The sequence below is a fragment of the Paracandidimonas soli genome (assembly GCF_004342005.1).
Classification (GTDB): Bacteria; Pseudomonadota; Gammaproteobacteria; order Burkholderiales; family Burkholderiaceae_B; genus Paracandidimonas; species Paracandidimonas soli.
Genome location: NZ_SMBX01000001.1, coordinates 286,021 through 742,939, shown reverse-complemented (window position 1 = coordinate 742,939; position 456,919 = coordinate 286,021). Strand labels below are relative to the sequence as shown.

The window sequence follows — 456,919 nt, the reverse complement described above, 5'->3', positions numbered from 1 at the left end:
CCATCGCCGCGACGCCGGCTCGGCGCATGGCGGCGCGTGAGCCCTCCGGCAGGCCGCCGATGCAAATGTTATCGTTACGCTATTCCCGCCGCGAAACGGTTCGCCAGTTTTCCACTTGCCTCAGATGACATTCACAGAAAAACTCAATCAGGCCTGGTCGGCCAAGAACTCCATGCTGACCGTGGGGCTGGATCCCGATCCGCAGCGCTTTCCCGCCGAACTGCAGGACAAGCCCGGCGCCATCTACGCTTTCTGTCGCGGCATCGTGGACGCCACCGCTCCCTACGCCTGCGCCATCAAGCCCCAGATCGCCTATTTTTCCGCCGAGCGCGCGGAAGACCAACTGGAAGACCTGTGCCGCTACATCCGCGACACGTATCCCGACCTGACTCTGATCCTGGACGCCAAGCGCGGCGACATCGGCTCGACCGCCGAGCAATACGCGCGGGAAGCCTTCGAGCGCTATGAAGCCGACGCCGTGACGGTCAGCCCGTTCATGGGCCTGGACTCAGTGGAGCCTTATCTGTCCTGGCAGGACAAGGGTGTCATCGTCCTGTGCCGCACATCAAATGCCGGCGGTTCCGACCTGCAGTTCCTGCATACCAGCGACGGCACGCCGCTGTACCTGCACGTGGCCGGCCTGGTGGCGGACCGCTGGAACCGCAATGGCCAATGCGCCCTGGTGGTGGGCGCCACATTCCCCGAAGAAATCCGCAAGGTGCGCGAACGCATCGGCGATATGCCGCTGCTGATTCCCGGCATCGGCGCGCAGGGAGGCGATATTCCGGCCACCGTGCAAGCCGGCCGCGACAGCAAGGGCGCGGGCATGATGATCAACTCGTCCCGCGCCATCCTGTACGCCAGCGGCGGGGACGACTGGCGCGATGCCGCCACACGCATGGCATGCGCCACGCGTGACGCGATCAACGCTGCCAGGGCCTGATCCCCACGCGAATTGTTGATAGGGAAAAAGGCAAAGGCATCAGTGCCTGACTAGACTTGAGAGAAAGCGTCGGCTGCGCTCATCCTGCGGATCGTCAAAGAATTGACCGGGAGGCGCCGTTTCAACGATTTGCCCGGCCTCCATGTAAACGACGCGATCCGCGACCTGGCGCGCAAAGCCCATTTCATGCGTGACGACAACCATGGTCATGCCCTCGTGGGCAAGTTCGACCATCGTATCAAGCACCTCGCGGATCATTTCAGGGTCCAGGGCCGAAGTCGGTTCGTCAAATAACATGATCTTGGGTTCCATGCACAGCGCGCGTGCGATTGCGACCCGCTGTTGCTGCCCGCCGGAGAGCTGGCCCGGAAACTTGGCGGCCTGATCGAGAATCCTCACCCGCGCCAGATATTCCCGGGACCGTTCCTCCGCTGCGGTGCGTGCGGTACGTCGCGAAAGTATCTGGGGCAAGGCGCAGTTTTCCAGCACGGTCAGATGCGGGAAAAGGTTGAAATGCTGGAATACCATTCCAGCTTCCCGCCGGATCGCATCCAGATTGCGCAGATTGTCTCCCAGTTCAATGCCGCTGACGCGGATCGTTCCGGAATCATGGCGCTCAAGGTGGTTCAGACATCTGATCAACGTGGATTTCCCCGAAACGGACGGACCGCAAATGACGACACGCTCTCCTTCGGTCACGAAAAAATCGATGTCGCGCAGCGCATGGTATTGACCGTAGTATTTGTTCAGGCCCAGGACTTCGATGGCATTGACGCTCATCCGCGACTCCTTGCGTTGACGCCAGCCTCAAGGCGGCGGGAATAGAGGGAGATGCCGTAGCAGATCAGGAAATAGATCGCTGCGACAAAGAGATAGGCCTCTTTGGAAGGCGCGGGCCAGGCCGGGTCAGTGGCAGCGCTTCTGGCGGCGCTGAGCATGTCGAACACGCCGACAATCAGCACCAGCGAAGTGTTCTTCACCATGACGATCGCCGTGTTGGTCAGGGGCGGAATCACCTTCTGGATCGCCTGGGGCAGCACGATGTGCCAGACAGTTTTCCAATAGGGGATGCCAAGCGCCCTCGCCGCCTCGATCTGCCCTCCGTGCAGCCCTTGCAGGCCGCCACGGATTACTTCTGCCAGATAGGCCGACGCAAAAATTGTCAGCGCGGCAAGAGTGCGTCCCAGTTTGTCGACTGTCCAGCCCGCAGGCAGCAACAGAGGCAGGAGAATGGCGGTGACGAACAGCAGCCCCACCAGCGGCAGGCCGCGTACGAGTTCAATCAGAAAGACCGAGACCACGCGGATCACCGGCAGTTCCCCTCTTCTGCCCAAAGCCAGCATGACGGCAAAGGGAAAAGCAATGCCAAGCGACAGTGTCGCGAGCAGTAGCGTAACCGGCAGTCCGCCCCATTGCGACGTAGGCACCGGGTTCAGGCCTGCCGCACCACCCCCCATCAGGAAAAGCATGGAGAGGATCGCTCCCCCCCACAACAGGCCGAGCCTGGCGCCCCACAGGCGCGGCCAGACAGACAGCAGCAGCATGGCAAGGATGATGACGATCACCAACGCCGCGCGCCATTGCTCTTCGGGCGGATAAAGGCCGAACAGAATAAGCCGGAGTTTGGCGGAGACGAAGGCCCAGCAGGCCCCCGCTCCTGAACAATCCTGCGGGGTCATGACGCGCCAATGCGCGTCCAGGGTCGCCCATTGCAGCGCAGGCAGCAATGCGACAAGAAGTCCCGCGGAAAGAAGAGACAGCACGGTCGACAGCCAGTCGCCGAAGAATATCCTGCGCAGCCGGGACGGCAGGGTTTGCGTATGAATCATGTCAGCGCTCCACCAGAGCCACGCGGGCATTGAGCCAGTTCATCAGCCCCGAGACGGATAACGAGATGGTCAGGAACACCGCCAGCATGATCGTGATGCTTTCGAGCGCCTGCCCGGTCTGGTTGATGACGGTGTTCACGATCAGCCCCAGCTCGGGATAGCCGACTGCGACGGCAAGCGTGGTATTTTTGACGGTCGAAAGATATTGCGAAGTCATCGGTGGGATGATGACGCGCAACGCCTGCGGCATGATGATGCGGAACATAATCTGCCCATCCGTCAATCCAAGGGCGGATCCCCCCTCCCACTGCCCTCGCGAGACGGCGGTGATGCCTCCACGGATCACCTCGCCCACGAAGGCGGCGGTATAAAGCGTCAGGCCGAAGATGATGGCGCAGAACTCAGGTGAAAGCTGGTGCCCGCCCCGGAAATTCAGGCCGCGCAGCTCGGGCATCTCCAGCCGCACGGGACGATCCGCGACCTGCCATAAGGCAAAGGCGAGTCCCCCCCAGAGCAAAAGCCCCAGGCCGAAATGCAAAACGCCATTGGCGCCCCGCTTGCGGCGGCGCAGGCTTATCCATATCAGACCGGCCAGGCCCGCACCGATCGCTGCAAGCACCGCCATTCCGCCTGGCGCCAGCACCAGCTCCGGCACATAGGCGCCACGCATGGAAAAGTAGACCCCGGGCAAGGGACTCCAGGCATGGCGTACCGGCGGGAAAATAGTGAGAACCGCGCTGTAGCAAAACAGCAGCACGACGATCAGCGGCACATTGCGCAGCAGCGTGACATAGCCGGCGGCCAGGCGCGACAGGATGGGGTGGGCGGAAAGCCTCGCAAGGGCTATGCCCAGCCCCAGAATCGTTGCAAGAACAATGGTCAGCGCCGAAACCCACAGCGTATTGGCCAGTCCGACCACAAAAGCCCACAGAAATGAATCCTCTGCCGAGTAGCGCAGAACAGACTCGGAAATGGGAAACCGCGCAGGCCTGGAAAGAAAGTCGAATCCTGTCCGAATCCCGCGCGTGGCAAGATTCTGCACGGTGTTTCCGCCGATCCACCACAGCAAGGCGATCAGGCCGGCCAGAAGCACAGCCTGCGCCAGCCAGGCGCGAACGCGGCCTGAATACCAAATGTCTTTCAACATCGGATGATCCGTCGATTACTGGAACACTAGAGGCAGGAGGAGCCCGCCCTGGCTGTAGAGCGCGTTATAGCCGCGCTCCAGTTTCATCGGGCTGCCCTTGCCGACATTGCGGTCGAATATTTCGCCGTAATTTCCCAATTCGGCAATGATGCGCCAGGCAAAATCTTCGCTCAGTCCCAGGGCCTTCCCATTGCCTGGATCCGTTCCCACGAAGCGGCGGATGCGCGGATCCGTGCTGTCCTTCATTTCCTGCACATTGGCCTGCGTGATGCCCAGCGCCTCGGCCGAGATCAGCGCCTGGATCGACCAGTTCACAATATCCATCCACTGGTCGTCTCCATGGCGCACGGCAGGGGTCAGGGCATCGATATACTCGTTGGCCGGGAAGATGACGTAGTCGTCGGGATTCTTGGCCATGCTGGCCCGCACAGAAGCCAGCGCCCCCGCATCCGTGATCAGCGCATCGCAACGACCGGAAAAGAATGCTTCGCGTGTCGCGGATGTGTTGTCGAAAACAACGGTCTGCAGATCCAGCTTGAGCTTGGACGAAACATCATTTGCAACGACTTCGGTGGTCGATCCGGTCTGTACGCAGACTGTCGCGCCGGCCATGTCCTCGACCTTGGCGATGCCCAGCTCCTTCGGCATCATGAAGCCGGTGAACTCGTAATAGTTGGGTGTTGTGAAGTTGATGCCATTTGCATCGCGTTGCAGCGTCCATGTCAGCGTGCGCGGCAGGACATCGATCTCTCCGGCCTGCAGGGCGGGAATACGCTGCTGGCCGGAAAGGGGCACAAAATCCACCGCGTCCTTGTCATTCAGGACGGCCACGGCTACCGCGCGGCAGGTTTCGACATCGAGGCCGCGCCAATACCCCTTGTCGTCCGGCGCACCGAAACCAGGCGTCCCCTGGCTCGCGCCGCAAATCAGCCGCCCGCGCGCCTTGACGTTTTCGAGCGTGGAATTTGCGGAAGCCGGCATGGAGGCAAGCGTCGAAGAGGCCAGCAGCAACGCGGCCAAAGTGCGAAGTAATGTCATGTCTCTCTCCTAGTGCTGGATGCGCTCTGGCGGCGCTTGTTGTTCAGGTCGAAGCCAGAATTGTGAAGAAGCGATCAAGATCCTCCCGAAGGTCGTCGGGATCCTCAAGGCCGATGCTGATGCGAAGAATGGTCAAATCGTTGCGCGGATGGAAAGTCGCGCGCTGGCCTGCTATGCTCATGGGCGCCATCAGGCTTCGGGTTCCGCCCCACGATGCGCCGATGGCAAAAACGCTCAGGGCATCCAGCGCCTGGTCCAGCCGCTCCTGCCAATGCGGCGGCAATACAACCGAAAAGAGGCCGCTTGCGCCAGCGAAATCGCGTTTCCAGATGTCGTGCCCGGGGCTGGACGGAAGCGACGGCGCCAAGACCTCAACCGGGTATCGTGCTGCAATCCCGGAAGCCAGTTCCGTTGCCACCCTGCCTGAATGGGCGATGCGAACCGCCATCGTTTCGATGCCGCGCAGCACCAGGGCAATGGCGTCGGGAGCCGTATGGAATCCCAGCATTCGCATCGTGTCCCGCAGGTCCTTGCGCAGCTTCAGATCATTGACAGTGACCGAACCCATGAGAATATCCGAATGCCCGCCCGGATATTTTGTCAGCGCCTGCATCGAAAAATCGACGCCATGGCTCAGGGGCTTGAACAACAGCGGTGTCGCCCAGGTATTGTCGATGCCTGTCCGTATCCCACGGGATCTGGCAATGCGGGTGATTGCCGGCACATCCTCTATCTCCATTGTGGTGGAGCCTGGGCTTTCCATCCAGATCAAGCGTGTCTCGGGGCGGATCTGGGTCTCGATGCCCGCGCCAATGCCGGGTGCGTAGCTGGACCAGGAGATCCCGAGCGGTTCAAGGAAATTGCGGCAGAAACCGGAGACCGGAGGATAGGCCGTTTCCGCAAGCAGGACATGATCACCGGGCTTCAGGACACTGAGAAAAACGACGGCAATGGCAGCCTGCCCCGAAGGCACGATGACGGTGCGCAAGCCGCCCTCCAGGGCCGTCAGTTGGGCTTCCAGGACACGCTGTGTGGGCGTACCATGCATGCCATAGGAATAGCTGTCCAGGTCGCGCTGGCTGCGAGTGGCATAGGCGCTCGCATTGCTGAAAACGATGGTGGATGCACGATGCGTTGGCACGCAAAGAGAAGCATATTCGTTTTCGGGAACAACTGGATGATGAACTGTGCGTGTTGCGTCGCGCATGCTAGGCTCCTTGTTTTGCAAGCAGATTAACAGGCGCACATCAGAAATAATACTGATGTAGAGGCATAGCTCTATGTGAGAACCTTATATGAAGCACCGGCAGCTAGAGGCGTTCCAAACAGTGATGGTGTCAGGGTCGACCGTGCGGGCGGCCGAGTTGATGGGTGTGACTCAGCCTGCTGTATCCAGGCTGATCGCCGAGCTGGAAAACTCGGTCCGTTTTCCGCTTTTTGACCGCGTGCAGGGCCGCCTGCTTGCAACGCCGGAGGCGCGTCTCTTCTTTCGCGAGGTGGAGGCAAGTTTTCGCGGACTCGACCGGCTGCGGGCCGCGGCGGCGGCCATCCGGGATCATGGCAGCGGTGTTCTGAGGTTTGGCTGTTTCGCGGCGGGCAGCGTGGATCTTGCCCCCGCCGCCATCCGCGCCTTCCGCGCCCGGCACCCGCGGGTCAGGCTCACACTGCATGTGACCTGGTCCTCCGCCATTCGGGACGGCGTGGTGGACGGCACCTACGATATCGGCCTTGCCGCCGATGAGATCGACCAGTCCGGTATCGTGTCGCGGCCCTTTTATGTGCATGCTGGCCAGATTGTCATGCCTGCCGGGCATCCCCTTGCCCGTCATGAAACGATCCGCCCCGAACACCTGGCCGGCGTACCGCTGCTGGGCCTGGTTCCCGAAGACCGCGCCCGCCAGCGGATGGATGCCGTGTTGCTGGAGGCTGGCGTGACTCCCGAATATATTGTGGAGACCCCGAACTCTGCGACAATCTGCGCATTGGCCATCTCCGGCGATGCTGTCGGTCTTGTCAATCCGATCGTGACTGGAAGGCTGCCTGCCGATGTCGTGCTTCGACCTTTCGTGCCGCAGGTCCAGTTCCGCTCCTTGCTCCTGTTTCCAGCGCACGTACAGAAATCGCTGCTGCTAAAGGATTTTGAAGGAGAACTGCTGAGGTTTCGCAGCACAGGAGGCCGCTAAGAATCCATTTGGGCAGGCATTGGAAAACCGCGTTGTGCGCGATCTCCACCGCCATGCCGGACAAGGAAGGCTCAACTGGCCTGGGCGAGCTCCAGCACGCTCTGCAGCGCGAAAGCCACGGCCGCCGCCCGGACTGCGCTGCGATCTCCCTCGAACAGCCGTGTGGCTGCGCTCACGGTAATGCCGCCTTCAGCGCGCCGCGCGAAACCGAAGCAAACCATACCTACCGGCTTGCCGGGCGTGCCTCCGCCCGGACCGGCCACGCCCGTCGTGGACACGGCCACATGCGCATCCGGTGAGGTCGCCAGCGCGCCCGCGGCCATTTCCATGGCGGTTTCTTCGCTGACCGCGCCGTGGCGTTCCAGCGTTTCTTCGCTGACGTTCAGGTGCGCGACCTTCGCCGCGTTGCTGTAGGTCACGAAACCACGCTCAAACCACTGGCTGGAACCTCCAATGTCTGTGATCGCCGCGCCCAGGAGTCCGCCGGTGCAGGACTCCGCGCTGACCAGCATCCACCCTTTCTGCAGCAGCGCCTGGCCCAGGGCCTGCGCCAATGCCGCACCGTGGTCTGTTTTCATCGCCGGGCCGCCCCTAGATGAAAAGCGCCCCCCTGGGGGGCAGCAAGCCGAAGACGCAGCGTGGGGGTCTCTTTTTTCATGCCAGTATCCCCAGTCTGACCAGCACCGCCATGACCAGCAGGCTGTAGCCTGCCGCAACGATGTCATCCCACATAACACCGAAACCGTTCTTCAGCCGCCGATCGAAAAACCGGATGGGCGGCGGCTTGATGATATCGAACATTCTGAACACGGCAAAGGCCAGCGCCTGCGCCAGGATGCCGCCCGGCACCAGCCACAGCACCAGCCAGAAGGCGGTGATTTCGTCCCAGACCATGCCTGAGTCATCCGGCCTGCCCAATTCCTTGCCCGTCGCCTGGCAGGCCGCGCAACCCAGCACGAAGCCGGCCAGCAGCACGCACAGGACGGCGACATCCGGCAGCAGGGAAAGCGGCTGCCACAACAGCCAGCCGAACAGGGTTCCCCAGGTGCCCGGCGCGGGGCGGATCAGGCCGCTGCCGAAACCGAAAGCCAGTATGCGCCAGGGAGAACGCCACATCCAGGCCAGGGTCGGCCTGACTTCGGTTTCCGGGGAGTGAGATACAGTACTGTCCTTGCCCATGATGTCTTGTGTTCTTGCGTTATCTCTATGCCGCTAGGCGAAATGGTCGAATCCGGCATTGCCGGTCAGGACGATAGGCCCGCCGTCAGCATCGAGCACCGTCAGCCCGGGCTGCGCCACCGTACGCCCGATGCGGCTGACCTTGGCGCCCGCCTGCTGGGCGGCCCTGACGATATCGGGGCGAGCTTGCGGGCTGGCCGTGAAGCACAACTGATAGACATCCCCTCCGCACAGCACCGCCTGCCGCAATAGTTGCGCATCCAGGCCCAGCAGGCAATCCGCGACCGGCATGGCATCGTAGCGCAGCTCCGCTCCGCAACCGCTGGCGGCCAGTATATGGCCAAGGTCCTGCAGCAAGCCGTCGGACACATCGATGGCGGCATGCGCCAGGCCTCGCAGCGCCTGGCCGAGCGCCAACTGCGGCTGGGGCCACTCCAGCGCGCCGCGCGCGGCAGCCAGCAATGCCTCATCCCCGGCCGACCGCACCTGCAGCAGGCGCAGCGCCACATCGGCCGCCCCCAGTTCTCCGGAAATCCAGACATCATCTCCCGCCAGGGCGGCATCGCGGCGCAGAGCGCTGCCGGCCGGCAACTGCCCGATGACGGTCACGCCAATGGTGGTGTCCCGGTTGCTGCGCACGGTATCGCCCCCCAGCAACGGGCAGGCATGCCGCTCGGCCAGCGCATGGAATCCACGGGAAAAGCCCTGCAGCCAGCGCTCGTCCGCCCTTGGCAGAGACAGGCTGAGAAAACAGCCCAGCGGCCTGGCGCCCATGGCGGCCAGATCGGAAAGGTTGACCGCCAGCGATTTGTGCCCCAGGGAAACGGGATCGACATCCGAAAAAAAATGCCGGCCTTCCACAAGAAGGTCGGCACTGACGGCCAGCTCGGTGCCGGCCTCGGCCGGCATCAGCGCGCAATCGTCACCCGGCCCGAGAAACCCCTCGGGAGCGGGCCGGGCGAAAAAGCGCCGGATGAGATCGAACTCGCCGCTCACGCTGACGAAAGCCGGAAATCAACGGCGCGCGGCGGCGGCATCGACCTCCGCCTGCCTGACCTTGGCCGCCGTGCGGTCCAGCACGCCATTGACGAACTTGAATCCGTCCGATCCGCCGAATTCCTTGGCAAGCTCCACCGCCTCGTTGATGGCGACCTTGTAGGGAACCTCGATATGGTTGACCAGTTCGAAGCTGCCGATCAGCAGGATGCCGTGCTCGATGGGGGACAGCTCTTCCAGCGGCCGGTCGAGATAGGGAGTGAAGGTTTCGCGCAATGCCGGGGCCTGGCCGATCACGCCATGCAGCAGGGTGCGGAACCACTTGGCATCGGCTTCGTGGAATTCGTCGCTGTCGCGGATATGCGCATCGATTTCGCCCGCATCCTTCGAGGACTCGTCGCCGCGCACCAGCCAGGCATAGACGCCCTGCAGGGCGAACTCCCGCGCTCGCCGGCGGGCGCTGCGCGGGTTTGGACGGGAATTACCTGTCGTCAATCGTCTTCTCCGTCAAAATCGTCGTCGTCTTCCTCGTCGTACTCGTCGTCTTCCTCCGGCTCCAGCACGGCAACCAGGTTGGCCATTTCGACGGCCGCACGGGCGCAATCACGGCCCTTTTCAGCAGCGCGGACCTGCGCCTGCTCTTCGGTATCCGTGGTGAGCACGCCGTTGGCGACAGGAATGCCTGTCTGCAGGGACACGCGGCTGATGGCGGCGGCGCTTTCGTTGCTGACCACTTCGAAATGATAGGTTTCGCCGCGGATCACGGCGCCCAGCGCGATCAGCGCATCGAACTCGAAGGTTTCGGCCATTTGCGCCAGCGTGACGCCCAGCTCCAGGGCGCCGGGTACGGAAACCACCATGACGTCGCGCTCGTCGACACCCAGCTCGGCCAATTCGGCCAGCGTGGCTTCCAGCTCGGCAAGGCCGATTTCTTCGTTGAAACGGGCACGCACGATACCGATGTGCAGTCCCTCACCGTTCAGGTCGGGTGACAGCGTATATGGATTCATGACAAGGCATCCTGTGTAGTGGGTGTTGGTTCGTTATCATAGCCTGTAATCGTCAGGGAAAACCCGGCCATGCTTGGCATTTTTCTGGGACGCGCCAGCAGGCGCGCCTTGCCGACGTGCAGATCGCGCAGGATCTGCGCGCCGATGCCATAAGTACGCAGGTCATAGCGTTCGAGGCGCAGCGGCTGTCCTGCCTGGGGCTCGGTGTTCCAGGACTGGAGTTCCTTGAACAGTTGCTCCTGCTCTCCCTGGCAGTTCATCAGCACCAGCACGCCGGCGGACGACTGCTTGATGGCCTTCGCGGCGCTGTCCACGCTCCAGCTATGGCTGCTGGGGCCGGAGAACAAGGTATCCAGCACGGATGTGGGCTCGTGCACGCGCACCAGCGTTTCCTGCTCAGGCGTGATCTCGCCATGCACCAGCGCGAGATGCGCCGCGCCCGAAGCGCAATCGCGGTAGGCGACGGCGCGGAAACCGCCCCAGGCCGTCTGCACGTCACGCTCGCCCAGGCGCTCGACCATGGATTCATGCTCGCTGCGATACTGGATCAGGTCGGCGATCGTGCCGATCTTCAGGCCGTGCTGCGCGGCGAACTCCTGCAGGTCGGGCAGGCGGGCCATCGTGCCGTCGGGCTTGAGCACTTCGCAGATGACCGCGGCAGGCGTCAATCCGGCCAGCGCGGTCAGGTCGCAGCCGGCTTCGGTGTGGCCGGCGCGCACCAGGACGCCGCCCTTGACCGCCTGCACGGGAAAGATATGCCCGGGCTGGACGAGGTCGGACGGCTTGGCGTCGCGGGCCACGGCCACCTGGATAGTACGCGCGCGGTCGGACGCGGAAATGCCGGTCTCGACCCCTTCGGCCGCCTCGATGGATTGCGTGAAATTGGTGCCGAAGCGCGCGCCGTTGCGGCTGGCCATGAGCGGCAGGTCCAGCTGGCGGCAACGCTCTTCCGTCAGCGTCAGACATACCAGGCCGCGCGCATGAGTCACCATGAAATTGATGGCCTCGGGCGTGACGAATTCGGCCGCCATGAGCAGGTCGCCCTCGTTTTCGCGGTCTTCCTCGTCCACCAGTATCACCATTCGGCCGGCGCGCAGCTCGTCGACGATTTCGGGGATCGAGGAAATGCGGGCGGGACCGGCCGCATCGGGGTTCAACTCTGAAAGCTCGCTCATGACATCCAACCAGAAGAATAGCGGCGTCATTTTACGCCCGATTCGAATTCGCGGCTTTCCCGGGGCGGGCGCGCGGTGAAGAACTCCAGCCCAAGGGCCGCAGCATGCTCTTTGGCCCTTGGTCATCAAATCGTCACATGCGCGACGTTTATTGGCGGTATCATGCGGCGGATGCAACCGAGATCCCGGCCATGCCCGAACGCGAATTGAAATTCCACATTCCCGCAACCAGCCGGGACAGCCTGCTGCAGGCAGTGGCCGCCCTGTCGCCCACGGAGCACCGGCTGCTGGCCCGCTACTACGATACGCCCGAGCGCGAACTGGCCAAGGCCCGCGTCGCGCTGCGCTTGCGTAACGAAGACGGGCAGTGGGTGCAGACAGTCAAGGCGCCGGGAGCGGACACCTTATCGCGTCAGGAATTCAATCATCCGCGCCCGGCAGACTCGCTGGATATATCCGCGCTCAAGGGCACGCCCCAGTACAAGACGCTGTCCCAGCTGAAAGACCGCCTTCGTCCCACCTACGAAACCGAGGTCGCGCGCCTGGCCGTACGGATCCAGCATCAGGACGGCATCATCGAACTGGCATACGACCGGGGCGTGCTGCGCTCCGGCGGCACTGAACTGGAAATCCATGAACTGGAGCTGGAACTGGTCAGCGGAGGCATCCCCGCCCTGTTCCGCCTGGCCGAGCAGTGGCAGCAGCAATACGGGCTGATCCTGGAATTGCGCAGCAAGGCCGAACGCGGCGATACCCTGGCCGCCCTGCTGCAGAATGGCGATCCGCCCGACCTTTCCGCTCTCATCCGGATACGGAAGGCCGGCAATATCCGGCACGACTCATCGCACGACCTGAACTCCGCGTTCCAGGTCTGTATCGGCGACTGCCTGCAGCAGATCATCCGCAATACCGCCGGGCTGGCGGGCATCGACAGCGAACTCGCGACGCAGGCGCAGCGCATCTCCCTGGTGCACCAGCTGCGCGTCGGCGTGCGCAGGCTGCGTTCCTGCTGGAAGCTGTTCAAGCCCTGGATCCCGGCCGACGCTTCGCCGGAGGCCGCCGAGCTGCGCCGGTACTTCTCGCTGTTCGGAGAAGGGCGCGACTACGACATCGTTTGCCACGATATCACGCCGCGCCTGATCGCTGCGGGCATGCCGCCGCTGGCAATGCCTCCGACAGAGCTGGACGATCCCCAGCGCGCCCGCAACCTGGCGGCAAGCGCAGGCCTGCAGACCATTCTGCTGAGGCTGCTGGAGCAATCCCTGACCGCGCCCGAAACCGATACTCGCCGGACCCAGGAGACCCGCAAGGCAAAGACCGGGGAATCGGCCGCCGCCACCATGGTGCGCAGGCTGAACAAATGGTTGAACCAGGTCGTGCAGGCCGGAGAGCGCTTCGACATACTGACGCCGGAGGAGCGCCACGACCTGCGCAAGAAGGTCAAGCGGCTGCGCTACAGCTTCGAGTTTTCCCAGGCGCTGCTGGAAACATTGCATCCGGAGGAGGCGCGCACCCTGCTGCTAGGCATCCAGCGCGCGCTGGGCGAGTTGAACGACCTGTATACGGCCGAGGCTTTCTACGAACGACTGGCGGACCAGGCGCAGCCGCCGCCCGCGGCCTGGTTCGCCATCGGCTGGATCCGGGCCATGCAGTCCACGCAAATCCAGCGTGTCGGCGAACTGTTCGGCGCCCTGGCGAAGGCCCGTCCGCTGAAACCCTGAGCAGCGGGATCGTGGCTGCGGCCAGAGGGCCGCCGCCTCCCGGCAGCCTTTGGCCTCGAGACTCAATCCCCGATCAGCGCCTGGGCGAACTCGCGCGCGACGAAGGGCTGCAGGTCGTGCATGCCCTCGCCCACGCCGATCCAGTACACCGGCACCGGCCGCACGCCCTGGCTGCCCGCCGCCACCGCGGCCAGCGTGCCGCCCTTGGCCGTGCCGTCCAGCTTGGTCACGACCAGGCCGGTCAACTGGATGGCCGCATCGAAGGCGCGGATCTGCGACAGCACGTTCTGTCCGGTATTGCCGTCGATCACCAGCAGCACCTCATGCGGGGCATCTCCCTGCGCTTTGCCGATCACGCGGCGGATTTTCTTCAGCTCTTCCATCAGGTGCAGTTGCGTGGGCAGGCGCCCCGCCGTATCCACCATGACGACGTGCGCCCCGCGCGCGCGGCCCGCATTGACGGCGTCGAAGGCGACCGCCGCCGGATCCGCCCCCTCCTGCGCGATGACAGTGACATCGTTGCGCGCGCCCCATTCGATCAGTTGCTCGCGCGCAGCCGCGCGGAATGTATCTCCGGCAGCCAGCAGCACGCTGGCGCCCTGCGCCTGGAAGGCGTGGGCCAGCTTGCCGATGGAGGTGGTCTTTCCGGCGCCATTGACGCCGGCGATCATGACGATCAGCGGCTTGGCGGCATCCAGGGGGAAAGGCTTTTCCAGCGGCGCCAGGTGCTGGGCCAGGATATCGCGCAACGCCTCGCGCACCTGCGACGCATCCTCCAGGCGGTCTTTCTTTACCCTGGCTCGCAGGGCGGCCAGGAGGCTCTCCGTGGCCTCGACTCCCGCATCCGCCATCAGCAGCGCTGTTTCCAGTTCCTCGAATAGCGATTCATCGACTTTGACACCGACGAACAGCCCGCCGATGCTCTGCCCGGTGCGCGCCAGCCCCTTGCGCAGTCGCGCCAGCCATGATCCACCGGGCTTTTCCTGCGTGTGGCCCGCAGTCTCCTGCTGCGGCGCAGCATTCACGGCCGGCGCCACGACCGGCTGCGGCTCCTCGATTACGGGCGCGTCGGCTTCAGGCAGCGCAGACTCGGCGACAGGCTCCCCCGCCGCAACCGCGATTGCGGTATCGACGGCTTCATCCGGCACGTCTTCGCCCGCGCCCGTGTCAACAGCGGCGTCGCCATCCAAAGCCTGTCCGAACGCTTCCGCCAGCGCCTCCGGAGCCGGCTCCTGCGGCACCCCGGTCTCGCCGGCGATTTCCTCCGCCGGCTGGATGTCTACATCATTGTCCGGCTTCTGGTCCGGGTCGGATTTCTTTCGTTTAAAAAAACTGAACATACGCTTTACACTACCTGGATATCGCGCGGAACCCATGCGCCGCGCAGCAACGAAGCCAAATGAAAAAACACACAATCCGTATTGTAGGCGGTGATTACCGCCGCACGCCCATCCCTGTCATCGACGGAGAATATTTGCGCCCGACGCCAGACCGCGTGCGCGAAACCCTGTTCAACTGGCTCCGATATTTCTGGAACGGCAATTTCTCCGACAAGTCCGTGCTGGACCTGTTCGCCGGCTCGGGAGCGCTGGGCTTCGAAGCCGCATCGCATGGGGTCGCCCACGTGCAGATGGTAGAGCAGAATCCCGCCGCCGTCGCCGCCCTGCGCAGCCTGGCCCTGAGACTGAAGGCAAGCAATGTGCGCGTGCATGCCGGCGACGCGCTGCAGGCCCTGCAGCGCCTGCGCCCGGGCGGCATGGACCTGATACTGCTGGATCCGCCCTTCCAGCAGGACTGGTTCGAGCGCCTGTGGGGCCTGCTCCCCCCTCTGCTGGCGCCGGACGGCCTGGTCTACGCGGAAGCCGAATCCCCGCTGGAACCTCCCGAGTCATTCGAGATCCTGCGCCAGGGCAAGGCGGGACAAGTGCACTTTCACCTGCTGCGATTTGCTGCACCGCAAAAAAACGACAATAATGGACGGCAGTGACAAAGCGCGCTGCCATATGCGCATATTGCAGGCACAATGCAACGTGTCTTCCATCGAACAATACCTGACGAGACAAACGCACAATGATTACCGCTGTTTATCCCGGAACATTCGACCCGCTCACGCGCGGCCATGAAGACTTGGTGCGGCGCGCATCCAGCCTGTTCGACCGCGTCGTGGTCGGCGTGGCGCACAGCCGCGCCAAAAAGCCGTTCTTCACCGTGCAGGAACGCGTGGAAATCGCCCAGGAAGTGCTCGGCCACTACCCGAACGTCGAGGTCAAGAGCTTCGCGGGCCTGCTCAAGGATTTCGTGCGCGAACAGGACGGCAAGGTCATCGTGCGCGGCCTGCGCGCCGTTTCCGACTTCGAGTATGAGTTCCAGATGGCCGGCATGAACCGCCACCTGCTGCCCGATGTGGAAACGCTGTTCATGACGCCTTCGGAGCAGTACCAGTTCATTTCCGGCACCATCGTGCGCGAAATTGCCCTGCTCGGCGGCGACATCAGCAAGTTCGTGTTCCCCTCAGTGGAGCGCTGGCTGCAGGAAAAGGCGCGCATCTACCGCGAGCAGCAGACGCACAGCGAAAACTGAACGCGCTTTTGTCCGGCACAGCGTTCCGGTCCGACGGAGGGAACGCCCGCTCCGGCATGAAAACACCGGGCGGAATGCCGGAATTCCCACCTCGCCACGCAAACGGGATTACACTGCAGGGTGAACCGTATTGTCTGGCCGGAGGCTGCAATGGCCTTGCTCATCACTGAAGAATGCATCAATTGCGACGTCTGCGAGCCGCAGTGTCCGAATTCCGCCATCTATTTCGGCGAGGAAATCTACGAAATCAATCCGTCCCTGTGCACGGAGTGCGTCGGCCATTTCGATGAGCCGCAGTGCCAGGTGGTATGCCCCGTCGAGTGCATTCTCGTTAATCCCGAGCATGTCGAGGACCAGCAGACGCTGCTGGAAAAATTCGAGCGCCTGACGACGGCGGCCTGACGGTCAGCCGGGGCTCCACCCGCCGCGTGGCCGATTCAGCCCCAGGCTTTCGGCTTCAGTGCAGCAGCCCCTTGATCGCCTGGCCAATAGCGCGGACGGTCTCCTTGGTGCCATCCTTCTCTTTCTCGGGCTCGCCCGGCCGCTGCGGCTGCGCGGCGTTTTTCTCCGGGGCCGCGGGAACAGGCAGCGCTTCGCGCACGATATCCAGCAGGCCGCCCTTCACCGCCTGTTGAACCGCCTTGCTGCCGATTTCCTTCCACCGGATCTCATAGTCCGGCGAAGTCATTGCGCCATGCAGGCGCACCGGAATCGTCACTCCCTGCAGGGCCCGCAGGCTCTGTCCGTCCTGGCCCGTTCCCGTATTGACCACCGTAACGTTGAACGCGACATCCAGCGAGCGGTCGGCCAGTGCGATGCGGGCGGGCTTGCCTTCCCGGATGCGCAGATAGGGCGCCGCCACGTTCAGCGATTTCACGGTCGCCACGCCCTTTTCCAGCGCCAGATTGCTGTCCAGCGACGTGAATGCGGTACGGCTTCCCTCCTGCCCGCCGCTCGCCGGCAGCTCGATCGGGACTCTGAAGGAAGTCCGGATCGCCTCATTGATGCCGCGCAGCGCCTGCAGGAGATTGATGCCCTTGAGCGCGCCATCGCGCATCTTCAATTGCGCATTGCCGCCGAGCGTGCGCATCCAGTCCTGCGGATCCGCCACGGATCCCTTCAGATCGAACGTCAGGCTTCCCTTGCCCGCCAGCGGAGAAGAACCCGTCGCCGCCTGGCTCAGCGCCTCGATATTCACTTGCGCCAGCGCGCCCTTGGCCTGGACGGCGGCATCGGTCGTCAGCGAAAACTCGCCCTTGAACGTCCCGTCGTAAAGATTGGCGGACGCCTGGGACACATTGAAGCGCCCGCCGCCAGCCTTGATCGCCGCCTTGACATCCGACAGCAGCAGATCGCGCCAGCGCAGTTCGCCGATATCCAGCTCGCCCTTGACATCCATGGTGTCCAGCAGGGGGAAGCGCAACGGCACGGGAGCTGCCGCTGGCGGCTGTTCCTTCGCTGAGCCGTCTGCTGGCGCTTCCTTCCCTTCGTCCTTTTCCTTGGCGGATTTTTCCTTGTCTTCGGGCGCTTCGCCAGCGGCAGCTTCATCCGAGCCCAGGAAGGGGTCCAGGTTGAGCTCGTCGGCGGACAGCGTAAATGTCGAGCGCGGCACATCCAGCTCGGTCGCCCGCAGGCGGAAATCCACCTTGCTGCCGTCCAGCACGGCGTTGATATCGGCCCGCAACTGGTCCTTCTCGAGATCCAGGGCCAGGCTGCCGATCATGGGAAACTCGAAGCTGCCTCCCTCCAGTATTTCGTCGTCGATGCGCAGGTCGCCCTTGATGGCAGACAAGCCCCCGCTGCGCTGCAGGATATTCCACTGTACAGGCGAAGACAGATTGAGCCGGGTCAGGCGTCGCCCCTGCTGCAACTGGCCCTCCACCCGAAACTCGCGCGCGGACGGCTGCAGCGCCGAACCGCCGATGCCGCCGAAAGACATATTCAGGCCAAGCGTCTGCTCGCCCTCGAGCTTGAGCATGCCGGTCACGGCATCTCCCGCTGCCGACTGCGGCGCCATCATCAGCTTGGGTGCATCGAGCGCCAGTTCGAAATTGTCTTTCTGACGGACACCGCGCACGCGCAACGCCAGCTTTTCCAGTTGCAGATCCATCTGGCTGCGATTGAAATCGAGCTGCGGCACGACCAGGCTGGCATTGAAGTTCTGTACCGGGTGCTCTCCATCGATATTGCCCGAGGCCAGCAGTTCCAGACTGGAAACGTTCAAGGTCTGCGCATAGGCGCTATAGCCAAGGTTGCCGCGCAGCGAAACCTGCTTGGCGTCGAACCCCGGCAGGCGCCCCGCCATCTGCACCGAAAGGCGCTGCGCTGAATACGTCTTGCGCTCCGGGTTGAACTGCAGCATGGCCTGCGCATCGATGGAAGCGTCGGCCTGCGGCTCGTCGCCCGAAAGTCGCCCCTTCAGCACCACATCGAAAGCCTGGTCGCTGGTGATGCGGCCGGTCTTGATGTCCAGGTCCAGGAGATTGAGCGCCACTCCGCTTTTCTGATCCAGCATATGGATGGCGCCATTGCGCAAGTCCAGGCCGGCGATGTCCACGTGCATTTCACTGACATTGCCCGCCTGCAGGCCAGGCAAGGAGAATTGGCGCTTTTCCTGGCCGCCGTCCCCTATCGGAGCCGCCTTCACGGCATCGGCCACGCCGGCCGCCGCCAGCGCCAGGGTATCGGAAGCGCCCCCCGACAGCAGATCCTGGAGATTCAGCGAACCATCGTCCGCCCGCTCGACCCAGGCCTTGAACCCCGCGATGGAGACATGATCCACGACCAGGCTGTTCGACAGCAGAGGCCAGATCGCCACGGCGACGCGCGCGCTGTCGAACGAAGCGAAGACCGTATCGCTGTTACGCTGCGAAAGCGATGCGTCGCGCACCGTCAACCCGATCCTGGGAAACAGGGAAAGCTCGATGTCCCCATTGATGGACAGCGTACGCTGGTATCTCTCGAACACCAGGTCTCTTACCTTGTCCTTGTAGGCATTGGGGTCGAACGTCAGAAGGAAAATTGCGATGCCGACCAGGGCAGCGATGGCGATCGCCACCAGCCCCACCAGCACCCGCTTGAACCACACAGTCATTACCAGCGACCTCGGAAACCTGCAACAACCCTTTGCCGGACAAAGGGTAAACGCGAATACAGGAATGCTAACCCAAGTCGGGGGCGCGGAAAGGTTTCAGATCATTTTTTTTGCATCAGGCCGGCTTCCGGGCCGGGCTCAAGCCCCGGTTTCAGGACATAGCGAGCCCGGCGATGCAACAGCTCTCCGCCTCCGGGATGGCATTTTTGCCCTGGATGCGGCAGGCTGGCAAAAAGCAGGCGGATTGTCCAATTTGCGAGGCTTGGTTCATAATCCCCTTCTTTTTGGATGGCTTTCGCATGAAGCGGCCCCGTTTTCTACCCGACAATTTCACCCTGATACTCATCGGGCTGGTCGTGCTGGCCAGCTTCCTGCCGGTGCAAGGCGATGCCGCGCACGCCGCCGAACTGCTCACCAACCTGGCCATCGCCCTGTTATTCTTCCTGCATGGAGCCAAGCTCTCGACCCGGGCCGTCATCTCCGGACTGGGGCACTGGCGGCTGCATGGACTGGTGTTCGCCTGCACCTTCCTGCTGTTCCCCATCGTCGGACTGGCGCTCAGGCCCGTCCTGGAGCCGGTGATCGGCGCCGAACTGTACAAGGGGATGCTGTATCTGTGCGCACTGCCCGCCACGGTGCAATCCGCCATCGCCTTCACCTCGATGGCGCGCGGCAATGTGCCGGCGGCCATCTGCTCGGCCGCCACGTCCAGCCTGGTTGGCATCTTCGTCACGCCAATGCTGGTGCTGCTGATGCTGGGCGCGGCCGTGCAAAGCATGCCGCTGGGCGAGGCGATCGGCAAGATCACGGTACAGTTGCTGGTGCCCTTCGTCGCCGGCCAGATCTGCCGCCGCTGGATCGGCGCCTGGATCGACAAGAACAAGGCATGGCTCAAGTACGTGGATCAGTGCTCGATCTACCTTGTGATCTACACGGCCTTCAGCCGGGCCGTGGTCGACGGCCTGTGGAGCCATTTGCCTTTCTGGCAGCTCATCGCGCTGATCATTGCCTGCTGCGTACTGCTGGCCATCATTCTGGCGATCATCAGCTTCGTCGCCAAGCGCCTGGGCTTCAATATCGAAGACCGCATCACTATTCTTTTCGCAGGCTCCAAGAAAAGCCTCGCCACGGGCGTGCCCATGGCGCAGGTAATGTTCAGCGGGGCGGCCATGGGCACCCTGCTGCTTCCCCTGATGATCTTCCACCAGATCCAGCTGATGGTCTGCGCCGTGCTCGCCAAGCGCTATGGCCAGCGCCCCGAGGACTGAATGCGCTGAAAAGAAAGAGGAAGCACTCGATGAGGCCCCCTCTTCATTCCGTACGCTCAGCGTTTTGCGAACATGCCCGTCAGCGCGCCCAGCAGCGGGGACGATCCCAGCGACTCCAGCTTTGCCAGATCAGCTTCCCCATTGGGCGTCGCCTGGTCCACCAGGCTGGGCAGCATGGAGCTCAGATTGCCCAGCACCGAATTCAGGTCCAGGCCCGAGCCCTTGGCCAAGGCGCCGAGCATGTCGGCTCCCAGGACCGATTGCAGTTGCTCGCCCGAAACAGGCAGATTGGGGCCCGAGCCGATCCACGAAGCCACTACTGCTCCCAGGCCCCCCTCGCGGAATTTCTCCAGCAGGCCGGGGATGCCGCCTGGAAACGCCTTGACCTGCTCCAGCAGCACAGGCAGCAGCGCTGCCTGCTGGGAAGTCTGCGCATTGCCTGCGCCAAGCGCCGAGACGACGGAATCGAACAAACCCATGAATGAACCTCGCGAGCGGAATGGTGAAAATCAAACCGGAAAAACCGGCGGAATGTGCGAAGTCTAATGGATTTACTTCCACACGAATGCCAAGCATTGTCATTCTTTCCGGTATAGTACGAAAAAAAACGAAGGGACCACTCACAGGAGAAGTCAATTGCTAATCGGCATACCCCGTGAAACGGCGCCGGGTGAAACCCGTGTTGCCGCCACACCTGAAACCGTCAAGAAATACATCGCGGCCAAACATACCGTGCTTGTGGAGAGAGACGCAGGCCTTGCGGCGCGCTATACCAACGAAGCCTATGAGCAGGCAGGCGCGCAACTGGTCGATACGGCGCAGGCGCTGGGCGCGGAACTCGTGCTCAAGGTGCGCGCGCCCAGCCAGGGCGAGCTGCCCGCCATGAAATCCGGCGCCGCCCTCGTCGGCATGCTCGACCCCTTCAACGCCGAAGGCCTGGCTGCGCTTGCACAGGCGGGCCTGACCTCCTTCGCCCTGGAGGCCGCGCCGCGCACCACGCGCGCGCAAAGCCTGGACGTACTGTCGTCGCAAGCCAACCTGGCAGGCTACAAGGCGGTGCTGCTGGCCGCCAACCACTACGGCCGCCTGCTTCCCATGATGATGACAGCCGCGGGCACGCTGAAGGCCGCCCGCGTGGTCGTGCTGGGCACGGGCGTCGCCGGTCTGCAGGCCATCGCCACCGCGCGCCGCCTGGGCGCCGTGGTCGAGGCATCCGACGTGCGCCCGGCCGCCAAGGAACAGGTCGAGTCCCTGGGCGCCAAGTTCATCGACGTTCCCTTCGAGACGGACGAAGAACGCGAAATCGCACAGGGCGTGGGCGGCTACGCGCGTCCCATGCCCGCGGCATGGATGGCGCGCCAGGCCGTGCTGGTGTCCGAGCGCTGCAAGCAGGCCGACATCGTCATTTCCACGGCCCTGATTCCCGGCCGCCCGGCGCCCACGCTCATCAGCGAAGAGACCGTCCAGGGCATGAAGCCGGGTTCGGTCATCGTCGACCTGGCCGTCGAGCGCGGAGGCAACTGCCCTCTGTCCGAAAAGGACAAGATCGTGGAGAAGCACGGCGTCACCCTGGTCGGCCTGTCCAACCTGCCCGCCCTGCTGGCCACCGACGCCTCAGCCCTGTACGCCCGCAACGTGCTGGATTTCCTCAAACTCATCACCGATGCCGACGGCAAGCTGGCCATCCGCCAGGACGACGACATCGTGGCCGCATGCCTGGTCACGGCAGACGGCAAAGTCACCAGGAGCGCCTGATGGAAGCAGTCAGCCCCACCCTCATCAACGTCATCATCTTCGTGCTGGCCATCTACGTGGGCTTCCACGTGGTCTGGAACGTTACGCCCGCGCTGCACACGCCGCTGATGGCCGTCACCAACGCCATCTCCGCCATCGTAATCGTCGGCGCCATGCTGGCCGCCGCCCTGACCGAAAGCAGCCTGTCGCGCTACATGGGCGTGTTCGCCGTGGCGCTGGCCGCCGTCAATGTATTCGGCGGCTTCCTGGTCACGCGCCGCATGCTTGAAATGTTCAAGAAGAAAGAGAAGAAGACCGCAGGCAAAGGAGCGCAAGCATGATCTCGATGAACCTGGTCACGCTGTTTTACCTGGTCGCCTCGGTGTGCTTCATCCAGGCGCTCAAAGGGCTTTCCCACCCGACGACTTCGCGTCGCGGCAACCTGTTCGGCATGGTCGGCATGGCCATCGCCATCCTGACCACGGCGGCCCTCATCGTCGGACTGGCCCGCGAAGGCACGGCCGGCATCGGCCTGGGCTGGGTGGTGCTCGGCCTGCTGGTCGGCGGCAGCGTCGGCACCGTCATGGCCAAGCGCGTCGAAATGACCAAGATGCCCGAGCTGGTCGCCTTCATGCACAGCATGATCGGCCTGGCCGCCGTCGCCATCGCCGTGGCCATCGTGGCCGAGCCGCAGGCCTTCGGCATCGTCAACCCCGACGGCAGCATCCCGCTGGGCAACCGCCTGGAGCTGTTCATCGGCACCTTCGTCGGCGCCATCACCTTCTCCGGCTCGGTCATCGCCTTCGGCAAGCTGTCCGGAAAATACAAGTTCCGCCTGTTCCAGGGAGCGCCCGTCACGTTCGCCGGCCAGCACATGTTCAACCTGCTGCTCGCCATCGCCATGGTCGCCGCGGGCATCTGGTTCGTCATGACACAGCAATGGACGCCTTTCATCATCATGACGGCCATCGCCTTCGTGCTGGGCGTGCTCATCATCATCCCCATCGGCGGAGCCGACATGCCCGTAGTGGTGTCCATGCTCAACAGCTATTCGGGCTGGGCCGCGGCCGGCATCGGTTTCTCGCTGAACAACCCCATGCTCATCATCGCCGGATCCCTGGTGGGCTCGTCGGGCGCCATTCTGTCGTACATCATGTGCAAGGCCATGAACCGCTCGTTCTTCAACGTGATCCTGGGCGGCTTCGGCGCCGAGGCCAGCGCATCGGGCGGCGGTTCGCAAGAACAGCGCAATGTGAAGTCGGGCAGCTCCGACGATGCCGCCTTCCTGCTCAGCAATGCGGAAACCGTTGTCATCGTTCCGGGCTACGGCCTGGCGGTTGCGCGCGCCCAGCACGCACTGAAGGAACTTGCGGAAAAACTCACGCACCAGGGCGTCACCGTCAAGTACGCCATCCACCCGGTGGCGGGCCGCATGCCGGGCCACATGAACGTGCTGCTGGCCGAAGCCGAAGTCCCGTACGACCAGGTCTTCGAAATGGAAGACATCAACAGCGAGTTCGGCCAGACGGACGTCGTGCTGGTGCTGGGCGCCAACGACGTGGTCAACCCCGCCGCCAAGACCGACCCTCAGTCCCCCATCGCGGGCATGCCCATCCTGGAGGCCTACAAGGCGCGCAACATCATCGTGAACAAGCGCTCCATGGCGGCGGGCTATGCCGGCCTGGACAACGAGCTGTTCTACATGGACAAAACCATGATGGTCTTTGGCGACGCCAAGAAAGTGCTGGAGGACATGGTCAAGGCCGTCGAATAGGAACCTTATGTCCGGCATGCCGCATCGCACGGTGACGCGGCATGCTCCTCCAGAAACCACGGGGCCTGCCTTCCAACCGACCGCAGGCCACTGGCCTACATCTCCCGCCGGAAAGCACCATGAGCCATCATGATCCCGATCTCCAGATCACCGCGCCGCTGGAAATCCTGTCCGTCCTGCGTTCGCTCGAAGAACGCAACACGCTGATCCATCTGCATGTGCCGGGCCGACAACTGGCCATCATCACCACCGTGCTCCAGATCGACGATGGCAAGCAGACCATCATCATCGACAATGCATCGGAAGACGACCTGAACAATCGCCTGCTGCGGGCCTCTAGCCTGTCGATGGAAGCCCAGCTCGACAGGATACGCATCCTGTTTTCCGTGAACGGCGTGCGAGCGAGCATGTTCGACGGCAAGCCGGCGCTGGAAATCCCTTTCCCAGACAGCATCACCCGCCTGCAGCGCAGGGAATACTATCGCATCGATATTCCGCTGTCGGATACCGCCACCTGCGCGATGCAGCTGCCGGTGCAGCCCTATACCCTCAAGCTGAGCATCCGCGACATCAGTTGCGGCGGCCTCAGTCTGCTCGACCAGGACCATGTGCTGGAAAAATCCCTGGGAACCGTGTTCGACTACTGCACGCTGCAATTGCCGGAACAGCCGCCGCTGAAGCTGTCGATGAAAGTCGTGCGCGCCGTACCGGAAAAGCTCGCCAACGAAAAAGTGATACTTCGCGTCGGTTGCGCCTTCATCAATATTTCAAATCCCGCGCGCATGCAGCTGCAGCGCTACGTCAGCCAGTTGGAGCGCAAGGCCATCGCGCGCCAGCGAGGGCTGGACTGAACGCGAGAGCCGCGCCCTCCGGGATGCCGGACACACAAAAACCTGCGTCACGGCGCAGGTTTTTGCTTTATTCCCTCCGGACACGCGGAAAGCATCCGCATGCCCAGCCAGGGACAGCAGCCCGCTTACAGGCCGCCCACGCTCAGGTACTTCAGGTTCAGGTAGTCGTTCAGGCCGTAGACCGAGCCTTCGTGCCCCATGCCGCTTTCCTTGATGCCGCCGAAAGGGGCGACCTCGGTCGTGATGATGCCTTCGTTGATGCCGACCATGCCGTATTCCAGCGCGGCGGACACTCGGAACGTGCGCGCCAGGTCCCGGGTATAGAGATAGGCGGCCAGGCCGAACTCGGTGTCGTTGGCGGCTGCGATCACTTCCTTTTCGTCATGGAAGCGGAACAGCACCGCCAGGGGACCGAAGGTCTCCTCGCGCGCCACCGACATGTCCGCCGTGGCATCCGCCAGCACCGTAGGTTCGAAGAAGCTTTGCCCCAGGGCATGGCGCTTGCCGCCGGCCAGGGCGCGCGCGCCTTTGCCCAGCGCATCGCTTACATGCTCCTCGACCTTCTCGACCGCCGCTTCGTTGATCAGCGGCCCCTGCTCTACGCCGGGCTCGAATCCGCTGCCTACCTTCAAGGCCTTGACCCGCTCCGCGAACTTCTCGGCGAAGGCATCGTAGATGCCGTCCTGAATATAGAAGCGGTTGGTGCAGACGCAGGTCTGGCCTGAATTGCGGTACTTGGCCGCCACCGCACCTTCGACGGCGCGATCCAGGTCGGCATCGTCGAACACGATGAAAGGCGCGTTGCCGCCCAGCTCCATCGACATCCGCTTCATGGTGGATGCCGACTGCTCGTACAGCAGCTTGCCGACGCGGGTCGAGCCGGTGAACGTGATCTTGCGCACCAGCGGGTTGGCTGTCAGCTCGCCTCCGATTTCCGACGAAGAGCCTGTCAGGATATTGACGACGCCGGCGGGCACGCCGGCCTTTTCCGCCAGCAGCCCCCAGACCAGGCCGCAGTACGGCGTCAGTTCGGCCGGCTTGACCACGATAGTGCAGCCTGCCGCCAGCGCGGCGCCCAGCTTGCGGGCGATCATCGAGAAAGGGAAGTTCCACGGTGTGATGGCCCCCACCACGCCAACGGGCTCCCGCGTGACCAGAAGGCGACGGTCCTTCCAGGGCGACGGAATGATATCGCCATTGATACGGCGCGCCTCTTCGGCGAACCACTGGATATAGGAGGCGCTGATCGATACTTCGCCGCGCGCTTCGTGCAGCGGCTTTCCCTGCTCCAGCGTCAGCATCTGCGCCAGCGCTTCGATGTTCTCGCGGATCAGCCGCGCCATTTCATGCAGCATGGCGGCGCGTTCCGCCGCGGTACGGCCGGACCAGTCGGCAAATGCCGCATGGGCCGCTTCGATGGCGCGCCGGGTTTCCGCCTTGCCGCAAACGGGAATCGTGCCGATGACCTCTCCGGTGGCCGGATTGGCGACTTCATGGGCCTTGCCGCTATCCGCGCCGACCCAGGCGCCTCCGATCAGGCTCGCTTCGCGCATCCAACCGGAATTCCTCACTGCTTCCTTCATCCTGTTCTCCTGGTTCCGTGTTCGGCCTGCATGGCCGCGACACCGGCCAAGGTCGGCCCCGCCATGCCGCATCCTCTGTTGCGGCAACCGGCGTTATGACCGGAAAATTCCCACAACAGGTAGATCGTTCATTATAATGAACGACGTTCTGAATAATGTACGCCCATCAAGGATGCCATGTCAAGCAGCCATACAACCCGCAAGCGCCCTCCTCTTGCCGTCAAGCCCGCCGTTCCCGCCGTCGAACGGGCCACCCGGCTGCTGGACATGGTCGCGCTGAGTGACGAACCCGTCACCATCAGCGGCGCCGCCCGCGACCTGGGGCTGGCCAAAAGCACGGCGCACGGCCTGATCAACACCCTGGTCGAGCTGGGGCTGCTGGAACGCAGCGGTCCGGGCGTCGTCATGGGCGGCCACGTCATGTTCTGGGCCAACGCCTTCATGGCAAGATCCGACCTGGTGGCGGAATTCGTCCGCCTGTGGGACGACGGCGGCCAGGACCTGAATTCGGAAACCGCGTCGCTGACCATCCTGGACGGACTGGACGTGGTCTACATCGCCTCGCAGCACGGCACAGACCCTCTGGGCATCACGTTCAAGACCGGCATGCGGCTCCCCGCCGCCTATACCGCGACCGGCAAAGCCATCCTCGCCACCCTGCCGGACGCCGCGATCCGCCAGCTCTATGCGCAAGGCCTGCCCCCGTCCATGACGCCGCACTCGGTCCGGTCGGTGGACGCCCTGATCGCGGAATTGACGGACGTGCGCAAGCGCGGCTATTCGATCGACGACCAGCAGATCCGCGAAGGCATGGTGTGCTTCGGCGCGCCCGTCTATGACTTTTCGGGAAAGCGCGCGGTCGGCGGCATTGCGCTGAGCACCCACATCAGCCGGCTGGACGACGCGCAAAGAGAAGACATGGGCCGCAAGGCGGTCCGCCACGCGCAACGGCTGTCGCGCCGCCTGGGTTTTCACCAGGAAGGCGGAAACTGAGCCCGGGCAATCAGGGAAGGTACGCCTGAATTCCGGAAGCTCTCTCGCTGCAGCCCCCTAGCCATGTTCATTGCTTGCGCTCACGCGGCAGGCCAGGAAGATGCAACTCGCAACAATAGATAATCTATGATTTTATAAAAATCATGCATTATTTATTGACGCTTCGTGCATGCCTTGTGATAATCCATCGGACATCCAACCATCCCGAAGGAGGAGACATGAAAAAAACAGCCCTGGCCTTGACGGCCGCCCTGGCGTTATCGAGTTTCATCACCCACGGCGCTTCAGCAGCGGCATTTCCCGACCGCCCGGTGCGTATCGTAGTGCCGGCCACGGCAGGCGGCCCCAGCGATCTCGTGGCCCGCCTGATGGCCGAGCGCCTGGGCAATCTGTGGGGGCAATCGGTCGTCGTGGAAAACCGTACCGGCGGAGCGCAGATGATCGCCGCGCGGGCCGTAGCGACGGCCGCGCCGGACGGCTACACCCTGCTGCAAGGCACGTCCAATATGGCGACCAATCCCATCTTCCACAAAGAGATGCCTTATGACCCGGCCGATCTGATCGCCGTTATGCGCACGCACTCGACGCCCATGGCGCTGGTGGTGCATCCTTCGCTGCCCGTGGATTCGGTGGAGTCCCTGGCGGCTTATATCAAGAAACAGCCCGCCGAACTGTCTTTCTCCACGACAGGCATGGGAAGTTCTCAGCAATTGGCCATGCTGCAACTGCAGCAGCTGGCGAAACTGCCTCCCATGACGGAAGTTCCATACCAGGGAAGTTCGCAAGGGCATCCCGATCTCATTTCCGGCCGCGTGCAGCTCACCATCGATCCCGTCGCGGCGGTCGGCCCGCATATTCGTTCCGGCGCGGTCAAGGCGCTGGCGGTGACGACCTCCGAGCGCCTGCCCTCCTTCCCCGATATTCCCACCTTCGCGGAGAGCGGCTATCCGGGCGTCGACCTGGGAGGATGGGGAGGCGTCTTCGTGCCTTCAGCCACGCCACGCCCCATCGTCGAACAGTTGCGCGCCGCCGTGGGCCAGGTGCTGGAGCAGCCCGACGTCCGCCAGCGCATGCTGGACATGGGCATGGTGGCGCAACCCGACAAGGACGACGCGTTCCAGGGCTTCGTCCTGTCCGAGCGGGAGCGCCTGGCCAAGGTGGTGGCGGATGCGGGCCTGAATCCGCATGAGAAGAAATAGGCAGGCCGCCAGTCCTGGCGTCCCTGTCCCCCGGGCCCGGGAGACTCCCGGGGATCAGGACAGCGCGTCGAGATAGCGCTGCAATATCACGGCCGCGGCCATGGCGTCATCGGCCGCATTGGTGCCCAGCATCTGCTGGGCTTCCATGCTGGAGCCGCGCTCGTCCACCAGTTCCACCTTCAGGCCGAAACGGCCGTGCAACTGGTTGGCGAAGCGGCGGCAGCGCAGTGATGCATACTGCTCTTCGCCGTCCATGGTCAGCGGCAGGCCGACGATGACGCGCTCGGGCTGCCACTCGCGCAGCAAGGCCTCGAGCTGGGCGAAGCGCTGCTCGCGCGTGACGGGCGAAAGTATGCGCAACGGACGGGCCTGGCGCGTCAGCGTGTTGCCGATGGCCACGCCGATACGCTTTACCCCGTAATCGAATGCCAGCAGGGTTTCCTCAGGCATGGCCGACATCGCCTGCGAGCATCAGCGGATCGATGCCCAGCTTGGCCAGAGCCGCGGAATAGCGCTGCTCGGACGGCACGTCGAACAGGATATCCTCCGAGGAGGACACGTTCAGCCACGCATTCTGCGCCATCTCGCTTTCCAGCTGCCCTGCTCCCCAGCCCGCGTAGCCCAGCGTCACCAGCACGCGGCCCGGCCCCTTGCCCTGGGAGACATCCTGCAGCACATCGCGCGAGGTGGTCAGCGCCAGGTTGCCGAGATGGATGCTGGAGTTGTATTCGCCCGCCGGCTCGTGCAGCACGAAGCCGCGGTCGGTCTGCACCGGGCCGCCGAAAAAGACCGGCGCCTGCTGCGAGGCGGAGCCTTCCTGTGCGGGCTCCAGTTCGATGCGCTTGAGCAGATCCCCCACCGTCAGATCCGTCGGGCGGTTGATCACCAGGCCCAGCGCGCCGTTTTCATTATGCTCGCACACATAGATGACTGTATTGGCCAGCGAGCCGGATACCACGCCCGGCATCGCTACCAGAAACTGCCCGGAGAAATCCACACGCCCCGTGGCGTCTTGTTCCACTGTCGCACTCATGGTTGATTCCTCCTGTTGAAAAGTACCCTACACTGCGCCAGGCATGGATGACCCGAAACGGACCGCCACACCCGGGCTTCGCGCCGCGCTCAGACCTCGATCAGCTCGAAATCTTCCTTGCGCGCGCCGCACTCGGGGCAGACCCAGTTGGGAGGGACATCTTCCCAGCGCGTGCCGGGGGCGATCCCTTCTTCGGGCAGACCCGCTTCTTCATCATAGATCCAGCCACAGATCAGACACATCCACGTCCGCATAATATATTTCTCGCAAAATTCATAAATCCCATCGCATCTACTATAAACAAACCTGTATCGGCGCGAACGGGATGCCTACATTAAAATAGGGGCAACTTTATCAAATCCAATAGCGACGCGCTGAAGCGACGCATTCCTATAGAAGATATTCCACCACCGTGCCAGCCGCCTCCCCTCCCGTCATTCTTGCCTTCGGCCCTTTCGATCCCAGTGGATCGGGCAACCTCCCGGCCAACGCCATCACAAGCACGAAGCTGGGCTGCCACACACTCAGTGTACTGACGGCCCTGCATGTACAGGATACCGCCGTCATCGAGGAAATCCATCCGCTCTCTCCCGAACTGATCGACGACCAGGCCCGCCTGCTGCTGGAAGACATGCGCGTGCAAGCCATCTGCGTCGGCCCCCTGTACACCACATCGGCCGTCAGCGTACTGGCCCAGATCGCCGCAGACTACACCGATGTCCCCCTGGTGCTGCACCTGGGCAAGCTGCCCGACGAAAGCCTGATGGAAGGGGCGGATCCCGACGATACGCTGGCCGCCATCCTGGAGCTGCTGCTGCCGCAGACGGACATCGCTATCGCCGATCATACGCTGCTGGAGCAATGGCGCACGCAGGGCATGCTTCCCGGCAACAACGACCCCCAGCAGATCCTGCTCGATCATGGCGCCTCCTGGGCGCTGAGCACGGCGGCGCCGCTGCGCCAGGGACAGCACAGCTATCTGCTGAGCAGCCAGGACAACGACACCTTCCACTGGCCATGGACTCCCCCCGTCGCCCGCCTGAGCGACCCCGACGGCCCCCTGGTCGCCGCCATCGCCGCCAATACGGCCCAGGGCCTGCCGATGCCGCAAGCCGTCAAGCAGGCCGTTGCGTCCTCGGGCGAGCTGACCCGCCACACATTCCAGCCCGGCATGGGCAATCGACTGATCAACCGCAGCGCCTGAATCGCCATGACATCCACTTCCAGCGCAATTCCCCGTTTTCCCAAAGGCGTCTATGGGCTGACGCCCGAATGGCCGGAACTCGACCGCCTGGCCCTGGCGATCGAACAGGCGGCCTCGGGCGGCATGACCGCCCTGCAGTGGCGCCGGAAAACGCTCGATGCCGCCAGCAGCCGCAGCCAGGCCCTGGAGATCGGCGCGCTGTGCCGCTCGCTCGGCGTGCTGTTCCTCGTCAACGACGACTGGAAGCTCGCCGCGGCCGTGGGTGCAGACGGCGTGCACCTGGGCCGCGATGACGGCGAACTACGCCAGGCCAGAGCAGAGCTAGGCGATGGCATGATCCTGGGCAAGTCCTGCTACAACGACCCCGCGCTGGCGCAACAGGCCATTGCCGATGGCGCCGACTACATCGCCTTCGGCGCCGTCTATCCTTCTTCCACCAAGCCTGGCGCTGTGCGCGTCACGCTGGAGCAAATCCGCCAGGGGCGCTCCCTTGCCGAAGCCGCCCGGCAGGACGGCACACGGCCGGGTGTCGTCGTCATCGGCGGCATCACCGAACACAACGCCGCGCCTGTGGTAGAGGCTGGCGCCGACAGCCTGGCCATGATCCAGGGGCTGTTCGACACGCCGGACATACGCCGGACGGCGTTGGCCTGCAGGCAGCTTTTTGTCGCCTGACTCCATAAAGGGCTATGCTATAGGGTTGTCGCGGGCGGCATGCCGTACCGCACGCCGTTTTCCCATTCACAAGATCAAGATCGCGAGTCTGCCCCATGTCCCGCAACGACCAATTGTTCGAACGCGCCAGCCGGACCATCCCCGGCGGCGTCAACTCCCCCGTCCGCGCCTTCCGCTCCGTCGGCGGCACGCCGCGCTTCATCCAGCGCGCGCATGGGCCTTACGTATGGGATGCCGACGACACGCGCTATATCGACTATGTCGGCTCATGGGGGCCGGCCATCCTGGGCCACGCGCATCCTGAAATCGTCCGGGTCGTGCAGGAAGCCGCCGTGCATGGACTGTCGTTCGGCGCGCCTACCGAAGGCGAGATCGAGATCGCCGAAGTCATTGCGGCGCGCCTGCCCTCGATAGAGAAGGTGCGCCTGGTCAGCTCCGGCACCGAGGCCACCATGTCGGCCATCCGCCTTGCGCGCGGCCACACGGGCCGCAACAAGATCATCAAGTTCGAAGGCTGCTACCACGGCCACGCCGACAGCCTGCTGGTCAAGGCCGGCTCGGGCATGCTGACCTTCGGCAATCCCACCTCCTCGGGCGTGCCTGAAGAGTTCATCCGCCATACCCTGGTGCTGAACTACAACGATCTCGCTTCCGTCGAAGCCGCGTTCGCCACGCACGGAGACGACATCGCCTGTATCATCGTCGAGCCCATCGCCGGCAACATGAACCTGGTCAAGCCCGCCGCCGGCTTCCTGGAGGGCCTGCGCACGCTTTGCACCCGGCACGGCGCCCTGCTGATCTTCGACGAAGTCATGACCGGTTTCCGCGTAGGCCCGCAGGGCGTGCAGGGACTGACCGGCATCACTCCGGACCTGACCACGCTGGCCAAGGTGATCGGCGGCGGCATGCCCGTCGGCGCATTCGGCGGCCGCGCCGACATCATGGACAACGTGGCCCCCCTGGGCGGCGTCTACCAGGCGGGCACGCTGTCGGGCAACCCTGTTGCCGTCGCCGCGGGCCTGGCGACGCTGGAGTTGCTGGCCAAGCCCGGCTTCTACGAATTCCTGTCCAGGCAGTCGGCGACGCTGGCCAACGGCCTGACGGAACGCGCCCGCGCCGCAGGCGTTTCGTTCTGCGCCGATCACGTCGGCGGAATGTTCGGCCTGTATTTCCGCGATGCCGTCCCGACCACGCTGGACGAGGCGGCCGATAGCGATATCGAAACCTTCAAGCGCTTCTTCCACGCCATGCTGGACAAGGGCGTGTATCTCGCTCCCTCGGCATTCGAAGCCGGCTTCGTTTCAGCCGCGCACGATGACGCCGTCATCCAGGAAACGCTGGACGCGGCGGAACAAGTGTTCGCGCAGTTGAAGGGCTGAAACAACCTTGCTCTCGTCGCCATGACGACACCGTCGCCGATACCAACCGACAGGCCTCATTCGGCAACCCCTGCCCTGAAATGAAAAACGTCCGCCATGCGAGTTGCAGCATGGCGGACGTTTTCCATTCTTGTTCAGTCATGCCAGACTATGGAGCAGCCTCCTGATCGGCTTCCTCCTGCTCCCGCTTCTTCTCCATGAGCAGGCTGTGCAGCATTTCGCTCGACAGGCCGTGCAGCACCAGGCGATGTCCCGCGCGCAGCGTGGACAGCGGCACCAGCGGGTGCTTGTTGTTCACCAGGATGAGGTGTTCCGGCGCCCGCAGCAACTGCGCGGCATAGATGCCGATGGTCTCGTCCAGCTGCAGCGAATTCGCGGCGCGCCAGAAGTCATTGTCGGTCAGCAGCAACTGGTACAGCGGCGTGAACAGCTCGATGGCGCTCTGCAAGTCCAGCACATTCGTTTTCCCGCGCGGCATGCCCTCCAGCGCCAGCGGCGGCTCCCGCAGCATGGAGAAATCCAGCCGTTCCGGCGCATGCATTTCGAGACCGGCATCGCGCAGCGCCTGGTTCAGGCGGATCACGAAGTTGTACAGATTGATGTCATGCTTGACGAACAGGTGGTCGCGCAGGTCTTCGATGCACAGCGGCTCCAGCGGCGAAGTCTCGATGGGCGCGGGCGAGTTCCTGCCGATGAACGCCAGTATCTGCGCCCCCAGATGGAAATGCCGCAGGATCAGCCAGTTGGCTTCCGGCGACACGAAGCGCTTCAGGCCCCAGACCAGGATGCGGTGCAGCAGCGCCGACTGCTGCCAGCGGCGCGGGATGAAGGTCTTGACGATCTGGATCAGGATGATCATTGCCCGGGCCAGCGGTCGCAGGAAAGGCAGCAGGTATTGGCGCGAACCCGAGCTGGAGTCGACCAGCCATGCCTGCTTGACGTGGTCCGGCAGCGGCGTGCTGTTGTCCAGGTAGGATGCCAGCCAGGGGTTGGGATCCTGCGGATCATGGCCCTGGGCCAGGAAGTCCGGCGTTTTGCTCATGCTTTTTTCCTTCAGGACTCGGTTACGTGCTGGAACTGCATCAGGTACAGCGCAGCGGTGCGGCGCGCCGTTTCGGCAATGCTGCGCTCGACCCGGCCCCGGTCGTCGCACGCCAGAGCGATCGTGACCGCCGACAGCCAGCGTTCCAGATGGTGTTCGTCGTTCATGCCATGGTACTCCAGGAAGCGGAAGGCATCCGGAGACAGAGGCAGCGTAGCGCGCAGCAGCGGCAGCAGGGCCGGCACGATGCGCTGGCCGGTGCCCTCGATGATGTAGATGGCGCCCAGCAGGCCGATCGGATCCTTCCTGGCGGCCAGGGCATGCAGATAGGCATTCAAGGCCTCGCCGCCCGGATTGCGCCGCAATTGCTCGATGCTCTCCGCCTGCCCCCCGGCCTTGCGGTAATCATTGAACAACACATTGAAATCGTCCTGCTCGTCGCCCGCGTGCAGCTCGATCAAGGCCGCCAGCGGCGCGTAGGTCTCCGACAAAGATGCCGCCGCCTCGCGCATCCAGCGCGAGCCTTCTCGCACCTGGGGAATCCAGTTCGCCATCCAGTTGACATAGCCCGGGGGATCGATGGCTCGCTCGCGCACGCTGCGCACCAGCGGCGTGCGCCAGACCCTGGAGCGGTAGTCGTGCCAGATGGCGGCCAGTTCGGCCAGCAGCGGTCCCAGGCCTTCCGGCGCCTTGGCCGGATCGTGCGGCGGCGCAATCTCGTCGAGATCGGCAGCGCGATGCGGCTGTGCGACGGCAACCCGGCCAAGCGGTTCGCCCGGCGCCGCGTCGGCGGACGCATCTTCCACCTCGAACAGCAGATAGGCCGCCGTGAATCGCCCCGACTCCGGCACGTAGCAGAAGATCTGCTCGCCGGCGGCCAACTGGCGCGTCTGCAGGAACTCGGACAACATGATCAGGATGGATGCCGCGCCCGTATTGCCGCGCCACGCCAGGTTGTTGTACCAGCGCTCGCGCGGGATGGACAGCCCCGCTTTCTGCATCAGGTTGTCCACCACGGGAATGAATTTCTCGGAGGAGTAATGACACAGAAAATGCGACACCCTGGCCGGATCGACCCAGCCATCCCGCACCAGCGTGGCGTACTCATGGATGCCGATATCGAACAGGTGCGGCAGCAGGCGGATGTCCTGGCGCAGCGACAAGGCGCCGGCGGCTTCGGCTTCCGACCATGACGCGTAATCCAGGTGCCCTTGCTTGCGGTCGGCCGTCAGCCCCATCTGCATGCAGACCGGATAATCCCCGGAAAATGATCGCTGGTGGATCCACTTCAAGCGGATGCGCAAGCCGCCGGGCAGCGCCTCGCCGGCCTGGGGCTTGCCGCCCAGCAGCAATGCGCCAGCGCCATCGGACAGCATCCAGCGCAGGAAATGCGCATCGAAATCGGCTTCGTAGCCTTGCGCGGCGAAGCGCGACCGCTTGAACAGACGCGACGGCATTTCGCTGGCGACCGCCACGCCCTGCCCATGCGTACCCAGCTCGATACCCTGCGCCACGGCCTGGATGGCGGACACGCCCGCCCCGCAGACGCCATGCACCGACAGCGTTTCCATGGGCGGCGCGGCCAGCTCGCCCTGGATCATGTTGGCGAATCCCGGCACCAGCGCATCCCCGCCAGACGAGCCGCTGGCCAGCAGCGACACATCGGCTAGCGAGATCCCGGCGCGCTGCAGGCAATCGCGCACCGCGTGCGCTGCCATGGAGGCATTGGTGAACACAGTATTGCCCACCTCATCCAGCGCGTAGTAGCGCTGCTTGATGCCGTTTTCCGCGAGGATGCGCTGCTTGATGCGGCCCGAGGCGCGATTCAGGGGAGCGACGAAAGCATCCATCCGTTCATTGTCCACCGGCTCCCCGGGCAGGAAAGCGCCTGCGCTCTTCAGATAGACACGATCAAAAACGACGGGCATGGGAAAGCTCCTGTTGGGAAGATGGTGTTGCGTCCGCGGACGAGTCCGGCATCAGCGAACGGCTGCGGCATCCGGGCAACGCCAGGCCGAGCCAGAAAGTACGGAACATATAGGGAAGAAGGCCGCGTTCGTTCAGCGCCGGATGCACCCTGTGGCGATAGCGCTCGGCATGCAGGCGCGTCAGCTTCGACCAGTGCGCGCGGGAATGCTCGTGATGCGCAGTATGCAGGCCGATATTGAACAGCAGCGGATTGACCAGCCCTTCGAAATTGCGCGCATAGTTCAACTGGGGCACGCCGTGCCTGCTGGCATGGGAGCCATCGGCATGCGCATGCTGCAGGTAATTGGTGGCCAGCAGCCAGTGCAGCCCATGCAATTGCGGCAGGATCACGAACAGCAAGGCCTTACCCGGATCCATCCACAACAGCACAGACCACGAACCGAGCCACGCCACGTACTGCAGCAGGCAATAGCGCCACACGCCCGGCCAGTGCCGGCGCAGGCTGCCCAGCCAGCGGAAGATATGCGGATACAGCGCGCCGACCGCCTGGAACGGATGCCACAGATAGCCCCACAGATGGTTGGTATCGCCGAAGCGATAGGTGCGCGTGACGTCCTTCTCGCCATGCTTGTGGCGATGATGGTTGGCCACGTGCGACGGCCAGAACACACACGTGGGATGCCCCTGCAGCAAGGTCAGCCAGAAATCGGTCAGGCGATTCAGCCGGCGATTGCGCCACATGCGCAAATGCGTGTGGTTGTGGTGTATGACGCCCACGCCCAGCGTCAGGAACAGCAGCAGTCCGTACATCCACCAGACGAAGCCGTGCACCCACTGCCAGCCCGCCAGCGCGGGAAACGCCAGCATATAGGCCACGCTCTGCCAGTCACGCCGGTGCCGCAGGCGCGGCAGCCATCGCCCCGTCCCGACGTTCTCATCCGGCACCCTGCCCCTCCTGCCTGCCACGCTTGCGCTCGTGCATGACAAAGTGCCGCTGCGCGGCATCGGCGGCCAGGCGCGTGCGGAAAAGCCTGTCCATGAAAGTGAACTGGAAACCGTAGTTGCCGTTGTAGCAGGCATGATGCAGATGGTGCCTGCGGCTGGCGGCGAACCAGTGGCTGTATCCCACGCTGGACACGAAATCGTAATTCGCATGGCCGATGCAATTGAAGAACAGACTGAACAGCGGCACCGACAGCAGCGACCAGAAGCTGAAATCGTGCACCACCATCGGCAGCAGGATGACGTTGCCCAGCATCAGCGCCTCGATGGGATGGAAGCTGTAGGTGGAGAACGGCGTCGTGACGACGGAGCGGTGATGCGGCAAGTGATAGCGGCGCAGCCAGCGCGTATGCAGCAGACGATGATTGATCCAGAAATGCACGTCATTCCAGATCACCAGCGCCAGGATTTCCAGGCAGATGCGCAGCGCCGAGGCATCATGATGAAGCTGCGCCCAGCCCAGCTGGATCAGGCCCCACGGAAAAATCATGCCAAGACCGAAGATCAGCACAGACACGCCCGACTGCAGCAACTCCTGGCGCAATTGCCCCGGCTGCAGGGGCCTGGGATCCAGCACGCGGCCTATGCCCAAGGCCGGCAGCAGCCGGTGAGTCAGCAGCCAGGTGGCGGCGCCGAACACCAGATAGATGCCGCCGAAGAAAACCAGCCCCCAGAGCATGACTTCCCAGGCGGACAGCGATTCAAATACTCGTCCCATGAAAGACCATCGATGCGCATCATGGCGCGCGCCATGCGTGTGTTACAGGATTGCGATAGTAACGGCTCCAGCCGCCGTTTCCGCGCAATTTACAATTGCTGACGCCAGCCGCATAATGAAAATACCGCCATGCGCTCGCGGCACATGACGGTATGTCCAGGCAAGCCGGCTCTCCGATGCCTGCGGCGTCAGAGTTTCTGCGTCTCTCCCGCCGTCGGACGCCACGACAGCAGTTTGTCCTCGACCAATGTGACGATGCCGTCCAGCACCAGCGCGAATACGGTCAGCACCACGATGCCGGCAAAGACCGTATTGATGTCCAGCGTGCCTTCCGCCTGCAGGATCAGGTAGCCGACTCCGCTGGCCGAGCCCAGGTATTCGCCCACCACGGCGCCCACGAACGCCAGGCCGACCGATGTATGCAGGCTGGAGAAGACCCAGCTGGTCGCCGACGGAATATAGACGTGGCGCAGCAGCTGCTTGCGGTTGGCGCCCAGCATGCGGGCATTGTCCAGCAGCGTGGTGCTGACTTCGCGCACGCCCTGGTACACGTTGAAGAACACGATGAAGAACACCAGCGTGACGGCCAGCGCCACCTTGGACCAGATGCCCAGGCCGAACCACATGCCGAAGATCGGCGCCAGGATGACGCGCGGCATGGAGTTCATGGCCTTGATGTAGGGATCGAGGATGGCGCTGGCAAGCGGCGAAAGCCCAAGCCACAGGCCGCAGGCCAGTCCGGCCACGGTGCCAATGACGAATGCCAGCACGGTTTCGGACAAGGTGACGCCCAGGTGCCTGTAGATATCGCCATTCGTGACGAACCAGGACCAGATGACCTTGACCACCTGCAGCGGCTGGCCGAAGAAGAAGGCGATGTTGCGATCCAGGGTCAGGAAGTGCCATGCCAGCAATACCGCCGCCAGCAACAGCACCTGCCACAGGCGCATTGAAAAAGTCGAATATTTCCTTGCCATACTAAACCCGCTTCTGTTGGGCATAGCCCTTCAGGACTTCTTCCCGCAGGACATCCCAGATTGCCTTGTGAAGTTCCACGAAACGCGCATCGTTGCGCACTTCGGCCACGTCGCGCGGCCTGGGGATATCGATCTCGAACTCGCCGATGGGATGCGTGGCGGGGCCGGCCGACAGCACGATGACGCGGTCGCTCATTGCGATGGCCTCGTCCAGGTCGTGCGTGATGAACAGCACCGCCTTGCGCTGCGCCATCCAGATGTCCAGCACCTCGTTTTCCATGAGCTGGCGCGTCTGGATGTCCAGCGCGGAGAACGGCTCATCCATCAGGATGATGTCGGGATCGCGGATCAGCGTCTGCGCCAGCATCGCGCGCTTGCGCATGCCGCCGGACATCTGGTGCGGATAGCGATTGCCGAAGCCGCCCAGTCCGACGCGTTTCAGCCATTCGTTGGCGCGGCGATCCGCCTCGTCCTTGGGCACGCCCGCAAACTCCAGGCCGGCGGTGACGTTATCCAGGGCGCTGCGCCAGGGCAGCAATGCATCGCCCTGGAACATGTAGCCCGCGCGCTTGTTGATGCCCTTGAGCGGTTCGCCAAAGACCTTGACCTGCCCCGATGTCGGCTCCAGCAGGCCGGCGCCGACATTGAGCAGGGTGGATTTCCCGCACCCCGTCGGGCCGACCACCGACACGAACTCCCCCGGCGCGATGGCCAGAGTGGAGTTCTTGACAGCGGTATAGCCCTTGGAAGCATCGTCGCGCGATGCAAAGGTGCACGTAATATCGTCGAGTAAAAGTGCTGCTTCAGCCATTGGGGTATTTCTGGTTTGCTTTCTCTGCGAATTCATTGGTCCAGATCTTGGACAGATCGATGGTGTCGGGCTTGAAGTCCGGCACGAATGCGGCCAATGCGCTCAACGCCGTCTTGGGGCCGTCTTCGGGCACCAGACCGTCCGGCGACAGCGCCTCGCGGTTGCCTTCCAGCGCCAGCTTGTACAGATCGGGATCGCCCAGCAGGAACTGCTCGGGCACGACCTTGGCGATGTCGTCGGCGCTGGCCGACTGGATCCACTTGTTGGCACGGACGATGGCATTGGCCAGCGCCTGCGTCGTGCCGGGATTGCGGTCGATGAAGTTCTGCGACGTGTACAGCGTGGCCGCCGGCATGTTGCCGCCGAAAATGGTGCGGGTATCCTTCAGCGTGCGCGTATCGGCGATGATGTTCAGCAGGTCTTCCTTGACCAGCGTGCTGATGACGGGATCGAGGTTGGCGATGGCATCGATCTGCCCCGTGCGCAGCGCCGTGATGGCGCCAGCGCCCGCGCCGACGCCGATGAAGGACACGTCGCTGGGCTTGAGGCCATGCTGCGCCAGGAAGAAGTTGGCCATCATGTTGGTGGACGAACCGGGAGCCGTCACGCCGATCTTCTTGCCCTTCAGGTCGGCCGGCGTCTTGTAGTTCGGCACCGTCTTCTTGGACACGCCCAGCACGATCATCGGCGCGCGGCCCTGCAGCACGAACGAACGGTAGTGCTGGCCCTTGGACTGCAGGTTGATGGGATGCTCGAACGCGCCGGACACGACGTCGGCGCTGCCGCCGACCACAGCCTGCAGGGCGCGCGAACCGCCGGCGAAGTCGACCACCTCGACCTTCAGGCCTTCATCCTTGAAGTAGCCATTCAGTTCAGCAATGCTCAGCGGCAGGTAATAGATGAGCGCTTTTCCGCCCACGGCGATGGTGACGTCTTTCTTGTCGACCGTTTGTGCGATGGAAAAGCCCGGGATGGCGGATACGGCGCCGGCCGCGCCTGCCAGCTTCAACAATTGACGGCGTGTCAATGACATGGTTTCCCTCCTGTTGGGATTTTACATTGTGGAGTGATTGGCGAATCTCTGCCGCCGGGCCGCCTCCTGATGCCAACGAGCCGAAGGCGCGGCGGGGGAGCATTTTGCGCATGATACAGGAATAGCCACGGCGTACTCATGGGGTATTCCACTAAAACCTTGACATCCTCCCCTCCCGCTCGCTGACGCTCGCCGCCCAAGGGCGGAAAGGCAGGGGATTCCTACCGTGCTCAGGCTTGTGCCTGACTCACCTCGGCGGGTTCCTGCTTCACAGAGGCTGCATGTTTGGCCCTTGCGGGCCTCGCATGACTGACATCCTCTCCACAGGCTAATACGCGGTGTCCCCGCGCTAAAACATTGATCGCGCCGACGACATCGGCGTTTTCCTCATGGCCGCACGCAACGCACAAGAACTGCGCCTGCGTCTTGCGATTGTCCTTTGAGACATGGCCGCAGCTCGAGCAAGTGCGGCTCGTATTCTGCGGCGCTACAGCAATGAGTATCCCTCCCGTCCAGGCCAGCTTGTATTCGAGCTGCCGCCTGAACTCGAACCAGCCTTGATCCAGGATGGCTTTGTTCAGGCCAGACTTGGCCCGAACGTTTTTCCCTGGTGCATCCGCCGTGCCTGCCGCCGACTTGGACATGTTGCGTACCTGCAAGTCCTCGATGCACACTATCGCGTGGTTTTGGCTGATCGTGGTCGTGGCTTTGTGCAGGTAGTCTTTGCGGCAGTTGGCTATGCGGGTGTGCAGATGCTGGACTCTGGCTTTCGCCTTCGTCCAGTTACTACTGAACTTGGTTTTGCGGCTCATGGCCCGCTGGTAGCGGCGCAGGCGGATTTCATGCTTTTTGAAGCTGGCCAAGGGCGCAAGAAAGCTGCCGTCCGAGAAGGTGGCAAACCGCGCAACGCCCATGTCGATGCCAATGGCGCTGGTGGCCTGCGGCTCCGGCTGCTCGACTTCACGCTCGGTCTGAATGCTGACGAACCATTTGCCGCCCGACTGGCTGACGGTGGCATTCCTGGGCGTGCCCAGCACATCGCGCGAGAGGCGCAGACGCATCCAGCCGAGCTTGGGAAGGAAGATGCGGCCATTGCCCGCATCGAGCTTGAATTGCTTGGCGTCGGGGTAGCGAAAGCTATCGTGCCGACCTTTCTTCTTGAAACGCGGGAAAGCTGCGCGCTTGGCAAAGAAGTTCTTGTACGCCCGCTCCAAGTCCTTGAGCGCGTGTTGCAGCGGATGCACTGGCGCATCTTTGAGCCACGGCGTTTCGCTGCCATTGCGCCAAGCGGTCAAATGCTTGGCCATGGCCACGTAACCGATGTATTTCTCACCCGCCTCGTGATTGGCCTTTTGCAAGGCCAGCGCCTTGTTGAAGACGAACCGGCAGGCCCCGGCAAAGCGGCGCATGTTGCTCTGTTGCTCGCCATTGGGCATGAGTTCGTATTTGAAGGCTTGGAGGCGTTGCATGGTCGCACTGTTTGGATATACAGCAGTAGTATAGGGCCGCTTCGCGGCCCGCGCTATCCTTCCCCGCACTGAAGGGCGAGGTTTGTCGCGCATCCCGATCAAGGCCTGTTGACAGGTTCTAAGCCTTGCGCCGCTCCATCAGCGCCCAGGCGATCGTGCCCGCATCCACGTATTCCAGCTCGCTTCCGGCTGGAACGCCACGCGCCAGCCTCGTCACGGACAGGCCGCGCTCCGTCAGCATATCGCTCAGGTAATGCGCCGTGGTCTCGCCTTCGGCCGTGAAGTTGGTCGCCAGGATGACCTCCTTCACCACGCCGTCGGACGCCCGCTCGAGCAGGCGGTCGAACTTGAGGGCCTGCGGCCCCACCCCTTCCAGCGGCGCCAGCCGGCCCATGAGCACGTAGTACAAACCGCGATAGCCGTGGCTGGATTCGATCATGTTCTGATCGGCGGGCGTCTCCACGACACACAGCACCGATGCATCGCGCTTGGGATTGACGCAGGTCGGACAGATATCCTCTTCCGCAAAGCTGTTGCACATGCGACAGTGGCGCAGGTCCTGCAGGGCGCCCGTCAGCGCATGGCTGAGCAGTTGCGCGCCGGCGAGGTCATGCTGCATCAGGTGATATGCCATGCGGCGCGCCGAGCGCACGCCGACACCGGGCAGGCGCCGCAGCGCATCGATCAGCGCACGCAGCGGTTCGGGTTCGGGCAGATGGGAGTCCATCTCAGAATGGCAGCTTCATTCCCGGCGGCAAGGGCATGCCCGCTGTCACGGACGACATTTTTTCCTGGGAAGCCGCCTCGGCCTTGCGCAGCGCATCGTTGAACGCCGCCGCCACCAGGTCTTCCAACATGTCCTTGTCGTCCTCCAGCAGGCTGGGATCGATGGTGACGCGCTTCACATCATGGCGGCAGGTCATGCTGACCTTGACCAGCCCGCCGCCGGACGCGCCTTCGACGACGATCTCGGCCAGCGCTTCCTGCGCCTTCTTCATGTTTTCCTGCATCTGCTGCGCCTGGCGCATCAGACCCGCCAATTGACCTTTCATCATGATTCAGTTTCCTGGAGATTGTTGGAATGGTGTAGGCGCTGCCGCCGCTTGCCCCGCCGCGGTCAGGCCGACGGCATGATCGCCTGCACGGAACCCGGCAGGATACGCGCCCCGAAGTCGCGGATCAAGGCTTGCACGAACGGATCGGCCTCGGCATCGTGCTCGGCCTGCTTCTGCCGGGCAGCGCGCTCGGCCTGAGCCACCGCGTGCGCCGTTTCCTCGCCCGTCACGCCGAACTCGACCTGCAGGTCGACGACGCAGCCGAAATGCTCGGACAGCACTGTCTGCAGGCGCGCCCTTCCCTGTATCTGCTTCTGCGTCAGAGAGCGCACGGCAACGCGCAACCGCACCTGATTGTCCTTGCTGCCGATCCATTCACTCTGCTTCGCCAGTTCGGCGGCAATGCCGGTAACCGGCAGCTTCGCGGCCAGCGCGGGCCAGCGTTCGGTCGTCATGGACGACAACAGGTCCGCCTGGCCGTTCTTGCCCTTGCGCCTGCCGCCCAGGGCGGGGAGCGCCATGGCGTCGGCCATCTCATCCATGGGAGCCTGCGCGATGAACTCATCATCGTCGAGGCCCACCATTTCAAAATTTCCATCGAGCTCGATGGGAATGTCGTCGACCTCCGGCGCACCATCGTCGGCCTGCGCCTGCATGTTCGATTCAGCCTGGGCCTGCGCGGCGACAGGAGACTCGAAGGCCTCTCCATCGGCCTGCGGCGGCTGTTGCCGGGCCGGCTCCGGGCTCGCCTCAACGGCTGGCGACAGATCGGAAGAGCCCCTTGCGGCATCGTTGCGCGAGGCAACCGCCGGCACCTCCCGGCCCGCCTTTTCGGCAGGCGAAGATTGCAAGGCCTGCGCGGCAGCCTGTCCAGCGCTTGTCCATTCGGCGGGCGGAGCGCCATCGTCAGGGACATCCTCCCAGGCAGGCGGCTCCGCATTCGCCGATGATGCGGCGGCTTGCGCTTCCGCGCCGCGATGCTCGGGCGCGCGAGGCGGCGGCTCGGCAATACCTTGGCCGGCAGACGCTGCACCGCCCGGCGCGGCGTCATATGTTTCTTTCGTGGTCGCGACGGATGCCGCTGCCGCAGGCGGGGGAGACACGGCCGTCGCGGCGGCAACCGCCTCGGCGGCCGGCGCGCTTGCGCGGGCACCGCCGCCGCCCTGCAGTAAAGGCATGCCGGGATTCGGTCCCAGCGCCAGCATGCGCAGGCAGGCCATGACGAAGCCGGCGTATTCGTCAGGCGCCAGCGACAGCTCCTGGCGGCTATGGACCGCGACGGAGTAGAACAGCTGCACCTGGTCCGGGTGCATCGTACGGCCCAGGGCCAGGATATCTTCGGCGGCCGGATCATCGTCGGGGACGGCCCGCCCCAGGCGCTGCGCCATGGCAATGCGCGACAACAGCACTGCCAGGTCGGCCAAGGCTCCCGAGTAGGACAGGCCGCGCGCGGCAAGATCGTCGGCCACGGCAATGACTTTGGCGGCGTCGCCCGCGGAAAGCGCGCCCAGCAGGTCGATCAGATGACGCTGGTCGATGGTGCCCAACATGCCCTGCACGGACTCCGCCGTCAGATTGCCGGCGCTGTAGGCGATCGCCTGGTCCGTCAGCGACAAGGCGTCGCGCATGGAGCCCGCCGCAGCCTGGCCGATCAGCCTCAGGGCGGGAATTTCGAAGGGAATGCTTTCCTGCTGCAGCACGCTGCGCAGATGCTCGACGATGGACTCGCCCGTCATCTGCTTCAGGTTGAACTGCAGGCACCGCGACAGCACGGTGACGGGAATCTTCTGCGGATCGGTCGTGGCCAGGATGAACTTGACGTGCGGCGGCGGCTCCTCCAGCGTCTTGAGCATGGCATTGAAGGCATGCCCCGTCAGCATGTGGACTTCGTCGATCATGTAGACCTTGAAGCGCCCCGCCCCCGGCGAATACACAGCCTGCTCCAGCAGCTGGGTCATTTCGTCGACCCCTCGGTTGGAGGCGGCATCCAGTTCGACATAGTCGACGAAACGGCCGGAATCGATTTCCGTGCACGCGCGGCAGACGCCGCACGGCGTGGCCGTGATGCCGGTTTCGCAATTCAGGGATTTGGCCAGGATGCGCGACAAGGTGGTCTTACCCACGCCGCGCGTGCCGGTGAACAGCCACGCATGATGCAGCCTCTGAGTGGACAGCGCGTGCGTCAGCGCCCGGACAACGTGATCCTGGCCGACGAGGGTATCAAACGAACGCGGCCGCCATTTGCGTGCCAGAACCAGATAGGACATGCGGTGGAATGCTCGTAAACGAGAAAGGCGAGCCTGACTTCGGCACTGGTTGCAAACGACTATGGCTGCTTCGTTCCCGACCTGACCAGGTTCGCCGCCGAACCATGCGAAGGGGCCCGCCAGAAAAGAGTTTAACAGATTGGCGAGCGATGACTATGGAGCCGTCCGCACGCGACGCCCGGGTCCCTGCCGTCCTCTTGCCTCTGATTTGTCATACATGCCCTGTTCTCAGTACCGGCAATCACGTAGGCTGTACGACTTCAGCGATTAGCCCACTCCAAGAACTACACAATCTTGTGTAAAATATGGATGTGTCAATATCATCAAGCAGCTCAAAGCGGACGGCTGGTATCTGGTCAACGTGGCCGGCTCGCACCATCAGTTCAAACACCCGATCAAACCAGGCAAAGTGACGGCACCGCATCCCAGGAAAGATATGCCGGCGCCTACCGTGCGCAGTATCCTGAAACAGGCCGGCCTGAAATGATTGGGTCAGCAGGAGGAAACCGGAATGCTCTATCCGATCTACGTCCATAAAGACGGGAATAGCGCTTACGGCGCTGTCTTTCCCGATTTCCCGGGGTGCTTCACCGCATCGGACGAGCTGCAGGATCTGCCCCGGGCCGCACAAGAGGCCGTGGAGGCGCATTTTGGATCGGACAACGATCCGATCCCGGCCCCTAGCGCCCCCGATGACTGGATCGACGATCCCGAGTACCAAGGCGGATTCTGGCTGCTGGTGGATATCGACCTGTCGCGTGTACGCTCGCGCGCAGTGCGGCTGAACATCAGCCTGCCCGAAAACCTGGTACGACGCATCGACCACTGTGCCAGGCTTCGCGGCCAGTCGCGCTCCGCATTCCTGGCCAAAGCCGCCGAACGGGAAATCCTTGAGCCGGCGCGGCTGCCTGCCACGATAGACCAGGATTAAGTCAACAATGTCCAGTCACACCGCATTATCCAGGCTGATCACACCCGCGGATCCGATACAGGGCGACTGCAGACGGCTCGACCGCGCCTTCTACGACCGCCCCGCCGAAACCGTGGCCCGCGACCTGCTGGGCCGGCTGCTGGTGCACGACACGTCGTCGGGCCCGCGCATCGGCCGCATCGTCGAAGTCGAGGCCTATCTGGGCCCCGGCGACCTGGCGGCCCACACCTCGCGCGGCCGCACGGCGCGCACGCGGGCCATGTTCGGACCGCCCGGCCATGTCTACGTCTACCTGATCTACGGCATGTACCACTGCATGAACGTCGTCACCGGCCCCGAAGGCAGCGGCACAGCCGTGCTGCTGCGCGCCCTGGCGCCCGTCCAGGGGCTGGACGCTTCCACCAGCGGCCCCGGCCGGCTGTGCCGCGCCATGGGCATATCGCTGGATCATTACGGCATCGACCTGTGCGGCGGCACGCTATGGCTCGCCCGCGATGATGCGCCCGCCCCCTCCGAGATAGCCGCCAGCCCGCGCATCGGGGTGGACTACGCGGGCGAATGGGCCGACAAGCCGCTGCGCTTTTTCGTGCCTGATCACCCGGCGGTAAGCCGGCCGCCGCGCGCGAAGAAAAAGGGCTGAGACTCACTACTCCTCGAACGCCGCAGCAGCCCGCCCTATCCTATCCCTTACCGCCGCCCATTCCGGCGTGTCCGGCGGCAGTTCCAGCAGGATGCGGCTATAGCCTGCGGCATCCAGATCGCGCATCAGGGCGTACAGATTGCGGGCATAGGCATCCGCATCCGCACCCGCCAGCACGACATCGTAGCCGGCGGCAGTGCGGCCAACGCCCGACAGCACCACGGCAACCTGCCGTTCTGGCGCAGGCGCCGACAAGCGGCTTTCCAGGGCCTGGCGCGGCAGCAGCTCCACCGGAGTGCCGGGCGCGTAATGCGCCTTGAGCGAACCCGATACGCGCGGCGCATCGCTGTCCGGCGCCAGCACCGGACGCTGCAGCACCTCTTCCAGCTCACGCGCGGAAATATGCCCCGGGCGCAGCAGGTACGGCGCTCCGCCATTGTCCAGGCGCGACAGATCCACGATGGTGGATTCGATGCCCACCTGCGATGCGCCGCCCGGCAGGATCAGCAATTGCGACTCATCCAGCTCGGGGAACTCGGCTCGCACGTGGTCCGCCGTCGTGGGCGACACACGTCCGAACTTGTTGGCGGAAGGCGCGGCCACGCCGCCACGCCCGCCTGGCATCAACGCGCTGAACTCGCGCAGCAGCGACTGCGCCACGGGATGCGATGGGCAGCGCAGGCCGATGGAGGACTGCCCGCCGCTGACAGCGGCGGGAATATGCGCGGCGCGTGGCAGGATCAGCGTCAAAGGCCCAGGCCAGAACGTGTCGATCAGGCGCTGCGCTTCGGCGGGCAGGGACGACACCCAGTATGCGATGTCGCCGTCCGGCGCCAGGTGCACGATGACAGGGTGATTGGAAGGCCGTCCCTTGACGGCATAGATGCGCGCCAGCGCGACCGGATTGCAGGCATCCGCGCCCAGGCCGTAGACCGTTTCCGTCGGCAGGGCGACCAGGCCGCCCTGCGCCAGGCGCTCCGCAGCCCGGTGGATCTGCTCCGCATCCGGAGTTTCCGCCGGCGACGATTCCAGTCCGCTTTGGCTCTTGGTCATGGCTGGTAAACCAGACCCAGCGCGCCGGCCGCCTGCGCCGCGCGCTCCTGAGCTTGGGCAAGCGTGTCGCCCGTAATCGTAATGTGGCCCATCTTGCGGCCAAGCCTCGGCTCGGTCTTGCCATACAGGTGCAGGTGCGCCTGCGGCACGCGCAGCACGCCGGCCCAGTCGGGTTCGCGCTGGACACCGTTCTCGAACCATAGGTCGCCCAGCAGATTCAGCATGACGCTGGGGCGCAGGGTCTGCGTGCAGCCCAGCGGCAAGCCCGCCATGGTGCGCACCTGCTGGTCGAACTGGCTGCTGCCGCAGGAGTCGATCGTATGGTGGCCGCTGTTGTGCGGGCGTGGCGCGATTTCGTTGACCAGCAGGCTGCCGTCGGTCAGCACGAAACACTCGACGCACATGACGCCGCAGTAGTCCAGCTCGCGCGCCAGTTCCTTGGCCAGGCGCGAAGCGCGCTCCTGGAGGCCGGGTTCGAGCGCATCGGGGTCTACCGTGGAAACGGCCAGGATGCCGTCGCGATGCTCATTGCGCGCCGCGTCGTAGGTGACTGCCTGGCCATCGCGCCCGCGCGCGATCACTACGGAAATCTCATAGTCCAGCGGGGCGAATGCCTCGAGCACGCAGGCTTCGGTCTTCAGGTCGTCCCAGGCCTGCATGGCTTCTTCGCGCGTCGCGACGCGAACCTGCCCCTTGCCGTCGTACCCCAGGCGGGCCGCCTTCAGTATGCCGGGGAACAGGGACTGGGAAGCAATGGCGATGTCGTTCTTTTCGAAGACGGGCGCATACGGAGCCACTGGCACGCCGGCGGAGCGGATGAAGGCTTTTTCCTTCGTTCGGTCCTGCACGATGGCGACGGCGAAAGCACCTGGGCTGACGGCAACGCCCTCCGCGGCCAATTGCTCCAGCGTGCTGGCCGGCACATTCTCGAATTCCGTGGTGACGGCCGGACAGCGCTGCGCCAGTTGGCGAATGCCCTCGGCATCATCGTAGGCGGCGCGGATGTGCAGGTCGGCCACCGCCCCCGCCGGGCTGTCCTGCGCGGGATCGAGCACGGCCACGCGATAGCCCAAGCGCTGCGCCGCATGACAGAACATGCGGCCCAACTGCCCGCCGCCCAGCATGCCAAGCCAGCTGCCGGGAGGCAGCGGAAAGGAAGAAGCGGATTGGTCTTTACCGGAAGTCATCGTGATTGCTTGTCTGTAGGAAGAGAGTCCTGGGCGGAAGACCGCCAGGAAGTTCAGGCGGCTGGAGCCGGCGGCACGCGCATGGCGCGGGCGGCTTCCGTTTGCCGCTCGCGGAAGGCGACCAGCTTCTGCTGCAACGCGTCGTCGGTCGTGGCCAGGCAGGCGACCACATGCAGCGCGGCATTGGCCGCGCCCGCATCGCCGATGGCAAAGGTCGCCACAGGAACGCCCTTGGGCATCTGCACGATGGACAGCAGCGAGTCCTCGCCGTGCAGGTGGCGCGAAGGCACGGGCACGCCAAATACGGGCACGGGCGTCAGCGCCGCCATCATGCCGGGCAGGTGGGCCGCGCCGCCCGCGCCCGCGATGATGGCGCGCAGGCCGCGCGGCACCGCCTGTGCGCCGTATTCGACCATGTCCAGCGGCATGCGGTGGGCGGACACGACGCGGGTCTCGAAGGGAATGCCGAACTCTTCCAGTATGGCGACGGCATTGCGCATGACGTCCCAATCGCTGGACGAACCCATGATGATGCCGACGACGGGAGAGGCGCCATCCTGCGCGGCGCGTGCGGTCTCCTGGGACATATGCTGAAACTCCGTGTGAATCTGCGCGGACGCGGGATCAGGCCTTGAGCCGCGTCAGGACTTCCTGGTACTTGGCGGCGGTCTGCTCTATGACGGATGCCGGAGGACGCGGCGCAGGCGGCGTCTTGTCCCAGTCCTGGGTCTCCAGCCAGTCGCGGATGAACTGCTTGTCGAACGACGGCGGGTTCGTGCCTTCCTGGTATTGGTCGGCGGGCCAGAAGCGCGAGGAGTCCGGCGTCAGGACTTCGTCCATCAGGTGCAGAACACCATTGTCATCCAGGCCGAACTCGAACTTGGTGTCCGCGATGATGATGCCCTTGGTCGCGGCGAATTCGGACGCCTCGGCATACAGCCTGAGCGTAATGTCGCGCAGTTTGTTCGCCAGTTCGTCGCCGACGGCATTGCGCACGTGATCGAAATCGACATTCTCGTCGTGCGCGCCGATTTCCGCCTTGGCGGCCGGCGTGAAAATGGGCTCGGGCAGCTTCTGCGCCAGCTGCAGGCCGGCGGGCAGGCTGACGCCGCACACGGCGCCAGTGGCCTGGTAGTCCTTCCAGCCCGAACCGATCAGATAGCCGCGCGCCACGGCCTCGACCAGGATAGGCTTCAGGCGCTTGACCACCATGGCGCGGCCGACGACCTGGTCGCGCTCTTCCGGCGCGACGACCGTCGCCGGGTCGATGCCCGTAGCGTGGTTTGGCACGATATGCGCCAGCTTCTCCAGCCAGAACTCGGTCAACGACGTCAGCAACTGACCCTTGCCTGGAACCGCATCGTCGAGGATGACATCGAATGCCGAGATGCGGTCGGACGCCACGATCAGCAGCTTGTCGTCGCCCACGGCATACATGTCGCGGACCTTGCCGCGCGCCAGCAGAGGCAGCGACCGGATGGAGGATTGGTGCAAAACGTTGCTCACGAACTTTCCTTGGGAATCTGGCTGTATGGTTTACTGTACGACCTGCTTCAGTTCGCCTGCGGCATAGCGGCGGGCGATCTCGTCCAGCGGCACAGGCTTGATCTTGCCTGCGTTGCCTGCCGTGCCGAATTCCTGGTAGCGCTGCATGCACAGGGCCTTGGCGGCCAGCCTGGCGGGCTTGAGGTATTCGCGCGGATCGAACTTGGACGGGTTTTCCGCCAGGAAGCGGCGAATGGCGCCGGTCATGGCCAGGCGGATGTCGGTGTCGATGTTGATCTTGCGCACGCCGTACTTGATGGCTTCCTGGATTTCCTCGACGGGCACGCCGTAGGTTTCCTTCATGTCGCCGCCGAACTGGCGGATTTCGGCCAGCAGTTCCTGAGGCACGCTGGAGCTGCCGTGCATGACCAGGTGCGTGTTGGGCAGGCGCGCGTGGATTTCCTTGATGCGCTTGATCGACAGGATGTCGCCCGTGGGCTTGCGCGTGAACTTGTAGGCGCCATGGCTGGTGCCGATGGCGATGGCCAATGCGTCGAGCTGGGTCTGGCGCACGAAATCGGCGGCCTGCTCGGGGTCGGTCAGCAACTGGTCCATGGTCAGCGTGCCTTCGGCGCCGTGGCCGTCTTCCTTGTCGCCCTGCATGGTTTCCAGCGAGCCAAGGCAGCCCAGCTCGCCTTCGACCGTGACACCCACCTTGTGCGCCAGCTCGACCACGCGGCGGGTGACATCCAGGTTGTATTCGTAGTCGGCAATGGTCTTGCCGTCTTCTTTCAGTGAACCGTCCATCATGACGCTGGAAAAGCCCAGATCGATGGCGCCCTGGCAGACCGCTGGCGACTGGCCGTGGTCCTGGTGCATGACGACGGGAATGTGCGGATAGCTGTCGACTGCGGCCTGGATGAGGAGCTTCAGGAAGCCTTCGCCGGCATATTTACGCGCGCCGGCCGAAGCCTGCATGATGACCGGGCTGTCGGTCTCGTGCGCCGCCTCCATGATGGCCTGAACCTGTTCCAGGTTGTTGACGTTGAACGCAGGAATGCCGTAGCCGTTCTCGGCCGCGTGATCAAGCAACTGACGCATGGAAACCAAAGCCATGGATGGAATCTCCAGAAAACAACGATAAATGGGTATAGAGGCAATTTTACGAGGGAATCAGATCGCCCGCTTGCCTTTGCTTCATTCGGAACAGGGCTCAACCGCCGGATTGCGGCGCCTGTCCGGTCGATCGTAATGCGGATTTCGGGCGGAAGGCCTTCACAATGTGAGCATGTGTTTCCACGTACGGCCCGCCGATCAGGTCGATGCAATAAGGCACGGCGGCGAATATGCCGGAAGCCAGCACCTGGCCGTCGTCGCCCTTCAGCCCCTCCAGCGTTTCGCGAATCGCCTTGGGCTGGCCCGGCAGGTTCAGGATCAGCGCGGCATGATCGGCGGTTTCACGGATGACGCCCACCTGGCGCGACAGGATGGCCGTCGGCACGAATTTCAGGCTGATCTGGCGCATCTGCTCGCCGAACCCCGGCATTTCGCGCGTGGCCACCGTCAGCGTCGCCTCGGGGGTGACGTCCCTGCGCGAAGGCCCGGTGCCGCCGGTCGTCAGCACCAGGTCGCAGCCCAGTTCGTCCACCAGTTCGATCAAGGTGGCGGAAATGCGCTCGGCCTCGTCGGGGATCAGGCGCTGCTCGATCCGCACCGGGCTGGCCAGCGCATCGTTGAGCCACTGCTCCAGCGCCGGCAACCCTTCGTCGCGGTAGACGCCGCTGGACGCCCGGTCGGAAATGGAAACCAGCCCCACCAGCAGTTCATCGGGATGGCTGCGTGAAAGTCGCTTCTGGCCTGCCATGGCGAATCGATTCTCCTGTATGGCTTGTCCCGGGAAAGCAGCCCGCCGCCCGGGGAATATTCGGATGCGGCGGCCTTACACCACCACCGTCTGCGCCTGGCCTTCAGCCTGCTCGGTAATTTCACCCAGGCGGAAGACTTCCTGGTCTTCGCCGGCCAGCGTTGCGGCAACCGCATCGGCCTGATCGGCGGGAACCACGATGACCATGCCGATGCCGCAGTTGAATACGCGGTGCATTTCGGCATCGGCCACGCCGCCCTGCTGCTGCAGCCAGGAAAACAGCCTGGGCATGGTCCAGGCGTCGCGGTGCAGGCGGGCCGACAGGCCGGGCTGCAGGATGCGCGGAACGTTGTCGAGCAGGCCTCCGCCCGTGATGTGCGCCAGGCCGCGGATGGCGTCGCCATGCTTGGCCAGCGCGGCCAGGACGGCCTTGACATAGATGCGCGTGGGCTCCATGACCACGTCGCCCAGCGGACGGCCGCCGAAATCCTGGTCGGGCGTGGCGTTGGCATGAGACAGGATACGGCGCAACAGCGAAAACCCATTGGAATGAGCCCCGCTGGAGGCCAGGCCCAGCACCACATCGCCCGGCTGGATGGACTTGCCGTCGATGATCTTCGACTTTTCGACCGCGCCCACGGCGAATCCGGCCAGGTCGTATTCACCGTCCGGATACATGCCCGGCATTTCGGCGGTTTCGCCGCCGATCAGCGCGCAGCCGGCCAGCTCGCAACCCTTGGCGATGCCGCCCACCACGCTGGCGGCCGTATCGACGGACAGCTTGCCGCAGGCGAAATAATCCAGGAAGAACAGCGGCTCGGCGCCCTGCACCAGGATATCGTTGACGCTCATGGCGACCAGATCGATGCCCACGGTGTCGTGGCGCTGCCATTCGAACGCCAGGCGCAGCTTGGTGCCCACCCCGTCGGTGCCGGATACCAGCACGGGCTCCTTCAGATGGGAAGGCACCTGGAACAGCGCGCCGAAGCCGCCGATGCCGGCCATGACGCCGGCGCGCATGGTGCGCGCCGCCATGGGCTTGATCCGTTCGACCAATGCTTCTCCCGCATCGATATCGACCCCGGCATCGCGGTAGGTAAGGGAAGCAGAATTCGTATTTGTCATGAGAAAAGCCGTGGGATGTGCAAGAATTGCGCGTTGATCGACAAGCAGACGCCCTCGAGCCGCTCCATATGTAACAACAAGGGATGCCGGCGCCATGCAAAAAGTCGATTTTACGATGAACCGCCCGACTTCGGGCTTTTCCGCCAAGCGCATGACGCAACAACTGATTCTTGACGTACTGACCGCCCCGGCCCCCAGCCTGGAGAACTTCATCGTCGGCCCCAACGGCGAGGCCCTGCAATGGCTGACCGACAGTCCCGGCGGCCGGGCCGCGCACCTGTGGGGCCCGCCCGGCGTCGGGCGCAGCCACCTGCTGCAGGCGCTGGCGGCGACGCCGGGCGCGCGCTATTTCGATCCGTCATCGCCGGCAGCAGAGATCATGGCGCTTGCCACGGCGGATACATTGGACGTTACCCGGGTCGCCATCGACGACGTGGACAAGCTGGACGATAACGCGCAGGCAGCCCTGTTTGCGCTGTACAATCGCTGGCGCGAAGTCTCGGCGACCGCGCAGGCATTCTTCCTGGCCACGAGCGGCGACCACGCCCCCATGGCCACGCCATTGCGCGAAGACCTGCGCACCCGCCTGGGCTGGGACCTGGTCTTCCGGCTGGAACCCCTGTCCGACGAGGACCGCGCCCAGGCGCTGCGGACCCGCGCCGGCGAGCGCGGCCTGTCGCTGTCGCCCGACATCATCCAGTGGCTGCTGACGCACCACAGCCGCGACATGCGCGGCCTGAGCGCCCTGGTCGACTCGCTCGACCGGTACTCACTGGCAACCCACCGCGCCATCACGCTTCCACTCCTGAAAGACCTGCTGGCGAAACAACGGACAAACGAACAACACTCATGACACAGAAACGCAATCTTGCGCTGTTCGACCTGGACCACACCCTGCTGCCGCTCGACAGCGACTACCAGTGGGCGGACTTCCTGGCACGCACGGGCCGCGCGGGAGATCCCGACGAAGCGCGGCGCCGCAACGACGACCTGATGGACCGCTACAACGCCGGCAACCTTACGGCCGAACAGGCCGCCGAATTCATGCTGGGCCTGCTGGCCGGCAAGGACAGGAACGAACTGGCGCGCTGGCACGACGAGTTCATGCGCGACATCATCCTGCCCTCTGTGCTTCCGCAAGCCCGCGCGCTGGTGGACCAGCATCTGCAGGCGGGCGACCTGTGCGCCATCGTCACGGCCACGAACAGTTTCGTCACTGCTCCCATCGCGAAGGAATTCGGCATCGGCCACCTGATCGCCACCGACCCTGAACTGCGCAACGACCGCTACACCGGCCGCATTGCAGGCATTCCCAGCTTCAAGGCGGGCAAGGTCACCCGCGTCGAGCAATGGCTGGCGCCGATGGGCCTGGACATGGCCGCCTTCGCGCAATCGTGGTTCTACAGCGACTCCACCAACGACCTGCCGTTGCTGGAACGCGTCAGCCATCCCGTTGCAACCAACCCCAGCCCCACCCTGGACCAGATCGCCCGCGAGCGCAGTTGGACCATCCTGCGGCTGTTCGATGAACTGCAGGACCCAAAGTCATAAGAAGCCCCCAATGAAAGGCACCATCAAAACCCTGGTCAACCGCCTGTTCCCTCCTGCGCGCGGCCCCCAGCGGCTGGCGCGCGACAAGCACGGCATCGACAAGCGCAAGGTATCGCGGCACGCCATCAAGGTCTGCGAAGTCCTGCACCAGCACGGCTACGCCGCCTATATCGTGGGCGGCGCCGTGCGCGACCTGATCGTCGGCCTGGCCCCCAAGGATTTCGACGTGGCCACCAACGCCACGCCCAACCAGATCCGCCCGCTGTTCCGGCGCGCCCGCATCATCGGCAAGCGCTTCCAGCTGGTGCACGTCGTGTTCGGCCCCGAAATCATCGAAACCTCCACCTTCCGCGCCCCGGCGTCGGAAGAGCAGGACACTGACGAGCACGGCCGCATCCTGCGCGACAACCTGTTCGGCACGCACGAACAGGATGCCGCCCGACGCGACTTCACGCTGAATGCGCTGTACTACGACCCCATCGAGGAAATCGTCATCGACTACCACAACGGCGTGCGCGACCTGCAAAAGCGCCGGGTGCGCATGATCGGCGATCCCGAAACCCGCTACCGCGAAGACCCGGTGCGCATGCTGCGCGCGCTGCGCTTCTCCTGCAAGCTCGACGCCGAGATCGTGCCGGCCACGCGCGAACCTATCCAGCGCCTGGCGGGCCTGCTGCAGAACGTGCCGGACTCCAGGCTGTTCGATGAAATGCTCAAGCTGCTGACCTGCGGCCACGGCATGACCTGCCTGCGCGAGCTGCACGCCTACGGCCTCGACAAGACGCTGATGCCGTGGGTGCAGACCATCTTCAGCACGCCCGAAGACGAGGCCTTCGTCACCCTGGCGCTGGACCGCACGGACAAGCGCATCCTTACCGGCAAGACCATCAGCCCCAGCTTCCTGCTGGCGGCATTGCTGTGGAAGCCCGTCTATCGCCAGTGGAACGCCATCGTTGCCAAGGGCGAGCCCCCCGCTCCCGCCCTGGTGCGCGCCGCCGACGAAGCGCTGGAGCGGCAATCCGGCAAGCTGGGCATCCAGAAGCGCTACGTGGCCGACATGCACGACATCTGGTTCATGCAGCCGCGCTTCGAGCGTGCAAACACGCGCAGCATCTGGCGCATGCTGGAGCAGCCGCGCTTTCGCGCCGCGGTCGATTTCCTGCAACTGCGCGCCGAGGCGCACGAGGTCGACAGCGTATTCGCGCAATGGTGGATGGATCTGGCCAACGCGGGAGACACCGAACGCGCCCGCCTGATCGAGGAGCGCGAAGCGGAGAACCGGGGCAAGCCCTCTTCCGGCGCCCGCCGCAGGCGCACGCGCCGCCGCGGCCCGCGCAAGGCTGCGGCCGCCGGCGCGCAAACCGATACCGGCGGCGCCGGAGCCGACTGAACGTGGCATTGGCATACATCGGGCTGGGCGCCAACCTGGGCGACGCGCAGGCAACGCTGCGCCAGGCCCTGGCCGACCTGGCCGCCACGCCGGGCATCACCGGCCTGCGAGTCTCGGGGTTCTATCGCACGGCGCCCATCGACTCCAGCGGCCCGGACTACCTGAATGCCGCGGCCTCGCTGCATACGACGCTGGACGCCATGCCGCTGCTGCGCCGCCTGCAGGCCATCGAGCTGGCCCATGGCCGCGAACGCCCGTACCGCAATGCGCCGCGCACGCTGGACCTGGACCTGCTTTGGTTCGATGGCCGGAACATCGACACGCCGGAACTGACGGTGCCGCATCCACGCATGCACGAGCGCGCTTTCGTACTGGCTCCGCTGCGTGAACTGGCGCCGGAACTGCGGTTGCCGCAGGGCACGCTGGAGACGCTGCTCGCCAAATGCGGCGACCAGGGGATCGAGCGACTTGCGGACGACGACTGACCACGCGCCAAAACGAAGTTTCGACGCCAGCCTCGGCCTGAAAACCGGAGGCAGCGCCCGACGCATCAGTCCTTCACGGAAATACCCGCATCCTTGACCACTTTGGCGAACTTGGCCTGTTCGCTGCGCATGAACTCGGCCAGGCGCTCGGCCGAGCCCCCGCCATCCTCCGCGCCCGCCTGCGCGAGACGCGCAACCAGTTCGGGCGCCTGCATGGCCTTGTTGAAGTCGGCATTGATACGCTCGACCATGGCTGGCGACATGCCGCCCGGCCCTACCAGGGCAAACCAGATGCTGGCTTCGAACCCCGGGTATCCCTGCTCCGCGATGGTCGGCACGTCCGGCAGGCTCTTGGAACGATTCTGCAATGTCTGCCCCAGGGCGATCAGCTTGCCGCTCTCTATGAGCGGCTTGGCCGTGGTCAGGCCTTCGAACGCATACTGGATATGGCCGCCCATCACATCGGTCATCAGCGGCGCCGAGCCGCTGTAGGGCACATGCAAGGCATCGATCCCGGCCTCGGCCTTGAAAATTTCCAAGGCCAGGTGCTGGGCGGAGCCCGTGCCGGCGGATCCGAACACGATCTTTCCAGGCTGCGCCTTGCAAAGCGCCACCAGGTCCTTCAAGGTCTTGGCCGACTGGCCCGGCCCGCCGACCAGCACCGTCGGCGTCTTGCCGATCAGTCCCAGGGGTGTGAAGTCCTTTTCGACCGAATATCCCAGGTCCGGGCGCAGCGCAGGGCCAATGCCGTGGCTGTTGACGTGCGCCACCAGCAGCGAATTGCCGTCGTTGTTCATCTTGGCGACATGGCGCGCGGCAATCACGCCGGCAGCGCCCGGCCTGTTTTCCACGACGACGGGAACGCCCCACGCCTCGCTGAACTGCTGGCCGAGAAGGCGGGCCAGCACGTCCGTACCGCCTCCCGCCGGAAAGCCCACGACCATGGTGACGGGGCCGGAAGGCTTGGCGCCCTGGGCAAACACCGAAGGGGAAAGCGAAGCAGCTGCCAGCATGCCGCTGGACAGGATGAAATGACGGCGATTCATGGTTGTCTCCCAAATATAAGAATAATGATCAAAGACCAACAGCATCGGCTCGGCCCCGTAGGGCCGGCCTTTTCCAGCATTTCAGGATTTCATGCGCGACTGCGGCGCTGCCATGCAGGTCAGCCGATACTGGTCCAGCGACCATACTTGGCCACGGCAGCTTCATCGAAGCCGAATCCCAGACCCGGCGTCTGATGCAGGATGACGCGGCCGTCCTTGTGCGACAGCTGCCTGTCCACCAGGCGGCGGAAGTTCAGCACCTGGTCGTCCCAGAAAAACTCCACATAGCGCGCATTCGGCGTGGCGGCGACCAGGGGCGCATGCAGGTCGTGGAACCAGTGCGGGCACATCACCACGCCATAGCTGGCGGCCGTCGCCGCGATCCGCTTCCACTCGGTAATGCCCCCGCACACTGCCGCATCGGTCTGCAGAATGCCAGCAGCCTGTTTGTCGAGCAGCTCCTTGTGATACCAGCGGCCATAGCCGATCTCGGCCGTGGCGATAGGCAAGTGCGTCAGGCGGGCCAGCTTGGCGTGGCTGTCGACATCATCGGGACCGAAAGGCTCCTCGATGAAATATGGCTCATACTGCTCGAAACGGCGAATGTATTGCATGGCCTGCGTGACATCCTGCCAGGCGTTGTTGCAATCCATCATCAGCTCGATGTCGGGCCCCACCGCTTCGCGGGCGGCCTTCAGGCGCGCCTCTTCTTCCTTGGGAGAGTGCCGGCCGGTTTTCATCTTCACGGCGCGGAACCCCAGGGCGACGTAGCTGGCCATTTCCTCCCCCAGCTTTTCGGGCGTCTTGCCGTCCAGGTAATAACCGCCGCTGGCGTAGGCCGGCACGCTCTCCAGCTCGACCGCCCCTAGATACTTGTGCAGCGGCAGGCCCTGCGTCTTCGCGTTCAGGTCCCACAGCGCAATATCCAGGGCGCTGACGGCACGCATGACCGTTCCCTGGCGCCCCTGCAGAAGCGCCTCCTGATACATGTCGCGCCACAGCCCTTCGACGGCATAGGAATCCTTGCCGATCAACACCTTGGCAAGCAGGTGTTCGACGGCCGCGGTGAATATCTGGCCTCCATCGCTGCCGATATAGCAAAAGCCGATACCCTCGACCCCATCGGTCGAACGGACTTTGACCAGACCGTAATGGCGCGTGCTGACAGTACGGTTCGAAAAGGAGGTCACATTATCCAGGGGAATGGCGGCGGCGCAGACTTGAACGGATTGAATGATCGGCACGGTAGAACGACTCCATAAAAAGATGCGGAACGCCCGGCCTCGAGAGATGGAAGCAGGCGGCTGGAAGTCATTATCCGCGCCGAAAAAAGATGCAACAAGCAATGTCCGACTTCATTAGAATATGGAAAATACATATTCCCGAGCGGGAGGAGTCGTACCGTGGACCTTCGTTTTCTCCAAACCTTCGTCAATGTCGTCAAGCTGGGCTCCATCGCCGAGGCGGCAAGATTCGAGGACCTGACGCCCGCCTCGGTGCAGCAGCGGCTGCGCGCCCTGGACGCATCGGTCGGCAGCCAGTTGGTCAAGCGAACGGGACGTACCGTGCAGCCCACCGTCGCCGGACGCCGCATATTGGGCCAGGCGCAAAAGCTCCTGGATGGCGCTCGCGACCTGCGATCCATGGCCTCCGACAACGAGCTGCCGGCCGGCCCCCTGCACCTGGGCGCCACGCCCACGGCTCTGACCAGCATGGTCGGAGGCGCCCTCAAGCGCTGGTTCTCCCTCTATCCCGATATCGAGATCTATATCGAGCCGGGCTCGTCCAAAGGGCTTTATACGCGCGTGCAGGATGGAGCGCTCGATGCCGCAATACTCGTGCATCCGCAGTTCGACATCCCCAAGCACATGGAGCAGAGAATCATCCGGCAGGAACCCTTGATGCTCGTGACCCCGGCCGGCCTCGACGGGACAGACCCTCTCGACACGCTGAAAACCCAGCCTTATATCTGCTATGACCGCAGCGTGCTGGGAGGAAGGCTGGCCGATGATTACCTGCGGGGACTCCAGATCCGCCCCCGGATCCGGCTGGAGCTGGACGGCATCGACGCCATAGGAAAGCTGGTTTCGGAGGGGCTGGGCGTATCGCTGCTGCCCAGCACCAACACCCTGCGCCTGGGGCCGGGCGGCGTCAGCCTCTGGCCATTGCCGCCGCCCGTTCCCAGGCGTCACGTGGCCATACTATGGGGACGCGGCGGCGTCCGGGCCCCCCTGGCCCAGACCTTTGCGCGGCTGCTGGCTGAAACGCAGGAGGCTGCCCGCAACGGACATTCGTAGCCGCGCCCTACCTCCGCTCCTGCGCAAATGCCGCTTTCAGCCGCCGGATCAGGTCGCGATGGAAGTCCCGCTGCTGACGGGTCCAGCGCCGCATGGAGGCATCGAGATCCTGATGCAGGGCGTCGGCCGTCCGCCAGTCGCCCTGCCCGGTAGCCCAGATGGCATACTCGGCCTTGCTGTCGAAATTGCCGCTTTGCGCCACGGCTGCCTCGAACGCGGCTCTCGCCTGGGCGGCGTTGCCCAGCGCAGCATGCGTGCGCGCCATCAGCAGACTGACGGCGTCGCTGCGGAAACGCGCATCCTGCGCGCGGATCGTTTCCAGATGCCGCAATGCGGCATCCAGCTGCCCGGCATCAAATGCGGCCTGGGCGGCGCTCCAGCGGATTTCAAGGTCTTCGGAAAAAATGCCCTGCAGGCACTGCTCGAAATATGCCAGCGACTGCCGAGCCTCGCCGGCATCCAGCAGCGCCTGCGCCAGGCGTATCTGATTCTGCGCCGTGGGCGCGTACTCATAGGCGGCCCGCGCTTCGCGCAATTCGCGCGAGGGATCGAGACTCTTGGCCGCCGCTTTCGCAAGCTTGGTCGCCCCGCGCTGCAGGCGGGACGAGGGCAGGTAGATCGTCAGGAAATAGATCAGGCTGCCCAACAGGGGGAAGGACAGCAATATGAACAGCCAGTAGGTCTGCTGGCCCGTACGCACCGCATGCACCGCAAAGAAAATGGCAACGGCCAGATGCAGGCCTATCGCGATTGGCATGAATAGCTCCGTCGATTGGTATGGGGTTACGAATCGGCACGGATTTTAGATCATGCTAAACAGGGATGGGCATCGGGGTGGCCGCCCGCGGCAGCGACCTGCGCTCGACCATGTTGGCTGTACCGGCCCCCAGACGCATGAGCTTCGTGGGCCGCCGCGCGAGGGAACCGATGCAACCTGGACTCATCATACCCAGTCATCACCGGGAGCACAGTTAGCCTTTAGTCGTATGCGCATCCATTGCGAAACCGGCATCCGGCCGTTTTCTCCCACATATCAAGAACCAGTTAAAATGCCTGGTTTCGCTGTACAGGCTCTTACCGGCACTCATTCATGCTTACTTTCCAGCAAATCATCCTGAAGCTCCAGCACTACTGGGATCAACATGGCTGCGCGCTGCTGCAGCCCTACGACATGGAAGTCGGCGCAGGCACTTCGCACACTGCGACTTTCCTCCGGTCCATCGGACCCGAGCCCTGGCGCGCCGCCTATGTACAGCCCTCGCGCCGCCCCAAGGACGGCCGCTACGGCGAGAATCCCAACCGCATGCAGCACTACTACCAGTTCCAGGTCGTGCTCAAGCCGTCCCCCGCCAATATCCTGGACCTGTACATCGGTTCGCTGGAAGCCCTGGGCATTGACCCCAAGGCGCACGACATCCGCTTCGTCGAGGACGACTGGGAAAACCCCACGCTGGGCGCATGGGGCCTGGGCTGGGAAGTCTGGCTCAACGGCATGGAAGTCACGCAGTTCACCTACTTCCAGCAGGTGGGCGGCATCGACTGCTATCCCGTCACCGGCGAAATCACCTACGGCCTGGAACGCCTTGCCATGTACCTGCAGGACGTGCAAAGCGTCTACGACCTGGTCTGGACAGAAGGCTACAACGGCCAGCGCGTCTACTACCGCGACGTGTTCCACCAGAACGAGGTCGAGCAATCCACCTACAACTTCGAATACGCCGACACCGCCATGCTGTTCCAGCACTTCAACGACTATGAAGCCGAGGCCAGGCGCCTGGTGGAAGTGCCTCTGGCGCTGCCCGCCTACGAAGTCGCGCTGAAAGCCGCGCACACATTCAACATGCTTGACGCCCGCGGCGCCATCAGCGTGACCGAGCGCGCCACCTACATCGGCCGCATCCGCAACCTGTCGCGCGCCGTCGCGCAGACCTATCTTGAATCCCGAGAAAAGCTGGGCTTTCCAATGCTTGACCGCGCCACACAGTCGGAGGGCCAGCAATGAGCGCCTCCATCGCTATCGCAGAACAGCGTCCTCTGCTCATCGAGCTCCTGACGGAAGAGCTGCCGCCCAAGGCGCTTGCCGCGCTGGGTGCCGCCTTTGCCGCCTCCATCGAAAAATCGCTGCGCGAGAACGCGCTGCTGGCCGACGACAGCGCCACGACCAGCTTCGCCACGCCGCGCCGCCTGGCCGTGCGCCTGGACAAGGTGCTGTCGCAAGCCCCCGAGCGCCCCTTCACCGAAAAGCTCATGCCGGCCAAGATCGGCCTGACCGAGTCCGGCGAAATCACGCCCGCGCTGGCAAAGAAGCTGCAGGCAAAGAATCTCGGCCACCTGACGGCCGCCGAACTCATCCGCGAATCCGACGGCAAGCAGGATGTCCTGTTCGCCACGGGCGTGGCGCCCGGCGCCATTCTGGCCGAAACGCTGCAGGCGGCCATCGACCAGGCCATCGACAGCCTGCCCATTCCCAAAGTCATGCGCTACCAGTTGGCCGACGGCAAGACCAGCGTGCGCTTCGTACGCCCCGCCCACGGCCTGGTGGTGCTCTGGGGCGGCGACGTGCTGCCCGCCCAGGCGCTCGGCCTGCAATCCGGCAACGTCACGCAAGGCCACCGTTTCCTGGGCGCTGCCGACATCGTCATCCGCGACGCCCTGTCCTATGAAAGCCAACTGCGGGAAGACGGCAAGGTCATCGCCTCGTATCAGAAGCGCAGGCAGGCCATCCTGGACCAGTTGAACGCGCAGGCGGATGCGCTGGACGCCAGCCTCGGCGAAGGCGACGAAGTCGATGCGCTGCTGGACGAGGTCACCTCCCTGGTCGAACTGCCCGCTGTCTACGTCGGCCAATTCGATCCGCAGTTCCTGGCCGTGCCACCGGAATGCCTGATCCTGACCATGCGGCTGAACCAGAAGTATTTCCCGCTGTTCGAGCCGGAAGGCGGCAAGCTCACGCACCGCTTCCTCATCGTCAGCAACATGCGCATCGACGATCCGTCCAACATCATCGAAGGCAACGAGCGCGTGGTGCGCCCGCGTCTGGCCGATGCGCAGTTCTTCTACGAGACCGACCGCAAGGAGCCGCTGGCCGGTCGCGTCGACACCCTGGCCAACCGCGTCTATCACAACAAGCTGGGCTCCCAGCGCGAGCGCGTGGAACGCGTGCGCGACCTGGCCGTGCACATTGCCGGGCTGCTGGGCGCGAACACGGCGCATGCCGACCGCGCCGCGCTGCTGGCCAAGGCCGATCTCAATTCGAACATGGTGGGCGAGTTCCCCGAGCTGCAGGGCGTGATCGGCGCCTACTACGCTGCGGCCGACGGCGAGCCCGACGATGTCGTGCTCGCCATCCGCAACCAGTACCAGACGCGCGTGGACGCCCCCGTCACCAACGCCTCGCTGACCAGCGCCGTGCTGTTCATGGCCGAGCGGCTGGAAACCCTGGCGGGCATCTGGGGCATCGGCCTGGCGCCGACCGGCGAACGCGACCCCTACGGCCTGCGCCGCGCCGCGCTTGGCCTGATCAGCGCCTACGAACAGTTGCATGCCGGCGGATTCCTGAAGATCAGCGCCAATGCGCTGGACCTGGATGCACTGCTGGCCTATGCCGTGTGCCTGTTCCCCGCAGGCACGCTGTCCGCCGACACGGCCGCGCAAGTGCGCGATTTCATCCTGGAGCGCTACCGCAACCAGTTGGCCGCGCAGCATGAGCGCTCGGTCGTCGACGCAGTGCTGGCTGTCAATCCGCCGCTGCATCAGGTCCAGAGCCGCATCCAGGCCTGCGCCGAATTCGCCGGCCTGCCCCAGGCCGCCAGCCTGTCGGCTGCCAACAAGCGCATCGGCAATCTGCTGAAGAAAGCGGAAGGCTCGCAGACCGGCGTCGATGCCGCACTGCTGGTCGCACCCGCCGAACAGGCGCTGCAGGCGGCCATCGAAGCCGTCGCACCCCAGGCGCAGGCGCAGTTCGAGGCGGGAGATTTCACCGCCAGCCTGGCCACGCTGGCACAAACCAGCGGCGCCGTGGACACGTTCTTCAACGACGTCATGGTCATGGACGACGATCCCGCCATCCGCGCCAACCGCCTGGCGCTGCTGGGCCGGCTGCATCAGTTGATGAACCAGGTAGCGGACATCGCAAGGCTGGCGCAGTGAAGCTCATCATTCTGGATCGCGACGGCGTCATCAATCAGGACAGTCCGGACTTCATCAAGAGCCCGGATGAATGGATCGCCCTGCCCGGCAGCCTGGAAGCCATCGCCCGCTTGTCCGAGGCAGGCTGGAAGGTGGTCATTGCCAGCAACCAGTCGGGCGTGGCGCGGCGCCTGTTCACCGTGGAGGCGCTGCACGCCATCCAGGCCAAGATGCGCCGCGAGCTGGCCGAAGTCGGCGGCCTGATCGACTCCGTCTTCATCTGCCCGCACGGTCCTGAAGACGATTGTCTGTGCCGTAAGCCGCGCCCAGGCCTGTTCCACGACATCGCCCGCCGCTACGAAACCAGCCTGGCGGGCGTTCCCGCCGTCGGCGATTCGCTGCGCGACCTGCAGGCCGCCCATTTCGCCGGCTGCTCGCCCTGGCTGGTGCGCACCGGCAACGGCATGCGCACTCTCGACAGCAACCAGCTTCCTCCCGGCACTCAGGTCCGCGACGATCTGTCCGCCGTCGTCGACGCGTTGCTGGGCAAGGAGTAGAACAGTCCCATGGCCCATATCCGCTCGGCAATCTACATGGCCTTTCTGGTCATCACCGTCATTCCATACGCTATCTGCTGCCTGCTGTGGGCGCCGTTTCCGCAGCCCGTGCGCTACCGCCTGACCGTCGGCTGGCCGAAGCTGGCGCTGTGGGGCTCCCGCGTCATTCTCGGCATACGCTGGAAGGTCCTGGGCGAGGAAAACCTGCCTGACGGCCCCGTCATCCTGCTGTCCAAGCACCAGTCCGCCCTCGAAACCCTGTATTTCCCGGCGCGCATGCCGCGCCAGGTCTGCTTCGTCTACAAGAAGGAACTGCACCGCGTTCCCTTCTTCGGCTGGGGGCTGGCGTCGCTGCGCATGATTCCCATCGATCGCGCCAAGGGCCGGGAATCCTTCGAACAGGTCGAGCGCATCGGCGCACAGCGCCTGCAGGAAGGGCGCTGGCCCATCCTGTTCCCCGAAGGCACGCGCATGGCGCCCGGCAAGACGGGGCGCTACCGCATGGGCGGCGCCAGGCTGGCTGCGTACACCGGCGCGCCCGTCATCCCCATCGCCCACAATGCGGGAACGCTGTGGCCGCGCAACGCCTTTCTGAAGAAGCCTGGCACGGTCACGATTTCGTTCGGCCCTCCCATCGACACGAAGGGGCTGGACGCCGAAACCATCAATCAACGCGTGCAGGACTGGATCGAAGGAGAAATGCGCCGCATCGCACCAGAGCAGTATGGCCATGGCGAAAAAGAAAAAGGTCCGGCAGCTTGAGTTCGACTACGGCGAACTGGACTGCGGCAGCCCTGCCGGCCCCATGCAGTTGTCGCTGATCTTCGAGCCGTCCGAACCCGCAGCTCAGGGTAGCCTGCTGCCGCCTCCGAGCCGGCCGCCTGCGCCCCAGCCTCCGGCGCAGACCTCCAGCGGCCCATCTCCCTCGGGGATGGAACCTACGGTCCCTCAACGCCTCAGCGACGAAGGCGGCGCCCACTCGTCGCCGAGTCCTGGTAAAGCGGCGCCGCCGGCCTCCCTCAGCCATGAGGCTTACGCCGTCGAGCCGCCGTCCCTGCCGCCCAATACCCGCTGGCGCGTCATCAGCGTCGATGACACGCGCATCGGCTTCCTGCTGCGCCGCTCGCGGCGCAAGAGCATAGGCCTGGCCATCGGCGAAGACGGCCTGACCGTGACCTCCCCCCACTGGGTCACACTGTCACAGGTCGACGAAGCCGTCATCGCGAAATCGGCCTGGATCCTGCGCAAGCTGGCCGAACGGCAGGAACGCAAAGAACAGTTGGCGACGGCGGAAACGGCCTGGCAGCATGGCGGAACCATTCCTTATTTCGGAGTCCGCATCCGCCTCGTCCTGGGCGAGCAGCCGGAACGCGCCGCGTTTTCGGGCGAACCATTCATGCCCAGAGACGGCGACTGCCTGCGGCTGGCCCTGCCTCAGCAGGCGGACCACACCAGGGTGCGCGATGCCGTGCAGGCCTGGCTGCAGCAGCAGGCGCAAGCCTGGTTCGGCCAGCGCCTGGAGCACTTCCTGCAGAAAGGCCAGTTGCGCATCAATCGCTGGCGGCTGTCCTCCGCCGCCACGCGCTGGGGCTCCTGCAACAGCGACGGCAACATCATGCTGAACTGGCGCCTGATCCATTTCCCGCACGACGCCATCGACTACGTCATCGCCCATGAAGTCGCCCATCTGCGCGAGCTGAACCACAGCCCGCGCTTCTGGCAGGAAGTCGGCAGACTTATGCCCGGCTTCGAGACGGCTCGCAATGTCCTGAAGACGCATACGCCGGATACCCTGCCCCTGCTTTGAGGTCACCGCTTCGCCCGCAGACTGGTAGAATTTCCGTTCGGGCCAGGCGTCGTTCCGCCAGGCCCCCATCTTCGTCGCGGAGCGACTCTTGCGGCCCTTCATGGCCGGCTCCGCGCCCAGCCTCTTTCATTGCCAGGAATCACGCAATATGGCCGTCAATCTGCACATCCCGTCCGAAAGTGACATCTTTGCCGTCAACGGCGTCGAAATCGGTATCGCCGAGGCCGGGATCCGCAAAGCCGGGCGACGAGACCTGACCGTATTCCGCCTGGTCGAAGGCGCCCAGGTCGCCGGGGTGTTCACACGCAACCGCTTCCGCGCCGCCCCCGTCCAGGTCTGCGAACAGCACCTGGCCGCAGGCAAGGGCATCCGCGCCCTGGTCATCAACACGGGCAACGCCAATGCCGGCACGGGTGAACCCGGGCTGCAGGCCACGCGCCGCACTTGCGACGAGCTGGCCGGGCTGCTCGGCCTGTCCCCGGAGCAGATCCTGCCTTTCTCCACCGGCGTCATCCTGGAGCCGCTGCCTGTCGATCGCCTCGTGGCCGCGCTGCCGGCCGCCATCGCCGGCCTCGATGCCGGACAGTGGTTCGCCGCGGCCCACAGCATCATGACCACCGACACCCAGCCCAAGATCCATTCGCGCCGCATCGCGCTGGACGGCGTCACGGTCACGATCACCGGTATCAGCAAGGGCGCGGGCATGATCCGGCCCAACATGGCGACCATGCTCGGCTTCCTGGCCACCGACGCCGCCATCGACGGCGCCCTGCTGGCTGGGCTGACCCGCGAGATCGCGGACCGATCCTTCAACCGCATCACGGTCGACGGCGACACATCCACCAACGACTCCTTCATCATCATGGCCACCGGCCAGTCCGGCGCGCCCGTCGTCGCCAGCCGCAACGACCCGCGCTTCGCTACACTGCAACAGGCGCTGACCGAAGCCGCCCTGGAACTGGCGCAGAAGATCGTGCGCGACGCCGAAGGCGCCACCAAGTTCATGACGATCCGCGTCGAGCAGGCCGCCAGCCCGGAAGAAGCCCTGAAGGTCGCCTACGCCATTGCGCAATCGCCGCTGGTCAAGACCGCTTTCTACGCCTCCGACCCCAACCTGGGCCGCATTCTCTGCGCAATCGGTTATGCTGGCATCGACGACCTGGACGTCGGCAAGGTCAGCCTGTGGCTGGGGGACACCCTGGTCGCCAGCCGCGGCGAACGCCATCCCGACTACCAGGAAGAAGATGGCCAGCGGGTCATGAAAGAACCCGAAATCGACGTGCGCGTGGCCCTGGGCCGGGGCGAAGCGAGCGAGACCGTCTATACGTGCGACTTCTCGCACGAGTATGTTTCCATCAACGCGGATTACCGTTCCTGAGGATATCTGCCATGCAGCTCGACGTTCTGAAAATGGGAGATCCCAGGCTGTTCCGGACGGCGCAGCCTGTCACACAGTTCGGTTCGGACGAACTCGCCTCCATGGTCGCCGACCTGTTCGAGACCATGGAAGCGGAACAAGGCGTCGGGCTGGCAGCGCCGCAGGTCGGCATCGACCTGCAGCTCGTCGTTTTCGGCTTCGATGCCAACGCCCGCTATCCGGACGCGCCGGCCGTGCCGCGCACGATACTCTGCAATCCGGTCATCACGCCGCTGTCCAACGAAATGGAGGATGGATGGGAAGGCTGCCTGTCCATCCCGGGGCTGCGCGGACTGGTGCCGCGCTACCGCAGCATCCAGTACGAAGGCATGGACATCGATGGCAACCGCATCACGCGCCAGGCGGAAGGCTTCCATGCCCGCGTCGTGCAGCACGAAATCGACCACCTGCACGGCCTGCTGTATCCGTCCCGCATCCGGGACTTCACGAAGTTCGGGTTCACCAGCGAGCTGTTCCCGGAGCTGGACTGAGGCTACCCCAAATATCGAGGCTCGCCACTCTCCGGAAGCCTATCCACAACAATGCAAAAACGGTTGAGACATTTCATATAGCAACGCCAATTTGTCAAACGCGGCATTGAATGCACTATGTAGCTCTAGCATATTTGTCAAGATAAAACTTGACTTCACCTAAAAAGTCAAGCTAGAATGCAAGGCTTGGCGTTTTGCCAAGAGATTTTTCCATTTCGAGGTTACCCCCATGAATGCGGTCATAAAAACCGGCGGCAAGCAGTATCGCGTTGCCCCTGGTCTAAAACTGAAAATAGAACAGATACCGGCAGAAATTGGGCAGGAAATCAAGCTGGACCAGGTATTGTCGGTCGGCGAAGGCGAGCAGCTGCAAATCGGCGCTCCCCTCGTTGAAGGCGCCGTGGTCACAGCCACCGTTCTTGCACAAGGCCGTCACGACAAGGTCAAGATCTTCAAGATGCGCCGTCGCAAGCACTATCAGAAGCGTCAGGGCCATCGCCAGAACTACACCGAAATCCGCATCGACGCGGTCACGGTCTAAGTTCCGAGCCTTCCATCAACGGTTTTTGTACAGGATTCAATCATGGCACAGAAAAAAGGCGGCGGCTCTACGCGAAACGGTCGCGACTCACAGGCCAAGCGCCTGGGCGTCAAGCGCTACGGCGGCCAGCTGATCTCCGCCGGTTCCATCATCGTTCGCCAGCGCGGCACGCAATTCCACCCTGGCGTTAACGTCGGCATCGGCAAGGACCACACCCTGTTCTCTCTGGTAGAGGGCACGGTTCAGTTCGCCACCAAGGGCCCGATGAACAAACGCACGGTTTCCGTCGTTCCCGTCGCAGAGTAAGCGCCCCTTCGGGCATTGCCGTGCCTGCCGCCTTGCTGAAGGCGGCGGAAGACAAGGGCAGTGCCAAGCAAGCGGTCGCATCGCAAACCCCTGGCCAGCGCCAGGGGTTTGTCGTTTCCCGGGCAGCCATTGCGCCACCCGGATACAGGTTTGCTTTAGAATGCCGATAGCGGCCACAGCCGGATCCGGCGGCAGGCGCCTCCTGCCCACGACAGATCCTTTTCCACTCTTCTCTCCAGCCTGCTGGGCACAAAAGATACACCATGAAATTCGTTGACGAAGCCACCATCGAAGTCATCGCCGGCAAGGGCGGCAATGGCGCCGCCAGTTTCCGTCGCGAAAAATTCATCCCCTTCGGCGGCCCGGACGGCGGCGACGGCGGTCGCGGCGGCTCCATCCATGCCGTCGCCGACCGCAACGTCAACACGCTGATCGACTACCGCTACGCCCGCCTGCACCGCGCCAAGAACGGCGAAAAAGGCCACGGCTCCGACCGCTACGGCGCAGGCGCGCCCGACATCGTGCTGCGCATGCCTGTCGGTACATCGATTTTCGACGCCGAGACCGGCGAGCTGCTGTTCGACCTGGACCACCACGGCCAGAAGGTCACGCTGGCGGCCGGCGGCGAAGGCGGCCTGGGCAACCTGCACTTCAAGTCCAGCACCAACCGTGCGCCCCGCCAATTCACCCCCGGCAAGGAAGGCGAACAGCGCAAGCTGCGGCTCGAGCTCAAGGTGCTGGCCGACGTCGGCCTGCTGGGCCTGCCCAATGCAGGCAAGTCTACGCTGATCAGCAAGGTTTCCAATGCCCGTCCCAAGATCGCGGACTACCCCTTCACCACGCTGCACCCGAACCTGGGCGTCGTACGCACCTCGGCTTCGCGCAGCTTCGTCATTGCCGACATTCCCGGCCTGATCGAAGGCGCATCCGAAGGCGCAGGCCTGGGCCACCTGTTCCTGCGCCACCTGTCGCGCACCCGGGTATTGCTGCACATCCTGGACGTGTCCTCTCCCGATCCCGACATCGATGCCGTCGAGCAGGCCGTCTCCCAGGCGCGCGCCATCGTCGAGGAACTGCGCCGCTACGACGAAACCCTTTACAACAAGCCCCGCTGGCTGGTGCTGAACAAGCTCGACGCCGTCGAAGACCCCGACGACGTCAGGCAGCGCATCTGCCAGGCGCTGGAATGGACCGGCCCCGTATTCGGCATTTCCGCCCTCACGGGGGAAGGCACCAGCGAGCTCACCTACGCCCTGCAAGACTGGCTGGACGCCGAGCAGCGCAAGGCGCATACCGAGCAGGACATCCAGGACGGCACCCACGACTACGACGATCCGCGCTTCGACCCGGCCCGCAACAACCCCTGACTCATTTCCGTCCCATTCTTTTCCGCTTCGCATCATGTCTGCCGATCACGTATCCGTCGTTTCCGAAGCCCGGCGCATTGTCGTCAAGGTTGGCTCGTCGCTGGTGACCAATGAAGGCAAGGGCGTGGACCTTGCCGCCGTGGACCACTGGGCGGGCCAGATCGCCGAGCTGCGCGCCCAGCAGCGGGAAGTCGTGCTGGTCTCCAGCGGCGCCATCGCCGAAGGCATGGCCCGCCTGGGATGGCCCCGCCGCCCCAACACAGTGACGGAATTGCAGGCGGCGGCAGCCGTCGGACAGATGGGCCTGATCCAGGCCTACGAGGCCGCGTTCGGACGCCACGGCATCCGTACGGCGCAGATCCTGCTGACGCACGAAGACCTGTCCGACCGCAGGCGCTACCTGAACGCCCGCAGTACGCTGTACACACTGCTGTCGCTGGGCGTGGTTCCCATAGTCAACGAAAACGATACCGTCGTCACCGACGAAATCCGGCTGGGCGACAACGATACGCTGGGCGCCCTGGTCACCAACCTGATCGAAGCCAATGCACTGATCATCCTGACGGACCAGCCCGGCCTGTACAGCGCGGATCCGCGCAAGCATCCGGACGCCACCTTCATCTCCGTGGCCCAGGCCGGCGACCCCGCACTGGAAGCCATGGCGGGCGGCTCCGGCAGCGCCATCGGAACCGGCGGCATGCTGACCAAGGTGCTGGCGGCCAAGCGTGCGGCCAACAGCGGCGGGCACACCATCATCGCCTCGGGCAGGGAGCCCAAGGTATTGCAGCGCCTGGCGCAGGGCGAACCCATCGGCAGCGAACTGCGAGCCAGCATGCACACCCATTCCGCCCGCAAGCGCTGGCTTGCCAACCATCTGCGCCTGCGCGGCCGCATCACGCTGGACGACGGCGCCGTCAAGGCGTTGACTCAGGGTCGCCGCAGCCTGCTTCCCATCGGCGCCATCGCGGTGGAAGGGGAGTTCGAGCGAGGCGATGTCGTCGCCTGCGTGGACCGCAGCGGGGCCGAGTGCGGGCGCGGCCTGATCAATTATTCGTCCGGCGATACCCGGCGCATCCTGCGCCAGCCCAGCCACAAGATCGCGGAAATCCTGGGGAGCATGTCCGACCAGGAACTGATGCATCGCGACAACATGATCGTCACCCCTCGGCCCGAGCAGAGCCCGCCCACGTGAAACCGCAAGCCGCGCGAAGCCCAAGGGCCGGCAACCGGCCCATGTGAGATTCCTTTTGATGCGAGGAACTCTGGCCCAAGGGCCGGAGCACCACTTCGCGGCCTGCATGCCGCTCGGATTCGCAGACAGCAGTCCCTAGGCCTTGCCGGAGAACATGTAGCCCCAGTTGCGCAGCGACTTCAGGGGCAGGACCAGCCCGTATTTTTCCGCTTTTCTGCGCAGGCGGCTGATCATGACGCCAAGACGCCCCCGGTCTTTTTCGCTCGGGCTTTCTTCGAACTCGCCATGGATCGCGGCGATCAGCGTCTCGCGCGAAGCCTTTTTTTCAGGGGCGGACATGAGCACGCTCAGGAACGCCCGCTCTCCCGTCGTCAAGGGCATGCCGACGCCCTCCGGACTGACCAGCACCCATCCCTGATCACCCAGCGTCCAGTTTGCGGAAGCGACGGTGGACGATCCGGGGCTAGGCGCCTCTCTTCTTTGCCATACCGCCTGCCTGCGCGCCAGACCCAGCAGCATGGACACCAGCAATTCGGCCGATGCCGTTTCGGGCGCCCAGACATCGACACCCAGCTGGAAGCAAGAGGCCAATCCCGGTTCACCCCCCGTGCCGTGAACCAGCATGATGCCGGTTGCCGGGAACAAGGTGCGCAGGGAAGACACTACGGTACGGCTACGGGGGTCCACATCGGTCAGCACAAACAGGGGCGGCGCAGCATCGCGCCTCTCGAACAGTTGAAGAACATGGCGGTAGGCCTCTGCCGGCTCACCGCACGCGAAAGCAGTCCAGCCGTATTCGGCCAGCATCCCCGAAAGCGATTGTTTTCGTTGCGGGGAGGCGGACAGCAGTACGACTGACATATCCGGCTTCATGGAGGACTCCTTTTTGTGTCTGACACGCCCCCCCTTGCAACTGCCGCCGGACGCGTGCCGTTGTGCCATATTTCATCCCATTTTATTACGTTTGAATTATAAATAATTACCATTGTGATTGAATTACGTCGTTCAATCACTTTGTGAAGAATTTTGCAAATCGCCTACGCTACGCGCGAGAAATGCGCGGCCTGACGCAAACCGAACTGGCGAAGGCCTCCGGCATTTCGCAAAGTGCGATCGCCAACTATGAAAATGGCACCCGCAAAACCGCCAAGAACATTTTCAAGCTGGCAAAGGCGCTGCAACTGAATCCGCTATGGCTGGCGGAAGGCGTGCTGCCGATGGAGCCTTCCCTGGCGGAACCGGCGCAGGACTATGCCGGCGCGAACTTCGCCGGCGCCTCGTGGCCGTTCCATCAGATAAGTCCGCAGACCTGGAAGTCCTTGTCCGCGCACGACCGGCAGGTCGTGGAGCACACGATATCCACCCTGATCCGCACATTGCAGAACCGCCAGGACACGCCCTGACGCCACGCCGCCAGGGCTGCCCGTCACTCACGACATTGCGAAGAATGCCGGGCTTCCCCAGCACAGCCTGCCATATTGCGCGGACCATGCCGGAACGAGTTACTCCAGCCGTATGCCGGAGCGCTCCAGCACAGGTTGCCAGAATGCATGATCCTTTTCGATGCGTTCGGCGAACGCCTCGGGCGAGGCGTGATACGCCACGCTGCCGCTGGCTGCGAAGCGCTGCAGCGTATCCTTCTGCGCCAGGGCCTCGCCAATGGCGGCATTGAGTTTGCCCACCACGGCGTCAGGCGTGCCCTTGCGGGCCACGATGCCGAGCCAGACCCCGTTCTCGAACCCATCGTAGCCCGCGTCCGCGAAGGTCGGCACGGAAGACAGGCTTTGCAGTTCGGGGATGCGCGGGCTGACCGCCAGCACCTTCGCCCTGTTGTCCTTGAGCAAAGGCTCGACCAGCGCCGTTCCCACCAGATAGGCATGCGTTTCCCCGGACAGCGTCGCATTCATGGCGTCGGGGCCGGAGCGGAATGGAATGTGCACGACATCGATATCGCTCTGCTGCCTGAAGAGTTCGAACAGCACATGCGGAGGCGAGCCGACGCTGGAAGAGGCGTAATTCAAGACGCCTGGATGCGCCTTGGCCCACTGCACCAGCTCAGGCAAGGTATTGGCCGGAAAATCCTTGTTCACCACCATAGCCATGGAAATCGTGGCAATAGGGGAAACCGCCTGCAGGTCCGTGCGCGGGTCGTACGGCAATTGCGCGAACAGGTACGGATTCCAGACGGCGTGTGCATTGGTCACCAACGCGAGCGTATAGCCGTCCGCCGGCTTGGACAGTACGTCGCGCATTGCCAGGATGCCGCCCGCGCCGGGCTTGTTCTCCACCACCACAGGCTGGCCCAGAATGGCGCGCAGCTTCTCCGCCAGCGGCCTGGCGAACAGATCCGGCAGGCTGCCGCCGGCTCCATTGACCACCAGGTGGATCGGCCGCTCGGGATAGGGCTGCGCCGCGGACGCAGCTGCCGCCATCACGCCCGCGATGGCCAGCGCCAGAACACGCAATACAGACAACATGTGCAACTCTCCTTGAGAGACTTATTGGACAGAGCAACCTCAGCCAGGCCCCGCGCCCCTGATTGAGCCGTTCAGCCCAGGCGTCGGCGCACGATTTCCACGAACATCCTGACTCCGATCGGGGCTGAAGCGTCATTGAAATCGAACTTCGGGTGGTGGCACATAGCGCCACCGTTGCCCAGGAAGAAATAGGCTCCCGGACGGCGCTCCAGCATATAGGCGAAATCCTCGGAAGCCATCAGCGGCGCAATGTCGGGATCAAGGTTGTCGTTGCCGACGACGGCCCTGCCCGCCTCGATGACCGTCTGCACGGGTCCGGGCGCGTTCACCGTGGGAGGCGAGGTCTGCAGGTGATCGAACACCACCTCGCAATCGTAGGTGGCCTGGATGCCGACGCAGATTTCCTTCAGGCGGCGCAGCACATCGGCCTGCACCTGGCGGTCCAGCGTGCGCACCGTGCCCTCCAGGATCGCCGTATCGGCAATGATGTTGGGCGCCGTGCCCGCATTGAACTGGCAGATGCTGACCACGGCGGTCTGCAGCGGGTCGATGCTGCGGCTGGCGATGGTCTGTACTGCCTGCACCAGCGCGCTGCCGATGACGATGGGATCGCGCGCGCGATGCGGCGATGCCGCATGGCCGCCCACGCCCCTGACCGTGATGCGGAACAGGTCGCAGGCGGACAGTTGTGACCCGACACGCACGCCCACTTTGCCAGAGGGAAGCGGCGGATGATTGTGCAAGCCGAAAATCTCGTCGCAGGGAAAACGGTCGAACAGGCCGTCGTCCATCATGGCCAGGCCGCCCAGCAGCGTTTCCTCGGCGGGCTGGAAAATCAGGTGCACCGTGCCGCGGAAATCCGGGTTGCGCGACAGCGCGTAGGCCGTGCCCAGCAGCACGGTGGTATGTCCGTCGTGCCCGCATCCATGGAACACGTTCTGCCGTGTCGACTGGTACTCGGCCCCGGTCTGCTCGGCCATGGGCAGTGCATCCATATCGGCGCGCAGGCCGATGGCGCCGCCCTCGCCGGCCTTGCCGCGAATGACCCCGACCACGCCCGTGCCGCCGATGCCGGTATGCGTCTCTATCCCCCACCCACGCAGTTTTTCCGCCACGAACGCGGCGGTCTCGTGCTCCTGGAAAGCCAGTTCCGGATGACTGTGCAGCTTGCGCCGCCACTCGGTCATGTCCCTGGCAAGCGCGTCCATATCCACCGACAGCATGAGTCTTCCCTCTAACAAAGAATGATTTTCAATTAACCATTTTCCCATGTTTCCAGACGGCATGCACGGTATGCGCAGCCAGGCGCGCCTGCCGCCAAGCTCGACAAAATATCCTAACATATAGGAAATGAATTCCAATATTTGATTTCATGTATCGGCTTATATATGATTTCCCTCAACCCGATTCCGGCTGTTGCAAGGCCGGGATCACCGATGAATCGGAAACACAGTGGACAAAACCTTATTGAAGGGCCTGATGGTGCTGGAAGCGGTCAATCGCCTCGATGACCGCCCTCTCACACTGGAACAGATCGCAGCCGAAATCGGGCTGACGCGCAGCAACACGCACCGCACGCTGCAGACGCTCGCCCATGCGGGCTACGTGCGGCGCGACCCGGACACCGGCGTCTATCAGTGCACGCTCAAGATGTTCGAACTGGGCGCGCGCCAGCTTGCCGGCCTGGATATCCGCAAGCCTGCATCCCCCCTTATGCGAGAACTCGCGCACCGCACCGGGGAAACCGTGCATCTGTCCGTGCTCGACGGTCTGGACGTGGTGTACATCGACAAAATCGACAGCCCCCAGCCGCTGCGAGCCTACTCCACCATCGGCGGCCGCGCGCCGGCCTATGCCGTGGCAACCGGCAAGGCCCTGCTGGCATTCCAGGCGCCGGACTATCTCGAGCACTATGCGGATGCCGTCCGGCAGCACACGCAGGACACGCACGCCTCGCTGCCTGTCCTGCGCAAGGAGCTGGCGGACATCGCGCGCATCGGCTATGCCATCAATCGCGGCGAATGGCGCCAGGGCATAGGCGGGATTGCGGCCCCCGTCTTCAATGGGCTGGACAAAGCCATTGCGGCCCTGGGGGTCTCGGGCCCGCTGGAACGGCTGACGCTGCAGAAAATGATGGAATGCGCGCGGGCTGTGCAGGAAGCCGCCCGCAAGCTTTCCACGCACATGGGTTATCGCGGCGCCTACTTCGGCCTTGCCGCCTGAATGCAAATACTACGGAGATGAAATGAATCAGGAATCGACGCTGAAAGGCATCCGTGTCATCGAGGTCTGCAATGTCGCGGCCGGACCGTTCTGCGGCATGCTGCTGGCCGATATGGGGGCCGACGTCATCAAGATCGAGCAGCCCGGCACCGGCGACACGCTGCGCAGCTGGTCTCCCATCACCAACGGCTACAGCGAGAACTTCGCCTCGCTGAACCGCAACAAGCGTTCGGTCGCGCTCAATCTGAAGGACGCGGCAGATCGCCAGACGGCGGCCGAACTCATCTCGCAGGCGGACGTGCTGATCGAGAACAACCGGCCTGGCGTCATGGACCGCCTCGGCCTGGGCTATGCCGCCATGCGCGAACGCAATCCCCGTCTGGTGTATTGCTCCATCTCCGCCTATGGCCAGACCGGCCCGCGCAGCCAGGAAGGCGGCTTCGACCTTACGCTGCAAGCCATGAGCGGCCTGATGAGCGTAACGGGCGAGCAGGACGGCGCTCCGGTCAAATGCGGAGTGCCGGTCTGCGACTTCACCGCCGGCCTGTACGCCGCCTTTTCCATTGCGGCGGCGCTGCGCCAGGCGCAGGCCCAGGGCGAGGGCACGCATATCGATGTCTCCATGCTGGGCGCCACCCTGGGGATTGCCGCGCTGCAGACCTCCCAGTATTTCGGCACGGGCATCGACCCCGTCAAGCTGGGTTCGGCGCATCCCCGCAATGCTCCCTACCAGGTGTTCCGCTGCCAGAACGGATACTTCGGCATGGCCGCGGGGAACAATTCGCTGTGGAAATCCGTGTGCGCCGTCGTAGGCAGGGAAGACCTGTGCGAGGACGCGCGCTTCCTGAACACGACGGACCGCGCCGAAAACCAGATCGCGCTACGCATCATCCTGGAAGACATCTTCGCGCATGCCGATGTCGACACCTGGCTGACGCGCTTCCGCGAGGCCGGCGTCCCTTGCGCTCCCATCAACAATTACTCCGACGTCCTGGCCGATCCGCAGGTCGAACACATGGAATGGGTGCGGGAACTGGAACTGCCCAATGGATCCCTCACCCGCACCTTCGCCTCCCCAGTACGTTTCGATGCGCGCACGGCGGGCATCCTGCGCCGTCCTCCGGCACTGGGAGAACACAATGAAGAAGTGCTCGCCGAACTGCGCGGCGCCAGCGTGACGGAGTAAGGCGGCCATGTCGGAATCACTGATCATCCATCGCCAGCCCGACTGCTGGGCATTCACGCTGAACCGTCCGGAAAAGCGCAACGCGCTGTCGTCCGAACTTGTCGAAGCCCTGATCTCCGGCGTCGAGGACGCGCATGCCCACGGCATCCCCTTGCTGGTCTTCAGGGGGGAAGGCAAGAACTTCAGCGCGGGCTTCGATTTCACCGATTACGAGACGCAAAGCGAAGGCGACCTGCTGCTGCGCATGGTGCGCATCGAAACCTTGCTGCAACTGCTGGCGTCTTCCGGCAGCCTGACCGTCGCCCTGGCGCACGGACGCAACTTCGGCGCGGGCGTGGACATCCTGGCCGCATGCAAATTGCGCTACTGCGCGCCGGACGCCAGCTTCCGCATGCCCGGGCTGAAATTCGGGCTGGTGCTGGGCACGCGGCGATTCCGCAATATCGTCGGCGCGGCAAACGCGCTATCCATCCTGGGCAACGCGCGCAGCTTCGATGCCGGAGAAGCGCAGACCATAGGCTTCATCCAGCGCGCCGCCCCGCAGGAGGACTGGCCCGCGCTGCTGACGCAGGCCGCCGAAACCGCCGACGCGCTGGATGCCTGCACCCGGGCCAGCCTGTATCGGGCGCTGGATACAAACGATATGGACACCGACATGGCGGAACTGGCGCGCTCCGCAGCCCGCCCCGGACTCAAGGCGCGCATACGCCAATACCTGGCAGCCTGAATCCAGCCTATACGAACGACCAGAAAAAGCGCTCATCGCCTGATCCAGCGGTGCGGCTCAATCCACTACCCGGATCGCAAAACAATACGGAGAGACAATGAAGACGACAGCAAAAAGCTCGGCGGTACGCCGCTCGCCAGGCATCGCAGCAGTCAGGGCAACCGTGGCGGCATTGACGTTGGCGCTGCCCGCCATCGGCCTTGCCGCAAGCGACTACCCGAACAAGCCCATCAGCCTGATCGTATCCTACCCCGCAGGGGGCAGCGTGGACGTGGCCGCCCGCATCCTGCAGGATCCGCTCAGCAAGTCCCTGGGCCAGACCGTCGTCGTGGAAAACAAGGGCGGCGCCGGCGGCACCATTGCGACTGGCGCCGTGGCGCGCGCCGCGCCCGATGGCTACACCCTGCTGATCACCCTGTCATCGCACACCATCAACCCCGCCATCTACACCTCGCTGCCCTTCGATACGGAAAAGGACCTGAAGCCGGTATCGCTGGTCGCATCGGCCCCGCAGGTCCTGGTAGCCCATCCTTCGTTTCCGCCCTCCTCGATTGCCGAACTCATCGAATACGTCAAGGCATCAAAAACGGAAGTGCCCTATGGATCCGCAGGCACCGGCTCTCCCAGCCACATCGCGGGCGAACTGCTCAAGCTGCGCGCCGGAAACGTGAAGCTCATGCATGTGCCCTATCGCGGCGGCGGTCCGGCCACGGTGGATGTCGTCGGAGGACAGATTCCGCTGCTCTGGGTATCTCTGCCTTCGGTCACGTCCTTCATCAAGAACGGCCAATTGAAGGCGCTGGCGGTTTCCACCGAAAAGCGCACGCCGGTCATGCCGGACATCCCGGCCGTCTCCGAAACCATAGAAGGGTTCAATGTAGACTCCTGGTACGCCATCTTTGCGCCGGCCAAAACCCCGGACGAGGCCATCGAAAAGCTGCACGGCGCAATCGTCGAAGCCAGCAAGGACAAGAAGGTTCAGGAATCCTTCATGGCCCAGGGCGCGGTCGCCGTGGGCAGCACGCCCGCGGAACTGGATGCCGTCGTGAAGACGGAAATCCCCATGTGGAAGGACCTGGCCAAAAAAGCGGGGATACAGGTCAACTGACCGGCGCCGCCTCAAGAGGAAGCTTTTGTCCAGGGGCGGCCCTAGACAAAAAAATGCGTCGCAATGAACTGGCATTGCGGCGCATTTTCCTGATGCCTGGCCTCGGCCATCGGCCGGGCCTGGCGGCCGGGAGACTTACTGCTGCACGGCGTACAGGTACAGCTCCACACGACGGTTCATGGCGCGGCCTTCCGCCGTGCCGTTGTCCGCCACCGGATAGTCGGGACCGCGGCCTTCCGCGGTCAGGCGGTCTCCCGCCACGCCCTGGCCGGCCAGGTAGTTCGTGACCGAACGCGCGCGATCGACGGACAGCTTCTGGTTGACGGCCGCCGAACCCGTACTGTCGGTGTGCCCGATGGACTTGGCGCGCAGTTGCGGATGCTGTACCAGCGCGCGTGCGACGCTGTCGAGCACCGGCAGCAAGGCGGGCTTCAGGTCGGAGCGGCCGGTATCGAAGGAAACATTGCTGGGGATGTTGACGCGCAGCGAGCCATCGGCCATTTCCGTCACATCCACGCCAAGGTTGGAGGCGCCGGACTCCTGCACGTCATTCTTGATCTTCGACCAGTTGTAGCCGACGATGCCGCCGGCGACGGCGCCGACGCCCGCGCCGATGGCGGCGGCCTTGCTGCTGTCACCGATCAATGCGCCAAGACCCGCGCCCACGGCCGCGCCCGCACCCGCTCCCACGGCAGTGCGTCCGCCCTGCGTTCCTGTTGCTGTGCAACCCGCAGCCAGAACGACAACGCTCAGGCATGCGCCGATACGGCCAATACGCTTGGACAGTTCCATTGTGATTCTCCTTGTTTTCAGATCTTGCGATCGTATCGCCCAGACACGGCGCACATTGCGCAGTCCGCCCGGATCCGCACTCTGCTGCCAGAGCGCGCTCCCCGCACGGCATCATGTCCTGCTTACGGAAGGCATACTATCAAGCGCCGGCCCCGATAGATGTAACATTTTTGCGCAATTTGCAGTCGTTGACGAATGAACGAAACAATGGATGGTAGCCGCGCCGGGCGAATCCATGAAAATCGGGCCATCGAGCATGGACTCCGCAGTCCCGCTCGATGGCCCGTGTATTACATACAGGTGCACCGGAATGCATCGAAGACGCCCGGGCCTGCCGGCCCAGGCTTACATCGGGTGAGTCACTCCCGCCTGAAGTCGGGCGCTTCCTCGCCACCATACGGGGGCGCCTGCGGCGCCATATGAACACTGCCTCGCTTGACCTCGTCGTGAACGACGAAGCTTGCGCTTGGGCGCGTGGTCAGAACAGCTTCGCGCCCGACACTTCCACGATTTCCTTGTACTTGGCCAGTTCGCGCTGCACCATCTCGGCGAACTCCGCCGGCGTATTCGGCTCGATGTCGGAGCCCATCGCCAGCAGCGCCTTGCTGACCGCCGGATCCTTCATGGCCTTGGCATAGGCGCGATGCAGCACTTCGATCGCCTCATCCGGCGTGCCGCCGGTGGAGAACACGCCGAACCACGTTCCCAGGTCGAACTTGTCGACACCCGCTTCCTGCATGGTCGGCAGGTCGGGGTAGATGGAAGAGCGTTCCGCCGTCGTCACGGCCAGCGCCTTGACCTGCCCGTCCTTGATCAGCCCTGCAGCCGATGCCAGGTTATCGAACATGAAATGCACCTGCGCACTGAGCAGCGCCAGCTTGGCCGGCGCTGCGCCGGCATAGGGCACGTGCACAGTCTTCACGCCTTCGCGGACATTGAGCAACTCGCCGGCCAGGTGTCCGGCGCTGCCGTTGCCGCCCGAGGCGAAGTTAAGCTCGCCATCGTGCTTCTTGGCGTATTCGACCAGATCCTTGACCGAATCGATGTTGTTGGCCTTCGCGAAATCGGCATTCACGATCAGCACATTGGGCACGGAAGCCAGCAATGTCACTGGCGCGAAGCTCTTGACCGGATCGAACGGAAGGTCCGGATACAGCCAGGGGTTGATGGCATTGATGGCTACGGCTCCCATGACCAGGGTATAGCCATCGGGAGCGGCCTTGGCGACATAGGCCGCGCCGATATTGCCTCCCGCGCCCGGACGGTTTTCCACGACGACGGGCTGGCCCAGCTCCGGCTGGACTTTTTCCGCCAGCAGACGCGCGACGTTGTCCAGGGGGCCGCCGGGTGCATATGGCACCACGAACTGTATGGGCTTGGACGGATAGCCGCCCTGCGCCAGGCTGGCCTGCCCGAAGCCCAGGCATGCCGCCGTCATGGCAAACGCACCAACCCATTTGGACGCCGGGATACGGCCGGTATTGAACATACTCATTGTTGTTTTCTCCTCTTGTAAATCAGTCCCGCCTGAAGTCGGGAGCTTCCTCGCCACAATACGGGGGCGCCTGCGGCGCCGTATGAACACTGCCTCGCTCGAGCTCGTCGTGAACGACGAGGCTTGCGCTTGAGCGCGTGGTCATGCACCAGATGTAGGCATTCTACGCCTTTTGTGACAAATTCCCCGGCCATCGCCGCCGGCCGTATTGGCGCAACGCAAACAATGACCTCCTGCGAACCGTTAAAATACCCCGACAAGAATAAAACGATCATAAAAACATCCCCGCGCCGCGCCTTCGGCTTGCCGCCCTCCATAGGGGCGCTTTTTGCCGCTGGACGGCCCGGCGGCAAAAAAGGACACCGCGATCATGCTGCCCGGATGGGTTGTACTGGCCTCTCTGTTATATGCCGCCATACTGTTCGCCATCGCGTGGGCCGGCGACCGCTTCCCGCTATATCCGCAGCGCCCCTGGCTGCGCCCTGCCGTCTACAGTTTGGCGCTGGCCGTCTACTGCTCGTCTTGGACTTTCTACGGCGCGGTCGGATCTGCCGTCCGCCATGGCATCGGCTATCTTCCCATCTACCTGGGTCCGCTGCTCATGCTGCTGTTCGGCTGGCGCATCCTGGAGCGGCTGGCGTTGATCGCCCAGTCACAGAACACCGTCTCCATTGCCGACTTCATCGCGTCCCGCTACGGCAGATCGCAGCGGCTGGCAGCCATCGTCGCCTTCATTGCCCTGATCGCCGCCATTCCCTATCTGGCGCTGCAATACAAGGCCGTCACCACCAGCCTGAGCGTGCTCAGCGGTTCCCATACCATGTCCAGCCCCTTGGGCGATCCAGCGCTGTATGTGGCCGTGCTCATGGCGCTGTTCGCCATCCTGTTCGGTACGCGCCAGGTAGACGCCACGGAGCACAGGCCCGGCCTTATCCTGGCAGTCGCATTCGAGTCGCTGGTCAAGCTGCTGGCCCTCGTCGCCATGGGCGTATTCGCCATGGCCTGGTTCAAAGGCAACGACCTGCAACTGGTCGCCGCCACCCGGGCGCTGCTGGAATCCACGCCTCCAGTGGGTTTCGCCGGGCAGACCCTGCTTGCCTTCGCCGCCATCATCTGTCTTCCGCGCCAGTTCCACGTAGCCATCGTCGAGTGCCTGGACGTGAGCGACATCCGGCGCGCCCGCTGGCTGTTCGGCGGCTACCTGCTCATCGTCAGCCTGGTGGTGCTGCCCATCGCCAGCGCGGGCGTCTCCCTGTTCGGCTATGGCAGCGATATCGCTCCCGACAGCTTCATGCTGGCATTGCCGCTATCACAAGGCAATGTCGGCCTTGCCCTCATGGTCTACATCGGAGGATTCTCTGCCGCCACAGGCATGGTGATCGTGGTTAGCGTGGCGCTGGCCACCATGGTCAGCAACGACCTGATCATGCCCATCCTGCTGCGCCGCGGATGGGCTCACCAGGGACAGGCCAACATGGCGCGCGCCGTGCTGTGGATCCGGCGTATCTCCATCGCCTGCCTGGCGGCCCTGGCCTATGGCTACTACCGCACCAGCGGCAGCGATACCGCACTTGCCTCCTTCGGCCTCATGGCATTCGCGGCAGTGGCGCAGTTCGGCCCGGGGCTCATCGGCGGCCTGTACTGGCGCGGCGCCAGCCGCCAGGGCGTGGAAGCCGGACTGCTGATCGGATTCGGCTTGTGGATATATACACTGCTCCTGCCCACCCTGACCTCCAGCGGCTGGATGGACGACGCCTGGCTGCACGAAGGTCCGCTGGGCATCGCCTGGCTTAGGCCGCACCAGTTGTTCGGGGTCGAAGGCTGGGATCCGCTGACGCACGGGGCGTTCTGGTCCCTGCTGTTCAATGTGGGCGCCATGCTGATCGTTTCCGCCCGCAAGCGCCCCAGCCTGGGAGAGCGTCTGCGCGCCGAGCCATTCCTGAACCCCTATGCCAAACGCCATCTGCAGGCCCCCGACCAATGGGAGGGCAATCTCCTGGTCCAGGATCTGCTGGCGCTTGCGGGTCGGGTATCGGGAGAAACCGCGGCGCAACGCGCCTTTTCCGACGAAGCCAAGAAGCGCGGCATCGCGCTCGACGCCAACCTGCGCGCCGACCGCCGCTGGCTGCACTTCACTGAACTGCTATTGGCCGCTGCCGTCGGCGCATCGTCCGCCCGCGTCGTGCTCGCCAGCGCGCTGAAGGGCTCGGGCATGGAAGTGACCGCCGTCATGGCCGTGCTGGACGAAGCCGGGGAGGAGCTGCGCTTCAACCGCGATATTCTGCTGGCTACGCTGGAACACATCGATCAGGGCGTCAGCGTAGTCGACAGCGAAATGCGCCTGGTCGCCTGGAACCAGCGCTACCAGCAATTGTTCGACTACCCACAGGACATGCTCTATGTCGGCAAATCGGTGGCGGACCTGATCCGCTTCAACGCCGAGCGCGGCGAACTGGGCAATGTCGCCAACATCGACATCGAGCAGGAAATCGCCAAGCGCGTAGCCTACATGCAGGCGGGGTCGCGCCACGTCTATGAGCGCACGCTGCGCACTGGCCACGTCATCGCCCTGCGCGGCAAGCCGCTGCCGGGCGGCGGCTATGTCACCAGCTACAGCGACGTTACCGACTACAAACGCGTAGAACAAGCGCTGCGCGAAATGAACGAAACCCTGGAACAGCGCGTCGACGAGCGCACTCGCGAAGCGGAAAAAGCCAACGAAACACGCTCGCGCTTCCTGACCGCCATCAGCCACGATGTGCTGCAGCCCATCAACGCCGCCCGCCTGTTCACCTCGGCGCTCAGGGAGAACGACGGTTCCCGGGATGCCGCCTATCTTGCCGAGCGCATCGACACGTCGCTGCGTTCAGCCGAAGAGCTGCTGGACGGCCTGCTGGACATTTCACGCCTGGACGCGGGCGCCCTGCGTCCCGAGCTGACCGTATTCGATGCCGCCGAGTTGCTGGAGCAACTGACCGAGCAATACCGGCCGATGGCCGCCGCACGGGGGCTGGATCTGCGTGTCCACGCCCGCCCGCGATACGTCCTCAGCGACCGCAGGCTGCTGCGACGCATGCTGCAGAACTTCCTGGCCAATGCGCTGCGCTACACCAGGTCGGGCGCCATTCTCCTGGCGGCCCGCCCCAAAGATGGCGGCGTACTGCTTCAGGTATGGGATACCGGCCCCGGCATCCCGTCGCATCACCTGCGCCAGATCTACGACGAATTCCATCGCTACGAACAGCCCTTCGATTGGGACGGACGCGGACTCGGACTCGGGCTCTCCATCTGCCAGCGCATTTCCCTGCGCCTGGGCCACGCACTGGACGCCCGCTCCGTCGTTGGCAAAGGCAGCGTGTTCTCCGTCCTGGCGCCAACCGCGGCGCCCCCATCGGCCGTCTCGCCCGCCCAGCCCACCTACAAACCGCCCGCCGACAACCATCTGCCGGGGCTGCGCGTGCTCTGCCTGGACAATGACCATGACATTCTGGCGGGGATGGAAGCGCTGCTGCAGCGCTGGCAAGTCCATGTGATCCTGGCAACGACCGTGAACCAGGCGCTGGCCTGCATGCAGGAAGAGGAAAACGTGCCGGATGTCCTGCTGGTGGACTATCACCTGCACGACAGGCTGGACGGCCTGGACAGCCTGGACCTGCTGAGGGAGCACCATCCCGATATCGTAGGCGCATTGCTGACGGCCGATGGCAGCGACAAGCTCAAGCAGATTGCCAGGGAACGCGGTTATCGCGTCCTGACCAAACCCGTCAAGCCCGCATCGCTGCGCGCCTTCCTGACGGCGCAGGCCAGGAAGAAGCAGGCGCAGGAGACGGAAATCTGATCGCTGCGCTTACGCGCGCTGGCCGATATCGGCATCCGCCGGCCCGGAGGGCAGGTTCAGCCCGAGCCTGCCGGCGATCAGCACTGCCTGCGTGCGGTTGCTGACGCCCAGCTTGCGCATGATGGCCGTCATATGGGCCTTGACCGTGGCCTCCGATACGCCCAGCTCATGCGCGATCTGCTTGTTCAATTGACCGGCTCCGACCATCTGCAGCACCCGGAATTGCTGCGGGGTCAATTCCCTGACGCCGTTGGCGGCCGCCTGTTCGACATCGTCGGCGCCCGCCGCCTGGCGCGCCTGCTGGGGAATCCAGGGAGTGCCGTCCAGCACCTGATGCAAGGCGGCATCCAGCGTATGGACATCGGCGGACTTGGGAATGAAGCCCATGGCGCCATGATCCAGCGCCCGGCGCATCAGCGCTGGATCTTCATGGCCGGAAACGATCACGATGGGAAGCTGCGGCTGCAGGCCCTGCAAATGCATCAGGGCTCCAAACCCCTGCGCCCCGGGCATGTCGAGATCGAGCAGCAGCAGGTCGGCATCGGGATAAGCGTCCACCAGGACGTACAGGCGCTCGAGGCTGTCCGCTTCGTGGATGGCCGTGCCGGGAAACGCGCGCGCCACCACCCCGCGCAATGCTTCGCGAAACAAGGGATGGTCATCGGCGATCAACAGCTCTGTCATGAAGGCTACGGCGCCCGCGCGAAAATGAGAAAGGCCCCCAGGCCGGCAACGGAGATCGCACAGTCGAGCGGCGCAATCCCCGCTGCGGATACTACTTGATGCAGCGCTCCTCGACCAGCGTATCGACCACGGTCGGATCGGCCAGCGTACTGGTATCGCCCAGTTGCTCGGGCGCGTTTTCCGCGATCTTGCGCAGGATGCGGCGCATGATCTTGCCCGAACGCGTCTTGGGCAGGGCAGGCGCCCATTGTATGTGATCCGGCGTGGCGATCGGGCCGATGATGCCGCGCACATGATTGACGAGCTCCTTGCGCAGCTCTTCTGTGCCCTGCTCGCCCGCCACCAGCGTGACATAGATATAAATGCCCTGGCCCTTCACATCATGGTTGAAGCCGACGGCCGCGGCCTCCGCCACTTTGGGATGGGCGACCAGGGCGCTTTCCACCTCCGCCGTGCCCAGGCGGTGGCCGCTGACGTTGATCACATCGTCGACCCGGCCGGTGATCCAGTAATCGCCATCCTCGTCGCGGCGCGCGCCGTCTCCGGTGAAGTAATTGCCAGGATAGGTGCGGAAATAGGTATCGATGAAGCGCTGATGGTCGCCATAGACCGTACGGGCCTGCCCGGGCCAGGAGTCCTGGATGATCAGGTGCCCTTCGCCCGCTCCCTGCACCAGCTCGCCGTCGGCGCCTACCAGCGCGGGACGGATGCCGTACAAGGGCTTGGATGCCGCCCCCGGCTTGACCGGGCCGACACCGAGCAGCGGCGCGATCAGGATGCCGCCGTTTTCCGTCTGCCACCAGGTATCGACGATGGGGCAGCGCCCTTCTCCGACAACCGAGTGATACCAGCGCCAGGCTTCCGGGTTGATGGGTTCGCCGACCGACCCCAGCAGGCGCAGCGACTTGCGCGAGGACGTCTTGACCGGCTCCTCGCCTTCGCGCATCAGCGCGCGGATGGCCGTCGGCGCGGTGTAGAAAATCGTGACCTTGTGCTTGTCGACCACTTGCCAGAAACGCGAGGCATTCGGATAGCTGGGCACCCCTTCGAACATCACTGTCGTCGCACCGTTGGCCAGGGGGCCGTAGACGATGTAGCTGTGACCCGTGACCCAGCCGATATCGGCCGTGCACCAGAAAATATCGTCTTCGCGCAGGTCGAATACGAGTTCGTGCGTCATGCTGACATAGACCAGATAGCCGCCCGTGGTATGCACCACGCCCTTGGGCTTGCCGGTACTGCCGGAGGTGTACAGGATGAACAGCGGATCCTCCGCGTTCATGCGTTCCGGCTCGCACTGTTCCGGCTGTCCTTCGATGACGTCGTGCCACCAGCGATCCCGTCCTTCCTGGAAAGGCACGTTGCCGCCCGTATGCTTCAGCACCACGACCGTCTTCACACTGTCGGTGCCTTCCTGCCTGAGCGCGGCATCCACATTCTGCTTCAGCGGCACCGGCTTGCCCGCGCGCAGACCCTCGTCCGCCGTGATGACGATGCTGGCGCCACAGTCGCGGATGCGGTCCGCCACGGAGGTGGGCGAGAAGCCGCCGAACACCACGTTGTGGATGGCTCCGATGCGCGCGCAGGCCAGCAGCGCCACGGCGGCATCCACGACCATGGGCAGATAGACCGTGACCCGGTCGCCCTTCTTCACGCCCAGGCTGCGCAGCCCGTTGGCGAATTTGCAGACCCTCGCGTGCAGCTCGCGATAGGTGATGTGCTGTGATGGAGCATCGGGGCTGTCGGCCTCCCAGATGATGGCCGGCTTGTCTCCACGCGTTTCGAGATGCCGGTCCAGACAGTTGACGCTGGCGTTCAATTCTCCGTCTTCGTACCAGCGGAGGCGGAAATCATCGGGGCTGAAATTGACGTCTCGGATCTTCGTGGGCTTCTTGAACCACTGCAGGCGCTCGGCCACGTCCGCCCAGAACGCATCAGGGGATTCCAGCGATCTGCGGTAGGCCGCCTCATAGGCTGCGGCATCGACTGTGTCGGGCCCGGCGAAACCGGCGGGAGCGGGATAAAGAGATTGTTCCGTCATGATGTCTCCATCTGCTGATGTTGTTCTACACGGCTCGGCCCGGCGTTCGCGAAGAACTCCGGCCTATTGAATAAACAGGATGCCCGTATTGGGAAATGGTACCAGCGGTCAGGCGATTTGGTCGATGGTTAAGACTATGGTCGTAGATTCTGCAGCCAGAATGCGCATGACAGGGACTTGGCGTCAGTGACTCGGCCGTCGCGGCAAGCCTGCAGGAACTCCGGCACGGGCATGGAGAACACGTCCAGGAACTCGCCGTCGTCCAGGCTGCGCTCTCCCTGCGCCAGGCCCCGGGCGAAATAGGCGTACAGGATTTCGTTGGAGTAGCCGATGGCCAAGTGAATCTTGCCCGCCGGGGTCCATTCGCGCGCGCTGTAGCCGGTCTCCTCCAGCAGCTCGCGCTGCCCGCAGGCCAGCGGATCCTCTCCGGCATCGAGCTTGCCCGCCGGCAACTCGATCATGACCTGCCCCACAGGGTAGCGGAACTGCTTTTCCAGCAGCACATGGCCGTTGTCCAGCAAGGGAATGACGACAACGGCGCCGGGGTGGACGACATACTCGCGCGTCGTCTCCTTGCCATCGGGCAGGCGCACCAGGTCGCGGCGCAGATGCAGGAAATTACCGCGATACAGGGTTTCCTGCTCGATCAGGGTTTCATGGAGGTGGTCCTGCGCTTCGGTCTGCGGTATCGTCATGGTTTGGTCTCTTCCATTAGGGCCTGGTAATACTAAAAGCTAAAAGGAGTTTCGCATGAATAAGAATACGCGTGGGCGGACAATGCGAGGCTTCCGCTAGCATCAACAGGCGCTGATACGTGACGACGACTTTCCAACTGCTTGGCGGCATCGGCCTGTTCCTGATGGGCATGACGCTGCTGACCGACGGCCTGACGGCATTCGCCGGGGACTCTCTGCGCCGCGCCCTGCTGCGCTTCACGGGAACGCCTGTCAAGGCATTCGCCTCGGGCACGCTGGTCACCCTGCTGCTGCAATCCTCCGCCGCCACCACGATCACCCTGATCGGCTTCGTCAGCGCGGGCCTGGTCAGCTTTCCCCAGGCGCTCGGCGTCGTCATGGGCGCCAGCCTGGGCACCACCGGAACGGGCTGGCTGATCGCCACGCTGGGCCTGAAAGTCAGCCTGGGGCTGTATACACTGCCCCTGATCGGCATTGGCGCCTTCCTGAAACTGCTCGGCAAAGGCCGCTGGAGGACGCTGGGCATGGCGCTGGCGGGCTTCGGCATGCTGTTCGTGGGCATCGACACCATGCAACACGGCATGCGGGGCATGAGCACGCTGTTTTCACTGGACGGCCTGGGCGCGGACGACTGGACGACGCACATCGTCATCCTGCTCATCGGCATCGTGATGACCATCATGATGCAATCTTCCACCGCCATGGTGGCCACGACGCTGACCGCGCTGAACACGGGCGCCATTGCATTCGACCAGGCGGCCATACTGGTCATCGGGGCCGCCATCGGCACCACCATGACCGGCGTGCTGGCGGCCATCGGCGGATCGATCCTGGCCCGGCGCACGGTCCTGGCGCACGTGCTGTTCAACCTGTCCAGCGGCATCATCGCCCTGTTGCTGCTTCCGCTGCTGCTGTGGCTCATCGAAACCCTGCAGCACCGGCTGGGCCTGGAGACCGGCGCCATCGGCCTGGCGGCATTCCACACGCTGTTCATCGGCATCGGCGTGCTGCTGTTCCTTCCGCATGCCGCATGGTTCGCTCAGCGCATCGAACGCCTGCTGCCCGACCGCGCGCCTTCGCCCGTCAGCCGCCTGGACTCCTCGCAACTGCAGGTTCCGGAACTTGCATTCGGCTCGACCCGGCAGGCGATGTCGCAGATCGCCACGGATCTCTTCCTGCCCATCGCCGCGGCCTGCGGCCAGGCGTCCCCCGGCATCCGCATCCAGGCCCTGGCTCTCGACAGGCAGCAGCAACTGGAGCAGGCGCTGAACGCCACGCAGGACTTCCTGTCGCGCATCCCTTTCGCTGAGCACCCCGATCCCTTCGCCGGCCAGCGACTCGACCAGATGCATGCCATCGACCACCTGTTCCGGCTGCACGCCCGCGCATCCACCGCATTGCCGCCCATGATCGCAAACCCGCCGGCCGTACTGGAAGATGCATTTTCGGGACTGCAATCCATGCTCCGGCAGGCGGTCGCAGGACTATCTGGCAGCAATCCGCCCGAGAACTGGCTGCCCGTGATCAAGCAGCAGGCCAGCCACCTTGCGGGTCTGCGGCGCAAGGCCCGCGATCTGACGGTGCGCGAAACCACCAGCGGCTACCGCACCGCAAGCGAAGCATTGCAGATACTCGATATCATGCGCTGGATCGAGCGCGTCGGGCATCACTGCTGGCGCATCTGCCGCTACCTGCAGCCGGCCCAGGCCGACGATGCCGGCAACATCACCGCCGCACGCGATGCCAATGATGTTCGCGACGCCGAGGATCTCGGCGATACCGGCGATCTTGGCGAGAGCCTGGCTATGCCCGGGCGCAGCGCTTCGTAATGAGGACCGGAGCCGCCCGGCCCCGCCGCTAACGGCAAGGTCTGTGCTTCGGCTGGCAGTGAGTCAGCTGTTCGCGCCCGCCAGCCCGCGCTGCACGCCGGGGCGCGCGACGAACACATCCAGCACGCGCCGCACATTGGCAAAATCGCCGAAGCCCACCAGGTCGCCCGCATTGTAGAAACCAATGAGATTGCGCACCCACGGGAAGATGGCCATGTCGGCGATGGTGTATGTGTCGCCCAGCATCCACTGCCGTCCTTCGAGCCAGCGGTCCAGCACCTGCAGCAGGCGACGCGATTCGGCCACATAGCGGTCGCGCGGGCGCTTGTCCTCGAACTCCTTGCCGGCGAACTTGTGGAAGAAGCCCACCTGTCCGAACATAGGCCCCACGCCGCCCATCTGGAACATCAGCCACTGGATCGTCTGATACCGTCCCGCCGCATCGTCAGGCAGGAACTTTCCGGTCTTCTCGGCCAGATACAGCAGGATCGCCCCCGACTCGAACAGCGGCAGCGGCTTGCCTCCGGGCCCGTCCGGATCCAGGATGGCGGGGATCTTGTTGTTCGGGCTCAGGGACAGAAACTCCGGCGTGAACTGGTCCTTGTCGTCGAACGATATTCGGTGGAACTCATACGGCAGGCCCGCCTCCTCGAGGAAGATCGAAACCTTCACGCCATTGGGCGTGGGTACGGAATACAACTGGATGCGGTCGGGATGCTGGGCGGGCCAGCGTTTCGTAATCGGAAAACCGGAAATGTCTGCCATCGGATGTCCTCGGAATGTCGGTTGCACTGATACGCAACGATACCGCAGATCGCTGCGGCCCGGAATGGCCCTCCCTCCCGGCCGCTATCGCCTCCCGTCCGCCAAGGGTTATCATGTGGGCGTTTGCGCCCCCATTGAAAAAGGGGCGCCGGATCCTGTCATCACACTTCAGAAGGAACCCCCTCCATGCGGCTTCTCCACACTATGCTGCGCGTCGGCAATCTCGAGCGCTCCCTGGCTTTCTACACCGAAGTCCTGGAAATGCGCCTGCTGCGCAAGCACGACTATCCCGACGGCAAGTTCACGCTGGCGTTCGTCGGCTATACAGACGAAAGCGAGGGCGCCGTGCTGGAGCTGACCCACAACTGGGACACCTCGGAATACGACCTGGGCAATGCCTACGGCCATATCGCCATCGAAGTCGAAGACGCCTATGCCGCCTGTGACCGCATCCGCGAGCGCGGCGGCAAGGTCGTGCGCGAAGCCGGTCCCATGAAGCACGGCACGACCGTGATCGCTTTCGTGGAAGATCCGGACGGCTACAAGATCGAGCTGATCCAGCGCAAGGAACGCGCCGGCCAGCGCGACTGATCCAGCCCCGACACAGACAAAGACAACCGCGCGCGACGCTCCATGCTGAACACCCTCTGGCTGGCCTTCTTCCTTGTTTCCGCCATGACAGGCCTGTACCAGTGGCTGGTGCTGGACCAGGCGGACATCTTCTCGCGCATCGTCGCCAGCCTGTTCCAGATGGCGGAGCTGTCCGTCAGCATCATGGTGCTGCTGTTCGGCACCCTGACGCTGTGGCTGGGCTTCCTGCGTATTGCGGAAAATGCTGGGCTGGTCGCCTTGCTGGGCCGCCTGCTGGGGCCGCTGTTCCATCGCCTGATGCCCGGTGTGCCGCGCAATCATCCCGCGCTGGGGCTCATCACCCTGAACTTCGCCGCCAACGGACTGGGCCTGGACAATGCGGCAACGCCCATCGGCCTGCGCGCCATGCGCGAGCTGCAAACACTGAACCCGGATCCCAAGAGCGCCACCAATGCGCAGATCCTGTTCCTGACACTGAACGCCTCTTCACTGACCGTGCTTCCGGTCACGATCTTCATGTACCGGGCTCAACAGGGAGCGGCGGATCCTACGCTGGTATTCCTGCCCATTCTGCTGGCCACCTCGGCATCATCGCTGGCAGCCCTGCTCAGCGTGGCGCTGATGCAGCGGCTGCGGCTGCACGATCCCGTCGTGCTGGCATGGCTGGGCTCCGCCGCCCTGATACTGGGCGGGTTCATGGCGCTGCTGGCCACCATGAGCAGCGCGGCCATCGCAGCGCTGTCGTCCCTGCTGGGCAACCTGACGCTGTTCGGCATCATCATCGCCTTCCTGGCGGTCGGCGCCTGGAAGAAAGTGCCCGTCTACGAAGCCTTCGTCGAAGGCGCGAAGGAAGGCTTCGACATTTCCAAGAGCCTGCTGCCCTACCTGGTCGCCATGCTGTGCGCCATCGGGGCATTGCGGGCCTCGGGCGCGCTCGATGCGCTGCTGGACGTCATCCGCTGGCTGGTGCAATACATCGGCATGGACACCCGCTTCGTCGATGCCCTGCCCACGGCGCTGGCCAAGCCGTTTTCCGGCAGCGCCGCCCGCGCCATGCTGATCGAAACCATGCAGAATTTCGGCGTGGACAGCTTCCCCGCCCTGGTCGCCGCCACTGTGCAAGGCAGCACGGAAACCACGTTCTACGTGCTGGCCGTGTATTTCGGATCGGTAGGGATACAAAGGGCGCGCCACGCCGTGGGATGCGCGTTGTTCGCGGACCTGGTCGGCATCATCGCCGCCATCGCCGTCTGCTATTGGTTTTTTGCCTGAGCCCGGGGCGCCGGGCAGGTTTCCGGAAACGATGAAGTCTTTGTTTTAACGCGCAATCAGTGCGATTCGACCGGCGTCAGCGCATCAGCCAGCGCCATGTACTGGGCCACCGAAAGGTCTTCCGCCCTGGCCGTGGGCTCGATGCCCAGCGCCTGCCAGTCCAGGTCCTTCGCCCAATCGCCGAGACTGCGGCGCAGCATCTTGCGTCGCTGCTCGAAGGCCTTGGCCACCACCTTCTCGAACATGGCATGGTCGCGCGGCACGGGGCGGCCTTCCGGCAGGGGTGCCATGCGCACGATCGCCGAGACTACGCGCGGCGGCGGGTCGAAGGCATCGGGCGGCACGTCGAACAGCGCGGTCATGCGATAGCGCGCCTGCAGCATGACCGACAGCCGGCCGTAGGCCGACGTGGACGGCTTGGCCACCATGCGGTCCACCATTTCCTTCTGCAGCATGAAATGCTGGTCCTTCACCTGTCCGGCGAAAGGCAGCAGGTGGAACATCAGCGGGCTGGAAATGTTGTACGGCAGATTGCCGACAATACGCAGGCCCTCGCCCAGCGCGGAAAAATCCACCTGCAGCACATCGGACTCTATGATGCTCAAGCGCGACTCGGGATGCTGCCTGCGCAGGCGGGCCGCCAGATCCCGGTCGAGCTCGATGACGGTCAGATGCTCCAGCGTGCGCAGCAACGGCTGCGTCAGCGCCGACAGGCCCGGTCCGATCTCGACCATACGGTCGGAGGGACGGGGCGCGATGGCGCGCACGATGCCGTCGATGACGGAGTCGTCCACCAGGAAATGCTGGCCGAAGCGCTTGCGCGCCTGATGCGGCTGGGCCATTGAGACTCCTTGGGCCTAGGGCCTGTTAACACTAAAAGGCCCTAGATCAGCGACGCGAGCGGTTGGACTGCGGATCCAGTCGGTTGTCGATATAGGCCTGGGTGCGCAACTGGTTCAGCCAGTCCTCATAGGCCGGATCCGCCCTGCGCTGGAACAGCGCCTGGCGCGCCTGCATGCGGCGGTATTCGTTTTCCATGTTGCGTGTACGGCGCTCGATGACCTTGATCAGGTGCCAGCCGAAGGGCGACTTCACCAGCCCGCTGACCTGGCCGGGTTCCAGCGCATTCATGGCCTGCTCGAACGGAGGAACCGTCGTGCCGGGCGAGAGCCAGCCCAGATCGCCGCCCTGGGGCCCGGAGGCATCCTGGGAGTAGCGGCGGGCCAGATCCTCGAACGATTCATTGCCCAACTCCAGGCGCTCCTGGATCTGGCGCAGGCGGGCCTGGGCCTGGTCATCCGTCACGACCTGGTTGGTCTTGATCAGGATATGGCGGGCATGCGTCTGCGTCACCATCATTGGACCCTGTTCCTGCGACGGCTGTTCCTGGGCCTGCGCCTGGGCGGGAGCGGCGGAGGAACCGCGCGTCGTCACCTTCAGGATGTGGAAACCGTTGCCGCTCTGGATGATGTCGCTGACCTGGCCTGGCTGCAGGTTGCGTGTCGCCTGCACGAACAGTTCCGGCCAGCCGTCGACCGGCCGCACGCCCAGGTCGCCGCCGCTGAGCGCTTCCGGCGCATCGGACGATGCCGCCGCCAGCCCCGCGAAGTCGGCGCCGCCGCGGGCCCGCTCCAGGATGGCCTGGGCCTTGGCGCGGAGTTCAGCCACGCGCGAGGAAGACGAGCCCTCGGGAACCGCCACCAGGATGTGCGCCAATCCCAGCGCGGCGCTCTGCTGTGCCGGCGCCGTTTGCTGGTTCGCGGCGCCGGGACGATAGCCCTGGCTGCGCAGGAAGGCATCCACGTCGGCTTCGCTGATCTGGATCGTGTGTTCCACCGCATCGCGGCGCAGCATGTCGATGCGAACCTCGTCCCTCAGGTTCTGGCGATACGCATTCCACGAAACGCCCCCTTTTTCGACATTCTCGCGCAACTGATCGACGCTGATCTGATTGCGCTGCGCGATTTCGGCCAGCGCGCGCTCGACATCGGCCTCCGAGACCCTGACGCCCAGGCGGTCCGCTTCCTGCTTTTCCAGCTCTTCCATGATCATGCGCTGCAACACCTGTTTCTGCAGCGTTTCCTGGTCCGGCGCGGGGATGTTCTGCTGCTGCAACTGGCCCTGCACGATATGCAGTTGCGCATTAAGCTCCTGCATGGTGATGACATGCTTGTTCACGATGGCGGCGATCCCGTCCACGAACTGGCCGGAGGCGCGGGTTGCCGGCTCCTGCGCCTGCGCATGCGCCAGACCCGGCACGGACAGCGCGCCAACAGCAGATACCAGCACCCAGGCCATGCGGCGTTTCACAGGCAAAGCAAACATCATTCGTACCTCTCGAAGGTCGTTTTTTCAGGCAGGTCGTGCGTGACGGGCTCATAGCCGATGACACGTTCACGCAACAACCCCATGGGATCGGTTCCCAGGGAACCCAGCCCCGTCAATTCCAGCTGCAGGAAGAATGCGGTATTCACATCCTTTGCGGACACCGCGTAGCGCTGCGCGACGACACGCGCCACCCAGCAGCAATCTCCTTTGTACTCGAAGCCCAGGATCGATTGCGTATTGCGCTTTTCCTGAAGCGAGTAATCGAAGCGGCCCATGGCATAGATCTTGTTGCTCAGGGGCCACTGGCCCGAGAAGGTCATGTATTCCTTGGCGCGATCATTCTCTGGATCAATCTCTACGCGATAATCTGCTATCTGTGCAGGATCGCGCTCATAGCGGTAAGACAGTGAGACCGAGGCCAGGCGCTTGGGTTCCCAGCGGATGCCGGCCGCCATGCGGTTGCGGTCGCGCGTCTCGGGATTGAACTGCGCATCGAAGCGCACGCTGAAATTATCGGTCAATGCGGCATTGACGCCGACCAGGTAGTCGGAGCGCTTGGATACCAGGTCTTCTTCCTTGACCTGCCCGGGACTCAGCGTGACGCGCTGCTGCTTGTTGAAGTAGAGGCGCTGCGCCGCCGACAGCGACAGGCGCTCGAAGCCCGTATCGGCATCCAGCCAGCGCGACGTCAGGCCGAACGTCACCTGGTTGGCCTCGGCGATGCGGTCCCAGCCGCCGCTGTAGATGTTCTCGTCGAAGGCCTGTGCAAAGTTGAAGGTCGCCAGCGAGGTATCGTAGACCGGCATCATGGACTGGTCGCGGTACGGCACATACAGGTAGTACAGGCGCGGCTCCAGCGTCTGGATGGAGTCGTTGCCGAACAGCGTGGTGTCGCGCTCGAACGTCATGCCGGAATCCAGCGACAGGATGGGCAGGACGCGCGTATGGGTGCGGTCGAAACTGCTGTATCGCGGCCCCAGCTCGTCCTTGTACCAGTCCGTGCTGTACTGGCTCATGTGCAGACCGGCCTTGGGGGTAACGTACCAGCCGGCTTTCACGATCGGATAGGCGATGCTGGTGTACGAACTGAAGCGCGTGCCATCCGGCGCCTGACGCGTAGTGGTGCCGGCACGCCCTAAGTCATAGAGAACGCCGCGATACATCTCGCGGCGCAGCGGCATGCGGAACTTCGTCACGGAATTTTCCGATACGACGTCGAAATTGTTCCAGCCGTAGCGCGCGCCCCGGAACGTCAGTTCGGGCAGCTTGTCGAACTCGGGACGCCGGTAATAGCCCAGATCCGTATCCTGCAGCGTCTGGTAGGTCTGTACCCGCAAGCCGGCGCTGAAATACTTGTAGCCGCTCCAGTTCAGACGCGCATGGCTAGGCAGGCTGTTTTCCTGGGCCTCGCCCAGTCCCAGCGCCGTGAAGTCGCGGTGGTAATTGTCGTCCGATACCCGGCGCACGTCGAATCCCGCCGAGAAGCCGCCGCCCAGGCGATGCGTATGCTGCAGGCGGTAGGTCCAGCGTTTGCGATCGGCCTCTTTGTCGTTGTTCAGGTAGGCGCCGGAATAGATGCCGGAATAGCCTCTCCCCAGATAGCGGAACTCGCCTCCCAGCTGCAGTCCGCGCTTGCTGTAATAGTGCGGCGTCAGCGTGAAGTCGTAATTCGGCGCAAGATTGAAGTAATACGGCAGCGAGAACTCGACCCCGCTCTTGCTCGTCATGCCATACGTGGGCACGAGGAACCCGGACTTTCGGTCCTTGGTAATGGGAAACGTCAGCCAGGGCGACGCCAGGATGGGCACGCCCTTGAAGTACAGCACCCCGTTGCGGGCCACGCCCTCGTTCTCGTCGAATTTCAGGTCGACCCTGGACGAGGTGATGTACCAGGCCGGATCCGGGCACGGGCAGCCCGAATACCTCATATCGTACAGCCGCATGTGCTGCTGGCTGAGTATCTCCGCCCGTTCGGCCGTGCCGGCGCCGCCGGAGCTCCCCAGCCAGAAGTCCGGCGCGGTCACTTCGCCGGTTTCGCTGTTCAGGTTGTAGTCGATCTCCGGACCCATCACGATGCTCGCGTCGCGCATCATGAGGCCGTTGCCGCGCACCTTCACCTGGCCGGAATCCCGGTCGTATTCGATGCGGTCGCCCTTGACGACGGAATCGATGCGGCGCACCTGCGCGCCGCCCTTCAGCACCATCTTGCCCTCGCCATCGAAGCTCAGGTCGTCTCCCACCAGGAAGACGGACATTTCCTCTTCCTCGAGATTGCGATGTTCGCGCAGTTGCGGAGCAACCTGCAGGCCACGGTGCACCACCTGCTGGCCGGCCGGCGCTGGCGCAGCCGTCTGCGCCTGGACCTGCGCCAGGCTGCTTGCAGCAATAAAGGGAATCCACCAGAAGCCGCGCACGAGTCTATTTTCTCCCAGAAACGGATGCTATTTTGGCATAATTGGCCCGATGCCAACGGGCGCGAACCCGACATTATAGAGAAGCCACCCCAACAACCCTGGATTTATTGTGCAATCTTCCCCCGATATCCGGCTGACGCTGCTGAAACAATGGCTGCAACCCCTGGCTTCCCGCCACGGCTTCGACCCGGACTCCCTGGCGCCGGCTTCCAGCGATGCCAGCTTCCGGCGCTACTTCCGGCTGCAGGCCGGCGAACGCAGCCTGATCGTCATGGACGCCCCGCCTCCGCAGGAAGACTGCCGCCCCTTCGTGCACGTGGCCGGCCTGCTCGCCGACGCCGGGGTGCATGTCCCCGCCATCCTGGAAAAGGACCTGGACCAGGGCCTGCTGCTGCTGTCGGACCTGGGCAAGTACACCTATTATCAGGCCATCCGGCAAGGACTGGACGACACCGCCCTGCAGGTGATGTATCGTCAGGCGTTGCAGGAACTGGTCAAGGCCCAGCAGGCCTCCACGCAGGGACTGCCCAGCTACGACCGCGAGCGCCTGCTGCAGGAACTGACCGTCTTCCCCGAATGGTACGTGCGGACGCACTGCGGCAAAACCCTGGATGCGCAGGAAGAGGCCATGCTGGCGCAATGCTTCGCCACGCTGGTGGAGGACAATCTGCGCCAGCCTAACGTGCTGGTCCTGCGCGACTTCCATTCGCCCAACCTGATGCTCAGCGCGGACGAGAAAGGCGATTTCGTCCCCGGCGTCATCGACTTCCAGGACGCGCTGGCCGGCCCCGTCACCTACGACATCGCCTCTCTCGTCATGGATGCCCGTACGACCTGGGAAGAACCGCAGCAGCTCGACTGGGCCATCCGTTACTGGGAAGCCGCCCGCGCCGCGGGCCTGCCGGTCGCGCCGGACTTCGGCGACTTTCACCGCGCCTACGAATGGATGGGCCTGCAGCGCAATCTGCGCATCCTGGGAGTGTTCGCCCGCCTGTCGCACCGCGACGGCAAGCACGGGTACCTGGACCACATCCCGCGCGTACTTGCCTACACCCGCCAAGTGACCACGCGCTACAACGCGTTCCAGCCGCTGGTCAAATTGCTGGACCGTCTGGAGGACCGCGCCGTTTCCACTGGATATACCTTCTGATGCGCGCCATGATCCTCGCCGCGGGCCGTGGCGAACGCATGCGCCCGCTGACCGACCATACACCCAAGCCCTTGCTTGCTGTCGGCGGCAAGCCGCTGATCGTCTGGCATATCGAAAAGCTGGTCGCGGCCGGCCTGCGCGACATCATCGTCAACCATGCCTGGCTCGGCGAGAAAATCGAAGCCGCGCTCGGAGACGGCGCAGCCTTCGGGGCGAGGATCTCCTATTCCGCCGAATCCCCCGGCGGCCTGGAAACTGCCGGCGGCATCGCCAAGGCGCTGCCATTTTTCCAGGACGAGCCTTTTCTGGTCATCAACGGCGACATTTGGACGGACTGGCAGCCTTCGCAGGCCCTGTCCGCCGCGCAACGCATGCGTGACGACAGCAATATCGACATGTGGCTGTGGATGACGAACAATCCGCCGCATCATCCCGAAGGCGACTTCGCGCTGGATGATGCAGGCATCCTGCATCCTCGCGGCCAGGCGCAAGGCCAGGCACTGACCTTCACCGGCATCGGCATCTACCGGCCCGGCCTGTTCCGCGCCCTGCCCCCCGACACATCGGTTCCGCTGCGTCCGCTGATGCTGCATGCCATGCAGACCCGCAGCGCCCGCGGCGCGCTGCACGACGGCGCATGGACGGATGTGGGCACGCCGCAGCGCCTGGAGACGCTGGATCGGCAATTGGCCGCGGACAGCCGCGCCTGAAGCACGCGCGCCGCATTGCCATGGGCCATACATAGCGCCGTCGCCGGACGGATATCGCTCTGCACGCGAGCAATCGCCATATATTGATACGATTTCTGCTCGATTTGCTACCAGTCATGGCGGCAGGATACGGATCACCCTGGCCGGGCTGCATCAAATCCGAAACAGGTTTATGCTTTTGTCTTTGCGCACCCGCGCAATCCCCACAGCCGCCCCAAACACACTCACCCAAGACCAACAGGAATACCCCGCATGTCCCGGTTCGGCTCCTCGAAACGCCACACTTTCAAACCCACAGCCTATGGCAGCAGCAGCCGCAAGCGCAGGCGCGTTCCCCGCTGGCTGGTACTGCTCCTGACCGGCATCGCCCTGGGTTCGGGCGGACTACTGTTCCTGCAGAAAAACTACGGCCCGGTCCGCCTGACCGCGGAACAGTCCGAACAGCTGCACTACGACTTGAACAGCGCCAACATCGACAAGCAGCGCCTGCAGTCGCAGCTCAACCAGCAGACGCGCGAACTCGACGAGTTGCGCACGCGCTTCGAGCAGCAGACAAAGGAACTGACCAGCGTCCGCGATGAACTGACGCAACTCTACAAGGACGTCGAACCGCTGGCCGACGCCGTCGCCCCGGACCCGCGCGGCACTTCCCCGGGCATCCGCGCCGCACGTTTCCGCAATGCGGACGGGCAGCTCGCCTACCAGATCCTTGTCATGCAGGATGCCGACAAGGCCGACCAGCGCTTCGAAGGCAAGGTCGAATTCGTCGTGACAGGCCGCTACCCCAACGGCCGCACGGGCGTCGTTGACCTTCCCCCGCTCGACATTGCCGTGGGCCGCTACGTCCACATGGACGGCAGCATCGATCTGCCCAACGGCCTGAGCGCCCGCGAAGTCGTCATCAAGATCACGCGCAACGGCGAGTCCCGCATGAGCGCAACCCGCACACTGCGCGTCGCTCCCTGATACGCGCGCCATTCCAGCCGGCCGACGGCCGGCTGGCCAGCAATTCGTAGATACTGTTATCAACGTCGAGCTGCTGTAGCCGCCCTACGGAAAACACCATTGGGCTACGCAGCGCTCAGCCCGACCCGGGCTGCCCGGCTTCAAGCTTTAGCATGTACTCTCTTGAGCGAGGAGATGGCTTCCGGGAATTATGGCTCTGTGTGAAACACATCGTTCAGTGTCGTGGCATCCAGCAGGTTCAGCGCCCACGCGTCCAGTTCGCTGACGAGAGCAGTGCGGAGCCGCTGCTGGATTTCCACCGGCAAGGGGCCGAACTTCCGGGTGAGCTGCTGCGTCAGTAATGCAGCCTTGCCTTGCTCCAGCCCTTGTTCAAGCCCTTGCCGCATGCCTTCCGTCCTGGCGTAATCCAGTGCGTCGATATCATCGATAATGGCTTGCTCACGACGCTCCGCCAGCATGCGCAGCTCACGGTCGGAGATCAGGGTTTCGAGGTGTTGCAAGGCCTCTTTGACGGGCGGGTGCGAAATCTGGCTCATGGCGGTATCATCCGTGGCATGCTGCAGGCAGGCGATCCAGGCAAACAGCTCCTGTGGCAGGCCGTGCAGACTTTCGGCCTTGCTCAGTTCAATTATATGCACTTGCAGCGCCTGCCCCAACTGGATGCGGGGCCGTTCACTGTCGCGCAGGCTGAAATGCCAGCAGGCCTTGTCGCGCTCGTCGGGGAACAGGTCGTTGGCCAGCAGGCTGATGCCGACGGCGGGTTTCAGGTGGCGGTAGTCTTGCCCGGCCTGCAGTTGATTGGCCAGGCCGCGCGCCAGGTAGTAGGTGTTGCGCTCGGCCCAGTGCAGGTAATGGCGCAGTTGCATTTCGATGAGGAACAGCGTGCCGTCAGGATCGCGCGCCAGAATATCGAGAACGATGTTCTTGCCGCTGATGTCTTCGGGCAGAATGCTGGGGTTGAGGATATCGACGATGCTGACCGGCGGCATGCTTTGGCGAACGGCATTGATGAGGTCCGCCAGCAGATGCCGCTGCCGGCAGAACAGCGCCTTGAAGATCAGGTCGTTCGCCAGCGACGGCGGTTTGGGCGGCTTGCTGGATGATGTGTTGCCGGTCATGGCGCCTGCCTGTCGTGTGCAAAAGGAAATCACAGGCAGGATAGGGCAGGCGAACGTCCGTGAAAATTAGGCGAAAATGTCCAGTGAGAGGATTTTTTCCTTGTTGAATTTCAGATGTCCTGCATTTTCTTTACGCCGGAGCGATGGCAGCATCGCAGCCTCACGGAAAACATCGCTGAGCAGCCGCAAACCCGCCTCGCCAAGCAAACGCACTGGGGCGTGCGCAGTTTTTCCGTCGAGACGGGCATCAGCAAAGACATGGCCGGCTTGTCATCCATGCTTTCATCTTCTCTGTACGCCGACTTGCAACTCCCGGCCTATTCTACGAATGGACACTAGTCCATTTGAATGTTCAACCTCTCTACAACCGGAGCCCAGAGCTTCAAGTCATCCTCCATTATTTTGGCGGATTCAGCCGCGTTTCTTGCAAAAGGAATTGCACCTTGTGCGATAAGGCTCGCGGCGAAATCCTGCTCTTGCGTCATGGCCAACACAGCATCCTGAATCTTTTTTACCACTGCTTGAGGAGTCGCAACCGGCGCCATGACTCCATACCATGAGTCGAGAACGGTATCTTGCACCCCGCCCTCAGCGAAAGTCGGCACATCAGGGATGGCGGGCGAACGCTTGTCTGATGCAATTCCCAGCAAGCGTACCTTCCCCGCCGCCACGTGAGACATCACATTCGGCAGGTTCACAAATAAAGCATGGACCTCGCCGGCTTGCAGATCGGTCATGGCGGGCGCGGCCCCTTTATAGGGGATATGCGTTAATTTTACGTTCGCGCGATCCTGAAAGATCTCTCCAACGAGATGGTTGATCGAGCCTATGCCTGCCGAGCCCATGTTGATCGCACCAGGGTTGGACCTCGCGTACTCGACAAATTCACTCATAGTAGCGGCAGGAGTATTCATGGATACCGCCAAGACATTCGGCACGGATGCAAAGGTAGCCGCGGTCAAAAGATCCTTGTTGCTGTCGAAATTCAATTTTTTATAGAGTAACGGCTGCAACACTTGTCCTTGCGTACCCACCAGAAGGGTATATCCGTCAGCGGGCGCCTTTGCGACAACACCGGTTCCGATGGTTCCCCCCGCCCCCGCACGATTGCTCACGATTACAGGCTGGCCCAGGTGGACCGACAAGCGTTCCGAGATAATTCGGCCCATCAGATCCACAGTTCCTCCGGGCGCGAATGGGACAACCAGCGTAATTGGCCTGTTGGGATAATCCTGGGCGCTTGCAGTGAATGAAAGAGCCAACGCGAAAACAGCAGCTATATTTTTTAACATCAAATCTCTCCCTATTATTTATATACAGATCCATTGCCGTCACAAAAAAATGACGGCATCTGGAGCCCTTTTGGATCACGCCTGCTCACAGAATGAACAGCGCATGGCCGCACAACGACTTTCAAGTTGAACAAGACCCCTGATTGACTTTTTCACCTTCAACATAGCCAGCGCGCGGCTGCATTTTTCCGCGACGCCTCTGCCGTCTCGACTTGTTTATGACGTGCCGAGAGCCACTCATTCTGCTCGCCTGCTACGATTCGGGCGATTTCGATGAGTGAAGCTATTTCCGCAGCGGCCGTTCCACCCAAAGACGTGCGCGTATTGACGAAAGTACGGGCATCGAAGCTGTTGCGAATGGCCTCTGTCGATAATCCTGGGTCGAAAATGCCAAGCTCGCGTGCGGCATCGCTTAACAGATCGCTGGTAATTTTCTGAACGGAAATGTCCCGATCAGTGCACAAGCGCACCAGACGCGCTACAAGACTGTGGGCCTCCCGAAACGACAGTGAGCCGTCTCTAACAATCAGATCGGCCAAGTTAGTTGCAGTAGACCAATGCGCGCCCGCAGCGCACGCCATATTTTGTTCGTGCACAGTCAGGCTTTCCACCATGGCCGCCATGAGCTGAAGACTTCCGTTCGTTGTCGCAAAAGCCTCATCAAGCAGGGGCAATTCCCGCATAACAACGTCTCCAGTGCCCTCGGCTCGGAACGTCGCCAACGCAGTAGTGAGCCAGGTGGTCGCCGTGCCTGCTGCAAACTTCACTACCTCCAACCCCGCAGGGTTCTTCTTTTGCGGAAAAATGGAGCTAGTGCCGCAAAACTCGTCAGCGGTCTCCACAAAGGAAAACTCATGACTCGACCAAAGATGAAAATCCGTTGCCAGGTCATTCAGCGTAGACATGACAAATGAGAGCGCAGCGGCGACTTCAGCGGCATAATAGGCTTCTCGCGCCAGTTTCGAATTAACGACAATCCCGTCGAAGGCCAGCAGCTCGGTGGTCCGCATCCGGTTTATCGGCCACGCTGTTCCAGATAGCCCGGCAGCACCCAAAGGATTCAAATTAAGACGGGCGAATGCGCCGCGCAAGCGGTCAAAATCGTCTGAAATCTTTGTACTGAAGGACAGCAGGTAATGACCGAAAGTCGTGGGATGGGCATGTTGCATGCACGTATAGCCCGGCATCAGCGTCTCGGAGTGCTTGGTCGCAAGGCGCAGGATGGCCTCCTGAAGCCTCATGATCTGGTCAAACACTTCCAACAAAAGACGTCTTTTGTAAAGCCGGCGTACAGTCGGCCCCTGATCCAGGCGGCTGCGGCCCGTATGCATTCTTCCTCCTATCGATTCCCCAATCCGCTGGAACAAGTGGCTCTCCACTTGGAGCAGGAAGCTGCCTCGCAGCGGATCGATCGGAAAATGCGCGGGTCCCATTGCGACGATTTCCTGCAGCGCAGCCAAGATAAGGCGAGCTTGCTCTGGCTCAAGAATATTCTGCTCGGCCAGCATGATTGTGTGCGCAATGTCGACCTGGAGATACTCATGAAATTGCCGCACCTCTCGCTCCAGATGCGGCTGCTCGAAAAGCTTCACCATTAAATCGGATGGCGCTGATTTCAACCGGGCCTCCGCCAGCGTACGACTATGCGAAAGCGATTCGGCGCTATTGCTCATAACGATTTTCTCCCCATACTGCTATCCCCCAGTCAGATCCTGATCCACGTCGCAGGTGGATTCGCCACGTATCAAATATATTTCTTGATGGGCCATTCGTCCAATTAATTTTTGTGGGAAACTTCAATAAGTTTTGCTGATGAGAATGACGGGGGAGGAGTATGGAGTTACGTCAAGTAGAGGCTTTCGTGTCGATCGCAACACTGCGCAATTTTCGCGCGGCGGCCAATCGACTGCATATCACTCAACCAGCAATTTCAATGCGCCTTGCCTCACTGGAACAGGAGCTGGGGGTGCGACTGATCGACCGCAGCGGGAGCAGTGTGCAGTTGACTCCCAAAGGCATGCAGCTATTGCAGCTTGCCGAACATCTGCTCGATACCTCCACAGAACTGCAAGTACTGGCTTCGGGCGAGCAAAAGCAGTTGCAGAGAGTTCGCATCGGCACGACCAGCACGATCGTCAATGCCTGGATTGTCGATCTCTTCAAGGAAATAGCACGTGATTTGCCGCATTTAACGGTTGAGCTGATGATAGATACAACACCGCGTTTGCGCAGCCTACTGGAACGGGGAGAGTTGGATTTGGCCATCATCATGGGAAATACCCTGAGTGCAGGGGTTCGCAACCTGCCACTTGCACGCTATGAAACGCAGTGGGTGGCAAGTCGCGCACTTCACTTTCCTGAAGAGATATCGCTGACTGAAATAGCCCAGCATCGCATCATGACTTATGCCAAGGATTCCGCCACCTATGGCTCAATAGAAGAGCTGTTTCGCAATAACGGCCTATGGCCGGTTCGGCTGAGCTCCACCAATTCAGCCGAAGCGCTGTTGCGCATCGTTAAAGAAGGCATGTGCATAGGTGTCGTTAGCTCTGCATGCGTGAACGCTTCCCGCGATGCTGAATCGCTCCAGATCATCCAGGTTCCCTCCACGCTACCCGCATATGAATACGTCGCGTCTTATCACATGGACTCAGTCGGCCGTGTCGGGATGATGGTGGCCGAGATTGCCCAGCGGGTCTGTTGGAGCTGCGCTGCAGGAAGCACCTGATCGTCGCTCGAATTCAATATGATCAGAACGCGGGAACCACCGCCCCCTTGTACTTGTCGGCGATGAAGGTCTTCACCTCTTCGCTGTTCAGCGCCTTGACCAGCGCCTTCACGTCGGCGCTCTCAGCCTTGGCCGGAACGGTGACGAGAATATTGGCATAGGGCGAATCCGAGCCCTCGATGAACAGTGCGTCGTTCAGCGGATTCAAGCCGGCTTCCAGGGCATAGTTCGTGTTGATGAGCGCCAGATCCACGTCGGGCAGCACGCGCGGCAGCGTCGCGGCTTCCAGCTCGCGGAAGCGCAGCTTCTTGGGATTCTCGGCGATATCGCGCGAAGTCGCCAGGATATTGTCGGGATCCTTCAGCTTGATCAACCCTTCGGACTGCAGCAGCAACAGGGCGCGCGCGCCGTTGCTGGGATCGTTCGGCAACGCTACCTGCGCGCCGTCCTTCAGGTCGGCGATGGACTTGACCTTCTGCGAATACGCGCCGAACGGCTCGACGTGCACCTGGCCGACCACGACCAGATCCGCCTTGTGTTCCTTGTTGAACGAATCCAGATAGGGCTTGTGCTGGAAGAAATTGACGTCCAGGTTGCCGTCGGCCACCTGCTGGTTCGGCTGCACGTAGTCCGTGAACACCTTGATGTCCAGCTCGACGCCTTCCTTGGCAAGCGTCGGCTTGACCAGCTCCAGCAGCTCGGCATGAGGCACCGGCGTAGCCGCCACTCTCAGCTTGGCGGCATGCGCGCCGCCCGCAACCGCTGCCAGCGCCGTGGAAAAGGCCAGCGCCACACCCAGTTTTTTCAACAACATGATCGACTCCTTGAATTGATACGACACGTTCGATGGAATTTGCTTGCGTGCTTATTTGCGGCTCAACCGGCCAACCAGGCGGTCGCCGAACATCTGCAGCAATTGCACAAGAATCACGAGAATGGCCACCGTCACGATCATGACATCGCTCTGATAGCGCTGATAGCCGAACCTCAGGGCCAGATCCCCCAGCCCGCCGCCGCCGATGACACCGGACATGGCGGAATAGCCGACCAGCGCAATCGCAGTCACGATGACGGCCGCCAAAATACCCGTCATCGCCTCGGGAATCAGCGCCATCAGCACCGTCTGGCGCGGATGCGCCCCCATGGCGCGGCAGGCTTCATTGATGCCGGGATCCAGCTCGCGCAGCACGTTCTCCACCAGCCGGGCGAAGAACGGCGCGGAGCTCACCACCAGCGGAGGAATCGCGCCGGGCACGCCCAGCGACGTGCCGGCGATCACCCGCGTCATGGGGATCATGACGATCAGCAGGATCAGGAAAGGCACGGAACGCAGCACGTTCACCACCAGCGACAAGGTCTGGTACACCGGCGCATTGGACAGCGCCTGCCTGGGGCTGGTCAGGTACAGCAGGATGCCCAGCGGCAGGCCAATGATGACGGTGAAGACCAGAGAAAACCCGGTCATCAGCAATGTATCGATCGTCGCTTCCCCGATCAGGGCCCAGTCGATATTGGAAAAGTTCATGCGCGCAACACCTCGAACCTGACGCCGATGGCTTCGAAATGCCCCGGCAGTTGCGCCAGCGCCTGCTCCCCGCCTTGTGCCGCCACCACAAGCTGGCCATACGGCGTTTCCTTGATGCGGCCAACCGTACCGTGCAGAATGCTGAGATCCAGCCCCAGTTCGCGGCTGATGCGGCTGAGCATGGGCTGCGCGGTAGCCTCTCCGCGAAAGCTCAGGCGTATCAGCCGCCCCGTCGTCGTATCGGCCAGCGCGCGCCAGCCCTCGGCATCCATGCCGCTTTCGGAGAGCAGCGACTGCGTCACTTCATGCTGCGGGTGCAGGAATACGTCCATCACATCGCCGGACTCGGCAATGCGTCCCGCATCGATCACGGCCACCCGGTCGCAGGCGGCACGGATCACGTCCATGCCATGGGTGATCATTACGATGGTCAGGCCCAGCTTCGCATTGATGTCGCGCAGCAGGCGCAGGACGGACTGCGTGGTTTCCGGATCCAGCGCCGACGTGGCCTCGTCGCACAGCAGCAGATGCGGATGGTTCGCCAGCGCGCGCGCAATGCCGACGCGTTGCTGCTGGCCGCCGGACAGTTGCCCGGGATGCTTGGCCGCCTGATCCGAAAGGCCGACCAGCGACAGCACTTCGCGAGCGCGCTCCAGTTGCTCATTCTTCGGCAGGCCGGCCAATTTGAGGGGAAAGCGCACATTGTCCAGCACCGTGCGCGAACGCAGCAGGTTGAAATGCTGGAACACCATGCCGATCCCCCTGCGCACCTGGCGCAGCTCGGCCTCGGACAGCGGCGTAATGTCGCGCCCCTGCAGCCACACCTTGCCGGAGGTCGGGTGCTCCAGCAGATTGAGCATGCGGATCAATGTGCTCTTGCCCGCGCCGGAGCGGCCGATGATGCCGAAGACCTCGCCTTCGCGCACCGTCATGTTCACCCCCGCCAGGGCATGCACTTCCCGGCCGGACGACAGATAGGTTTTGGTCAGGTTTTCCAGTCGGATCATGGTAATGAATATCTGGCGGATTCATGCGCTGCACGCGGGTATGGTGCCATGCATGGGAAGTCGGAGAACGGACGCCGTTCCGCAAAGGAGAAAATAATAACCTTTTCCGCTACTCAAATGTAAGCCAAACTTCTTTTGGTTATATGGAAATGACGGCTGATACGCGCTTATGCCGCAGCTTGGCCATTTCGGCAATAATACGGCAATCTGCCAAAAGCAGTACGCAGCCATCGGCCCTCCCGCCGGCTGCAACAGCGCCCGCCGCCGCCAAGATGGCATGCGGGCAGGTCATTACGTCATGCACTATCCATTGCCATGCCATTAGCTCCCGCCGCAAGCGCCGATACCCCTTTGCGCCATCGCCCATACGAAGACGCTCAAGCCTTGTTCACAGGCACGCTGTTCGTCTCGATCACCATGATACTGTTCGCCCAGGCGGGACTTCTGACCGGCAGCACGGCCGGCATCGCGTTCCTGTTGCATTACTGGACGGGCCTGCCCTTCGGCGCCATTTTCTTCGCGATCAATCTGCCGTTCTACTGGTTTTCCTGGCACAGGATGGGCCGCGAATTCACGATAAAGACCTTCGTCTCCGTCGCCATGCTGTCATTGCTGACGGATCTCGGCCCGCGCATGATCCATATCGATTATCTGCATCCCGCCTATGCCGCCGTGCTGGGCGGCTTCCTGCTCGGCACGGGATGCCTGTTCCTGGCGCGCCACAGGGCAAGCCTCGGCGGCGCGACGATCGTATCCTTGTACCTGCAGCAGGCCCACGGCATCCGCGCCGGGAAAGTCCATATGGTCATCGATTGCGGCATCGTGGCGCTGGCATTGCTCGTCGTCCCCATCGACCGGGTCGCCTATTCCATCCTGGGCGCCATCGCCATGAGCGCTTTCCTGTGGATCAACCACCGTCCGGGCCGCTATCTGGGCGGGACGCGCTGACCGCGCATCGAAGCGCAGACCTTTCCGCCGTGCAACCTGCATGCCGCTCGGATTTGCCAGGCCAAGGTCCGGCTAGGCTGTGTCACCTGAATATCCACCGCAAGAATCGGAGTGCTTGCGATTGAAGTCCGCCCTATTCTGACCCTATGATTGGCGAGTCACTCCCGTCTGAAGTCGGGAGATTCCTCGCCACAATATGGGGGCGCCTACGGCGCCGTATAAACACTGCCTCGCTTGACCTCGTCGCGAGCGACGAGGCATACGCTTTGACACGTGGTCATTACAGGACTTCTCTCATGAATACGGCCATTGCCTACGAAACCGAAGACGAACGCTGGGAAGCGGTACTGGCGCGAGACGCTACCGCCGACGGCCATTTCGTCTATGCCGTGCGCACGACCGGCGTGTACTGCCGGCCGGGCTCGGCGGCACGATGCCCCAAGCGGGAAAACGTGGAGTTCTTCGATTCGGCCGAGGAAGCCGAGGCCGCCGGCTATCGTCCCAGCCGGCGTATCCGTGACGGCGAGGCCGGCGCGGCGGCGAAACGCGCCGCGCTGGCGGCCCGCGCCTGCCGCCTGATCGAAGCATCGGAGACGCCGCCCTCGCTTGAGGATCTGGCCGCCGAAATCGGCATGAGCCCGTTCCACTTCCACCGACTGTTCAAGGCAGAGACAGGCCTGACTCCCAAGGCCTACAGCTCGGCCCACCGCGCCCGCCGGCTGCGCGAAGAGCTGAACGCATCGAAGGCTTCCGTCACGGATGCGATCTATGGCGCCGGCTTCAACTCCAATAGCCGGTTCTACGAAGCCTCTGATCGATTGCTGGGCATGCGCGCGCGGGACTACCGCACGGGCGGCGCCGGAACGCTCATCCGCTTCGCGGTCGGCCAATGTTCGCTCGGCGCCATTCTTGTTGCCCAGAGCCAGCGCGGCATCTGCGCCATCCTGCTGGGCGACGACCCGGACGTGCTGGTGCGCGACCTTCAGGATCAATTCCCCAAGGCCGAACTCATCGGCGGCGATAGCGAATTCGAACAACTGGTGGCCGAAGTCGTGGGTTTCATCGAAGCGCCGTCTATCGGGCTGCGCCTGCCGCTGGACGTGCGAGGCACCGCTTTTCAAGAACGCGTCTGGCGCGTGCTGCGCGAAATTCCGCCCGGCACGACGGCAACCTATTCAGAAATCGCCGCTCGCATCGGCTCGCCCAAGGCGGTCCGCGCAGTAGCCAGGGCTTGCGCAACGAACCACATAGCGGTGGCCATCCCCTGCCACCGCGTCGTACGGCGAGACGGCGACCTTGCCGGCTACCGCTGGGGCGTGGATCGGAAAAGGGAGTTGCTGAATCGCGAAGCCCGGGAGACTGTCCTGTAATCAGGATGCCGCCGTGTATCAGGGCAATCCAATCAATGCAGCAATCTTCCGCTTGATAGAGGCCAGTTCTTCCAGACTGACCTGACCTTTGTACGTTGCATGCCGGGCGCGCCAGTCGAGACTCCTGACCTGATCGGCAAGGACGGCGCTATCACGAGCCGACTGGATGGGTACCTCGGCCAGTGTCGGGAACATATGCAGCGCGAGCTACCATGCCTCGTTACCCACCGCCTCGCCAAAATCAACAGATTCGTGCAGGTTTTCGTCCGTGATGCCCGCCAGCAGCGTCGCCAGATCGTCTTGCTGAGGCCCGGCCGGCTCGATGACGATACGTCCCTCGACCACACTATGTTTTAATCCTATTATGGATCCATAATAGGACTTGAATCCTCTTCCTGGTTGACTCGCGATAGCAGTCCACCTCATGATGAGTGCATGGACGGGATTGCATAACTCGCATCGACTCCCCTCTTCTTCTTTTTATGAGCAGTACACCGTACATCTTTTCAGAAGACAGATTTATGACCGAAACTAGCGCAGAACCGCAACCCCTTACCGCCGACAACGTCACCGAACAATTGAGAAACCTGATTCTTAATGGGGCTTTGGGCGTCGGAGTTCAACTCAAGCAAGAGTTTTTGGCAAAGCAATTCGGCGTAAGCCGAATTCCAGTGCGCGAAGCGCTCAGGAGGCTTCAGGCTGAGGGATTGGTGACCCATGCGCCACACCAAGGTTCGATGGTAGCGTCGCGCTCCATTGAGGAGTTACTTGAGACATTGGATATCCGGATCGGTCTGGAAACACGAGCATTGGTGCTGGCCATTCCGAATATGGACAACAAAGTCTTCAAGCAGGCCGAGGAAATCATGCGAGAGTATGATGCCAGTGAGTCTCCGCGCGATTGGGCTGAGTTGAATCTGGCTTTTCATATGTGCTTGTATCGTCCATGCGACCGTCCACGCTTGCTCAAGCAGATAGAGCTCTTGGTGCGTGGTATCGATGTACATCTACGAGCACACCAGTCGTATGCTGCAGGCCGCAAGTCGCCTCAAAATGAGCATCGTGCCATCCTGGATGCCTGTATCGCTCGCGATAAGACTCTGGCCCGAGAATTGCTTGAGGTGCATATTGAACACACTCAAATGGCGTTGCTGGCGGAACAAGAGCGGAGCAAAGCTCCTTATCAGCCTATCCCCGGATTCGCCATCAGAAAGGCGCGTGCAGAAACGGCCAGAAGCAAGCTTACCAGCACCGCAGGCCCTAAAGACAAGGATACGGACAGTGCAAGAAAATCGCGGCGGCCAAGGGCATCGATCATCCAGAAAACGAACTGAGCCCTCATAACGTCGCGGCTTCAACCCTGGGACAGTTCAATGGACCGTTGATGCGCTTTGACTACTGCTTCAGTCACTAGACACCGAAGCGCACTATCCTTCTCGAACACTTCGATGGCGGCATGGGTAGTGCCATTCGGAGACGTGACCTCCTGACGCAACGAGGAAAAATTGGCGCCGTCGCCGCATTGCAACGTTGCCGCGCCGAGCGCTGTCTGAGCAGCAAGCTGTTTGGCTAACTCGCTTGGCAAACCCAGTCTCTCCCCCGCGTCGGCCAATGCTTCGCTGAATAAGTGATAATAGGCAGGGCCGCTTCCACTGAGCGCCGTGATCGCATGAAGCTGCTCCTCGGTTTCCACCCAGTAGGACTTGCCTACAGCATTGTATAGCTGAGAAATCTTATCCCGTAGCGGCGACGTCACGCTGATGCCACCAAACAAGCCAACGCAGCCCTGATGAACCATCACTGGAGTATTCGGCATACTGCGCACAACCGGACATGCAATAGGCAGAGCCTGTTCCAGCGTAGCAATAGAGACGCCGGCCATTACCGATATGATAGAGGCATTTCTCAGCCGCGCGATAGATACGGCTGCCAATGCCTCGCGCGCCATGGCTGGTTTGACGGCTACGATCACCAGATCATAGATGGTATCGGGCAACTCGGCTGCGCTACGATATACGCGAGCTTTGACATCCTGTGCACGGTGAGGATCCACAGCATCGATTCTTTGGACCAAATCCGCTTCAATCCAGGCCTCGCCCAGCGAGGCCCCCATTCTTCCGTAGCCGAGGAAAAGTGCCGTTAGGCTCATGGTAGTTTCTTCCTTGATGGATATTATTTACATTGGATCCAAGATAGGATACATTAGTTGTCATCCAATATCCATATAACAAGGCGTAAGCGATGAAAAAACCTACGGCACAACGGTATGACGTCGTCATCATTGGCGGTGGCATCATGGGATCCAGCGCGGCTTACAACATCTTGCGCAAGGCACCAGGCATCAGCGTGTGCGTGATCGAACCGGATCCCAGCTATGAGTTCTCCTCCACGCTGCGTGCCTCGGGCGGTTGCCGAGTCCAGTTTTCCTGTCCCGAAAACATCGAGATGTCCCTGCACAGCTTGGAATTCCTCAAAGACTTTGAAAACACCATGACCGCCAATGGCCGGCCAGCGCCAATCGACTGGGTGGACGGAGGTTATCTGTTCCTTGTGCCACCCGAAAAAATCGGACTGCTGGAAGAAAACGTATCCGTGCAACGCGAACATGGTGCGCGAGTGGATTTGCTCACGCCAGCTGAACTCAAAGAACGCTTTCCATCGATCTATGTGGACGACCTGGGCGCCGCCGCGCATACACCTGAGGACGGTTGGTGCGACCCTAACGGCTTGCTGTGGGGCTTTCGCCGCAAGGCGGTTGAGCTGGGGGCCGAGTATATACAGGACAAAGTTGCCAGCGCTTCAGTCAGCAATACAAAGGCGCAAAGCGTCACGCTCGAGAGCGGTGCATATATCCAGGGCGACGCTTTCGTCAATGCTGCCGGTGCTTGGGCTGGACTGGTAGCCGAGTTCTTCGGCATGCCACTGGCCGTAGTACCAATGCGGCGTTTCGAACACTATTTCACCAGTGGCAATCCGATCGAGACACTTCCCTACGTCAAGGATTTGAGCCGCCTTGCCTTTCGCTCGGAAGGCAAAGGTTTTTCCGGTGGGCTGGTGGACGGCAATGAAAAACGCGGTTTCAACTTCGAAGTCGATCACGACTACTTCGAAAATGTCGTCTGGCCTGCCGTAGCACACCGCTTTCCGCCGCTGGAAGCAGCCAAGTGCCACCGTACCTGGTCTGGCCTGTACGAGCAGCATGAGCTGGATCTAAATCCGGTGATTGGCTCCTGGAACTCCCGGTTGAAGAATCTATATACGGTGGCGGGCTTCTCCGGCCATGGCATGATGCATGCACCGGCAGCCGGACTCGGTATTGCCGAGCTTATTGTCGATGGCCGCTTTACGACCATCGACCTGACGCGCCTGGGCTATGAACGCGTCGAAACGAATACGCCATACAGCGAGACGGGAATTCTATAGTCCGACTGAGATGAGCCCCCGGATCCGCAAAAGATACGGGGGCTCAAACTTTCCGGGACTGCAACCTCGATGCTGCGACTTACAGCAGGTTCTTCACGAACTCCCCTTCCTTCATGATGACATGCAGATTCGAGCCTTCGGCGTCGAATATCTCCAGGCCTTGATAGGGATCACCGTCCACTACCAGCAAGTCTGCGATGGCGCCCGGAACGATTTCCCCCAGTTTGCCTTCCTGGCGAAGAATGGCGGCATTGACCAGAGTTGCAGAACGGATGACCTCCGCATTCGACAGCGCTTGCGCATGCAGGCTCAGGCCATCGCATTGAAACTGCTGCGTGTGCATTGACAGATCGCTTCCATAGCCGATTTGAACGCCATTACGCTTGCATGTATCGAGCGCCTGCAAGCCTGCCTCCAGGACCAGGTCGTTTTTCCGCAAACTTTCTTCGGATTTGCCCGAAGCAGGGCCAAGCTCCTTGTTCTTCTGATACACGATCAAGGTCGGCACCAGGAAGGCGCTCTTTTCGTTCATCAGTTGGGCTGTGGCATCAGACACGAAGTTTCCGTGCTCAATGGTCCGAACTCCCAGGCGCACCCCTCTTTCGATCGCGTCGTCAAGATAGGCATGCGCGCACGTGTAGACCCCCCAACGATCCGCCTCTTCGACAATAGCCGAGATTTCGTCCTCCCTGTATTGAAGACTCTCCAGTGGATCGTTTGGCGAAGCGACTCCGCCGCTCAGCATGATCTTGATGTGATCAGCACCACGGCGCAGTTCTTCTCGTGTTGCCTTGATGACGTCAGGTAATCCATCGGCAATGGCAGCGAACAAGGACAGCCCCGTGCAGCAGGCGCATCCATAGCCGGTATTGGCCCTGCTGCGAAAATCGCCATGCCCCCCGGTCTGGCTGATCGCCCTGCCGCCAACGAATAATCTGGGCGAAGTGACATACCCGGCATTGACTGCATCGCGCATACCGTAGTCGCCGCCAGCGACGTCGCGCACTGTGGTGAAGCCACGCATGATCATGCCACGAAGCACCACGGTCGATTTGGCCGCCATATAAGTCGGGTTGACATCCGCCAAGGCGGCGATGTTGCGCTCGTTCATGTAAATGTGCACATGGCCGTCGATCAGGCCTGGCATCAACGTCTTTCCCTTGAGGTCGATGGCTTGGGCGCCCTCGGCCTGAATCGGTTGGTCGGATACGGCTACGATCGTCCCGCCGCGCACATGGACATGACAGCCGTCCACAAGCGCGTCCTTCTGAGGAACGAGCAACCTTCCTCCCTTGAAAATATACTCACCCTGCATTTCATGCCTCCTTTTGTGCGCAGGCATGCCCGCGCACAATCTATCACTCAAGTTCCAGACGGCTGACGATGGGGTTCCAGCGCTCGTATTCGAAGCGCATCAGTTGAGCGAAATCTTGCGGACTCCCGGGAGTGCCCTGCAATGACAAATCGTGAAACTGGCGCTTTACCTGCTCTTGCCCCACCGCGGCAACAAATGCCTGATTCAGCTTGTTCACGACGGCATCCGGTGTTCCTGCCGGGGCCAGTACTCCGTACCAGCCAGCGACGCTGACTTCCCCCAATCCTGACTCAGCCATTGTCGGCACATCGGGAAGCTGAGGGCTTCGGGTATCGCCGGCGACGGCCAGCGCGCGTACGCGGCCGTCCGCGATCTGCGTCAATAGTGTGCCGATAGAGTCAAAGGTGAAATGGATGCGGCCGCCCAGCAAGTCTTGCAACGCCGGGCTGAAACCCTTGTAATGAATGGCAGGCGCATCCACTCCTGCTATGGTCTTGAACAGTTCGCCCGCCAGATGACTGGGCGTGCCTGCTCCGGCGGTTGCATAGCTGTATGCGCCTGGCTTTTCCTTGAGTAATTTCACCAGATCTTGAACCGAATTGACAGGCAGCTCGGGATTCACGACAAGGACCAGCGACGACTGCGCCACTTGCATGACCGGCTTGAGATCTGTAAACGGGTCATAGGGCAGCTCTTTGTTGGTGATCTTGCTGATCACCAGCGGAGACAAGGCCCCCAACACAATCGTATAGCCATCGGCAGGAGCCCGGGCGACTTGATTCGTCCCAATGGTGCCCCCGGCGCCCGCCCTGTTTTCGATCACCACCGATTGCCCCAGCACCTCGCTCGCGGGCATCGCCACAATACGCCCTATCACATCAGTAATGCCCCCGGCAGAATAAGGCACAATGAGACGGATGGGGCGTTCGGGATAGTCGGCAGCGCTGGCCGGATTGGCAAGCGGCAACAGGCAGAGCGACATCGCTGTCAATGCACTGCGCAGAATATATTTCATAGGGGCCTCCTTACAGGCATTGATGGTGTTCTTATTGGAACCCATTTTGGATCCATTAATGAATCCGAGTTAACCCCTAACATGATCGAATGCGATGGTTCAAAACACTTGTCAGTTCAAGGGAAAACCCCATACTTATAGGATCCAAACTTGGATACTATAAACATGCTTGCAGCATAATTCCAGGCATGGGCAGTTTCCCGTATCTGAAGAGAGTATCAATGAACCCATCGAGCTGTGACACCTACAACGCCATCGTTGCCTATCTTGAAAGCTGTGCAGCCAACGATGCTCCATGCCATATGTCAGCCGAACAGCTGACATCGTTTCTTGTAGAGATCTTTGAACGCGCTGGCGCGGCCAGCCACACCGCCCGGATCCTGGCGCGTACCTGCGCCCTGGCCGAGCAGGACGGCGCCAAGAGCCATGGCCTGTATCGAGTCCCAGCATATATCGCCACTTTGGGCACTGACTGGGTTGATGGTGCTGCAGCCCCTGAAGTCGTGACATCAAAGGGGGCCACGGTAGTCATCGATGCCCGCAATGGCTTCGCCCAATGTGCGCTTCAGGTCGCGCGACCGCTGATTGAAGAACGGGCAAGAGTCTATGGTGTAGCGACTCTGCTGGTTCGTCGTTCTCACCATTTTGGAGCCTTGTGGCTGGACGTCGAGCCTTTCGCCCGACAAGGATTCGTCGCACTCACTGCTGTCAACAGCATCAGCCATATGGCTCCCCACAGCGGTAGCACACCGTTGTACGGAACGAACCCCCTGGCATTTGCTTGTCCTCGTTCAGGACATGATCCGATTGTCTTTGATCAGGCATCCAGCCTGATGGCAAAAGGAGATCTGCAGCTCGCCGCTCTCCATGGAGAGCAAGTTCCACTAGGCACGGGTGTCGACAAACACGGGAAGCTTACGCAAGATCCTCATGCCATCCTGGCGGGCGGTGCCTTGCTTCCATTTGGCGGACACAAGGGGTCTTCCATTGCAATGATGATCGAGATCCTTGCCGCTGGTCTGACGGGAGGTGCGTTTTCCTGGGAAATCGATCGTTCCGAATATCCCGACGCGCACACGTCTCGCGCCGGGCAGTTTCTTCTTTGCATCGACCCGTCCCATTCGGCAGGCCCGGGGTTTACCGGACGCATCGAATCTCTCGTCCAGGCATTGCATGATAGCGGCCAACAACGGCTACCCGGCGACAGGCGATACGCCATCCGCAAGCAAGCCGCCACACAGGGCATTGCCGTTTCACCTCAGGCAATGCTCGATCTGATCCAAGCCCTCTGATTATTCCCGACGCGGCCCTGCCCCGATACTGTCGCGCCATTCATCCATGCCATTCTACGGAGCTTTCACATGCATAACAAGCGACGCCAGATCCTCATTGCACTGAGCCTGTGTACTGCGGTGATACCCGCGCAAGCTGCGCAATCCAAATCCAGTTTCCCCGAACGCGCCTTGACCATTGTGGTCCCGTTTTCCGCGGGCGGCGGCAGCGATGTTGTGGCACGCATACTCGCAACCGGCATGAGCGCCAAGCTGGGCCAGTCAGTCATTGTGGAAAACAAGACCGGGGCCAGCGGCAACATCGGCGCAGAAGCGGTAGCCAAAGCCAAACCCGACGGCTACACACTGCTGTTCGGGAGCATGGGAGTCATGAGCGTGAACACCCATCTCTACCCCAATATGTCTTTCCAGCCCGAAAAGGATTTCACCGCTATTGGACGAATCTATGATACTCCTCACGTCATCGTCGTGTCGCCGGAGTTTCCGGCGACATCCTTGAGCGACCTGATTTCACTAGCCAAATCGAAGCCGGGTTCTCTTACCTATGCATCCGCTGGGAATGGCACATCGACCCATCTGATGGGCGCCCTGTTCATGGATCAGACCAAGACGAAGCTGACGCACGTTCCCTATAAAGGGAACGCGCCGGCACTCAACGATACGATGGGTGGCCATGTCGCCATAATGTTTGACCAAGCTACAAACTCGACAGGCCAGATCCGGGCAAAACGTCTTCGCGCGCTTGCCGTGACCTCCAAGAATCGACTGACCGACTTGCCGGAAGTGCCCACTGTGGGAGAACTCGGATATCCGGAGCTCGAGGCTACCTCATGGACTGTCCTGGCCGCACCGGCTGATACTCCAGCCGATATTGTCGAAAAGCTGAGTCAGGCATTGGAAGCCGCCCTTGCCGACGCCGACATCTCAGAAAAAATCAAGCAGACCGGCGGGCTGGTCAACTATGAATCTTCTGCCGCAGCCAACAAGCTGGTAAAGGATGAAAGCCTTCGTTGGGGAACCTTGATCAAGGCCGCCAACATCGCTACCAATTAATCTTTCGTTTACAAATACCGGTGTGCGGAGTGCCTGCTGAGATCCTTTTGCTGGATCAGCAGTCAGGTACCCCGCTCCTGATCAATCCCGCTCTTGCATTCGCCTGTCAGCCAAACTTGAGGCCGAGTTCTTCGACAATAGGACGCCAGCGCGTGTATTCATCTTGCAAGAGCTGTTTGAAGGCCTGCGGAGATGTCGCGTTGGCAATGGCTCCCAACTCGGTAATCTGCTGAGTGACTTCCGGCAAGGCGACCGTTTTATTGATGGCGTCGCTTAGCGTTTCAATGATGGTCGCTGGCGTGCCAGTCGGTGCCAAGTATCCATACCAGCCGCTTACATCAAACTCGCCAAGCCCTTGCTCTTCCAGAGAGGGAACGTCGGGCATGAGCGGGCTTCTCGTCTTGGCGGCTACGCCAAGAGGCTTGAGTCTGCCGGACTTGATAAAAGGCAGAAGACCGGCGGCCGAATCCATAGTCAGTTGAACCTCGCCGGCAACCAGATCAACCAGCGACGCGCCTGTGCCCTTGTAGGGGATATGCGCCATATCGACGTCGTACCGCTTTCTGAACAGTTCGTACGCGAGATGGCTGGGGGCTCCCGCTCCTGCGCTGGAGTAATTATATTTGCCCGGGTTCTTCTTCAGAAGATCAATAAGATCTGGAGCATTGGAGACTGGCATGGCCGGATTCACAGCTAGTATCAGGGGGGCCGATGCGATCTGCGTAATGGGAACGAAATCAGTGAACGGATCGTAAGAAAGATCCTTGGCTGCAATCTTGGCAATGACCAAAGGCGCGATTGATCCCATCAGGATTGTATAGCCATCGGGCGTCGCTTTCGCGACCTGGTTTGTGCCCAGCAGGCCGGCTGCCCCAGGACGATTATCCACAATGACCCTGGCGCCGGGCAATGAGTCACTCATTTTGTCTGCGATCAGGCGGGACAGAATATCGGTAATGCCGCCTGGAGCGTACGGGACAATGATTCTGATGGGTTGTTGGGGAAAGTTGCTGGCAAACACGCCTCTTGCAGCAAACGACAGCGCGCCAGTTGCCGTACCTAACAGTACGGTACGTCGGGTCATGGTCATGATGGACTCCTCTTTCTTGACATAAGGGCTAATGGGCTACAAAGTTGATTTGATTTATATTATCCGAAATTGGATCCAGAAAATAACAAAACTTACCCTTATTCCACATCAGAACCTTGGGATCTTCTGGTTTCCTTGCAGCGGAGCAGACGGCGATATCGTAGCCTGCAATCAGGGCGGAATCACTGGCATTCGCAGTCAACCCTGCCATTCTCCTGGTCCAGCCTCGCCACAGGACGGAAAGACGGGCTCAAATAATGCCCCGCTCCTTATAAGGCTCGTTGCGCTCCACGCGGGAGTGGCCAAATCGCGTCAGATCGATCGTTTGATAACGGCCGTCCACGATCCATTCGGCCACGGCCAGCCCGGTAGCAGGAGCATGCATCAGACCGTGACCGGAAAATCCGGCAGCAACGATGAAGTTGTCACGCTTCCCCGTCCAGGGGCCAATGATGGGATTGCCATCGAGGTCGCACTGTTCATACAGACCTGACCATGATTTGGTCAACTGCAGTTCACCCATACCGGGAAAGCGCCAGTTCACAGCGGGGCGTACGATGCGATCGAACCAGTTGACATCGAGCGCTTGAGCGAAGCCGCGCGGCGTCTTGGTATCTACCAGTCCTCCCGAGTAGCCGCTGTTGGTCGAACGGATGGCCAAGCCCTGCAGATCTTTGACGTAAGGCATGTTCGGCTGGAAAAACTCGGTTGTAAAGTTATGCTCGTAGCGCACCATCGGATTGATGGGTAGCGGCATCCCAATCATCTGGCTTATTTGCTGCGCCCACGGACCGGCAGCATTGACAAAGAAATCGGCACGCAAGCTCCGCCCCGAGCGCAGCTTGGCAGCCGTTACAAGACGCTCGCCTTCATCGAAACCGACCACGGCATCCTGCACAAACTCCACACCTGCATCGCGCGCCTTTTGCACCATTAGAGCCCAATACTTTTGAGCATTGAACCAGCCATCCCGTGGCGAGAATACGCCCGCACCCAGATCGTCGACACGCATCATTGGAAAGCGCTCCTGGATCTGTTCAGGCGTGAACAACGATGCTTCCACACCCATGGAGTGCTGGATCTCGAGATTGGACTCGAGCAACTCGATGCCCTTGGGTGGAACGATGAAAAGATAGCCGCGAGAATGCCAGTCAACCCCGGCAAATGGCGATTCCGCCGAGGCATCCAGCGACTGCATGTATTCGATGCTGAAGTTGGACATGGCGATATTTTCCGGACAGAAGAACAGGCGGCGCGAGCCGCCGGAGCCGGAGGTGGCGGACGAGGCCAAATCGCTGAATGGATCAGGTTCGATCACGGTGACACGCAGCGAAGGCTCTTTCTGTTTGCAGAACAACGCGATACTGGCGCCAATAGCGCCGCCGCCAATAATGATCACATCCGCCATTTCATTTCCTCTTCAGAGTTACCGCCATCCAGTGGTGGCATAGTATTATAGGATAAAATGATGGATCCAATTTATAACGACAAATCATCACAACTTGCAATAGCGAGTAAGCGTCATTCCAAGGCCGTCTTGACGACCTAGATAGCTTAGGTCCAGTTCACGCCAGGCTGATTCCACTCATCGACACGCTCGCCGCTGGCTTGGGCGGTGGCAATGGCGGTATCAAGTCGTTTTAAGATTGAGCTCAGAGGTTCATTTGGCCGGTAACGCAGCATGGCCACGGCTTGTTTGCCATCATAGGCGACTGCGGCATTACGCACCGGCTGGATCGCCCCAATCATGACATGGCCCTCACCCTTGATCAGCGCATCAATATGCCGATGATCAGAGGTATTTACGCCGCCTTGGGCAGGCTTTCGTTTAGCAGGTCCAGACGCCACGGCAACAACTCGTCGATTTGATTGATTGGATGGTCAGCGATGCGCTCGAACACGGCGCGCAGATAGGCGAAGGGCTCCACGTCGTTGAGCCGCGCCGTGCTGATCAAGCTATAGATTACCGCCGCGCTGTGCCCACCGCCATCGGAGCCGGCAAATAAATAATTACGCCGGCCAAGAACCAACGGGCGAATCGAGCGCTCGGCCGTATTGTTGTCGATCTCGATGCGTCCATCATCGCAATAACGGGTCAGTGCCGCCCAATGCCCGAGCGTATATTTGATCGCCTTGGCCAGTTCGGATTTAACCGAGACCGTCGCGAGCACTTGCTCCAGCCAGTCCTTTAGACTGACCAGCAGCGGCGCGGCCTGCTGTTGGCGAGCCGATTGGCGAAGCGCCACGGCACAACCTCGGATCTCCCGTTCAATAGCGTACAAGGCGCCAATGCGGGCTAATGCCTCTTGTGCGATGGGCGAAGGCTCATGTTTGAACAGGTCATAGAATTTGCGCCGGGCATGCGCCCAGCAGCCCGCCTCCACGATCTGCCCGCCACGGTACAGAGCACCATAGCCAATATAGGCGTCTGCTTGCAGGATGCCGCTAAAGCCTTGCAAGTGTTTTTGAGGTCGTTCGCTTTTGCGATCCGGCGAGTACTGATACCAGACCGCAGGCGGAGCGCGGCTGCCGGCCGGTCGATCATCACGCACATAGGTCCACAGCCGCCCGGTGCGAGTTTTACCCCGCCCCGGATCAAGAACCGGCACGGGCGTATCGTCTGTGTGGATCTTCTCGGCCTGGCGTACGTAAGGGCCCAGCGCGTTGCTTAAAGGTTCCAGTAAACAGCTCGATTCCCGTACCCATGCGGCCAGCGTGGCACGCTCCAGCTGAACGCCGGCACGACGATAGATTTGCTCCTGCCGGTACAGGGGGGTGTGATCGGCATACTTGGCCACAACCACCTGCGCAAGCAAGCCGGCATCGGCCATGCCGCGTGTGATCGGGCGCGAAGGCGCAGGTACTTGTTCGATATGAGAGCAGGTCCGGCACGCAAGCTTGGGCCGCACATGTCGGTGCACCTTGAAGTAGCCCGGCACGTAGTCAAGCGTTTCGCTGATGTCCTCGCCCAGCGTGCGCAGTTGGCCACCACAGTGCGGGCACCCGCACGCTGTGGGGGCATGAACAATCGTTTCGCGCGGCAGGTGTGTGGGGAAGGCGCGAGGCCGGCGACGCAAGACGGTGATGTTATTAGACGGCTGCGTCGGCGAGGTATCAGCGGGTGCCTCAGCGACGAGCAATGATTCGTCGGCAGTTTCGGGGAGATCACCCAGCGCCAATTGCAACTGATCCATCAGTTCGCTCATGCGCTCTGAAGAGCGCCCATATTGCCAGCGCTTCAGACGGGCAATTTCCGCCACCAACTTGGCAATGGTCTCATCGCGCGAGACCAGCATGCGCTTGAGCGTATCGATGTCGTTGGGTAAGGCGGTGGCGGGCATGCGCGCCAGTATAAAGTAAGGCGCTTACCGTGGAAATAGCTTTGTACCGGTCTATGCCTAGGCTGCCCTGGTTGGCTGCCAGGTGCGCTCTGGACGGCGCCAGTCAATGCCTTCGAGCAACATCGATAGTTGCGCGCCCGTCAAATGCACACTGCCGTCTTGGGCTTGCGGCCAGACGAAGCGACCACGCTCCAACCGCTTGGCGTATAGGTTCATCCCGTCGCCGCTCCACCACAGCAGCTTGACCAGATCACCACGCCGGCCACGGAAGATAAAAACATGACCCGAGAACGGATCGTGTTCCAGCGTAGTTTGTATGAGTGCTGCCAGTCCATTCATGCCGCGACGCATGTCAGTCACGCCTGCGGCAAGCCAGACGCGTGTACCTGAGGGTGGCGCGATCATACCGGCATCAGACAACGTAGGACCAGACGCAACTGGATCGGATCCACCTTGCCGTGCACCCGCACGCACGCCCCGTTCAGTTCGATCTCGATGCGGCTATCCATTTTCAGCGTACTATCGACCGATTCCGGCTCGCTCTGGTCACTGGCCTTTATTGCGCCTGCCGGCGGCAACGTCACCGGCACCAGTGCACAGCCATCGGTGCTGCCCAGCAAGCCGGCACGCAGCTCCCGTCGCCACTTGAACACCATATTGGTGTTCAGCCCATGGGCCAGGGCCACCTTCGCGACCGAAACATCCGGTGCGCACGCCGCCATCGCCACCTCACGCTTGTAGGCAAGTGGATAGTTGGGTCGACCCTTGCGGTTTGAGACCCGCACTTCACTTGTAGACATTGTGATCCCCACTACTTTTTGGTGGGCACCACTTTGAACTGATTCAGCCGTCGCGACTAGGCGGCCTTCACATGACGCTTACAATAACGAAATCGGAGGCCTCCGAAAAGCGCACGGCCGGAACGGGCACCAAATCAGTCTGCTTCAACGGCAAAGCTCCTCCACTTTCCAATATGCCGTCCAGGCAGGCCGTTGCGGTCAAGCACCTTACTCTTACGCAATAAGGTAATTCGTAGAGCCTCCACTCTCAGGATTAGCGCTGGCCGTCGCCGACTGAAATAGCATTCGCGCGCAGGCCGCCCAAACGCTCATGTATGCGCGATCCCGTGGAAACCACCAAGGCATAGAGCAGTTCATCTGGACGAGGACTTTCGATAGCACCCACGTCCATGGTACTGAAGTGGCTTCTTATGTAGCAGGCTTCAATATGGTGCAAGGGAATCTGCAGACGGGCGCCTACGGACGAAACGACTTTGGCTGCTGGCACGATGGACTTAGCCCTAGGCAGCGCGGCGCGCATAGACCAATCTCCCGCCTCGTGCCAAATGGCCCCGTGCACCATCTCGCCATTCAGCCCCACGTAAATGGACTCAACATTTAACAGCTTCTTGCAGACTTGCAGCGGGCAATCGGCTATAAAGCGCAGCCGCCGATTTCCTGCGGCCCCGACGCAGCGGTTGGCGACAGCGTGAGCTTTTCCGAAGACCTGGTCTGCAAAATCTAGGTTCAGAGAAAATTTCGCTATTCATCCCTTTTCAAGTAATGGGTATCCAGCACTACTGGATATTAGACACTGTCTAATATTTGACCGCAAAAACAAAAAGCGCAACCAGTATGGCTGCGCTTTTTGCTTGATTTCATTGAGTTTTCTGGTGGGGTGACTGGGACTCGAACCCAGGACCAACGGATTAAAAGTCCGGTGCTCTACCGACTGAGCTATCACCCCACGATAAACTCAAGCCCATCATTATGGGCTAAAACGCCTACTTTTGTCAAACCAAGTCCTGCCCAAGGCGCTTTGCCTCGCGTGCGTCGCGCCACAACGCGATGCACAGTACAGCCAGAAGCACTGCCGAAACCAGCGGCCAAACCAGAATATAGGCGGTCAGAAGAAAAGTACTCATGATTTCGCTCCTTCCATAAGAGGTGAAGAAGAGGGTGCGATCCGGACAGCCGCGGCACTTTGCCCGCCTCTCTCATCGTGGAAACTGCGCACGCGACGGGAAAGCTGGCTGAAATCGAATCGCTCGTTGCTGCGCAGGCTCACGCTCACGCAAACAATTGCACTGGCGCCATAGGCGGCCAGGGAACTCAGCAATACCAGGTAGTGACGCAATTCGCCGAACGCATAGGGAGCCAGAACCACCATGGTGGCTGCGCCGGCCGCAAGGCCGATGCGCTTGCCCAGGAAACCGAACGCCATCAGCCCGATGACGACTCCGGCGCCGACGATAGCTATGATTTCCAGCATAGCGGCGAACATGCCCTGCACAGGCAGCAGCTCGAAGCGCGCAATGCAGAACAGGCTCACCGCAACCAGAACCGACGATGTGAACGCCCGGTTGGTCACGCGATCCCAGTAGAAGCTGGCAATGACGGGAAATACGATGGCTCCCCACAGGGCGCCGACGAACACCAGCACCACCAGGATGTCCAGCCTCAGGCTGGCGAACACGATACCCAGCACTGTGGCCACGATCATGGTGACGCGGCCCAGCAACAGCATCAACCTGGGGTTGGGCCGTCCGCGCGCGAGATTCTTGCCGTAGACATCGGTCATCATGATGGCCGACAGCGCGGACAGGTCAGAATCGGCGGTCGAGGACAGCGACCCCACCACCAGGATGAAGAACATACCGATCGCGAACGGAGGCAGATAGGTCGAAGCCATCTGCGGAATCAGGTTGTTCGTATCGCCGTCAATGGGTACGACGCCCGCCATCAACGCCAGCAGACCGATCATGCCCAGGCCGATCACGATTGCGCCGTAGCCCAGAGTGGCGGTAATGAAAGTCGGCTTGATCAGATCCTGTCGCACGGCAAACAGGCGCTGGGCGATAGTCTGGTTGCCGATGGCGTAGGCCAGCACGGCAACGAAAAATGGCGCCCCCTGTTCCAGAAAGGCTGTCTTCGAGAACAGGCTGGCCTGTTCTTCGGTCAGCCGGCTCATGCCAGTCTGCAGCAATTCGCTGCCTCCCGCGCTGAAATACACCATGGGAATGATGACCGCGGCGCATACAATCATGGCGACCAACTGCGCGAAGTCCGTCATGACCGAAGCGCGAAAGCCGGACCACAATGTATAAGCCAGTACGCCTACGCCCGCGATGATGACACCCTGGATGAAGCTCAGGGGTGACAGAACCGCCACCAAGGCTCCCGCCGCGCTGAAATTGACCATCAGGCTGATGCAGCTTCCCACCAGGTTGGACACGGCCATGATCATCTGGCTGGAACTGCCGTGGCGAGCGTGCATGACCTCGGCCAGCGTGTGAGCCTCGGGCGCCAGTTCGCGGAAACGGCGGCCGAAGGGATAGATGAATAGAATCATCAACGCGCCCCACATGCCGTAGTGAATGGGCCCGGACAGCCCATAACGGTAACCCGACGTAGCGCTGGCATAGAACGATGCCGCCCATATCCAGGTCGCCATCATGCTGGCAGCCGCCATGCCGAAGCCGATGGCGCTGTTGGACACCATGTAGGCGTCTGCGTTTTCGTTGCGCCGCACGATGGTCAGAGACATCAGGAAGGTCAGGACATAAAACCCGACCAGCAATAGGATCGCCGTCGAAGTCGACAACTGATAAAAAGCACTTTCCTGCATTTGCTGCGATTCCTTGCATTACTGCGAGATATGGCGGCAAAAAATGCCCCCACGCTGCGCCTTCGGCTTGCTGCCCCCCAAGGGGGCGCTTTTTGCCTAGGGAGCGGCCCGGCGGCAAAAAAGGCCCCCACGCTGCGCCTTCGGCTTGCTGCCCCCCGAGGGGGTGCTTTTTGCCTTGGGGCGGCCCGGCGGCAAAAAATCGCCCTTGGCAATTCATGGATTGCGCAAAGGGATTTGAATCGACTGACCGGGCGACGGCCAAAGCCTGTCCAGCCATCGGCTTATGCCGATAGTGGCGGATGCCATATCTCCGGGGAGCCTGCGGGATGAATGGGCATATCCCGGCCAGGCGGATCATGCGAATTGCCCTGCTTTCCGGATTCCGCTCCCCCTGCGAAAACCGGTCAGTTGAAATCAATCAGAATGATTGTTGATATAATAATTTCAACTCGAATGATTGTAGCACAAATATCCTGCGCTAAAAACCAGCAGATGCACGAAAGTGCTTTTCTTCTTCCAAAAGTGCGCCCTCAGGCTTGGGCGGATCGGCCTGGCGCTACAAAGCCGCTCTACGAAGGATCGCCGGCAGCTCCCGGAATCGCCTTCCGCATGATCCCGTGTTCGTCCAGATAGCCATCCAGGATGTTGAAGTGATGACAGCCCGGCAACATGTGCATATCCACCTGCGCATAGCCCGCTCGGCGCAGTTGTTCCGCATACCGCACCGTCATGTCCTGCCAGTGCGCCGGCTCCAATGCCCCCGCCACCAGCGTCACCGGCGCCTTGAGCCGCGGCGTACAGTTCTCCATATTATTGCGATCCGCCATTTCCCTGCTCAGGCGCAGGTCGTCGTTCAGGCTGGTCATCATTGCCGGAGAAGGATCGAAAACGCCGCTGACCAGCAGCACGCCAGTCAATGCGGACGGAATTGAAGGGTCGCCGTTCCAGTCGGCCGACAGGATGGCTGCCGACAGATGCGCGCCGGCCGAATGCCCCGAAAGGCTGATCTTGTCCCGGCTTGCGCCGTAGCGATGGATATTGGCGCAGATCCAGGCAAAGGCCGCCCGGGCGGAAGCCACGACCTCGTCCAGCGTCGATGCCGGACACAGCTCATAGTTGGGGATGACCGTCGTGATTCCCCGTTCGGCCAGCGCTCCGCCGATGAAGGCGAAGTTCGCCTTGTCCAGCGCGCGCCAATAGCCGCCATGGAAAAAGACATGCACAGCGCCCTCCTCGCCGCCGGCCCCCGGTTGCGCCGGATAGATGTCGAGACTGTGCAAAGGATGGTCGCCATAGGGGATGTCCAGCCAGGGGGAACACTCCGCCAGCGCAGCCTCGTTCAACCCCGTGCGTTCCTGGTCGTAGCGGGCGAAGTCGGGCACCGACACCCGGGGATTGAAATGAAATTCCAATGCCTCCCGGTCCAGGGCGCGCCACGGTAAATCCTGAAGTGGTTGCGGCATATGTATTCCTCCGTCATGAAACAGCAAAAATCAAAACGCCCATCACGCTCAGATGCGCCAGGGCGAAGGCACGACCGTCATTTTCAGCGAGGGGAAAACCGGATCCCCCAGCGCCAGACTAGTACAGTAGAATAGGCCCCTTTCATTGGTTCCACAACGACCGTGACATTCCGACCGTGACATTTACTGCACCGACCTCGCACTTCACCGAGCCGACCACGGACTATTGGCAGCAGATCCTGCCTGGCGATGCGCTTGGGCCGCAAGAACTGTCCCCGCCATGGCGCTACGGCTACCCGGCCCGCCTTCCCGACGGACGATTCCTGATGCTGCCCATCCGGCCATTCCGGGACAATCCATCCCGGGCAGCCGCTTCCCTGATCTGTACGCAGGCGTCCTTCGATGTCGCGGAAGCCCTGGCGCTGATGCTTGCTCAACAGCTGGCGCCGTTGCAGCCGGATACCGTCATCGGACTGCCCACGCTGGGACTGACCTTCGCTCCCACGGTCGCCCGACACCTGGGCAAGGCCCGCTACGTGGCGCTGGGCTACTCCCGGAAATTCTGGTACGACGACGAACTGTCCGGAAGCGTATCCTCGATCACGTCTCCCGCCCCCGGGAAACGCGTCTACCTGGACCCGAACCTCGTGCCTCTCGTGCGCGGCAAGCGCGTCGTGCTGATCGACGATGCCATCAGCAGCGGCAATACGCTCAAGGCGCCCTGGGACATGATCGAGTCGCTGGCCGATGAGGTCGTCGCCTGCGGCGTCGTCATGCGGCAGAGCAGCGTCTGGCGGGACAAGCTGGGGCCGGAACGGGCGCAACGCCTGGTCCATGTATTCGACAGCCCATTGCTGCAAGCTGTTCCCGATGGCTGGGCGCCCTTGCCGTGACGCTGTCCGGCCAATCATCCCGCGCCATTCCGGTGCGGGAGTTGCCTCTCGATACGCACCAACATAACGCCACGAGCCCGAAATTCCAGCCTGCCGGCCTCCTCTTCCCCTGGGAGCCTGCATGGCACGGTTATTGCTTTCCAACCCTTGCGCTTATAAGGGATTATCCGATTCCGTATACCATATTTCTTCCGTATACTTGCTCAAATCCGTATACGATTTCGGATACTCTTGCGCAGTTTCTTTAGCCATTCACCACCTCTGGAGCATGAAATGGACACTGCAGCACACAAGAAAAACCTCTCCGGCGGCATCAGCCGCCGCGACGTACTCAAAACCGCAGCGGCCGGCATGGCGCTTGGAACGGGACTGATCGGCATGCCGGCCATCGCCCGCACCCGCAACATCAGCATCACTCTGCCCTGGGTCGTCAATGGCTCCAATTTCTGGCCCATCGTCGGCAAGCAAAAAGGCTTTTTCTCATCGCGAGGCATCAATCTGTCCGTTTCGCGAGGCAATGGCTCGGTAGCCGCCGCGCAGGCGGTCGGCAACGGCCAGTTCGACCTGGGCGTCGTGTTTTTCGGTGGCGTGCTGGTCAATATCGCCCGCGGCCTGCCGCTGCAGATATTGTCCACGGTGGCCTATGACTCCACGATGGGCAACATCGTCCTGGCCGACTCTCCCATCCAGGACCCTAAAGATCTTACCGGCAAGCGCATCGGCATCGTCGCCACCTCCGCCGAGGCACCATACTGGCCGGCCTTCGCCGAAAAGACCGGCATCGACCTGTCCAAGACCACGCGCCAGCAACTGGATGCCCGCATGGTCGAACGCGCGCTGATCGAGAAGCAGGTCGACGCCACCACCGGCATCGCCACTTCCAGCCTGCCCGTGCTGAAATCGCTGGGCGTGGACGTGCGCTTCATCCCCTGGAGCAAATACGGCGTCAACCTGTATGCCTCGCAGATCATTGCGCCCACAAAAACCGTGGAGTCGGATCCAGAACTCTGTCAGGCGGTCGTCGACGGCATTCTGGAGTCCGTCATCTACACGCTGAAGAACCCGGAAGAATCCCTGGAGATCCTGTACAAGGAACAGCCGGAGATCGGACTGACGAAGGGCGGGAAGGAAAACGCCATTCTCTCCCAGGGCCTGGCTCAGGCCACCATGATGGGCGAAGAGATGTTCACTCACGGCATGGGCCACAGCGACCTCGCAAAAATCGACGCCATGATCAAGATGGCCGCCGATGCGGGCGCCCTGCCCGAAGGCGCTCCTCTTCCCAAGGCGGAACAGATCGCCACGAACCGGTTCGTGGGCAAGCTGCGCATAGAGGACAGCGAGCTCGCCACCATCCGCCAGAGCCTTGCTCCCTACATCGCCATGACCGGCGGCTGAGCCGCAATGCGCCGACACGGCGGCAGCGTCACCACTGCCGCCGTCCCACATTTCCCTACCTGCGGATCCAACCATGACAGCTTGCAAAACATTGCGTTTGCCGACGCTTCCCGAACCGCTGGAAACAAGCCGCCAGGGCACAGCCGTGATCGTCATCGACATGCAGAACGGCTACTTGTCCAAAGGCGGCTACCTGGACCTGATGGGATTCGACATTTCCCAAAGCGAAGCCGTCATCCAGCGCGCCTCGCGCGTCGTCAGCGCGGCACGCGCCGCCGGCATGATGGTCATCCATGTCAGGAACGGCTGGAACCCCGGGCTGGCCGAGGCCGGAACGACCTGTTCGCCCATGTGGCACAAGTCCAATCCGCTGAAATACATGCGCAAGCATCCAGGCGCCCAGTTGCTGATCCGCGGCACCTGGGACCATGCCATCGTCGAGCCGCTGGCTCCCCTGCCCGGCGAGCCCATCGTCGAGAAGCCGCGCTACAGCGCGTTCGCGGGAACCAACCTGGAAATGATGCTGCACGCGCATGGCATCCACACAGTGATCTTCGTCGGCGTCAATACCAATGTCTGCGTGGAAACCGCGGTCCGCGACGCATTCCACCGTGAGTTCTTCGCCGTCATGGTCGAGGACGCCACCGCGCAAGCCGGCGGCCAGTCCATCTACGACGCATCCGTGTTCAACATTCGCACATTCTTCGGGTGGACCACCACGACGGAAGAGATCGTCGCGCTGCTGGAGGGACTATGAGTACGCCATCCTCTTCCACCCATGCCGGCATCGGCGCGTCGGTGCTGCGCAACGAAGACCAACGCTTCCTGCAGGGACGCGGCCAATATCTGGCCGATCTGGAAATCAACGGCGTGAAGGATGTCGCCTTCCTGCGTTCCCCGACGGCCAACGCAAGAATGACATCGATCGATATCGACGAGTCCTGTCGCGATAAGGTATTCCTGCTGTCCGACCTCGGGCAGGTCAAACCGGTGCGCGCCATCCTGCGCGACGACGCCTTCCGGCAGTCGGACTATCCGGTTCTGGCGGACGAACATGTCCGCTTCGTCGGGGAGCCCATCGCCATGTGCATCGGCGAGACTCGCGCCGATGCCGAGGATATCGCGCAGTCCATTTTCATCGATTTCGAAGAGTCTCCGCCCGTCGTCGACATGCTCTCGGCGCTGCGGTCCGATGCGCCGCGCGTGCGGCCCGAATGGCCGGACAATCTTTACTACACGCATCACCTGAAAGGCGGCGACCTGCAGGCCGCCAGGGACAGCGCGCACGTCACCGTGGACATGCATTGCCGCATGAACCGGCAGTCCGTCGTGTCCCTGGAAGGACGCGCCGTCATGGCCTACTGGGACCACCGGCTCAACGAACTCGTGGTCTACAGCTCCACGCAATTCCCACACGTGATCCGCACGATTCTGGCGGATTTGCTGGGCCTGGAGGAGCGCCAGCTGCGCGTCGTCGCCGTCGACGTCGGCGGCGGCTTCGGCGTCAAGAACAACCTGCAGCAGGAGGAGGTCGCCATCGCCGCCCTGGCGCTGAGGACGGGCCATCCCGTCCGATGGATCGAAGACCGCCGCGAACACCTGATCTCCTCGCCCCAGGCCCGCGAACACGACTACGAAATCCGCGCCTATGCGGACGAGCGGGGACGCATTCTCGGCATCGAGTCCCGCGTCGTCGTGGATGCCGGCGCCTACTCCATCTGGCCCTGGTCCGCCGCCATGGAAGGCAATATGGCCAACGGCATGGTGCCCGGCCCCTACAACGTGCCTGCCTACGAAGGCATAGGGCTGTCGAGCGCCAGCAACAAGCCGCCGCTGGGCCCCTACCGCGGCGTCGGCCGGCCCGGCGCCTGTTTCGCCATCGAGCGCACCATCGATGAGATCGCCCGCGCCGTCGGCCGCGATCCCTACGACGTGCGCATGGAAAACCTGGTCCAGTCCACGCAGATGCCGTTCCAGACCATCGTCGGCCGCCTGTACGACAGCGGAGACTATCCGGAAAGCCTGAAGCGCGCGGCCGAGCTCATCGGCAAGGACGCCATCCGCAAGGAGCAGGAACAACCCCGCGGCGACGGAAAATACATCGGCCTCGGCTTCGCCACCTATGTGGAGCAGACGGCGCACGGCACGCAGGAATGGCTGACGCGCAAGCTGACGGAGGTCTACGGATACGAGGCCGCCACGCTGAAGTTCATGCCCGACGGCGGACTGGTCATCGCCTCGGCCGTACAGAACCACGGGCAGGGCCTGGAAACGTCGCTGGCGCAGGTCGCCGCATCCGAGCTGGGCGTCGACCCCAGGAAAGTCGTGGTGCGGCACGGCGACACCGCGGTCTCTCCCTACGGCATGGGCACGTTCGCCTCGCGCAGCATGGTGATGGCCGGCGGCGCGGTCGGCGTCGTGGCCAAGCGCATGGCGGAGAAGGTCAAGCGCATCGCCGCCCACATGCTGCAATGCGCCCAAGATGACGTGCAGCTGCGCGACAACGCCGCATGGTGCGGCGAACGCAGCGTAGGACTGGACCGCATCGCCCGCGCAGCGCTGCAACACCCCGAGGAACTGCCTCCCGGCGAGGACCCGGGCCTGGAAATCTCCGGCACTTACCAGCCCGAGATCTCCACCGGCGCATTCTCCTATGCCTCGCACGCCGTGAAAGTGGAGGTGGACGCCGAAACCGGGCTGGTCTCCCTGCTCGACTATGTCGTGGTGCATGACTGCGGCACGATCGTGAATCCCATGATCGTCGAAGGGCAGATCGTCGGCGGGGTCGCGCAGGGAATCGGCACCGCCCTGCTGGAGGAAATGCCGTTCGACGACTACGGGCAGCCCCTGGCCTCGACCTTCATGGACTACGTCCTGCCAGGCCCTACGGAGGTGCCGGACGTGCGGGTGGAACACCTGGTCAATCCCAGCCCCTACACGCAATACGGCATCAAGGGCATGGGCGAAGGCGGCGCCATCGGCGCGCCGGCGGCCATCGCCAACGCCGTCAACGATGCATTGCGGCCGCTGGGCGCGGTAATCAACGAAACGCCCATGACGCCACGGCGCATCCTATCCGCCATCCTGGCCGCAGAAGACAAGGAGCAGCCATGAAGCCGATGCCCGTCGAATACTATCGCGCCGAGTCCATCGAAGACGCGATCAACACGATGGTCGCCTTCCCCGGCGCGCGGCTGCTGGCCGGAGGCCAGTCCCTGGTTCCGATGCTGAATCTGAGGATCATGCCTGTCAGCCACCTGGTGGACATCAAGAAGATAGACAGCCTGCATCGCGTGGAGGAAAGCCCTGACCACATACGCTACGGCGCGGCGCTCACGCACGCCCAGTTCGAGGACGGAGCCGTGCCGGACGCCTGCGGCGGACTGCTGCGCCATGTCGCCTCCGGCATCGCCTACCGCGCCGTGCGCAATCGCGGCACCGTGGGCGGCGCCCTGTCCCTGGCGGATGCTTCGACCGACTGGGTCACGGCCATGCTGACGGCCGGCGCCACCATCATCGCGCAGGGGCCGGACGGCTCACGCCGCATTCCGATGCGCGACTTCGTGCAGAGCCCCTACCAGACCGCGCTGAACCCGGAGAATGAACTGCTGGTGGCGGTCGAGGTGCCGCGCGTTTCTTCCTCGTGCGACTGGGGCTACTACAAGATCATGCAGAAGCCCGGTGAATACGCCAGCAGCCTGGCGGGCGTATTGCGGGATACGGAGCGCAATGTCAGCCGCGCCGTCCTCGGCGGCGGCAACCGCGCGCCGGTATTGCTCGAAACCACGGCCGGCATCCTGGCGCGGGCCGGCGGCTGGACGGACCAGTTGAAAGCCGAGCTGTCGCAAGCCATTGCATCCGACCTGGCGCAGGCGTCCCGCGCGGGCGAACCGTGGGAGCAGCACAGCTGGACGAATTGCGTGCTGCGCGCGGCCCGGCAGGCGCTGGCCGGCAAGGCATCCACTCTGGAGCAATCCTCATGAACGAGATCACCCTCACCATCAACGGCCGGCAGATCACGGCATCCGTGGAACCGCGCATGCTGCTGGCCGACTTCCTGCGCGAGCGCATCGGCGCCAAAAGCGTGCACCTGGGCTGCGAACACGGCGTCTGCGGCGCCTGCACCATTCTGCTCAACGGGCAGACGGCGCGCGCCTGCATCGCGCTGGCCGTGGAATGCGACGGCGCTCAGATCACGACGCTGGAAGGCCTGCGGGACGATCCTGTCATGGATGCGCTGTGCCGGGGCTTCCACACCGAGCACGGCCTGCAGTGCGGCTACTGTACTCCCGGCATGCTGATCACCGCGCACGACCACCTGCGCCGCAAGGCCGACATCACGCCGGAAGGCATACGGCACGCATTCTCCTCCAACATTTGCCGCTGCACCGGATATGCCGGCATCGTGCGCGCCGTCTGCAAGGCAGCCGACACACTCGCTTCCGAATCTACAATTTCAGCCCAGGAAACACCCCATGGAAATTAGTCAAGAATTCTCTCTGACTGCCAAGCCCGCCGACGTCTGGACGGCATTGAAAGACATCCGACTGGTCGCCAGCTGCCTGCCCGGCGCGGAGGTACTGGAAACGAACGAGGACGGCACTTCCGCCAAGGGAAGGTTGTCCATGCGCCTGGGCCCCATCTCCGTCGGCTTCGACGGTCAGGCAACCATCACCCGCGACGACGAGTCCATGCAGGCCAGCCTGGACGGCAAGGGAGTGGACCCCAAAAGCAGCTCGCGCGCGCAGATGAAGATGCAGTACCGCGTCGTCCCGGAAAGCGAGGGATCGCGCATGATCATCAACGCCCAGATCGCATTGAGCGGCATGCTGGCCCAGTTCTCGAAAGGGCAGATCGTGCAGGACATCGCCGCGCAGCTGACCGGCGTATTCGCCAGCCGCCTGCAGGCGGCGCTCGAGCCGAAGCATGAGGCATCCGAAGGCGCCGGAACAGCCGCCCCCGCATCCGCCGCGGCCATCCCGGATGCGCCCGCGCTGAACCCGATGTCCCTGCTGCTGCCGGTGCTCGGCCAGCGGCTGCGCCAGCTCATGTCGGGAGACATCGTTCTGCCGGTGGCATTCGCCCTGCTGTGCCTGCTGATATGGGAAGGCGTCACGCGCTATTTCCAGATATCGCCCGTCCTGCTGCCGGCGCCCAGCGCGGTATGGGACAGGATGATGGAAACCATGCCGCTGCTGCTGCACCACGCCTACCCCACCGTATGGGAAAGCGTGGTCGGATTCATCATCGCGACCTTCCTCGGCGTGGCATTGGCGGCCCTGCTCAGCGCATCGCGCCTGATGCGCAGCATGCTGTATCCGAACGTCGTCTTCTTCCAGCTGATCCCCAAGATCGCGCTCGCGCCGCTGTTCATCGTGTGGCTCGGCATCGGCTATGAGTCCCGCCTGACCTTCTCGGTATTCATCAGCTTCTTCCCCATCGTAATCGCGGCGCTCGCGGGCCTGGACAACGTAGACAAGTCGCTGCTGCGCCTGTGCCGCGCGCTGACGGCATCCTCGTGGCAGACCTTCGTGTCCGTACGCTTTCCGCATGCCATCCCGTACATCTTCAGCGGCATGAAGATCGCCACGACCTTCGCCATCATCGGCGTGATCGTCGGCGAATTCATTACCTCCCAGGAAGGGCTGGGCTACCTGATCCTGTTCGCATCAGCGCAGGCGGATACCGCGCTGATCCTGGCTTCGATCACCGTGCTCTGCATTTTCGGCCTGGCCTTCTACGGCCTGGTCGTCATCCTGGAAAAAGTGGCGCGCGCCAAGTTCGGCGCCTGAAGACTCAACGCACCCGCAAAAGAAATTAGGCAACCTATGACAGACCATCCATGGCTGCAGACCCGCAGCACCTCTGAAAACCGCACCGGCAGCTATCTTTCGGTGCAGTCCGTGCGCAAGATCTACCAGACCCGGAACGGCGACGTGCACGCCGTCGAGCACGCCGACTTCGATATCGACGAAGGAGACTTCGTCACCCTGGTTGGCCCCAGCGGCTGCGGGAAAAGCACGCTCATGTCGATGATCGGTGGCCTGGACACACCCAGCACCGGCAACATCCTGCTGAACGGCAAAGTCATCGAGGCGCCGCACCGCGACTTCGGCTACGTTTTCCAGGACGCCACGCTGCTGCCCTGGAAAACGGTCATGGAAAACGTGCTGTTCCCTATCCATACGCAGAAGCGCGATGTGAAGCAATACCTGCCGGAAGCGGAGCGGCTGCTGAAACTTACAGGCCTGTACGACTTCCGCGACAAGCGGCCGGCCGAACTGTCCGGCGGCATGCGCCAGCGCGTCGCGATCTGCCGCGGACTGATCAACGATCCGCAACTGCTGATGATGGACGAGCCGTTCTCGGCCCTGGACGCCATCACACGCGACGACATGAACCTTGCGCTGGCAAGGCTCTGGGACGAGGTGCGCAAGACCGCCATCTTCATCACGCACAGTATCCGTGAAGCGGTGTTTCTTTCGGATCGCGTACTGGTGATGACCGCCCGCCCCTCGCAGATCATTTGCGACATACGGGTTCCCTATCCGCGCCCCAGGCACGCGGGCATACAGGAGGAGCCGCTGTTCAACGAGATCTGCGCCTTCATCCGGGAGAAGATCCATGCATCCCATGCGACTCATACCCCCGCTGCCTGAAACCGCGCCATCCCCGATCGCGCAGCTCGTCGACAGCCGCCTGCAGCAGGCCAACGGCAAGCTGTCCGTCGACGATGTAGTCTCCATCCTGCAGGAGGCTATCATCCGGGGCATCTACGCTCCGGGACGCGCATTGCGCCAGGACGATCTGGCCCACGCGATGGGGATCAGCAAGATCCCCATTCGCGAGGCCTTGCGCACGCTGCAAGCCAATGGCTTCGTGGAACTGCACCAGCATCGCGGCGCCATCGTGAAAGAACTGACGCTGGCGCAGCTGCGCGAAGCGTTCTACCTGCGCGAAATGCTGGAGCCGGACCTGATGCGCGACGCGACCGCCCATATGGACGACGCCACGCTGGACAAGCTGGAAGCGCTGGTCGCGCAGATGGACGGTGAAACCAATGCCTGGCGCTTCAGCGAACTGAACGCCATCTTCCACCAGACGCTGTACGCTCCATCGGGAAGGGCGCTGTCGATGCAGATCCTCGCCATGCTGCAGGGACACATACAGCGCATGTCCTTCATGCAGCTTTCCCTGTCCGGACACAACAACAGCGCCAACGAAGAGCATCGCGCCATCGTGGCCGCCTGCCGCCGGCGCGACGCCAGCCAGGCGGTACGGCTGGTGGAGCAGCACGTCGCGCATATCAGGCAGGTGATCCTGGTGCTGTACGAGCAGCAGTCCGCGTGCCTGCCTCCCCTATCCGCCCTACGGGAAGACCAACCATGACGAACACATCTTCGCTGCTGCTTGCCCCGGAATGGCTGCTGACCGGACCCGATGCCGGAACACCGCGAAAGGCGCATGGCGTCCTGGTCAGGCGGGACCGGATCGCGGCCATCGCCCCCCTTCCCCAACTGCTGAACGATCATCCCGAAGCACAGCGCATCTACCTGCCCGACTGCCTGCTGATGGCCGGCATGGTCAACGCCCACCAGCACGGCCGCGGCCTGAGCCAGATCCAGCTTGGCTATCACGATACCTTCCTGGAAGCGTGGATCGCATCCCGCCGGGGAAAAGGTATTCTCGATCCCTATGCCATCACCCATCTCGCCGCGCTCGAGATGCTGGCGAACGGCGTCACCTGCGCCATTCACGCGAACTACACCTACGGTACCGGAGACTACGAACACGAAGTCCGGGAACAGCTCAGGGCCTACGACGATGCGGGGTTGCGCGTGACCATGTGCGTCGGCTACCAGGACCAGGGCGCCCTGGTCTATCCGCCGCACGAGGCCTGCCACCTGCACGGCCTGCCACAGGCGCTGCGCGACTGGCTCAGCCGCCCCGGCGCCAAGCCTTATGCGGGCAGCGTGCAGGACACCATCGCACTGATGCATCGGCTGCTGGCCGACTATGCCGATCATCCGCGCATCCGCCTGTGCTACGGCCCAGGCGGGCCGCAATGGGTTTCCGATGACGCCTGGCGTCAGCTGGCCCGGGACGCGAACGAGCACGCATTGGCCATCCACACGCATGCGCTGGAATCGCCGGCCCAGGTCCGCGCGGCGCGGGATCTGTACCCCGGCGGGGTATTCCAGCACCTGGACGCGCTCGGCGCGCTCGGCCCGCGCACGATACTCGCTCACGGCGTCTGGATCGAAGAAAAGGACATGCCGCTGCTGGCGGAACGGGGCGTGAGCATCGTGCGCAATCCGGGCTGCAATCTGCGCATGCACAACGGCATCGCTCCGCTGGCGCGATTCCTGAAGCACGGGCTGACCGTCGCCATCGGCAGCGACAACGTCACCCTGCAGGACGACGAAGACCTGCTCAGCGAACTCCGCCTGGCCGACCAGCTGGCGCGGGAACCCGACTGGCAGGGCGCCCCGCCGGCTAGCGTGGAACAGTTGCTGGCCATGCTGACGAGCAATGGCGCGCACGCCGCCCAATGGGGCGGCGACACAGGCCGTATCTCACCGGGCCTGGCCGCCGACCTGGTGGCCATCGACCTGACTCGCGCCCGCACCCCCATGCTGGACGACGACATGCCCTTGCTGCGAGCCATGCTGTCGCGCAGCCGGGGAGACGATGTGCGCATGACCATGGTCGACGGACGCATACGCTACCTGCAGGGCAGGCACACCGATGCGGACATCGACCAGGCCCGAGCCGCCGCCGTCGCCTGCGCTGAAGCCGCGCGCACGCAGGTCGACCAGCTGCGCCGCGAAAAAGCCAGGGAAACAGTGGAACACCTCTGCCAACATTATCGGAGCCGCGCATGAAACTGACTTCCAACCCCCGCCTGCCGTACCAGATGTCGACGGAACGCGAACGGCTTTCCGCGCCGCAGGGCAAGCCGCTGATCGTGCACATCGTCGTGAACATCGAATACTGGCCCTACGACCAGCCCACGCCGCGCAGCATCGTCATCCCTCCCCACGGGAAATACCACGTCCCCGACCTGCCCAATTTCTGCTGGTCGGAGTACGGCAACCGTTGCGGCATGCCGCGTCTGCTCGAACTGTTCGGCAGCCGCAGGCTGCCCGTCAGCGCCAGCATCAATGCCAGCGTGATCGATGTCTATCCCTCGCTCGCGGCCAGCGTGCGCGACGCTGGCTGGGAATTCATCGGTCACGGCATCCACCAGAAGTCCCAGGGGGAGACTAGCAGCGACGAGTCCACCCAGATTCGCGGCGCCCTGGACAAGCTGCGGGAATTCACGGGTGTCGCACCGCAAGGCTGGATGAGTCCCGGCTGGTCGGAAACCTACGACACGCTGGATCACCTGAGGGAAAACGGCATCCGCTATGTGACGCAGTGGGTCGTGGACGACATCCCCAGCTGGCTGCGCACGAAGCACGGCCCCATGATTTCCCTGCCCTACGGCCTGGACCTGAACGACAGCGTGGTCTATGCCATAGAGAAGCACTCCTCCGCGGAAATGTCGTTGCGCGTGCAGCAGACCATCCAGTGCTTCGAACGAGAAATCGCCTCCACCGGCCAGCCCAAGGTGCTCACGCTGGCCATGCATCCGCACCTGAGCGGCGTACCGCACAGGGTGCCGTTCCTGGAGGCGATCATCGACACGCTGCTCGCCCGTGACGACACGATCTTCATGGCCGGCAGCCAGATCGCCGACTGGTTCTCGCAGCAATCCACGCCGCCGGAGTTCGCCTCATGACATTCACGCCCCCCGCCTCGCTGACGGCGGCCATCGCGCGCAGCGAACGCATCTTCGCGCAGGCCGCGCAGCAAAGCGCCGACGCGCGCGGCGTCACCCGCATGGCCTACGGCGACTCCGAAACCCGGATGCTGGCCCTGCTGGAAGAGCACGCCGGGGAGATCGGCCTGCAAACTGGCTCGGATCCGGCCGGCAATCTGTACATGACGCTGCCGGGCGCGGACCGCAGCCTGCCTATCGTCCTGACCGGTTCGCACGCGGACTCCGTGCCGCAAGGCGGAAACTACGACGGCCTGGCAGGCATTCTTGCCGGCATGGCCGTGCTGGAAAGCCTGGCGGCCGAGGGCTTCCGACCTTCGCGCGACCTGGCTGTCGTAGCGTTCCGGGGAGAGGAAAACGCCTGGTTCGGCGCCCAGCACCTGGGCAGCCGCGCGGCGCTTGGCCTGATTTCCCCCGACGCGCTGACTTCCGCGCATCGCAGCCATGACGGCATGCGCCTGGACGACTGCATGCGCAGCCAGGGCGTCGATCCCGTCCGGCTGACATCGGGCGATCCGTTCCTGACGCCCGGCAACGTCAAATGCTATGTGGAGGCCCACATCGAACAAGGGCCGGTGCTGCTGCAAGCCGGCATTCCCGTCGGCATCGTCTCTGGCATACGGGGCAACGTCCGATGCCCGCAGGCATCATGCCATGGCGAATACGGGCACGCGGGCGTCGTTCCGCTCGCCCTGCGCCGCGATGCCGTCGCGGCAAGCTGCCGCCTGGTAACGCAGATGCAGTCCTTCTGGGAAGAGCTGGAAGCGCAGGGGCACGACCTGGTGCTGACATTCGGCAAGCTGCACACCGATCCCGCGGCGCATGCCGTCACGACCATCTCGGGCCGGGTCGATTTTTCGTTCGAGGCGCGCAGCCACAGCGTCTCCACGCTGGATCTCGTGCAGGAACGCATGCTGCGGCTGGCGCAGGAGATTTCCGATGCCTGCGGCGTGACGTTCTCATTTCCCAAGTGGACCCGGGGCCAGCCCGCCGAAATGGACGCCCACCTGATCCAGAGCCAGCGCGATGCCCTGCAGGTCTGCGGCACGCCCTTCCAGGAGCTGGCAAGCGGAGCAGGCCACGACGCCCAGGATTTCGTCGCCGCCGGGATTCCCGCCGCCATGTTCTTCATCCGCAATGCCAACGGCAGCCACAACCCGGATGAAAGCATGGAAATGGATGACTACGCGGCAACCGTCGCCGCACTGCTGCATGTATTGAAGTCGGAGTCCGCATGACACAAGCCAGCACAGCCAACACGACAGCCAGGAAACGCCGCTACAGCGCCGGCCTGCAGTTGCCCTACACGCACCTGCTGGGCGACGCGGACAGCCGCGAACAATTGCCCACGCCCTCGCTGCTGGTCGACGAAGAGGCGCTGGGCCGCAATATCGCGCGCATGGCGCAATTCACCCGGCAGGCCGGCCTGAAGCTGAGGCCGCACATCAAGACCCATAAGTGCAGTCAGATCGCGCGCCTGCAGCTTGCCGCCGGCGCCGTCGGCATCTCGTGCGCCACCCTGGACGAAGCCGAAGCCATGGCCGACGCCGGCATCACAGGCATCCTGCTGACGTCCACCATCGTCACGCAGGACAAGCTGGAGCGCTACCTGCGCCTGCTGCGGCAGGCCCCGGACACGCTGCTGGTGTTGGACCACCCCGAGCCCGTGTCGCGCCTGAGCACGCTTGCGCAAGCGGCGGGCCTGCAGGCGGGCGTACTGATCGACCTGGACATCGGCTACCATCGCAGCGGCGTGCGCACGGAAGAACAGGCGGGCGCCGTCGTGCGCGCCATACAGGACTCTCCCGCGCTGAAGCTGCTCGGCGTGCAGGCCTACAGCGGCGCCATACAGCATATCGCCGGCCTGGATCAGCGCAAGGCAGTCCTGACGGAACAAATGAGCGCGCTGTCCAGGCTGCTGGCCCACATCCAGGCCAGCACAGGACAACTGCCCATCTGCTCCGGCGGCGGCACAGGCACCCATGCGCTGGATGCGCAGCAAGGTATTTTCACGGAACTCCAGGCGGGATCGTACGTCTTCATGGATGCCGACTACGCGCGCATCGATCTGGGAGAACCGCCATTCGAAACGTCGCTGCGCCTGCGCGCCAGCGTCGTCAGCGTCAACTGCGACGACCTGGACGGCGACGAGCGCTTCGTTATCCTGGACAGCGGAACAAAATCCTTCGCCCTCAACGGCCCGGCCCCCGTCTGCCTGACAGCGCCCTGGGAGAATGCATCCTTCCGCTTCATGGGCGACGAACACGCCCATCTGATCCTCGCCCCCGGCAGCGCCCCGCCCCGGATAGGCACGGGGTTGGAGTTCCAGGTATCGCACTGCGACCCGACCGTCCATCACTTCGACCACCTTTACGTCGTCAGGGGCGAGACGCTGACGGACATCTGGCCAATCGACGCGCGCGGGCGCAGCTGACGGCTCGACGAAGCGCCTGCTGCCCCTCCCGCTCCGCATGCATCCGCTCCACCCGGCTTGCGCCTGCGGCACAAAACAAAAACCCTGACGCTGCGATAGCAGTGTCAGGGTTTTTGCATGGATCACGACGCAGACTCGGCCGACAGCGCTGCGGCTGCCGGCGGAATCATCAGGCCGCGCTCAGCGAAGCGTGCAGGTCCTGCAGGGAGTACACGGTCAGGCCGGAGCCCTCGCCGTTGCGCAGGTACTGCAGGCCTTCAACGGCGGCGATCGCGCCGGCGATGGTCGTGAAGAACGTCACGCGCGACGCCAGGGCGTGCGTGCGGATCAGGCGGGAATCGGCGATGGCGTTGCGGCGCTCTTCGACCGTATTGATGACCAGCGAGATTTCACCATTCTTGAGCATGTCGACGATGTGCGGACGGCCTTCCGTGACCTTGTTGACCACCTGCACCGGCAGGCCGGCCGCTTCGATGGCGGCGGCCGTGCCGCGCGTCGCGACGATACGGAAGCCCAGCTCGACCAGGCCGCGCGCCACGCCGACGGCGCGGGGCTTGTCCTGCTCCTTCACGCTGATGAAGGCCACGCCGGACTCAGGCAACTGCACGCCGGCCGCCAGTTGCGACTTCACGAAGGCCTCGCCGAAGCTGTAGCCCACGCCCATGACTTCGCCGGTGGACTTCATTTCCGGTCCGAGAATGGTGTCGACGCCTGGGAACTTGACAAACGGGAAGACTGCTTCCTTGACGCAGAAATACTCGGGCACGACTTCGTCGCCGATCTTCTGCGCGTCCAGCGTCGAGCCGGCCATGGCGCGGGCCGCGATCTTGGCCAGCTGCAGACCGGTCGCCTTGGAAACGTAGGGTACGGTACGCGACGCGCGCGGGTTGACTTCCAGCACGTACACATCGCCATCCTGGATGGCGAACTGGACGTTCATGAGACCCTTCACGTTCAGCGCGCGCGCCATCAGGGCAGTCTGGCGCTTGATCTCGGCAATGGTGTCCGCCGACAGCGAGTACGGCGGCAGGCTGCATGCCGAGTCTCCGGAGTGCACGCCGGCCTGCTCGATGTGCTCCATGACGCCGCCGATGAAGACGCGCTCGCCGTCGCACAGGCAGTCGACGTCGACTTCGGTGGCGTTGTTCAGGAAGTGATCCAGCAGGACCGGGGAGTCGTTGCTGACCTTGACCGCTTCGCGCATGTAGCGCTCCAGGTCGCTCTGCTCATGCACGATTTCCATGGCGCGGCCGCCCAGCACATAGCTGGGGCGCACGACCAGGGGGTAGCCGATTTCCGAGGCCAGGGCGATGGCCTCGCCTTCGGTGCGCGCGGTGCGGTTGGGCGGCTGGCGCAGGCCGAGCTTGTTCAGCAGCTTCTGGAAGCGCTCGCGGTCTTCTGCGATATCGATGGATTCGGGGCTGGTGCCAATGATGGGGGCCGCATTGGCTTCCAGCGCGCGGGCCAGCTTCAGCGGCGTCTGGCCGCCGTACTGCACGATGATGCCGACCGGGTTTTCCTTGTGCACGATTTCAAGTACGTCTTCCAGCGTCAGCGGCTCGAAGTACAGGCGGTCGGACGTATCGAAGTCGGTGGAAACGGTTTCCGGGTTGCAGTTGATCATGATGGTTTCGTAGCCATCTTCACGCAACGCCAGCGACGCATGCACGCAGCAGTAGTCGAACTCGATGCCCTGGCCGATGCGGTTGGGACCGCCGCCCAGCACGATGATCTTCTTGCGATCCGTCGGGCGGGCTTCGCATTCGTCTTCGTAGGTGGAGTACATATAGGCCGTATCCGTGTGGAATTCGGCCGCGCAGGTATCGACGCGCTTGTACACCGGACGCACGCCAAGCTGGTGGCGCAGGCGGCGGACTTCGCCTTCGGACGTATCCAGCAGGAATGCCAGGCGGCGATCGGAGAAGCCGCGGCGCTTCAGCTCGCGCAGCGTGACGGCATCCAGATCGGCCAGCGTCTTTTGCTCGAGCGCCAGCTCGATGTCGACGATTTCCTTGATCTGCGCCAGGAACCAGGGATCGATGCTGGTCAGGGAGTGGACTTCTTCCAGGGTGAAACCCTGGGCGAAGGCATCGCCCACGTACCAGATGCGCTCGGGACCGGGCTCGCCCAGCTCGACCTGCAGCTTCTCGCGGTCGGTGGTCTTCTGGTTCAGGCCGTCCACGCCCACTTCCAGGCCGCGCAGGGCCTTCTGGAAGGATTCCTGGAAAGTGCGGCCGATGGCCATGACTTCGCCCACGGACTTCATCTGCGTGGTCAGGCGGGAATCGGCCTGCGGGAACTTCTCGAACGCGAAGCGCGGCACCTTGGTGACGACATAGTCGATGGCAGGCTCGAACGATGCCGGCGTAGCGCCGCCCGTGATTTCGTTGCGCAGCTCGTCCAGCGTATAGCCGACGGCCAGGCGTGCGGCCACCTTGGCGATGGGGAAACCCGTTGCCTTGGAGGCCAGCGCCGACGAACGTGACACGCGCGGGTTCATCTCAATGACGATCATGCGGCCGTTCTGGGGGTTCAGCGCGAACTGCACGTTGGAGCCGCCGGTGTCGACGCCGATCTCGCGCAGCACCGCAATGGATGCGTTGCGCATGATCTGGTATTCCTTGTCGGTCAGCGTCTGGGCGGGCGCGACCGTGATGGAGTCGCCTGTGTGCACGCCCATCGGATCCAGGTTTTCGATGGAGCAGATGATGATGCAGTTATCGACGCTGTCGCGTACGACCTCCATCTCGAACTCCTTCCAGCCCAGCAGCGACTCTTCGATGAGCAGTTCGTTGGTCGGCGAGGCTTCCAGGCCGCGGCGGCAGATGGTTTCGAATTCTTCGCTGTTATAGGCGATGCCGCCGCCCGTGCCGCCCAGCGTGAAGCTGGGGCGGATGACGACGGGGAAGCCCGACGTGCCGATTTCCTCGGCGATGCGGCGCTGCACGGCCCAGGCTTCGTCCATGGAGTGCGCCACGCCCGACTTGGCGGATTCGAGGCCGATGGAATCCATGGCCAGCTTGAACTTCTGGCGGTCTTCAGCCTTGTCGATGGCCTGGGCATTGGCGCCGATCATTTCGACGCCGTATTTTTCGAGCACGCCGTTGCGGGCCAGGTCAAGAGCGCAGTTCAGCGCCGTCTGGCCGCCCATGGTGGGCAGCAACGCATCGGGACGCTCGCGTTCGATGATTTTTTCGACCGCCTTCCAGGTAATGGGCTCGATGTAGGTGACATCGGCCGTTTCCGGATCGGTCATGATGGTGGCGGGGTTGCTGTTGACCAGGATGGTGCGATAGCCTTCGGCCTTCAGCGCCTTGCAGGCCTGTGCGCCGGAGTAGTCGAACTCGCACGCCTGCCCGATGATGATCGGACCCGCGCCAATGATGAGGATGCTTTTTAGGTCTGTACGCTTAGGCATATTTAATCTCTTTTGCCGCCGGGCCGCCCCTAGGCAAAAGCGCCCCCTCGGGGGGCAGCAAGCCGAAGGTGCGGCGTGGGGGCATTTTTTATCCGGCCATCAGGCTGATGAATTTGTCGAAGAGGACCACGATATCGTGCGGGCCGGGACTGGCTTCCGGGTGGCCCTGGAAGCAGAAAGCGGGAGCATCGGTCAGCTCGAAGCCCTGGGCCGAGCCGTCGAAAAGCGACACGTGCGTCAGGCGCGCATTGGCCGGCAGACTGTCGATGTCTACCGTGTATTCGTGATTCTGGCTGGTGATGTAGACGCGCTTCGTGGAGAGGTCCTGCACCGGATGGTTGCCGCCGTGGTGGCCGGTGGACATCTTGACGGTGCGCGCGCCCAGGGCCAGCGCCATGATCTGCTGTCCCAGGCAGATGCCGAACAGCGGGATCTTGCGCTCGATGGCGCCGCGCGCCGTCTCGATGGCGTAATCGCAGGGCGCGGGATCTCCCGGGCCGTTGGACAGGAAAATGCCGTCCGGCGACAACGCCAGCACGTCTTCCAGCGGCGTTTGCGCGGGCACCAGCGTGACCTTGCAGCCGCGCTCGACCAGCAGGCGCAGGATGTTGTACTTGACGCCGAAGTCGTAGGCCACGACATGGTGGCGCGGATTCTCGAGGCTGCCGTAGCCCTGGCCCAGGGTCCAGGTGCTTTCCGTCCAGGCCTGCGCCTTGGGGATGGAAACCGTCTTGGCCAGGTCCTTGCCGGCCAGGCCAGGGAAGCCGCGGGCGAGCTCGACGGCGCGCTCGGCGTCGGCGCCCACCAAGATGCAGGCGCCCTGTGCGCCTTTTTCGCGCAGGATGCGCGTGAGCTTGCGGGTATCGATGCCGGAAATAGCTACAATACCTTGAGCCTTCAGGTATTCGGGCAGTGATTGTGTGGCACGGAAATTGGAAACGCGCAGCGAGCAGTCGCGCACGACCAGGCCGGAAACATGTACCTTGTTTGACTCAACATCCTCGGCATTGATGCCGGTATTGCCAATATGCGGGTAAGTCAGGGAGACGATCTGCCCGTTGTAGCTGGGATCGGTCAGGATTTCCTGATAGCCGGTCATGGAGGTGTTGAAGACGATCTCAGCAACGCTGTGACCGTCGGCGCCGATGGAGACGCCATGAAACAGGGTACCGTCAGCCAGAGCAAGGATTGCAGCGGCGGGCGCCTTGGACGCCTCGGAAAAAAGTGACGGCAGCAAAATGAACCCCGATTGTGATGTCAGTAATTAAACCTTCCAATTATACACCTTGAGACGCTAACGATGATGTCCAGCACCCTTGATCTTCTGCGAGAAAACACTACAGTCGTTGCAGATACGGGCGATTTCGAGGCCATGCGCCAGTTCCGGCCGACCGACGCGACCACCAATCCGTCCCTGATCCTGAAAGCCGTGCAAAAGGATGCCTACCGCCCCCTGCTGGAGCGCGTGGCCCGCGACCACGGCAATGCCGCGACGACGGAGCTGGCGGATCGCCTGCTGGTCGCCTTCGGCAAGGAAATCCTGGACATCGTCCCGGGACGCGTCTCGACGGAAGTGGACGCCCGCCTGTCGTTCGACACGCAGGCCACGCTGGAGCGCGCCCGGCAGATCATCGGCCTGTACGAGCAGGCAGGCATCGCCCGCGAACGCATCCTGATCAAGATCGCCTCCACCTGGGAGGGCATACAGGCCGCGCGCGTCCTGCAGGCCGAAGGCATCAACTGCAACCTGACCCTGCTGTTCTCGCTGCCCCAGGCCCTGGCCTGCGCCCAGGCCAAAGCGACGCTGATCTCCCCGTTCGTCGGTCGCATCTACGACTGGCACAAAAAAGCTGCCGGCGCGCAATGGGACGAGCAGGCCCGCAGCGGCGTCAATGATCCGGGCGTGCAGTCGGTCACGCGCATCTACAACTACTACAAGGCCTACGACATCCCCACGGAAATCATGGGCGCCAGCTTCCGCAACACCGGACAGATCCTCGCGCTGGCCGGCTGCGACCTGTTGACCATCAGTCCGGAACTGCTGGGCGAGCTGGCGCAGGGCAAGGATCCCGCGCCTGTGCGGCTGCAGCCCCAGGCCGCCAAGGCCAACGCCCCCGAATGGATGGCAAGCAACGAAATCGCCTTCCGCACCGAGCTGAACGAAGACGCCATGGCCACGGAGAAACTGGCGGAAGGCATACGCGCCTTCGTGGCGGATGCCGTCAAGCTGGATGTGCTGATCGCGCAGGTGCGCAACAACCCCCAGTAGCGAAAGACCTGTCCACCGCGGCTGTCTGCCGATGCAACATCGCAGCAGCCGCGCTGCGGACCAAAACCGGTCCTTTAAACCCCGGCCAGTTTGGCCAGCGTGTCTTCAAGCTCTTTTTTCCTTCTTTCCAGCGCTTTCAGTTGCGCCTCTTTTTGCGGGTCTACCCCTTTTTTGGAAAAAGCGCTTCCCTGGTTATCGAGATCGGCCTGCTGCGTGCCGGCCTTCAAGCTGTCGAGTTCACGCTTGAGCTGATCATGCTGGCTCTTGCTGACTTTGCGCGCACGCAATGCCGCAGCCAGTTGGGCTTCCTGCGTCTTGAGTGAACTCACTCCCGAAGGCAGGGAGTTCCTGGGCTACGCCCGTGTCGCGCTGGACACGCTGGGCGCGGCCAAGGCCAGCCTGCGCGCGCACCAGGTTACCGAAGTCGGCGCGGTGACTGTCGGCATACCCGGCTCGCTCAGTCCCATGCTCAGCCTGCGGCTTCTCGAAACCGTACGCAGGGACTGCCCCAACATCCGCCTGAAAATCGTATCGGGACTGTCGGGCCATCTGGCCCGCTGGATACTGGACGATACGATCGACTTCGGCCTGGTCTACAGCCCCTCACCCATCGCGGGCCTGGACCTGGAACTGCTGCTCAAGGAGCACCTGTTCCTTGCCTCCCACCGCAAGAATGCGGACATGCTGAGCGGGCTCTGCCACGACGGCAACATCCGGCTGCCGGACCTGCGCGACATCCCGCTCGTCATGCCCAGCCGGGAACACGGCCTGCGCGCGCTGACGGAGGAAGTGGCCTCCAGCGTCAATGCGCGCCTGCACGTGCGCACGGAACTGGATGCGCATGAACTGCTGCTCGAATGGGTGCTGCGTTCCGACGAAGCCACGATTCTCTCGCTGGCCGCGCTGCGCAATCTGCGCATCCCCAAGGAGGATCTGTTCACGGCCCATATCGTCGATCCCTGCGTCGAACGCCGCATCTGCTTGGCCTATGCCTCGGACCGCCCCCTGACCCGCACCGCCCGGCGGGTGGAGGTCATCCTGCGCAAGCTGCTGCTGCTGCAGGAACTGGACGCGGGCTGGTGGGACTACGCCGTCATCAACAACTGAGCCATGGACGGCCCGGCTCCTTGAACGGAGCATGGCCGAACAGCCATCATCAATCTTCGTCCAGCGCCTCGAACCGTTCCGCCAGATGGTCGATCAGGGCCCGAACGGATGGCAGCAGGCCCCGGCGGGAGGCAAATACCGCATAGATGATTTCACGCCTGGGCTGCCACTGCGGCAACACCGGGACCAGCCGTCCGTTCTTCAGGTGGTCAAGAATCATCATGCGCGGCAACTGCACTACGCCCACACCGGCCAGCGCCGCCGCGCACAACACGCGCATGCCGCGCGTCACCAGCCTGGGCTGGTGCGGAATCTGCGCCAAGGCCCCGTCGGGGCCGTACAGCGTCCATGCGTGCTCGCTCTGGGGCAGGCCCAGCGCCAGGCTCGGCAGCCCGGGAAGATCCGCGGGCACGACAGGCGTGCCATGTACTTCCAGCAATGACGGGCTTGCCACCAGGCATTGCCCGCGATCCCCCAGGACCCGCATGTGCAGATCGCTGTCCTGCAGCGGAGGCGGCCTGACCCGGATGGCGATATCGAAGCCCTCCGCCACCACGTCCACCTGCCGGTTGGTGGCTTCCAGGTGCACGATAACGTGCGGATACATCGCCATGAAGTCCGCCACCATGTCTCCCACCCGGGCATCGAGCATGGCGATCGGGCAGCTCATGCGCACGACGCCTCGCGGCTCGGAGCGCGTCATGGCGACGGCTTCTTCGGCGGCCTCGGCCTCGACCAGCATGGCCTTGCAGTGCATGTAGTAGGTATGGCCTATTTCCGTGACCGAGAATCTGCGCGTGGACCGCTGGATCAACCGCACCCCGAGGCGGTTCTCCAACTGCGCGATCCTGCGGCTGAGACGGGATTTCGGTATGCCCAGTTCGCGGCCAGCCGACGCGAAGCCCTGGTGCTCGACCACCTTCACATAATAGAAAAGATCATTCAGATCGCACTTCAGTTCCTGGCTCATTGCGTGCTCCTATCGTTCCATATATAGAACAATGCGTATGATTTTATCGGTCTAGCGCGATTTTCTCCACGCTTTTATGATGGATTCATCTCGGTATTGCACCGTCAGGATCACAGGAGATTTCCATGAAAAAGATTCTCGGCATCTATAGCGCCCCTCGCGGCCACTGGGTCGGCGACGGCTTCCCCGTACGTTCGCTGTTCTCATACCATAGCCATGGGCGGCACCTCAGCCCCTTCCTGCTGCTGGACTATGCCGGCCCGCACACCTTCGCCCCGGCCCCGGCGCCCCGCGGCGTCGGCCAGCACCCGCATCGCGGATTCGAAACCGTCACCATCGTCTACCAGGGCGAGGTGGAGCACAAGGATTCCACGGGTGCGGGCGGCAAGATCGGCCCGGGCGACGTGCAATGGATGACGGCGGGAGCAGGCATTCTCCACGAGGAGTTCCATTCCGATAACTTCACCCGCAGCGGCGGTGTGTTCGAAGTTGTCCAGCTCTGGGTGAACCTTCCCGCCGCGGACAAGTCCGCCCCGGCTTCGTACCAGACGCTGTTGAACCGGGACATCCCAGTGGTGGCGCTGCCCGATGACGCGGGCCAGGTGCGCGTCATCGCCGGGGAGTTCGGGGACGGCAAGGGTCCGGCCCGCACATTCACCCCCGTGAATGTCTGGGATGTGCGCCTCGCCCAGGGCAAGAGCGCCAGCTTCGCCATCCCCGAGGGCCATACGGCAGCCGTGGTCATGTTGCGCGGCACCGTGCAGCTCAACGACAATGGCATTGCGCGCGAAGCGCAGTTGGCGGTGCTGGACCGCGACGGAGGCTCCGTTCACGTCGAGGCCAACAGCGATGCGTCCTTCCTGATCCTGTCGGGAGAGCCCATCGACGAACCCATCGTGGGATATGGTCCCTTCGTGATGAACAGCGAAGCGGAAATCCGGCAGGCCATCGACGACTTCAACAACGGCGGTTTCGGCCGGATGCCGGCAGCCGCAACGCATTGAGGCCGGCGGCGATTCGAGCCGAAAGCCTCGTCCCGGAGGGACGAGGCTTCTCTTCCCCATCCGCACACCCGTCACAGCCCACCCCAGCAAAGGAGCATGCAGTGAACACACCATCCACAGCAAGCACGCAACAGCGCAAGCACGGTCCGGTCCTGGAGCGCATCCCCACGAAAAACGCCGATGTCGGCGGCGTCCCCGTCCGGCGCGCCATTCCCACGAAGGCCAGGCGCACCGTGGGCGCATGGTGCTTCCTGGATCACCTGGGCCCGTCGATCCTGACGCCCGAAACAGGCATGAATGTCGGCCCTCATCCGCACATCGGCCTGCAGACCTTCACCTGGATGCTGACAGGCGAAGTCATGCACCACGACAGCCTGGGTTATGCGCAGGTCATCCGTCCCGGGCAGGTCAATCTGATGACGGCGGGACGCGGCATCGCGCACTCCGAGGAAAGCCTGGGCGCGGGCACCATGCATGCATCCCAGCTATGGATCGCCCTGCCGGAATCCCATCGCCATTGCGAACCCGCGTTTGCCCATCATCCAATTCTGCCGCAGACGAACATCCAGGGAGTGGAGGTCACGCTGCTGGCCGGGCAGTCTTTCGGCCTGCAGTCGCCGGTGCAGGTATTCAGCGAGCTGGTGGGCGCCGACCTTTCCGCCCCCGCTGCCACCACGGCGCGCATTCCCCTCGAACCCGGCTTCGAGCATGCCATTCTCTGCCTGGAAGAATCCGCCGTCATCGAAGGCGAGCGCATCGTCCCCGGCGAGCTGTTCTACCTGGGCGACGGAAGGGACCGCATCGACATCCAGTTCGAGGCCGGCGGCCATCTGCTGCTGATCGGCGGCACGCCGTTCGAAGAGCCTGTGCTCATGTGGTGGAATTTCGTGGCGCGCACGGCGGATGAAATCAGCCAGGCAACCGAGGACTGGAACGCGGGCCAACGCTTCGGCGAAGTCGCCGGAACCGCCCTGCCGCGCCTGGCTGCGCCTGAGTTCAATGCGAGGATGCGAGCGGCTACCTGAAGCCTTATCCCGCTCGGCTGCGCGCAACCGCCCTCGACAAGAAAGCCCCGCCTGTCGCCACGGCGGGGCCTGGGAAAAGCTTGCCCGCCGGCCATACGGCGGAGGCGGGCGGACGGCATCAGGCGTTCAGATCGAGCACCACGCGGCCATTGATCTTGCCTTCATGCATGCGGTGGAAAATATCATTGATGTTTTCCAGCCTGTCGCTGGCCACCGTGGCCCTGACCTTGCCCTCGCCGGCGAAATCCAGCGCTTCCTGCAGGTCGAGCCGCGTGCCCACGATGGAGCCTCGCACCGTGGTGCCGTTGAGCACCATATCGAAGATCGACAGCGAAAACTCTCCCGGCGGCAGACCGTTCAAGGCTATGGTGCCCCCCCGGCGCGTCATGCCCATGGCCTGCTGGAAAGCGATGGGAGAAACGGCCGTGACCAACGCGCCATGCACACCTCCGATTTCCTTCTTGAGGAAGGCGGCTGGGTCGGTTTTGCGGGCGTTGACAGTAATCTCGGCGCCCAGCGACCTGGCCAGATCCAGCTTGCTGTCGTCCACATCGACGGCGGCTACATTAAAGCCCATGGCGCGCGCGTACTGAACAGCGACATGGCCCAGTCCCCCGATGCCGGAAATGGCCACCCAATGCCCGGCCTTGGCTTCGGTCATTTTCAGACCCTTGTAGACCGTGACACCCGCGCACAGGATGGGCGCAATATCGATGAAGCCCACGCTGTCGGGCAAATGGCCGACATAGTCGGCATTGGCCAGCGCGTACTGCGCGAAGCCGCCATTGACCGAATAGCCGGCATTCTGCTGGCTTTCGCACAACGTTTCCCAACCGCCCAGGCAATGCACGCAATGACCGCAAGCGGAATACAGCCAGGGAATGCCGACCCGGTCGCCTTCCTTGACATGATTGACTCCAGCGCCAACGGCCACGACGTATCCCACGCCTTCGTGCCCGGGGATGAACGGCGGATTTGGCTTGACCGGCCAGTCGCCTTCCGCAGCGTGCAGGTCGGTGTGGCAAACCCCGCAGGCTTCGATCTTGACCAGAATGTCGCCCGGCCCGGGACGCGGCACCGGTACTTCCTCGATCTGCAGCGGCTGGCCGAACGCGCGTACCACGGCAGCTTTCATGGTGGATTGCATATGATCACTCCTGAGAAGCCCCCACGCCGCACCTTCGGCTTGCTCCCCTCAAAGGGAGCTTTTGCCTTGGGGCGGCCGGAGGCAAAGAAACACCGGCAAAGCCGGCGTGTGAACAACAATTAGAAGAAACCCAGGGCGTTCGGGCTGTAGCTGACCAGCAGGCATTTGGTCTGCTGGTAGTTCGACAGCGCCACCTTGTGGGTCTCGCGGCCGATGCCGGACTCCTTGAACCCGCCGAAGGCGGCATGGGCGGGATACAAGTGATAGCAGTTGGTCCAGACCCGGCCGGCATGGATGCCGCGACCTGCGCGATAAGCCTGCGAGCCGTCACGCGTCCAGACGCCCGCGCCCAACCCGAAGGTCGAGTCGTTGGCGATGGCGAGGGCTTCATCTTCATCTTTGAAGGTGGTGACAGCAGCCACCGGACCAAAGATTTCTTCCTGGAAGATGCGCATGTTGTTCTTGCCCAGCAGCAGCGTCGGGCTGACGTAGTAGCCCTCTTCCAGCCCGCCACCCAGCGCATTGCGCCCACCGCCGATCAGGCATTCCGCGCCTTCCTCGCGGCCGATGTCGATATAGGACAGTATCTTGTCCAGTTGCGCCTTCGAGGCCTGCGCCCCGACCATGGTCTGCTGGTCGAGCGGGTTGCCGGTCTTGATGGCCTTTACGCGCGCCAGCACCTTTTCGATGAAACGCTCGTAGATGGATTCCTGGATCAGCACGCGCGAGGGGCATGTGCAGATCTCGCCCTGGTTCAGCGCGAACAGCGTCAGCCCTTCCAGCGCCTTGTCCAGGAAGGCGTCGTCTTGCGCCAACACGCTTTCGAAGAAGATGTTGGGGCTCTTGCCGCCGAGCTCGACCGTGGCGGGAATGAGGTTGTCGGCGGCAGCGTGCAGCACACGCTTGCCGACCGGCGTCGATCCGGTGAAGGCGACCTTGGCAATGCGCTTGCTGGTGATCAGGGCTTCGCCCGCTTCCTTACCGAAACCGTTGACGATGTTCAGCACGCCGGGGGGCAGCAGATCGCCGATGATCTCGACCAGGATCAGGATGGACGCCGGGGTCTGCTCGGCCGGCTTGAGCACCACGGGGCAGCCGGCGGCCAGCGCGGGCGCCAGTTTCCATGCAGCCATCAGCAGCGGGAAGTTCCAGGGAATGATCTGACCGACGACGCCGACGGGTTCCTGGAAGTGGTAGGCGACAGTGGTCTGGTCGATTTCGGAAATCGCGCCTTCTTCCGCGCGCAGGCAGCCCGCGAAGTAGCGGAAGTGGTCAACGGCCAGCGGCAGGTCGGCCGCCGTGGTTTCACGCAGCGGCTTGCCATTGTCGATGGTTTCGGCCACAGCAAGCAGGCGCAGGTTCTGCTCGATGCGGTCCGCGATGCGCAGCAGTACGTTGGAACGTTCGGCCGGCGGCGTATTGGCCCAGCCCCGGCGCGCGGCATGAGCGGCGTCGAGCGCCAGGTCAATGTCGGCAGCGTCGGAACGCGGAATCTGGGTGAACACCTGGCCAGTGATCGGCGACAGGTTCTCGAAGTAATTTCCCGAGACAGGCGGCACCCACTTGCCGCCGATATAGTTTTCGTATTTCGACTTGAACGGGAAAGGGATATCGATACCGAGCGACTTCAGATCTGACAGATTCATGACTCATGTCTCCTTTTGACGTATGCATAAAAATGCCGCGCAACAGCGCCTCATGCGCCATCTTGCAGTCTTGAAAACCATGTTTCCCGCAGGTGCGGAAAACACACCCGTAAACTTTTCATTAGCAATAACCGTGCCTGACAGGGACATGCCATACAAAAGCCGCAATCCGGTGCATAATCCAGACATACAGCACAACTGTGGACCAAAGGCATGCGGCAATATGCGACACACCCTGTCGCGCGCAACACATCACTGTTGCAGACTGCATCACATCAGGAGCCAAGAATGGAAAGTGTTCAATCACAACGTATCTCCGGCGACCCTAACGCTATCCATGCCCCTTATTTGATCCAGCGTTCCTGGGAACGCTGCGCCAGGCAAAGCGGCGACCTGCACACAGATCCCATCATGCTTTCCGGCGGCGACCTCAAGGAACGCCTGGTTCGCCATACCGCCCTGCTGCAGGCGGCCAGGCCGGAGATCGAAATCCTGGCGGGCATGGTGGCAAGTACGGACGGCATCGTCCTTCTGACCGATGACAACGGCGTCATTCTTCAATCGCTGGGGGATACCGGATTTCTTCAGCGCGCCGAGCAGGTCGCGCTGCGTCCGGGCGTCAGTTGGGCGGAAGACCATCGCGGAACGAACGCCATCGGCACGGCGCTGATCGAAGGAACTTCCGTGCGCGTGCACGGCGGCGAGCATTTCCTGCAGCGCAATCGCATCCTCAGTTGCCATGGCGCTCCCGTCCGCTCGCCCCAGGGCGACATCCTCGGCGTGCTGGACATATCCTGCGATGCCGGCAAGCTGCATGCCTATGCGCTGAAGCTGGCCGCCATGTTCGCGCGCCAGATCACCAACCGCATGCTCGACCAAGCGGGCCGCGGATACGATACGCTGGTATTCCATCGCCAGGCCTCATCGCTCGACTCCATCGAACGCGCGCAGTTGCTGCTGAACGATGGCCACATCGTCGGCGCCAACGACGCAGCGATCGCCATGCTGGGGGCTACATGGCAACATCTCCTGAACCAGCCGCTAGACGCCTGGATGCACGCCGACTGGCGACAGGCTGGCAACCTGCCCGTTTCCATCGATACTTCCACCGGTGCGGCTGTCGTCGCCCGCCTGCACCGGAAAAGCGCTCCATCCATCGCGGCGCCGGCCCGGCCAGATGCGAGCGAGGCCTCTGGCAAAAGAGCGGACGCGCTCCATACGCCCCCGGCGACACACGGGCCAGACGCTCAGGCGCCTGCCATGCTGCCGGAACCGGCGCCTGAACTGCGGGGCGAGTTCGAGCGCACGCTCAAGGCCTTCGACGGCGGACTGGCTGTGCTGATACAAGGGCCGACCGGCAGCGGCAAAGAAGTCTATGCCCGCAGGCTGCATGCGCGCTGCGCGCGGTCCGGGAAACCATTCGTCGCCATCAATTGCGGCGCCCTGCCCGAGTCCCTGATCGAAGCCGAACTGTTCGGCTATGCTCCCGGCGCCTATACCGGCGCCAACCGCCACGGCAGCCTCGGACGACTGCGCGAAGCTCATGGCGGGGTCCTGTTCCTGGACGAGATCGGCGACATGCCACTGCCACTGCAGACACGACTGCTGCGCGTCCTGCAGGAACGCGAAATCCGTCCGCTGGGTTCCGACAAGGCCGTCGCCGTCGATTTCCTGCTGATCAGCGCCACCAACCAGGACCTGGATTCGCTGCTGCGGCAAGGCCAGTTCCGGTCGGACCTGTTCTACCGCCTGCAGGACCAGCGCGTGCAGCTTCAACCCCTTGCCATGCGCCAGGATCTGCCAGGGTTCCTGTGCACGGAATTCAACCGCCTGGGCGCCCTGGAAAAAAGCCTGACGCTGAGCGACGATGCCTGCCGCTCATTGGCGGCCTATGCATGGCCCGGCAACTACCGCGAACTCCAATCCGTATTGCGGGCGCTGGTCATCCACTCCGCCGCAGGCAGCCTGCTGCAAGTATCGGATCTGCCCGAACACCTGCAGGCGCCGCATGCGTCCGGCGCGACTGGCGAAACGCCAGCCATGCGCGGCAGCCATACATCCCTGCGCGACATAGATGAGCAGCATATACGCCGGACGCTGCATCGCAGCAACGGCAACATATCGGAAACGGCACGGCTGCTCGGCATTCATCGCAGCACGCTCCATCGCCGCCTGAAACGGCTATCCTGATAACTTAGCGGCCCGCCTGGCGCGCCGCATCATCCGAGCCACTCGGCGGCCATGGGGTACAGCGATGCCACCAGCAACAGCGCCATCGCCCAGTTGAACATGCGGATCGCCGCCGGCCTGTGCAGCAGCCGCCGCAAGGCCATGCCGAACAGCGTCCATACCGATATGCTGGGCAGGTTCACCAGGCCGCACAGCAGCGCGGCGAACAGCAAGTCGGTCAACAGCCCTGCAGGCGGCACGTACACCGCGATCACTCCCAGGGCCATGGTCCATGCCTTGGGGTTGACCCACTGGAACGCCGCCGCCTGCAGGAAGCTGAACGGCCTGCCCTCCGCCTGGCCGGAGGCGCTCGGAGGGACGGCGGTCGCAATGCGCCACGCCAGGTACAACAGATAGACAGCGCAGGCGACCTGCAGCACATCATGCAGGCCCGGCCAGTTGCGGAACAGCGTGCCCAGGCCCAGACCGACCAGCACCAGCATGGCCATGAAGCCGATACTGATGCCCAGCATATGCGGAATGCTGCGCCGGAAGCCGTGCGTCAACCCCGAGCTGGCCAGCATGATGTTGTTCGGCCCCGGAGTGACGGAAGAGGCGAATGCAAACAGTATCAACGGTAAAACAAGCATCTGGGTCTGGGCAGTCATGGGAACGATCCGATATCGACGAAACACGCGCGCGAGGCACACGCCGCACAGTTCCCACTATAATGACCATCACCGGTACAGTACCTGTACACTTTATCTATTAACTATCTGACTGTATCGGACAACCCACATGAACAGTCCCGCCCTCTCCCTGTTCGACCCGCCGCAGCTCGACAGCGATATCACGCTGACCGAGCAGATCAGCACCATGCTGGTGACGAAGATCACGCAGCTCGGCATCCGGCCGGGGAGCCGCCTGCCATCCGTGCGCGCGCTCGCCCAGCACCTGGGCGTCAGCCGTTTCACTATCGTAGCGGTGTACAACCGGCTGTCGGACGAAGGCTGGATCCACCCCCGGCAGGGAGCAGGCTATTTCGTGCAGGCCCGGCAGTCGCCCCCGCGCGATGACGGCGGCATGCGCCTGGGCTCCGATGCCATCGAGCAAACGCCCAGCCACCGCACCCTGGATGTTTCCTGGCTGCTGCACGGCCTGCTGCGCGACGTATCCGATCCCGCCATTCCAGGCTCCGCCGCCCTGCTGCCGGCCAAATGGATGGACAGTGAGTTGCTGGCATCAGCCACGCGCTCTGTCGGCCGCGCACCTGGACATCTTATTCTGGGATACGGCCATCCCCGGGGCTACCTCCCTTTGCGCCAGACACTGGCCTCGCGCCTGCAGGCGCTCGACATCCCCGCCAATCCCGACAGCAACCTGCTGCTGACCGCCGGCGTCACGCACGCCGTGGATCTGGTGCTGCGCGCCCTGACCAAACCCGGAGACACCGTGCTGGTCGAGGATCCCGCCTGGTTCCTGGTGTTCGGCCGCCTGGCCGCCGCCGGCGTGCAGGTGCTTGGCGTTCCGCGTACGCCGCAAGGCCCGGACATCGACGTGTTGGCGCAGATGGCCCAGGCGCATCGCCCGAAGCTGTTCATCGTCAACAGCGCCGTGCACAACCCCACCGGCTACAGCCTGCAGGCCAGCAACGCCTTCCAGGTGCTGAAGCTCGCGCAACAACACGATTTCCATATTTTCGAGGACGATACCTACGGCGATCTGCACGCCGGCGGCGCCATCCGGCTGGCGGCGCTGGACGGACTGCAGCGCGTGCTCTATGCCAACGGATTTTCCAAAACACTGGCCGCGGGCCTGCGCTGCGCTTTCCTGGCCGCCGCGCCCGGGCTGATCAACACACTTACCGACCTGAAGCTGCTATCGGGCTTGACCACGCCCGAACTCAATGAGCGCGTATTGCAGCGCGCCATGTCTTCGGGTCAATTCCGCAGGCACCTGGACCGCCTGCGCAACCGCGTCGATGTAGCACGGGTGGAAACAATGAAACGACTGTCGGACCTGGACGTGAGCATCCATCACGATCCCGCTGGCGGCATGTTCGTGTGGGGAGATTGCCACCGCGACAGCGATCAGTTGGCGCGCAGCGCGGCCGGCGAAGGCATGCTGCTTGCGCCGGGATCCTTGTTTTCGCCGACGCAAGCGCCCAGCAGCCATATCCGGTTTTCCGTCGCCCTGGCCGAAAACCCGGCCGCCTGGCGCATTCTGGAAAAGCTGCTGGGCTGAACGCTGATTACAGCCCGGACAGAGCCGCGGCGTTCCGGATCTTGAAGCTCAGCGCGCTCAGGTCCGACTCCAGCTTGCCAGCCTGTTCCTGCGACAACTCCTGCAGGGGCGGACGCATGGTCTTCCAGGACTCGTCGCCGGACTGCCATGCGATCGCATGCTTCATGGCCGCGATCATGGGATGCGCCTGGAACGCCTTGCGCACAGCATCCAGCTGCGCCTGCTGCGCGTCGGCGTCGTCCTGCTGCCAGGTCGCATACAGTTGCGAAATCGCGGCAGGGTTCACGTTCCCCGTTGCGGTAATGCAGCCCGCCCCGCCGTTGCGCAGCGTCTGCAGCAGGAAGGTTTCGCTGCCCGCGAACACATCGAAGCCTTCCGGCTGGAAGGTATCGAGCATTGCCTTGGTGTTGGACCAGTCGCCGGAACTGTCCTTGACGCCGGCGATCGTGCCGGGATAGGCCTTCAGCAGGCGTTCGATCAACGCCAGACTGATTCCCACCTGCGATACCGGAGGAATGTGGTACAGATAGATCCTCAGGCGCTCATCAGCCACTGCATCGATGATCGCCGCATAGTTCCGGAACAGTCCTTCGTCCGATACGCCCTTGTAGTAGAACGGCGGCAGCATCAGGACGCCCGCGCACCCCCGCTGCACGGCATGGCGCGTCAACGCGATGGAGTCCGTCAGCGCGCAGCAGCCGGTCCCCGGCATGAGCCGGTCCCCCGGCACGCCAGCATCGATCAGGAGATCCAGCAGCCGGATCTTCTCCTCGACCGACAGGGAGTTGGCCTCCGAATTCGTGCCGAATACCGCCAGCCCGACATTCTGCTCCAGCAGCGATTTGCAATGCTTCAGGAATCGCGTTTCCGAAACGGAATAGTCGGCGTTGAACGGTGTGAGCACGGGGGAAAGGACCCCGCGCAGCTTGCTTCCAGACATGCTATCCTCCTTTGGAGATTTGATAAAAAAATACGGCTGTCGCCGTTATCCACGAGACACAAAATCCGGCCATGGACACAAAGTACATGGAAAGCTTCGTTGCTGTCATCGAAGCAGGCTCTTACGCTGAAGCCGCGCGCAGGCTGGACCTGACCGCGGCCGCCATCGCCGCCCGCATCAAGGCGCTGGAAGACGATATCGGCGTTCCGCTCGTACAGCGCTCCGGACGCTTCGTCAGGCCGACACAGCACGCCCTGAATATACTGGACAGCACCCGTGCCGCGCTACGAAATATCCGCGACCTGCGCGCGCTGGCGCAGGACTCGTCCCTGGGAGGAGAATTCCGCATCGGATGCTTCATGTCCGCACTGACCAACATTCTTCCTCCATTGCTGAAACAGGTCTACGCACGCTACCCCGCCGCCTCGCTGTTCGTCGTCCCCGGCGCGTCCGTCGAACTCTGCCGCAAGGTCGCCGACGGGGAGCTGGACGCCGCCATTGTGGTCGAACCGCAGTTTCCCATGCCGAAAACCTGTACCTGGCAGCCCTTCATCGAAGAGCCGCTCGTCGTGGTCGCCCACGTCGAACACAAGGAACAGGATGCGCACCACCTGCTGCGCACCCAGCCATTCATTCGCTACGACCGCAACATTCTCGGCGGCCAACTGGCCGACCGCTACCTGCGCGATCACCAGATCTTCCCCACCCAGCGCCTCGAGATCGACAGCCTTTCCTCCATCGTGTCCCTCGTCGCCGAAGGCCTGGGCGTATCCCTGCTGCCGGACTGGTCTTCGCTGCTCAAGCCCATGCCGGTCCTGCGCATCGCGCTGCCCTCGCATGCCCCCGTACGACGCAGCGGCCTGATCTGGAACACGCAGGGACATCACGCCAACATGGCCTCCTGTATTCACGAACAGGCTGCGCAGATCTTCCTGCGCAGCTGATCCTGACCAGCCTACCTGGGGACCTGTCCTTTCTGCTCCACCGACCGCAGGAAATCGAAGTCGACTCCCTTGTCGGCCTGCGTGACGGTATCCATGAACAGCTTGGCATAACCCCGCTCTGCGCTGCAGGAAGGCAGTTCCTGCGATTGCCTGCGCGCCTCCAGTTCCTCGTCGGAAACCAGCAGAGAAATGCTGCGCTCGCCGACGCTCAGGCGGATGCGGTCGCCGTTGCGCACATACGCCAGCGGCCCGCCGATCGCCGCTTCGGGCGTCACATGCAAAATGATGGTGCCGAATGCCGTGCCGCTCATGCGGCCATCCGAAATCCGGACCATGTCCTTGACGCCCCGCACCGCCAGTTTCTTGGGGATGGGAATATATCCGGCCTCGGGCATGCCGGGCGCGCCCTTGGGGCCGATATTCTTCAGCACCAGCACGTCATCGGCATTCACGTCCAGCGATTCGTCGTCGATGCGCGCCGCCATGTCCTCCAGGTTCTCGAACACCACGGCCCTGCCTTCGTGCTCCATCAACGCTTGATCGGCCGAAGCCTGCTTGATGATGGCGCCGCCAGGCGCAAGATTGCCTTCGAGCACCGCGATGCCGCCCTGCGGATAGATGGGGTTGTCCCTGGTGCGGACGACATCCTGCTCGAATCCCGGGCCGGAGCGTTCGATTTCCTCGCCCAGCGTCCTGCCCGTCACGGTCAGCGCATCGAGATTGAGCAAGGGCTTGAGTTCCCTGAGCAGCGTGGCCATGCCGCCCGCCCGATGAAAGTCTTCCATGTAGTGCTGGCCCGAAGGCTTGAGGTCCAGCAGCACGGGCGTATCCCGGCCCAGACGATCCAGCGCCTTCAGGTCGACATTCATGCCGAGACGCCCAGCCATCGCGGCCAGGTGGACGATGCCGTTCGTGGAGCCGCCGATGGCCAGCAGCACGCGCATGGCGTTTTCGAAGGCTTCCGGCGTCAGGATACGATCAATGGTCAGGCCCTCCCGGGCCAGGCGCACGGCCTGGGCCCCGGTGGCCTCGGCGATCCGCATACGGTCGGCCGTGACGGCCGGCGGCGTGGCGGATCCCGGCAGGCTGATGCCCAGCGCCTCCGCCAGGCATGCCATAGTGCTGGCGGTTCCCATGACGGCGCAAGTGCCGACGCTGGCGACCAGCTGGTTGTTCACATCGGAGATCTCTTCATCGTCCAGAGTCTCAGCGCGGTACATGCCCCAGTAGCGGCGGCAATCCGTACAGGCGCCAACCCTCGTCCCGCGATAGGCGCCCGTCAGCATGGAGCCGGTCACCAACTGGATGGCGGGAATGCCGGCCGAAGCCGCGCCCATCAATTGCGCGGGTACGGTCTTGTCGCACCCGCCGATCAGCACCACCGCATCCATGGGCGCCGCACGCAGCATTTCCTCGGTATCCATCGACATGAGATTGCGCAAGTACATGCTGGTCGGATGCGCGAAGCTCTCGTGGATGGATATCGTCGGGAACGGCATGGGCAGGCCGCCCGCCAGAAGGATACCTCTCTTGACCGCCTCTATCAGCGGCTCCATGTTGCCATGGCAGGGGTTGTAGGCGCTGCCAGTGTTCGCGATACCGATGACGGGCCGGTCCAGCGCATCATCGGTATACCCGGCGCCCTTGATGAAGGCCTTGCGCAGGAACAGCGAAAAGTCATTGTCGCCATAATTGGTCAGCCCTTTGCGCAGACCGCTCCCGGCATTGTGAGTCGCTCCCGCCTGAAGTCGGGAGCTTCCTCGCCACAATACGGGGGCACCTTCGGTGCCGTATGACGACTGCCCCGCTTGACCTCGGTCAGAGGACCGAGGCTTGCGCGTCGGCGCGTGGTCATGAGAAGCATCTTTCTTGGACATTGGTGATATTCCAGCAAATGGGAGATATTAATTGACGCTGATGTTGCCGTCCTGGATAACTTTTTCCCAGAGGCGGATTTCTTCCGTTAGACGCTGCTTGGAGCCCGGCACATCCAGCGGATTGGCATAAACGCCCTGCTCCAGCATGCGGTCCTTCACTGCCTGCGGCGTCATGGCCTTGACCAGCGCCGCATTGAGCTGCTGCACGATTTCCGGCGGCGTGCCTGCCGGAGCCATCACGCCGAACAGCGAACTGACGTTGAATCCGGTCAGGCCTTGCTCTTTGGCCGTCGGCACGTCGGGAATCTGCGAAACCCGCTCATCCGTCAGCACCGCCAGCGGACGCAACTGTCCGGACTTGATGAAGCCGATGGAAGCCGGCAGGGTTTCCGTCATGAGTTCGATCTGGCCGCCAACCAGGTCCGTCATGGCGGGGCCGCTGCCGCGGTACGCCACATGCACGATATCCACGCCGGCGATCTGCTTGAACAGCTCCATTGCCATGCGCTGCGGCGCTCCTGGCCCCGAAGAGGCGAAGTTCAGCTTGCCGGGATTGGCCTTGGCGTATTTCACGAGATCGTCGAGAGAATGCACATCCAGCTTGGGATTGACAACGGCCACCAGCGGCACGGAGCCGACGATGCCTACCGGCGTCAGATCATTTTCCAGGCTGTAGTTCAGCTTGCCCTTTTCCAGGGTCGCCATGACGGAGTGGGACGTCAATGCGCCCATCAGCAAGGTATAGCCGTCCGGCTGCGCCCTGGCGACTTCAGCCGCGCCGATATTGCCGCCGGCGCCGCCGCGGTTCTCGATGACGATGGTCTGGCCGATGGCTTCGCCAAGCTCCTGCCCCACGATACGCCCGATCACATCGGTCGCGCCGCCGGGAGGATAAGGAATGATCAGGCGGATGGGCTTGTCGGGATAGGCCGCATGGGCGGCCGGCATGAACCCTGCACAAGCGGCGGCGGCAGCCAGGACCAGCCCGGTGCCCCTCCTGGCGAATTTACCGAGAAAAGCGCCTGTGGCGCGCCGCATGCAGGATTGAGATTGTCTGTTTGCCATGGTTTTGTCCCTTGAATAATTTGTTTTTGCCGCCAGGCCGCGAGATGGCGCGCAGGCCAGCGTCGCGGCGCGGGGGGCTTTCCCGAGCACAACTTAAACGAGAGGCTCATCATGGCAAACATGAATTCCCGGAGGGGAAAATAATTTTTTCTTCACTCGAAAAAATTTGGTGTTTCCCAACCCGGAAGCCGGAATATCCACCGGGGAGCCGGCGCGGACGACCGGCGCACGGACTCAGCTCCGTCTGGCGGCGGGCGGATACAGCCATTTGCGCAACAGTCTGTTCACGAAAGGGGCTCCCACGTAGATCATCAGCGGAACCTGCACCATGGTCACCATCATGACCCGGAACGGCAGAGGCAGGGAAGGAAACATGGCCAGCGTCGCCGTGTTCAGGCACAGGGATGCCGGATAGACGAACGTCCAGATCGATACGGAGCGTTTCCACCGCGGCGGCAGGGCCACGGCATCCTGCCTGCCGAAGATCAGTTCCATGCCTGTCAAGTGCCGGCTTTCGCTTTCCTGCACCAGCATTTCGCCATGCTCCAGCCACATGCGCCGGGACAGGGACCGCTCCCAACGCCCCATGCTGTCCTCGTCCGCGAATCGCAACACGATCTGGAACGTGCGTCCCTGCGCCGAAGGCGCCAGCACGCCCGCTCCCAGGAACCCCGGAAACCCTGCGACCAGGAGCACGCCTTTGCGCATCCAGGCCTGAAACTCCGCATGGCGCTCCGGCGCCACCTTGCGCGTCACAACCAATGTGACGGGAATGCTCGTCGTACCGCCTGCCTGTTCCATGATCCTGCCTTTCCGATGGGTGAGGCGCCGCCGCCATGGCTCCTCTCTCATTCATGGATAAAGCAAAGCGCATGCCAGGCCAAAACCAAGGGTATTCCCCTATGCCACACAAGACGGCGCACCGGGATGGGCGTCCACGACGGGACAATGCACCGTAATGGTGCGCCAGAGCCGGACCACGCCGCCCGCGCCGCATCGGCATGCGGGAAAACAATGGCGAAAAGAGAAGGCCGGCAACCCTGAGGTTGCCGGCCCTTCCTATGCCGCTTGTGCCGCTATCTGCCCAGTTATCAGCCCTTGATCGGGCCCGGAGCGGAAACCTGTGTCATCAGGTCGTGGTCCCAGTCGCCTTCGACGACTACGTGGCCGGCCGCACCCAGTTCGAATGCCTCGATCAGGTTGTGGTTGACGTAGGCGTACACGCCAGGCTGCTTGAAGGTGTAGATGGCAGCAGCCGATGCTCCGCCCGGGATGAACCAGGTTTCGATATCGCGCAGCGGCGTGTTCGAGAACTTGCCCAAGGGCCAGAACCAGTCTGCGTGGCCGCCGATCAGGTGCGGACGCGTATCGCGGTTGCACTGTCCATGAACGAACAGCACGGTTTCGCCAACCTTGGCCTTCAGGGCGCCTTCGCCGGTCAGCGCGCCGACCTTGCCGTTGAACACCACATGCGAGGGAATCAGGCCGCGCATGGCTTCGCGGGTATCGCCGTAGCTTTCGGCCAGGCTGCCGTACTTCTTGTACTTGCCGTTTTCATCCTTGGGAATGTACAGGTCATGCTCGCCGATCGTGTAAATGCGATCATAGTGCAGTACATTGCCGTAGGCGTCTTTCAGGCCGCCTTCCGGCAGGACCAGCAGCGTGCCGTTCATACCTGTGACGACGTGCCAGGGCACCATGCCTTCCGGCGCGCAGTGATAGATGAAGGCGCCGGCGCGATCGGCCTTGAAACGCAGCGTTACCTGTTCGCCCGGGTTGACGTTGGTCAGCTTGGCACCGCCCAGCGCGCCCGTGGAACCGTGGAAGTCGACGTTGTGCGGCATAACGTTGCTGGCCGGATTGACCAGCGTCAGCTCGACATAGTCGTTCTGATTGACGACCATGGTCGGGCCGGGCATCGAGCCATTGAACGTCATGGCCCAGAGCGTAGTGCCTTCGCCGTCGATGACCATTTCCTTTTCTTCGATGACCATGCGGAACTCGACGACTTTGGGGCCGCCCTTGGAAATCTGCTCATGCTCGTGCACGAAAGGAGGCGCCACCAGATCGACCTTGACGCGCGGCAGCTTGTCGATCTGCTCGGGAGTGTAGGAAGTGGTGGGAGGAGGCGTCAGGCCGGACGAGGATGTGCCCTTGGCTGCAGCCGGAGCCGCCGCCACTGCCAGCGAACCTGATACAGCGCCAATACCTGCAGTTTTCAAAAATGAACGACGTTCCATGATGAGGCTCCGTTTTATTGTGGGGTAATGAATGCTTTTCCTCCTGCGGACGCCCGGTGACTTTGCTGTCCGGATTTCCTCAAGAGTTCTTCATGGCTCTATTGGACCTCGAAACAAGCGATGCCTCTTTGCTGCAGAACAAACTTGCATGCAATAAGTAGGGGATTCTACGTACCGGATGCACTTTTCCGCCTGCTCGCCGCAGAACCTATCCCATGACGCTCGCATGGTAAACTCGGCGGAAACCTGTCCTTACGGATCTGCAATGCCTGCCAAGACACTGCATCACTCGCTGCTCAAGCCTCTTGATCTGTTCCGCTCGCTGTCGGACGCCGAACTGGACCAGGCCCTTGAACATGCGCAGACGCACCGGCTCCTGCCCGGGGATCACGCATTCAAGCAAGGCGAGTCCGCCTCCCGCTTCTTCGTGCTGCTGCACGGCCACCTGAAGGTCGTGCAGAACACCCCTGATGGCGAGCAAATCATCGTCCGCTACGTGAATCCGGGCGATATCTTCGGCATTGCCAAGGCCATGCGCCGCCCAGACTACCCCGCGTCCGTATATGCCGTCAAGGAAAGCATCGCCCTGAGCTGGCCCTCCTCGGAATGGGAGCGGCTGCTGGGCAGCAACCCCGCGTTCGCCGCGAATACGCTGCAAACCGTCGGCCAGCGCCTGCAGGACGCGCACACTCGCATCCAGGAATTGTCCACCGAAGAGGTCGAACAGCGCATAGCGCGCGCCCTGCTGCGCCTGATCGACCAGTCGGGCAGCAAAACTCCCGAGGGAGTGGTCATCGACTTCCCCATCACGCGCCAGGACATTGCCGAGATGACCGGCACGACCCTGCATACTGTCAGCCGGCTGCTCAGCAACTGGAAGGACCGCGGCCTGGTGCAGAGCCAGCGCAAGCGCATCGTGGTCTGCTCGGTGGATGAACTGATCCGCCTGGCGGAAAAAAGCTCGGGCGCGCCGGCGACCGCCGGCGCGGCCAAGGAAAACCTCAAGGCCTGACCCGGCGCAGCCCGGCAAGAGGCCGGAATCGACGAGAGCGCAGCGGTTCACCGCTGCGCTCTTTGCTTTGGGAGGCCCTGGCTACGACAGGCCCAGGCGCTGGAACAGGTTGCCCCCCGCCTGCGGCGCCCTGGACTGGCCGGACTCATCCAGGACCAGCCGTATGCCCAGATTATTGGGAGGAATGCCGACCGAGCACGCGCCGCTGGTCGGATCGCGGATGAAGTCGATGATGTATCCGATATGCTTGCCGGCCAGCACGCGTATGCCGCAGTTTTCGCTTGTCATGACGGGAGCCACGCCCTCTTCACCCACGGCATATGTCGTGAAGCATGTGTCTGTCCAGTCCCAGACGTTGCCGCCAATGTCCTGCAGGCCGGTCGAGGTGACGCCAAAGGTCCCGAACGGCTTGGGCGTGCTGTCCGTGGACGCGCGGGCCGATTCGATCTCGTATTCCGCGATCCAGCGCAGGGCGGGGTTGCTGGCGTCGGCGATATCGATGACGCTGATGTCCTCGAACGCGGCTCCCGCGGCATGCGCCCACTCGACGTAGGTGGGAAGACGGTAGTGCCGGCCCGTCTTGCCCGAATACCACTTGGCATAGGCGGTGGCGTCGACCCAACTGACGCCCACCACGGGCTTGTCCGGATCGGTATTGTCGCGATAATCCTTGTCCAGCGCCTTGCAGCCGCCATCTGCCACGCATTCGGCGTATTCCGCCTGGCTCACCTGGCGGCGCATGATGGAAAATTCTCTTTCCACGCGGGCATTTTCCATCGGGGCCGCCACGACCATCTGGCCTATCAGGAACTGGCCGGACATGCGGATGCTGCGTTCTCCCGCCGGGATGCTGGCAAGGCGGTCGTCCTGCGCGGTCGCGGCGACCTCTTGCTTCTCATTGGAGCAGCCCGCCAGCAGGCCGACGGCGGCGAGCGAAACAAGCAGACAACGTATGTGGCGGCGCATGGCGATATCCTGTGGCAAAGGAGGCGGCACACGGCAGCCATGGGCGGCGGCCTGTGCCTTTTCTTCTTATTGCCATTTCACTCCGGAAGGAGATATACGTCTTTGCGCCAACGCAAACTGCATTATTATTCCTTCCGCCTCCGGGCAGCGGAGAGCGTCAGCACTCCACGATGTTCACCGCCAGGCCGCCGCGCGCGGTTTCCTTGTACTTCGTCATCATGTCGGCGCCGGTCTCCCGCATGGTCTTGATCACCTTGTCCAGGCTGACATGATGCGTGCCGTCGCCATACAGGGCCATGCGCGCCGCGTTGATGGCCTTGACCGAAGCGATGGCATTGCGCTCGATACAGGGGATCTGCACCAGTCCGCCGACCGGATCGCAGGTCAGGCCCAAATGATGCTCCATGCCGATTTCCGCTGCGTTTTCCACTTGTTCGGGCGTCCCGCCCAGCACGGCGCACAATGCGCCCGCCGCCATGGAACAGGCAACGCCCACCTCTCCCTGGCAGCCGACCTCGGCGCCGCTGATGGAAGCGTTTTTCTTGTAGAGGATACCGATGGCGCCCGCCGTCAGCAGGAAGTCCACTACACCCTTGCGATTAGCGTCCGCAATGGCATGGGTGTAGTAATGCAGCACGGCCGGGATGATGCCCGCCGCGCCGTTGGTGGGCGCCGTCACCACGCGCCCGCCCGCCGCATTCTCCTCGTTGACGGCCAGGGCCCACAGGTTCACCCAGTCCAGCACGTGCAGCGGATCCGACGGATGGCGTTCGAACGTTCCCAGCCGGCGCGCCAGCTCCGCCGCCCGGCGGCGCACCTTGAATCCGCCCGGCAGGACGCCTTCGGTACGGCAGCCGCGCGCCACGCAGGCCTGCATCACGTCCCAGATGGCCAGCAGGCCGCTGTCGATTTCCTCGTCCGTACGCCAATGCCGCTCATTGACCCGCATCACATCGGCAATGCTCATGCCGTGCTCGCGCGTCAACTGCAGCAATTGCTCCCCGTTATGGAATGTATGCGGCAGGATCGTGGGATCCGGCGCAATGACTTTCTGCCTGGAGCCGTCCGCGGCCACTTCCTCTGTGACGATGAACCCGCCCCCGACCGAGTAGTAGGTAACTTCGTGCACCAGATCGCCGGCCTCATTGAACGCCTGGCAGCGCATGCCATTGGCATGAAACGGCAGCGCCCTGCGGAAGAAGCGGACATCCTTGGTTTCATCGAAGGGAATCCGCTTGATGCCATGCAGGAGCAGGCTGCGGTTTTCGCGGATATCGGCCAGTATGGCAGGCACCTGGTCCACATCCACCGTATCGGGCGCATGGCCGCACAGGCCCAGCAATACCGCCTTGTCGCTGCCGTGGCCCTTGCCCGTCGCCCCCAGGGAGCCGTGCAGATCCACTTGCACCCGACAGACCTCGGGCAGGAAGCCATGATTGTGCAATACCCGTGCAAAACGCCGCGCCGCACGCATGGGACCGACGGTATGCGAACTGGACGGACCAATGCCCACCTTGAATAGATCGAACACACTGATCGCCATGGATTATCCTCCTGCCGTCATCCGGGCGGCCGGGCCATGATGGGCCGCTGGCGCGCTTGTAAGAATTGCGGACTGTCTCGTGTCCGTATTCATTCATATTAGGAATGCCGTATCATTATGTCTACTGACATTTAATTAACTTATTCATTAGAATATTTTACGATTCAGGATCTGGCGATGCCCTCGAAGCCTGTGCTGGACATCACTCGGCTGATGACGCTGCGCGCCCTGGCGCACAGCGGCACGATGGCCGCCGCGGCCGAGACATTGCACCTGACGCCTTCCGCCGTTTCGCAGCAGTTGTCCCAGTTGGAACGCGAAGCCGGCATGGCATTGACGGAGCGGCGCGGCCGGGGCGTCACGCTGACGCCAGCCGGCAATATGCTGGTCGCGCATACCGAGCGCATCATGCACGTGCTGGAAGACGCCAAGTCAGACCTGGCGCAATTGCGCAACGACATCGCGGGCGAGGTGCGTGTGGCGGCGTTTTCCTCGGTCGCCGTCAGCCTGCTGCCGGACACGGTGCGCGCGCTGCGCGCGGCATTTCCCCGGCTGCAGGTCGTCATCGAGGAAAAAGAGCCGCAGGAAAGCCTGACGGCGCTGAATGCGTGGCTGATCGATATCGCCCTGATCGACGACCTGGCCGTAGCGCTGGACGATGCCAAAGCCCGCTACGACCTGCTGCCGCTGGCCGTGGACGCGCTGCATGTCCTCCTGCCCGAAAACCATGCTCTGGCTGGCCGCGCATCCCTGGCGCTTGCAGACCTGCGCAACGAACAGTGGGCGCTGGACTCGACTTCCAGCTCATTCGGACACTTCATCACGACACTGTGCCAGCGCGCGGGCTTCACCCCCTATATCAATGCCCACTGCGCCGGCTTCGAGATGGTGGCGGCCATGGTGGCCTCCGGCTGCTCGATTTCGGTCGTTTCCGGCCTGCGCCTGGCGGGCAGGCGAGTGCCTGGCGTGGTCGCCGTGCGGCTGGAGCCCGAAGTCCGGCGCAGGATCATGCTTGCCTACCGCAAGGGAGGGCAGCATCATCCGGCCATTCAGGCATTCGTGCGGGAGGCGATGAAGATCGCCGGCTCGGCCCTGGGGTGAATCAGGCGCTTTCCGCCAGCCCGGCGGAGTGAGCCTGCTGGTCCGCATGGTAGGAGGACCTGACCATGGCGCCGACCGCCGCATGGCTGAAGCCCATGGCATAGGCCTCGCGCTCAAGCATGGCGAAGACGTCAGGATGCGCATAGCGCAGCACCGGCAGGTGGTGCTCGGACGGCTGCAGGTACTGCCCGATGGTCAGCATGTCAACCTTGTGCTCGCGCAGGTCGCGCATGACCTGCAGGATCTCCTCGTCAGTCTCGCCCAGGCCCAGCATGAGTCCGGATTTGGTCGGCACCTGCGGGTGCTTGGCCTTGAACTCGGACAGCAGCCTGAGGGAATGCCCGTAATCGGATCCCGGACGCGCCTGCTTGTACAGGCGGGGCACGGTTTCCAGGTTGTGGTTCATGACGTCGGGAGGGCCGCCGTCGAAAATGCTCAGGGCGCGATCCAGGCGGCCGCGGAAATCGGGCACCAGGACTTCGATCTGGGTGGACGGGGACAGTTCGCGCACCTGGCGGATGCACTCCACGAAGTGGCCCGCGCCGCCGTCGCGCAGGTCGTCGCGATCCACCGAAGTGATGACGACATAGCGCAGCTTCATGGCGGCGATGGTGCGCGCCAGGTTGACGGGTTCGTCTACGTCGAGGGGATCGGGCCGGCCGTGGCCGACATCACAGAACGGGCAGCGGCGCGTGCATTTGTCGCCCATGATCATGAACGTTGCCGTGCCGCGGCCGAAGCATTCGCCGATGTTCGGGCACGAAGCTTCTTCACAGACCGTGTGCAGCTTGTGCTCACGCAGGATCTGCTTGATTTCGGTGAAGCGCGAATTGGGCGCCGCCGCCTTGACGCGGATCCACTCGGGCTTTTTCAGGCGCTCGGCCTGGATGACCTTGACGGGAATGCGCGCCGTCTTGGCCTCGGCCTTCTGCTTCTGGGTGGGATCATAGGGAGCGGGCCGCACCGTGGGCTTGCGCACGGGGGTTTGCTGGTCGACAGGGCTCGTCATGCGGTTTCCTGGCCCGCGGGAGTCAGGGCGGGCTGCTGAAATAAGTCCATGCCCGCAACATAGCGGGCGAAAGGTCCATTCTAGCGCGGCCCGTCCACAGCCGTCTAATGGCCGCACCGCCGCAGGGGCTTTACCGCCACACTTCCTCCAGGCGGTTCCCGCAGGCCTGCGTCTCAGTTTTGTTATGCTTGTCCTTTCGCGCCAACCGCGCACCGGCTTGCCGGTCCCTATTACAGAATCCCTATGCGTACCGCTCGCCGCTATCTTGCCAAGGAAATCTACCGCTCCAGCGCCATCGTCCTGATCGCGCTGCTCGGTCTGTTCACCTTCTTCACCCTGATAGAAGAGCTGGACAATGTCGGCTCGCAGCTCTCCCTGCTGAACCTGTTGTACCTGCAGTTGCTGTCCCTGCCCACGCGCCTCTACGAACTGCTGCCCATCGGCATGCTGATCGGCACCATTCTGGCCCTGGCCGGCCTTGCCCAGCGGCATGAGCTGGTCATCCTGCGGGTGTCCGGCGTCAGCGGCATCCGGCTGCTGCTCACGCTCTGGGTGATCACCATCCCCATGATGCTGTTCGCCTACGTGCTGTCCGAAGTCGTGACGCCCGCGGCGGAGCTGCGCGCCAGCGAGGCCAGCCTGCAGCTCCTGGGCCGCGCCGGCGGCGGCAGGCTGAACAGCGGCTATTGGTTCAAGGAAAACGACGGCAACGGCAATACCCGGATCATCAACATCTCCAGCCTGCAATCCAGCGGAGGGGTCAGCGGCATTACGCTGTACGAGTTCGGCGAAGGCCAGGAAATGCATTCGTTTTCCACCGCACGCCAGGGGCGCTTCACCGACGGCAAGCTGATCCTCGAGGAAGTGGCCGAAACCCGCATCACGATCCGGCCCGGCTCCGACCTGTCCCAGGCGCGCTCCCCCGACGAGCCGCTGACGAAGCTGCACAGCATGCCGCAGCGCTCGCTGAACACCACGCTGACGCCCGAGCGCCTGATCGCCAGGGTGCTGAATCCCGAACTCATGGCCATACCGGATTTGCTGGACTATATCGGCTATCTGAAGAGCAACCATCTGCAGACGGACCTGCAGATGGTGGCGCTGTGGCGCAAGATCGCCTACCCGTTCACGCTGCTGGTCATGATGACCATCGCCGCCCCCATTTCCTTCATGCAGACGCGGCGCGGCGGCGTCGGCAGCAAGGTATTCATAGGGATACTGCTGGGCGTGGGCTCGTTCATGCTGAACCAGTTGGCCCTGAACATCGGCATGCTGGGCAAGTGGGCGCCCTGGTTCACCGCGCTGGCGCCCAGCCTGGGCGCCCTTGCCCTGGCGCTGACCGCCCTGCTGCTGATGGAAAACCAGCACCGCGTGCGCCGATTCCTGCTTTCCCATGCCGTGTGGCAACGATCGGGGACCTGAGCCAGAGTTCTGCACATGACTGACAAGACTTCCCCTCCCATCTGGGCCATTGGCGACGTCCAGGGCTGCAGCGACGCCCTGCGCCGCCTGCTGTCGCATACAGAAATCCGCAAGGATCGCGACGCCCGGTTCTGGTTCGCGGGCGACATCATCAACCGCGGCCCCGATTCGCTGGGCGCCCTGCGCCAGGTCATGTCGCTGGGAGACCGCGCCGTCACCATCCTGGGCAACCACGACCTTCACCTGCTGGGCGTATCCACGGGCGTGCGCAAGAAATCCAAATCCGATACGCTGGACGATATCCTGGATGCGCCGGACGCGGCCGAGTTGCTCGACTGGCTGCGCCGCCAGCCGATGGCGCATCTGGAGCATGGGCACCTGCTGGTTCATGCCGGACTGGCCCCCCAGTGGGACGTCCCGCTTGCCATGGCCCAGGCCCGGGAGCTGGAATCCATGCTGCGCGCGCCGGACTGGCGTGAGTCGCTGTCGCGCCTGTTCGGCAATGAGCCGGCGCGCTGGTCTCCTGACCTGAAGGGCGACGACAGGCGCCGCTTCTCCATCAATGCCATGACCCGCATGCGCATGTGCCGTCCCGACGGCACGCTGAATTTTTCCCACAAGGGCAGCCCCACGGACGACCCCGGCGAATTGGTGCCCTGGTTCGAGGTACCCGGCCGCAAGGCGACGGGCGTCACCATCGTCTTCGGCCATTGGTCGACGCTGGGCCTGATGCTGCGCCCCAACCTGATCGCCCTGGATACCGGCTGCGTCTGGGGCAGGAAGCTGACGGCCGTCCGCCTGCACGACCGCGCCGTGGTCCAGGTGGACGCCTGAGGGCTGGCTCTCTTCTCCACTCTTCAGTATTTTTCTGACCGTAGAGAGAGTTATCCTTTTCCAAATTGGGGGAATTCCCCTCTGCAGCCAGCTCCGTCGAACCGGCATGCAACATTCACTCCTAACCATGTCAGCGACGGCCTTGAGTCACTATTGGATCTTCGTATTTCAAAATATGAATACTTGATACAATAAATCACTAATTCTAGTTGAATCTATCGAAACCGCGCTGTATGGCCATAAGCCATTGGGAGAGAAAAATGCATCGTAGTGTGGTCAAAACCACTGTCATTCTGGGTATCTGCGCCATTGTCGCAGGATGCGCGACCGAAAGCGTACGAACAGTCGAAGTACCCACTACAGCGGCAGCGCGTACGGCCTATCAGGGTGAGCGCAGCCCGATCTCGGTCGGAAAATTCGATAACCGCACCAATTACCTGCGCGGTGTCTTTTCCGACGGTGTCGACCGCCTGGGCGGACAAGCCAAGACCATTCTGATCAGCCATTTGCAACAGACTGGGCGCTTCTCCGTCATGGATCGTGACAACCTGACCGAAATCGCCCAGGAAGCCCAGTTCAACAAGCAGGCCAGCCAGATCAAGGGCGCGCGCTATGTCGTTACCGGCGACGTTACGGCGTTCGGCCGCAAGGTGACTGGAGATCGCCAGTTGTTCGGTATTCTGGGCCGTGGCAAGGAACAGGTCGCTTATGCAAAAGTAGATCTGAATGTCGTCGATGTCGCCACATCTGAAGTCGTCTATTCCGCCGCAGGCGCGGGCGAATACGCATTGTCCAATCGCGAAATCGTGGGCTTTGGCGGAACATCGGGCTACGACTCTACGCTCAACGGCAAAGTGTTGGATCTTGCGATCCGCGAGGCTGTCGACAATTTGGTTGCGGGCATAGAAAAAGGCGCCTGGAAGCCTTCCAAGTAAGTCGGAGGGCATGGCAATGTCAACACAATCATGCTTCGCCGCCTTGCGGCACACCTTCGCCCATTCCAGCCGAGTGCTGGGCATATTGGCCCTGGCAGGCGGGCTCAGCGCCTGCGCACAAAACCAGACCCTGTACGCGTGGGGTAGCTATCAGCCCATGGTTTATTCCTATCTCAAGGATGAGGGCGCAGACTATGCGGCGCAGGCACAGGCCATGGAAGAAAACCTGGAAGCTGCCCGTGCGTCGAGCAAGACCTTGCCTCCGGGGTTCCGGGCGCACCTGGGACTGCTGTATCTGAAAACAGGCGAAGGCGCCAAGGCCGCCGAAATGTGGCAAGGAGAGAAACTTGCATTCCCCGAGTCGGGATCATTCATGAACTTCCTGATGCGCCATATCAGTGATGGCCAGACTCAGGCACAACAATCAACGGATGAGGACCAGAAGGGATAAATATGCAACGCATTCTTTCTTACATCGGCAGCCTGACTCTATTGGTCTGGCTGACGGGCTGCGTCACAACCGACGCAAATCTGGACTACACAGCGTTCCGCGAAAGCAAGCCTGCTTCGATCTTGGTTCTGCCGCCACTGAATTCCTCCATAGAAGTCGAGGCTACAACCGCCGTGCTAGCGCAATCCACGCTGCCGCTGGCTGAATCAGGCTATTACGTCGTCCCAGTGGCCCTGATGGACGAAACCTTCAGGCAAAACGGACTGACAGAACCCGAAGACATACACCAGTTGCCACTCAACAAGCTCAGGGAGATCTTCGGCGCCGACAGCGCGCTGTACATTACAGTGACCGAATACGGCTCCCAGTACGCCGTGCTGGCCAGCACGATTACCGTCGCAGCTGACGCCTCTCTGATCGATCTGCGTACTGGAACCACCCTGTGGTCCGGCCAGAAAAAAGTGGCACAGTCCAGTGGCGGAGGCAGCCTGCTTGGCATGCTGGTTCAGGCTGTAGTCGACCAGGTCGTCAACACCCTATCGGACCGCAGCTACCAGGTCGCAGGCGTGACGACCCAGATGCTGCTTGGTGCCGGCCAGCCGGGTGGAATTCTGTACGGGCCGCGTTCACCACACTACGAAACGCAGTAACTCCTTTGCCTCGGGCCTTTCTGCCCACGCTTGAGACTGCGCTCAAGTGCGGGCATACGGAAGATTATCAAGGCCCTAGGCAGCAGCGCTTCAGCACTCAACTGCCCGTCTTCAACAAGCAGGCGGCATCCTGGTCTGTCAGCTTGTTCTCTTCCATCCATGCCTTGGTTTCATCGGCGCCCGCTTTCTTCAGCGCGGCCATGATCTCGGGGGACGGCGTTGTATTGAGGGTCATCTTGTTGGCACGCATGCGCTCGTAATTGGCTTCGATGCGCTGCTCGACGCCCGCCCACGAGGCCTCGGAGACCTTTTTGGCAGCGCTCGCCAAAACAGACTGCTGCTCCTGGCTCAGGCCATCCCAGGCTTTGTTGTTGATGATGGTGTAGCTGAGCGGAATCGAATAGCTGACCGCCGTAAAGTTGGGCAGATGATCCCACAGACTGCGGCCCGCCCCCCCGTCACCGGAGGTCAGCACCGCGTTCACTTCGTCGGCGGCAAGCTTTTCCGCCAGGGCGGAATACGGCAGTTGCACGCTTTGTGCGCCCAGCCGCTCGAATACCGATTTGCTGGTTGCATCGTAGGTCCGGATCTTCAAGGCCTTGACATCGGCTTCGGCGGCCAGGGGCTTGACCGACCAGATTCCCGAAGGCGGCCAGGGCGTGACATAGAGCAGGCGCGCATCCAGCGCCTTCACACGCTCTTCCAGCGCCGGCCTGGCGCACTCATACAGCGCCCTGGCCTGCGCAAAATCCTTGGCGGCGAACGGCAGCGACGACAGCAGGAACAGCGAATCCTTGTTTCCCAGCACGCCGCCAAACAGTGTGCCCATCTGGGTCTTGTCCTGGCTGATGGCGTCGATCTGGTCTCCTCCCTTGTAGGGATTGGCTTTTTCCTGCAGGGTTTCTATCTTGAGATCGCCACCCGACTGAGCCCGCACTTCTTCCGCGAATTGCAGATCGGCCGCCGCGGTAATCGAGGTGGCGGGGTATTCGTTGATCAGTTGCAGCGTGGTCTGCGCCCATGCCTGCGGCACAGCGGCCGAGAACAGGATGGAACTGGCGACTGCGCAATAATGTCGGCTGATTTTCATGCTGGCTTCCCCCATGGTTTTTGAAAACTAGGTACATCACGTTTTCTTTTACCACCCCTGCACTCGGCCGGGCGCGGGTGAAAACCCGTACAAACCATCATCAATACGCTGCGGATCTTATGACGCGTAGGCCTGCAAAGCATCCGGCAGCAGCATGACCAACTTGCAGTCGGGGCGCGTGGACAGGCGGAAGGTGAACTGCTGATACGTCAGCAGCGAACCGCCGTCCCGGCTGCGGAACCGGCGCTCGCCGCCTTCGCGCTCCACCACGGCCTGCCGCGTCCACCAGTAGGCGAACACCTGGCTTTCCTGCAGTAGCGCATCCAGCACGGACCTGACGTCGGGCTCGTCGATGTGCGGTCCCGCATCCGCGCGGAATTCCGCCGTGACGCGGCTGGCCCTGGCCTCCCAGTCGACGACGAGATCGCGCGCCACCGGATCCAGGAATATGTAGCGCAGCAAGTTCGGCAATGGGGCTTCCTGCCCCCCATCGTTTTCGGCCACGGCGGCGGATAGCGCGAGCGGCCCGGCATGAGCCGTCTCGTGCGCGGTCTTCGTGTCGGAGCGCCGGGGCCAGCCGCGAAACAAGGTCACGAATGCCTGGTTGCAGGCCATGACGTTCCAGCAGCGGTCCAAGATATAGGCGGGCGTGGCGATGGCATGCACGCAGTCAGCCAGCCCCTCCGGCAGAGGGTCGACCGCCACGCGCATGGCGTCGGGGTCCGCGGTCTCCGCCAGATCGAACAGGTAGTGGCGCTCGGCGCGCGACAGCCGCAAGATATCGGCAAGCCGCGCCCACACGGCCGGCGATACGGAAATGTCCCGCCCCTGCTCGATCCAGGTGTACCAGGTGGCGCTGATGTCGCACAGCTGCGCCAGCTCTTCGCGGCGCAGTCCCGGCGTGCGGCGGCGCACGCCTGCAGGAAGGCCGACATCCAGCGGGGATATCCGCGCCCTGGCGGTGCGCAGGAACTCGCCCAGCGCCTTGCGCCGGGCGGTGCCGCTAGTGTCGCTGGATCCCTGGGGCATGCGGGTTCACCTTTTCCACTCTCCGTCGGCCGCCGGCAGGCGCTCAGGGCCGGTTAGCACTAACCCAGCACGCCGACGAGCGTGCGCCGCACATCGCTTTCGTCGCGGCCGCTGCGCTGCACATAGTCGGCCAACTGGTCTGCGCCGATATTGCCTACATTGAAATACTGCGAGCCGGGGTGGCTGAAATAGAAGCCCGAGACGCTGGAGGCCGGATACATGGCATAGCCCTCGGTCAGCTCCATGCCGATCTCCTCGCACTCCATAATGCGGAACATGTCTTGCTTGACGACGTGTTCGGGGCAGGCGGGATAGCCGGGCGCGGGGCGTATGCCCTGGTATTTTTCGGCGATCAGGGCCTCGTTGTCCAGCGCCTCGTCCGGCACGTAGCCCCACAGGTCGCGGCGCACGCGAGCATGCAGGCACTCGGCGAAACCTTCGGCGAAGCGGTCGGCCAGGGCCTTCAGCATGAGGCTGGAGTAGTCGTCGCCGGCGGCCTCGAAGCGCTCGATATGCTTTTCTATGCCCAGGCCGCCCGTGACCGCGAACATGCCGATGTAGTCCATGACGCCGGAATCGCGCGGCGCGATAAAGTCCGACAGGCATTTGTTGTCGACACCCTCGCGCTTGACGCCCTGCTGGCGCACGCCCCGCCAGGTGAACAGGACTTCGGAGCGGGTTTCGTCGCGATAGACCTCGATATCGTCGTCGTTGACGGTATTGGCCGGGTAGAAGGCGACGACGCCATTGGCTGTCAGCCAGCGTCCTTCGATGATCTTCTTCAGCATGGCCTGGCCCTCGGCATACAGCTCGCGGGCCTGCTCGCCCACCACCTTGTCGTCGAGGATGGCGGGAAACTGGCCGAACAGGCTCCATGTCTGGAAGAACGGCGTCCAGTCCATGAACGTGGCGATATCGGCCAGATCATAGTTCTTGAAGGTGCGGCGCCCGAGAAACTTGGGGCGCGGCGGCGTGTAGCTGCTCCAGTCGATGGCCGGCTTGCCGGCGCGCGCCTCCGCGAGGCTGACCAGCGGCGTGGCCTTGCGGTTGGCATGGCGCGTGCGCACCTGCTCGTATTCCTGGGCGATGCCGTCGAGGTATTCTTGCGCCTGGTCGGATACCAGGCTGGTGGCCACGCCGACGGAACGGCTGGCGTCCGGCACGTAGATGACCGGGCCTTCGTAGTTGGGCGCGATCTTGACGGCCGTATGCACACGGCTGGTGGTGGCCCCGCCGATCAGCAGCGGCATGCGGCGCGAGCGGAAATATTCGTCGCGCTGCATTTCGGACGCAACATAGGCCATCTCCTCGAGGCTGGGCGTGATCAGGCCCGACAAGCCCACCATGTCGCAGTTTTCTTCCTTGGCCTTGGCCAGGATTTCCGCGCACGGCACCATGACGCCCATGTTCACGACTTCGAAGTTGTTGCACTGGAGCACGACGGACACAATGTTCTTGCCGATGTCGTGCACGTCGCCCTTGACGGTGGCGATGACGATCTTGCCCTTGGCGCGCACGTCGCCGCCAGCGGCCTCGATCTGGCGCTTTTCCTCTTCGATGAAGGGGATCAGATGGGCGACGGCCTGCTTCATGACGCGCGCGGATTTCACCACCTGCGGCAGGAACATCTTGCCCGCGCCGAACAGGTCGCCGACGACGTTCATGCCGTCCATCAGCGGCCCTTCGATGACCTGGATGGGCCGTCCGCCGGCCTCGGCGATCTTCTGGCGGACTTCTTCGGTATCTTCGACGATGAAGGTGGTGATGCCGTGCACCAGGGCGTGCGACAGCCGCTTTTCGACGGGCTGGTCGCGCCAGGCCAGGTCTTCTTCTTTCTTGGCGCCGGAGCCGCGCACGGACTCGGCCAGCTCCACCAGGCGCTCGGTCGGCGTGCGTTCGTCGGCCGGATCGGTCCTGCCGACCGGCGGGTCGCGGTTCAGCACGACGTCTTCGATGCAGTCGCGCAGGTGCTTGTCGATATCGTCGTACACGCCCAGCTGTCCGGCGTTGACGATGCCCATGGTCATGCCGGCGCGGATGGCATAGTACAGGAATACAGCGTGGATGGCCTCGCGCATGGGCTCGTTGCCGCGGAACGAGAAGCTGACGTTCGATACGCCCCCGGAGATCCGGGCATGCGGCAGGTTTTCCGTGATCCAGCGCGTGCCTTCGATGAAGTCCACGGCGTAGTTGTTGTGCTCTTCGATGCCGGTGGCGATGGCGAACACGTTGGGATCGAAGATGATATCTTCCGGCGGGAAGCCCACTTCGTCGACCAGCAGGTCGTAGGCGCGCTTGCAGATGTCGATGCGGCGCTGCAGGTTGTCGGCCTGGCCCCGTTCGTCAAAGGCCATGACGACGGCGGCCGCTCCATACTTGCGGCACAGGCGCGCATGCTCCAGGAAGGGCTCGATGCCCTCTTTCATGGAGATGGAGTTGACCACCGCCTTGCCCTGCACGCATTGCAGGCCCGCTTCGATGACTTCCCACTTGGAGCTGTCGATCATGATGGGCACGCGGGCGATGTCGGGCTCGGACGCCACCATGTTCAGGAAGCGCCGCATGCAGGCCACCGAGTCCAGCATGGCTTCGTCCATGTTGATGTCGATGATCTGGGCGCCGTTTTCCACCTGCTGGCGCGCGACGGTCAGCGCCTCGTCGTATTTTTCCTCGCGGATCAGGCGCAGGAACATCTTGCTGCCGGTGACGTTGGCGCGTTCGCCGACGTTGACGTACAGGGATTCGCTGTCGATGTTGAGTGCTTCGAGACCGGAGAGCCTGGTCTTGACCGGTAGTTGGGGAACTTCGCGCGGGATCAGGCCCTGGACTTTTTCGGCAATGGCTCGGATGTGGTCCGGCGTGGTGCCGCAGCAGCCGCCCGCCATATTGACGAGGCCGGCCTGGGCGAACTCCTGCAACAGCGCAGAGGTGTCCGCGGGGGTTTCATCGAACCCGGTCTCGGCCATGGGGTTGGGCAGGCCGGCATTGGGGTAGACGCACAGGTAGGTGTCGCAGATCTTGGCTAGCTCCGCGACATAGGGGCGCATGAGCGCGGCGCCGAGGGCGCAGTTCAGGCCGATGGTGAGAGGGCGCGCGTGGCGCACGGAGTTCCAGAAGGCTTCAACGGTCTGGCCGGACAGGATGCGGCCGGAAGCGTCGGTGACGGTGCCCGAGATCATGACGGGCAGGCGCACGCCGCGTTCTTCGAAGACGGTTTCGACGGCGAAGATGGCGGCCTTTGCGTTCAGGGTGTCGAAGATGGTTTCGATCAGGACAATGTCGATGCCGCCGTCGAGCAGGCCGTTGAGCTGTTCGGTATAGGCTTGGCGCAGCTCTTCGAATGTGACGTTGCGGGCGGCGGGGTCGTTGACGTCGGGCGAGATGGAGGCTGTCTTGGGCTGGGGTCCCAGGGCGCCCGCGACGAATCTTGGTTTTTCGGTGGTGCTATAGGCGTCACAGGCGATGCGGGCGAGCCTGGCGGACTCGAGGTTGAGCTCGTAGGCCAGTTCGGGCAAGCCGTAGTCGCCCTGGGCGATGGAGGTGGCGCCGAAGGTGTTGGTTTCGATGACGTCGGCGCCGGCCTCGAGGTAGGCGCGGTGGATGGCATCGATGATGTCGGGCCTGACGAGGGACAGGAGTTCGTTGTTGCCTTTGACGTCTTTGCGGTGGTCGGCGAATCGCTGTCCGCGGAAGTCCTGTTCGGTGAGCTTGTACTGCTGGATCATGGTGCCCATGGCACCATCCAGGATGAGGATGCGTTCGCGCTCGCTCAGCAGGCGGGCGAATTCGGCGCCTTGCGTATAGGCGGAAATCGGGTAGGGGAGTGTTGGGTAGGCCATGGGGAAGGATTGTAGCGCTGCAATGTCCAAGTTCAACGCGAAACGGGCAAGGACTGAGCAACGCTTGGCTTCACAATCTCCCGCTGCGGGCTGCCGCCGGGCTCCCTGCCAAGAAAGAAGTAATGTGCGAGATGCTGACACAACACAAGCGCTAACCCAGCAAAGACTTGACATAATATAAAAAACTGTTATTATTCATGGTGATAGCAGCAGCGCACGGTGCACTGCCGCATTTGCTTTGGGAGTAAAGCCATGACAACACCTAAACGGATCGCCTTCAAGGACATTGCAGCCGCGCCTCTCAATTGGAAAGCCCCGAGTTCAACTGCCCAGGAAACCGATCACACCGATAACAAGGATACGCAGGAAGAACACGACTCCAAGAAGTAAGCTTTCCTGGTTGTTAAATGGTTGATCGCCGACACAGCGGCCCCGATCGTCTCTGGCTGAGCCATGCGCAGCCGTATACGAGGCACCATACAAAGGGGGGCGATCTGACCCCGCACAGTTCCCGGCCAAGCCGGGAACTGTGCGTTTCGAGCCCTGGCAGAAACGACCTTTACCCCAGAAGACTCGCCCGAATGTGAGAGTGAGTACGCCCGCGCTGCCATACTTATCTATTCAGCACGACATCAGCACATTAGGTGCGTGAGAAACAAAGACAGTCGTGTGACAGTCATGCTACATTCCCTCGGCGATCCAGGTGCTTTCGGTACCGGCACGCACATGTCGACGGCAAATCCGCCGGTCGGGCCCGTGCCCTTCCACCTTGCCGCGCATGCTGCGCAATCCGCCGGTTCTGCGAGAGTTAAACGGGAAACAGACGATATCCATGGCTGCCCTGCCGCCATGACATCCAAGCTGTGCTGCCCCCGCAACGGTACGCATGCCATGCATGCCAGCCCGACACCGGCCCGGTGACCACCCAGGTTCATTCCGGCTGACGCCATGTCGCTGGCGCGCGGAATGTCGTTTTAAAGCAACGTGCGGGGACGCACGTTCCACTGGTCCTTTCGACATGCACACACCGTTCCGCATCCATCCTGCCGCACTGGCAGTCGCCCTGCTTTTCCCCGTTCTCAACGCCAGCGCTCAGAGCTCCGTCGCCAAACTGGACGATATCGTCGTCACTTCCAGCCGCACGCCGCTGCTGGAAAAGGATGTGATCGGCGATGTCACGGTCATCGGCTCCGAGGACCTTCGCCGCGCGGGCCAGAGCAGCGTCGCCGAGATTCTGTCGCGTCAGCCCGGCATCCAATTCGATTCCAATGGCGGCCCGCAGACGCCGACCGGCGTCGGCATTCGCGGCAATATCAGCAATCACACCCTGGTGCTGGTCGATGGAGTACGCATCAACAGCTCCGCGCAGGCCGGCACTCACTGGAACTCCATCAACCCGGACGCCATCGAGCGCATCGAGATCCTGCGCGGAGCCGCCAGCAGCCTGTATGGTTCCGATGCCATCGGCGGGGTTGTCAACATCATTACCCGAAAGGGAAAGCAGGACCGGCCGCTGGAAGCATGGATCAATATGGGGATCGGATCCTACGACACAGTGCGCGGTTCCCTGGGACTTTCGGGTGCGAGCCAGGGCTGGGACTACAGCCTGACGACGGGCTACGCCACGTCGGACGGGTTCGATGCGACTTATCCCAATGCGCCATTCGGCATTCACGACCCGGATGACGATGGCTATACGCGCAATACCCTGTCGGGCACGCTGGGCTACTCCTGGAAGGAGGGCCAGCATATCGGCATTACCGCCTACAACTCGCTGGTCGACGGCGACTTCGACGCGGGCGCCTTTTTCCCACGCGCCCACGGACTGACGCGTCAGCAGGCCTATACGATCACAAGCACGAACGCCATTACGGAGCAGTGGCAGAGCGTGCTGCGCTTCGGCATTGCCAAGGACGCCTACGAGGACCGCGCTTATGAGTCCGAGTACGGCTCCCTGCAGCGCACTTACTCCTGGCAGAACAACTTCCAGCTGTCCCGGGATCATCATCTGTCCGCCATCCTGGAGCGGATCGAAGAGCGTCCCTGGCAAGGCGGCACCAATCAGGACTTCGAGGTCACGCGGCGCAACACCAATGCCGGCGCGCTGATCTACCGAGGCACGCTGGGCGATATTCACCATATCCAGGCCAGTGTGCGCCATGACCGCTTCTCGGGCTTCGGCAACCGGACGACTGGCAGTCTCGCCTATCAGGTGGACATTGCATCGAACTGGAGCGCCGGAGTGGCGGGCAATACGGGATTCCGCCTGCCGACATTCGTGGATCTGTACAACCCCTGGGCGCCCAACCCGGACCTGCAGCCGGAGAAGTCGCGCAATATAGAGTTGAATATCCGCTACCAGGACGAGAGCAGCAGCCTCGAGCTCATTGCCTACCAGAACAAGGTCCGCGACATGATCGGCCTGGACCCCGCCCGCAACTGGGCTGCCTACAACGTGGACAGTGCCACGGTCCGCGGCATTACGCTGGCGGGCCGGCACGAGTTCGGGAATACGGGCATCCACGCCAGCGCTGACTTCCTCAGCCCCAAGGACGACGACACGGGCAATCTGCTTGCGCATCGCACCCGCACGGTCTACCGCGCAGGCATCGACCACCGCTTCGGCCAATTGTCCGCCGGCGCGGAATACATGTTTGTCGGCAAGCGCTACGACGACAAGGAAAACGAAGTCCGCCTGGGCGGCTATGGCCTGTTCAACCTGACGGCGGCCTACGACTTCTCCGACAAGGTTCGCGTGCAGGCACGCTGGAACAACGTCTTCGGCAAGAAGTACTCCACAGTCTACGGCTACCGTTCTCCCGGCTCCAACGTCTTCATCGACCTGACCTGGAAGCTGTAAGCACAAAAAATGCCCCCACGCTGCGCCTTTGGCTTGCTGCCCCCCCGAGGGGGCGCTTTTGCCTAGGGACGGCCCGGCGGCAAAAATGCCCCCACGCTGCGCAGGCTGACGCCCGCTTGCGTCCGCGGCCCGCATGCCGCCCGGATTCGCCAGGCGGCGCGCCGCCTGGCTGGCCAGCCGCATTTGGGATACGATGCCGCATGCAAGAACCCCGCCTCCCGTATTTTCTGCGCCTTCTGATCCCGGCATGCCTGTCGTGGCTCGCGCTGGTTGGCGCTGCTCGGGCGGCCGTTCCAACAGTCGTCACGCTGGCGCCGCATGCGACGGAACTGATCTTTGCCGCAGGCGCAGGCAAGCAGATCAAGGCGACAGTGCAAAGCAGCGACTATCCGGCCAATGCCAGGAGCATTCCACGCGTCGGCGACGGCGTGCATATCAATGCCGAGACGCTGCTTTCCATACGGCCGGAGATCGTCATTGCATGGCAGGGCACGCAGGCCGTGCAAGCGCTGCGCCCGGCACTGAATGCCGCAGGCATCCAATTGCTGTTTTCCGCGCCCCGCACGCTGAACGACATCCCGCTCGAAATCCTGCGCTTCGGCGAACTGTTCCGCAGTCCCGAGGCCGAACCCAATGCCCGCGCGTTGCAGCGTCGCATCGATGCATTGCGGGAACAATACGCCTCCCGCTCGCTGCTGCGCGTGTATATCGACCTTGGCTCGGATCCTCTCTACACGCTGGGCAATGATCCCCTGTTGAACAATGTGCTGTCCATCTGCCGCGGTGTCAATGTCTACGCCAGCGCCGCCATGGCAGCCCCGCTGGTTTCCCTGGAGCACGTCCTGCTGCAGCAGCCGGACGCCATCATCATTGCGTCCCCATCGCCGGCTCACACCGAGAGCCGGCTGAAGTTCTGGAAGTCCGCGAACCTGCAGGCCGCCCTGCGGGACAAAGCCTATGCCTCCCATCCCGATCAGTTGTTCAGGCCGGGGCCCAGGCTGGTCGATGCGGCGGAAGCACTGTGCCGCGACCTGGACGAGGCGCGCCCGGGCCGCTGAGCATGGCCGGCGGCCGGCGACATGCCCGTTCACGGCCCGACATGACCCCACCCACCGCCGCCCCGGGTTTCAATGGCGCGGCAAAATGCCGTATGCTTTCAGATTCGCCCTTTCCGAAATCCGCGCAGGTCCGCCCTGCCGCACAACTTCACTGCACAACATCATGACCGACGATACCTTCACCCTGGCAGGCCGCGCCTACTCCTCGCGCCTGCTGGTTGGCACAGGCAAATACAAGGACTTCGACGAAACGCGCCAGGCCATCGACGCCAGCGGCGCCGAGATCGTCACGGTCGCCATCCGCCGCACCAACATCGGTCAGGATCCGAATTCTCCCAGCCTGCTGGACGCCGTGCCGCCGGAAAAATTCACCATCCTGCCCAATACCGCGGGATGCTTCACCGCCGAGGACGCCGTGCGCACGCTGCGCCTGGCCCGCGAGCTGCTGGATGGCCACGCGCTGGTGAAGCTGGAGGTGCTGGGCAGCAAGGACAACCTGTTCCCCAACATGCCGGAAACCCTGGCCGCCGCCAGGACGCTGGTCAGCGAAGGCTTCCAGGTCATGGTGTATTGCACCGACGACCCTATCCAGTGCCGCATGCTGGAAGACATCGGCTGCATCGCCATCATGCCGCTGGCCTCGCTCATCGGCTCGGGCATGGGCATCATCAATCCCTGGAATCTGCGCCTGATCATCGACCAGTCCAGCGTTCCCGTGCTGGTCGACGCGGGCGTCGGCACCGCTTCCGATGCCTCCATCGCCATGGAGCTGGGCTGCGACGGCGTGCTGATGAACACGGCCATCGCCGGCGCCAGGAACCCCGTCATGATGGCCTCGGCCATGAAGCATGCGGTCGAGGCTGGCCGCCTGGCCTGGCGCGCCGGACGCATCCCGCGCAAATACTACAGCGCCGATCCCAGCTCGCCCGAAGAAGGGCTGCTCTCACCGGTGGGTAAAAAATAATGACCCGCAAGATCCCTCACGCGCTGACCATCGCGGGCGTCGATCCCTCCGGCGGCGCCGGCGTGCTGGCCGACATCAAGGCAATGAGCGCGCTGGGCGCCTATGGCACGGCCGTCATCGCCGCACTGACGGCGCAGAATACACTGGGCGTCACGGGGATCTCTCCGGTTCCGCCGGAGTTCGTGGCGCAGCAGATCGATACGCTGTTCGCCGACGTGCCCATCGATGCCGTCAAGATCGGCATGCTGGGCCAGAAAGGCGTGACGCGAGTCGTGTCCGAGCGCATGCTGCGCTGGAAACCCAAGCATCTGGTGCTGGACCCGGTCATGATCGCCAAGGGAGGCGCCAGCCTGCTGGAGCGCGAAGCCGTATCCGCCCTGCGCGAAGAGCTGGTGCCGATCGCCTCGATGATCACGCCCAATCTGCCGGAAGCCGGCGTGCTGCTGGACGCCCGGCCCGCCGAGACGCTGAAGGAAATGCGTCAGGCAGCGGAAAAGCTGCGCCGTCTGCTGGGCGACGACGGCGAGCGCTGGGTGTTCCTGAAAAGCGGCCACTTGCCCGGCGACGACACGATCGACCTGCTGCACGACGGCGACCGCATGATCGAGCTTCCCGGACGCCGCATCCACACGCCCAACACGCACGGCACCGGCTGCACGCTATCCGCCGCGCTGGCCGCGCTGCTGCCCGTCTGCGGCAGCGTGCCGGAAGCCGCCGAACGCGCCAAGGCATACCTGGTGGCCGCCATCGCACGTTCAGGCGAGCTGCAGGTAGGCAAGGGCCATGGCCCCGTGCATCATTTCCATCAGTGGTGGATGAGCCCGGACATATAACAGTCCACTACGGACTGTTATATGCCTGGCGAATCCGAGCGGCATGCAGGCCGCGAGGTGGATCGCGAAGCTAGCACGCCGTATTTTCACGCCACGCCGGGAAACGCCCACAACAGCGCTCCCGTCATCAGGAGATAGCGCAGGAACTTGCCGATGGCCATGAAGACAACGCTGGGCCAGAACGACAGCCGCAGCCAGCCGGCCACGGCGCAAAGCGGATCGCCCACCACCGGCAGCCACGAAAACAGCAGCATGACGGGCCCCCGGTCCTGCAGCCAGGGCTGGATCTTGTCGTGCCAGCGTCCGCCGGCCTTGGCCCTGGCGTCGTCGCCGTCCGGGTGCTTTTCCTTCCAGCGCAGATAAGCCTTGTGCGCTCCCGCGCCCATCGCATAGCTGATGGCGCCGCCGATGGTATTGCCCAGCGTGGCGACCAGTATCGCAGGCCAGAACATATGGGGCGCCAGCTTCACATAGCCGAACACGGCGGGCTCCGACCCCATGGGCAGCAAGGTGGCGGAAACCAGGCTGACCAGGAAAATGGCGCTCAGGCCGACTTCCGGCAACGCCAGTTCGGCCAGCAACCAATGCAGAGAGGATTCAAGCCACGCTTCCATGCCTGATACGGGCCCGCACGACGAGCCGGAACAAAGATCGCCAAGTGTATCCGAAACCGGCCCGGCCCCACGAGATTTGCGCGGCCGGAATTGGTGCATATGGTATCCTGCCGATTTGCTTTTGTTACTTTTTCCCGTCAACTCATCATGCCGACCGACTATCTGAAACGCATCCTGACCGCCAGGGTGTATGACGCTGCCATCGAGACTTCACTGCAACATGCTCCGCTGATCTCGGCACGAATTCAGAACAAGGTCATGCTCAAGCGGGAAGACGAACAGCCGGTATTCAGCTTCAAGCTGCGCGGCGCCTATAACCGCATGGCCAATCTGCCGCCGGCCGAACTCAAGCGCGGCGTCATTGCCGCCTCCGCCGGCAACCACGCGCAAGGCGTGGCGTACTCCGCCCGCAAGCTCGGATGCCGCGCCGTCATCGTCATGCCCACCACCACGCCCAGCGTCAAGGTCAATGCCGTGCGCAACCTGGGCGGCGAGGTCGTGCTGGAAGGCGACAGCTTCACCGACGCCTTCGAGTATTCGCAGAAACTGCAGAAAACCGAAAAGCTCACATTCGTGCACCCCTTCGACGATCCCGATGTCATCGCAGGCCAGGGTACGATCGCCATGGAGATCCTGCGCCATCATCCGGATCCCATCGACGCCATCTTCGTGCCGGTGGGCGGCGGCGGGCTGATTGCGGGCATCGCCACCTACGTCAAGCAGCTGCGCCCCGAGATCAAGATCATCGGCGTGGAGACATTCGACGCCGATGCCATGATGCGCAGCGTCAAGGCCGGGCGCCGCATTCCGCTGCACGATGTCGGCCTGTTCGCCGACGGCACCGCCGTCAAGCAGGTCGGTTCGGAGACCTTCCGCCTCGTGCGTGAATATGTGGACGATTTCGTGCTGGTCGACACAGACGCCATCTGCGCCAGCATCCGCGACATTTTCCAGGACACGCGCAGCGTGGTCGAGCCTTCCGGCGCCCTGGGCCTGGCCGGCGCCAAGCGCTACGCCGCCATGAACAAGTGGAAGGACAAGACACTGGTCACCATCACCAGCGGCGCGAACATGAATTTCGACCGCCTGCGCTTCGTCGCCGAACGCGCCGATGTAGGCGAAGCCCGCGAGGCCCTGTTCGCCCTGACGCTGCCGGAAAAGCGCGGCAGCTTCCTGCAGCTGTGCCAGGCCGTGGGCGATCGCCAGGTCACGGAATTCAACTACCGCATTTCGGATGCCGAGCAGGCGCATGTGTTCGTTGGCCTGCAGATCAATTCGCCTGCGGAACCCGAAAAGCTGGCCAACAACTTCCGCAAGAAGGGCTTCCCCACGCTGGACCTGACCGACAACGAAATGGCCAAGACGCACCTGCGCTACATGGTCGGCGGGCGCTCTCCCCTGGCGAAGGACGAACTTCTGTATCGCTTCGAATTCCCGGAGCGTCCCGGCGCGTTGATGCGCTTCCTGGGCGCGCTGCACTCCGACTGGAACATCAGCATGTTCCACTACCGCAACCAGGGCGACGACTACGGCCGCATCCTGGTCGGCCTGCAGGTACCGCACGGCGCCAAAAAAGACCTGAAAACCGTGCTGGATTCACTGGGCTATCCCTACTGGAACGAAACCAGCAACCCGGCCTATTCGCTGTTTCTTTGATTGCCTTTCCCGCGCCGGCGACGGCTCTTCAGGCAGCGGCGCTGTCGGCCCAGTAGAGGCGCCGGGGGTTGTCTGCCAGCACATTGACCCATTGTTCGGGGGAAAGCCAATCGGCCAAGGCATCGAGAATATCGGTATCGTCCGCCATAGGGGCCGCAATCGACGGATGAGGCCAATCCGATCCCCACACCAGTTGCGACCCATTGGCCTTCAGCAGCGCCTCTGCCAAGGGCGCAACATCGGTGTAGCGGCTTCTCTGTTCCGACACTCGATAGGCGCCGGACATCTTTACCCAGGCGCGGCCTTCGCGCACCAGGGACAAAAGATTCTGGAAACCCTTGCTTTGCAGGGCGCCGCCCGCCGGCAAGTGGCCGAAATGATCCACGACAACGGGCAGGCCGAAATCCGCAATTTTGCTGACGATATCCGGATCCGCACCCACGTCGACCAGCAGTTGCAGGTGCCAGCCGAGATCCCTGACCCTATCCGCGATCGCGCCCATCTGCGACAGGCTCGCGCCTCCGGAAAACAAGGCATTGCAACGTGCGCCTCTGGCTCCCAGGTCGTGCCAGCGCGCGATGTCTTCCTGTGGCGTATCTTCATAAACCACGGCCACGCCGCGCATCCAGCCTGCGCAGGCCCTCAGGGTATCTTCGAATGTACTGTGATCCCTGCCGTAGACGCTGGGATGCACCAAGATGGCGCGCTCCACCCCGAGCACATTCAGCATCTTGCGATACTCGGCCAAAGGCGCGGGCGTAGGCGTATAACCACGCACGGTGCCCAGGGGATAGCGCCTCACATCTTCGAATACATGGAAATGGCAATCGCAGGCGCCGGAAGGCAGTGGCCTGCGAGGCACACGTGTCGCGGGCAAAAAAGGCAGATAGGTATCGGTGGACATTTGATTCGGGCCCGGATTAAGCGGGGTCAGGCAGGTTGGTAAACTGGCAGACGGTGTAGACCGGCAGGCCCGAATCGCGAATGGCCTGGGCTCCGCCCAGGTCAGGGAGATCGATGATGGCGGCGGCTTCGATGACATTGGCTCCGAGGCGCTGCAGCAGCTTGGATGCGGCCATCATGGTGCCGCCCGTGGCGATCAGGTCGTCGATGAGCAGCACGCGCTGGCCCGGACGCACAGAGTCGGCATGCATCTCGACGGAAGAATTACCGTATTCCAGCGAATACTCCTCCGCCACCGTGCGAAAGGGCAGCTTGCCTTTCTTGCGCACCGGCACGAAGCCCAGGTTCAGCTCATAGGCCAGCACGGAGCCCAGGATGAAGCCGCGCGCGTCCACGCCCGCCACCAGATCGAGCTTCTGCTGCATGTAGCGATAGACGAACAGATCGACCAGCACCCGGAAAGAGCGCGGATCCTGCAGCACGGGAGTGATATCGCGAAAAGTGACGCCGGGCTTGGGCCAGTCCGGCACACTGCGAATGGCGGATCGGACATACTGGGCGGGATCAGTGTGCATGGCTCAACCGGAAGGCGGAAAAGGGAAAACGGGAGGCCTCGCCTTCCCGCATACCGCGTCAGTGTACTGGAAAACCGCGGAGGTTTGGCATCCGGCCCCCACGAGGGGAAGGCCGGCCTTCAGGCATCGCCCAGACGCCCATCGAGGCCGATCCGGACCGTCCGGGAAACCACGCCTTCGGGCACGTCCGCATGCGTGGCGAGGATCACGGTGCGCTTTCCCGCCACCCGGGCAAGGTCGCGGAAAAACGCCAGTTGCGCTTCGCGGTCCAGGCCCGCGGTCGGCTCGTCCAGCAGCCATACCTGCGCATCCGTCAGCAGCAGGCGCGCCAGGCACAGGCGCCTGGCCTGGCCCACGGAAAGCGTGCGCCCCGCTTCTCCCACCCAGGCGTCCAGGCCATCGTCCAGAGATTGAACGAATGCATCCAGGCCCGCCTGCTCCAGCGCATCCCACAACTGCGCATCGCTGGCATGAGGTCCTCCTATCTTCAGATTCTGCCGGATGGTGCCGAGAAAAACCGGAGAATCCTGCGACAGCAGGGCAAAGCGCTGATACAGCACAGCCGGGTCGACCTCCGCCAGATCGATGCCGCCATAGCGGACATTTCCGGCCTGCGGAGCGACGATGCGCATGATGACCGCCAGGAGGCTGGACTTCCCGGAGCCGCTGTCGCCGACCAGCGCAATGCGCTCGCCCTGGCCGACATGCAGCGACACATCCCGCAGCACCGGCGGAGACTCCCGTGCCTCCGCCTCATCCTCCGCTGCCACAGCGGCGGGCCAGGGGTCATCGCCGCCAGAGATCTCCAACGCCGGCCGGTCATACCTCAGGCAGACGCCGGACAGCGCCAGTTCCCCTTGCATGGGCAGCGCGCGCGGCTGTGGCGCTTGCTCCGCATCGGGCGCCTGCCGAAGCACCGCACCCACCCGGCTCGCCGCGGCCGCGCCGGCGCCAAGGCGCGAAACACCACGCACCAGCATGGCGCCGGCCTCAAACAGTCCCAGCGCCCCCAGGATCAGCGCCACCCAGAGCGGCGCGGAAATGCTTTCGCGCAGATAAACCTCCATGCCGCCCCATAGCAAAGCGCCCAGCAGCAAGGCGGCGCTGCATTGCTGCAACAAGGCGCCAAAGCTTCCGTGCGCGGCCAGGCGGTCCCGCGAGGACTCGAGCACATCTCCCGCCTTGCGGAAGTGGTTGCGCGCCGCCGGCTGCATCGCGAACACCACCACATCCGCGTGCCTGGACACGATATCGTGCAATTGCGACCTGGTCAGGGAGGACTGCCGCCGCAAACGCTCTCCATCCTCCAGCGAACGCCGCACCACCCAGGCGGGCAGAACAGCCGTCATCAGAATCAGGACGCACAATAGCCACCAAGCGTAGGCCGTGGGCAACAGCCAGACGGCCCATAGACCGAAGGCCAAGCCCGCTAGCAGGACGCTGATCCAGGGCAGCAGAAAAGACAGGAATACCGCATCCAGCGCATCGATATCTCCCACCAGCCGCGCCACGAGGTCACCGTCGCGATAGCGCGCCAGTTGCGCCGGCTGCAGGCGGGCCAGACTGGCAAATAGCGCCACCCTGACGTCCGCCAGAAAAGCCAGCGTGGCCGCATGCCCCGTAAGACGCTCCAGATAGCGTGCGCCGATGCGCAGGAACGCCAGCGCCCGCACAAGCGCGGACGGCACGAAAAGATTGAACGCGCTGGCCGCCGTGGCAAGAAAAGCGCCTGTCAGAAACCAGCCGGCGACCGACAGCAGCGCAACTCCGGCAATCACGGTAATGCATGACAGGCCGGCGGCCAGCAAGAGCGACGGCCAGCGCCCCGCCATGAAAGGCCGCAGCAGCGCCATGACACCGCGCCGCCCTTCATCTTCGGGCAAACGCGGCCCCGCCCCCGTCCGTCCGGGAGGAAGGGGACTGCTCCCTGATCCGCGACCATCGGGCAGCCTGCTCATGCCATCCGCTCCGATGCATCCGGCAGCACCACAGTTTGCCCGCACCAGGCGGCCACGTCCACATCATGCGTCACGACGACCAGCGTGCGTCCCTGAGCAAACCGCACGACCGCCTGCATGACCCTATCCCTGGTCCCGGCGTCCAGGTGCGCAGTCGGCTCATCCAGCAAGATCAGGCCGGGATCGGAAAGAAACAGGCGCGACAAGGCCAGCCTGTGCAATTGCCCGCCGGAAAAACCATGCCCGCCCGCCGCCATCTCCGTGTCCAGCCCCTGCGGCATCGCGCCGACGAAGCCATCCGCCTGCGCCTGCCGCAAGGCCTCCCATAATTGCGCTTCGGCAGCGTCCGCCCTGCCCATGCGCAGGTTCTCGGCAATTGTTCCGGCAAAGAAGAAAGGCTTCTGGCCGATCAGTACGACCCCGTGGCGCACGCCCAGCGGATTGTCCGGCGACACCTCGACCCCGTCGACCAGCGCCTTGCCTCGCGTCAGCCGCCGCAAGCCCAGCGCAGCCTCGACCAGCGTCGTCTTGCCCGCGCCGCTGCGGCCCATGAGCGCCACATGCCGTCCCGCGGGAATGTCCAGGCAAAAGCCGTCGATGACCGGCCGGGAGCGCTGCGCGACCTGGATCGTCGCGTCCCGCCAGGCCAGCGACTGGGCGCGGGACGTCTCCTGCGCCTGCGCCGCCCCGCCGTCCTGCGGCGTATCGGCATCGGCGGCCGCGGGCAATTCTCCGAACAGGGACTCCAGTTCCGCGACAGCGGCGCGCGCATTGGCGCGGTCATGATAATTGGCGGCCATCTGTCGCAAAGGCAGATAAACCTCGGGCGCCATGAAGAGGCAGAACATGCCCGCCGTCAGACTGAGGCTGGCCGCCGCCTCGCCCAGGAATCCCAGATAGCCCAGCCCGATATAGACGGCCACGCCCGCCACGCCCAGAGCGGCGAAAAACTCCAGCACGGCGGAAGACAGGAAGGCGATACGCAGTACGGCCATTGTCTTGTAGCGCAGATCCCGGCTGGCGGTCCGGACTGTGCGGACCTCCGCCTCGGCGCGGCCGAACAGGCGCAAGGTGAAGATACCGCGCAGCCTGTCGGCGAACAGGCCGGACAGGCGCGCCATGGCGCGCTGGTGCTGGCGGCTGGCGGCTTCCGCCCCCCACCCCACCAGCACCATGAACAGGGGGACCAGGGGCGCGGTCAACAGCAGCAACAGCCCGGCGATCCATTCGACCGGCAGCACCGCCAAGCCGAACGCCGGCGGCAGCACGATCGCGGCCACTATCGAAGGGATATAGCGGGAAAAGAAGCCTTCCAGGCCGTCGACCATGTCCAGCAGGGCGGACGACAACTGCCCCGATGCCTGAGCGCGCGTCCATTGCGGCCCGCGCTCCATGAGCTGGTCGAACAGCGCCAGGCGCAGCCTTTGCTTGATCCGCGCCGCCGCCAGGCTGGCCGCGCGATCGCCCGCCCACGCCAGCGCGGCGCGCACCAGCAGCAATGCAACGACGGCCAGTATCCAGGGCTGCGCCTGCTCCGCCGTCATGTCGCCGGCAATGACGCCGCCCAGCAAATGCGCCAGGCACCAGGCCTGCGCCAGCAGCAGCGCGCCGCCGACCAGGGGCAGCGCTACCGCCAGCCCAAGGCTGAACCTGGCCTGGCAGCGCCAGTCCGCCAGCCAGCGCATGCGCCGCCTGGCTTCGATGCGCTCCTGCGGCGAATCGTCCGTAACGGCCGGATCAGACATCAGCCGCCAGCGTCGCCTGCGCCGCGGGCTTCCGCGTCGTCACGCAATTCGAACCACATGGCGTTCAGGATGGAGAACGCGCATGCCAGGCCCAGGCCAAGTATCCAGGAAAAGTACCACATCAGAGACTCCTCTCAATAGGCATTCGGCGTCTCCCGCACGGAGCGCTCGGTCACCCTGCCGCTCATGACGCGATAGACCCAGGCGGTATACATCATGACGACGGGCATGAAGATGAGCACCGCGATCAGCATGACCCACAGGGACATGTGGCTGGCGGATGCGTCCCATATCGTCAGGCTGGCGCCAGGCATCAGCGACGAAGGCAGCAGGAACGGGAACAGGGCGAAGCCGAAGGTCAGCACCACGCCCGCCACGCTGCAGACGGAAGCCAGGAACGCCAGCCGCATCCACGGCCCGAACCCAAGCGCGAGCACCAGCAAGGCGCCGCCCAGCCCAAGGGCGGGAGCCAGCCACATGGCCGGCCACTGATTGAAGTTCCACGCCCATGCGCCCGCCTCGACCGCCACTTCCTTGCCCAGGGGGTTGGAGGCGGCGGAGCGCGCCGCCTCCCCGACGATGGCATAGCCGTCCAGGCCATGGAATACCCAGACGCCCGCGGCCGCAAACAATAAGATCACTGCGATCGCGCACAGCTGCGCCAGAGATTTCGCCCGGGCGGAGACCGCGCCTTCCGTCTTCATGCGCAGGAACACGCAGCCATGCATGACCAGCAGGATGACGGACAGTACCCCGCACAGCAACGGAAACGGCGTGAACAGCCCGAAGAAGCCGCCCTCGTACACCGGACGCAGCGTATCGGCATCGAAGCGGAACGGAACTCCCTGGATGACATTGCCGACCGCTACGCCAAACACCAGCGCAGCCACAATGCCGGATCCGGCCAGGACCGCGTCCCAGGAGGCGCGCCAGCCCGGATCCTCGATCTTGCTGCGGTACTTGAAGCCGACGGGGCGCAGGATCAGGGCGACCAGCAACAGCATCATGGCCAGGTAGAAGCCGGAAAACGCCATGGCGTACAACAGCGGCCATGCGGCGAAGATCGCACCGCCCCCGGTGATCAGCCAGACCTGGTTGCCTTCCCATACGGGCGCCATCACGTTGATCACAACGCGCCGCTCCGCGTCCGTGCGCGCCACCAGGTGCAATGCACTGGCAATGCCCAGGTCGAATCCGTCCATGACGGCGAACCCGACCAGCAGAAAGCCCAGCAGCGCCCACCAGACCACGCGCAGGGTGGAATAGTCGAGAAGAATGTAGGATTCCATGATTTCCCCCTTATGCGGCAGCGGTATCCAGGGCTTGCACCCTTGCTTCGGGCGACGGGCGCGGCGCCGGATCCGGCCCCTTGCGGATGGCCTTGAGCATGACCTTCACCCCCACCACCGCCAGCACGCTGTAAAGCACAAGGAAAATGCCCAGGCTGATCACCAGATCGGTGATGCTCAGGCCCGATGCGGCATAGTAGGTAGGCAGCACACCTTCGATCACCCAGGGCTGACGGCCATATTCCGCCACGAACCAGCCGCTTTCGATGGCGATCCACGGCAACGGCAGCGTGAACACGGCCAGCTTGAGAAAGCGCGGCGAACTTTCCAGCTTGCCGCGAGTCACCAGCCAGAATGCCACGGCGAAGAACAGGATGAAATAGAAGCCCAGCGCGACCATCAGGCGGAACGCCACGAACAGCGGCGCGACGCCGGGCACGGTATCCTTGGCGGCCTGTGCAATCTGCTCGGGCGTCGCCTGCACGGGGTCGCTGACGTATTGCTTGAGAAGCAACGCATAGCCCATGTCGCGCCAATGCGCATCGAATACGCTGCGGGCCTGCGCGTCATCCGGATCGGCACGGACTTTCTTCATGGCCTCGTAGGCGATGACGCCGTTGCGGATGCGCCCTTCGGCGCTGGCGATCAGGTCCTTGATGCCCTCCATCGGCGTGGACAGCGAGCGGGTGCCGATAATGCCCATGACATAGGGAATATGGATGCTGAAACTGTTCTTCTGCGCCTCCTGATCCGGCCAGGCCAGCAGATTGAAGCCGGCGGGCGCGGGCTCGGTTTCCCACATGGCTTCCATTGCGGCGATCTTCATCTTCTGGTGCTCGGTCGTCAGGTAGCCGCTTTCATCGCCCAGCACCACAGCGGACAGCGCGCCAGCCAGCCCGAAGCTGGCGGCCACCGCCATGGAGCGCTTGGCAAGATCGAGATGCCTGCCGCGCAGCAGATACCATGCGCTGATCCCCATGACGAACGCCGCTCCCATGACATAGCCGGCGCTGACCGTATGCACGAACTTGGCCTGCGCCACGGGGTTGAAGATGACCTCGAAGAAATCCGTCATTTCCATGCGCATGGTATGCGGATTGAAGACGGCGCCGACCGGATTCTGCATCCAGCCGTTGGCGATCAGGATCCACAGCGCGGAGAAGTTGGTACCCAGCGCCACCAGCCAGGTGACGACCAGGTGCCCCACCTTGGACAGGCGGTCCCAGCCGAAGAAGAACAGGCCGACGAAGGTCGCCTCCAGGAAGAACGCCATCAGGCCTTCCAGCGCCAGCGGCGCGCCGAAGATATCCCCTACGTAATGGCTGTAATAAGCCCAGTTCATGCCGAACTGGAATTCCATGACGATCCCCGTCGCCACGCCCAGGGCGAAATTGATGCCGAACAGCACGCCCCAGAACTTGGTCATGCGCCGCCATATCTCGCGCCCGGTCATCACGTACACGCTTTCCATGATGGCCAGCAGGAACGACAGTCCCAGCGTGATCGGCACGAACAGGAAATGAAACATCACGGTGGCTGCGAATTGCAGGCGCGACAGGTCGACGACATTCAAGTCAAACATGGCATGACTCACTCAAATCAAAAAAACTCAAAAAAATGCCCCCACGCTGCGCAGGCTCACGTCCGCTTCGCGGTCCACCTCGCGGCCTGCATGCCGCTCGGATTCGCCAGGCACAGCACAGTCCGCAGGGACTGTCCTGTGTCCGGGCTCATCCCCGCAGCTTGTGTGCGAGACCGAGCAATTTTTGAACCTTTCCGCCCAGGCGCATCAGACCCTGCAGCGTTTCGGGAGGCAGCTTGCGCACTTCGTCGAACCACACCGTCGCCATCTCGACGAGTTCGAGCATTTCCCGGATGCGCTGCTGGCCGTAGACCTCGTCTTCCGTCGCGGGTTCTTCCAGCAGCGTGTTGCGCAGCAGCGTCATCGTCGGATCGATTTCGCGCTTGCGCTTTTCCTCGACCAGCACGCGGAAGATATCCCAGACATCGTCGAGCGACTGGAAGTATTCGCGCCGGTCGCCCACCTTGTGCACCATATTGACCAGCCGCCAGGACTGCAGCTCCTTGATGCCCATGCTGACATTGGAGCGGGAAAATCCCAGCGTCTGCGAAATTTCGTCCGCATTCAGCGCCTTGGGCGAAAGAAACAACAGCGCATAGATCTGTCCGACCGTCCGGTTGACCCCCCAGCGCCCTCCCATTTCCCCGAAATGAAGGACGAATTTCTCTGCCTGCTGCCCAAGTTCCATGATTTCCGTAATTTCAGAAATTACTGTAATTGCGATAAATCAAGAATATACGTCAAAATCCATTGACAGGAAAGATTTTTCTTGAAAAGAAACACTCAATACAAACTGAATCCGGGATACGCGGCCGGTCGGCGCCGCGCATGGTCCCGTCGAAAACGCGCCTCCCCGGCCATGGCGTTCCGGGCCGATCGATCCGCCGCCCACGCTTGCCGCGCATAATGATTAAAATCAGTCCATGAACGATCAGCCACGACTGCCGTACGCCGAGGCCCTGGCCTCTGCGCGACGCACATTCACGACGGAAATCGCCGCCTTGCAGGCGCTGCAGGAACGCCTCGGCGAGCCTTTCGCCCTGGCGGTCGATCGCTTGCTGGCCTGCAAGGGCAGGGTCATCGTGTCCGGCCTCGGCAAGTCCGGACATATCGCGCGCAAAATAGCGGCTACCCTGTCCTCCACGGGAACACCGGCCTTCTTCATGCACGGGGCGGAGGCCATCCACGGCGACCTGGGCATGATCACGCCGCAGGACATCGTCATCGCCATCTCGTACTCCGGCTCGGCGCCCGAGTTGCTGACCGTGCTCGGCGTGGTCAAGCGGATGGGAGCAAGCCTCATCGCCATGACAGGCAATCCCGAGTCCGACCTGGCGCGCAACGCCGACCTGCATCTGGATTGCGCCGTCGAACGAGAAGCCTGCCCGCTGAACCTGGCGCCCACGGCCAGCACGACGGCCACGCTGGTGCTGGGCGACGCCCTGGCCGTGGCCTGCCTGGAAGCCCGCCGCTTCAATTCCGACGATTTCGCGCGCTCGCACCCCGGCGGCGCGCTTGGCAGGCGCCTGCTGACGCTGGTGCGCGACGTTATGCGCCAGGGCGACGCCCTGCCGCTCGTGCACGCGGACATGCCGATTCCGGAAGCCCTGGCGCAGATGTCGTCCAAGGGCATGGGCATGACAATCGTCGTCACGCCGGACAAGCGCCCGGTCGGCATCTTCACGGACGGCGACCTGCGCCGGCTGATCCTGCGCGAGGGCGACATCCGCTTCCTGGACGTCGCCACCGGCATGACGCCCAATCCGCGCACGATCGCTGCCGACGCGCTGGCCGTCGAGGCCGCAGCCCTGATGGACACCCATAAACTGAACCAGCTCCTGGTCGTCGACGAGTCGGGCCTGCTGACAGGCGCCCTGCACATGCACGACCTGCTGGCCGCGAAAGTCATATAGACAGAGACATATACAACGCATGAACGCCGCCAATCTGATTCCCCACCCCGCCGAAGCCCTGATTCTCGCCCGGACCAACCCGGCCGCGATCGAACGCGCTCGGCGCGTCCGCCTGATGGCCTTCGACGTCGACGGCGTGCTGACCGACGGCCGCCTCTGGTATTCCGAGCAGGGCGAGGCCGTGAAGTCGTTCCATGTGCTCGACGGACACGGCCTGCGGCTGCTGCGTGAAAACGGCATCGCCGTGGCCCTGGTCACCGGCCGCCAGGGAGTCATCGTTCCCCGCCGCGCCGCGGAACTGGGCATTTCCCTGGTCTACCAGAACGCCCGCGACAAGGCGGCCGTGCTCTCCGAACTGGCCCAGGCGGAAAACCTGGAGCTCGACCAGATCGGCTTCATGGGCGACGACATCATCGACATGCAGGCCATGCAGCGCGTCGGCTTTGCCGCGAGCGTGCCCGGGGCCCCCAGCTATGTCGCGCATATCGCCCATTGGGTCTCCACGGCGCCCGGCGGCGGCGGTGCCGCGCGCGAGTGCTGCGACCTGCTGCTGGCCGCCCAGGGCAAGCTCGGCGCCTGCCTGAACGCTGGCGTCAGCCGGCTGACCGGGGCGATCCAGTAAAGCCCATGCGAGATCGACTTCCCGGACTCATCGCCCTCGTCCTGCTGCTGTTGCTGGTGGCGGGCACCTGGTGGGCGGCCGACTACACTCATCGCTCGATCCTGCAGGATCCGCCACGCCGCGTCACGCATGAGCCCGACTCGTGGGCGCGCGAATTCGTCATGCTGCGCTCCGACCCCAACGGCCGCGCCATCAACCGCCTGGAAGGCGACTACATGGTGCACTATCCCGACGACGACTCCTACGAGATCACGCAGCCGCGCGCAGCCGGCCAGCAGGACGGTGCCCCGGTCACGACAGGCACCGCCGACATGGCTGTCATGGACCAGGACGGCGCCCGCATCGTCATGCGCGGCAACGCGCGCGTCAACCGCCAGGGCGACGAGGAGCGCATGCCGCTGGAGGTCACCAGCGAAACCCTGACGCTGCTGACCGACGAAGACGTCGTCCTGACCGACGAGCCCGCCGTCGTGCTGCACGGCAACTCGGTCATGAAAGGCAATGGAATGCGCTACGATAACAAGACCCGCCAGTTGCAAGTACACTCCGCCAGCGACGTCAAGATTTCCGGGCGCGACCGGCGCGCACCATCCAACAACAATTCCGCCGACGCGGACAAAGCCCAATGAAAAAACACGCCACCGTCTTTTCCCTGCTTGCCGCCTGCGCGGCCCTGCTTGCCGCGGCAGGCGGCCCCGCATCCGCACAGACGGCACAGCAAGAAGAACCCGACACCCTGATCCTGTCCGACAGCCTGAACTACGATGACTCCGCCAAGGTCAGCACCTTCACGGGCAATGTCATCATGACGCGCGGCGCCATGACGCTGCACTCCGACAAGCTCGTCGTGCGCGAAGATGCGCAGGGTTTCCAGTACGGCACGGCCACCGTCGGCGGCAACAAGCTGGTCCATGTCCGCCAGGAGGATCCGGAGCGATTCGAGGTCATCGAGGCCAAGGGACGCCGGGGTGAATACAACGGCAAGGACGAGACCATCGAAATGATCGGCCAGGCGACCGTCACGCGCTTCATCTGCGGCAAGCCGTTCGACACCATCAGCGGTGCGCGCGTCATCTACAAGCAGAAGAGCGATACCTACGAAGCCTACGGCGGCAAGGAATCCGCCGCGGCGGGAGGCAGGGTGCGTTCGGTCGCCCAGCCCAGGGCGAAGATCGACGCCGCCATCGAGCAATGCCGCAAGGCCTCTTCCCGCTGACCACAGAAACACAGACAATGCCCGACACAGCAATCAATCCGTCGCCAGAAACAGCATCGCCGACCGCCGACCATGGCATCCTGCAGGCCACCGGCCTGCGCAAGACCTATGGCAAGCGCACCGTCGTGCGCGATGTCTCGCTGTCCGTGGCGGGCGGCGAGGTCGTAGGCCTGCTCGGCCCCAACGGCGCCGGGAAAACCACCAGTTTCTACATGATCGTGGGCATCGTGCCTACCGATGCGGGCCGCATCGAGATCAACGGGACGCCCATCACCACCCTGCCCATGCACAAGCGCGCGCAGCTGGGGCTATCCTACCTGCCGCAGGACGCTTCCGTATTCCGCCGCCTGACCGTCGAGCAGAACATCCAGGCCGTGCTCGAACTGCAGCGCAACCCCGATGGCTCGCCCATGGGCCGCGCACGGATCGGCGAACTGCTGGAATCCCTGATCGACGAACTGCAGATCGGACACATCCGGCGCAACATGGCGGTCTCGCTGTCGGGCGGCGAGCGCCGCCGCGTCGAGATCGCCCGCGCCCTGGCCACGCAGCCGCGCTTCATCCTGCTGGACGAGCCGTTTGCCGGCATCGACCCCATCGCCGTCATCGAAATCCAGCGTATCGTGCAATTTTTGAAAAGCCGCGGCATCGGCGTGCTGATCACCGACCACAACGTGCGCGAGACCCTGGGCATCTGCGACCGCGCCTACATCATCAGCGAAGGCACCGTGCTGACCAACGGCAAACCCTCGGAAATCATCGACAACGAGGCCGTGCGCCAGGTGTACCTGGGCAAGAATTTCCGTATGTAAAGCGAAGTTTCCTTGATTTCCCCCACTTGATTTAGTTTGTATACGCTATACACTGAAGCTGTGTCTTATCGATGAAGGAGTCCCAACACACGACAGTCAACAATGCGCCTGTGCGCACAGCCGTATCCCAAACGATCAAGCACCAGGGAGTACACGTATATGAGTTTGAATATCAGTGGTCGCCACCTCGAAATAACGCCAGCCATCCGCGAATATGTCATGAACAAGATGGCTCGGGTTTCCCGGCACTTCGACAATGTCATAGACACTCAAGTCGTGCTATCGGTGGAAAAACTCGAACATACGGCAGAAGTCACCATGCGCCTGCGCGGCAAGGACATCCATTGCGAAGCAACCGATGAAAACCTCTACGCCGCCATCGATCTTCTGGCTGACAAGATCGACCGCCAGGTCATCAAGTACAAGACCAAAGCGCAGAGCCATGCGCACGAGCCAGCCAAACGGCAGCAGCTCGAAGCCAGCGACTGATTCCTGATCGGCAAAGGCCTCGTCCTTCCGGATGAGACCGGGTCTCCAGCCCTCCCGGCACGGAACCCCGCAGGAAACAGGCAGTCGTTTGCAGCGCGGCCACCCACTGGCAGCGCTGCATCGACAAAGCACCTCTCCCCCGCATGCCCCCCTTTCTCGCTACAACGGCGGCATTTATCGCCAGTCCCGGCATCCCCGGCGGATCCTCCGGCCGACAGACACCGCGGTGTGCCCTCCGAAGGCATGGCGCGCGGATGTTTTTAGCGCATTTCCAACAATGGTTCCATCCGTCGGCACAATGCCCATATAATCCCGATCTATGAACCTCATGTCGCGTATCCTGCCTCCAGAAAACATCGTTCTGGACCTGCCGGTAACCAGCAAGAAAAGAGCCTTCGAACAAGCCGCTCTTCTCTTTGAAAATCATCACGGTGTGGCCCGCACAACCGTTTTCCAGAGCCTGATGGCCCGCGAGCGCCTGGGCTCTACCGCCCTGGGACACTCCGTCGCCGTGCCGCACGGCCGTATCAAGGACCTGAAAGAGCCCTGCGCCGCGTTCCTGCGCCTTGCCGAGCCAGTGCATTTCGATGTCAGCGACGGCCGTACGGCAAGCCTGCTGTTCTTCCTGCTGGTGCCCGAAACCGCCACCCAGCTGCACCTCGACCTGCTGTCGGAAATCGCCCGCCTGATGTCCGATGCAACCGTGCGCCAGGCCCTTGCCACCGAACAGGATCCGCAGCAGCTGCACCAGTTGCTGACCTCCAGCCTTTCCAGCTAGGGCGAAAGCCCCGGGACGACGATGCCGACCATGTTGACCGTACAGCATCTTGTCGAAGACAACAGCGAGAAGATACCTTTGTCCTGGGTTGCCGGCGAATCCTCGGCGCATCGCCCCATCCCGGACAACGGCCTGTCGGCCTCCGACCTGGTCGGCCACCTGAATCTCATCCACCCGTCCCGGGTGCAGGTGCTCGGGCCGGAAGAAGTCAGCTTCTACACGAATTTCGATACGAGCCGGCGCCAGCATCTCCTGGAGGACCTGCTGGCCGGCGGCGTGCCCGCCATCGTGCTTGCCGGGGACGCCCCCGCCCCCAGCGATCTGTGCCAGTTCTGCGACGCCAACGGCGTGCCCCTGCTGGCGTCCTCCATCGATGCGGCCCAGGCCATCGATATCCTGCGCATTTACCTGGGCAAGAGGCTGGCGCCCAAGACCACCCTGCATGGCGTCTTCATGGACGTCCTGGGACTGGGCGTGCTGCTGACCGGCGAATCGGGACTGGGCAAGAGCGAACTGGCCCTGGAGCTGGTCTCGCGCGGGCATGGCCTGGTAGCCGACGATGCCGTGGAACTGTCGCGCACATCCCCGCACGTCATCGAAGGACAATGCCCCGCGCTGCTGCAGAACCTGCTGGAAGTCCGGGGGATAGGCCTGCTGGACATCCGCACCATCTTCGGCGAAACCTCGGTACGCAGGAAGATGAACCTTAAGCTGGTCGTGCACCTGATACGCAAGACCAGCGACACTGTATTCGAGCGCCTGCCCATGCAGGAACAGACCCAGGAGATCCTGGGCGTTCCCATCCGGCAGGTCACCCTGCAGGTGGCCGCCGGGCGCAACCTCGCCGTCCTGGTCGAGGCCGCCGTGCGCAATACCATCCTGTCGCTGCGCGGCATCGATACCATGGGCGACTTCATCGAGCGCCAGGCGCTTGCCATCATGGAAAGCAGCAAGCAGGCGCGCGGCGACTCCTGATCAGGCCAGCTTCAGCGTTACATCCACATTACCCCGCGTCGCATTGGAGTACGGGCAGACCACGTGCGCCTTTTCCAGCAGATCCTGGCCAACGGCGCGGTCGATGCCGGGCAGCGATACAGTCAGCGCCACCTCGATGCCGAAGCCATTGGGAATCGGGCCGATGCCGACCTCCGCCTGCACTGAGGACGCATCGGGCAATGCCACTTTCTCGCGGCCGGCCACCAGCTTCAGCGCGCCCAGGAAGCAGGCGGAATAGCCCGCGGCGAACAACTGCTCGGGATTGGTGCCGTCGCCGCCCTTGCCGCCCAGTTCCGCAGGGGTGGACAGTTTGACTTCCAGGGCGCCGTCGCTGCTGCGGCTGGCGCCGTCACGGCCTCCGGTGGAAGTGGCGGTGGCGCGGTAGAGGACTTTTTCGACTGACATGGCACTCTCCTTTGAGTAAAAAAATATCGAACTATTAAATAGTACACTATATAAATACTAATACCGGCCGGCGAGATAGGCAAGCCCTCCGGGCCTGCCCTAATGAAACACTGTACTACAGCAGCGCCAGGCGCTGCAGGACGAATTGCTTGACGATGGTCAGCTTGCGATGGAAAAAATGGCCCGCCTCCGGCACCACTACCATGGGCAGACCTTTTTCGCGGGCGAACACCATGGCTTCCTCCAACGGCACCACATCGTCGTCCTCTCCGTGCAGCAGCAGCGTATCGGCGGGCACATGGACATCGCGGAAACGGAAGCGCGCCACGGCGGAACCGGCCAGCACCAGGGCGCCGGGCACGGGCCGGCCTTCCTGGGCAAGCGTGGAATACACTTGCGCGGCAACGGAGGTGCCGAACGAAAACCCGCCCATCAGCCACTTGCCGGCGACGAGTTCCGGGTATTGCTCGCGGAACTGGCGAATCAACTCAAGCATATCCGCCGTTTCGCCCACGGCATTGTCGAACTCGCCAGCGGAACCTCCCACCCCGCGAAAATTGGGCCTCACCGCCGCCATGCCGCTTTGCACGCAGGAGCGCGCAATCGTGGTGACGACCTTGTTGTCGCGCGCGCCCCCTTGCAGCGGATGGGGATGCAACACCAGCGCCCACCCCCGGGGCTCGCCATCGGGCCAATCGATCGCGCAGGAAATATCCCCCGCCAGTCCCTGGAAAACCATCTGCTCCGTACGAACAGCCATTGATCAGAATCCTCTCGGCATACAGACAACGAAACCCGTAATATAACGGTCGGCGCACCATTGTGCGAATGCAACGACGCTTCATGACATGACATATTCTCTTCCCGCATTGCCCCCGCCGGATGCCATGGCCCGTGAACTGCGGCAGCTGCTGCCGCAGTTCCGCCGGGTGGACTGGCTGGAAAAAACGGCCTCCACCAACGCCGACCTGATGGAAAACGCCCGGACGGGCTCCCCCGGGCTGGCCCGGCCCTGGCTGCTCGGCGTGCACCTGCAGGAACGGGGCCGAGGCCGAGCCGGCAGGACATGGCAAAACCGCCCCGGCGCAAACCTGATGTTTTCCTGCGCCTTCGACGTTTTCCTGCCGGCGCGCAGGCTGCCCGCCCTGTCGCCCCTGGCGGGTATCGCCGCCTGCGAGGCGCTGCGCGGGTTCCTGTCGCCGGAGCACCGCCACCGCCTCACCATGAAATGGCCCAACGATCTCCAGTGGGATTTCGCCAAGCTGGCCGGCATCCTGGTCGAGGCGACACGCTCGGGCACCGCCACCCTGGCGCCCGACCATCACGTCGTCATCATCGGCATCGGGCTCAACCTGGACGACGCGCGCGCCCTCAGTCAGGCCCTGGACCGGAAGGTGGCGGACTGGTCCGAAATCGCCGCCGAGGATCCGGCCGCGCGCACCGCCGGCATGGCGCAATTGGTTGCCGCCATGGTCGGCAACCTGGAACGCAGCCTGAACCACGTCACGGCCCACGGTTTCGACGGCCTGCCCGCGCGCCACGCCCTGGTGGACGCGCTTTCCGGCAAGGGAGTCGACATCATCGACAATGGCAAGATCATCCGTTCCGGCATTGCCGCCGGCATCGACGGCGACGGCCAGTTGCTGGTGCGCACGGGCATGCAGGAAGCCTCGGTATCCGTCGGCGAAATCTCGGTGCGCGCGCAATGATCCTGCTGATAGACGCCGGCAATACCCGCATCAAATTCGGCTGGCTGCAAGCGCCGGGCCCGCTTGCGGATGCCGCCGAGCGGCGCGAGCGGGAACCCCTGGCCCTGGCGCATGCGGATCTGGAGGCGCAACTGCCGCAATGGCTGGCCCGGCTTCCCGCTCCGCCCCGGAAGGCCATTGGCGTCAATGTGGCGGGCAACGGCATGGCCGCCAGGATACAGGCCCTGCTGGAGCCCTGGACATGCCGCATCGACTGGGTTCGGGGCACGCCCGCGGCGGCCGGCGTCATCAACGGCTACCGGGACCCATCCCAGCTGGGCGCCGATCGCTGGCTGGCCTTGATCGGCCTGGCAGCGCACGCCCGCCATTTGGCCGAAAGCCCCCTGCTGCTCGCCAGTTTCGGCACGGCGACGACGATCGACTCCCTCGGCCCCGTCCAGACCTGCTCCGACAGCCGGGCCGAGGCAGGCGCTCGCCGCTTCCATGGGGGGCTCATCCTGCCGGGCGTGCGGCTGATGCATGCCTCGCTGGCCAGCGGCACAGCCAACCTGCCCATGGCGCAAGGTACCGTCGCCCATCACCCCGACCACACGGAACAGGCCATTGCCAGCGGCATCGCCGCCGCGCAGGCCGGCGCACTGTTGCGGCAATGGCACATCGTCAGGGAAACCTGCGCCGCGCCTCCGCAAATATTTGTTTCCGGCGGAGCATGGTTCGAAATACGGGAAGAGGTCGACCGGCTGTTCTCCCAGGCCTGCGCGGACCAAGGCCATACCGCCTCCGCCATCCGCTGGCTGCCCTCGCTGGTGCTGGACGGCCTGGCGCGACTGGCGCAAGGTTCGGACGCATCCTGACCGTCCCCCTTACAGCCAGTCAGGACACGACCCGCCGTTTCGTCTTACACTTGCATTCACTACAGCCACCGTATGATACCGACGTGCGTTTTCTGTTTCTGCTGATTGTCGCCCTGAACCTGGCCCTGTTCGCATTCGGACAAGGGCTGTTCGGCCAGTCGCCGTCCGATGAAGGACGCAGCGGACGCCCTGTGTTCGAGCGCAACGCCCAGGCCCTGAAGCTGGGCGAACCTGCTCACGAAGCGTCCGCGGCAGCCGCCCCCTCTTCCGATTCCTCACGCCAACCAACATGAAACCTATCCGCAAAGCCGTTTTCCCCGTTGCCGGGCTGGGCACGCGTTTCCTTCCGGCCACCAAAGCCATGCCCAAGGAGATGCTGCCCATCGTCGACAAGCCGCTGATCCAGTACGCCGTGGAGGAAGCCATCGCGGCCGGCATCACAGACCTGATCTTCGTCACCGGCCGCAACAAGCGCGCCATCGAGGACCACTTCGACCGAGTGCCCGAGCTCGAAGCCGACCTGGAAGCCAAGAACAAGCTGGCGCTGCTGGAAACGGTACGCAACGTGATCCCTTCCTACGTCAACTGTATCTATACGCGCCAACCGGCCCCTCTGGGGCTGGGGCATGCCGTGCTCTGCGCCGAGCCCATCGTGAACAACGAGCCGTTCGCCGTCATACTGGCCGACGACCTGCTCGACGCCCCCACCTCGGTGACGCGCCAGTTGATCGATGCCGCGCACCAGCACAACGGCAGCGTGCTTGCCATCCAGGACGTGCCTCGCGAGCGCACCAACCAGTACGGCATCATTTCTGGCTCGACGGTCGGCGGCAATACGCTGCGGGTGGAAGGCATCGTCGAAAAACCGGCCCCCGAAAACGCCCCTTCGACCCTGGCCGTGGTCGGACGCTATATCCTGGAACCGGAAATCTTCGAGCACCTGCGCCAGACACAGGCAGGCGTGGGCGGAGAAATCCAGCTGACGGACGGCATTGCCAGCCTGCTGCAGGCCCAGTCCGTCTTCGGCCACCAGTACGAAGGCACCCGCTACGACTGCGGCTCCAAGGCGGGCTTTTTCCAGGCAACCGTGGAAATCGGCCGCAAGTACCACGGCCTGTAGCCGCAGGTGATGCCAGGGGCCGCCGGCAGGCGGCCCTTAGGCCTGCTTGGCCAGCGCTCCTCCCAGGAACAGTTGCTCCACCAGCCCGACCATGGCGTCGGGTTCGATGTCGCCGCGCTGCTCCGACTCCATCATGCTGAACAGCAGGAAATCGTAGGAACGCGCCAGCCACAGCGACGGCACGTCGGCGCGGAACACGCCTTCCTCCTGCCCCCGCTGGAAAAAGGCGTGCACGCGGCGGATGTAATGCTGGCATTCTTCCGTTTCGTGCGGATCCTGTCCGCGGTCCATATGCGTGAGCCAGTGATTCATCAGCAGGAAGGAGAAGAACTGCCGTATGTCCAGCAGGGCCGTCGTCAGTTTGTGCAGCGCCTGCAGCGGCGGCTGGTCTTCCAGGCCGGCATTGTCGAAGGCGTCCGCCAGCGCGCCCGACGCGTGGGCGACGATGCGCTCCACCACTTCTTCGCGCGTGCGCGCCATGCGGTACAGCGTCGCCTTGCTGATGCCCGCATGGGTCGCCAATTGCTGCAATGTCGATCGCGGATAGCGGGTCAGCGCCAACGCCAGCGCGCTCAGCAACTGAATGTCATCCTTGCTCATGTGCTTCCTCGTCTACCGTATGCCATGCGGCGCCATCGCCTCGGCAACGGGATCCTTCTCCTAGTGTAGCGGCACCCGTGGAACTTTGATTTGACCTAGATCGCCATGATCTGCGATGCCACGCGCTGCGCGGCGCCCGCATGCGCCTGCACCCATTCCCGTCCGCGCTGCGACATGGAGGCGCGCAGCGCTTCGTCCTCCAGCCATTGCATGGCGAGGACCAGCGCCTGCTCGGGATTCTCGGCGCGTTGCGCGGCGCCGATGCCAATGGCGTCCTCGGCCGCCTGGGCAAAATTCCAGGTATGCGGTCCCACGATGACCGGCGCGCCCGCGGCACAGGCCTCGATCAGGTTCTGCCCGCCCAGCGGCGCAAAGCTGCCCGCCACGATGGAGACCGCCGATGCCGAGTAATGGCGTGCCATGTCGCCTATCGTATCGCCCAGCACCACCAGCACATCGCGACAGGAGGACGCCGGATCTTCCTGCGCGGAAATATCGGACCAGCGCAGGAACGGCAAGCCCGAATCCTCAAGCATGCCCTCCACTTCGGCAAACCGCTGCGGATGGCGGGGAATCAGCATGAACAGCACGCGCCCGAGCAGATCGCCGCCCTTCTGCAGCACGGCATCGGTACGCTGCTGCCGGATGGCCTGCACGAACAGCGCATCTTCCCCTTCGCGCGTACTGGCGATGGAGATGATCGGCATAGGCAGCCGACCAGCGAATTCACGACCGGCCCGGATCTGTTCTTCCGGCAATGTCATGTCGAACTTGAAATTCCCGTAGACGCGCACGTGCTTCACACCGGCGCGGCGCAGGCGCTCGGCATCCGTTTCGGTCTGCGCATAGGCCATGCGTATCCCGTCGTAGGCGCCGCGCATGATGCCGCCCGCCTTCGCCGTGCGCCGCGCGGAATTCTCCGACATGCGGGCGCTGGCCAGCACCATGGGAATCGCCAGCATCTGCGCCGAAGCCATCAGGTTGGGCCAGACTTCGCGTTCCATCAGCACGCCGACCTTGGGCCGGTAGTGGCCAAGGAATCGGCGCATGCTTCCGGGAAAATCGTAGGGCAGCCATTCCTGGACCAGGCGGCCGTCCGCAATGGCTTCAGCGAACAATCGTCCTCCTTCCTCGCGCCCCGTTGCAGTCATGTGCGTCAGCAAGATCCGGCGGCCTCCCGCCAGCAGCTCCCTGACCAAAGGCTGGGCCGCGCGCGTTTCCCCAAGGCTGACTGCATGCACCCAGATATCGGCCTGTCCGTGCTCAACGGCCTTGCCGGGATAGAAACCGAACCGGCGCCCGGAAAACACGCCCCACTGCCCGCCCGCCTTGCGCGCCCGCAGCCACATCCAGGACAAGAGTACGGGCGACAGGCAGCGCAGCAGCAGTGTGTAGATCGTACGGTTCACGCCAGTTCCCTGCCCTGCGCTCCCGAGGCCAGCGCCTGCTCCAGCGCGCTGAGCACGGTCTCGGCCGAGGGTGCATTGCCCCGCTCTCCCAGGCTTGCCGTGTAGGCGGCGCTCACCAGCGGGGTGCGCACAGGCGTGGACGCCTTGTAGATGCCGATGGTCGGCCGACCCAGGCCCGCCGACAAATGCGTCAGGCCGCTGTCCAGCCCGACCATGACACGCGCGCCGGCCATGATACGGGCCACATCCGTCAGCCCCATGCGGGGCAGGACCTCGGCCGTCTCGCGGTCGGCAACCAAAGCCCTGGCGCGCTGCGTTTCCTGCTCGTTGCCCGACAACAGCTTCAGTTGCAGCCCATGCTCCTGCAGGCGATTGAACACCGCATGCCAGTCGCTTTCCGGCCAGAGCTTGTCGTCGCGGCTGGCGGACGGCATGATCATGGCGTATTGGCCGATCTCGATGCCGTCGGTCAGGCCCTGCAGTCCGTAATCCGGCTCGCCTTCGTACTGGTAGCCAAAAACAGACGCCGCCAGTTGGCGTTGCCGCGTTACCGCCGGCTGCCAGAACTCGACCTTGTGCCTGACGTCGTAGAACAGCGATGCCAGCGGCTCCCGCGCCGAACGCCAGTTCAGGCCATGCCGCGTGCCCTTGGCCTGGCGCACGATCCAGACCGATTTCATCAGCGCCTGCATGTCGAGGATGACATCGTATTGCCGGGAGGCCAGGGTCTCGCGCAAGGCGCGGCGCTCCGGAAGCGAGGCACGCCAGGACTTGCGCCAGCGCCGGTGCGCCACGCGGATGACTTCGTGCACGGCGGGGTGCCACGCGGGAATCTCCGCGAAATTTTCTTCGACCACCCAATCGATCTCTGCCTGCGGCACATGCCGGGCGATATCCGAAATGGCAGGCAACATATGTACCAGGTCGCCCAGCGACGAGGTACGAACGATCAGGATCTTTTTGCTCATCCGGCAATTATAGCTAGCCCCAATGATGGAAAGGCGGCTTGCCCTGATCAGGGAAATCCTGCAAACTTTCCCCATCATGCCCGCGAGGCCACCCCGTTTCGCGCTCCCTCATTTTCCAGCCATACAGCCCGAATCTTGGAAACGATCAGCGTCATTCTCATCATGCTCCTGGCGGTCGTCGTCAGCGGCTGGCTGACCCGCGCCATTCCCATCCCGATCCCGCTGCCTCTCATCCAGATCGCCTTGGGCGCGCTGATTTCCAGCGCCACCTCGCACAGCATGGCGCTGGACCCGCACATTTTCTTCCTGCTGTTCCTGCCTCCGCTGCTGTTCCTGGACGGCTGGCGCATCCCCAAGCGCGTTCTGAAACAGGACAGGGTCATGATCGTGCAGCTGGCGCTGGGCCTGGTCGTCGTCACCGTCGTGGGCATGGGCTTTTTCCTGCACTGGCTCATTCCCGCCATGCCCTTGCCTGTGGCATTCGCGCTGGCCGCCATCGTATCCCCGACCGATCCCGTTGCGGTATCCGCCATCTCTGCGCGCGTGCCCATCCCCAAACGCATCATGCACATCCTGGAAGGAGAATCGCTGCTGAACGACGCATCCGGCCTGGTGTGCTTCCGCTTTGCGGTCGCGGCCGCCATGACCGGCGTCTTTTCCTTGTCCTCCGCATCGCTGACCTTCCTGTGGGTGGCCACCGGCGGCCTGCTGATCGGCGCCGCATTCACCTATGCCGTCGCCTTCGCCCAGACCTGGCTGGGGCGCCACTTCGGCGAAGAGCCGGGCGCGCAGATCCTGATCAGCGTGCTCATCCCTTTCGGCGCCTACCTCATCGCGGAACACCTGGGCGCTTCCGGCATTCTTGCCGCCGTCGGCGCTGGCATCGCCATGAGCCGGGTCGAGCTGACGGGCCGCGCACTGGCCGTCACGCGCATCCAGCGCAAATCCGTATGGGACATGATCCAGTTCTCCCTGAATGGCATCATGTTCGTGCTGCTGGGCGAACAATTGCCGGGCATTCTCCGGGGCGCGGTGCAGATTGTGCAAGAGACCGGGCACCACAACCCCTGGTGGCTGGTCGTCTACGCCCTGGCCATCCATGCGGGGCTGACGCTGATCCGTTTCGGCTGGGTATGGCTGTGCATGCAGGTCAACGGCTTCATCGCCCGCAAGCGCGGCGGGCAGGCCGACCGCATCGACCTGCGGCTGACGCTGGCGGTGTCCCTGGCCGGCGTCAGGGGCGCCATCACCATGGCCGGCGTACTGACCCTGCCGCTGCTGCTGCCCAGCGGCGCGGCCTTCCCCGCGCGCGACCTGGCCATCTTCCTCGCCTCCATCGTCATCATCCTGTCGCTCGTCATCGCCAGCGCCTGCCTGCCCCGGCTGCTGGCAGGCCTGGAGCTTCCGCCGGCGTCCGCGCGCCAGGCCGAGGAAGAGGAGGCGCGCAAGGAAGCCGCCATGTCCGCCCTGCAGGCCATCGAAAAGGCGCGCCACCTGCTGGAACCCGCGCAGGAAAATCCGCAAATGTATGCGGAGGCGGCAACGCGCGCCATGGACGTCTACCGGCAGCGCATCGACAACGGCAGCCTGGCCGACGAAGAGGCGGAGAACCTGCGGGCCAGCGCTGAACTGGAGCGATACTTCCGCGTGGTGGGCCTGCGCGCGGAACGCGACACCATTTTCCGCCTGGCCCGCACCGACCAGTTGTCGGACGAAGCCTCGCGCACCTTGGTGCACGAAATCGACCTCATGGAAGCCAGGCTGCGCTAGTCCTCCCCGGCCTGATGAGCCTCAAAGCCCCAGCTTCTGCGCGACATAGTCGGCATCCTTATCGCCACGGCCCGACAGATTCACCAGGATATGCTGGTCTGCGCGCAATGAAGGCGCGGTACGCATGGCCCACGCCACTGCATGCGCGCTTTCCAGCGCGGGAATGATGCCCTCCACGCGCGACAGCGTCATGAACGCATCCAGAGTCTCCGCATCAGAGGCTACATCGTAGACGACGCGCCCTATCTCCTTGAGATAGCTATGCTGCGGGCCAACGCCGGGGTAATCCAGCCCGGAAGCAATGGAATGGACCGCCGCGGGATTCCCTTGCCCGTCTTCCAGCACATAGCAGGCCATGCCATGCAATTGCCCGGGCCGTCCCTTGGTCAGCGTTGCGGAATGCCTTCCGGGACGATCCAGTCCTTCGCCTGCCGGTTCGACACCCACCAGGCTGACATCGGCATCCGGCAGAAATGCCGTGAACATGCCGATGGCATTGGAGCCTCCGCCCACGCAGGCGCTGACGTAATCCGGCAGGCGGCCGTGGCGCGCCAGGAACTGTTCGCGCGCCTCGCGCCCGACGATGGACTGGAAATCGCGCACCATCTTGGGGAACGGGTGCGGGCCGACCACGGACCCGATGGCATACAAAGTACCCTCGGGATCCTTCAGGTACTCTTCGAATGCGCTGTCCACGGCTTCCTTCAACGTGGCCGCCCCTCGGGTCACGGCCACCAGCTTGCAGCCCAGGATTTTCATCTTGATGACGTTGGGATGCTCTTTTTCGATATCCACCTGCCCCATGTGGATTTCGCAGGGAATGCCGACCAGCGCGCACGCAGTCGCCAGGGCCACCCCATGCTGCCCCGCCCCGGTTTCGGCGATGACGCGCCGCTTGCCCATGAATTTCGCCAGCAAGGCTTCGCCCAGGCAGTGATTGATCTTGTGCGCCCCGGTATGGTTCAGGTCTTCGCGCTTCAGGTGGATCTGCGCTCCGCCCAGTTGATCGGACAACCTGCGCGCATGGAACACCGGACTGGGACGCCCCACGTAATCGGCAAACAGGCCGGCCAGCTCCTGCTGGAAATCCGCGCGCCGGCGGATTTCGTCATAGGCCGCGTTGATGTCATCCATTACCTGCTTCAGGTGCGGCGGCACGAACTGCCCTCCATAACTGCCGAAGAACCCATGCTCATCGGGCATGGCGGCAAATTCCGTTGACTGACTCATCGTTTGATCTCCGATATGCGTGCGGCTATGAAGGAATGACGGGATTTTACCGTCTATTGATGCTAATCAAGCTTGCGAAATGGCAGGCAATATATTTCCGCCCATGCTTGGATATCATGCATCTATGCGCATACTCCAGACGTGGATTCCCGTCCTGCTGATCTCTGTTTGCCTGGCGGCCAGCCGCCCGGCCGGCGCATCCGTGCCTGCGCCCGCAGCCGGCGCCGAAGCGCCGATACGCATCGGCGTCCTGGCCTACCGCAATGCCGAATTCATCCAGGCGACCTGGCAACCCATGCTGGCGCACCTGAACCATACGCTGTCGCCTCGCGTCTTCGAGTTGCTGCAGGCGGATCATGCAACGCTGCAACAAGCTGTCCGTGAAGGGACGATCGACTTCGTCCTGACGAATCCCGGCCACTACGTCGAGCTGGAAACCAGTCTTGGCGCCAGCCGCATCGCCACGCTGCATCATGAACGCAGCCCGACAGCCGACTATGCACTGGGCGCCGCCGTCATCGCTCGCAGCAACCGCACGGACCTGCAGCAGTTGTCCGACCTGCGCCGCAAGCGGCTGGCCGCGACCACGCCGGAAGGATTCGGCGGCTACCAGATCGTATGGCGCGAACTGAAAGAGCTGGGCATCGATCCGGAAAAACACCTGGAAGGCCTGGTGTACACCGGGCTGCCGATGGAAAACGTGCTGCAGGCCATACGCGACGGCAAGGCCGACGCCGGCATCGTGCGCGCCTGCGTGCTGGAATCCATCCCCGATTGGCAGGCGCATTTCCGCGTGCTGTCTCCGCGAACGGACGGCAATCTGGCCTGCGCCGTTTCCACCCGGCTTTATCCCGACTGGCCCATCGCCTCCCTGCGCCATACCGATCCGGCCCTCTCGCGCGCCGTCATCGTCGCCTTGCTGCAGATGCTGCCGGACCGGGAAGGGATTTCCTGGTCCGTTCCTGCGGACTACCAGTCCGTGCACGAACTTTTCCGCGACCTGCAGATCGGCCCCTATGCCTATCTGCGCGAGCCCTCGCTGCGCGCCCTGGCTCGGGAATACTGGCCTTTCCTGGCCATCGCCCTGCTGTTGCTGCTTTGCGGCATCTTCTACACCGTGCGCGTCGAGCACCTGGTGCACAAGCGCACCGCCGCACTCCAGGCCGCCCTGAAAGAAGGCAATGCCATGCGCGAACGCATGCGCGCGCACCAGGAACAGACGCACCATCTGTCGCGTCTGTCCATCCTGGGAGAGCTGTCCGCCACGCTCGCGCATGAGCTGAACCAGCCACTGGCGGGTATCGCGAATTATGGACAAAGCCTGCTGCGCAGGATGGAGCGGGGCGCCCTGACGGATGCCGCCGTGCAGCAGGCCTCGACGGAAATCGTCGCCCAGGCGGGGACGGCCGCCGGCATCCTGCAGCGTATCCGGAGCTTTGCCCGCAAGCGCCCCCCGCAACGGGAAATGCACAAGGCGCATGCCGTGGTCGGGGATACGCTCGCCCTGTTTCGCAGCATGCTTTCCTCTCCGCCGGACATCGTGCTGGACAATCGGCTGCCTGACTCGGCCTGCATCCATGCCGATGCGCTGCAGATACAGCAGATCCTGCTGAACCTCCTGAAGAACGGCCTGGACGCCATGCAGCAGTTGCCCGAGCAGGACAGGCGCATGCATGTCGGCCTGTCCCTGGAAAACGGCCTGATCCTGATCGCCATCCGCGACTATGGACACGGGCTGGACGGCATCGCCCCGAAACAACTGTTCGAACCTTTCCGCACTACCAAAGAAGACGGCCTGGGCCTCGGCCTGTCGATCTGCGAAGGCATTGCGGAAGTCCATGAGGGGCGGCTCGACGCAAGCATGGCTTCCGACGGCCCCGGCATGATTTTCACACTGGCGCTACCCGCTCATGAATGCTGAACCCTGCACCACCATCTACCTGATCGATGACGACGACGCCTTCCGGCGTTCGCTGATCTTCCTGCTGGAGTCGGTCGGCTGGCCCGTACGCGACTACGACAGCGCACAGGCTTTCCTCGATGCCCATGCCTCGGCGCCCGACGATCTCGGCTGCCTGCTGCTGGACATCCGCATGCCCATGATCAGCGGCATGCATTTGCAGCAGCGGCTCAATGCTCAAGGCTGGCATATTCCCATCGTATTCATCACGGGGCATGGCGACGTCGAACTGGCGGTGCAGGCAATGAAAGCAGGCGCCAGCGATTTCCTGGAAAAGCCCTTCCGCGATCAGGCCCTGCTGGATGCCGTCGCGCTGGCGGTCCAGCGCGGCGTACAGCAACGGCGCGATACGGAGCGGCGCAGGCATGCCATCGCCATGCTGGAGGGCCTGTCGCCGCGCGAAGCGGAAGTCGCCCGGCTGCTGGCGCGCGGCCGCGCCAACAAGAACGTCGCGCAAACGCTCGGCATCAGCGAAAAGACCGTGCATATCCACCGCCAGCGCGTCATGGAAAAAACCGCCTGCGCGAACGCAACGGAACTGGCCCGGCTGCTGTTGCTGGCCGAGCCCGAACTGCTGGACTGACAAGGACCTGGCGGCAGCCATTGCCCCAGGCCGCCATCAGGCCTCAGACAACCTGGTTGATGAGATCTCCCCGCCCTTGATACAGCCTGTCCAGGTTCTCCATGAACAGGTCCAGCAGGACATCCTCGAATCGCGCCGTCTCTCCTCCCACATGCGGCGTGATCAGGACATTGTCCATCTCCCAAAGCGGGCTGTCCGGCGGCAATGGCTCGTCCCATACGCAATCCAGCGCCGCCCCGGCAAGACATCCCTTGCTCAAGGCCTCCAGCAGCGCCGGCTCGTGCACCACCCTTCCGCGCGCAACATTCACCAGGACGGCCGTGCTGCGCATGGCGCCCAGCACACGCGCATCGATCAGGTTTTCGGTCTCCGGGTTCAACGGACAAGTCAGGACAATGAAGTCGGCCCTGGAGGCCATATCCGCCACCTTGTCCTGCGTCACCGCCTCATCGGCAAGTTGGGTGCCCTGTGTCAGGTCGCGCTTCACGGCAATCACCGACATGTCGAACGCCTTTGCCAGCGCGGCCACGCGCTGGCCGATACGTCCGAAGCCGACGATCATCACCGTCTTCCCGGACAGCTCGTTTTCGCGCAGAGCAAGGTCGGAGATGGGATCCCGCCACAGGCGGGCACGCTGGTTATCCCGCGAGAGATGAATCTTGCGGTTCATTGCCAGCATGAGCGCCAGCGCGTGCTCGGCCACGGAGTTCGCATTGGTGCCCTGGGCGCTGGTCAGGGCTATGCCGCGCGCCTTGAACGCCGCCTTGTCGTATTGATCCATGCCGGCGCTTATCGATTGCAGGAACATCAGGCGCCCGGCCTGGGCCAGATACTCCTGGCGCCAGAGCATGCCGGAAACGAGCAGTACATCCGCCTTGCTCACGCACGCCTGCAGCTCGTCGTGGGTACGCGCCTCGACGGCATGCAGGCCTGTGTCGCGCAGCGAAAAGCGTTCCAGCAAGCGATAGGATGGGTGGGCGAAACAGATATTGAGCTCGCTGCGCGGCGGCAGTTTCAAAGCAGTCATTCAGTACCTCCGGACAAAGGGTATGAAAAATGCACGCCCCTTCCCGTGCATGGCAAGCGGGCGTGCATTCAATGAGCCATTTTCACTTCAGCGTGATGCCTAGCTCCTTCACCATGGCAGTCATTTTCTTGATGTCGTTCTGGACGAACTCCTCGGCCTCGGCCGAGCCTCCGGGCATGATGGTGGCGCCCAGCTTCTGCACCTGCGCAATGAAGGCGGGATCCTTCTTCATTTCGAGGACCACCTGGTTGAACACCGCCACCACGTCATCCGGCGTCTTGGTCGGGACAAGGGCGCCGAACCAGCCCACGATGTCGAAATCAGGGAATCCGCTCTCTTCCATGGTGGGGATATCCGGATACATGGGCGAACGCTTCTGGGAAGTGACGGCCAGAGGCTTGAGCGTCTTGGCCTCGAGATGGGGTCCCATCAGCGCGATATTGTCGAAGGCGACGGGAACCCTGCCGGAAATCACATCGGCCACCTGGGCGGAGCTGCCCTTGTATGGAACGAGTTCCATCTCGACCCCCGATTTCTGGCGGAACAATGCGCCGGCAATGTGGGGGCTCGAGCCGATGCTGGTCACGGCAACCGTGGCCTTATCGGGATTCTGCTTCAGATAGGAGACCAGTTCCTTCACGTTGGATACCGGCATGGAAGGCGTCGTCAGCAGCAGGTACGGCGTGGCGGCCACCATTCCGATCGCCTTGAAATCCTTTGCGGTATCGAACGTCAGGTTGGGAATGAGCGATGCATTGACGGAATGCCCGCTTCCCGTGAACAGCACGGTCTGGCCGTCGGCCGGCGCGCGCGCCACTGCGGCCGCGGCAAGCGTGGTGCCAGCTCCCGGCCTGGTCTCGACGACCACATCGACATTCAGGCGCTTGGTCAATTCCTGGGCCAGCAATCGCGCCATCGCATCCGTCGTGCCTCCGGGCGCCTGGCCATGGATCAGGTGGATCGGACTCTTCAGGCTGTGGTTCTGGGTGGACTTGGACTGCGCGTGCACAGCCTGCAAGGGTAGCGCCGCAAGTGACAGCGACGCGACGGCAAACAACGTTTTTATGGTCTTCATGGATGTCTCCTCCTGGAAAGAACGCGATACGAAGTGTTTACACACCCGCATGATTTCAACTTTATTTTTTATGATGTCATCCTATCATAGGATCTCAAAACCTCTAAATAATTTGTATAAATCTGGGGTTTTCCCTTAAAAATACAGATAAAACTATGAGTTCATGTTGTCGTATGACATGATGTTATGGAGATGTGCGCATCTCTTCAATCAAGGATGCAGCGCATCCGCCGAAGCGGGCCGTTCCGCCATTTGCCACCCCTATCGAGGAGATCATTCCCATGCCCAACGAGCCTCTCATCCGCCAGCAGACCTCCGTCCGTCTCAGCCGCACCATCCGTCACGGCGACATGCTGTACCTGAGCGGCATCACAGCCGCAGACGGCGGCTCCGACATCCAGGGCCAGACCCGCAAGGTCCTGGAAAAACTGGATGAATTCCTCCGCCTGAACGGCACCGACAAAACCCGGCTGGTATCGGCCCAGATCTGGTTGCGGGATATCGACCGCGACTTCAAGGGCATGAACGAAGTGTGGGACCAATGGACGCCGAAGGACGCAGCCCCCACGCGCGCGGCGGGCGAGTGCAGGCTGGCCGATCCCGCTGTACTGGTGGAGATCATCGCGACCGCCGCACTCTGATCTCGCCGCCAAGATCCGTTCGCACAGGGCCCATGCCATGGATACGTCTTTCGACACACAGACGCTGATCATCGGCGCCGGCATCATCGGCCTGACGATCGCCGTCGATCAGCACCTGCGAGGGCAGACAGTGGTCCTGCTGGACCCCGACGGTCCCTCGAGCCGCGCCTCCTACGGCAATGCCGGCTACCTCAGTCCCGCCAGCATATTCCCGCCCGCATCCTATGTCAGCGCCACAGGGCTGCTGCGCATGCTGGTGCAGCCGTCCGGCCCTCTGGTCATCCGGCCCGGCCACCTGCCCAGCCTGCTGCCCTGGCTATTGCGTATGCTTCGGGCCAACCAGCCGCACCAGCGGCAAGCCGGCGCGAAAGCCGTGGCGGCCCTGCACCGCAATGTCGTCGCCGACTATGCGCCTCTGCTGCGTGCGGCAGAGGCGGAGGAATTTATCGACGCTCAAGGCGCATTGGCCATCTGCGCTTCGCCAGCCATGCTGGAGACATACCGTAAAAAAGCCGGGGAGCAGCAGGCCCACGGCTTCGCCTGCGAGACCGTCTCCCCCGACCGGGCCAGGGAGCTCGAGCCTGTATTGGGCGACACGTTTGCAGGCGGCATCTATTTTGCCGATGCCGCGCGCTGCGTCGACCCGGGAGAGCTGGGCGTCCGCCTTGCCGCTTGCGTCACCAAAGGAGGGGGGCAACTGGTGCGCCATGCCGCCACCCGCCTGCGGCCGGCTCCAGAAGGCGGGTGGCTGGTGGACAGCACGGAGCGGACCTGGCGGGCCAGGCGCGTCATCGTGGCGGCCGGGCGCTGGTCCGACCGCCTGCTGACGCCGCTCGGCTATCGAGTCCCCCTGGCTTCCGAGCGGGGATACCATCTTATGCTGCCGACGCCGGGCGTATCGCTGAATCGCCCCATCATCTTCGCCGATGGATTCTTTACCGCCACCACCATGCGGCGCGGCATGCGGCTGGCCGGTACGGCGGAATTCGCCGACGCCGATGCGCCCATGGATGCGAAGCGCGCCTGGATCCTCTATGAACAGGCCCGCCAGCATCTGCCGGAGCTCGATGCCTCCGGTGCGGTCCCATGGATGGGCGTGCGCCCCGCACTGCCCGACGCCAGGCCGGCGCTGGGCCAGGCGCGCGGACATGAAGGACTGTACTATTGCTTCGGCAATCACTACCAGGGCATGACGCAAGCCGCCACATGCGCGCGCCTGATGGGCAAGCTGCTGGCGGGGGAAACGCCCGACATTGATCTTGCGCCATTCGACCTGAACCGTTTCCAGTGAGACCTATCGATGACTGACTTCGCACCGACGCAACCCGTTGCCATGCTGGATGCACTGACGAAAGGGATGCCCGGCAGCCTGGCGCCCCTTTCTCCCGCAGAGATCGGCTCCCTGGGCTGGAACCTGTTGCGGGAAGACCTGAACCTCCCGGCCGCCGTGCTGCGGCAGAGCGCGCTGGAGCACAACTCCCGCTGGATGCAGGCCTTCATCGCATTGCACAATGGCCGGTTCTCCCCGCACGGCAAGACCACGATGAGCCCGGAGCTTTTCGCGCGCCAACTGAACGACGGCGCATGGGCCATCACCCTTGCCAATGTCCATCAGGTACAGGTCGCGCGCCATTTCGGCATCCGGCGCATCTTCCTTGCCAACCAGTTGGTCGGGCGCCAGGCCATCGAGTACATCCTGGGCACGCTGCGCGATGATCCGGATTTCGATTTCTATTGCGTGGCGGACTCCGTCGAGCACGTCCGGATGCTGGCGGATGCCGCTTCGCGCATCGATGCGGGCCGCCCGCTCCAGGTCCTGGTGGAGATCGGCATCCCCGGCGCGCGCTCCGGCTGCCGCGATACCGAATCCGCCCTTGCCGTCGCCCGAGCCATACATGAGCACTCCCCTCTGCTGAGCCTGCGCGGCGTGGAGGGGTTCGAAGGCATTCTTTCCCATTCCGACCCCGGCGAACTCGCGCAGCGGGTAAAGGCCTTCCTGTCCAGCATGAGGGAAGTGGCGGAGCAATGCGACGCCGAAGATCTCTACGGAGACGGAACGGTGCTGCTGAGCGCCGGGGGATCGGCTTTCTACGACATCGTTCTCGAAGAGCTGGGCCGCGCCAGGCTTGCCCGGGACAATGCGGTACTCACCCGCAGCGGCTGCTACCTCGCCCACGACGTCAAGAAATACGATGCGGCCCATCATCATCTCGCCGCCCGGATCGGCCAGCGCACACCCGGGCAGGAAGGCCCCAGGGCGGCACTTGAAGTATGGGCTTACGTTCACTCCAGGCCGGAGCCCGGCCGGGTCATCATCGGGATGGGCAAGCGGGATATTTCATACGACGACCTGCCTGTCGCCCAGCAATGGCATCGGCCTGCCGGGCCTGGATCGCCGGGCCCGGCAAAGCTGTCTGGCGATCACCAGGTCGTGCGCCTGGACGACCAGCATGCCTACCTGAACGTCCCCGAAGACTCGCCGCTGAAAGTCGGGGACATGGTGCAATTCGGCATCTCGCATCCCTGCCTGACATTCGACAAATGGCGGGCCATCTGCCTGGTGGACGACGAATACAACGTCACCGGAGCCGTTACGACCTATTTCTGAACGGAGCGGCGCCAGGGGCCTTACGGAAGCATCGGGTCGTCATCATGAGACCCCGCGAGATTATGCGCATTGCGCAGGCGCTCGCGGCTGTTTCCCAGATGCAGGTGCATGGCGGCGCGCGCCATGCGCGAATCCTTGCGCAGGATGGCGCTATAGATGGTTTCGTGTTCGCCGCAGATCTTGCGCAGATATTCCGCCGAGGTATCGCGAATCAGCTTGCCGCTGCCGACCCGCGCGCGCGGCATCACCATATTGCCAAGGTGATCCAGCACATCGCTGAAATAATGGTTGGCCGACGCCATGGCGATCTGCTTGTGGAACTGGACATCCAGCTCCACGGTATCGCCGCCTTGTTCGATGCTTGCCCAGAACTGGTCCAGCGTCTGGCGCATGGCCTCGAGATCCTGCTCGGAGCGGCGCATCGCCGCAAGCCCGGCCGCCTCCGTTTCCAGGCTGGCGCGCATTTCCAGCACGGCCATGAGTTCGCGTATCATCACCAGCGCATCCGGATCCACCTTGAAGCCGATGCTCTCGCGGTTTCCCACGATGAAAGTCCCCACGCCGTGGCGAGTCTGCGCGATGCCGGCGGCCTGCAGCCGGGAGATCGCCTCCCTGACGACGGTGCGGCTGACGCCATAATGCCGCATGATCTCGACCTCGGTCGGCAGCTTGCTGCCGGGCTGGTAGACGCCGCTGCGGATTTTTTCTCCGATATCGAGCACGACTTCATGCGCCAGCGAACGCGACCGCCGCGGCTGTTCAAATAGGTTCGAGGGAGATGCTTTCATTTTTGCAGGAATGGGATCGATGCTCGGCGGTCCATCAGGAAAGTCAGGCCATGCCGCTGGACTCGAATATGGCCACCCGCTCAGTTATTTATTTTGTGCGGCTCGTCGTCAGTCGATTATACGTTAGGGCGAAGCCCCCAAGCCCGCCCAGCCGCCTATATGCTACTGTGGATGCCAGCCCGTGGCGCATCCGGTCGTCGGCCATAATGGAGGCCGGCGATCCATCTGGCGCATGGACACATCAGTTTCGCTTCATCTTCATGCCATAGGCTTTCCGCATGCGCATCCTATTGATCGAAGACGACCCCTCTCTGGGCAGCTCACTGCAATCATGGCTGCAGATGGACGGCTATGCAGTGGACTGGCTGCAGCGCGGCGACCAGGCCGCCGTCGCACTGGCCACACACGCATACCAGTGCGTACTGCTGGACCGGGGCCTGCCCGGCCTCGACGGAGACGCCGTGCTGCAAGCGCTGCGCACAGCCCACTCCTCCCAGGCGCGCCTGCCTGTCATCGTGATCACGGCGCGCGACACTCTGGCCGATCGCGTGCAGGGGCTGGACCTGGGCGCGGACGACTACCTGGTCAAGCCTTTCGACCTGGAAGAGCTGTCCGCCCGCGTACGCGCCGTCCTGCGCCGCAGCGTGGAACAATACACGCCCGAACTGCGCCATGGCGCAGTGGTCCTGGACCCGGCCGCCAAACACGTAACCCTGGAAGGCGAGCCGCTCACGCTTACCGCGCGCGAGTTCGCCATCCTGCAGGCCCTGATGCGCCGTCCTACCCATATCCTGAGCCGCACCCAGCTGGAAGAAGCCTTGTACGGCTGGGGCCAGGAGGTGGAAAGCAATGCCATCGAAGTCCATATCTACAATCTGCGCAAAAAGCTGGGCAACCGTTTCATCGTCACAGTGCGCAACCAGGGCTACAGGCTGGCGCCGGCATGAAACTCCCGCAATCGCCATTCACCCGGCGCCGCTCGGACAACGTGAGTTCCGCAACCTCGCACAGCGGCTGGTCGTTGCGGCGGCGCCTGCTGCTGGCAGTGATGGGAACCAGCATCGGCCTGTGGCTGGTCAGCCTTTCCATCGTCGTCGGCGTGGCCTGGTTCGCCACCAGCGACGTCTTCGACGATGCGCTGGAGGAAGGCTCGCGCCTGGTGCTGCAGCTGGCTCCCCTGAGCGATGCGCCCGCCGATGCGGCACGGGGCCCGCGCACGGGCCGCGGAGATACACTGAAGCTGCGCATGTATTACCAGCTCGTGTCGCCCGATGGCCGCGTGCTCCTGCGCGGCGAAGACACGCCAAAAGCCGCCTTCCTCCCCGAGGCGCGGCGAGAAGGCAAGGCCTCGGTATGGGTCGACGGCGAGCTCTGGCGCGTGCACGTCCGTCCCGGCCCCGGAGGCATCACCGCCCAGGTGGCCCAGCCTATGGAAGAGCGCCTGGAGCTGCTGGAGGAAATGGCGGAGAACCTGGCATGGCCCGCGCTTGGGATGCTCGCAATGCTCGGCCTGCTAAGCTGGTTCCTGATCCGGCGGCTGCTGCGGCCGCTGGAAGATACCGCCATGCGCATCAACGCCAAGTCGCCGCACGACCTGACGCCCGTCCAGGCGCAGAACCCGCCGCGCGAAATGCAGCCCATCCTGGATGCGCTCAACGCGCTGCTGACGCGCCTGGCCACGGCGCTGGACAGCGAGCGCCGTTTCACGGCCGATGCGGCGCATGAACTGCGCACGCCATTGGCCGCGCTGCGCATGCGCGTGCAGCTCATCGAGCGCGAGCTGAAGCTGCCCGACGCCCACCTGCGGCAATTGCGCGCCGACCTGGATCGCTGCACCGCGCTGGTGGAAAGCCTGCTGGCCCTGGCCCGACTGGAGCCCCAGGCCGAACCCCTTGTACGAGAAAACGTGGATCTGGACCTCCTGCTCGACAGCCTGCACCTGGATGCGCAGGACGCGGGCCTTCGTATGGAGCGCGCCCTGGCCGTCACGCACCTGCATGCCGCGCCCGCGCTGCTGGCCAGCGCGCTGCGCAACCTGGTCGACAATGCCGTGCGCTACGGACGTGCGGGCGGCCGGGTACGCATCGAATCCATGCAACTGCCTCAAGGCGGCACGCGCCTGGCTGTGCGCGACAACGGCATGGGCGTGCCCGCCGAGCAGCGGGCGCGACTGGGAGAACGGTTCTTTCGCGTGCTGGGCACCGGACAAACCGGCAATGGCCTGGGCCTGTCCATCGTCGCGCGCATCGCGGCGCTGCACGACGCCTCCATGCATTTCGAGGACGGACTGGACGGCCAGGGACTGAGCGTGGTGCTGGATTTCCCTCCGGACCGGGGCTCATAAGATTGCCTTCAGGTTCGAGCGCTCCAATGCAAGTGTTCCGCAATCAGCGGAGTTTATTTTCGAATCGACAAGGAGTTGAATCATGCGCCATACCGTATCCACATTGACTGCCGCCGCCGTTCTTGCCCTGGGAGCCTCCACCTTGGCCTTCGCCCAGCCTTCGGGCTACACCGGCCCCAACAATGCGCCCAAGCCTGCCGCCCAGGGTTCCTATTCCGGTCCCAGCACCGTGCCGCTGATGACAGTCAAGCAACTGCTCGACACGGGCCGCGACGACCAGGCGGCGCGACTGCAGGGCCGTCTCGTTTCCTTCGATGGCGACGAGCGCTACACATTCGAGGACGCGACCGGCCGCATCACCGTGGAGATCGACAACGAAGACTTTCCCGCCGGCCAGACCATCAGCGCGGAACAGACAGTGGAGCTGCTGGGCGAATTCGACAAAGGCCTGCGCAAGACCGAATTCGAAGTGGACCGCGTAACCGTGCTGCCCTGATCACGGCGCAAGCGGCATCAGTCCCGGGCCGGAAAAAGCCGGCCCGGCCTGTCTCCTCCAACAGAATGAAGCGGCCGGCATGGGCCGGCAACACCATCCGACAAGGACCCTGATGAACACTGAAGAAATCCGCGCCATTCTCACCATCTGCCTGCTGGCCTCGTACGCCGACGGCGACAAGCATGATCGCGAACGCGAACAGATCCGCCAGGTAGCCCAGGGCCTGGCGCAAGACCAGCAGATCAACCTGCCAGGCCTGTACCAGGAAGTGCTGATGCGCCGGGTGCAGTTGGCCGACGTGCTGCCGAAGCTGGCCAGCGCCGAAGCGCGCCAGCTGGCCTATGAGATGGCCGTATGCGTATGCGAGGCCGACGGCCAGACCAGCGCGCAGGAGCGGGCTTTCCTGGACCAGTTGCGCGAGGCGCTGGGCCAAGCGCCGACTTCATTTACGGAACAGGCCGATGCGCTGGCGGCCGCGCCGTTGCAAGCCGCGCACACGGCACTGCCGGAGACGGGTGTCGCCGGCCAGCCCGCGCCGCATCCCGCTTCGGTCGATACGCTCCCGGGCACTGCCGCGCAGCGCCGGCCTGGCGCGCTTTCCACCGCGGACATGGATAGCAAGATCCTCAATGCATCGATCGTCAACGGCGCCATCGAACTGCTGCCCGAGAACCTGTCCACGCTGGCCATCATCCCGCTGCAGATGCGGCTGGTCTACCAGATCGGCCAGAGCTACGGCTATGAACTGGACAGAGGACATATCAAGGATCTGCTGGCCACCCTGGGCGTGGGCCTGACCTCGCAGTACCTGGAACAGGCGGGCCGCAAGCTGCTCAGCGGCCTGCTGGGCAAAGCGGGGAAAGGTCTCCTCGGCGGACTGGGCCGCCAGGCGGTCAGCAGCGGCATGAGCTTCGCTTCCACCTATGCGCTCGGCCATGTCGCCAACCAGTACTACGCCGGCGAACGTACGCTGAGCACGCAGATGCTGCGCGACGCCTACCAGCACGTCATGGCCGACGGCCGGCAGTTGCAGGCACAGTACCTGCCGCAGATGCAGCAGATGGCCCAGGGCCTGAATACCGGCAAGGTCCTGCAGATGGTGCGCGGCGGCTAAGACCGGCCTTGCCGTCTTTTCCCGCCAGGCCCTCCCCGGAAAAAAAACCGCCGGGCCAAACCTGCCCGGCGGGAAAGGCAGTGCGGAGCGCTCGGGGGGGAAGCCAGCGCCCCGCAACTCACCACGGAACTACGCGGCCATCAATCGTCCCGGCAAGCCCTGGCGCACCGCCGCGCCGGAGACGGCGTCCACCCAGGGGGAGCGGCTGCTGCGTGTCGGGTCCACGATACCCAGGTCGTTCAAATTGACCCCCGCCTTCAGATCACTGCGATCCGGCTGCGTCTTGTCTCCCATTACATGACTGCGCGCGCCAAGCTCGCGATGGCCGTACCCATGCTCGACCGCGATGACGCCGCGCATGACGCCGGCGTGCACCAACACCGTACATTCCATCATGCCGTTCGGCGTCTGCAACCGGGCCTTGCTTCCATTTTTCAGGCCCAGCGGCGCGGCATCCTCCGGATGTACGATCACCGGGTTTTCCGGATGCAGGCCGGTGATACGCGTCGCAATACTGTACGAATTCTGCAGCGCCGACTTGAAGCTGATCAGCAGGAACGGCCAGTCCTGTTCCGGGTAGACTTCCCGCATCGGCGTGCCGTCCAGGAACGCCGGCCGGCTCCAGGATGCGCAGCCCGGATAATGCTTGCCCGTCACGGCATTGCGCGCTCCGCCGATGTGCTCGCTCCAGACCCACAGAGACGCCTTGAAGCGGTGGTTCTGCCATTGCGGATTTTCCGCATCCTGCGCTCCCGAAGGCTGCTCGTAGCGGCCGCCGCGGCTGTACAGCATGGCCACCTTGCGCCACTCGTCTTCCTTCAGCGCAGCTTTCAAGCCAGGCAGCAGCTTGTCCACGCCGGACATGGCGATGTCCTCGTCCGTCGCATCCCCCACCGGCTTGGCGCCCAGATAGGCGATATTCGCGCCGCCGCGGAAGTACCAGTCCTCCGCCTTTTCCAGAGGCACGGGCCGGCCATCGGCATCACGCAAGCCTTCCTTGCCGAAGCCTGGCAGATCCATGGCCTTGGCCAGCGCGAACACGAAGCTTTCCATGCTGACGGGCTGGCCGTCAGCAGTCTTGGCCTGCCTGGGCTCGATCACCGGCCAGCGCGCCGTCATGGATTTGGTCGGCACGCCGTTCCAGGCGGAGGTCCAGCCCCAGCCCTCGTACATCAAGGAATCCGGCACGATATAGTCGGCGAACGCATTGCTTTCATTGATCAGCGGATCGATCGAGATGATGAGCGGTAGCTTGGATGGATCCGCCAGGTCCTTGCCAAAGCGCTCGCGCAATCCCGGAATTCCGTAGAGTGGATTCGCCATCCACAGGATGAGCGCCTTCAGACTGTACGGATAACCGTGGAACGTGCTGGCAAACCACTCCGTGGCCAGCCCGGGCGCACCGGGGAACCAGCCGTCCTGCGCGGGATACGCCTGCCCCTGCTCCTTCTTCTTGCGAAACTCATTCGTGCGCTCGTAAGGTACGTTGCGGCCCAATGGTATGCCCTTGGGCTGGATCTTGCCCGGGAAATTGACCAGGTCATAGCGCGGCCCGGGCGAGGCATCGCGGAAGCCTCCGCCGTTCATCACGAAGCCGCCCTTCCAGTTCAGGTTGCCGATGAGCGCATTGAGCGTCACCACCGAATAGGCGTTGTAGAAGCCCGAGCCGGACATCATGCCGCCGTGCGCGACGGCGCATGCCTTGCGGCCGTGGCTGGAGAACTTGTCCGCCAGGCCTTCCACGACTTCCACGGGAATACCACATTCATCCGCATACTCGGCGATCGTCTTTGATCGTATGCTGTCCGTCAACAGCTCGAAGCCCGTGCGCACGCGCAGCGCCTGCCCCTTGACGTCGACCTGCATGTCCACCTGCAACCGGGCTTCGCCCTGTATCGCATCGACAGGCTGTATATTGCCTTGCGCGTCCACGGCCAGATAAGGGTCCTTGTCGCCGAACGCCTCGGCATCGCCGATATCCAGGCCCATCATCGAGCCGCGCAAATAGCGGCCGTAGCGCGGATGGCCCGGCTCCGTCACCACCAGCCAGCTGGCCGTCGTGAACGAAGGCTCGCCGTGGGCCTGGGCCGCCTTGAGCGTCGGATACGACAGATAGGCGCGGTTGACGCGATCGTTTTCCAGCAGCCAGCGCATCATACCCAGCAGCAGCGCGCCGTCCGTACCCGGGCGGATAGGCACCCAGCGGCCCTGCTCCCCGGCGGCCCGATTGTCCGCATTGGTCAGGGCCGGATCGATGACCACATATTCCAGTCGGCCATCGGCACGCCCTTGCGCCAGCATGGCCCCGGTCCGCTTGAACGGGTTGCCCGCATTACCGGGCGCCGTGCCGATGAACAGCACGAACTCGGCATTGGCCAGGTCCGGCTTGCCGTGCGGCATGCCGCGGTGATCGCCGAACAGCGCTCCGGATCCCGAGCGCCAGGAACCGCCGCAGTACGAACCGTGCCCGACATAATTCAAGGTGCCGTAGGCGTTCTGCCAGAAGCGCCGCCCCAGCAGATCGCGCCCGTCGTTCACGCTGACGATATGCCCGACCTGGTTGACCTTGGGCCCCAGCGCGGGATTGCCGGGATCGATCGGCGTTTCCAGATCGCGCAGGGCGCGCAGCCCGTCCACATACCCCTCGCCGAACAGATCGCCTCCTTCGACCACTTCCTCGATCAACTGCTCGAAACTGATAGGCTCCCACTTGCCGCTGTTGCGCGGACCGACGCGCTTGAGCGGCGTCAGCACGCGGAACGGCGAATTGATCTGATCGAGCGCGGCATTGCCCCGGCCGCAGGCGGTCGAGCGTCCCGCCAGTCCCTTGTCCTGATAACGCGACAAGGCCGCCAGACTCTCCTTGAAGCTGACGTTCATGGGCAAGTGCGGTTCGGTCGACAGCGGATTGTAGGGATTGCCCGTCACCCGGATCACATTGCCCGTCCTCTTGTCGATGCGCACCCGTACCCCGCACAGCGTCGTACAGCCCAGGCAACCCGTATAGCTGACCTGCTGGTTGGGATTGAGCCGCACTTCGCCCGTGGCCACGTCCACCTGGTACTCCGGCTCCGCCGAATGGCCGTGCAGGCGTTTTTCTCCCGTGGACTTGCCGACCACGCTGTCGGCCATGCGACCCAGCGTCTGCGAAAAGCCCGCGGCGAATGCCGCCAGGCCGCCCGCCGCAATCAATTCCCTTCGTTCGATTTTCATATGGTTTCTCCAGCAGAATTCAGTGGCTCTCGGAACCGGCCAGGCGATTCAGCGGCAGCAGCGAGGTCAATGCGATGAACAGGAAGATCCACAGCCCCAGCGTGCCGATGATCCCCAGCAAGCCTTCCGGCCCCATCGGCAACTGGTAGCTGTAATAGCCCGCGCCGGTCTTGGGCACTTCCTGTCCACCCATGAAAATGCTCCAGCGCATCATCCAGGTCGAATGCAGCGCCAGCAGGCCGATCAGCAGGCCCGAACCCGGACGCTTCCATGCCAGCAGGAATGTGACGACGGTTGCCAGCACCGCCCAGACAGCGAGCAGGCGCCAGTTGTCCGCCGGCGCAACCTGCGCGAGCGCCATGCTGTGGACCTCGGACCATCCGCTTAATCCAAGCAGCAGCCAGGAAGCGCCTACGAATAGCGCCAGCAACTGCGTCCATGCCAGCAGACGGGACACCGTCCGCACCGTCCGACGATCCGGCGAGGACAGCATGCGGTTGAAAAGCAGCACCATTCCCAACGCACCCGCAAGCGCCGTCACGACGAACTGCACAGGCAGCCACGGGGTATTCCACAAGGGACGCGCAGCCACCACCATGACCTCGGCTCCGGTATAGAGCGCCACCAGCACCGCGCCCACCGCCGTGATCAGCGCAGCCATCTTCAGCGCCGAGGGGCTTTCATGCCCGCCATAGGCCAGCAGGCCCGCCAGCCGCGCATAGCGCCCCCCATCCCTGCCGTGCTGCGCCAGCATGGGCCGCCACGCCAGCCAGCTGTACAACAGCAGGCCGCCGACATAGATGGGAATGAACCATGCTCCCCAAGCCATCCAGGAAGACGGATTGAAATGCAGATAGAAGTTCAGGAACCGCCCCGGCTGATGCAGGTCGGCCAGCAAGGCCACGGGAGCGCTCAGGCCGCAAATCAGCGCAACGGCCAGCGCCAGGTGGGAAATACTCTTCCACTGCGGCTTGCGCCATACCAGACCGGGCAAGGACAGCAGAAAAGCGCCGTAGGAAATTCCGATCAGGAAAAAATACTGGACCGCCCATGGCAGCCACGCTACCTCGCGCGCGACATTGACGGTTTCGACGATTTGCGGATTCATGTCATCCTCCAATCTCAGACAGCGGCATGCCGCGGCTTCCACAGGGCGGCTTCGCCCACGACCTTGCCCTGGAACGATTCGTCCAGTCCGATGTAGAACACTTGAGGGCTGGTGCCCGCTTCCGGCTTCAGGACCTTCAGGTGCTCGCGGTTCTCCGCCAGCAGGCGATTCAGCTCGCCGTCCGGATCGTTCAAATCTCCGAAGATGCGCGCGCCACCCACGCAGGTTTCCACGCATGCCGGCAGCAGGCCGACCTCCAGCCGATGCGCGCAGAACGTGCATTTGTCCGCCTTTCCGGTCTCGTGGTTGATGAAACGCGCATCATAGGGACAGGCCTGCACGCAATAGGCGCAGCCGACGCAGCGATCGCCGTCCACCACGACAATGCCGTCGTCCTGCTTGAACGTCGCCCCCACAGGACAGACCGGCACGCACGGCGGATTGTCGCAATGATTGCAAAGGCGCGGCAGCACGTAAGTGCCAGCCGGCTGGCCAGAGTCCGTCACACTGACGCTGTAAGTGGAAACCACCGTGCGGAAGCTGCCTTCGGGAACAGCATTTTCCTGGATGCAGGCAACCGTACAGGCCTGGCAGCCTATGCACTTGCGTATGTCGACCAACATGGCCCAGCGGTGCTTTCCGCCATTACCGGCAATGGCTGGCGCAGGCATGGCCGCGGCGGCGGCCGTGACGACGGGAATACCCCGCAGGAACATGCGCCGGCCCGCATCGGGCCTGTCCTCGCGAGAGCGCACAGAGGGACGGCATGGGAATGACATCTGGATTCTCCTGACCACAATGGATAAGGTCAGGATATGGGCCGCGCCAAGGCTGCACTATTGGCAGCGCATGGAAGGGGAATAGATGGTTTTACCTATAGCGCGGCCGGGCAAACCGCAAAACCCTTGTTTCGCAAGGGTTTTTAGAGTGGGGATGGAAAAACGCGGGAAATACGCAATCCGGGCTTCCGTTGACATTGGTCAAATGGCGAAGCTGCAGCCTTGCGCATCTTGTTGTGCCCGGCAGACGGCGTCCATTCAGACCTCGCCACCGCCGCCATGCTGATAGATATCGTCCAGGGCCCGGCCCAGATTCTCATGCCGGAACACATAGCCGGACTCCAGCGTGCGGCGCGGCGCCAGCCTCTGGCCGCCCAACAGCAGCACGGACATTTCGCCCAGGCCCATCCGCAATACCCAGGCGGGCGCGGGCAGGATCGCAGGCCTGCGCAATACGCGCGCCAGCTCCCTGGTGAAGTCGGCATTGCGTACCGGCTGCGGCGCGCAGGCATTGAACGGACCGCTGCAGGCCGGACTGCGCAGCAAATGATCGATCAAGCCCACTTCATCCGCGATATGGATCCACGGCATCCACTGCCGGCCATTGCCAAGGCGTCCGCCCAGCCCCAGCCGGAAAGGCCGTTGCAGCCTCGCCAGCATGCCGCCCTCGGAAGACAATACCGGCGCGGTGCGCAACAACGCAACGCGCACGCCATGCTCCCCGGCGCGCCCTGCCTCCTGCTCCCATGCCAGGCACAGGCGGCTGCCGAAATCCTCCTTGACCTGAGGACTGGATTCGTCCAGCGGGCGATCGCCGCCATCGCCATACCAGCCCACCGCGGATCCCGAGATAAGCACGTCCGGTTTCTTTTGCTGCTTTCCGATCCAATCCACCAGCGTGCGCGTAAGCGTTACGCGGCTGTCCCACAGCAGCTTGCGCCGCCGCGCGGTCCAGGGCCGATCGGCAATCGGCGCACCAGCCAGGTTGACCACCGCATCCGGAAGCTCATCGCCACTCAGCTCCTCCAGGGACGCGATGCCGCGAGCGCCGCTGCAAAGCGCGGGAACCTGTTGCGGACGGCGGCTCCAGACAGTCAATGCATGTCCTTGAGCATGCCAGTCCTTGCATAGTGCGCGGCCTATCAGGCCTGTGCCTCCTGTCAGCAAGATACGCATGACGACCTCCCGCAGGGCAATGTACCGGGCCGGGAGCCAAGGCGCCCGGCATCTGGAAATCGCTGATCGGCGCGAATACGCGCACGCGGATCACGCCGCCAGCATCGCCTCCATGTCCATCCACAGCACCTCGAACACATGGCCGTCCGGATCCTCGAAAGTCCGGTTGTACATCCAGCCCATGTCCATGGGCTCGCGGATATCCGCCTTGCCGCCCGCCGCGACTGCCGTCTCGACAATATCGTCCACCTCTTCGCGGCTGTCGAGCGGCAAGGCAAGCAGCACCTCGGTCACCGCGCGCGCATCGGCAACCGCCTTCGGCGTGAACGTGGAGAAATAATCGTTGGACAGCAGCTGGAATGTAATGGTGTCGGACCACACCATGCTGGATGCCTGATTGTCGCTGAATTGTTCGTTTTTCCGGCACCCGATGGCTTCGTAGAAACGGGTCGAAACCGCGATATCCGCGGCCGGCAGATTCACATAGATCATTCTGGGCATTGCGACTTTCCTTTTCCGTGTTGCCAAATCGGGGATTGGCCCCAGGCAGGCGCCTGAAGGAGTGAGCAAGGGGGAGTGGCAACGCCGCCGCCCCTGTTCAAAGGTGCCACATGCAGCAAGCAAAGATTATGGGAAATGCCGTTTCGATGTAAATGGTCTTTGTGTAACGACCTGTTCGCCGGCCCGGACCGAGACTTCGCAGCGCAGCCAGTTGTCGGGTGCCGGAAGCAAGCCCCGATCACAAAAGCGCGATGATGCGGGCACGCAAAGACTCTGCCAGCCGCTGCACCTCGCCGAACCGACCCTCCCATTCGTCGGCGACTCCTCCCAAATAGGCTCTGCATGCGTAATCCAGCATGGCGGCATCCATCTCAGGAACCTTGGATATCGCCCAGGCCGCCGCGGCATCCTTCGTAACGAATTCTCCTGTACTGGCTGTGCACCACATTCTGGCAAGAGTGAGCAGCACATTGCGCTCATCACCTCGAAGCCCGTCCATCAACATCGGAATCGCATCCCCCATGGCACGCAGGACATGCTTGAACGGCACTTCAGGTAAAAACACAGAAAGACTTGGCCCAAACAGGGAAACGGCTTGCTGACGCGCCTGCGCGAGCAGCAGGGTGTACTCAGGATCACAAGCAGGAGCAGGCAGCTCTCCCGCCTCGAATGCGTCCCGCAGCCATTCGCCATAGACAAACTCGGCACGCGCCGGATATGAAGCGCTAAACAGATCGGCTCGGCGAAATACGATGAGTTCAAGACAACGCGGGGATCCAGGTGTCGCCGGGTAGCGTCCGGAAAGCATCAACAAGGCCGCCAGCAGATCGCGCCGCTGGCCGTCGGTCATGCTGCAGTCGACAATCGCGAGCAGGTCGATATCGCTGTAGGGCCGGAGCCCTTCCGATACTGCCGAGCCATGAAGGGACACGGCCAGGAGCGCATCCCCAAGAATCTCCTGCAAGGCCATCACCGCTGCTTGAACCTGCTCACATCCTTCCATGGGATTTCTCTCCATTTCCACCTTGATCCATCCGCATGAATTATCACGTAGCTGATCGTCCACCCGCCGCCACACCCGTTCAGGGACGCTGGGCCTGTATCGGTATTATCAGGACGAACTTTATTTTTATAGCGCGAAACTTCATACCAGACATGGAATAATCCCCTTAACCAAGCATCAGGAGATTCCAATGTCCATAGAAAAAGTCGCTCTTGTCACTGCGGGTGGAGCCGGCTACATCACCGGCCAGAACATCCGCGTCGACGGCGGCGTCAGCCGTGGCGTTTGAAATTACCGAAACCAGCGAGAGATACCTTGAACGCAAACCCTGCTCCCACATGCACAGCCTTTGACCACCTGGTCGTCATACTGCGCGACGAAATTGATGCCCGCACTCCCGGTTTCGAGGCCGCCGGCTACCGGCTCGGCGCGCGCGGCGTCCACAATCTGGGCTCCATCAACCGGCTGATCGTCCTGGATTCCTCTTATATCGAGCTGCTGGGCTGGCCGGCCGGCGAACCACCGCGACGCAAGGAAATCGCCGACCAGCCGCTGGGCCTGGATGCGCTGGTATTCCGCAGCGAGAACGCTGCCCGGGACCAGCAGCGGTTGCGCGATGCAGGATTCGACGCAGATCCTGTCAGTCATCTGGAACGTCCGATAGATTTTCATGGACAGACGCAAACAGTCCGTTTCGACACCGTGCGCTTCGCCACCCAGCCCATCGCCGGACTTCGCGTCTACTTCTGCCAGCATCTCACTCCGCAATATGTCTGGGAGGAAGCGCTGCAACAGCATCCCAATGGAGCGCGGTCGCTGCATCGGATACATATCGCTGCGGCCGACGCTGAACAAGTAGCGCAAACATTGGCTGTGCTGACCGGCGGGGCGGTGTCTGTTCAGGATAAGGGGTACAGCGTGGCGCTATCGAATGCCGAGTTGGTCGTGCAGTTCGATTCGAACGTAGCTGGAGCGCGTATTGTTGGCGCTCAATTGCTGCATGATGATGGCGTGGTGCGGGAGTTCGGGAGCGGGCTACTGTAGATTTCCGACTGACTCCTATGCGTCACAGTGGAACCGCAGAGAAAAAAGGCCAAATCGCATTGGAAGCCCACTTTCCCACATATGGACCGATCATCGATGATAAGGAAACACCACTGATTTGATCAGAATTTTTTTCCTTCGAGATAGAGATTTCCTTGTACTCTGACTACTGCGCCTGCTGGTGTCGCCGCTGGCATGGCGCAACGCCAGCAAAGCGATCACAACGGATCGACATGACACAAGACAAGGAGTCTTCCGATGGTTTTTTTCCTGGATGCATTGGATACGTGCCGCCGGCCGGCGCAGGGCACCTCACCAACAACCGACGCTGATGCAATCCTGCAGAACATCCGCACTTGCAACACAATCGTCCGCGCACTGGTTCACGTTGCTGATGCACCCGTGCAGGATGCGGCCGCACAAGCCAGCGCCTCCGCCTTGCTGGCGGGCATACCCATCGTCGTCAAGGATCTCATCGATGTCTCCGACATGCCGACTTGTCTTGGCAGCCGCGCCATTTCCAATACAGCCATCGCGCATGCCGAAGTCGTAACCGCACTGCTCCGGGAAGGCGCCATGATCGCAGGCAAGAGCCACACCACGGAATTCGCCATGAGCGGCTGGGGCATCAGCCCTCTTGGACGCCCACTGAATCCCATCGATGCCCGGGATCTATTTTTTACCGGTGGTTCCAGCAATGGTTCCGGCGCAGCCGTTGCCTCCGGCCTGGCTCCCGCCGCCCTGGGCACCGACACAGGAGGCTCGGTGCGGATTCCCTCCTCATGGTGCGGCATCGCCGGCCTGAAGGGATCCCCCGGCTGGGTCAGCACTCAGGGCGTGGCCGCACTGAGCCAGCGCTTCGATGTCGTAGGTCCCATGGCCCGCACAGTGGCAGACGTCAGGACGCTATACCGCGCCATGCTGCCGACGTCACGCCGCGCTGCATTGGAAGCCGGCCTGGAAAACGCTGCAAAGGGACCGCTGCCTACCCTGATCTTCCTGGACGACGACAGCCTGGGGCAACTGGATACCGAGGTGCTGGCGGCCTATCGCGCCGCCCAGACGCATTGCACACGGCAAGGATTTCCCACAAAGCGCCAGGCCATTCCCTGCGATTTCGCCGAAATGGCCGGCATCTGGGCGGATATCTCGGCGCTGGAAGGCTACCTGAACAATAGAGTCTGGGCCGATGACCTTTCGGCTCCGCTCGAAGATGGCGCACGCCACAATCTGCTGCAAGGCAAGCGCATCGACCTGGACAACTACTTCGCCCTGCTCAATCGCGCCAGTCTGTGCCGCGAGAAGATGGAGCGCCTGCTTACGCCGGGCTATCTTCTGGTAGTGCCCACGACCAGCACTCCTGCGATGCAGCTGTCCGCTTTCGATCCCAAGCGCACGCTGGGCATCTATACCCGCTTCGTCAATCTCATCCAGGGCTGTGCCATCGCTGTGCCAAACGGCCTCAGCCAGGATGGGCGGCCGACTTCAATGCAGTTTGTCGGCGCCTACGGTCAGGATGCCGTCATTCTGCATGCAGCCTCGCAATGGCAAGCCCAGACTGACTGGCACGAGCGCATACGCCAACAACACCTGCAGCAAATGCAGGTCCTGGAGACGCAAGCCAATTAGCAAGCGGGATAAGAAAAATGGCCGGCGCCAGAATAGCTTCTGGCGCCGGCCATTTTTCATTTTCAAACACTCTCGGGCAAATACCCTATCCCCTGGCATTGGCTAAGCCTTCGCCGCCTCTCCCACGATAATCTCAGTCTGGTGCGTCTGGGCGAAATCGATGAAAGCGGTGTGTGTCGGCTTGGGACCGCCGGCCAAGTGGCCCTCTATCTCGCGCTGCGTTTCCTCGTCGGTCAGGAATGCCAGATCGATATAGTCGGCATCCACAGGAAAACGCGCAAGCGAATGCCATACATTGCGCCACAACAGCACGCCATGATTGCCGTCGATATGGAACGCCCGCACGTCCTGGGGCGTGATACCGCCGTCTCCATTGCCACCCAACCCGACCACCATGATGAATGACGTACCGCCCAGCGGGAAAAAGCACTGCGTCACCTTCAGATGCTTTTCCATTACCGAGAACGAACGGCCCTTGTCATGATAACGATTGAACATGACCAGAGGCGCAGTGCCGGACTCGAACGGCAGACGCCAGGACTCGACCGCCCCGGAAGCCAGGTTTGCCGCGGTGTCCTGCGGACGCCGGATGATCTGTCCATACGGAGCGAACTCCGCGTCTTCCGCGCGCTCAATCCTTAGTGCCAGTGTTTTCATACTGCCCCTCTTCCTTGCCCATTGTTGGAACACGTCATGCATGCTTGGGCCGGTCACGCAAGCGCCGTGCCTGAACCGTCTTATGAAACCGATGACATCTGCAACGGCAGCCACAATGCCAGCTGCGGAAATGCCAGCAGAATACCCAGCATCAACAGCAGAATCAGGCAAAACGGCAATGCGCCATAGATCACATCAATGAACTTTCCCTCGCCGCGAATACTGTGCACCACGAACAGGTTCATGCCGAAGGGCGGCGTCAGTTGCCCCATCTCGCACAGCAGGATCAGCATTACGCCGAACCAGATCGGATCAAACCCCAGCGCAACGACGATGGGTACTGTCAGCGGAGCCGTGGTCACCAACATGGCCAGCGTATCCATGAAGCAGCCCAGCAGGATATAGAACAGGATAATGGCCAGCATTGTCCCCAGCGCCGACAGCTCCATGCTGGTGACAAACTCCACCAGCATGGTGGTCAGGCCAATGGACGACAGCACAAAATTCAGGAAGAACGCCGACAGCGTGATCAGGATGATCATCCCGGTCGTGCGCATGGTCGATTCGAAAGCGCGGCGCAGCGTGGCAATGGTCAGCGCCTTCTTGTACCAGGCCAGCAGCAGTGCGGCGATCACACCAAGCGCCGCCGATTCGCTGGCGGTGGCAATGCCGCCATAGATGACGCCGATTACCAGGACGAAGATAGCCAATGGCGGCACCAGGTGCGGCAAGCTTTCGATTCGTTCACGCCATGTCACGACAGGACGCTCCCCCGCCAGGCCAGGCCGCACCATGCAAGCTCCGATGATCGCCAGCATGAACAGACTCATCAGCACGACTGCAGGCAACGTCGCCGCCAAGTACAGTTTTGGTACGGAGACATTGGCGATCAGCGCGAAAACGATCATATTGATCGACGGCGGGATCAGGATGCCCAGCGTACCGCCTGCGGCGATGGAGCCAAGAAACAGCGGCGCGTTGTAGCCCGCCTTTCGTTGCTCCGGCAATGCGAGAGTGGAGATCGTGGCGGCCGTTGCCACGCTGGAGCCGCTGGTTGCGGAGAACAGTGCGGAAGCACCGATGTTGGCGTTCATCAAACCTCCTGGCAACCAGGAGACCCATTTGGACACGGCGCCGTACATGCGCCCTGCTACGCCAGAACTGACCAGCAGCTCTCCCATCAGCACATACAGGGGAATGGCTACCAGCAGAAACTCGGCACTGGTCCCCCAGGCCAGTTCGCCAATGGCGTTGGCCAGGGGCAGCGGCGAGAACAGTTCGGACAGAGCCAGCCCCAGGATTCCCACGCTGGCGGCGGCCGCAACGCTCAGAGCCAGCAAGCTCAGCAAGAGAATGACGGTCGTGGACAACATAATTATTTCTCCTGCATGGTCTGATGCCCTGGCGAAACTGCCGCCATGCTTTCCGGATGCACTTCTTCGTGGATTTCTTCCTCGACAGAATGGATGCCGATCAAGCCACCCACTTCACGTGGCCTGCGCCTGGCCAGCAGCCACAAAGAGCAAGCCAGCAGCACCACGATCGTCACAAGGAAAAACAGGTACCCTGCAAACCATAAGGATTGGGGAATCCACTGCGGTACCTGCAGCGGCGTATTCGAAATGGCATTGAACGCAATGGAATCCATCAGAACTTGCCATGCATGGTAGGTCAGCACGCCAATAAAGACTCCCATGCAGGTCATGGCGAACAAATCCAGCACGATGCGTATGCGGCGCGGCATGTGTGTGTAGACCACGTCCACGCGGATATGCGAACGGCGCAGCAACGTGATGGGAAATGCCCAGGCGCTGACGATTGCCAGTACATAGCCCGAGATCTCATCTGCGCCCCCCAGGGACCAGCCAAAAAATTTTCGCAGTATCAGATCCACCACGATCAGGGTGGACGACACCAGCAGGCAGATGCCGCCTATCCAGATGCCGAATCCAGCCACTTTGCCCAGTATGCGTACTGGTGCCAATGCCTGTCGCTCCACAACGCTTCCCCTTTGTGCTTCTGCCTTCCTGTTGAGGAAGACAGACCCGTCTGCCGGAGACTCTCCGTCGCAATATGATGGAAGAGCCAGCGGCTTTAAATAAGAAAAAGAGCGGCCTCGCTTAACTTCTCCGTGATCGGCGAGGCCCGCGCTTTGGCGCATGGTCAGTCGATGGTGACACCGACGGCGGCGCCTGCTGTTTCATTCCACTCTCGTACGCAATCCGTCCCGCAGCGCTTGCCCCACTGCTGAGCGATATTCAGTGCAATGCTGCGCAAGACTGCCTGATCCTGTGCGGTAGGAGCAGCTGCCTTCATGTTGGCTTTTTCATGAATCTGGCAATCTCCTTCCCCTGTATTGCAGGCCAACGCAAAATCGTTTTCCCGCTTCGTTTCATCCCACAGGCGGTTTTCCAGGACCTGGGACTGCTGTTCCAGCAAGGCCTGCACCGAGGGATCAAGACGCTGCCAGCGTTTCAGGCCGATGCCGTAGAACCCGACCGACCAATCGATGGGCAGGTTGTACAGATTGTTGGCCACTTCGAACCACTTGGCGGCATTGCCCGAACCGATGCCGGTCACAGCACAATCGATCACGCCCGTCTGCAACGCCGTCACGACTTCGGCAAACGGGAGCGTGACAGGATTGCCCCCCAGGGCGCTGACATAATCCGCCATATTGCGACCACGAGTTCGGATCTTGCGCCCCTTCAGATCAGCCAATTGCGCCACGGGCTCACGGCAGAAGAACACCTGGGCCGTATAGGCCACCGTGGCCAATAGTTTGATGCCATGTCGCTCGCTCATGCGCCGGTCCAGCACGGGACGATAGGCCTGCGCGACCTTGCGAGCAGTATCAATGTCAGTCGCCATGCCGGGCAAGTCGATCCCTTCGAACATTGCATCATCGCTGCTGACATAAGCGAAAACGCCCATGCCGATGTCGACGGCTCCTGCACGCATCAGCCGCACCACTTCTGGCCCTTTCAGCCCGCTTTCCGCCAATCCAGCCAGATCTGCAGTCACCTGCCCGCCGGATGCTTCCGGCAGCATGGTTTCCCAGAATGGCTTTTCCACGGCACCAAACGTATAGTTGTGGCTGCCGCCCCCTACGACTTTGAAGTGAGTCTTGGGCAGGTCCGCCGCCATCGCGCCGGCGTGAGCAGCCGCCAGCAATATCGCTCCTACGATTTTTTTCATGAATACCCCCCTTCCTGCCAACCGGCAGAATGTTGAACACAAACAACAAGGAAACCGGCTTTTCTTCCTTACGCGACACCCGCTGCGCGATTGCTCTCGATGAGCGCGCGCGACCCTACGATGTCAGGAAATTTCTCGCCGGCGCGCAAGCGGGCCAATGTCAGCTTTTCCCGCTCCTGGAAGTCGATGGCCTGTTCCGCCACCGTCGTGATCTGCTCGCGTGGCAGCACCAGCACGCCGTTCTCATCGGCCAGGATGGCATCGCCAGGACACACCGATACGCCGCCACAGCTGACCATGCCGCAGAACTCGCCATCGAGCCCAAGCACACGGGTCGTCACTGCCGAAGGGCCACGCGACCACACCGGTATGCCATACTGGCGCAGCTCTCCCAGGTCCGTCACCAGACCGTCCACGATCAGCGCCGCTACTCCTGCCTGCAGCGCCGCATACGCCATGGCTCCGCCGAATGCCGCCGTCACGGCCTCACCGCAACGATCGACCACCAGGATATCGCCAGGCCGGACGCAGCCCATAGCGTGGTGCAGGATGCCGCCGTCCGTGCCTGGCATGCGTACGGTAATCGCCGTACCCGCCACTCGGATGTCCTGGCTGTGGGACCGGATCCCCGAATCCATGAAGCCCATTGTGCGGAAATGCCCAACTGTGGCGGGCTCGGCTCGTACCAGCAAAGCCAGGTCATGCGGTGGAATGGGCTCAGGTAATGCGTGAATCAGATACATGCCGAATGTGTCACTATAATGAAAGCAAAGAGATAGCGGAGCCAAGTCCAGGGCAGAATATCACGCACAAATTTCCCTGAATAATCAATAATCTCCGCCAACTTGAGAGAATTTTCTTATCATGCGGATAACCCTAAGTCAGTTGGAAGCTTTTTACTGGGCCGCTCATCTGGGCAGTATTCATGCGGCCGCGCGGCATCTGCACCTGACGCAGCCGGCCGTTTCTTCCCGTATCAGAGAACTGGAAAACACACTGGAAGCGGAACTGTTCGAACGCTCTCGCCAACGCGTTACGCTGACGGAAACCGGACTGGCGGCACTACGTCATGCAGAGCAGGCGCTGCACAGCAGCCGCCAACTGGAACACTTCCGCAAAAGCCGTGACCTAATTGGCAAACTGCGCCTCGGCGCCGACGAATGTTCGGCCACTGTGGGGCTAACCGCGGTCATTACGCAAATCAAGGAGCACTTTCCCTCGCTCGATCTGGAAATCACGGTGGATGTAGGATCCGTGCTGAACCGCAAGCTCAATGCCAAAGAGCTGGACATCGCGTTTCTGACCAATCCCTCGACAGCGCCCGAGATTACGGACAGCTTCATCGGCTGGATGCCGTTTGCCTGGGTGGCTTCGCCCTCCCTGCCCATTCATGCAGATCCGTTCCGTCCGCAGGACGCTCGCGGCATGAATATCGCCACGCACTCGGCGCCATCGACCCTGCATGCAGTCGTAGAAAGCTGGCTGAGCACAGGAGGGACGGAAATTCAATCGCTCAGCACCAGCAATTCCCTGGCCCTGATTGCCAGATTGACTGCGGCAGGCCACGCCATTTCCATCCTGCCGTTGCCACTGTTGCGAGAAATGCTGGCAACAGGCATCGTGCGCACACTGCCATGCGATCCGCCCATTGAGCCAGCTGGTTTCTATATTTCCTACATGACGGCAACGCACAATTCGCGCATCGATTCCATTGTGGATATTGCGCGTGATACGTTGCTGCGACTAAGTTTTCTGACTGCGGATCAGTCGATGGATTGAAATGGGGTAATTCCGCGAAATTACCCCATTTATTCTGTTTGGTTACCCTGTTTTGACCTTGTTACCGCACTACTTCAGCAACTGGAAATTCGCCTGGTATCGATATAACGCATCACTATCTTTCAAGGTCGGAAGACAGAGACTGTCCGATATCACCGAGATCCGAAGAAGTTAGGTCAGACGTTAAACAAGAAATTCAGCACATCCCCGTCCTGCACCACGTACTCCTTCCCTTCCGCCCGCATCTTCCCGGCTTCCTTGGCGCCCTGCTCGCCTTTGCAAGCAATGAAATCCTCATACGCAATCGTCTGCGCGCGAATGAAGCCGCGCTCGAAGTCCGTATGGATCACTCCCGCAGCCTTGGGCGCGGTATCACCGACACGGATCGTCCAGGCGCGCACTTCCTTCACGCCGGCGGTGAAGTATGTCTGCAGACCCAGCAAACGGAAGCCCGCGCGGATGACGCGATCCAGACCGGGCTCGTCCATGCCCATGTCGGCCAGGAACACGGACTTGTCCTCGTCGTCCAGCTCGGCGATTTCCGCTTCGACGGCGGCACATACCGCCACTACGGGCGCGTTTTCCGCAGCGGCGTAATCCTGCACGGCCTTCAGGTGCGGGTTGTTCTCAAAGCCGTCTTCCTTGACGTTGGCCACGTACATGCAGGGCTTGGCCGTGATGAAGCAGAAGGGCTTGATCAGCGCCAGGTCGTCCTCGTCCAGCTTCAGTGAGCGGATAGGCTTGGCTTCGTTGAGCGCCGGCATGATTTTTTCCAGCAGGGCGACCATCTTGATCGCTTCCTTGTCGCCGGCACGCGCGGTTTTCTGGTGGCGGTTCAGCGCCTTTTCGGCGGAGCCGAGATCGGCCAGCGCCAGTTCGGTATTGATGACTTCGATGTCGGAAATAGGATCGATGCGGCCAGCCACGTGGATCACGTTCTCGTCTTCGAAGCAGCGCACCACGTGAACGATTGCGTCGGTTTCGCGAATATTGGCCAGGAACTGGTTGCCCAGGCCTTCGCCCTTGGACGCGCCCGCCACCAGGCCGGCAATGTCCACGAACTCCACGACGGCTGGCAGAACGCGCTCCGGCTTGACGATCTTCGCAAGTTCAGCAAGGCGGGGATCAGGCACTTCCACTACGCCGACGTTGGGCTCGATCGTGCAGAAGGGGTAGTTTTCAGCGGCGATGCCGGCCTTGGTCAAGGCGTTGAAGAGAGTGGATTTTCCGACGTTGGGCAAGCCAACGATACCGCATTGCAAAGCCATGAGAGTCCTGGTCCAAAAGATTGCATAACCGGGCATTTTACCCTGCCGGCAAGGCAAGCGCGTTCGCGCCGCTCTTTCCCGCAAATCCGGCCTGACACGCAAATGCAAAGCGCGGGCCAGGTCCGCGCTTTGCCTCGACACCGAAGGAATACAGTGGCTTAATGGAACTGCGCTTCCTCGGTGGAGCCCGCCAGAGCCTTCACGCTGGAGGTACCTCCCTGGATCACTGTGGTGACGTCATCGAAATACCCCGCCCCCACTTCCTGCTGATGCGAGACGAAGGTATAACCCAGCTCGCGCGCGGCGAATTCGGGTTCCTGGATCATTTCCACATAGTGCCGCATGCCTTCGCCGCGCGCATAGGCATGGGCGAACTTGAATGTGTTGTACCAGTTGCTGTGGATGCCGGCCAGGGTGATGAACTGGTACTTGTAGCCCAGGTCCGACAACTCGTCCTGGAACCTGGCGATCACGGCATCGTCCAGGTTCTTCTTCCAGTTGAAGGAAGGCGAGCAGTTGTACGCCAGCAGCTTACCCGGATGCTCCGCATGCACGGCCTGCGCAAACTCGCGCGCAAAGCCCAGGTCCGGCGTGCCGGTCTCGCACCAGACCAGATCCGCGTACGGCGCATAGGCCACGCCTCGGCTGATGGCCTGCTCCAGTCCGTTCCGGACGCGATAAAAGCCTTCCTGGGTGCGCTCACCCGTCAGGAAGGGGATATCGTTGGCATCGTGATCACTGGTGACCAGATTGGCCGCCTCGGCATCGGTGCGCGCCAGCACGAGCGTGGACACGCCCATTACGTCCGCGGCAAGACGGGCCGAAATCAGTTTTTCGCATGCTTCCTGCGTGGGCACCAGCACCTTGCCTCCCATATGGCCGCACTTCTTCACCGCTGCCAGTTGGTCCTCGAAGTGCACTCCGGCCGCGCCGGCCGCGATCATGTTCTTCATCAGTTCGAAGGCATTGAGCACGCCGCCAAAGCCAGCCTCCGCATCGGCCACGATAGGCAGGAAATAGTCGATGAACCCTTCATCCCCCGGATTAATGCCGCGCGCCCACTGGATTTCATCGGCTCGCTTGAATGTATTGTTGATGCGCCGGACCATGGCGGGAACCGAGTCATACGCATACAGGGACTGGTCCGGATACATGGTTTCCGAAGTGTTGCCATCCGCGGCCACCTGCCAGCCGGACAGGTACACGGCTTCCAGGCCGGCCTTGGCCTGCTGCATAGCCTGCCCGGCCGTGATCGCTCCGAAGGCATTCACGTAGCCCTTTTTGGCGCCGCCATTGATCTTTTCCCAAAGCTTTTCCGAGCCTCGGTGCGCCAGCGTGTATTCGGGCTGCAGGCTGCCGCGCAGACGCACGACATCTTCCGCGGAATAGCCTCGCTTTATGCCTTTCCAGCGTGGGTTGTGGGCCCAGTCATTTTCCAGGGCCTGAATCTGCTGATCGCGACTGAGTTGTTGGTTGAGGGATTGGGGCATGTCTAGTCTCCTGTTGAAAGCTATCTACGTTGCAGCGCAAAAATATTTGCGCCTGGAGACAAGTCTAAGGCTTGATATATTCCTGATCAATAGTTTTCCCTCAATAGAAAATAAATATTTTTCTTAATTAAATCATATAGTTATATAATATATTTCTTATTAAGAAACACGCCACCATCAGGCGGGAAAATTTTATTGCTTTGCAGCAAAATTTCCTCCGGAATTGCGACTCCAGGCCTGGCCCGATCCTGTACGGCGGCCTCCCCTCCCTCGGATATATTCATTCAAAATAGTAATAACGGCATATGTATCATCCCCGTGTCGAAAATCAATTCACTCACACGGAACACTCATGTCATTTCCCGTCTCGCTGTCGCGGCTACTGCAGACCCTGATCACCGGCCTCGCGCTTGCCACGGCCCCCTTTGCCGGAGCCGCCACGTGGCCGGACCGTCCCATCAATCTGATCATGGGGTTTCCCGCGGGATCCGGCGTCGACGTCGTGGCCCGGCTGATCCAGGAACCCCTGAGCGCAAAGCTGGGCCAGACGGTCGTCATACAGTACAAGCCCGGCGCGGCCGGCAACATTGCCAGCGAGTATGTGGCACGCGCGCCGGCAGACGGCTACACGCTCTTGTTCGGCACTGCGGCCACCCACGGCAGCAACGCCTCGCTGTACAAGGACCTGCCCTTCGACGTCGAAGAGGACTTCGTCGCCGTCGCCCCCGTGCTCGACGTATCGAACGCGCTGACCGTCAACCCTGACGTCATTGATGCCAAGAACCTGGAAGAATTCGTGAGCATCGTGCGCGCCAACCCGGGCAAGTACGCCTTTGCCTCGACCGGCAACGGCGCAGGAACCCACATGGCGTTCGCCGAGTTCAACTCGCGCCTGGGCCTGCAGCTGCTGCATGTGCCATACAAAGGCGGCCCCGAAGCCATCACGTCCGTATTGCGCGGGGAAACCTGCTGCATCATGAACCAGGTGCAAACCGTGCTCTCTCATTATCAGGCGGGCAAGGTCAGGCTGCTGGGCGTGACCACCGCGTCTCCCGTAGCCGCCGTGCCTGATGTGCCGACCATCGCGTCCAGCGGCGTACCCGGCACCGAGAACTTCAACAGCACCATCTGGTTCGGAATCTTCGCACCGAAGGGCACGGATGCCGCCATTGTCGAAACGATCAACAAGGCGGTGCAGGAGACCCTGCAGGATCCGGCGATCCGCGCCCGCTTCGAGAGCCAGGGCAACCAGGTGCGCCTGGAGTCTCCCCTTCAGTTCCGCCGCACGGTACACGACAATCGGCAAAAATGGGATACTGTCATCCGCGAAGCGGACATCCGGCTGGAATAAAAGCCGGAGCAATATACATGGCAGCGCCGCGCTGCCTTTTGCAAGATACACCACATGCCTCACCCCTCTGCTGATCCCATCGGCCTGCCTGAACTGGAATCCCGTCTCGACCACGACCTGGCCTGCCTGAACTGGCCCGCCAAGCCGTGGGTCCCCCGCCGCCATCATGACGGGCAGGCTATTGAAGACGTCGTCATCATCGGCGCGGGACAGGCCGGCCTGGCGCTGGCATTCGGACTGGCCCAGCAAGGCATCCATGCCTTGCTGCTGGACCGGTCCGCCCCGGGCTTCGAGGGTCCCTGGGCCACCACGGCGCGCATGGAAACCCTGCGTTCGCCCAAGGAACTGACGGGCCCTGCCATGGGTATCGCCAACCTGACTTTCCGCGCATGGTACGAAGCCCAGCACGGCCCGGACGGCTGGGCGCTCCTGGACAAGATTTCACGCCTGGAATGGATAGATTACCTGCGCTGGTACCGCAAGGTAACGCGACCGCGCATCCGCAATCACGCTTGCGTAACGGACATAATCCCGCATGCGGATCGCGTTGAACTGACCGTCGCCCCCGCCACCGGCGCGCCAGCCGGGGCAGAAGGACATGATGAACGCGTCGTGGCTCGCCGCGTCATTCTGGCCACGGGGCGCGACGGCCTGGGCGGCCCCGCGATTCCCTCCTTCATGCAAGGCGTCGACCGCCGCTGGTGGGCGCATTCATCCGATGAGTTCGACTACACGCAACTGAAGGGCAAGCACGTGGGCGTCATCGGCGCAGGGGCTTCGGCCATGGACAGCGCAGCCACCGCGATCGAACTGGGCGCGGCCAGCGTCGATCTGCTGATCCGCCGCCAGGACATTCCACGCATCAACAAAGCCAAGGGCGCGGGAGTCCTGGGCCTTACGCATGCCCACGTCGACTTGCCCGACGACTGGAAGTGGCGCATCCGCCACTACATCAACACACTGCAGGTGCCGCCGCCGCAAGGCAGTACGCTGCGCGTTTCCCGCCACGCCAATGCGTACTTCCATACCGGCTGCGCGGTCATCAGCGTACAGCCTACCGGGCAGAAGCAGGCTCCTCTGCAGGTGCGCACCAGCCTGGGCGATTTTCCGCTGGACTTCCTGGTGGTCGCCACCGGTTTCCTGCCGGACTGGTCGCAGCGCCCAGAGTTCGCCACATTTGCTCCGCATGTGCGCTTATGGGCGGAGCGGTTCCAGCCCGGAGAGCAAGAGACGGACACCGAACTGGAAAACTCTCCCGACCTGGACGACGCCTTTGGCTTCCAGGAGCGCACCCCCGGCTGCTGCCCCGGCCTGTCGCGCATCCATGCTTTCTGCTACCCCGCTTCGCTGTCATTCGGCACGATATCCGGCGACATCCCGGCCATCAGCGATGGCGCCCGCCTGTTGAGCACGCGGCTGGCCAGCCTGCTCTACCGCGAGGATCTCGACGATCACTGGGCTGCGCTGCAACAGTATGCCGAACCCGAGCTGGATGGATCTGAATGGACGCCCGCCGATTCCGCGCAACGCCTGCGCACACTGCAATCCCGGATATCAAGCTCATGACCGACACCGCCTCCCAAGATCTGCTGAGCCGCCTGGCCGGCATCACCCCCGCCAGCGCGGCCGGACAAAGCCTCGCGCAGCGGCACAAGATCGTCGACAGCATACAGAACTGCCATGAGCTGTTCTTCTCTCAGGATATCGGCGACGGCCTGGATGCTCCGGAGCGTATCGGCGCTGCGCTGCTGGTCTGTCGCCAGGCCGGGATCACGGCGCTGGCGCAGTACTATGCCGACCAGTTGCTGTCCCTGCCGGACGCCGGTCCATGGCAACAATTGGCACGGCAGGAATCACTGCCTGCCGATGTCCCGCCGCGCGCGGCTGCCATAGAAAGCTTCGTGCTCAGCGTCGCCGCCGATCCGGCCAGCGCCGATCCACTGGCGCTGCAGGTACTGCAACAGGCGGGGCTGTCCACTCCCGCAATCGTGCTGCTGGCCCAGTTGGTGGGATTCGTCAGCTTTCAGGTACGGCTGCTGGCCGGCTGGCAGGCCTGGCGCACACTGGATGCCTCCGCGGCACCGCAACCTGCGCAGGACAATACGTCATTCGTCCACCCCGCCAATCTGCCTCCTCCCGGCCAGGCGCTTCGCATCAATGGATTCACCAGCGAGACTCTGGACTGGAAAGCCTGGCTGCCTGTGCTGGATCCGGAGCAGGCCACCGCACAGCAGGAAGCCGTGCTGCAAGCCAGCCATCCAAAGGCGCGCACGTCGGACTTCTATCTGCTGCTCGCGCTGCAGCCCGATATCCTGCATGAGAGATCCACTGTCTTCAACACCATCATGTATGCGCCGGGAGGCTTGCCGCGCGCGGAGCGCGAACTTGCCACCGCTGTCGTTTCCCGCATCAATCGGTGCGTCTATTGCCTGTCGGTGCATGCGCAACGCTTCGAGCAACTGGCAAAGCGAAATGACGTGATAGCGCAATTGTTTCAGGATCCGGACACAGCAGGCACCAATCAGCGTGAGCGCGCTATCGTACATCTGGCCTCGGCCATCACGTCCGCCCCCTCCGGCATCACACTGGACACGCTGTCTTCCATGTCGGCCGCAGGCTTCAGCTCGCTCGAAATCCTGGACGCCATCAATGCCAGCGCCCTGTTCGCCTGGGCCAACCGGCTGATGCTGAATCTTGGCGAGGCTGTGACTCCCGCATAAATCCGGTTGAAGCAGTCAACCGGATCTCGGCAACCGGCGCCGCCATCGCGCGGCCCGGCATGGTACGCTCCAATCACTGCGCCGCACTCTTGCCTGAACCTGCCATACACGCTCAAGATGCAGCCCAATCTCAAGGAGACAAGCCATGCAAAACAACGGCGAGCAAAAAGAACAATCTCCCGGCAACGACCTCCCCGGCATCCTGATCACCGGCGGCAGCCGCGGCATAGGAGCCGCCTTTGTACGGCTGGCCGCCGCGCAGGGGCATCCCATCTGCTTCACCTACATCGCGCATGAAGAGAAGGCGCAAGCCCTGGTCGACGAGCTGACTTCCCTGGGCGCGCGCATCGCCTGCATTCAGGCGGACACCGGCGATGCGGCATCCATCAGCGGGCTGTTCCGCAAGGCCGAGCAGCAGATCGGCCCTATCGGCGTACTGATCAACAACGCCGGCATCACCGGGCCGCTGGGGCCTTTCCCGGGAGTGACGGAAGACGTCATGCGCAGCGTGCTCAATGTCAATGTGCTCGGCCCCATGCTGCTCAGCCAGCAGGCTGCCAATGCATGGAAATCGGAAGACCGCGAGGGCTGCATCCTGAACGTATCATCGACCGCGGCCAGGCTGGGCTCTCCCGGGGAGTACGTGCATTATGCCGCCGCGAAAGGCGCACTGGAGAGCTTCACCGTCGGGCTCGCGAAAGAACTGGCGGCCGACGGTATCCGGGTCAACGCCGTCGCGCCCGCGACAACCTTGACAGACATCCATGCCACGATGGGCGAGCCCGACCGCCCCGCCCGCGTCGCCAAGAACATCCCCATGCGGCGCCCAGGCCAGCCCGATGAAATCGCCGAAGCCATGCTGTGGCTGATCTCGGACAAGGCTTCGTATGTGACAGGCGCGATCCTGCCTGTGGCAGGCGGGCTCTAGCAGGCCACTCCCGCCTGAAGTCGGGAGCTTTCTCACCACCATATGGGGGCGCCTACGGCGCCGTATGAACACTGCCTCGCTTGATCTCGTCGTGAACGACAAGGCTTGCGCTTGGGCGCGTGATCAAACGGTTTCCCGCCTCTCCACGCCTTCCAGATTCTGCGCCCAGCCCAGTGCCGAGCGGCACCAGATCTGTTTCTTGGGGACGAAGGCCGCGCGCTCATCGACGCTGCCCAGCCGCAGATTGTAGACCGTCGGATTATCCGCATCATGGACGTAGAGCGACGAGCCGCAGTTCGGGCAAAAGACCTGGGCGCGCCTTGCGCCGCTGTCCGCGAGCTTCACGAATACGGACGGCTGGCCAGCCAGCAGGCGGAACGTGCCTTCGATCGTGCGCACGGACGCACGGTAGGCCGTGCCGGACAGTTTCTGGCAGTCGGTGCAGTGACAGATCGACGTCTGCTCCGGATCCACCGTGGCTTCATACTTGATCTGACCGCAATAACAGCTTCCATGGACTTGCATGAGAATCTCCAGGGGTAAGGTATTGCCACGCCGCCGAAAGGCGCTCCGGCCTCTGGGCCGGAGCGCCTTTCGGAGACGATCAGTCCTGAGTATACGCCTCGATCGGCGGGCAAGCGCAGGTCAGGTTGCGGTCGCCCCAGGCGTTGTCCACACGCGCCACTGGCGGCCAGTATTTGTTGGCGCGCAGCGTGGCTACGGGATAGGCCGCCTGCTCGCGGCTGTAGCCGTGCTCCCACTGGTCGGCCAGCAGGACATGCGCCGGATGCGGCGCGTTCTTCAGCACGTTGTCCTCGGCATCGGCCTGGCCGTTCTCCACCTGCTCGATTTCCTTGCGGATGGCGATCATGGCGTCGATGAAGCGGTCCAGTTCCGCCAGGCCTTCGGATTCCGTCGGCTCGACCATCAGCGTGCCGGCGACCGGGAAGCTCATGGTGGGCGCATGGAAACCATAGTCCATCAAACGCTTGGCGATGTCCTCGGCGGAAATGCCGCTGCTGTCCTTGATGGGGCGGATGTCCAGAATGCACTCGTGCGCCACGCGGCCGTTTTCTCCGGCATACAGCACGGGATAGTAGGGACGCAGACGCTCGGCGATGTAGTTCGCGTTCAGGATTGCGACTTCGGTCGCGCGGCGCAGGCCCTCCGCCCCCATCAGCGTGATGTAGACGTAGGAAATCGGCAGGATGCTGGCCGAGCCGAAAGGCGCGGCCGACACCGGGCCGACAGCCGCGTCCGCGGGCAGCTTGCCCGACGGTTCCAGCTCGCCCGGCATGTACGGCGCCAGGTGCGAACGCACGCCAATCGGACCGACGCCGGGGCCGCCGCCGCCGTGCGGGATGCAGAATGTCTTGTGCAGGTTCAGGTGGGACACGTCCGAGCCGAACAGGCCAGGCTGGGCAAGGCCGACCATGGCGTTCATGTTGGCGCCGTCCAGGTAAACCTGGCCGCCGGCCTGGTGAACCAGATCGCAGATTTCCACGACCGTGGGTTCGAACACGCCGTGCGTGGACGGATAAGTGATCATCAGCGCGGCCAGCTTGTCGCCGACTTGCGCGATCTTGGCCTTCAGGTCTTCGACATCGATGCTGCCATCATCATCCGAAGCCACCACGACCACGTCCATGCCGACCAGATTGGCCGAGGCAGGATTGGTGCCGTGCGCCGAAGCGGGAATCAGGCAGATGTTGCGCTGGGCCTGGCCGTTGGCGCGATGATAGGCGCGAATCGCCAGCAGGCCTGCATACTCGCCCTGCGCGCCAGAGTTGGGCTGCAGACTGACGGAATCGTAGCCGGTGATTTCCGCCAATGCGGAGGACAGGCGGGCTATCAGTTCCTGGTAGCCTTGCGCCTGGTCGCGAGGCGCGTACGGATGCAGGTTGGCGAACTCGGGCCATGTCACGGGGATCATCTCGGCCGTGGCATTGAGCTTCATAGTGCAGGAGCCCAGCGGGATCATGGTGCGGTCCAGCGCCAGATCCTTGTCCGCCAGCGTGCGCAGGTAGCGCAGCATGTCGGTTTCCGAGCGAATGCGCGAGAACACGGGATGCGACAGAATGGCGGACTGCCGGGCCAGCGCCTGCGGCACGCCGGACTGCGCGGCCTCGGGCAGCGCGGGCGCGGGCTTGCCCAGCGCCTGGGCGAATGCGCCCAGCAGCGCCAGCAGGTCTTCCTGCGTCACGGTCTCGTCCAGCGAGACCGCCACCCGGCCGTCGCCGACCAGACGCACATTGATGCCGGCATCCAGAGCGGCCCTTACTACTGCCTGGGTCGCATTGCCGGTATCCACCAGCAGCGTGTCGAAATGCGTTTCGTTGACGACCTTCAGCCCCAGGCCGGCCAGCGCCTGGCGCAATTGCGCAGCTTGCTGCGCGACGCGCTGCGCGATGCGGCGGATGCCTTGCGGACCGTGCCACACGGCGTACATGCCTGCCATGACGGCCAGCAATACCTGCGCCGTGCAAATGTTGGACGTGGCTTTTTCGCGGCGGATGTGCTGCTCGCGCGTCTGCAGCGCCAGGCGCAGCGCCGGCGCGCCCTGCGCGTCCTTGGACACGCCGACCAGGCGGCCGGGCATGTTGCGCTTGAAAGCGTCGCGGCAGGCCATGAAGCCCGCATGCGGGCCGCCGTAGCCCATCGGCACGCCGAAGCGTTGCGCCGAGCCCACGGCGATGTCCGCGCCCCACTCGCCCGGAGGCGTCAGCAATGCCAGCGCCAGCAGGTCGGTCGCCACGGCGACGACGGCGCCTTTCCCGTGCGCCTGCGCCACCAGGTCGCGGTAGTCGGCGACGCCGCCAAGGCTGTGGGGGTATTGCAGCAGCAGGCCGAAGCACTCCGGCAGCCCCTGCGCCTCGTCGCCGACGACGACTTCGATATCCAGGCCGTCCGCGCGGGTGCGGATCACTTCGATGCTTTGCGGATGGACATGCTCGGACACGAAGAACACATTGCTCTTGGACCGCGAGCCGCGGCGCGCCAGCGTCATGGCTTCGGCGGCGGCGGTGCCCTCGTCCAGCAGCGAGGAATTGGCGATGTCCATGCCGGTCAGGTCGGACACCATGGTCTGGTAGTTCAGCAGCGCTTCGAGGCGGCCCTGCGAGATCTCGGGCTGGTAGGGCGTATAAGCCGTGTACCAGGCGGGATTCTCCAGGATGTTGCGCAGGATCACGTTGGGCGTGTGCGTGCCATAGTAGCCCTGGCCGATGAAGCTGCGCAGCACGCGATTGCGGCCCGCGATGGTTTTCAGTTCGGCCAGCACATCGGCCTCGCTGCGCGGCGCTCCCAGCGCCAGCAGCTCATGGCGGGCGATGCCCTGCGGCACTACCTGCCTGATCAGCGTCTGCATATCGGAAAGGCCGATGGCCTTCAGCATGTGCGCCTGGTCTTCCTCGGAAGGGCCTACGTGGCGCGAAATGAAATCCCTGGACGAATCGAGTGCTTGCTGCATGTGCGCAACCTGGTAAAGATAAACGGTCAATTCCGGGGAGCCTGCATTGCAGGCGCCCCGCCTGTGGTGTTTCCGGTGATGCTGACGGGGGCGCGGCCGCGCTCCCGGCCGGGCCTCAATCGAGCGCCGCGTAGCCGTCGGCGTCCAGCAGGCCGTCGACGTCCGCCGGGTTCGACGGGCGGATCTTGAAGATCCAGGTATCGAACGCCGCCTGGTTGATCAGGTCGGGTTGAGCGTCCAGCGCCTCGTTGAATTCGACGATTTCGCCGTCGACGGGCGCATAAATGTCGGAAGCCGCCTTTACGGACTCGACCACTGCGGCCGTATCGCCCGCCTTCAGGCTGGCGCCGGGAGTGACGTCGCCGACGAATACCAGGTCGCCCAGTTGGTCCTGCGCGTTGTCGGTAATGCCGACCAGGAAGACGTCGCCATCGGCCTTGACCCATTCGTGGGAGGATGTGTACTTGCGATCGGTGGGTAAGCTCATGATGATCCTGTAGAAATGTTTGCGTTGCTTATATATGGATGGATTGCGTGGATTCGGAAACCTGGAAACGGAATGACCGGTACCCGGAAAGATACCGCATCACTCCTTGCCATGGCATGACAGGGTTTTCCCCCGTAAAGAAGACTGAAGACTGGATCAACCGACAGCCTTGCCATTGCGCACGAAGGGCGGCTTGACGACGGTGCCCGGCAGCCACTTGCCGCGGATTTCGACTTCGATGGCGTCGCCCGGTTGCGCTCCGGCCGGCACACGCGCCAGGCCGATGGAAAAACCGAGCGTGGGAGCCATGGTGCCGCTGGTGATTTCGCCCTCGCCCTGCGCGGTGCGCGTCTTCATGTGCGCGCGCACGATCCCGCGCTCGTTCAGCTTCAGGCCGACCAGCACTTTGTCCGTCTTGAATTGCTCAATGGCGTCCCGGCCGATGAAGCGGCGCTCGGCATCCTTCAGCCATACCGTCCAGCTCAGGCCGGACTCGGCAGGCTGCGTCAGTTCGTCCATGTCCTGACCATAGAGGTTCATGCCGGCTTCCAGGCGCAGCGTATCGCGCGCGCCCAGGCCTGCCGGGCGTACGCCCTGGGCGGCCAGGTCGGCCCACAGCGCTGCCGCCTGATCGGCGGGCAGCACGATTTCGAAGCCGTCTTCCCCGGTGTAGCCTGTGCGCGCCACCAGCGTGTTGTCCGCCACGAACGCGCCGTTGAAGGGCGCCAGCGACGCGGATGCCGCTTCCCAGGCGGGGCGTGCGGCCCAGACGCGGGCGCGGGCATTGGGCCCCTGCACGGCGATCATGGCCAGGTCGCGGCGGGGCGTCAGCGTTACATCGAAGCCGCGCGCGCTCGCCACGCGCCGCATCCAGGCCAGATCCTTGTCGGCGGTGCCGGCATTGACCACGGCGCGCCAGCTGTCATTGGCAAAAAAATACACGATCAGATCGTCGATGACGCCGCCCTGGGGATTGAGCATGCAGGAATACAGCGCCTTGCCCGGCACGTCGATCCTGGCAACGTCGTTGGCCAGCAGGTAGCGCAGGTAAGCCGTGGCATCCGGCCCGGTGATATCGATATTGAGCATGTGCGACACATCGAACATGCCGGCATCCTGGCGCACGGCGTGGTGCTCTTCCAATTGGGAGCCATAGGCCAGCGGCATGTCCCAGCCGCCGAAATCGACCATGCGCGCGCCGGCTTCGACGTGGATGGAATGCAAGGGAGTGTGTTTGGACTCGGACGACATGTAGGGCTCCAGGATACGATGAACAGGCTAACGCCGGTCATGACCGGCCGTTGGGTTGCATCGCCCTTCTGTCCTTTTGCCTGAGAGTTGGCCCGCCATGACGGCAAGCATGCACCTTCGGCGCCCGCCACGCTGCCCGAAAGGCGCGCGCGAGTCTCTCCAGATTGCCGCCCTGCCTGTTGCATGTGCAACAGAGCATTGCAAGAGTGGTACGTGATACCTGAGCGATTCTGGGCAAATTGCGCCTTCGGCGGCCGGCAAAGCCGACTCTCTCCCACCCCATGCAGTAACAGCAGTGCGCAAGCATACCTCAAAAACCGGTTTTCTTCCTATGGGCAATCACCAGAATACTGTCCTGGGCCGCCTCGGCGGGGGTAGATTGCAGACACATCGCAACAGGGCAAACACGGTATGATGTGAAGCATTATTCGCCGTGACCGCCATGATCGAATTCCAGCACGTATTCAAATCCTACGGACAAGGCAAAAACATCCTTGCCGACATCAATTTCCGCATCGACGTAGGCGAGTTCCTGTTCGTCTCCGGCCCGTCCGGCGCGGGAAAATCCACCCTGCTGAAACTGATCGGCGCGCTGGAGCCGCCCAGCCGGGGCTCGGTCACCATCAAGGGCCAGCGTACCGACCGCCTGTCCGCCAGGGCGCTGCCCTATCTGCGCCGGGCGGTCGGCGTCATCCTGCAGGACACGCACCTGCTGTACGACCGCAACGCTTTCCACAACGTCATGCTGCCCCTGGCCGTCATGGGGCTGAACAGCGCCCAGGCGGCCAATCGGGCGCGCGCGGCCATGGAAAAGGTAGGATTGTCGGGCAAGGAAGACTTCTATCCCGTGGAACTGTCGGGCGGCGAACAGCAGCGCCTGGCCATCGCCCGCGCCATCGTCAACCGTCCCGCCATTCTCATCGCCGACGAACCCACGGCCAACCTCGACCAGGAAAGCGCGCGCCGCATCATGGACGTATTCCGCGACTTCAACCGCGTCGGCGTCACGACACTGATCGCCTCGCACGACCGAGCCCTGATGGCCGGCTATGCCACGCGCACGCTTCTGGTCGAGCCCGGCCGCTTCACCGATATCGCGGGGGTGCGGGCATGAGGCGCTGGCTGAGGCAACACCATTATGCGCTGATGGTTTCGCTGCGCAGGCTGGCCAAGCAGCCGTTCTCGTCGATCGCAAACGTGCTGGTCATCGCCCTGTCGCTGACCCTTCCCATCGTGGGCGCATCCATTCTGCTTTCGGCGCAGCCCGTGCTGCGCGAGGTTTCCGTATCGCCGCAACTGACGTTGTTCCTGGAGCAGAACGTCACCGCCGAGCAGAATCGCGCGCTGGCGCAACAGCTGCAGCGCGACCACGGCGACGTCATCTCCTCGGTGCAGTCCATCCCCAAGGCCCAGGCCCTCAACAACCTGAAGAGCAATCCGGGCTGGTCCAGCGCCCTCTCCGTATTGCCGGGCAACCCTCTGCCAGACGCGCTGGTGGTGTCGCTGCGGGATAGCGAAAACCAGGCGGAAGAAGCCGACCGGCTGGCCGCCGACCTTGCCGACCTGGACGGCGTGGACACCGTGCAACTGGACAGCGAATGGGTACGCCGCCTGCAGGCCATCATGCACACAGCCCGCATCGGCCTGGGCCTGCTCGGCCTGGGCGTGATTCTCGTCGTGCTGGCCACGGTGTTCAATACCGTACGCATGCAGGCCCTGACGCAGCGCGAGGAAATCGCTGTAGCCCGCCTCGTCGGCGCCACGGAAACCTTTGTGCGCAGGCCATTCCTGTATCTCGGCGCCATGACCGGCATCGCCGCCAGCCTGATCGCCATCGGCGTTGCCGCGCTCGCACTGGTCCCGCTCAACGAAGCCCTGGGCCACCTGGCCGCCAGCTACGGAGCTCAGTTCGCGCTGCAACTGCCCGACGCCTCCAGCCTGCTGCTGGCGACCGTTGCCGTCGCCATCCTCGGGGCGGCCGCTGCACGCTGGTCCGTCACGCGCAACACCCGTTTCTGACATGGCCGCGGCAAAAAACAAGCATGCCGCCGGCCGTGACGGCGGCAGCGTCCGACATCCTCCGCCCCCCCAGCAGACCTTGTTCCCCGAGGACGGCGTGGCTGTCGGCGACATCCAGGTGCCGCCGCTGGAGCCATTCGCGCCTATCGTCATGCAATGGCAGAAACGGGCCGGCCGCCACCACCTTCCCTGGCAAGGCACGCGCGATCCCTACCGCATCTGGCTCTCGGAAATCATGCTGCAGCAGACCCAGGTTTCGGCGGTCATTGGCTATTACCAGCGTTTCCTGGAGCGCTTTCCCGACATCCGGTCCCTGGCGGCGGCAAGCCAGGACGAAGTCATGCCTTACTGGGCGGGGCTGGGCTACTACGCGCGCGCCCGCAACCTGCATCGTTGCGCGCAGGAGATCATCGCGCACTGGAACGGCAGCTTTCCCCCGACGGCCGAACAGATATCCACCCTGCCCGGCATCGGGCGCTCCACGGCGGCCGCCATCGCCGCCTTCGCCTACGGCGAGCGCAGTCCCATCATGGACGGCAACGTCAGGCGGGTATTCTGCCGCTACTTCGGCATCGACGGCCCTACCGGCAAGACCAGTACCGAAGCCGAGCTATGGGAAACGGCGGAACGCATCGTGGCAGCGGCTCCCGCATCGCTGGACATGGCGGCCTATACCCAGGGACTGATGGATCTCGGCGCCACGGTCTGTACGCGCGGCATGCCGGATTGCGCGGCATGCCCCGTGAACACCCACTGCATCGCACGGCAGACCGGCCGCCAGACCGAACTGCCCGTACCGCGCCAGAAAAAGGCTGTACCCGAGCGTCATTGCTCCATGCTGGTGCTGGTCCGCGAAGGGCAGGTACTGCTGGAGCAACGCCCGTCTCCCGGCATATGGGGAGGCCTCTGGAGCCTGCCTCAGTTCGACGATGCCGAGGCCCTGGCAAGCGCGTGCGAGGCGCAGGGCCTGCCTGCCGCGAACGCGCAGCGCATGGCGGGCCTGCTGCATGTTTTCACGCACTTCCGCCTGCATATCGATCCATGGCTGCTGCAGGCGACAGTCCCCGTCTTGCAAGAAGCACCGGCGGGAAAGCGCTGGACCCCGCTGGATGCGCTGGACCAGGCCGCCCTTCCCGCCCCGGTCCGCAAGATACTGGAAGGGATCGTCTCCACGCTGCGCTGACCGCATGCCGGAGCGAGCGGCGTCAGTGCTCCTCGGCCCTGTCCGACGCCAGCCTCAGCTCATCGAAGACGCCCAGCCGCCTGAGCACCCACTTTTCCACTTCCAGGAAAACCATCATGGCCAGGCCGGAGAGCACGATCACCGTCCCCTCGAACAAAGGAACCGGACGACTGTCGAATACGGCATGCATCCACGGCAGGTAGGTGAAGGCCAGTTGCGCCAGCACCACAGCCAGGATCGCCAGCAGCACGGCCGGCGTTCCCTTCAGGCCTTCCAGCGTGAACGAGCTGCCATGCATATAGCGCACGCTGAAGAGATAGAAGATCTCCATGACGCAGAACATGTTGACCACCATGGTGCGCGACGTCTCGACATCGTGGCCCAGACCCTGCCCCCAGCTGAAAATACCGAACGCCCCCACGCTGAACAGAACCGACACCAGCAGGATGCGCCACAGCATGAACGGCGACACCAGCGGCGCATCGCTGCGGCGCGGCGGCCGGCGCATGATGCCCGGCTCCGGCGGCTCGAAGGCCAGGGCCAGGCCCAGCGTCACCGTCAACACCATATTGATCCACAGGATCTGCGGCGCCGTCATCGGCAGTACCCAGCCGGCAAGCAGCGCCAGCACGATGGCAAGCGCTTCGCCGCCATTGGTGGGAACTGTCCAGCCGACCACTTTGCGGATGTTGTCGTAGACGGCGCGCCCCTCGTACACCGCGGCATCGATGGAAGCAAAGTTATCATCCGCCAGCACCATTTCGCTGGCCTCCTTGGCCGCTTCGGTACCCTTGTTCCCCATGGCGATGCCGATATCCGCCTGCTTCAGCGAAGGCGCATCGTTGACGCCGTCCCCTGTCATGGCCACGACATGGCTGCACGACTGCAGGGCGCGCACGATGCGCAGCTTGTGCTCGGGCGTGGTGCGGGCGAACACGCTGGCGGAGAGGGCCAGCGTCTGCAGCTCGTCATCGGACACATGATCCAGCTCCTGCCCGGTCACCACGCGTATATCGTCGGCGAGATGCAGCTGCGCGGCGATGGCGGCCGCGGTGGCGGCATGATCGCCGGTGATCATCTTGACCTGAATGCCCGCCGCGCGACAGTCCGCCACCGCCCGGATGGCCTCCTCGCGGGGCGGATCGATGAAACCGACGATGCCCGCGAACACTAGGTCGCCCACGTCCTCGAGCGCGAACCGCTGCGGCATCTCGGCATGCCTGCGCCACGCAAAGCCAAGGACACGCTGGCCGTCGGCCGCCGCCGCATCGATGGCGCTCCGCCAGAAATCGTGGTCCAGCGGCTCCGGCCCGCCGTCCGCCGACGCCTGCACGGCACACAGCGCGAGCATTTGCTCCGGCGCACCCTTGACGCACACCAGCGCCCCGCCTTCCTTTTCGTCGGCATGCAGCGTAGCCATGAAACGGTGGGCGGCATCGAACGGCACTTCGTCCCGGCGCGGCAAGTCCGCCAGTAACGTCCGTTCATCGAATCCCGCCTTGCCGGCGAATGCTAGCAGGGCGCCTTCCATGGGGTCGCCATCGACCCGCCACTGCCCATCGGACTCCGTCAATTTTGCGTCGTTGCACAGCAGGCCGATACGCGCGATGCGCCTGGCCGCGGCCAGCGCACTCCCGTCATCCTCCGGCGCGCTCAGCGTGCCGGACGGCGCGTAGCCGCCGCCCGAGACTGTGACCATTCCCGCCCTGGAGGTCACGCTGCGCACCGTCATTTCGTTTCTGGTCAGCGTGCCCGTCTTGTCCGAGCAGATGACGGTCGTCGCGCCCAGCGTTTCCACTGCGGGCAGGCGGCGCACGATGGCATTGCGCGCAGCCATGCGCCGCACGCCTATCGCCAGCGTGATGGTGATGACCGCGGGCAACCCTTCCGGCACGACGCCCACGGCCAGCGCGACCACGATCATCAGGGCATCCACCCAGGCATAGTCGCGCACCAGCACCGCGAACACGAACAGCACTGCCGCCGCTGCCAGCGCCACGAAGGTGAAGCCGCGCCCGAAACGGCCGATCTGCTGCAGCAGCGGCGTCTCCAGGCTTTCGACCTTGCCCAGCAAGGCTCCGATATGCCCGATCTGGGTACGCGCACCCGTCTCCACGACCACCGCCGTCGCCTGCCCGGATGCGATCAGCGTGCCCGAATAAAGCATAGACGTCCGCCCGCCCAGGTCCGCTTCCCCCGACACGGGATCGGCCGACTTTTCAACGGGAACCGACTCTCCCGTCAGGATCGATTCGTCAGCGCGCAAACCTCGGGCGCGCAGCAAGCGCGCGTCGGCAGGCACGCGGTCCCCCGCCTCCAGCAGCAGGATATCCCCGGGCACCAGTGTCTCGACATCGACAGCGATGCGTTCTCCTGCACGCAATACCCGCGCCGTCGGAGCCAGCATGGAACGCAAGGCGGAAAGCGCCTGCTCGGCCTTGCCCTCCTGAATGAAGCCGACGATGGCGTTGACGGTCACCACCACCACAATCACCGAGGCGTCAACATAGTGGCCGAGCAGCCCGGCGACGACCGCTGCCGACAGCAGGAACAGGATCAGGGAATTATTGAAATGGCGCAGGAAGCGCAGCCAGACGGGCGTGGGACGCGGCGCAGGAAGGGCATTCGGACCGTACAGGCCAAGCCGGCGCTCGGCCTCGGTATTTTCCAGGCCCTGGCTATTGGAGGATAGCTGGTTCAGGACCTGCTCCGCATCGGCGGCATGCCAGGGCGTTTCAGGTGAAGGAGGGGAGGGATTCAGCGTGTCTCGATCGGGCATAGGCTTTACGCGTGTGACGGAATTTATCGAATCCTGCGGATTCAAGTATATCCGTCACAACCCATGTCTGAAATCACACTGATGCCAGCGTGGCGAACGATGAATCCACCTGGCCGCCCATCAGATCGGTGACCGCCTGCGATGCCCCTTTGTACGGGATGTGGTTCATGCTGGCGGCAACTGCGCATATCGGTATGCGCCAGCCCCATGCCATCGGACTGGCGCCTTAACTCGATCAACGACTTTCAAAACCTGTTTTGGAAGCGACAACGCCCCACATTTCACTGCTGCCCTTCAACATCTGCGTGAAATCGGCGGTATCCACATGCCTGGGCTGAGCTCCCATTTTCTGGGCGAACTCCTGCATGTCGGGATCAGCCATTGCTGTTGCGACTTCTTTCTGCAGGCGTTGCAATACGGAGTCCGGCGTACCCTTGGGAGCCCAGATGCCTGTCCAGTTGATTACGCCAAAACCCTGCAGCCCGGATTCCGTAAACGTCGGAACGTCCGGCAGCGCAGCCGTACGCTGATCGCCGCTGATGGCGAGCAAACGCAGCTTGCCGCCCTGCACATTTCCTATTACGCCAGTCGTGGAGGCAAACTGCATATCGATCGTCTGCGCCAGGATGGCCTGCGTCGCCTCTGCCGCTCCCTTGAAAGGAACGTGCATGAATTTGACACCGGCCGTCAGCCCAAGGGATTCGGCGGCAAAATGCGGAATGGTGCCGGGACCGCCAGAACCATAAGTAATGGTGTCCGGCTCTTTTCTGGCCTGCTGAAGCAGATCATCCAGCGTCTTGTAAGGACTGTTCGCATTGACGGCCAATGTCATCGGCGCAAACAGGTAGGCCGTCACCGGCACGAGATCCTGAGCGTGATCGAACGGCAGTGTCTTGAAAATATGCGGCAACAGGGAGAGCGTCGTGTCATTGGCGACAAGCGTATAGCCGTCCGGCGCAGAGCGCGCCACTTGGGTCAAGCCAATGGTGCCTGTTGCACCCGGCTTGTTCTCGACGACAAAGCTTTGCCCGGTTTGCTCCGACAGCTTTTGCGCCATTTTCCTTGTGGCGACATCCACGGCGCCGCCTGGACCATAAGGAACAATGATGCGCACTGCCCTGCTTGGCCAGGAATCTTCCGCATGGGCGGGGCCTATTCCCGAAACCAGCAACGCCACGCAGGCCAGCGAAAATGCGCGCACAGGTATCTTGAAAAAAGAAAGCGTGTTATTCATTAACGTATCTCCTGATTTTTATAGTCGGATAGGAAAACCCGCCATCCTCATCCACCTGCGTGATATCTGAATATTCACCATGAGGATGGCAATAGTCTTTACTGCGTGCTGATATTTGCCGAACGGATGACTTCGGCCCAACGCGCCGTTTCCGTGCTGACAAAAGCGGAAAATTCTTCAGCGCTGGAACCGACCGCCTGTACTCCCAGCTCAGAGAATCGTTGAATGACTTCTGGCGCTGCCAGCGCCTTTTGGACCGCCTGCCCCAGCTTGGCGACAATATCCGCCGGCGTGCCGGACGGGACGAACAGACCGTTCCATTCGTAGACCTGGAAATCAGGCAGGACAGACGCCGAAACCGTCGGCAGGTCCCAATCTGCGACAGGCTCTGCCGCGGTAATGGCCAGCGCACGCAGCTTGCCCGCCTTGACCAGCGGCCCGCTTGCAGAAGTCGCGCTGAACATGAGATCGATCTGCCCGCCTGCCAGGTCCGTCAAGGCCGGAGCGCCTCCGCGATAGGGAATATGCGTCATGGAGATCTTGGTTCCCATGGAAAACAATTCTCCAGCCAGATGCTGGGCGCTGCCGTTCCCTGCCGAGGCGTAATTGATCGCGCCCGGCTTGGCGGCGGCAATTTTCACGACATCCTGCAGCGACTTGAACTCCGACTGCGCCGGCGCCACGACCAGCAATGGAACGCGGGTAATCAGCGATACGGGCGTGAAGTCGCGCGCTGCGTCATAAGACAGGCCGGGCAACAGGCTTGGATTGACCGCAAACGATGTCGCGTCGAGCAGCAGGGTATAGCCATCCGCCGGCGCCTTGGCTACGGCAGCGGCGCCGATGCTTCCCGAGCCGCCGGGCCGATTGTCCACAACGATCGTTTGATCAAGAATATTCCCCATATGCGTTGCAAGCAGACGCGCCGTGACGTCGGCATTTCCGCCTGCGGGATACGGAACAACCAGCTTGATAGGCTTGTCGGGCCATGCGGCAGAAGCGCCGCTGCTGCAAACAGCCAGCACGCCGCAGGCCAGCATGCGGCGCAAGCCGGGCAAACGTGAAACGTTAAAAAACCCATCCATCATCAACTCTCCTCATCCAATTTTTTTCGAGATATGAAACCGGCAACGCTGTGGCGTAGCTGCGTGTGCGGCCTGCAAGCCAGCTTCATGCAAAATCAGGAATGCCTTGCCAGTACATTCAATGCATTGCGCGCCGCGGCCACTCCCATGCTGACGTACGCAGCGCTGGTGACTCCCCCTACATGCGGACTGAGAATGAAACCCTTCCGCCCCTGGAAGGGATGTCCTTGCGCCATCGGCTCCTGTGAAAAGGAGTCCAGTCCGGCGGAACGCACATGGCCGGAGCTCACCGCCTTCAGCAACGCAACCTCATCGATCAATCCGCCGCGCGCCGTGTTCACTACGATCACTCCCGGCCGGCAAGCCGCCAGTGTTTTTTCGTTGATGATTTTTGCGTTGTCTGCCGTCAGCGGGCAGTGCAGTGAAATCACGTCCGACTCGCGCCAGAGCGTGTCGAGATCGACAGGCTGGATGTGCCCGGGCAGGTCGCTCGCATAAGGATCAAAGCCGATGACCCGCATTCCGATGGCCGAAGCCATCAGCGCGGTTTTCCGGCCGATAGCGCCAAGGCCGACCAGGCCAAGCGTCTTTCCGCCAAGCTCCAGGCTCTTGTGCGTCGCCTTGTCCCAATGACCCGAATGCATTCTCTCGTTAAGCTCGGTCACGGACTTCGCGCAGGCCAGGATCAGCGTCAGCGCCTGTTCGGCGACTGCCTGCGCATTGGCGCCGACCGCGGCGACGACTTCGATGTCTCGATTCTTGGCCGCGGCCTTGTCGATCGTATCCGTTCCGCTGCCATGCTTGGAGATCACTCGCAAGGCGGGCGCGGCGTCCATGGCGGCCGCGCCGACTTTGCTGTAGCGGACAATGATGGCGACCGGATTATGCCTGGCGCACAAATCGACGATATCCTGCTCGGACGGGGTCCGGCCCGCATAGACGATTTCGTAATCGCCCAGAAGCGCAAGCGCTTCCGGAGCCAGGTCGGCAGCCGTGACGAGAAAGGCAGGTTTCCCTTCTACGCTCACAGTGTTTCTCCTTCCTTCAGAACGCCAGCTTTGCGCAACGCGCCGTCCAGCCATTTTGCTGTCGTATCGCCGCCTTCGATAGCAGCGATACGCGCAGCCTCGTCCTTGACCTTTTTGGCCGCCAGGGGAAGCAGGGATTCGATCTTGCCGCGCTCGACCACGACGACGCCATCGTTATCCCCGGTAATGAAGTCACCGGGGTAAACAGTCACACCTCCAACACTGACCGGATGACCAATACGGCCGCCGATGTTCTTGGTGGGACCATTCGGATTCGTGCCCGCCGCAAATACCGGATAGCCCATTTCAATGATTTCAAGACTGTCGCGCGCGGCACCGTCCATGACGATGCCGGCCAGGCCCAGCTTGCGGCACGCCGTCATCATGATCGTGCCCATCAATGCCGAGCTGAGATCCGCCTTGCCATCGATGACCAGCACATCGCCCGGCTTGGCCAATGCGATGGCGGCATGGATCATGAGGTTATCGCCAGGCCTGACTTCTACGGTAAAGGCCGTTCCCGACAGCCGCATGCTCGGATGCAAGGCGCGAATGCGTCCATGCAAAGCGCCGCGCCTGCCGGCGACATCCGCCAGGATGGCAGGCTGGAACTCACTTGCCTGCCTGACGATATCCGCAGGAACCCGAGGAAACTCTTTGATGATTTCAGGCATGTTCATAATGGAAATCCTTTTTTGAAAATAAAATTACCAAATAATGTCGGGCGCCTGCGGCTCGGTTGGCAATGCCGGCAGGCGGGCGGATGAGGTCGTTGCCAATACACGCAGGCGGCCGGACTGGACATGCGGCAACGCGGCCGAGACAGGAGCAAATGCCTCTACCGCGTCATACGGCAATTTCACGAGGTGAGGCGCGATTGCCTGAGGACCGATCGACGTACCCAGCAACGTCAAGCCATCGAAGCGGCCGTCGTATACATGCAAGTGGCAATCGCACGCATCCGCCGGGATACCAACGGTCGGCGCCGCGCTGCCGACCGTATAGGCCAGAGGGACATTCGGCATGGGCATGGCTTTCATCCGGGCGGGCATCGGTGCATCAATCGACGCGGGCTCCTGCGTCCGTGACGATCTGCCCCCAGCGCGCCTTTTCCGCACGGATCAACTCGCCAAAGGCTTCCGCTGTACCAGGGCTGGCTTCCGCACCCTGGGTCGCATATTTGACGCGTACGTCCTCCGCCTGCAGGGCTGCATTGAAAGCCGCATTCAGTTTTTGAACCGCCTCTTGCGGCATGCCCTTGGGGCCGACCAGGCCAAACCAGGTGACGGCTTCGAAACCAGGGAAACCAGATTCAGCCAGTGTCGGAACATCGGGCAAATCATCGGTACGGTTCAGGGATGTCACCGCAATCGCGCGCATTTTCCCATTGCGAATATGGCCAATCAGTGTCGGCACGGAAGACATGTACATATCCACCTGCCCGCCGATCAGATCGTTCGCGCCCTGCGCCGCGCCTTTGTAGGGAATGTGCGTGAACTGGATGCCTGCAAGCTTCTGCAGTTGCTCCACAGTCAGATGCGCAACCGTCCCATTGCCGGATGTGGCGTAATCGAGTTCCGTTGGATTCTTGCGCGCGAACGCCAGAATTTCTTCAATCGTCTTGTAAGGAGATTCCGTCGAAACGACCAATACCAAAGGCGCGGACGCGACTTGCCCGATGGGAACCAGATCCGTTTCCGGATCGTATGGCAGCGACGAATACAGCGTCGGATTGATCGCCAGGTTGCTGGTCTGTCCCAAACCGATGGTATAGCCATCCGCCGGCGCCTTTGCGACGGCATCGATGCCAAGGTTTCCGCCTGCGCCGGGGCGGTTTTCCGTCACGATGTTCCAGCCATTGGTGCTGGCAACCTTGTTCGCCGCTTCTCGCGCAATGGAATCGGTGCCGCCACCGGGAGGAAACGGCACGATCAGCCGAATAGGCCTGTCGGGATAGGACTGGGCTGCGGCAGGCTGGATTCCCGCAATGAAAAGCGTTGCCGTGGCCAGCAGCGCGCCAGTAATACGGTGCATGCAATACATGACTTGTCTCCTTTTGTTTTATACGAAGAACAAAAACCGAAACCTTCCGGATATATGGCTCAAAGATGCATATGAGCTGGGCTACATTTTGAATTAGCGTTTCATCATCTACAATGCTGTTTCTCTAGACAAAATGCATACCACCAAGTGAAATATAATGAATAAGGACAGCCAAACACGAACGATGGACTCGCCTGGCGGCGTCATTGCAGTTACGCGCGCCCTTAGAATCCTGGAAGCTTTCGATATGGGAGAGACCTGGCTTTCGCTGGCCGAACTCAGCCGCCGCGCCGGCCTCAACAAGTCGACCACGCTAAGGCTGGCCAGGACGCTTGCCCTGTCCGGCTATCTGGTCCCGAAAGAAGAAGGCGGCTGGCGCCTCGGCCCGTCCGCAGGCTGGCTTGGCGCACGCTACCAAGCCGGATTCGATGTCCACAACGTGGTCGAACCCATGCTGCTCGATCTGTCTCAAAAGACGGGGGAAAGCACCGCTTTCTATGTGCGCGAAGGAGAAATGCGCATGTGCATCATGCGTGTGGAAGGGCCTCAGCCCATTCGCCATCATCCACGCATGGGAGCCCTGCTGCCACTGGACAAGGGCTCGCCGGGACGCGTGATTCTGGCCTTTTCCGGCAAGCCAGGAAAACTGTACGAAACCATCCGCCAGCGCGGCTATCACCTATCGATCGGCGAAAGGGAAAAAGGGGTCGCAACCATATCCGCCCCCGTATTCAGCCTGAACTGGAAGCTGCTGGGATCGGTATGTATTTCGGGGCCTGCCGAGCGGCTGCCCAAGAAACGGCTTGAAGGCTACGCGAAAATCGTCGTGCAGGCCGCCAACCAACTGTCGTATGCCCTGGCGGGCGCGGCAACGGCCAATACGCCCAGAACAGTTTCCACCTGGCATCCATAGAAATGTAGGGTAGTAGCTTTCCCCACTACATTAGCAAAGAAAGGGCTTTTTTCACTCGCCGGGTTCCCTCTGATTCGAGGCTAGGCCAAGACTGACGGAACTTAGACAGCACATGTCCCCAGGAGTCTTATTCCCGGTCAAGATCAACAAGGTTGTCCTTGATTAGCTTTGTCATAAATACAGGGCTTGACTCATAGGCTTCGATCGAGGCTTTGATCATGTCGTCGCGTTCGATATTCTCCCATCGAATCTCGTATCCGGCATTTTGTGCCAGTTGTCCCATGAAAACGCGCAGCGTGCGTCCATTTCCATCTCTGAACGGGTGAAGGACGTTGAGCTCTCCCAGATAGTGGGCGGCGCGTTGACTGAATTGCTCGGTGGACAAGCCTTCCAGGTATTGTTCATTCCGAAGCTGATCGGTGAGTCGTTTGGCCTCGGACTGGATATAGGTAATGTTGGCGAACCTGGTATTGCCTTTGGATATGTCAACCGTGCGAATTTGCCCGGCCCACTCATAGATGTCGCCAAAGAGCTTTTTGTGGATCGCTTGCAAGTGCGTCAGGTCAAAATTGCCTTTGATGGGATGTTGCTCAAGCTCAAGCGCCCGCAGGAATGCCACAGATGCCTCAGCCTCTTCAAGACTGGTATCAGTCGTCAATCCAAGCTTGTTCTTTAAAACCCCTGTTTCCGGGTCTATGTAGGCGTCAGCATCACTGTACTTCATCGTATGAAGACTTCCCGCTGCGTAGTTTTATCCTTGCGAGTGCGTTCTGGACAGCAGCATCGATCGTCATTTCGCCTCGCACGATACGCTGCGAATCAGCCAATACCTGCGTTTCAACGGTCAGGCCCTCAAGACGCCACGACCCAACGACATTACTGATGCGTTGCTGGTTTTTTCTGCTTATCGTAGACATCCTTTCCTCTCATTCAGGCCTGTCTGCGGCGCTGGCGAAGCTGTGTGTGGAAGACTTATATTATAAATCCTTCCCCCGCAAGCACCTGATTTTTCGATGACTCCGCACGTCCCAGGGGAAAGTCACTGCACTCCCTTGGCAGCCTCTTTAATGACGTACTCAGTGCAAAAAGAGCCAGCAAGAATTGCAAAAGTCACATTGACTTGGCGGAAGGACATGGGAGTCGAACCCACCCGGGACAGGCTCGCTGCCCCAACCGGATTTGAAGTCCGGCCGCCCCACCGGGGACGATGTCCTTCCTTTGTTGCTTCAATCGCCGAAAAGGTCGACGCGATGCGGGTTTATACGCCGTAAATCGCCCCGGCGCAAGGTCAGGCCGAGACGGTCGAAGAAGTCCAGGATCTCGATAGCGACCTTGCGGCCGTTCTGCACGCGATCGCGGAATGCAGGCGCCGTGAACCAGCCATCCTCGCTTTGCTCAGCCACATCGAGAATGATCGCCACCATTTCCCGCGTGACTTCGCGTGCGAAGAAATGGTCGTGCGCGATCTGATCGGTCCAGCCCAGCTTCTGGGTCAGCCGCATCATGCGGCGGATTTCGCGTTCGTCGATTTCGAACGCATTGGCGAAATCACGCACCCTCGGAGGCCGGAAACGGCCCTCGCCCAGCAGTTGCGGATGAATCCGGGAAAACAGCGCCTCGTCTTCCGGGGACAACTTTACCATGTGGCCCGGCAGCCGCACGAATGCGCCATCGAGCGCCACCCGGCCCGCACCCGCTTCTTCGCCGAGAAAACGCAGGAAACTGTCCTTTGGAAGCCGGGGTGTCAGCGACAGGCGCAGCTTCTCCCGGCCGATCCCGGAAAGGTCCGGGTTCTCTTCGTGAAAGGTCTGCAACTGCGCCAGCAGGTCCGCGCGCAGCCTGTCCAATGCGGAAGACGACAGTACCAGGTCTCCGATTGCCGCCACGCCGATGCAGGCCGGCATTTGCGACAGACTGCGATACGGCAGGCCGCGATCTCGCAGGAACGCCGGCAGATCGACCGTGACGGCCGCAGGCATCTCGTCCCGTCCATCCATGCCTCCGGCTGGATCGGCAACGAGCGCGGACAGCGCGGCCTCCGGCCCCTCGATGCGCGAAGCCTCCAGCCAGGCCAGACGCTCCGGAGTGCTGCGCTTGCGGGCGGGCGGGCGCAGATCGAGGAAGCGGCCGCCGCCGATCGTGCGGCTGGCGGACGTATCCCGCAGAATGAAGGTATCTCCAACAGTGGCCGCGACGGGATGCTCCAGCACAAGCTGCACCAGGCCGCGCCCGCCCGGGCTCAAGGGCCCTTGCAACGGCACGATGCGCACGCCCGTTTCGAAGGCGTGGCTGTACAGGCGGGCCGGGAACCAGATGCCGAGCGGCTTCGGCTCGCTGGCCAGCAGCGTCAGCTCGGCGTCGATCCGCGCCGTCGGCGCATGCAGCGCCGGAGCCAGCAACAGGTCGCCGCGATGGATCGCCTCTTTCGTCACGCCATCGCCGGCCAGGTTCAGGGCGCATCGCTGCCCCGCCACGCCTTCGGCGGCCTTGCGGTTCTGGGCATGGATGCCGCGCACGCGCGCCGACAGCCCCATCGGGCTGATCATCACGCTGTCATCCAGGCCGACACGCCCCGCAAGCACGGTACCGGTGACGACGGTGCCGACGCCTTGCAGGACGAAACTACGGTCCACCGCAAAGCGAAACAGGCCCGAGGCATCCCTGGCTGCTGCTTCGGCTTCGCAGGCCGCCAGCGCCGCCCTCAGGTCATCGATCCCTTCGCCGGTTACGGAAGAGACCGCCATGACGGGCGCATCGCCCAGATTGGTGCCTGCCAGGGCATCCCTGATTTCCTCGACGACTTCCGCCCTGCGCTCGGGACCCGCCAGGTCCGCCTTGGTCAGGGCCACGATCGCCCGCCGGATGCCGAGCAGATCCAGGATCGCCAGGTGTTCGCGGGTCTGCGGCATGATGCCATCGTCCGCGGCTACCACCAGCAGCGCCATGTCGATCCCGCCGGCGCCCGCCAGCATGGTATGAATGAGGCGCTCGTGCCCCGGGACGTCGACGAAGCCGGTAATGCCGCCTCCGCCCAGGTCAGCATAGGCGAAACCCAGTTCTATGGTGATGCCGCGCGCCTTTTCCTCGGCCAGCCGGTCGCCATCGACGCCCGTCAGCGCCCTGACGAGCGCTGTCTTTCCGTGGTCGATGTGTCCAGCGGTGCCGACGATCATGGTGCTTCCAGCGCCTCCAGCGCCTCTATCAGTTGCGCATCATCCCCCAGGCAGCGCAGGTCGAGGACAAGCGCGCCATCGCGGATATGGCCGATCACCGGCATGGGCAAAGCGCGCAGCCGCGCAGACAGCCTGTCCGGCGCATCTCCCCCCGGTCCCGTCAGCCGCAGGCCGGCACTGGGGATGGTATCGACCGGCAATGCGCCGGAGCCGATCTGGCTTTCGCAGTCGGCGACCGACGCGGCGTAGCCCAGCGGCTCCAGCAAGGCCTGCACCCGCGGCTGCAGGCGCGCCGCCTGGGCCGCGATATCGGCCTTCACGCGCGTCAACATGCGCAGCGTAGGCAAACGTTCAATCAGCCGGTCCGGATCGAGATACAGGCGCAGCGTGGCTTCCAGCGCGCTGATACGGATCTTGTCCAGGCGCAGGGCGCGCTTGAGCGGATTTTTGTTGATGGCTGCGATCAAGTCGCGGCGCCCCACGATGAAGCCTGCCTGCGGTCCGCCCAGCAGCTTGTCGCCGGAGAACGTCACCAGGTCCGCACCCTCGGCGACGGCCTCCGCCACCGTGGGCTCGCGCCGCAATCCATAGGCCGACAAATCGACAAGCGAGCCCGAGCCCAGGTCGTTGAGCAGCGGCACGCCAGCCTGGCGCGCGATGGCGGACAACTGCGGCGCCTGCACCTCGGCGGTGAAGCCTTCGATACGGTAGTTGGACGTATGCACCTTCAGGATCACGCCGGTATCCGGCGTGATCGCGCTTTCGTAATCGCGCGGGTGGGTGCGGTTCGTCGTGCCGACCTCGACCAGGCGCGCGCCTGCGCGCGCCATGATGTCGGGCATGCGGAATGCGCCGCCAATCTCGATCAGTTCGCCGCGCGAGACGATGGCTTCGCGCCCCTGGCCCAGCGTATTGAGCGCGATGAGCACGGCAGCGGCATTATTGTTGACGATGGTGGCGTCTTCGGCCCCCGTCAGCTCGCAGAGAAGTCCGCGCAGATGATCGTCGCGCTGTCCGCGTCCGCCGCCGTCCAGGTCGAACTCCAGCGCCAGCGGATTGGCCATGGCGTTCACGGCCGCCTGCATGGCCTCCTGCGCCAGGATGGCGCGCCCAAGATTGGTGTGCAGCACGGTGCCGGTCAGGTTCAGGACCGGACACAGCCTGGAGCGGGCTTCCAGCGCCAGCGTCTCGGCCACCTGGCGCGGCAGCGCCTGGGCCAGCGCGGCGCCGTCGTCTCCGGCGCGGATGGCTTCCCGGGCGGCATCCAGCCGCTGCCTGGCGACGGCCAGCACCCTGGCCCGCCCGTGCTGATCAACAAGCGCCTTCCCGGTATCGGAGAGCAGGAACTGATCCACCGATGGCAATGCGCGAAATCCCGACATCAATACCCCGCGATGAAAGGGTTAAGGCCGTACTTGCGTTTTCCGCTGTCTTTCATGAGCATGTCCAGACCGATACTGCCGACATCATCGGCCACCGGATCCAGACTGGCGTTCTTGACCTGGTAGAAGATCTTGACCCAGGAATTGCATTCCGCGCATGTCTCCGCCTTGACGGTGGCTTCGTGCGTTTCGACCGAGCGGTAGCTGATGCCTTTGGTTGACCCGCAGCACAGGCACTTGACCCGTACCTCGTTCCACTGCGTGGCGCAGCAGGAACAGGTAGCATAGCGTACATTTTCGATCCCGGGGGTGCCCATCACCGAGGAGCTGACGGGGCGGCCGCCGCAAGAGGGGCACACGCCCGTACTGATACGCACCAGGGCGCCTGCATCCAGCGTGGCCGCCAGGCGCGCCATATGGATCTGCACAGCGGCGGACGCGAACAGGTGAGGCGCCGCGCTGTCTTCGGGAATGTTGTCGGACAGAACGTTGGACAGCAGCCAGCGCCGATCTTCATCATCGGCCTCTTGCACCGCGGCCAGAGCATCGCGTGCCTGTTCAGGCATTTCGAACCCGGCGGCTTCGTCGCAAAAGGCTGCAAGCGTTGCGATCAGTTGCGGATCATCCGCCAGCGCCATGCGGTCGATGGGAGGCATGGCTGCCGTGGCCGCTTCCTTGCGCCGCTTTTCGCCGACGGGTTCCACCGCAGGCAGGATCACCGACAGGCGTGCCTGGAGAGAGGAAATTTCAGCCAGCAGCCTCAGGTAGGGAGAAAGATTGCTGCTTTCCGCCAGGAAGGAGAAACGCTTCGCTCGCGTCTGGAACAGGCGGACGGGATCCGGCAAAAAAGCCAGCGGCGCCTCTGGGACGCCGCCGATTAAAGATGGGTCGGGTTGCAAGGTATTCGACATGTATGCTCCGGACCTGCCGGTCTCTTTACGTTCAGGGCAGGTGCGCCGGGTTGCCCGGCGCACCTGAATACTACTATTTTGCCGAACCCTGGCTGCGACGTCCAGCCAGCTCGCGCAGCCACTTGCGGTGGTGGCGATACGCCCAGCCGCCCGTGACCGTGCCGCGGGTCATGGCCCGGATCGTGCCGCGCGTCCAGATGGCCGCATAAACGTGGATCACGAACACGAGCAGCATGGCAAGCGCCGCCAGCGCATGCAGCGCCAGGGCGATGCGCCGGGCGGGAATGGAAAAGAATCCGGCGAAGAACTCTTCCCACATGATGACGCCGGTGACGATCAGGATCAGGATCAGCCAGGTCATCGCCCAGAACATGATCTTCTGGCCCGCGTTGTACTTGCCGAGCTCGGGCAGTTTTTCCTCGTTCTGACGGATCACGTCGACGCTTTTGCTCATCCATTCGATATCCTCGCGGCGCACCACGTTCAAGCGCCACATCTGGATGAACATCAGCAGGAAGCTGACGAACAGCACGACCCCCAGGATGGGATGCAGCCAGCGCGCAATCTCCCCGCCGCCGAACAGGCTGGTCAGCCCGTACAGCGAAGGATGGAAGAATGCAAAACCGGACAGCATCAGCAGGATCGTGCAGATCGCCGTGAACCAGTGGTTGGCGCGCGTGAAGGCGCGATACCGGCTGATTTCCAAAGGCTTCGTGGAAACGATCTTGTCGCCCTTTGCGGAATAGACAGATTTGCTAGCCATCATGCCTCCTTGTCGCTGTCAGTGCGACCTGTCGCGTCGACCAGTGCGCGAGCCTCCTGCTCCTCGTGCTCCGTCACACGATTGGCGCGCGCGAAGATGCCATGCAGCACGGCCCCCGTGACCGCCAGGCCGGCGACGGCAAGGCCGGCGTCCTTGGCCCCGCCCTTCCAGCCTTCGACCACCGGCGAGATCTTGGGATCTTCCGGCAGATCGGCGTACAGAGAGGGCTTGTCCGCGTGATGCAGAACATACATCACGTGCGTGCCGCCCACGCCCTGCGGATCGTAGAGACCCGCATTCTCGTAGCCCCGGGACTTCAGGTCCTCGATGCGTTCCTCGGCGTGGGCGATCATGTCGTCCTTGGTGCCGAAGACGATGGCCTGCGTCGGACAGGCCTTGGCGCATGCGGGCCCCTGCCCCACAGCCACGCGATCCGAACAGAGCGTGCACTTCTTGCTCTTGTGCGTGGTCTTGGAGATGCGCGGAATATCGAATGGACAGCCGGCAACGCAGTAGCCGCAGCCGATGCAGTTTTCCTCGATGAAATCCACGATGCCGTTGGAGTACTTCACGATCGCCCCGGGCGCCGGACAAGCTTTGAGACAGCCCGGATCCTCGCAGTGCATGCAGCCGTCCTTGCGGATCAGCCACTCGAGGTCGTTCGTCGCGGGATTCACGTATTCGGTGAAACGCATGAGCGTGTACATCTCCGGCGTGAGGTCGTGGGGGTTCTCATAGACCCCCACGTTCTCCTCGATGTCGGGATGCGTGTCGTTCCACTCGATACAGGCCGTCTGGCAGGCCTTGCAGCCGATGCACTTGGACACATCGATCAGCTTGGCCACCTGCGTCAGCTGCCGCTCGGGCTTCGGAAGATTCGGCGTGGCCGAAGCGAGCACGACATCGCTGGGCAACAGGTTGGATGCCTGCGGCTGGACCGGCGGATTGGCTGCCGCCGTGGTGGGTTGGGGTGCGCGCTCGGTCATGCTGTGCCCTCCGAAGCAGGTTCAATATTGACGAGATAGGCCTTGAACTCCGGCGTATCGATATTGGCGTCGCCAACGAACGGCCCCAGCGTGTTCGGGCCGAAGCCCTTGCGCGCCGCGCCCTTGAAACCCCAGTGCAGCGGGATGCCGATGACATGCACTGTCTTGCCGTCGCAGACCAGCGGACGGATCCGCTTGGTCACCACCGCCTTCGCCCATACCTGGCCGCGCTTGCTCCAGACACGGACCCGGCTGCCCTTGATGATACCGCGTTCGGCCGCCAGTTCTTCGCTGATCTCGACGAAGAATTCGGGCTGGTTCACGGCATTCACGCGGTTGTGCTTGGTCCAGTAGTGGAAGTGCTCGGTCAGACGGTAGGAAGTCGCCACGAAGGGGAATTCCTTGCTGTCGCCCAGCTGCGCCACGTCGCCCTCGAATATGCGCGCTGCGGGATTGCCGCGCATCGACGGGTTCAGCGGGTTGGCGACCGGGCTCTCGAAAGGCTCCATGTGGGTCGGGAAGGGACCGTCGCGCATCAGCTTGCGGCTGAAGAAGCGGCTGGTGCCTTCGGGGTTCATGATGAACGGACCGACTTCACGCGGCTTGGCGGTCAGGGCAATATCCGGAACGTCCGCTCCCGTCCATTTCGAGCCATCCCAATGGACGATCGAGCGGGCAGGATCCCAAGGCTTGCCATCCAGGTCGCACGAAGCGCGGTTGTACAGTATCCGACGGTTCGCTGGCCAGGAGAAGGACCAGTTCTGGTAAACGCCCATGCCCGACGGATCGCTGTTGTCGCGACGCGCCATGTTGTTGCCGGCCTCGGTGAAGCAGCCGGTATAGATCCAGCAGGCGCTCGTGGTCGTACCGTCGTCCCTGAGCTGACCGAAACCGGACAGCAGCTTGCCCTTTTCCTGCAGCTTTTTGCTGGGGTCTGCCGGATCGTAGACCGTTTCGAGCGCGCGACCGTTCAGCTCCTGGGCAAGCTCGGCAGCCGTAGGCTCGTGAGCCTCTTTGTAGTCCCAGCTGAGATTCATGATGGGCTCGGGAGCCTTGCCGCCTTCTTTCTCGTAGAGCGCCTTCACCCTGAGATAGATATTGGCCATGATCCAGGTATCGGTCTGTGCCTCGCCCGGAGGGGTAACCCCCGCCCAGTGCCACTGCAGCCAGCGGCCCGAACTCACCGTAGCGCCTTCATCCTCGGCGAAACAGGTGGTCGGCAGTTCCAGGACTTCGGTCTTGATCGATGCGGTGTCCACATCGTTGTAGATGCCGTGGTTTTCCCAGAACGAGGCGGTTTCCGTCTGCAGCGGGTCCATGACCACGAGCATCTTCAGCTTGGAGAAGGCCTCGGTCAGCTTGCCCCGGTTCGGGAAGGCCAGGATCGGATTGAACCCCTGACAGAAATAGAGATTCACCTCGCCCTTGGACATCATGTCGAACATGCGCAGGCCGTCGTACTCCCGGATATCGAGCTTGGGCAGCCAGTCGTAGCCCCAGCCGTTCGTTGCCGTGGCCTTGTCGCCCCAGAGCGTCTTGAGGAAGCTGACGAAGAACTTGCGGTAGTTCTGCCAGTAGCTCATCTGGTTGGGACGCAGGGGCTTGTTGGCGCGCGTCGACATGTAGGTCTCGAAGTCGGGTTCCGAATCCTTCGGCATCGCCAGATAGCCGGGGATCAGGTTGGACATCAGGCCCACGTCGGTCAGACCCTGGATGTTGGAGTGGCCGCGCAGCGCGTTCATGCCGCCGCCCGGCACGCCGATATTGCCCAGCAGAAGCTGCAGCATGGCCATGCCGCGGATGTTCTGCGAACCCTTGGAATGCTGCGTCCAGCCGAGCGCGTACATCGAGGTCATGGTCTTCGTCGGCGACGAGCATTCCCCGATCATTTCGCAGATTTTCAGGAAACGGTCTTTCGGCGTGCCGCAGACATTTTCCACGAACTCCGGCGTATAGATCTCGACGTGCTTTTTCAGCAGTTGCCAGACGGTGCGCGGGTTCTGCAGCGTTTCGTCGGTAAGCACATAGCCGTCCTCGCCAATCTGGTATTCCCAACTGGTCTGGTCGTACTCGCGCTTTGCCTCGTCGTAGCCGGTGAACATGCCGTCCTGCCAGCCGAAGTCCTCGCGCACGAGATAGGACACGTTGGTGTAGTTGCGGACGTAATCCCACTGCACCTTGTCATTCTCGATACACCAGCGGATCACGCCCATCAGGAAGGCGATGTCCGAGCCGGGACGGATCGGGGCATAGTAATCCGCCACGCTTGCCGAACGGTTGAAGCGCGGATCCACTACGATCAGCTTTGCACCACGATGATGCTTGGCCTCTGTCACCCATTTGAAGCCGCACGGGTGCGCTTCAGCGGCGTTGCCGCCCATGATGACAACGAGGTCGGTATTCTTGATGTCGGTCCAGGAGTTCGTCATCGCTCCACGGCCAAATGTCGGGCCCAAACTGGACACCGTGGGGCCGTGTCAGACGCGCGCCTGGTTATCGAATCCGACTATACCCAGCGAACGAACGACTTTCCATGTCGCCCAGGCCGTTTCGTTGGTGGTGGCCGAAGCGGCGAGAAAGCCGGCGGTCGTCCAACGATTGACGGTAAGGCCCGCGGCGTTCTTCTCGATGAGATTGGCGTCGCGGTCGTCCTTGATGGCGCGAGCGATCTTGTCGAGCGCTTCGTCCCAGGAGATTTCCTGGAACTTGTCGCTGCCAGGGGCGCGGTACCGAGGCTTGGTCAGGCGGGTTTCAGCCTTGACATAGTCCTTCAGCGCCGAGCCCTTGGGACAGAGCGTGCCACGATTGACGGGGTGATCGGCGTCGCCCTCGATGTGGATCAACTCGGCCTTCTCACCAGCAGCGAGGTCGCCCTTGGAATACATGATGATTCCGCAGGCGACCGAACAGTATGTACAGATGTTGCGGGTTTCGGTCGTAGCCGCCAGCTTGAAGGCGCGCACATGCGCCGCCTCTGCCGCTTCCGCCGCGCCGAAGCCCATGGCTCCGAGCGACGTGGCCGCCATCCCCGCCCCCGCCAGCTTCAAGAAGCCGCGACGCGTAAGATTTGCGCTCATTGGATTTAATCTCCTGTGGCGATAGTGATAAATGATGACAACATCCCTATCTTGTACAAATGAATTATAGCCCTGGCGCAGCAGGGGACAATTGCTGGTTAACCCTCTACGTTCCTCAATATATGCACGTCATATAGCAACTTTTGGCCACTTTTATTCATCATATGCATTTTTATGCATACACTAATAAGACTCATACTCAACCACCCTCATCATCCCTCGTAAATCCTCAAAAACAATCAAAGCAAACTGCATGATCGGACATGCACCGCGGACGCGGCTCTGGCCGCCTCGCAAGGGCTTATTCTTGTTGCGCAAGCGGGTAACGAGCGATTACCATCCGAGGGCGGCGGTTCCATATGCAAGCGCAACCGCCTTTCACTGAATAAAACAAAGCTTTCAAAATCAAAGGAGCGAGAAAGCCATGGATCATTTCGACCGCCGCAACTTTCTGAAACTGGCCGGCGCCGCAGGCATGACGAGCCTGGCCGGCGGTCTGCCGCTGGCCCGCGCCGCGGAAAGCGCACTGCTGGAAAAGGCGAAAGCGCAAGGACAAGCAGTGTTCTACGCCAACATCACGGCCGTCGAGCCCATCATGAAGGCCCTCGAAGAGGCCACGGGCGTCAAAGGCCAGTACACCCGCATTTCCAGCTCCAAGTTCATCCCCACCATCCTGACTGAATTCAACGCCGGCAAGCTGCTCGCGGACGTCGTGCAGGCGCCGCTGCCCATGCTGCAGATGCTCAAGGAACAGGGCGTGCTGGCGCCCTACCGCTCCCCCTCGCTCGAAGGCTACCCCGCCTGGGCCGTCGAGGACGACAGCATCATCCAGTTCGGCGTAGAGTATGTCTCGTATCTGTACAACACCGATCACGTCAAGCCCGCGGACGCCCCCGCGCGCTACGAAGACCTCGCCGACCCCAAGTGGAAGGACAAGATCGTCATGGCGAACCCGTCGAACCACCCCTCGACGATAGGCTGGCTGGTGGGACTCAAGGAAAAAGTATTCAAGAGCGAAGACGACTGGATGCAGTTCCTGAAAGGCCTGGCGGCCAACAAGCCCATGTTCGTGGCTTCCTTCGGCCCCACGCCGGCGCCGATCGAAAGCGGCGAAAAGCTGGTCGCCATCTCGATGCCCAAGTACATCGTCACCAAGGCGCCCGCGCCGCTGGCCTGGGGCCCGCGCTCGGGCCAGCCGCTGCTGGGCTCGCCGCGCGCCATCGCCCTGACGTCCAAGGCGCCGCACCCCGAAGCCGCCAAAGTGTTCCTGGACTACTGGCTGGGCAAGGACGCCATGGGCATTCTTGCCAACAAGGTCGGCGAATACACGCTGGCGCCCGGCGTGAAATCGCCCGTCGAGGGCATGGACAGCGCCGACGTGCAGCCCGTACGCGACCTGAACGACGAAGAGCTTGTAAAATGGGGCCGCGAATTCAGCAAGATCTTTGCCGTCAGGTAAATATCCGCACCCATCCAACATACCAGCATGCGAGGCGCCCAGGCGCCTCGCATGCCTCAATGAGGTCGTAAAAGAACAATGGAAATCGAGATCGAGGGTCTCTGCAAGAACTATGTCTCCGATGGGAAATCCTTCAGGGCACTGGACAATATCAACCTGACGATACCCGCCAACCAGTTCTTTACGCTGCTCGGCCCCAGCGGCTGCGGCAAGACGACATTGCTGCGCTGCATTGTGGGGCTCGAAACCCCCGATGAAGGCGAAATCCGCATCGGCGGCGAAGTCGTCTGGTCGAAAGCGAAGGGCATCGCCGTGCCGCCCGAAAAACGGGGGCTGGGCATGGTTTTCCAGACATATGCCATCTGGCCGCACATGACGGTGTTCGACAACATCGCATATCCGCTGCAGGTGCGCGGCGAACGCAAGGACGTCATCCGCGAGAAAGTGGCGCGCACGCTCAAGTTCGTGCAACTGGAAGGCGTGGAGCATCGCTCCGCCACCAAGCTCTCCGGCGGCCAGCAGCAGCGCGTGGCTCTGGCGCGCGCGCTGGTGGCAGAACCCAAGGTCATCCTCTTCGACGAACCCCTGAGCAATCTCGACGCCAAGCTGCGCGAAGAAACCCGCAAAGAGCTGCGCCAGTTCCTGAACGAGCTCAACATCACCGCGATTTACGTTACCCACGACCGCGTCGAAGCCCTGGCGCTGTCGGACTCGATCGCCGTGATGCGCTCCGGACACATCATCGAAATCGGCTCGCCGCAGAAAATCTATTTCAATGCGGATCACCGCTTCGTCGCGGACTTCATCGGCCGCGCCAACCAGATCTCGGCAAAAATCGCCAGGCAGGAAAACGGCCTGACCGTCGTCGACTGCGGCCTGGGCTCCATACAGTGCCAGTCGCGCGACCTGGAGCCTGGCGCCGAGGCGACCTTGTGCATACGTCCCGAGTTCGTCCGGGTCACCAGCCATGCTCCCGAGGCCGGGCAGAATATCTTCCGGGGCACCATCGCTTCGCTCGAGTTCGTCGGCGAAGTCTACGAGGCCGAAATCCTCACCGGACGCGAGCGCCTGCTTGCGCGCATCGATCCCGATGTGCAGGTCACCGAAGGCGATACGGTCAGCATCAGCCTCGACCCGGCACACTGCCTGCTGCTGTCGGCATAAAGGGCGCACACCATGAATCAGACGCGCGCCCCGCTTACCTGGTCGCTTATCGCCATCGTCGGCTTCCTGACGCTTTGTCCTGTGCTGATGCTGCTCCTGGGCAGCTTTTCGCAGGGGCTGACCGCTTTCGGCAGCTTCACCACGGCCAAGTACGTAGCGGCCTATACCGATCCGTTCCTGTGGGACGTCACGGTCAACACCATCGTCTTCGTGATCGGCTCGTCGGTGTTCTCCACACTGCTGGCGCTGTTCCTGGCCTACCTGAACACGCGCACGAACATGCCCATGAAAGGCGCGTTCGCCGTGCTGGCCATCGTTCCGATGATGATCCCCCACCTGCTGTTCTCGGTCAGTTGGGCCTTGCTGCTCAACCCCTCCAACGGCTTGCTGAACATGATCCTGCAGGGCGCGTTCGGGCTGGAAGAGGCGCCGCTGAATATCTACTCACTGTGGGGCATGATACTGGTGGAAGGGCTGCTGAACATGCCCATCGCCTACCTGATCATCGCGCCCGCCATGGCATCGTTCGACGTATCGCTCGAAGAATCGTCACGCGTCTCGGGCGCCAGCGTCTGGCGCACGCTTGTGCGCGTCACGCTGCCAGTGCTGCGGCCCGCCATCCTGGCCGCCTTCATCCTGGCCATCGTGCGCAGCCTGGCGTCCTATGCCGTGCCGCGCGTGCTGGGCACGCCCGGCCGAGTCGACGTGCTGGCGACCTACCTGTTCGAGATGATCTCCACCGGCTTCGCGCCCGACTACGGCAAAGCCGCCGCGCTGGGCATGAGCGTGCTGTCGGCCTCGATCGGCCTGATCGTGCTCTATCGCTACCTCACCGCCGAAAGCGGCAAGTACGTCACCATCTCCAGCCGCGGCTTCAAGCCCACCATGATCGAGCTGAAACGCTCCAAGACGCCGCTGTTCATCATCGTTGCCCTGCTGTGCCTGCTGATGATCGTGCTGCCTGTGGCGGTACTGCTGTACACCTCGATGATTCCGTACTCCATGGTGCCCAGCGCCAGGGCGTTCGCCCTGATGAGCTGGCAGAACTGGATCGACGTGCTGCAGGATCCGCTATCGCTGCTGGCCCTGAAGAACAGCCTGTTCCTGGCCGTGGTGGGCGCGACGCTGGGCGTGCTGCTGTCGCTGTTCATCGCCTATGTCGTCGTCAAGCTGCGCACCCGCGCCGCCGGCCTGCTCGACTCGCTGACGTTCCTGTCGTTCTCCTTCCCGGGCATCGTCATCGGCATCGGCTTCATGTGGTTCTTCGTGCAGACTCCGCTGTATGCCACGCTGACGGCGCTGCTGCTGGCCTATATCGCCGCCTACCTGCCCTATGGCGTGCGCCCGCTGTCCAGCGCGTTCGTGCAGGTGCACGCCCACCTGGAGGAGTCCTCCCAGGTTTGCGGAGCCAGTTCGCTGACCACCATGCGGCGCATCATCGTGCCGCTGCTGATCCCCGGCGTGGTGTCGGCCTGGATATTGATGGCGACGATGTTCATACGCGAACTCACCGTCTCGGTGGTGCTTTCGCGTCCGGGAACCGAAGTGCTGGCGGTGCAGATTCTCAGCTATGCCGAAGACGGCCTGTGGGGCAAGCTGTCCGCGCTCGGCATCATCATGATCCTGATCTCCACGGCGCTGGTGCTGCTGGCGCAGTACACCGGCAAGTACTTCAAGAGCCGCCAGGGGCTTGCATAAGGGCGGCGATGCCAGTAAATCCTCCGGCTGCATGGCGCCATGCAGCCGGATTACATGCTAGAATTCTTCGCCAGACGGGGCATTTTCGGCTCCCCGAATCCAAGGATTTTTGGTCTGTCATGACCCGTACCGCTTCGACCAGCATTGCTCAGTGGTGGCGCTTCCAATAGGAAGCGGCACGTCGTTGCGGCCATACACCGCACCTTGCCGCCGTAACGGCCAGCAAGGTTCAGCGCTCTCCGGCACGGCGGCTCCAAGACCCAGGAGACGCAGATTGCTTTCAGAACCCCCTTCCACAGATACCGTCCGCGCGCCTCGGCCGTGCGGCATCGGGCTGCGCATGCCCCCGGCTCCTCTGAAATCCGGTACAAATATGCATGGCGATGCGCACGCTGAAGCCAGCATGGCCAAAAACATCAATAAATCAGGTGGTTGCAATGAATAAGCTGCTAATGTTGGACAATTATGACTCCTTTACCTACAACATCGTCCAGTATTTCGGCGAGCTTGGCGAAGACGTGCTGGTGCACCGCAACGACCAGATCACAGTCCAGGAAATCGAGGCGCTGAACCCCGACCGCATATGCGTATCGCCCGGCCCCTGCTCCCCGGCCGAAGCCGGCATTTCCGTGGAGCTGATCCGGCACTTCGCCGGCAAGAAGCCCATCCTGGGCGTCTGCCTGGGCCATCAGGCCATTGCCGCGGCATTCGGCGGCGATATCATCCGCGCCAAGGAAGTCATGCACGGCAAGACTTCCGCCGTCACCCACCGGGGCACCGACGTCTTCAGGAACATCCCCTCGCCGTACACCGTCACGCGCTACCATTCCCTGGCCGTCAAGCGCGAGACCCTGCCCGCCGAGCTGGAAGTCACCGCCGAGACCGACGACGGCGAGATCATGGGCCTGCGTCATAAAACCCTGCCCATTTATGGCGTACAGTTCCATCCGGAATCCATCCTGACGGAGCACGGCCACACGCTGCTGCGCAACTTCCTGGAACTTTGAGGCGCGGCCCCGGACAGACAACCATGCAAACAATGAAAATCACCCCTACCGAAGCTCTGGCTCGCTGCATCGAGCATCGAGAAATCTTCCACGACGAAATGCTCGACCTGATGCGCATGCTGATGCGCGGCGAGCTATCCCCGCAGATTGCCGCAGCCTTGCTGATGGGCCTGCGCGTCAAAAAGGAAACCGTCGGTGAAATCACCGCAGCGGCGCAGGTCATGCGCGAATTCGCGCTGCCGGTGCCCACGCCCGATCCCGAAAACCTGCTGGACATGTGCGGCACGGGCGGCGACGGCTCCCATACTTTCAATATTTCCACCGCCGCCATGTTCGTGGCCGCCGCGGCGGGCGTCAAGATAGCCAAGCACGGCAACCGCAGCGCTTCTTCCTCGTCCGGCAGCGCGGATGTGCTTGAGGCCCTGGGCGCCAACGTCATGCTCTCCCCCGAGCAGGTCGCCGAGTCCATTGCCACCCAGGGGATCGGCTTCATGTTCGCGCCGTCGCACCACGGCGCCATGAAGAACGTCGCCGCCATCCGCAAGGAACTGGGCGTGCGCACGATCTTCAATATCCTGGGCCCCCTGACCAACCCCGCCAGCGCCGCCAATCAGCTCATGGGCGTGTTCCACCCCGACCTGGTCGGCATCCTGGTGCGCGTTCTGCAGCGCCTGGGCTCGCGCCACGTGCTGCTGGTGCATGGCAAGGACGGCATGGACGAAGCCTCGCTGGGCGCTTCCACCATGGTGGGCGAACTGGTGGACGGCGAAATCCGCGAATATGAAATCCACCCCGAGGATTTCGGCATGTCCATGGTGTCGAATCGCTCGATCAAGGTCTCCAACCGCGACGAATCCGCCGCCATGGTGCGCGAGGCGCTGGACAACATCCCCGGCCCGGCGCGCGATATCGTCGGATTCAATGCAGGGCTGGCCATCTATGCCGGCAACCGCGCCAGCTCCATCGCCGACGGCCTGAAGCAGGCATTCGACACCATCGCCAGCGGCGCGGCGCGCGCCAAGCTGGAGGCCTTCTGCACTTACACGAAGACACTGTCCTCCTGAACACGAGCTTTAGCCATGAACGATATTCTTGCAAAAATCCTGGAAACCAAGAAGGCCGAGGTCGCCACCGCCAGACAGATGCGCAGCGAAGCCGATGTGCTGCGCGAAGCCCAAAGCCGCAAGGATGTGCGCGGCTTCGCGAGCGCCATCGAAGACAAGATCAGCCAGGGAAAACCAGCCGTCATCGCCGAGATCAAGAAGGCGTCCCCGTCCAAGGGCGTCATCCGCGAAAACTTCAACCCGACGGCCATCGCCGCCTCCTATGCCGCGCACGGCGCGGCATGCCTGTCTGTGCTGACCGACGTGCAGTTCTTCCAGGGCTCCTACGATGCATTGCGCCAGGCGCGCGCCACTTGCACGCTGCCGGTGCTGCGCAAGGACTTCATGATCGACTGCTACCAGATCGCGCATGCCCGCGCCCTGGGCGCGGACTGCATCCTGCTGATCGTGGCCGCGCTCGGCAAGCAGCAGTTGCTGGAATTCGAAAGCACAGCCATGGAGCTCGGCATGGACGTCCTGGTCGAAGTCCATGACCGCGACGAACTGGAAACCGCCCTGCAGCTGAAGACGCCGCTGCTCGGCATCAACAACCGCAACCTGCGCACTTTCGAAACCACGCTCGACACCACGATCGGCCTGCTGGCCGACATCCCCGAAGGCAAGCGCGTCATCACGGAAAGCGGCATCTTTACCCGCGAAGACGTCGAACGCATGCGCAGCCATAATGTGCATGCCTTCCTGGTCGGCGAAACCTTCATGCGGGCCGAGGAGCCGGGAGTCGCGCTGCGCGAACTGTTCTTCTGATCCACCTTCAAGCACGACGCCACCGATATGACCGAACCAGCCGCCACGCCTGAGATCCTGAACGCATTCCAGGGCGACCTGTTCGCCCACCTGCAAGCCCTGTCGCCATCCTGGCAGCAGGCCCTGGCCGATGAGCGTTCCCAGGCCACGCTGCAAGAGCTGGATCAGTTCCTGGCGTCCCGGCTGGCCGAAGGCGCCACCATTTTCCCCAAGCGGCCGTTCCGCGCCCTGCTGGAAATCAGCCCCGAAGACGTGCAGGTCGTCCTCCTGGGCCAGGATCCCTACCACGGCCCGAACCAGGCTCAGGGCCTGGCGTTCTCGGTGCCCGACGACTGCCAGACGCCTCCCAGCCTGCGCAATATGTTCGCGGAGCTTTCGCGCGAATACCCCGACACCTTTGTGCGCCAGCGCAACAGCCTGATCCGCTGGGCGAAGCGCGGCGTGCTGCTGCTGAACACCTCGCTGACGGTGGAGGCCCACAAGCCGGCCTCTCACGCCAAGCGCGGCTGGGAAGCCATCACCGACGCCATCCTGGCCAAAGTGCTGCAGGCGCCCCGCCCCAAGGTATTCCTGCTGTGGGGGTCCCATGCGCAGTCCAAGGAAGCCCTGCTGAAGCTGAACCCTCCAGCAGGTCCCGTGCTGGTGCTGAAGGCCAACCACCCATCTCCGCTCTCTGCCATGCGCCCCCCGCGCCCCTTCATGGGCTGCGGCCATTTCCTTGCCGCCAATCAATGGCTGCAGGAACGCGGCGAAACCGGCATCGACTGGCTGGCCAACCTGACGCCCGCGCAACAGCACGCGCTGGAGCAGCAGTCGGGGAGCTGAGCGCCCGCGCTTCCGGCCTTCTTTTCACCAGCGGCGCGGCCTTATGTCGCACAGCAACAACAGTACGATTCGGGAAAACCCCGATTACGCGCTATAATTCGCGCACTGCATTTTATGTGGCGGCATTTTCATACAGCCCAGCGCTGTGTCATAGCAGTTGACTGACCCTTCAGCACCCATGCCGCGCACCATCGCTTCCTGACCTCCTGGCTCTGTCCGCAACGCTCCCTCTCATGGGTTTCGCGTTCGCTTCGGGTTGATTCGGTCGGCACGATGCTCCAATCAACCTGCGCTTCCGGCCATCTCTATTCCCGTGCCCGCGCTTTGTGCATGCCGCTATTGCGGCAAAGGATCTGCATGTCTTTCGAAAACCTGGGGCTTGCCCCTTCCCTGCTGTCGGCCATTCAAAAAACCGGCTTCACCGAACCCACCTCCGTACAGGCCGCCGCCATCCCCCGGGCGCTGGCAGGCCATGACCTGATGGTGTCTTCGCAAACCGGCAGCGGCAAGACCGCCGCCTTCATGCTGCCCGCGCTGCATCGCATCGCCCAGCAGCCCTCCATGAACAAAGGCTCCGGCGTCCAGGTGCTGGTGCTGACCCCCACCCGCGAACTGGCCATGCAAGTCGCCGACGCCACGCGCGCCTATGGCGCCGACCTGGCCGGCCTGCGCACGGCAGTCGTCGTCGGCGGCATGCCCTACGGCGCGCAACTGAAGGCGCTGTCGCGCCGCGTGGACGTACTGGTCGCAACTCCCGGCCGCCTGATCGATCACCTGCAGGCCAAGCGCGTGAACCTGTCCAGCCTGCATACGCTGGTGCTGGACGAAGCCGACCGCATGCTGGACATGGGCTTCATCGAAGATATCGAAACCATCGTCGCCCGCACCCCCGCCTCGCGCCAGACCCTGCTGTTCTCGGCGACGCTGGACGGTACGGTCGCACGCCTGGCGGCCGACATGCTGCGCGAACCGCAGCGCATCGAAATCACCTCCCACAAGCAGAAGCACACCAACATCACGCAGAACCTGCTGTACGCGGACGACAACAGCCACAAGATGCGCCTGCTGGATCACGTGCTGCGCGACGCTTCCGTGGACCAGGCCATCGTCTTTACCGCCACCAAGCGCGGCGCGGACGACCTGGCCGACCGCCTGAACGACCAGGGCTTCGCCGCCGCCGCCCTGCACGGCGACATGAACCAGCGCCAGCGCACGCGCACGCTGGGCCTGCTGCAACGCGGCAGCCTGCGCATCCTGGTGGCGACCGACGTCGCCGCGCGCGGCATCGACGTCCAGACCATCAGCCACGCCGTGAACTACGACCTGCCCATGCAGGCCGAAGACTACGTGCACCGCATCGGCCGCACCGGCCGCGCCGGACGCCACGGCCAGGCCTACACGCTTGCCGTGCATGCCGAACGCCACAAGGTGCGCCGCATCGAGCAGTTCATCGGCCAGCCGATTCCGGCCTCCGAAATCGAAGGGCTGGAGCCGCGCAAGCAAGCCCGCCCCTCGGCTCCCTCGGGCAAGAAGCGCTTCAACAGCAACCGTCCCCGCCCTGCCGAAGGCGGCTTTGCACGCAAGCGTCAGGAAGGCTATGCGCCTGCGCGCGATGAAGCGGATACACGTCCTGCTCCTCGTTTCAGCCCGCGGCCCGACGGTGCTCCGCGCAGCGCCGCTGGTCATCCTCGCCAGGATGGCCGTCCCGCCAAGCGCGGCGCACCGCGTCCGAGCACCCGCCCTGAAGGCAGGACCGAGCAGCGCCGTGGCAAGCCCTCCAGTCGCAGCTTCGAGGCCCGCGCGCGCTAAACACCACATTAAGCGTCGGATTCCCGCAGGCTCTGCCCCATACCCCAAAGACTGGACTTCGATCCAGGCTTTGGGGTGTTTTTATTGTGGACGAGAAACCGGAAACAATGCTGGTGCTTCGACCTGTCTCAGGCGACTTCGCGCATGCTGCGCGGCGTCTGGCCAAAATGCTGTCGGAACGCCTTGCTGAAGTGAGCACTGTCGGCAAAGCCGCAACTAAGCGCAATGTCGGTAATACTGTTGCGCGTATTGGTGAGCTGCCATTTGCCATACTGCAGGCGCATCGCCCGGTGCAGCGCCGCAGGCGTCATGCCAAGCGATGTCTTGAAAACTCGCTCGAGCTGACGGGCGCTCATGCCGACATGCTCCGCAATGCTGGCGACGGCCGGCAGATCGTCGATGCGTTGCTCAATATAATGAATGGCCTTGTGCACCCTCGGATCCTTGACATTCTCAAGGTCCACGTAGAAATGCGCCTGGGGAAGACGCGCAGGGCGGATGCTGTGCAGCATCATATGCCGCAATGCTTGCTGCGCTTTTTCCCTGCCCAGGTGCCGCGTCAGTAGGTAAAGTGCAAGATCAATGGCTGCGGTCGAACCCGCGCAGGTGATCAGCCTCCCCGCATCGATGAAGAGATGATCCACATTGCACCGAATGCCAGGGAACTGCTGCTTGAACTCGTCGATGACATTCCAGTGCACGCAGACCGGATGCGCATCGGCCAGGCCCGCCTGCGCCAAGGCGAAAGTGCCGGTGCACAACCCCAGAAGCACAATATCGCGCGCATAGGCCTGGCGCAGCCAATTCGACAGTTTTTCCGGCGGATTGCGATTGGTGTAGCTGTTGCCGCCGCAAATTGCAATGTAGTCGAAGTTATCGATGTCCTGCAGGTCTGTCAGTTCAGTATGCAGCGTGCCTGCGCTTGAGCGCCTGGGAGCCCCGTCCACGCTCATGACGCTCCACTGGATCAGGATCTGTCGGCTATTGCCGCCATAGTCCGAAGCCAGGCGCAGCACGTCCAGGAAACCGGCAAAGGCAGTCATTGTGAATTGATGCAGCAGCACGATGCCGAACCGCAACGGCAAGGGACGCCCGGTCATATCCAACGCGGCGGCAGGAGCATGATCGTGATTGATCGGCAGCATATCGGCATCTGTTCCTGGCTCAGGGCTATGTCGTAATAATACATTTTTTTGTCGTTATCCTACAATTTACAGACAAATAATGCCGTCAAGATATGTATGTCCATGGATATTGCCGCACATGCCCCGGACACTCCTCTGCTCACGCAGGACTCATTAGAAAAACATGGAGACGACATGATGAAGACAGGATTGCAGACACGGCTCACCGCCGCCCTGGTATTGGCCGCTGCGAGCGCCGCCGCATCCTCAATGGCGCAAGCCAGCGAGGTTCGTGTGGCCTGGTATGGCGGGAACTGGGGCGAAGCCTTCAAGACCTGCATCGCAGATCCGTTCACAGCGCGTACCGGCATCAGGGTGATTCCCGAAATCGGCACATCGAACACGACCCTGGCCAAGCTGCGCCAGCAGCAGGCCCGCCCCACCATCGATGTGGCTTTTCTGGACGGCGGCATCAGTGAGATAGCCCAGGCTGACGGCTTGCTTGCCGAACTCGACCCGGCAGCTGTGACCAACATGGCGCTGTTGCATCCCGAGGCCATCTATCGCGACGGTCGGCAGCAGGCCTTTGCAGTGGGAGCAGGCTATTACTCACTGGGGTTGACGTACAACACCAGCGAGATCACCAAGGCGCCTGAAAGCTGGGAAGCCTTATGGGATCCTGCCTATGCTGGCGCCGTCATCGTACCGTCTCCGGCGAACTCGGCCGGCGTTCCTTTCGTAGTGTTTCTGGCCAGTATCAGTCAAACACCGCTGACGGATCTCAGCCCCGTCTACCAAAAACTGCGCCGCCTGGACGTGACCACCTATTTTGACAGCTCGGGCGCCGCCAGCAACGCCTTCCAGTCGGGCGAGGCCGTGATCGGAGCGCACTTCAACGTGGGCGCCTGGGACCTAGCGGACAAGGGGCTGCCGATAGGCTTCACAGTCCCCAAGGAAGGGGTCTGGGCAACCGACGCGCGACTGCATCTGGTCAAGGATGCGCCCCAATCGGAGAATGGCAAACAATTCATCAACCAGGCGTTGACTCCCGAAGCTGCAAGCTGCCTGGCGGAGCGTCTGTATCTGGGGCCGGCCGTCAAGGATGCAGTAGTGCCCGAAGCGGTGGCGGCCAAGATGCCCTGGGGGCCAACCGGCAGCATCGCCAATCTGAACCTGCTGGACTGGACCGAGGTCAATTCGCTGCGCGCTTCGATCACGGATGCCTGGAACCGCGAGGTGGCCCGCCAGTAATGCGGGGCGGCTGCGGCATAGCCCGATGCACGCTCGCAGTCTGACGATGAATCTGGGCCGTCACGCCGGCATGGCGCTGACCGCCCGCAACCAGAACATGGATTTTTCATGGCAGCTTTGCTAACCGTCGATCATCTCAGCAAGTCCTACAACAAGAAAGTGCAGGTTCTTAGCGATGTCAGCCTGTCGGTCGACCAGGGTGAGTTCATTGCCCTGCTCGGGCCCAGCGGCTGCGGCAAGACCACACTATTGGCGACCCTGGCGGGCTTCATCGCGCCGGACCAGGGACGCCTGCTGATCGAAGGGCAGGACATCACAGCGCTGCCGCCGCATCGCCGGCCCCTGAACACCGTATTCCAGAACTATGCGCTGTTTCCTCACATGACGGTATTGGCGAATGTGTCGTATGGCCCGTTGCGCGCGGGGTCCAGGCGTTCCGAAGCGCGTGAGCGCGCCCTGCGGGCGCTGGAGATGGTGGGCCTGGAGTCCTTGGCCGAACGCTATCCCGCCGATATGTCTGGCGGCCAGCGCCAGCGCGTGGCCCTGGCGCGCGCCATCGTCAACCGACCAAAACTGCTGCTGCTGGACGAACCTCTGTCGGCCCTGGACATGAAGCTGCGCAAACACATGCAGCGCGAGCTCAAGGCGCTGCAGGAAAAACTGGGCATCTCTTTTATCTTCGTGACGCACGACCAGGAAGAAGCCATGGCCATGGCGGACCGCATCGTGGTCATGAACCAGGGCCGCATCGAGCAGATCGGCACTGGGGACGAAATTTATCAGCGCCCCGCCAGCCGCTTCGTCGCCAACTTCATCGGAGACGCCAACCTGCTGGCCTGCGAAGCCGTGCAAGGCGAACTGCGCCTGGCCTGCTGCGGCACTGCCCTCAAGCCCCTGCATGCCGGGGACTCAACCTCGGTGATGGCGATGCTCCGCCCCGAGGACATCGGGCTGTCGCGACAACCCGGCACGGGCCATCCTGCCCAGGTGGAGAGTATCGTCAATATCGGCAGCTACACCACGTATTACCTCTCGTTGAACGACACCCCCATCGAAGTACGACGCATCGGCGCCAATGATCTGGGTTTGTTGAAGGGAGATACGGCCCATCTGGACTTCCCTGTGCAGAAAGTCCATTTCGTCGAGGCCTGAGCATGCGATCGGATCTGCACAAAGCGATGCTGCTGCTGGCGCTGCCATGCCTGATCTTCCTGGCGTTTTTCCTGGTGCCGCTGGGTGTCGTGCTGCTGTCGAGCCTGATGGCGGAGGGCTGGCAAGGCGCAAGCCTTCAGCACTATGCCCGCATCCTGCTGGATCAGTATCACTGGGATGTGATCCTGGTGACGTTCAGGATTGCATTATTCACTACCTTGATCTGCCTGCTGCTGGGCTATCCCCTGGCCTGGTTCCTGGTGCGTGTCCTGCGTTCCAGCCTGTGGCGCCGGATCTTCGTGATCGCCCTGGTCGTGCCTTTGTTCACCAGCAATATCGTGCGCTCGTTCGGATGGATGATCATGCTGGGCCGGAACGGCCAGGTCAACGATACCTTGCGCGCCCTGGGACTGATTGACACGCCGATACGCTTCATCGGAACCGAGACGGGCATCCTGATCGGCATGGTCTATATCCTGCTCCCTTTCGTGGTGCTGGCGGTTGGCACATCCCTGTCACAGATGAACCGAGGGCTCGAATACGCTTCGTCCGACCTGGGCGCGAGTCCGTTCAGGACTTTCCTGCACGTCACGCTGCCTTTGTCGCTGCCGGGCCTGGCATCGGGCGCGATCATGGTGTTCGCTCTTGCGGTCAGCGCCTATGTAACTCCAGCCTTGTTGTCCGGCGGGCGCGTGACAGTGCTGTCCATGCTGATCTACCAACAATACAGCACAGTCTTCAACTTCAATTACGGCGGCGCGCTGAGCATCGTCTTGCTGGTATTGACACTGGCGCTGGTCGCCCTTGCCAATCGGGCCGGCCATGTCCGGGGAGGCTGATCATCATGTTCGTGCGCATACTCGTAACCGCAATTTCCTGGGCCGCCATGGCGTTTCTGGTAATGCCACTGGTCATCATCATCGGGGCATCCCTGACCGAGACGCGTTATCTGAGCTTTCCGCCCGAAGGCCTGACCCTCAAGTGGTATGGCGCCATCCTGGCCGACCCGACCTATGTCCAGTCCTTTCTGATGAGCACGCTGCTGGCCGCCGCCGCCACGCTGGCGGGCATCGCGATCGCCATTCCCAGTTCCCTGGCGCTGGCCCGCTATGCCTTCCCGGGTCGCCAGTTCCTGGCTGCCATGTTCGCCTCGCCGCTGGTTCTCCCTTATCTGGTTCTGGGCTCGGCGCTGCTGCAGTTCACCGGTTACTTCGGCTTTTCCCAGACGTTTCTGGCCCTGCTGGTCGGGCACGTGGTGATCGTCACGCCCTTCATCATAAAGTCGGTGTCCAGCCTCATCACCCCGGATCACCTGGCGCTGGAGCAGGCCTCGGCGGACCTGGGCGCATCGCCCTGGCAGACCTTTGCGCGGATCACCTTGCCATTGCTGCGCCCGGGCCTGATCACAGGCGCGATTTTCGGATTCATCACCTCGTGGATCAACGTCGAGCTGTCGATGTTCAACACGACGGGCGCGCTGAACACTATCCCGGTTCAGCTCTTCAATTATGTGCAGTATTCCGTGGATCCCACGATCGCAGCCATCTCTGCCGTGACGATCCTGATTGCCATCATCGTTATCACAGTACTGGATATGACCATTGGCCTGGACCTGCTTTCCGACGGGAAATCAGGCCGGCAGGAAACATAGGAGCACTTCATGCAGAAGCAGGACGTCTTTGACGTAATCTATACCCACACCGAGGGCGAGCCCCTTTGCATCATCCACAGCGGCGTGCCGTACCCGGTGAATTCCACCGTGGTCGAGAAGCGCGCCTTCCTGGTGGAGCACTACGACTGGCTGCGCAAGGCGCTGATGCGCGAGCCGCGCGGCCATAACGATATGTTCGGCGTGTTCCTGACGCCTCCCTCCAGCGCCGACTACGATGCCGGCCTGATCTATATCGATGGACACACGTATTCTCACATGTGCGGCCATGGCACGATCGCGGTGGCCATGGTGATGGTGGCCATGGGCATGGTGCCCCGCAATCCGGACGGCAAGACCACGATCCGCTTCGAGACCACGGCGGGCCTGGTGGTGGCGGAAGTCGACGCCACGCAGGATGAGGTGCTGACGACGCAGTTCGAGAACGTGCCAGCCTATGTCGAAGCGCAGGACCTGCCCGTGGTGCTGCCCGGCTACGGCGAGGTCAAGGCCGACATCGTATGGGGCGGCAACTACTTCGGCATTATCGACCTGTCGCAGACGGCTCTGCGCATCGCGCCCGAAAACGGCAAGACCCTGATCCAGATGGGGCTGGCCGCGCGCGAGCAGATCAATGCCCAGTACAAGATCCAGCATCCCACCCAGGCGCACATCAACGACCTGAACTTCATCACTTTCTGGCATCAGCCGACAATCGAAGGGGCTTTCTACAAGAACGTGCACGTATTCAGCGGCGGCCAGCTCGACCGTTCGCCCGGCGGGACCGGCACCAGCGCGATGATGGCCATGTTCGAGGCGCGCGGCAAGCTGGGCTTCAACCAGCCCATCAAGTCCGAAGGCCTGTTGGGCAGCGGCACTTTCGAAGGCTGCCTGCTGGGCGAGGTGGACCTGAACGGCAAGCGCGGCGTGCGCCCCACTGTCAAGGGGACAGCCAGCATCCTGGGAACGGCGCGCTGGAACATCGACCGCAACGATCCCGTCGGCGCCGGCTTCATCGTGCGCTGATCGTTCCCGGATCGCAGAAACGAGAAGGCCTGGAGCGGGCGACGCCTCTCCAGGCCTTCTCCTCATATCGCTCCCAGGAAAAGAGTTCCGTAGGGTTTCGCCCGGATACGCCCACCGGGGATATTTTCTATCCGGCTAAAATGCCTGTTTCCGTTTCCATCGCCCCCGGCACGCCTTTATGAAAGACCTGGTCCGCGCCCCGGCACTATTGTCGCTGCTATTGAGCATTCCGCTCTGGTTCATACTCGACAACTTCATTGTCGCGCTGATCGTGGCCTTGCTGATCTCTTTCCTGATCGCCATGTGCCACAGCCTGCTCGTGCTCAAGCGCCAGTCGCCGGATGAGCGCGATGATCCGGAACATCAGGACACCAGACACCGGAACGAGCCATGACAGACCCGCAAACCAGCCGCAACCTGCCCTCGGGGCTCCCTCCCCTGGAGCCGGAGGCCCGCGAGCACCAGGCCGCTGTCGCCCGATACCTTGCGGAACAAATCCGGCAAGCGCCCGGCGGCTTCCTTCCATTCGATCAATGGATGCATCACACACTGTACGCCCCCAGCCTCGGCTACTACGCGGCGGGCTCCACGAAGTTCGGCGGCGCGACTCTGGGCGGCGATTTCACCACCGCTCCCGAGCTGACACCCTTGTTCGGCAGGACGCTGGCGGCCCAGGTTGCGCAGGTGCTGCGCGCCAGCGGCTCGGACTCCGTCCTGGAGTTCGGCGCAGGCTCCGGTGCGCTGGCCGCCAGCCTGATCCCCGCGCTGCGCGACCTGGGCATCGAGCCGAAGTACCGGATCATGGAAGTGTCGGCGGACCTGAAGGAACGCCAGTTCGACCGGCTGGCGCCACTGCAGGCGGATGTGCGCTGGCTGGATGCCCTGCCGGACGGCTTCGAAGGCTGCGTCATCGCCAATGAGGTCATGGACGCCATGCCCGTGCACCTGTTTCGCTGGCAGGAAGACGGCGCGCTGCATGAGCTTGGCATCGTATGCGAAGACGATGCCTTCGCCATGGCTCAGCGCGAAGCGCCCCCTCAGTTGGCACGGGCGCTGGAACAGCGCATGCCCGCCTATCCGGGCTACCGGTCGGAAATCAACCTGCAGGCCGAGGCATGGATACGCGGCATGGGCGACTGGCTGCGGCGCGGCGCGGCGCTGCTGATCGACTATGGCTTTCCCCGCCACGAGTATTACCATCCGCAGCGCGCCGAAGGCACGCTGATGTGTCATTTCCGCCATCATGCGCACAGCGATCCGCTGGCCTACCCCGGCCTGCAGGACATCACGGCGCACGTGGACTTCACTGCCATGGCGGACACGGCGCTGGAAGCCGGCCTGGATGTGATGGGCTACACCAGCCAGGCCCGTTTTCTATTGAACTGCGGCCTGATGGCACACCTGCCCCTGAACGGCGCTGCGGACGGCATGGAACAGGCGATGGCCCTGGCGGCCGTGCAGAAGCTGCTGTCGGAAGCAGAAATGGGAGAACTGTTCAAAGTGCTGGCGATTGCCAGGGGCGTCGAGGCGCCCCTGCTGGGATTCCAGCAGGGAGACCGACGGCACCGGCTGTAGCGCGCCCAGGACCCAGGCAAGGCGCACTTGGACCGGACGCAAGCCGCGAGGCTGCCGGATGGCAACCGCCAGGACTGAAAGCTGGCCGCAGCTCTTGGCTGCATCAAGCCAATTGCAGCGGCGCGGATCCAGCCAGCATCGGCCTCTGGTCCGGCAAACGGAAGGTTTCCACCGCCTGTGCCAGCCCGTCGGTCTGCTCCCGCAGGCTTTCCGCGGCGGCGGTCACCTCTTCCACCAGCTCCGCATTCCTGCGCGTGATGTCCTCGATCTGCAGGATGGCCTGATTTACCTGCTCGATCCCTGACGTCTGCTCGGCGCTGGCTACATGGATTTCTCCCATGAGATCCTCCACCTTCTTCACTGCGTCGACGATCTGCAGCATGGTCTGGCCGGCATGGCCCACATGTCCGCTGCCCTTCGTGACTTGCTCGACCGAATGATCGATCAGGTCCTTGATCTCCTTGGCGGCATTGGCCGAGCGCTGCGCCAGGCTGCGGACCTCGCTGGCCACCACGGCGAAACCGCGTCCCTGCTCACCGGCCCGCGCCGCTTCGACAGCGGCATTCAGCGCAAGGATATTGGTCTGGAAAGCGATGCCTTCGATGACGCTGATGATTTCCGCCATGCGTTGCGAGCTGGATGAAATCGTTCCCATGGACTCGACCACCTGCTGCATGACCTGACCGCCCTGTTCCGCCAGCGTCGTGGTGGAATTCACGAGGCTGTTCGCCTGCCTTGCATGGCTGTCGTTCTGCTGCACGGTCGCCGTCAATTGCTGCATGGCGGCCGCCGTCTGCTCAAGGTTGGCCGCCTGAGTCTCCGTGCGCTGCGAGAGGTCGCGGTTGCCGGCGGCGATTTCATGCGACGCCAGGTTGATGCTGCCGATGCTGGAGCGAACACCATTGACGGTTTGCGCCAGGCTCTCGCTCATGGTGTTCAGCGCCTGCAGCAATTGCGCGGACTCATCGCGGCCCACGACGGCGACGCGCCCGGTCAGGTCGCGATCCGCCACCTTCCTGGCCATGTCCACCGATACGGCAATGGGGCGGGTGATGGCGCGCGATATCATCAGGCTGGCGCCCGCCAGCAGCAGGCTCATGGCAATGGCTCCGCCCAGCAGCAGCATCTCGGTGTTGCGCATATCGGAAACCTGGGCCTGCAGCACATCGCCCGTGGCTCCGATGACATCGTCGACGACGTTGAACTGGCCGTCGATCGCCGCCGTCATGGTGCCGAAGTACTGCTCTCCCGAGGCATTCAGACCGGTCGCCTGGATCACCTGATCCTGCGCCATGCGCAGCACGGCCTGGGCCTGGCGGTCGGCTTCGGCGGTAACGCCAGCCAGGCGCTCCCTGAGCATGGGATTGCTCTGATATGCCTTGTCGAACATGCGCGCTGTACGCAACCGGAACTCTTCGGCGCGCTGCAGGTTGCCGATGATCGCCAGGCGCTGGTCGGACGTCAGGCTGCGCCGGGTCAGCGCCGCGGCTCCCAGTGCCCTCAGTTGCCCGAGTTCTTCCGTCAGCAGCGGCAAGGAGCCGAAGACGCCCTGCACTAGCGCATTGGTGTCCCGGTTCTGGTCAAGCGAGAGGCGATAGGCGTCCAGGATGGCGTCCTCGGCCAGTAACAGGCGCGCCACCAGGCCGACATGCGACTGGAAGCTCTGTTCCGCGGCAAGACGCGAGCCATCCACTCCTGCCTGCAGCGACTCCCAATCCTTGCGAATGGCTTCGATATCGCGCCGTATGCCGGCGGTATCCGCCCCTGTCCGCGCAAGACTGGCATCCAGTGCCTGGAATGATGCATGTGTCTTTTGCCCGACCTGGCGCCGCTGATCCTGCATTGCCGCATTTCCGCTAAGCACCATGTTGGACAGTCCTCGATGCTGCTGTACCTGCCTGACTACCTGCAGCAGCAGGCTGGCCGGTTCGACGCCCGCCACCTCCAGCCTTTTGTGCTCAATGACGGCATTGACGCTTTGTATATAGAGTACTGCCGGAACGGCGAACATAACCAGGCTCAGCACACCCAGAAATGCGATCTTTTTTCCCAAAGTCCACTTGGAGAGCAGCGATTTCATTTTTTCTTCCGTGACTATGCGGCATCGACACCGGACGCAACATAAAATTACATTTGAACGTGGATGATACAAACAAGATTCACCAGGCTCTATGTCCCAGAACAAAGGGACGCCTATTTATCCTCTGTTTGTGTCGTTCTGGCGGAGAAAAACCACACCCCAGGACAAGAAAGCCACAGTTCAATGAACGGCCGGAAACAGGAAAGCATTAGCCGCCGCCCGAACACAGCCGGCGCAGCCGCCTCTGCGGCACGTACAAGCCACTTGAATTGCTTGGGCTACAGCGTCCGCAACACGTCCAGCCGGGCGTCCCGCAAGGCCCGACGGATGGCATCCCCGCCGGACGCGGTGCGGGCCACGGCGCCCGCATCGATGCCGCGCACGGCATCGAGCCGCCGCTTCCATGCATCCAGGTCGACTGTCGCAACGCAGGCCGCGGCCTGCAGCACGTCGAGAAACCGCTGCGGCTTGCGCAGGCCGTCGCAACGCTCGATCAGGTCCAGCCAGTCCTGCGGCAGGGCGGCGGGCAGACTGTCCAGCACGACCGACAGCAGCACGGCCTGGTCCCGGCATTCTCCGGGAGCCCGGATATGCGCGGCAATGGCGGCCGGATCTTCGGAACGGTGGCACAGCAATGCAAACCTGCCCGGCAAGGGAAGGCCTTGCGCCGCGGCCCCGACCAGAGCCTTGTCCACGGCTGCATCGACCACAAGCCCCGGCAGCACGCGCGACATCGCCCCCACCTCTTGCATCACAAACAGGAAGCGATCCGGACGGAACGTCTTCAGGCTTTTTTCCAGCTCGCGCCAGACCCTTTCCGGCACCAGCGCATCGACCTCCCCATCGCCAACCAGCCGGCGCGCCAGATCCAGGGTTTCCGGAGCGATGGAAAACTGCGGGAACCGGGCTGCGAACCGTGCCAGCCGCAACAGACGCACGGGATCCTCGCAAAAGGCTTCTCCCACGTGTCGCAATACCTTGTGTTCAATGTCGCTTTGGCCATGGAACGGATCCACGATTCTGCCGTCCGGCCCCTGAGCCATGGCATTCATGGTCAGGTCGCGCCGCTTCAGGTCGTCCTCCAGCGAAACATCCTGCCCCGCGTAGAAAGTAAACCCGTGGTAGCCGCGCCCCGACTTGCGCTCGGTGCGGGCCAGGGCGTATTCCTCTTTGGTCCGTGGATGCAGGAAGACCGGGAAATCGCCGCCCACGGGGATGAAGCCACGCTCCGCCATGATCTCCGGAGACGCGCCCACCACGACCCAGTCGCGGTCGCCCGCCGGCTGCCCCATCAACGCATCGCGCACGGCGCCGCCCACGACATAGACATCCAGCCCCTGCGTGGCGGGGTCGCCAGGCACGGCGAGCAGCGGAATCACGGCAGGGCGACCTTGCGCTGCGGTGCCGGCGAGATTGTTCCCAGGCGCTCCTTCAGCGAATGCGGCTCGCCGGTGAACAGCGTGGCGTAATACACGGCGTTCGACAGCACATGCTTCACGTACAGGCGGGTTTCCGTGAAGGGGATGGTCTCGGCGAAGATCGCTCCCTCGACCGGACCCGGCAAGGTGGCGCGCCAGCGCACAGGCCTGCCAGGGCCAGCGTTGTAGCCGGCGCTGGCCAGTACCTGGGAGCCCCCCAGGTCGCGCAGCACCATATCCAGATAGCGCGTCCCCAGAATGGTATTGGTGTCGAAGTCATTGACCGACGATGGCTTGAAGTCTTTCATGCCGATCTTGCCCGCGACCCACTTGGCCGTGGCCGGCATCAGTTGCATCAGGCCGGACGCGCCCACGCGCGAACGCGCATTGGTGATGAAGCGCGATTCCTGCCGGATCAGGCCGTACACCCAGGCGGCGTCCAGGCCGATTTCCTTGGCTTTTTCCGAAACCCTGCCCTCGAACGGCGCGATGAAGCGCTGCGATACGTCGACTTCGTCGCGGGTGAGCAACGAGGTATTGATGACACGGTCGAAAATCTGTTCCTGGCGCGCGTATTCGGCGGCCGCGCGCAACTGGCGGTCGCTCATGCCGCGCAGGGCGTAGACCCATTCCTGCACAGCCTCGGTGCGCCAGTCCAGGTCGAACAGCGCCACCGCGCGCTGCAGCCCCGGCAACTCCCGGACCTGGGCGACATCCTGCTCGGAGACCGGCTCCGGCAACGGAGGAATGGCCTGTATCACGCCCAGTTCCTCGCTGGCCAGTTGCCCGTAGAAATCCATGACATGGCGGATCGATTCGTACTGCTGGCGTGCGTCGTCCGCTTTGCCCTGCGCCGCCAGTGCGCGGCCCAGCCAGTAGGCCCACGCCGTCTCCGACTGCTGCTCAGGCGACATGCGGCGCACGGCCCTTTCCACCCAGGTCCAGTCGATATCGGCGCGGCGCAGTTCGGCGCGCACTTGCCAGGCATGGTTGTAGTCGGTCAGCCTGCCATCTCCGGACTTGCGGTACCACTGATAGGCGCCAGGCTCGACGTTCAATGCCGATGTCAGCCCGAACTGGCTCCATACCCATTGCAGGCTTTCCGCCGGCAACGCCTTCTCCCAGCGGGTCTGGATCATGTTGGCGTTGGCGGCGCGATCCTTGTCGCGCGCCAGCCTGCCCAGGGCCAGCGTCACCAGCTCGGTATCGGTGCGCGTGGAGGGCGCCTTGCGCCCGGCCAGCCATTTCTTCGGGTCCTTGACCAGCGCGGCATACTGCACCATGTCGGAAGCGCTGAATATGATGGCGGCCATGCGCTGCGCATTGCCTGTTCGATTCGCCTCGAGCATGGCGCGCACCTGCGGCACCAGGTCATTCCAGCCCACGACCTTGCTGCTTTGCAATTGGTCCATCATCATCCAGCAGGACTGGCCTGCCTGGAATGTCGACAGCGCCTGCTCGGCGCTGACCGCCTGCCCTGTCATGTGCTGCGCCAGCAGCAGCGCGCACTGCACCTGCGCATTGCCCGAAGGATTGGGACCCAGGCGCGCGGCGGTGGAAAAATCGCCCGAGCGCGCCGCGGCAATGATCCACTCTCCCTTCAAGCGTTCGACCAATTGCGGATTCTTGCTGTTGGCGATGAAGCGTTCGATCTCGGCCACCGGCACGGGCTGCGTCTGATCCTGCGTCTTGCGGCGCAGCATCCAGTAGGTGGCATAGTCGCCCAGCATGGGATCCTGGCTTGCCGCCGGAGCCAGCGTCGCCAGGCGCGTCCATTGTTTCTTTTCGACGGCGTCCCTGGCGTCGATGAGGCTTTGCCTCGCGTCGGATACGACTTCGGTCACCGTCACCCGCACATTCGCCTGTGCGGCAGGCTGGCCCAGGGCGAACACGACGATGGCGGCGCCCAGCCACGGGCGGCGCACGCGTGGCACCACGCCAGACACGCTGGCGTTTTTCTGATACCGTTGGCGGTATGTAAATGACATCCGGCAGACTCCTTCCACACGCATCATGACAAACATTGCACAGGATAACGCAGTCGCACTGCGAACGCGACTGAAACAGCTACGCGACGACCAGGATCCCGTCGATCGCAATCGCGGCGGCCTGCTGATACGCGGCCGGCTGTTCACCTGGCTGGCCACCACCCGCACCCGCCTGGCCGAGGAAGGCCGCGCGGCGCCCTCCACCATTGCCGCCTTCTGGTCGACGCCGGGCGAACCGCCGCTGCAGCCGCTGCTGCATCAATGGGTGGAAGAGCACGGCCTGACTGTCACCCTGCCGGTTGTTACCGGCCCCGACACGCCGCTGGCCTTCCGCGCATGGAGTCCGGATCAATCCATGCAGACTGGCGCCTACGGCATAGAAGAGCCCGCAGGCGATACGGACGCGCCGCTGCCGGACGTCGTACTGGTGCCCACGCTGGGATTCACCCGCCAGGGCGACCGCGTGGGCTATGGCAAGGGTTATTACGACCGCACCCTGGCCGCACTGAAGGCGCGGGGCCACAAGTTCACGACCATCGGCATCGCCTGGGCATGCGGAGACTTGTCCGGCCAACCCTACACGCCGGCGCCGCACGACTACCGGCTGGACAGCATACTGACCGACAAGGGCTGGGCCGTGCCCGCGCCCGTGTTGTGAGCCGGACCGCCGACACCCAACCTACTCTATCGGCATTGCTGCCAACAGACGGCCGAATTCGCGCACGCTGCGGAAATCTTCGATTCCGATGACGCGATCGACGACCCCTCGGCCTTGCTGGCTGGGAACGTTCTGGCGGAACTTGTTCAGGATGAACGAGTTGGCCACGGGCCGTGCCTGAGCTCCCAGGTTGACATCGATGGATTTGCTCAGGGTATGCCCGTTCGCCAGCCGGATCTCCAGCCGCCCCGGATAGACAGCGGGAAAGGCCGTATCAACCTCGCCCCGGCAGGTCACTCGATCGGCCATCGCCAGCACTTGCGGATCATGCAATACGCCGGCTTCAAGCTCATCCAGCGTGAAGCGGCGGCGCAGCAACCCGGCGGCCACCAGGAACGGCAGCGAGAACTGGGCCTGGCCCGCGGTCTGCGGACGACGCTTGGCCGGCAGCGGCTCAGCGATCTTGGGCATGACCTGCTCCGGCACCCAGGCCACGATGGCCGTGATGTTCGCCGTGTCCAGATTGTCGTAAAGCGCCAGTTCCATCGCCGCTTCGATGCAGGCATGCGCATAATAGGCGGCGGGAAACGGTTTGACCGCGATGTTTTCCAGCTCCCAGTGCGTGCCTATCGTCGCAACGGTACGATGCACGCTTTCCAGGTCCGCTGGCTGGTCCACATGCGTGGCAAGCATGCCATGGCGACCCTCGTAGGCTCGCTGTGGCCCGCACAACCCTTGGCGCGCAAGCATGGCGGCCTGCATTCCAGCCTGGGCGGCCCAACCTGCATGCAGGCGCTTGGTATCGCCACCGTCTTCGAGAAACTGCATGGAACCGCTGGCCATCGACAACGCCAGCCCCTGCGCACTCACCATGGCCACCTCGTCCAGCTCCAGCAGGCATCCTGCGGCTACCGCAGCCGCGAGCGTACCCACGACACCGGTGGGATGAAAGCCCCGGCGCTGGAAGCCGCCGGTGGAAACCATGCCCAGGCGGGCTGCGACCTCCACTCCGGCGATATAGGCCAGCAACAACAGGTGTCCCGGAGCATCGGCCCATTCCGCCGTGGCCAGGGCCGCCGGAAACAGTACGCAGGTCGGATGCAATACCGCAGCCATATGGACGTCGTCGAACTCCAGTCCATGAATCAACTGCCCATTCAGGAATGCGGCATCGCGGGCGCGCCGCAATCGCGGGCTGGCGATGACCGCATGCCTCCCGCTTTCCTTCCCATCCCAGGCATCGAACGCCTGCTCCAGTCGCCCGGCGATCTTCCGCCGCTGGGCCGCACAAGCAGCGCCGATTCCGTCCAGCATCAGATAGGCTGCGCGCTGGCGCACCTGCTCCGGAATCAGCGCCAGGTCCAGTCCCGCCACCTGCCTGGCCAACTGCAGGGAAAGAGTCAACGGCGCCTTATCCGACATGCTCGGCCTTTCTGGGAACGATCTTTTCCACGGAGTGCAGATGGCAGGCCACGCCGCGGCCGCCGCCCATATCGCGCCATTCCGGATAGCGCGTCCGGCACTCCGGCATGGCCTGGGGACAGCGCGGGTGGAAATGGCAGCCCGAAGGCGGAGACAACGCAGAAGCCACGTCCCCCTCGATCTTGGCCACCGTAATCTTGGTCTTGGGGTCGGGCACCGGCGAGGCCTGGCGCAGGGCCTTTGTATAGGGATGCAACGGCTCGTCAAACAAAGCATCCACCGGCCCCTGCTCCACCACGCGCCCCAGGTACATCACGGCCACGCGCCGGCAGAAATGCCGCACCACGCCCAAGTCGTGGGAGATGAATACAAAGCTCAGGCCGCGGCGCCGCTGCAGGTCTTCCATCAACAGCAGTACCTGCGCCTGGATCGACACATCCAGCGCCGAAACGGGTTCGTCGGCAACAATCAGCCGCGGCGCCAGCGCCAGCGCGCGGGCAATGCCGATGCGCTGGCGCTGCCCGCCGGAAAACTCGTGGGGATACTTCTGCATGGCCTGAGCCGGCAGGCCCACTTCCATCAAAGCCTGCGCCACTTTCTCTTTTACGTCGGCGCGTGTCGCCACGCCATGCAGCAACATGGGCTCGGCCAGCGCGCGGCCAATCGTTATCCGGGGATTGAGCGATGCATACGGATCCTGAAACACGATCTGGATCTCGCGTCGCAGCTCACGCAGCCGGCGCCGGTCCGCCTTGGCGATGTCCTCGCCCTGATAGCGCACCTCGCCAGCGGACGGCTCGACCAGGCGCAGGATCGCGCGGCCCGCCGTGGACTTTCCGCAGCCGGACTCGCCCACAATTCCAAAGGACTCGCCTTCTGTCACTTCGAAGGAGACATCTCTCAGCGCGTGCAGCTCTGCTTTCTGCGACCCCATGAACCCTTGCCGCACATAGAACGTTTTGGACAATCCCTTGACTTGCAGCAGCGGCATCATTGCAACGCCTCCCTCGTGATCGGTTCGGCCCTGACCCAGCAGCGCGCGAGATGGGTGGACGAACCGCCTACCGGCGCCAGGGGCGGCACCTCTCGGGTACAGCGGGCTTCCTTGTTCATCGTGCAGCGGTCGGCATAGCGGCACCCAGGCGTCTCTTCGGTGATCGGCGGCACTTGGCCGGGAATGGGGAACAGATCGGAGCGATCGCGATCGACGCGCGGCATCGATCGCAGCAAAGCCTCGGTATAGGGATGCGTCGGCCGATCAAACAGCTCGTCGACGGAAGCCTGCTCGATGATCCGACCGCCGTACATCACCGCCACGCGATCGGCGATGGACGCCACCACGCCAAGGTTATGCGTGATGAACACCATACCCATGCCAGAACGCGCCTTGCTTTCGGCCAGCAGCGCCAGAATCTGGACCTGGATGGTCACATCCAGTGCCGTCGTCGGTTCGTCGGCCAGCAACAGTCTAGGCTCGCAGGCAAGCGCCATCGCTATCATCACGCGCTGGCGCATGCCGCCGCTGAATTGATGCGGATAGTCGGAGAAGCGCTTTGCCGCCGACGGGATCTTGACCAGGTCGAGCAGCTCCAGAGCCTGCTCTCCGGCCTGCCTGCGCGACAGTTTCCGGTGGTAGCGCAAGGCTTCGGCAATCTGCGAGCCAATCGTCATGACAGGGTTGAGCGAGGTCATCGGCTCCTGGAACACCATCGCCATCGTGTTACCCCTGATGGACTCCATCTCCTTTTCCTTGAGTCCGAGCAATTCGCGCCCAAGCAGGTTGATGCTGCCGCTGGCCACGCGTCCCTGCGACTTGGAGATCAGCCCCATGACGGACAGGGCCGTAATGCTCTTCCCGCAGCCGGATTCGCCGACGATGGCTAGCGTTTCATTGGCGTTCACCTCAAAACTCAAGTCGCGGATGGCGGGATACCAATCCCCTTTGATCCGGAACTCGGTCGTCAAGCCCGAGACCTTCAATACTGGTTCTTTGTTCATGGCTTCACTCATGGCGCAGTTTCGGGTCGGTGGCATCGCGCAGGCCATCCCCCAGGAGGTTCAGGGCGATCATGATGATCAATATGGCGATGCTCGGATAGATCACGAGACCGGGAGCGTCCAGCATATTCTCGAAGCCGTCGCGGATCATGCCACCCCACGTAGCAGTGGGCGGACGCACGCCCAGCCCGATGAAGCTCAGCGAAGCCTCGGTCCGGATAGCGGTGGCCAGCCACAGCGAGGCCAGCACCAGGATTTCGTCGAGAATATTGGGCAGCACGTGGACCACCATGATGCGCAGATCCGAATAGCCCAGCGCCCGGCCCGCCTCAATGAAATCGCGCTGTTTGATCGCCAGGGTCGGCGCTCTGGCGATGCGCGCGAACGGCGCAATGGCCGTGAAGGCGATGGCGATGATCAGGTTTCCGGTCGTGGGGCCTAGAACCGCCACGACCAGCAGACCCATTACCAGGCTGGGAAAAGACAACAGCATATCCATGATGGACATGATGATGCGATCGGTGCGTCCGCCGAAATAGCCGGCCAGAATACCCAGCAGCCCTCCGATCAGCATGGCCAGTCCAATTGACGTTACGCCGACGAACAGCGATACGCGCCCGCCCCAGATGATGCGCGACAGTATGTCCCGGCCATAGGTATCGTTGCCCAGCCAATGTTCTTCGGAGGGCCCGGCCATTCTCAGCAGAATATCCTGCTCGTTAGGGTCGTAGGGCGCCAGCCAGGGAGCCAGAATGGCGGCCAGCAGCATCAGCAATGCGACGAAGCCGCCTGCGAACGCGGCTTTGCGGCGCCAGGCCAGCCGCCCGAAGTTGCGCATATATCCTCTCATGGTCATCGCGCTCATTGGTTCCTCACTTTGGGATCGATGATCCCGTACAACAGATCCGTCAGCAGGTTCGCCAGAACAATGAAGAAGGCGTAGATGACAAGCATCGCCTGCAAGGTCGTGTAGTCGCGCGAATTGAGCGCAATGACGATCAGCTTGCCCAGTCCGGGCCGGTTGAACACGATTTCGGTCAGCACCGAATTGCCGATCAGCACACCCAGATAAAGGCCGATGACCGTCACGATGGGAATCAAGGCATTGCGCAGCGTGTGGCGCCAGATCACCATGCGGGCCGGCACTCCCTTGGCTCGCGCCGTCCGGATGTAATCTTCGCTGATGACCGTCAGCATGCTGGAGCGCGTCACGCGCGTGATGTAGGCCACCATGATCAGGCCCAGGTTCAGGGCCGGCAGGACCAGCGCCCGCAATCTCTGGGCCGGATCCGTATAGCTGGCCTCGCTGATGACCGGAAACCAGGGCAGTTCGATGGAAAAAGCCAGCAACAGCAGGATCGCCGAGATGAACGCAGGGAATGAAAGCCCCAGCAGGGAAAAGAAGCGAATCGAGAAATCCACCGACGTATTGCGATACCGCGCAGCAATGACGCCCAGCGGCAAGCCCAGCGCGATACCGATCGCCAGCGCAGCGGCGGTCAGCTCGAGCGTATAGGGCAGCACGCGCCAGACTTCCTTCAGCACCGGCTGATTACTGATCATCGAGCGGCCGAAATCGCCTTGCAGAATATCGCCGACAAAAGACAGGTATTGCCCAATCAGAGGACGATCCAGACCCAGTTGGGCACGCAGTTGCTCGATCGCCTGCTGCGTGGCGTTTTCGCCAAGGATCACGATGGCCGGATCGCCGGGCGCGACGCGCACGATGAAAAAGACGATGGTCAGCACCCCCAGCAAAGTAGGCACCGCCACAAGCAGCCGCTTCAAGGTGTAGAGAAACATCGTCACACCCCGCCCGGCGTACAGGGCCCGGATGGTCCGGGGCCGCTCCTGCCCAAGGCATGCCCATGATGGGCACTCGTCACTCGCTCCATTTGCGTTTTCTCCTGTGGCATTGGGCTTGCTGATGGCCATGAAGGCGCAGGCCATTCATGAACCGGGTTATCGCAACATGCCATGAATACTGCCAGATAAATGAATGCATCGTCAATATGAAATTTTCACTTGCATGATCAAATCATTAATGGAACAATTGTCGCAACCTTGCCCCACGGGCAGTTCGCTTACGGAATTCATGAATGACCACACGCACTGAAGCACGCAGCGTCGCTGATTTATGGCTAGGCCAGCAAATCCGCCAGATCCGAAAAAAACGCGGCCTGTCCATTTCGGAACTGGCCAAACAATGCGGCATGTCGGTCGGACTGATCAGCCAGATTGAACGGGGCATCAGCTCACCTTCGGTGCGCATGCTGCGCCTGCTGTCCGATGCCCTGGACATCAGCAGTTCGAAACTGCTGAAGTTCGGCGACGCGCCCGCCTCCGACGAGAAAGGCATCATTTCGCGCGCCAACAGCCACCCCGCGCTGAACGCACCGGAAAAGGGCATCGAGAAAGTCATCGTCACCCCGCAGCCTTCCGCGGGCATCAACGTCTATCGCGCCTTCATCGAGCCCGGCGGTTCAACCGGCGAGGAGCTATTCACCATCGAGCGCGGCGAACAGGTCGGCCTGGTCCTGTCCGGACAACTCGAGCTTTGGGTCGAAGACAAGAGCTTCACCCTCAATCCCGGCGACAGTTTTCGCTACCACAGCCAGACGCCTCACCGCTGGCGCAATCCAGGCAACACACGCACTGAAGTCATCTGGGTCGTGGCGGCCATGCCGCTGAACCAGGCCCGCATTCCAACAGCATGAACAGGGGTACAGCCATGAAGCCGTCCAAGCTCTGCAGAAACGTTTTGTTCACCGCCATGATCAGCGCCATGCCGCTGGCCTACGGCGCCGCCCAGGCCGCACCGGTAGTTTTGAGCGTAGGCATGGCCGCTTCCGATCTCGGAACACTCGACCCCCACCGGGGTGCAGCGACCCAGGAAAAAATCGTGCTGGCCTGGATTTACAACGGCCTGACGCGCTTCGCCCCCGGCTCCACCGACCTGTCGACCATTGAAGGCGACCTGGCTCAATCCTGGGAAAGCAGCGAAGACAAGAAGACCTGGACCTTCAAGCTGCGCGATGACGTGCAGTTCCACGGGGACTTCGGAAAAGTGACTTCAGAGGACGTCGTATTTTCGCTGCAACGTGCTGCCGATCCCGCCCGCTCCTCATTCTCCTCGGACTTTGCCAACATCGACAAGATAGAGGCAATCGATCCTCTGACCGTACGCATCACGCTCAAGGAAGCTTCCAATGATCTGCCTTATGTCCTGGTAGGCTATCAGGGCGGTTTTATCGTCAGCAAGAAGGCCGTAGAGCAGTTCGGCGACGATTTCCGCGTCAACCCTGTGGGCACCGGACCTTTTGCCTTCGATACCTACCAGGCCAGCCAGTCCGTGAACCTGAAGGCGCACACGGCCTATTTCCGCGGCACGCCGAAAATCGACCGTATCGTCTACCGCTACATCCGCTCCGACGCCAGCCGCGACCTGGCCTATGAATCGGGCGAGCTTGACCTGGTCTATGGCCGCCAGGACCAGCAATGGGCGAACCGCATGGACAAGCGCAATGACACCGTACTCGACATCATCGAGCCGGCCTACCAGGGTTCAGCCTATCTGAACATCTCCCACAAACCGCTGGACGACATCCGCGTTCGCCAGGCCATCTCCCATGCCATCGACACACGCCAGGTCGTCGCCTTCAAGGGAGAAAAGGTCGCTTTCGCACCCACCACCATTTTCCCCATGGCCACCCTGGGCGCCGACCTCGAGGCCAAGCTGCCGCAATATGATCCCGAGAAGGCCAAGGAACTGCTCAAGGAAGCCGGCTTCGGCAACGGCCTGACCATCAAGGCCATCCAGAGCCAGAATATCACCAGCCTGGGGCCAGCACAGATCGTCCAGGCCCAGCTCAAGAAAGTCGGCATCACACTGGACATGGATGTGGTCGAACATGCGACCTACCACCAGCAGATCCGGCAGAATCTGAGCGACATTGTCGTCTACGGCGCCTCGCGCTTCCCGATCGCGGACAACTATCTCAAGGAGTTCTTCCACTCGCGCAGCGCTGTCGGAAAGCCGACAGCCGTGACGAACTTCTCGCACTGCGATGTCGCGGACGCGCAGATCGACGCAGCAGCTAAGGAACTCGATCCGGCCAAGCGCCTGGCGCTGTGGAAGGAAGCCCAGGCAAAGATCATCGAGCACGTCTGCAGCGTTCCATTGTTCGAACAGAAGCTCGTCTGGGCGCGTCGCGATACGCTCGACTACGGCTACCAGCTCGAAGGTTCGCTGTCCTACGGCCCGCTGATCACCGAACAAACGACCCTGAAGAAATAAGTTCATCCGGAGAAGAACCGTGCGCCCCTCGCTGCAAAGCCTTGCCCAGCAAACCTACGACGTCCTCATCGTCGGAGCCGGCATCAATGGCGCTGCAGCGGCGCATGCGGCCGTCCAGCAAGGATATCGCGTCGCCTTGCTGGACGCCGCAGATTACGGTTCGGGCGCCAGCAGCCGATCGAGCCGCCTGCTGCATTGCGGCCTGCGCTACCTGATGCCGGGCGGGCCGCTGACCACGTTCGTCCGGCACCCCGGCCGCTTCCTGGACGTGCTGCGCACAGTCAGGCGATCCATGGCGGTACGCAGCGCCTTCGTGCTCGAACAGCCGGAACGGGCCCGTCCCATCCGCATGCACTATCCTGTCTACCGCGACGGTCCCTATGCTCCCTGGCTGGTCGATGTCGCCTTCGGCCTGCTCGGCGCGCTCAGCGACCGCAAGGTCGCCCTCGACTACAAGCGCACGCCTGCCCGCGAGGCGCTGGCGGGGAACCCCTTCGCGCCCTGGCTGGGCAACAAGGACAAGCTGGCCGCCATCGCATCCTATACGGAATATCAATTCGACTGGCCCGAACGCGTCGTACTCGACTTGGCGCTGGCCGCCAGGCAATTAGGCGCGGCCGTGCGCAACTACACTCGCGTTACCGCAATGCGCCGCCAGCAAGATGGCTGGCTGGTCGACGTATCCGACAGCATTACTGCGCAAACGGCCACGCTGCATGCGCGCGCGATTCTGAATATTGCCGGCACTCAGGTCGATGCCGTCAACGCCTGCGCCGATGTTCCCGTGGGCCGCAAGATCACCGGCACCAAGGGCGCGCACATCATGTTCCGCCTGCCGTCGGCCTGCCGCGGACAAGGCCTGGCATCTGTGTCGTCCGTCGGGCGCCCATTCTATTGCATGCCCTGGCGCGACCTGCATTTCTTCGGCCCTACCGAAACGCTGTACGAGGGCGATCCCGACAAGGCCCATGCCGATACCCAGGACGTCGATTTCCTCTTACGCGAAGCCAACAGCTTGTTTCCTTCGCTCGGCCTCGAACGTTCCGACATCGTCTCGACCTGGGCCGGCGTACGGCCGCTGACCTACGATCCTGCCCTTCCCATGGGACATCGCTCGCGGCGCATCTACGATCAGTCCGACGAAGGCATGCCCGATATGTTCTCGCTGAGCAACGGATCGCTCGGCGCGCACCGGCAGACAGGCAAGGACCTCGTCCAGGCCCTGCGCCAACGTGTCGCACCGTCGGATCCGCCCCAGGCCGGCCCGGCACCCGCCTCGCCCATTCCCGACCTCGCGCAGATCCTTGCCAAGGAGGACGTGGTGTTGCTGGATGACCTCATGACCCGCAGGCTGGGCCTGGCCTGGGATGCAGGCCACGGTCTGGACCAGGCTGCCGGGATCGCCGCCGTAGCGGCGCAATCCTGCGGCTGGGACGCCGCCCGGCAAGCAGAGGAAGTGGCACGCTACGAGGCTCGCACGCGATGCCTGTACGGCGTACGCAGCTAGGGGATCCGCATGACGGAAGCAACGCCCGCCCGCGCCCGCCCACAACTCGTACGGGCCCGCCCACCGTCGACGGCAACCATTCCGTTCCTGTTGAACGGCCTGCAGGTCCATGCGCGCAAAGGCGACACGGTATTGACAGCGCTGCTCACCCAGGCCGGGCACCTGCGCACCAGCGAATTCCTGGCCAGGCCTCGCGCCGGATTTTGCCTGATGGGCGCTTGCCAGGACTGCTGGGTCTCATGCTCTGATGGACGCCGCGTGCGCTCCTGCACGACCTTGATCGAGCCGGGCATGTCGCTGTGCCTGCCGCCCGCCGCGTTTTCCTGTCCTGCCAAGGGCGACACGCCCGTACCCGGCATGGAAGAAACAGGCGGCTGCACACCGCCTCACCCCCTCGGCGACAAACCATGCTTCCCGCAGCAGGATGCCGCGCAGTCTCCGGTGAAGCGCACAATGAATCCGAGGATCATCGTCATCGGGGGAGGCCCCGCCGGCATACGGGCCTGCGAGATTCTGGTCTCCCATGGACTGCAGCCAACGCTCATCGACGAGTCGCCTCGCCCTGGCGGACAAATCTATCGCCAGCCGCCCCAGGGCCGCGAGCGGCCCGCGCGGGCGCTGTACGGTTTCGAGGCCGGCAAGGCCAGGCGTCTGCACGAGACTGCGCAGACCCTGCTGCCTCACATCGACTATCACCCGGAAACCCTGGTCTGGAATGCCGCCCCCGGCATGCTGGATTTGCATGGTCCGCAGGGCATGGCCCGTCAGGCATATACCCATCTCATCCTCGCGACAGGCGCCACCGACCGAATCCTGCCCTTCGAAGGCTGGACCATTCCCGGCGTCTACTCGCTGGGCGGCGCCCAGGTTTCGCTGAAGCATCAGGACTGCCTGGTTGGCAACCGCGTCGCATTCGTCGGCACCGGACCACTGCTCTACCTGGTCGCTTATCAATACGCCAGGCAGGGCGCCCATGTCGCCGGCGTCTTTGACAGCGCCCCCTTTTCCGCCCAGTTGCGCGCTTTGCCAGGCATGTGCCGTAAACCGGCCGTGCTTGCCAAAGGGCTTTATTACCTGGCCTGGCTGCGTGCCCGTGGCATTCCCATCCATACATCTTGCACTCCGGTCCGTGTCGAAGGCAGCGAACATGTGCAAGGATTGCGCGTGCGCCAAGGGTCGCGAGAATGGACGGTGGCGTGCGACGCCGTAGCCACCGGCTACGGCCTGCGCTCGGAAACTCAACTGCCGGACCTGCTCGAATGCGAGTTCGACTACAGCCCGCTGCACCGCGCCTGGCTGCCCCGCCTCGATCCAGCGGGCCGCAGCTCCGTCGCCGGTATCTATCTGGCTGGCGACGGTGCGGGCATTGGCGGCGCCGACATGGCTGAGATTGCCGGCGCCCGGGCGGCGCTGGCGCTGCTGGCCGATATCGGCCGACTTGTCCCTCTACGGCAGGCGCGTTCCCTGGAACGGCGTATCAATCGCTGGCGCGCCTTCCGCCATGCGCTCGAACGCGCCTTTCCGTTTCCCGACTGGCAGGCATGGCCACGTCCCGGACATACCTTGCTCTGTCGCTGCGAGGAAGTCACCTGCGCCCAGGCCGTCGCGGCCCTGCAGATGGACGGCCAGCCCGAGCTCAACCGTATCAAGGCGCTTTGTCGCGTCGGCATGGGCCGCTGCCAGGGCCGCATGTGCAGTTCGGCCGCGGCCGAACTGCTGGCGGCGCAGGGCGATATCGATACGTCCAGCGTTGGGCGCCTGCGCTCCCAGGCGCCCGTCAAACCCATTCCACTGACGGCGCTGGGCGCCGATCCCTCTGCATGAACAGGATCTCTACCACAGCGGCCATCATCGGCGGAGGCCTGATCGGCTGCGCCAGCGCCCTGTTCCTGCGCCGCATGGGTATCGAGACGCTCATCATCGAGCGTGGCAACTGCGGCGCCTGTGCCAGCGGCGTCAATTTCGGCGGCGTGCGCCGGCAAGGCCGCGCTCGCGCGCAATTGCCGCTGGCCATGCGTGCCCATGAGATATGGAGCGAACTGCCGGCCTGGATAGGAACGGACGGCGAATACATGCGATCCGGACATCTCAAACTGGCGCGCAGCCTATCCGACCTGCAGGCGCTGGCCGACTATCGCGACCGCGTCAGCGATTTCGATCTCGGGCTGCAAATACTGGAAGGCGCAGCCTTCCGGCGCCGCTACCCGGAATTCGGCCCCGGAGTCATCGGGGGCTCGCTCTGTCCGGAAGACGGGCAGGCCAACCCCAGGCTGGTGGCGCCGGCATTCGCCCGCGCCGCGCAGTCACTAGGCGCACGCCTGTTGGCGCACACCCGGATCATGGAAGCCGCACCGCGCGCGGGCGGCTTCGCATTGCGCACCGAACAAGGCACATGCATCCATGCCGACTTCGTCGTGAATGCCGCGGGCGCCTGGGGGCATGACATCGCCCGCCTGTTCGACGAAGACCTGCCTCAGACTCCAGGCTACCCGACCATGGCGGTGACCGAGCCCCTGCCCTGCCTGCTGGGCGTCAGCCTGGGCGTCGAGGGCGGCGGCTTCTACGCCCGGCAGGTCGAACGCGGCAATGTCGTGATGGGCGGAGGCTTCGGCGAGTCCGTCGATCACGACTTGCGGGCCCGCCCCGGGCGGGCTCCCATGCAACGCATTGCCGAGCAGGCCGGCGAGATCCTGCCCGCCCTGCGCCATGCCCATCTCATCCGTTTCTGGTCCGGCGTGGAAGGCTACACCCCCGACAAGCAGCCATACCTGGGGCCCAGCACGAAGCATTCCGGCCTGATCCATGCCTTCGGATTTTCCGGAGCCGGATTCCAGATTTCTCCCGCGGCAGGAGAAGCCGTCGCGCAATTGCTGGCACACGGCAGCGCTCCTCTTCTCGATGCCGCTTTCTCTCCTGGCCGCCATACTACGGCCGCTACGAACGCAAAATCATGAGCCTGGTACTGATACGCAAGACCGCCCCCACCGATGCCTGGCTGGCTGCCCTGCATGCCCGCTGCCCGGATCTATCCGTGCACGTCTGGCCGGATACCGGCCCCCGCGAACAGGTCGAATTCGTGCTGACCTGGGCCGCGGATCCGGGCGTCATCGCCGGCTTCCCTAATCTCAAGGCCATTTTCTCGCTGGGAGCCGGAGTGGACCATGTGCTGAACGACCCCACCGTCCCTGCGCACCTGCCCGTCATCAGGATGATCGACCCCTCGCTTACGCAAGGTATGGTCCAGTACGTTACGTTGATGGTCCTGCAGTACCAACGCAGCCTGGCTTTCATGCAAAGCCAGCAACGTGCCGGCCGCTGGATCCGGCCGCAACCCGGTCCGCGCCGGATCGGCATCATGGGCATGGGGGAACTGGGCAGCGCTTGCGCACGATCTCTGGCCGCGCTGGGCTATGACGTCGCAGGCTGGAGCCGCCGTCCCAGGCAGCACAAGGACATCGCCTCCTTCTACGGCGCGGACGGCCTGACTGCCTTCCTGGCGCGTACCGACATCCTGATCAGTCTGCTGCCCTGCACGCCGGAACTGGAGAACATCCTGAACCAACAGACTTTCTCCCAACTGCCGCGTGGCGCCTACCTGATCAACGCCGGCCGCGGTGAACTGCTTGTGGAGGAGGATCTCATCGCCGCTATCGATGCAGGCCAGATGTCCGGCGCCGCGCTTGACGTGTTCCGCACGGAGCCGCTTCCCGACGGCCATCCCTTCTGGACGCATCCGGCCATCCTCGTCACACCGCACATCGCCAGCATGACCTCGCCAGCCACTGCTGTTGAGCACATCGCCGTCAATATCGCCCGCATTCGCGACGGCCTGGTACCTCACGGCCTCGTGGATCGCAAACTGGGTTATTGAACCGCCCCCCTCTCCGGAGGGCGTACCGAAAGACAAAAGCCAGCGGGAAGCATTTCCAGCTGGCCTTTCATACGACAGGCGTCGCGCATTATCGCGGAACGACACGCCCCCACAGCGCCGTTGTCACCTCGGCATTGTTCAGCGTGTAGAAATGCAGTCCGGGAGCGCCGCGTTCCAGCAGCCTCCCGCACAGTTGCGACACGACATCCAGGCCGAAGGCGCGGATGGATGCGCGATCGTCGCCGAAGTCCGCCAGCCGCAGGCGGATCCAGCGCGGGATCTCGGCGCCGCACATGTTCGAAAAGCGTGCCAGCTGCGCATTGTTCGTGATGGGCATGATGCCCGGAATCACCGGAATATCCACCCCCTGGGCTTGCAGGCGGTCGACGAAATCGAAGTAGGCGTCCGCATTGAAGAAGTATTGCGTAATGGCGCTGTCCGCTCCCGCCTTCACCTTGTCGACGAAATGCGCCAGGTCTTCCCTTGCGCTGAGCGACTGCGGATGCATTTCCGGATACGCCGCCACCTCGATGTGGAAGTGGTCGCCGCTGTGCTCCCGGATGAAGGCCACGAGGTCGCGGGCATGACGCATCTCGCCACTGTCGCCGCCCATGCCCGAAGGCAGGTCGCCGCGCAGCGCCACGATGCGGCGCACGCCCTGGGCCCGGTAGCCGTCCAGGAGCTCGGCCAGTTCGGCCTTGGCCGCGCCGATGCACGAAAGGTGCGGCGCGGTGTCGAACCCCAGGTTCTGCATCATGCGCACCGTTTCCACCGTGCCGCTGCGCGTGGAGCCGCCGGCGCCAAAGGTCACGCTGACGTAATCCGGATGCAGCGCCTGCATCTGCTTTGCGCTGCGCACCAGCTTCTCCTGCGCGGCGATGTCCCGCGGCGGGAAAAACTCCAGACTGAACTTCTTGCCACTACTACTCATATCAAGCGATCAACCTCGACAAAAGCCCGGCGACGATGCTGTAGACGAACGCGCCCAGCAAAGCCCACCAGAACCCGTTCACCTGGAATCCCTTCAGGATGGAACCGGCAAACCAGAACACCAGCGCGTTGAGCACCAGCAGGAACAGACCCAGCGTCACGATGGTGATGGGCAGGGTCAGCAGGACCAGCAGGGGCTTGACCAGCGTATTCAGCAGGCCGAGCACCAGAGCCGCGATAAGCGCAGATCCGAACGATGCCACGTTGATGCCGGGCAGCAGATAGGCCACGATCAGCAGCGCCACCGCATTCAGAATCCAGACGAGAAGTAGTTCCATGACTATGCTCCCTTGTTGTTGCCGGAATTGGCACTCCAGCATACAGCGGCCCATGCGGCCGCCGCAATCGCCGGGGGTACTGCATCAATCAATAGCGATAGTGGTCAGGCTTGTAGGGCCCGGCCGCCGGAACGCCGATATAGGCCGCCTGCTCCGCCGACAGCTCGGTCAGGCTCACGCCCAGCTTTTTCAGGTGCAGGCGCGCCACTTTCTCGTCCAGGTGCTTGGGCAGCACGTAGACCTTGCCCGTTTCATAGGCGTCGCCGCGCGTGAACAGCTCGATCTGCGCAATCGTCTGGTTGGTGAAAGAAGCCGACATGACAAACGAAGGGTGGCCCGTGGCGCAGCCCAGGTTCACGAGGCGGCCCTTGGCCAGCAGGATGATGCGCTTGCCATCCGGGAAGATCACGTGATCGACCTGGGGCTTGATCTCTTCCCACTGCAGGCCTTCCAGGCCGGCGACGTCGATTTCGTTGTCGAAGTGACCGATGTTGCAGACGATGGCCTGGTCCTTCATGCGGTCCATGTGGGCGCGCGTAATGACGTTGTAGTTGCCGGTTGCCGTCACGAAGATGTCGCCCTTGTCGGCGGCCTCTTCCATGGTCACGACCTTGTAGCCTTCCATGGAAGCCTGCAATGCGCAGATAGGATCGATTTCCGTGACCCACACCTGGGCGCGCAGCGCGGCCAGCGCCTGCGCGCAACCCTTGCCCACATCGCCGAAACCGCAGACCACGGCAATCTTGCCCGCCACCATGACGTCGGTGGCGCGCTTGATGCCGTCCACCAGGGACTCGCGACAACCATACAGGTTGTCGAACTTGGACTTGGTGACGGAGTCGTTGACGTTGATGGCCGGGAATGCCAGCTCGCCCTTCTGCGACATCTGATACAGACGGTGCACGCCGGTCGTGGTTTCTTCGGTCACGCCCTTGACGGCCTGCAGGCGCACGGAGTACCAGTGCGGATCCGCCGCGAGACGCTCGCGGATGGCGGCGAACAGCACGCGCTCTTCCTCGCTGCCCGGCTTGTCCAGCACGGAGGCGTCCTTTTCCGCCTTTGCGCCCAGGTGCAGCAGCAGCGTGGCATCGCCGCCGTCGTCCAGGATCATGTTGGCATGCTGGCCGTTGGGCCAGTTGAAGATCTCGTGCGTGTACTTCCAGTAGTCTTCCAGCGTTTCGCCCTTGATGGCGAACACGGGCGTGCCGCTGGCGGCGATGGCGGCCGCGGCGTGGTCCTGCGTGGAGAAAATGTTGCACGAGGCCCAGCGGACCTCGGCGCCCAGCGCCTTGAGCGTTTCGATCAGCACGGCAGTCTGGATGGTCATGTGCAGGCTGCCCGCGATGCGCGCGCCCTTCAGGGGCTGCGCCGCGGCATACTCTTCGCGCGTGGCCATCAGGCCGGGCATTTCGGTTTCGGCGATGGCGATCTCGCGACGGCCCCAGCCGGCGAGCGCAATATCGGCGATCTTGTAGTCTGTGTTGTCTGTGGATGCGGAAATGGGTCGGGTCACTGCGGTCATCGTGTCTTTCTCCGGACGGGAACACGCAAATCGAGCGACCGAGCAATACGCCTCACCTCGACCTGCATGAACAGCAAAAGAGGTGAGCGTCGTTGCTGCCGGCGGACATGCTCCGCCGGAAACGGAATCCGAGCCTGGCGGACGCTGTCTGCGCCCGTCGCAACGCTCCTCGGATTCGCTGGAACGGGAGGGATTGTACCAATAACGCGTCAGTCGCGTGAAGAGTTCTCCCCCGGCTAGTTGCCATCGGCGCGTCCCTTGGCCGGCGGCGCCTTGGGCTGTTGGCGCGCCTGTTGCAGCAGCGTGGCGCACTGGTTGTCTTCTTCCCCCGTGCTGGGCGCCACCAGCGCCAGCAGGCCGGCCGCCGGGGTCAGCAACACACCCAGCGCCACGGCGCCCGCCCCGCGCACGGCCAGCGGCAATGCATGCACGCCGGCCTGCGGGTCGCCGAAGGTACCACGCACGTACAGCGGCGAGCGCAAGGAAAATATCCGTACACCCTTGCTTTCAGGCGTGATATCCAGATCCAGTTTTTCGTCCTTGAAATTGACGGCGCCGTCGACCAGCACCAGCGCATTCTCGGTATCCAGCACGAAGACCCTCGGGGTCATCACGCCGCGCTGCATCTTCAGATCGGCCGCGCCGCAGTTGATCTTGACCTCTTCATCTCCGAACAGCTTGCCGACCACGTAGTTGCCCACATTCAGTCCGGCGATCTCCATCAGGGCGCGGCTGATCATGCCGTCGTTGACCAGCAGCTTGGTATCGCCGCTGGCGCCGCCCAGCAACGCAGCCACGGAATTGCCCGTGCCGGTGAGCGCCGTATCGCCGTTCAACTGGCCAAGGGCCTGCTGCATCGACTCCACCTTGGGAAACAACTGCTTCAGGCGCAGGCCGCGCGCCGCGATCTGCGCTTTGCCGGCCATGGGCGTGCTGCCGCCATCGAGCCTCAGTGTGGCATCGATCGTTCCGCCCGCCATGCCGAAACGCAGCGGGTCGAGCGTCAGCAGGCCGTCGTCCATGACCAAATGGACATTCAGCCTGGAAATGGGCAAGGCCTCGTCATAAATGATGCGATCGGCGGTGAGCGTCACGTCGGCATCCATGGCGCGCCAGCGATCAGTGCGGAATTCCTGCGTGGGCAGCACCTTGCCGCCGGCCGGCCGTTTTGCGTCGTTGCCGCCGGATTCGCCCTTGGCCTTGCTTCCGGGCTGAACGCCGACCAGCGGGCCCAGGTCGCGCATGCGCAGCAATCGGGAATCGAGATTGCCGGCGAGCCTGGGACGCGGCTCTTCCGCAGTGAAGGTCAGGTCGCCATGCAGGTCGCTGGCCCCGACTTTGCCGTTGAAATCGCGATAGTGGAACTCGGCGCCGCCGGGCTCCTGCAGACGGGCGACAAGACGGCCGTCGGTAGCATAACGAGGCGTGTCGGGCAGAGTGACCCCGATCAGGGGATACAGGTCGGACATGGTGGCTCCCGACAGTTCCAGCCGCAAGTCCAGCGCCCCCAGATTGGCGGGATCGGTCAGCGTCCCGGCCACGGCGATGCGCGTATTGCCTATCGCAACATCGGCCTGCAGGGGAAACGGCTGCCCGGGGTCGCGAATTGCCAGCATGCCGCCGATCTTGCCCTCGCCGCGCAGCGACAAGTTCTTGTAGCGTCCTTTTACATTCCAGCCGAATACATAGTCGGGAGGAGATGCGCCCATCTTGTCCGGCTGAGATGCCTGTGCCTGCCGCGCACCCGAGCCAGGAGCCGGCGAAGCACCGACTGGTTTGTCGTCGGGAGCCGGCTTGTCGGCTACTGGCTTTTCTGTCGGAGACGGTTCCTGGCCGTCCGGCTGGCCGGCGATCTCGGCAAAGGGTACAGGCTTGCCCAGCGAATCGATTTGCGCCTCGATGTCGGCATGCAATGTTTCGTCACGGAATTTCACCTGTCCCTGATCGAAGCCGATCTGGTCGATGCTCACCTCCCAGGGTGAAGGCTCGCCGCTTTCGGGCAGCGTGAACACCCAGTTGGCGCGCCCGTCTTTGAGGCGCTGCAGATTGGCGGCGGGGCCGGTCAGTTGAATCTCGCGGATGACCACATGCTGATCCAGCAGAGGCAAGGGCGACAGGCTGAATTCGGCCCGCTCGAGCGTGGCCATCTGAGGCGCTTCGGCCCACTCGGGATTGCCGATGGTCACGCCCTCCATGCCAATGCGCGGCCAGGGCACCCAGCCGCGCCAGCCGGATTCATCCGCCGGACGCCGCCACCGCACGGTCAGATCGCCATTGATGGCGAACGGCCGGCCGATGGCGGCCGAGACACGCTCATTGATGGTGGGCTTGAGCCGATTCCAGTCGAATAGCGCAATCACCGCCACCATGACCGCCAACACCAGAATAAGGACGCCTGCAAATCCGATCAGTATTTTCTTCGCATGTGTCATGGCCGCTGCTCCTTTGCCGGGCCATGCCCGATGTCCCGGCCTGCGTCTTGTTATTAGGGTATGCGCGAATATGGCTATCGCTGATAAGTAAATATGTGCGGATTTTTCCAAATAAGGAAAAATCCGCACACGAAGCAATTATTAATGATATTATTAATAAAACCCACCCAATACACAACACTGCACACGCCAGACCGCGCACATAGAGAACCGGCACACCATGAAGCACGACAGCGGAAATCATGCCACGCTGGCCTCGATCGTCGGCAGCCTGGAAGCCGACATTATTTTCGGGCGCCTGCGCCCGCATCAGGAACTGGTCGAAGACACGCTCATGGCGCGATTCGATGCCAAGCGGCACGTAGTACGCTCCGCCATCCAGGCGCTGGTGGACCGCCATATCGTCATCAAGCCGCGGGCGCGCTCCGCCCGCGTGAAGGATTTCACGCCGCGCGAAGTGGACGAGCTGTACGCCATGCGCGCACTGCTGCAGCGCGAAGCCGTCAATCTCATGCCGTTTCCCGTCGACGGTGCGGCATTGCAGGCCCTGCGGGCACTGCATGAGGAATATGCCGAAGCCGCGCTGGGCGGTGCGGATCCCTTGCAGATCCATCAACTGAACGACCGCTTTCACCAGCAGTTGTTCGCCCTGTGCGGCAACGAGACCTTGTGCAAGGCGATCTCCTTCTACACTGAAGCCACGAATCCCATCCGCTCCTACGGCATCACCGACAAAGCATGGCTGACCCAGGCAATCGGCGAACACGCCGCCATGCTCGACGCCATGGAAACCCAGAACCGCGCGACCCTGGCAGACCTGGTCGTGCAACACATGCAACCTACCCGCCTACGCTGGGAATCCCTGCACGGCGCCGCCTGACCAACCTGAACACTTCCATCATGGCAAACACTACCTACGACTATCTGATCATCGGCGCGGGCATCGTCGGCGCCGGCCTGGCCGCTGAAATCGTCCAGCGCAAGCCCGGCGCGCGCGTGCTGGTGGCGGAAAAAGAATCCCGCGCCGCCTTCCACCAGACGGGCCGCAACAGCGGCGTGGTGCACTCGGGCGTCTATTACACGCCTGGCAGCCTCAAGACGCGCTTCTGCCGCGAAGGCCTGGGGCGCCTGAAAGCCATGTGCGAAGCGCGCGGCATCGGCTACGAAACCCGTGGCAAGCTGCTGGTCGCCACCAACGATCTGGAAGAATCCCGGCTGGCGGGGCTGGAAGAGCGCGCCGCGCAGAACGGCGTCCATGCCGAGCGCCTGGACCTGGGCGCCTTGCGCAAGCTCGAACCCGCCATCACGGGCCAGGCCGCGCTGCGCATTCCCGAGACAGCCATCATCGACTACACCGGCGTCACAAACGCCCTGCTGAGCGATGTGGAAAACGCCGGCGGCACTGTGCGCATGAACGCGCCCGTAACGCATATCGCGCAGTCCGGTTCTTCCTATCGCGTCACGGTGGGCGGCGAAACCGTCGAGGCGGGCCGCGTCATCGCCTGCACAGGGCTGGCGTCGGACCGCGTGGCCAAAATGATGGGCATCGATCCGGAGATACGCATCCTGCCGTTTCGCGGAGAGTACTTCGTGCTGCCCGCCGCGCTGAACCAGGTCGTCAGCCACCTGATCTATCCCGTGCCTGATCCGAAACTGCCCTTCCTCGGCGTGCACCTGACGCCGATGATCGACGGCACCATCACGGTCGGCCCCAACGCCGTCCTGGCGCTCGCGCGCGAGAAATACACGCGCTTCAGCGTCGACCCGCGCGACGCCATCGATACGCTGACTTATCCCGGCCTCTGGAAAATGCTGGCGCGCCATCCGGGCGCCACCTGGAGCGAGCTGAAGGGCTCGCTTTCCAAGCGCATCTACCTGGAAGCCGTGCGCAAGTATTGCCCGCAGATCCAGCTGCCCGACCTGAGCATCTACCGCAGCGCCAACCGCGCGCAGGCCGTGCGTCCGGACGGCACGCTGGTCGACGACTTCCTGATCAAGTCCAAGGACGGCATCACCGCCATCCTTAATGCCCCGTCGCCCGCGGCAACCTGCGGCCTGCCTATTGCTGCGTATATCGCGGATCAGATTTTGTAGGTCCCGCCTGCGGCGGCGCAGCACCAGGCTACAGTTCGCCAAAGTAAAACGCCAACCCGTCGCAGGTTGGCATTTTGGCGTCTTCTCTTGCCCCAAAGGCCTGGCATCATCGCCGCCTGGACCGTGGCTTTCCAGGCGGATAAGGCCCTCAATAGCGTCCGGACAGCAAAGCCCCCGCATCCGGCACCCGGCGCTCCAGCCCAAGCGCCTCGAGCATGGAATAAACCGTTGCAATGGCAGCCGTGAGGACCGGAATACCGTAGCGATCCTCCACCGCCTGCACCGATGCCAGCGACGGCATCTGCACGCAAGCAGACAGGACAATGGCGTCCACGCCCGTCGTATCCAGCCTGTCCACATGCCGCGCCGGCGCCATCGGATCCTGCCGCCCCACCTCCAGGTTGTCGGCAATCTCCAGAGAAAGGCTGTCATGTACGGCAATGCCTTCATGCTCGATGTAATCGACCACACGTTGCGTCAATGGCTTCATGTATGGCGTCAGGATGGAAACCTTTTTCGCGCCCAGACGCTCCAGCCCGCGAACCAGGGCGCCTGCGCTGGACACCACTGGCGCCGGCGCGCCATTGGACCGGGTGACCTCATGCAGCCTGGTTTCGGACACGCAGTGATAGCCCAGTCCCTGGCTCATAATGGCTACCAGGCAGGCGTATCCCAACACATCCACGCGGGCATCCGACAGCTCCAGCGCACAACGATCCGAATCCCGATCCATGGCCGCCAACTCCTCCGCCGTGACCTTCTTCATCCTCATGCGGCTGGAATGAAAGGTGAAGCGCTCACGGGGAAACTGCGTTTGGCGCGCCAACAGCATGGCGGGGATTTCCGTTTCCATCGTCGTGTTGGAACTGGGTACGATCTGTCCAATACGGAATGCCTGATCTGCCTGGGTATTCATATCCATATCTACTCCTGAAAACAATTCACTCTGCCTGAATGCCTGCCGCCTCGATTGTCTTGGCCCAATATGCCAGTTCTTCGTCGACACGCGCCTGCAGCACATCCGTCGCTTCAAAACGCGCTTCAATACCAGCGCCTGCAGCCCGCTCCTGTACTGCGGGATCATTCACCGCGGTTTCCAGGGCGGCCGACAACTGCCGCAACACATCCGCAGGCGTATCTCGCGGAGCAAAAATGCCGACCCAGGCGTTCAGGGAGAACTCAGGCAGACCAGCTTCCGCCGTCGTGGGAACCTCCGGCAGCATGGGATGGCGCTTGTCGCTCGCCACCGCCAGCCCCTTGAGCTGGCCGCCCTGGACATAGCCCATGACGGACGGCGGTGTCGTAATGAATATCTGCACATTGCCCGCCACGACATCCTGGATGGCCGCGCCGGATCCGCGATACGGGATATGGGTGATGTTCGTTCCCGTCTGCTGCTTGAAGATTTCCGTACCGATATGGGACAGGGAGCCGACACCTTGCGACGCGTAGTTCACTTCGGCAGAACCTTCCTTCAGATACTTGATCAGATCCTGCAGCGTATCCCCGGGAATGGAGGGGTGCACGGCAACGACATTGGTAGAAACCGTTACCAGCCCCACCGGCACAAAATCGGCCGGCGCCCATGGCAGGTTCTTGGTCAGGGCGGGATTGCCGACATGATAGGCGGAATAGGAAACCAGCAGGGTATGGCCGTCGGGCCGCGCCTTGGCGACATGACGGTAAGCAATGTTGCCGCTGCCGCCATCCTTGTTCTCCACGACTACGGTGCCGCCCAGCGCCTTGCCGAACAGATCGCTGACCAGCCTCGCCGAAGTATCCACCAAGCCGCCGGGTGGATTGGGCACGACCATGGATACAGGCTGCGAGGGAAAACTGCTTGCATGAACAGCACTGGAGACCAGTGTGGACAGCAAAAGGAATTTCAGATGTTTGCGCATTACTTATGTCTCCTGTGGCGGATGGTGGTGAATCTCCTGCAACAAGGACATTATTGATGGCCGTAGCAATATGTTCCAATATTGAATTAATCTTGATCAATATCTTTTACGAATACATTCACAACAGGATCAGGCATCATGGAACTGCGTCAACTGCGTTATTTCTCCGTCCTGGCTGAAGAGCTCAATTTCACCCGGGCCGCCGAACGCCTGAATATCTCCCAGCCGCCGCTGAGCGTGCAGATTTCCCAACTGGAAGACGAGCTGCAGGTGCAGTTGTTCACACGCTCCAGCCGGAAGGTCGAACTAACAGAAGCCGGACGCACTTTCCAGCGCACCATTGCCAATGTCTTCGGTCATTTGCACGATGCCATCATTCGTACGCAGGAGGTCGAGCAGGGCATCGCGGGCCATATCGATATCGGATTGTCCGGCTCGCATTTTCTCAGTCCCCTGCCCGGCCTGATCCATCAATATCTCCGGCGATCGCCCGATATCGCCATTGCCCTGCACGAGATGCAGCCCGCACAACAACTGGAAGCACTGAGAAGAGGCCGCCTGGACGTCAGCATATCCCGCACAGAGGTCAACGACGACACGCTGTTCAGCACACTGCTCTGGAGAGACCCGGTCGTGGCGGCGCTTCCACACGGACATCCTTTATCCGATAAAAAACCGCTGGTGCTGGACGACCTGCGGAACGCGGCTTTTGTCATGCTGAAGCCGGAAACCTCAGGCTTTGCGCAGCGGCTATACAGTGCCTGCCTGAGCGCGGGATTCGCGCCGAATGTCTCTCAGCACATCGCCGAAGTTCCCGCTCAACTGAGCCTGGTTGCCGCCGGGCTGGGCGTGGCGCTGGTACCGGAATCCACTTGCCAGCAGCCGGAAGGATTTGTCGTCCGCAAGCTGAAAGGCCGCATCCCCAACGGCGATGTCTATGCCGTTCGGCGGCAGGGGGAACCGCAGGTCACGGCCGTGGATCATTTCCTGCAATATATGAAAAATGCCAGCACCCCAGTCTGAACAAAGCGGCCAAAGAAAAACGCCGATCCTTATGAGATCGGCGTTTTTCTATCGGGCCTCAAAGGCCTGGCGTCATACCGCAGCCTTGAGCGCAGCCGCCTTGTCCGTCGCTTCCCAGGTGAACTCGGGCTCGGGACGGCCGAAGTGGCCGTAGGCTGCCGTCTTCTCATAGATCGGGCGCAGCAGGTCGAGCATGTTGATGATGCCCTTGGGACGCAGGTCGAAGTGCTCATGCACCAGCGCGGCGATCTGCTCGTCGGGAATGACGCCAGTGCCTTCCGTGTACACCGTGATGTTGATGGGCTCGGCCACGCCGATGGCGTAGCTGACCTGCACCTGGCATTGGCGCGCCAGGCCCGCGGCCACAATGTTCTTGGCGACATAGCGCGCGGCATAGGCGGCCGAGCGGTCTACCTTGGACGGATCCTTGCCCGAGAAAGCGCCGCCGCCGTGCGGGCATGCGCCGCCGTAGGTATCGACGATGATCTTGCGCCCGGTCAGGCCGCAATCGCCCTGCGGGCCGCCGATGATGAACTTGCCGGTGGGGTTGACCAGATAGCGCGTCTTGGCGGTCAGCAGGCCTTCCGGGAAGCTGGGCTTGATGATCTCGGACACAACGGCTTCATGGATATCGTCCTGCGACACATCGGGCGCATGCTGGGTGGACAACACGACGGTGTCCACTTCGACCGGCTTGCCGTCGACATAGCGGAAGGTGACCTGGGACTTGGCATCGGGACGCAGCCAGGGCAAGCGGCCGTCCTTGCGCAGCTCGCTCTGGCGCTGCACCAGGCGGTGCGCGTACCAGATGGGGGCAGGCATGAGGTCGGGGGTTTCGTCGCAGGCATAGCCGAACATCAGGCCCTGGTCGCCGGCGCCCTGGTTTAGGATTTCCTCGGGCGAGCGGTCCACGCCCTGGGCGATGTCGGGAGACTGCTTGTCGTAGGCGACCAGCACCGCGCAGCCCTTGTAGTCGATGCCGTATTCGGTATTGTCGTATCCGATGCGGCGGATGGTGTCGCGCGCCACCTGGATGTAGTCCACGTTGGCCGTGGTGGAGATTTCACCGGCGAGCACGACCAAGCCGGTATTGCACAGCGTTTCGGCTGCGACGCGCGCGTTGGGATCCTGGGTAAAGATGGCGTCGAGGACAGCGTCGGAAATCTGGTCCGCGACTTTGTCGGGATGGCCTTCGGAAACGGATTCCGAGGTAAAGAGAAAATCGTTGTTTGCCACAGCGGTACGTCCTATGAACAGCCGGTGCTACCGGCGTCGAGGTTGAACGGAACGCGTTGCACCTCGGACAGTCACAGCTATGTGGTCAATCTGGGCGCGACGCTTTAGCGGTTTTTTTCGGTACCCCCCCCAAGGGGAATGCCCATCGCTCCGCAAGTTGTCGGTTAACTCAGCGATGAACGCCATTTTAGGCGAAAATACGGCCTTGTGTCCTGACTCGCATCCAACTCCACTTTCATCGAAGGGTATTCATATCGTCATGTTGCTGGCCGTTTCCCGTCTGCTGGCTGCGCTTCCGCTGTCTTTCCTGCAAAACGCCGGACGCCTGATCGGGCGGATCGTCTACCGTTTTCCAGGCAAGTACCGCAACCGGCTGCAGGCCAATATGCGCCAGGCTGGCTATACCGACACGGCCCTGATGCGCAGGGCTGCCGCCGAGGCCGGCGCAATGATGAGCGAAATACCCAAGATCTGGATGCGCACGGAAGACGTCCTGTCCAAGACCGTCGTCAGCGGCGATACGGAGGTGATACCTCAAGCACTGGCCGAAGGCAGGGGCGTCATCTACCTGACTCCGCACCTGGGCGGCTTTGAAATCACTCCTCGGTATCTGCTGCGGTACGGGCCCATCACCGTCATGTTCCGCCCTCCCCGCAAGGCCATCCTGGAACCCCTCATCACAAGCTCGCGCAAGATGCCTGGCCTGCGGACCGTGCCCACCAACATGCAAGGCGTGCGCGAGTTCGTCCGCGCCCTCAAGCGCGGCGAGGCCATCGGCATGCTGCCGGACCAGGTCCCGGGCGAAGGCGATGGCGTATGGGCCCCCATGTTCGGCCGCCACGCCCTGACCATGACGCTTGCGGGCAAACTGGCGCGGCAAACCAACGCCGTCCTCATCATCATGGCGAGCGAACGGTTGCCCAAGGGCCAGGGCTGGCGCATACACATCAACCGTGTGCCCGACCCGCTGCCTGAAAACCCCGTTGAAATGGCCACACTGATCAATCAGTCCATGGAAACCATGATCCGCAGATTTCCCGAACAGTACCTATGGGGCTACAACCGCTACAAGTCGCGCGACGACGCCCCTCCTCGCCCGGAGGACGCGCAGTGAGCAAGACCCTGTCGCTGCTGCGCGCCGTCTTCGGCCACTTCGGACGCATCTCCACTCCCGCGCGGCTGCGCTGGGGCGCCGCACTCGGCTGGCTGGCCCCTCGCCTGATGCGCTCCCGCGCCCACATCGTGCGCACCAATCTCGGCCTGTGCTTCCCCGAGCTTACGCCGGAGCAGCGCGAACACCAGTTCCGCCGCCACTTCCGCCTGCTGGGACAGTCGGTGGTCGATCGCGGGCTATGCTGGTTCGGGACGCGCGAACGCATCATGGACACAGTGCAAATCGAAGGATTGGAACACCTGGACCGCCTGATGGCGGAGCAGCGCCCCATCCTGATGCTGGCCCCCCATTTCATCGGACTGGATGCCTCCGCCACCCGCCTGACACTGCACCTGCGCGAATCGGCCACGCTGTACACGCGCCAGCGCAATCCCGATGTGGACCGACTGGTGCGCGAGGGGCGCGGGCGCTTCAACACCGTGCACCTGGTCAGCCGGCACGATGGCGTGCGCGGCCTGATCCGCCACCTGCGCGCAGGCATCCCCACGTATTACCTGCCCGACATGGATTTCGGCGAAAAAGGCGCGGCCTACGTGCCTTTCTTCGGCGTTCCCGCGGCCACGCTGCTGACCACGGCGCAGATCGCGCGCGCCCGGGATGCCGCCGTCGTGCCCATCGTCAGCCGGCTGGACCTGGAGACCGGCAAGTACCATGTCTCGGTACTGCCTCCCATGGAAAACTTCCCCGGCAACGACGACAACGAAGCCGCCACGCATCGCGTCAACCGATTGATCGAAGACCACGTCAGGCCCGATCCCGCCCAATACTATTGGGTGCATCGCCGCTTCAAGACGCGTCCCGCCGGCGAACCCGGCGTTTACTGAGTCCCGGACACACCGCATGCATACGCTCTCCTCTCCGCCCCCGGGCGCCTGGCGCTTTGCCAAGATGCACGGCGCAGGCAACGACTTCGTCGTCCTGGACGCAGTCAGCCAGCCCATCGAACTGACGCCGGAACTGGCGCGGCGGCTGGCCGACCGCCACTTCGGCATCGGCGCCGACCAGATCCTCATCGTCGAGAATCCGATGCACCCCGAGGCCGACTTCCGCTACCGCATCTTCAATGCGGACGGCGGCGAGGTCGAGCACTGCGGCAACGGCGCGCGCTGCTTCGCCCGCTTCGTCCGCGAGCAGGGTCTGTCACGCCGCAATCCGCTGCGCGCTGAAATCTGCACAGGCCTGCTCACGCTGACACTGGAGGACTCCGGCGAAGTCAGCGTCGACATGGGCCAGGTCTCGTTCGAGCCCGGCAGCCTGCCGTTCGACCCCGACGGCCTGGCCTCGCGCCGGCAGGGCGACGCCACGATCTGGCAACTGCCGCTCGACGGCCTGCCCACCGTGGAGTTCGCCGCGCTGGCAATCTCCAATCCGCACGCGGTGCTCATCGTGGATGACGTAGCCACGGCGCCCGTCGGCACGCTTGGCCCGGCCATCACGCACCATCCGCGCTTCGCCAACGAGGTGAACACAGGCTTCCTGCAAGTGGTGGACCGCCACAACGCCCGCCTGCGCGTGTACGAGCGCGGCGCGGGAGAAACCCTTGCCTGCGGCACCGGCGCATGCGCCGCCGCCATCACAGGCATCCGCATGGGCCTGCTGGACAGCCCGGTCAAGGTGCAAACCCGCGGAGGATGCCTTACCATCGCATGGAATGAAACCGGCCTGCGCATGAGCGGGCCCGCCACTACCGTATTCCAGGGCTGGATCGACCCGCACGCTCTGGTCCGCCCAACCGAATTCAAGGATATCGCCGCATGAGCACCGAACCGCAACAACTCACCGCCGATGACGTCGCCCTGTTCCTGACGCAGAACCCCGAGTTCTTCCAGCAGCATGCCGATGTGTTCGCCAATCTGCGCGTGCCGCATCCGAACGAAACCCGTGCCATCTCCCTGGGCGAGCGCCAAATCATGACGCTGCGCTCGCGCGCCAAGGAGCTGGAGTGGCGGCTGGCCGGCCTGGTCCACAATGCCAAAGGCAACGAAAAGATCAATCACACGCTGACGGCATGGTGCGCGCGCATGCTGGCCGAGACCGACGCCACACGACTGCCTCAGCAGATCGTCGACAGCCTGCGCCAGTTGTTCGAGCTGCCCGACGTCGCCCTGCGCGTATGGGACACGGCAAGCCTGCCCGACGATACCTGGACGGCGGATATCACCGACAGCACTCGCACCTACGCCGCCAGCCTGTCCTCCCCCTATTGCGGCCCGCTGAAAGACCATGAAGCCGCCGGCTGGCTGTCGGCTGCGCCGGCATCGCTCGCCATCATCCCCCTGTCCACCGCAGGCCAGCCGCCCTTCGGCCTGCTGGTGCTGGGCTCGGACGATGCCGAGCGCTTCACCAGCGACATGGGGACCGCATTCCTGGTCACCATCGGCGAACTGAGCAGCGCCGCCCTCAGCCGTCTGGGCTTCTCCCCCGCGGCCGCCTGAACGGAACCCTGAAGCCATGCCGTCCGCCAGCCTGCCCCAGCCCATGCGGGACTGGCTGCATCATCTGGAAACCCACCGCCGGTATTCCAGCCACACGCTGGACGGCTACCGGCGCGACCTGCGCCTGCTGGTGGACCTGTACCCGGACACGCCGCCCGCATCTCTCACCGAAAGCCACATCCGGCAGGCCATCGCCCACCTGCACCGCGACGGCCTCAAGCCGCGCAGCCTGGCGCGCGCGCTGGCCGCCTGGCGTGGCTTCTACCAATGGTGGGCGCCGCAGGCCAGGTTGGAGCGCAACCCCACCACGGGCGTACGCGCCCCCAAGGCGCCGCGCTCCCTGCCCAAGGCCTTGTCGGTGGAGCAGGCGCAGTCCCTGCTCGACCGGCCCAATCTGCCGCGCCCCTCCAGCGCCGTGGAATGGCGCGACCAGGCCATGTTCGAGGTGCTGTATTCCAGCGGCCTGCGCCTGGCCGAGCTGGTCAGCCTGGACTGGCGCTACACGCACTCGCCCACCTATACTTCGCGCAGCTGGATACAGCTGGAAGAGTGCGAAGCCACCGTCATGGGCAAAGGCAGCAAAACGCGCACGCTGCCGCTGGGTTCGCAGGCCATCGTTGCGCTGAAGGAATGGCTGGAACTGCGTCCATCGCTGCTGACGGCGGTCTCCGGCGACGAGGACAGCCAGGCGGCGCTGTTCCTGGGAGCGCGCGGCAAGCGCATTTCTCCGCGCGTCGTGCAACTGCAATTGAACCGCCTGGCCACGCTGGCCGGCCTGCCGCTGGGCGTGCATCCGCACAGCCTGCGCCACAGCTTTGCGAGTCACATGCTGCAGTCCGCGCAGGACCTGCGCGCCGTGCAGGAAATGCTGGGCCACGCCAACATATCGACCACGCAGATCTACACGCGACTGGATTTCCAGCATCTGGCGCAGGTATACGACAAGGCGCATCCCCGGGCGCAGAAGAAGGGGTAGCCGCAAGAGGTGTTGCAATTTGGCAAACGAAGCGGCCGTTCTTCCTCCTACGAGTACCTATGGATGCGGGCAAAGTGCTAAGATTGTGGCCTTCGGGGCGGTAGCTCAGCTGGGAGAGCGTCGCGTTCGCAATGCGAAGGTCGGGAGTTCGATCCTCCTCCGCTCCACCAAAATTCCCAGTGAAAACAAGGCACTACATCGCTAAATGTAGTGCCTTGTTTTGCATTTCAGGGCAGATTTTCCCATGGCAGGTGTGACAAGGAGTGGATGAAGCCCTCAAGCTATGGCGCATCAGGCAGCGCTGCCCGGGTACTCCAGCTTGAGACGCAGCATGTCAAAAAGCTGGATGCCATCCTCGAATATCGGCTCAGGGTAATGATTGACGAAAAAATCACGGTCAATACCCGTCACCCGAAATCCATGCCGCTGGTAGAAGGCAAGCTGGTAGCCAAATGTGCCAGTGCCCACCTCTATCCGGCTTGCGCCGGACTTGTGAAAGAAAGCAATGACCCACTGCAGAAGCGCTGTGCCACATCCGGTTTTCTGATGAGCTGGCTGGACGGCGATGCTCATCAACTCGTGCGCGCCTTCGCCAAGCGGCCGAACTACGCATGCGCCAACCACGTACCCTCCTCTCGAAGCTACAAAGCACTTTGACGTGAAGAGGTAGGAACGAACTTTGTCTTCGGAAGGGTCCGCGAGCAGCAGCAACTCCAATGGAACATCCGCCGCTGAAACCTCATAGATCAGTAGCGACATACTTGTTCTATTGCCTGATGCCGGATCAATGCGCAGACCGGCAAGCGGCGGCGCTGGCTGGCAAGATGCCGAACGCGATCGCTCAACGCACTGTCGATATTGAAAGAGGGGGCCATAGTGAAACGCTTATACATGGTCATACTTGGCGATCATAGTTCCTTCCTTTCTCCAAGCCAATCCAGACCGGTGCGGAATCATGGCTCCCCCCTCCGTTTCATGCGGGAGAGCCAAAGTCGTACAACGCCACGGGATTGCGCACCAGCGCCTGCTCGCGCAACTCGGGCATCGACAGCCTGCGCGCCAGCAGCTCGACCAGTTCTGCATCGTTGGGCATGGTCCCCGGGAGCATGCCCTGCGGCCAGTCCGTGCCCGATCTACTGACGCTACGCAGTTGCGCGGTCAGCGTGACCAAGCGCTTGTTCGATCCAGCGGACGTTCCTGAAATTGATTCACTCGGCAAAACGGCGACCAGCCCATTGCGCTGGTCGCCGTTTTTATGCTGCAGCCGACACAATCACACCTTCTCCAGCGCCTGCTCCAGATCCGCCAGCAAGTCATCGATATGCTCGATGCCGATGCACAGGCGCACGGTCTCTTCCTTCACCCCGGCCTTCTCCAGTTCCTCGGGCGAAAGCTGGCGGTGCGTGGTGCTGGCCGGGTGCGTGGCCAGCGAACGCGTGTCGCCGATGTTGACCAGGCGAGTGAAGAGCTGCAGCGCGTCCAGAAAGCGCGCGCCGGCCTCGCGACCGCCTTCCGCCGACTTCACGCCGAAGGTGAACAAGCCCGAGGCACGGCCGCCCATGTATTTTTGCGCCAGCGCATGGTCCGGGTGATCGGGCAGGCCCGCATAGCTGACCCAGGCGACTTTGGGATGCTTCTGCAGGAACTGCGCAGCCTTTAGCGTGTTGTCGCAAATACGGTCCATGCGCAGCGCCAGCGTCTCCATGCCCTGGATGATCTGCCAGGCATTGAAAGGCGAAAGCGCGGCGCCCATGTTGCGCAGCGGTACCACGCGCGCGCGGCCGATGTAGGCCGCCGGGCCCAGGGCTTCGGTATAGACAACACCGTGATAGCTCTCATCAGGCTCGTTCAGGCGCCTGAAGCGCGCCTTGTGCTCCGCCCAGGGGAATTTTCCGCTGTCGACCACAATACCGCCAAGGCTGTTGCCGTGCCCGCCCATGTACTTGGTGAGCGCGTGCACCACAATGTCGGCGCCGTGCTCGAAGGGGCGCAGCAGATAAGGGCTGGGCACGGTGTTGTCGACGATCAGAGGCACGCCATGGCGATGCGCCACTTCGGCGATGGCCGCGATGTCGGTCACATTGCCCGCCGGGTTGCCGACGGACTCGATGAAGACGGCCTTGGTCTTCTCGTCAATCAGCTTGCCCAGGCTTTCCGGATCGGCCGCGTCGCCAAAGCGCACCTCGATGCCCTGCTGCGGAAACGTATGGGCGAACAGGTTATAGGTGCCGCCATAGAGTTTGCTGGCGGCCACGATGTTTTCGCCCGCGATGGTGATGGTCTGGATGGCGCAGGTGATGGCCGCCATGCCCGAGGCCAGCGCCAGTGCGCCTATGCCGCCTTCCAGCGCCGCCACGCGCTTTTCCAGCACGTCCGTCGTGGGATTCATGATGCGGGTGTAAATATTGCCCGGCACCTTCAGGTCGAACAGATCCGCGCCGTGCTGCGCGCTGTCGAAAGCGTAGGCCACGGTCTGGTAAATGGGCACGGACACCGCCTTGGTGGTGGGATCGGGCTCATAGCCGCTGTGCACGGATTTGGTTTCGAACTTCCAAGCGTCAGACATAGGGTCTCCTTACATTATTGATCAATAAAAACCGACGGCAACGCGCTCCATTGTCGCCCATTATTGACTACAGATTGATCAATGCTCATAACACGGCGGAATTAGGATTCAGTCGGCTGAGGAATTGCACATGTGATTACGGGATAAATAAGCTTTCACTTCCGTTTTGTAGTAACATACCTACATAAATGATTATGGGAACACGAACATGGCCATCACCACCCTATCCAGCCGGGAACTGAACCAGGACGTCACTCGCGCGAAGAAGGCAGCCAGGAACGGGCCTGTGATCATCACGGATCGCGGCAAGCCCTCCCATGTGCTTTTGAGCTTCGAAGACTATCAGCGGCTCACGAGGCAGCGGCGCAATATTGCCGACGTGCTGGCAATGCCCGGGCTCGCCGATATCGACTTCGAGCCGCCACGCGTCACCCTCGGCACCAGGCCGGTCGATTTCTCATGATGTACGTTCTCGACACCAACGTGGTTTCCGAGCTGCGCAAGGGGCGGCACAAGGCCGATGCAAACGTAACGACCTGGGCGGAATGCGTCGATGCCGCCGACCTCTTCATATCGGACATCACCGTCATGGAACTGGAGCAGGGCGTTCTGTCGATCGAACGCAAGGACGCGGCCCAGGGAGCCATGCTTCGCTCATGGCTGGAACAGCACGTACTTCCCGAGTTTTCCACCCGCACCTTGCCCATCGATACCGCCGTGGCGCAACGCTGCGCCCGGCTGCATGTACCCGACAAGCGCGGCGAGCGCGATGCGCTCATTGCAGCAACGGCTCTCGTTCATGGCATGGCCGTGGTGACCCGCAATGAGGCCGACTTCAAACCAACAGGCGTTACCGTCATCAATCCGTGGAGCCTGCAAGACACGGAGACAGATCCTGTGTTCACTCTGCATGAGCCGGGAAGACCCTGAGTCCCGCGCCACGGCTCACGCCGGCAGTCCGCGAAACTGTGTCTCCAGTATCCGCACGAACCTGTCGGTCATGTCCGAAGGCGCGAATTGCGCCGGCCAGGCCAGGCTGACTTCGACCGGCAGGCTGGGCGTAAAGGGAAGAATGGCCAGCCGGTCGCTGAACACCGAAGCGATATAGGGATTGACCACTCCCAGGCCCGACCCGGCCGCAGCCAGTGCGCAGATATTGAACGAGTACGTGGTTTCCGTCTCGGATGCGGCCTCGACGCCATGGCTCAGCATGACCGCCCTCAACTGCTGGTAGACGTCGTCAGTCGCATTGAGCACCAGCAGCCTTCGGTCCGCCAGATCACCGACATCGATAGCACTGCGTCCGGCCAGCTCGTGGCGCGCATTCATGACGCACACGGCGGACGTCCGGTGCAGGATGCGAACCTCGGATTGCAAGGACGCCAGCGGCGCCGTCGTCAGCGCCAGATCATATAGTCCATGCATCAGGCCGTCGCGCAGATAATGGCTGCCCACGGTCTGCAGATTGATGTGCACCCCCGGAAACTCTGCGGCAAAGCGTTCGATCGCTTCGGGCAGCACGCCCAGCGCCAGCGCCGGGGTACAAGCGACCCGCAGCATGCCCGTGCCGGAACGCCGCATGGCGGCGACACGGTTCTCTATGCTTTCGAGTCCCGTGAAATGCCGCTGCACGGTGTCGAACAGCTCCCTGGCTTCGCGGGTCGGCCGCAAGCGCCCTCTTTCCATATCGAACAGCTTCAGTCCCGTCGCCTGCTGCACCTGGGCAAGCAGCCGGCTGATCGATGGCTGGGTCGTGTGCAGCAGCTCGGCCGCGCCTGTCGTCGTGCCCGCAAGCATGACGGCGCGGAAAGCCTCGATTTGTCGGAAATTCAACGGACGGCTCATGAGAGGAAAGAAAGCCTATGTATATCAAATATGCATAGCTTGCCGATAAAAAAGAATTTTTTCAAATCAATAATGCTCCCTACACTGGCGCGACATGCCTGCCGCATGTTCCAGCACACTACTACTGCGGAGCCGCCGCCCGGCCGGACCGCTTCCAACGCCATAAAGACAACCGAGGGGACACCATGAACCTGATGACCAACTGGACCAAGCATCTTCCGGGCGCCTGCCTGGCGATCGCGGGATTCGCCCTGCCCATGGCCGCGCACGCCCAGGCCAATTATCCCGATCGCCCGATCACCATCGTCGTGCCCTTTACCGCGGGCGGCAGCTCCGACATCCAGGGCCGGCTGCTGGCCGAGCACCTGGGCAAACTCTACAAGCAGCCTGTGGTCGTCGAAAACAAGCCCGGCGCGGGTGGCCATATTGGGGGACGCCTGGTCGCGGACTCCGACGCCGGAGGCTACACGCTGCTGCTGGGCTCGATCGGCCTGCACGCCACCTACGGCATCTACAAAACACTGAGCTACTCGCCCGCCACCGATCTGAAGCTGATCACCATCGTCGCCGAAATGCCGCATGCCGTGGTGGCCAACCCATCGCTGTCCGCCAACTCGCTGGGCGAGCTGACCGAACTGGCCAAATCCAAGCCCGATGAGGTGACATTCGGTTCGGCCGGCATCGGCTCGTCCGTTCACATGGTGGGCGAGCTCTACAAAATGGCATCGGACGCGCCGCTCATGCACATCCCCTACAAGGGCAGCTCGGCCGCCATCAACGACCTGCTGGGCGGCCAGATCCAGTTGCTGTTCGAAAACGTGCCCACCACCATCGGCTACATCCAGACCGGCAAGCTCAAGGCGCTGGCGACCACGGGCGCGCAGCGCTCTCCCGCCCTGCCCGATGTGCCCACCGCTGCCGAAGCCGGCCTGCCTGGCCTGACTGTCACGTCATGGACGACACTGGCCGCCGGCAAGAACGTGCCGGATGCGCTGATCGAGAAGATCAACGCCGACGTGCGCCGCGTCTACGCCGATCCCTCTTTCCGCCAGGGGCTGGAAAAACTGGGGATGACGCCGGTCGGCAATACGCCCGGCGAGGCCAACGCTTTTGTCGAGAAGGAGCGCGCCCGCTGGAATGAAGTCATCAAGGCCCGCAACATCACCGCCGGCTGATCGCCCACACCTGATCAACGAGAACGCTACATGGTCTCCTTTCCTTCCTGCCATCGCCTCGGCGATGGCAAGCAGCATCATTTTTTCGGCTACTACAACAAAAGCACCTGGGACCGCAGCGACCGCTACATACTCGCCAATCGCGTGTCCATGATGGACGCGCGCTTGACGCCGGAACTCGTTTCCGAGGTCGGATATTTCGATACGCAGGACAGCGACCGCTACCACGCCGTCGGCACCACCACGGCATGGAACTGGCAGATGGGCTGCCAACTGCAATGGCTGGACGACGCCCCCGGCCCGCAGCTCATCTATAACTGCCGCAGCGGCGACGGCACTGGCATCTACCCCGGGCTGCGCTCGGCGATCCACGATATTGCAAGCGGGCGGACGCGCATCCTGCCCCTGCCCATCTATGTGGTCGCTCCGAACAGCAGCTACGCGCTTTGCCTGGACTATCGCCGCCTCTACATCACGCACGAAACCATTGGCTACAGCGAGCACGGCGGCCCGTTCACGGTGCCGCTGGCTCCAGGGGACGACGGCATCCGCCGGATGGACCTGGCCACTGGCGAGTCGCATCTGCTGGTCAGCTACGCGGATCTGAGCAGCTTTCACCCCCGTCCATCGATGGACAAGGCCATCCACTGGGTCAGCCACGTAGAAATCAACCCCGCGTCGAACCGCATCCTGTTCCTGCATCGCTGGACCGAGCGGGTCGAGGACGAGACCTGCTTCCTGCACCGGCTGATCACCATGGACCCCGATGGCGGCAACATGCGCCTGCTCGAATGCTCGGATCACCCGCTCCCGCAACTGGCCGAGAACTTCGATCCCGCGGCGGTCGGGACGTTCGACTATGAAAAGTCCGAATACCAGATCTCCCACCCGCTCTGGCGCGACAATGAATACATCATCGTCTGGGGGCCGCACGCGGGCAGCATACACTACCATCTCTACCACGATGCGGACGATGGAGACGTCCAGGTCGTGGGCGACGGCATCCTGACCGAAAACGGCCACATGACGTTCTCGCCGGTCAATCCACGCTGGCTGCTCAGCGATACCTACCCTGATCCGCAAACGCATGAGCGGGTACTGTTCCTGTATGACATGGACAGGAAAACCACCGTGCCCCTGGGCAGGTTCTACGCCGACCCCGGCCTGAAGAAGGAAAACCGCTGCGATCTGCATCCACGCTGGAACCGGGCCGGCACGAAGATCTGCATTGACTCGGTGCACGAGAAGACCGCGCGGCAGATGTACGTGATAGACATCTCCGGCATCACCGGCTGAAGCCGCGACTCCCGGAAAAGAACAAGGCGCCGCATCCGATGATGCGGCGCCTTGCCTGCTCTGCTTCGCCTGACGCGGCGTCCGGCCCTGATCTACGCAACAGGGCCGCGCCTCATGGGGGCCCTCGCAGGGCCTGCCACATCGACCGCTACTTGATTTCCTCGATGGAGTGAACGTCCGCCTTGTTCACCTGCACTTCGCGGCCGTCCTTCTCGTAGGTGATGAAATCCTTGTCCTTGTCGACTTCCGGGCGGTCGGCCGTCGAGACCGACTGGCCGTCGCGCGTATTGATCTGGGAGGGCGACGAGCATGCCGCAAGCGCCGCAAGGGCCGCGAAAGACACTGCCGCCATCCCGAAACGTCCAGCGTACGTGAGTTGCATAAGTTCTCCTCGTGCGGTTGAAACAAGGTTCACCTTAGCAAGACGCCGCAGCAGGAAAGATCAACGGATGTAACATCGGGTTCCGGTTGGTATGCCGCAACCCGGCAAGCCGACCGGATCGACGGATTTCGATACCAAATCTCCCGCCCCGTTTACAAAAAACGCAGGGCGTTAAAATTGCGCGGCCTTCCCTGAAGCACCCAATCCCTGACACGCCAATCTTTGCAGCCCCTGCAACCAGGGCCTGCCGGACATCATGATCAGCAGAAAAAACGCAACCCTGGTCGGGCTGCTCGCCATCTTCTTCTGGAGCGCCATCGTCGGACTCATCCGGGGCGTCACCGAAAGCCTGGGCGCCGTAGGCGGCGCCGCCATGATCTATACCGTGGCTTCCGTCCTGCTGCTGTTCACGGCGGGCTTTCCCAAGCTGCACGAGTTTCCTCGTCGCTATCTGATCTGGGGCAGCATCCTGTTCGTGGCCTACGAGCTATGCCTCTCCCTGTCCATCGGCTACGCCCGCAGCAACCGCCAGGCCATCGAAGTCGGCATGGTGAATTACCTGTGGCCGGCGCTGACCATGGTCTTTGCCATTGCCTTCAACAACCAGAAATCCAGTCTGCTGATCGTTCCGGGATTCGCAATCGCAATCACGGGTGTCTGCTGGGTGCTGGGTGGGGACGAGGGGCTGGACTTCGCGGGCATGCTGGCCAATATCCAGGACACCCCCCTCAGCTATGGACTGGCGTTCGTCGGCGCGCTGATCTGGGCGACGTACTGCACCATCACGGCCATGATCTCCGACGGGAAGAACGGCATCACGCTCTTCTTCATGCTGACAGCCTGCGTACTGTGGGTCCAGTACTTGGCAACGGGAGCCCCGGCCATGCGGTTCGATCTGAGCGCAGTCATTTACCTGGCCCTGGCCGGCGCCGTCATGGGATTCGGCTACGGCGCATGGAACGTGGGCATCCTGCACGGCAACGTCACCATTCTTGCCGGCGCTTCGTATTTCATCCCTGTCTTCTCCGCCGCGTTGGCCGCCGCAATCCTGCGCACTCCGCTGTCGCCGCCTTTCTGGCAAGGCGCCGCCATGGTGTGCGCCGGCTCGATACTATGCTGGCTGGCCACCCGCGGCAGGCCATCGAAAGCAGCCTGAAACCCGCACACGCTGCCAGCCTCCGCGACGGCGGTAAAACGGCCGTCTACACCGGGGCGGCAAGCCGCCGGATGGCGATCTCCGCAGGCATTGCCATCATCCGGCGGCCGCGGCCGCCCTGCGTGCCGCCAGCAAGGGCCACAGCATGACGATGCCCAGGGCCAGCACGATGAATGCAATGCCGCCCCACTGCCATGGAGATATGCTTTCCCCAAGCGCCACGACGCCCGCCGTCAGGCCTATCAGCGGCACCGCCAGGCTGAATGGCGCGACCTTGTTGGCCGGATGGCGGCGCAGCAGCCACGTCCACAAGGCATACGCCAGGATCGTCGCGAACCAGCCCAGGTAAGCGACCGACAGCCAGCTGCCCCAATCGGCCTCCAGCCACCGCCAGCGCAAGGCAGTGGGATCCACCAGCAAGCTGGCGACGGTAAACGGCAGGATCGGCACCAGGCTGGACCAGACGACAAAGCCCAGCGCATCGAACTTCTTCATGCTCTGGTGGGCCCGCCGTGCAACGATATTGGACGCGGCCCACATCGCAGCGGAACCCACGTTCAGCACAAAGCCCAGCACCGTCGTGCCGGCGACCATCGCGCCCTGCTCCCCGCCTCCGGCATAATTCATGGCGAAACAGCCCAGGCCGACGGCCGCGCACACCAGGCCCACACGCAATGCCGGCGTCAGTGTTTCGCGCAGCACAAAATAACCGAACAGCGCGGTGAAGAACACCTGGATCTGCATCAGCACCGATGCCAGCGCCGCCGTCATGCCGACCTGCAAGGCCACGAACAGCAGGCCGAACTGGCCGACTCCCTGGCACAGCCCGTAGGCGACCAGCCACTTGATGCCGCCGCGCGGAAACCGCACGAACAGCACCAGCGGCAACGAAGCAAAGACGTAGCGTATCGCCCCCAGCTGGAACGGCGTGAAATCACGCAACGCCAGCTTCATGGCAACGAAGTTCAGTCCCCAGATCACCACAACGCAAAGCGCAGCGGCGAAGTCACGGCCAGTCAGTGAAGAAGGTGAAGAATGCATGTATCGCAACGTTCAGGCCATTGCCTGCCCGCCATTGAGGTCAAGGGAAATGCCGGCGGCGATGCAAGAAGCATCGCCGGGCAAGGAAAGCCGAGGCTGCCGTCGCAACTGGCTCACAATGCAGCCGCGACGGAATCCGCGTCAGAATATCACGGCAATCTGGTTCGCGGCGGCTTTCGCCGGAGCACTCAGAGCAGCAGATTCCCGATCAAAGCTCGTGTGTTGTCCGCATTGAATTTTTTCAACAGGCGGCTGCGATGTATTTCCACAGTCCGATGACTGATCCCGAGCGCTTTTCCGATTTCCTTGGCTGTCAGGTTCTGTATCAGCAACGCAGCCACATCGCGTTCCCGTGCGGTCATCGCCCCCCTTGCCACACCACTGGGTGTCGCAAGCACGCGACTGGGCGCTTCCGCAGACTCCTGCGTTCTCGCCTCGTGGAACACCCAGAACGCTTCCGCATATGGATCGGTCCGATTCTCGGTATAGCCTTCGACTTCCACCCAGAAAAGCTCGCCGCTGGCACGCCGCATCATCCTTGAATCCATGAACTGCCCTTGCGCGGCAAGAATACGCTGCACCCGCTCCCCCGACATTTCAAAATCGGTCTGCGTGGGATACAAGAAACGAACATTGTGCTGCAACAGTTCGGACCGCTGAAGCCGGAACATCCTCGCAAATGCTTCACTGCAATCGACGATGACCCGATGTCTCGTCACCATCTGCGCGACCGGCATATTCTGGAACAGGTATTCATAGTTCAAATCCGGTTTCGGCATAAATGCTCCCATATCACTTTGAGGCAATGCGCATGCCGCATGCCCGATCGTCAACCGCAAGATAGCCCATCCAGATCCATCTCCCTCTCACACTAGGAGAACTACCTACGTGGTTGATACGTATTGAGGTAGGTATTTTGAATACCTACACTCTTACGTATATAAGCATTTTACCCACGTTAATGGAGAAACCCATGGATGACTACAAGAACCGGTCGTATGGCGCAGTTCCTATCGGCATGAAAGGCAAAGTCGGTATCGTCGTCATTGACTACCAGCTTGCATTCACCGACACGCAGTATCCGCTTGGCGGAGCCCCGCTCGTCATGCGCGGCCTGGAGAACACGTCGCGCCTGCTGAAGGTCGCGCGCGAGCACAACATCCCGATCGCTTCGTGCTTCACCGCCTACAAGTCCGAACGCGACATGCCTCACTGGAAAATCACCGCCGTGCGCGAACAATTCCGCCTGGATCACCCCAGCTCGGCGCTGGACCCGAAAATCTACGACAGCAGCTACGATGTCGTAGTCTGCAAGACGGGTCCATCGATCTTCTTCCAGACGTCGGTTGTTCCCTACTTCATCAAGGAAGGGGTTGAGACCGTCATCATCACCGGCTGCAACACCAGCGGATGCATCCGCGCCTCGACGATCGACAGCTTCCAATGGGGCTTCAGGACGATCGTCCCCGAAGACTGCGTCGGCGATATCGAGGAAGGCCCGCACCGCGACAACCTGCGCGACGTCGGCCGCCGCTATGCGGACATTTCGACCGCGGATGAAGTAATCAACTACATCAAGAACCAGAAAGCCTGATCCGGCCGGCTTCTCAGTAAAGCCAGCCAGCAGCATCCAGATAGGGAGAGTATGATGAATAACCGTGAATTCAATACCGAACGCCGTCGTTTATGCATTGCGGGAACCGCTTTACTGGGAAGCTCTTTTTTCCCATCGATAGTCAACGCCCAGGCTTCCTCCGGCACCTTCCGCATCGGCGCCCTGAACTCCATCACCGGCTCGGGATCGAGCTATGGCGTGGGCATGCAGAAAATCATCATCGCGATGGCCGAACGCATCAATGCTCTCGGCGGCGCGGGTGGACGCAAGCTGGAAGTGTTTGCGGAGGATGACCAGACCAAGCCGGAAGCCGGCGTGCTCGCGGCAAAGAAGCTTCTGGACGTCAACAAGGTCGGCGCGATCCTCGGCACATTTTCTTCGGGCGTGACCCTGGCCGTCATGCCGCTGACCGATGCAGCGGACGCCATCCTGATGAACACATCGGGCGCGCCCTCGATCTCCGAGCGCAACACCAAGGGTTTTTCCTGGAGGTTCGAGGCCACGAACGACCGGTACGGCCGCGCATTCGCCCAGGCAGCCAAGAACAACGGGTTCGAGCGGCCTGCCACCATGGCCTTCAACAATGCATCCGGGCTGAGCAACACCCAGGGCTTCAAGGAAGCGTGGGAAGCCGCTGGCGGCAAGGTCGTGCAATCGGTCGTCTACGAACCCAACCGTCCCAGCTACCGGAGCGAAGTCCAGAAAATCATCGAGGCGAAGCCCGACGTGGTCGTCATGGGCTCGTACCTGCAGGACACCACGATCATCCTGCGCGAGTGGTACCAGTCCGGCTATGACCTGCGCTGGATCATGCCCAACTGGGCAGGAAATGAAGCGCTGATCAAGGCGCTGGGCAAGGATGTCTGCGAAGGCGTGCTGACCGTCGGCACGATCTCCAACGAAGGCTCGCCCGCACTCGAAGATTTCAACACCCTGTACCAGAAACTGACGGGAAATCCCGGATCCACCAATTCGTACGCCTCGATGTGCTATGACATGGTCGTCGTCCTGGCGCTCGCCATGGAGGCTGCCGGTCCCAATGCAAGCTCCGTGGAAATCAATGCGAAGATCCCGGAAGTCGCCGGCGCGGACGGCACCGTCGTCCACTCCTTCGAAGAAGGCCGGGAAAAGTTGAAATCCGGAAAGATCAGCTACCAGGGCGCCTCGTCGAAGCTCAATTTCGACAAGCGCGGAGACGCATCCCCCGACTTCAGCATCAACATCATCAAGAACGGCGTCATCGAGCGCCAAAGCAGAGTCCAGGTATAGGAAGGCATTGCAGTGACGCTGTGGCCGGCGCCATGCCGGCCACCCTTCAACTCATCACAGCTGGGACCAACGTGACATTCATCTCGCTTCTGAATTATTCACTGAACGGTCTGGTGGAAGGCCTGCTGATCGCATTGCCGGCGCTGGCGCTGACTTTGGTCATGGGCGTGGCGCGCTTCGCCAACGCCGCCACCGGAGACTATATGACAGTCTCCGCCTACGGCGCCGTTGCCGCCCAGAAAGCGATCGCCGCCTCCGCCTCGGCGGCAATGCTCGGCGCGCTGGCCATCGGCATCGCGGTTTCCGTTCTGGCGGGATGGCTGGTCTTCCGGCTGTTGCGGGGCAGGCCCTTCGTCACCAGCCTCGTTGCTTCGATCGGCGTAGCGCTGCTGACGCGCTCGGTATTGACCTACTTCGTCGGCCACGACCCGCAGACCATCGAGATCCCGCTGATGCGCGCCTGGAACTACTGGGGCATACGCATTCTTCCCACGGACATCGCCGTCGCTGCGATTGCACTGCTGGCCATGGCGCTTGTCTTCGGGATCCTGTACCTGACCCCGCTGGGCCGGGAAATGCGCGCAGTCGCCGACAACCCCGACCTGGCGCGGGCCAGCGGCATCAGGGCGAACAGGGTCTGGATCACTTTGTGGGTGATCGTGGGCGTTCTCTGCGCATTCGGCGGCGTACTATACGGCGCCAAGGCCGTCGTCGTACCCGAACTGGGCTGGGAACTCCTGATCCCCGCATTTGCCGCCATGGTTGCCGGAGGTGTAGGAAACCCCGTCGGCGCAGTGCTGGCAGGCGTGCTTCTGGGCGTCATACAGGAGCTTTCCGTGCCGTTTGTCGGCCCTTCCTACAAGATCGCCATGTCTTTCCTGGTTCTCTTGATTGTGCTGCTGTTCCGGCCCAGGGGTCTGTTCGGCGTATCCGTCTCAACGAGGTAAGCAATGGAAAGCTATTTGATCGCCATCGGCACGGTAGCATTGATCTATGCCCTGCTGGCAATCGGCCTGAATCTCCAGTACGGCTTCATCGGCATGGTGAATTTCGGCCATGTCGCCTTCTTCGCAATCGGCGCGTACACATCCGCCCTGCTCTCCATCGAAGGCGTCCCCATCTTCATCGGCATGCTGGCGGGCGCGGTTCTTGCAGCGTTGTCGGCCCTCCCCCTGAGCATGCTGTCGGCCAGGCTGTCGGACGACTACCTGGCCATCGTGACGCTGGGCTTTTCGGAAACCATCCGGATCGTCATACAGGAAGAAAACTGGCTGACCGGCGGCATACAGGGCCTTCCCGGCATCCCGTCACTGTTCAGCTCGATGTCTTTCGGCCCCACGGGACTGATGACGCTGATTGCCATATCGGCATGCGTCGCCTGCGTCTATTACGCCATCCGCCACCTGACCCGCAGCCCCTACGGCAGGCTCATCCAGGCCATCCGGGACAACGAAGCGGCAGTCCAGTCCCTTGGCAAGAATACCTCGTGGCTGAAGATCCAGGTGTTCATGCTCGGTGCGGCACTGGCAGGCATTGCCGGAGGGTTCTATGCCCACTTCATGTCCTACCTGTCCGCCGAGCAATTCGTTCCCCTGGTGACATTCTATGTATGGGTTGCAGTCATCATCGGCGGCGTGGGCAGAATGTCGGGCGCAATGATCGGCTCGCTGTTGCTGATCGCCTTCCTGGAAGGCTCGCGTTTCGCCAGGGACATCCTGCCCGGGGTCGCCGAAGTCGAAATGGCCAGCGTGCGGCTGGGGCTGATCGGATTGGCCCTCATTCTATGCACCATTTACTTCCCCGACGGGATCATGGGCAAAAAACGGACCTGACGCCATGCTAGCCTTGAACCATATCCATAAGTCGTTCGGCGGTTTCCACGTGCTGGATGATGTCTCCATCCATATTCCCCCCGGCGGACTGGTCGGCGTGGCGGGCACGAACGGCGCCGGGAAAAGCACCATGTTCGCCGTCGCCTGCGGCCAGATCGCCCCAGGCGCCGGCACAGTGCATTTCCTCGGGGAAGACATCACGCAGCTCCCCCCCAGGAAAAGGGCAATGAAGGGACTGGGCCGCACCTTCCAGATACCCAAAGAGTTCGGAAGCCTGACCGTACTCGAAAACCTGCTGGTCGCCAGCCCTCGCGCAACGGGAGAATCGCTGTATTCGGTGTATTTCCATCCCAGGGCGATCAGGCGGGAGGAAAGACAGATCCGCGAGCGGGCGGAAGAAGTGCTGGAATTCCTGAACCTCGCCCATGTCGCCGGCAAGCTTGCGGCCGGACTGTCGGGAGGGCAGAAGAAGCTGCTTGAGCTGGGACGGGCATTGTTGCTGTCCCCCTCCTGCATCCTTCTCGACGAGCCTTTCGCCGGGGTCAATCCCGTTCTGATCGAGCAGTTGTCGGAGAGAATCCTTCAGCTGAACAAAGAGCGGAATATCGCATTCATGATCATCGAGCATCACCTGGAAGCCCTCCGGACGCTCAGCAACGATCTCTACATCATGGACCAGGGCAGGGTGATCGCCCATGGCGACCCCAGCGCCGTCCTGGACAACCCAGCCGTCCAGGAAGCCTACATGGGAGGTATCGTCTGATGCTGCTGCAAGTCTCATCGCTGACCGCGGGATACGGCGGCGCCGATATCATCAAAGGCATCTCTATCGAAGTCCGACAAGGCGAAATCGTGACTATCGCCGGCACGAACGGCGCCGGGAAGTCCACGCTGTCCAAGTCCATTGTCGGCCTGGTGCCCAAGGTCAGCGGCTCCATTCTCCTTAACGGCCGGGACCTGCTCAAGGTTTCTCCTGAAAACCGCAGCGCCCTCGGCTTGGGCTATGTGCCCCAGGTCTCCAATGTATTCGGCTCACTGAACGTGCTCGACAACCTGAAGGTCGTCCGCAATGTCAAAGACAAGCCCCGCAAAATCCAGGAGATGATCGCGCTGTTTCCGCCGCTCGGCGCGAAACTGAAGCTGCCGGCGCAGACCCTGTCGGGAGGCGAGCGGCAAATGCTTGCCGTCGCGCGTGCGTTGATGTCCGATCCCACGCTGGTCATCCTGGACGAGCCCACCGCGGCCTTGTCGCCATCCCTGGTCGAACAGGTCTTCCGGCTGGTCGCCCGCCTGCCGGAGCAAGGCGTGGCGGTCCTGATGGTCGAACAGCGCGCCCGCCAGGCTCTGAGCATCAGCCATCGCGGCTATATCCTGGACCAGGGGTCGGTAGTGCTTTCGGGCACCAGCGAAGGACTGCTCTCCGACTCCCGCATGGCCCAGCTTTATCTGGGCCGCCATTAGCGGCGCGGGTAAAGCCCGCCGATCCTTTTCCGCCGGGGACTGGCGGAGCGGCGCACGCATCCATCAGGACTCGCGCGCGCCATCCCCTGGCTTTCCGACCTCCAGCGCCAGCCCGCACCAATCCCAGTCGCCGCGATCCTGCTCGCACATGGCATCCAGCAGCCGCTCGGCGACCGGCGCAGCCGCCAGGCTGGTGTCTGCCGCACGCGCCGCATCCAGCGCCAGCCGCAGATCCTTGCGCATCAGTCTTGCGCGAAAACCCGGCTCGAAATTTTCCTGGATGATGCGCGGCGCATGCTTTTCCAGCGGGACGCTGCGTGCGGTACCCTGCAGCAGCACGTCCCGCATCACATCCGGATCCACGCCCTGCGCCCTGGCCAGAGCCAGCGCGTCGGCGACGCCCAGCATGGCGCCCGCCACGGCAACCTGATTGCAGGCCTTGACGGTCTGCCCCGCACCGGACGGGCCGACATGGAAGATATTCTGGCTGAACGCCGACAGCAGGCCTCGGCAAGCCTCGACCTGCACTGCATCCCCGCCCACCATGCAGGCCAGCGTGCCCGCCGCGGCGCCCTCCTGCCCGCCGCTGACGGGGGCATCCAGAAACGAGACATCCCGCGCGGCCAGGCGCTTGCCGAACTCCTGCGCCGAGGCTGCGGCAATCGTGCTGGTATCGATGACATAAGTCCCGGGCTTCAGCTCCTGCGCCAGGCCCTTCTCACCGAACAGCACGGTCTCCACCGCGTCGGCATTCGGCAGGCTCAGCACGACGGCATCGCAAGCCCGCCCAAGATCCGCCGCGCTATCATGCGCATGCGCACCCGCATAGATGAAGGCGGCCTGTACTTCCGGTCGGCGCATATAGACGTGCACCCGCCAGCCCTTGCGCAGCAGGCAGCCCGCCATGCCGGCGCCCATGGCGCCCAGTCCGATGAAACCTACGGTCGTGTTTTCCTGGTTCAAGTTCATGTCTCAGCCACCCTTCCGCTCGTTGCACACACGTCAAGGATAACCGCAATGATTGACGGTGAGGCTCCATTCCGCCCCCCTGATCCGCGACATCCCGGCTACCCTACCCGCGCGACTATCTCAGGCCTCTCGCCTGCGCCAGCAGGTCCTGTATCAATGCCGAGCGCGCCGACGCCCGTTTCCAGAGTATTCCAAATACGCGGCTGCTCGCATCGGGCACGGGCACAACCGCGATGTCCAACGGAGCGGTCAGGGGCGAGCTGAACTGCGGCACCAGAGACACTCCGAGCCGCCTGTCCACCATCAACGCAATAGCCACCAGGGAATCCAGCTCGAAATTTTCATTCGGCACGATTTCATGGCGCCGGAGATAGGCGGCGGCTTGCTTCCCCCCTCCCAGATGACGGTCATAGCGGATGAAAGGCTGCGTCCGCAGCAGATCCAGCGCCGGCTGATCCGCCAGTGATTTGTGAGCCAGCACCACCAGAGGCTCCTCGCGCATCGGCATCCAGCCGAACATCTTGGGCAAGGCGAACGGCGGATGCAGGCAAATGGCGATATCGATCTCATCCTCCTGCAACTGGTGAAAAATCTGGTGGGAAACCCCGGCATGCACATGCAAGCGCACCTCGGGATGATGCGCCTGATACAAGCCAAGCATATCCGGCAGAAAGGTATGCAGCGCCGAATTGATCACCCCCATGCGCAATTCGCCTCCAGCCGAGGACTGCTGCACTGAAGCGCGCAATCTGGCCAGATCCGCCAGCAAAGTCTGCGATTGCTTCAATACCAGGTGCCCCGCCCCTGTCAGCACGACGGAACGCCCGGCACGGACGATCAATGCCATGCCGAGATCCTGTTCGATCGTGCGTATCTGATGCGCGACCGCCGCCGGCGTGATCGACAGCCTGCGGGACGCCTCGGCCATCGAGCCGACTTCCGCGACCAGCGCCAGCGTCTTCAGAAAATCCGTCTCCATCCTCTCCGCCTCTCAACCATAAACAATAAAAAATTTAAATGATAAATGTCGATAAAGATACTGTTTTTACTTTTTCGCGCTCAGTAAACTGAAACGCTAAATCAACCAGAACAGAAGGAGACAACAGATGGGCCTCAAGAAACTCGTATTCGCGTCGATGATGGCGATCGCCGCATCCGCAGCCGCGCAGGAAGCGCCCGATTACTATCCGGACAACTATCCGGACATCATCGAAGCCTCCAAGAAAGAAAAAGGCGTCATGATCTATTCGAACATGGCGGACAACAACTGGGCGCCGGTCATCAAGGGCTTCCAGGCAAAATACCCATGGCTCAAGGTGGAAACGGTCGACCTGGGATCAGGTACCGTGCACACTCGCTGGGAAGCCGAGAAAGGCTCCAACGTGCGCTCCGCGGACCTCCTGGTTTCCGGAGCCAACGACCGTTGGGCGGCCTACGGCAAGGACGGCGTCATGGAACCCTATGAAAGCCCCGAATTTTCCAAGCTCCCTGATTTCGGACATCCGTTCCCCGGCGTCGCCGTTCTTTCCTCCGATCCTCTCGTCATCACCTACAACAAAGCGCTGCTGAGCGAGGACAAGGCGCCCAAGGGTTTCGCCGAGCTGGCCCGCGTAGCGCCGGCCGACAAGTCGACCTTCAACGGACGCATCACCACCTACGACGCCGGACGCAACTCCTTCGGGCTTGCCGCCTGGTACGCCTACCTGAAGCAAAAAGGCGAAGACGGCTGGAACAATCTCCGCGCCATCGGACCGATGATCCGCGGCGAAACGTCCGGCGGACCGATGAACGAAAAAATATCGACAGGCGAATATGTCTACGGCATTGCCGTGTCCGGCATCACCATCTTCCCGCGCCTGGAGCAGCCGGGCGGCGAGCTGCTGGGCGTGCTGTTCCCCGAGGACGGCACTCCGGTCATGCTGCGCGGCATGGGCATTCCCAAAGGCGCGGCCAACATGAACTCGGCCAAGCTGTTCCTGGATTACGCCCTGTCCAAGGAGGGGCAAACCCTCATCGGCAAGGGCGGCCTCGTTCCCTACCGCGAGGACGTCGATGAAAGCGAAGTCCGCTACACCTACCAGGGCATTGCCGATCAGGTCGGCGCCGACAACATGGTCATCGTCGGCTACGACGAAGGCCTGCTGACCGAAGCCGACGAATTCGTCAAGAAATGGAACAACGCCCTGCAGGGCAAGTAATCGCCGAGCTTCGGGCGCGGCAGCGGTAAAACCGCTGCCGCGCCTCATGAAAACCTCTTCCTGCACCGCGCCTTCGGCTTGCCGCCTTGCTGCCGAGGATCACCCTCTTCGCAGCCGGCGCGCCTCCCGGATCCGTCCGGCAAAGGCCAGCCACCCATGACGGCCCGACGGCAAAAAGGAAAACGATGACTGCCACTACAGCCACGATCGCCCCGCCCGATGCCAAGGATCATTCCAGGCTCATCTTCTGGGGCATTTCCATCATCACGACCGTCCTGGTCCTGGGGCCGCTGGTACCCATCTTCATCCAGGCGTTCCTCGACCGGCCGCTCTACGACACCAGCGCCAGCTTCACCACCGCCAATTTCATACGGCTGCTCACGGAAGCCGGTATCGGCCGGATCTTCCTGAACACGTTCTATTTCGGCGCGCTGACCATGGTGGTCGCGCAGGTCTTCGGCGCCATCATGGCTGTCCTGGTCGGACGCACCAATCTTCCCGGGCGCCGCTGGCTCGGCGAAATATTCATCTGGCCGCTGTTCGTCTCCAATCTGATCCTCGCCTTCGGCTGGATCACCATGTACGGCCCTTCCGGCTATATGACGCTGCTGGCCAGGACGCTGGTCGGCGACGCTCCCTGGAATCTCTATTCGGTCACGGGCATGGGCATCGTGGCCGGCCTGAGCCAGGCTCCCCTGACCTACCTGATGTGTCTGGCCGCGGTCAACAAGGCCGACCCGCTGCTCGAAGACGCCGCGCGCTCGGCAGGCGCCGGCCCGTTTCGCGCCCTGTTCTCCATCACGCTGCCGATGATCCGGCCCGCGCTGATCTATTCGGCGTCGCTCAATTTCGTGATCGGCATCGAAATGCTGGCGATACCGCTGCTGTTCGGCGGGCCCAGCAATGTGCAGACGGCAACCACCTTCCTCTACAACAACGGCATCAACGCATCCGTGCGTCCGGAATACGGAATCGTCGGCGCCGTCGCCATCGCCCTGCTCGGCATCGTCGCCTTTCTCGTCTGGCTGCAGGGCCGCCTGATGCAGGCCAGCGGCCGCTTCGTGACAGTCCGCGGGAAGGCCAGTCGCCCCAACATCCTCGACCTTGGAGCGTGGCGCTGGGTGGCTTTCGCCTTCGTCTTCTCGTTCTCCTTCCTGACCATCATCAGCATCTTCGGAGGAATCTTCCTGCGCTCGGCGGTCACCTTCCTGACGCCGCTGATCCCCGTCTGGAAAGTATTCACGCTCAATCACTACGAGCTGATCTGGAACTCCAGCAGCTACATGCGCTCGATCAGCAACTCCGTCGTCGTATCGGTCGTCGGCGCGGCGATAGGCACGGTATTCATCGCCGTCATCACCCTGATCTCGCGGCGCTCGGAATTCAGGCACGGACGTGCGCTGGAGTACATCGCCCTGTTCCCTCGCTCCCTGCCAGGCATCATCGCCGGCCTGGGCTTCTTCTACGCCCTCATCTGGGTCCCCGGGATGGATGTCATCCGCGGCACGATCGTTGTGCTCATCCTGGTCTTCATCGTCCGGTACATCCCCATCGGTTTCGCAGCCATCTCGCCGGCCCTCTCGCAGATATCGGAAGAGCTCGATCGCGGCGCGCGCATATCGGGAGCCGACTGGTGGACGACCGTGACCCGCATCATCCTGCCAATACTGAAGCCGGCTTTGTTTTCGGCCTACGCCCTGCTCTTCATCCATTTCCTCAAGGAATACGTGACCGCCGCATTCCTGTACCAACCGGGTTCCGAAATCATCGGCACGACGATGCTGCAACTGGTCGCCCAGGGCGACAACGGCCCCGTCTCCGCGCTGGCGACCATCCAGGTCGTCATTACCGCCGCCTTCGTGATTCTCGTCCGCCGCCTGCTGGGAGTAAAAATCTATGGCTGATCTCGTCCTGGAAAACCTGACGATCCGATACGGCGATGTCACCGCCGTCGAAAACCTGAGCCTCACCGTTTCCTCGGGCGAGTTTCTTACCCTGCTCGGCCCATCGGGTTGCGGCAAATCGACAACGCTGTTCGCCATCGCCGGACTCAACCACGCCACGTCGGGGGTCATCCGGCTCGGCGACAAGATACTGTTCGATGGCAAGAACCCGAGGGCAACGCTGCCTCCGGAAAAACGCAACATCGGTCTGGTATTCCAGTCCTATGCGCTCTGGCCCCACAAGACCGTGGCTGAAAACCTGGCTTTCCCGCTGCAACTGCGCAAGATCGGCAGATCGGAGCGCGACAGCCTCATCAAGGAGTCCCTCGGCCTGGTGGAAATGCTTCCCTATGCCGACCGCTATCCGTTCGAGCTGTCGGGCGGCCAGCAACAGCGCGTGGCCCTGGCCCGCGCGCTGGTCTATCGACCGCCGCTGCTGCTGCTCGACGAGCCGCTGTCCAACCTCGACGCCAAGCTCAGGGAGCGCGCCCGCGTATGGCTGCGCGAACTGCAGGAGCGCCTGAACGTCACGACAATCTATGTGACCCACGACCAGTCCGAGGCGCTCGCGGTATCGGATCGCATCGGCGTCATGAGCATGGGGCTGATGCGCCAGCTCGCCCCGCCGAAGGAAATCTACGAGCGGCCGGCGGACGCCTTCGTCGCGGACTTCATCGGCTCGTCGAATTTCTTCGAGGCCGGGATGATCGAATCGCACGAGGACCACGCCGTCGTCGAACTGCGCAACGGCACCCGCCTGCGCACGACGCCCGTCAAGAGCGGACAGGACGGAACCCCGACAGTGGCCATCCGTCCGGAACGCATCGAACTGGCTTCGGAATCGGGGGAAAACGTCATGGACGCTGTGGTGAAGCAGAAAATCTATCTCGGCTCCATCTGGCAATACGAAATGAGCGCCGGCCCGGCCTCGTTCCGCATGCAGCTGCCTCGGGAAATCGACGAAGGCCCCGTGAAGGTCCGCCTTCCCGCGGAGGCCACGACGATCTTCATCGAGCCTGGCAACAAAGCTTGAACCGCACGGAAAACAAGGCTGAATCATGATCCATTCATTGCTGTACGTCCCCGCCAACCAGGAACGCTTTTTCCCCAAGGCCGCCCAATGCGGCGCCGGCGCCGTCATTCTCGATCTGGAGGACGCCGTTCCCGAAGACCGGAAAGACCATGCGCGCAGCATGCTCGCGCAGGCTGTTCCCGCCGTCCGCAGCCCGGCCACGCGGGTCTACGTCCGCGTGAACAACCGTCCTGATCGCCTGGCGGACGACGCCCTGGCCGCCGCCGAGGCGGGAGCGGATGCGCTCTACATACCCAAGGTGGAAACCGCCGGAGAACTCGCCGTACTGGACAAGCTGCTGGAAGAACACGGCTTTGCATCCGGGAAGATCGGCTTCGTGCCTCTGATCGAAAGCTCTGCGGGCCTGCTCGAAGCATCGGCCATAGCCAGGGCGCCGCGCGTCATCGCGCTGGTTGCGGGCGGGGAAGACCTGGCCACGTCGCTCGGCGCCCGGCCGACCGCCGAGGTCCTGCGCATCCCCAAGCTGATGGTCCACTATGCGGCCAAGGCCGCCGGCGTGCTCTCCTTCGGCCTGTTCCGCTCCACCGTCGATTTCCGTGATCCGGACGGCGTGCGCGCGGCCGCGCTGGAAGCCAGGGAGCACGGCTTCGACGGTGCAAGCTGCATTCACCCTTCGATCGTACCCATCCTCAACGAAGTCTTTGCGCCGTCGCAGGAAGAAATCGCATGGGCGCGCAAGATCGTCGCCGCCAATGAGGTGCATGCGGCGCAAGGCATCGGCGCGTTCGAGCTCGAGGGAAAATTCATCGATGCGCCCATCGTCGCGCGCGCGCTGGACCTGCTGGGCAAGGCCGGTTTATTGGATGAAGCCAAAGAGGACCAATAATGAACACCGTACCCACCCACGCATCGCCCGCCTCCAATCCTCAACCCGGAACGGGCGGAGTCGGGCCATTGGCTGGCATACGCGTCCTCGACCTTAGCGCGTACATCGCCGGCCCTTATGGCTGCTCCCTGCTTGCCGACCAGGGCGCCGAAGTCATCAAAGTGGAGCCGCCCGCGGGCGACAACCTGCGCAAGTATCCCTCCACACTGGCAACAGAAAGCCGAGCGTTCCTTGGCGTCAACCGCAGCAAGCTCGGCGTAGTCCTGGACCTCAAGCAGTCGGAAGACCTGGAGCGCCTGTACGCGCTGGTGCGCAGCGCCGACGTACTCGTCCATAATTTCCGCCCCAGCGTCCCGGCGCGCCTGGGCATCGATTACGAGCGCCTCGCATCGATCAACCCCCGGCTGATCTACTGCGCCGTGACCGGCTACGGCGACAAGGGGCCCCTGAAAGACAAGGCGGGCTACGACCAGGTGCTGCAGACGCTCACCGGCATGTGCACGCTGCAGGGCAAGCAGGACGGGCCGCCGGAGATCCTGTACGGATCCGTGGTCGACTATTATGCCGCCGCCTTGCTGTCGGGCGCGGTTTCATCGGCGCTGTTCGAACGCGAGCGCAGCGGCAAAGGCCAGTCTGTGGGGATTTCATTGCTGAGATCCGCATTGGCCATGCAGTCCGCCCGTCTCGTCTGGGCGGAAGGCGAACCCAGCAATATCGGACGCGACATGCGCTCGGGCGGCATCACCGGCCTTCACCCGACACGCGAGGGCTATCTTTACATCTCCGCGAACACGGCGCATTTCTGGACCGCCCTGTGCACAAAAACAGGCCTGGACGAACTGCTGCAGACCGACAGGTACGACACCGTGCGCAAGCGCGCGCAACACCGCGACGAAATCGTCCCCCTGCTGCGGCAGGCGCTGCAGCGGCACAGCGCCCTGGAGTGGGAGTCCATCTTCGGCGAGGAAGTGCCCTGCGCGGCCGCCAGGTCGGTGGAGGACATGTTCGATTTCCCCCAGGTGCAGGCGGAAGACATGATCGCCGAATACACCCACCCGGTCGTGGGAGCGTATCGCGGTTTCAAGCACGCCATGACATTCTCCCGCACGCCCGGACCGGATCCGTTCGCCGCGCCGGCGCTCGACCAGCATGGCGCTCTCGTCAAGGCTGACGCGGATCGTTTGCGCCATGAAGACTGAAACGGCGGCCTGCGACGCGCACATCCATATCTACGACCCCAGGTTCGCGGCGCAGGCCCCTATTGAAGAAAACGCGGGCGTGCCGCAATATCGCGCGCTCCAGGCGCGCCTGGGCCTGAAGCGCGCCGTCGTCGTGCAGCCGCGCGTCTACGGCACCGACAACAGCGCCACACTGCAGGCCATTGCCGATCTCGGACTGGCCAACGCCAGGGGCATAGCGGTCGTCGACCGCGATATCGACGATGCGCGGCTTGCCGCCCTGCATGAAGGCGGCATACGCGGCATACGCTTCAGCTTTCACTCGCCGAACAAGGATGCCGGAGACTTCGAGACCGTAGCCCGCCTGGCGCAGCGAATCGCCGCGCTTGGCTGGCACGTGCAACTGCACTGGACGGCCGACCAGATCGCCCAGCAGGAATCCCTGCTGCGGCAATTGCCGGTTCCCATCGTTTTCGACCACATGGCCAGGCTGCCTCCCGGCACGGGCCTCTCGCACCCCGCATTCGGGATCGTGCGCAGCCTGCTGGCAAGCGGCCGCGCCTGGCTCAAGCTGAGCGGCCCCTACCTGAATACGGCGTTCGGCGTCCATGGCGGTTATCCGGACACCGACGCCATCGCCAGGGCCTGGATCGAAGCCGCTCCCGAGCAACTGGTATGGGGCAGCGACTGGCCGCACGTCACCGAGCCCGTGCACAAACCGGACGACGCGGAACTGCTCGAGCTCCTGTCCCGCTGGTGCTGCGACCCCGCCGTCAGGCAGCAAATCCTGACAACGAATCCTGCCCGGCTTTACGGGTTTCACGACCATTGATCGATACGAATCGACCATAGAAATCATTACGGAGGCAACAATGTCCATGAAAACACACTCGCTGGCCGCCATCGCGGCGGCATGCGCAATCATCGCGGCGCCGGCGCAAGCCGCAGACTACCCGAACCAGGCCATCACGCTGGTCGTCCCGTTCTCCGCGGGCGGAGGCGCCGACAATGCCGCGCGCATCCTCGCCCAGGGCATGGAAGCCGTATCCGGGCAGCCTGTCGTCGTGGAAAACAAGGCCGGCGCCAACGGCTCGATCGGCGCGGGCTATGTCGCGCGCGCAAAACCCGATGGCTATACCGTCCTGTACGACGCCTCTTCCTTCGCCCTGAACCCCGTGCTGCGCAAACTGCCGTACGATCCCGCCAAGGATTTCATCCCGGTGTCGCAGGCCGTCGTCGTCCCCAACATCCTGGTCGTTGCGCCCGAATCCCCCTTCCAGACGCTAGGCGACCTGATCCAGGCGGCGAAGGAAAAACCCGGCGAATACACCTATGCCTCCTACGGACCGGGCAGCCTGGCGCAGATGGCGGCGGAGCTGCTGAAAAAGGACGCCGGCATCGAGATGGTCCACGTGCCGTACAAAGGCGGAGCGCCGGCCATGGTCGACGTCATGGCCGGCCATGTCGGCTCCTATTTCGCCAATGCCGCCTCCAGCCTGAACTACGTTTCCAACGGCCGCCTGCGCGCGCTCGCCGTCACATCGGAAAAGCGCATGCCCGAACTTCCCGATGTGCCCACCGTTGCCGAATCCGGCATCGAGGGTTTCAGCGTGTACGAATGGAACGGCCTGTTCGTTCCCGGCGGCACCCCGGCTGAAGTCATACAGAAGCTGCACGGGATCATCGAAGAGACATTGGCGCGCCCGGATGTCATCGAGAAGCTCAAGGGCCTGGGACTGACGCCGGTCGGCAGCAACCCTTCCGAATTCGGACAGTTCCTGAAGGACGAGGAAGGCCGCTGGAAGGAAGTCGTCCAGGCCAACAACATTACACTGGACTAAGCGGGTCCGTACCCCATGCCCTGCCGGAAACCCGCGGGATGCGAACAAGCGCCCCGCGGGCTTTCTTTTCCATTTCGCAAACCCTGAAGAGAGCCAAGCCATGAGCACCGACCGCACCGACTACGAACAAGGCCTGTCGACACGACGCGCCATCCTGGGCGACGCATGGGTGGACAAGTCGCTGGCCAATAAAACGGCGTTCACGGAAGACTTCCAGGAAATGATCACGCGCCATGCCTGGAACGACATCTGGAACCGCCCCGGCCTGGCGCACAAGACACGCCGCATCATGGTCATCAGCGTCATGATGTCGCTCGGCCACTGGGAGGAGTTCGAGATGCACGTGCGCGCCGCCCTGCAGGCGGAGGACGATACGCGGCTGACGCAGGAAGAGCTGAAAGAAGTCCTGCTGCAAAACGCCATCTATGCTGGCGTGCCCGCTGCCAACACGGCGTTCCGCCTGGCGCAAAGAATACTGCACGCGCTTTGACGGAACGACGAAGCGCGTCGGCTATGGCTATCTTTCCAGATGCGCCGCCAGCGCCTCGTTGAACCGCTGCTCGGCTTCCACATTGGAAATGTGCGCGGCATCCAGATCGACCCTGGCGCAATCGGGAATATGGCGCGCCATTTCATCGGCATCGGCGACCGTCGTCACAGGGTCGTACACTCCGGCCATGACGAGGGTCGGCGCCTTGATCCTGTCCAGCATGCCGCGAAAATCGGCATGGCCGATCGCTTCGCAGCATGACGCATACCCTTCCGGATCCGTCCGGCGCAGCATATCCAGGACCCTCTGCGCTTCCTGGCCTTTCTCTTCGCGGTAAGCCTCGGTAAACCATCTTACCAACGCGCTCTCGGCGACCGGCTCCATGCCCTGTTCGCGCACCAGGCTCGCGCGTTCCATCCACCCCTGCAATTCACCGATGCGGGCGGCGGTATTGCACAACACAAGTTTATCGATACGGTCCGCGGCATGAATGCCGAGCCATTGTCCGATCAAGCCCCCCATGGAAATGCCGCAGAAAGACACCTTCTCGATGGACAGCGCATCCAGCAGACGAAGAACGTCGGCGCCAAGCTGCGCGATCGTGTAGGGCCCGGACCCTGCGACCGAACCGCCATGGCCCCGCGTGTCGTAGCGGAGCACGCGGCAACGCGTACGGAAGAAACGCTCCTGGCCATCCCACAATGCGGCCGAAGTCCCGAGCGAATTCGAAAACATGAGCGTCTTCGCGTCATCATCGCCCGACAAATCGTATGCGAAGACTTCATCATCGATACGGATGCTGTTCACCGGCGGCTCCCTCTCAAATCCATATTAGGCATAGACATATTCGGAGCTCTTACTATACACGGCGCGGCCCCGGCGGTGAGAGCCCTTCAACCCCCTTTCAGCGCCTTCAGTACCTGATCCGCATTCCAGCGCAGCATGCCCAGGTAAGTGCCGGCCGGTTGCCCTGCGGGAGCCAGCGCGTCGGAGTACAGGGTCCCGCCCATGCGGGCTCCAGTCTCGCGAGCTATCTGTTCTACCAGCCTGGGGTTCGTGATGTTCTCGACGAATACGGCCTTGATGTTTTCCTTGCGCACCTGGTCTATAAGGCTGGCCACATCGCGCGCAGATGCCTCGGCCTGGCTGGACACGCCGACCGCCGACAGGAAACGGATGCCGTAAGCCTTGGAGAAATAGCCGAAAGCCTCGTGCGACGTGACCACCGTCCTGTCCGCCTCGGGAACAGCCTTCAGCGCCTGGCGGATCTCCGCATCGAGCCGGCGGATCTCGCCGATATAGGTCTCTGCACGGGAGCGGTAGCCGGCAGCATTGGCCGGATCCGCCTCGGCCAGGCCTTGCGCGATGTTCTGCACATAGATGACGGCATTGGCCGGATCCTGCCAGGCATGCGGATCTTCGCTGCCATGCGCATGGCTGTGCTCATGCGCGTGTGCTGCTTCATGCGTTTTGCCTTCATCCTGGGCATGGCCGTGGCTTTCCTGATCGTGCCCGTGCGCATGCTCGTGGTCATGGCCATGTTCGTGTTCGTGCTCGTGGCTGGCCTCATGGGCATGATGATCCGGGCTGCTTCCCTCCGCATGCCCATGTTCGTGCTCGTGGCCATGATCGTGCCCGCCATCGTCGTCGTGGCCGTGTCCATCAAACGCCAGCGGCTTCACACCCTGGCTGACGACGATCTGCTTTCCCTTGAAGCCGGACGCCTCGACAAGGCGGGGCAGCCAGGCTTCGAACTCCAGCCCATTGACGAACAGAAGGTCCGCGCCGGCAAGCTTGCGCGCATCCCGCGGCGTGGGCTCGAAGCCATGCGCGTCCGCGTCGCGGCCCACGATGACGGATACATCGACGCTATCTCCGCCGACTGTAGCGACCATGTCCGCCAGGATGGAAAAGCTGGCGACGACATCCAGCTTGCCGTCCGCCGCCTGCGCCGCGGCGTGCGTCCCGCCCATTGCCAGCACGCACGCGACGGAGAAAAGCGTTTTCTGGAAAACCCTGCGGGATACGTTTCTACTCATGGGTATGCTCCTGGATGGAAGCCAGGCGCAGGCGTGTCGCCCTTGCCTGGCGCATGGCCTGCAGGAGGCCGCCCAGCGGCCCCAGCGCAACGGAAACCAGATAAAGGCAGCCTGCCGAAAGGATGATGGCGGGCGATGCCGGAAGATTCAGATGGAATGACAGCAGCAGGCCTGCATACGAAGCCACCGCGCCCATGCAGGCGGCAAGAATCATCTGCCCGCCGCCCGAAGCCGTCCAGAACCTGGCGGAAGTGGCGGGCAGCATCATGATGCCGACCACCATCAGCGTGCCCAGCACCTGGAATCCAGCCACCAGGGTCAGCACCAGCATCAGCAGGAACAGCATGTGCGTCAGCGCGCCCCCGCCGCGCACGGAGCGCAGGAAAGCGGGATCCAGGCACTCCGCCACCAGAAGCCGATAAACCGCCGCCAGCACCAGCAGAACCACGCTGGATACCGCCGTCACCAGCAGCAGCGCCGCATCGTTCAGCCCGAGCACGGTGCCGAACAGCACATGGATCAGATCCATATTGGACCCGCGCAGCGATACCAGCAGCACGCCCAGGCCCAGCGAAATCAGGTAGAACGACGCAAAGCTGGCATCCTCGCGCAACGGCGTATGGCGGGCCACCAGCCCCGCCAGCATGGCCACCAGCAGCCCGGTGAGAATGCCTCCCACCGTCATCGCCCCGAGCGACAGCCCCGCCGTCAGGAAGCCCACGGCCACGCCGGGAAGAATGGCATGCGCCATGGCATCGCCGACCAGGCTCATGCGGCGCAGGACGAGAAACACGCCCAGCGGGCCGGCCACGAAGGCCAGCGCCCACGACCCCGCCAGCGCACGGCGCATGAAGCCGTACTGGATGAATGGGTCGAACAGAATCTCGATCAGCCAGCTCACAGGAAATCCCCCGCACAGAGATGCCGCGCCAGATGCAGGTTCTCGGGCGTCAGCACATTTGCAGTCTCGCCCCATGCCACCGCCTGGCCGGCCAGCAGCAAGGTCTGGGGGAAATACTGGCGGGCCAGTTCAAGGTCGTGCAGCACCACGGCAATCGTCCTTCCCTGTTCGTTCAGGCGGCACAGCAGCTGCATCAGCTCTTCGGTCGTCGCCTGGTCGACGGCGGCAAAGGGTTCGTCCAGCAGCAGGATGTCCGCATCCGACATGAGCAGCCTGGCGAACAGCGCCCGCTGCAACTGGCCGCCGGACAGCGTGCCGATGCCGCGGCGGCTGAAATCCGCCAGCCCCACGGCTTCCAGCGCCTGTTCTATGCGCGCATGCTCGCTGTCGTCCAGGCCACGCCAGGCTCCCGTGCGCGACCAGCCGCCCATGCCGACCAGGTCATAGACGCTGATGGGGAAGCTGCGATCCAGGTCGCCCACCTGAGGCAGACAGGCCACGCTGTTGCGCAAGTGCGGCGCCAGGCGGATATAGCCGCGCAAGGGCGCAATCAGCCCCATCACGCCCTTGATGAGCGTGGATTTCCCCGCGCCGTTGGGGCCGACGATGGCGGTCAGCGAACCTGGAGCGAAACGCCCGGAGACATCCCGCACGGCGACACGGCCCCTCCAGCCCAGGCTGACCTGATCCAGCTCGATGACTGCGTGCGTCATGCCTACAGCCACCCCATGGCCCAGGCCGTCATTCCCCAGAGGAAGGCGGCCACGGGCAGCATGCGCAGCACCCGCCCCAGGCTGGAGCGCAGCATGGCCGAACCGCGATAAGGACGCGATCGTTGCGCAGACGAAGTAGAATCGGGGATGGGCATGGTAGCGTAGCGTTGTTGCCGCGCCTTTCTCGGCAAAAGCGGGAAAGATGCGTAATCGATACGTTATAACATATATTCACGCCCAACCCGACAATCCCAGCCGAATGGCTCGACAAATCAATGTGACGAACCGCCTGCCATGACTGCCAGAACCCGTTCCCCCCGCCCATCCTCGCTGGAAGCGCGTCTGCGCACCGCCGAGTCGCTGTGCGAACAACGCGGCTCCCGTCTGACGCCGATCCGCCGCAAGGTGCTGGAAATCCTGCTGTCGCACGGCCGCAGCCTGAAGGCCTACGAACTGCTGGACGAAATCAAGCAGGTGCAGTCCAACGCCACGCCCCCCACGGTCTACCGCGCCCTGGACTTCCTGGTGGAGCAAGGACTCATCCACCGCCTGGACGCCGTCAACGCCTGGACTGCTTGCCACGACGCCGCCGGCGAACCCCACGACCTGCTTATCGTCTGCACGAGTTGCGGCAGGGTGGCGGAGCTCAGCGACCCGGCGCTCAGCGCCCAGCTGACGCAGAAAGTCACCGATTCGGGCTTCATCCTGACCAATCTGGAAACGGAACTGCGCGCCCTGTGCCAGGCCTGCCACGCCAGCCAGGGAGAAGCGGACCACGGCCATACGCACGGGCACGGGCATTGAACCTCACCGCTCGCGGGGTGGAAAGGCTCGCGCTTTTGCATCTTGCCGATCGAATATCCTCGCATCGTTTGCCCTAAGCGAAGCACTGTGATGTAATCGCAGATTGAATTTTTTTGCGTAGCCTGTTATAGAACGGAATTCCGGCATTCAAACGGGTTTTCCGCCAGGCCGCGCAATACGAGGTTACGATGCAAGTCAGTTCCAAACTCGACAAGATGGTTCCCGTCACGGTACTCACCGGGTTTCTCGGCGCAGGCAAGACTACGCTGCTCAAGCGCATCCTTACCGAGAACCACGGTCAGCGCATCGCCGTCATCGAGAACGAGTTCGGGCCGGAAAGCATTGACAACGACCTGCTCGTCCAGGAAACCAGCGAACAGATCATCGAGCTGAACAACGGCTGCGTCTGCTGCACCGTGCGCGGCGACCTGATGGACACGCTCAACGACCTGCGCAAGCGCCGCCAGCAGGGCGAGCTGAAATTCGACCGCGTCATCATCGAAACAACCGGCATGGCCAACCCCGGACCTGTCTGCCAGACTTTCTTCATGGACGACGACATCGCCGAGTACTACCGGCTGGATGCCGTCATCACCATCGTCGACGCCAAGCACGGCATGGAAACCCTGGACCGCCAGCCGGAATCGCAGAAGCAGGTCGGATTCGCCGACCGCCTGCTCATTTCCAAGCGCGACCTGGTCAACGAAGCCGACTACGAAGCCCTGCGCCACCGCCTGGTGCGGATCAATCCCCGCGCGCACGTCACGCCGGTCAATTTCGGCGAGACCGACCTGAAGGCCATCCTGGACATCAGCGGCTTCAACCTGAACACCATTCTGGACATCGACCCGGAATTCCTGGCCGATGAGCACGCCGACGCAGCACATGCGCACGACCACAGCCACGAGCACCATCATCACGACGACGATGACGATGGCCATCACGACGGCTGCGGTCCCGGCTGCCACCACCACGATCACCACCATCATCATGCCCATGACGATGAAATCAGCGCATTCGTGTTCCGCGCCAACAAACCGTTCGACCCCGAACGCCTGGAAGACTTCCTGGGCGGCATCGTGCAGGTCTACGGCCCGGACCTCCTGCGCTACAAAGGCATTCTCTACATCAAGGGCAGCAACCGGCGCCTGATTTTCCAGGGCGTGCACATGATGATGGGCGCCGAAGCCGGCGCACCGTGGAAATCCAGTGAAAAACCCAATACAAAGCTGATATTCATTGGTCGTAAACTTCCCCAGGAAATATTCACCCGGGGCCTGGAACAATGCCTGGTCTGAACCGGACCGTCACTGCACGCAACCCACGCCGCATGTAACGGAACGATGAATACCAACAAGATTGAAGAGGACGCATCATGGCAAGCAAATCAAGCGCCGCCAAGAGTTCAACACCCGCCCTGCTGACGGAAAAGCAGATTCTGGCCATGCCCGAATCCGACTACATGAACGAAGCGCAACTGGCCTTCTTCCGCAACCGCCTGAAAGAGCTGGAAACGGAAATCCTGAACAATGCAGGCGCCACAACGGAAAACCTGCGTGAAACACAGTTCGTTCCCGATCCGGCCGACCGCGCCACCATCGAGGAAGAACACGCACTGGAGCTGCGCACACGCGACCGCGAACGCAAGCTGTTGAAGAAAGTGCAGCAGTCCATCGCCCGCATCGATGCCGGCGAATACGGCTGGTGCGAAGAAACCGGCGAACCCATCGGCATCCCGCGCCTGCTGGCCCGTCCAACAGCCACGCTGTCGCTGGAAGCCCAGGAACGCCGCGAAATGCGCCAGAAGCTGTACGGCGACTGACCCCACCAGACATTGCCCGCCACGTGCGGGCAATTTTCATTCATGCCGACCCACCCAACATACTGATGCGGACTTCATTATGGTGGGCAGCGATCTCGCACAGATGCCTCGCTGCCCCCAGGCGCCGCACAGCCAGCAAGAGTTCGGATAACTTCCCTCCCCACCCTTGAAAATACTCCCGGGAACCCCCAGATAGTCCTTTCACAAGGAAGGACTCATGGAACAATTTCACGCCACCACCATTGTCTGCGTACGCCGCGGCGACCAGGTCGCCCTGGGCGGCGACGGGCAGGTCACCCTGGGCAATATTGTCATCAAGGGCACCGCACGCAAGATCCGCCGCCTCTACAACGACAAGGTGCTTGCCGGATTCGCCGGCGCCACCGCCGATGCCTTCACCCTGCAGGAACGCTTCGAGGCCAAGCTGGAAAAATACCAGGGCCACCTGATGCGCGCCGCCGTCGAGCTGACCCGCGACTGGCGCACCGACCGCGTGCTGCGCCGCCTGGAAGCCATGCTGATCGTCGCCGACCAGGAGCACACGCTGGTGCTGACCGGCAACGGCGATGTGCTGGAACCCGAGCACGGCCTTGCCGCCATCGGTTCCGGCGGCGCCTATGCGCAGGCAGCGGCGCTGGCACTGCTGCAGAACACCGACATGGCGCCTGCCGACATCATCAAGAAATCGCTGGAGATCGCAGGCGACCTGTGCATCTACACAAACCAGAACCACATCGTTGAAACACTCTGACCGCAGGTGCACTCCATGTCCGCAGCCAACATGACCCCAGGGGAAATCGTCTCCGAACTCGACAAGCACATCGTCGGCCAGGACCGCGCCAAGCGTTCCGTGGCCGTGGCCCTGCGCAATCGCTGGCGCCGCCAGCAGGTGGCGGAGCCCCTGCGCAATGAGATCGTCCCCAAGAACATCCTCATGATCGGCCCCACAGGCGTGGGGAAGACCGAAATCGCCCGCCGCCTGGCCAGGCTGGCCAACGCCCCGTTCATCAAAGTGGAAGCCACCAAGTTCACCGAGGTCGGCTATGTCGGCCGGGATGTCGACACCATCGTCCGCGACCTGGTGGAGGTCTCGGTCAAGCAGACGCGCGACCAGGAAATGCGCCGCGTGCGCACGCAGGCCGAGGACGCCGCCGAAGACCGCATCCTCGACGTGCTGGTCCCGCCGGCGCGCAACGCCAGCGGCGAGCCCGACCGCACCGACAACTCCGCCCGCCAGGTGTTCCGCAAGCGCCTGCGCGAAGGCAAGATCGACGATATGGAAATCGAGATCGAGCTCGCCCAGCCCATCCCTCAGATGGAAATCATGGCGCCTCCAGGCATGGAGGAAATGACCGAGCAGCTCAAAGGCATGTTCGCCGGCCTCGGCCGTGAAAAGACCAAGCCGCGCAAGGTGCGCGTCAAGGACGCTTTCAAGCAACTGGTGGAAGAAGAAGCCGCCAAGCGCGTCAACGAAGACGAACTGCGCACCGCGGCGGTCGCCAATGCCGAACAGAACGGCATCGTGTTCCTGGATGAGATCGACAAGATCGCCACGCGCCAGGAGCACGGCGGCAGCGACGTGTCCCGCCAGGGAGTGCAGCGCGACCTGCTGCCGCTGGTCGAAGGGACCTCGGTCAACACCAAGTACGGCGTCGTGCGCACGGACCACATCCTGTTCATTGCCTCGGGCGCATTCCACCTGTCGCGCCCATCGGACCTGATCCCCGAGCTGCAGGGCCGCTTTCCGATCCGGGTCGAGCTGGACTCCCTGACGGCCAAGGATTTCGTCCGCATCCTGTCCCAGACCGACGCTTCGCTGACCAAGCAGTACCATGCACTGCTGGCCACTGAAGACGTCCATCTGGATTTCACCGACGACGGCATCCAGCGGCTGGCCGAACTGGCCTTCGAGGTAAACGAACGCACGGAAAACATCGGCGCGCGCCGTCTCTACACGGTCATGGAGAAACTGCTGGAAGAACTGTCGTTCGACGCCACGGCGCACGGCGGCAGGACCGTGATCATTGATGCGGGCTACGTCAACGACAAGCTGCAGGAAACGGCAAGCAGCCAGGACCTGGCGCGCTACGTGCTGTAGAACGATAAACGGCGACCCTCGGCGGCGCGCTTGCGCACTGCCGATCCCGCCCAGCCTACAGATCCAGCAGCAGCAAGCGCCCCGACAAAGGCGCGCTGGACAAGGCATCCAGCGAAACGCTGTGGCGTCCCGTCGTGATGGCCAGTTGTCCCATCCCCGATGCGCCGCCCTCCGCCCGGAACGCCAGGTCCGTCGCGCACGGCACGGGCAGCCCCACCAGCCGGTCCACCTGGCCGTCGACACCGATGCGCACGACGGCCCAGCCATCGCACAGCGTCGTCCAGACACCACCTTGCGCATCGAACGCCAGTCCGCTGACCCGCCCCGAACCCAAGGGCAAGGTCACCAGTCGGCGCACGGCGGACTGACCCGGCTGCAGGATCAGCACCGAGCCCGATTCAGGCACGGTGGCATAGAGCTTCTGGCCCTGCGCATGCCATCCCAGGCTTTGCACGAGCTCGCCGATCCGCCATCGCACATCCAGTGAGCCATCCTCGCGCAACATTCCGATCGCAGTCCCCGACTCGGGCAGCTCTGCCGCGATCCAGACGGCATCCGCGTCCCCATTGCATACCGCCAGCACATTTCTGATGCGCCAGGGATCCAGCGTCTGCGCGGAGCCATCCTCGCCGATACGGAGCGCACCCTCGGCATGCACGGCGATTACGTCGTCGCCATCGCGCACCAGCCCCAGGACAGGAGACTCCAGTCTTGCGACTTCCCGGTCCTGGCCGTTTTCGAACATGCGCACGGAAGGCGCCAGCGCATCGGCCCACCACAACTTGTCCCCGGCCGGTGTCCATGTCGGATAGGCGCCATGGAACGCCCAGTTCCCCGGCACGGCGGCGATAGCGGCCTCGGTGCTCGTGGACAGCTCTCCGCCCACCGGCGGCAACTGCGCGCCGACCCTGCGCGCGGCTTCCGCCACTTCGGGCCCCAGCAATTCCAGGCGCTCGCGCGTCAGCCGGTAGGCCGGTCCCGCAACGCTGATGGCGCCGCGGACCTGTCCCGCGCTATCCACCACAGGCGCGCCCACACAGCGCACGCCGAGGACGATCTCCTCGTCATCGATGGCATATCCGCGAGAGCGGGTGATGCGCAGTTCCGCGTTCAACCGTCGCCGGTCGACGATCGTATGCTCCGTCAAGGGCTTGAGCACGATGTCGCGCACCAATTCTTCGCGCACCGCATCCGGCATGGCGGAAAGAATGGCTTTTCCCTGGCTCGTGCAGTAGACGGGCTTGCGTTCGCCCATGGCTGCCGCGGATCGCAGGCTGTGCGCTCCGTCGCAGCGCTCCAGCGAGATCACTTCGCGTCCATCCAGCACGGCCAGATAGGACGTCTCGCCGGTCAGGTCGCGCAGCAGGCGCAGCTCCATCAGCGCGGCCGCCACCAGGTCTGGCTGTGCATAGGACTGGCGCGCCATCTCGAAGCAGCGAAAACCCAGGCAATAGACCTTGCGCAGGGGATCGCGCCGCACGAAGCCGCGCGTCACCAATGTCGCCAGCAGGCGGTAGACTGTGGTTCGGGGCAATGCCAGCTGCGCCGCCAGCTCGCTCTGCCCCAGCCCATCGGGCGATGCGCCGATGGCATCCAGCACATCCAGCGCCTTTTCGAGGGCGCCGGTACCCTCTCCGGAAGTGGTAGCCATGTTTTGTCCCAAATAGTGGCATTTAGCCTGTCGTATGCAATCGGAATCGTGATTTGGGAGATTCTATTTCAACGCCAAGCTCACTAGGATATAGCTTTACACCCTTGATCGGGTTGAATATTCTAGATTCCCACAGTGTGAGACAAATGCAATGACACTTCCTCCTCCCCTGACCACCATTCCCCAGCGCGCGCCCGCTCCCTTTGTTCCCGATGAAGTGCTGGATCGCCTTGCCAAAGTCACCAGTGGCTCGCTTACCACACAGCTGTACATCAAGGGCTTCCGGCAGCCTGTCCTGCATGGGCTGGTCCCGCTGAACAAGAAGATCAAGCCGTTTGCCGGGCGCGCCTACACCATGCGCTTCATTCCGGCGCGGGAAGACGTCGATCGCTACGACAACCTGACGACGTCTCCCTCCGCCGACAACCTGCAATGGGTCGGCGTGGAGCAGATCGAGCCCGGCCATGTGCTGGTCATCGACAGCAACAAGGACGGCCGCGCCGCTTCCATGGGCAATATGCTGGTCACGCGCATGATGATGCGCGGCGCCAGGGCGGTCATCACCGACGGCTCCTTCCGCGACGGCACCGAGCTGAGCCAAATGGAATTTCCCGTCTGGAGCACCGGCGTTACGGCGACCACGCGCTTGAGCTACCACCATGTCGCCGACCTGCAAGTGCCCATCGGCTGCGCCGGCGTCGCCATCTATCCCGGCGACGTGATCCACGGCGATGGAGACAACATCACGGTGGTCCCCGCCCACCTGGCCGAGGAAATAGCCGATCTGTGCGAAAAACGCGACGACATCGAGGCCTATCTCGCCCTGCGCGTGCAGGCCGGAGAAGCGCTGTGGGGACTCTATCCGCCCAGCGATGCCACCCGGGAGCAATACAAGCAATGGGTCGCCGACGGCCGTCCCGCGATTCCGCCCGCCAAGCCGGCAGGCAGCCGCTGATCCCCAACTCTTTGACTGACAGGCGCCATTCATGACAACTGCGAAATTCACTCCCGATCACTACGCCGCCCTGATCCGCCGCTATTTCGCGGCGTGCAACGCGGCCGACTACGATGAGCTCGTCGACTGCTTCACGCCCGATGCCGTCCACTACTTCCCTGCCGGACTGCCGGAAGTGCCATGGCGCTCCGCCGATACCATCGCCCGGAAATGGCAATGGTGCGTTGCAACGCTAGGCTCCCAATGGACCATCGACAAGCTGATCGTCAGCCACGACTCGCCCGAGGCCGTGATCGAATGGACGCACTGGAAGACCAAGAGCGGCACGGCGCTGCGTGGCGCGGAATGGTACGACTTCGATCCGGAGACGGGCAAGATCAAGGAGATCCGCGCCTACTACGCCGCGCCCGCGGACAAGGAAGTCAGAATCAACGAACTGGTAGACTTCGACTACAAAGGCCGCGGCTACCATCTGGAAAGCCCGACCAAGCCGGCCTGAGCCCGGAGAACAGCGTCCCTGGCGTTCCGGAACCAACGCGCTCGCCGCGGCTCCGAAACGCCAGGGACAAGCCGCACAGGAAAGACCACACCATGAGCATGCGACATATTGTATTGTTCCGCCGCAAGGCGGACGTCCCCAGGAACCCGGCGCTGGAACAGGCGCTGGTCGAACGCATGGAAACCCTGGGTTCCCGGATTCCCTGCATCCTCGACTGGCGCATCGGCGCCAACGAGATGGACCGTCCGATCTGCTGGGACTACGTGCTGGAATCTGAAGTCGCCGATGCCGAAGCGCTCAACACCTATCTCATGCACCCCCTGCACCAGGCGCTCATCGCAGACCTGAAGCCCTACTTCGAGTGGGCGGCGGTCGACTACACGATCAAGGCGTAATCGGCAAAACGGCCTGCGCGGATATTGTTTCCGCGCAGGCCGTCGCATTCCACAACGCTTACGGCAGCTTGCCGAACTCCGTGGCATCCGCTCGCCAGACAAGCGCCTGCTCGCTCAGGGTGAAGCCCAAGCCAGGCCTGTCGGATACGTACATGCGGCCATCCTTCAGCTGCATCTGCTCATTGAACATCGGGCCCAGCCATTCGAAATGCTCCAGCCACGGCTCAATGGGATAGGCTGCAGCCAAGTGCAGGTGGATTTCCATGGCGAAGTGCGGCGCCAGCTTGCGCCCCTTGAACGCGCCCAGCGCCATGATCTCCAGGAAAGGCGTGATGCCGCCCACGCGCGGCGCATCCGGCTGGATGAAATCGCTGCCTTCCGTCATGATTAGCTGTGCATGCTCGCCCGCGCTGGTCAGCATTTCCCCGGTCGCGATGGCCGTATCGAAACGCGCCGACAACTGCGCATGCCCTTCGAAATCGTAGGCATCCAGCGGCTCTTCGATCCAGGTCAGGTCGAACTGCTCGAACGCGCGGCAGGCCCGCGTCGCCTTCTGCCTGTCCCATTGCTGGTTGGCGTCGACCATGAGCGGGAAGTCGTCGCCCAGGATTTTCCGTACTTCGCTCACGCGCTGGATATCGATCGAGAGATCCGGCTGTCCCACCTTGAGCTTGATGCCGCCGATGCCGCTTTCCTGCGAGATCCGGACGTTCTTGAGCACCTGGTCCAGCGGCGTATGCAGATAGCCGCCGGAGGTGTTGTAGCACTGCACCGAATCGCGATGCGCCCCGAGCAGCTTGGCCAGCGGCAGACCCGCGCGCTTGGCCTTGAGGTCCCACAGGGCGATATCGAACGGTGCGATGGCCTGGGTCGTCAGGCCGCTGCGGCCCATGGACGCGCCCGCCCACAGCAGCTTGGTGAACAGGCGAGAGATATCGCTGGGGTCTTCTCCCAGCAGATTGGGCGCGATCTCCTTGGCATGCTCATACATGCCGGGGCCGCCGGCCCGCTTGGAATAGCCGAACCCGATGCCATCGAAACCGTCCCGCGTACGGATTTCGGCGAAGATGAATGCAATCTCGGTCAGCGGCTTCTGGCGGCCGGTGAGCACCTTGGCGTCGCTGACCGGCGTGGCCAGCGGCAGGTAGACGAGGGAGACCTTGATCCACTCGATACGGTCCCCGCTTTCGGCCGCCGTACGGGCATTGGCATCCACTTTTGAATAGGAAACAACATTTGACTCAACCGCTTTCATCTCGACTGACTCCAAAGAGAAAATGCCTCCACGCTGCGCCTTCGGCTTGCGCTCCACCGCGCGGCTTGCAGGCCACTTGGATTCGCCCGGCGCAGGGCAGTCCGCAGTGGACTGTCCTGCGCCGGGCTCATGGGATAAAAAGATACTGCTTTTTCCAGCTTACTCGAACTTCAGATTGCCTTTTTTCACCACTTCCGACCAGCGGTCGATTTCACCCGCGACGAATTTCGTGAACTCCTCGGGGCTGGAGGTGACTACGACCAGGCCGATGGCCTCGAGCCTCTTGCGCGTCTCGGGATCGGCAAAGCCTTTGACCATGGCCTGATGCAGCTTTTCGACGATCTCGGGAGGCGTTCCCTTCGGAGCGGACAGGCCGGTCCAGGAAACTGCGCTGAACCCTTCATAGCCGGACTCGGCAATCGTGGGGACGTCCGGCATCAGCGGGTTGCGCTCCAGGCTGGTGACCGCCAGGGCGCGCACTTTGCCGGCCTGCACGTGCGGCAGCGCGGCATCCAGGTTGGTGAACATGCCGTGGATCTGGCCGGCCAGCACGTCATTCAGGGCCAAGGCGCCGCCGCGGTAGGGAATGCCCACCATGTTCAGGTCGGCCACCTGCTTCAGGTATTCCGTCGTCAGGTGCCCGGAAGACGCCGTGACCTGGCCGAAATCGAACTTGCCCGGGTTGGCCTTGACCCACGCGATGAATTCCTTGAAGTTCTTCGCGGGGAACGACGGATGCACCACCAGCATGTTGGGGCCTGCTGCCAGCTGCGTCACGTGCACGAAATCGGTGTTCGAGTCGTACGAAGGCTTGGGCTCCAGGCCGTGAATGATCGCATTGCTGCCGATGCCCGACAGCAGCAGCGTGTAGCCGTCGGCGGCGGCCCTGGCGGCCTGCTCGGATCCGATGGCTCCGCCCGCGCCGCCCTTGTTCTCCACGACGAAAGGCTGGTTCAGTTGCTTGGAGAGGACTTCTCCCATCATGCGGCCCATCAGGTCGCTGGTGCCGCCCGCGGGAAACGGCACGATGATCCTCACGGCATGATCGGGATAATTACTGGCCTGCGCGTGCGCCACGCCCGCGAATCCCGCATGGCTGGCCATCACGGCCAGGGCGACGAAGAAAGTCTTGAGCCTCATTGGTGGTCTCCTTAAGAAATGAAAAATACCCCCACGCTGCGCCTTCGGCTTGCTGCCCCCCAAGGGGGGGCGCTTTTTACCTAGGGGGCAGCCCGGCGGTAAAAAATTCCCACGTATATTAGATAGAATCATGGAAGCGCTTTCATTTTCGGCTTCCCATGGAATTTGGCAATCCGTGTTCGCGACACCCTTGGCCTAAAAGTCCCATAGTCTGGAAATTTTTAGCGCGATACGCCTGTAACAGGGCAGCCATCCACCCATCGAACCTGCCTACACTGTGCCCATCATGCCCAGACAAACCCCGCCCGCACAGACAAACACAGCCGCGCCGAGAAACGCGCGCATGAGCGACGTGGCGCACACGGCCGGCGTCTCCCTGGTCACGGTTTCCCGCGCCATCAACACGCCGGACAAGGTGTCTCCGGAAACCCTGCAACGCGTGCGGCAGGCCATCCGGCACCTGGGTTATGTTCCGAATCTCACGGCGGGCAGCCTGGCTTCCAGCCGGTCCAACATCGTGGCGGCCATCGTTCCCACCCTGTCGAACCTGGTCTTTTCCGAAACTGTCGACGCCCTGGCCGCCACCCTGGCCCACAGCGGCTACCAGCTGCTTCTGGGACAAAGCGCCTACTCCGCCGACGAGGAAGCCGCGTTGGTCGACGCATTCCTGGGCCGCAGGGTCGACGGGCTGGTGCTGACCGGCCTGTCGCAGTCCGCCGCCCTGCGCGCCAAGCTGCGACGCTCCGGCATCCCGGTCGTGCAGACCTGGGATTTTCCATCGTCCCCTAACCAGAATGATCCCATCGACATGCTGGTGGGCTTTTCCAATATCGAGGTGGGCCGTGCGGCCGCTCGGCACCTGCTGTCGCGGGGGCACGCACGTCTGGCCTTCATCGGCTCGGACGAGGAGCGCTCCAGACTGAGGCTCTCGGGCTTCGAGGCAGAGGCCAGGGAGCAAGACGCACAGGCCGTGGAAGTCTCGCTGATTCCCCCGCCCGTCTCCGTCAATGACGCGGGCAGGATACTGGAAGGCATTCTGGCGCGGAACACCGGCGTTTCCGCGGTCTTCTGCAACAATGACCTGCTGGCGACCGGCCTGCTGTTCACCTGCCTGAAGAACGGCTGGCCCGTGCCTGACCGGATGGCCGTCATGGGCTTCGGAGACCTGCCCCTCTCCCGCGCCACTTCGCCCGGCCTGTCCACCATCCGCATCCACCATACCGAGCTTGGCAAGCGCGCGGGCAAGCTGCTGCTGTCCCGGCTGTCGGGAAAGAGCATCGCCCGGCCACGGCAGAACATCGGCTTCAGAATTATGCAGCGGAGCAGCACATGAGCAAGCCATTGCACAGGGTGCGCATGAGCGACGTCGCGCGCGAAGCCGGGGTGGCGCGGGTAACGGTATCGCGCGTCATCAGCGCGCCAGACTCGGTCGCCCCCAAGACCCGTGCCGCCGTCGAAGCCGCCATTGCCAGACTGGGCTTCATCCCCAACCTGAATGCCGGCACGCTGGCCTCGCGGCGCTCGCATATCGTCGCGGCCCTGGTGCCCACCCTGTCGAACGCGTGGTTCGCCGACACCATGGACGGTCTCGCGGGCACGCTGTCGGCCGCCGGCTACCAGCTGATGCTGGGCCAGACGCGCTACGATCCCGAGGAAGAAGAAAAACTCGTCAATGCCTTCATCGGCAGGCGCGTCGACGCCATCGTGCTGACCGGGACCAGCCATCCCGACGGCCTGCGCCGCAAGCTGCGGCAGTCCGGCATTCCCATCGCCGAATGCTGGGATCTGAGCGACGATCCCATCGATTTCGTCGTGGGTTTTTCCAACACGGCGGCCGGAGAAACCGTGGCCAGGCACCTGGTTTCCAGGGGCTGCAGGCGGCTCGGCTTCATCGGCGCCGACGAGGACCGCACCAGGAAGCGGCTGCAGGGATTTCGTGCGGCAGCCAGGTCAGCGGGCCTTGACGATGTCAGGGTACAGACAGTGCATCCGCCTTCGGGCATCGATGACGGCAGGCTGGCGCTGGAAGCGCTGGTGCGCATCCAGCCGGACATCGACGGCGTCTTCTGCAGCAACGATACGCTGGCGCTGGGCGTCCTGCAGGCCTGCAGGAACAACGGCTGGAGCGTTCCCGGCCGCATCGCCGTAGCGGGCTTTTCCGACCTGCCGGTCGCCGCGGCCAGTGTACCCGCGCTGACGACGGTGCGCGTGTATTCGCGCAGCCTGGGAGAACGCATCGGCGACCTGCTGGTGCAGCGCCTCCGGCACGGCCAGGCCGATGCGCAACGCATCCACGACATGGGCTTCTCCCTGGTCGTCAGGGAGAGCGCCTGAATCAGAAGATATCGGGATCCCCGGCGCTTGCACCCGCCTGCGTCGTCAGGAAATCCATGTCGCAGCCCTGGTCGGCCTGCAGGATGTGCTCGATGAACATCTTGCCGTAGCCGCGCTCGAAACGCGGCGGCGGGGCCTGCCACTGCGCTCTGCGGCGGGCGAGTTCCTCGTCGCCCACGTCCAGGTGAATGCTGCGCGCCGGCACGTCGATCGTGATGGTGTCGCCGGTGCGCACCAGGGCAAGATTGCCGCCGATATAGGCTTCCGGCGCCACGTGCAGCACACAGGCGCCGTAGCTGGTGCCGCTCATGCGCGCATCGCTGATCCGCAGCATGTCCCGGACGCCCTGCCGCACCAGCTTCAGCGGGACGGGAATCATGCCCCACTCGGGCATGCCCGGTCCTCCCTTGGGTCCCGCATTGCGCAGCACGATCACGTCATCCTCGGTGATGTCCGCATCTGGATCGTCCAGCATCGCCTTGAGGCTGGGATAGTCGTCGAACACCACCGCGGTCCCGCTATGCCGCAGGAACTTCGCACTCATCGCGCTCGGCTTGATCACGCAGCCGTCCGGCGCAAGATTCCCCTTGAGCACGGCCAGCGATCCCTCCGCATAGACCGCGGTCTCTACCGAACGGATCACATCGTCGTTGTAGACCTGCGCATCTTCGATATTGCTGCCGACGCTCCCGCCGCTGACCGTTTTCTCGTCCAGGTGCAGGAAGGACGACAGCCGGTTCATCAGCGCGGGCAGACCGCCGGCGTAATAGAAATCCTCCATCAGGTACTGGCTGGTTCCGTTGGGACGTATATTGGCCAGGACCGGCACCTGGCGGCTGAGCCGGTCGAAGTCGTCCAGGCCCACGTCCATGCGGCCCGCGCGGCGCGCCAGCGCAATGATATGGATGATGGCATTGGTGGAACAGCCCATCGCCATGGCCACGGCAATGGCGTTCAGGAAGGCTTCGCGGCTCAGTATCTGCGTGGGGCGCAAATCCTCGTGCACCATTTCCACGATGCGCCTGCCCGCCTGTACGGACATGCGCTGATGCGCCGCATCCACCGCTGGTATGCTCGACGCGCCCGGCAGCGCCATGCCCAGCGCTTCCGCGATGGCCGTCATGGTGCTGGCGGTTCCCATCGTCATACACGTGCCGGGGCTGCGCGCGATGCCGCTGATGACGCCTTCCCATTCCGCCTCCGAAATCGTGCCTGCGCGGCGCTCGTCCCAGAACTTGAACGCGTCGGAACCCGAGCCCAGTGTCTTTCCGCGCGAGTTGCCGCGCAGCATGGGACCCGCGGGCAGGAACACCGTCGGAATATCGGAACTGATGGCGCCCAGCAGCATGGCCGGCGTGGTCTTGTCGCATCCCCCCATCAGCACCGCCGCATCCACCGGATGGCAGCGGATCATCTCCTCGACCTCCATCGCCAGCATATTGCGGTAGAGCAGCGCCGAGGGCTTGATCAACGCGTCGTTCAGCGACAGCACCGGAAGCTCGAGCGGGAAGCCGCCCGACTGCAGCACCCCGCGCTTGACGTCATCGACCCGCTGCCTGAAATGCATGTGGCATGGATTGAATTCGGACCAGCTGTTCAGGATCGCGACAATCGGCTTGCCCTCCCAGTCTTTCCTGTCGTAGCCCATCTGCATGAAACGGCTGCGATGATTGAAGGTGCGGAAATCCTCGCGCGCAAGCCAGCGCTGGCTGCGCAATGTCTTCTGTTCTGTCATGTAAGGCTCACATCGTGGTTCGGTGGAAAGTGCCCGTGGCGCCGCGGCTCAGCGCGAAGGCGTGGACCAGACGCCCGCGGCCTGCAGCAGGCCGCGCGTATAGCCCAGGGCGAAGGCCATGAACCGTTCCCGGCCTTCGTCCAGGTCGGATACCGGAACATGGTCGGGGCAAAGCGGGCCCGCGTACCCGCCGCGCTGGTAGGCCTTGATGGCCTGGAACATATCGACGTCCCCTTCGTCCGGGAACACCTCCTCGAAATCGAGATAGCCGCCCCGGATATTGCGGAAATGCACCATGAAGATCCGTCCCGTCGCGGCGAATTCCTCGATCACGGGAATCATGTGCCTGCCCGGCTCCCGGAACATTTCGGCGACCGTGCCCTGGCAGAAATTCAGGCCATGGTTCCTGCTCGACGACAGCGAGAGAAACTTGCGCATGCCGTCCGCCGAACCCATGACATGTTCGATGCCATTCAGTCCTCCCACCGGATAGGCGGGATCGTGCGGATGGCATGCCAGGCGCACGCCTGCCTTGTCCGCAGCCGGCACCAGGCCTTCCACCAGAAACTCGATGGCGTCCCAGCCGGCCTTTTCGCTGACAGGCGGCACTTCGCGCGCCATTTTCTGCCCGCACAGCATGGCCGAAGCGGAACCGCCTTCCTCCTGGTTGCTGGGATATCCCACGCCCCAATAGGAGTGCTTGCGGTCGTCTTCGGGAGAGTACTCGGCATGGACGAAGCCGGAGTTCCTGGCGCCTCCACGGCCCGGCCTCAGGCCGGTGCGCGTGATTCCCACCATCTGGACGTTGTATTTCAGGCACGTGATGCCGGCGTCGGCGGCTTTCTGGATATTGTCCGCCAGCATGCGGCGCTGCCTCCTGGCGCCTTCGATATCGACCAGCGAATCCAGCAGGATCGAACCGACGTCCAGCGCGAACACATCGAGCTTCATGTCGAAGCTTTCCACCCATTTGCGGTAGTCGTTCAGCTTGCGGCTGTCCCACTGACTGACGCCGCCATCGGCGGAAACAAGTTCGGTTCCCCGGTTGTCCAGCACGACATGATGCACGCCCAACTGGGCCGACAAACGCAGCCGGCGCTCATCGGGATTCAGCAACTGCTCACTGATATACATGGTCTCTCCATCAACGTATCCGGTGAAGAACTCCGGCCCAATACGGGGGGCGCCTTCGGCGCCGCATAGGTACTGCCTCGCTCGGCCTCGGCCTCGGCCTGAAGGCCGAGACTTGCGCTTTGGCGCGTGGTCATGCCCATCCAGAATGGACACGGGTTCATTCTAGGAAAACAAGGGATGCGCTTCAACGATCGCGGAGCATGTGCGGGCCTTGCCCGGCGGGTTTTATCTCAACCGGTGGGACGCGGCCGGCCTTCCGGCCCGGAAGAGAGCGAGACACTGCCGGCCAATCTTTCCGGTAAAGGGAAAACCGGCCGGCATGCGGGAGTAGAGATGGGGACCCGATGCAGAAGCTCCGGCCTGCCGGCCGAGCCTTGCGCCCCGGCGCACTCAGCTGAGGACGGTCACCGTTTCCGCCAGCGCCAGGGGCGCGCCGGTCATGGACTGCAGCTCATCGAATGTCAGCCCTTCCACCATGCTGGTGACCACCAGCCCCTTGCCGGTCACGTCGATGACCGCCAGGTCCGTATAGATGCGATCCACCACGCCTTCCCCTGTCAGGGGATAGGTGCAGCGTTCAACAATCTTCGGCTGCCCGTCGCGCGTGACGTGCTCCATGGTGACATAGACCTGCCGTGCGCCCACCGCCAGGTCCATCGCACCGCCGACGGCAGGAATATCGTCGGGGCGCCCGTTGTCCCAATTGGCCAGGTCTCCCTGCTCGGACACCTGGAACGCGCCGAGTATGGTCAGGTCGATGTGGCCGCCACGCATCATGGCAAACGACACCACATGGTCCGTCAGCGCGGAACCCGGTATCAGCGTCACCGGTTCCTTGCTGGCATTGATCAGATCCAGGTCCAGCGGCTGGTCGGGATCCCCCGGCCCCATACCGACGATGCCGTTCTCGGTATGCAGGATCACCTCCCGGTCTTCGGGCAGATAGCGCGCCGCCAGCGTCGGGATGCCGATGCCGAGGTTCACGTAGTAGCCTTCCGGGATATTGCTTGCGACCTTGCGCGCTATTTCCTGTCTGGACAGTTTCTTATACATGCTCCGCCCCTCCAACCTGCACGACGCGCTTGACGAAGATCCCCGGCGTTATCACATGCTCGGCGGGAATATCCCCCAGCGGCACGATACGGTCGACCTGGGCGACGGTGACATCCGCCGCCATCGCCATCACAGGAGCGAAGTTGCGGCCCGCATACCGGTACGTCAGGTTCCCCCAGCGATCGGCGAATTGCGCCTTGATGAAAGCGAAGTCGCCCTTGAGCGGCCACTCCATCACATATCCCTTGCCGTCGATGACCATGGTCTGCTTGCCTTCTGCCAGCGCCGTGCCGTAGGAAGTGGGCGTGAAGAACGGCCCCAGCCCCGAACCGGCCGCCCGCATGCGCTCGGCCATCGTACCCTGCGGCACGCACTCCAGTTCCACGGTTCCCTTGCGATAGGCTTCCGCGAACGCCACCGCGTTCGGCTGCAGCTTGTTCGAGGAACGGGCGAAAGAGCAGATCATCTTGCGCACCCTGCCCGCCTCGACGAGCTGGCTCAGCCCGATCGGCCCGTTGCCCGCATTGTTGTTGACGATCGTCAGTTCCCTGGCGCCCTGATCCAGCAAGGCGCACAACAGCTCCGTCGGAACTCCGGATGCGCCGAAGCCGCCGATCAGCACAGTCGCGCCATCCTGCACGCCCGCCACCGCCTCTTCAAGCGAGGCGCAAGTCTTGTCAAGCATTTCTCTTCTCCACCTCTTTCGACTTGTTCTATGGACACTGATTGCCCAGGATCGCCGTGGACTGGCTGGACAAGGTCCCGCCGTTGCCATGCACCAGCGCAATGTCGGCGTCAGGCACCTGACGCTCTCCGCAGCCGCCGCGCAGCTGCCTGACGGCCTCGATCAGGATGAAGATCCCGTACATGCCCGGATGGACGCAGGACAAACCGCCCCCGTTCGTATTCACAGGCAGACGCCCGCCCGGGGCGATGCCGCCGTTTTCCACGAAGCTGCCGCCTTCGCCCTTCTTGCAGAAGCCCAGGTCTTCCAGGAACAGCAGCGTGTTGATGGTGAACGCGTCGTACAGCTCCAGCACATCAATGTCCTTGTGCGTGACGCCGGCCATCGCCATGGCGCGCGGACCGGATTCCGAAGCCGCAGTGACCGTCAGGTCGTGCATGGAGGAAATCTGCCGGTTCCACACCGCCGTCGCGGACCCAAGCACATAGACAGGCTTGTTCGGCAGGTCCCTGGCCCGGTCCGAACGGACCAGGACATAGGCTCCGGCTCCGTCCGTCACCAGGCAGCAATCCAGCAGCGACAGCGGATCGGAAATCATGCGGGCGGCGAGCACGTCGTCGATGCTCAGCGGATCGCGCTTCTGCGCTTCCGGATTCAGCTGCGCCCACTTGCGGGCGGCCACGGCGACTTCGGCCAGATGGCGGCGCTTCGTGCCGTACATGTGCATGTGGCGCTGCGCCGCCAGCGCGTACGAAGTAATGGGAGACAAAGGCTCGTACGGATATTCGTAGGGCTGGGGATCCAGCAGCGCGCGTGCGCGCACGCCTTCCTTGCGGCCGAACTTGGCCGTGCGCTGCGTGCTGCCGTAGCACACCAGCACCGCATTGCACTGCCCGCTGGCCAGCGCCTGCATGGCCGGCAGCAGATGCGCCAGGAAGCTCGAGCCGCCCAGCATGGTGCTTTCGATGAACTTGGGACGGATGCCCAGGTACTCGACAACCGGCATGGCCCACATCGTCGCCGACGAGCTGCTCGTGGCAATCCCGTCGATATCCGACATCTTCAATCCGGCATCCCTGACGGCGCGCGATGCGGCCTGCGCCAGGATTTCGATTTCGGAAAACCCGTTCGCTTCGCCCAGGCCCGCCTGGCCGACGCCGACGATCGCGGTCTGTCCTCGCAATGACTCAAGCATGATCGCCCTCCTGCACGGCAAAGACTACCTTCCCGACGCCCTCCTGCACGGCGACCCGAGCGGCGACTCGCATGCCGATGCGCAGATCGTCGCCGGGCGTGCCTTCGACGCGGCTCATCATGCGCACGCCTTCATCGAGGTCGACCAGAACCACGTTGTAGTCCCCGCCATGCTCGGGCTTGCGCCGGATGATGCTGTACGAGTAGATGGTTCCATCGCCCGCCGGCCGGACCCAGTCCAGCGCCTCGCTTCCGCAGGACTGGCACAGGACCCTGGGGAAGAACTGGTGGCGGCCGCAACCCCGGCACTGCTGGATTTCGAAGACTCCCTGACCGAGCCGGGCGAAGTAGTGCGCCTCCGGCCCGACCTGAGTCTCATTGGCAAGCTGTTCCATTGCCTCTCCTTTTCATGAATACCCGCATCGTTTGCACGCGCTCCCGTCATGGCCCCGCCCTCGGGCAGGATCACTCCGAGAAGCGCCCTCCTTGTTCCGCCAGCCGCACCAGCAAGGGCGCCGGCTCCCACAGTTCGCCATGCTCGGCATGGAACCCGCGTATCGTGGCCAGCACCTTGTCCAGCCCCTGCGTATCCGCATAGAACATCGGACCGCCGCGGAAAGCTGGGAATCCATAGCCATGCACATACACGACATCGATGTCCGATGCGCGCTGCGCCATGCCGTCCTCCACGATCCGGGCGCCCTCGTTCACCAGGGCGTAGATGGCGCGCTGCACGATTTCCTCATCGCTGATCGGGCGCTGCCTGATGCCCGCCTCTTCAGCGCACTCGCGGATCAGGGCTTCGATTTCCGGATCCGGAATGGGCTCGCGGCTGCCCGGTTCGTAGCGGTAGAACCCCGCGCCGGTCTTCTGTCCATAACGGCCTGATTCGCAGATGCGGTCCGCGACGCGGGAATAGCGCAAATGCGCCGGACGCGTCGCCGCCTGGCGCTTGCGCGCGGCCCAGCTGATGTCCAGCCCCGCCATGTCCTGCATCTGCAGGGGCCCCATCGCCATGCCGAACCTTCTCAGCGCGCCATCGACCTGCGCAGGCGTCGCGCCCTCCTCCAGCAGGAAATAGGCCTCGCGCGTGTAGTGGCTGATCATGCGGTTGCCGACGAAGCCGTCGCATACGCCGACCTGCACCGGGATCTTGCCCAGGCGCTTTGCCAGTTGGAAGATGCCCGCCATGACGGCGGCTTCGGTTGCATCCCCCTTGACCACTTCGAGCAACCGCATGACATTGGCGGGACTGAAGAAATGGGTTCCCAGCACGCGGCCGGGGCGCTTGGTCACCGCAGCGATCTCGTTGATGTCCAGGCGCGATGTATTGGTCGCCAGTATGGCCTGAGGTCCGCATACGGCATCGAGCGTAGTGAAGATGCTCTTCTTCACGCCCATGTCCTCGAATGCCGCCTCGACCACCATGTCCACGCCGGACAGGTCCCGGTAGTCCAGGCTGGGCGTGATCAGCGCCAGGCGCTGCTCCAGTTGCGCCTGGGTGAGCCTGCCCTTCTTCAGGGTGGCTTCGTAGTTGCGGCGGATGATGCCCAGGCCCCGCTGCAAGGCTTCGTCCGTGCTGTCGAGCAGGACCACCGGAACGCCGGCGTTGGCGAAGCTCATGGCGATGCCCCCTCCCATCGTCCCGGCGCCTACGACGCCGACCTTGTCGATGCGTGGTGTCTCTTCCCGGGACACGCCCTCGATCTTCGCCGCCTGGCGCTCGGCAAAGAAGACATGGCGCAAGGCCTTGGACTGGTCGCCATTGACCAGCTCCTGGAATTTTTCCGCCTCGAATGCCAGCCCTTCATCGAGATCGCAGCTCAGCGCCTTTTCGATGCAGGCGATGCAATGCATGGGCGCAATGCCGCCGCGGTATTTGCGGGCCGCCATCTTGCGCGCATCGTCGAACAGTTGCCCGGATGCCGCGTCGGCGCCCAGCGGTTTGTGCGACAGGCGCCGGTATTGCACTACGCCCTTTGCCATGCCGGCGGCTGCTCGGCAGGCGCCGTCCACCAGATCGCCCTGGACGATCTCACTGACCAGTCCATAGCGAAGCGCCTTTTCCGCGCTCATGGAATCGCCGGAAACGATGATGTCCAGGGCCGCCGCCACGCCAACGATGCGCGGCAGGCGCTGCGTCCCGCCCGCTCCCGGCAGCACGCCCAGCTTCACTTCCGGCAGGCCGAGCACGGCCTCGGGCGAGGCGACCCGGTCATGGCATCCCAGCGCAAGCTCCAGCCCACCGCCCAGCGTCGTGCCGTTCAATGCCGCCACCACAGGCTTTTCCGACTGTTCCAGCCGGGCGATCAATGTCCGCAGCAAGGGTTCGACCTTGGTCTTGGACGTATTGAACTCGCGCACGTCGGCGCCGCCCGAAAAGAACCGTCCCGTGCCGGTAAGGACGATGGCCTTGACCTTGTCGTCGGACAATGCGGCATCCAGCTCGCGCCCCAGCGCGACGCGCACCTGGCTGCCCAGGCTGTTCACGGGCGGACTGTCGATGCGCAGTACCGCAACCGTGACGCCGTCCGCGTCTTTCAACAGGGAGCTGACCGTGGTGAAGAACTCCGGCCTGCGGGCCGGAGTATCTCCGCCACAATACGGGGGCGCCTCCGGCGCCGTATTGACACTGCTTCGCTTGGTCTCGGCCTGAAGGCCGAGACTTGCACTTTGCTGCGTGGTCAAGGCGACACCTCCACCAGGGCCTGGCCTTCCTCAACTTCGTCGCCCTCGGCCACCAGGATCCTGGTCACGGTGCCAGACACCTCGGACTCGACCGGCAGCTCCATCTTCATGGATTCGACCTTCGCGACTTCATCGCCCTCGTTCAGCGCATCGCCCACGGCAACGGAAATGCCGAGCACCCGCCCTGTGACCGTCGATTCAATGATTCCCATGTATTTCTCCTGTTTGCATTCTGTTGAACATATCTCGTGGCTTGCCCGCATTTGGATCGCGGCCCGTCGGGGCGCATCCATCGATGCTAGCCGTTTTTCCCTTCGCTGAGCAGGCGGTCGGCCAGCCCGGTCGTGATGCCGCCCTGCCGGAACCCGGCATCGGCGAGCACTCTCTGTATGAACGGTATGTTGTTCTTGACGCCTTCGATGCGGAAATCCTCCAGCGCCCTGGAAAGCCGGTCCAGGGCGGCATCGCGCGTCGGCGCCTTGACGATCACCTTGGCCAGCATGGGGTCGTAGTGGCTGGAAACCCTCACGCCGCTGCAATAGCCGGTTTCGATCCTCACATCGCCGCCCGAGGGCGGCTCGAAGGTCTTGAGCATGCCAGGCGACGGAATGAACCGCACGGGGTCTTCCGCATACACCCTGGCCTCGATGGCATGCCCGGAGACTTCCACGGGGCCGGGCAGCACCGAGTCCAGCGTTTCTCCCGCGGCCAGCCGGATCTGCGCCTGCACCAGGTCGACGCCGGTGACTTCCTCCGTCACCGCGTGCTCCACCTGCAGGCGGGTGTTCACTTCCAGGAAAGCGAATCCGCGCTCCGGGGTATAGAGCATCTCCACCGTGCCGATCACGTCGTACTTCAGGCGCGACAGGATGTCTTCCAGCGTCTTCGCCATGGCGGCGATCCGCTCCCTGCCCAGCAAGGGAGCGGGCGACTCTTCCAGCACTTTCTGGTGACGGCGCTGGATCGAGCAATCCCGCTCGAACAGGCAGCGCACGTTGCCGTAGCGGTCAGCCAGGAACTGGAACTCGATATGGCGCGGCATGCGGATCAACTGCTCCAGATACAGCTCGGCGCTGCCGAAGCTGCGCGAGGCGATCTGCTGCGCCCGGAGCCAGGTTTCCTCGATGTCGCCAGGCCCGTTCAAAGGCAGCATGCCGATGCCGCCGCCGCCCGAGGCCGGCTTGATCAGCAAAGGGTAGCCCAGTTGCTCCGCAGCCGCGCGCACCTCGTCGAGCGAACCCGTCAATACGCCGCTGCTCCGCGTCATCGGCATGCCGTACTGCTGCATCAGATCCCGCGCCTGCGTCTTGTGCCCCAGCGCGCGGATCAGCGCGGGCGAGGGGCCGATGAAGCGGATGCCCGTGTCTTCGACCGCCTGCGCGAAATCGGCGTTTTCCGACAGAAAGCCGTAGCCGGGATGCAGGGCGTCCGCGCCGCTGCGCCGTCCGACATCGAGCAGGACTTCCTGGTTCAGATAGCTTTGCAGCGCCGCGGCCGGGCCGATGCAATACGCCTCGTCCGCATCCTTCCAGTACGGCAGATCCTTGTCCGCCTCCGAGTAAACCGCAACCGACTTGATGCCTAGCTGGCGCAATGCGCGAATGACGCGCTGCGCGACAGCGGCGCGGTTGGCAACCAGCACCTTCTTGAACATCGCCTCCCCCTTTCGCATGCTCATGGCCGATAGCTGAAAGCGCGCGGACCCGGCTGCATCAGCGGCGCGGCGACGTCGACGAACTCTTCGAGCAGATCGCGTGTCTGCACGGGATCGACGATGTTTTCGACAACGAAGGCTTCCGCGCTGCGGAACGGCGAAGTCAGCGAGCGGACCCGCGCCTCGATTTCCTTCAGCTTTGCCTCCGGATCGTCGGACGCGGCGATCTCAGCCTTGTACGCGACTTCCAGCCCGCCTTCGATCGGCAGGGAGCCCCATTGCGCGGACGGCCACGCATAGCGGAAATTGAAGCGGCCATCGCTCTGGTGTCCGCCCGCCGCAACGCCGAAGGCCTTGCGGATGATGAACGTGCACCATGGCACCGTCGACTGCGCGACGGCGGTCAATGCCCTGACGCCATACCGCATGGCGCCCGATTTCTCCGCCTCCAGACCGATCTGGAAGCCGGGGATGTCCACGAAATTCACGACGGGCAGATGGAACATCTCGGCCAGATCGAGCATGCGGACGAATTTCTCGCAGGCCTGCTTTTCCCAGGCGCCGCCGTAATGATAGGGGTCGCTGGCGAACAGCACCACGGCATGGCCCTTGATGCGGGCAAGGCCAGTGATCAGGGGCCGGCCCCACTTCGACCCGATTTCCATGAACGAGCCCTGGTCGACCAGCGCATTGACGATGTTCCGCATCTTGTAGACCGAACGATTGTCTTCGGGAATGACGTCCCGCAGCCAGGCGAAATCCATGGACTGCGGCGGCACTGGCTCCGCCTTCGGGGGCAGCTCGTTGACGGAACGCGGCAGATAGGAAAGGAAGCGCCTTACCCTCTCGAACGCCTGCTCCTCGCTGCCGACCTCGTCGTCGCACACGCCATTGCGCGTATGGATGGCGCTGCCGCCCAGTTCGTTCTTGTCCAGGTTCTGGCCGATCCTCGCAACCACGGGAGGGCCGGCAATGAACATCTGGGAAGTTTCCTTGACCATGACGGAATAATGGCTGGCCGTTACGCGCGCCGCCCCCAGTCCGGCCACGGAGCCCAGCGCCATCGACACCACAGGCACGTTCGCCAGGTTCTGCGTCATGGCGGGCCACATTCTCAGCTTGGGCAGCAGGGTGTGGCCCTTGAGTTCGATATTCCTGACCGAGCCGCCGCCGCCCGTGCCGTCCACCAGACGGATCAGCGGCAGCTTCAGGTCCCGGGCCATGAGTTCGGACGCCATCAGCTTGTCGCCGACCGCGCCCTCATTGGACCCGCCCCGCACGGTGAAGTCATCGGCGGCCAGCACGACCGGCCGGCCATCGATGCGCGCTCTTCCCGTCAGGAAATTGGAGGGCATGAACTCCACGAGCTTGCCGGCGGCATCGTACTGGGCGGATCCCGCCAAGTCGCCCACCTCGATGAAAGAATCCTTGTCCACCAGCTTCTCGATTCTTTCCCTGACAGGCAAACGTCCCTTTTCCCGGTGACGCGCCACCTTCTCCGCGCCGCCCATCTCCCGGGCCAGCTCTCTACGCCTGGACAGGTCCGCCAGTTCTTCATCCCATGCCATTCAACAATCCCTCCAACTGCACAGTTGATTCATCCCGCCGCAGGCGAGCCTTATTGCGCCGTGATATTGGCGCGCTTGATCAGATCGCCGTTCTGTCCGAGCTCGGTCTCGATCTTCTTGATGAAGTCCGCCGGGCTTTGCGTCAGGATATTGCCCTGCTGCATCAGGCGCTCGCGCACTTCCGGCTCTTGCACCACGGCTGCGATTTCCTTGTTCAGGCGCTCGACGACCGCATCGGGCGTACCCGCGGGAGCGAACGTCCCTACCCAGAAGGAGATGTCGAATCCGGGATAGCCGACTTCATCCAGCGCCGGCACGTCCGGCAGATCGCGCCAGCGTTCCTTGCTGGACATGGCCAGGGGCTTGAGCTTGCCCGACTTCATCAGAGGCACGCCGGACAATGTATCGAAACCGAAGTAGATTTCGTTCGCCAGCAGACCGGCTTCCATGCTGGCCGCGCCGCGATACGGTACGTGCGTCATTTGCGTGCCCGACATGGCCGCCAGTTGAGCGCCGGCGAGGTGCATCAGATTGCCGTTTCCTGCCGAGCCGTACGTGACCCCTCCCGGATCCGCCTTTGCCTTGGCGATCAGATCCGCCACATTGGAAATGTCCTTGGTGTTGGGGTTTGCCGGATTGACCGTCAGCACGAAAGGCACGGAAACGACCGTGCTGATGGGCGCGAAGTCCTTCAGCGGCTCATATCCGAGATCGCTGAACAGCAGCGGATTGACCGTGATCGAGCTGGAATTGCTGACCAGCAATGTATAGCCATCGGGCTTGGCCTGCTGCACCGTGCGCGCCGCGATCATGCCATTGGCCCCCGTCTTGTTCTCGATGATGAACGAGGTGCCCATGCGCTTGGACAGGCCATCGCCGATGATGCGGGCCACCAGGTCGATCGAGCTGCCGGGGCTGAAGCCCACGACCAGCCGAACGGGCTGGGAGGGGTAATTGTCCGCCATTGCGGCGGGCGCCGCCACAGCCATGAGTGCCGCGGATACGGCGATTTTTGCCATGATGCCCATAGACTTCGTCTCCTTGTCGTCGTCGTTAAGTTCTGCTTAGCAGAATATTCATTCTATTATTTACAAGAAGACGAGCGATGTCAATCCTAGTAGAGTCCCTACATGATGTCCTCCAATCGCCATTGAGCCATCGCGCCCAGGCCCTCCCGGCGGGCTGCGAACATCGGATATCGGGACCTGGACGGTCCCTAGGTTTCCCAGGAGGGCTTTCGTTTTTCGACGAACGCTTTCGGTCCTTCGACGAAATCCTTGCTGGCATACAAGCTGACAACGGCCGGCAATTTTTTTTGCCGGAAGAACACGCGTTCGATGGCCGGCTCATCCATGCCATGGCGGACGATTTCCCTGGCCGCCCGTATGGCGGCGGGCGATGCCTCGGCAATTTCATCGGCCCATGCCAGCGCAACCTGACGCAACTGGTCCGGCGCCGTCACCTCGTTGACCAATCCCTGCGCATGGGCCTCCCGGGCAGACAGCTTGCGTCCAGTCAGTATGAGGCCCATCGCTGTCTTCAATGGGAGCTGGCGCGGCAAACGCAGCAGGCCCCCCGCAGTCGCCACCACGCCCACGCGCGGTTCCGGCAATGCAAACGTCGCAGTGTCGGCGGCGATGATCAGATCGCATGCCAGCGCCAATTCGAATCCTCCGCCATGCGCGGCGCCGTTGACCGCGGCGATCACGGGCTTGGGCGAATCGAACCGCGCCGTCATGCCTCCAAAACCGTGCGGCGGCAGCGCCTGCGCGCCTCCTGCCGCCTGATGCTTCAGGTCATTGCCGGCGCAGAACGTCGAACCACTGCCCATCAGCACTGCAACCCGCAGGGAAGGATCCTGCATGAAGGCATCCAGCGCCGCATCGAGCTCAGCCGATGCGGGCGGGTGCAGCGCATTTCTCACCTGCGGGCGATCTATCGTCAGAAGACAGACATGTCCGATGGTCTCGACCTTGCAAAACTCGAAAATACGCTCCATGGTTCCCCCGCACGGCATTCGCGCTATTGTTTCTGGACGCCGGACTGCTCTCCGACCTTGGCCCACTTGTCCAGCTCCGCATCGACAAACTGGCGGAAATCATCTCCTACCAAAGTCCCGGGCTCGGCCCCCATGTGGCTCAGCGTTTCACGAAGCCCGGGATCCGCCAGGACCTCCTTCATCACTGCGGACAGCTTCCCAGGAACCTCGTTGTCGGCGCGCGGCATGAACAGGCCGAACCACGCGACCGCCTCGTAGCCGGGCAAGGCCGCTTCCGAGATGGTCGGGATATCCGGCATCAGCGCGGAACGCTTGGAGTCCGTCACCCCCAGCGCCACCACTTTTCCGGCTTGCACGTGCGGAGCCACCGTGACGAGAGAGTTGAACATGAGAGGCACATGTCCGGCGATGACATCATTCAGGGCGGGCGCCGCGCCCTTATAGCCGACCTCGACCATCCTGATGCCCGCCATGGACTTGAACAGCGCGCTGGAGAGCTGATTCGCCCCGCCGAAAGTCGCCATGCTCAATTGATCCGGAGATTTCTTTGCCAGCTCGATCAGCTCATTCACCGAGCGTGCCGGCACCTTGGGATTCACTACCAGAGCGCTGGCCATGCCCGCCACCAGGGCGATGGGGGTGAAGTCTTTCTTGGTGTCGTAAGGAAGAGTCTTGAGAAACACGGGATTGGTCACGTGATGCGTGGCATTGAACAGCAAAGTCGCCCCATCGGGAGCCGACTTGACGACTGCCTCCGACCCGATGACCGCGCTGGCTCCACCGCGATTCTCCACGACCACATTCACACCCAGCTTGTCCTGCAGGCCTTTCGCAACAAGGCGGCCAATGGCATCCGTGGGTCCTCCCGGCGGGAAGGGCACGATGACCCTGATTTGAGACGGCGGAAACGCAGGCTCCTGCGCCTGGGCCATCGCCATCGGCAATGCCAGGGCCGCCAACCAATACCTCCAATGCTTTTTCATCATGATGAATCTCCTCCTGTTATTGATATGAGAGTCGGTGATGCGAACATCACCACGCCGGCGGCATCGGTGCCAGAAGCTCCGGACCGGGCGTCGGCACATATCCGCTCGCAGAAAAACGCTCCAGCAGGGAAAGCGTGCGTCGCCCTGCAGGCGAGCAGATAAGTCGAGGGTCGATCCGCAGGTCATCCGGCGTATCGATATCCCAGCGCAGTCCAGGCGACTGCAGGATGTTCGGTTGCAGGCCCGCCGAGCAGATGCGATCCATGTGCAAGCGAAAGCTATCGTCGCCAAAGCAGGTTCCCATGACGTGCAGACCATGTCCGGCAAGCAGATTGGTGCCTATGCCGCGCCTGTCCGACGCCACTACCACTGCGCGATCCTGCTGCGCAGCCAGAGCCATGCGCAGATCGGCGGCCCTGGCAAAGGGAATATCGCTGGGCATCACCATTACGTCGTAGTGCCCGCGCGCAGCAAGAAACCGAATCGCCTGTCCAACCGCGGCGTTCGTTCCCGCTTCCTGCGCGTCCTCCAGCAGCAGCGCGCTGCCCCGTGCCAGAGATCGCACCAAAGGATCGCTGCTGATGACAACGATGCCGGCCAATTCCCGCAATTCAGTCAAGGTTTGCAGCAGATCGCGAAACATCGCGAGAGCAAGACAAGCGCGCTGCGCATCGCTCAGGACAGGCGAGAGCCGCCGCTTCGCATGAGCCAGCCGCTTCACAGGCACGACGGCCCAGATCGATCCGGTACCGTAATGCCCGCTGGCTTTCATGGCCGCTTTCCTCGGAGGCTGCGAGAAAACGACAGACAATCCTGCGCAAGCGCCCGTCGGCTGGCCTCACTGTTCATCACAGTATGCGTAACAAGCACAGGCACCCCCAGCTCGCTCGCCTCCGCCTCGTCCTCCACATCGATGACGAGGCCATCGATCAAGCCGTCGTACTTGCGCACGACGCCTGCATTTCCATGCAAGCCGCCCAGTTCATCCAGCAGCTTGGCTGCGGGCCCTTTCAAGGCCCTGCCTCCCACAAGTGGCGACACCGCCACGATAGGAACGCCGGCGGCCGCGAGCGCGTCGCGCATGCCTGGCAAAGCCAGGATGGGATCGATGCTCAGGTAAGGATTGGAAGGGCACAAAACGATCGTTTCCAGGCCTTCCTCTCGCAACGCGGCAAGCGCCGCCCCGGAGACTGCCGCATCCTCCGCCCCCTCGAAGTGCATTCCCCTGACGACGGGACGGCACTGATGCTTGACGAAATAGTGCTGGAAGCTCAGCGGACCGACATCGGTATGCACGGTTGTCCGCACCGGATCATCGCTCATCGGCAGGATGCTTGCCTCGATACCCAGGCGCCGGGCATGGCCGGCAGTGACGGCGCTCAGCGTGCGGCCCGAAGCCAGGCCATGGCTGCGCGCGACATGCATCGCCAGATCGCGGTCTCCCAGCTGAAACCAGTCCTCCTCTCCGAGGCGTGCCAGCTCTTCCATGCATGACCAGGTCTCTCCTCTCCTGCCCCAGCCGCGCTGCTCGTCATTCAGTCCGGCCAAGGCATAGAGCACGCTGTCGATATCCGGCGAGATCGACAGGCCCAGATGCTCGAAATCATCGCCGGTATTGACGATGACCGTCAGCCGCGCCCCCAGCAGGCCGGCAAGGCCGCTCGCCAGCTTGGCGCCCCCGACGCCGCCGCTGAGGGCCACGACCCGGCCGCCTGTTTTCATTGACCCGCTCCTGCCGGATCGGCCTCTTCCAGACCTGTGATCCGTATGCCGGCGCCCTTGACCTTGTAGCGGCGATTCAAGCCGATCAGCACGGAAGTCAGGGCCTCGGCGGCGGCCGAATTGGCCAGGGCTCCGGCATCGATACCGCGCAAGGCAACCTGCCGCGCCAGCCCTGTCACGAGTTCCCGCGCCGTCTGATCGTCGCCAAACACGAGAACATCGCAGTCGACCCGCTCGCCCAAATGCAGCTTGGCGGCGCCGACATTGTGAAACGCGGACACCACACGCACGCCCGGACCGAGAGTCGCCTGGGCGATCTGCGCGGCAGAGCCCTCGGCGGGCAGTTGCACGGTAGACACCCGGGGCGGCACCAGTGGAACGACGGCATCGACGACGATCTTTCCCTGCGCCGCAGCCCGGATCTCGCTCAAGACCGCTTCATGGCTGGAAAAAGGCACTGCAATCACCACCACATCAGCCAACTCCACCGCCTGTGTGTATGGCGCGGCGCAAGCATTGCCCAGTTCCGCCGCCAGATCGGCCGCGCGCTCGGGAGAGCGGGAGCCAATGACAATACGGTGACCGGCCCTGGCCCAGGCCTTGGCCAGGCCGGACCCTAGATCGCCCGTGCCTCCGAGGATGGCTATCGTCAGCAATCCAGCCGCGGGCTGTGAGTCCATGGATATCTTCTGCATCAAATGACCCCCCGGCAACGCAACGCCTCTATCTCGCTCTTCGATCTTCCAAGCTCTGTGGACAACACTTCATCGGTATGCTCCCCCAAAGAGGGCGGCGCCCTGCGGTACGCAGGCGGCGTTCCGACCAGCCTCAACGGACTGGCCAGCACGGGAACGGTTCCGCCATCGCTGCGCCGCACCTGCTCATGCAGCCGGCGATACCGGACCTGCGGGTCCTCGAACACCTGCTTGTAGTTATTGATGGGGCCGCATGGCACACCCGCCTCCTCGAGGCTGGCCAGCCATTCCCCGCAACTGCGCTCCCGCATCGTGCGAGCGATTTCCGGCACCAGCGCATCGCGATTGATGATGCGGGAACTGGTGGTCGCGAATCGGCCGTCCTGCGCAAGATCGGGCCGCCCCATGACTTCGCAATAGCGCCGCCACTGGGCGTCGTTGCCCACGGTAACGATGACGTGGCCATCGGAAGTCTCGAACGCCTGATAGGGCACGACCGCGGCATGGGCATTGCCATAGCGCTTGGGGATCTCGCCGTTGAGCAGATAAGCCATGGCCTGGTTGCTGCCTACCGCCACCGTGCAGTCCAGCAGCGCCATATCTATATACTGCCCTTGTCCGCTGACGCTGCGATAGGCCAGCGCTGAAAGAATGGCGATCGACGCATACATGCCCGTCATGATGTCCGACAGGGCGATACCGACTTTTTGAGGCCCGCCTCCGGGTAGCTCGTCCCGCTCGCCAGTCAGGCTCATGATGCCGCCCAGGCCCTGGAAGATGAAGTCGTAGCCGGGCTTGCTGGCGTAAGGCCCCTCTTGCCCAAATCCGGTGATAGAGCAATAGACGATGCCGGGATTGATGGTGCGTATGGACTCGTAGTCGAGCCCATAGCGCTTCATGTCGCCAAGCTTGTAGTTCTCGATGAATACATCGGACCTGGCCGCCAGTTCCCGCACGATCGCCTGGCCCTCGGCGGAGGCAAGATCGACAGTCACCGAGCGCTTGTTGCGATTTGCGCTGGCGTAGTAGCCGGAATCCCTCGTATCCCGTCCCTGCGCATCCTTGACCCAGGGCGGCCCCCAGCTGCGCGTATCGTCGCCGCAGCCGGGACGCTCCACCTTGATGACGTCGGCGCCCATGTCTGCCAGGTTCTGCGTACACCAAGGGCCAGCCAGGATGCGGGCCAAGTCCAGGACCTTGATGTGCGACAACGCCCCTTTCATGCCTGCTCCGGCGTCCAGTTGCTTTCCTGCACGCGCCGTACCATTTTGCGCAGCTTGTCGGCATCGTCGTCGCTATTGACTGCAATGCTGAAGCCCACATGCGTCAGCGTGTCCGAAAATCTTTCGACGATCTTGTCGGCGATCTCGTCGTACAGGCCCACGACCGCATAAGTATTGAGCATTTCATCATCGACATAGGCCGGCATCTCCTCCCAGCGCTGTTCTCGCGACAGGACGCTGAGCCGGTCCGCCAGGTCGCCCAGGCCCCAGATTTCGAAGGCAGGCCGATAGGCCGGCGTCGAAGCATAGAAAGCGACGCGGGCGCGCACGTCCCGTATTTTCTTTTCGAGCTCTTCCTCCGTTGCGGCCGCGGCCACCAGCGGCTTCATGGCGACCGACATGTCCTGGACATTGCGTCCGCTCTTGGCCACTCCCCTGGCGAAAGCCGGCTTCAGTACTTCCTTGATATAGCGGGGCGTGCAAACAGGGTGCGGACGGAACCCGTCGGCAACCTCGCCCGCCACCTGGCACATGACCGTATTCAAGGCAGCGACATGGATCGGCGGCGGGGAAAACGGCATGGGTCCCGGATTGAACAACGGCACCATGAGATCCAGCTTGTAGCGATCGCTGACGTAGTTCAGCTTGGTGCCGTTCTGCCAGCAGTCCCAGAAGGCGCGCACCGCGCCAACGTAGTCGCGCATCCAGGAGCCGGCCGGCGTGTAGTCGAGCCCGAAGCGGCGCACCAGATGCGCCTTTACCTGCGGTCCCAGGCCAAGCGTAAATCGCCCCCTGGACAATGCCTGCAGACGCCAGGCCGCCATGGCCGTCACATAGGGCGTGCGCGCAAATGCAATGGCCACCGATGTAGCAATCTCCAAGGTGCTGGTGCCATGGGCTGCAAGGGCCGTCATGATGAAGGAGTCATCTTTCGTTTCGGTGGAAACCATGCCATCGAACCCGAGCGACTCAACCAGCTTCGCTGTTTCGCAAGCTTTAGTAATATCGAATGGCTCGTCGGGCTCGCGCAGGCCGGGATCCGTCTTGCCCAGATTGAGTTCCGTATAGATCTTCACTGTCTACCCCCTTTGATCGGTTTTTTTAATTAGTGATTCCAGCCAAGCGCCGCGGAAAGCTCGCGGGCGGACCGGCAGACTTCTTCTTCAATCGTTTTACGCTGCTCCTGGGGCACGATGTTTAGCGGGAACACGCTGGTGATCGCGCCAACGAATGTCCCGGTTGCATCGAACACGCCGGCCGCGCACGACCCTACCCCGACGAAGCTCTCGCCTTCGTTCCATGCCATGCCTGAGCGGCGCACTTCCTGCAGATGCTGCTCGAGTTCCCTGACGTCAGTGATGGTGGAATTCGTGAGCCGCGGCAGCCCGCTGTCCTCGACGACAGCCCGGAAGTTGTGCTCCGACATGTAGGCAAGCATGATCTTTCCCGCCGCGGTTGCATGCAACGGCCGGCGGTCGCCCTGCCGCAGATTGACGCGCAGTGCATCCGGACTCTGCACCGTGGCTATCACCAGCATGCTGATGTCGTCCAGCACCGAGACATGGGCCGTGTGCCGAGTCCGCTCGACCAGTTTCCCCAGCACGTTCAGGGAGTGCCTGTACAGCACATTCTGGTTGGCGACCTGCAGCCCGAGCTGCAGCACGCCCATGCCCAGCCGGATGCGCTTTGTGACCGGATCGCGGTCCAGCATGCGCCATTCGCACAGGCACGAAACCAGCCGGGAGACGACGCTCTTGTGCATTCCGAGCCGCTCGCTCAGCACCGTCAGCGACAGTTCCGCCTCGTCATTGGAGAAGGCATGCAGCAGCTGCATGGCCTTGTCTACCGTTTTTCTCGAGGTGGAAACCGCTGCGTCCTCCGACGCGATTGCCTTTTTCTTGATCATGGAAAAGCCGTAAAAAATGTTGTTGCTGATATAGCAACCGAGTTGCTGTTAAAGTATCATAGCATGGCGTTGAAAGTTTTTGCATACCCTCTTGGCAAAAAAAAACCTGCACGTCCGTGCAGGTTCTGGAGACAGATGGGAATTGATATGAAGCGAATGCATCTACCGGAAAAGGTCGTACTGCCTGGCGCGCACCAGTCCATGGGCAGTCGCATCCTCTTGCGGTCGCCAGGAAAACCCGCGTATCACGACAACAGGCGTCGCCTCGGAGGACTGCCCCATCAAAAGGGAACCGGCAGCGGCCAACTCATCCGCCGTACCGACTTCGGTCGACTGCAAGTGCCGCCCGAACATATCCGGCGCACCGCGCAGATCCCACAGCGATGCGATTCCAGCGACGCCGATGGCCACGCCCACGGTGCCGTTGCGCCAGGCGCGGCCATGGCTGTCGTTGATCACCACGCCGACATCCACGCCGAAAGCCTCGCCCAGGCCTCGCCGCAAATTCCGGGCCGAGCGATCCGGATCCAGCGGCAGCAGCAGCGCCGTATCGTCGCTGTCTTCCTGCAGCACGTTGGACATGTCGATCCCCGCATTCGCCATGACGAAGCCCAGCCGGTGCTCCACGATGAGAACATCCTTGCGAAAGCGCACGACCTCATTCGACTCATCGAGTATGAGCTGAACCAGCCTGGGATCTTTATTGACTTTGCCGGCCAGATCCAGGGCGCGATCCGTCGGCCGGACATCCGCCAGGCGCACCAGCCGTCCTTCGGACTTCGACACGATTTTTTGCGCGACGACGAGGACATCGCCGTCCTGCAGGGACAAGTCCTCGCGACGCAGCGCATCCGCAACGAGGCCGCTGAGATCATCGCCGGGCTGGACCATGGGCAGCGAGTTCGGAGCGAAGAGATTCAACGAACGAACGGAAGACATGGCGCGCCTCGAAAGGGATACAGGAAAGTTTCGATACGCCCCCGCCAAGCGGCCGGCGATCGGCTATGAACGCATCAAATGGAAACGAAAAAAGGAGACTCAATCATGCAAAAAAGCGTTGCGACGCCAGCCTTCGAGGACCTCGCCAATCAGCGGCTCGCCGAGCTTTTACCGCAGGCCGCGGCACTGCGCGACCAGGGACACGGGCAGATCATAACGTACTCGCGCAAGGTTTTCATACCGCTGACGCGCCTGTGCAGGGACGTCTGCCACTACTGCACTTTTGCGCAGACTCCCAGGAAAAACGAAGCGCCGTATCTATCGGCGGACGAGGTTCTCTCCATTGCCAGAGCAGGCGAGCGCGCAGGCTGCACCGAAGTCCTTTTCACGCTCGGCGACAAGCCCGAGCTGCGTTATGCAAGCGCGCGCGCAGCGCTGGAAGCGCTCGGCCATGCAAGCACCATCGAGTATCTCGCGGCGATGTGCCGCCTTGTCCTGAAAGAAACCTCCCTGCTGCCTCACGTCAATCCCGGCGTCATGAGCACCGAGGAAATCGCCTTGCTGCGGCAGGTTTCGGTTTCCCAAGGCATCATGCTGGAAAGCATTTCGGAACGCCTTTGCGAAAAAGGAGGCGTTCACTACGGATCGCCGGACAAGCTGCCTGCGGCAAGGCTGGCCACGATCCGCGCCGCCGGGAAGCTGCAGGTGCCGTTCACCACAGGCATCCTGATCGGCATCGGCGAAACGCGCGCGGAAAGACTTGAGTCGCTTTACGCCCTGCGCAGCCTGCATGAGGAATTCGGCCATATCCAGGAAATCATCATCCAGAATTTCCGCGCGAAGCCCGCAACCAAATGCGCCGGCCGCGAAGAGCCCGACATGGGCGAGCTGAGATGGACGATCGCCGCCGCCCGTCTCATATTCGGTCCTGAAATGAACATCCAGGCCCCTCCCAATCTCACGCCCGACGATTACTCCCTCCTGATCGGAGCCGGCATCAACGACTGGGGCGGCGTCTCTCCGGTCACTCCCGATCATGTGAATCCGGAAGCCCCCTGGCCCCATATCGCAACACTGCGCGAAAACACGGAAAAGGCCGGCAAGGAACTGGTCGAGCGCATGGCGATCTATCCATCCTATGCGCGCGCCCCGTCGAAATGGCTGGACCCCTCCCTGCGGCAGGCCGTATTGCGTGGAAGCGATGCGGAAGGCTTCCCCCGGATGTCGGCATGGTCTCCTGGATTGGGAAGCGCATCGATCCCTGCTCCCGTCTCCCGCAGTGTTCCACTGCGCCTGCCCGCGATTTCTCCCGACGTACGAGACGCACTGTCGCGCGCCAGCGATGGCCGCGCTCTTTCCGAAGATACGGTCGCGCGGCTTTTCAGGTCCCGGGGCCACGAGGCGGACGCGATCTGCGCCGCCGCCGACTCGCTGCGCCAAGCCACTGTCGGCGAAACCGTGCGCTATGTCGTTACGCGAAACATCAACTACACCAATGTCTGCAAATACAAATGCGCGTTCTGCGCTTTTTCCAAGGGCCGGCATTCCGCCAATCTGCGCGGTCCGGCCTACGATCTTTCCATGGAAGAAATCATACGCCGCGCCCACGAGGCAAAGATGCGCGGCGCCACGGAGCTCTGCCTGCAAGGAGGCATACACCCCGGCTACACGGGAGAAACCTATCTCGAACTGGTGCGCACACTCAAATCCGTCGAGCCGGATCTGCATATCCACGCGTTCTCCCCGCTGGAGATCAATCACGGAGCGCAGACGCTGGGCCTGTCAGTCAGCCAGTTCCTGGCCGAACTGCGCCAAGCCGGCCTGGGATCGCTGCCTGGCACCGCGGCGGAAATACTCCACGACGGCGTACGCGCAATCATCTGCCCGGACAAGCTGAACAGCCGGCAATGGCTGGACACTGTCGAAGCTGCCCACCGCAATGGACTACGCACGACTTCCACCATGATGTTCGGCCATGTCGATGGGCCCGAACATTGGGCCAGGCACCTGCTGTCATTGAGGGAACTGCAGCAGCGCACCGGCGGCATTACCGAGTTCGTGCCCCTGCCCTTTGTTCACATGGAAGCTCCCTTGTACTACCGTGGTCTCGCGCGCAAAGGACCGACCTTCCGTGAAACGCTGCTCGTCCATGCATTGGCCCGGCTGGTGCTGCATCCTCTGATCCCGAACATCCAGGTATCGTGGGTAAAGCTGGGCGCGGACGGCGCAAAGGCCTGCCTGCAGGCGGGGGCCAACGACCTGGGAGGCACCCTGATGAACGAAAGCATTTCCAACGCCGCCGGGACGGAACACGGGCAGGAAATGGGCCCCGCGCAAATGGATGCGCTGATCCGTTCCATAGGGCGTCTTCCCCTGCAGCGCAGCACACTCTACGGACCGGTACCGGAAGCAACCATGCGCCGATCCTATTGCGCCCCCGAGCTGAGCGCCATGGTACTCACCCCTGCCGGCAAACAACCAGCCAATCCGCCGCATCGGCGTGAAACAGAGAAGAGAATCGATATGTTGCTGCTGCACAGTTAGCCGGCTTAGGCGCCAGCGCCTTGCAACCGCCATGCGGCCGGCCTGCCGCATGGCGCAACTATTGACAGTCCAAAGCCGCCGGTAAGACAATAAAAACAGAATGATCGATCTGACAGAAAGAATGAAAATATGAATGGAGACATACACGCCATGCGAAAACCACGGCAATCGACGCGCAGGGCGCTCTTGATCGAGGCGGAACAAACTCCCCATGCGCAACGGGCTTTCGACGCCCGCAACGCCATCGCACCATCGATATCGCATGAATAGCAGCCAGACAAGCGAAGGCGGCGTGGCGGCGGTCGACAGGGCGCTGGACATCGTACGGACAGTCGCCCTCCACGCCGAACCGATGAGCCTGGCCGATCTCGCCCGCGCAACCGGCTTCTACAAAAGCACCATATTGCGCCTGATGGCTTCACTGGAAAAAGCCGCGTTCATCGCGAGACGAAATGACGGCCGCTACTGCCTCGGTCCCTACGCCCACCAGCTGGGCCGCGCCTACGAGGCCACGCATCACCTGGTGGAAACCGTCCGCCCCATCCTGCTCGACCTGGTCGACCGGGGCACGGAAAGCGCTTCGCTCCACGTGTACCACAACAGCCGCTTTCGCCAGTGCCTGCTGCGCGTCGATTCGCGCCACTCCATCCTGGACCGCATTTCCACGGGCGACCTGCTGCCGCTGGATCGAGGCGCCGCCGGCAGGCTCATACAGACCTTCCATAGGCAAGGCGCACGACCCAGCCTGTCCAATGTATCGGCCTTGTCGATGGGCGAACGGGACCCTGACTGCGCCGCCGTCGCAAGCGCGGTGTTCGGCATCGGAAATGAATTGCTGGGCGTGATTTCACTGTCGGGGCCGCGTGAACGCTTCACCCCGGCAGCCATAGAGACCATGTCGGACTTGTGCCTGTCCGCCGCAGCGCAGGCCACGGCCTTGCTGGGCGGACAGTACCCTTCGCGCCAGGAGAAAGCGCTCAGCGCTTGAGCTGGGACACATCCCTGACGGCGCCGCGGTCCGCCGATGTGGCCAGCGCGGCATAGGCCTGCAACGCCTGCGATACGACGCGATTGCGCAGCACCGGCTTCCAGGCCTGCTCGCCCAGGGACTCCATCTGCGCGCGACGACGCGCCAGTTCCTCATCGCTGATGGCCAGGTGGATTTTGCGGTTGGGAATGTCGATTTCGATCGTATCGCCGTCGTTGACCAGGCCGATGTTGCCGCCCTCGGCCGCTTCCGGCGAAGCATGGCCGATGACCAGGCCGGACGAACCGCCCGAGAACCGGCCGTCGGTCAGCAAGGCCGAACTGGCGCCCAGGCCCTTGGACTTCAAGTAGGACGTGGGATAGAGCATTTCCTGCATGCCGGGGCCGCCCTTGGGACCTTCGTAGCGGATGACGACGACGTGGCCGGCCTTGACCTTGCCGCCCAGGATGCCGTCGACGGCATCTTCCTGGCTTTCGTACACAATGGCCTTGCCGGTGAACACCAGAATGCTTTCATCCACGCCAGCCGTCTTGACGATACAGCCGTTGGGCGCCAGGTTGCCGTACAGCACGGCCAGGCCGCCGTCCTGGGAATAGGCGTTGGCCTTGTCGCGGACGCAGCCGCCGACGCGGTCCAGATCCAGTTCGGCGTAGTAGCGTTCCTGACTGAAAGCCACCTGCGTGGGAATGCCGCCAGGCGCCGCCTTGTACATCTGCAGCGCTTCCTGCGGCGGGTTTTCCTGGGCGATGTCCCACTTGGCGATGGCCTGGCCCAGCGTGCCGCTATGGACGTTACCAACGTCCAGGTGCAGCAGGTTGGCGCGCGCCAGTTCGGCCAGGATGCCCAGGATGCCGCCGGCGCGGTGCACGTCTTCGATATGGTACTTGTTGGTTGCGGGCGCCACCTTGGACAGGCAGGGCACACGGCGGGAAATCTTGTCGATGTGCGACATGGTGAAGTCCACGCCGGCCTCCTGGGCCGCGGCCAGCAGGTGCAGCACGGTATTGGTGGAGCCGCCCATGGCGACGTCCAGCGTCATGGCGTTTTCAAACGCCTCGAACGTGGCGATGTTGCGCGGCAGCACCGAGGCATCGTCCTGCTCGTAATAGCGGCGACACAGGTCGACGACGAGCTTGCCTGCGTCTTCGAACAGCTTTCGGCGACTTGCATGCGTGGCCACGATAGTGCCGTTGCCGGGCAGCGACAGGCCCAGCGCTTCGGTCAGGCAGTTCATGGAGTTGGCCGTGAACATGCCCGAGCAAGATCCGCAGGTCGGACAGGCGCTGCGTTCGACCGCGTCGGCCTCTTCATCGGTGACGTCGGGGTCGGCGGCCCGGATCATGGCATCGACCAGATCCAGCTTTTCCAGCACCTGGCCGGTGCCGTCGTCGATGATCTTGCCGGCCTCCATAGGCCCGCCGGACACGAATACGGCGGGAATGTTCAGGCGCATGGCGGCCATCAGCATTCCCGGAGTGATCTTGTCGCAGTTGGAGATGCACACCATGGCGTCGGCGCAATGGCCATTGACCATGTACTCGACCGAGTCGGCGATCAGCTCGCGCGACGGCAGGGAGTACAGCATGCCGCCATGGCCCATGGCGATGCCGTCATCGATGGCGATGGTGTTGAATTCCTTGGCCACGCCGCCGGCGGCCTCGATCTGGCGCGCCACCAGTTGCCCCATGTCCTTCAGGTGCACATGCCCCGGCACGAACTGCGTGAACGAGTTGACGACGGCGATGATGGGTTTCCCGAAATCGCCATCCTTCATTCCGGTGGCGCGCCACAGGGCGCGGGCGCCCGCCATATTGCGGCCATGCGTGGAAGTACGTGAACGGTAGTGCGGCATGATGAGTCCCGGTCAGGTTCAAATATTGAGTCAAAGAGACTAATCATAATCCCAAATGCCCCGCCAGGCATCCGCAACCGCGCTCCCCTGGTGGGCGACTCGGGGGGATCGCGCTATGTTGCGATTAAAGGACAGGGGGTTTTCCTGTTTGATGATGTTTCGATCTATCCCAGTATGAGCGTCTATCGGGCCGTGCGGGGTGGGCGCGCCGTCCGAAAGCGCCGCGGGCTTCCGTAGGGAAGGCGGGGGCAATCGGCGGGCGCTGTCTGAGCGGCCCGATAGACGCCGGCATAAGAAACCCAGTATCAGTGGGCGTGGCGCTGCTCCGGCTTTTCGCCTTCGATGATTGTCACCTGCAGCACCACAGGCTCGGCGCCGGTGCGCGCGTAGTGCTCCTGGCTGTCGGGATGCGAGAACACGCCGCCCGGCGGCAGGGTCTTCAGGCCGCCGTCCTCGAACGTCTTGCCAAAGCCCACCTGCAAGGTCCCGCTGATGACCGTGGCGATGAAATAGCCGTTCTTCACGCCATGCGGCGGCAGATCGGTATTGGGAGGGATACGCAGGCGCACGGTCTTTACGCGGTATGCGGAATCTTCATGGACCAGTTGGCGCTGCGTCTTGGCGGACGCTTCCCATTGCAACTGGTCCGCCTGCAGCAGGAAATCACCCTTCGACGAATCGTAGGCCTGGGCAAGCGGCACGAGGGCCGCCAGGCCCAGTATGCCAAGGAGTTTGCTGATGGATTTCATGGCTCACCTTTCCGGAGGGAGATTAGAAGCGATAGCTCAGGCCGGCGCTGAAACTGCGTCCGGTTCCCGGCAGGAACCCGGGCGCGCCGGGCGTAGCCGGATACTTGGCGCGGATCAGGTGGCTGCTGGCATAGGTCTTGTCGAAGATGTTGTCGGCCTGGATGAAGGCGCTCCAGTGCTTGTCGTGCTGGTAGTCCACCTTGAAGCCCCAGAGCGCGTAGGCGTCGCGCTTGGCGTAGTCGGCGTCCGTATTGGCATGGTCGGTATACGCCTCGGAGACCCAGCGCACGTTCGGCCCGAAACGCAGTCCGCCCAGGCGGTACAGCAACTCGGCGCCTATCAGGTGCTCCGGCACGCCGGCGATGCGGTTGCCCGCATATTGGCCGTCGCGGAAGCGGAAATCGCTATAGGTATAGGCCAGGCGGTAATCCAGCGCGCCGTCTCCCAGCCCATGGATGGAACCTCCCAGTCCGAGCTCTATGCCCTGGTGGCGCGTCTTGCCGCGATAGTTGATGACCTCGCTGACCGCTCCCGTGGCATCGGCGATTTCCATCAGCTCGTTGCGGACTTCGCTGCGGTACAGCGTCAGCGACCAGCTCACCGCATCGCGCCCGGCGCCCCATGTGCCGTTGCCGCCGATCTCGAAGGTATTGGCCTTTTGCATGTCCAGGCGGTTCAGTCTGGTCGATACAGGCACATTGTTGCCCATGCCGAAGGCCGGCGGCACATTGTTGCCGATGATTTCCCAGTAGGTGGGCGCCTCATTGCTGCGGCTGATGTTCGCGAACCAGCGCTGGTTTTCGTTCGGCGCCCAGATCACGCCAACCTTGGGACTGAAGTAGCTCCAGTCCTGGTCGAGGCGGTTGCCCGACAGGCGTTCTTTCGCATCACGTATGGCCTGGCTGTACTTCAGGTCCGCCACGACCTGCCATTGCGGGTTGAAATGCCAGGCCAGCCCCAGCATGGCATTGCGGTTCTCCGCCTGCAGGTCGTAGTCTCCGAATTTCAGGAAGTTTTCGCCATGGCGCGTTGCGTGCAGTTCGCGGTCCATGTCGGTGCGCGCCCAGTTCAGACCGAAACGGTAGTCCAGGCTGCCCTGCGTGCCCGCCATCTGCCACTGCACACCATAGGTATGGCCGTCGGTGGGGCTGGAAGTGGTCGGATTGGTGAAGGTATCGTCGATGGTCTGCCAATAGACGCCCACCGTATGATTCAGGGCTTCGGTGCCCCAGTAGGTGCGATTGGCCAGGCGGAACTGCTTCGTCTTGCGGTTGGGATCGCGATCGTAAACGTTCTGCATCTGGTCCGGCATCGTGTTGCCATCGCCCAGGACGCCGCGCGGATTGTCCTCCATGGCCGCCTTGGAAACGACGTTGGGGATGTCGAACTTCAGGTCCGTGTACGACAGATAGGTGCGATTTTCCACGCCGTTGTCGAACCTGGCGCCGAAGTTGGCCTGCATATTGGTGCGCCTCGATTGCGAGTGATGGCGGTAGCCGTCGCTCTTATCGTGGCTGAAGCTGATGCGGCCATCGAAGCGTTCCCCCTGGAAACCTTTGGCTGCGTTGATGCCGAAGCGCCCGAAACTGCCGCCTTCGATCTTGATGCCTTCGCGATTGGTGCCCGTCAGCGACTGGAAGTCCAGCTCGCCGCCCAGTGTGGTCGCGCCCGGATTGATGGCATTCGCCCCGCGCCGGACACTTACCAGGCCGGTATTGCGCAACTCCAGCAGGCTGATGACGAACGAGCCGTCGGCCTCGTTCAACGGCAGGCCGTCCTGCATGAGCAGCACGCCCCGGTTCACGGGGTTGCTCTGGATGCCGGAGCCCCGGATGTTCAGCCTGGGCTGGTCCAGCCCGCCGAAGAACTCCTGCACGACGATGCCGGGCTGATAGTCCAGCACATCGCGCAGCGTGGCTTGGCGCTCCTGCTCCTTGGGGACGATCAGGTTGGTGCCGCCGGGCACCTGGTCCAGCCGCTTGCGCTCCTGCGCGGTATTCGGCTGCAAGGGCGTGCTTTCCTGCGGCGCCACCCTGATGGATGGCAAGGTCGTGACCTGCGCCTGGCCGAGCGCGGGCCACAGCGCGGGCCACAGCGCGGCAAATGCCAGGCCGATCGCCAGGCTGCTCTGTTTGCGTTTGAAGTGCATGATGGGTTCCGAAGGAATGCCCCGCCGGCAGCAGGACAGAAATGTAAATGCGAACAATTAATACTTACATATGATCTCACCGGTACCCATGGAGCAAAAATGACGAATATCAATTTCGCCCGCCATGTCCTACATTCCGTAAGGGAATTACCGCGCCTGCTTTCCTTCGTCCTCTGTCGTATAGTTTTGGTTTTGCCCGCCTCACAATAAATCCATAGGCGGAACTCCCCCTACCGGCAACCAGAGGACAGGAAGACAAACTTGGAACCGCACCGCACAGCCCACGGCGCAGAGCGCACTCCCCTACGCAACGACATCCGCACACTGGGCAAGGCGCTCGGCGATGTCATTCGCGAAAGCGACGGCAAGGCCATCTACGACGTCATCGAAAAACTGCGTCGGGCAGCCGTCAAATTCCGCCGCGAAGGCAATCCCCAGGACGGCAAGGTGCTGGAGCAGCAGATCCGGCGCATGGCGGACGACCAGACCAATCCCGTCGCCCGCGCCTTCGGCTACTTTCTCCATCTGTCCAATATTGCCGAAGACCGGGACCAGAACCGCCGTCATCGCCAGCAGCAGTTGCAGTCGGAACGCGCCGCCAAAGGCGTGCTGGCCGCCGCCCTGGCCGATCTGAACGATCAGGGCGTCGGCAAGCGGCGCATCCGCAAATACCTGGAAAGCACCAGCATCGTGCCCGTGCTGACGGCGCATCCGACCGAGGTCCAGCGCAAGAGCACGCTGGACCTGCATCGCGACATCGCCCGCCAGTTGGCGCTATGCGATACGCAGTTGACGCCCGCCGAGGCCGAACGCGTGCACGAGCGCCTGCACGGCCTGGTGACGGCCTTGTGGCAGACCCGCATGCTGCGCCAGCAGAAGCTGACCGTCCTGGACGAGATCGACAATGCGCTGAGCTACTACGGCACCACGTTCCTCAGCACCATTCCCGGCCTGCACCAGGATGTCGCCCGCCACCTGAAGGACGCGCGTCCGAACACGCAAGGCGACGACAACGTGCTTGCCCCCTTCCTGCACATGGGCAGCTGGATCGGCGGCGACCGCGACGGCAACCCCAATGTCGATGCCGATACGCTGGAGCAGGCTCTGCTGCGGCAATCCACCCGCGCCATGCAGTACTACCTGGAAGAGGTGAAGCAGCTCGGTACGGAGCTTTCCATGTCGCAGATGCTGGCGACGCCCAGCAAAGCACTGCTCGCCCTGTCCGACCTCAGCGAAGACACTTCGCCGCACCGTCTGGACGAACCCTACCGGCGGGCCTGCATCCATCTGTACGCCCGCCTGGCCGCAACCACGCAGGCATTGACTGGCCGCAACCAGGCCCGCCATCCCACCTACCCCGCCGCGGCATACGGCGCTCCCGCCGAGTTCGAGGCCGACCTGCGGATCATCTCCGACTCGCTGCGTTTCCATCATGGCGCCGCCATTGCGCAGTTGCGCCTGAACAGCCTGCTGCAGGCCACGCGCATCTTCGGTTTCCACCTGGCCAGCCTGGATCTGCGCCAAAGCTCGGACGTGCACGAACGCGTGCTGACAGAGCTGTTCCGCCGCGCCGACGTGCGCATCGACGGACGCGTCGTGGACTATGCCGCTCTGGAGGAGGACGAGCGCATCGCCCTGCTGCGCAGCGAACTGCGCCAGGCGCGTCCGCTGGTTTCCCCCTGGATCCGCTACTCCGACGAAACCGAAAAGGAACTGGCCATCCTGCGCATGGCCTGCGCCTGCCGCCGACGCTACGGCGAGCAGGCCGTGTCCCAGATCATCATCTCGCACACCGAAACGCTCAGCGACCTGCTGGAGGTGCTGGTACTGCAGCAGGAAACCGGCCTGATCTCCCCGCCGGACGGCGACGGCGCCCAGGCCAGCACCGGAGCCATGGTGGTCCCCTTGTTCGAGACCATCCCCGACCTGGAGCGCGGCCCGGGCATCATGGCGGCCTGGCTGGATCTGCCCGAGGTCGCGCAGCGCGTCCGACACGCGCAGAAAGGCATCCAGGAAGTCATGCTGGGCTATTCCGACAGCAACAAGGACGGCGGCTACCTGACGTCGAACTGGTCGCTGTACCAGGCGGAACGCGAGCTGGCGCGCGTATTCAAGAAACGCAAGGTTCGGCTGCGCCTGTTCCATGGGCGCGGCGGCTCGGTGGGGCGCGGCGGCGGTTCGACCTACGACGCCATCCTGGCCCAGCCGCACGACACCGTCAACGGCCAGATCCGCCTGACGGAACAGGGCGAAGTCATCCAGAGCAAGTACAAGGACGCCGAAGTGGGCCGCTGGCACCTCGAACTGATCGTGGCCGCCACGCTGGAGTCCAGTCTGAAGCCTGCGCAGGCCGCCGCGCGCCGCGAAGAGGAAAACATGGCCCGCCACAGTTGCGCCATGCGCTTCATGTCGGGCGTGGCCCAGGACGCCTATCGCAGCCTGGTGTATGGCACGGAAGGATTCAACGACTACTTCTTCGCCGCCACGCCCATCCGCGAGATCGCCGAACTGAACATCGGCTCGCGGCCCGCGTCGCGCAAGTCCGTGCAGCGCATCGAGGACCTGCGCGCCATCCCGTGGGGCTTTTCATGGGCGCAATGCCGCCTGCTGCTGACTGGCTGGTACGGCATGGGCACCGCCTTGCGGCAATACATCGACCACGGCTGCCCGGGCAGCCCGGAAACGCCGCAGGAGCGGCTGTCGCAGCTTCAGGACATGGAACGGCACTGGCCGTTCTTCACCACGCTGCTGTCCAATATGGAGCAGGTGCTGGCCAAGACCGACCTGAGCATCGCGCGCAAGTACGCCGGCCTGGTGCCTGACAAGCGCCTGCGCGACAGCATCTTCGGACGCATCGAAAGCGAATTCCACCTGACGCAGGAAATGTTCCGCCGGGTGGCGCAACGCGAGCTTCTGGAGAAAGATCCGCAATTGGTTGCGGCGCTGGCCGAACGCTTCGCCTACATCGATCCCCTGAATTACCTGCAGGTGGAACTGCTGCGCCGCCATCGTTCGGAAGAGCACGCCCGGCGCAGCAGGAAATCCGGACCGGAGAGCAGGGAACAGCGCGCGCTGCACATGACGATCAACGGCATTGCCGCAGGCCTGCGCAATTCGGGCTGACGCGGCCGACTGCAGCCACCGACGCCCGGGCGCTACGAAAACCGTCAGGGCTCGGTCGCCCCCGAACCCATCCCCTGCCAGCGGCGTACGACATCGCTGTCCACGCCGAACAGGTCAAGCGCGCGCCCCACGGTGTGGTTCACCATTTCGTCGATGGATTGCGGCAGACTGTAGAAGGCGGGAACGGGGGGCAGGATGATCGCTCCCATTTCCGCCGCCGCCGTCATGCTGCGCAAGTGCCCCAGGTGCAGCGGCGTTTCACGCACCATCAGCACCAAGCGCCTGCGCTCTTTCAAGGTGACGTCCGCGGCCCTGGACATCAGGCTGGACGTCACACCGGTGACGATCTCGGACAGCGTGCGGATCGAGCATGGCGCGATCAGCATGCCGTCGACGGGAAACGATCCGCTGGAAATCGTCGCCCCCACATCCTGCACCGCATGCGCAACCGTGGCCTTTTGCATCACGTCGGCGGGCCGCAGCCCCATCTCCTGGCTGAGCGTCAGCGCGGCCGAGCGGCTGACGACCAGGTGCGTTTCCACGCCGGCAAGCGTCAGCAGCTCCAGCGCGCGCACGCCATAAATGGCGCCGGACGCGCCGGTGATGCCGACGATGATGCGTTTGGGTCTGGAGGTGGCGGGGCTTGTCATGAGTCTGGAAAATGGCGATCGTGAACCACCATCATACCGTTTCAATCGCCCAAAACGCACATGGCAGGCACCACATGGAGGGCGGAAAGGCTCTCTGTCGCAGCGGCTGCCCAACCGTTATATTTGTTAATATATAACGATCGCAATCTCGAGATGGAATCATCATGTCCAGTTTTGTCCGCAAAGCCATGACCGCAATTATCGCCATTGCACTGGCCAGCTTGCTGGCTCCCTTTGCAGCAGCCCAGACAGCCGAAACGCTGCACATCGCCGCCGGCGCAGGGTACCGCAAGCCGCTGATGGCCCTGATCAGCGACTTCAGACAGCGCAGCAACATCAAGGTGGAAGCCAGCTTCGGACACATGAAGCAGATAGAAACGCAGGCCAGGCAATCGCCGGACATCATGCTGCTGCTCGGCGACCGGGCATTCCTGGAACCCATGGGCCTGGCGGATCAATACATGCCGCTGGGCGCGGGGCGGCTGGCATTGATCTACAAGGCCGGACACACCCTGCAAGGCATCCAGGACCTGCAGCATGAATCGGTAGCGCGCATCGCGTTGCCGGATACGAAGCGCGCCGTCTACGGCAAGGCGGCCACGCAATGCATGACGCACTGGAAGCTGGACGAAGCGCTGGCGGGCAAGCTGCTGGAAGCCGATACCGTGCCACAGGTCGGCACCTACGTCGCCACGGGCGAGGTGGATGCCGGATTCGTCAACCTGACCGAAGCCCTGGCGCTGGAAAACCGCATTGGGGGATATGTGCTACTGGAAGACGACTGCCACACCCCGATAGAAATCAGCATCGGCGTGCGCCCGGACCATGTCGGCAATCCCGCCGTCAAGGCCTGGACAGAGTACCTGCAAAGCCGGGAAGCCCAGGCCATTCTGGAAAAGTTCGGCCTGCGCGCCGAATAAACCCGCCGCACCATGGAGTGCGGGAGCGGCTCCGTCCTGCTGACTGTCAAGGTCGTGGCATGGAGCCTATTGCTGCAATTGACGCTGGGCTGCCTGATCGCCTGGATACTGGCGCGCACGCACCTGCCGGGCCGCGACATCCTGGATGTCATCGTGACGCTCCCGCTGATCTTCCCGCCCATCGTGCTCGGATACGCCCTGCTGCTGGCTCTGGGGCACCACGGCTGGCTGACCGGGCTGCTGCCCGAGGCATGGCGCCCATCCATCGTGTTTTCGCTGCCTGGTCTGGTGATCGCATCTTTCGTGGCCGGACTGCCCCTCATGGCCAAGAGCGTCCAGGCCGCGCTGCTGGAAGTGGACGCCAATCTGCGCGAGGCTTCCGCCACCATGGGGCTGTCGCGCGGCGCCACGTTCTTCCGGGTCGACATGCCCCTGGCGAAACGGGGGCTGGTGACAGGCATCGTCCTGTCCGGAGGCCGGGGCATGGGAGAGGTGGGGATGTCCATCATGCTGGGCGGCAATATTTCCGGGCGCACGGAAACCGTTTCCCTCGCCATCTACAACCATGTGCTGGACGGCGAATTCCAGTGCGCCAACGAACTCACCCTGATCCTGGCCGGCGCAGCATGTTTGTGCTTTTTCCTGCTGAAGCGGTATGGATCGATCTGACCGGAAAAAACCTCGTGGCTTGCTCCACGGCCAGGCACTAGTCGCCACACACCATCACTTTAATGCCGCCTTGGCCGCTTCCTCCGGGCTCAGCCCCTCGTAAAACATATCGGTCAACCATTCGGCTTCGTCTTCGATATATTGCTGTGCTTCCCCACGCGGCGCACCGGCTTTGACGAACAACTCTTCAACCTCGGTACACCACTGGATCAGGGCGACTTCGTCCGGATCCAAGGATTCATGTTTTCGGGACATGGTTTCGCTCCTGCTGATGTGCGCTTGCATCATACCCTTGCAACCCGAGACTCGCATCCTCGGCATGCAAAACGCAAAAAAGCCGGATCAAGCATAGGCTGATCCGGCTTGGAAAACCTGGTCGGGGTGAGAGGATTCGAACCTCCGACTCCTACGTCCCGAACGTAGTACTCTACCAGGCTGAGCTACACCCCGATTTTTCGCTTGCCTGCCACGCAAACGCGGCAGGCGCGGCCTTGCCGGGAAAACCGCCGAAGCCCCAGGGCGTCAGTGATTTCTATCGACCGCGAAAGAGCAGAATTCTATCAAATTTTTCTGATATACGGAAACAGGCCAGTCCTGCAGCGCCTGGCGCGCCAGCTCGGCCTCGTTCCGGGCGGCCTGGCGGGTGTATTCCAGCGCGTCGGTCGCCTGGATTGCCTGCGCCACGGCGGCGAAGTCCGCCTCTCCGGTGCGGATGGCATCCTGGATGAGCTGGCGCTGCTCCGGCGTGCCGGTTTCCATGACGCGGATGAGCGGCATCGTCGGCTTGCCCTCGCGCAGGTCGTCGCCCACATTCTTGCCCAGCTCTCCGGCATCGCCCGTGTAGTCCAGCACATCGTCCACCAGTTGGAATGCCGTGCCGACATGGCGGCCATAGGCGGCGGCCTGTGTCTGCTGCTGCGGCGTAGCTCCAGCGATGATGGCCCCGACTTCGGCGGCGGCCTCGAACAGCTTGGCCGTCTTGTAGCGCACGACCTGCAGGTAGCGCTCCAGGGAAACGTCGGGGTCGTGCACGTTCAGCAACTGCAGCACTTCGCCTTCGGCAATGACCGTGGTGGCATTGGACAGGATCGACATGACGGGCATGGAGTCGCTTTCGACCATCATCTCGAACGAACGCGAATACAGGTAATCTCCCACCAGCACGCTGGCGGCGTTGCCGAATACCGCATTGGCCGTGCTGCGCCCGCGGCGCATGTCGGACTCGTCGACCACGTCGTCGTGCAGCAAGGTGGCGGTATGGATGAACTCGACCACCGCGGCCAGCAGATGGTGCTTGCTGCCCTGGTAGCCCAGCGCGTTGGCGATCATCAGCACCAGGGCGGGCCGCATGCGCTTGCCTCCGCCGCTGACGATGTACTCGCCGATCGTGCGGATCAGCACCACTTCGGAATCAAGGCGGGCACGGATGACCGTATCGACGGCATGCATGTCATCGGCGACGGGAGCGAGGAGTTCAGGGAGATTCAAGACAGGATCCGGATTCAAGACACGCCGGCCATGACGCCGGCGGAACACGAGACAAACAAAGAGCCATGGACAGCAGCCCGACCATCCGACACCGGCCGTGCAAAGGGATGAAACGCAGCGCGCCCATCTTCGCGGTCCTGATATCGCACCCCGGATTATACGGTTTCAGGCTGTCGTCATTATTGCACTTTGTCCCATGCGAGGCGAAAAATGGCGATAATCGGAAGTTCTGCGTTTCTGGGATGCCGCCCCGCAAGGCTCATCCCTGGTTTTCTGGAGAGTTTTCCGTGAGTACCCCGGACCTGACGACATTGATGGCGCGCGCAGAGCGCGTGCTGGCCCAGCTTGAAGCCTGGCTTCCCCCCGCCCCGCCTCCCACCGACTGGTCCGCCCACGCCTTCCGCTGGCGCAGGCGCGGCGCCACGGGATGGCTGCAAGCCGTGCAGATGGTGTCGCGCATCAGCCTGGACGATCTGCAGCACATCGAGCGCCAGAAGGAAATCATCGACCGGAATACGCGCCATTTCCTGCAGAAGAAGCCGGCGAACAACGTCCTGATGACCGGCGCCCGGGGCACCGGCAAAAGCTCGCTGGTCAAGGCCATGCTGGCTGCTTACGCGGACCAGGGCCTGCGCCTGGTGGAGATCGACAAGAACGACCTGGTCGATCTCGTCGACATCGTGGAGCTGCTGGACGCCCGCCCGGAACGCTTCCTGATTTTCTGCGACGACCTGTCCTTCGAGGAAGGCGAGGCCGGCTACAAGGCGCTGAAATCGGTGCTGGACGGCTCGATCGCAGCCTCCGGCGACAACGTGCTGATCTACGCCACCTCCAACCGCCGCCACCTGATGCCGGAATACATGAGCGAGAACCTGGCGGCCAAGCACCAGGCAGACGGCGAAATCCATCCCGGGGAAACCGTCGAGGAAAAGATCTCGCTGTCCGAGCGTTTCGGCCTGTGGCTGTCGTTCTACCCCTTCAAGCAGGACGACTACCTGCACATCGTGCAGCACTGGCTGCGCGTGCACGGCTGCTCCGAAGAAAACATTGCCGAATCGCGTACGGAGGCGCTGCAGTGGGCGCTGGAACGGGGCTCCCGCTCCGGACGAGTCGCACGCCAGTTCGCGCGTGACTGGGCGGCCCGCCATGTCTGACGCCAAGCCGCATATCTACGTCGCCGCGGGACTGATCCTGCGCCCCGATGGCTCCCTGCTGCTGGGCCAGCGGCCCGAGGGCAAGCCCTGGGAGGGCTGGTGGGAGCTGCCCGGCGGCAAGATCGAACCAGGCGAGACCGTGCTGCAGGCCCTGGCGCGCGAACTGCAGGAAGAGCTCAACATACAGGTCACGCAGTCGACGCCGTGGGTAGAGTACACCCACGAATATCCCAAGAACATCGTGCACCTGATGTTCTGCCGCGTCACAGGCTGGGAAGGCACGCCGGAAAGCGCGGAGAACCAGGCGCTGGCCTGGATCCATCCCGACCAGCCTCTGCCGGTTTCCCCGTTGCTGCCCGCCACGGAGCCGCCGCTGCGCTGGCTGCGCCTGCCCACGCGCTATCTGCTCAGTTCCATCGAGAATGCCGAAGGGCTGCCCGCCTTCCTGGAACGCCTCGACGCCGCGCTGGCGGACGGCGTGCGCCTGGTCCAGTTCCGCGAACCCGCCTGGCAGTTGCGCTATACGCAGGGTCGAAGCGAGCATGATGCGTCCGTCTCGCCCAGGCAAAAAATATTCGACTCTTACGGCGACCTGCGCCATGCCTTCGAGCAAGTACTGCAGCGCTGCCGCGACCATGGCGCGAAATGCCTGGTGAACAGCATCCACCCTGAATCCTGGTGGGCGGAAGCCGACGGCGTGCACCTGCGCGCCGAGGATGCGCGCTACCTGCTGCGCCAGGGCAGTCCCCGGCCCGCGGGCATGGTCGGCGTCTCTACCCACGATGCCGAGGAAATCTCCCTGGCGCGCAAGCTGGATGCGGACTTCGCGGTGCTGGGCCATGTGCTGGATACTCCCTCGCATCCGCAACGGGCAGGCATGGGATGGGAGGCGTTCGCCGAATGCCTGCGCGGCGCGGGGCTTCCCGTGTTCGCGCTGGGCGGGCAAAGCAGCGATACCCTGGCCGACGCCATGGCGCACGGCGCGCATGGCATCGCGGGCATCCGCAAGCTGCACCGGTAATCCCCTCGCAGACCACGGCGGGCCGCGCCGCGCAGCCCGCCGCCGTGCTTGGCTACAATGTCGTCCCCAAGGAGCGATTCCATGCACGTACACATTCTCGGCATCTGCGGCACTTTCATGGGCGGACTGGCGCTGATCGCCCGATCCGCGGGACATACCGTCACCGGCTGCGACGCCGGCGTCTATCCTCCCATGAGCACGCAGCTCGAAGAACAGGGTATCGTCCTGACCGAAGGCTTCGACGCCAGCCAGACCAGCCTGAAGCCCGATCTGTTCATCATCGGCAACGTGGTCTCGCGCGGCAATCCGCTGATGGAGGCCATCCTGGACCAGGGCCTGCCCTATATATCCGGGCCGCAGTGGCTGGGCCAGAACATCCTGCAGGACCAGCATGTGCTGGCCGTCGCCGGCACGCACGGCAAGACCACGACCAGCGCCATGCTGGCCTGGATACTGGAATCCGCCGGTCTCGCTCCCAATTTCCTGGTCGGCGGCATTGCCGGCGACCTGAAGGTATCCGCCCGCTACTCGCCGGACAGCCGCCTGTTCGTGATCGAGGCCGATGAATACGACACCGCGTTCTTCGACAAGCGTTCGAAATTCGTGCACTACCGCCCCCGCACCGCCATCCTGAACAATCTGGAATACGACCACGCCGACATATTCCCCGACCTGGCCGCCATAGAGACCCAGTTCCATCATCTGGTGCGCACCGTCCCGTCCACCGGACGCCTGGTCCGTCCCCAGCAGTGCGATGCGCTGGACCGTGTGCTGGAGCGCGGCTGCTGGACGCCTGTGGATACCTTCGGCAGTACAGGAGACTGGGCGGCGCAGCCCTTGGAGGAGTCGCCGTCCGCTTCGCGTTTTCGCGTCCTGCACAAGGGAGAGGCCGCCGGTATCGTGCAATGGCCGCTGTCCGGCGAGCACAACCGCAACAACGCCCTGGCCGCCATCGCCGCAGCCAGCCACGCGGGCGTGACGCCTGCTGATGCCATCGCTGCGCTGAACCGGTTTTCGGGCGTGAAGCGGCGCATGGAATTGCGCGGCAGCGTGCGCCAGATCGACGTCTACGACGATTTCGCACACCACCCGACTGCGATCGCCACCACGCTGGAAGGCGCGCGCAAACGGCTGGGAAGCGAGCGCCGCATCATCGCCGTCATCGAGCCCCGCTCCAACACCATGAAGCTCGGCGCCATGGCGGCCCGCCTGGCGCCCTCGCTGGAACAGGCGGATCTGGTGTTCTGCTATGGTGAAACCAGCGGCAAGCATGCGCTGGGCTGGAATCCGGAAGAGGTGCTCTCTCCGCTTGGAGGCCGCGCTCATGTCCATCATGAGCTTTCGGCGCTGGTCGCCGACGTGGCGGGCCGCGCCCGCAGCGGAGACACCATCATCGTCATGAGCAACGGCAGTTTCGGCGGCATCCACCAGAAGCTGCTGGACCAGTTGCAGGATACGCCATCATGATTCTGTATCTGCATGGTTTCCGATCGTCGCCCGACTCTTTCAAAGCCAGGCTGCTGGCCGAGGAAATGCAGCGCCGCGGCATGGCGCACGAATGGTTCTGCCCGCAATTGCCGGCCAGCCCGGCGCAGGCCATGGCCCTGGCCGAAGACATCATCCAGCGGGAAACCACCGTGCGCGGGCTGAGTCCGGCCCATGACCTGGTTGTCATCGGCTCCTCCCTGGGCGGCTACTATGCCGCCGTGCTGGCCGGGCGCCACGGCTGCCGCAGCGTACTGCTCAATCCCGCCGTCCATGCGGCGCGCGACCTGGCCACCCAGGTCGGCACGCACACGCAATACCATTCCGACGCTCCCTTCCACTTCCTGCCGGAATACGTAGCCGAGCTGGCCGCCATGCAACCGCCTCCTCCCTCTGACCCGCAGCGCTGCTTCCTGCTTGCCTCCAAGGGAGACGAAGTGCTGGACTGGCGTGAAATGACGCAATGGTATGAGGGTGGCCATACCCTGCTGCTGGAAGGCAGCGACCACGGGATTTCGGACTTTGCGCAATACATGCCGCAGGTCCTGGAGTTCGCGCTGACGCCCGGCCCCACCTCCTGATTTCCGCGCAACCTGCCGCGCACCTAGATGGAATAACATGCACGTTCTTTACGAAGACAATGGCACGCTGAAAGCCGAAACCCTGTTCTCCGAAAGCGACTCGACACTGCAGGTCGAATCGGCGTCCGGAAAACGCAGCAAGATCAAGAAGGCCAACGTGCTGTTCCGGTTCGAACAGCCCGCAGCCTCGCAACTGCTGGAACAGGCGAACGCGCTGGCCGAAACGCTGGACATCCCTTTCCTGTGGGAATGCGCTCCGCAGGAAGAATTCGATGTCGCCGAACTCGGCGAAGAATACTTCGGGCACACGCCATCCGCCGTGGAAAAGACCGCGCTGGTGCTGGCCCTGGGCGGCGCGCCCGCCTACTTCCACCGGCGCGGAAAAGGCAAGTACCGCCCGGCGCCGCCGGATATTCTCGAAGCCGCCCTGGCCGCGATCGAGAAGAAGAAACGGCAGGCCGAACAGCAGGAGGCCTGGACGCAGCAGATGGTCAATGGCGAACTGCCCGAGGAAATCGCCGGCGTCGCGCCATCGTTCCTGACCCGGCCGGACAAGAACACGCTGCAATGGAAGGCGTTCGATGCCGCCGTCGCGCAGCTCGGCACCAGCCCCGAGCAGTTGCTGCTCAAGCTGGGCGTATGGCCTGGCCCGCTCGCGCTGCATCACTACCGCTTCCTGAGCCAGAACTTCCCCAAGGGCACGCAGCATGCGCCTGCCGAGCTCGGCAGCCCCGGCTGGAACGATCTGCCTTTGTCCGATGCACAGCCCTATTCGCTGGACGACTCGTCCACGACGGAGATCGACGACGCCATTTCCGTCGCGCAGATCGATGCCGATACGATACGGGTCGGCGTCCACATTGCCGTGCCCGGCCTGGCCATCGACCGTGAGTCCGCCCTGGATGCCGTCGCCCGCCAGCGCATGACCACCATCTACCTGCCCGGCCAGAAAATCCCCATGCTGCCGGACGAGCTCATCCAGTCGTTCACGCTGGTCGCCGGCGAGCCCCGTCCCGCCCTGTCGCTTTACGTGACGGCCAACCTTGCCACCGGCGAGCAACTCTCCACTGAAACGCGCCTGGAGCGCATCGCCGTCCGGGAAAACCTGCGCCATGACCTGCTGGACGAAGCCGTCACCGAGGCCGCTCTGGAAGACGACAGCTCCGACCTTCCCTACGCGGCCTGGCTGCGCCCCCTGTGGAAATACGCCCGCATCCTGTCGAAGCAGCGCGAGGATGTGCGCGGCAAGCCCGAAGGCAGCAACCGCGTCGAGTACAGCATCAAGCTGGATGGTCCCACCGATGATCCGGACACGCCCGTGCGCCTGATCCCCCGGCGCCGCGATGCGCCGCTGGACAGGCTGGTCTCGGAATACATGATCATGGCCAACAACCTGTGGGGCGGCCTGCTGGCGCAGCATGGCGTGCCGGGCATCTACCGCTCGCAGCAGGCCGGACGGGTGCGCATGTCGACGCAGGCGCTGCCTCACGAAGCCATCGGCGTGCCCTATTACGCCTGGTCCACTTCGCCGCTGCGCCGCTATGTCGACTTGGTCAATCAATGGCAGTTGCTGGCCGCCGCCGAGCATGGCGTCTCCGCCCGCCTGGTCGCGCCGTTCAAGCCCAAGGATGCGGACCTATACGCCATCATCGGCGCCTTCGACGCCCAATACGCGGCCGTCGGCGAGTACCAGTCCGCCATCGAACGCTTCTGGTGCCTGCGCTGGCTGCAGCAGCAGGGCCTGCAAACCGTACAGGCATGCGTGCTGCGCGAAGACCTGGTGCGCCTGGAATGCGCGCCGCTGGTCGTGCGCGTGGGCGGCATGCCCGAGCTGGAACGCGGCCAGCTCGTCACGCTGGATATCCGGGGCTATGACGAGCTGGCGCTGGAACTGGAATGCAGTTATCGTGAAACCGTGACCTGAGGTCAGTCGACATCCCAAAGCCCTTTGAGCGCTCCGCCCATGATCCACTTGCGCACCCTGCTGCTGCCATCCGCCTGGCTGACGCCCCGCAACGACTACCTGCGCATCGCGCTGCTGGTCTCGGCGGCGCTGCACGCGCTGGCGCTGACGGTTCACCTGGGCGCGCCTTCCCGGCCCGCGCCCGCGAGGCAGGAATCGCTGGAAGTCACACTGGTCAATGCGCATACGGAAACCGCGCCCGTCTCCCCCACGGTCCTGGCCCAGCAACAGATCGACGGCGGAGGCGAGGACCGCACCGGCGTGGCGGCCACCCCGCTGCCGCGCACGGCCACGCAAACACCGGATGAAATGGTGCTGGCCGCCATGCGCCGGCGGCAGGAGCAACTGGAAGCCGAACAGGCGCGCCTATATACGCAACTGCTGGAAAGCGCCGCGCAGGTACGTCCGGAACGCAAGCAGCCCGACCTGTTCTCGCAGTCCCGGGATGCCGGAACCGACCTCAGGAACCAGGAAAGCCTGATCCTGAATGCGCGCATCGCCGCGATCAAGGAGCGCATCGAGCAATACAACGCGCAGCCCCGCCGTCAGTTCACCGGCCCTGCCGCTGCTCGCGCCGACCATGCCCAGTACGTGGAGAACTGGCGCCAGTCCATCGAACAGTTGGGCACGCAACATTATCCCGAACAGGCCAGGGGCCAGATCTACGGCAGCCTGCAACTGACCGTGCACATCCGCAAGGACGGCGCCCTGGATCGCGTGGAAATCGACCGCCCCTCGGAGCACGCCATCCTGAACCTGGCCGCGCAGCGCATCGTGCAACTGGCCGCTCCATTCCCGCCGCTGCCTGCATCCGTTGCCGAACAGACTGACATACTGGCCATCACCCGCACCTGGCATTTCGTCGAGAACCGCCTGGACACGACACAATGACTTCTTCCATTCCCCGCTACGCCGTCATCGGCAACCCCGTCAAGCACAGCCGCTCGCCGTGGATCCACGCCCGCTTCGCCGAGCAGACCGGCATCGCGCTGGAATACACGCGCCTGGAAGCCCCCCTCGACGGCTTCGCGCAAAGCGTCGAGCATTTCATCGCGCAAGGCGGCCGAGGGCTGAATGTGACCGTGCCGTTCAAGGAGCAGGCCTACGCGCTGGCACAGGACCGCCTGAGCGCGCGCGCGCGGCAGGCGCAGGCCGTCAATACGCTGATCGTGCGCGACGACGAGATCCACGGCTGCAATACCGACGGCGTGGGCCTGGTCGCCGATATCGCGCAATCGGGCTTCGGCCTGGCCGGAAAGCGCCTGCTGATCATCGGAGCGGGCGGAGCGGCCAAGGGCATCATCGGCCCGCTGCTGCTGGCGGGCTGCCAGGCCATACACATCATCAACCGCACGCAGTCCAGGGCCGAAACCCTGTGCGCGCAATTCACCGACACGGCCGCCCCCGGGCAACAACTGTCCGCTGGCGGCATGTCCGACGCCGGAACCGGCTGGGACGCTGTCATCAATGCCTCAGCCAGCAGCCTGCAGGGCGTGCCACCCGAACTGCCGGCAGGATGCTATGCCCCAGGCGCGCTGGCCTATGACCTGATGTACAGCGCGCAGGCCACGCCATTCCTCGAACAGGCGGCCCGGCAAGGCGCCGCGCATTGCGTGGACGGCCTGGGCATGCTCGTTGGCCAGGCGGCGGAAAGCTTCCTGCTTTGGCATGGCGTGCGCCCGGACGTCGCTCCTGTGCTGGCTGAACTGCGGCAGGCCATACGGCAGCAGGGCTGAGCTTATGCGTTTTTCAAAGGCGGACCAGTAACGATGGCAGGATACAGAGCGGAATACGACAGCGAACGGCGCCCCAGGCTGCGCAAGCGCCGGGTGGCGCTTGCGGCGGTATTGCTGGCCCTGGCCGCCGTGCTCATCTATCAGGTCGGACTGTTCCTGGCCGTGCTGTGGTACAGCGTGCAGAACCCATCGAGCACCGCCTTCATGCGCTCCACCCTGTCCGCGCTGCGCGCCGAGAACCCCGATGCCGAGCTGCAGCATGCCTGGGTCGACTACGACCAGATCAGCAATAACCTGAAGCGCGCCGTCATAGCCGCCGAAGACGCCAATTTCGCTTCGCACGGCGGCGTCGAATGGGAAGCCATACGCAAGGCCTGGGAATACAACCGCAAGCAGGCGGAACGCGGAGGCCAGCGCATGCGCGGCGGCTCGACCATCACCCAGCAGCTCGCCAAGAACCTGTTCCTGTCGGGATCGCGCAGCTATTGGCGCAAGGGGCAGGAAATGGTCCTGGCCTACATGATCGAACTGGTCATGAGCAAAGAACGCATTCTCGAGCTATATCTGAATACGGCGCAATGGGGCATGGACGTCTTCGGCGCACAGGCCGCCGCGCGGCATTACTTCAAGACGGACGCCTCATCGCTGGGCGCCGCGCAGGCCGCCCGGCTTGCCGCCATGCTGCCCAATCCGTCCTACTACCACCGGCACGGCAACACGTCGTACCTGAGATCCCGGACCAATACGATCCAGCAGCGGCTACGCCAGGTGGAAGCGCCCTGAAGGCCGTGCCGGCAACATGACTGCAAGTTACAAACGGCACGTACACGCCCTCCGACAGGATCATCGGCAATATTGCACCGATTTGAGCCTCAAAGACCACTATAATGCAATTGGTATCGTTGCCGATGGGCAATCAATGCCAGGCATGCGACATTTGGACAAACTCCCCCCACACCGCGTGAACCGCCAAAACCATAGGCGGGGAGGTGGCTCTCCGAGCATTTACACTACAGGGTTCGTGCCAACATGCAAACGCGCATCACACTTCGTCAGCTCGAGTACTGCATAGCGGCCGGAGAATTTGGCAGCATCGCGGAGGCCGCCGAGCAAATACACATTTCGCCCTCGTCCATTTCGGCAGCCATCGCGCATGTCGAGACCGAGCTAGCGGTTTCCCTGTTCGTCCGCCACCATGCGCAAGGCCTTTCGGTAACCCCTGTGGGCCGTGAGGTTCTCAAGCAAGTACGCCACCTGCTGGATCAATCACTTGCGCTTTATGACATAGCAAACAATGCTCAAAGCAATGTGCGAGGTCCTTTGCGCGTTGGGTGCTTCACGACACTGGCAGCCCTGATCGCCCCCGAACTGTGCCAAGGCTTCGGACGCGCCTACCCAAGTGTTCAGGTGACTCAGATTGAAGACCATCAAGAGGGCCTGATCGAACGCTTGAGATGTTCCCAGATCGACATCGCGATTGCCTACGATTTGAATATCTCGGAATCGGACATTGCATTCGAGCCGTTGGCATCCTTGCCGCCCTATGTCATTGTCAGCGAACAGCACCCATTAGCACATCAGAAAGCGGTCACGCTGGCAGAGTTGGCTGCTTTTCCCATGGTGCTGCTGGACCTGCCCCACAGCCGCGACTATTTTGTGTCGGTCTTTCAGCAAGCGGGCTTGTCGCCCAACATTGCGGCACGGACTTCGAGTCCCGAAGTGCTGCGCACGCTGGTTGCAAACGATATTGGCTACTCCATCGTCAACATTCGTCCCCGTACGGCTCATGCGCTCGACGGAAAGCGCATCATAAACATTCGCCTCAGCGGTTCTCATCGGCCTATGCTGCTCGGGCTGGCCAGGTTGAAAGCCCAGAAACCACGTCAAGTCGTCGAAGTATTCATGCAAAGAAGCCGCAACTTCATTTCCAATGAATATATTCCGGGCATGAACTCTCCAAGCCTGGACGCACGCTTGAAAACCCAAAGGCCGCCAAGCAATGGAAAAGAAATCAACCACCAGCAATAGGCGCTGTTTGAGCAATCATCCTATTACCCTCTAGCACCGCTTTCCAGGCCGTCCCCTGCTGGACAGTTGCCGCCATGAGGCATTGGCACCGGCATGCCGAAGATTTTCCCCGGATTCATCACATTGTCTGGATCCAGCGCGGTTTTGATCTGGACCATGGCTTCGACATTTTCCTCAGGAATATAGCGAGAAAAGGCTTCGGTGTGCAGCACGCCAATTCCATGCTCCGATGCAAAATGTCCTCCAAGCGAATCCGCGATCTCAAAAACAATGCTGTTGACTTCAAGAGCCGCTTTTCGAAACTCGGCGGTCGAGCCAAAAGCCGACTTCTCGAACAGCACACCGAGATGGATATTGCCGTCACCCGCATGGCCAGCCGCAATGAAGTGGGAATCAGGATAGGCGGCATGCAGCTTGCGTCCCACTTCGGCGGCAAACTCCGGCAAGCGCGAGACAGGCACCGAAGCGTCGTGTCCGACCGTCCAGCCAAACGCCTTATTGGCATCCAGCACAGCTTCACGATGCTGCCAGAAAAGCTCTCGCTGAGCGAGATTGGCCGCGACAATAGCATCGGACGCAAGCCCCTGCTCCAGAACCGCCTCAAGGGTCGCTTCCACTTCTTCCGTGAGTTGTGAGCATGGGGAGGCATCTCGGAACTCGACCAGCACTGCCCACTCATAGGGGCTGGCAATCGGATCCTTCAGTTTTTCACTGAACTTGGCAAGAACCTGTCTTTGAAACGCCGAAATCACTTCGAATGCGGTCAGTTGCACGGACAAGCGCTCGCGCACAGTACCCAGAATCTGCACAGCATCGTCCAGTGACGCACACGCAAGCCAGGCAGTGACCGTCTGCGTAGCGGCGTACTGGAGCTTCAAGACGGCCTTGGTCACGATGCCGAGCGTTCCCTCCGATCCGATCATGAGCTGCCCCAGATCATAGCCCACGCATTTCTTATAAAGAGGACGAAGGTTGCTGATCACGGTGCCATTGCCCAGCACCGCTTCCACACCCAGGACATTCTCGCGCATCATGCCATAGCGCAGAACGTTGTTGCCACCCGAGTTCATCGCAACGTTCCCTCCGATCTGACAGCTATCTTCGCTGCCAAAACTGACAGGAAACCATCGCCCTCTTTCAGCGAGATAACGATTCAGGTCACCAAGCACCACACCGGCCTCGACCGTAACCGAGTTGTTCCCAAGGTCCAGATCCACAATACGGTTCATCCTGGACATGTTCACAATGATCGAATCACCGACATTATCCGGCACGGCTCCTCCATTGGTCGATGTATTGCCGCCCTGCGGAATAATCTTGATGGAGTGAGCCCGACAGATCGAAACCAGGCGTTGCACGTCTTCGACACTGCCGGGAAAGATGATCGCCTGGGCGCTCCCGACGTTATAGCCTTTGTAATCCCTGCAAAACGGCGCAACATCCGCTTGATCAACGATCACTTGCGTTGGTGAAAAATCATTCAAAAGAAGCTCAACGATATTGCTCATGCCTTTCCTGCCTTCCAATCAATTCCGTGCCGGTTGGGTCGCAATACGGCCATTGCATCAATAGCCGTACAGGACTCAGCCCATACCGATAATGGCCTCTATCTCGATTTTTGCGCCTTTGGGCAATGCAGCGACCTGGAACGTCGATCGCGCAGGAAAGGGTTCCTGAAAGAATTTGGCATAGCGCTCGTTGACAGCCTGAAAGCTGCCAAGATCGGTCAGGAAAATTGTTGTCTTTACGGTTTTTCCAGTATCTGTCCCGGCCGCAACAGCGATCGCTCGTATGTTCGCCAGAACCTGATCCGTCTGCTCAGCAATGTCGGATGACACAAGGTTTCCAGATTGTGGGTCAATGGGCAACTGCCCCGACACGAACAGGAAGCCGCCGCATAGGATGGCCTGTGAATAGGGCCCGATGGCGCCTGGCGCCGATGTGCTGACGATTGCTTTCATCTTGTTTTCCTGCATTGAAGATCAGTTGTCTGGATTCACCACGCTAGTGCGCGAATTGTGTTGCCAAGCCTGGAGAGCCTGCGCGATGCGCCGCAGGCCGCTCTCAAGGACGACTCGCTGCGTAGCCAGGTTCAGTCTCACGTGTCCGCTTCCACCTTCACCCATCGTGTAGCCGTGCGTCAAGATCACTCGAGCCTCCTGTTCCATCAAGGACTGAAGCTGTTCAGGAGATATCTTGTAGTTGGAAAAGTCCAGCCATGCCAGATAGGTCGCTTCAGGCGAATTGACGGTCACAAGAGGCATGGATGCACTGACGAACTCCTTAAGGTAGACGAGGTTTTCCGCGACGTATTTCATCAGCTCGCTGGACCAATCATCGCAATCCCGAAGGGCTACCTCACTCGCCACCTGCCCAAAGACGGATCCGCCATACTGCAGATCACCCTTTTTCAGGGCTCGTTCAAACGCTGCCCTGAAAGCCGGGTTTTCGGTAATTACGATCGAATGCTTCAAGCCCGTAAGATTGAAAGACTTGCTTGCGGAGAACAAAGTGATGGAATTCCTGGAGGCCTCCGGGGAAACCGAGCCGAAGGGCACAAACGTCTTCCCGGGGAATATCAGCCCGCAATACACTTCGTCCGACACCACAATGACACCTCGTTCGGAACATATTTCACTGACTTGACGAAGCTCGTCATGTGTCCAGGACCGACCGACAGGATTATGCGGATTGCAGAGCAGAAGCATTTTCGTCTTGTCGGTGATCGCACGACGCAATGCAGTGAAATCCATTTGATACTGGCCACTCACCTGAACAAGCGGCACTGTGACCGGCACTCGGCCTGCATATTCAACGACCTCCCTGAAAACCTTGTGCACAGGAGTCTGATAGATGACCTCATCACCCGGAACCGTCAGTTGGTCAATCAGCGCGCCCATCGAGGCGTAGACTCCGACGTCGAAGCGGATCCACTCTGGTGCTATACGCCAGCCGAACCGGCGAGAGTAGAACCCGACGATAGCGTCATAATAGGACGCAGATTTATGCGGGTAACCCAGATGACCGGATGCGACCACGCCTTGCAATGCCGCCAGCACTTTGGGCGGAGAGCGAAAGTCCATGTCCGCCGTTCCAAAGGACAAAATACCGTCATCGCCGAGCCTTTCCCGTTCGAACTCCCATTTGACTGTATTGAGCCTGCTGCGATCCAGCGGCTCGTCAAAGCCAAATGCCTTTTTCTCAATGTCGACACCCATTACCATGCCTCCTATCGCACGGTTAGTTAGTTCGCTGCATGCTGCAGCTCGGACATGGCAGCGTTTATTGCACCCTCACCAAGCCTCAAGCCATGAGAGCGCATCGCCATTTCCAGGCCTGCCAAGGCGCCAATGGCCTGCGCCGCGCTGAGTCGCCCCATATGGCCAATGCGGAACTGTTTGTCATGGAGTTCACCAAGTCCTGCACCCACCTGAACCTTATATTCCTGCAGCGCAATTGAGCGTATCGCTTCGGCGCCTTTTCCACTTTTCATCCGCACTGCGGTGACTGAGGGGGAGGCAATGGACTCTTCGACGAACAGCTCGACTTCCCCTTCGTTTCCCCACCGAGCCACGGCTGCTCGCACGGCGCGAGCCGTTCTTTCATGCCGCATGAGCACTGAGTCCAGCCCCTCTTCGAAGAGCATGGCAAGAGACTCATGCAGACCATAGAACATCTGCACAGGCGCAGTCCCAGGAGGATTGACCTGGATACGCCCTCCCATGAGCGCCTTCCCCCAATCCCAGAAGGCGCGCGGCAACGTGGCTTTTTCTGATGCCGCCAAGGCTTTTTCGCTAAGCCCCGTAAAGCACAGGCCAGTTGCCATCATCAACCCTTTCTGAGAGGCTCCGGCCGCCACATCGACTTGCCAGTCGTCCATTCTGAAATCTGCGCAAGCCAGCGACGAGATGACATCCACCAGCAACAGAGCGGGATGCCCGGCGGCGTTAAGCACCTCTCGAACACGGGCGCAGTCCGCCATCGCTCCGGTCGCCGTCTCGCATTGGGTCACCAAGACGCCGGCAAAACGGCGCGGCCCGGTATCGCCATCGATCAGCCGAAACAATTCGTCGTAGTTGATCCCCTCCGAGCCATTCCCCTGCAGAATTTGCACGTCCAACCCGAAACGGCGCGCGTAATCCGCCCACCCCCGGCTGAAGAAACCCATGTCCAGCACCAGAATCCGGTCACCTGGCGAAAACACATTCACAAGCGCCGCTTCCCAGGCGCCGTGCCCCGTCGTGGGATAAATGACCACCGGCCCGCTACTGCGAAGCACCTTGGCGATGCCGTTCTGGCAATCCAGGAAAATTTCGCGAAAAGCATCGCTCCTGTAATCCATGATCGGCCGCCGCATTGCATCCAGAACCCGGGATGGAATATTCGTGGGTCCGGGATTTTGGAACAACAAGTCTTCATAGCTCATCGCATTCAACTTCAGATAATTTTTGCCTGCCAGTAGTGGTTTGCGCAGCAGTGATCACATGGCAAGCTGGGTTGTTGAGTTCCCGCCAAGCAATTGCACCTGTCAACGGCGGGCGGCATTCCGGGTTTTCATTTCAAGACGGTACTGTCGCCCTCCTATCCGTGCAAGCCCTGTTTCTGGAGTGAAACCGCTTCCGACCCAACCCACTTTCAGAACAAAGGTGGCGACACCTCACGAACGGCAACATTACGTCTTGATGCAGATTCCGCTATGCATTTTGTCGCATCCTCCCCGTCGGCTGCCTAGCGTTTTCCAAACTACCCCATCAATAAAAGCGATCCAGCCCTTCTGGAATCCATTGTCTAATTTGCACCAAACTGCCCGCTGTTCACAGACACATGATCCCGATACGAGCAGAGCCACGGCTTCAGATGCCAAGGAATCAGCAACTCCAAGGCCTTCCTTTCTTCACCTACTCCCATTTTTGTCTTTATGTCTCTCGATCAAATTGTCATTGACACATTAGTTGTCGGCGCTGGCCAGGCTGGCATCGCCATGAGTGAACATCTTACCCAACAGGGTGTGCCTCACATTGTTCTTGAGCGGGACCGCATTGCCGAACGGTGGCGCAGCGGACGCTGGGACTCCCTGGTCGCCAACGGCCCAGCCTGGCATGACCGCTTCCCAAACCTGGAATTTAACGGTCTGGACCCCAACACCTTTGCCTGCAAAGACCGCGTCGCCGACTACTTCGAGGACTACGCGAAGACATTCGAAGCGCCGATCCATGTCGGGGTCGAGGTCCTGAGCGTAGAGCGCAACCAAGGCAAACCAGGCTTTGCTGTCCAGACCTCCAATGGCCTTGTACAGGCGGAGCGAGTGGTGGTCGCCACAGGAGCGTTCCAGCGCCCCGTGGTACCGCCCATTGTGCCGCAGGACGCCAGAGTCACACAGATACATTCGGCGGATTACCGCAACCCGCAGCAATTGCCTCCTGGTGGCGTGCTGGTTATAGGGGCTGGCTCCTCAGGCGTGCAAATTGCAGACGAACTGCAACGTGCCGGCCGCCAGGTTCACCTTTCGGTGGGTCCGCACGAGCGCCCACCGCGCAGTTACCGTGATCGGGATTTCTGCTGGTGGCTCGGTGTGCTGGGCGAGTGGGACAAGGCTGCGCCTCCACTCGGCCGTGAGCATGTCACCATCGCAGTCAGTGGCGCTCATGGCGGTGAAACGATCGACTTCCGCCGGCTCGCGCATCAAGGCATCGTGCTGGTTGGTCTCACAAAGTCGTTCGACAACGGGCGTGTGCATTTCCACAAAGACCTCGCCACCAACGTCGAGCGCGGCGACGACTCTTATCTGGCCCTGCTGGACGCTGCCGACGCATACGTGGCGCGCACTGGCGTAGATCTCCCCGAGGAACCGTCTGCCCGGGAGATGCTACCCGACCCAGAGTGCATCGTACGGCCCATACTGTCCTTGGACCTAGCGGAAAGCGGCATTTCCACGATCATCTGGGCCACAGGCTATGCCACTGATTACGGCTGGCTGCACGTCGACACCTTTGACGACAAGGGAAAACCTCAGCACCAGCGAGGAGTCTCGTCCGAGCCCGGCATCTACTTTCTTGGCTTGCCATGGCTGTCGCGGCGCGGCTCATCATTCATCTGGGGAGTTTGGCACGATGCCAAGTACATCGCCGACCACATCGCCACCCAGCGCAAATACCTTGCCTATCGGAAAACTGTCCAAGGACAATGACCCCGTCTTCTATATTCCTCCACCGCAGGAGTTTTCGATGCCGACGCATACCCGCATCCGCATGTTCAACACCAAGTCAACCTACCCGAACCAGAGTCTGGATAATGATCTGTGCCAGGCTGTTCGCGCAGGAAATACCGTATACGTGCGCGGTCAGGTCGGCACGGACTTCGAAGGACAGCTCGTTGGTCTGGGAGACCCTGCAGCACAAGCTGAGCAGGCCATGAAGAACGTAAAGCAGCTTCTGGAAGAAGCAGGCAGCGATCTTTCGCATATAGTCAAAACCACCACCTACATCATTGATCCGCGTTACCGGGAACCTGTCTACCAAGTCGTCGGGAAATGGCTGCGTGGCGTGTTTCCGATCTCGACCGGGCTGGTCGTCTCAGCGTTGGGGCAGCCACAATGGTTGATGGAAATAGACGTCATAGCTGTGGTGCCTGACGACTGGGCTGTGTCGAACGCTTAAGGAGGAGACTGTGACATTTTCCATTGTTGGCAGGTGCCACATGACCGGGCAGCTTGGCATCGCCATCAGTTCATCCAGTATTGCCGTGGGCGCGCGTTGCCCGTGGGCGCGCTCTCGCGTGGGAGCGGTCTCGACCCAGAACATCACCTTGCCTTCGCTGGGTCTTCTGGCGCTGGATCTGCTGGAGCAGCAGCAACTCGACCCAGCCACCGCACTGGAACGCGTCTGCGCAAGCGATATATTTCATGAATACCGCCAGGTGACCGTGATCGACAACCGTGGCCGCACCGCCCTGTTTACCGGACGCGAAGCGCTCGGCCAGCATCACGCCGTTGCAGGTGATCAGTGCGTGGCTGCGGGCAATCTCCTTGCAAGTCCGCAGGTCATTCAGGACATGGTGGCGACATTCGAAGCAAGCCCAGGCCCGCTCGCAGACCGCCTGCTGGCTGCCATGATGGCTGCTATGCGGGCCGGCGGCGAGGCAGGCCCTGTGCACTCGGCAGCGCTGAAGATCGCAGGCGACGTGCAGTGGCCCATCGTCGACCTGAGGGTGGACTGGACCGAACACGATCCGGTTCTGGAGCTTGCCGAACTATGGGAGGCTTACCGGCCGCAAATGCAGGACTACCTGACGCGCGCGCTGGACCCCACAGCAGCGCCCAGCTATGGAGTCCCCGGCGATGAGTGACCGATCAAGCCGAGACCTGCTCGCGCAACTCATCCGCTTCCCTACCGTCAGCCGCGACTCCAATCTCGCACTCATCGAATTCGTCCGGGACTATCTGCACGGGTACGGCGTCACGAGCGAACTGTTCTACAACAGCGAGCATACGAAAGCCAGCCTTTTCGCCACTATCGGCCCGACCGACCGCGGCGGAATTGTGCTCTCCGGCCACACCGATGTGGTGCCGGTGGATGGACAGGCCTGGACCGTGGATCCGTTCTGCCTGACGGAAAAGGATGGTCGTCTTTACGGACGAGGCACGGCCGACATGAAAGGCTTCATTGCCTCTGCCATGGCCATTGTCCCCAGCCTGCTGGCCCGGCCCTTGACCGTGCCGGTACATTTGGCCTTCTCCTACGATGAAGAGCTAGGCTGCCTCGGCGTTCGTCCTATGCTGAATGCCCTGGCAGGCCGCCCCAACCGGCCACGTCTGTGCCTGATTGGCGAGCCGTCCGAACTGAAGCCCATACTTGGCCACAAAGGCAAGCTTGCAATGCGATGCCAGATTCATGGCGCAGCCTGTCATTCGGCCTACGCGCCCAATGGCGTCAATGCGATCGAGTATGCGGCGCGCCTCATTGGCCGACTGAATGAGATAGGAGATCGACTTGCGCATCCGACCCGGCACGACGCACGATTCGATCCTCCTTTTTCCACGGTGCAGACCGGCGTAATCCGAGGTGGAAGCGCGCTCAACATCGTACCGGCAGAGTGCGAGTTCGACTTCGAGGTGCGGGCTTTGCCTGACTTCGATGCACAGCTCGTTGCGGACGAACTGCAAACGTTTGCGACCACAGAACTGGAACCGAAGATGCAAGCGGTGAGCACGGATACCAGCATTCGCATGAGCCAGTTGACAGCTTACCCGGCCTTGGCCACCCTCGCCGACGGCGAGGCCGCGCAATGGCTGGCCTGGCTCTGCCGCTCGAACGACTTTGGCACCGTGGCTTTCGGTTCTGAGGGAGGGCTGTTCACCCAGGCAGGCATTCCCGCCGTTATCTGCGGTCCAGGCAGCATGGACCAGGGACACAAGCCAGATGAGTACATCACCGTGGAGCAACTCAGGCGCTGCGATGCCATGCTTGCCAGCCTCGTGAAGTACGCACACGGCGCGACAGATTCTCAGATTGTCTGAACTCAGCTCATCCAGCACCATCTACCGGAACGACATCGACCCTATCTACGAAAATCGTGCCGGCGAGTAAGGCGCTGGATCCAGCAAGGGAGTCGATCCGCTCATCAGTTCAGCGATTAGCCGACCGCTGACTGGCCCCAGTGTAAAACCCTGATGCGCGTGGCCGAAATTGAACCAAAGACCACGATGGCGAGTCGCAGCTCCCATAACCGGAAGCAGATCGACCATGCAGGGGCGTGCACCTCTCCAGGGTTCAGACTCGACCGCTTGGGGCAGTTCAAACAACTCGCGCGCCAGGATTTCCGCGCGCGTCAGTTGCACAGGCGTCGAAGGCGCTTCGAGCCTGGCGAACTCGGCGCCGGTTGTAATGCGCCAGCCTTGCTGCATCGGGGCGATCATATATCCACCGTCTGCATCCACCATGGGCAATTGCGGCCCCGTACCCAGGTAATGACGGTGATAACCGCGAATGGGCAGCAAGGGGAAGCCGTACCCGAATTTTCTCGCAAGTTCAGCCGACCAAGGCCCTAAAGCAATGACGGCAGCCTCTGCATCGACTCTGCCCGCATCCGATGCCACACCCCAACCCATACTCGTGGCATGCAAAGTGTTCGCATCGCCCTGCACAATGTGGCCCCCTTGCCGGAGAAACAACTCCGCATACCGAGACACCAGTTCCCCAGGGTTCTTGATTCGCCAGGGGTCGAGCCAATGGAGCGCGCCTGCGACTTCTCGCTTCAAGGCTGGCTCCAACTGCGCAATGGCATGGCGGTCTTGAATCGAATAGGACACACCATATTCCCGTGCGAGCCGCTGCGCGCGATCAATTGCGCTATCCATTGTCGCCTGGCTCCGGTAAACGAAGCGAAACCCATCCTGGCCCACCAGGTCGCCAGCGCCCGACATACCGATGAGCAGCTCGTGCTCATCCAGACAGCACTCGATCAGTTTGGCATGATGCTTCGAGAGCCTTGCATGGCGCCCAGGCCGCGAGTTCGACCAATAGCGCAAGAGATCTGGCGCCAGTCCGGGCAATGCATCAAAGTGGTAATTGACCCGCGCCCCGATCTTGAAAGCCGCTTCCCGCAGGATCCGAAGATCCTGCGGGAAACCGTAAGGTTCAACAGCCTCGCGCTGGATGATCCCGGAATTCCCATAGGATGTCTCGCTTCCCGGAGCCTTGCGGTCCAACAGCGTGACCGAATACCCTCGAAGCGCCAGATGAATCGCAGTACAAGTTCCGACGATACCGGCGCCGAGAACCAATGCCGTTTTACTCAAGACTACTCTTGACCTTAGGAATTCAAACGAGGACGGGGCGGCGCCTGTTTCCTGGCACCGTGGACTGGAACCAGGGTTGGCTGACCTGCCAGACCCTACTCCACCTCAATCCCGGACTCCTTGACTACGGCAGTCCACTTTGCTATCTCGCTTTCAACAAACTTTGTGTACTCTTCGGAGGACATCCGGCCTTCAGGCGTCATGGCCGTTTCCAGGATGAACTTTCGCACATCCTCTTGCTGGGTCCACGTATTCACGGCCTGGTTGAGGCGAGCCACGATTTCAGGCGGAATACCGGCGCTTCCGCTGAATCCATACCAGGAAGTGGCGATGACGCCCGGATACCCCTGTTCGGCAAAGGTCGGAACATCAGGCAGCTCAGAGAATCGTTTCTCCGAAGCCATCGCGAGAATACGGACGGTGCCAGCGCGAACTTGCCCCATATGGGAAGACAAATTATCACTGATCGCATCCAGATTACTGTTCCCAAGCAAGTCTTGCATGGCAGGCACAGATCCCCGATACGGCACATGCTCCATGCGCAAGCCGAGATGTTGACCCATCATCTCTCCGCTCAGGTGCCCAAGACCTCCAATTCCACCAGATCCATAAAGCACCGCCTTACCGGACTGTTTCCTGTCCTTGACCAAGTCGGCTAGCGTTTTGTAGGGCGAGTCAGCCCTCACGATCAGTGCGATCGGCGCGCTGCTGATGAGCGCGATGTGCGTGAATTGCCCAATAGGATCGTAGCCTAGCGTCTCGCGGGGATAGACAGCCGGTGCGCCACCATGGGCAGCGGAGCTGGTCACCATCAGCGTGTATCCATCGCCTGCCGAACGGGCCACATTCTGTGTGCCGATCCGACCGCCAGCACCGCTCAGGTTCTCGACCACAGCCGTCGCATTGAAGGCAGTTTCAAAATATTTGCCGATCCAGCGAGCCATGGCGTCAATCGAACCACCGGGTGCATAGGCCGCCACGATGCGGATGGGCTTCGACGGCCACGTTTGTGCGTACGTAAACATGGGGGCAGCAGCAAGGCCGACGCCAGTGGCCAAAAATTGTCGGCGATTAGTTTTTATCATGTCTGGTTCTTCCATGAGATGAGCAAGTAAATGCAGTTACAACGCCAAATCCAGCCATAGCAACGCAAGAAAAAGCAGATATCGTCGGCTATCAGATGAACAAGTTCTAGTGATGATGCAAAATAGAACAGCAGTCGTAAACAAGCATTTTTGATACAGGCGCATCGGTTTTTCCGAAGCAGCTCACTTGAAGCACATGAAAGTTCCCGTTTGAGCTAATGCATGCAGCATGGAAAACTATGACGGCAAGGAGGGAAATCGCATCCCGAAACAAGGAAAAACCGTCGACACCCGCTACCGTGCTCAGCAGACCGCAGGCAACATATATTTACATTCGTGAAAGAGAGTCGCCGAGTGCTCTCATGCGGCGCTATCTGCATAAAGTCGCCGTCGAACGTTTTTCGCCAACCCCTCCCCCGCATCCCGCAACGACACCCTCGCGCCGCAGGCCGCCATGTCCACCGTGCGCATGCCCTCGTAGCCGCAGGGATTGATGCCCAGGAAGGGCGCCAGGTCCATGTCGACGTTGAGCGCCATGCCGTGATAGGTGCAGCCGTTGCTGACCTTGATGCCCAGCGCAGCGATCTTGGCAAGATCGCCTTCCGGCTGCGGCACATAGACCCCGGGCGCGCCGGGCTTGCGACATGCGCCCCGCACGCCGAAGTCCGCCAGCGTATCGATGGCGGCATCTTCCAGCGCAGCCACGTACTCGCGCACGAACAGCTTCAGCCGGCGCAGATCGATCAGGCTGTAGGCAACGATCTGCCCCGGCCCGTGATAAGTCACCTGTCCGCCGCGGTCGCAGCGCACGACTGGTATGTCTGCGCTGTTCAGGATGTGCTCGGGCTTGCCCGCCTGTCCCAGGGTATAGACGGGATCGTGCTCCACCAGCCAGATCTGGTCCGGCGTCGCCTCGTTGCGCTGCGCGGTGAATTCGCGCATGGCCTCCCACACCGGCATATAGGGCGCCGGGCACCGCAGCCAGTGCTGCTCGGGCTGAACGGGATCCGACATGCCTACAGTACGATGGAAACCATGGGATGGCCGTGCAGCGCGCGGTACAGGTCGTCCAGCTGCTGGCGCGACGTCGCGCGCACGGTGAATGTCAGCCCGATGTAGTTGCCGCCCTTGCTTGGCCGCATTTCCACCGTCGCGGCATCGAACCCGGGATCGTACTGCAGGACGAGCTCGGTCAGGACCTGCGCGAACTCGGGATGCGACTTGCCCATGACCTTGATGGGAAAATCGCTGGGATACTCGATCAGGGATTCGTCGGGGGAAATCTCTCTCATAGTCTCATCTCCGGACTCATTCCATTTCCATATCGAGCGTGCGCTTTGCGGGCTTCGCCCCTGAGTTCACGCTCGATCTGAAACCGGAATTACAGGGCGGCCAGGACGGCGTCGTAGCGGGCGCGCAGCGCCTGGTAGACCGGCCCGGGCACGCCCTTGCCCACCGGACGCCCTTCGAAACGGGTAATGGGCAGCACTTCCGTCGTGGCGGAAGACAGCAGAAGCTCGTCGGCATGATCCACATCGTTGCGCGTCACGATGCATTCGCGCAGCGTGATGCCCGCCTTTTGCGCCAGCTCTTCCAGCAGGCCGTAGCGTATGCCTTCCAGGATCAGGTGATTGCGGCGCGGCGCCAGCAGTTCGCCGTTGCGCACTACCCAGATGTTGCAGGACGCGCCTTCGGTCAGCGCGTCGCCGCGAAACTGGATGACTTCGTCCACGCCCGAGTCCACCGCATGCTGCTTGGCCAGCACATTGCCCAGCAGCGATACCGACTTGATGTGACAGTTCAGCCAGCGCAGGTCCGGCATGGCGACCGCGCTCAGCCCTTGCTCGCGCGCCTGGGCGGACGGCGGCTTGCGCGGCGACGCCATGCAGAAGATCGTTGGCCGGGCATCGGCCGGGAAGCGATGATCCCGCTTGGCCACACCGCGAGTCACCTGCAGATAGACGATGCAATCCTCCATGCCGGAACGCTGCAGCACCTCCAGGAACAGCGCCTTCCAGTCATCCGCCGTGCGGCCTGTTTCGATGCGGATCTCGGCCAGGCTGCGCTGCAGGCGCGCAATATGCGCATCCATGCGGAACGGCTTGCCGCGATACACGGGCACCACCTCGTAGATGCCGTCGCCGAACACGAAACCGCGATCCAGCACGGATACCTTGGCGTCGCCCAAGCGGACGAATTCGCCATTCAGCCATACCTGGCTATCGACATCGACATCTGCAATCATGATTATTCGAACATCAACCTTATCTTGTCATAGAGACGGCCGAAGAAGCCGGCCTCGGCCACATCGTTCAGAACATACAGCGGCTCGCTGCGAAGCACCTGGCCGTTGAGCGTCAACGCCACCGATCCAACCTGCGCGCCCTTCTGCAGCGGCGCGACCAGCGGCTGGGCGTACATGGCCTCGGGCTTGAGCTGCTGCGCCTGGCCGCGCGGAACCGTCACCCACATGGGCTCCGTGGCGCCCAGGCCCACGGTTTCCGCCTGGCCCTGCCAGACGCGCGCCTGCACGACGGGATGTTCGGCATCGAACAGCGACAGCGTATCGAAATTTTGGAAACTCCAGTTCATCAGGCGCAGGCTGCTTTCGGCGCGGGCCGCATCGTTGCTGGCGCCCACGACGACGGTAATGACGCGGCGGCCATCGCGCACGGCCGTGGCGACCAGGCAATAGCCGGCCGACTGCGTGTGCCCCGTCTTCAGGCCGTCCACGGTGGGATCGAGCCAAAGCAGGCGGTTGCGGTTGTTCTGCTTGATGTTGTTGTAGGTGTACTCTTTCTGGCTGTAGTAATGCGTGTACTGCGGGAAACGCATTACCAGGTTCTTCGCCAGGATGCCCAGGTCGCGCACCGTGGTCAAGTGGTCGGGATCCGGCATGCCGGGGGAATTGACGAAATTCGTTGAAGTCAGCCCCTGGCGCTGCGCCTCCTGGTTCATCAGTGCGACGAAGGCGGACTCGCTGCCTGCCACGGCCTCGGCCAGCGCCACCGTGGCGTCGTTGCCGGACTGCACGATCAGGCCCTGCAGCAGGTCATGGACAGAGACCTGCGTATTGGGCTTGATGAACATGCGCGAGCCTTCCATGCGCCAGGCCTGCTCCGACACATTGACGGTCTGTTCCAGCGTGAGACGCTTGCTTTCCAGCGCCTCGAAGACCAGATAGGCTGCCATCAGCTTGGTCAGCGATGCCGGCTCGATACGCTCGTCGATATTTTCCGCGGCAATGATCTGGCCGCTGTTTGCATCCAGCGACAGCCAGGCCTTGACCGGCAGGCTGGGCGCGGGAACGGCGGACAGCGACCCCACCAGCGCCTGCGGCGCGTTGCCCCGGGCCGCGGCGGCGGGCGGAGCCTCGGGCGCGGCTTGCGCGTGGGCGGACAGCGACGGCAGGGCCAGCGCGCCGGCAATGCAGACGCCGGCGGCAAGACGGGAAAAGGAAATTCGGTTCAGGAACTGTGGCATGGATAATGGCAAAAAACGGTTCGGAACAAGCGCACCATTATAGGCAGAGTCAAATCGCCGCGGTGCGAACGTGCGACAGATCGTCACAATAAATGCCGGGAATCCATACGACCCGGGCGTGCCGGGAAGGTTCCGTCAAGCGGCGGGTCTGCCGCCGCAGACCGGACACTGCATATCCCGCACGATGCCGATCGTGCGCCAGCGCGCATTGAGGGAGTCCAGCATCAGCAGCCTGCCTTTCATGGTCTGCCCGATGCCCGTGATGACCTTCAGCGCCTCTGCCGCCTGCATGCTGCCGACCATGCCGACCAGCGGCGCGAATACGCCGACCGTGGCGCAATTGTCGGGCGCGACGTCTTCGGCTTCGGGAAACAGGCAGTGGTAGCAGGGCGCGGCATCGTCGCGCATATCGAAGACGCTGACCTGCCCGTCGAACCGGATCGCGGCGCCGGACACCAGGGGCTTGCGATGCCGCACGCAGGCGCGGTTGATGGCATGGCGCGTCGTGAAATTGTCGGTGCAGTCGAGCACCACGTCGGCCTTCGCCACCAGCGTATCGAGCGCGGCATCGTCCAGGCGCTCCACGCGGGCGTCAATCTCGATCTCGGGATTCAGGGCATGCAGCGCCTGTTTGCCGGACTCCGCCTTGGGTTGGCCCACGCGCTCGGTCGTATGCAGGATCTGGCGCTGCAGATTGCTGAGATCGACGACATCGTCATCGACCAGCGTCAGCTTTCCCACCCCGGACGACGCCATGAAGAACGCAGCCGGAGACCCCAGTCCTCCGGCACCGACCACCAGGACATGCGCGGTCTGCACGCGTTCCTGGCCCTCGATGCCGAATTCGTTCAGCAGGATGTGCCGCGCATAGCGCAGCAGGCTTGCGTCTTCCACGTTATTTCGCCTTCACGATCCCGTCCGGCGTGATGCGGTAGCGCGTCGTTTCCTGCTCAGGGTTTTTCACTGGACTTTTTTTTTCTGCCTCGGCCCGCTTGGCCTTGTCCGCAGCTTCCTGCGCCAGGCGGGCAGCCTCGGGATCGCGGCGCAGCACGGCACGGCCCTCCAGATGATTGATGGCCTGCTCCAACTGGTAATCGCCCTCGCCTCCGAACTCGAACATGTCGAACTCGGCCGCGATCAGTTCCTCCGGATCGGCGCCCATCAGGCCTTCGTCCTCGGCGCCGTTCATCAGGTGGCGCGTCAGGTCGCCTTCGCGTGGGAGGCGGAACAGATTGCCCTTCGCCGTATCGTCCACCACGATATCGGGCTCTACTCCCGTCACCTGGATGGAACGGCCGTTGGGCGTGTAGTAGCGCGCCGTGGTGATCTTGATGCCCGTGTCTTCGCTGAGTGGCAGTACGCTTTGCACCGAGCCCTTGCCGAACGTGCGGTTGCCGATAATGGTGGCGCGCTTGTGATCCTGCAGGGCGCCGGCCACGATTTCCGAGGACGAAGCCGAGCCCACGTTGACCAGCACCACCATCGGGACGCTGCGCGCCCAGCGCGACACTACCTCGGCCACGGCCTGGGTGGAGGCCACTTCGTTGTGGAGCGGACGCACGGAGCGGGACATGTATTCGCGGTTGGCCGACGGCACGCGCCCCTTGGTGGAGACCACCAGCGTCTTGGGCTCGAGGAACATGGACGATACGCCGATGGCGCCATCGAACAGGCCGCCCGGGTCATTGCGCAGATCGAGGATGAGCGCCTTGGGCTTCTTGCCGCCCGAATTCAGGTCGTACAGGTGCTTGGCCAGATCGGAAACGGTGCGATCCTGGAACTGGGAAATGCGCACGTAGCCGATATCGCCGGACAGCATCTTGCTGCGCACGCTGCGCACCTTGATCATGTCGCGCACGATATGGAACGTAAGCGGCTTGTCCGACGTCTGGCGCCGGATGGTCAATACGATGGGTGTGTTGGGCTCGCCGCGCATCAGCTTGATGGCGCCATTGAGCGTCATGCCCTTGGTAGGCTTGTCGTCGATATGCGTGATGATGTCGCCGGCAAGAATGCCGGCCCTGGCCGCCGGCGTATCCTCGATGGGCGCGATGACCTTGGGCATGTCGTCTTCGGTGCCCAGTTCGATGCCCAGGCCGCCGAAACCGCCCTGCGTCAGGGTTTCCATTTCCTTGAAGGCATCGGCATCCAGGTAGGACGAGTGCGGGTCCAGGTCGCTGAACAGGCCCTTGATGGCGTCGTTGATGAGCTTCTCATCGGTCAGCGGCTCGACGTAGCTGCTCTTGATGGCGGCGAACACATTGGCGAATTGCTGCAGCTCTTTCAAGGGCAGCGGTTCTCCACGCTGCGCAGCCGCCGTTATGCCCAGGCTGAGCAAAATGCCCCCCACCGCGCCCAGCGCCACCAAACCCAAACTGCGAACCCTGCGAGTGCCCATGCACATTCCCGAAATCAAAAAGTACCCCCACGCCGCACCTTCGGCTTGCTGCTCCCCGGGGGGAGGCGCTGTTTGCCTAGAGGCGGCCCGACGGCAAAAAATTTCCAGCCACCAGCGTGCTAGCCGGCTGGCCAAATACAGATAGTACCGAAATTCCCGGCGCAGCCAAAGCTGCCAACGGGTATCGACGCCACGAAATTTCGATGCGGAGCCCATGTCCGCCGCCCGATCCCGCCTAGCGCCGAAGCCACAGCTGCGGATTGACCGGCACCCCTTTGTGACGGATCTCGAAATACAGCCCCGGCTCCACCTGGCCGCCAGTGGAGCCCACGGTAGCCACGGCCTGCCCGCCGCGCACGGCATCGCCGACCTCGTGCAGCAGGCTCTGGTTGTAGGCGTAGACGCTGAGGTATTGCTCCCCGTGATCGACGATGATCAGGTTGCCGAATCCTCCCAGCCATCCCGCAAAGACCACGACGCCGTCGGCGACGGCGCGCACCCGCGTGCCTTCCGCGGCGCGGATCACGACGCCGCGCCAGATCCCGCCTTCCGGACGCTGGGCGCCGAAGCGTCCCTGGGTTTCGCCGTTGACGGGATACGGCAGCCCTTGCCTCAGGCCGGAATATGTCCCCGGCCGCACTGCGGCGGGCGCCTGCTCCCTTTCCGCCTGCCGCTGGGCCGCCTCGGCCTCCCTGGCCCTCGCCCTGGCCTGTTCCACCTGCTGGCGCGCGCGCTCCGCCTCGGCGCGATCGCGTTCGCGCTGCGCCTGCAACTGCGCCTGGCGCGCCGCCTGCTCGGCCTTGCGCGCCGCTTCGCGCTCCTGCGCCAGCCTGCGGGCCTCCTGCTCGCGCCGCAACGCTTCCTGGCGGCGGCGCTCCTGCTCGCGCGCGATTTCCTGCTCCAGGCGGGAAACCAGCCCGCCCAGGCGGGATTCATCCTTGGCCAGCCGGTCGGCCTGTCGGCGCTGCTCCCGCAAATCGGCTTCGATGCGCCGCAATACGGTTTCGCGCTCGGCCTGCTGTTTCTGCAGATCCGCCTTGCGAGCTTCCATGTCTTTGCCCACCTGCGCGAGTTCTTTCTGTCTGGCTTGCGCGCGGGCATCCAGCCGCTTCAATTCCTCCAGGGTTTCCTGCACCTGGCGCACCATGCGCGCCTGCGCCTGCGACACGTAGCCCAGATAGCCCAGGTCGCGCCCGATGGATTGCGGATCGTCCCCGGACAGCAGCGCCGTCCAGGGGGACAGCCCGCTGGCGTACTGGGCGCGCAGTTGCTCGGCCAGCTCCTGCCTGCGCTGCGCCAGCGCGGCCGTCTGGCGTTCGGTATCCGCCTGGATGGCCTGCAGGTCGGCCTGCACGTCCTTTTCCTGCTGCTGCAGTTCCAACAGCTCGCGGTTGAGCGTGGAAATGGCGCTTTCGGAGGCCTTCAGCGCGCTGGCGGCATCGCGCCGCGCGGCATCGCCGGCCTCGAGATCTTTTTGCAGTATGGCGATCCGCTCGCGGAGTTCCGCCTGCTGCTTGCGCGCGGCCGCCCGGCGTTCCGCCAGGGTGCCCCCTTCCTGCGCGGCGACAGGCTGCCACGCAAGAAGGACCGCCACCATGGCGCCGGCCAGCAGGCGCATTGGCATCAAGCCTTCGCCTTGCCCTGCGCGGCCACGGCGGCCAGCGCCGCCTCGATTTCGGCCGGATCGCCCAGATAGTAATGGCGGATCGGCTTGAGAGACTCGTCCAGCTCGTACACCAGCGGCTGGCCCGTGGGGATGTTCAGATGCACGATATCATCGTCGGAAATACTGTCCAGGTGCTTGATCAGCGCACGCAGGCTGTTGCCGTGCGCCGCCACCAGCACTTTACGGCCCGAGCGGATGGCCGGCGCGATGGAGTCTTCCCAGAACGGCAGCACGCGCGCCACGGTATCCTTCAGGCACTCGGTGGCGGGCAATTGGTCCGCCGGCACCTTGGCATAGCGCTTGTCGAACCTGGGGTGGCGCTCGTCGTCCTCGGCGATGGGATCGGGAGCAATCGCATAGGCGCGGCGCCAGATCAGTACCTGCTCGTCGCCGAACTTGGCCGCCGTTTCCGCTTTGTTCAGGCCCTGCAATGCGCCATAATGGCGCTCGTTCAGGCGCCAGCTCAGGCCGACGGGCGTATGCATGGCATCCATGGCGTCCAGCGCGATCCACAAAGTGCGGATGGCGCGCTTGAGCACCGAGCAGAAAGCCAGGTCGAACTCATATCCATTGGCTTTCAGCAATTCGCCGGCTGCCTTGGCCTGGGCGCGGCCGGTTTCGGTAAGATCGACGTCCGTCCAGCCCGTGAAGCGGTTCTCAAGGTTCCACTGGCTTTCGCCATGACGCATCAGCACGAGTTTATACATAAGAAAAGCACCTAGAAGTTGAAATTTTTCCGTCCATTTTATAATCGTGTTCCAGCCAGTGCGCATTTCCTAGTCAGTTAGAATACGAAGCCCAAGCACATCAACATGGCGTCGGCCTTAATTTCAGGACAAACATCAGGATACACCGTGGATTTCCTACTCAGTCAAAACAACCTGCTCATCCTCACAGTCGCCGTCACTGCCGTCATCGCCCTGGCCCTTCCATCGATCCTGAAGGGCAAGACGAAGACCCTCAGCGTCAACCAGGCCGTCCAGCTCATCAACCAGCAAAACGGGCTGTTCGTCGACGTGCGCGCAGCCGACCTGTTCAAGGCCGCAAGCATAGCGCAATCGCGCAGCCTGCCAACCGCCGATATTGCAACCAGGCATAATTCCCTGCCCAAGGACCGGCCGCTCATCGTTGTGTGCGAGCGCGGGCGCAATTCCATCGCCGCCGCCAGCAAGCTGCGCAAGCTGGGCTTCGACAATGTTTTCTCGCTGGACGGCGGCATCCAGGCCTGGGCGCAGGCCGGCATGCCCCTGAGCCGCAAATCCTGACAAGGGCCGCGACATGACGAGCGTCATCATGTACAGCACCGGCTACTGTCCGTATTGCGTCCGCGCCGAAATGCTGCTGAAGCAGCGCGGCGTGACGCAAATCGAAAAGATCCGCATCGACCTCGACCCGGAGCAACGCCAGTCCATGATGGAACGCACGGGCCGTCGCACCGTTCCCCAGATCTTCATCGGCGAACGCCATGTCGGCGGCTACGACGAACTGACCGCGCTGGACCGCAGCGGCGAACTGCTGCCGCTGCTCCAGAGCTGAACGAAGACAAACGCATCATCAACCGGCAGCCGGGCTGCCGCCTTCACTCTCTTCCAGGAACACCATAATGTCCGAACAGAATCAGAACAGCCAGGGCGCACAGGCGCAAGACTCGCAGGCCCCCAGCTTCAGCCTGCAACGCACCTACGTCAAGGACCTGTCGCTGGAAATGCCCAATGCTCCCCAGATCTTCCTGGAACAGGAAGCCCCCGCCGTGGAAGTCTCCATCGCCGTCGGCGGTCAGCGCCTGGCCGATACCGTCTACGAAGCCACCGTCACCGCCACGATTACAACGCGCATCAATGACAAGGTGCTGTACCTGGTGGAGGCCACGCAGGCCGGCATCTTCGAAGCGGCCAACATCCCCGCGGAACAGCTCGACCCGCTGCTGGGCATCGTCTGCCCGACCATGCTCTACCCTTACCTGCGCGCCAACATGGCGGACGCCATCAACCGCACGTCCCTGCCCGCGCTGCACCTGACGGAAGTCAATTTCCAGAGCCTGTACGAGCAGCGCCTGGCCCAGGCCGCCGAACAGCAGACAGAACAGGACTCGGGCATTATCCTGCCCCCCGGCGCGACCCGCCAATAAGAAAGACGGCAGGCCGACCATGGGCACGGACACTTCATTCCCGCGCGTTGCCGTTCTCGGAGCCGGCAGTTGGGGAACGGCGCTCGCCGCGCTGGCCTGCGCCCAATCGGACACCCTGCTCTGGGCCCGGGATCCCGCGGTCGTTCAGGCCATCAACGACACCACCCGGCATCCCCGCCACCTGACGGACATCGACCTGCCTCCGTCCCTGCAAGCCACCTCCAGCCTGGACGACGCGCTGGCCCATGTCTGCGCGCCGTCGGATTGCCCGGGGCTCGTCATCCTGGGCGTACCGGTTTCGGGGCTGGACGATATCTGCCTGAAATTGCAGATCTATCTGCAAGACAGGCCGCGCGCCACGGACCTGGCCGTCGTCTGGACCTGCAAGGGCTTCCAGCCGGACACCGGCCAGTTGCCGCATGAAATCGCTTCCCGGCGCCTGGCGGGCCTGCGCGGCATCGGACTGGGCGTGCTGTCCGGCCCCTCGTTCGCCAACGAAGTCGCCCGGGGCTTTCCCGTCGCCCTGACGCTGGCATCTGACCAGGCCTGGGTCGCCGCCGCCGGCACCGCGGCCCTGCATGGCCCCAATGCCCGCATCTACAGCAGCACCGACATCATCGGCGTCGAAGTCGGCGGTGCCATGAAGAACATCATGGCCATCGCCTGCGGCATCAGCGACGGCCTCGGCCTGGGCGACAACGCCCGCGCCGCGCTGATCACGCGAGGCCTGGCCGAAATCCAGCGCCTGGGCCTCGCCCTTGGCGGCCAGCAGGAAACCTTCGCCGGCCTGACCGGCATGGGAGACCTAGTGCTGACCGCAACCGGGGCCTTGTCGCGCAACCGCCAGGTCGGGCTGGCCATCGCCCAGGGACAATCCCTGGAACAGGTCCTCGCAACCGGCATGACGGCCGAGGGCGTGCGCTGCGCCCGGGCCGCGCTGGCCCTGGGACGATCCAAGGGTGTCGAACTGCCAGTGACCGATGCCGTCTGCCAGGTACTGTTCCATGGCCTGGCCCCCTCCCAGGCAGTCAAGACATTGCTGTCCCGCGACTCCCGCCCGGAGTCCGGCGACAGCCGATAGCGCAGTCATCACTGTCCCGCCAACCGCGACAGGAACCGCGCAATCGCCACGACGCTGCTTCATATTCACAAGGTACTCACAAGAAAGGTCGAACCCATGAATACATCCTCCCTGCTCCGCATCCTGGCCGGCTCCATGCTGGCTCTGGCGGCCGGCACGGCCGCGGCGGCCTGGCCCGATCGCGCCATTCAACTGGTGGTCCCTTTCCCGGCGGGCTCGTCCCCGGATGTGCTGGCCCGCGCCCTGGCCGATCCGCTGTCCAAAGAGCTGGGACAGCCCGTGGTCGTCGACAACAAGCCCGGTGCGGGCGGCAACATCGGCACCCGCCATGTCGCCAAGGCCAAGCCGGACGGCTACACCATCCTGCTGACCATCAATGGCCCCATGGTGACGGCTCCCGCGCTGTACAAGACTTCGCTCGGCTATGAGCCGTCCACGGACCTCGCCCCCATTACCATGGTTGGCGTCAGCCCGAACGTGCTGGTCGTGCCCGCGACCTCCTCCGTCAACAATCTCCAGGAATTCATCGCCCAGGCCAAGGCCCGTCCGGGCGAACTGAACTACGGCTCGGTCGGCCCCGGCAGCTCCGCGCACCTGGCCATGGCCATGCTGGAATCCGCCGCAGACATTTCCCTGCTGCAGGTTCCGTACGCAGGCTTTCCCCAGGTCATCACCGCCATCATCGCCGGCGACATCCATGCCGGCTTCATGGTGCCAGGCATCGCCATGCCCCACGTCAGAGCCGGCAAGGTCCGCGCGCTGGGCATTACCAGTCTGGAGCCCAGCAGCCTGCTGCCCGGCATCGAACCGCTCGCCAAGCAGGGCTTCCCCAGCTTCGAAGCCATTTCCTGGGACGCCATCTTCGCACCAGCGGGCACGCCGGACGACATCATTCGCACCCTGAACGAAAAGCTGGTGAAGATCCTGGCGCAAGAAGACGTTCAGCAAAAGATGGCAACGCTTTACTTCACGCCCGCGCCTTCCACCCCGGAAGAACTCCGGGGAACCGTACGCGCCGAGCGCCAGCGGCTGGAAGCCCTGATCGAACGCCTGCAGCTCTCGCTGGATTAAGGCCTGTTCAAACTAGACTCCGCCCTCGAAGCCTGACTGCCGCCAGGCTTCGAACACCGTCACCGCAACGGCATTGGACAGATTCAGGCTGCGCTGTCCCTCCCTCATGGGCAGCCGCAGGCGTTGGGCCTCGGGGAACATCGCCATATGCGCATCGGAGAGCCCCGCGGTTTCCCTGCCGAACACGAATACGTCCCCCGGCCTGAAATCCACTGCGCCGATATGCCGCGATGCGCGGGTCGTCATGGCGAAACGGCGCGCAGGGTCGCCTTCCGTCTGCGCAAAGGCCTGCTCCAGCGTCTCATGCACCCGCACCCGGGCCCACTCGTGGTAGTCCAGCCCAGCTCGCCGTAAACGCGCATCGTCCAGCTCGAACCCCAGCGGCCTGACAAGGTGCAACTGCGCGCCTGTATTGGCGGCAAGCCGGATGGCATTGCCGGTATTGGGCGGGATTTCCGGAGAAACGAGAATGACGTGGAACATTGGCGGGCAGGGACAACCTGATGAAGAAAACAAGCCAAAATTTTACACAGATGCGGCAAGCCGCCCTTCGAGCCCGAACCAAAGCCATGGCAATGCAGACAATGGGCCGAAGACCGCGATCAAGCCAGCACTAGCAATACTTTTCATTTATTTACCGATAAATACATACCCCCTTTCGGCGCCCTCCTACAATCACAGAGCACATTTCCACAAGAGCGTACATGACGAATCACACCCACTCTACCGATCAGCACGCACCGCTTCCCGCCAGCGATGAAATCGATCTTCGGGAGCTGGCATTATCCTTGTGGGCATCGCGACTCCTGATTTGTGCCGTTACCCTGGCAGTCGCGCTCGCAGCCGCGGCCTACGCATTCCTGAGCCCCGCCATTTACCAAAGCAGCGTGCAGACACTGCCGCCGCCTGCCAGCGCCCTGGCAAACTACAACGCAGGCAGCCAGTTGCAGAAAGCCTCCCCCCTGCCTGCGCTCACGCCGCAGATCGCCTACCAGACTTTCATCCGCCACCTGTCTTCCGACAGCATACGCATGAAGTTCTTCGACGATGTCTACCTGCCAGCCAACACCAGTGACGCCAGCGAAGCGCAACGCGACGCTTTGTGGAGGCGCATGGCGAATGAAATCGTGGTTACGCCGCCAAAACAGGGCATGGATGTCGCATCCCTTACCGTGGAAGGCGAGAACCCCACGATCGTCGCCGATTGGGCCAATCAATACGTGCAGGAGGCCATCACCGCCGCCCGCGAAGAATTGATCGGCAACCTGACCAGCGCAGTCGATGTCGCCAAGCATGTCACGTCGGAGCAGATCAAAGCCCTGCGGACTGTTGCCGCGACCACTCGCAAAGCCCGGGAAGCCCGCCTGGACGATGCCTTGAAGATTGCTGAAAGCATCAAGCTGGAAGATCCTCCGCAAAGCGGCAATCTCATTACGTCCTACTCGAACGACAATACCTATCTGCGCGGCGCGCGCGCCATCCGCGCCGAGATCGAGCGCCTGCGTTCCCGCGACAGCGACGATCCTTATATAGAGGAGCTTCCCGACCTGCTCAAGCAGGAAGCCCTGCTGTCTTCCATCGATCTGAATCCCGAATCCCTGGCTGTCGCCGCGATCGACCGCAGCGCCCTTGTGCCGGAAGATCCCATCAAGCCCAAGAAGGCCTTGATACTGGCGCTGGGCATTGTGCTCGGCGGCATGCTGGGCGTCTTCACAGCGCTGGCCAGGGCCATGTTCCGGCGCCCGAAAGCTTCCGCCTGAGCACGCGCCCAAGCGCAAGCCCCGGACTTCAGGCGGGGGCGACTCACTCATTCCTGCGCTTGTTGCGACAACGCCCTCCCGCTTTGACGGCGGGAGGGCGTTGTTCGTTCCTCACGCGGCCCATGCTCCGGAGCCGCGCAGCGTCGCCCTTAGACCAGCACTCTCTCGATACCGCCCGAGTTGGCGGCCTTGACGTAGTCTTCCATCCAGGTCTCGCCCAGCAGATGGCGCGCCATTTCGACCACGATGTAGTCGGCCTGCAGGCCTGTATCGCCCTGGTAGCGGGTCAGTCCCTGCAGACAGGACGGACAGGAAGTCAGCATCTTGACCTCGCCATCGAAGCCGTCCGCCCGGATGGCTGCGGCATTCTTGCCCAGCTCTTCCTGCTTGCGGTAGCGGATCTGCGTGGAGATGTCGGGGCGCGACACCGCCAGCGTGCCGGATTCGCCGCAGCAGCGATCCGTCTTGATCGCCGTATCGCCCACCAGGGACTTGACGGTTTTCATGGGGTCCTGCAACTTCATCGGCGTATGGCAGGGATCGTGGTACATGTAGCGCACGCCCTGGACGCCGTCGAGCTTCACCCCTTTTTCCAGCAGGTACTCGTGGATGTCGATCAGCCGGCAACCGGGGAATATCTTGTCGAACTCATAGCCGGCCAACTGGTCGTAGCAGGTGCCGCAGCTGACCACCACCGTCTTGATGTCCAGGTAGTTCAGCGTGGTGGCCGTGCGGTGGAACAGGACGCGGTTGTCGGTGATGATCTTTTCGGCCTTGTCGCTCATGCCGTTGCCGCGCTGGGGATAGCCGCAGCACAAGTAGCCGGGCGGCAGCACAGTCTGCACGCCAACATGCCACAGCATGGCCTGCGTTGCCAGTCCCACCTGGGAGAACAGGCGCTCCGACCCGCAGCCGGGGAAATAGAACACGGCCTCGGTATCCGCCGCCGTATCCGCCGGGTTGCGGATGATGGGCACGTAGCTGGGATCTTCGATGTCCAGCAGCTTGCGGGCCGTCTGCTTGGGCAACCCGCCCGGCATCTTCTTGTTGACGAAGTGGACGACCTGCTCGCGGATGGGAGGCTTGCCCACGGAAGCGGGAGGCTTGGCCACCTGGCGCCTGGCGGGCACCGTCAGCATGTCGCTGACCGCGCGCTGCGCCTTGTAGCCTACGTCGACGATGGCCTTGCGCGCCGCCTTGATGATTCGCGGGTCCTTGGCGTTGAGGAACATCATGGACGCCGCCGTGCCGGGATTGAAGGACTTCTTGCCCATGCGGCGCAGCAGCGCGCGCATCTGCATGGACACGTCGCCGAAGTCGATATCCACCGGACAGGGGTTGAAGCACTTGTGGCAAAGCGTGCAGTGGTCGGCCACATCCTCGAACTCTTCCCAATGCTTGAGGCTGACGCCGCGGCGGGTCTGCTCTTCGTACAGGAAGGCCTCGACCAGCAGCGAGGTGGCCAGGATCTTGTTGCGCGGGGAATAAAGCAGGTTGGCGCGCGGCACATGCGTGGCGCAGACCGGCTTGCACTTGCCGCAGCGCAGGCAATCCTTGACCGCATTGGAGATCGAGCTGATCTCGCTGCGCTGCATGATCAGGGACTCGTAGCCCAGCAGGTTGAAGCTGGGCGTCCATGCCTGGCTCAGGTCGGCTCCCGGCATGAGCTTGCCCGCATTGAAGCGGCCGTGCGGATCGACGCGCTGCTTGTAGTCCTGGAACGGCTGCAGCTCCTCTTGCGTGAGGAACTCGTACTTGGTCAGCCCGATGCCGTGCTCCCCGGAGATGACGCCGTTCAGATCGCGCGCGATCTTCATGATGCGGGCCACGGTTTCGTTGGCCTCGCGCAGCATCTCGTAATTGTCGGAGTTGACCGGGATATTGGTATGGACGTTGCCGTCTCCCGCATGCATGTGCAGCGCGATGAACACCCGCCCCTTCAGGACCTCGTCATGGATGGCCTGGATCTGCGCCAGCACGGCCGCATACTCGGCGCCCGCGAAGCAGCGCTCCAGTTCCCCCCGGATCTCTGTCTTCCAGGAAATGCGGATGGTGTGGTCCTGCACGATTTCGCCAACGGTGATGCCCGGCTGGGCCTCGATCCGTTTTTCCAGCTCCGGCGCCAGATCGCCGAAGCCGATGCCGCGCAGTCCGTCCAGGCTGTCCGCCAGCGGCGCGTTCAGATGGTCCAGCAGCCAGGACCAGCGCTCGCGCACTTCGCGCAGCGTTGCCAGCGCATCGCCGACCAGCTCGGGCAGGGTGGCGTCGCGCGCTTCTTCGGCAATATCGTGGCCTTCGCGGTCGACCACCGGCAGGTCTCCCGACAGGAAATGCTCCAGCCGATCCAGCAGGCGCAGCTTGTTGCGTGTGGAAAGCTCGATGTTCAGCCGCTCGATCGCATCGGTGTATTCGCCCATGCGCTCCAGGGGAATCACCACGTCTTCGTTGATCTTGAAGGCATTGGTATGGCGGGCGATGGCGGCCGTGCGGGAGCGGTCCAGCCAGAAGCGCTTGCGCGCCTCGGGGCTAACCGCCACGAAGCCTTCGCCGTGCCGCGTATTGGCAATGCGCACGACCTCGCTGGCGACACGCGCCACGGCATCCGGGTCGTCTCCCACGATATCGCCGATCAGCACCATCTTGGGCAGCCCGCCGCGCTTGCTCTTCGTGGCATAGCCGACGGCGCGCAGATAGCGCTCGTCCAGGTGCTCGAGACCGGCCAGCAGCACGCCTTGCGCGCGACCTTCGCTGTCCAGGTAGCCCTTGACTTCGACGATGGACGGCACGGCGTTGCGCGCATGGCCGAAGAACTCCATACAGACCGTGCGCGTATGCGACGGCATGCGGTGCAGGATCCAGCGGGCCGAGGTGATCAGGCCATCGCAGCCTTCCTTCTGCACGCCCGGCAAGCCCGCCAGGAATTTGTCGGTGACGTCTTTGCCCAGACCCGCCTTGCGAAAGCGCGAGCCTTCGATGACCAGGGTTTCGGAACGCAGCAGGGTCTTGCCCGGCGCATCGGCGCCATCGAACCAGTCGAGCCGGAAGCGGGCTTCCGGCGCATCGTGGATCTTGCCCAGGTTATGGCCCAGGCGCGTGACCTCCAGCCAGTTGCCTTCAGGGTCGACCATGCGCCACCAGGCCAGGTTGTCCAGCGCCGTCCCCCACAGCACGGCCTTCTTGCCGCCCGCGTTCATGGACACGTTGCCCCCCACGCAGGAGGCGTCGATGGAGGTAGGATCCACCGCGAATACGAAACCGGCGGCCTCGGCGGCTTCGGCCACGCGCCGCGTAACCACGCCCGCGCCCGTCAGGATGGCCGGGACTTTTTCGGAAACTTCGGGCAGGTCGGTGAGCTCGGCCTTGCCGATGCCGTCGAGCTTTTCGGTATTGATGACCACGGAACGCGCCGACAACGGAATCGCCCCGCCGGTATAGCCTGTGCCGCCGCCGCGCGGGATGATGGTCATGTCCAGCGAGATACAGGCGCGCACCAGAGAGGCCATTTCCGCCTCGGTATCGGGCGTGAGCACCACGAACGGGTACTCCACGCGCCAGTCGGTGGCATCGGTCACGTGCGAAACGCGCGACAGGCCGTCGAACTTGATATTGTCTTTGGCCGTGATGCGGCTCAATGTGCGCATCACGCGCTTGCGCAGCGCCTGCGTCTGTTCGAAATCGGCCTGGAATGCGGCGACGGCGGCGCGCGCCAACTCCAGCAACTGCGCCACCATGGCGTCGCGCTGCGTATCGTCGTGATCGCGCCGCTTGTCGATTTCCGACAGGCGGTGGTTCAGCGCCTCGATCAGCAAGCGGCGGCGCTTGGGGTTCTCCAGCAGGTCATCCTGCAGGTAGGGGTTGCGCCTGACGACCCAGATATCGCCCAGCACTTCGAACAGCATGCGGGCGGAACGCCCGGTGCGCCGCTCCCCGCGCAGCTCCGACAGCAGCTCCCAGGCCCGCTCCCCAAGGATCCGGCAGACGATCTCCCGGTCGGAATATGACGTATAGTTGTAGGGAATTTCACGCAGGCGCGGTGCGGCATCCGGTGATACTGCGGCCGCTAGGTACTGGCTGGCAACTGGGGCGTTCATGGCGAATGGATGGAAGACGAACCCTTAAATGCGTAGTTTAAGGGATTTTCACGGCTGCCGTGAAAGGCTCCCTTTGGCCGTTTTCCGCCCGTGCCAGCCCCGCGCGCCATGTCCCGCATGCGGCAGCCCCTCCGATGTCCAGTAGAATAGGGGTTGCAGAGAGACCCGCGCATCGCGGTCGCCCCGCGGCCGGATGCGGCTACAACCGGCAGGAACATTGCTCCATGATCAAGATCGTCCTCATCACAGGCATTTCCGGCTCAGGAAAATCCGTGGCCTTGCGGCTGCTGGAAGACGCCGGCTATATCTGTGTCGACAATCTGCCCGTGCGCTTCCTCCACGATTTCATCAGCACTGCCCGCGAAGACAACCTGCAGCGCGTCGCCATCGCCATCGATGCCCGCTCTCCCGGCGACCTGGATGAATTGCCCGGCGTGATCACCAGCCTGCGCAGCCAGGGCACGACTTCGTTCAAGGTCATCTTCCTGGACGCCAACGATCACACCCTGCTGCAGCGCTATGCCGAATCACGCCGGCGCCACCCGTTGGCCGACCGCCTGCAGCAGGAAGGCCGTTCGCTTTCCCTGCAGGAATGCATCGACATCGAACGCGACATGCTGGCTCCATTGCGCGACCAGGAACACGTCATCGACACCTCCGGCCTCACACCCGGCCAGTTGCGCGCCTGGATGCGCGACCTGATCCAGGCCGATCGCGCTCCCGTGCTGCTGACATTCGAATCCTTCGCCTATAAGAGAGGCGTGCCCGGCGACGCCGACCTGGTCTTCGACGTGCGCTGCCTGCCCAACCCGCATTACGACCGCACGCTGCGCCCGCTCACGGGCCGCGATGAACCGGTTGCGGAATGGCTCTCGCAGTTCGGCAGCGTCGAAGCCATGATCGAAGACATCGGCAGCTTCATCCGCCGCTGGCTGCCGCTGTACGTGCAGGACACGCGCAGCTACCTGACGGTCGCCATAGGCTGCACCGGAGGCCAGCACCGTTCTGTCTACGTGACTGAACAGCTCGCCAAGCGCTTCGCCGATCATGCGCCACTGCTGGTGCGCCACCGCAACCAACCCCCGACGCCCCAGCCATGACGTCACGACACGACTTCCGCCGCCTCGCTTTCATTGCTTTCATCTTCCTGCTCTGCGCCGCCCTGCTTGCAGGCTGCTCCAGCGGCCCGCGCAAGGGGGGCTACTATCAGAACGACGGCCCCGGTAAGAACCCTCCTTCCGACCTGCACGCCATTCCCGATGCCGTACCCGTAATCGAGCCGTTCGCCCGGGCCAATCTGCGGCCCTACCGGGTGTTCGGCAGACAGTACGTTCCCGTCACGCAAAGCGTCTCTTTCCGCCAGGAAGGCACCGCCTCGTGGTACGGCCGCCAGTTCCATGGCAACAGGACGGCCAACGGGGAAACCTACGATATGTACGCCATGTCGGCGGCGCATCCGACATTGCCGCTGCCCAGCTATGCTCGCGTCACGCGCAAGGCCACCGGGAAATCGGTCATCGTGCGCATCAATGACCGCGGTCCCTTCCACAGCGGCCGCATCATCGATCTTTCCTATGCGGCCGCGTCCAAGCTGGGGCTGATCGGCCCGGGCAGCGGAACCGTCGTCGTGGAAGCCATCACTCACGAACAGATCCGCGCCGGCTTGTTCGGCGGCCCGACCCAGGTCGCGGCCGCCCAGGCCACCGCGACAGAAGCGGCAACGCCGATGCCCATTTCGCTGTCGGAGATAGCGACGCCGACGCAAGCACAACAGGCAGCCGCTCCGACCATGCAGCAGACCGCGGCGACCTCACCCCCAACTGGCGGCGCCAGCCGCATCTTCCTGCAATTCGGCGCGTTCGGCGCGCCGGAAAACGCCCATGGCCTGGCCAACCGGCTGACCCAGCAGATTTCCACCACCGAAAGCCAGACCGTGCTCGTGCAGCCCGCCGGCGCCGTCCATCGCGTATTGATGGGCCCCTACAACTCCCGAACGGAAGCCGTCAACGCGGCCAACCGCATCCAGCAGCAAACCGGCGTCCAGCCTGGGATTGCTCTGCTCTGAGCTGACGCATATATATCACCTCTAAGTCGCCTTCCTGACAGGTATGCGGCAATATTCCCAATGGGAGGTTGGTCATGGAACGCAAGCAATGTTCCATGAAGCTTCTCTTGCGTCTATTTATAGCTTAACCTATAATCAACCTATATCGAAGCGGGAAGCTCATGTTCGCGATCAACTGGTCCAGCAAGGCAAAAAAGCAGCTCCGCAAGATCGACCACCAGGAACAAGGAACGATCATCGATGCTATAGACGAGCTGGAGAACTTCCCGAACGCCAAGAATGTGATTGCGCTCACCAAACATGAATATGGATACCGCATGCGTGTCGGTAATTATCGTGTTCTGTTCGATGCCGACGCTGCGGTCAGAATCATCGAAATCCAGCAAGTCAGAAAACGCGATGAGCAAACCTATTAAGCAAGCAAGGGCCGCCAACCATGGACATCAACCACACCATCCTTGAAGCGAACGGCGAGCCGGCCTTTGTTGTGCTGCCTTACGATGAGTACGTGAAGCTCCTTGGGAAGGCACAGCCTTCCGGACGCATCCCTGCTGACGGCACTACGCCGCATGAAGTCATGCGCCTGTCCGTGAATAACGGCTGGAGCATGATTCGTTCTTGGCGCGAACACTTGGGGCTGACGCAAGCTGAAATGGCGCGGCGCCTGGAGATTCGCCAGCCCAGTTATGCCGCAATGGAAGCTCCCGACGCAAAACCCAAGAAAGCAACTAGAGAGCGCATCGCAGCAGCGATGGGGATCTCGATGGAACAGCTGGAATTCTGATTAATCCATTACTTCCCGTCCCGCCGCTTGCGTTCCAGCGCCAGGGCATACAGCACGTCCCGCGCAATCCCCGTAGCCTTGGCCGCCACCCTGGCGGCGTCGCGCACGGACAGGGATTCGAGCAACGCATCCAGCAATGCCAGCGTGGACGGCTCGACGGCATCGCCGCCATCCTGAGCCTTGCGTGGCGCCTCGTGCACGATCAGCACGAACTCGCCCTGCCCATGCTGGCTGTCGGACGCCAGCCACTCCGACGCCTGCGCGACCGGCAGCGTGACGACCTGCTCGAACCGCTTGGTCAGCTCCCTGGCGATCGTCACTTCGCGCTGCGGCTCGCATAGCTGCGCCAGATCCTGCAGTACGGCAGGCAAGCGATGCGGGGACTCGAAGAACACCACGGGTGCGGGCACCGCCAGCCACTGCCGCAGCCACTGCTGCCGCGCCGACGCCTTGGACGGGGAAAATCCGGCGAAGACAAAGGCCGGGTTCTCGTCCGATGTCGCCCCGCTGGCCATCAATGCCGCAATGACGGCGCTGGGTCCCGGAATGGGGATCACCGGATACCCCGCCTGACGCACTTCGCGCACCACCCGCGCCCCTGGATCGCTGACAGCAGGCGCGCCGGCGTCGGAAATCAGGCCGACCCGCTCTCCGCGCGCCAGCCTTTCAATGATGCCCTGAGCAGCGCTGGCCTCGTTATGGCGGTGGGCCGCCAGCAAGGGCGTCGTCACCCCCCATGCGTCCAGCAAGGTGCGACTGGCGCGGGTGTCCTCCGCCGCGATCACATCGCACTGCATCAGCGCATGCCAGGCCCGCACGCTCAGATCCCCCAGGTTGCCGATCGGCGTGGCCACCACGTACAGCGCCCCCTGCGGCCAGTGCTGCTCCTTCACGCGTCCCGCGAGACGTTTCCACGTCGGTTCATCGAAAAATCCGGAAATCTCACGCATACTGGAGCATCGCCACAAAAAGAGGGGGTTTGGATGAGCACGCGCCGCAGCGCGGGACCCGCCCGCCAGGAAACCATCCGCCAGCCCGACCCGGCCGCGCCGCCGCTGCCATACCTTCTGGCGCAAGAGGCGCAGCGCAAGGCCCTGAAGCCGCGCAAGCCGCGTCCGGCACGAAAGCCCGCCGCCGATCCCCGGCTGTCGCCGACACAGGAACGCGGGCTCGAGGCCGAAGCTCAAGCCAGGCTGTATCTGCAGGCCAGAGGCGTCATTGTATTCGCCGCCAATCTGCGGGGTAAAACCGGCGAAATCGACCTGGTCTGCCGCGACGGCGGCACCCTGGTCTTCGTGGAAGTCCGCCAGCGCCGTTCCCGGGCTTGCGGCGGCGCGGCGGCCAGCGTGACCCGCGCCAAGCAGGTACGCATCATCCGCACCGCCCAATGCCTGCTGCCGGGCATCGTTCGTCAATACCTCGGCGGCCAGCCGCTGCCGTGCCGCTTCGACGTCATCGCCCTGGAGTCCGACGGCATCCAGTGGCTGAAACAGGCGTTTTCACTCTAATACCACAAGGCACGCATTCCTCCGCGAACGTGAGATAATCACGCACATGGACATGACAGCACGCATCTCTTCGCATTTCGACGACGCCATCGACGCCATGAAGGCCAGCTCCGGCGAGTTGGCCGGCCCCATGAGCATTGCGGTCGACATGCTGTTCGGGGCCATTGCCAACAACGGCCGCATTCTGGCCTGCGGCAACGGCGGATCCGCCGCCGACGCGCAGCACTTCATCGCCGAGCTCGTCGGCCGCTTCGAACGCGACCGCCTGCCGCTGGCGGGCATTGCGCTGAATACCGACACCTCCATCCTGACCGCCGTCGGCAACGACTACGGCTACGACAGCATCTTCGAACGCCAGATCAACGCCCTGGGACAGCCAGGCGACGTGCTGGTAGCCATTTCCACCAGCGGGAACTCCGCCAATATTCTCCGGTCTATCGAAGCAGCGCACGACCGCGAGATGTCCGTCATCGCCCTGACCGGCAAAGGCGGCGGCAAGATCACGGAACTGCTGCACGAAACCGATATCCACCTGTGCGTCCCCCACGACCGCACCATGCGCATCCAGGAAGTCCACATCCTGGTCCTGCATGCCCTGTGCGATGGCATCGACGCACTGCTACTCGGAGATTCCCTGTGACCTCATCCGTTCATCCCTACCGCCGCCGGATCCTGGCTTCGTCCCTGGCCATCGGCGGCGCCGTCCTGCTGCCCGGATGCGCACCCCTGGTCGTCGGCGGCGCGGCAGCCACCACCGCAGTCGTCGCCACCGACCGGCGCACAACCGGCGAACAGGTCGAAGACCAGGCCATCGAACTGAAGATCGGCAGCGAAATGCGCAGGCTCATCCCCGACAATGCCCGCATCAATGCCACCTCATATGCCGGCGTGGTCCTGCTGACCGGCGACCTGCCCTCCGAAGCCCACAGGCAAACAGCGGAGCAGGCGGCTTCCAAGGTCGAAAAGGTCAAGAAGGTCTACAACCGCCTGCGCGTCGGCGACGTCACGCCCGTCAGCGTACGCAGCAACGATACATGGCTCACCTCCAAGGTCCGCACGGCGCTCGTCAATACCAAGGAAGTCCCCAGCCGCACCATCGTCGTCACGACTGAGCGCGGAGTCGTCTACCTCATGGGCCGCGTCACGCAGGCCGAAGCGCAGCGCGCCGGCAAGGTCGCCGCGGGCATCAAGGGGGTAAACCAGGTCGCCACGCTGTTCGAGATCGTGACCGCCGAATACATCGCCTCGCTGTCCAAGGAAAACACCAGCGCCCCCGCATCGGCCTCCTCGCAGACCACTGCCGATCCGGCCGCCAATAACGCCGCCCCGGGTTCCGAGAGCGTAGAAATCATCCCTGTCCAATGAAAGCCAAATACATCGCCGGCGCTGTTCTCGCCGCCGCACTGATCGGCGTCGGAGTCTGGCAGATCTCCGAATCCGCTCCCTCCGCGCCCGAAGTTCCCTTCACCACGCTCACAGGCGAAAAATTCAATACCAGCGACCTCAAAGGCAAGGTCGTGCTGGTCAAGTTCTGGGCAACCAACTGCGTCACCTGCATCCAGCAGATGCCGGATACCATCAAGTACCAGCAGACCTACGGAGACCGGGGTTTCGAGGTCATCGGCGTCGCCATGCAGTACGATCCGCCGAACTACGTGAAGAATTTCACGGAAACCCGCAGCCTGCCCTTCAAGGTAGTC

427 protein-coding genes, 4 tRNA genes, 1 other RNA gene, 2 pseudogenes and 3 riboswitches (2 of these 437 running past the window's edge) are annotated in these 456,919 nt (G+C 63.0%); of the genes and pseudogenes, 214 read left to right on the top strand and 220 right to left on the bottom strand.

Going from position 1 to position 456,919, the window contains the following annotated elements; translation table 11 throughout:
* Together EV686_RS03460 and pyrF are read left to right on the top strand one after the other, a co-directional pair.
* Positions 1-40, top strand: partial view of a dihydrofolate reductase gene (locus EV686_RS03460; RefSeq protein ID WP_132473491.1) — the final stretch only. The gene continues 497 nt to the left of window position 1, outside the view; only the last 40 of its 537 coding nucleotides appear in the window; the start codon falls outside the window, past its left edge; it ends in the stop codon at positions 38-40.
* Positions 41-124: 84 nt separating this feature from the next.
* The gene (gene pyrF / locus EV686_RS03455) at positions 125-943 is read left to right on the top strand and encodes an orotidine-5'-phosphate decarboxylase (protein ID WP_132473489.1); all 819 of its coding nucleotides are present in this window, start codon (positions 125-127) and stop codon (positions 941-943) included.
* A 39-nt stretch (positions 944-982) separates the two neighbouring features.
* On the opposite strand, the gene EV686_RS03450 is transcribed toward pyrF, so the two are convergent.
* From EV686_RS03450 to EV686_RS03430, 5 genes are read right to left on the bottom strand one after another with little or no spacing between them, the layout of a single operon-like run.
* On the bottom strand, positions 983-1,723 hold the full coding sequence (locus EV686_RS03450; RefSeq protein ID WP_132473487.1) for an amino acid ABC transporter ATP-binding protein: 741 nt from the start codon (positions 1,721-1,723) through the stop codon (positions 983-985).
* Positions 1,720-2,772: an amino acid ABC transporter permease gene (locus tag EV686_RS03445; protein WP_243650719.1), complete on the bottom strand. Its 1,053-nt coding sequence runs from the start codon at positions 2,770-2,772 to the stop codon at positions 1,720-1,722. The genes EV686_RS03450 and EV686_RS03445 overlap by 4 nt, the downstream gene beginning before the upstream one ends.
* Position 2,773: 1 nt before the next feature.
* Entirely contained in the window at positions 2,774-3,919 is a 1,146-nt protein-coding gene (locus tag EV686_RS03440; RefSeq protein ID WP_132473483.1) for an amino acid ABC transporter permease, read from the bottom strand.
* 15 nt (positions 3,920-3,934) lie between these two features.
* Positions 3,935-4,957, bottom strand: coding sequence for an amino acid ABC transporter substrate-binding protein (locus EV686_RS03435; protein ID WP_132473481.1), 1,023 nt, complete (start codon positions 4,955-4,957; stop codon positions 3,935-3,937).
* Between the two features lie 43 nt (positions 4,958-5,000).
* Positions 5,001-6,164 carry a trans-sulfuration enzyme family protein gene (locus tag EV686_RS03430; protein WP_132473479.1) on the bottom strand — a complete coding sequence of 388 codons (1,164 nt, stop codon included), beginning with the start codon at positions 6,162-6,164 and terminating at the stop codon, positions 5,001-5,003.
* A gap of 88 nt (positions 6,165-6,252) precedes the next feature.
* Here EV686_RS03430 and EV686_RS03425 point away from each other — a divergent pair, with 88 nt between their 5' ends.
* Positions 6,253-7,140 carry a LysR substrate-binding domain-containing protein gene (locus tag EV686_RS03425; protein ID WP_132473477.1) on the top strand — a complete coding sequence of 296 codons (888 nt, stop codon included), beginning with the start codon at positions 6,253-6,255 and terminating at the stop codon, positions 7,138-7,140.
* Between the two features lie 71 nt (positions 7,141-7,211).
* On the opposite strand, the gene EV686_RS03420 is transcribed toward EV686_RS03425, so the two are convergent.
* The 6 genes from EV686_RS03420 to ribBA form a co-directional block, all read right to left on the bottom strand.
* The gene (locus EV686_RS03420; protein ID WP_132473475.1) at positions 7,212-7,718 is read right to left on the bottom strand and encodes a CinA family protein; all 507 of its coding nucleotides are present in this window, start codon (positions 7,716-7,718) and stop codon (positions 7,212-7,214) included.
* 76 nt (positions 7,719-7,794) lie between these two features.
* Positions 7,795-8,319, bottom strand: a complete 525-nt coding sequence (locus EV686_RS03415; RefSeq protein ID WP_132473473.1) for a phosphatidylglycerophosphatase A family protein — start codon at positions 8,317-8,319, stop codon at positions 7,795-7,797.
* Positions 8,320-8,352: 33 nt separating this feature from the next.
* A complete protein-coding gene (gene thiL / locus EV686_RS03410; RefSeq protein WP_132473471.1) occupies positions 8,353-9,315 on the bottom strand; it encodes a thiamine-phosphate kinase in 963 nt (320 codons plus the stop codon).
* A gap of 18 nt (positions 9,316-9,333) precedes the next feature.
* Positions 9,334-9,810 carry a transcription antitermination factor NusB gene (gene nusB / locus EV686_RS03405; protein WP_132473469.1) on the bottom strand — a complete coding sequence of 159 codons (477 nt, stop codon included), beginning with the start codon at positions 9,808-9,810 and terminating at the stop codon, positions 9,334-9,336.
* Positions 9,807-10,325, bottom strand: a complete 519-nt coding sequence (gene ribH / locus EV686_RS03400; RefSeq protein WP_132473467.1) for a 6,7-dimethyl-8-ribityllumazine synthase — start codon at positions 10,323-10,325, stop codon at positions 9,807-9,809. Before ribH ends, nusB begins: the two co-directional genes overlap by 4 nt.
* Positions 10,322-11,500 (bottom strand): bifunctional 3,4-dihydroxy-2-butanone-4-phosphate synthase/GTP cyclohydrolase II, encoded by a 1,179-nt coding sequence (gene ribBA, locus EV686_RS03395; protein ID WP_165972481.1) that lies wholly within the window; start codon positions 11,498-11,500, stop codon positions 10,322-10,324. The genes ribH and ribBA overlap by 4 nt, the downstream gene beginning before the upstream one ends.
* Before the next feature lie 137 nt (positions 11,501-11,637).
* Between ribBA and EV686_RS03390 the strand changes: the two genes are divergently transcribed.
* A complete protein-coding gene (locus EV686_RS03390) occupies positions 11,638-13,221 on the top strand; it encodes a CYTH and CHAD domain-containing protein (RefSeq protein WP_165972480.1) in 1,584 nt (527 codons plus the stop codon).
* Positions 13,222-13,283: 62 nt separating this feature from the next.
* Here the strand turns inward: EV686_RS03390 and ftsY are convergent, their stop codons facing one another.
* On the bottom strand, positions 13,284-14,561 hold the full coding sequence (ftsY, locus tag EV686_RS03385) for a signal recognition particle-docking protein FtsY (protein ID WP_132473461.1): 1,278 nt from the start codon (positions 14,559-14,561) through the stop codon (positions 13,284-13,286).
* 59 nt (positions 14,562-14,620) lie between these two features.
* On the opposite strand from ftsY, the gene rsmD reads away from it, so the two are divergent.
* From rsmD to EV686_RS03370, 3 genes are all read left to right on the top strand, one after another.
* Positions 14,621-15,208 carry a 16S rRNA (guanine(966)-N(2))-methyltransferase RsmD gene (gene rsmD, locus EV686_RS03380; RefSeq protein WP_132473459.1) on the top strand — a complete coding sequence of 196 codons (588 nt, stop codon included), beginning with the start codon at positions 14,621-14,623 and terminating at the stop codon, positions 15,206-15,208.
* 83 nt (positions 15,209-15,291) lie between these two features.
* Positions 15,292-15,801 (top strand): pantetheine-phosphate adenylyltransferase, encoded by a 510-nt coding sequence (coaD, locus tag EV686_RS03375; RefSeq protein ID WP_132473457.1) that lies wholly within the window; start codon positions 15,292-15,294, stop codon positions 15,799-15,801.
* A gap of 150 nt (positions 15,802-15,951) precedes the next feature.
* Positions 15,952-16,203 carry a YfhL family 4Fe-4S dicluster ferredoxin gene (locus EV686_RS03370; protein ID WP_132473455.1) on the top strand — a complete coding sequence of 84 codons (252 nt, stop codon included), beginning with the start codon at positions 15,952-15,954 and terminating at the stop codon, positions 16,201-16,203.
* A gap of 55 nt (positions 16,204-16,258) precedes the next feature.
* Here the strand turns inward: EV686_RS03370 and EV686_RS03365 are convergent, their stop codons facing one another.
* Positions 16,259-18,895: an AsmA family protein gene (locus EV686_RS03365; protein WP_132473453.1), complete on the bottom strand. Its 2,637-nt coding sequence runs from the start codon at positions 18,893-18,895 to the stop codon at positions 16,259-16,261.
* Positions 18,896-19,194: 299 nt separating this feature from the next.
* Between EV686_RS03365 and EV686_RS03360 the strand changes: the two genes are divergently transcribed.
* Complete coding sequence (locus EV686_RS03360) at positions 19,195-20,163, top strand: bile acid:sodium symporter family protein (RefSeq protein WP_132473451.1); 969 nt, start codon at positions 19,195-19,197, stop codon at positions 20,161-20,163.
* Between the two features lie 56 nt (positions 20,164-20,219).
* On the opposite strand, the gene EV686_RS03355 is transcribed toward EV686_RS03360, so the two are convergent.
* Positions 20,220-20,642 carry a YidB family protein gene (locus EV686_RS03355; protein WP_132473449.1) on the bottom strand — a complete coding sequence of 141 codons (423 nt, stop codon included), beginning with the start codon at positions 20,640-20,642 and terminating at the stop codon, positions 20,220-20,222.
* Positions 20,643-20,799: 157 nt separating this feature from the next.
* Here EV686_RS03355 and EV686_RS03350 point away from each other — a divergent pair, with 157 nt between their 5' ends.
* The 4 genes from EV686_RS03350 (at position 20,800) to EV686_RS03335 (ending at position 24,522) form a co-directional block, all read left to right on the top strand.
* Positions 20,800-21,918, top strand: a complete 1,119-nt coding sequence (locus EV686_RS03350) for a Re/Si-specific NAD(P)(+) transhydrogenase subunit alpha (RefSeq protein WP_132473447.1) — start codon at positions 20,800-20,802, stop codon at positions 21,916-21,918.
* Positions 21,918-22,238 carry an NAD(P) transhydrogenase subunit alpha part 2 gene (locus tag EV686_RS03345; protein ID WP_132473445.1) on the top strand — a complete coding sequence of 107 codons (321 nt, stop codon included), beginning with the start codon at positions 21,918-21,920 and terminating at the stop codon, positions 22,236-22,238. The genes EV686_RS03350 and EV686_RS03345 overlap by 1 nt, the downstream gene beginning before the upstream one ends.
* Positions 22,235-23,671, top strand: a complete 1,437-nt coding sequence (locus tag EV686_RS03340) for an NAD(P)(+) transhydrogenase (Re/Si-specific) subunit beta (RefSeq protein WP_132473443.1) — start codon at positions 22,235-22,237, stop codon at positions 23,669-23,671. The genes EV686_RS03345 and EV686_RS03340 overlap by 4 nt, the downstream gene beginning before the upstream one ends.
* Positions 23,672-23,790: 119 nt before the next feature.
* Positions 23,791-24,522: a flagellar brake protein gene (locus tag EV686_RS03335; protein ID WP_165972479.1), complete on the top strand. Its 732-nt coding sequence runs from the start codon at positions 23,791-23,793 to the stop codon at positions 24,520-24,522.
* A 125-nt stretch (positions 24,523-24,647) separates the two neighbouring features.
* Here EV686_RS03335 and EV686_RS03330 read toward each other — a convergent pair whose 3' ends face one another.
* Positions 24,648-26,105: an NAD-dependent succinate-semialdehyde dehydrogenase gene (locus EV686_RS03330; RefSeq protein WP_132473439.1), complete on the bottom strand. Its 1,458-nt coding sequence runs from the start codon at positions 26,103-26,105 to the stop codon at positions 24,648-24,650.
* A gap of 177 nt (positions 26,106-26,282) precedes the next feature.
* Here EV686_RS03330 and EV686_RS03325 point away from each other — a divergent pair, with 177 nt between their 5' ends.
* Positions 26,283-27,098 (top strand): IclR family transcriptional regulator, encoded by an 816-nt coding sequence (locus EV686_RS03325; protein WP_132473437.1) that lies wholly within the window; start codon positions 26,283-26,285, stop codon positions 27,096-27,098.
* A gap of 218 nt (positions 27,099-27,316) precedes the next feature.
* The gene (locus EV686_RS03320) at positions 27,317-28,297 is read left to right on the top strand and encodes a Bug family tripartite tricarboxylate transporter substrate binding protein (RefSeq protein WP_165972478.1); all 981 of its coding nucleotides are present in this window, start codon (positions 27,317-27,319) and stop codon (positions 28,295-28,297) included.
* A gap of 54 nt (positions 28,298-28,351) precedes the next feature.
* Here EV686_RS03320 and ruvX read toward each other — a convergent pair whose 3' ends face one another.
* The 3 genes from ruvX to EV686_RS03305 form a co-directional block, all read right to left on the bottom strand.
* Positions 28,352-28,747: a Holliday junction resolvase RuvX gene (gene ruvX / locus EV686_RS03315; RefSeq protein ID WP_132473433.1), complete on the bottom strand. Its 396-nt coding sequence runs from the start codon at positions 28,745-28,747 to the stop codon at positions 28,352-28,354.
* Positions 28,740-29,330, bottom strand: a complete 591-nt coding sequence (locus tag EV686_RS03310; RefSeq protein WP_132473431.1) for a YqgE/AlgH family protein — start codon at positions 29,328-29,330, stop codon at positions 28,740-28,742. Before EV686_RS03310 ends, ruvX begins: the two co-directional genes overlap by 8 nt.
* Positions 29,331-29,419: 89 nt before the next feature.
* Positions 29,420-29,584 carry a rubredoxin gene (locus tag EV686_RS03305; RefSeq protein ID WP_102068856.1) on the bottom strand — a complete coding sequence of 55 codons (165 nt, stop codon included), beginning with the start codon at positions 29,582-29,584 and terminating at the stop codon, positions 29,420-29,422.
* A gap of 158 nt (positions 29,585-29,742) precedes the next feature.
* Between EV686_RS03305 and thiD (EV686_RS03300) the strand changes: the two genes are divergently transcribed.
* From thiD (EV686_RS03300) to hemL, 3 genes are all read left to right on the top strand, one after another.
* Positions 29,743-30,534 (top strand): bifunctional hydroxymethylpyrimidine kinase/phosphomethylpyrimidine kinase, encoded by a 792-nt coding sequence (gene thiD / locus EV686_RS03300; protein WP_132473429.1) that lies wholly within the window; start codon positions 29,743-29,745, stop codon positions 30,532-30,534.
* 6 nt (positions 30,535-30,540) lie between these two features.
* Positions 30,541-31,209, top strand: a complete 669-nt coding sequence (gene thiE / locus EV686_RS03295; RefSeq protein WP_132473427.1) for a thiamine phosphate synthase — start codon at positions 30,541-30,543, stop codon at positions 31,207-31,209.
* A gap of 95 nt (positions 31,210-31,304) precedes the next feature.
* Entirely contained in the window at positions 31,305-32,588 is a 1,284-nt protein-coding gene (hemL, locus tag EV686_RS03290) for a glutamate-1-semialdehyde 2,1-aminomutase (RefSeq protein WP_132473425.1), read from the top strand.
* A gap of 148 nt (positions 32,589-32,736) precedes the next feature.
* Here the strand turns inward: hemL and EV686_RS03285 are convergent, their stop codons facing one another.
* The 12 genes from EV686_RS03285 to ffs all read right to left on the bottom strand — a co-directional run bounded on the left by EV686_RS03285 (position 32,737) and on the right by ffs (position 45,012).
* Positions 32,737-33,630 (bottom strand): DUF6999 family protein, encoded by an 894-nt coding sequence (locus EV686_RS03285; RefSeq protein WP_132473423.1) that lies wholly within the window; start codon positions 33,628-33,630, stop codon positions 32,737-32,739.
* A gap of 11 nt (positions 33,631-33,641) precedes the next feature.
* Positions 33,642-35,558: an iron-containing redox enzyme family protein gene (locus EV686_RS03280; RefSeq protein WP_132473421.1), complete on the bottom strand. Its 1,917-nt coding sequence runs from the start codon at positions 35,556-35,558 to the stop codon at positions 33,642-33,644.
* Positions 35,542-36,426 (bottom strand): fatty acid desaturase, encoded by an 885-nt coding sequence (locus tag EV686_RS03275; RefSeq protein ID WP_243650735.1) that lies wholly within the window; start codon positions 36,424-36,426, stop codon positions 35,542-35,544. The genes EV686_RS03280 and EV686_RS03275 overlap by 17 nt, the downstream gene beginning before the upstream one ends.
* A gap of 67 nt (positions 36,427-36,493) precedes the next feature.
* The gene (locus EV686_RS03270; RefSeq protein WP_132473417.1) at positions 36,494-37,279 is read right to left on the bottom strand and encodes a sterol desaturase family protein; all 786 of its coding nucleotides are present in this window, start codon (positions 37,277-37,279) and stop codon (positions 36,494-36,496) included.
* 188 nt (positions 37,280-37,467) lie between these two features.
* On the bottom strand, positions 37,468-38,256 hold the full coding sequence (locus EV686_RS03265; RefSeq protein WP_132473415.1) for an ABC transporter permease: 789 nt from the start codon (positions 38,254-38,256) through the stop codon (positions 37,468-37,470).
* Between the two features lies 1 nt (position 38,257).
* Positions 38,258-39,067 (bottom strand): ABC transporter ATP-binding protein, encoded by an 810-nt coding sequence (locus tag EV686_RS03260; protein ID WP_132473413.1) that lies wholly within the window; start codon positions 39,065-39,067, stop codon positions 38,258-38,260.
* The gene (locus EV686_RS03255; RefSeq protein WP_132473411.1) at positions 39,060-40,100 is read right to left on the bottom strand and encodes an ABC transporter substrate-binding protein; all 1,041 of its coding nucleotides are present in this window, start codon (positions 40,098-40,100) and stop codon (positions 39,060-39,062) included. Before EV686_RS03255 ends, EV686_RS03260 begins: the two co-directional genes overlap by 8 nt.
* 230 nt (positions 40,101-40,330) lie before the next feature.
* Complete coding sequence (locus EV686_RS03250) at positions 40,331-41,569, bottom strand: RNA-guided endonuclease InsQ/TnpB family protein (protein ID WP_132473409.1); 1,239 nt, start codon at positions 41,567-41,569, stop codon at positions 40,331-40,333.
* Positions 41,570-41,687: 118 nt separating this feature from the next.
* Positions 41,688-42,296: a recombination mediator RecR gene (recR, locus tag EV686_RS03245; protein ID WP_132473407.1), complete on the bottom strand. Its 609-nt coding sequence runs from the start codon at positions 42,294-42,296 to the stop codon at positions 41,688-41,690.
* Between the two features lies 1 nt (position 42,297).
* Positions 42,298-42,624, bottom strand: a complete 327-nt coding sequence (locus tag EV686_RS03240; protein WP_132473405.1) for a YbaB/EbfC family nucleoid-associated protein — start codon at positions 42,622-42,624, stop codon at positions 42,298-42,300.
* Positions 42,625-42,686: 62 nt separating this feature from the next.
* Entirely contained in the window at positions 42,687-44,891 is a 2,205-nt protein-coding gene (locus tag EV686_RS03235) for a DNA polymerase III subunit gamma/tau (RefSeq protein WP_132473402.1), read from the bottom strand.
* A gap of 23 nt (positions 44,892-44,914) precedes the next feature.
* An RNA gene (ffs, locus tag EV686_RS03230) (signal recognition particle sRNA small type) lies at positions 44,915-45,012 on the bottom strand.
* 198 nt (positions 45,013-45,210) lie between these two features.
* Between ffs and EV686_RS03225 the strand changes: the two genes are divergently transcribed.
* The 3 genes from EV686_RS03225 to EV686_RS03215 are packed head-to-tail and all read left to right on the top strand — an operon-like array spanning position 45,211 to position 46,462.
* Entirely contained in the window at positions 45,211-45,378 is a 168-nt protein-coding gene (locus EV686_RS03225; protein WP_132473686.1) for a type II toxin-antitoxin system HicA family toxin, read from the top strand.
* Between the two features lie 24 nt (positions 45,379-45,402).
* Positions 45,403-45,822, top strand: a complete 420-nt coding sequence (locus EV686_RS03220; protein ID WP_132473400.1) for a type II toxin-antitoxin system HicB family antitoxin — start codon at positions 45,403-45,405, stop codon at positions 45,820-45,822.
* Positions 45,823-45,829: 7 nt separating this feature from the next.
* Complete coding sequence (locus EV686_RS03215) at positions 45,830-46,462, top strand: DNA-3-methyladenine glycosylase (protein WP_132473398.1); 633 nt, start codon at positions 45,830-45,832, stop codon at positions 46,460-46,462.
* Positions 46,463-46,468: 6 nt separating this feature from the next.
* Here EV686_RS03215 and EV686_RS03210 read toward each other — a convergent pair whose 3' ends face one another.
* The 7 genes from EV686_RS03210 to purM form a co-directional block, all read right to left on the bottom strand.
* The gene (locus EV686_RS03210) at positions 46,469-47,515 is read right to left on the bottom strand and encodes an L-threonylcarbamoyladenylate synthase (RefSeq protein WP_132473396.1); all 1,047 of its coding nucleotides are present in this window, start codon (positions 47,513-47,515) and stop codon (positions 46,469-46,471) included.
* Positions 47,512-48,702: a 5-(carboxyamino)imidazole ribonucleotide synthase gene (locus EV686_RS03205; protein WP_132473394.1), complete on the bottom strand. Its 1,191-nt coding sequence runs from the start codon at positions 48,700-48,702 to the stop codon at positions 47,512-47,514. The genes EV686_RS03210 and EV686_RS03205 overlap by 4 nt, the downstream gene beginning before the upstream one ends.
* Before the next feature lie 53 nt (positions 48,703-48,755).
* Complete coding sequence (gene purE, locus EV686_RS03200) at positions 48,756-49,289, bottom strand: 5-(carboxyamino)imidazole ribonucleotide mutase (RefSeq protein WP_132473392.1); 534 nt, start codon at positions 49,287-49,289, stop codon at positions 48,756-48,758.
* 37 nt (positions 49,290-49,326) lie between these two features.
* Positions 49,327-50,139, bottom strand: a complete 813-nt coding sequence (locus EV686_RS03195; RefSeq protein WP_377748281.1) for a phosphoribosylaminoimidazolesuccinocarboxamide synthase — start codon at positions 50,137-50,139, stop codon at positions 49,327-49,329.
* 99 nt (positions 50,140-50,238) lie between these two features.
* The gene (fba, locus tag EV686_RS03190) at positions 50,239-51,303 is read right to left on the bottom strand and encodes a class II fructose-bisphosphate aldolase (protein ID WP_132473388.1); all 1,065 of its coding nucleotides are present in this window, start codon (positions 51,301-51,303) and stop codon (positions 50,239-50,241) included.
* Between the two features lie 97 nt (positions 51,304-51,400).
* Positions 51,401-52,051, bottom strand: a complete 651-nt coding sequence (gene mog, locus EV686_RS03185) for a molybdopterin adenylyltransferase (protein WP_132473386.1) — start codon at positions 52,049-52,051, stop codon at positions 51,401-51,403.
* A 75-nt stretch (positions 52,052-52,126) separates the two neighbouring features.
* Positions 52,127-53,176 (bottom strand): phosphoribosylformylglycinamidine cyclo-ligase, encoded by a 1,050-nt coding sequence (gene purM / locus EV686_RS03180; RefSeq protein WP_132473384.1) that lies wholly within the window; start codon positions 53,174-53,176, stop codon positions 52,127-52,129.
* Between the two features lie 151 nt (positions 53,177-53,327).
* Here purM and hda point away from each other — a divergent pair, with 151 nt between their 5' ends.
* The 4 genes from hda to EV686_RS03160 are packed head-to-tail and all read left to right on the top strand — an operon-like array spanning position 53,328 to position 56,602.
* Complete coding sequence (hda, locus tag EV686_RS03175) at positions 53,328-54,029, top strand: DnaA regulatory inactivator Hda (RefSeq protein WP_132473684.1); 702 nt, start codon at positions 53,328-53,330, stop codon at positions 54,027-54,029.
* Positions 54,026-54,727, top strand: a complete 702-nt coding sequence (locus EV686_RS03170; protein WP_132473382.1) for an HAD family hydrolase — start codon at positions 54,026-54,028, stop codon at positions 54,725-54,727. Before hda ends, EV686_RS03170 begins: the two co-directional genes overlap by 4 nt.
* Before the next feature lie 10 nt (positions 54,728-54,737).
* Positions 54,738-56,117, top strand: a complete 1,380-nt coding sequence (pcnB, locus tag EV686_RS03165) for a polynucleotide adenylyltransferase PcnB (RefSeq protein WP_132473380.1) — start codon at positions 54,738-54,740, stop codon at positions 56,115-56,117.
* A gap of 2 nt (positions 56,118-56,119) precedes the next feature.
* The gene (locus tag EV686_RS03160) at positions 56,120-56,602 is read left to right on the top strand and encodes a 2-amino-4-hydroxy-6-hydroxymethyldihydropteridine diphosphokinase (protein ID WP_132473378.1); all 483 of its coding nucleotides are present in this window, start codon (positions 56,120-56,122) and stop codon (positions 56,600-56,602) included.
* Positions 56,603-56,667: 65 nt separating this feature from the next.
* Here the strand turns inward: EV686_RS03160 and EV686_RS03155 are convergent, their stop codons facing one another.
* On the bottom strand, positions 56,668-57,648 hold the full coding sequence (locus EV686_RS03155) for a Bug family tripartite tricarboxylate transporter substrate binding protein (RefSeq protein ID WP_132473376.1): 981 nt from the start codon (positions 57,646-57,648) through the stop codon (positions 56,668-56,670).
* A 119-nt stretch (positions 57,649-57,767) separates the two neighbouring features.
* Complete coding sequence (locus EV686_RS03150) at positions 57,768-58,892, bottom strand: mandelate racemase/muconate lactonizing enzyme family protein (protein WP_132473374.1); 1,125 nt, start codon at positions 58,890-58,892, stop codon at positions 57,768-57,770.
* A 159-nt stretch (positions 58,893-59,051) separates the two neighbouring features.
* Here EV686_RS03150 and EV686_RS03145 point away from each other — a divergent pair, with 159 nt between their 5' ends.
* Positions 59,052-59,945 (top strand): LysR family transcriptional regulator, encoded by an 894-nt coding sequence (locus EV686_RS03145; RefSeq protein ID WP_132473372.1) that lies wholly within the window; start codon positions 59,052-59,054, stop codon positions 59,943-59,945.
* Positions 59,946-59,952: 7 nt separating this feature from the next.
* On the opposite strand, the gene EV686_RS03140 is transcribed toward EV686_RS03145, so the two are convergent.
* The gene (locus EV686_RS03140) at positions 59,953-60,702 is read right to left on the bottom strand and encodes a tetratricopeptide repeat protein (protein ID WP_132473370.1); all 750 of its coding nucleotides are present in this window, start codon (positions 60,700-60,702) and stop codon (positions 59,953-59,955) included.
* A 333-nt stretch (positions 60,703-61,035) separates the two neighbouring features.
* Between EV686_RS03140 and glyQ the strand changes: the two genes are divergently transcribed.
* From glyQ to proB, 11 genes are all read left to right on the top strand, one after another.
* Positions 61,036-61,947 carry a glycine--tRNA ligase subunit alpha gene (gene glyQ / locus EV686_RS03135; protein WP_132473368.1) on the top strand — a complete coding sequence of 304 codons (912 nt, stop codon included), beginning with the start codon at positions 61,036-61,038 and terminating at the stop codon, positions 61,945-61,947.
* Positions 61,944-64,094, top strand: a complete 2,151-nt coding sequence (gene glyS, locus EV686_RS03130; RefSeq protein ID WP_132473366.1) for a glycine--tRNA ligase subunit beta — start codon at positions 61,944-61,946, stop codon at positions 64,092-64,094. Before glyQ ends, glyS begins: the two co-directional genes overlap by 4 nt.
* Positions 64,091-64,630 (top strand): D-glycero-beta-D-manno-heptose 1,7-bisphosphate 7-phosphatase, encoded by a 540-nt coding sequence (gene gmhB / locus EV686_RS03125; protein ID WP_132473364.1) that lies wholly within the window; start codon positions 64,091-64,093, stop codon positions 64,628-64,630. Before glyS ends, gmhB begins: the two co-directional genes overlap by 4 nt.
* 9 nt (positions 64,631-64,639) lie before the next feature.
* On the top strand, positions 64,640-65,392 hold the full coding sequence (locus EV686_RS03120; RefSeq protein WP_132473362.1) for a lysophospholipid acyltransferase family protein: 753 nt from the start codon (positions 64,640-64,642) through the stop codon (positions 65,390-65,392).
* Positions 65,393-65,435: 43 nt separating this feature from the next.
* Complete coding sequence (locus EV686_RS03115) at positions 65,436-66,437, top strand: M48 family metallopeptidase (RefSeq protein ID WP_132473682.1); 1,002 nt, start codon at positions 65,436-65,438, stop codon at positions 66,435-66,437.
* 148 nt (positions 66,438-66,585) lie between these two features.
* The gene (gene argJ, locus EV686_RS03110) at positions 66,586-67,815 is read left to right on the top strand and encodes a bifunctional glutamate N-acetyltransferase/amino-acid acetyltransferase ArgJ (protein WP_132473360.1); all 1,230 of its coding nucleotides are present in this window, start codon (positions 66,586-66,588) and stop codon (positions 67,813-67,815) included.
* A gap of 11 nt (positions 67,816-67,826) precedes the next feature.
* On the top strand, positions 67,827-68,345 hold the full coding sequence (gene def, locus EV686_RS03105; protein WP_132473358.1) for a peptide deformylase: 519 nt from the start codon (positions 67,827-67,829) through the stop codon (positions 68,343-68,345).
* Positions 68,346-68,574: 229 nt separating this feature from the next.
* Positions 68,575-68,886: a 50S ribosomal protein L21 gene (gene rplU / locus EV686_RS03100; protein ID WP_132473356.1), complete on the top strand. Its 312-nt coding sequence runs from the start codon at positions 68,575-68,577 to the stop codon at positions 68,884-68,886.
* A gap of 42 nt (positions 68,887-68,928) precedes the next feature.
* Positions 68,929-69,192: a 50S ribosomal protein L27 gene (gene rpmA, locus EV686_RS03095; RefSeq protein ID WP_132473354.1), complete on the top strand. Its 264-nt coding sequence runs from the start codon at positions 68,929-68,931 to the stop codon at positions 69,190-69,192.
* Positions 69,193-69,455: 263 nt separating this feature from the next.
* Complete coding sequence (obgE, locus tag EV686_RS03090; protein ID WP_132473352.1) at positions 69,456-70,559, top strand: GTPase ObgE; 1,104 nt, start codon at positions 69,456-69,458, stop codon at positions 70,557-70,559.
* A 34-nt stretch (positions 70,560-70,593) separates the two neighbouring features.
* Positions 70,594-71,751, top strand: coding sequence for a glutamate 5-kinase (gene proB, locus EV686_RS03085; RefSeq protein ID WP_132473350.1), 1,158 nt, complete (start codon positions 70,594-70,596; stop codon positions 71,749-71,751).
* Positions 71,752-71,886: 135 nt separating this feature from the next.
* Here proB and EV686_RS03080 read toward each other — a convergent pair whose 3' ends face one another.
* Complete coding sequence (locus EV686_RS03080) at positions 71,887-72,624, bottom strand: winged helix-turn-helix domain-containing protein (protein ID WP_165972477.1); 738 nt, start codon at positions 72,622-72,624, stop codon at positions 71,887-71,889.
* Positions 72,625-72,767: 143 nt separating this feature from the next.
* On the opposite strand from EV686_RS03080, the gene EV686_RS03075 reads away from it, so the two are divergent.
* Positions 72,768-73,154: a helix-turn-helix domain-containing protein gene (locus tag EV686_RS03075; RefSeq protein ID WP_132473346.1), complete on the top strand. Its 387-nt coding sequence runs from the start codon at positions 72,768-72,770 to the stop codon at positions 73,152-73,154.
* A gap of 99 nt (positions 73,155-73,253) precedes the next feature.
* On the opposite strand, the gene EV686_RS03070 is transcribed toward EV686_RS03075, so the two are convergent.
* Together EV686_RS03070 and EV686_RS03065 are read right to left on the bottom strand one after the other, a co-directional pair.
* Positions 73,254-74,228, bottom strand: coding sequence for a Bug family tripartite tricarboxylate transporter substrate binding protein (locus tag EV686_RS03070; RefSeq protein ID WP_243650717.1), 975 nt, complete (start codon positions 74,226-74,228; stop codon positions 73,254-73,256).
* Positions 74,229-74,299: 71 nt separating this feature from the next.
* Positions 74,300-75,451 carry a M20 aminoacylase family protein gene (locus EV686_RS03065; protein WP_243650716.1) on the bottom strand — a complete coding sequence of 384 codons (1,152 nt, stop codon included), beginning with the start codon at positions 75,449-75,451 and terminating at the stop codon, positions 74,300-74,302.
* A 229-nt stretch (positions 75,452-75,680) separates the two neighbouring features.
* Between EV686_RS03065 and EV686_RS03060 the strand changes: the two genes are divergently transcribed.
* The 4 genes from EV686_RS03060 to EV686_RS03045 all read left to right on the top strand — a co-directional run bounded on the left by EV686_RS03060 (position 75,681) and on the right by EV686_RS03045 (position 79,472).
* Positions 75,681-76,451, top strand: a complete 771-nt coding sequence (locus EV686_RS03060; RefSeq protein ID WP_165972476.1) for an IclR family transcriptional regulator — start codon at positions 75,681-75,683, stop codon at positions 76,449-76,451.
* Positions 76,452-76,473: 22 nt separating this feature from the next.
* Positions 76,474-77,637 (top strand): CaiB/BaiF CoA transferase family protein, encoded by a 1,164-nt coding sequence (locus tag EV686_RS03055; protein WP_132473344.1) that lies wholly within the window; start codon positions 76,474-76,476, stop codon positions 77,635-77,637.
* 7 nt (positions 77,638-77,644) lie between these two features.
* Entirely contained in the window at positions 77,645-78,364 is a 720-nt protein-coding gene (locus tag EV686_RS03050; protein WP_132473342.1) for an enoyl-CoA hydratase/isomerase family protein, read from the top strand.
* Positions 78,365-78,461: 97 nt separating this feature from the next.
* Positions 78,462-79,472 (top strand): Bug family tripartite tricarboxylate transporter substrate binding protein, encoded by a 1,011-nt coding sequence (locus tag EV686_RS03045; RefSeq protein ID WP_132473340.1) that lies wholly within the window; start codon positions 78,462-78,464, stop codon positions 79,470-79,472.
* A gap of 135 nt (positions 79,473-79,607) precedes the next feature.
* Here the strand turns inward: EV686_RS03045 and EV686_RS03040 are convergent, their stop codons facing one another.
* Both EV686_RS03040 and EV686_RS03035 read right to left on the bottom strand, forming a co-directional pair.
* On the bottom strand, positions 79,608-80,264 hold the full coding sequence (locus tag EV686_RS03040) for a YiaD family glycine zipper/OmpA-like lipoprotein (RefSeq protein WP_132473338.1): 657 nt from the start codon (positions 80,262-80,264) through the stop codon (positions 79,608-79,610).
* Between the two features lie 478 nt (positions 80,265-80,742).
* Positions 80,743-81,759: a Bug family tripartite tricarboxylate transporter substrate binding protein gene (locus tag EV686_RS03035; protein WP_377747872.1), complete on the bottom strand. Its 1,017-nt coding sequence runs from the start codon at positions 81,757-81,759 to the stop codon at positions 80,743-80,745.
* Positions 81,760-82,129: 370 nt separating this feature from the next.
* Between EV686_RS03035 and EV686_RS03030 the strand changes: the two genes are divergently transcribed.
* Positions 82,130-85,597 carry a hybrid sensor histidine kinase/response regulator gene (locus tag EV686_RS03030; protein WP_132473336.1) on the top strand — a complete coding sequence of 1,156 codons (3,468 nt, stop codon included), beginning with the start codon at positions 82,130-82,132 and terminating at the stop codon, positions 85,595-85,597.
* Positions 85,598-85,606: 9 nt separating this feature from the next.
* Here the strand turns inward: EV686_RS03030 and EV686_RS03025 are convergent, their stop codons facing one another.
* From EV686_RS03025 to EV686_RS03015, 3 genes are all read right to left on the bottom strand, one after another.
* The gene (locus EV686_RS03025; RefSeq protein WP_132473334.1) at positions 85,607-86,281 is read right to left on the bottom strand and encodes a response regulator transcription factor; all 675 of its coding nucleotides are present in this window, start codon (positions 86,279-86,281) and stop codon (positions 85,607-85,609) included.
* 91 nt (positions 86,282-86,372) lie between these two features.
* Positions 86,373-88,322, bottom strand: a complete 1,950-nt coding sequence (acs, locus tag EV686_RS03020) for an acetate--CoA ligase (protein ID WP_132473332.1) — start codon at positions 88,320-88,322, stop codon at positions 86,373-86,375.
* 134 nt (positions 88,323-88,456) lie between these two features.
* The gene (locus EV686_RS03015) at positions 88,457-89,017 is read right to left on the bottom strand and encodes an NUDIX domain-containing protein (RefSeq protein WP_132473330.1); all 561 of its coding nucleotides are present in this window, start codon (positions 89,015-89,017) and stop codon (positions 88,457-88,459) included.
* Between the two features lie 119 nt (positions 89,018-89,136).
* Here EV686_RS03015 and EV686_RS03010 point away from each other — a divergent pair, with 119 nt between their 5' ends.
* Entirely contained in the window at positions 89,137-90,846 is a 1,710-nt protein-coding gene (locus EV686_RS03010; protein WP_207901668.1) for a Na/Pi cotransporter family protein, read from the top strand.
* Between the two features lie 63 nt (positions 90,847-90,909).
* Here the strand turns inward: EV686_RS03010 and EV686_RS03005 are convergent, their stop codons facing one another.
* On the bottom strand, positions 90,910-91,611 hold the full coding sequence (locus EV686_RS03005; protein ID WP_132473328.1) for a glutathione S-transferase N-terminal domain-containing protein: 702 nt from the start codon (positions 91,609-91,611) through the stop codon (positions 90,910-90,912).
* Positions 91,612-91,797: 186 nt separating this feature from the next.
* Here EV686_RS03005 and gloA point away from each other — a divergent pair, with 186 nt between their 5' ends.
* Together gloA and EV686_RS02995 are read left to right on the top strand one after the other, a co-directional pair.
* Complete coding sequence (gene gloA, locus EV686_RS03000; RefSeq protein WP_132473326.1) at positions 91,798-92,202, top strand: lactoylglutathione lyase; 405 nt, start codon at positions 91,798-91,800, stop codon at positions 92,200-92,202.
* 42 nt (positions 92,203-92,244) lie between these two features.
* Positions 92,245-93,474: a nucleoside recognition domain-containing protein gene (locus tag EV686_RS02995; RefSeq protein ID WP_132473324.1), complete on the top strand. Its 1,230-nt coding sequence runs from the start codon at positions 92,245-92,247 to the stop codon at positions 93,472-93,474.
* A 56-nt stretch (positions 93,475-93,530) separates the two neighbouring features.
* Here the strand turns inward: EV686_RS02995 and rsmA are convergent, their stop codons facing one another.
* From rsmA to EV686_RS02980, 3 genes are read right to left on the bottom strand one after another with little or no spacing between them, the layout of a single operon-like run.
* Complete coding sequence (rsmA, locus tag EV686_RS02990; RefSeq protein WP_132473322.1) at positions 93,531-94,316, bottom strand: 16S rRNA (adenine(1518)-N(6)/adenine(1519)-N(6))-dimethyltransferase RsmA; 786 nt, start codon at positions 94,314-94,316, stop codon at positions 93,531-93,533.
* Between the two features lie 46 nt (positions 94,317-94,362).
* Complete coding sequence (locus EV686_RS02985; RefSeq protein WP_132473320.1) at positions 94,363-95,802, bottom strand: peptidylprolyl isomerase; 1,440 nt, start codon at positions 95,800-95,802, stop codon at positions 94,363-94,365.
* Positions 95,799-98,216 (bottom strand): LPS-assembly protein LptD, encoded by a 2,418-nt coding sequence (locus tag EV686_RS02980; protein ID WP_243650715.1) that lies wholly within the window; start codon positions 98,214-98,216, stop codon positions 95,799-95,801. The genes EV686_RS02985 and EV686_RS02980 overlap by 4 nt, the downstream gene beginning before the upstream one ends.
* A gap of 109 nt (positions 98,217-98,325) precedes the next feature.
* On the opposite strand from EV686_RS02980, the gene EV686_RS02975 reads away from it, so the two are divergent.
* From EV686_RS02975 to EV686_RS02965, 3 genes are all read left to right on the top strand, one after another.
* The gene (locus EV686_RS02975; RefSeq protein WP_132473318.1) at positions 98,326-99,366 is read left to right on the top strand and encodes an aminoglycoside phosphotransferase family protein; all 1,041 of its coding nucleotides are present in this window, start codon (positions 98,326-98,328) and stop codon (positions 99,364-99,366) included.
* Complete coding sequence (gene murU, locus EV686_RS02970) at positions 99,366-100,076, top strand: N-acetylmuramate alpha-1-phosphate uridylyltransferase MurU (protein ID WP_132473316.1); 711 nt, start codon at positions 99,366-99,368, stop codon at positions 100,074-100,076. Before EV686_RS02975 ends, murU begins: the two co-directional genes overlap by 1 nt.
* 252 nt (positions 100,077-100,328) lie before the next feature.
* Positions 100,329-101,042, top strand: coding sequence for a hypothetical protein (locus tag EV686_RS02965; protein ID WP_132473314.1), 714 nt, complete (start codon positions 100,329-100,331; stop codon positions 101,040-101,042).
* Between the two features lie 188 nt (positions 101,043-101,230).
* Here EV686_RS02965 and EV686_RS02960 read toward each other — a convergent pair whose 3' ends face one another.
* The gene (locus EV686_RS02960) at positions 101,231-102,160 is read right to left on the bottom strand and encodes an Rpn family recombination-promoting nuclease/putative transposase (protein ID WP_132473312.1); all 930 of its coding nucleotides are present in this window, start codon (positions 102,158-102,160) and stop codon (positions 101,231-101,233) included.
* Between the two features lie 114 nt (positions 102,161-102,274).
* Between EV686_RS02960 and EV686_RS18530 the strand changes: the two genes are divergently transcribed.
* Entirely contained in the window at positions 102,275-102,499 is a 225-nt protein-coding gene (locus EV686_RS18530) for a hypothetical protein (protein ID WP_165972475.1), read from the top strand.
* Here the strand turns inward: EV686_RS18530 and EV686_RS02955 are convergent.
* Positions 102,496-103,452: a Bug family tripartite tricarboxylate transporter substrate binding protein gene (locus EV686_RS02955; protein WP_132473310.1), complete on the bottom strand. Its 957-nt coding sequence runs from the start codon at positions 103,450-103,452 to the stop codon at positions 102,496-102,498. The genes EV686_RS18530 and EV686_RS02955 overlap by 4 nt on opposite strands.
* A gap of 158 nt (positions 103,453-103,610) precedes the next feature.
* A complete protein-coding gene (gene argH, locus EV686_RS02950; RefSeq protein ID WP_132473307.1) occupies positions 103,611-105,125 on the bottom strand; it encodes an argininosuccinate lyase in 1,515 nt (504 codons plus the stop codon).
* Positions 105,126-105,286: 161 nt separating this feature from the next.
* Between argH and EV686_RS02945 the strand changes: the two genes are divergently transcribed.
* Complete coding sequence (locus EV686_RS02945) at positions 105,287-106,180, top strand: LysR family transcriptional regulator (RefSeq protein ID WP_132473305.1); 894 nt, start codon at positions 105,287-105,289, stop codon at positions 106,178-106,180.
* A gap of 22 nt (positions 106,181-106,202) precedes the next feature.
* Here EV686_RS02945 and EV686_RS02940 read toward each other — a convergent pair whose 3' ends face one another.
* The 3 genes from EV686_RS02940 to EV686_RS02930 are packed head-to-tail and all read right to left on the bottom strand — an operon-like array spanning position 106,203 to position 108,712.
* Positions 106,203-106,994: a MetQ/NlpA family ABC transporter substrate-binding protein gene (locus tag EV686_RS02940; RefSeq protein WP_132473303.1), complete on the bottom strand. Its 792-nt coding sequence runs from the start codon at positions 106,992-106,994 to the stop codon at positions 106,203-106,205.
* A gap of 51 nt (positions 106,995-107,045) precedes the next feature.
* Positions 107,046-107,705, bottom strand: a complete 660-nt coding sequence (locus EV686_RS02935; RefSeq protein WP_132473301.1) for a methionine ABC transporter permease — start codon at positions 107,703-107,705, stop codon at positions 107,046-107,048.
* The gene (locus EV686_RS02930; RefSeq protein WP_132473299.1) at positions 107,702-108,712 is read right to left on the bottom strand and encodes a methionine ABC transporter ATP-binding protein; all 1,011 of its coding nucleotides are present in this window, start codon (positions 108,710-108,712) and stop codon (positions 107,702-107,704) included. The genes EV686_RS02935 and EV686_RS02930 overlap by 4 nt, the downstream gene beginning before the upstream one ends.
* Before the next feature lie 315 nt (positions 108,713-109,027).
* Here EV686_RS02930 and EV686_RS02925 point away from each other — a divergent pair, with 315 nt between their 5' ends.
* A complete protein-coding gene (locus EV686_RS02925) occupies positions 109,028-109,660 on the top strand; it encodes a YitT family protein (protein ID WP_132473297.1) in 633 nt (210 codons plus the stop codon).
* A gap of 296 nt (positions 109,661-109,956) precedes the next feature.
* Complete coding sequence (ada, locus tag EV686_RS02920; protein ID WP_132473295.1) at positions 109,957-111,030, top strand: bifunctional DNA-binding transcriptional regulator/O6-methylguanine-DNA methyltransferase Ada; 1,074 nt, start codon at positions 109,957-109,959, stop codon at positions 111,028-111,030.
* Between the two features lie 18 nt (positions 111,031-111,048).
* Here the strand turns inward: ada and EV686_RS02915 are convergent, their stop codons facing one another.
* Positions 111,049-111,225 (bottom strand): type II toxin-antitoxin system PemK/MazF family toxin, encoded by a 177-nt coding sequence (locus tag EV686_RS02915; protein WP_132473293.1) that lies wholly within the window; start codon positions 111,223-111,225, stop codon positions 111,049-111,051.
* 12 nt (positions 111,226-111,237) lie between these two features.
* Positions 111,238-111,375: an AbrB/MazE/SpoVT family DNA-binding domain-containing protein gene (locus EV686_RS18525; protein WP_165972443.1), complete on the bottom strand. Its 138-nt coding sequence runs from the start codon at positions 111,373-111,375 to the stop codon at positions 111,238-111,240.
* Between the two features lie 176 nt (positions 111,376-111,551).
* On the opposite strand from EV686_RS18525, the gene EV686_RS02905 reads away from it, so the two are divergent.
* The gene (locus tag EV686_RS02905; protein WP_132473289.1) at positions 111,552-112,364 is read left to right on the top strand and encodes a GntR family transcriptional regulator; all 813 of its coding nucleotides are present in this window, start codon (positions 111,552-111,554) and stop codon (positions 112,362-112,364) included.
* Positions 112,365-112,384: 20 nt separating this feature from the next.
* On the opposite strand, the gene proC is transcribed toward EV686_RS02905, so the two are convergent.
* Complete coding sequence (proC, locus tag EV686_RS02900) at positions 112,385-113,179, bottom strand: pyrroline-5-carboxylate reductase (protein WP_132473287.1); 795 nt, start codon at positions 113,177-113,179, stop codon at positions 112,385-112,387.
* 92 nt (positions 113,180-113,271) lie between these two features.
* Between proC and EV686_RS02895 the strand changes: the two genes are divergently transcribed.
* Positions 113,272-114,453 (top strand): NAD(P)/FAD-dependent oxidoreductase, encoded by a 1,182-nt coding sequence (locus tag EV686_RS02895; RefSeq protein ID WP_132473285.1) that lies wholly within the window; start codon positions 113,272-113,274, stop codon positions 114,451-114,453.
* Positions 114,454-114,532: 79 nt separating this feature from the next.
* Here the strand turns inward: EV686_RS02895 and EV686_RS02890 are convergent, their stop codons facing one another.
* A complete protein-coding gene (locus EV686_RS02890; protein WP_132473283.1) occupies positions 114,533-115,768 on the bottom strand; it encodes a metal-dependent hydrolase family protein in 1,236 nt (411 codons plus the stop codon).
* 43 nt (positions 115,769-115,811) lie between these two features.
* The gene (locus tag EV686_RS02885) at positions 115,812-116,783 is read right to left on the bottom strand and encodes a Bug family tripartite tricarboxylate transporter substrate binding protein (protein WP_165972474.1); all 972 of its coding nucleotides are present in this window, start codon (positions 116,781-116,783) and stop codon (positions 115,812-115,814) included.
* Between the two features lie 302 nt (positions 116,784-117,085).
* Here EV686_RS02885 and EV686_RS02880 point away from each other — a divergent pair, with 302 nt between their 5' ends.
* A complete protein-coding gene (locus tag EV686_RS02880) occupies positions 117,086-118,075 on the top strand; it encodes an Ldh family oxidoreductase (protein WP_424451069.1) in 990 nt (329 codons plus the stop codon).
* A 69-nt stretch (positions 118,076-118,144) separates the two neighbouring features.
* Positions 118,145-119,128, top strand: a complete 984-nt coding sequence (locus EV686_RS02875; RefSeq protein WP_132473277.1) for a Bug family tripartite tricarboxylate transporter substrate binding protein — start codon at positions 118,145-118,147, stop codon at positions 119,126-119,128.
* A gap of 106 nt (positions 119,129-119,234) precedes the next feature.
* Here EV686_RS02875 and EV686_RS02870 read toward each other — a convergent pair whose 3' ends face one another.
* The 11 genes from EV686_RS02870 to EV686_RS02825 all read right to left on the bottom strand — a co-directional run bounded on the left by EV686_RS02870 (position 119,235) and on the right by EV686_RS02825 (position 128,649).
* On the bottom strand, positions 119,235-120,218 hold the full coding sequence (locus EV686_RS02870; protein WP_132473275.1) for a Bug family tripartite tricarboxylate transporter substrate binding protein: 984 nt from the start codon (positions 120,216-120,218) through the stop codon (positions 119,235-119,237).
* Positions 120,219-120,468: 250 nt separating this feature from the next.
* Complete coding sequence (locus tag EV686_RS02865; RefSeq protein WP_132473273.1) at positions 120,469-121,626, bottom strand: NAD(P)/FAD-dependent oxidoreductase; 1,158 nt, start codon at positions 121,624-121,626, stop codon at positions 120,469-120,471.
* Positions 121,627-121,772: 146 nt separating this feature from the next.
* Complete coding sequence (locus EV686_RS02860; protein WP_132473271.1) at positions 121,773-122,066, bottom strand: hypothetical protein; 294 nt, start codon at positions 122,064-122,066, stop codon at positions 121,773-121,775.
* A complete protein-coding gene (gene tnpC / locus EV686_RS02855; protein WP_132473269.1) occupies positions 122,021-123,559 on the bottom strand; it encodes an IS66 family transposase in 1,539 nt (512 codons plus the stop codon). Before tnpC ends, EV686_RS02860 begins: the two co-directional genes overlap by 46 nt.
* A 57-nt stretch (positions 123,560-123,616) precedes the next feature.
* Positions 123,617-123,964, bottom strand: a complete 348-nt coding sequence (gene tnpB, locus EV686_RS02850; RefSeq protein WP_132473267.1) for an IS66 family insertion sequence element accessory protein TnpB — start codon at positions 123,962-123,964, stop codon at positions 123,617-123,619.
* Positions 123,961-124,359, bottom strand: coding sequence for an IS66-like element accessory protein TnpA (gene tnpA / locus EV686_RS02845; RefSeq protein ID WP_132473265.1), 399 nt, complete (start codon positions 124,357-124,359; stop codon positions 123,961-123,963). Before tnpA ends, tnpB begins: the two co-directional genes overlap by 4 nt.
* A 253-nt stretch (positions 124,360-124,612) precedes the next feature.
* On the bottom strand, positions 124,613-124,939 hold the full coding sequence (locus tag EV686_RS02840) for an amino acid synthesis family protein (RefSeq protein ID WP_279389441.1): 327 nt from the start codon (positions 124,937-124,939) through the stop codon (positions 124,613-124,615).
* Between the two features lie 290 nt (positions 124,940-125,229).
* A tRNA-Lys gene (locus tag EV686_RS02835) sits at positions 125,230-125,305 on the bottom strand.
* Positions 125,306-125,351: 46 nt separating this feature from the next.
* Positions 125,352-125,483: a putative transporter small subunit gene (locus tag EV686_RS18780; RefSeq protein WP_243650714.1), complete on the bottom strand. Its 132-nt coding sequence runs from the start codon at positions 125,481-125,483 to the stop codon at positions 125,352-125,354.
* Positions 125,480-127,186, bottom strand: coding sequence for a sodium:solute symporter family protein (locus tag EV686_RS02830; RefSeq protein ID WP_132473263.1), 1,707 nt, complete (start codon positions 127,184-127,186; stop codon positions 125,480-125,482). Before EV686_RS02830 ends, EV686_RS18780 begins: the two co-directional genes overlap by 4 nt.
* Before the next feature lie 569 nt (positions 127,187-127,755).
* The gene (locus EV686_RS02825) at positions 127,756-128,649 is read right to left on the bottom strand and encodes an alpha/beta hydrolase (protein ID WP_132473261.1); all 894 of its coding nucleotides are present in this window, start codon (positions 128,647-128,649) and stop codon (positions 127,756-127,758) included.
* A 176-nt stretch (positions 128,650-128,825) separates the two neighbouring features.
* Between EV686_RS02825 and EV686_RS02820 the strand changes: the two genes are divergently transcribed.
* The 13 genes from EV686_RS02820 (at position 128,826) to EV686_RS02760 (ending at position 143,197) form a co-directional block, all read left to right on the top strand.
* Positions 128,826-129,542, top strand: coding sequence for a phosphoribosyltransferase (locus EV686_RS02820; RefSeq protein ID WP_132473259.1), 717 nt, complete (start codon positions 128,826-128,828; stop codon positions 129,540-129,542).
* Between the two features lie 273 nt (positions 129,543-129,815).
* A complete protein-coding gene (locus tag EV686_RS02815; RefSeq protein WP_132473257.1) occupies positions 129,816-130,940 on the top strand; it encodes an ABC transporter substrate-binding protein in 1,125 nt (374 codons plus the stop codon).
* A gap of 73 nt (positions 130,941-131,013) precedes the next feature.
* Positions 131,014-131,697, top strand: coding sequence for an isochorismatase family protein (locus EV686_RS02810; protein WP_132473255.1), 684 nt, complete (start codon positions 131,014-131,016; stop codon positions 131,695-131,697).
* Positions 131,694-134,054 carry a xanthine dehydrogenase family protein molybdopterin-binding subunit gene (locus EV686_RS02805; RefSeq protein ID WP_132473253.1) on the top strand — a complete coding sequence of 787 codons (2,361 nt, stop codon included), beginning with the start codon at positions 131,694-131,696 and terminating at the stop codon, positions 134,052-134,054. Before EV686_RS02810 ends, EV686_RS02805 begins: the two co-directional genes overlap by 4 nt.
* Complete coding sequence (locus EV686_RS02800) at positions 134,051-134,923, top strand: FAD binding domain-containing protein (protein WP_132473251.1); 873 nt, start codon at positions 134,051-134,053, stop codon at positions 134,921-134,923. The genes EV686_RS02805 and EV686_RS02800 overlap by 4 nt, the downstream gene beginning before the upstream one ends.
* Positions 134,920-135,426, top strand: coding sequence for a (2Fe-2S)-binding protein (locus EV686_RS02795; protein ID WP_132473249.1), 507 nt, complete (start codon positions 134,920-134,922; stop codon positions 135,424-135,426). Before EV686_RS02800 ends, EV686_RS02795 begins: the two co-directional genes overlap by 4 nt.
* Entirely contained in the window at positions 135,416-136,732 is a 1,317-nt protein-coding gene (locus EV686_RS02790; RefSeq protein ID WP_165972473.1) for an ABC transporter permease subunit, read from the top strand. The genes EV686_RS02795 and EV686_RS02790 overlap by 11 nt, the downstream gene beginning before the upstream one ends.
* Before the next feature lie 36 nt (positions 136,733-136,768).
* Positions 136,769-137,599 carry an ABC transporter ATP-binding protein gene (locus EV686_RS02785; RefSeq protein ID WP_132473245.1) on the top strand — a complete coding sequence of 277 codons (831 nt, stop codon included), beginning with the start codon at positions 136,769-136,771 and terminating at the stop codon, positions 137,597-137,599.
* Positions 137,574-138,329: a GntR family transcriptional regulator gene (locus EV686_RS02780; protein ID WP_165972472.1), complete on the top strand. Its 756-nt coding sequence runs from the start codon at positions 137,574-137,576 to the stop codon at positions 138,327-138,329. Before EV686_RS02785 ends, EV686_RS02780 begins: the two co-directional genes overlap by 26 nt.
* The gene (locus EV686_RS02775) at positions 138,326-139,825 is read left to right on the top strand and encodes an amidohydrolase family protein (protein WP_132473241.1); all 1,500 of its coding nucleotides are present in this window, start codon (positions 138,326-138,328) and stop codon (positions 139,823-139,825) included. Before EV686_RS02780 ends, EV686_RS02775 begins: the two co-directional genes overlap by 4 nt.
* Positions 139,822-140,724: a polysaccharide deacetylase family protein gene (locus EV686_RS02770; protein WP_132473239.1), complete on the top strand. Its 903-nt coding sequence runs from the start codon at positions 139,822-139,824 to the stop codon at positions 140,722-140,724. The genes EV686_RS02775 and EV686_RS02770 overlap by 4 nt, the downstream gene beginning before the upstream one ends.
* The gene (locus tag EV686_RS02765) at positions 140,721-142,001 is read left to right on the top strand and encodes a Zn-dependent hydrolase (RefSeq protein WP_132473237.1); all 1,281 of its coding nucleotides are present in this window, start codon (positions 140,721-140,723) and stop codon (positions 141,999-142,001) included. Before EV686_RS02770 ends, EV686_RS02765 begins: the two co-directional genes overlap by 4 nt.
* A complete protein-coding gene (locus tag EV686_RS02760; protein WP_132473234.1) occupies positions 141,998-143,197 on the top strand; it encodes a DSD1 family PLP-dependent enzyme in 1,200 nt (399 codons plus the stop codon). The genes EV686_RS02765 and EV686_RS02760 overlap by 4 nt, the downstream gene beginning before the upstream one ends.
* Before the next feature lie 169 nt (positions 143,198-143,366).
* On the opposite strand, the gene carB is transcribed toward EV686_RS02760, so the two are convergent.
* Both carB and carA read right to left on the bottom strand, forming a co-directional pair.
* A complete protein-coding gene (carB, locus tag EV686_RS02755) occupies positions 143,367-146,615 on the bottom strand; it encodes a carbamoyl-phosphate synthase large subunit (protein ID WP_132473232.1) in 3,249 nt (1,082 codons plus the stop codon).
* Positions 146,616-146,703: 88 nt separating this feature from the next.
* Positions 146,704-147,852, bottom strand: a complete 1,149-nt coding sequence (gene carA / locus EV686_RS02750) for a glutamine-hydrolyzing carbamoyl-phosphate synthase small subunit (RefSeq protein ID WP_353174659.1) — start codon at positions 147,850-147,852, stop codon at positions 146,704-146,706.
* A gap of 66 nt (positions 147,853-147,918) precedes the next feature.
* Between carA and tal the strand changes: the two genes are divergently transcribed.
* Positions 147,919-148,884 (top strand): transaldolase, encoded by a 966-nt coding sequence (gene tal / locus EV686_RS02745; RefSeq protein ID WP_132473666.1) that lies wholly within the window; start codon positions 147,919-147,921, stop codon positions 148,882-148,884.
* 74 nt (positions 148,885-148,958) lie between these two features.
* On the opposite strand, the gene EV686_RS02740 is transcribed toward tal, so the two are convergent.
* Positions 148,959-149,213, bottom strand: a complete 255-nt coding sequence (locus tag EV686_RS02740; protein ID WP_132473230.1) for a hypothetical protein — start codon at positions 149,211-149,213, stop codon at positions 148,959-148,961.
* Here EV686_RS02740 and EV686_RS02735 point away from each other — a divergent pair.
* Complete coding sequence (locus tag EV686_RS02735; protein ID WP_132473228.1) at positions 149,200-149,991, top strand: LysR substrate-binding domain-containing protein; 792 nt, start codon at positions 149,200-149,202, stop codon at positions 149,989-149,991. The genes EV686_RS02740 and EV686_RS02735 overlap by 14 nt on opposite strands.
* 49 nt (positions 149,992-150,040) lie before the next feature.
* On the opposite strand, the gene EV686_RS02730 is transcribed toward EV686_RS02735, so the two are convergent.
* The gene (locus EV686_RS02730; RefSeq protein ID WP_132473226.1) at positions 150,041-150,961 is read right to left on the bottom strand and encodes a LysR family transcriptional regulator; all 921 of its coding nucleotides are present in this window, start codon (positions 150,959-150,961) and stop codon (positions 150,041-150,043) included.
* Between the two features lie 125 nt (positions 150,962-151,086).
* Here EV686_RS02730 and EV686_RS02725 point away from each other — a divergent pair, with 125 nt between their 5' ends.
* Both EV686_RS02725 and EV686_RS02720 read left to right on the top strand, forming a co-directional pair.
* Positions 151,087-151,965, top strand: a complete 879-nt coding sequence (locus tag EV686_RS02725; RefSeq protein WP_132473224.1) for a pirin family protein — start codon at positions 151,087-151,089, stop codon at positions 151,963-151,965.
* 101 nt (positions 151,966-152,066) lie between these two features.
* Positions 152,067-152,990, top strand: coding sequence for a pirin family protein (locus EV686_RS02720; protein WP_132473222.1), 924 nt, complete (start codon positions 152,067-152,069; stop codon positions 152,988-152,990).
* 118 nt (positions 152,991-153,108) lie between these two features.
* Here EV686_RS02720 and adhP read toward each other — a convergent pair whose 3' ends face one another.
* Entirely contained in the window at positions 153,109-154,137 is a 1,029-nt protein-coding gene (gene adhP / locus EV686_RS02715; RefSeq protein WP_132473220.1) for an alcohol dehydrogenase AdhP, read from the bottom strand.
* Between the two features lie 119 nt (positions 154,138-154,256).
* Complete coding sequence (locus EV686_RS02710; RefSeq protein ID WP_132473218.1) at positions 154,257-155,783, bottom strand: aldehyde dehydrogenase family protein; 1,527 nt, start codon at positions 155,781-155,783, stop codon at positions 154,257-154,259.
* A 288-nt stretch (positions 155,784-156,071) separates the two neighbouring features.
* Between EV686_RS02710 and EV686_RS02705 the strand changes: the two genes are divergently transcribed.
* Entirely contained in the window at positions 156,072-157,973 is a 1,902-nt protein-coding gene (locus tag EV686_RS02705; RefSeq protein ID WP_132473216.1) for a sigma-54-dependent Fis family transcriptional regulator, read from the top strand.
* Positions 157,974-158,002: 29 nt separating this feature from the next.
* Here EV686_RS02705 and EV686_RS02700 read toward each other — a convergent pair whose 3' ends face one another.
* Positions 158,003-158,620: a LysE family translocator gene (locus EV686_RS02700; RefSeq protein WP_132473214.1), complete on the bottom strand. Its 618-nt coding sequence runs from the start codon at positions 158,618-158,620 to the stop codon at positions 158,003-158,005.
* A 130-nt stretch (positions 158,621-158,750) separates the two neighbouring features.
* Here EV686_RS02700 and EV686_RS02695 point away from each other — a divergent pair, with 130 nt between their 5' ends.
* On the top strand, positions 158,751-160,196 hold the full coding sequence (locus EV686_RS02695) for an aminotransferase-like domain-containing protein (RefSeq protein ID WP_132473212.1): 1,446 nt from the start codon (positions 158,751-158,753) through the stop codon (positions 160,194-160,196).
* 7 nt (positions 160,197-160,203) lie between these two features.
* On the opposite strand, the gene EV686_RS02690 is transcribed toward EV686_RS02695, so the two are convergent.
* Entirely contained in the window at positions 160,204-161,136 is a 933-nt protein-coding gene (locus EV686_RS02690) for a dihydrodipicolinate synthase family protein (protein WP_132473210.1), read from the bottom strand.
* A gap of 86 nt (positions 161,137-161,222) precedes the next feature.
* Here EV686_RS02690 and EV686_RS02685 point away from each other — a divergent pair, with 86 nt between their 5' ends.
* Positions 161,223-162,080, top strand: a complete 858-nt coding sequence (locus tag EV686_RS02685; protein ID WP_243650713.1) for a LysR family transcriptional regulator — start codon at positions 161,223-161,225, stop codon at positions 162,078-162,080.
* An 11-nt stretch (positions 162,081-162,091) separates the two neighbouring features.
* On the opposite strand, the gene EV686_RS02680 is transcribed toward EV686_RS02685, so the two are convergent.
* From EV686_RS02680 to nirK, 4 genes are all read right to left on the bottom strand, one after another.
* Positions 162,092-163,957, bottom strand: a complete 1,866-nt coding sequence (locus tag EV686_RS02680; RefSeq protein WP_132473206.1) for an IlvD/Edd family dehydratase — start codon at positions 163,955-163,957, stop codon at positions 162,092-162,094.
* A gap of 27 nt (positions 163,958-163,984) precedes the next feature.
* Positions 163,985-165,022: a Bug family tripartite tricarboxylate transporter substrate binding protein gene (locus EV686_RS02675; RefSeq protein ID WP_341539324.1), complete on the bottom strand. Its 1,038-nt coding sequence runs from the start codon at positions 165,020-165,022 to the stop codon at positions 163,985-163,987.
* A 234-nt stretch (positions 165,023-165,256) separates the two neighbouring features.
* The gene (locus EV686_RS02670; protein ID WP_132473204.1) at positions 165,257-165,823 is read right to left on the bottom strand and encodes an antibiotic biosynthesis monooxygenase; all 567 of its coding nucleotides are present in this window, start codon (positions 165,821-165,823) and stop codon (positions 165,257-165,259) included.
* A gap of 290 nt (positions 165,824-166,113) precedes the next feature.
* On the bottom strand, positions 166,114-167,262 hold the full coding sequence (nirK, locus tag EV686_RS02665) for a copper-containing nitrite reductase (protein ID WP_132473202.1): 1,149 nt from the start codon (positions 167,260-167,262) through the stop codon (positions 166,114-166,116).
* A gap of 265 nt (positions 167,263-167,527) precedes the next feature.
* On the opposite strand from nirK, the gene EV686_RS02660 reads away from it, so the two are divergent.
* The gene (locus tag EV686_RS02660) at positions 167,528-168,274 is read left to right on the top strand and encodes a Crp/Fnr family transcriptional regulator (RefSeq protein ID WP_132473200.1); all 747 of its coding nucleotides are present in this window, start codon (positions 167,528-167,530) and stop codon (positions 168,272-168,274) included.
* 81 nt (positions 168,275-168,355) lie between these two features.
* Here the strand turns inward: EV686_RS02660 and EV686_RS02655 are convergent, their stop codons facing one another.
* Together EV686_RS02655 and EV686_RS02650 are read right to left on the bottom strand one after the other, a co-directional pair.
* Positions 168,356-169,240: a formylglycine-generating enzyme family protein gene (locus tag EV686_RS02655; RefSeq protein ID WP_132473198.1), complete on the bottom strand. Its 885-nt coding sequence runs from the start codon at positions 169,238-169,240 to the stop codon at positions 168,356-168,358.
* A gap of 157 nt (positions 169,241-169,397) precedes the next feature.
* Positions 169,398-170,783: an L-serine ammonia-lyase gene (locus EV686_RS02650; RefSeq protein WP_132473196.1), complete on the bottom strand. Its 1,386-nt coding sequence runs from the start codon at positions 170,781-170,783 to the stop codon at positions 169,398-169,400.
* Between the two features lie 177 nt (positions 170,784-170,960).
* Between EV686_RS02650 and EV686_RS02645 the strand changes: the two genes are divergently transcribed.
* A complete protein-coding gene (locus tag EV686_RS02645) occupies positions 170,961-171,884 on the top strand; it encodes a LysR family transcriptional regulator (RefSeq protein WP_243650712.1) in 924 nt (307 codons plus the stop codon).
* A 1-nt stretch (position 171,885) separates the two neighbouring features.
* Here EV686_RS02645 and lipA read toward each other — a convergent pair whose 3' ends face one another.
* Complete coding sequence (gene lipA / locus EV686_RS02640) at positions 171,886-172,893, bottom strand: lipoyl synthase (RefSeq protein ID WP_132473153.1); 1,008 nt, start codon at positions 172,891-172,893, stop codon at positions 171,886-171,888.
* 243 nt (positions 172,894-173,136) lie between these two features.
* On the opposite strand from lipA, the gene lptG reads away from it, so the two are divergent.
* From lptG to EV686_RS02615, 5 genes are all read left to right on the top strand, one after another.
* Positions 173,137-174,315, top strand: coding sequence for an LPS export ABC transporter permease LptG (gene lptG / locus EV686_RS02635; protein WP_132473151.1), 1,179 nt, complete (start codon positions 173,137-173,139; stop codon positions 174,313-174,315).
* Positions 174,316-174,330: 15 nt separating this feature from the next.
* Positions 174,331-175,149, top strand: coding sequence for a symmetrical bis(5'-nucleosyl)-tetraphosphatase (locus tag EV686_RS02630; protein ID WP_132473149.1), 819 nt, complete (start codon positions 174,331-174,333; stop codon positions 175,147-175,149).
* A gap of 260 nt (positions 175,150-175,409) precedes the next feature.
* Positions 175,410-176,084: a CsgG/HfaB family protein gene (locus tag EV686_RS02625; RefSeq protein WP_132473147.1), complete on the top strand. Its 675-nt coding sequence runs from the start codon at positions 175,410-175,412 to the stop codon at positions 176,082-176,084.
* A gap of 16 nt (positions 176,085-176,100) precedes the next feature.
* Positions 176,101-176,535, top strand: a complete 435-nt coding sequence (locus EV686_RS02620) for a DUF4810 domain-containing protein (protein WP_132473145.1) — start codon at positions 176,101-176,103, stop codon at positions 176,533-176,535.
* Positions 176,536-176,537: 2 nt separating this feature from the next.
* A complete protein-coding gene (locus EV686_RS02615) occupies positions 176,538-177,185 on the top strand; it encodes a DUF799 domain-containing protein (protein WP_132473143.1) in 648 nt (215 codons plus the stop codon).
* A 97-nt stretch (positions 177,186-177,282) separates the two neighbouring features.
* On the opposite strand, the gene EV686_RS02610 is transcribed toward EV686_RS02615, so the two are convergent.
* The 3 genes from EV686_RS02610 to metH form a co-directional block, all read right to left on the bottom strand.
* Positions 177,283-178,275 carry a TRAP transporter substrate-binding protein gene (locus tag EV686_RS02610; protein WP_132473141.1) on the bottom strand — a complete coding sequence of 331 codons (993 nt, stop codon included), beginning with the start codon at positions 178,273-178,275 and terminating at the stop codon, positions 177,283-177,285.
* A gap of 117 nt (positions 178,276-178,392) precedes the next feature.
* Entirely contained in the window at positions 178,393-179,304 is a 912-nt protein-coding gene (locus tag EV686_RS02605; RefSeq protein WP_132473139.1) for a helix-turn-helix transcriptional regulator, read from the bottom strand.
* A gap of 59 nt (positions 179,305-179,363) precedes the next feature.
* Entirely contained in the window at positions 179,364-183,143 is a 3,780-nt protein-coding gene (gene metH, locus EV686_RS02600; protein ID WP_132473137.1) for a methionine synthase, read from the bottom strand.
* Between the two features lie 252 nt (positions 183,144-183,395).
* Between metH and EV686_RS18520 the strand changes: the two genes are divergently transcribed.
* From EV686_RS18520 to thiD (EV686_RS02580), 5 genes are all read left to right on the top strand, one after another.
* On the top strand, positions 183,396-183,533 hold the full coding sequence (locus EV686_RS18520; protein WP_165972471.1) for a hypothetical protein: 138 nt from the start codon (positions 183,396-183,398) through the stop codon (positions 183,531-183,533).
* 628 nt (positions 183,534-184,161) lie between these two features.
* Complete coding sequence (locus EV686_RS02595) at positions 184,162-186,003, top strand: TonB-dependent receptor domain-containing protein (protein WP_132473135.1); 1,842 nt, start codon at positions 184,162-184,164, stop codon at positions 186,001-186,003.
* Between the two features lie 200 nt (positions 186,004-186,203).
* Positions 186,204-187,061, top strand: a complete 858-nt coding sequence (locus EV686_RS02590) for an ABC transporter substrate-binding protein (RefSeq protein ID WP_132473133.1) — start codon at positions 186,204-186,206, stop codon at positions 187,059-187,061.
* A 160-nt stretch (positions 187,062-187,221) separates the two neighbouring features.
* The gene (locus EV686_RS02585) at positions 187,222-188,025 is read left to right on the top strand and encodes a thiazole synthase (protein ID WP_279389447.1); all 804 of its coding nucleotides are present in this window, start codon (positions 187,222-187,224) and stop codon (positions 188,023-188,025) included.
* A complete protein-coding gene (thiD, locus tag EV686_RS02580) occupies positions 188,025-188,858 on the top strand; it encodes a bifunctional hydroxymethylpyrimidine kinase/phosphomethylpyrimidine kinase (protein WP_132473129.1) in 834 nt (277 codons plus the stop codon). Before EV686_RS02585 ends, thiD (EV686_RS02580) begins: the two co-directional genes overlap by 1 nt.
* An 86-nt stretch (positions 188,859-188,944) precedes the next feature.
* Here the strand turns inward: thiD (EV686_RS02580) and EV686_RS02575 are convergent, their stop codons facing one another.
* Positions 188,945-189,472 (bottom strand): YqaA family protein, encoded by a 528-nt coding sequence (locus tag EV686_RS02575; RefSeq protein WP_132473127.1) that lies wholly within the window; start codon positions 189,470-189,472, stop codon positions 188,945-188,947.
* Between the two features lie 147 nt (positions 189,473-189,619).
* On the opposite strand from EV686_RS02575, the gene ilvA reads away from it, so the two are divergent.
* Positions 189,620-191,128 carry a threonine ammonia-lyase, biosynthetic gene (ilvA, locus tag EV686_RS02570; protein ID WP_132473125.1) on the top strand — a complete coding sequence of 503 codons (1,509 nt, stop codon included), beginning with the start codon at positions 189,620-189,622 and terminating at the stop codon, positions 191,126-191,128.
* A 28-nt stretch (positions 191,129-191,156) separates the two neighbouring features.
* Here the strand turns inward: ilvA and EV686_RS02565 are convergent, their stop codons facing one another.
* From EV686_RS02565 to EV686_RS02530, 8 genes are all read right to left on the bottom strand, one after another.
* On the bottom strand, positions 191,157-192,032 hold the full coding sequence (locus EV686_RS02565; protein ID WP_132473123.1) for an amidohydrolase family protein: 876 nt from the start codon (positions 192,030-192,032) through the stop codon (positions 191,157-191,159).
* Between the two features lie 16 nt (positions 192,033-192,048).
* On the bottom strand, positions 192,049-192,606 hold the full coding sequence (locus EV686_RS02560; RefSeq protein WP_132473121.1) for an adenine phosphoribosyltransferase: 558 nt from the start codon (positions 192,604-192,606) through the stop codon (positions 192,049-192,051).
* 119 nt (positions 192,607-192,725) lie between these two features.
* Positions 192,726-194,564: a thiol reductant ABC exporter subunit CydC gene (cydC, locus tag EV686_RS02555; protein ID WP_243650711.1), complete on the bottom strand. Its 1,839-nt coding sequence runs from the start codon at positions 194,562-194,564 to the stop codon at positions 192,726-192,728.
* Complete coding sequence (gene cydD, locus EV686_RS02550) at positions 194,561-196,309, bottom strand: thiol reductant ABC exporter subunit CydD (protein ID WP_243650710.1); 1,749 nt, start codon at positions 196,307-196,309, stop codon at positions 194,561-194,563. Before cydD ends, cydC begins: the two co-directional genes overlap by 4 nt.
* A complete protein-coding gene (gene cydX / locus EV686_RS02545) occupies positions 196,309-196,431 on the bottom strand; it encodes a cytochrome bd-I oxidase subunit CydX (RefSeq protein ID WP_132473119.1) in 123 nt (40 codons plus the stop codon). Before cydX ends, cydD begins: the two co-directional genes overlap by 1 nt.
* A gap of 12 nt (positions 196,432-196,443) precedes the next feature.
* On the bottom strand, positions 196,444-197,598 hold the full coding sequence (gene cydB, locus EV686_RS02540; RefSeq protein ID WP_132473117.1) for a cytochrome d ubiquinol oxidase subunit II: 1,155 nt from the start codon (positions 197,596-197,598) through the stop codon (positions 196,444-196,446).
* A gap of 10 nt (positions 197,599-197,608) precedes the next feature.
* Positions 197,609-199,180: a cytochrome ubiquinol oxidase subunit I gene (locus EV686_RS02535; RefSeq protein ID WP_132473115.1), complete on the bottom strand. Its 1,572-nt coding sequence runs from the start codon at positions 199,178-199,180 to the stop codon at positions 197,609-197,611.
* A 148-nt stretch (positions 199,181-199,328) separates the two neighbouring features.
* Positions 199,329-199,868 (bottom strand): GbsR/MarR family transcriptional regulator, encoded by a 540-nt coding sequence (locus tag EV686_RS02530; protein WP_132473113.1) that lies wholly within the window; start codon positions 199,866-199,868, stop codon positions 199,329-199,331.
* A 235-nt stretch (positions 199,869-200,103) separates the two neighbouring features.
* Between EV686_RS02530 and EV686_RS02525 the strand changes: the two genes are divergently transcribed.
* The 8 genes from EV686_RS02525 (at position 200,104) to hprK (ending at position 205,985) form a co-directional block, all read left to right on the top strand.
* Complete coding sequence (locus tag EV686_RS02525; RefSeq protein ID WP_132473111.1) at positions 200,104-201,093, top strand: KpsF/GutQ family sugar-phosphate isomerase; 990 nt, start codon at positions 200,104-200,106, stop codon at positions 201,091-201,093.
* A gap of 19 nt (positions 201,094-201,112) precedes the next feature.
* The gene (locus tag EV686_RS02520) at positions 201,113-201,715 is read left to right on the top strand and encodes a KdsC family phosphatase (protein ID WP_132473109.1); all 603 of its coding nucleotides are present in this window, start codon (positions 201,113-201,115) and stop codon (positions 201,713-201,715) included.
* A 5-nt stretch (positions 201,716-201,720) separates the two neighbouring features.
* The gene (gene lptC / locus EV686_RS02515) at positions 201,721-202,344 is read left to right on the top strand and encodes an LPS export ABC transporter periplasmic protein LptC (protein ID WP_132473107.1); all 624 of its coding nucleotides are present in this window, start codon (positions 201,721-201,723) and stop codon (positions 202,342-202,344) included.
* On the top strand, positions 202,341-202,931 hold the full coding sequence (gene lptA / locus EV686_RS02510) for a lipopolysaccharide transport periplasmic protein LptA (protein ID WP_132473105.1): 591 nt from the start codon (positions 202,341-202,343) through the stop codon (positions 202,929-202,931). The genes lptC and lptA overlap by 4 nt, the downstream gene beginning before the upstream one ends.
* A 17-nt stretch (positions 202,932-202,948) precedes the next feature.
* A complete protein-coding gene (gene lptB / locus EV686_RS02505; protein WP_132473103.1) occupies positions 202,949-203,743 on the top strand; it encodes an LPS export ABC transporter ATP-binding protein in 795 nt (264 codons plus the stop codon).
* Between the two features lie 159 nt (positions 203,744-203,902).
* Positions 203,903-204,232 (top strand): ribosome hibernation-promoting factor, HPF/YfiA family, encoded by a 330-nt coding sequence (gene hpf / locus EV686_RS02500; protein ID WP_132473101.1) that lies wholly within the window; start codon positions 203,903-203,905, stop codon positions 204,230-204,232.
* Between the two features lie 319 nt (positions 204,233-204,551).
* Positions 204,552-205,010 (top strand): PTS sugar transporter subunit IIA, encoded by a 459-nt coding sequence (locus EV686_RS02495; protein WP_132473099.1) that lies wholly within the window; start codon positions 204,552-204,554, stop codon positions 205,008-205,010.
* A gap of 30 nt (positions 205,011-205,040) precedes the next feature.
* Complete coding sequence (gene hprK, locus EV686_RS02490; protein WP_132473097.1) at positions 205,041-205,985, top strand: HPr(Ser) kinase/phosphatase; 945 nt, start codon at positions 205,041-205,043, stop codon at positions 205,983-205,985.
* Here hprK and EV686_RS02485 read toward each other — a convergent pair whose 3' ends face one another.
* Positions 205,986-206,411, bottom strand: a complete 426-nt coding sequence (locus EV686_RS02485; protein WP_132473095.1) for an organic hydroperoxide resistance protein — start codon at positions 206,409-206,411, stop codon at positions 205,986-205,988.
* 115 nt (positions 206,412-206,526) lie between these two features.
* Positions 206,527-207,171, bottom strand: coding sequence for an alpha/beta hydrolase (locus tag EV686_RS02480; protein ID WP_132473093.1), 645 nt, complete (start codon positions 207,169-207,171; stop codon positions 206,527-206,529).
* A gap of 88 nt (positions 207,172-207,259) precedes the next feature.
* Here EV686_RS02480 and EV686_RS02475 point away from each other — a divergent pair, with 88 nt between their 5' ends.
* The 4 genes from EV686_RS02475 to galU all read left to right on the top strand — a co-directional run bounded on the left by EV686_RS02475 (position 207,260) and on the right by galU (position 210,094).
* Positions 207,260-208,120, top strand: coding sequence for a biotin--[acetyl-CoA-carboxylase] ligase (locus tag EV686_RS02475; protein ID WP_132473091.1), 861 nt, complete (start codon positions 207,260-207,262; stop codon positions 208,118-208,120).
* Entirely contained in the window at positions 208,117-208,974 is an 858-nt protein-coding gene (locus tag EV686_RS02470) for a type III pantothenate kinase (RefSeq protein ID WP_132473089.1), read from the top strand. The genes EV686_RS02475 and EV686_RS02470 overlap by 4 nt, the downstream gene beginning before the upstream one ends.
* 83 nt (positions 208,975-209,057) lie before the next feature.
* Positions 209,058-209,267, top strand: a complete 210-nt coding sequence (locus EV686_RS02465; RefSeq protein WP_132473087.1) for a hypothetical protein — start codon at positions 209,058-209,060, stop codon at positions 209,265-209,267.
* On the top strand, positions 209,264-210,094 hold the full coding sequence (gene galU / locus EV686_RS02460; protein WP_132473085.1) for a UTP--glucose-1-phosphate uridylyltransferase GalU: 831 nt from the start codon (positions 209,264-209,266) through the stop codon (positions 210,092-210,094). The genes EV686_RS02465 and galU overlap by 4 nt, the downstream gene beginning before the upstream one ends.
* Before the next feature lie 36 nt (positions 210,095-210,130).
* Here galU and EV686_RS02455 read toward each other — a convergent pair whose 3' ends face one another.
* The 3 genes from EV686_RS02455 to waaC all read right to left on the bottom strand — a co-directional run bounded on the left by EV686_RS02455 (position 210,131) and on the right by waaC (position 213,071).
* Positions 210,131-210,694 carry a TetR/AcrR family transcriptional regulator gene (locus tag EV686_RS02455; protein WP_132473083.1) on the bottom strand — a complete coding sequence of 188 codons (564 nt, stop codon included), beginning with the start codon at positions 210,692-210,694 and terminating at the stop codon, positions 210,131-210,133.
* A gap of 95 nt (positions 210,695-210,789) precedes the next feature.
* Positions 210,790-212,103 carry a 3-deoxy-D-manno-octulosonic acid transferase gene (locus EV686_RS02450; protein ID WP_132473081.1) on the bottom strand — a complete coding sequence of 438 codons (1,314 nt, stop codon included), beginning with the start codon at positions 212,101-212,103 and terminating at the stop codon, positions 210,790-210,792.
* On the bottom strand, positions 212,100-213,071 hold the full coding sequence (gene waaC / locus EV686_RS02445) for a lipopolysaccharide heptosyltransferase I (protein ID WP_132473079.1): 972 nt from the start codon (positions 213,069-213,071) through the stop codon (positions 212,100-212,102). The genes EV686_RS02450 and waaC overlap by 4 nt, the downstream gene beginning before the upstream one ends.
* A gap of 135 nt (positions 213,072-213,206) precedes the next feature.
* Between waaC and EV686_RS02440 the strand changes: the two genes are divergently transcribed.
* Positions 213,207-214,841, top strand: coding sequence for a Na+/H+ antiporter (locus tag EV686_RS02440; RefSeq protein WP_132473077.1), 1,635 nt, complete (start codon positions 213,207-213,209; stop codon positions 214,839-214,841).
* Between the two features lie 21 nt (positions 214,842-214,862).
* Here the strand turns inward: EV686_RS02440 and trpB are convergent, their stop codons facing one another.
* Positions 214,863-216,071, bottom strand: a complete 1,209-nt coding sequence (gene trpB / locus EV686_RS02435) for a tryptophan synthase subunit beta (protein ID WP_132473075.1) — start codon at positions 216,069-216,071, stop codon at positions 214,863-214,865.
* A gap of 124 nt (positions 216,072-216,195) precedes the next feature.
* On the opposite strand from trpB, the gene EV686_RS02430 reads away from it, so the two are divergent.
* The gene (locus tag EV686_RS02430) at positions 216,196-217,992 is read left to right on the top strand and encodes a sensor histidine kinase (protein WP_132473073.1); all 1,797 of its coding nucleotides are present in this window, start codon (positions 216,196-216,198) and stop codon (positions 217,990-217,992) included.
* On the top strand, positions 217,982-218,614 hold the full coding sequence (locus tag EV686_RS02425; RefSeq protein ID WP_132473071.1) for a response regulator transcription factor: 633 nt from the start codon (positions 217,982-217,984) through the stop codon (positions 218,612-218,614). Before EV686_RS02430 ends, EV686_RS02425 begins: the two co-directional genes overlap by 11 nt.
* A 43-nt stretch (positions 218,615-218,657) precedes the next feature.
* Here EV686_RS02425 and EV686_RS02420 read toward each other — a convergent pair whose 3' ends face one another.
* Both EV686_RS02420 and EV686_RS02415 read right to left on the bottom strand, forming a co-directional pair.
* Positions 218,658-219,641, bottom strand: coding sequence for a D-2-hydroxyacid dehydrogenase (locus EV686_RS02420; RefSeq protein WP_132473069.1), 984 nt, complete (start codon positions 219,639-219,641; stop codon positions 218,658-218,660).
* 82 nt (positions 219,642-219,723) lie between these two features.
* Positions 219,724-220,716 (bottom strand): Bug family tripartite tricarboxylate transporter substrate binding protein, encoded by a 993-nt coding sequence (locus EV686_RS02415; protein ID WP_165972469.1) that lies wholly within the window; start codon positions 220,714-220,716, stop codon positions 219,724-219,726.
* 281 nt (positions 220,717-220,997) lie between these two features.
* Between EV686_RS02415 and EV686_RS02410 the strand changes: the two genes are divergently transcribed.
* Genes EV686_RS02410 through EV686_RS02400 form a run of 3 tightly spaced genes read left to right on the top strand, consistent with a single transcriptional unit; the run spans position 220,998 to position 223,965 of the window.
* Positions 220,998-221,357, top strand: a complete 360-nt coding sequence (locus EV686_RS02410) for a RidA family protein (RefSeq protein WP_132473065.1) — start codon at positions 220,998-221,000, stop codon at positions 221,355-221,357.
* Between the two features lie 37 nt (positions 221,358-221,394).
* The gene (locus EV686_RS02405; protein ID WP_132473063.1) at positions 221,395-222,648 is read left to right on the top strand and encodes an NAD(P)/FAD-dependent oxidoreductase; all 1,254 of its coding nucleotides are present in this window, start codon (positions 221,395-221,397) and stop codon (positions 222,646-222,648) included.
* A gap of 9 nt (positions 222,649-222,657) precedes the next feature.
* Complete coding sequence (locus EV686_RS02400; RefSeq protein ID WP_132473061.1) at positions 222,658-223,965, top strand: amino acid deaminase; 1,308 nt, start codon at positions 222,658-222,660, stop codon at positions 223,963-223,965.
* A gap of 20 nt (positions 223,966-223,985) precedes the next feature.
* Here the strand turns inward: EV686_RS02400 and EV686_RS02395 are convergent, their stop codons facing one another.
* The gene (locus tag EV686_RS02395; protein ID WP_132473059.1) at positions 223,986-224,753 is read right to left on the bottom strand and encodes a FadR/GntR family transcriptional regulator; all 768 of its coding nucleotides are present in this window, start codon (positions 224,751-224,753) and stop codon (positions 223,986-223,988) included.
* A 278-nt stretch (positions 224,754-225,031) separates the two neighbouring features.
* On the opposite strand from EV686_RS02395, the gene EV686_RS02390 reads away from it, so the two are divergent.
* The 4 genes from EV686_RS02390 to EV686_RS02375 all read left to right on the top strand — a co-directional run bounded on the left by EV686_RS02390 (position 225,032) and on the right by EV686_RS02375 (position 228,707).
* Positions 225,032-225,700 carry a response regulator transcription factor gene (locus EV686_RS02390; RefSeq protein ID WP_132473057.1) on the top strand — a complete coding sequence of 223 codons (669 nt, stop codon included), beginning with the start codon at positions 225,032-225,034 and terminating at the stop codon, positions 225,698-225,700.
* A complete protein-coding gene (locus EV686_RS02385; protein ID WP_165972468.1) occupies positions 225,697-227,097 on the top strand; it encodes an ATP-binding protein in 1,401 nt (466 codons plus the stop codon). The genes EV686_RS02390 and EV686_RS02385 overlap by 4 nt, the downstream gene beginning before the upstream one ends.
* A gap of 82 nt (positions 227,098-227,179) precedes the next feature.
* Positions 227,180-227,593, top strand: coding sequence for a YgiW/YdeI family stress tolerance OB fold protein (locus EV686_RS02380; RefSeq protein WP_132473055.1), 414 nt, complete (start codon positions 227,180-227,182; stop codon positions 227,591-227,593).
* A 112-nt stretch (positions 227,594-227,705) separates the two neighbouring features.
* On the top strand, positions 227,706-228,707 hold the full coding sequence (locus tag EV686_RS02375) for a YcjF family protein (RefSeq protein WP_243650709.1): 1,002 nt from the start codon (positions 227,706-227,708) through the stop codon (positions 228,705-228,707).
* 129 nt (positions 228,708-228,836) lie between these two features.
* Here the strand turns inward: EV686_RS02375 and EV686_RS02370 are convergent, their stop codons facing one another.
* The 6 genes from EV686_RS02370 to EV686_RS02340 form a co-directional block, all read right to left on the bottom strand.
* Positions 228,837-231,920, bottom strand: coding sequence for a molybdopterin dinucleotide binding domain-containing protein (locus EV686_RS02370; RefSeq protein WP_132473051.1), 3,084 nt, complete (start codon positions 231,918-231,920; stop codon positions 228,837-228,839).
* A gap of 19 nt (positions 231,921-231,939) precedes the next feature.
* On the bottom strand, positions 231,940-233,028 hold the full coding sequence (gene nrfD, locus EV686_RS02365; protein ID WP_132473049.1) for an NrfD/PsrC family molybdoenzyme membrane anchor subunit: 1,089 nt from the start codon (positions 233,026-233,028) through the stop codon (positions 231,940-231,942).
* 14 nt (positions 233,029-233,042) lie between these two features.
* Entirely contained in the window at positions 233,043-233,807 is a 765-nt protein-coding gene (dsrO, locus tag EV686_RS02360) for a sulfate reduction electron transfer complex DsrMKJOP subunit DsrO (protein WP_132473047.1), read from the bottom strand.
* A gap of 258 nt (positions 233,808-234,065) precedes the next feature.
* On the bottom strand, positions 234,066-234,983 hold the full coding sequence (locus EV686_RS02355; protein ID WP_132473045.1) for a TIGR01777 family oxidoreductase: 918 nt from the start codon (positions 234,981-234,983) through the stop codon (positions 234,066-234,068).
* A gap of 90 nt (positions 234,984-235,073) precedes the next feature.
* Positions 235,074-235,484, bottom strand: a complete 411-nt coding sequence (locus EV686_RS02350) for a VOC family protein (RefSeq protein ID WP_132473043.1) — start codon at positions 235,482-235,484, stop codon at positions 235,074-235,076.
* A 238-nt stretch (positions 235,485-235,722) separates the two neighbouring features.
* Positions 235,723-236,487 carry an aminoglycoside adenylyltransferase family protein gene (locus tag EV686_RS02340; protein WP_132473041.1) on the bottom strand — a complete coding sequence of 255 codons (765 nt, stop codon included), beginning with the start codon at positions 236,485-236,487 and terminating at the stop codon, positions 235,723-235,725.
* A gap of 315 nt (positions 236,488-236,802) precedes the next feature.
* On the opposite strand from EV686_RS02340, the gene EV686_RS02335 reads away from it, so the two are divergent.
* Both EV686_RS02335 and EV686_RS02330 read left to right on the top strand, forming a co-directional pair.
* Complete coding sequence (locus EV686_RS02335) at positions 236,803-237,531, top strand: VOC family protein (RefSeq protein WP_132473039.1); 729 nt, start codon at positions 236,803-236,805, stop codon at positions 237,529-237,531.
* A gap of 258 nt (positions 237,532-237,789) precedes the next feature.
* On the top strand, positions 237,790-239,160 hold the full coding sequence (locus tag EV686_RS02330) for an amidase (protein ID WP_132473037.1): 1,371 nt from the start codon (positions 237,790-237,792) through the stop codon (positions 239,158-239,160).
* Positions 239,161-239,262: 102 nt separating this feature from the next.
* Here EV686_RS02330 and EV686_RS02325 read toward each other — a convergent pair whose 3' ends face one another.
* The 5 genes from EV686_RS02325 to EV686_RS02305 form a co-directional block, all read right to left on the bottom strand.
* Positions 239,263-239,817 carry an ureidoglycolate lyase gene (locus tag EV686_RS02325; RefSeq protein WP_165972466.1) on the bottom strand — a complete coding sequence of 185 codons (555 nt, stop codon included), beginning with the start codon at positions 239,815-239,817 and terminating at the stop codon, positions 239,263-239,265.
* An 80-nt stretch (positions 239,818-239,897) separates the two neighbouring features.
* Positions 239,898-241,190 (bottom strand): TRAP transporter large permease, encoded by a 1,293-nt coding sequence (locus EV686_RS02320; protein ID WP_132473033.1) that lies wholly within the window; start codon positions 241,188-241,190, stop codon positions 239,898-239,900.
* Positions 241,191-241,192: 2 nt separating this feature from the next.
* Positions 241,193-241,774: a TRAP transporter small permease subunit gene (locus EV686_RS02315; RefSeq protein ID WP_377748279.1), complete on the bottom strand. Its 582-nt coding sequence runs from the start codon at positions 241,772-241,774 to the stop codon at positions 241,193-241,195.
* Between the two features lie 206 nt (positions 241,775-241,980).
* On the bottom strand, positions 241,981-243,015 hold the full coding sequence (locus EV686_RS02310; protein ID WP_132473029.1) for a TRAP transporter substrate-binding protein: 1,035 nt from the start codon (positions 243,013-243,015) through the stop codon (positions 241,981-241,983).
* A 68-nt stretch (positions 243,016-243,083) separates the two neighbouring features.
* The gene (locus tag EV686_RS02305) at positions 243,084-243,758 is read right to left on the bottom strand and encodes an RraA family protein (RefSeq protein WP_132473027.1); all 675 of its coding nucleotides are present in this window, start codon (positions 243,756-243,758) and stop codon (positions 243,084-243,086) included.
* A 142-nt stretch (positions 243,759-243,900) separates the two neighbouring features.
* Between EV686_RS02305 and EV686_RS02300 the strand changes: the two genes are divergently transcribed.
* Complete coding sequence (locus EV686_RS02300; RefSeq protein ID WP_243650707.1) at positions 243,901-244,794, top strand: LysR family transcriptional regulator; 894 nt, start codon at positions 243,901-243,903, stop codon at positions 244,792-244,794.
* Between the two features lie 176 nt (positions 244,795-244,970).
* Here EV686_RS02300 and ychF read toward each other — a convergent pair whose 3' ends face one another.
* Complete coding sequence (gene ychF / locus EV686_RS02295; protein ID WP_132473023.1) at positions 244,971-246,062, bottom strand: redox-regulated ATPase YchF; 1,092 nt, start codon at positions 246,060-246,062, stop codon at positions 244,971-244,973.
* 158 nt (positions 246,063-246,220) lie between these two features.
* Positions 246,221-247,552 (bottom strand): isocitrate lyase, encoded by a 1,332-nt coding sequence (gene aceA, locus EV686_RS02290; RefSeq protein WP_132473021.1) that lies wholly within the window; start codon positions 247,550-247,552, stop codon positions 246,221-246,223.
* Between the two features lie 352 nt (positions 247,553-247,904).
* Between aceA and EV686_RS02285 the strand changes: the two genes are divergently transcribed.
* The 4 genes from EV686_RS02285 to EV686_RS02270 all read left to right on the top strand — a co-directional run bounded on the left by EV686_RS02285 (position 247,905) and on the right by EV686_RS02270 (position 252,551).
* Positions 247,905-248,903: a Bug family tripartite tricarboxylate transporter substrate binding protein gene (locus EV686_RS02285; RefSeq protein ID WP_132473019.1), complete on the top strand. Its 999-nt coding sequence runs from the start codon at positions 247,905-247,907 to the stop codon at positions 248,901-248,903.
* 54 nt (positions 248,904-248,957) lie between these two features.
* A complete protein-coding gene (locus tag EV686_RS02280; RefSeq protein ID WP_132473017.1) occupies positions 248,958-250,469 on the top strand; it encodes an FAD-dependent oxidoreductase in 1,512 nt (503 codons plus the stop codon).
* Positions 250,466-251,623: a CMD domain-containing protein gene (locus EV686_RS02275; RefSeq protein ID WP_132473015.1), complete on the top strand. Its 1,158-nt coding sequence runs from the start codon at positions 250,466-250,468 to the stop codon at positions 251,621-251,623. Before EV686_RS02280 ends, EV686_RS02275 begins: the two co-directional genes overlap by 4 nt.
* 145 nt (positions 251,624-251,768) lie before the next feature.
* Complete coding sequence (locus EV686_RS02270; RefSeq protein WP_132473013.1) at positions 251,769-252,551, top strand: SDR family NAD(P)-dependent oxidoreductase; 783 nt, start codon at positions 251,769-251,771, stop codon at positions 252,549-252,551.
* Positions 252,552-252,674: 123 nt separating this feature from the next.
* Here EV686_RS02270 and EV686_RS02265 read toward each other — a convergent pair whose 3' ends face one another.
* The 4 genes from EV686_RS02265 to gcvT all read right to left on the bottom strand — a co-directional run bounded on the left by EV686_RS02265 (position 252,675) and on the right by gcvT (position 257,758).
* The gene (locus EV686_RS02265) at positions 252,675-253,076 is read right to left on the bottom strand and encodes a GFA family protein (protein ID WP_132473011.1); all 402 of its coding nucleotides are present in this window, start codon (positions 253,074-253,076) and stop codon (positions 252,675-252,677) included.
* A gap of 79 nt (positions 253,077-253,155) precedes the next feature.
* Positions 253,156-256,020, bottom strand: a complete 2,865-nt coding sequence (gene gcvP, locus EV686_RS02260) for an aminomethyl-transferring glycine dehydrogenase (RefSeq protein WP_132473009.1) — start codon at positions 256,018-256,020, stop codon at positions 253,156-253,158.
* A gap of 115 nt (positions 256,021-256,135) precedes the next feature.
* Complete coding sequence (gcvH, locus tag EV686_RS02255) at positions 256,136-256,507, bottom strand: glycine cleavage system protein GcvH (RefSeq protein ID WP_132473007.1); 372 nt, start codon at positions 256,505-256,507, stop codon at positions 256,136-256,138.
* A gap of 156 nt (positions 256,508-256,663) precedes the next feature.
* The gene (gcvT, locus tag EV686_RS02250) at positions 256,664-257,758 is read right to left on the bottom strand and encodes a glycine cleavage system aminomethyltransferase GcvT (RefSeq protein ID WP_132473005.1); all 1,095 of its coding nucleotides are present in this window, start codon (positions 257,756-257,758) and stop codon (positions 256,664-256,666) included.
* A 58-nt stretch (positions 257,759-257,816) separates the two neighbouring features.
* A riboswitch (glycine riboswitch) is annotated at positions 257,817-257,931 on the bottom strand.
* A 24-nt stretch (positions 257,932-257,955) separates the two neighbouring features.
* Positions 257,956-258,045, bottom strand: a riboswitch (glycine riboswitch).
* Positions 258,046-258,200: 155 nt separating this feature from the next.
* Here gcvT and EV686_RS02245 point away from each other — a divergent pair.
* The 3 genes from EV686_RS02245 (at position 258,201) to mutY (ending at position 260,960) form a co-directional block, all read left to right on the top strand.
* Positions 258,201-258,872, top strand: a complete 672-nt coding sequence (locus EV686_RS02245; RefSeq protein ID WP_132473654.1) for a cell division ATP-binding protein FtsE — start codon at positions 258,201-258,203, stop codon at positions 258,870-258,872.
* Positions 258,869-259,777 carry a cell division protein FtsX gene (locus EV686_RS02240; RefSeq protein ID WP_132473003.1) on the top strand — a complete coding sequence of 303 codons (909 nt, stop codon included), beginning with the start codon at positions 258,869-258,871 and terminating at the stop codon, positions 259,775-259,777. The genes EV686_RS02245 and EV686_RS02240 overlap by 4 nt, the downstream gene beginning before the upstream one ends.
* 151 nt (positions 259,778-259,928) lie before the next feature.
* Positions 259,929-260,960 (top strand): A/G-specific adenine glycosylase, encoded by a 1,032-nt coding sequence (gene mutY / locus EV686_RS02235; protein WP_132473652.1) that lies wholly within the window; start codon positions 259,929-259,931, stop codon positions 260,958-260,960.
* Positions 260,961-260,982: 22 nt separating this feature from the next.
* Here mutY and EV686_RS02230 read toward each other — a convergent pair whose 3' ends face one another.
* The 8 genes and pseudogenes from EV686_RS02230 to EV686_RS02195 form a co-directional block, all read right to left on the bottom strand.
* Complete coding sequence (locus EV686_RS02230; protein ID WP_132473001.1) at positions 260,983-263,739, bottom strand: HAD-IC family P-type ATPase; 2,757 nt, start codon at positions 263,737-263,739, stop codon at positions 260,983-260,985.
* Between the two features lie 76 nt (positions 263,740-263,815).
* A pseudogene (locus EV686_RS02225) lies at positions 263,816-263,905 on the bottom strand (tripartite tricarboxylate transporter substrate-binding protein); the annotation flags it as partial.
* A 69-nt stretch (positions 263,906-263,974) separates the two neighbouring features.
* Positions 263,975-264,973, bottom strand: coding sequence for a Bug family tripartite tricarboxylate transporter substrate binding protein (locus EV686_RS02220; RefSeq protein WP_132472999.1), 999 nt, complete (start codon positions 264,971-264,973; stop codon positions 263,975-263,977).
* Between the two features lie 98 nt (positions 264,974-265,071).
* Positions 265,072-266,061, bottom strand: coding sequence for a tripartite tricarboxylate transporter substrate binding protein (locus tag EV686_RS02215; RefSeq protein WP_341539323.1), 990 nt, complete (start codon positions 266,059-266,061; stop codon positions 265,072-265,074).
* A gap of 92 nt (positions 266,062-266,153) precedes the next feature.
* Entirely contained in the window at positions 266,154-267,086 is a 933-nt protein-coding gene (locus EV686_RS02210) for a hydroxyacid dehydrogenase (RefSeq protein ID WP_243650706.1), read from the bottom strand.
* Positions 267,083-267,766: an RraA family protein gene (locus EV686_RS02205; protein ID WP_132472995.1), complete on the bottom strand. Its 684-nt coding sequence runs from the start codon at positions 267,764-267,766 to the stop codon at positions 267,083-267,085. Before EV686_RS02205 ends, EV686_RS02210 begins: the two co-directional genes overlap by 4 nt.
* Positions 267,767-267,817: 51 nt before the next feature.
* Positions 267,818-268,006: pseudogene (locus EV686_RS02200) on the bottom strand (hypothetical protein); the annotation flags it as partial.
* 139 nt (positions 268,007-268,145) lie between these two features.
* Positions 268,146-269,129: a Bug family tripartite tricarboxylate transporter substrate binding protein gene (locus tag EV686_RS02195; protein WP_243650705.1), complete on the bottom strand. Its 984-nt coding sequence runs from the start codon at positions 269,127-269,129 to the stop codon at positions 268,146-268,148.
* A gap of 157 nt (positions 269,130-269,286) precedes the next feature.
* Here EV686_RS02195 and EV686_RS02190 point away from each other — a divergent pair, with 157 nt between their 5' ends.
* Complete coding sequence (locus EV686_RS02190) at positions 269,287-270,042, top strand: IclR family transcriptional regulator (RefSeq protein WP_132472993.1); 756 nt, start codon at positions 269,287-269,289, stop codon at positions 270,040-270,042.
* Positions 270,043-270,169: 127 nt separating this feature from the next.
* Here EV686_RS02190 and EV686_RS02185 read toward each other — a convergent pair whose 3' ends face one another.
* The 9 genes from EV686_RS02185 to fdnG all read right to left on the bottom strand — a co-directional run bounded on the left by EV686_RS02185 (position 270,170) and on the right by fdnG (position 280,334).
* Positions 270,170-270,766, bottom strand: a complete 597-nt coding sequence (locus EV686_RS02185; RefSeq protein ID WP_132472991.1) for a Fic/DOC family protein — start codon at positions 270,764-270,766, stop codon at positions 270,170-270,172.
* Positions 270,753-270,959 carry an antitoxin VbhA family protein gene (locus EV686_RS19095; protein ID WP_165972465.1) on the bottom strand — a complete coding sequence of 69 codons (207 nt, stop codon included), beginning with the start codon at positions 270,957-270,959 and terminating at the stop codon, positions 270,753-270,755. Before EV686_RS19095 ends, EV686_RS02185 begins: the two co-directional genes overlap by 14 nt.
* 204 nt (positions 270,960-271,163) lie before the next feature.
* Positions 271,164-271,259, bottom strand: a tRNA-Sec gene (locus EV686_RS18505).
* 9 nt (positions 271,260-271,268) lie between these two features.
* Positions 271,269-273,215, bottom strand: coding sequence for a selenocysteine-specific translation elongation factor (gene selB / locus EV686_RS02180; protein WP_132472989.1), 1,947 nt, complete (start codon positions 273,213-273,215; stop codon positions 271,269-271,271).
* Positions 273,212-274,597 (bottom strand): L-seryl-tRNA(Sec) selenium transferase, encoded by a 1,386-nt coding sequence (gene selA, locus EV686_RS02175; protein WP_132472987.1) that lies wholly within the window; start codon positions 274,595-274,597, stop codon positions 273,212-273,214. The genes selB and selA overlap by 4 nt, the downstream gene beginning before the upstream one ends.
* Positions 274,597-275,508 (bottom strand): formate dehydrogenase accessory protein FdhE, encoded by a 912-nt coding sequence (gene fdhE / locus EV686_RS02170; RefSeq protein WP_132472985.1) that lies wholly within the window; start codon positions 275,506-275,508, stop codon positions 274,597-274,599. Before fdhE ends, selA begins: the two co-directional genes overlap by 1 nt.
* 73 nt (positions 275,509-275,581) lie before the next feature.
* Positions 275,582-276,271, bottom strand: coding sequence for a formate dehydrogenase subunit gamma (locus EV686_RS02165; RefSeq protein WP_132472983.1), 690 nt, complete (start codon positions 276,269-276,271; stop codon positions 275,582-275,584).
* A complete protein-coding gene (gene fdxH / locus EV686_RS02160) occupies positions 276,271-277,257 on the bottom strand; it encodes a formate dehydrogenase subunit beta (protein ID WP_132472981.1) in 987 nt (328 codons plus the stop codon). The genes EV686_RS02165 and fdxH overlap by 1 nt, the downstream gene beginning before the upstream one ends.
* Complete coding sequence (gene fdnG / locus EV686_RS02155) at positions 277,254-280,334, bottom strand: formate dehydrogenase-N subunit alpha (protein WP_165972464.1); 3,081 nt, start codon at positions 280,332-280,334, stop codon at positions 277,254-277,256. Before fdnG ends, fdxH begins: the two co-directional genes overlap by 4 nt.
* 424 nt (positions 280,335-280,758) lie before the next feature.
* Between fdnG and EV686_RS02145 the strand changes: the two genes are divergently transcribed.
* The 8 genes from EV686_RS02145 (at position 280,759) to EV686_RS02110 (ending at position 290,164) form a co-directional block, all read left to right on the top strand.
* Positions 280,759-281,793 carry an ABC transporter substrate-binding protein gene (locus tag EV686_RS02145; RefSeq protein WP_132472974.1) on the top strand — a complete coding sequence of 345 codons (1,035 nt, stop codon included), beginning with the start codon at positions 280,759-280,761 and terminating at the stop codon, positions 281,791-281,793.
* Between the two features lie 78 nt (positions 281,794-281,871).
* Positions 281,872-282,957 (top strand): ABC transporter ATP-binding protein, encoded by a 1,086-nt coding sequence (locus EV686_RS02140; protein WP_132472972.1) that lies wholly within the window; start codon positions 281,872-281,874, stop codon positions 282,955-282,957.
* 12 nt (positions 282,958-282,969) lie between these two features.
* Positions 282,970-284,655 carry an ABC transporter permease gene (locus tag EV686_RS02135; protein ID WP_132472970.1) on the top strand — a complete coding sequence of 562 codons (1,686 nt, stop codon included), beginning with the start codon at positions 282,970-282,972 and terminating at the stop codon, positions 284,653-284,655.
* Between the two features lie 437 nt (positions 284,656-285,092).
* A complete protein-coding gene (locus tag EV686_RS02130; protein ID WP_132472968.1) occupies positions 285,093-285,662 on the top strand; it encodes an anthranilate synthase component II in 570 nt (189 codons plus the stop codon).
* A gap of 32 nt (positions 285,663-285,694) precedes the next feature.
* On the top strand, positions 285,695-286,726 hold the full coding sequence (gene trpD / locus EV686_RS02125; RefSeq protein ID WP_132473646.1) for an anthranilate phosphoribosyltransferase: 1,032 nt from the start codon (positions 285,695-285,697) through the stop codon (positions 286,724-286,726).
* A gap of 15 nt (positions 286,727-286,741) precedes the next feature.
* Entirely contained in the window at positions 286,742-287,530 is a 789-nt protein-coding gene (gene trpC / locus EV686_RS02120; protein WP_132472966.1) for an indole-3-glycerol phosphate synthase TrpC, read from the top strand.
* Positions 287,531-287,557: 27 nt separating this feature from the next.
* A complete protein-coding gene (locus tag EV686_RS02115; RefSeq protein ID WP_132472964.1) occupies positions 287,558-288,355 on the top strand; it encodes a uracil-DNA glycosylase in 798 nt (265 codons plus the stop codon).
* A 357-nt stretch (positions 288,356-288,712) separates the two neighbouring features.
* Positions 288,713-290,164, top strand: a complete 1,452-nt coding sequence (locus EV686_RS02110; protein ID WP_243650704.1) for a DEAD/DEAH box helicase — start codon at positions 288,713-288,715, stop codon at positions 290,162-290,164.
* A gap of 128 nt (positions 290,165-290,292) precedes the next feature.
* Here the strand turns inward: EV686_RS02110 and EV686_RS02105 are convergent, their stop codons facing one another.
* On the bottom strand, positions 290,293-291,309 hold the full coding sequence (locus EV686_RS02105; protein ID WP_132472962.1) for a GlxA family transcriptional regulator: 1,017 nt from the start codon (positions 291,307-291,309) through the stop codon (positions 290,293-290,295).
* Between the two features lie 174 nt (positions 291,310-291,483).
* Between EV686_RS02105 and EV686_RS02100 the strand changes: the two genes are divergently transcribed.
* The 7 genes from EV686_RS02100 (at position 291,484) to EV686_RS02070 (ending at position 297,940) form a co-directional block, all read left to right on the top strand.
* Positions 291,484-292,539: an ABC transporter substrate-binding protein gene (locus EV686_RS02100; RefSeq protein ID WP_243650703.1), complete on the top strand. Its 1,056-nt coding sequence runs from the start codon at positions 291,484-291,486 to the stop codon at positions 292,537-292,539.
* Positions 292,540-292,647: 108 nt separating this feature from the next.
* Positions 292,648-293,691 carry an ABC transporter ATP-binding protein gene (locus EV686_RS02095; RefSeq protein ID WP_132472960.1) on the top strand — a complete coding sequence of 348 codons (1,044 nt, stop codon included), beginning with the start codon at positions 292,648-292,650 and terminating at the stop codon, positions 293,689-293,691.
* Between the two features lie 2 nt (positions 293,692-293,693).
* A complete protein-coding gene (locus EV686_RS02090; RefSeq protein ID WP_132472958.1) occupies positions 293,694-294,530 on the top strand; it encodes an ABC transporter permease in 837 nt (278 codons plus the stop codon).
* 5 nt (positions 294,531-294,535) lie between these two features.
* Positions 294,536-295,342, top strand: a complete 807-nt coding sequence (locus tag EV686_RS02085) for an ABC transporter permease (protein ID WP_132472956.1) — start codon at positions 294,536-294,538, stop codon at positions 295,340-295,342.
* A 9-nt stretch (positions 295,343-295,351) separates the two neighbouring features.
* The gene (locus EV686_RS02080; RefSeq protein WP_132472954.1) at positions 295,352-296,365 is read left to right on the top strand and encodes a proline racemase family protein; all 1,014 of its coding nucleotides are present in this window, start codon (positions 295,352-295,354) and stop codon (positions 296,363-296,365) included.
* A gap of 178 nt (positions 296,366-296,543) precedes the next feature.
* A complete protein-coding gene (locus EV686_RS02075; protein ID WP_132472952.1) occupies positions 296,544-296,759 on the top strand; it encodes a hypothetical protein in 216 nt (71 codons plus the stop codon).
* Entirely contained in the window at positions 296,756-297,940 is a 1,185-nt protein-coding gene (locus tag EV686_RS02070) for a class I SAM-dependent methyltransferase (protein ID WP_132472950.1), read from the top strand. Before EV686_RS02075 ends, EV686_RS02070 begins: the two co-directional genes overlap by 4 nt.
* A 103-nt stretch (positions 297,941-298,043) precedes the next feature.
* Here EV686_RS02070 and EV686_RS02065 read toward each other — a convergent pair whose 3' ends face one another.
* From EV686_RS02065 to EV686_RS02055, 3 genes are all read right to left on the bottom strand, one after another.
* Positions 298,044-300,020, bottom strand: a complete 1,977-nt coding sequence (locus tag EV686_RS02065) for a methyl-accepting chemotaxis protein (RefSeq protein ID WP_132472948.1) — start codon at positions 300,018-300,020, stop codon at positions 298,044-298,046.
* Between the two features lie 278 nt (positions 300,021-300,298).
* Entirely contained in the window at positions 300,299-301,399 is a 1,101-nt protein-coding gene (locus EV686_RS02060) for a tRNA nucleotidyltransferase/poly(A) polymerase-related protein (protein WP_132472946.1), read from the bottom strand.
* Positions 301,396-303,426, bottom strand: a complete 2,031-nt coding sequence (locus EV686_RS02055; RefSeq protein WP_243650702.1) for a lytic transglycosylase domain-containing protein — start codon at positions 303,424-303,426, stop codon at positions 301,396-301,398. Before EV686_RS02055 ends, EV686_RS02060 begins: the two co-directional genes overlap by 4 nt.
* A gap of 25 nt (positions 303,427-303,451) precedes the next feature.
* Here EV686_RS02055 and EV686_RS02050 point away from each other — a divergent pair, with 25 nt between their 5' ends.
* Positions 303,452-304,084 carry a 5-formyltetrahydrofolate cyclo-ligase gene (locus EV686_RS02050; protein ID WP_132472942.1) on the top strand — a complete coding sequence of 211 codons (633 nt, stop codon included), beginning with the start codon at positions 303,452-303,454 and terminating at the stop codon, positions 304,082-304,084.
* 21 nt (positions 304,085-304,105) lie between these two features.
* Here EV686_RS02050 and EV686_RS02045 read toward each other — a convergent pair whose 3' ends face one another.
* The 5 genes from EV686_RS02045 to EV686_RS02025 are packed head-to-tail and all read right to left on the bottom strand — an operon-like array spanning position 304,106 to position 309,307.
* Positions 304,106-305,506, bottom strand: coding sequence for an MmgE/PrpD family protein (locus EV686_RS02045; protein ID WP_132472940.1), 1,401 nt, complete (start codon positions 305,504-305,506; stop codon positions 304,106-304,108).
* Positions 305,496-306,500, bottom strand: coding sequence for an ABC transporter ATP-binding protein (locus EV686_RS02040; RefSeq protein ID WP_132472938.1), 1,005 nt, complete (start codon positions 306,498-306,500; stop codon positions 305,496-305,498). Before EV686_RS02040 ends, EV686_RS02045 begins: the two co-directional genes overlap by 11 nt.
* The gene (locus EV686_RS02035) at positions 306,497-307,504 is read right to left on the bottom strand and encodes an ABC transporter ATP-binding protein (protein ID WP_132472936.1); all 1,008 of its coding nucleotides are present in this window, start codon (positions 307,502-307,504) and stop codon (positions 306,497-306,499) included. The genes EV686_RS02040 and EV686_RS02035 overlap by 4 nt, the downstream gene beginning before the upstream one ends.
* 4 nt (positions 307,505-307,508) lie before the next feature.
* Positions 307,509-308,369, bottom strand: coding sequence for an ABC transporter permease (locus EV686_RS02030; RefSeq protein ID WP_132472934.1), 861 nt, complete (start codon positions 308,367-308,369; stop codon positions 307,509-307,511).
* Positions 308,366-309,307: an ABC transporter permease gene (locus tag EV686_RS02025; RefSeq protein ID WP_132472932.1), complete on the bottom strand. Its 942-nt coding sequence runs from the start codon at positions 309,305-309,307 to the stop codon at positions 308,366-308,368. The genes EV686_RS02030 and EV686_RS02025 overlap by 4 nt, the downstream gene beginning before the upstream one ends.
* Positions 309,308-309,603: 296 nt before the next feature.
* On the opposite strand from EV686_RS02025, the gene EV686_RS02020 reads away from it, so the two are divergent.
* Genes EV686_RS02020 through EV686_RS01995 form a run of 6 tightly spaced genes read left to right on the top strand, consistent with a single transcriptional unit; the run spans position 309,604 to position 317,179 of the window.
* A complete protein-coding gene (locus EV686_RS02020) occupies positions 309,604-310,221 on the top strand; it encodes a helix-turn-helix domain-containing protein (RefSeq protein WP_132472930.1) in 618 nt (205 codons plus the stop codon).
* Positions 310,218-311,801: an ABC transporter substrate-binding protein gene (locus EV686_RS02015; protein ID WP_243650701.1), complete on the top strand. Its 1,584-nt coding sequence runs from the start codon at positions 310,218-310,220 to the stop codon at positions 311,799-311,801. The genes EV686_RS02020 and EV686_RS02015 overlap by 4 nt, the downstream gene beginning before the upstream one ends.
* A gap of 19 nt (positions 311,802-311,820) precedes the next feature.
* Positions 311,821-313,308 carry an FAD-dependent oxidoreductase gene (locus tag EV686_RS02010; protein WP_165972463.1) on the top strand — a complete coding sequence of 496 codons (1,488 nt, stop codon included), beginning with the start codon at positions 311,821-311,823 and terminating at the stop codon, positions 313,306-313,308.
* A 9-nt stretch (positions 313,309-313,317) separates the two neighbouring features.
* Complete coding sequence (locus EV686_RS02005) at positions 313,318-315,132, top strand: 2Fe-2S iron-sulfur cluster-binding protein (RefSeq protein ID WP_132472926.1); 1,815 nt, start codon at positions 313,318-313,320, stop codon at positions 315,130-315,132.
* A complete protein-coding gene (locus tag EV686_RS02000; RefSeq protein ID WP_132472924.1) occupies positions 315,129-316,262 on the top strand; it encodes an NAD(P)/FAD-dependent oxidoreductase in 1,134 nt (377 codons plus the stop codon). Before EV686_RS02005 ends, EV686_RS02000 begins: the two co-directional genes overlap by 4 nt.
* On the top strand, positions 316,259-317,179 hold the full coding sequence (locus tag EV686_RS01995; protein ID WP_132472922.1) for a 2-hydroxyacid dehydrogenase: 921 nt from the start codon (positions 316,259-316,261) through the stop codon (positions 317,177-317,179). Before EV686_RS02000 ends, EV686_RS01995 begins: the two co-directional genes overlap by 4 nt.
* 88 nt (positions 317,180-317,267) lie before the next feature.
* On the opposite strand, the gene metF is transcribed toward EV686_RS01995, so the two are convergent.
* The 4 genes from metF to EV686_RS01975 all read right to left on the bottom strand — a co-directional run bounded on the left by metF (position 317,268) and on the right by EV686_RS01975 (position 322,401).
* Positions 317,268-318,110, bottom strand: coding sequence for a methylenetetrahydrofolate reductase [NAD(P)H] (gene metF, locus EV686_RS01990; protein ID WP_132472920.1), 843 nt, complete (start codon positions 318,108-318,110; stop codon positions 317,268-317,270).
* A gap of 1 nt (position 318,111) precedes the next feature.
* Positions 318,112-318,447 (bottom strand): phage holin family protein, encoded by a 336-nt coding sequence (locus EV686_RS01985; protein ID WP_132472918.1) that lies wholly within the window; start codon positions 318,445-318,447, stop codon positions 318,112-318,114.
* An 88-nt stretch (positions 318,448-318,535) separates the two neighbouring features.
* Positions 318,536-319,969 (bottom strand): adenosylhomocysteinase, encoded by a 1,434-nt coding sequence (gene ahcY, locus EV686_RS01980; protein WP_377747857.1) that lies wholly within the window; start codon positions 319,967-319,969, stop codon positions 318,536-318,538.
* Between the two features lie 77 nt (positions 319,970-320,046).
* Positions 320,047-320,146, bottom strand: a riboswitch (S-adenosyl-L-homocysteine riboswitch).
* 59 nt (positions 320,147-320,205) lie between these two features.
* The gene (locus EV686_RS01975; RefSeq protein WP_132472916.1) at positions 320,206-322,401 is read right to left on the bottom strand and encodes an AsmA family protein; all 2,196 of its coding nucleotides are present in this window, start codon (positions 322,399-322,401) and stop codon (positions 320,206-320,208) included.
* Positions 322,402-322,621: 220 nt separating this feature from the next.
* Here EV686_RS01975 and EV686_RS01970 point away from each other — a divergent pair, with 220 nt between their 5' ends.
* Complete coding sequence (locus EV686_RS01970) at positions 322,622-323,281, top strand: GntR family transcriptional regulator (RefSeq protein ID WP_132472914.1); 660 nt, start codon at positions 322,622-322,624, stop codon at positions 323,279-323,281.
* A gap of 20 nt (positions 323,282-323,301) precedes the next feature.
* Positions 323,302-324,495, top strand: a complete 1,194-nt coding sequence (gene lhgO, locus EV686_RS01965) for an L-2-hydroxyglutarate oxidase (protein WP_132472912.1) — start codon at positions 323,302-323,304, stop codon at positions 324,493-324,495.
* Between the two features lie 148 nt (positions 324,496-324,643).
* Here lhgO and EV686_RS01960 read toward each other — a convergent pair whose 3' ends face one another.
* Positions 324,644-325,417, bottom strand: a complete 774-nt coding sequence (locus tag EV686_RS01960; protein WP_377747856.1) for a maleate cis-trans isomerase family protein — start codon at positions 325,415-325,417, stop codon at positions 324,644-324,646.
* Positions 325,418-325,436: 19 nt separating this feature from the next.
* Positions 325,437-326,396, bottom strand: coding sequence for a Bug family tripartite tricarboxylate transporter substrate binding protein (locus tag EV686_RS01955; protein WP_132472908.1), 960 nt, complete (start codon positions 326,394-326,396; stop codon positions 325,437-325,439).
* A 138-nt stretch (positions 326,397-326,534) separates the two neighbouring features.
* On the opposite strand from EV686_RS01955, the gene EV686_RS01950 reads away from it, so the two are divergent.
* Positions 326,535-327,419 (top strand): LysR substrate-binding domain-containing protein, encoded by an 885-nt coding sequence (locus EV686_RS01950; protein WP_132472906.1) that lies wholly within the window; start codon positions 326,535-326,537, stop codon positions 327,417-327,419.
* Positions 327,420-327,491: 72 nt separating this feature from the next.
* On the opposite strand, the gene metK is transcribed toward EV686_RS01950, so the two are convergent.
* A complete protein-coding gene (gene metK, locus EV686_RS01945) occupies positions 327,492-328,655 on the bottom strand; it encodes a methionine adenosyltransferase (RefSeq protein ID WP_132472904.1) in 1,164 nt (387 codons plus the stop codon).
* Positions 328,656-328,914: 259 nt separating this feature from the next.
* Between metK and EV686_RS01940 the strand changes: the two genes are divergently transcribed.
* The 6 genes from EV686_RS01940 (at position 328,915) to EV686_RS01915 (ending at position 333,410) form a co-directional block, all read left to right on the top strand.
* Positions 328,915-329,769 (top strand): lysophospholipid acyltransferase family protein, encoded by an 855-nt coding sequence (locus EV686_RS01940; RefSeq protein WP_132472902.1) that lies wholly within the window; start codon positions 328,915-328,917, stop codon positions 329,767-329,769.
* Positions 329,766-330,653 carry a lysophospholipid acyltransferase family protein gene (locus EV686_RS01935; protein WP_243650700.1) on the top strand — a complete coding sequence of 296 codons (888 nt, stop codon included), beginning with the start codon at positions 329,766-329,768 and terminating at the stop codon, positions 330,651-330,653. Before EV686_RS01940 ends, EV686_RS01935 begins: the two co-directional genes overlap by 4 nt.
* Before the next feature lie 16 nt (positions 330,654-330,669).
* Positions 330,670-331,587 carry a diaminopimelate epimerase gene (gene dapF, locus EV686_RS01930; protein ID WP_165972462.1) on the top strand — a complete coding sequence of 306 codons (918 nt, stop codon included), beginning with the start codon at positions 330,670-330,672 and terminating at the stop codon, positions 331,585-331,587.
* Positions 331,584-332,264, top strand: coding sequence for a DUF484 family protein (locus EV686_RS01925; protein ID WP_132472898.1), 681 nt, complete (start codon positions 331,584-331,586; stop codon positions 332,262-332,264). Before dapF ends, EV686_RS01925 begins: the two co-directional genes overlap by 4 nt.
* A gap of 16 nt (positions 332,265-332,280) precedes the next feature.
* Positions 332,281-333,240, top strand: coding sequence for a tyrosine recombinase XerC (gene xerC / locus EV686_RS01920; RefSeq protein ID WP_132472896.1), 960 nt, complete (start codon positions 332,281-332,283; stop codon positions 333,238-333,240).
* A gap of 94 nt (positions 333,241-333,334) precedes the next feature.
* A tRNA-Ala gene (locus tag EV686_RS01915) sits at positions 333,335-333,410 on the top strand.
* A gap of 121 nt (positions 333,411-333,531) precedes the next feature.
* Here EV686_RS01915 and EV686_RS01910 read toward each other — a convergent pair.
* The 3 genes from EV686_RS01910 to EV686_RS01900 all read right to left on the bottom strand — a co-directional run bounded on the left by EV686_RS01910 (position 333,532) and on the right by EV686_RS01900 (position 335,806).
* Entirely contained in the window at positions 333,532-333,999 is a 468-nt protein-coding gene (locus tag EV686_RS01910; RefSeq protein WP_207901666.1) for a GNAT family N-acetyltransferase, read from the bottom strand.
* Between the two features lie 214 nt (positions 334,000-334,213).
* Positions 334,214-334,411 (bottom strand): hypothetical protein, encoded by a 198-nt coding sequence (locus EV686_RS01905; protein ID WP_132472894.1) that lies wholly within the window; start codon positions 334,409-334,411, stop codon positions 334,214-334,216.
* Positions 334,412-334,513: 102 nt separating this feature from the next.
* Positions 334,514-335,806, bottom strand: coding sequence for an O-acetylhomoserine aminocarboxypropyltransferase/cysteine synthase family protein (locus EV686_RS01900; RefSeq protein ID WP_132472892.1), 1,293 nt, complete (start codon positions 335,804-335,806; stop codon positions 334,514-334,516).
* 208 nt (positions 335,807-336,014) lie between these two features.
* On the opposite strand from EV686_RS01900, the gene EV686_RS01895 reads away from it, so the two are divergent.
* Together EV686_RS01895 and EV686_RS01890 are read left to right on the top strand one after the other, a co-directional pair.
* Positions 336,015-336,269: a type II toxin-antitoxin system Phd/YefM family antitoxin gene (locus EV686_RS01895; protein WP_132472890.1), complete on the top strand. Its 255-nt coding sequence runs from the start codon at positions 336,015-336,017 to the stop codon at positions 336,267-336,269.
* Positions 336,266-336,736, top strand: a complete 471-nt coding sequence (locus tag EV686_RS01890; protein WP_207901664.1) for a type II toxin-antitoxin system VapC family toxin — start codon at positions 336,266-336,268, stop codon at positions 336,734-336,736. The genes EV686_RS01895 and EV686_RS01890 overlap by 4 nt, the downstream gene beginning before the upstream one ends.
* Positions 336,737-336,751: 15 nt before the next feature.
* Here the strand turns inward: EV686_RS01890 and EV686_RS01885 are convergent, their stop codons facing one another.
* Positions 336,752-337,651, bottom strand: a complete 900-nt coding sequence (locus EV686_RS01885) for a LysR substrate-binding domain-containing protein (protein WP_132472888.1) — start codon at positions 337,649-337,651, stop codon at positions 336,752-336,754.
* A gap of 185 nt (positions 337,652-337,836) precedes the next feature.
* Between EV686_RS01885 and EV686_RS01880 the strand changes: the two genes are divergently transcribed.
* Complete coding sequence (locus EV686_RS01880; protein WP_377747854.1) at positions 337,837-338,826, top strand: Bug family tripartite tricarboxylate transporter substrate binding protein; 990 nt, start codon at positions 337,837-337,839, stop codon at positions 338,824-338,826.
* A 30-nt stretch (positions 338,827-338,856) separates the two neighbouring features.
* Complete coding sequence (locus tag EV686_RS01875) at positions 338,857-340,122, top strand: hypothetical protein (RefSeq protein ID WP_132472886.1); 1,266 nt, start codon at positions 338,857-338,859, stop codon at positions 340,120-340,122.
* Positions 340,123-340,270: 148 nt separating this feature from the next.
* Here EV686_RS01875 and EV686_RS01870 read toward each other — a convergent pair whose 3' ends face one another.
* Complete coding sequence (locus EV686_RS01870; RefSeq protein WP_377747853.1) at positions 340,271-340,504, bottom strand: YgdI/YgdR family lipoprotein; 234 nt, start codon at positions 340,502-340,504, stop codon at positions 340,271-340,273.
* A 256-nt stretch (positions 340,505-340,760) separates the two neighbouring features.
* Between EV686_RS01870 and yddG the strand changes: the two genes are divergently transcribed.
* Positions 340,761-341,660 (top strand): aromatic amino acid DMT transporter YddG, encoded by a 900-nt coding sequence (gene yddG / locus EV686_RS01865; protein ID WP_165972461.1) that lies wholly within the window; start codon positions 340,761-340,763, stop codon positions 341,658-341,660.
* Between the two features lie 96 nt (positions 341,661-341,756).
* Here yddG and EV686_RS01860 read toward each other — a convergent pair whose 3' ends face one another.
* Together EV686_RS01860 and EV686_RS01855 are read right to left on the bottom strand one after the other, a co-directional pair.
* Positions 341,757-342,701, bottom strand: a complete 945-nt coding sequence (locus EV686_RS01860) for an EamA family transporter (RefSeq protein WP_132472884.1) — start codon at positions 342,699-342,701, stop codon at positions 341,757-341,759.
* A 188-nt stretch (positions 342,702-342,889) separates the two neighbouring features.
* A complete protein-coding gene (locus tag EV686_RS01855) occupies positions 342,890-343,480 on the bottom strand; it encodes a PAS and helix-turn-helix domain-containing protein (RefSeq protein WP_165972460.1) in 591 nt (196 codons plus the stop codon).
* Between the two features lie 194 nt (positions 343,481-343,674).
* On the opposite strand from EV686_RS01855, the gene EV686_RS01850 reads away from it, so the two are divergent.
* The 6 genes from EV686_RS01850 (at position 343,675) to EV686_RS01825 (ending at position 348,878) form a co-directional block, all read left to right on the top strand.
* Positions 343,675-344,295: an isochorismatase family protein gene (locus EV686_RS01850; RefSeq protein ID WP_132472880.1), complete on the top strand. Its 621-nt coding sequence runs from the start codon at positions 343,675-343,677 to the stop codon at positions 344,293-344,295.
* A gap of 51 nt (positions 344,296-344,346) precedes the next feature.
* Positions 344,347-345,585 carry an ABC transporter substrate-binding protein gene (locus tag EV686_RS01845; RefSeq protein ID WP_243650699.1) on the top strand — a complete coding sequence of 413 codons (1,239 nt, stop codon included), beginning with the start codon at positions 344,347-344,349 and terminating at the stop codon, positions 345,583-345,585.
* Positions 345,586-345,656: 71 nt separating this feature from the next.
* Positions 345,657-346,532, top strand: coding sequence for a branched-chain amino acid ABC transporter permease (locus EV686_RS01840; protein WP_243650698.1), 876 nt, complete (start codon positions 345,657-345,659; stop codon positions 346,530-346,532).
* A 3-nt stretch (positions 346,533-346,535) separates the two neighbouring features.
* The gene (locus tag EV686_RS01835; RefSeq protein ID WP_132472876.1) at positions 346,536-347,417 is read left to right on the top strand and encodes a branched-chain amino acid ABC transporter permease; all 882 of its coding nucleotides are present in this window, start codon (positions 346,536-346,538) and stop codon (positions 347,415-347,417) included.
* Between the two features lie 4 nt (positions 347,418-347,421).
* On the top strand, positions 347,422-348,180 hold the full coding sequence (locus EV686_RS01830) for an ABC transporter ATP-binding protein (protein ID WP_132472874.1): 759 nt from the start codon (positions 347,422-347,424) through the stop codon (positions 348,178-348,180).
* A complete protein-coding gene (locus tag EV686_RS01825; RefSeq protein ID WP_132472872.1) occupies positions 348,180-348,878 on the top strand; it encodes an ABC transporter ATP-binding protein in 699 nt (232 codons plus the stop codon). Before EV686_RS01830 ends, EV686_RS01825 begins: the two co-directional genes overlap by 1 nt.
* A gap of 63 nt (positions 348,879-348,941) precedes the next feature.
* Here EV686_RS01825 and EV686_RS01820 read toward each other — a convergent pair whose 3' ends face one another.
* The gene (locus tag EV686_RS01820) at positions 348,942-349,847 is read right to left on the bottom strand and encodes an NAD(P)-dependent oxidoreductase (protein WP_132472870.1); all 906 of its coding nucleotides are present in this window, start codon (positions 349,845-349,847) and stop codon (positions 348,942-348,944) included.
* Between the two features lie 115 nt (positions 349,848-349,962).
* The gene (locus EV686_RS01815; protein WP_132472868.1) at positions 349,963-350,826 is read right to left on the bottom strand and encodes a LysR substrate-binding domain-containing protein; all 864 of its coding nucleotides are present in this window, start codon (positions 350,824-350,826) and stop codon (positions 349,963-349,965) included.
* Positions 350,827-350,953: 127 nt separating this feature from the next.
* Here EV686_RS01815 and EV686_RS01810 point away from each other — a divergent pair, with 127 nt between their 5' ends.
* From EV686_RS01810 to EV686_RS01775, 8 genes are all read left to right on the top strand, one after another.
* Positions 350,954-352,045, top strand: a complete 1,092-nt coding sequence (locus EV686_RS01810; RefSeq protein WP_132472866.1) for an ABC transporter substrate-binding protein — start codon at positions 350,954-350,956, stop codon at positions 352,043-352,045.
* 185 nt (positions 352,046-352,230) lie between these two features.
* Positions 352,231-353,949, top strand: a complete 1,719-nt coding sequence (locus EV686_RS01805) for an ABC transporter permease (RefSeq protein WP_132472864.1) — start codon at positions 352,231-352,233, stop codon at positions 353,947-353,949.
* Positions 353,942-355,021 (top strand): ABC transporter ATP-binding protein, encoded by a 1,080-nt coding sequence (locus EV686_RS01800; protein ID WP_132472862.1) that lies wholly within the window; start codon positions 353,942-353,944, stop codon positions 355,019-355,021. Before EV686_RS01805 ends, EV686_RS01800 begins: the two co-directional genes overlap by 8 nt.
* Before the next feature lie 25 nt (positions 355,022-355,046).
* Complete coding sequence (locus EV686_RS01795) at positions 355,047-355,907, top strand: HpcH/HpaI aldolase/citrate lyase family protein (RefSeq protein WP_132472860.1); 861 nt, start codon at positions 355,047-355,049, stop codon at positions 355,905-355,907.
* A complete protein-coding gene (locus EV686_RS01790; protein WP_132472858.1) occupies positions 355,907-357,106 on the top strand; it encodes a CoA transferase in 1,200 nt (399 codons plus the stop codon). The genes EV686_RS01795 and EV686_RS01790 overlap by 1 nt, the downstream gene beginning before the upstream one ends.
* Positions 357,096-357,917 (top strand): amidohydrolase family protein, encoded by an 822-nt coding sequence (locus EV686_RS01785; RefSeq protein WP_132472856.1) that lies wholly within the window; start codon positions 357,096-357,098, stop codon positions 357,915-357,917. The genes EV686_RS01790 and EV686_RS01785 overlap by 11 nt, the downstream gene beginning before the upstream one ends.
* A 46-nt stretch (positions 357,918-357,963) precedes the next feature.
* Complete coding sequence (locus EV686_RS01780; protein ID WP_243650731.1) at positions 357,964-358,926, top strand: tripartite tricarboxylate transporter substrate binding protein; 963 nt, start codon at positions 357,964-357,966, stop codon at positions 358,924-358,926.
* Positions 358,927-359,026: 100 nt separating this feature from the next.
* Positions 359,027-359,416, top strand: coding sequence for a carboxymuconolactone decarboxylase family protein (locus tag EV686_RS01775; protein ID WP_132472852.1), 390 nt, complete (start codon positions 359,027-359,029; stop codon positions 359,414-359,416).
* Between the two features lie 27 nt (positions 359,417-359,443).
* On the opposite strand, the gene pcaD is transcribed toward EV686_RS01775, so the two are convergent.
* The 4 genes from pcaD to EV686_RS01755 form a co-directional block, all read right to left on the bottom strand.
* Positions 359,444-360,223 carry a 3-oxoadipate enol-lactonase gene (gene pcaD, locus EV686_RS01770; RefSeq protein ID WP_243650697.1) on the bottom strand — a complete coding sequence of 260 codons (780 nt, stop codon included), beginning with the start codon at positions 360,221-360,223 and terminating at the stop codon, positions 359,444-359,446.
* A gap of 86 nt (positions 360,224-360,309) precedes the next feature.
* Positions 360,310-361,455 (bottom strand): metal ABC transporter substrate-binding protein, encoded by a 1,146-nt coding sequence (locus tag EV686_RS01765; protein ID WP_132472850.1) that lies wholly within the window; start codon positions 361,453-361,455, stop codon positions 360,310-360,312.
* Positions 361,448-362,305, bottom strand: coding sequence for a metal ABC transporter permease (locus EV686_RS01760; protein ID WP_243650730.1), 858 nt, complete (start codon positions 362,303-362,305; stop codon positions 361,448-361,450). The genes EV686_RS01765 and EV686_RS01760 overlap by 8 nt, the downstream gene beginning before the upstream one ends.
* 47 nt (positions 362,306-362,352) lie before the next feature.
* Positions 362,353-363,069 (bottom strand): metal ABC transporter ATP-binding protein, encoded by a 717-nt coding sequence (locus EV686_RS01755; protein ID WP_132472846.1) that lies wholly within the window; start codon positions 363,067-363,069, stop codon positions 362,353-362,355.
* Positions 363,070-363,363: 294 nt separating this feature from the next.
* Between EV686_RS01755 and EV686_RS01750 the strand changes: the two genes are divergently transcribed.
* From EV686_RS01750 to hslU, 5 genes are all read left to right on the top strand, one after another.
* Positions 363,364-363,873: a Fur family transcriptional regulator gene (locus EV686_RS01750; RefSeq protein WP_132472844.1), complete on the top strand. Its 510-nt coding sequence runs from the start codon at positions 363,364-363,366 to the stop codon at positions 363,871-363,873.
* 188 nt (positions 363,874-364,061) lie between these two features.
* On the top strand, positions 364,062-365,171 hold the full coding sequence (locus EV686_RS01745; protein ID WP_132472842.1) for a CobW family GTP-binding protein: 1,110 nt from the start codon (positions 364,062-364,064) through the stop codon (positions 365,169-365,171).
* A gap of 77 nt (positions 365,172-365,248) precedes the next feature.
* Positions 365,249-365,695, top strand: coding sequence for an RNA polymerase-binding protein DksA (gene dksA / locus EV686_RS01740; protein ID WP_132472840.1), 447 nt, complete (start codon positions 365,249-365,251; stop codon positions 365,693-365,695).
* 217 nt (positions 365,696-365,912) lie between these two features.
* On the top strand, positions 365,913-366,446 hold the full coding sequence (hslV, locus tag EV686_RS01735; protein WP_132472838.1) for an ATP-dependent protease subunit HslV: 534 nt from the start codon (positions 365,913-365,915) through the stop codon (positions 366,444-366,446).
* 15 nt (positions 366,447-366,461) lie between these two features.
* Positions 366,462-367,793, top strand: coding sequence for an ATP-dependent protease ATPase subunit HslU (gene hslU / locus EV686_RS01730; protein ID WP_132472836.1), 1,332 nt, complete (start codon positions 366,462-366,464; stop codon positions 367,791-367,793).
* Positions 367,794-367,848: 55 nt separating this feature from the next.
* On the opposite strand, the gene EV686_RS01725 is transcribed toward hslU, so the two are convergent.
* Positions 367,849-369,444 carry an IclR family transcriptional regulator domain-containing protein gene (locus EV686_RS01725; protein WP_132472834.1) on the bottom strand — a complete coding sequence of 532 codons (1,596 nt, stop codon included), beginning with the start codon at positions 369,442-369,444 and terminating at the stop codon, positions 367,849-367,851.
* A gap of 151 nt (positions 369,445-369,595) precedes the next feature.
* On the opposite strand from EV686_RS01725, the gene EV686_RS01720 reads away from it, so the two are divergent.
* From EV686_RS01720 to EV686_RS01710, 3 genes are all read left to right on the top strand, one after another.
* Positions 369,596-370,399 (top strand): RraA family protein, encoded by an 804-nt coding sequence (locus EV686_RS01720; RefSeq protein ID WP_132472832.1) that lies wholly within the window; start codon positions 369,596-369,598, stop codon positions 370,397-370,399.
* 31 nt (positions 370,400-370,430) lie between these two features.
* Positions 370,431-370,898, top strand: a complete 468-nt coding sequence (locus EV686_RS01715; RefSeq protein WP_132472830.1) for a nuclear transport factor 2 family protein — start codon at positions 370,431-370,433, stop codon at positions 370,896-370,898.
* Between the two features lie 92 nt (positions 370,899-370,990).
* A complete protein-coding gene (locus tag EV686_RS01710; RefSeq protein WP_243650696.1) occupies positions 370,991-371,293 on the top strand; it encodes a Dabb family protein in 303 nt (100 codons plus the stop codon).
* Between the two features lie 58 nt (positions 371,294-371,351).
* On the opposite strand, the gene EV686_RS01705 is transcribed toward EV686_RS01710, so the two are convergent.
* Both EV686_RS01705 and EV686_RS01700 read right to left on the bottom strand, forming a co-directional pair.
* Positions 371,352-372,548: an L-talarate/galactarate dehydratase gene (locus EV686_RS01705; protein ID WP_132472828.1), complete on the bottom strand. Its 1,197-nt coding sequence runs from the start codon at positions 372,546-372,548 to the stop codon at positions 371,352-371,354.
* A 159-nt stretch (positions 372,549-372,707) separates the two neighbouring features.
* Positions 372,708-373,688: a Bug family tripartite tricarboxylate transporter substrate binding protein gene (locus tag EV686_RS01700; protein ID WP_132472826.1), complete on the bottom strand. Its 981-nt coding sequence runs from the start codon at positions 373,686-373,688 to the stop codon at positions 372,708-372,710.
* Between the two features lie 343 nt (positions 373,689-374,031).
* Here EV686_RS01700 and EV686_RS01695 point away from each other — a divergent pair, with 343 nt between their 5' ends.
* Both EV686_RS01695 and EV686_RS01690 read left to right on the top strand, forming a co-directional pair.
* Positions 374,032-375,021 carry a LacI family DNA-binding transcriptional regulator gene (locus EV686_RS01695; protein ID WP_165972459.1) on the top strand — a complete coding sequence of 330 codons (990 nt, stop codon included), beginning with the start codon at positions 374,032-374,034 and terminating at the stop codon, positions 375,019-375,021.
* On the top strand, positions 375,018-376,022 hold the full coding sequence (locus EV686_RS01690) for a LacI family DNA-binding transcriptional regulator (protein WP_132472821.1): 1,005 nt from the start codon (positions 375,018-375,020) through the stop codon (positions 376,020-376,022). The genes EV686_RS01695 and EV686_RS01690 overlap by 4 nt, the downstream gene beginning before the upstream one ends.
* A gap of 1 nt (position 376,023) precedes the next feature.
* On the opposite strand, the gene araD is transcribed toward EV686_RS01690, so the two are convergent.
* The 20 genes from araD to cofE form a co-directional block, all read right to left on the bottom strand.
* A complete protein-coding gene (gene araD, locus EV686_RS01685) occupies positions 376,024-377,757 on the bottom strand; it encodes an L-arabinonate dehydratase (RefSeq protein ID WP_132472819.1) in 1,734 nt (577 codons plus the stop codon).
* Positions 377,758-377,805: 48 nt separating this feature from the next.
* Positions 377,806-378,891 (bottom strand): mannonate dehydratase, encoded by a 1,086-nt coding sequence (locus EV686_RS01680; protein WP_132472817.1) that lies wholly within the window; start codon positions 378,889-378,891, stop codon positions 377,806-377,808.
* A 390-nt stretch (positions 378,892-379,281) separates the two neighbouring features.
* Positions 379,282-379,944, bottom strand: a complete 663-nt coding sequence (locus EV686_RS01675; RefSeq protein ID WP_132472815.1) for a 3-oxoacid CoA-transferase subunit B — start codon at positions 379,942-379,944, stop codon at positions 379,282-379,284.
* The gene (locus EV686_RS01670; protein ID WP_132472812.1) at positions 379,937-380,629 is read right to left on the bottom strand and encodes a 3-oxoacid CoA-transferase subunit A; all 693 of its coding nucleotides are present in this window, start codon (positions 380,627-380,629) and stop codon (positions 379,937-379,939) included. The genes EV686_RS01675 and EV686_RS01670 overlap by 8 nt, the downstream gene beginning before the upstream one ends.
* A gap of 28 nt (positions 380,630-380,657) precedes the next feature.
* Positions 380,658-381,827, bottom strand: coding sequence for a thiolase (locus EV686_RS01665; protein ID WP_132473620.1), 1,170 nt, complete (start codon positions 381,825-381,827; stop codon positions 380,658-380,660).
* Positions 381,817-382,218 carry a Zn-ribbon domain-containing OB-fold protein gene (locus EV686_RS01660; RefSeq protein WP_132472810.1) on the bottom strand — a complete coding sequence of 134 codons (402 nt, stop codon included), beginning with the start codon at positions 382,216-382,218 and terminating at the stop codon, positions 381,817-381,819. Before EV686_RS01660 ends, EV686_RS01665 begins: the two co-directional genes overlap by 11 nt.
* 70 nt (positions 382,219-382,288) lie before the next feature.
* Positions 382,289-384,511 (bottom strand): 3-hydroxyacyl-CoA dehydrogenase NAD-binding domain-containing protein, encoded by a 2,223-nt coding sequence (locus EV686_RS01655; RefSeq protein WP_243650695.1) that lies wholly within the window; start codon positions 384,509-384,511, stop codon positions 382,289-382,291.
* Complete coding sequence (locus tag EV686_RS01650) at positions 384,508-384,723, bottom strand: biotin/lipoyl-containing protein (RefSeq protein ID WP_132472808.1); 216 nt, start codon at positions 384,721-384,723, stop codon at positions 384,508-384,510. Before EV686_RS01650 ends, EV686_RS01655 begins: the two co-directional genes overlap by 4 nt.
* 86 nt (positions 384,724-384,809) lie before the next feature.
* Positions 384,810-386,183 (bottom strand): acetyl-CoA carboxylase biotin carboxylase subunit, encoded by a 1,374-nt coding sequence (locus EV686_RS01645; protein WP_377748278.1) that lies wholly within the window; start codon positions 386,181-386,183, stop codon positions 384,810-384,812.
* Positions 386,184-386,185: 2 nt separating this feature from the next.
* Entirely contained in the window at positions 386,186-387,733 is a 1,548-nt protein-coding gene (locus tag EV686_RS01640) for an acyl-CoA carboxylase subunit beta (protein ID WP_132472806.1), read from the bottom strand.
* A 50-nt stretch (positions 387,734-387,783) separates the two neighbouring features.
* Positions 387,784-388,761, bottom strand: coding sequence for a Bug family tripartite tricarboxylate transporter substrate binding protein (locus EV686_RS01635; RefSeq protein ID WP_132472804.1), 978 nt, complete (start codon positions 388,759-388,761; stop codon positions 387,784-387,786).
* Positions 388,762-388,949: 188 nt separating this feature from the next.
* Entirely contained in the window at positions 388,950-389,732 is a 783-nt protein-coding gene (locus EV686_RS01630) for an enoyl-CoA hydratase-related protein (RefSeq protein WP_132472802.1), read from the bottom strand.
* 23 nt (positions 389,733-389,755) lie between these two features.
* Positions 389,756-390,718 (bottom strand): tripartite tricarboxylate transporter substrate binding protein, encoded by a 963-nt coding sequence (locus EV686_RS01625; RefSeq protein ID WP_207901662.1) that lies wholly within the window; start codon positions 390,716-390,718, stop codon positions 389,756-389,758.
* Positions 390,719-390,764: 46 nt separating this feature from the next.
* Entirely contained in the window at positions 390,765-391,490 is a 726-nt protein-coding gene (gene cofC / locus EV686_RS01620) for a 2-phospho-L-lactate guanylyltransferase (RefSeq protein ID WP_132472800.1), read from the bottom strand.
* On the bottom strand, positions 391,487-392,440 hold the full coding sequence (gene cofD / locus EV686_RS01615; RefSeq protein WP_132472798.1) for a 2-phospho-L-lactate transferase: 954 nt from the start codon (positions 392,438-392,440) through the stop codon (positions 391,487-391,489). Before cofD ends, cofC begins: the two co-directional genes overlap by 4 nt.
* On the bottom strand, positions 392,437-393,120 hold the full coding sequence (gene npdG / locus EV686_RS01610; protein ID WP_132472796.1) for an NADPH-dependent F420 reductase: 684 nt from the start codon (positions 393,118-393,120) through the stop codon (positions 392,437-392,439). Before npdG ends, cofD begins: the two co-directional genes overlap by 4 nt.
* A gap of 14 nt (positions 393,121-393,134) precedes the next feature.
* A complete protein-coding gene (locus tag EV686_RS01605; RefSeq protein WP_132472794.1) occupies positions 393,135-394,358 on the bottom strand; it encodes a CaiB/BaiF CoA transferase family protein in 1,224 nt (407 codons plus the stop codon).
* Entirely contained in the window at positions 394,355-395,434 is a 1,080-nt protein-coding gene (locus tag EV686_RS01600; RefSeq protein WP_132472792.1) for a TIGR03617 family F420-dependent LLM class oxidoreductase, read from the bottom strand. The genes EV686_RS01605 and EV686_RS01600 overlap by 4 nt, the downstream gene beginning before the upstream one ends.
* Before the next feature lie 29 nt (positions 395,435-395,463).
* Positions 395,464-396,264 carry an IclR family transcriptional regulator gene (locus EV686_RS01595; RefSeq protein WP_132472790.1) on the bottom strand — a complete coding sequence of 267 codons (801 nt, stop codon included), beginning with the start codon at positions 396,262-396,264 and terminating at the stop codon, positions 395,464-395,466.
* Between the two features lie 162 nt (positions 396,265-396,426).
* Entirely contained in the window at positions 396,427-397,203 is a 777-nt protein-coding gene (gene cofE, locus EV686_RS01590) for a coenzyme F420-0:L-glutamate ligase (protein ID WP_132472788.1), read from the bottom strand.
* 105 nt (positions 397,204-397,308) lie between these two features.
* Here cofE and cofH point away from each other — a divergent pair, with 105 nt between their 5' ends.
* Positions 397,309-399,747, top strand: a complete 2,439-nt coding sequence (cofH, locus tag EV686_RS01585; RefSeq protein WP_132472786.1) for a 5-amino-6-(D-ribitylamino)uracil--L-tyrosine 4-hydroxyphenyl transferase CofH — start codon at positions 397,309-397,311, stop codon at positions 399,745-399,747.
* 262 nt (positions 399,748-400,009) lie between these two features.
* Complete coding sequence (locus EV686_RS01580; RefSeq protein WP_132472784.1) at positions 400,010-400,735, top strand: IclR family transcriptional regulator; 726 nt, start codon at positions 400,010-400,012, stop codon at positions 400,733-400,735.
* Here the strand turns inward: EV686_RS01580 and ilvD are convergent.
* From ilvD to EV686_RS01565, 3 genes are all read right to left on the bottom strand, one after another.
* Positions 400,725-402,587, bottom strand: a complete 1,863-nt coding sequence (ilvD, locus tag EV686_RS01575; protein ID WP_132472782.1) for a dihydroxy-acid dehydratase — start codon at positions 402,585-402,587, stop codon at positions 400,725-400,727. The genes EV686_RS01580 and ilvD overlap by 11 nt on opposite strands.
* 305 nt (positions 402,588-402,892) lie before the next feature.
* Positions 402,893-403,336 (bottom strand): cupin domain-containing protein, encoded by a 444-nt coding sequence (locus tag EV686_RS01570; protein WP_132472780.1) that lies wholly within the window; start codon positions 403,334-403,336, stop codon positions 402,893-402,895.
* A gap of 22 nt (positions 403,337-403,358) precedes the next feature.
* Positions 403,359-405,485, bottom strand: coding sequence for a TonB-dependent receptor family protein (locus EV686_RS01565; RefSeq protein ID WP_132472778.1), 2,127 nt, complete (start codon positions 405,483-405,485; stop codon positions 403,359-403,361).
* 261 nt (positions 405,486-405,746) lie between these two features.
* Here EV686_RS01565 and ppc point away from each other — a divergent pair, with 261 nt between their 5' ends.
* Entirely contained in the window at positions 405,747-408,608 is a 2,862-nt protein-coding gene (gene ppc, locus EV686_RS01560) for a phosphoenolpyruvate carboxylase (RefSeq protein WP_165972458.1), read from the top strand.
* A 44-nt stretch (positions 408,609-408,652) separates the two neighbouring features.
* Here ppc and EV686_RS01555 read toward each other — a convergent pair whose 3' ends face one another.
* A complete protein-coding gene (locus EV686_RS01555; RefSeq protein WP_132472774.1) occupies positions 408,653-409,258 on the bottom strand; it encodes a UbiX family flavin prenyltransferase in 606 nt (201 codons plus the stop codon).
* A gap of 164 nt (positions 409,259-409,422) precedes the next feature.
* On the opposite strand from EV686_RS01555, the gene modA reads away from it, so the two are divergent.
* Both modA and EV686_RS01545 read left to right on the top strand, forming a co-directional pair.
* Positions 409,423-410,178 (top strand): molybdate ABC transporter substrate-binding protein, encoded by a 756-nt coding sequence (gene modA / locus EV686_RS01550; protein ID WP_243650693.1) that lies wholly within the window; start codon positions 409,423-409,425, stop codon positions 410,176-410,178.
* A 12-nt stretch (positions 410,179-410,190) separates the two neighbouring features.
* Positions 410,191-410,847 (top strand): molybdate ABC transporter permease subunit, encoded by a 657-nt coding sequence (locus EV686_RS01545; RefSeq protein ID WP_132472772.1) that lies wholly within the window; start codon positions 410,191-410,193, stop codon positions 410,845-410,847.
* 54 nt (positions 410,848-410,901) lie between these two features.
* On the opposite strand, the gene EV686_RS01540 is transcribed toward EV686_RS01545, so the two are convergent.
* The 3 genes from EV686_RS01540 to ispB all read right to left on the bottom strand — a co-directional run bounded on the left by EV686_RS01540 (position 410,902) and on the right by ispB (position 412,335).
* Entirely contained in the window at positions 410,902-411,102 is a 201-nt protein-coding gene (locus EV686_RS01540; protein ID WP_132472770.1) for a hypothetical protein, read from the bottom strand.
* Positions 411,103-411,220: 118 nt separating this feature from the next.
* A tRNA-Pro gene (locus EV686_RS01535) sits at positions 411,221-411,297 on the bottom strand.
* A gap of 72 nt (positions 411,298-411,369) precedes the next feature.
* Positions 411,370-412,335, bottom strand: a complete 966-nt coding sequence (ispB, locus tag EV686_RS01530) for an octaprenyl diphosphate synthase (protein WP_132472768.1) — start codon at positions 412,333-412,335, stop codon at positions 411,370-411,372.
* Positions 412,336-412,649: 314 nt separating this feature from the next.
* Here ispB and EV686_RS01525 point away from each other — a divergent pair, with 314 nt between their 5' ends.
* The 9 genes from EV686_RS01525 (at position 412,650) to EV686_RS01485 (ending at position 422,303) form a co-directional block, all read left to right on the top strand.
* The gene (locus tag EV686_RS01525; protein WP_377748277.1) at positions 412,650-413,489 is read left to right on the top strand and encodes an ATP-binding protein; all 840 of its coding nucleotides are present in this window, start codon (positions 412,650-412,652) and stop codon (positions 413,487-413,489) included.
* Complete coding sequence (locus tag EV686_RS01520) at positions 413,482-414,510, top strand: Nudix family hydrolase (protein WP_132472764.1); 1,029 nt, start codon at positions 413,482-413,484, stop codon at positions 414,508-414,510. Before EV686_RS01525 ends, EV686_RS01520 begins: the two co-directional genes overlap by 8 nt.
* An 81-nt stretch (positions 414,511-414,591) precedes the next feature.
* The gene (mpl, locus tag EV686_RS01515) at positions 414,592-415,977 is read left to right on the top strand and encodes a UDP-N-acetylmuramate:L-alanyl-gamma-D-glutamyl-meso-diaminopimelate ligase (protein WP_132472762.1); all 1,386 of its coding nucleotides are present in this window, start codon (positions 414,592-414,594) and stop codon (positions 415,975-415,977) included.
* Positions 415,971-416,576, top strand: a complete 606-nt coding sequence (locus EV686_RS01510) for a YqiA/YcfP family alpha/beta fold hydrolase (RefSeq protein ID WP_207901674.1) — start codon at positions 415,971-415,973, stop codon at positions 416,574-416,576. Before mpl ends, EV686_RS01510 begins: the two co-directional genes overlap by 7 nt.
* A gap of 37 nt (positions 416,577-416,613) precedes the next feature.
* The gene (locus EV686_RS01505) at positions 416,614-418,500 is read left to right on the top strand and encodes a ribonuclease catalytic domain-containing protein (protein ID WP_132472758.1); all 1,887 of its coding nucleotides are present in this window, start codon (positions 416,614-416,616) and stop codon (positions 418,498-418,500) included.
* Positions 418,501-418,539: 39 nt separating this feature from the next.
* A complete protein-coding gene (locus tag EV686_RS01500) occupies positions 418,540-419,430 on the top strand; it encodes an energy transducer TonB (RefSeq protein ID WP_132472756.1) in 891 nt (296 codons plus the stop codon).
* Entirely contained in the window at positions 419,427-420,275 is an 849-nt protein-coding gene (gene aroE / locus EV686_RS01495; RefSeq protein WP_132472754.1) for a shikimate dehydrogenase, read from the top strand. Before EV686_RS01500 ends, aroE begins: the two co-directional genes overlap by 4 nt.
* 33 nt (positions 420,276-420,308) lie before the next feature.
* Positions 420,309-421,058, top strand: a complete 750-nt coding sequence (mtgA, locus tag EV686_RS01490) for a monofunctional biosynthetic peptidoglycan transglycosylase (RefSeq protein ID WP_132472752.1) — start codon at positions 420,309-420,311, stop codon at positions 421,056-421,058.
* 246 nt (positions 421,059-421,304) lie between these two features.
* Positions 421,305-422,303, top strand: coding sequence for a LysR family transcriptional regulator (locus EV686_RS01485; RefSeq protein ID WP_132472750.1), 999 nt, complete (start codon positions 421,305-421,307; stop codon positions 422,301-422,303).
* A gap of 23 nt (positions 422,304-422,326) precedes the next feature.
* On the opposite strand, the gene EV686_RS01480 is transcribed toward EV686_RS01485, so the two are convergent.
* The 4 genes from EV686_RS01480 to EV686_RS01465 form a co-directional block, all read right to left on the bottom strand.
* Positions 422,327-423,811 (bottom strand): FAD-binding oxidoreductase, encoded by a 1,485-nt coding sequence (locus EV686_RS01480; RefSeq protein ID WP_132472748.1) that lies wholly within the window; start codon positions 423,809-423,811, stop codon positions 422,327-422,329.
* 75 nt (positions 423,812-423,886) lie between these two features.
* Positions 423,887-424,264: a RidA family protein gene (locus tag EV686_RS01475; RefSeq protein ID WP_132472746.1), complete on the bottom strand. Its 378-nt coding sequence runs from the start codon at positions 424,262-424,264 to the stop codon at positions 423,887-423,889.
* A gap of 21 nt (positions 424,265-424,285) precedes the next feature.
* Positions 424,286-425,521, bottom strand: coding sequence for a MalY/PatB family protein (locus tag EV686_RS01470; RefSeq protein ID WP_132472744.1), 1,236 nt, complete (start codon positions 425,519-425,521; stop codon positions 424,286-424,288).
* 26 nt (positions 425,522-425,547) lie between these two features.
* Positions 425,548-426,729, bottom strand: coding sequence for a pyridoxal-phosphate-dependent aminotransferase family protein (locus tag EV686_RS01465; protein ID WP_132472742.1), 1,182 nt, complete (start codon positions 426,727-426,729; stop codon positions 425,548-425,550).
* 492 nt (positions 426,730-427,221) lie between these two features.
* Between EV686_RS01465 and EV686_RS01460 the strand changes: the two genes are divergently transcribed.
* The 4 genes from EV686_RS01460 to argE are packed head-to-tail and all read left to right on the top strand — an operon-like array spanning position 427,222 to position 430,818.
* A complete protein-coding gene (locus EV686_RS01460) occupies positions 427,222-428,490 on the top strand; it encodes a flavin-containing monooxygenase (protein WP_132472740.1) in 1,269 nt (422 codons plus the stop codon).
* Between the two features lie 37 nt (positions 428,491-428,527).
* Positions 428,528-428,959, top strand: a complete 432-nt coding sequence (locus EV686_RS01455; RefSeq protein WP_132472738.1) for a RidA family protein — start codon at positions 428,528-428,530, stop codon at positions 428,957-428,959.
* 10 nt (positions 428,960-428,969) lie between these two features.
* Positions 428,970-429,647: a DUF1028 domain-containing protein gene (locus EV686_RS01450; protein WP_132472736.1), complete on the top strand. Its 678-nt coding sequence runs from the start codon at positions 428,970-428,972 to the stop codon at positions 429,645-429,647.
* A complete protein-coding gene (gene argE / locus EV686_RS01445; protein ID WP_132472734.1) occupies positions 429,640-430,818 on the top strand; it encodes an acetylornithine deacetylase in 1,179 nt (392 codons plus the stop codon). The genes EV686_RS01450 and argE overlap by 8 nt, the downstream gene beginning before the upstream one ends.
* Positions 430,819-430,863: 45 nt before the next feature.
* On the opposite strand, the gene EV686_RS01440 is transcribed toward argE, so the two are convergent.
* From EV686_RS01440 to gpmA, 10 genes are all read right to left on the bottom strand, one after another.
* Entirely contained in the window at positions 430,864-432,099 is a 1,236-nt protein-coding gene (locus tag EV686_RS01440; RefSeq protein ID WP_132472732.1) for an NAD(P)/FAD-dependent oxidoreductase, read from the bottom strand.
* Between the two features lie 95 nt (positions 432,100-432,194).
* Entirely contained in the window at positions 432,195-433,199 is a 1,005-nt protein-coding gene (locus tag EV686_RS01435) for a Bug family tripartite tricarboxylate transporter substrate binding protein (RefSeq protein ID WP_132472730.1), read from the bottom strand.
* Between the two features lie 345 nt (positions 433,200-433,544).
* Positions 433,545-434,198, bottom strand: a complete 654-nt coding sequence (gene lipB, locus EV686_RS01430; RefSeq protein ID WP_132472728.1) for a lipoyl(octanoyl) transferase LipB — start codon at positions 434,196-434,198, stop codon at positions 433,545-433,547.
* 2 nt (positions 434,199-434,200) lie between these two features.
* The gene (locus EV686_RS01425) at positions 434,201-434,476 is read right to left on the bottom strand and encodes a DUF493 family protein (RefSeq protein ID WP_132472726.1); all 276 of its coding nucleotides are present in this window, start codon (positions 434,474-434,476) and stop codon (positions 434,201-434,203) included.
* A gap of 89 nt (positions 434,477-434,565) precedes the next feature.
* Positions 434,566-435,429 carry a D-amino acid aminotransferase gene (locus EV686_RS01420; protein ID WP_132472724.1) on the bottom strand — a complete coding sequence of 288 codons (864 nt, stop codon included), beginning with the start codon at positions 435,427-435,429 and terminating at the stop codon, positions 434,566-434,568.
* Positions 435,430-435,431: 2 nt separating this feature from the next.
* Positions 435,432-436,667, bottom strand: coding sequence for a D-alanyl-D-alanine carboxypeptidase family protein (locus tag EV686_RS01415; protein WP_132472722.1), 1,236 nt, complete (start codon positions 436,665-436,667; stop codon positions 435,432-435,434).
* A 135-nt stretch (positions 436,668-436,802) separates the two neighbouring features.
* A complete protein-coding gene (locus EV686_RS01410; protein ID WP_132472720.1) occupies positions 436,803-437,561 on the bottom strand; it encodes a HesA/MoeB/ThiF family protein in 759 nt (252 codons plus the stop codon).
* A 1-nt stretch (position 437,562) separates the two neighbouring features.
* The gene (locus EV686_RS01405; protein ID WP_132472718.1) at positions 437,563-439,065 is read right to left on the bottom strand and encodes a S41 family peptidase; all 1,503 of its coding nucleotides are present in this window, start codon (positions 439,063-439,065) and stop codon (positions 437,563-437,565) included.
* Between the two features lie 235 nt (positions 439,066-439,300).
* On the bottom strand, positions 439,301-440,683 hold the full coding sequence (locus EV686_RS01400; RefSeq protein WP_132473610.1) for a murein hydrolase activator EnvC family protein: 1,383 nt from the start codon (positions 440,681-440,683) through the stop codon (positions 439,301-439,303).
* 5 nt (positions 440,684-440,688) lie between these two features.
* Positions 440,689-441,438 carry a 2,3-diphosphoglycerate-dependent phosphoglycerate mutase gene (gene gpmA, locus EV686_RS01395; RefSeq protein ID WP_132472716.1) on the bottom strand — a complete coding sequence of 250 codons (750 nt, stop codon included), beginning with the start codon at positions 441,436-441,438 and terminating at the stop codon, positions 440,689-440,691.
* A 147-nt stretch (positions 441,439-441,585) separates the two neighbouring features.
* On the opposite strand from gpmA, the gene EV686_RS01390 reads away from it, so the two are divergent.
* The 5 genes from EV686_RS01390 (at position 441,586) to EV686_RS01370 (ending at position 445,011) form a co-directional block, all read left to right on the top strand.
* A complete protein-coding gene (locus EV686_RS01390; protein WP_132472714.1) occupies positions 441,586-441,996 on the top strand; it encodes a rhodanese-like domain-containing protein in 411 nt (136 codons plus the stop codon).
* 13 nt (positions 441,997-442,009) lie between these two features.
* A complete protein-coding gene (gene grxC, locus EV686_RS01385; protein ID WP_132472712.1) occupies positions 442,010-442,267 on the top strand; it encodes a glutaredoxin 3 in 258 nt (85 codons plus the stop codon).
* A gap of 67 nt (positions 442,268-442,334) precedes the next feature.
* On the top strand, positions 442,335-442,859 hold the full coding sequence (gene secB / locus EV686_RS01380) for a protein-export chaperone SecB (RefSeq protein WP_132472710.1): 525 nt from the start codon (positions 442,335-442,337) through the stop codon (positions 442,857-442,859).
* Positions 442,860-442,878: 19 nt separating this feature from the next.
* A complete protein-coding gene (locus EV686_RS01375) occupies positions 442,879-443,940 on the top strand; it encodes an NAD(P)H-dependent glycerol-3-phosphate dehydrogenase (protein WP_132472708.1) in 1,062 nt (353 codons plus the stop codon).
* 96 nt (positions 443,941-444,036) lie between these two features.
* Positions 444,037-445,011, top strand: coding sequence for a Bug family tripartite tricarboxylate transporter substrate binding protein (locus EV686_RS01370; RefSeq protein WP_132472706.1), 975 nt, complete (start codon positions 444,037-444,039; stop codon positions 445,009-445,011).
* A gap of 12 nt (positions 445,012-445,023) precedes the next feature.
* Here EV686_RS01370 and EV686_RS01365 read toward each other — a convergent pair whose 3' ends face one another.
* Entirely contained in the window at positions 445,024-445,494 is a 471-nt protein-coding gene (locus EV686_RS01365; RefSeq protein ID WP_132472704.1) for a tRNA (cytidine(34)-2'-O)-methyltransferase, read from the bottom strand.
* Positions 445,495-445,715: 221 nt separating this feature from the next.
* On the opposite strand from EV686_RS01365, the gene EV686_RS01360 reads away from it, so the two are divergent.
* Positions 445,716-446,771, top strand: coding sequence for an LPS O-antigen chain length determinant protein WzzB (locus EV686_RS01360; protein ID WP_132472702.1), 1,056 nt, complete (start codon positions 445,716-445,718; stop codon positions 446,769-446,771).
* 149 nt (positions 446,772-446,920) lie between these two features.
* On the opposite strand, the gene EV686_RS01355 is transcribed toward EV686_RS01360, so the two are convergent.
* Positions 446,921-450,862 carry a DUF3683 domain-containing protein gene (locus EV686_RS01355; RefSeq protein ID WP_132472700.1) on the bottom strand — a complete coding sequence of 1,314 codons (3,942 nt, stop codon included), beginning with the start codon at positions 450,860-450,862 and terminating at the stop codon, positions 446,921-446,923.
* A gap of 224 nt (positions 450,863-451,086) precedes the next feature.
* Here EV686_RS01355 and rapZ point away from each other — a divergent pair, with 224 nt between their 5' ends.
* From rapZ to EV686_RS01335, 4 genes are all read left to right on the top strand, one after another.
* Entirely contained in the window at positions 451,087-451,962 is an 876-nt protein-coding gene (gene rapZ / locus EV686_RS01350; protein ID WP_132472698.1) for an RNase adapter RapZ, read from the top strand.
* Positions 451,959-452,927 carry a septal ring lytic transglycosylase RlpA family protein gene (locus tag EV686_RS01345; RefSeq protein WP_132472696.1) on the top strand — a complete coding sequence of 323 codons (969 nt, stop codon included), beginning with the start codon at positions 451,959-451,961 and terminating at the stop codon, positions 452,925-452,927. Before rapZ ends, EV686_RS01345 begins: the two co-directional genes overlap by 4 nt.
* Before the next feature lie 161 nt (positions 452,928-453,088).
* Positions 453,089-453,343, top strand: coding sequence for a type II toxin-antitoxin system RelE family toxin (locus tag EV686_RS01340; protein ID WP_132472694.1), 255 nt, complete (start codon positions 453,089-453,091; stop codon positions 453,341-453,343).
* Between the two features lie 20 nt (positions 453,344-453,363).
* The gene (locus EV686_RS01335; protein WP_132472692.1) at positions 453,364-453,711 is read left to right on the top strand and encodes a helix-turn-helix domain-containing protein; all 348 of its coding nucleotides are present in this window, start codon (positions 453,364-453,366) and stop codon (positions 453,709-453,711) included.
* Between the two features lie 8 nt (positions 453,712-453,719).
* Here EV686_RS01335 and rsmI read toward each other — a convergent pair whose 3' ends face one another.
* On the bottom strand, positions 453,720-454,661 hold the full coding sequence (rsmI, locus tag EV686_RS01330; protein WP_132472690.1) for a 16S rRNA (cytidine(1402)-2'-O)-methyltransferase: 942 nt from the start codon (positions 454,659-454,661) through the stop codon (positions 453,720-453,722).
* Between the two features lie 33 nt (positions 454,662-454,694).
* On the opposite strand from rsmI, the gene EV686_RS01325 reads away from it, so the two are divergent.
* The 4 genes in view from EV686_RS01325 to EV686_RS01310 are tightly spaced (at most 46 nt apart) and all read left to right on the top strand, a layout consistent with a single transcriptional unit that may run on beyond the window.
* Positions 454,695-455,219, top strand: coding sequence for a YraN family protein (locus tag EV686_RS01325; protein ID WP_132472688.1), 525 nt, complete (start codon positions 454,695-454,697; stop codon positions 455,217-455,219).
* Positions 455,220-455,265: 46 nt separating this feature from the next.
* Entirely contained in the window at positions 455,266-455,859 is a 594-nt protein-coding gene (locus tag EV686_RS01320) for a phosphoheptose isomerase (protein ID WP_165972457.1), read from the top strand.
* Positions 455,856-456,584: a BON domain-containing protein gene (locus EV686_RS01315; protein ID WP_132472684.1), complete on the top strand. Its 729-nt coding sequence runs from the start codon at positions 455,856-455,858 to the stop codon at positions 456,582-456,584. The genes EV686_RS01320 and EV686_RS01315 overlap by 4 nt, the downstream gene beginning before the upstream one ends.
* On the top strand, positions 456,581-456,919 hold the 5' portion of the coding sequence (locus EV686_RS01310) for a peroxiredoxin family protein (RefSeq protein WP_132472682.1). Its footprint extends 159 nt past the window's final position; 339 of the gene's 498 nt are visible here — the first part of the coding sequence; it begins with the start codon at positions 456,581-456,583; the stop codon falls past the right edge of the window. Before EV686_RS01315 ends, EV686_RS01310 begins: the two co-directional genes overlap by 4 nt.

Excerpts from the sequence above, each read along its gene's own strand:
- pyrF (WP_132473489.1), top strand. The coding sequence starts at position 125 with ATGACATTCACAGAAAAACTCAATCAGGCCTGGTCGGCCAAGAACTCC.
- EV686_RS03450 (WP_132473487.1), bottom strand. The coding sequence starts at position 1,723 with ATGAGCGTCAATGCCATCGAAGTCCTGGGCCTGAACAAATACTACGGT.
- EV686_RS03445 (WP_243650719.1), bottom strand. The coding sequence starts at position 2,772 with ATGATTCATACGCAAACCCTGCCGTCCCGGCTGCGCAGGATATTCTTC.
- EV686_RS03440 (WP_132473483.1), bottom strand. The coding sequence starts at position 3,919 with ATGTTGAAAGACATTTGGTATTCAGGCCGCGTTCGCGCCTGGCTGGCG.
- EV686_RS03435 (WP_132473481.1), bottom strand. The coding sequence starts at position 4,957 with ATGACATTACTTCGCACTTTGGCCGCGTTGCTGCTGGCCTCTTCGACG.
- EV686_RS03430 (WP_132473479.1), bottom strand. The coding sequence starts at position 6,164 with ATGCGCGACGCAACACGCACAGTTCATCATCCAGTTGTTCCCGAAAAC.
- EV686_RS03425 (WP_132473477.1), top strand. The coding sequence starts at position 6,253 with ATGAAGCACCGGCAGCTAGAGGCGTTCCAAACAGTGATGGTGTCAGGG.
- EV686_RS03420 (WP_132473475.1), bottom strand. The coding sequence starts at position 7,718 with ATGAAAACAGACCACGGTGCGGCATTGGCGCAGGCCCTGGGCCAGGCG.
- EV686_RS03415 (WP_132473473.1), bottom strand. The coding sequence starts at position 8,319 with ATGGGCAAGGACAGTACTGTATCTCACTCCCCGGAAACCGAAGTCAGG.
- ribH (WP_132473467.1), bottom strand. The coding sequence starts at position 10,325 with ATGAATCCATATACGCTGTCACCCGACCTGAACGGTGAGGGACTGCAC.
- ribBA (WP_165972481.1), bottom strand. The coding sequence starts at position 11,500 with ATGAGCGAGCTTTCAGAGTTGAACCCCGATGCGGCCGGTCCCGCCCGC.
- EV686_RS03390 (WP_165972480.1), top strand. The coding sequence starts at position 11,638 with ATGCGCGACGTTTATTGGCGGTATCATGCGGCGGATGCAACCGAGATC.
- ftsY (WP_132473461.1), bottom strand. The coding sequence starts at position 14,561 with ATGTTCAGTTTTTTTAAACGAAAGAAATCCGACCCGGACCAGAAGCCG.
- rsmD (WP_132473459.1), top strand. The coding sequence starts at position 14,621 with ATGAAAAAACACACAATCCGTATTGTAGGCGGTGATTACCGCCGCACG.
- coaD (WP_132473457.1), top strand. The coding sequence starts at position 15,292 with ATGATTACCGCTGTTTATCCCGGAACATTCGACCCGCTCACGCGCGGC.
- EV686_RS03370 (WP_132473455.1), top strand. The coding sequence starts at position 15,952 with ATGGCCTTGCTCATCACTGAAGAATGCATCAATTGCGACGTCTGCGAG.
- EV686_RS03365 (WP_132473453.1), bottom strand. The coding sequence starts at position 18,895 with ATGACTGTGTGGTTCAAGCGGGTGCTGGTGGGGCTGGTGGCGATCGCC.
- EV686_RS03360 (WP_132473451.1), top strand. The coding sequence starts at position 19,195 with ATGAAGCGGCCCCGTTTTCTACCCGACAATTTCACCCTGATACTCATC.
- EV686_RS03355 (WP_132473449.1), bottom strand. The coding sequence starts at position 20,642 with ATGGGTTTGTTCGATTCCGTCGTCTCGGCGCTTGGCGCAGGCAATGCG.
- EV686_RS03345 (WP_132473445.1), top strand. The coding sequence starts at position 21,918 with ATGGAAGCAGTCAGCCCCACCCTCATCAACGTCATCATCTTCGTGCTG.
- EV686_RS03340 (WP_132473443.1), top strand. The coding sequence starts at position 22,235 with ATGATCTCGATGAACCTGGTCACGCTGTTTTACCTGGTCGCCTCGGTG.
- EV686_RS03335 (WP_165972479.1), top strand. The coding sequence starts at position 23,791 with ATGAGCCATCATGATCCCGATCTCCAGATCACCGCGCCGCTGGAAATC.
- EV686_RS03330 (WP_132473439.1), bottom strand. The coding sequence starts at position 26,105 with ATGAAGGAAGCAGTGAGGAATTCCGGTTGGATGCGCGAAGCGAGCCTG.
- EV686_RS03325 (WP_132473437.1), top strand. The coding sequence starts at position 26,283 with ATGTCAAGCAGCCATACAACCCGCAAGCGCCCTCCTCTTGCCGTCAAG.
- EV686_RS03320 (WP_165972478.1), top strand. The coding sequence starts at position 27,317 with ATGAAAAAAACAGCCCTGGCCTTGACGGCCGCCCTGGCGTTATCGAGT.
- ruvX (WP_132473433.1), bottom strand. The coding sequence starts at position 28,747 with ATGCCTGAGGAAACCCTGCTGGCATTCGATTACGGGGTAAAGCGTATC.
- EV686_RS03310 (WP_132473431.1), bottom strand. The coding sequence starts at position 29,330 with ATGAGTGCGACAGTGGAACAAGACGCCACGGGGCGTGTGGATTTCTCC.
- EV686_RS03305 (WP_102068856.1), bottom strand. The coding sequence starts at position 29,584 with ATGCGGACGTGGATGTGTCTGATCTGTGGCTGGATCTATGATGAAGAA.
- thiE (WP_132473427.1), top strand. The coding sequence starts at position 30,541 with ATGACATCCACTTCCAGCGCAATTCCCCGTTTTCCCAAAGGCGTCTAT.
- hemL (WP_132473425.1), top strand. The coding sequence starts at position 31,305 with ATGTCCCGCAACGACCAATTGTTCGAACGCGCCAGCCGGACCATCCCC.
- EV686_RS03285 (WP_132473423.1), bottom strand. The coding sequence starts at position 33,630 with ATGAGCAAAACGCCGGACTTCCTGGCCCAGGGCCATGATCCGCAGGAT.
- EV686_RS03280 (WP_132473421.1), bottom strand. The coding sequence starts at position 35,558 with ATGCCCGTCGTTTTTGATCGTGTCTATCTGAAGAGCGCAGGCGCTTTC.
- EV686_RS03275 (WP_243650735.1), bottom strand. The coding sequence starts at position 36,426 with ATGCTGGCGTTTCCCGCGCTGGCGGGCTGGCAGTGGGTGCACGGCTTC.
- EV686_RS03270 (WP_132473417.1), bottom strand. The coding sequence starts at position 37,279 with ATGGGACGAGTATTTGAATCGCTGTCCGCCTGGGAAGTCATGCTCTGG.
- EV686_RS03265 (WP_132473415.1), bottom strand. The coding sequence starts at position 38,256 with ATGGCAAGGAAATATTCGACTTTTTCAATGCGCCTGTGGCAGGTGCTG.
- EV686_RS03260 (WP_132473413.1), bottom strand. The coding sequence starts at position 39,067 with ATGGCTGAAGCAGCACTTTTACTCGACGATATTACGTGCACCTTTGCA.
- EV686_RS03255 (WP_132473411.1), bottom strand. The coding sequence starts at position 40,100 with ATGTCATTGACACGCCGTCAATTGTTGAAGCTGGCAGGCGCGGCCGGC.
- EV686_RS03250 (WP_132473409.1), bottom strand. The coding sequence starts at position 41,569 with ATGCAACGCCTCCAAGCCTTCAAATACGAACTCATGCCCAATGGCGAG.
- recR (WP_132473407.1), bottom strand. The coding sequence starts at position 42,296 with ATGGACTCCCATCTGCCCGAACCCGAACCGCTGCGTGCGCTGATCGAT.
- EV686_RS03240 (WP_132473405.1), bottom strand. The coding sequence starts at position 42,624 with ATGATGAAAGGTCAATTGGCGGGTCTGATGCGCCAGGCGCAGCAGATG.
- EV686_RS03235 (WP_132473402.1), bottom strand. The coding sequence starts at position 44,891 with ATGTCCTATCTGGTTCTGGCACGCAAATGGCGGCCGCGTTCGTTTGAT.
- EV686_RS03220 (WP_132473400.1), top strand. The coding sequence starts at position 45,403 with ATGCTCTATCCGATCTACGTCCATAAAGACGGGAATAGCGCTTACGGC.
- EV686_RS03215 (WP_132473398.1), top strand. The coding sequence starts at position 45,830 with ATGTCCAGTCACACCGCATTATCCAGGCTGATCACACCCGCGGATCCG.
- EV686_RS03210 (WP_132473396.1), bottom strand. The coding sequence starts at position 47,515 with ATGACCAAGAGCCAAAGCGGACTGGAATCGTCGCCGGCGGAAACTCCG.
- EV686_RS03205 (WP_132473394.1), bottom strand. The coding sequence starts at position 48,702 with ATGACTTCCGGTAAAGACCAATCCGCTTCTTCCTTTCCGCTGCCTCCC.
- purE (WP_132473392.1), bottom strand. The coding sequence starts at position 49,289 with ATGTCCCAGGAGACCGCACGCGCCGCGCAGGATGGCGCCTCTCCCGTC.
- EV686_RS03195 (WP_377748281.1), bottom strand. The coding sequence starts at position 50,139 with ATGTATGCCGTGGGCGACGACAAGCTGCTGATCGTGGCGTCCGACCGC.
- fba (WP_132473388.1), bottom strand. The coding sequence starts at position 51,303 with ATGGCTTTGGTTTCCATGCGTCAGTTGCTTGATCACGCGGCCGAGAAC.
- mog (WP_132473386.1), bottom strand. The coding sequence starts at position 52,051 with ATGGCAGGCCAGAAGCGACTTTCACGCAGCCATCCCGATGAACTGCTG.
- purM (WP_132473384.1), bottom strand. The coding sequence starts at position 53,176 with ATGACAAATACGAATTCTGCTTCCCTTACCTACCGCGATGCCGGGGTC.
- hda (WP_132473684.1), top strand. The coding sequence starts at position 53,328 with ATGACGCAACAACTGATTCTTGACGTACTGACCGCCCCGGCCCCCAGC.
- EV686_RS03170 (WP_132473382.1), top strand. The coding sequence starts at position 54,026 with ATGACACAGAAACGCAATCTTGCGCTGTTCGACCTGGACCACACCCTG.
- pcnB (WP_132473380.1), top strand. The coding sequence starts at position 54,738 with ATGAAAGGCACCATCAAAACCCTGGTCAACCGCCTGTTCCCTCCTGCG.
- EV686_RS03155 (WP_132473376.1), bottom strand. The coding sequence starts at position 57,648 with ATGAATCGCCGTCATTTCATCCTGTCCAGCGGCATGCTGGCAGCTGCT.
- EV686_RS03140 (WP_132473370.1), bottom strand. The coding sequence starts at position 60,702 with ATGCCAATCGCGATAGGCCTGCATCTGGCCGTTGCCATTTTCTTTGCG.
- glyQ (WP_132473368.1), top strand. The coding sequence starts at position 61,036 with ATGCTTACTTTCCAGCAAATCATCCTGAAGCTCCAGCACTACTGGGAT.
- glyS (WP_132473366.1), top strand. The coding sequence starts at position 61,944 with ATGAGCGCCTCCATCGCTATCGCAGAACAGCGTCCTCTGCTCATCGAG.
- EV686_RS03120 (WP_132473362.1), top strand. The coding sequence starts at position 64,640 with ATGGCCCATATCCGCTCGGCAATCTACATGGCCTTTCTGGTCATCACC.
- EV686_RS03115 (WP_132473682.1), top strand. The coding sequence starts at position 65,436 with ATGCAGTTGTCGCTGATCTTCGAGCCGTCCGAACCCGCAGCTCAGGGT.
- argJ (WP_132473360.1), top strand. The coding sequence starts at position 66,586 with ATGGCCGTCAATCTGCACATCCCGTCCGAAAGTGACATCTTTGCCGTC.
- def (WP_132473358.1), top strand. The coding sequence starts at position 67,827 with ATGCAGCTCGACGTTCTGAAAATGGGAGATCCCAGGCTGTTCCGGACG.
- rplU (WP_132473356.1), top strand. The coding sequence starts at position 68,575 with ATGAATGCGGTCATAAAAACCGGCGGCAAGCAGTATCGCGTTGCCCCT.
- rpmA (WP_132473354.1), top strand. The coding sequence starts at position 68,929 with ATGGCACAGAAAAAAGGCGGCGGCTCTACGCGAAACGGTCGCGACTCA.
- obgE (WP_132473352.1), top strand. The coding sequence starts at position 69,456 with ATGAAATTCGTTGACGAAGCCACCATCGAAGTCATCGCCGGCAAGGGC.
- proB (WP_132473350.1), top strand. The coding sequence starts at position 70,594 with ATGTCTGCCGATCACGTATCCGTCGTTTCCGAAGCCCGGCGCATTGTC.
- EV686_RS03080 (WP_165972477.1), bottom strand. The coding sequence starts at position 72,624 with ATGAAGCCGGATATGTCAGTCGTACTGCTGTCCGCCTCCCCGCAACGA.
- EV686_RS03070 (WP_243650717.1), bottom strand. The coding sequence starts at position 74,228 with ATGTTGTCTGTATTGCGTGTTCTGGCGCTGGCCATCGCGGGCGTGATG.
- EV686_RS03065 (WP_243650716.1), bottom strand. The coding sequence starts at position 75,451 with ATGCTGTCGGTGGATATGGACGCGCTTGCCAGGGACATGACCGAGTGG.
- EV686_RS03055 (WP_132473344.1), top strand. The coding sequence starts at position 76,474 with ATGAATCAGGAATCGACGCTGAAAGGCATCCGTGTCATCGAGGTCTGC.
- EV686_RS03050 (WP_132473342.1), top strand. The coding sequence starts at position 77,645 with ATGTCGGAATCACTGATCATCCATCGCCAGCCCGACTGCTGGGCATTC.
- EV686_RS03045 (WP_132473340.1), top strand. The coding sequence starts at position 78,462 with ATGAAGACGACAGCAAAAAGCTCGGCGGTACGCCGCTCGCCAGGCATC.
- EV686_RS03040 (WP_132473338.1), bottom strand. The coding sequence starts at position 80,264 with ATGGAACTGTCCAAGCGTATTGGCCGTATCGGCGCATGCCTGAGCGTT.
- EV686_RS03035 (WP_377747872.1), bottom strand. The coding sequence starts at position 81,759 with ATGAGTATGTTCAATACCGGCCGTATCCCGGCGTCCAAATGGGTTGGT.
- EV686_RS03030 (WP_132473336.1), top strand. The coding sequence starts at position 82,130 with ATGCTGCCCGGATGGGTTGTACTGGCCTCTCTGTTATATGCCGCCATA.
- EV686_RS03025 (WP_132473334.1), bottom strand. The coding sequence starts at position 86,281 with ATGACAGAGCTGTTGATCGCCGATGACCATCCCTTGTTTCGCGAAGCA.
- acs (WP_132473332.1), bottom strand. The coding sequence starts at position 88,322 with ATGACGGAACAATCTCTTTATCCCGCTCCCGCCGGTTTCGCCGGGCCC.
- EV686_RS03015 (WP_132473330.1), bottom strand. The coding sequence starts at position 89,017 with ATGACGATACCGCAGACCGAAGCGCAGGACCACCTCCATGAAACCCTG.
- EV686_RS03005 (WP_132473328.1), bottom strand. The coding sequence starts at position 91,611 with ATGGCAGACATTTCCGGTTTTCCGATTACGAAACGCTGGCCCGCCCAG.
- gloA (WP_132473326.1), top strand. The coding sequence starts at position 91,798 with ATGCGGCTTCTCCACACTATGCTGCGCGTCGGCAATCTCGAGCGCTCC.
- EV686_RS02995 (WP_132473324.1), top strand. The coding sequence starts at position 92,245 with ATGCTGAACACCCTCTGGCTGGCCTTCTTCCTTGTTTCCGCCATGACA.
- rsmA (WP_132473322.1), bottom strand. The coding sequence starts at position 94,316 with ATGGCCCAGCCGCATCAGGCGCGCAAGCGCTTCGGCCAGCATTTCCTG.
- EV686_RS02985 (WP_132473320.1), bottom strand. The coding sequence starts at position 95,802 with ATGATGTTTGCTTTGCCTGTGAAACGCCGCATGGCCTGGGTGCTGGTA.
- murU (WP_132473316.1), top strand. The coding sequence starts at position 99,366 with ATGCGCGCCATGATCCTCGCCGCGGGCCGTGGCGAACGCATGCGCCCG.
- EV686_RS02965 (WP_132473314.1), top strand. The coding sequence starts at position 100,329 with ATGTCCCGGTTCGGCTCCTCGAAACGCCACACTTTCAAACCCACAGCC.
- EV686_RS02960 (WP_132473312.1), bottom strand. The coding sequence starts at position 102,160 with ATGACCGGCAACACATCATCCAGCAAGCCGCCCAAACCGCCGTCGCTG.
- EV686_RS18530 (WP_165972475.1), top strand. The coding sequence starts at position 102,275 with ATGTCCTGCATTTTCTTTACGCCGGAGCGATGGCAGCATCGCAGCCTC.
- EV686_RS02955 (WP_132473310.1), bottom strand. The coding sequence starts at position 103,452 with ATGTTAAAAAATATAGCTGCTGTTTTCGCGTTGGCTCTTTCATTCACT.
- argH (WP_132473307.1), bottom strand. The coding sequence starts at position 105,125 with ATGAGCAATAGCGCCGAATCGCTTTCGCATAGTCGTACGCTGGCGGAG.
- EV686_RS02945 (WP_132473305.1), top strand. The coding sequence starts at position 105,287 with ATGGAGTTACGTCAAGTAGAGGCTTTCGTGTCGATCGCAACACTGCGC.
- EV686_RS02940 (WP_132473303.1), bottom strand. The coding sequence starts at position 106,994 with ATGTTGTTGAAAAAACTGGGTGTGGCGCTGGCCTTTTCCACGGCGCTG.
- EV686_RS02935 (WP_132473301.1), bottom strand. The coding sequence starts at position 107,705 with ATGAACTTTTCCAATATCGACTGGGCCCTGATCGGGGAAGCGACGATC.
- EV686_RS02930 (WP_132473299.1), bottom strand. The coding sequence starts at position 108,712 with ATGATCCGACTGGAAAACCTGACCAAAACCTATCTGTCGTCCGGCCGG.
- EV686_RS02925 (WP_132473297.1), top strand. The coding sequence starts at position 109,028 with ATGCCATTAGCTCCCGCCGCAAGCGCCGATACCCCTTTGCGCCATCGC.
- ada (WP_132473295.1), top strand. The coding sequence starts at position 109,957 with ATGAATACGGCCATTGCCTACGAAACCGAAGACGAACGCTGGGAAGCG.
- EV686_RS02915 (WP_132473293.1), bottom strand. The coding sequence starts at position 111,225 with ATGTTCCCGACACTGGCCGAGGTACCCATCCAGTCGGCTCGTGATAGC.
- EV686_RS02905 (WP_132473289.1), top strand. The coding sequence starts at position 111,552 with ATGACCGAAACTAGCGCAGAACCGCAACCCCTTACCGCCGACAACGTC.
- proC (WP_132473287.1), bottom strand. The coding sequence starts at position 113,179 with ATGAGCCTAACGGCACTTTTCCTCGGCTACGGAAGAATGGGGGCCTCG.
- EV686_RS02895 (WP_132473285.1), top strand. The coding sequence starts at position 113,272 with ATGAAAAAACCTACGGCACAACGGTATGACGTCGTCATCATTGGCGGT.
- EV686_RS02890 (WP_132473283.1), bottom strand. The coding sequence starts at position 115,768 with ATGCAGGGTGAGTATATTTTCAAGGGAGGAAGGTTGCTCGTTCCTCAG.
- EV686_RS02885 (WP_165972474.1), bottom strand. The coding sequence starts at position 116,783 with ATGAAATATATTCTGCGCAGTGCATTGACAGCGATGTCGCTCTGCCTG.
- EV686_RS02880 (WP_424451069.1), top strand. The coding sequence starts at position 117,086 with ATGTCAGCCGAACAGCTGACATCGTTTCTTGTAGAGATCTTTGAACGC.
- EV686_RS02875 (WP_132473277.1), top strand. The coding sequence starts at position 118,145 with ATGCATAACAAGCGACGCCAGATCCTCATTGCACTGAGCCTGTGTACT.
- EV686_RS02870 (WP_132473275.1), bottom strand. The coding sequence starts at position 120,218 with ATGACCATGACCCGACGTACCGTACTGTTAGGTACGGCAACTGGCGCG.
- EV686_RS02865 (WP_132473273.1), bottom strand. The coding sequence starts at position 121,626 with ATGGCGGATGTGATCATTATTGGCGGCGGCGCTATTGGCGCCAGTATC.
- tnpC (WP_132473269.1), bottom strand. The coding sequence starts at position 123,559 with ATGCCCGCCACCGCCTTACCCAACGACATCGATACGCTCAAGCGCATG.
- tnpB (WP_132473267.1), bottom strand. The coding sequence starts at position 123,964 with ATGATCGCGCCACCCTCAGGTACACGCGTCTGGCTTGCCGCAGGCGTG.
- tnpA (WP_132473265.1), bottom strand. The coding sequence starts at position 124,359 with ATGTCTACAAGTGAAGTGCGGGTCTCAAACCGCAAGGGTCGACCCAAC.
- EV686_RS18780 (WP_243650714.1), bottom strand. The coding sequence starts at position 125,483 with ATGAGTACTTTTCTTCTGACCGCCTATATTCTGGTTTGGCCGCTGGTT.
- EV686_RS02830 (WP_132473263.1), bottom strand. The coding sequence starts at position 127,186 with ATGCAGGAAAGTGCTTTTTATCAGTTGTCGACTTCGACGGCGATCCTA.
- EV686_RS02825 (WP_132473261.1), bottom strand. The coding sequence starts at position 128,649 with ATGCCGCAACCACTTCAGGATTTACCGTGGCGCGCCCTGGACCGGGAG.
- EV686_RS02815 (WP_132473257.1), top strand. The coding sequence starts at position 129,816 with ATGGACACTGCAGCACACAAGAAAAACCTCTCCGGCGGCATCAGCCGC.
- EV686_RS02810 (WP_132473255.1), top strand. The coding sequence starts at position 131,014 with ATGACAGCTTGCAAAACATTGCGTTTGCCGACGCTTCCCGAACCGCTG.
- EV686_RS02805 (WP_132473253.1), top strand. The coding sequence starts at position 131,694 with ATGAGTACGCCATCCTCTTCCACCCATGCCGGCATCGGCGCGTCGGTG.
- EV686_RS02800 (WP_132473251.1), top strand. The coding sequence starts at position 134,051 with ATGAAGCCGATGCCCGTCGAATACTATCGCGCCGAGTCCATCGAAGAC.
- EV686_RS02795 (WP_132473249.1), top strand. The coding sequence starts at position 134,920 with ATGAACGAGATCACCCTCACCATCAACGGCCGGCAGATCACGGCATCC.
- EV686_RS02790 (WP_165972473.1), top strand. The coding sequence starts at position 135,416 with ATGGAAATTAGTCAAGAATTCTCTCTGACTGCCAAGCCCGCCGACGTC.
- EV686_RS02785 (WP_132473245.1), top strand. The coding sequence starts at position 136,769 with ATGACAGACCATCCATGGCTGCAGACCCGCAGCACCTCTGAAAACCGC.
- EV686_RS02780 (WP_165972472.1), top strand. The coding sequence starts at position 137,574 with ATGCGACTCATACCCCCGCTGCCTGAAACCGCGCCATCCCCGATCGCG.
- EV686_RS02775 (WP_132473241.1), top strand. The coding sequence starts at position 138,326 with ATGACGAACACATCTTCGCTGCTGCTTGCCCCGGAATGGCTGCTGACC.
- EV686_RS02770 (WP_132473239.1), top strand. The coding sequence starts at position 139,822 with ATGAAACTGACTTCCAACCCCCGCCTGCCGTACCAGATGTCGACGGAA.
- EV686_RS02765 (WP_132473237.1), top strand. The coding sequence starts at position 140,721 with ATGACATTCACGCCCCCCGCCTCGCTGACGGCGGCCATCGCGCGCAGC.
- EV686_RS02760 (WP_132473234.1), top strand. The coding sequence starts at position 141,998 with ATGACACAAGCCAGCACAGCCAACACGACAGCCAGGAAACGCCGCTAC.
- carB (WP_132473232.1), bottom strand. The coding sequence starts at position 146,615 with ATGCCTAAGCGTACAGACCTAAAAAGCATCCTCATCATTGGCGCGGGT.
- tal (WP_132473666.1), top strand. The coding sequence starts at position 147,919 with ATGTCCAGCACCCTTGATCTTCTGCGAGAAAACACTACAGTCGTTGCA.
- EV686_RS02730 (WP_132473226.1), bottom strand. The coding sequence starts at position 150,961 with ATGAGCCAGGAACTGAAGTGCGATCTGAATGATCTTTTCTATTATGTG.
- EV686_RS02725 (WP_132473224.1), top strand. The coding sequence starts at position 151,087 with ATGAAAAAGATTCTCGGCATCTATAGCGCCCCTCGCGGCCACTGGGTC.
- adhP (WP_132473220.1), bottom strand. The coding sequence starts at position 154,137 with ATGCAATCCACCATGAAAGCTGCCGTGGTACGCGCGTTCGGCCAGCCG.
- EV686_RS02710 (WP_132473218.1), bottom strand. The coding sequence starts at position 155,783 with ATGAATCTGTCAGATCTGAAGTCGCTCGGTATCGATATCCCTTTCCCG.
- EV686_RS02705 (WP_132473216.1), top strand. The coding sequence starts at position 156,072 with ATGGAAAGTGTTCAATCACAACGTATCTCCGGCGACCCTAACGCTATC.
- EV686_RS02700 (WP_132473214.1), bottom strand. The coding sequence starts at position 158,620 with ATGACTGCCCAGACCCAGATGCTTGTTTTACCGTTGATACTGTTTGCA.
- EV686_RS02695 (WP_132473212.1), top strand. The coding sequence starts at position 158,751 with ATGAACAGTCCCGCCCTCTCCCTGTTCGACCCGCCGCAGCTCGACAGC.
- EV686_RS02690 (WP_132473210.1), bottom strand. The coding sequence starts at position 161,136 with ATGTCTGGAAGCAAGCTGCGCGGGGTCCTTTCCCCCGTGCTCACACCG.
- EV686_RS02685 (WP_243650713.1), top strand. The coding sequence starts at position 161,223 with ATGGAAAGCTTCGTTGCTGTCATCGAAGCAGGCTCTTACGCTGAAGCC.
- EV686_RS02680 (WP_132473206.1), bottom strand. The coding sequence starts at position 163,957 with ATGTCCAAGAAAGATGCTTCTCATGACCACGCGCCGACGCGCAAGCCT.
- EV686_RS02675 (WP_341539324.1), bottom strand. The coding sequence starts at position 165,022 with ATGGCAAACAGACAATCTCAATCCTGCATGCGGCGCGCCACAGGCGCT.
- EV686_RS02670 (WP_132473204.1), bottom strand. The coding sequence starts at position 165,823 with ATGGAACAGGCAGGCGGTACGACGAGCATTCCCGTCACATTGGTTGTG.
- nirK (WP_132473202.1), bottom strand. The coding sequence starts at position 167,262 with ATGGAACGTCGTTCATTTTTGAAAACTGCAGGTATTGGCGCTGTATCA.
- EV686_RS02660 (WP_132473200.1), top strand. The coding sequence starts at position 167,528 with ATGCCTGCCAAGACACTGCATCACTCGCTGCTCAAGCCTCTTGATCTG.
- EV686_RS02655 (WP_132473198.1), bottom strand. The coding sequence starts at position 169,240 with ATGCGCCGCCACATACGTTGTCTGCTTGTTTCGCTCGCCGCCGTCGGC.
- EV686_RS02650 (WP_132473196.1), bottom strand. The coding sequence starts at position 170,783 with ATGGCGATCAGTGTGTTCGATCTATTCAAGGTGGGCATTGGTCCGTCC.
- EV686_RS02645 (WP_243650712.1), top strand. The coding sequence starts at position 170,961 with ATGCCCTCGAAGCCTGTGCTGGACATCACTCGGCTGATGACGCTGCGC.
- lipA (WP_132473153.1), bottom strand. The coding sequence starts at position 172,893 with ATGACGAGCCCTGTCGACCAGCAAACCCCCGTGCGCAAGCCCACGGTG.
- lptG (WP_132473151.1), top strand. The coding sequence starts at position 173,137 with ATGCGTACCGCTCGCCGCTATCTTGCCAAGGAAATCTACCGCTCCAGC.
- EV686_RS02630 (WP_132473149.1), top strand. The coding sequence starts at position 174,331 with ATGACTGACAAGACTTCCCCTCCCATCTGGGCCATTGGCGACGTCCAG.
- EV686_RS02625 (WP_132473147.1), top strand. The coding sequence starts at position 175,410 with ATGCATCGTAGTGTGGTCAAAACCACTGTCATTCTGGGTATCTGCGCC.
- EV686_RS02620 (WP_132473145.1), top strand. The coding sequence starts at position 176,101 with ATGTCAACACAATCATGCTTCGCCGCCTTGCGGCACACCTTCGCCCAT.
- EV686_RS02615 (WP_132473143.1), top strand. The coding sequence starts at position 176,538 with ATGCAACGCATTCTTTCTTACATCGGCAGCCTGACTCTATTGGTCTGG.
- EV686_RS02610 (WP_132473141.1), bottom strand. The coding sequence starts at position 178,275 with ATGAAAATCAGCCGACATTATTGCGCAGTCGCCAGTTCCATCCTGTTC.
- EV686_RS02605 (WP_132473139.1), bottom strand. The coding sequence starts at position 179,304 with ATGCCCCAGGGATCCAGCGACACTAGCGGCACCGCCCGGCGCAAGGCG.
- metH (WP_132473137.1), bottom strand. The coding sequence starts at position 183,143 with ATGGCCTACCCAACACTCCCCTACCCGATTTCCGCCTATACGCAAGGC.
- EV686_RS18520 (WP_165972471.1), top strand. The coding sequence starts at position 183,396 with ATGACAACACCTAAACGGATCGCCTTCAAGGACATTGCAGCCGCGCCT.
- EV686_RS02595 (WP_132473135.1), top strand. The coding sequence starts at position 184,162 with ATGCACACACCGTTCCGCATCCATCCTGCCGCACTGGCAGTCGCCCTG.
- EV686_RS02590 (WP_132473133.1), top strand. The coding sequence starts at position 186,204 with ATGCAAGAACCCCGCCTCCCGTATTTTCTGCGCCTTCTGATCCCGGCA.
- thiD (WP_132473129.1), top strand. The coding sequence starts at position 188,025 with ATGACCCGCAAGATCCCTCACGCGCTGACCATCGCGGGCGTCGATCCC.
- EV686_RS02575 (WP_132473127.1), bottom strand. The coding sequence starts at position 189,472 with ATGGAAGCGTGGCTTGAATCCTCTCTGCATTGGTTGCTGGCCGAACTG.
- ilvA (WP_132473125.1), top strand. The coding sequence starts at position 189,620 with ATGCCGACCGACTATCTGAAACGCATCCTGACCGCCAGGGTGTATGAC.
- EV686_RS02565 (WP_132473123.1), bottom strand. The coding sequence starts at position 192,032 with ATGTCCACCGATACCTATCTGCCTTTTTTGCCCGCGACACGTGTGCCT.
- EV686_RS02560 (WP_132473121.1), bottom strand. The coding sequence starts at position 192,606 with ATGCACACTGATCCCGCCCAGTATGTCCGATCCGCCATTCGCAGTGTG.
- cydC (WP_243650711.1), bottom strand. The coding sequence starts at position 194,564 with ATGAGCAGGCTGCCCGATGGTCGCGGATCAGGGAGCAGTCCCCTTCCT.
- cydD (WP_243650710.1), bottom strand. The coding sequence starts at position 196,309 with ATGTCTGATCCGGCCGTTACGGACGATTCGCCGCAGGAGCGCATCGAA.
- cydX (WP_132473119.1), bottom strand. The coding sequence starts at position 196,431 with ATGTGGTACTTTTCCTGGATACTTGGCCTGGGCCTGGCATGCGCGTTC.
- cydB (WP_132473117.1), bottom strand. The coding sequence starts at position 197,598 with ATGGAATCCTACATTCTTCTCGACTATTCCACCCTGCGCGTGGTCTGG.
- EV686_RS02535 (WP_132473115.1), bottom strand. The coding sequence starts at position 199,180 with ATGTTTGACTTGAATGTCGTCGACCTGTCGCGCCTGCAATTCGCAGCC.
- EV686_RS02530 (WP_132473113.1), bottom strand. The coding sequence starts at position 199,868 with ATGGAACTTGGGCAGCAGGCAGAGAAATTCGTCCTTCATTTCGGGGAA.
- EV686_RS02525 (WP_132473111.1), top strand. The coding sequence starts at position 200,104 with ATGAACGATCAGCCACGACTGCCGTACGCCGAGGCCCTGGCCTCTGCG.
- EV686_RS02520 (WP_132473109.1), top strand. The coding sequence starts at position 201,113 with ATGAACGCCGCCAATCTGATTCCCCACCCCGCCGAAGCCCTGATTCTC.
- lptC (WP_132473107.1), top strand. The coding sequence starts at position 201,721 with ATGCGAGATCGACTTCCCGGACTCATCGCCCTCGTCCTGCTGCTGTTG.
- lptA (WP_132473105.1), top strand. The coding sequence starts at position 202,341 with ATGAAAAAACACGCCACCGTCTTTTCCCTGCTTGCCGCCTGCGCGGCC.
- lptB (WP_132473103.1), top strand. The coding sequence starts at position 202,949 with ATGCCCGACACAGCAATCAATCCGTCGCCAGAAACAGCATCGCCGACC.
- hpf (WP_132473101.1), top strand. The coding sequence starts at position 203,903 with ATGAGTTTGAATATCAGTGGTCGCCACCTCGAAATAACGCCAGCCATC.
- EV686_RS02495 (WP_132473099.1), top strand. The coding sequence starts at position 204,552 with ATGAACCTCATGTCGCGTATCCTGCCTCCAGAAAACATCGTTCTGGAC.
- hprK (WP_132473097.1), top strand. The coding sequence starts at position 205,041 with ATGTTGACCGTACAGCATCTTGTCGAAGACAACAGCGAGAAGATACCT.
- EV686_RS02485 (WP_132473095.1), bottom strand. The coding sequence starts at position 206,411 with ATGTCAGTCGAAAAAGTCCTCTACCGCGCCACCGCCACTTCCACCGGA.
- EV686_RS02480 (WP_132473093.1), bottom strand. The coding sequence starts at position 207,171 with ATGGCTGTTCGTACGGAGCAGATGGTTTTCCAGGGACTGGCGGGGGAT.
- EV686_RS02475 (WP_132473091.1), top strand. The coding sequence starts at position 207,260 with ATGACATATTCTCTTCCCGCATTGCCCCCGCCGGATGCCATGGCCCGT.
- EV686_RS02470 (WP_132473089.1), top strand. The coding sequence starts at position 208,117 with ATGATCCTGCTGATAGACGCCGGCAATACCCGCATCAAATTCGGCTGG.
- galU (WP_132473085.1), top strand. The coding sequence starts at position 209,264 with ATGAAACCTATCCGCAAAGCCGTTTTCCCCGTTGCCGGGCTGGGCACG.
- EV686_RS02455 (WP_132473083.1), bottom strand. The coding sequence starts at position 210,694 with ATGAGCAAGGATGACATTCAGTTGCTGAGCGCGCTGGCGTTGGCGCTG.
- waaC (WP_132473079.1), bottom strand. The coding sequence starts at position 213,071 with ATGAGCAAAAAGATCCTGATCGTTCGTACCTCGTCGCTGGGCGACCTG.
- trpB (WP_132473075.1), bottom strand. The coding sequence starts at position 216,071 with ATGAGTCAGTCAACGGAATTTGCCGCCATGCCCGATGAGCATGGGTTC.
- EV686_RS02430 (WP_132473073.1), top strand. The coding sequence starts at position 216,196 with ATGCGCATACTCCAGACGTGGATTCCCGTCCTGCTGATCTCTGTTTGC.
- EV686_RS02425 (WP_132473071.1), top strand. The coding sequence starts at position 217,982 with ATGAATGCTGAACCCTGCACCACCATCTACCTGATCGATGACGACGAC.
- EV686_RS02420 (WP_132473069.1), bottom strand. The coding sequence starts at position 219,641 with ATGACTGCTTTGAAACTGCCGCCGCGCAGCGAGCTCAATATCTGTTTC.
- EV686_RS02415 (WP_165972469.1), bottom strand. The coding sequence starts at position 220,716 with ATGAAGACCATAAAAACGTTGTTTGCCGTCGCGTCGCTGTCACTTGCG.
- EV686_RS02410 (WP_132473065.1), top strand. The coding sequence starts at position 220,998 with ATGCCCAACGAGCCTCTCATCCGCCAGCAGACCTCCGTCCGTCTCAGC.
- EV686_RS02405 (WP_132473063.1), top strand. The coding sequence starts at position 221,395 with ATGGATACGTCTTTCGACACACAGACGCTGATCATCGGCGCCGGCATC.
- EV686_RS02400 (WP_132473061.1), top strand. The coding sequence starts at position 222,658 with ATGACTGACTTCGCACCGACGCAACCCGTTGCCATGCTGGATGCACTG.
- EV686_RS02395 (WP_132473059.1), bottom strand. The coding sequence starts at position 224,753 with ATGAAAGCATCTCCCTCGAACCTATTTGAACAGCCGCGGCGGTCGCGT.
- EV686_RS02390 (WP_132473057.1), top strand. The coding sequence starts at position 225,032 with ATGCGCATCCTATTGATCGAAGACGACCCCTCTCTGGGCAGCTCACTG.
- EV686_RS02385 (WP_165972468.1), top strand. The coding sequence starts at position 225,697 with ATGAAACTCCCGCAATCGCCATTCACCCGGCGCCGCTCGGACAACGTG.
- EV686_RS02380 (WP_132473055.1), top strand. The coding sequence starts at position 227,180 with ATGCGCCATACCGTATCCACATTGACTGCCGCCGCCGTTCTTGCCCTG.
- EV686_RS02375 (WP_243650709.1), top strand. The coding sequence starts at position 227,706 with ATGAACACTGAAGAAATCCGCGCCATTCTCACCATCTGCCTGCTGGCC.
- EV686_RS02370 (WP_132473051.1), bottom strand. The coding sequence starts at position 231,920 with ATGAAAATCGAACGAAGGGAATTGATTGCGGCGGGCGGCCTGGCGGCA.
- nrfD (WP_132473049.1), bottom strand. The coding sequence starts at position 233,028 with ATGAATCCGCAAATCGTCGAAACCGTCAATGTCGCGCGCGAGGTAGCG.
- dsrO (WP_132473047.1), bottom strand. The coding sequence starts at position 233,807 with ATGTCATTCCCATGCCGTCCCTCTGTGCGCTCTCGCGAGGACAGGCCC.
- EV686_RS02355 (WP_132473045.1), bottom strand. The coding sequence starts at position 234,983 with ATGCGTATCTTGCTGACAGGAGGCACAGGCCTGATAGGCCGCGCACTA.
- EV686_RS02350 (WP_132473043.1), bottom strand. The coding sequence starts at position 235,484 with ATGCCCAGAATGATCTATGTGAATCTGCCGGCCGCGGATATCGCGGTT.
- EV686_RS02340 (WP_132473041.1), bottom strand. The coding sequence starts at position 236,487 with ATGGAAGGATGTGAGCAGGTTCAAGCAGCGGTGATGGCCTTGCAGGAG.
- EV686_RS02330 (WP_132473037.1), top strand. The coding sequence starts at position 237,790 with ATGGTTTTTTTCCTGGATGCATTGGATACGTGCCGCCGGCCGGCGCAG.
- EV686_RS02325 (WP_165972466.1), bottom strand. The coding sequence starts at position 239,817 with ATGAAAACACTGGCACTAAGGATTGAGCGCGCGGAAGACGCGGAGTTC.
- EV686_RS02320 (WP_132473033.1), bottom strand. The coding sequence starts at position 241,190 with ATGTTGTCCACGACCGTCATTCTCTTGCTGAGCTTGCTGGCTCTGAGC.
- EV686_RS02310 (WP_132473029.1), bottom strand. The coding sequence starts at position 243,015 with ATGAAAAAAATCGTAGGAGCGATATTGCTGGCGGCTGCTCACGCCGGC.
- EV686_RS02305 (WP_132473027.1), bottom strand. The coding sequence starts at position 243,758 with ATGTATCTGATTCACGCATTACCTGAGCCCATTCCACCGCATGACCTG.
- ychF (WP_132473023.1), bottom strand. The coding sequence starts at position 246,062 with ATGGCTTTGCAATGCGGTATCGTTGGCTTGCCCAACGTCGGAAAATCC.
- aceA (WP_132473021.1), bottom strand. The coding sequence starts at position 247,552 with ATGCCCCAATCCCTCAACCAACAACTCAGTCGCGATCAGCAGATTCAG.
- EV686_RS02285 (WP_132473019.1), top strand. The coding sequence starts at position 247,905 with ATGTCATTTCCCGTCTCGCTGTCGCGGCTACTGCAGACCCTGATCACC.
- EV686_RS02280 (WP_132473017.1), top strand. The coding sequence starts at position 248,958 with ATGCCTCACCCCTCTGCTGATCCCATCGGCCTGCCTGAACTGGAATCC.
- EV686_RS02275 (WP_132473015.1), top strand. The coding sequence starts at position 250,466 with ATGACCGACACCGCCTCCCAAGATCTGCTGAGCCGCCTGGCCGGCATC.
- EV686_RS02270 (WP_132473013.1), top strand. The coding sequence starts at position 251,769 with ATGCAAAACAACGGCGAGCAAAAAGAACAATCTCCCGGCAACGACCTC.
- EV686_RS02265 (WP_132473011.1), bottom strand. The coding sequence starts at position 253,076 with ATGCAAGTCCATGGAAGCTGTTATTGCGGTCAGATCAAGTATGAAGCC.
- gcvP (WP_132473009.1), bottom strand. The coding sequence starts at position 256,020 with ATGCAGCAAGCACTCGATTCGTCCAGGGATTTCATTTCGCGCCACGTA.
- gcvH (WP_132473007.1), bottom strand. The coding sequence starts at position 256,507 with ATGAGCTTACCCACCGATCGCAAGTACACATCCTCCCACGAATGGGTC.
- gcvT (WP_132473005.1), bottom strand. The coding sequence starts at position 257,758 with ATGTCGTCCGAGTCCAAACACACTCCCTTGCATTCCATCCACGTCGAA.
- EV686_RS02245 (WP_132473654.1), top strand. The coding sequence starts at position 258,201 with ATGATCGAATTCCAGCACGTATTCAAATCCTACGGACAAGGCAAAAAC.
- EV686_RS02240 (WP_132473003.1), top strand. The coding sequence starts at position 258,869 with ATGAGGCGCTGGCTGAGGCAACACCATTATGCGCTGATGGTTTCGCTG.
- mutY (WP_132473652.1), top strand. The coding sequence starts at position 259,929 with ATGCAATGGCAGAAACGGGCCGGCCGCCACCACCTTCCCTGGCAAGGC.
- EV686_RS02230 (WP_132473001.1), bottom strand. The coding sequence starts at position 263,739 with ATGCCCGATCGAGACACGCTGAATCCCTCCCCTCCTTCACCTGAAACG.
- EV686_RS02220 (WP_132472999.1), bottom strand. The coding sequence starts at position 264,973 with ATGAATAACACGCTTTCTTTTTTCAAGATACCTGTGCGCGCATTTTCG.
- EV686_RS02215 (WP_341539323.1), bottom strand. The coding sequence starts at position 266,061 with ATGATGGATGGGTTTTTTAACGTTTCACGTTTGCCCGGCTTGCGCCGC.
- EV686_RS02205 (WP_132472995.1), bottom strand. The coding sequence starts at position 267,766 with ATGAACATGCCTGAAATCATCAAAGAGTTTCCTCGGGTTCCTGCGGAT.
- EV686_RS02195 (WP_243650705.1), bottom strand. The coding sequence starts at position 269,129 with ATGTATTGCATGCACCGTATTACTGGCGCGCTGCTGGCCACGGCAACG.
- EV686_RS02190 (WP_132472993.1), top strand. The coding sequence starts at position 269,287 with ATGAATAAGGACAGCCAAACACGAACGATGGACTCGCCTGGCGGCGTC.
- EV686_RS02185 (WP_132472991.1), bottom strand. The coding sequence starts at position 270,766 with ATGAAGTACAGTGATGCTGACGCCTACATAGACCCGGAAACAGGGGTT.
- EV686_RS19095 (WP_165972465.1), bottom strand. The coding sequence starts at position 270,959 with ATGTCTACGATAAGCAGAAAAAACCAGCAACGCATCAGTAATGTCGTT.
- selB (WP_132472989.1), bottom strand. The coding sequence starts at position 273,215 with ATGATCGTCGGCACCGCTGGACACATCGACCACGGAAAGACAGCGCTC.
- selA (WP_132472987.1), bottom strand. The coding sequence starts at position 274,597 with ATGTCGGGATTTCGCGCATTGCCATCGGTGGATCAGTTCCTGCTCTCC.
- fdhE (WP_132472985.1), bottom strand. The coding sequence starts at position 275,508 with ATGTCGAATACCTTGCAACCCGACCCATCTTTAATCGGCGGCGTCCCA.
- EV686_RS02165 (WP_132472983.1), bottom strand. The coding sequence starts at position 276,271 with ATGGCTAGCAAATCTGTCTATTCCGCAAAGGGCGACAAGATCGTTTCC.
- fdxH (WP_132472981.1), bottom strand. The coding sequence starts at position 277,257 with ATGACCGAGCGCGCACCCCAACCCACCACGGCGGCAGCCAATCCGCCG.
- EV686_RS02145 (WP_132472974.1), top strand. The coding sequence starts at position 280,759 with ATGGATCATTTCGACCGCCGCAACTTTCTGAAACTGGCCGGCGCCGCA.
- EV686_RS02140 (WP_132472972.1), top strand. The coding sequence starts at position 281,872 with ATGGAAATCGAGATCGAGGGTCTCTGCAAGAACTATGTCTCCGATGGG.
- EV686_RS02135 (WP_132472970.1), top strand. The coding sequence starts at position 282,970 with ATGAATCAGACGCGCGCCCCGCTTACCTGGTCGCTTATCGCCATCGTC.
- EV686_RS02130 (WP_132472968.1), top strand. The coding sequence starts at position 285,093 with ATGAATAAGCTGCTAATGTTGGACAATTATGACTCCTTTACCTACAAC.
- trpD (WP_132473646.1), top strand. The coding sequence starts at position 285,695 with ATGAAAATCACCCCTACCGAAGCTCTGGCTCGCTGCATCGAGCATCGA.
- trpC (WP_132472966.1), top strand. The coding sequence starts at position 286,742 with ATGAACGATATTCTTGCAAAAATCCTGGAAACCAAGAAGGCCGAGGTC.
- EV686_RS02115 (WP_132472964.1), top strand. The coding sequence starts at position 287,558 with ATGACCGAACCAGCCGCCACGCCTGAGATCCTGAACGCATTCCAGGGC.
- EV686_RS02110 (WP_243650704.1), top strand. The coding sequence starts at position 288,713 with ATGTCTTTCGAAAACCTGGGGCTTGCCCCTTCCCTGCTGTCGGCCATT.
- EV686_RS02105 (WP_132472962.1), bottom strand. The coding sequence starts at position 291,309 with ATGCTGCCGATCAATCACGATCATGCTCCTGCCGCCGCGTTGGATATG.
- EV686_RS02100 (WP_243650703.1), top strand. The coding sequence starts at position 291,484 with ATGATGAAGACAGGATTGCAGACACGGCTCACCGCCGCCCTGGTATTG.
- EV686_RS02095 (WP_132472960.1), top strand. The coding sequence starts at position 292,648 with ATGGCAGCTTTGCTAACCGTCGATCATCTCAGCAAGTCCTACAACAAG.
- EV686_RS02090 (WP_132472958.1), top strand. The coding sequence starts at position 293,694 with ATGCGATCGGATCTGCACAAAGCGATGCTGCTGCTGGCGCTGCCATGC.
- EV686_RS02085 (WP_132472956.1), top strand. The coding sequence starts at position 294,536 with ATGTTCGTGCGCATACTCGTAACCGCAATTTCCTGGGCCGCCATGGCG.
- EV686_RS02080 (WP_132472954.1), top strand. The coding sequence starts at position 295,352 with ATGCAGAAGCAGGACGTCTTTGACGTAATCTATACCCACACCGAGGGC.
- EV686_RS02075 (WP_132472952.1), top strand. The coding sequence starts at position 296,544 with ATGAAAGACCTGGTCCGCGCCCCGGCACTATTGTCGCTGCTATTGAGC.
- EV686_RS02070 (WP_132472950.1), top strand. The coding sequence starts at position 296,756 with ATGACAGACCCGCAAACCAGCCGCAACCTGCCCTCGGGGCTCCCTCCC.
- EV686_RS02065 (WP_132472948.1), bottom strand. The coding sequence starts at position 300,020 with ATGAAATCGCTGCTCTCCAAGTGGACTTTGGGAAAAAAGATCGCATTT.
- EV686_RS02055 (WP_243650702.1), bottom strand. The coding sequence starts at position 303,426 with ATGTCATTTACATACCGCCAACGGTATCAGAAAAACGCCAGCGTGTCT.
- EV686_RS02050 (WP_132472942.1), top strand. The coding sequence starts at position 303,452 with ATGACAAACATTGCACAGGATAACGCAGTCGCACTGCGAACGCGACTG.
- EV686_RS02045 (WP_132472940.1), bottom strand. The coding sequence starts at position 305,506 with ATGTCGGATAAGGCGCCGTTGACTCTTTCCCTGCAGTTGGCCAGGCAG.
- EV686_RS02040 (WP_132472938.1), bottom strand. The coding sequence starts at position 306,500 with ATGATGCCGCTGCTGCAAGTCAAGGGATTGTCCAAAACGTTCTATGTG.
- EV686_RS02035 (WP_132472936.1), bottom strand. The coding sequence starts at position 307,504 with ATGAACAAAGAACCAGTATTGAAGGTCTCGGGCTTGACGACCGAGTTC.
- EV686_RS02030 (WP_132472934.1), bottom strand. The coding sequence starts at position 308,369 with ATGAGCGCGATGACCATGAGAGGATATATGCGCAACTTCGGGCGGCTG.
- EV686_RS02025 (WP_132472932.1), bottom strand. The coding sequence starts at position 309,307 with ATGTTTCTCTACACCTTGAAGCGGCTGCTTGTGGCGGTGCCTACTTTG.
- EV686_RS02020 (WP_132472930.1), top strand. The coding sequence starts at position 309,604 with ATGACCACACGCACTGAAGCACGCAGCGTCGCTGATTTATGGCTAGGC.
- EV686_RS02015 (WP_243650701.1), top strand. The coding sequence starts at position 310,218 with ATGAACAGGGGTACAGCCATGAAGCCGTCCAAGCTCTGCAGAAACGTT.
- EV686_RS02005 (WP_132472926.1), top strand. The coding sequence starts at position 313,318 with ATGACGGAAGCAACGCCCGCCCGCGCCCGCCCACAACTCGTACGGGCC.
- EV686_RS02000 (WP_132472924.1), top strand. The coding sequence starts at position 315,129 with ATGAACAGGATCTCTACCACAGCGGCCATCATCGGCGGAGGCCTGATC.
- EV686_RS01995 (WP_132472922.1), top strand. The coding sequence starts at position 316,259 with ATGAGCCTGGTACTGATACGCAAGACCGCCCCCACCGATGCCTGGCTG.
- metF (WP_132472920.1), bottom strand. The coding sequence starts at position 318,110 with ATGAGTAGTAGTGGCAAGAAGTTCAGTCTGGAGTTTTTCCCGCCGCGG.
- EV686_RS01985 (WP_132472918.1), bottom strand. The coding sequence starts at position 318,447 with ATGGAACTACTTCTCGTCTGGATTCTGAATGCGGTGGCGCTGCTGATC.
- ahcY (WP_377747857.1), bottom strand. The coding sequence starts at position 319,969 with ATGACCGCAGTGACCCGACCCATTTCCGCATCCACAGACAACACAGAC.
- EV686_RS01975 (WP_132472916.1), bottom strand. The coding sequence starts at position 322,401 with ATGACACATGCGAAGAAAATACTGATCGGATTTGCAGGCGTCCTTATT.
- EV686_RS01970 (WP_132472914.1), top strand. The coding sequence starts at position 322,622 with ATGAAGCACGACAGCGGAAATCATGCCACGCTGGCCTCGATCGTCGGC.
- lhgO (WP_132472912.1), top strand. The coding sequence starts at position 323,302 with ATGGCAAACACTACCTACGACTATCTGATCATCGGCGCGGGCATCGTC.
- EV686_RS01960 (WP_377747856.1), bottom strand. The coding sequence starts at position 325,417 with ATGGATATGAATACCCAGGCAGATCAGGCATTCCGTATTGGACAGATC.
- EV686_RS01955 (WP_132472908.1), bottom strand. The coding sequence starts at position 326,396 with ATGCGCAAACATCTGAAATTCCTTTTGCTGTCCACACTGGTCTCCAGT.
- EV686_RS01950 (WP_132472906.1), top strand. The coding sequence starts at position 326,535 with ATGGAACTGCGTCAACTGCGTTATTTCTCCGTCCTGGCTGAAGAGCTC.
- EV686_RS01940 (WP_132472902.1), top strand. The coding sequence starts at position 328,915 with ATGTTGCTGGCCGTTTCCCGTCTGCTGGCTGCGCTTCCGCTGTCTTTC.
- dapF (WP_165972462.1), top strand. The coding sequence starts at position 330,670 with ATGCATACGCTCTCCTCTCCGCCCCCGGGCGCCTGGCGCTTTGCCAAG.
- EV686_RS01925 (WP_132472898.1), top strand. The coding sequence starts at position 331,584 with ATGAGCACCGAACCGCAACAACTCACCGCCGATGACGTCGCCCTGTTC.
- xerC (WP_132472896.1), top strand. The coding sequence starts at position 332,281 with ATGCCGTCCGCCAGCCTGCCCCAGCCCATGCGGGACTGGCTGCATCAT.
- EV686_RS01910 (WP_207901666.1), bottom strand. The coding sequence starts at position 333,999 with ATGTCGCTACTGATCTATGAGGTTTCAGCGGCGGATGTTCCATTGGAG.
- EV686_RS01900 (WP_132472892.1), bottom strand. The coding sequence starts at position 335,806 with ATGTCTGACGCTTGGAAGTTCGAAACCAAATCCGTGCACAGCGGCTAT.
- EV686_RS01895 (WP_132472890.1), top strand. The coding sequence starts at position 336,015 with ATGGCCATCACCACCCTATCCAGCCGGGAACTGAACCAGGACGTCACT.
- EV686_RS01890 (WP_207901664.1), top strand. The coding sequence starts at position 336,266 with ATGATGTACGTTCTCGACACCAACGTGGTTTCCGAGCTGCGCAAGGGG.
- EV686_RS01885 (WP_132472888.1), bottom strand. The coding sequence starts at position 337,651 with ATGAGCCGTCCGTTGAATTTCCGACAAATCGAGGCTTTCCGCGCCGTC.
- EV686_RS01880 (WP_377747854.1), top strand. The coding sequence starts at position 337,837 with ATGAACCTGATGACCAACTGGACCAAGCATCTTCCGGGCGCCTGCCTG.
- EV686_RS01875 (WP_132472886.1), top strand. The coding sequence starts at position 338,857 with ATGGTCTCCTTTCCTTCCTGCCATCGCCTCGGCGATGGCAAGCAGCAT.
- EV686_RS01870 (WP_377747853.1), bottom strand. The coding sequence starts at position 340,504 with ATGCAACTCACGTACGCTGGACGTTTCGGGATGGCGGCAGTGTCTTTC.
- yddG (WP_165972461.1), top strand. The coding sequence starts at position 340,761 with ATGATCAGCAGAAAAAACGCAACCCTGGTCGGGCTGCTCGCCATCTTC.
- EV686_RS01860 (WP_132472884.1), bottom strand. The coding sequence starts at position 342,701 with ATGCATTCTTCACCTTCTTCACTGACTGGCCGTGACTTCGCCGCTGCG.
- EV686_RS01855 (WP_165972460.1), bottom strand. The coding sequence starts at position 343,480 with ATGCCGAAACCGGATTTGAACTATGAATACCTGTTCCAGAATATGCCG.
- EV686_RS01850 (WP_132472880.1), top strand. The coding sequence starts at position 343,675 with ATGGATGACTACAAGAACCGGTCGTATGGCGCAGTTCCTATCGGCATG.
- EV686_RS01845 (WP_243650699.1), top strand. The coding sequence starts at position 344,347 with ATGATGAATAACCGTGAATTCAATACCGAACGCCGTCGTTTATGCATT.
- EV686_RS01835 (WP_132472876.1), top strand. The coding sequence starts at position 346,536 with ATGGAAAGCTATTTGATCGCCATCGGCACGGTAGCATTGATCTATGCC.
- EV686_RS01830 (WP_132472874.1), top strand. The coding sequence starts at position 347,422 with ATGCTAGCCTTGAACCATATCCATAAGTCGTTCGGCGGTTTCCACGTG.
- EV686_RS01825 (WP_132472872.1), top strand. The coding sequence starts at position 348,180 with ATGCTGCTGCAAGTCTCATCGCTGACCGCGGGATACGGCGGCGCCGAT.
- EV686_RS01820 (WP_132472870.1), bottom strand. The coding sequence starts at position 349,847 with ATGAACTTGAACCAGGAAAACACGACCGTAGGTTTCATCGGACTGGGC.
- EV686_RS01815 (WP_132472868.1), bottom strand. The coding sequence starts at position 350,826 with ATGGAGACGGATTTTCTGAAGACGCTGGCGCTGGTCGCGGAAGTCGGC.
- EV686_RS01810 (WP_132472866.1), top strand. The coding sequence starts at position 350,954 with ATGGGCCTCAAGAAACTCGTATTCGCGTCGATGATGGCGATCGCCGCA.
- EV686_RS01805 (WP_132472864.1), top strand. The coding sequence starts at position 352,231 with ATGACTGCCACTACAGCCACGATCGCCCCGCCCGATGCCAAGGATCAT.
- EV686_RS01800 (WP_132472862.1), top strand. The coding sequence starts at position 353,942 with ATGGCTGATCTCGTCCTGGAAAACCTGACGATCCGATACGGCGATGTC.
- EV686_RS01795 (WP_132472860.1), top strand. The coding sequence starts at position 355,047 with ATGATCCATTCATTGCTGTACGTCCCCGCCAACCAGGAACGCTTTTTC.
- EV686_RS01790 (WP_132472858.1), top strand. The coding sequence starts at position 355,907 with ATGAACACCGTACCCACCCACGCATCGCCCGCCTCCAATCCTCAACCC.
- EV686_RS01785 (WP_132472856.1), top strand. The coding sequence starts at position 357,096 with ATGAAGACTGAAACGGCGGCCTGCGACGCGCACATCCATATCTACGAC.
- EV686_RS01780 (WP_243650731.1), top strand. The coding sequence starts at position 357,964 with ATGAAAACACACTCGCTGGCCGCCATCGCGGCGGCATGCGCAATCATC.
- EV686_RS01775 (WP_132472852.1), top strand. The coding sequence starts at position 359,027 with ATGAGCACCGACCGCACCGACTACGAACAAGGCCTGTCGACACGACGC.
- EV686_RS01765 (WP_132472850.1), bottom strand. The coding sequence starts at position 361,455 with ATGAGTAGAAACGTATCCCGCAGGGTTTTCCAGAAAACGCTTTTCTCC.
- EV686_RS01760 (WP_243650730.1), bottom strand. The coding sequence starts at position 362,305 with ATGCGCCGTGCGCTGGCGGGGTCGTGGGCGCTGGCCTTCGTGGCCGGC.
- EV686_RS01755 (WP_132472846.1), bottom strand. The coding sequence starts at position 363,069 with ATGACGCACGCAGTCATCGAGCTGGATCAGGTCAGCCTGGGCTGGAGG.
- EV686_RS01750 (WP_132472844.1), top strand. The coding sequence starts at position 363,364 with ATGACTGCCAGAACCCGTTCCCCCCGCCCATCCTCGCTGGAAGCGCGT.
- EV686_RS01745 (WP_132472842.1), top strand. The coding sequence starts at position 364,062 with ATGCAAGTCAGTTCCAAACTCGACAAGATGGTTCCCGTCACGGTACTC.
- dksA (WP_132472840.1), top strand. The coding sequence starts at position 365,249 with ATGGCAAGCAAATCAAGCGCCGCCAAGAGTTCAACACCCGCCCTGCTG.
- hslV (WP_132472838.1), top strand. The coding sequence starts at position 365,913 with ATGGAACAATTTCACGCCACCACCATTGTCTGCGTACGCCGCGGCGAC.
- hslU (WP_132472836.1), top strand. The coding sequence starts at position 366,462 with ATGTCCGCAGCCAACATGACCCCAGGGGAAATCGTCTCCGAACTCGAC.
- EV686_RS01725 (WP_132472834.1), bottom strand. The coding sequence starts at position 369,444 with ATGGCTACCACTTCCGGAGAGGGTACCGGCGCCCTCGAAAAGGCGCTG.
- EV686_RS01720 (WP_132472832.1), top strand. The coding sequence starts at position 369,596 with ATGACACTTCCTCCTCCCCTGACCACCATTCCCCAGCGCGCGCCCGCT.
- EV686_RS01715 (WP_132472830.1), top strand. The coding sequence starts at position 370,431 with ATGACAACTGCGAAATTCACTCCCGATCACTACGCCGCCCTGATCCGC.
- EV686_RS01710 (WP_243650696.1), top strand. The coding sequence starts at position 370,991 with ATGAGCATGCGACATATTGTATTGTTCCGCCGCAAGGCGGACGTCCCC.
- EV686_RS01705 (WP_132472828.1), bottom strand. The coding sequence starts at position 372,548 with ATGAAAGCGGTTGAGTCAAATGTTGTTTCCTATTCAAAAGTGGATGCC.
- EV686_RS01700 (WP_132472826.1), bottom strand. The coding sequence starts at position 373,688 with ATGAGGCTCAAGACTTTCTTCGTCGCCCTGGCCGTGATGGCCAGCCAT.
- EV686_RS01695 (WP_165972459.1), top strand. The coding sequence starts at position 374,032 with ATGAGCGACGTGGCGCACACGGCCGGCGTCTCCCTGGTCACGGTTTCC.
- EV686_RS01690 (WP_132472821.1), top strand. The coding sequence starts at position 375,018 with ATGAGCAAGCCATTGCACAGGGTGCGCATGAGCGACGTCGCGCGCGAA.
- araD (WP_132472819.1), bottom strand. The coding sequence starts at position 377,757 with ATGACAGAACAGAAGACATTGCGCAGCCAGCGCTGGCTTGCGCGCGAG.
- EV686_RS01680 (WP_132472817.1), bottom strand. The coding sequence starts at position 378,891 with ATGTATATCAGTGAGCAGTTGCTGAATCCCGATGAGCGCCGGCTGCGT.
- EV686_RS01675 (WP_132472815.1), bottom strand. The coding sequence starts at position 379,944 with ATGTATAAGAAACTGTCCAGACAGGAAATAGCGCGCAAGGTCGCAAGC.
- EV686_RS01670 (WP_132472812.1), bottom strand. The coding sequence starts at position 380,629 with ATGCTTGACAAGACTTGCGCCTCGCTTGAAGAGGCGGTGGCGGGCGTG.
- EV686_RS01660 (WP_132472810.1), bottom strand. The coding sequence starts at position 382,218 with ATGGAACAGCTTGCCAATGAGACTCAGGTCGGGCCGGAGGCGCACTAC.
- EV686_RS01650 (WP_132472808.1), bottom strand. The coding sequence starts at position 384,723 with ATGGGAATCATTGAATCGACGGTCACAGGGCGGGTGCTCGGCATTTCC.
- EV686_RS01645 (WP_377748278.1), bottom strand. The coding sequence starts at position 386,183 with ATGCGAAAGGGGGAGGCGATGTTCAAGAAGGTGCTGGTTGCCAACCGC.
- EV686_RS01640 (WP_132472806.1), bottom strand. The coding sequence starts at position 387,733 with ATGGCATGGGATGAAGAACTGGCGGACCTGTCCAGGCGTAGAGAGCTG.
- EV686_RS01635 (WP_132472804.1), bottom strand. The coding sequence starts at position 388,761 with ATGGGCATCATGGCAAAAATCGCCGTATCCGCGGCACTCATGGCTGTG.
- EV686_RS01630 (WP_132472802.1), bottom strand. The coding sequence starts at position 389,732 with ATGGAGCGTATTTTCGAGTTTTGCAAGGTCGAGACCATCGGACATGTC.
- EV686_RS01625 (WP_207901662.1), bottom strand. The coding sequence starts at position 390,718 with ATGATGAAAAAGCATTGGAGGTATTGGTTGGCGGCCCTGGCATTGCCG.
- cofC (WP_132472800.1), bottom strand. The coding sequence starts at position 391,490 with ATGAAAGCCAGCGGGCATTACGGTACCGGATCGATCTGGGCCGTCGTG.
- cofD (WP_132472798.1), bottom strand. The coding sequence starts at position 392,440 with ATGAAAACAGGCGGCCGGGTCGTGGCCCTCAGCGGCGGCGTCGGGGGC.
- npdG (WP_132472796.1), bottom strand. The coding sequence starts at position 393,120 with ATGGACTCACAGCCCGCGGCTGGATTGCTGACGATAGCCATCCTCGGA.
- EV686_RS01605 (WP_132472794.1), bottom strand. The coding sequence starts at position 394,358 with ATGAAAGGGGCGTTGTCGCACATCAAGGTCCTGGACTTGGCCCGCATC.
- EV686_RS01595 (WP_132472790.1), bottom strand. The coding sequence starts at position 396,264 with ATGATCAAGAAAAAGGCAATCGCGTCGGAGGACGCAGCGGTTTCCACC.
- cofE (WP_132472788.1), bottom strand. The coding sequence starts at position 397,203 with ATGTCTTCCGTTCGTTCGTTGAATCTCTTCGCTCCGAACTCGCTGCCC.
- cofH (WP_132472786.1), top strand. The coding sequence starts at position 397,309 with ATGCAAAAAAGCGTTGCGACGCCAGCCTTCGAGGACCTCGCCAATCAG.
- EV686_RS01580 (WP_132472784.1), top strand. The coding sequence starts at position 400,010 with ATGAATAGCAGCCAGACAAGCGAAGGCGGCGTGGCGGCGGTCGACAGG.
- ilvD (WP_132472782.1), bottom strand. The coding sequence starts at position 402,587 with ATGCCGCACTACCGTTCACGTACTTCCACGCATGGCCGCAATATGGCG.
- EV686_RS01570 (WP_132472780.1), bottom strand. The coding sequence starts at position 403,336 with ATGAAATCCATCAGCAAACTCCTTGGCATACTGGGCCTGGCGGCCCTC.
- EV686_RS01565 (WP_132472778.1), bottom strand. The coding sequence starts at position 405,485 with ATGCACTTCAAACGCAAACAGAGCAGCCTGGCGATCGGCCTGGCATTT.
- EV686_RS01555 (WP_132472774.1), bottom strand. The coding sequence starts at position 409,258 with ATGACAAGCCCCGCCACCTCCAGACCCAAACGCATCATCGTCGGCATC.
- modA (WP_243650693.1), top strand. The coding sequence starts at position 409,423 with ATGTCCAGTTTTGTCCGCAAAGCCATGACCGCAATTATCGCCATTGCA.
- EV686_RS01545 (WP_132472772.1), top strand. The coding sequence starts at position 410,191 with ATGGAGTGCGGGAGCGGCTCCGTCCTGCTGACTGTCAAGGTCGTGGCA.
- EV686_RS01540 (WP_132472770.1), bottom strand. The coding sequence starts at position 411,102 with ATGTCCCGAAAACATGAATCCTTGGATCCGGACGAAGTCGCCCTGATC.
- EV686_RS01525 (WP_377748277.1), top strand. The coding sequence starts at position 412,650 with ATGGCGCGCGCAGAGCGCGTGCTGGCCCAGCTTGAAGCCTGGCTTCCC.
- EV686_RS01520 (WP_132472764.1), top strand. The coding sequence starts at position 413,482 with ATGTCTGACGCCAAGCCGCATATCTACGTCGCCGCGGGACTGATCCTG.
- mpl (WP_132472762.1), top strand. The coding sequence starts at position 414,592 with ATGCACGTACACATTCTCGGCATCTGCGGCACTTTCATGGGCGGACTG.
- EV686_RS01505 (WP_132472758.1), top strand. The coding sequence starts at position 416,614 with ATGCACGTTCTTTACGAAGACAATGGCACGCTGAAAGCCGAAACCCTG.
- EV686_RS01500 (WP_132472756.1), top strand. The coding sequence starts at position 418,540 with ATGATCCACTTGCGCACCCTGCTGCTGCCATCCGCCTGGCTGACGCCC.
- aroE (WP_132472754.1), top strand. The coding sequence starts at position 419,427 with ATGACTTCTTCCATTCCCCGCTACGCCGTCATCGGCAACCCCGTCAAG.
- mtgA (WP_132472752.1), top strand. The coding sequence starts at position 420,309 with ATGGCAGGATACAGAGCGGAATACGACAGCGAACGGCGCCCCAGGCTG.
- EV686_RS01485 (WP_132472750.1), top strand. The coding sequence starts at position 421,305 with ATGCAAACGCGCATCACACTTCGTCAGCTCGAGTACTGCATAGCGGCC.
- EV686_RS01480 (WP_132472748.1), bottom strand. The coding sequence starts at position 423,811 with ATGAGCAATATCGTTGAGCTTCTTTTGAATGATTTTTCACCAACGCAA.
- EV686_RS01475 (WP_132472746.1), bottom strand. The coding sequence starts at position 424,264 with ATGAAAGCAATCGTCAGCACATCGGCGCCAGGCGCCATCGGGCCCTAT.
- EV686_RS01470 (WP_132472744.1), bottom strand. The coding sequence starts at position 425,521 with ATGGGTGTCGACATTGAGAAAAAGGCATTTGGCTTTGACGAGCCGCTG.
- EV686_RS01465 (WP_132472742.1), bottom strand. The coding sequence starts at position 426,729 with ATGAGCTATGAAGACTTGTTGTTCCAAAATCCCGGACCCACGAATATT.
- EV686_RS01460 (WP_132472740.1), top strand. The coding sequence starts at position 427,222 with ATGTCTCTCGATCAAATTGTCATTGACACATTAGTTGTCGGCGCTGGC.
- EV686_RS01455 (WP_132472738.1), top strand. The coding sequence starts at position 428,528 with ATGCCGACGCATACCCGCATCCGCATGTTCAACACCAAGTCAACCTAC.
- argE (WP_132472734.1), top strand. The coding sequence starts at position 429,640 with ATGAGTGACCGATCAAGCCGAGACCTGCTCGCGCAACTCATCCGCTTC.
- EV686_RS01435 (WP_132472730.1), bottom strand. The coding sequence starts at position 433,199 with ATGGAAGAACCAGACATGATAAAAACTAATCGCCGACAATTTTTGGCC.
- lipB (WP_132472728.1), bottom strand. The coding sequence starts at position 434,198 with ATGTCGGATCCCGTTCAGCCCGAGCAGCACTGGCTGCGGTGCCCGGCG.
- EV686_RS01425 (WP_132472726.1), bottom strand. The coding sequence starts at position 434,476 with ATGAGAGAGATTTCCCCCGACGAATCCCTGATCGAGTATCCCAGCGAT.
- EV686_RS01420 (WP_132472724.1), bottom strand. The coding sequence starts at position 435,429 with ATGATTGCAGATGTCGATGTCGATAGCCAGGTATGGCTGAATGGCGAA.
- EV686_RS01415 (WP_132472722.1), bottom strand. The coding sequence starts at position 436,667 with ATGCCACAGTTCCTGAACCGAATTTCCTTTTCCCGTCTTGCCGCCGGC.
- EV686_RS01405 (WP_132472718.1), bottom strand. The coding sequence starts at position 439,065 with ATGGGCACTCGCAGGGTTCGCAGTTTGGGTTTGGTGGCGCTGGGCGCG.
- EV686_RS01400 (WP_132473610.1), bottom strand. The coding sequence starts at position 440,683 with ATGCGCCTGCTGGCCGGCGCCATGGTGGCGGTCCTTCTTGCGTGGCAG.
- gpmA (WP_132472716.1), bottom strand. The coding sequence starts at position 441,438 with ATGTATAAACTCGTGCTGATGCGTCATGGCGAAAGCCAGTGGAACCTT.
- grxC (WP_132472712.1), top strand. The coding sequence starts at position 442,010 with ATGACGAGCGTCATCATGTACAGCACCGGCTACTGTCCGTATTGCGTC.
- secB (WP_132472710.1), top strand. The coding sequence starts at position 442,335 with ATGTCCGAACAGAATCAGAACAGCCAGGGCGCACAGGCGCAAGACTCG.
- EV686_RS01375 (WP_132472708.1), top strand. The coding sequence starts at position 442,879 with ATGGGCACGGACACTTCATTCCCGCGCGTTGCCGTTCTCGGAGCCGGC.
- EV686_RS01370 (WP_132472706.1), top strand. The coding sequence starts at position 444,037 with ATGAATACATCCTCCCTGCTCCGCATCCTGGCCGGCTCCATGCTGGCT.
- EV686_RS01365 (WP_132472704.1), bottom strand. The coding sequence starts at position 445,494 with ATGTTCCACGTCATTCTCGTTTCTCCGGAAATCCCGCCCAATACCGGC.
- EV686_RS01360 (WP_132472702.1), top strand. The coding sequence starts at position 445,716 with ATGACGAATCACACCCACTCTACCGATCAGCACGCACCGCTTCCCGCC.
- EV686_RS01355 (WP_132472700.1), bottom strand. The coding sequence starts at position 450,862 with ATGAACGCCCCAGTTGCCAGCCAGTACCTAGCGGCCGCAGTATCACCG.
- rapZ (WP_132472698.1), top strand. The coding sequence starts at position 451,087 with ATGATCAAGATCGTCCTCATCACAGGCATTTCCGGCTCAGGAAAATCC.
- EV686_RS01345 (WP_132472696.1), top strand. The coding sequence starts at position 451,959 with ATGACGTCACGACACGACTTCCGCCGCCTCGCTTTCATTGCTTTCATC.
- EV686_RS01340 (WP_132472694.1), top strand. The coding sequence starts at position 453,089 with ATGTTCGCGATCAACTGGTCCAGCAAGGCAAAAAAGCAGCTCCGCAAG.
- EV686_RS01335 (WP_132472692.1), top strand. The coding sequence starts at position 453,364 with ATGGACATCAACCACACCATCCTTGAAGCGAACGGCGAGCCGGCCTTT.
- rsmI (WP_132472690.1), bottom strand. The coding sequence starts at position 454,661 with ATGCGTGAGATTTCCGGATTTTTCGATGAACCGACGTGGAAACGTCTC.
- EV686_RS01325 (WP_132472688.1), top strand. The coding sequence starts at position 454,695 with ATGAGCACGCGCCGCAGCGCGGGACCCGCCCGCCAGGAAACCATCCGC.
- EV686_RS01320 (WP_165972457.1), top strand. The coding sequence starts at position 455,266 with ATGGACATGACAGCACGCATCTCTTCGCATTTCGACGACGCCATCGAC.